The sequence below is a fragment of the Halomonas sp. JB37 genome, from assembly GCF_002332255.1.
Classification (GTDB): Bacteria; Pseudomonadota; Gammaproteobacteria; order Pseudomonadales; family Halomonadaceae; genus Vreelandella; species Vreelandella casei.
In genome coordinates, this window is record NZ_NRGW01000001.1 from 399,175 (window position 1) to 860,547 (window position 461,373).

The following is a 461,373-nucleotide window of genomic DNA, read 5'->3' on the forward strand; positions in this document are numbered from 1 at the left end:
CGATCATCGAGCACGCGGCACAAGGCCAGATTGCCCCAGACGTGGCGGGGCAGTTGGTTCAGTCAGTGGCGGCACTGGCCCGCGTGGTGGAGATTGACGAACTGGAACGACGGCTGACAGCGCTGGAGGAAAAGCAATGAAGCGGGACTACCTGAAGCGCATTGCTGAGCTGGAGCAGTTGCAGGGCAGCCAGCCAATCACAGCGGCCACGTATCGGGATGTTTATACCAATGCAGGTATAGACGTGCCTGAGCCGCTTCCCGATGAAGACCCCGAAGAATATATAAACCGCCTCCCGGGCGATGCGCAATTGAAGCTACTGGCGTTTTACGGGGTGGAGCTATGAAACGAACACAAGAACGGCTAGCAGCGCTTGAACAAGCGACACCCGTAGCGGGTGCGGCAATGTGCCTGGAACGCTTATACGACCCAGAGCACCCGACGCCGTGCGACTGCCCACAAACTGAACAGGGTGGACTAGATGCGTTTTACGCCACTGTGGAGAAAAGCACGCATGAATAAAGAAACAGAAAGGCGTCTGGCGGCGCTGGAGAGGGAAGTGGAAAGCCAGCAGCATCGCGTGACGCGTATCGAGATTGTGTGTGCTGAAACTGGAGAGGTTGCCGCTGTCATTCACGTAGGCGGACAGCCAGACCAAGAAGGCGTCATGCAGGCGCTGGAGTACAAGCACAAAACCCAGCCAGCGCGTACACTGCGAGCGCGGGAACAGGGCACCGGCCAAGAGGGGTAACTTTCAAATGTGTGCCCTGATGTGTGCCCTTCTGGAGCCGTCCCGATCCGTGAAGCCAGTACCCGTAAGGCTTGCGGACGTTTTTCTAATTTCTGTATCGATAGCAAAGGCAGCTACTCTTGTACCCACCAATCTGCCTTATAGCGGCTGCTGGAGCCTAGTAGCGGCGTTATCTCCGCCATTGCCGCCGCTAGCTGCTGATCTAATCCCCAGGGTGGATTAATCACTAGCATGCCACTGCCATACATACCGTGAACTTGCTCGGCTGGGGCGCGCAATAGCAGCTCGCTGCGCCAGATTTTGCGCACTCCACGCGCCTTTAGCGTATCTAGTAACGCGTGATGGTGGCCTGCCGGTAGCAATGGATACCAGATTAATATCACGCCATGGCGCACTTTTTCCAAGGCGTGTACCACCGTCTCAGCGACCTCTTGATACTCCACTTTGCGCTCATAGCTTGGGTCGATAAGCACGCACAGTCGCGGCGTTCTCACCGGCAGCATATCTGTTAATCCCACTAGACCATCACCAAAAACGCGCTGTGCGTTAGGCGATAATACCTGGGCATTAAGCTCCTTGTGCTCTCCGGGATGGAGTTCAAACAGACGCAGCTTATCCTGCTCACGTAGCACATTACTCATCCACCAGGGTGAACCCGGATAATGCGTTAACGTGGCTGCGTCCGGCTGGGCACTTCTCAGCACCTCTTTCCATGCGCCCAAGAGCGGGGCGCTGGACTTAGGCTGCTGCCAAAGTGGCCAAATACCCTCGCGGTACTCTTGCAAGCGTTGGCTCTCTTGCCCACTAAGGGGATAAAGGCCGCGCCCTGCATGAGTATCAACATATGTAACGGCAGATTCTTTACGTAATAAATAATCGGTCACCGCATACAGGGTAAGATGCTTATGAACATCGGCAAAGTTACCGGCATGGTAGGCATGTTGATATGACAGCATGGGGACTCGTCAGCAGATGAATAAAAAAGCCCGCTATGTGAACATAGCGGGCTATCAGCGGCAATAAGTAGTTAAGCGACTCGCGCTTACTAACGCTGGCCCTGACCATCACCGGTGGGGGTCAACGTGATTTCGACGCGACGGTTCTGGGCACGGCCCTGTTCATTGTCGTTACTAGCGATTGGCTGAGTTGCACCATACCCGGATGTATTGAGGCGCATAGAGCCGACGCCGTTCTGGGTTAAGTAACTGCCGACAGCCTGGGCGCGGCGTTCAGACAGGCGCTGGTTATAGCTTGCATCGCCGGTGCTATCGGTATGACCAGCAATGTTAACGCGAGTGTCTTGGTACTGCGTCAATACGCTAGCGACTTCGTTCAGGGCGCTGCGTGCTTCACTGGTAAGGTCGGCCGAGTCAAAACCAAACGTGACACCGCTTGGCATATTGAGGACGATATCGTCACCGCGGCGATCAATCTCAATACGTGAACCTTGCAAGTTGTCACGCAGCTGCTGCTCTTGGCGGTCCATATAGACACCAACGCCAGCACCTGCGGCAGCGCCGACGGCAGCACCAATCAACGCACGGTCGCGACGGCTAGTACTCCCATCGCCCGACAGCGCACCCGCAGCGGCACCGATTGCGGCACCAATGCCCGAACCCATAGCGGTGCTAGAGCGCTGCGTTTGGCCACCGTAGGGGGCAGAGGTGGCACAACCTGCGACTAAAATAGCAGCGGCCAACGGTGTCAGTAGTCGAGAAATACGCATCACTCACTCCTTATTTATCTTCAATCGTTTGTTTCTTAAAAGATAGTTGGTTTATTACTTATCAATCATCGCCAATTAATGCCAGCAACTCATTCAAGAATAATAGACCTTGAGGCGATGCACGCAGTTTTTCAGGCATTTGCATCAAAAGTCCTTTTTTATCGGCGGACTGTAAACGCTCCAGTAACAAAGTATGTGACTGCCCTGTGTTAGCTGTCCACGTACCCAGCGTAACACCCTCCGTCAGCCGTAAAGCGTTCATGGCAAACTCCAAGGGCAGTTCATCTGCTGTTATTAACTGCTTGCCTGCCACAAAACCGCGCAAATCGTCCATACGTTTAAGGTAGGCATCAGGCTGGCGAGTTTTCCAGCGCCGCTCGATATTCCACTGTTTATCTTGATCAATGTGGCTAAGCTTGCCATGGGCGCCTGCACCAATGCCTAAATAATCACCAAACTGCCAATAATTAAGATTATGACGACTTTGATGATTAGCAGTGGCGTAAGCCGAAATCTCGTAACGTTCAAATCCTGCCTGCTCTAAATGCTGGTGCCCTGTGTCCTGAATATCCCAAAGCGCCTCCTCTTCCGGTAATAACGGGGGATTAGAATGAAAGGCGGTATTCGGTTCTAGAGTCAGTTGATACCAAGAAAGATGCTGTGGGGCTAGGGCCAAGGCTTGCTCAATATCATCCATTGCAAGCTCAGGCGTTTGCTCTGGCAAACCGTGCATGAGGTCAATATTGATATTGGTAAATCCAGCGTGCCGCGCTTGGGTAACCGCTGTCACGGCTTCTTGGCCGCTATGAATGCGCCCAAGAGCATGTAATTGGGCGGGCTGGAAGCTCTGAATACCCAGCGATAAGCGGTTAATACCCGCATTACGATAGCCAGTGAAACGTTCTTGCTCGGTAGTGCCTGGGTTGGCCTCTAAGGTAATTTCAATATCGTCAGCAAAAGGCAGCCGGCGCTTGATTTCTGTCAGTAAACGATCATAAAACAGTGGCGAAAGCAGGCTCGGCGTACCACCGCCGATAAAAATAGTCTGTATTTCCCGTTCAGCGGCTAATGCAAGGTCGCCATCCAGATCTTGTAACAGCGCCTTAAGATAAGCATCTTCAGGCAACGCTTTCGGCGTAAAGCCGTGCGAACCTGGCTCATGGGAATTGAAATCACAATAGGGGCATTTACGTACGCACCAAGGGGTGTGGATATAAAGCGATAGCGGCGGCAGCGTGTCAGCCATGCGCCACCTTCAGCAACTCCACCAAGCCCTGAAGCGCGCGGCCTCGGTGGCTAAGGCGATTTTTAGTTTCGCTGGGCAGCTCGGCAACACTCATTCCCTGATCCGGTAGCCAGAAAAGGGGATCATAGCCGAACCCCTCCTGGCCCCGCGGATGAGCAAGAATTTCACCTTCCCAACTGCGCTGTACGATCACCGGAACCGGATCTTTAGGATGGCGCAAGTAAACCAGTACGCACCAATAGCGCCCGCTGCGCTGACCTTCCGCACAATCGTTTAACGCGGCTAATAACGTCTCATTATTTTTTTGATCACTTTTTGGCTCGCCGCCATAGCGCGCGGAATAGATACCCGGCGCACCATTCAATGCGTCCACTTCGAGGCCAGAATCGTCCGATAGCGCGGGCAAACCACTAATAAGGCTCGCTTCACGGGCTTTGAGCAGGGCATTTTCTACGAATGTTAACCCTGTCTCTTCGACATCAATAACCCCAAAGTCTGCTTGAGGGCGAACATCAAAGCCTAAAGGTGAAAGTAATTGATTGAATTCTCTTAACTTTCCGCTATTTCCACTCGCCAGAACAAGGGTATTGGCTGCTGACATGACAAACACTCCAGACATTAGAGCGTCAGTTTACGCGCTCATCCGCCGTATCAAAAGCCAACAAAATGTTACTGAACGTATCTTAGAAAAATATAGGTTAGAACACGCTAATTTAAGATAAATTAATACGGTGATATTTAGATATCCCTACCGCATCACGAGCGTTAACGTGCCTCCCACCCCTTGGGTAGAAGAACGAGTACGGTTAGTGCCTTTTTGAATGTCGACGTCCAGTTGCTCATCATCACTCAACAATTTAACGGCACCTTCCAGTTCAGTACCGATAAACGTGTACTCGGCAGGTACGGTCCCACGATCTTCGACATGCTCCGTCGTTTCGCCCTCATGGGTAATACGCCAGTGGGCTGAAAACTCTGCGCCTGGAGAGCCGCTCATGCTGATATGGATCTCATTCATAGTCTGCTCCTGAGACGACTGCGCCAGCAGTGGGGCGCATGCTATTAGCCCCGACGCACACATCGCATATCGCCAAGCCGTTGGTCGTTGCATTGTGATACCTCGTTTACCACAAGAGCCGCTCGTAATGAGCGGCTCTTGTGGTATAGCGAGCTTTACGTTACTTGCCGTTACATAACTGCAAAGGCTTTCTCTGCTGCATCCAGGGTGAACTGGATATCTTCCGGGGTATGAGCACTCGACATAAAACCCGCTTCATAGGCAGAAGGGGCCAGATAAACACCGTGATCTAGCATCGCGCCAAAGAAGCGGCGGAATGCATCTGGATTACAGGCCGTGGCTTGGGCAAAGTTATCCACACGACGTTGAGAGGTAAAGAAGAGACCAAACATACCGCCAGCTGATTGCGTCATCATTGGTACACGTGCAGCGTTGGCGCGCTCTTGCAGCCCCTGACACAATGTATTCACCCGCTGGGTTAACGCATCATGAAAACCCGGTACCTGAAGCTTCGTCAGTAGAGCTATTCCCGCCGCCATCGCCAGTGGATTACCGGACAGCGTGCCTGCCTGATATATAGGACCCATGGGAGAAATATTCTGCATAATCTCGCGCTTGCCACCAAATGCGCCCACCGGCATGCCGCCACCGACAATTTTACCCAGGCAGGTCAGATCCGGGGTAATGCCATAGTGTGCTTGTGCACCGCCCAGTGCCACACGAAAACCTGTCATCACTTCATCAAAAATCAGCACGCTAGCGTGTTCATTACATACTCTTCGCAGTGTTTCTAAGAAGCCTGGCTGGGGTGGAATACAGTTCATGTTGCCAGCCACTGGCTCAACGATTATGCAGGCAATCTGATCGCCAATCTCAGCAAAGCACGCCTCAACCCCTTCAGGGTCGTTATACGACAGAGTGATCGTATGCTCCGCCAGTGAAGCAGGTACGCCTGGTGAGCTAGGTTCACCGTGGGTAAGTGCCCCTGAGCCGGCTTTTACCAGCAGCGAGTCCGAGTGACCATGATAATTACCTTCAAACTTAACAATCTTATCGCGCCCGGTGGTGCCCCGCGCCAAGCGAATAGCCGACATAGTGGCTTCGGTGCCAGAGCTAGTCATACGCACCATATCCATAGAGGGAATCATCTCGCAGATGAGGTCCGCCATGGTGGTTTCTACCGCCGTCGGGGTGCCAAACGAAAGGCCATTATCCAAACGAGCTCGAACGGCTGCCAGTACGTCTTGATCGGCATGCCCTGTGATCATTGGTCCCCAGGAGCCCACGTAATCCACATAGCGGTTCCCTTCAACGTCAAACAGGAAGGCGCCCTGAGCGCGCTCCATAAAAACCGGCGGACGGTGCAAACCTTTAAATGCCCGGACAGGCGAATTTACGCCGCCAGGAATATGGCGGCTCGCTAGATCGAATAGTTCAGCTGATGTGGTCATGACATCCTCTAAATAAAAGGCGTACAGAAGATAGGATCAAAAGCGGACAGCCTGTGAAAAGCGGTTAGGCAAGCACTGGCCACTGGGTGGCTGAAAGCCTTGAGACAAGCTTTCCCAAGTAAAGTGCTGAGCTTGCTCACAGGCAGTTGGTAAGCGCTCACCCACAGCCAATCGTGCGGCAATAGCTGAAGCAAGCGTGCAACCGGAGCCGTGAAACTGTTCGGGCAGCCGCGGCCACTGCCATTGGCGAGTGGTCTCTGGCGAATGCAATGTGTGGACTACCTGGTGATCGTTGCCCGGTAATGGTTCATCGGTGGCCGTTACTAAAATTGCCTGGCACCCTTGAGACATCAGCGCCACTGCACGCGAGGTATCGTCGTAAGGGGTGGCGATACCCGGCGTTAACTGAGCGAGTTCCGCGCGATTGGGCGTTAAGATATCCACAAGCGGTAGCACGCGATCAATAAATAGCTGCCGTAAATCGGGTGTGGATAACTCAGTTCCGCCGCCTGCTCTAAATACCGGATCGGCGACCACGGGAATGCCCGGAAACCGTCGGATAATTTGCTCCGCCGCACGCAGCGTGGCTTCATCGGCAAGCAAGCCAATCTTAATGGCCGCGACCTGCATCTCGCTCATCGCCTCGGCCATTTGACGCATTGCGTTAGAGTCAGCAGGTATCACCCTAGTCACATTATGACAATTTTGTACCGTCAGCGCGGTGGGAATAGTGACAGCCCAACCACCGCATGCCGAAATAGCTTCGCTGTCAGCAATTAAACCCGCACCGCCAGTCGGGTCATGTCCAGCCAGCACCAAAACAACGGGAGGAAGCGGTTGGCGCATCAAAAGGGTTTCACAACCGCGAGTAACACAACCGCGATAAGCACAATGACGGGCGCTTCGTTAAACCAGCGAAAAAACACATGGCTTTTGGTACAGCGATTTTGAGCGAACTGCTTTAAATAAATCAAACAAACGTGATGATAGGCAATTAGAACCACTATTAAGGCCAGCTTAGCGTGCATCCACCCTTGGCTAAACCATGCCGGCACCAAGTAAAGCATCCAACCGCCAAACACTAACACCACAATCATAGACGGCGTCATGATGCCGCGGTAAAGCTTGCGTTCCATGGTTTTAAAATAGCTCATTGCCTGGTCATCGCCATTATCCCGTGCGGTAGCGTGATAAACGTACAGCCTAGGCAAATAGAACAGTGCAGCAAACCAGGTCACCACGGCCATTAAGTGAATAGCCTTCACCCATAGATACATTATCGCTCCTTAACTGATGAATCTTTCTCTTGTAAATCGTTTTCACGGGGGTCAGCACCGCGGGGCTCTGAGTAGTGATAATAACGTTCGATAGCACCACGGGTAATAATACCTGAAATCCGTTGCTGCTTAGGGCGATAACCATGAACGACATACAGTGCCCCTAGCGCATTATCTTGAAGTTTTAGAAAGGCTTCAGAAAGCGTTGCCTGCAGTCCAATCGGCGCCAATTCTAAGCGCTGCCCGGGGATTTCTAACAAATCAATCAACTCATCGTCCGGCGGTGGTTGATCGCTAAGCGCTTCATCATGTTCGAGCAACCAGCGTGCAAGCTCTGCAGCTTTAAGCGCCAGCACCGGTTTTTCCTCGCTTGAACGCTCGATCACCAGCCATACCGGATTAGTTTCGAGCAGCAAACGCGCCTGATCAGAGGGAATCATTCGCTCAGTCCGCACCAGTTGGCGTTCCATCACGGCGGGTACTGATACTCTTGAGAGCGCTTGCATCAGTGGTTGCTGCAAAGGGTGCAAACCATAGCGTACCGAGCTAATAAAAAAGCCTTCACAGCCGGTAATTTGACGCGAGGTGAGACACGCAACGACCACCACCAACATGCCGGGTAGCATAATACTCGGCGTATGCGTCAGCTCCAAAAGCGCCATCAACGCTGCCAGCGGCGCTTGCAACACCGCCCCCATCATCGCAGCCATGCCTAGCATGGCATAAACACCCGGGTCAGCGGCTTTATCGGGCCACAGCCAGCCGCCCAACAGCCCAAACAGCGCGCCTGTCGCTGCGCCGACGACTAGCACGGGGCCGATAATACCGATTGGCACTCCGCCAGAAACGGTCAGCGCCGTCAGTAATAGCTTGGCTATCATTAGCGCCAGCAGGACTTTAATTTCCAACTGATTATTGAGCGCAGCCGCCACGCTGTCGTAACCAATGCCCTGTACTTGCGGAAACCACCAGGCAACAGCACCCGTGGCTACGCCGACTAGCCCTAAACGCAGCCAAAGCGGCCAGGCTTGTATCCGCTGACTGCGCGAAATATGAATAAATAGCCCCGCCAGCAAGCCGATAAATAGCCCGGTGAGCACAATCCAAGGAAGGTTCATTAACGAACCAAGCACTACTTCTGGAATACGAAAAGCCGGCTCATTCCCATAGGCAAGCTGTGCCATCAGCGCGCCCATCGTAGAGGCTAAAATGACCGGCATAAAGCTCATCAGGGTGTACTCCATCATGACAACTTCCATGGCAAAGATGACCCCGGCGATAGGCGTATTAAATGAAGCGGAAATGCCAGCAGCGGTACCGCACGCTACTAGAACTCTTAAGCTATTATTGGGTAAGCGCATCTGTTGGCCTAAGCCACTTGCTGCCGCGGCGCCTAAATGAATAGCAGGCCCTTCGCGGCCAGCGGATAGCCCGCCAAGCACAGAAATGACGCCGACCCACCATTGATTAAGCCAGTTACGCAGAGGAAAGCGACCTTGATGGTAGGAAAGCCGCTCAATTACATGGCCAACACCTAGCTTGCGCGCGGCAGGCTTTTGCCGATACAGCAAAACACCCACTAAGGTAACCGCCACGAGTGGAAGCAGCGTACGCAGCCAAGGCGCCATGCTTTCAAAGGCTTCAGGGTCGCCATCGGTCATGTACAGCGCCGCGCCTGTTTCCAAGAGCAGGCGAAACGCCACCATCACCGCGCCGGTAATAATCCCAGAGACGAGCCCCAGCAAGCAAAGCTGTGGAAGGGCATCGACATTGGCCAACTGGCGACGAAAGCTCTCTAGAGTAAAATCCGAACGGGAAAAACGCGCCACGACGACCTTCCTTGTTTTTTTGCCTTGGTACTCTATGTCTTGGGTTAGTCTTAGTGTTCTTGTGTCTTCATCCTCTTGTGTATCATAGCCCGATACGCTTAGACAGCCCGCAGCAATCCGCTTAGGCTGTTGCTATCAATACTCAGGTCAAAAGTAATTTACATTTTTTTCTAAAATCTGTTTTGCAAACCCGCAAGGAGTTATTTGTGATTAAGGTCGGCATTGTTGGCGGTACCGGTTATACCGGCGTTGAGCTACTGCGGCTGCTCGCCCAGCACCCCCACGTCAACGTCGCCGCGATTACCTCGCGCTCAGAGGCGGGCATCAAAGTATGCGATATGTACCCTAATCTGCGCGGCCATTACGACACGCTGGCATTTAGCGAGCCGGATGCCAAGCAGCTAGGCGCCATGGATGCGGTATTTTTTGCCACGCCCCACGGCGTTGCTCACACCCTAGCGGGTGAACTGCTCGACAATGGCACCCGCGTCATCGATTTATCGGCTGACTTTCGCCTACGCGATGCCAATGAATGGAGCCGCTGGTACGAGCAGCCCCACGGGGCGCCAGCGCTACTGGGAGAGGCGATTTACGGCCTGCCAGAAATGCACCGCGAAAAAATTAAAGACGCACGCTTAATTGCGGTACCCGGCTGCTACCCCACGGCCGTGCAGTTAGGCTATCTACCGCTATTGGAAGCGGGCTTGATTGATCCCCAACAACTGATTGCAGACTGTAAATCCGGCGTTACCGGCGCGGGCCGCGGCGCAAAAGTGGGATCGTTACTCGCAGAAGCCAGTGAATCAATGAAGGCTTACGGTGCGTCGGGTCACCGCCATTTACCGGAAATTAGCCAGGGCCTTAAGGATATTAGTCATGCCTCGGTCGGGTTGACGTTTGTACCTCACCTTACGCCCATGATTCGCGGTATTCACGCCACGCTTTACGGCCAGTTAACCGCTGAGCCAGGCGATTTACAGGCACTGTTTGAACAGCGCTACGCCGACGAGCCGTTCGTTGATGTCATGCCTGCCGGGAGCCATCCCGAAACGCGCAGTGTCAAAGGTATCAACACCTGCAGGCTAGCGGTACATCGTCCTGGCAATGGCAATACTGTGGTGGTGCTATCGGTGATTGATAATTTAGTCAAAGGTGCTTCAGGCCAAGCGATTCAGAACCTTAACTTAATGTTTGGCTTTGATGAAAACATGGGATTAACAGCGCCTGCACTGATGCCTTAACGTTCGACTAATTCCCAGCAATAGTTGACCAATTTGCTAGGAATTACCCATAATCACCCCCCAATGCCGATTTATTCGTTCTTTAAGCTCGCGGGAGGTACCCATGAGCGGTGCAGAAGCCTTTGTTCCGACCCCATTACTGCTGTCTGATAGTGCACGCAAGTGCATTAATGCACTGATTGCAGAAGAAAATAATCCATCTCTAAAGCTACGCGTCTACGTCACCGGCGGTGGCTGCTCTGGTTTTCAGTACGGCTTCGATTTTGCTGAAAACGTTGCCGAGGATGACACCGTCATCGCATTTGGAGATGCCTCCTTAGTGGTCGATCCGCTGTCTTATCAATATTTAGTCGGCTCCACCGTCGATTATGAAGAAGGGCTTGCAGGCGCTCGTTTTCGCGTGCAAAACCCTAACGCTACCGCTACCTGCGGCTGTGGCGCTTCCTTTATGGTCTAAACAGCGTTGGCTCAAAGCTCACCCCGTGACTTGACGCCTTGTCGGTTTCTCGCCAAGGTTAATAGGTCAATAACAGCCTTAAGGCTTTTCCAAACGACAAAAATCGCTTGGAAAGCCATGACAGGCCACATAAAACACGGGGAAACTTATGAAAGTAGCGCTACCACTCAGTCTCACTAAAACAACGCTTGTGCTAGCCCTTGGATTAGCCGGCACCACTGCTGCCATGGCTGACTTACCGAAAGTAAACGTAGCGACCGACCCAAGCTTCGTGCCTTTTGAGATGATGGATCAAGAAACGGGTGAAATGACCGGTTTTGATATGGACATCATTAACGAAGTGGCTGAGCGTGCAGGCTTTGAAGTTAATCTCACCACAATGGAATTTGCTGGCATTATCCCGGCCGTACAAACAGGCAGCCAAGAGATCGCCATCGCCGGTACGACCATTACTGCAGAGCGCGCTGAGATAGTTGACTTCTCAGACCCTTACTATGATTCAGGTCTACAGATTATTGTTCGCGCTGACAACAACGATGTAGAAAGCATCGAAGACCTCGCGGGACTGCCTATCGCTACGCGGATTGGTTCCACCAGCTACGACTTCCTACAAGCTGAGCTAGGGGAAGATGCCGATATCACTCCTTTCCCTGCTATGAGTGATATGTATATGGCGCTATTAGGCCGTAACGTCGATGCGGTGTTCTACGATGCGCCTAACGTTGCTTACTTCTCACAAACCCGTGGTGAAGGGCGCACGAAAGTCGTTGGACCGCTTTACGAAGGTCAGCAGTACGGTATCGTTTTTCATAAAGGCAGCGAGTGGGTAGAACCTACCAATGAAGCGCTTGCCGCGATGAAAGAAGACGGTACCTACGATGAAATTTATCAAAAGTGGTTTGGTGAAGCGCCCAGCGAAGAGTGAGATTAAAGACTCGCTAACCGCATAGCATCATAACAGGGCCGGGTGGCCATAGCCCCCGGCCCTGCTGCGTTTCTCAAGTGTTTTTTCTCATCTTTTTTGTTTCAGGAGTCTACGCGTGGACGTCAATTTTCAGTTTGATTGGTCGGCAGCGTTTGGATCTATTCCATACCTGCTACCTGGCATTCCCTGGACGTTACTTATTTCATTTGGCGGCCTGGCAATTGGTTTTTTTATCGGCATTTTCTTTGGCCTGCTGCGGCTGAGCCGCCTGCGCTGGCTACGTTGGCCGGCTATTTTTTACGTTGAGGTGTTTCGCGGCACGCCTATCCTTGTCCAGGTACTGTTCATTTTTTATGGTTTACCACAGCTGTTGGGTAGCCCTATTAATGCGCTTGTTGCGGGTATTGCTGCCATTGCCGTTAACTCTGGCGCCTATATTTCTGAGATTGTCCGCGGCGGCGTTCAATCGATTGAGCGTGGCCAGCGGGAGGCGTCGCTATCACTGGGCCTTTCCCGTACCCAAGCCTTTCGCTATGTGATTTGGCCCCAAGCTTTCCGCCGGATGATTCCATCACTTGGTAATCAAGGCATTATCAGTATTAAAGACACGTCGCTGTTTTCAGTGATTGGCGTTGGCGAACTGGTACGTCAGGGACAAATCTACATTTCCACTACGTTCACCGCCCTTGAGGTCTACTTCATGGTCGCACTGATGTATTTAGCGATCACCTGGACCCTTTCAATCTTACTACGCCAGCTTGAGCGTAGAGGTCTGGCCGGACAATAAGGACACGCACAATGAGCGAAACATTGAACAACACAACGCAGCCAATTGTGCGTATGCAGAAGCTCAATAAACATTTTGGCAGCCTGCACGTACTCAACAACATTGATCTCGACATTATTCCTGGTGAAGTGGTCGTGATTATTGGTGCCAGCGGTTCAGGTAAATCGACCCTGATTCGCTGTATCAACGGTCTTGAGGAGTTTCAGGCAGGCAGTCTTACTGTTGATAACAACGAACTCTTGCCCAATGGAAAAAGCACCAGAGCGTTACAAACCATTCGTACTGAAGTCGGTATGGTGTTTCAGCAGTTCAACCTCTTTCCCCACCTCAGCGTACAAGACAACGTTACGTTAGCACCGATGAAAGTACGCGGCGCTAGCCGCGCTGATGCTGTTATCAGTGCCAAACGTCTGCTTGACCGTGTAGGTATTGCAGATCAGGCCGATAAGTACCCAAGCCAGCTCTCTGGCGGCCAGCAGCAGCGTGTCGCACTGGCACGTGCCTTGGCCATGGAACCGCGGCTAATGCTGTTTGACGAGCCTACATCGGCACTTGACCCCGAAATGATTGGTGAAGTGTTGGACGCTATGCGTGAACTCGCTAAAGAAGGGATGACGATGGTAATAGTCACCCATGAAATGGGCTTTGCCCGAGAAGTCGCAGATCGCGTTATTTTTATCCATAAGGGTGAAATTGCAGAGCAGGGACCGCCTGAAAAGCTGTTTGATACGCCTCAACATGAGCGCACTCAATCCTTCCTTGCACGAGTGTTAAAACACTAGATCGAATCGATATTTTCAGCGCTAATTCGACATTAATGACGTCTTAAACGGTCGCTAAATTGCTTTTTTTACCCGCCTGTCCTCGTGACAGGCTTTTTTTTGCCTGTGGATAAGGTTTTTTTTCGTTTATCCACTTCTCGTCTATCAGGCCTGCCATAGGGATCTCTTAGCATTTGTTAACAGGCATGTACTGGATGTTCACAGGTGCGGTAACAACCAAGGTATAGGCCGGTGGATAAGCCGTGTAGAATTGGTGCTGTGGATAAAGGGGTATTTCATCCACAGGAGTAACACCGCTTCTGCCCAGGCAATACGCTGTTCAAACATGTAGAAGTCAACAATGTAATCTATTGAAAAATAAATGAATTAGTTGCTTATGCACAGAAATTGTCCACACTAATAATTACTACATTTACAGAACTTCTCTTATCTTATTTTTATATTGTTATTAATAAAGGCTATTCAAATTGAAGGGGTGTGGAAAAACCTGACGGTTACCCACAGGGGGTTTATACTTGCCGGCGTATTGAACTAGGGTGCATAAGCACTGGCTCACATCATCCGTGCCCAACGGCACAAGACGAGGTGTCTCTTGAATTATCCCGACCGCTTTGACGTGATTGTCATCGGCGGTGGCCATGCGGGGACTGAAGCCGCACTGGCCTCTGCTCGTATGGGCTGTCAGACCCTGCTGCTCACTCACAACATCGAAACACTGGGCCAAATGTCGTGTAATCCTGCGATCGGTGGCATTGGCAAAAGCCATTTGGTGAAAGAAATCGATGCTATGGGCGGCGCTATGGGGCTTGCCACGGACTTAGGTGGCATCCAGTTTCGCGTGTTAAATGCACGCAAAGGGCCTGCCGTTAGAGCCACTCGGGCTCAGGCAGACCGCATTCGTTACAAATCAGCTATTCGTGGGATGTTGGAAAACCAGCCTAATTTGACGCTTTTCCAGCAGGCGGCCGGTGACTTAATCGTCGAAAATGACACCGTGCGTGGCGTTGTAACCGAGACTGGTATTCGTTTTCATGCTCAAAGCGTTGTGCTGTGTACCGGCACATTTTTGGGTGGTGTGATTCATATAGGCTTGGATCAAAGCAAGGGCGGCCGCGCAGGTGACCCGCCTTCCAACGCTCTCGCCGAGCGGTTAAGGGCACTGCCGTTTCGGGTTGATCGTTTAAAAACCGGTACCCCCCCGCGCATTGATGCTAAAACGGTTGATTTTTCACAGCTGGAAGAACAGCCAGGCGATACACCAACGCCAGTGATGTCCTATCTTGGCTCGCGGGAAATGCACCCTCAGCAAGTCAGCTGTCACATTGCCCACACCAACCAGCAGACTCACGACCTGATCCTGGCTAACCTTGATCGATCACCCATGTATTCTGGTGTGATTGAAGGCGTTGGCCCGCGCTACTGCCCATCAATTGAAGATAAAGTCCATCGGTTTGCCGACAAGTCGAGCCATCAAGTGTTTATCGAGCCTGAAGGCTTGGACACTCATGAGCTCTATCCCAATGGGATCTCGACCTCGCTGCCCTTTGACGTGCAGATTCAAGTTGTGCGCTCTATCAAAGGCTTGGAAAACGCACATATCACGCGGCCTGGTTATGCCATTGAGTATGATTTCTTTGATCCACGAGATTTAAAACACTCGCTGGAAACTAAATTTATCCACAGCCTGTTCTTCGCTGGCCAAATCAATGGCACAACGGGCTATGAAGAAGCCGCCGCCCAGGGGTTGCTAGCCGGCTTGAACGCTGCACGTCGCGCACAAGAGTTGGATGCATGGTACCCCCGCCGCGATGAAGCTTATCTTGGCGTATTGGTCGATGATCTAATCACGATGGGCACCAAGGAGCCCTATCGCATGTTTACCTCGCGAGCGGAGTATCGCTTACTGCTGCGAGAAGACAACGCTGATTTACGCCTTACTCCAGCAGGCCGTGAGCTTGGTTTGGTTAATGACGCCCGCTGGTCGGCGTTTAGTCAAAAGCGTGAAGCAATCGAGCAAGAAAACGCACGTCTGAAAACCGTTTGGATTCAACCGGGAAGCTTAGCTGCTGAGAAAGTGGCTGAAAAAACCGGCGCGCCTCTATCACGAGAATACTGCTTGAGTGATTTGCTTAAACGCCCTGAACTCAACTATAGCGACTTGGCCCAGTTACCCGGACTTGAAGACACGCTTACCACTGATGAAGCGGTTGCTGAGCAGGTACAAATTCAGGCCAAGTATCAAGGCTATATTCATCGGCAACAGGATGAGATTGATAAACTCAAACGCCATGAAGCGACGCCTTTGCCTGCTGAGTTGGATTATTTAAAGATAGAAGGTTTATCTAACGAAATCCGTCAAAAGCTTGCTGACGCTAGGCCAGAAACATTGGCCCATGCGGCGCGTATTTCAGGCGTTACTCCAGCGGCCGTTTCTATTTTGCTGGTACATCTGAAAAAACGCCGACTGGTAGCGGCTGCCGACGTGGTTAACGGATGAATTCGCTAACGGTGTTATTAAAAAGCTTACCCGCAAGCGTTGCGCTACGTTTAGATAAAGGTCTTCACCAACTGGCGATTAATGTCAGCCAGCATCAACGCGAACAGCTGCTAGGGTTTCTCGCGCTGTTGCACAAGTGGAACCGGGCTTATAACCTCACAGCGGTGCGTGATTTAGATGAAATGGTGTCGCGCCACGTGCTGGATAGCGCAGTGGTATTGCCCTATGTGCACGGGCCGCGTTTACTCGACGTTGGCGCAGGGCCCGGATTACCTGGAATAGTGTTGGCCATTTTGAATCCTGAGCTAGACGTCACGCTACTAGACAGCAACGGTAAAAAGGTGCGTTTTCAACGCCAAGCGGTCATGGAACTAGGGTTGAAAAACGTAACACCTGTCCAAGCACGCGTTGAACAGTTCGAAGCAGCTGCGTTTGATCAGGTAATCTCAAGGGCGTTTGCTAGCCTCGTTGATTTTGTCACGCTCACTCGTGAGCTGCCGGCCATTGATGGCCAGTGGTTAGCTATGAAAGGCCCGGGGGCGGATGATGAACTGCGTGATCTGCCCCATGGTATTAAATTACACGCGCGTCATCTGCTGGAAGTACCCTTTGAAGCGGCCCAGCGGCAGCTGTTGATTCTGACCCCAGAAGGAGTTGAGTAAGTGAGCCAGATCATTGCCCTGACCAACCAAAAAGGCGGCGTGGGCAAGACCACCTCGGCCGTTAATCTGGCGGCGAGTCTCGCAGCGCTCGATCGCCGCGTGCTATTGGTGGATCTTGATCCGCAAGGTCATGCCAGCATGGGTAGCGGCATCGACAAATACGAGCTTGATAAAAGTGTTCTTGATGTTTTGCTGGGTGAAGCTACCGCGGCTGAAACGATTGTCAAAAAGTTGCCGGTCAAGTACGACGTACTGCCGGGTAATGGCGATCTGACCGCCGCCGAAGTGGAATTATTAGATCGTGAGCAAAGTGAAAGCTGCCTGACAGCGGCGTTAGCATCGGTAGCGGATGAATACGATGTGGTGCTGATCGACTGCCCGCCGTCTTTGAACATGCTAACCGTCAATGCGTTAACGGCTTCTAACAGCGTGCTCATCCCTTTACAGTGCGAGTTTTACGCGCTTGAAGGGCTATCGGCACTGCTGGATACTGTTGAGCAAATCAAGCAAAACGTTAATCCTGATTTAGCCATTGCGGGCATTTTGCGTACCATGTACGACAAGCGCACTAGCTTAACCCGCGAAGTCGACAAGCAGCTGCGCGATTACTTTGGTGATATGTTGTTTAAAACCACCATACCCCGCAATGTTAAAGTCGCCGAAGCACCGAGTCATGGTCTGCCGGTCACGCAATATGCCCGGTTCTCACGGGGGAGTCAGGCCTATCGTGTGCTGGCAAAAGAGATGATCCGTCGTCTTTCACTTTAAACAATACGCGCTGTAGTTATAGCTATCGTTATAAATGAGGGAAAGCGAATGACGCGTAAACGCGCGCTAGGACGTGGCCTGGATGCCCTGATTGGTGCTGGTGCTCGTCGCCGTGACAGTCTAGAACTTGCCGGTAGCGGCACGCCGCTTGAGCTGACTAATACAGCGATTAGCGCTGCGACTGACGAGGTCGTTGAAGATCGACTTGAGCGTTTGCCATTAGCTCAGTTAACGCGGGGTAAATATCAGCCGCGTCGCGATATTCAGCCTGAAGCGTTAGAAGAGCTGGCCGATTCTATTCGTGCTCAGGGCGTTATGCAGCCTATCGTCGTACGTCCCATCGGCGTGGATCGTTACGAAATTATTGCCGGTGAACGTCGCTGGCGCGCCTCTCAGCTGGCTGAATTGGACGTTATTCCTGCGGTTATTCGCGAAGTCAGCGATGAAGTCGCACTAGCGCTGGCGTTAATTGAAAACATTCAGCGTGAAAATCTCAATGCCATTGAAGAAGCCATGGCACTTAAACGTCTGGGCGAAGAGTTTGAGCTTACCCAACAGCAAATTGCCGATGCCGTGGGTAAATCACGCACCCAGGTAGCTAATTTACTGCGTTTATTGGCATTAGACCCTGAAGTACAAACGCTCTTGGAGCGCGGCGATCTTGATATGGGCCATGCACGCGCTTTGCTGACGTTAAGCAGTTCACAGCAGCGGCAAGTTGCCCACGAAGTGGTCAATAACGACATGACCGTGCGAGCAACCGAAGCGTTGGTGAAAAAAGTACAAACAAGCCAAACCTCTCTTCAAACGCCTAGTCGGACAATTAAGCAGCCCGATGTAGCCAAGCTTGAAACGCATTTAGGTGAATTACTCGGTGCGGCTGTTTCCATTAATCATGGTCAAAAGGGCAAGGGTAAGCTGACTATTCGCTATACCAGCCTTGAAGAACTAGACGGTATTTTAATGCATATTAAATAGCAGGCTACGCAATATTGCCTAAGAAGAGGGCATGTTTTAACCATTTGGTCGAAAATCGACCCCTAAACGGGCAAAATCAACGCTACTCGGTTGAAGGTGTGATAGCGCTTCCCTATAATCGCGCAAGATTTGTGCAGGTTGTCTGTGTTTGTCGAAGAATACGCTCTTTGAAGCCTGTCGATTTTTTTAAAGAGCTGGGTGTTTGTCCAGAGCTATGCAGAAAACCATGCAGAGAGCTATGCAGCGATACGAAACCCAGCGACGCAGAACCTATATTGTTCGCCTAACCATCACACAATTAATCATTACGTTAATCGGGATGATGGCTGGCTATTTTTTGGCACAAATGCCAGGTGCGCTATCGGTGTTACTCGGTGCCTTAGTGGCATTACTACCACACGCTTTTTTCATAAAGCGTATGGGAGTTTTGAGGTCTAATCGCCCCTCGCAGGCAGCGATGCGCCTATTTCGTGCCGAAGCAGGTAAGTTTGGTTTGACGGTGGCACTGTTTGTTGCAGTGTTCGTAGTAGCGCCCCCCTCAAACCCCGCTTTCTTTTTTTATGCTTATGTGGCGGTTGTTCTAACGCATTGGTTCACGCCTTGGTTAATGCCAAAAAACGCTAATGCTTAGAAAATCGCACAACTGATTGAGGTGACATGTCCATGGCCGCAGGAAACGAAGTCTCTACGACTTACTATATCCAGCACCACTTGCAGAACCTGACCTTTGGTAATCATCCCGAAAATGGTTGGTCGCTGGCGCATACAGCGGAAGAAGCAAGTGATATGGGCTTTTGGGCCATTCACTTAGACACCATGGGCTGGTCAATTGCCATGGGTCTGCTGTTTATCTTTATTTTCCGCAAAGCCGGTAAAATGGCGACTACGGGTGTGCCGACGGGTTTGCAAAATGCCGTTGAAATGGTGGTTGAATTTATCGAGGGCATGATCAGAGGAACATTTAAAGGTCATAACCCGATCATCGCACCGCTAGCGTTGACGCTGTTTGTGTGGATTCTGTTTATGAATACACTCAAAATTATACCGGTCGACTATTTACCCGTGCTGTTTAGTAAGCTTGGCGTTGACTACATGAAATCTGTTCCGACCACTGATGTAAACGCCACCCTAGGCTTGGCATTGGGCGTGTTCGGGCTAATTCTCTACTACAGCTTTAAGGTCAAAGGCATTGGCGGTTTTGCCAAAGAGCTTTCACTGACACCGTTTAATCACTGGGCACTGATTCCCTTTAACCTGCTGCTCGAAATTGTTGCGTTGCTGGTTAAGCCGTTCAGTTTGGCAATGCGTTTGTTCGGCAACATGTTCGCTGGTGAAGTTATCTTTATTTTGATTGCCATGCTGCCGTTCTGGGCTATTTGGGTGCTGGATGTGCCATGGGCCATTTTCCATATTTTGATCGTTGTTCTTCAAGCGTTCATTTTTACCGTTTTATCCGTGGTGTATCTCAGCGCTGCACACGAACATCACTAATCCGAGCAATGCTTGCAACACATTAACCCTTAACCTCAACCCTCGACCTTTAACTTGAAAAACTAGGAGCATTACCATGGAACTTATCTACATTGCTGCTGCCATCATGATTGGTATGGGCGCTCTAGGTACCGGCATTGGCTTCGCTATTTTGGGCGGCAAGCTGCTGGAATCTACTGCGCGTCAGCCTGAACTAGGCGACCAGCTGCAAACCAAAACCTTCCTAATGGCAGGCCTGTTAGACGCTGTTCCGATGATCGGTGTTGGTATCGCAATGTACCTGATCTTCGTTGTTGCCGGTTAATGACAGCTCAGCCGAGCGCTAAACGCTCGGTTTTGTTTCACTCCGGTCGCCACGAACTTGTCAGAGGTACATTCCTGTGAATATCAACATGACGCTAATCGGGCAGACGATCGCCTTCGCGATCTTTGTCTGGTTTTGCACAAAGTATGTGTGGCCTCCGATCAGCAATGCGCTTCACGAGCGTCAGAAAAAAATTGCTGATGGCTTAGATGCAGCTAGCCGTGCTAACCGTGACCTTGAGCTTGCTCAAGAGCGGGCGGAACAGATGCTGCGTGAAAGCAAGGAGCAAGCTTCTCAAATTCTTGAGCAGACCAATAAGCGTTCTGCCCAGATGATTGAAGAAGCCCGCGAACAGGCACGCGCTGAAGGCCAACGCCTAGTAGCGAGTGCACGATCCGAAATTGAGCAAGAAGTGAATCGCGCTAAAGATGAACTTCGTGCCCAGGTTTCTTATCTAGCCGTATTGGGTGCCGAGCGTGTTCTTGAAGCGTCGGTCGACGAACAAGCCCATCGCAAGTTACTCGATGAGCTTGCTGCTGAACTGTAAGGAGGTGAATCATGGCGGAATTACTTACCGTCGCTCGTCCTTACGCTAAGGCAGCGTTTGAATACGCGCGTGATAATGAGGCGCTTGATAGCTGGTCACAAGCGCTGAGTTTCTTAAGTTTTGCGGTAGCCGACGACGTTGTTCGCCATCGTTTAAGCAGTCCAAAACTAGACAGCGACCAGAAAGTGTCGCTGCTGGTTGAGCTAATTCCAGATCAGCAGGATGAAGCTTTACAGCGTTTTTTGACTGTTTTAGTAGACCAAGGTCGTTTAATGGCGCTGAAGTCAATCGCTGACCAGTTCGAGCACCTGCGTGCTGAACACGAACAGCGTATTGAAGTAAGCGTCACGTCTGCTTACACGTTAAATAGCAAGCAGCAAACGAAGCTAGCGAACGCGCTTAAGAAACGTCTAAATCGCGAAATCTCTATTACTACTCAGGTGGACAAGTCGCTTATTGGCGGTGTCATCCTGCGTGCTGGCGACACCGTCATTGACGGGTCAGTGCGTGGTCGATTGAACCGCCTTTCCGAAGCGCTAACCGCTTGAGTCTGAGGGACATGGCATGCAGCAACTGAATCCTTCCGAGATCAGCGACATCATCAAGCAGCGAATTGAGAAGCTTGACGTCGCATCCGAAGCCCATAACCAGGGCACCATCGTCACTGTTTCCGACGGTATCGTGAAAATTCACGGCCTCGAAGACGCGATGTTCGGTGAAATGATTGAATTCCCCAACGGCATCTTTGGCATGGTACTTAACCTGGAGCGTGACTCCGTAGGTGCCGTGATATTGGGTGACTACCTGCAGCTTGAAGAGGGCATGACCGCCAAGTGTACCGGTCGTATTCTCGAAGTGCCGGTAGGCCCTGAGCTGATTGGTCGTGTTGTCGATGCGCTGGGTAACCCCATCGATGGCAAAGGCGACATTAACGCCAAAATGACGGATGCCGTTGAAAAAGTGGCGCCAGGCGTTATCACTCGCCAGTCTGTTGATGAGCCGATTCAAACCGGTCTTAAATCAATCGATGCCATGGTACCGATTGGCCGTGGTCAGCGTGAGCTGATCATCGGTGACCGTCAGATTGGTAAGTCTGCCATTGCTATTGATGCGATCATCAACCAAAAAGGCAAGGGCGTGACCTGCGTCTACGTCGCCATTGGTCAGAAGCAATCGACTATTGCCAACGTTGTGCGCAAGCTTGAAGAGCATGGCGCTATGGAACACACCATCGTTGTGGCCGCCGGCGCTGCCGACCCGGCTCCGATGCAGTTTCTGGCGCCTTACTCTGGCTGCACCATGGGCGAATACTTCCGCGATCGCGGCGAGAACTCGCTGATTGTGTATGACGATCTTTCTAAGCAGGCCGTCGCTTACCGTCAGGTATCGCTGCTGCTGCGTCGTCCGCCCGGCCGTGAAGCTTATCCCGGTGACGTATTCTATCTTCACTCGCGTCTGCTAGAGCGTGCTGCGCGTGTTAATGCCGACTACGTTGAGAAGTTCACCAACGGTGAAGTGAAAGGCAAAACCGGTTCTTTGACCGCGCTGCCTATCATCGAAACTCAGGGCGGTGACGTCTCTGCGTTCGTTCCGACCAACGTGATTTCAATCACCGATGGTCAGATCTTCCTGGAAACCAACCTGTTTAACTCCGGTATTCGTCCGGCGATTAACGCAGGTCTGTCGGTTTCTCGTGTAGGTGGTTCGGCACAAACGAAAATCATCAAGAAGCTGGGCGGTAGCGTACGTTTGGCGTTGGCGCAGTACCGTGAACTGGCGGCGTTCTCGCAGTTTGCCTCTGACCTTGATGAAGCCACGCGCAAGCAGCTTGAACACGGTCAACGTGTCACCGAGCTGATGAAGCAGAACCAGTACTCGCCGATGTCGGTAGCAGAAATGGCGCTCTCGCTGTATGCCGCCAACGAAGGTTATCTGGACGATGTTGAAGTAAGCAAAGTGTTGGACTTCGAGCGTGCGCTGCACGACTACATGAAGTCTGAGCACGGTGATCTACTCGACAAGATCAACCAGACCGGCGACTACAACGGTGAGATTCAAGACAGCTTGAAGTCGGGTCTCGAGAAGTTCAAGGCGACTCAGAGCTGGTAATGTCTGGCCCGCCCGTCAGGGCGGGTTTGCATGCTTTCTGAGAGCCACGAACGAAAGGTAGATCGCTATGGCAGCTGCAAAAGAGATACGCACCCAGATCGGGAGCATTAAAAATACGCAGAAGATCACCAGCGCCATGGAAATGGTGGCTGCATCGAAAATGCGTAAAGCGCAAGATCTGATGAGAGCTAGTCAGCCTTACGCTAGGCAGATCCGTAATGTGGTTGGCCACATTGCCGACGCGAACCCCGAATACCGGCACGACTATATGATCGAGCGTAGCGAGATTAAGCGCGTTGGTTATATCGTGGTATCTACGGATCGCGGTCTGTGCGGTGGCTTGAACCACAACCTTTTCAAAGCGCTTCTGAAAGAAGCCGCAGGTTGGAAAAAGCAGGGTGCTGAGCAAGATTTTTGTGCCCTTGGCGCTAAAGCCAGTACTTTTTTCCGTAATTATGGCGGCAACTTGGTGGCAGCGAAGAGCGGATTAGGTGAAAACCCGACCGTTGAAGGGTTGATTGGCAGCATTAAGGTCATGCTCGAAGCATACGATGAAGGACGTCTTGACCGTTTGTATGTGGTGCACAATGAATTTGTGAATACCATGACGCAAAAGCCGGTTGTTCGTCAGCTTCTTCCGCTGTCATCCGATATGGGTGCAGACGCTGAGCAAGACAATGAAAACGCCCGTCCCGGAAGCTGGGACTACCTGTATGAACCGGATGCCAAGGCGTTGCTTGATAGCCTATTGGTTCGTTTCATCGAATCGCAGGTGTATCAGGCGGTAGTGGAAAACGGGGCTTGTGAACAAGCGGCCCGGATGATCGCTATGAAAAGTGCCACTGACAACGCAGGCGACCTGATCGACGATTTGGAGATGGTTTATAACAAGGCCCGCCAGGCCGCCATCACGCAGGAAATTTCTGAGATCGTCGGCGGCGCTGCTGCCGTATAACGCCTAGGGAGCACATTCTTATTATGAAGGCTCCCGGCAGACAGGTTTCATTTGCAGGTTTTAGAGAGGAACCAAGATGAGCGGACGTATCGTACAAATCATCGGCGCGGTGATTGACGTAGAGTTTCCGCGGGACTCTGTGCCCAAGGTCTACGACGCGCTAAAGGTCTCCGATGTTGAGACCATCCTCGAAGTCCAGCAGCAGCTGGGCGACGGTGTGGTGCGCACCATTGCTATGGGCTCCACCGAGGGCTTGAAGCGTGGCATGGAAACGACCAGCACAGGTGCCGCGATTTCCGTACCGGTAGGTAAGGAGACGCTGGGCCGTATTATGAACGTACTCGGCGAGCCGATTGACGAAGCGGGACCGATCGGCGAACAAGAGCGTATGCCTATCCACCGCAAGCCGCCGACCTATGCCGAGCAGGCCGCCTCTGGCGAGCTGCTGGAAACTGGTATCAAGGTTATCGACTTGGTTTGCCCGTTTGCGAAAGGCGGTAAAGTGGGTCTGTTCGGCGGTGCCGGTGTTGGTAAAACCGTCAACATGATGGAGCTTATCCGCAACATCGCCACCGAACACAGCGGCTACTCTGTTTTTGCCGGTGTAGGTGAGCGTACGCGTGAGGGTAACGACTTCTATCACGAAATGACTGAATCCAACGTTATCGATAAGGTATCGCTGGTTTACGGTCAGATGAACGAGCCGCCAGGCAACCGCTTGCGTGTGGCGTTGACCGGTTTGACCATCGCAGAGAAATTCCGTGATGAAGGCCGTGACGTTCTGCTGTTCGTCGATAACATCTATCGCTACACCCTAGCCGGTACGGAAGTATCTGCATTGCTGGGCCGTATGCCGTCAGCGGTTGGTTATCAGCCGACTCTGGCTGAAGAGATGGGCGTTCTGCAGGAGCGCATTACCTCGACCAAGACCGGTTCGATCACCTCCGTCCAGGCCGTCTATGTGCCTGCCGACGACATGACCGACCCGTCGCCGGCCACGACGTTCTCTCACCTGGATGCCACGGTATCACTGTCGCGTTCAATCGCTGAGTTGGGCATCTACCCGGCCATTGATCCGCTGGATTCCACCTCACGACAGTTGGATCCGCTGGTAGTGGGTGAAGAGCACTATGCGATCGCTCGCGGTGTGCAGAACGTTCTTCAGCGCTACAAGGAACTTAAGGATATTATCGCCATTCTGGGTATGGATGAGCTGTCTGACGAAGACAAGCTGGCCGTATCACGAGCGCGTAAAATCCAGCGGTTCTTGTCGCAGCCGTTCTTCGTGGCCGAGGTGTTCACCGGTTCACCAGGTAAGTATGTCTCATTGAAAGACACGATTAGTGGCTTCAAGGGCATTCTCGCTGGCGAATACGACGATATGCCGGAACAGGCCTTCTACATGGTCGGTTCAATCGACGAAGCTGTCGAAAAAGCCAACCAGATGAAGAAGTAATCCCGTCCATTAGGGGGATTCGCTATGGCGAATAGCTTTACTTGCAATATCGTCAGCGCTGAAGCATCTATCTTCTCAGGTACTGTTGAGCAGGTAATTGCTTCCGGGATTATGGGTGACCTGGGCATTTTGCCAGGTCACGCCCCGTTGCTGACCGAGCTTCAGCCGGGTCCGGTTCGCGTGATCCACGACGGTGGCAAGGAAGAGAACTTCTTTGTCTCGGGTGGCTTCATGGAAGTCCAGCCGGATGTGGTGACGATTCTGGCCGATGCGGCTTCCCGTGCCAGCGACCTCAACGAGGCCGCTGCCGAAGAAGCGCGTCAGCAGGCATTGAAAGCCTTTAATGAGAAGTCGACGGAGCTGGATTATACTCGAGCTGCCGCCGAACTTGCCGAAGCCACTGCTCAGCTGCGCACCATTCAGCAGCTACGCAAAAAGGCGGGTAAAGGCTAACAACCGCGCGCTTGCCGTGTGAACAACGTCTCTTAAACCCGCTGGTCAGGGTTTAAGAGGCGTTTTTTTTGTCTGCTAGTACGACGACTTAATACGATGGATTAGTATGATTAGCTAGGTCGGTAGAACGATGTTTGTCAGCGTGAAGGGGAGAACTAATTATGGCACTGAATGAAGAAAGCCTGCAGGCATTAAAAGCCGAGCTACTCAGTGAGCTGGCCAAGGAAGCGCCTAGCAAATCTGTATTGGCGTTACGGTTGGCTGAAATCCGCTCAGCGGATATCGGTGAAGTCCTCGAAGAGATGATTGAAGACGATGAAGAGCTGACGGCGGCGCTCTCTTTGTTGGATATTCTTTCTGCCGAGCGGGCTGCTAACGTACTGGGCTATTTGCCCGGCGAAAGCCAGCTCGAGGTGGTCGGAGAGCTGGACGATAGTCAGGTACTTAAGCTACTCGAAGAGATGGGCTCGGATGAGCGCGCTGATTTGTTTAATTTGCTGGATGATGACCGACGCGAAGCACTTTTACGCAGTATGGCGCATCAAGAGCGTGAGGATCTAAAGCGGCTCGCAAGCTACGAAGAAGGCACCGCAGGCGCCATCATGACCTCTGACTATGTGGCCATAGCCAGTGGCATGACGGTGTCGCAAGCTCTGATGCGCGTTCGTCAAACGGCTCCAGATGCTGAGACGGTATATCAGCTCTATATCTTAGATAGCGATGGCCAGTTAATAGGTACCATGTCGCTGCGCCAACTGATGGTCGCGCGGCCTGGCGCAATCGTTGATAGCATTATGATTAAAGATGTTATCAGCACGCGGGTAGACAATGGCCAGGAAGACGTAGCGCGTATTGTGGCGCGCTACGATCTGCTGGCCTTGCCGGTGATTGATGCCGATGACCGAATGGTGGGAATAGTGACTCACGATGACGCTATGGACGTAGCGGAATCTGAGGCCACTGAGGATTTCCATAAAGGGATGTCGATCGGCCAGCTTGAAGACGGCGTGAGCCGTGTGCCGCTCTGGAGCCTTTATCGCAAGCGCGTATTTTGGCTAGTACTGCTGGTGTTTGCCAACCTATTTTCCGGTGCGGGCATTGCCTATTTTGAAGATATTATTGCAACGCAGGTGGCGTTGGTCTTCTTTTTACCCCTGCTGATTGGTAGTGGCGGTAATGCGGGGGCTCAGGCCGCTACGCTGATGGTGCGTGGTATGGCAACGGGTGATATCGGTGTGAAAGACTGGAGCAAGATGCTTGGGCGAGAGCTACTCATCGCTGGTGCACTAGGACTGACCATGGCAATCGCGGTCACCCCAATTGGTATTTTTCGAGGCGGCGAAGCCATTGCCATGGTGGTAGCGCTTAGCATGGTGACTATTGTGCTGTTTGGCAGCTTGATAGGCATGTGCCTGCCTTTTGTGCTTGAGCGCTTTAAGGTCGACCCCGCCACCGCGTCGGCACCGTTGGTGACAACCTTGATTGATGCCACCGGCGTGTTGATCTACTTCACGTTTGCGACGGCTATTCTCTCTGCTGCTTAACGGCTCACCCAGCCGCGGCTGATTAGCGGTGCAAATAGCCGATGATAAAAGCGCTTGGCAACGTGTTCATATACAGGTAGCACCAACCAAGCGCGATTGAACCCTACCAGCACGGCGGTCAATGCGGACAGTAGTACAGCGCCCGCCATGTCCTGAGGGAAGTGAACGCCCATAAATATTCTTGCCCAGGCAACAGGAATGGCCAGCAACAGTAGGCAGCCACCGATACGCCGAGAGTGGCTGTTTAGCATTAAGCTAATGCCTATCGTGGTTAGAATTGTCAGGTGATTGCTAGGGAAAGCGGGGGTTGCGGAATGCTCTATCAGCGACTCGCCTATGGGAATCATAAAGGGGCGCGGCATCGGCCATAGCGTTCCTATAAGCCTACTGACGGCAAGGGCTAACAATGTTGCGATGAGCGCTTCTAACAGCGATTGCTTGAGCGGTTCGCTGCCACGCAGCCAGCCTATGATGAAAAGCGCGGGCACTAACCACATCAAATCTACAGCGCAGGTATATGCCAGCGTTATTAACCAAGAGGGTGAATCAGGGGATGCGTTGAGCAGCTCGAACAGGGCGATATTTAGCGAATTCATGACATCCAAACAGTAGTAAGTATTAGTGATCGTTTAAGTAGCTGTATGGTTGTTGCTTCATGGATAAAAAGACTAGCGCATTGAACTACTGGCTGCGCGAGTAATGAACATCACCTCAACATGCCCCAACCATTCAATGTCACTGGCCAGTGATTTTAACTGGCTAGCGAGACATTGGGGGGGTTGGTGAACCGCATCATCAATAATCAGCGATACCGACACTTTGTCATCTAGGTAATGCAGCTGCAGTTCGTTGAGGGTCCGCCACACCGGGTGTTTGTACCAGCGCTTATTAAGCGCGTCCTCTACTTCCGGACGCAGCGGTAATCCCGGTAGGCGGCTTGGGTCACCGGCACCAGCATCGTCTTCTGGATCAACGTGGAAAATGACGTCGGTAAGCGCTGGGAATTCATGACGCAGGCGGCGGCTAACTTCGTTGCCAATTTCATGGGCTTCCGAAACGGTAATTTTAGGGCCTACCACGACATGTAGGTCAACCATTACCCAACCTGCTGATTGGCGGGTTCGCAAATCATGCACGCTATCTACCCCAGGGATGCTGCAGGCTACGTCATGCATTTGATTTTGCACATCCAGCGGTAACGCCGTATCGACCAGTTCGCGTGCGGATTCCCACAATAAGTCCAAACCCACTTTGCCTACCAATAAACCAACAATGATGGCAGCCACGGCATCTAGCCAGCCCAAGCCGAACTGAGCACCCACCAATGCGACTAATACGACGGCGGTGGATAAGGCGTCGCTACGGGAATGCCAGGCGTTGGCTTCCAATAGTCTAGACTTAACGCGTTTGGCAACGCGCATGGTGTAGCGAAAAATCCACTCTTTGCTAAATAGCGCGATGACCGTAATAACAATGGCCAGCAGCCCCGGTGCGTTGACCTCAGCGCCACTAAACAAGCGGGCCAGGCTCGACCAAGCAATACCGCCTGCCACGAAAATCAACACGCTGCCTAGTAGTAGCGTCGTGAGTGTTTCGATGCGGCCATGGCCATAATGGTGATCTTTATCAGGCTCTTGACGACCATAATGAATAGCCGCCAGCACGAACCCATCAGTGACTAAATCAGACAGCGAATGGATACCGTCAGCGATTAGTGCCGCGGAACCCACCGTAAAACCGACCGTCACTTTGACGATGCTCAACAGCGCATCCAGCCACGCACCAATATAGGTGACGCGCTTAGCCTCTTGGCTTTGTTGCTTGTGGTCTTGAACCACTGGCGTTTCGATGGTCTGAGTCATGGGCACCTTGCAAGGACGCAGGCTTTCAGTAGGCGACTATTGTAGCGTACTCCTCATATCCTCTATAGCATCCACTGCTTCCAATCCGTGAAACAGCGTTATTGAGCGTCTGAGCCAGTAGATATCAGTAAATATCAGTAAAGGCAATGGCGGACAAAGAATTAGCGTATGTGTATCCTTAGTCGACATTGCAACCCATCAAATTGATTTAAAAACAGGATTATTTATGGATTGGCTTCAGGTGGTGGTGTTAGCGGTTGTTCAGGGAATTTCCGAATTTTTACCCGTTTCGAGCTCTGCTCACCTGATTTTGGTGCCTGTGCTGACCGAATGGCAAGATCAAGGCCTAGCCTTCGATGTTGCGCTGCACTTAGGTAGCCTCTCCGCGGTCATTATCTATTTCCGCCAGGAAATTGGAAAAATGATCACCAGCAGCCTTGCGGCCCTCAGTGGTAAAGGCATCAATGAGGACGCGCGACTTGCCTTTTGGGTGACGATAGCAACGATCCCTGTGGGTCTTACTGGTTTATTGCTGCACGATGCTATTTCTGGCTACATGCGCTCTACGCTAATTATTGGCATCAGTTTAATAAGTTTCGGTCTATTGTTGGGTTATGCCGACTGGCGCAAGCGCGGAACGCGAAGCGAATATCAGCTGTGCTTAAAAGATGTATTGATCATCGGTGTCGCCCAGGCGTTGGCATTGATTCCGGGCACCTCGCGCTCGGGCATTACTATTACGGCAGCGCTGATGGTGGGAATGAGCCGCGAAGGAGCCGCGCGCTTTTCTTTTTTACTCTCGATCCCCGTGATTGTGCTGGCTGGCGGTTTAGAAGCCGTTGGGCTATTTAAATCACCGCAGTCCATTGATTGGGTAGCGATGCTGGCGGGTACCCTGATATCAGGGCTAAGCGCCTATTTGTGTATTCATTATTTCTTAGTCGTTATTAAAAAATTAGGGATGCAGCCGTTTGTGGTTTATCGGGTACTGTTCGGCGCTTGGCTGCTGTGGTTCTTTCATTTTTAAGAACGTCTCTTTTAAGGCTTTATAGCTAGGACAAAGCAACGATGAAAAGGTCTGATGAGAAAAAGTGTGTTGAACGCACGATCAGGTGGGGACGCGGGCTGATAGTATTAGGCGCATTGCTGAGTGCCCTGTGGGTATTGTCAGGCTGCTCAGAAAATGACCGGCCGCTGGAGCCGCCCGTACGCTATGAGGGAAACATTTTTGGTACCTTTTATCAGGTGACCATTATGGATCCTCTCACGCAAGGCCAGTCGCGTGAGCTAGAGGAAGGGTTTCTGGCAGAGTTAGAAAGCGTTGATCAGGCGATGTCGACCTATCGAGATGATTCAGAGCTGATCGCTTTCAACGAGGCGCCGTTGGACGAATGGCAGCCGCTCTCTAATGAGCTTATTGAAGTGCTGGCCATTAGCCAATCAGTGGCCGAGGCAAGCCAGGGTGCATTTGATATTACCGTGGGCGACCTGGTGAATTTATGGAGTTTCGGACCCGGCGCACGACCTGAGCAAGTGCCTTCCGATGAAGCATTAGCTGAACAGCTCGCCCAGGTGGGCTTTGATGCCATCGAGATCGATACACAGAATATGCAGGCGCGACGCACCCGCGATGTGTTTGTCGACCTTTCCGGCGTTGCCAAAGGCCATGCGACAGATCGAGTGGCCGCCTATCTAGACCAGCAGGATATCAACCATTATTTGGTTAACTTAGGCGGGGACTTGATTGCGCGCGGCGTGCGTGATGAAAACGAGCAAACGCCGTGGCGCATTGGCATTGAAGTGCCTGAAGATGGCGAGCAGCGGGCTCAGCATATTCTTCCGCTAGAAAGCATCTCCGTGGCGACATCAGGCGACTATCGCAACTACTTTGACGTTGACGGTGAGCGGTTTTCCCACACCATTGATCCACGCACAGGGCGCCCGGTGACTCATCAGCTTGCCTCTGTGTCTGTTTTTCATCCTTCCAACGCTTGGGCGGATGCCTGGGCGACCGCGCTATTGGTGGTGGGTGAAGAAGACGCCATGCAGATGGCGCTCGATAACAATCTTAAAATCTTAATGCTTATTCATGATGGTGATGCGTGGCGCAGCGTCGCCAGCCCTGAGTTTGTTAATTATTTTGGCGAAACGTTGATAGATGAGCTGGGCATTGAGCAGTTACCGGCGCCGGCAACCACCACCATTCCTCCCGTAGCAGGTGAATAACATGCAAGAACTGGATATTGTCATTCTCGCCGCGGGTAAAGGCACGCGCATGCGGTCACATATCCCTAAAGTGCTGCATACGTTGGCCGGTAAGCCGATGGTGCAGCACGTGCTGGATTCCGCCTTTGCGCTGAATCCAGCACGTACTCATGTGGTCATTGGTCATGGTGCCGACAAACTGCGCGAAGCGCTGGCAGAAAGCCCCGTGCACTTTGCTGTTCAGGCCGAGCAGAAGGGCACTGGTCACGCTGTTGCTCAAGCGCTTGAGCAGCTAGGTAGCGGCAACGTATTGATTCTCTACGGTGACGTGCCGCTGTTGCAGCGTGAATCATTGAGCGAGCTGTTAGCCCACGTGGATGAACAGCACATGGGATTGCTAACGGTGACGCTGGATGACCCTTCCGGCTACGGGCGAATTGTGCGTAACGCTGCAGGCGACGCAGTGGCCATTGTTGAGCAAAAAGATGCCAATAGTGCTCAGCTCGCAATTAACGAGTGCAATACCGGCATTATGGCGATGACCAGCGCTCAGCTAAAACGCTGGTTGCCGCAGCTTTCTGCGGAAAATGCCCAGGGTGAGTACTATCTTACCGACGTGATTGCAATGGCGGCGGATGAAGGCATTAAGGTGTGCACTGCCCAACCAGCCACTGCTGTGGAAGTCGAAGGCGTTAACAATCGAGCGCAAATGGCGCGTTTGGAGCGCGCCTACCAACAGCAGCTGGCTAATCAATTAATGGAACAAGGCGTTGCGCTTGCTGACCCCACACGTCTAGATATACGCGGGAGTTTGATCTGCGGACACGATGTGTTTATCGATGTGGGCTGCGTGTTTGAAGGTGAAGTAGAGTTAGGTGAAGGCGTGCGCATTGGCTCTTACTGCGTGATCAAAAATAGCACCATTGGTGCAGAAAGCATTGTCGATACTCACAGCGTTATAGAAGGCATCGTGGCGGCAGGCTTTAATCAGATAGGCCCGTTCGCACGCTTACGCCCCGGCACGCGGCTGGCGGTGAAAGCCAAAGTAGGCAATTTTGTTGAAACCAAAAATGCCGATGTGGGTGAAGGCAGTAAGATTAACCACTTAAGCTACGTAGGCGATGCGCGTTTAGGGCGCGATGTTAATGTGGGAGCCGGTACGATTACCTGTAACTACGATGGTGCTAATAAACATCACACAGACATTGGTGATAACGTTTTTGTTGGTTCGAACAGCTCTCTAGTGGCGCCGGTCACGGTAGGCAAAGGAGCCACCATTGGTGCAGGTTCAACTATTGCAAAAGACGTCACCGAGTACGCGTTGGCGGTAACACGGAGCCGTCAGATAGAAAAAAATGAGTGGCAACGCCCCAGCAAGGTTATAAAGCCCAGGCTGTAAAGTTTAAGTCATCAAGTTCAAGTTTTAGAAAACAGTGCCAACAATCATTAAAAGGCCGGATTTATATTCCAATACCGCTGATTTACCGTTTTGCTTGTCGATTAATTAGCATGGGTGAATAGCTCAGGAGATTGATTATGTGTGGCATTGTTGCCGCCGTTGCCCAGCGCAACGTTCAAGAAATTTTATTAGAAGGGCTGAAACGCCTGGAGTATCGCGGCTACGATTCGGCCGGAATGACGGTGTTTAATGATGGCGCGTTGACTCGCCACAGAGCGCTCGGAAAAGTCGCGGCTCTTGCTGCGCGTTTGGATTCCGCCGCTCTGCCGGGCTTTTCAGGTATCGCGCATACTCGCTGGGCAACCCACGGAAAACCCTCTGAAGCCAATGCGCATCCGCATCATAGCGACTCCCTAGTGCATGAAAACCAGGTAGCGGTAGTGCACAACGGCATTATTGAAAACTATGAACATATAAGAGATAGCCTACAGCGCAGCGGCTATACGTTCAGCTCAGAAACTGATACCGAAGTGATCGCTCACTTACTTTCTGAAAAGTTGGCCGATGGGCTATCGCTGTTTGACGCCACGCAGCAGATTGTTAACGGACTAGGTGGCGCCTACGCACTCGGCGTTATGTGTGCGGCAGAACCTGGCGTGGTTGTTGGCGCTCGCCAGGGCAGTCCGTTGGTCATTGGTGTAGGCATTGATGAGGCTTTCTTAGCCTCTGACCCGCTAGCGCTATTACCGGTCACGGACCGCTTTATCTACCTTGAAGAGGGTGATTTGGTTGAGCTGCGCTCGCAGGGCAGCATTCGCATTGTTGATCGCCATGGTAACGACGTTGAGCGTCCGATTCATACCTTCGAGCACGGCGATGGCGCTGCCAGCAAAGGCGAATACCGCCACTATATGCTGAAAGAAATTTTTGAGCAGCCAAAGGTTATCGAGGCGGCACTAGAAGGCCGGCTGAGCGATCAAAGCGTGTTAGTGGAAAGCTTTGGCCCCAATGCGCCGGCGCTTTTTAAACAGATGCGCCAAGTACATATCATTGCCTGCGGTACGAGCTATCACGCAGGCTTGGTAGCGCGTTACTGGCTTGAACGCTATGCCGGTGTGCCGGTTCAGGTAGAAGTTGCCTCTGAGTATCGCTACCGTCACCCTGTAGTGCCTGACAATACGCTGTTTGTGACGCTTTCGCAGTCGGGTGAAACTGCCGACACACTAGCCGCCTTGCGCTTTGCCAAAACGCTTGGCTATGTTGGCACGTTGGCCATTTGCAACGTACCGGGAAGCTCGCTGGTGCGAGAGTCGGACCTTACCTTGATGACTCGCGCAGGCCCTGAAATTGGCGTTGCTTCCACCAAGGCCTTTACCACTCAGCTAGTCGCGTTAATGCTGTTGACGCTGTCAGTGAGTAAAGCCAAGGGGCAGGCTGAATACCCAGATATTATCGCCGCGTTGAAAGCCTTGCCTGAGGTGTGTCAGCTAGTACTGGGATTGGACAGCAAAATTGAAACGCTTGCCCAGGCGTTTGCTGAAAAACAGCATGCTCTATTCTTGGGGCGCGGCGCGCATTATCCGATCGCCTTGGAAGGCGCCCTAAAACTCAAAGAAATTTCCTATATTCACGCTGAAGCGTATCCCGCGGGTGAGCTGAAACACGGCCCGCTGGCGCTGGTGGATAGCGAAATGCCGGTTATTTCGGTAGCGCCTAACGATGACCTGCTTGAAAAGCTTAAATCCAACCTTCAGGAAGTCCGTGCCCGCGGTGGTCAGCTGTTTGTATTTGCCGATGAGGGAGTGGGTATCGATACCCAGGAAGATATTCGAGTACTGACCTTGCCACACGTGCACGAAGCGCTGGCGCCGTTACTGTATACCCTGCCGTTACAGCTGCTGAGCTATCACGTAGCTGTTCTTAAAGGTACCGACGTTGACCAACCGCGTAATCTGGCAAAAAGCGTCACGGTGGAATAACAATGACGGCTAACGCCGTGTGTTTGTGAATGAATAAAAAACGCTTTACAACATGCGGCAATATGTCGCATGTTGTGCGCAGCCGTTGCGTTGCAGCATGTCGTTAGTGTGCTTATTATCGTGGCGGTCTTTCTCCTCTCTGCTGGGATCATATCGCCATGAAATCACCAAACGTCCTCGCAACTCGGCTTTATGCTAGCCGGGTCGCTTGGCTGTTGCTCGCCTGCACTCTTCTGATCTTTCCTTCTCTTTCTTATGCCGCCGCCGGGTCGCTTAATCTTACGGCTTCAATTGCCGGTATCTCTTCTGTCCTGATCTTCGTGCTTGCTTATGCGTTGGTGATGAGTGAAGAGCTACTGCATATGCGCAAGTCTAAGCCTGTGTTAGTTGCTGCAGGCCTTATTTGGGCGATAGTCGCTTGGGTCTATGTGCAAGCGGGTATGCCGGAAGAAGCGGAAACGGCTTTCCGTGAAACGCTGCTTGAATACACCGAGCTGCTTTTGTTTTTGCTGGTCGCGATGACATATATCAATGCCATGGAAGAGCGACGTATTTTTGATGCGCTGCGTTCTTGGCTAGTGCGCAAAGGTTTCAGCTATCGCAGCTTATTTTGGATTACTGGGGTAATGGCCTTTGGTATTTCAGCCATTGCTAACAACATGACCACGGCGATGTTGATGTGCGCCGTGGTGCTGAAAGTAGCCGAGGGCGATAATAAATTTATCAGCCTGTGCTGTGTGAACGTAGTGGTTGCCTCCAATGCCGGCGGTGCCTTTAGTCCGTTTGGTGATATCACTACGCTGATGGTGTGGCAGGCAGGTCAGGTACCGTTTGGCGGCTTTTTCGCGCTGTTGGTTCCTGCGCTGGTCAATTTCTTAGTACCTGCCGCCATTATGAATTTCTTTATTGTTAATCGTCAGCCCGCAGCGCTAAAAGAGAATGTGTGGCTCAAGCGGGGCTCACGGCGGATTATCGTGCTGTTTTTAATTACCGTCGCGATTTCGGTGTTGTGCCACTCTGTTTTGCACCTACCGCCCGCCATGGGCATGATGTTTGGTCTGGGCCTTTTACAGTTCTTTGGCTATTACCTGCGACGCAGCCTGCCGCGTTCACTTGAGCGCAAGCGTGAGCGCTACTCCCGCCGAGGCGATTGGAAGAAGCTGGAACAGCTGGGTAGCGTGGTTCCGTTTGATATTTTCAGCCGTATCGCGCGCTCCGAGTGGGATACGCTGCTGTTCTTCTACGGCGTGGTTATGTGCGTAGGTGGCTTGGGCTTTATGGGCTATCTCAGCCTGCTTTCTGAAACGCTCTACGGCAGCTGGAATCCGGTATGGGCTAACGTGGTATTAGGCCTTATTTCGGCGGTGGTGGATAACATACCGGTTATGTTTGCGGTTCTTTCGATGGCCCCGGATATGACGGAAGGCAACTGGCTGTTGATCACGCTGACAGCCGGTGTCGGGGGCAGCTTGCTCTCTATGGGTTCCGCGGCCGGTGTTGCGCTCATGGGTCAGGCGCGAGGTATTTATACCTTTGCCGGGCACTTACGCTGGATGCCGGCCATTTTGCTGGGCTATATCGGCAGCATCGCGGCGCATCTATGGATTAATGCCTCCATGTTCTAGGCTATTACGAACCTAAACCGTATAAACGGGCCCTAAAAGCTAAACTGCCCCCTCATTGATAACACAATGAGGGGGCAGTTTTATGAAAGTAACTTTATGAGAGCAATTTAATACACTTAACCCAGCACAACCCGTGTAAAAAAGTGAAATAAGCGGTATGGGTTACGCTTCAAAAGAGATCAATTTTTACAGATCATGGCCCGTGATAACTTGGCAAATTTCGGAAAAACTCTTTGCCATCGGGACGGGGTTAATGTCTTTACCCACGGCGTTCTGTATATCGCTTGCTGAGATAAGGCCGCGAATTCTCAGTTCTTGGTTATCGTTGAGCTCGGTAATCAATAGATGCTGATCGGTAAAGCTTTCCATCGATAGTACTAAGTCTTCAATCGTCAATGAGCCCAGCTGTGAAACGGGCATGGCGCTAAGCTTTTGCCAAGGTGTCATGATCATTTCAGCCGTGACTTCCTCGCGATTGAGATTGCGCTGTTGCATCGCAAGATTAATCCGCCGAGAGCCAATCACTTCTTTCGAGGTGATAACGCCAATACAGTGCGCGCGCTTATCCATCACGAACAGTAGACGTATGCCACCGTGGCGCATTTTTAGATGAGCATCGTCTATTGGGGTGTCTGCATCGACGGACTGAGGCATTAGCTGAGAAAAATCAGTCAGCACGGTCATCGCAGGGCTAGTGGGTAATAGCCGCTTGGGTGCAGGCATTGCCAATATTGGTGTGGTGCTTAATTGGGTCAATGGCTTAGGTGAATATGTTACTTGGTTCATTAGGGCCGCTCCATGTGGAGAAAAGGTGAATTCTGAGTATCGGGTTCACCGTGTTATTCCACAGTTGCATTCAATTCTTACCGCAACCTTAAGAGATTGATAAATTTTATTGTGTAGCGAGCAATTTCAGCAGCTCATGCTCGGAAGGCTGCGGCAGATTAATAATAACGCGCAGCCCTGCGCTGGGTGACTCTTCAAGCTGTAGCGTACCGCCATGGCGCGTTACTAAACGCTCCACAATAGAGAGGCCCAACCCTGAACCTGCACTGGGGCCAGAACGCTGAAAACGTTCAATGACTTTTTTGCGTTCGCTTAACGGTATGCCGGGGCCTTGGTCATCAACGGTCAGCTGAAACCCCTGTGCCGTTGCTGCCAGCGTGATACTGATCACGCTTCGGTTGGGGGAGTGCTGAATGGCGTTACCGACTAAGTTCTGTACCAAGGTTTCAATTGCCCCCGGCTCTTCTAACATTAGCCAAGCCGCGCGTTCATCCGCTTCTAGTAACAGCTGCTGACCGCGCTCTGTGGCCAACGGGGACAGCTTAGCCAGCGTCTCGCGGACTTCACGTAGCAGATGCGTATGGCGATAATCGGGCAGCGCTTCTTCTTCGGGCTCTAAGCGGGCGAGCGTTAGTAGCTGCGTGACTAAGCGCGTTGAGCGGGCAACGCCACTGCGCAAGTGGCTTAATGCTTCTTGACGGTCCTCAATATTATCGGCCGTCAGCGCATTTTGCGCGTGTAAATCGAGCACGGCTAAGGGCGTGCGTAGCTCATGGGCCGCATCGGCGATGAAGCGCTTTTCACGTATGCGCATCAGTCTAATTCGTTTTAAAAGCCGATTGAGTGCTCCAGCAATGGTGTTTAACTCACGAGGCAGTGGGCTTAGCGTTAGCGGCTGTAAATTGTGCGGGTCGCGGCTGCGAATTTGATCTGCCATGCGCGATAGCGGGGCTAAACCCCAGCCGATGGACCACCATAAAAAAGCAGTCAATAATGGCAGCCCGATTAAGTCAGGCATCAGTGTACGCAGCGCCACGGCTCTAATGAGCTCCCCACGGACATCTTCACGTTCGCTGACCACGATTCGCTGAGTAGTATTTGATACTTCTAATACATAAATGCGCCATTCATGCTCATCGATATGCAGGCTAGTGAAACCAGGAGGGTGGTCAGCAAGATTGGCGTCAGGCGCATTGGCTGAGCGCAGTAATAAACGGTCATCTTCCCATAGCTGAAAGGCTAATTTGCTTTCGTAACGCTGTCCTGCAAAGCGTTTATCCCACTGCTTGGCACGCTGTAAAGCGTTATCCAAACTATTAAGCAGCGCGCCGCGATACTCTTCCGGTAGCGGCGTTTGCAGTAATCCGTCTAGCAGGCGCGCGTTCTGGGCCAGGCTGGCATCATAAAGTTCTTCGACTTCGTGAGCCGCGTAGCGATAGCTGATAAAACCAATTACCAACATGCTGAGACCAAATACCAGCAGTACAAGCCCCAGGGTGCGTTGTCGGATAGAGGTCACGGGCGTTCATCCTGGCCGGTTTTATCCATTACGTAACCAATACCGCGCAGTGTGCGAATAAGCTGAGGAAAAAACTTTCGCCGCAGATGGTGAACATGTACTTCAATCGCATTGCTTTCCACATCCTCGTCCCAGCCATAGACAAGGCGCGTTAAGGTATCGCGCGTGAACACCCGCCCAGGATGCGTCATAAATTCTTGCAGCAAGGTTAGCTCGCGACGCGATAGCACTACCAACTGCCCCTGGTAGCTGACCCGCATCGTCAGTGGGTCAAGATGAATACCACGGCACTCCAAGGCGCTATTAACCTGGCCATTACTGCGCCTCAACAGGGCGCGCAGGCGAGCCTTTAATTCGGCGACTTCAAACGGCTTGGTTAAATAGTCGTCGGCGCCAGAATCTAGTCCGGTGATGCGGTCATCCACTGCATCTCGAGCGGTCAGCACTAGGATTGGCACACGATTACCCTGGCGCCTCACCGCTTCCAACACCTGTATGCCATCCATTCGCGGTAAGCCCAGATCAAGAATAACGGCATCAAAAGGCTCACCCTCTTTTAACGCGGCCAGCGCAGTGACACCATCCTTAAGGTGGTCCACCGTGAAATGCTCAGGCTTTAACGCCAAGCGAATGCCCGATGCCAAGCTGGGGTCATCTTCTACCAATAATATCCGCATGGCGGGGTGGTTACTCCTCTACATCAACCGCAGCCACTAAGCATCGAAAGAGATAGCGCATAAAGGCTCTGATTGTCAGGATAAAGGTTATAGTCTGTAGGTTGATAACCTAGCACGCTTTATTACATTTCTTGCGCTTTGTGTTGCCGCTATACTCGTTCAATACGCACGCCTTGGCATCCCGGCAGTATTGATGTAGACGCCCTCAGGGGTTTAAGAATAAACGTTAAAAGACCGTACTCAAGAGGTGGTGAGAGTGAAAGCGAAGGGAATGATCAGCGGTCTAGTGGCTCTCAGCGTGCTTACGGGCGCGGCAGGTGTATTTGCTCAAGAAGACGAGCGTGAGGCGATGGCCAAGCGTTTAGCGCCGGTAGGTAAGCTGTGTTTACAGGGGCAAGCGTGCGGGACAGCCGTTCTTCTGGCTGCTGCTGATGTTGCTGTAGAAGAAGAGGCGGCCGCCAGCGAAGCCGATTCCATTAGCAGCATCGATACTGCCGCACTGTATACCAGTGCGGGTTGTGCTGTGTGTCATGCTAACGGTATCGCGGGCGCACCGAAGATGGGCGATTCAGCGGCCTGGACGGCGCGTTTGGCAAAAGGCACTGACGAATTATATGCCAGTGCGATTAATGGTATTGGCGCCATGCCCGCAAAAGGCGGCCGTCCTAATCTTTCTGATGAAGAAGTGATGGCGCTTGTCGATTACATGATTGCGGAAGAATAATAATCGGCAGTGCTGAAATAACGCTTTAGCTTATCCACAGGGCGTTTTGGCTATCGGCCTGTGGATGATTTTATTATCCAAGCAGTGAGCGCAGCCCGGCAATCGCGTCTTTACCCCGCGCCTGCTTCTTTTCAGGGTCTTCTTTATCCGCACGGCCTTCCCACTCTAAATCCTCGGCGGGCAGTTCTTCTAAAAAGCGGCTTGGCTGGCAATCCATCAGTTCTCCATAGGCTTTGCGCTGGCGGGCAAGCGTTAGCGTTAGCGTGCGGCGTGCTCGGGTGATGCCGACATACGCTAGTCGTCGCTCCTCCTCAACGGTGCCCACTTCAATTGCGTTGCGGTGAGGCAATAGGTCTTCTTCCAAGCCCAGCAGATAAACATGCGGAAACTCCAAACCTTTCGAGGCATGCATCGTCAGTAGCTGCACTCGATCAGAGTCATCTTCTTCGGCCTGCTGTTCTAAAATATCGCGCAGCACTAGGCGTGAAATCGCGGCTTCAATGCCGTCGGTTTCCGTCTCAGTGGCATCGGTATCGTCTTCAGTGTCGCGGTTGAGCGACTTCTCTAGCTGATCGATCAAAATCCACACGTTGGCCATGCGCCGCTCGGCGACGGTGGGCGCGCTGGCGTTTTGATACAGCCACGCTTCGTAATCCATATCCCGCAGCATGTCGCGAATGGCGGCAATGGCATCGCCTTGATCCATGCGTTTACGCACGCCATCAATAAAGTGGGTAAAACGCGACAGCCGCTCGACGGCCCGGGTTGGCAGAACCTGCTCCAAACCGAGCTCATGAGAGGCCGCAAACAGCGAAATTGAGCGCTCAGTCGCATAGTTGGCGAGCTTTTCAACCGTACCTGGGCCCACCTCACGGCGTGGCACGTTCACAATGCGTAAAAAGGCGTTGTCGTCAGCTGGGTTAATCAGCAGGCGCAGATAGGCCATGGTGTCTTTGATCTCGTTGCGCGAGAAAAACGACGTACCGCCTGAAAGCTTGTAAGGAATCTGGTAGTGCTGCAGCTTGAGTTCTAACAGCCGAGCCTGGAAGTTACCGCGATAAAGCACGGCAAAATCGCGCCAGTCGGCCTTTTCTTTAATACGCCGAGTCAGCATTTCGCTGGCGACGCGCTCAGACTCGGCCTCTTCATGGCGATTCACAATCACCCGAATAGGCGCACCGTCGCCCATATCTGACCACAGCGTCTTGTCATAAATATGAGGGTTATTGGCGATCAGCGTATTGGCCGCGCGCAGTATCGTGGCGGTAGAGCGGTAGTTCTGCTCCAACTTGATCACTTTCAGGCGCGGAAAGTCTTCACCCAGGGTAATAAGGTTTTCAGGGCGAGCGCCGCGCCAGGAATAAATCGACTGGTCATCGTCGCCTACCACGGTAAAGGTGGAGCGCTCGGCCATTAAAAGCTTCACCAGCAGGTATTGGGAAACGTTGGTGTCCTGATACTCATCTACCAGCATGTAATGAATTTTACGCCGCCAGCGCTCTAGCGCCTCCGGGTTGCGCTGTAGCAGTACCACCGGCAGCAGAATCAGGTCGTCAAAATCCACTGCGTTGTAGGCTTTTAGATGGCGCACGTAGGCTTCGTATACCCGTGCAGCAAAGTGCTCATCGTCATCTGCCGCAAATGAGAGTGCATCGCTGGGCAGCACTAAATCATTCTTCCAGGTGGAAATTTTGCTCTGCACGGCGTTGATCTGCTCGGCATCTACCTGGGCATCTTTGTTCATTAAATCGCGCAGCAGCGCCTTGGCATCTTCCGGGTCGAACAGTGAAAAGCCCGGCTTGTAGCCCAGTGTTTTCAGCTCACCGCGAATAATATTGAGCCCCAGTGTGTGGAAGGTAGAGACCGTTAGCCCGTGACCTTCTTTACCGTGAAGCATCTGGCCCACGCGCTCTTTCATCTCACGCGCGGCTTTATTGGTAAAAGTGACCGCGGCGATCCTACGTGCGCTCATTCCACATTCTTGGACTAAATAAGCAATTTTAGTGGTGATAACGCTGGTTTTGCCCGACCCTGCGCCCGCCAACACTAAGCAAGGGCCATCAATGTAGCGCACGGCCTCTTGCTGGCGTGGATTTAGCCCTTTAATGCGGCTAAGAATGCTCTTAGGTGTTGAGGGCGTCATGGCGAAGGTAGTCCTCTGCGAGTGCTGCACGTTATTTCGCGTACGATTTTAAGTGCTATTTTAAGTGCTATTTCGATTACAATCGGCGGCGCTTAGTAAATGCATAACGGGTGAACAATAGGCAGGTGGAGATGTTTGACGTAGCGCTTTTTGAACCACGCATGGCGCCCAATACAGGCAATATCATGCGCTTAGTCGCCAATAACGGCTGCCGACTTCACCTGATTGAGCCACTTGGCTTCGACTTAGAAGAGAAAAAACTGCGTCGCGCCGGGCTGGATTACCGTGACCTCGCCAACGTTACTCGCCACGCGGATTTTAGCGCCTTTCAAGCGGCCATGCAGGGCCGACGCATCTGGGCGATTACCACCAAAGGTACGCGACCCTATAGCGATGCTGACTTTGCTCCCGGCGATGTGCTGCTATTTGGTTCTGAAACCGCAGGACTTTCGCCCCAAGTACATGAAGTGCTAACCGCTGAGCACAAGCTGCGCCTGCCCATGCAGCCCAACAACCGCAGTCTTAACCTTTCTAACGCCGTGGCTATTGTGAGCTACGAAGCATGGCGCCAACAAGGATTTGAAGGCGCGCTGCCCATCTAATCAGCTGGCAATGCCGTAGCGATCACGATAAGCCCTAATCGCTTCCGCGTAGGCCAGCATCTCGCCACCGGCGTGTTCTTCAAGGTAAGTAAGCACTTGCTCTAAGGTAACGATACTCACCACCGGCATTGAATACTGTGCCTGTACTTCCTGAATCGCACTCTGTTCGCCCTGGCCACGTTCTTGACGATCAAGCGCAATGATCACCCCGGCAGCACGCGCGCCGCTTTGCTCAATCAGGCTCATTACTTCGCGAATCGCCGTGCCTGCGGTGATGACGTCATCAATAATGAGAATATTGCCGGAAAGCTCCGCGCCAACAATGTTGCCACCTTCGCCGTGGGTTTTGGCCTCTTTGCGGTTGAAGGCGTAAGGCATATCCTGGTCGTGGTGATCGGCCAAGGCTGCGGCCGTGACCGCCGCCAGTGGGATTCCCTTGTACGCTGGGCCAAACAGCACATCAGCGTTTAGGTCGCTATCGACAATCGCCTGAGCGTAAAACCGTCCCAGCTTGGCCAGCGCTCGGCCGGTTTGAAACAGCCCAGCGTTAAAAAAGTAGGGACTAACGCGACCGGATTTAAGCGTAAACTCGCCAAACTTAAGCACACCTTGCTCAATGGCAAAGGCAATGAAATCGTGCTGGTAGGGTTGTAGAGTGGTGGCCACGGCATTCCTCACTAGGTGGTAAGTTTAAATAGGTACGAAAGCAACAATAAAAGTGGGGTAAATGGCAAGTTTTAGTCGCTGCCTTTACCCAAACGTCTAAACGTCGGGTATCATACAGCAGCGACGCAAAAGGGACGATTTATGAAAATTGCCAGCATCAATGTTAATGGTATTCGTGATGCCGTCGAGCGTGGCTTCCTGGACTGGCTGGCTCAGCAGGATGTCGACGTCGTATGTGTGCAGAATATTAAGGCGAAAAGTTTTGAACTGGGTGACCACATTCTGTATCCGGAAGGCTATGAAGGCTACTTCCTGGATGCCGAAGAAGACGGTTTCTCCGGGGTGGCACTTTATTGCCGCAAAATTCCCAAGGCGATTATGTATGGCCTCGGGTTTCCTCAGTGTGACCATGAAGGACGTTTTCTGCAGGCGGACTATGAACGCTTCAGCATTGTCTCCTTTTTGATGCCTGACGGAAGCGATCAAAAAGCTAAGCAGGCGTTTATGGAACAGTACCAAGAGTACCTGACGAAGATGTCGCGCAAACGCCGCGAATACATCCTCTGCGGAACTTGGCATGTTGCCCATAAAACCGTCGACTTGGCCAACTGGTCGGACAATCAACTGACCTCAGGCTTCCGCCCGGAAGAGCGCGCCTGGATGGATCAGGTGCTTGGCCCTACCGGGTTTATCGACACCTTCCGCGAAATTAACCGCGATGCGGGTGAGTACACCTGGTGGCCGAAGCTTGACCAAGACGTGCCCCGTGAACGCCAAGAAGGTTGGCGGATCGACTATCAATTAGTCGGCCCCAACTTCCGCCGCCACGTGGTTGACGCGTGGATTGATTACGATGCGACTTTCTCCGAGTTCGCACCGCTGATCATTGAGTACGATCTAGCGCTTTAAGCGCTAGTCAGCGCACTTTTCCCGCGTCGCAGTAGTTTTAAGTGGTAACTAAGCAGCAAGCCGACCCTTAGGTCGGCTTGCTGCGTTTTGGCGTGCGTTAACGTTTAGTCACGAATTCCCAGCGCTTCACGCTGGTGGTCGCGCAGCGTATCGCCCGCTTGCTCGGCTAAATCGAGCATACTGTTGAGCTCTGCGCGGCTGAAGGAACCCGCCTCGGCGGTACCCTGCACTTCGATCAGTTCGCCGTTTTCGGTCATCACCACGTTTAAATCGGTATCGGCTTTGCTGTCTTCCGGGTAGTCCAGATCCAGCACCGGGACACCCTTATAAATGCCCACGGAGATAGCACTAACCAGCTGCTTGAAAGGATCGCTTTTGATCTTCTTCTCTCGCTGCAGGTAGCGGATAGCATCCATCAGCGCTACACAGCCACCGGTAATCGCCGCGGTACGCGTACCGCCATCGGCCTGAATGACATCGCAGTCAATGGTAATGGTGAATTCGCCCAGCTTCTTCAAATTCACCGCTGCGCGCAGGCTACGGCCAATCAAGCGCTGAATTTCTAACGTACGGCCACCTTGCTTACCGCGAGAGGCTTCACGATCACTGCGCGTATGGGTAGCGCGGGGCAGCATGCCGTATTCAGCGGTAACCCAGCCCTGATTTTTGCCGCGCAGCCAGCGTGGAACACCGGCTTCTACGCTGGCATTACACAGCACTTTGGTGTCGCCAAATTCCACCAGGACAGAGCCTTCCGCATGACGGGTGTAGTCACGAGTCAGGCGAATGTCACGGAGCTGGTCGGCTTGGCGGCCGCTGGGGCGAACAACATCAGGACGCGTAGCACTGCTCACAAATAACACCTCTCTACAAAAAATCGCATTACAAGGAAAAGCCGCCCATTGTACACGTCTGAGCGCGCGCTTATGTGTTTAAGGCCCGCGAACGGTGGTTGTTAATCGAGCCGTCCAGCGTAGAGCTGCTTGAAAGCAGCATATCGCGCTGCATGTAGCTCATATGTTGCTGGATCAGACGCCAGTACCTGCTCGCCAGGGGATAGCTCGCTCGCAACTCTCAATACATCGCCATTAGCGTTTGCAGCCATCGCCGCCACGGCAGCCCCGAGCAGTACCGGTTCGGGTGCATCCGATAGGATAACTTGGCAGCCGGTGCCGTCGGCATAAAGCTTGCGCAGTAATGCCGAGCGGCCGTGGCCACCGCTTAAGTGCAGTGTATCGATGGCATAACCATGCGCATTCAGTCGCTCGATAATCGCTCGGGTGCCGTATACCAGCGCGGTGGCGGCAGCCCAGTAGACCTTAATAAAACTCTCCCGCGGGGTATCTAGCGTGAGCCCGGTAATCGTGCCGCGAATGTCCGGGTCCGCCAGCGGAGAGCGATTACCGATGAAGTCGGGGCAGACGTGAGTATGCGGCGCAGGATCGCCGTTTTTCAGGCGCTCAAGCAGGACCTCGGAGAGCGTGCCGTGCACATCGTCGCCAAATTCGCTGCCCGCGGCGAACATCGCTACGAAGTGATCCAGCAGCGCCCCGGTAATACTCTGCCCGCCTTCGTTGGCAACAAAACCGTCGCATAGCGCACCTGGATAGGGGCCCCAAACGCCGGGTACTTCTCGCCGCACGGGTTGGGCCCCGATATGGCAGGTGGAGGTGCCGCCAATCACTGCAAGGCGCTTCTCGGGGGCGTCGGTTAGGCTCCTGCCGAGGGTGCCAAGGGCACCGGCATAGGCATCGATCATACCGACCGCGAAGGTGCAGTCAGTGGTGAGGCCCAGGTCGGCCGCCGCCGCCGCCGTTAATTGCCCCAGTTTTACTCCAACGGGGTGCGCTTGGTCACTTAAACGGGCGCGTTCAAGTACATCCTGCATACCGATTTGATCTAGAAAGTCGTGGTCCCAGCCATATCCAGGGCGTGGATCAAATGTCCACTTGCAGGCGAGCATACAGACTGAACGCTCAATGGAGCCTGTGCATTTAAAGCCTAACCAGTCGCCGAGGTCTCCAGCGTAGCCAATCTGGTTGTAAAGCTCTGGGCGGTGGCGCTTGAGCCACATTAGTTTGGGCATCTGCATCTCGGGCGACATCACGCCGCCCAGATTAGCCAGTGGTGCGGCGTGGGTGGCCGTACACTCGGCGGCCTCAGCAGTGGCGCGGTGATCCATCCAGACGATGATATTCCATGCCTCATCGCCCGGTGAGAGCTCAAGCGGCTTATCTTGCTGATCCAGCAGCACGAGCGAGCAGGTGGCGCTCACCGACATGCTGGTGATGGCGTCGGGCGCCACGCCCGCAGCCTCGCGAGCACGCTGGGTGGCACTGCATACTGCGTTCCATATATCCGTGGAGCTCTGCTCTACGTGGTGTTCGGCAGGGCGATGCATCGCAATGGGTGTTTTCGCCTCGGCAAGCATCACGCCATCAAGCGTGAAAATGCCCGCCCGCGCGCTGCCAGTGCCGATATCGATACCCAGAACATGTTCTTGATGACTCATGGAAAACCTTACTCACGACTGTTTGATAAACGGCATACGCAGTGCCATCACAATAATTAGAAAAGCACCCCATACGGCGGTGGCTAGATGCTGGCTGGCGCCCATCAGGTTCATACCAGAGGCGATCACCTGCAGGCTCATTAAGCCCAGTACCAGTGGCAGTACGCGGCCAAAGCCGCCAAACGGGTTCGCCCCGGCTAGAAAACAGGCCAGCACGGTAATCAGTAAGTAGCTCTCGCCGTGGCCTACGCGCACGGAGTTGAAGCGAGCGAGCATCACCATGCCGGCGAGACCCGCGAGCAGACCGGAAAGGGTGTAGACGGTCATCAGCACACGTTTGACGTTAATGCCCGAGTACTCGGTAGCGCGGGGATTGGAGCCGAGCATATAGATCGAGAAACCCGTGCGGGTGAAGTGCATGACGTACATCAGCCCGGCCGCGGCGGCGAGAAAGATCAGCATGGGAATCGGCACGCCCAGCAAGCTTCCGCTCCCGATGGTTTGAAACACCTCCGGCATACCCGAAATACCGCCGCCGCGAGTTAAAAACTCACCCACGCCCTGAAGAAAAATCATCGCGCCTAGCGATACCAGAATGGGGTGCGCGCCCACGTAGGCAACGATAAAGCCGATTAAAAAGCCGGCGGAGGCGCCCACGAGAAGCCCGACCATAATCGCCATGGGAACGCTCAGTATGCCCAACCCCGCCAGCAGCCCCTGTACTAACCATGCGGTGGTGAGCCCCGCCATATTGGCGGTAAAAGTGACCGAAAGGTTGAGCCCGCCGGAAATAATCGGTACCAGCATCGCCAGCGAAAGTAGCCCAAGCTCCGGCAACTGCATCGACATCGAGTTAAAATTAGTCGCGGTGAGAAAGCCCGGTGCCAGCAGTGAGAAAAAAACGATGCTGGCAATTAAAAGGGCCGTCATGGCCATCACTTCAATGGTATCGCCACCCAGACGTATGCCAGCGCTGGATGGCGTGTTCAGAGGCTTATTCATACGTTTTTCGCTCTGGTTGAACGGGGCAACAGATTGCCCAGGTTACTGGTCGTAATAGCGATCAAAATAATTAGCCCGACAATCATGCGGAAGGCGTAAGGAGTAACGCCCAACAAGTTCAGGCCATTTTGCACCACGGCGAGCAGCAGTACGCCGAGCACTGCGCCAAGCACCGAGCCACGCCCGCCGCCCAGCGTCGCGCCGCCCAGCACGACCGCGGCCAAAATGGGCAGCTCCTGGCCTATCAAGGCGTTGGGCACTACCTCCTGTACAATATGTGCCTGCATCAGGCCCGCTACACCCGCGCATAGCCCCAACCAGCCGTAAGCAAAGGCGTGAATTTTCCAAACACTCACACCTGAGCGGCGGGCGGCCTCGGGACTTGAGCCAAATCCGTAAATAGTGCGTCCGAAGCCGGTACGCGCCAGAATGAACCAGGTGAGCACGACCATCACTGTCATGACGGCAGCGGGGAAATAGAGTGTGGCCGAGCCGCGCTCTGCAGGCAGATCGAGCAGTGGAATCGAGTAGTAGAGCCAGTCGGGAATATCGTAAATCGATACGCCGCCCGTGAAGTACATCAGCAGCCCGAAGAAGAGATTAAACGTACCGATGGTGACGATAATCGAGACAATTCGAAAACGGTGAATCAGCAGCGCATTAAAGAGCCCCAGCAGGGTGCCCACCAGCATTGAGAGCAGGATGCCCAGCGGCCAGCTGCCGCCGCCCAACGTATCGATCAGCACTGTCATCACCACGTACTGCACCACCGAGGCCGCCACCGCGAAGGAGATATCAATGCCCCCCGCGATGAGCACGACCACCAGCCCAACGGCAAATATGATATTGACTGACTGATTGTTAAGCAGATCAAACAGGTTCTGAAGACTTAAGAAACTGTCAGTGGTCAGCGCCAGCACCACTGACAGCGCCAGAATAATGCCCAGCAGCACCCCTTCGGTGCCGATACGTGTGCGCGATAAAAGATTACGCATTGATGATTGCCTCCAGCGCTTCTTCCGTTGTTTCTGAGGGGATCACCTCAGTGGTAATGCGCCCCTCCCGCAGCACCAGCGCGCGGTCGGCATTCATCCAAATTTCCCCCGCTTCGTCGGAGATCAAAATAATCGCCACGCCCTGATCGGCAAGATCACGGATGATGTCGAAAATGCCGGATTTCGCTCCTACATCGACGCCAATGGTCGGGCAGTCGAGAATCAGCACTTCAGGCTTGGTCGCCAGCCACTTGGCAAGGGCGATGCGCTGCTGGTTACCCCCGGAGAGCGACGAGACCGCAAGCTCTGCATCGCTCACCTTGGTCTTCAGTTGCTCGACCCAGTGTGCGGTCAGCGCCCGGATGCGCCGCGGCGAGAGAAAGCCGCGCGGCTTCTCAAGTGAAGGCAGCACGGTGACGGCGCTGTTCATGTTAATCGACTGGTTTTGTACCAGGCCCAGGTGAAGGCGGTCTTCGGAAAGGTAGGCGATCTTGTGACGCACGGCATCGCGATTGGAGCGCAGCTTGAGCGGCAGGCCATCCTTGCGCATCTCGCCCGACGTGGGGCGGGTCATGCCGAAAATGGCATGGGCGATCTCGGTACGCCCGGCACCCAGCAGCCCCGTCAGCCCCAGGATTTCCCCGCGATGCAGGGTGAAGGAGACGTCCTCGAATTCGCCTTGACGACTCAGGTGCTTAAGCTCCAATACCGGTTGACCTTGATGGGTTTCAGCCCGGGGGGTGAACTCAAGCTCAAGGCCGGTCATCAGTGTGGAGAGCCTTGCCTGGGTCATCCCCACGGTGGGATAGGTGCCCACGAGCAGGCCGTTGCGCAGCACAGTGACGCGCTGGCACACCTCAAGCACTTCTGCCAGCCGGTGGCTGACCAGTACTATCGAAATGCCCTTTTCTGCCAGCGAGCGGGTAATCGCCAACAGCGCCTGCACCTCTTTGTAGGTGAGGGAAGCGGTGGGCTCATCCATAAAAATAATGCTGGCGCCTGCGCGCAGCACGCGGCAGATTGCGACCAGTTGACGGTGGGCAATCGAAAGGCCGTCCACGCGGGCGGTAGGGTCTAAATTGAGCCCAAACTGCTGAATAATCTCGCGCGACTGCGTCAGTGCCTCTTTATAAGAGATCGGCCGCCACGGCGTTGAAACGTAGTCATCAAAGACAATATTCTCCGCGACGGTTAAGTGCGGAAAGAGCGCAAGATCCTGCCAGATGACGTGGATGCCCCGGCTGCGCGCCTCCATCGGGCTAATAGCTGAGAGGGTTTCATCGCCAAACGTAAACTCAATGCCTGGTTCAGGCTTGTAAACGCCGTTGATAATTTTAATGAGGGTACTTTTGCCACAGCCGTTTTCACCTGCAAGGCAAAGCACTTCACCCCGGCGAAGTTCGAATTCGACATCATCCAGCACCCGGCTTTGCCCGAAGACCTTGCTAACATGACGCGCTCGAATCGCGATCTCGCTCATCGGCGGCTCCTCTCTAGACATGACGGCTCTCTTAACATAACTGCCGCGCTCATTGAGCGCGGCAGCGTTGACACCAAATGAATAAGCGCGGTTTTACAGGCCGAGCTCTGCCAGCTCATCCACGGTCTCTTTATTGAGCTCCAGTGGCTGCGAAGCAAAGATTGTGTGGCCGTCCAGGGTGATGTCGCCGAGCACCGGAAGCTCAGCCCCATCGGTAATTTCTTCGCCGTTATAGAGCATCTCACCCAGGGCAACGAACGCTTTGCCTGCCTCCAAAGGGCTCCACTGGAAACCACCGGTAATCACGCCTTCATGCACCAAACGACGCCCCTGACCCGGTGAGAAAAGCCCCAGCACGGCGACATCGCCCTCTAGGCCACGCTCTTTAACCGCACGCGCGGCACCGATGGTGCCTTGACTGCCAAATGACATAATGCCGGCCAGGTCTTCATGAGCGCGCAGCAGGTCAAGAGTGGTATTACGGCTATCGTCGACGCTCTCGGCCACACCGAAACGTTCTGCCGCTTGGGTCAAGCCTGCGCAGTTTTCATCCAGCCAGTTCACGGCAGCATCTGCCCAGGCGTTATGTGCAGGCACGCTTAGGCCGCCCACATAAACAGCGTAGGAGCCTTCGCAGCCCGTGGTTTCAGCGAGCAGTTTGGCGTGCTCTTCGCCAAGCTGCTGCGCCGAAATCATCTCAAAATCGTAGTCGATATTGACCGACTCGGGGCTCTCGTGGGTCAGCACGATAATGCCCTGCTCACGCGCGCGCTCAAGCACCGGCTCGAGTACTTCACGGTCGTTGGGCACCACGCCGATGACATCGACGCCGCGGCTGATCAGATCTTCAATCGCGCGTACCTGCAGGGCCGGGTCGGCGCTGGTGGGCCCGACCATGTAGGCCTCGACGCCCAGCTCTTCACCCATCTGTTCAATGCCCATCTCCATGGCATTGAACCAAGGAATGCCGCCTACCTTCGCCACCACCGCGATAGTGGGGGACGCCTGAGCCATTACGCCACTGCTGCCGATGACGCTTGTGAGTGTGACGGCGGTAAGAAGTGCTTTATATTTCATTGTCATTGTCATTGTCATTGTCATTGCCTGCTTGCTGTTGGCTAGCCCAGCCAGTGGAATGGGGTGCATTGAAGCGTTTTGACGGTGCCGACATGCGTTGTCCGATGTCAAAAAGGCATCGATGCTTTATGCCTTAAAATGTTAGGAGAGTGTCATAACGCTGAAGGCGTTGAACGTTAATCAAGCGATGCGTAAACACTCCGAATTTGTTCTCTTAACTTAGCATGCACAATCGGTTGTGCATTATACAGCATTGACCCATTATGAAATCACGTCAATGCTACTTTTATCTATTTCAAGGAGCGGTTACGTGGTAAGCGAGTCACCTAAGCGGCTAACCATTTACGATCTGGCCAGGCTTGCCGACACCTCGCCTAGTACCGTCAGTGCCGTGCTCAACGGCTCTTGGCAACGGCGTCGTATTAGCCAAAAGCTGGCCGACAAAATCCTCTCTCTAGCCGAAAGCGAAGGCTATTCTGCCAATATGCAGGCACGCGCGCTGCGCCGAGAGCGCTCAGGTATTATCGGCATGATTCTGCCGCTCTACGACAACCGCTATTTCAGCTCGATTGCCCAGCATTTTGAAGCCCAGGCGCGCCAGCGCGGGCTGTTTGCGATTGTCGCCTGTACCAACCGCGACCCGGCGCAGGAGCGCGAGGCGGCGCGCATGATGCTCGCCTACCGGGTCGAGTGTTTGGTCAGTACCGGGGCGACTGATCCCGACACTATCTCTGTGATGTGCGACGAAAGCGGCGTGGCGAGTATTAACTTAGATTTGCCCGGTAGTAAGGCACCTTCGGTGATTTCCGATAACCGGGAAGGCGCGCGGCAGCTCACCAACGCCATTCTTGACCGCTTGGCCGGGCAGGCTGCGCGTGACGACGCTATCCTGTTTATTGGCGGGCGAAGCGAGGATCACAATACGCGCGAACGTATCGCCGGTTTCTCTCAGGCCCGCGCTGAACGTGGGTTGTCCACCTCGGAGGCGGACATCCTTCCCTGCGACTATGCCGCCGATAAGGCTCAGGTCGCGTTAGAGGCATATATGCGCCCCCGCTCCACGCTTCCCAGCGCGATGTTCGTCAACTCAACGATTTCACTGGAGGGGGTCGTGCGCTGGCTTCAGCGGGGCGGTTATCAGCTAGATGACATGATTGTGGGGTGTTTTGACTGGGACCCGCTGGCCGCCGCGTTTCACCCTCACCTGATCATGGCGCGACAAAGCGTGGGCGAGATGATTGATCGCGTCTTCGAGGTGATTGATACGCCATCGCCGGACGCCCGTCTGCTCATCGAAGTGCAGCCAGACATCATTGGTGTGTGATCTTTGCCCCTTCGCACAGCACTGACCGCGCCGAATGAATAGGCGAGTGAATTGAAAACAAGAGTGGTGGCAAATGCTCTACACTTCCATCACGCCAATCTCTCTACAGGTTATTCAATGACGCACAGCATGACCGCCTTCGCCCGCACCGAGCAGGCCGCCCCCTTTGGCACCCTGCAGGTCGAAATTCGCTCGGTTAATCAGCGCTACTTAGAGCCACATTTCCGCCTACATGAAAGCCTACGGGATTTAGAACCGGTGCTGCGCGAAGCACTGCGTACTCGCCTGGCCCGTGGCAAAGTGGAGTGCAGCGTGCGGTTCGAGAGTTCCGAAACTGCTCAAGCGCCGGCGGTGAACGCCCAGCGGTTAAAAGAGATTGCCGACGCCCTAGTCGCCATTCAGCAGCAGGTGTCCAGCGCCGTGCCGCCCACCACGCTCGCGCTTCTCAATCAGCCCGGCGTAATGGAAACCCAACACCTGGATCAAGACGCCATCAAAGCCGCTGCTAAAACTCTGTTCGACCAGGCGTTGAATGAACTGATCGACGCGCGCGCCCGTGAAGGTGAAAAGCTCGCCGAGATGATCACCTCTCGCCTGACAGCGGTAAGCGAGCAGGTCGCTACCGTCAAAAGCCTGCTGCCGCAGATTCTGGAGCGCCAGCGCGCTCAATTGCTGGAGCGTTTGGAGGTCGCCAAGACCGAACTCGACCCGCAACGCCTGGAAGCCGAGCTGGTGCTGGTGGCGCAAAAAGCCGACGTAGACGAAGAACTGGACCGCCTAACCGCGCACATCGACGAAGTGCGCCACCAGCTCGCCCAGAAAGGCCCTAAAGGCCGCCGCCTGGATTTCCTGATGCAGGAGCTTAACCGCGAAGCCAACACGCTCTCGTCGAAATCTGTGGTGGCCGAGACGACCCGCTGTGCGGTAGAACTGAAGGTGCTGATTGAGCAGATGCGCGAGCAAATACAGAACATTGAGTAGATTATTTAGCACGCTGAGGAGCGTTGCCAGAACTATGTTTATGCGAGTGTGTGAAGTGATCGCGGCCAGTAACAGTAGACGCTTCAGCAACCTAATACGTTGCGATGAGACCATGGCAAGAGAGGTAACATTAATGCAGACAAAAATCGTATATCCACTATCCAGCTGCCTACCGACATGAAACATGGTACTTATTGACTGTGCTGGTATTGCCACAGAGGGCAAAATTGCTAGATCTTTTTCGCAAAATTAATCAGTAACGGCAGGCCTTAATGGCCCGCCAATTCCTTATTTTAAAACCACTTTTTGCGAGATTTACTCAGCTTCCGCGATAGGTAGAATACCCATAAGGGCTAAGCAGCAAAGGCACATGATAATGCTGCTCGGTATCGTCCACTTGGAAGGGCACGGGGATATTGGGGAAGAATGTGTCAGTATCATGCGCCTCAAACCATTCGCCAGTTTCGAATGTCACCCGATAAACACCGGATATGAACGTTTCATCGGCTGGATAAAGCGCTGATATACGGCCACTTTCGTCGGTAGTCGCGGTCGCTAACAATTCCCAACCGGTATCGGTGCGACGCTCAAGTTCAACGTCAACACCTTGTGACGGCTGACCGGTTTGAATGTTGAGCACATGGACGCTCAGCGGATTATCGGCCGCAAGCGCTGTCGTCGCGACACTGCTGAGAATAATACCGGCGAGTAGTGCAGAAAATGTTTTCATGAAAAATACCTTTATATCGTCGTTTTATGAAGATTGCAGTGAGTTAGGGAGCGTTAGCTATCGCCGATAACGTGTTCAATTGCCGTTAAGGCGCAACCCTCATCAATAGCAGAACCACCTGCACCAGCAACGCCGAGTGCTCCTATGAGTTCGCCCCCGAATCGTAGTGGTACGCCGCCACCTAACAACAGCAGCTCGTCTAGTGTGTTCAAGTTGGCTGATTCGGGATCCTGGCGAGCGTGCTCCGATAATGCACGGCTGGTGGTATTCGTCGACAGTGAGGTAAATGCCTTACGCTGCGCGGCCAACGTGTTGTGGGGGCCGATATTATCGTCGCGCTGCAAAGCGACCAGATTGCCACCGCGGTCAACAGCCGCCACGACAGCGGTCCGGCCATCGGCATGACAAGCTTCAAGAGAGGCATTCACTAGGCGATTAGCCATATCTAGCGAGAGGCTTTGCTGCTGGACAGGGCCTGTTCCGGCCAGCGCGCTGCCCGCCACTAAGAGGGCACCGAGCAGTGGCAGTCGAGCAAATCGTGATGTCATGAGAATATCCTTGTGAGTTGATGGTGACATCCTGACAGGCCGAGTGCGTCAATTACCTGACGGCAGCATTACAGATTTGTAATGTGACAAAGCGATTGATCTAGCTAATCTGTATCAATTTCGCGGGGAGGCGGTATGCGTATCCTAGTGGTAGAAGACGAGCACAAAACCGCAGACTATCTATGTAGGGGCCTGGGGGAGTCGGGATATCGTGTTGAGGTCGCCCTCAATGGATATGATGCGCAGCACTTGATCACCGAGAGCGAGTTTGATCTGATTATTCTTGACGTCATGCTGCCCGGTCTTGACGGCTGGCAGCTGCTGCAACTGATCCGTGGTCGTAGCCAAGTGCCGGTGCTGTTTTTGACGGCCATGGATGCGGTGGAGTATCGCGTCAAGGGGTTAGAGCTGGGTGCCGACGACTATTTGGTTAAACCGTTCTCTTTTGTCGAATTGCTAGCCCGAGTACGTACTCTATTGCGCCGCAGCCCACCTCGCGAGAGAGAGCATTTTCGTGCGGCTGATCTGGAAATGGACGTGCTGCGACGACGGGTGACTCGTCAAGGTGAGCGCATTGCTCTGACCAATAAGGAATTTTCATTACTGGAGCTGTTTCTTGATCGGGAAGGCGAAGTGTTATCGCGCACTTATATCGCTTCGCGGGTGTGGCAAATGAATTTTGACAGCGATACCAATGTCGTCGAAGTGGCCGTGCGTCGACTTCGTGCAAAAGTGGACGACCCTTATTCTCGTAAGCTGATACACACCGAACGTGGCATGGGTTACGTACTTGAGGACCGCGTTTGATGCCCGCTCCGAACTCCCTAGCGACTCGCCTGTCGCTGATGTTCGCGCTGGTCAGTGTGCTGCTGCTGGGCAGTATTGGTGCCTACCTCTATCACTCGTTAACACGTGAAATTGCTTGGCGTGATGATCAAATGCTACATGGACGTCTTGAGCGTATGCAAACGCTGCTCGATGACGCCGAGAGTATAGCTACGCTTCGCCAGCGTCCTAAGCTCTATGCCAATATGTTGGGCAATCGCGACAGCCTGTTGTGGATACTGGATGCCGAAGGCCAAGTGTTGATTGACGTCAACCCGAGCGACCTACCCGTGCCCCAGTTACCGATGACGGACACCATCCGTTTTGAGAATACTACCGGCTCAATACAGGCAAGATTGGCATGGCAAACACTTGAACAAGGCGGGCGGCCGCTCACGCTTATCGCCGGTAAGTTGCTTGATGAGCGTCGTCAGATGCTGACGGCCTATCGGCTTCGACTTTGGTTGGCTCTTGTGATGGGCGCGCTACTTGCCTTCGTGCTCGGGTGGGGAGTCAGTCGGCACGGCCTAGAGCCGTTGCGCCGCTTGGCTGAACAGTCTAATCGCATCAACATAAGACAGTTGGATCGGCGCTTGAATGTCGCAGGAGAAGCAAAGAAAATCAGTGGCTTAAGCCATGGATTGAACCTAATGCTAGACCGGCTGGAAGAAGGTTTTTCTCAGCTGTCCCGACACTCCGCAGACATGGCCCATGAGCTGCGAACACCGTTAACCAACCTATTGGGACAAACACAGCATACGCTGCGGCGGGAAAGAGAGACTGCAGAATATCGGCAGGTGCTTGAATCGAATATTGAAGAGTACGAGCGTCTTTCGAGAATGATCGATAGCATGCTGTTTCTGGCACGGACCGAGAATCCTTCAACAGCGTTAACATTTGATGAAGTAGACCTCGGAGTATTGGTAGCTCAGCTATGTGATTACTTCGAAGGTATGGCGGAAGACGACGGACGAACGCTCGTCAATCAGTCGAGTGGTACCGTTGTTGCCAATCGCGATTTGCTACGCACAGCGTTGGCCAATCTGATCGCCAATGCGCTTCGCCACGGCCGTTCCGAAACGCCTATTCATATTACGACGATGAGCATGGAGGATCGGCTCGAACTACGCGTTCATAATCTCGGCACGGCCATCTCCCCTGATAACCTGCAACGGGTTTTCGAACGGTTTTATCGCTGTGATTCGGCGCGAGCCGGTGTAGCCGATTCAGGAGGACTAGGACTGGCCATCGTCCGTTCGATTATCCAATGGCACGGTGGTGACGTGCGTGTCGAAAGTAATAATGAAACAGGCACGACCTTTATTCTGTCACTACTGCGCTTGGGCATGTGAGCACCGTCTATTGCTGCTCAGTCGGTCTTCACTCGTGACGTCAGCCAGAGTAATGACGCCCTAAGTTTATTGTTGTGCCAGCTCGCCCAGAAGGGCCCTAAAGGCCGCCGCCTAGACTTCCTGATGCAGGAACCCAACCGTGAAGCCAACACGCTCTCGTCGAAATTCGTGGTGGCTGAGACGACCCGCTGCGCGGTGGAGCTTAAAGTATTGATCGAGCCGTTCAGAGAACCAATCCAAAAGATGAGCCGCTTGAGCTACATTGATAAGTACACTATGACTAAAGATTGTTATAGAGCAAAAGAGGCGTATAATTTCTGACTATTAATTAGCGTGCTAACATAAGCGTGGTCTGTCGATGAAATTTATTAAAAACAACGCAGTAAAGACACTCCGTCTTTCCCGGCGTGAGCTGCTGGGTGGTATGGCGGCTGTTTCCGCTGCCGCCTTTTTCCCCTGGGCGACGCGTACCTGGGCGGATAGTCCCGGTGCTACCAGCGAGCAAGCAATCCAAGATTTTCTGATGCTTTCCGAGCGTTTAACCGGGAGAGAGGCGCTAGATGCCCGCATCGCCGGGCGCGTTTGGCAGGCATTGCTGGATAGCGACGAGCGCTTTGCTGATCGTCAGCGGTTGCTGGCCCAGGCGATGGATGATGCCAATCTTATCGATATGCGCAGCTTCAAAGCCTTTGCTGCTACCCAGCCAGAAGCGTTAACGCAAACGGCGGTGGCGATTATCAGTGCTTGGTATCTAGGCTTCACCGGCAGCGTGCAAGGTCATAGCGCGACCGATAACACCCGCTTTATTACCTATACCGGGGCACTGATGTTTGAGCCGACTATCGATGCCACGGTTATTCCGACGTATTCCCGCGGTCACTCCGACTATTGGGTCGATCCGCCTGCCAGCATCGCCACTGATTAATTCTTACTTATACCAAAGTACGCCCCCGGCCTGCTAATAGGTGTCGGGTCGAGCGTATTGATTCTTTTATTCAGGACCGTTTATTACCATGGCTACGCAATTTGACGCGGATGTGATTGTTATCGGCTCGGGCGCACTAGGCAACAACGCCGCCTTTGAGCTCGCTCAGCAGGGCAAATCGGTGATTATTCTTGAGGCGGGTGAGCATGTGCCGCGCTGGAAAATTGTTGAAAATTTCCGCACCTCTTCGCGCAAGGGAAATTTCAACGACCCTTACCCCAACGCACCGTGGGCGCCGACGTCGTACCAGGAAAATTATATCGAAAACACCGGCGATTTCGATCTGTTCCCCGGCATGTTGAAACTGGTCGGCGGCACCACGTGGCACTGGGCGGCGGCAACGTGGCGCTATATTCCCAACGATATGAAGCTTAAAACGCTTTACGGCGTAGGGCGCGACTGGCCGATTGAGTATGACGAGTTAGAGCCTTACTACGTGTGCGCTGAAAAAGCCTTGGGCGTTTCAGGCAGCGATACCGATGACCAAAGCGGCCAGGGTGGCGATGCTTGGCCGCCGCGCTCGGAGCCTTACCCCGTTTCCCCCGAGGGTGATACCTATTATTTTCAGCGCATTAGGGATCGAATCAGCGCTGAAGACTACCGTTTCATCCACGAGCCTAACGCTCGTACTCATAAGCCCTGGGACGGTCGCCCGGCGTGCAGCGGCAATAATAACTGCATGCCGGTATGCCCGATTGGCGCCATGTACAGCGGCGATGTCCACGCTCGCCATGCTGAAAACGCGGGCGCTAAGCTGATCACCGATGCTACCGCCTATCATCTTGAAAAAGGTGACAACGGTAAAATCGCGGCTGTGCACTATCGCAGCTCCAACGGTGACGACACTCGCCTGACCGCAAAGTACTTTATTGTCGCCGCCCACGGCCTGGAAACGCCCAAACTGCTGCTGCTTTCAGAGGTGGCCAACTCCTCGGATCAGGTGGGCCGTAACCTGATGGATCACACCGGCATGGGGCTTCAGTTTCTGGCCGATGAACCGGTCTGGCCGGGCCGCGGGCCTGTTCAGCAGGGCGGGATCTTCAACTGGCGCGATGGCGACTTTCGCCGCGAACACTCAGCCATTAAGCATGCATTAACCAATATGGTGCCCAACACGGCCGTCACTCAGCGCCTGCTGGATAATTTGATTGTAGGCCCGGAACTCGACGACCGAATCCGCCATGACGCCGCCCGCTGGGTAGATATCTCCACGGTGTTTGAGATGTTGCCCCATGCCCATAACACCGTTCGGCCCAGCACACGCTACAAGGATGCCTTGGGCATTCCCATGCTGACGGTTAACTACAGCGTAGATAACTACGTAAAAGCGGCGGCTGATGTCGCGAAACGTGACTACGCCAACTTTGTGCGCATCATGGGCGGCCAGGTCATCGAAGACGATACCGGCTGGCAAAACCGAGATCACTTAATGGGGACCGTGATCATGGGCGACAGAGCCGAAGACTCTGTAGTGAACGGCGAATGCCGCACCTGGGATCACGATAACCTGTTCCTTGCGACCACCGGTGTTATCCCCGCGTCAGGGGTGATCAATCCCACGCTTGCCGGTGTTGCTTTGAGTATTCGCATTGCCGACATCATCGCCAAGGAGATCTAACATGCGCTTGCCGTCCTCTTGGCTCCTAGGTGTCGCTTTTATGTTTTCGTTGGCCAGCCATGCAAGTGGTGCCGCTAGCCCCAGTAACGCAGCGAATGTGGATGACGAGCTGATCCAACAAGGCGAGTATCTTGCGCGTGCCGCTGATTGTTCCGCCTGCCACCGTCCGCCGGAAGAGTCTGGGCAGCCTTTTGCAGGGGGTTACGTCATTGCCTCGCCCATGGGCGATATTATTGCCAGCAATATCACGCCCTCCCGCGAATATGGTATTGGCGACTACTCAGAAGCACAGTTTAAACGTGCGCTAACCGAAGGTATTCGTGCCGACGGCGCTCATCTTTATCCCGCCATGCCTTACACCGCGTATAGCGGCTTAACCGACGATGACATTCACGCGCTGTATAGCTACTTTATGCACGGGGTTGAAGCGGTCGACGAGCCGACGCCTGAAACATCGCTGCCGTTTCCCTTTAACCTCCGCGTGAGCATGGCCGCATGGAATTTCTTATTCCTGGATGACGCCTATACTCACGATCCGGAACAAAGTGACACTCTCAACCGTGGCCGCTATTTAGTCGATACGCTGGGGCATTGCAGCGCCTGCCATACGCCGCGTAACGCGCTGATGGGGGAAAACAATGACCGCTATCTGGCAGGTGCCAACGTCGGTGGATGGTATGCGCCCAATATTACCTCCGATGCCAGCGGGATCGGCAACTGGAGCGTTGAAGAGCTGGTGCAGTACCTGCGTACTGGCCACGTTGAGAATCAAGCACAGGCCGGTGGCGGCATGGCTGAGGCGATAGAGCACAGCCTGCGCTATTTAAGCGATGAGGACCTGCACAGCATGGCGGTCTACTTGAAGCAGGTGCCGCCCACGGCGACAGGCCCGGCCATTGATGTAAGCCAGGCACCCCGCGAGGTTGAACCCGTAAGCCCAGCCACGCTGGAGCCGCTGCGCAACGATGACCCTCAGGCCATGAGTGATGGTAAACGTACCGACGGCCAGACGCTTTATAACGGCGCCTGTGCCAGCTGCCACCAGATCGACGGGCAGGGCACCGATGATCAGTTCTACCCCTCGCTGATACACAATACCGCGACTCAGGGACCCAACGCCGATAATCTGATTATGTCGGTATTGCAGGGCGTGCATCGCGAAATCGATGACTACACCGTGGCCATGCCCGCGTTTGGCGAGCAGCTAAACGATGAGCAGATCGCTGCCGTGAGTAACTACGTGCTGAGCCAGTTCGGCAACCCCGAGCTTGACGTCGACGCTGCCCGCGTTACGGAGCTACGCCAAGGCGGCCCAACGCCGCTACTGGTGAAAGCCATGCCCTGGTTAATGGCGGCAGGCGTGATCTTCGCGCTTTTCGTGTTGGGGCTGATTGTTTTCTTGATACGGCGTAAAAGGCGGTAAGTGATGCTTTTAAAGTGACGCCATCCGTTGGGGTGGCGTTGGTTGATGGTGAAAAGTGTAGAGGCAAGAGAAATGAGTAGGATGGTCAAAAAATCGACTATTCACGGCATTGATTGCCGTGAATAGTGACTACGTTAAGCCAGTATGGAAAATCTAAAATGGATAGTCGTATTGTTAAATGCAGTGTGTTATCTGAGTTCTTGCAGAGTTTCCGCTGTGCTAAAAGTTTGGTGGATACGTCCCTTTAACGCCTCAAGCTGAAGATTAATCTCTTCTGCAAGATTTCCGCTCCAAAGTACTGACGTTTCCATATTTTTATATTTACCTGATCGAGCAGCGCTGGCCCAGTTGTAAGACCCAATACACATCAAACTCTCATCGATCATAATAAGTTTACTGTGCACTTGACTAACAACATTGACCGTTATTTTATATTCTGCAAGTGCCTTACAGCACTGCTTAAAATTGACCTTTTTATCTTCACAAGGCTGCTTTCCATTAAAGGTGTTGAAGTGCAAATCAGTATAGATTTCTACCATAACGCCCCGGTCGGATGTTCGTTTTAATTCCTCTAAAAGCCCTGTCTCCTTTAACCGGTTTAATGATATCCAAGGGGAAACCATGGCAATGCGCTGTTGGACGCTTGTCAGTAATTCCTTCAAGTATTGATCATGCGCTTTCGAGTCGTTGATGATTTGCGGTGTTTGACACATCGCTAACAAATCGGGACGTACCGCTTTTGCCGTGAAACACAGCTCATTATCCTCACTACTAAACAAATAACGGCCTAGCAAGTGTCGTGGCGTGCCCCGGGCCGCCATACCTATAACGTCCATATCGCCAAATACGATAAAACTGTCCTTAGCACGTGAGACAGCCACATTCAGAATCGATGGGTCATTGTCGATAAAATTGCCATCTTCGTGTCGTGAATATACCCCTGAAAACAGCACTACGGGACGTTCCGCGCCTTGCAGCGCATGCACTGTGCCTACCGTCATTTCTGCTTCGCCCCGGCCAATCTTGATATTGCGTGCTTGGCACTCCTGCTCAATCAAACTGGCCTGAGCCTTGAAGGGCGTCACCACGCCCACGATCTGTTCCAGCGGCTTATCATGAGCCGCTTCTAACTGCTCGCGTTGGGTCGCCAGCCATTCAGCCATAGTGATGGCTTCGAGCCGATTGATACGACTCCCCGAGGGTGGCGACTCGGCCCGGCCATCCACATGCACATAACCAAAGGGCGGCAGTTCGGCATCAATAGCCGGCTTGACGCGCAGCGGTTGCAAAAGCCCGCGGTAACAGAGGTCGTTGCAGTAGGCGATGATATCGTTCAGGCAGCGGCGATGCTCGCGCAGAAACATGCCCGGCTCGGCCTGTTCGAGATAATGGTAGCGGCTGGCCTTTTGCGCGATGCGCATTACGCTGCCATCCACCACCGAACGGCCGCCTTCGCGCAACTCTTCGTATTCGTCCAAGGCTGAGATCAGGTCTTGATGCGAAAGATTGCCCACATCCACCGTCTGCGACTGCGTGGCCACCGGCTTGATCTGGTGCACATCGCCAATCGCCAGCACGCGCTTGGCCAGTGCGATGGAGGCACCCGCCACATCGGGCGCCACCTGCCCGGCCTCGTCGATAATCAACAGGTCGATCTCATTAATCAGGTAATCAAGCCGAAACTGCCCTGCGCCTTCGAAGACGCGATGGGTCATGTGGTCGGGCAACGAGTGCAGTGTCGATACGATGCAGGGCGTCAGCATCATGCGGCGTCGCCAGCGTGGGCGTACCTTGGCTAGCCCCGGTTTCTCCTTGCCTGTGGCTGTCTGCTCGGCCAGTTCGTCAGCACGCGTGGCGCAATCCTCCAGCCAGCGCGACTCCCAGTAGTGCACCGCCAGTTGAAAGAGCTGAAAGCGTAGCGTGGTATCCAGCTCCTGATCAAAGGCGTCAAACGAGTCCGGTAGCGTCTCGAAACCCAGCGCTCGATAGGCGGTATCAAGCCGTTCGGTGACCTGCTCGATTTCTTGAAGCCCGTGCTGGCATTCGGCCACAAAGGCTTGTTGCTGTTCTATGGCCTCGCGCTGCCCGCCAAGCCAACCCTTTAATGCGGCCTCGGGCGTACTCGCTGGTGATGCCTGTTCGATCAGCCGCCGCGCCTCGGCGCTCAACTGCTCGCTAATGAAAAGCTCACGGCGTAGTTGGCGCTTTTTGGCCACCGGGGGTAGCACGGCGAGCAGCGATAGCCACATCGGTTCCTCGGCGCAAAAGCGCTGCCAGCGCTTGAGGTCCGCTTCGATGGCGTCGCGTTCAGTGTGCAGTGTGGTAATCGCCGCCTTCTTGCGGGCCAGTGCCTCCTCAGGCGCATCGCCTAGTTTCTCAATCAGCTGCGCCTGAAGCGCCGCTCGTTTCGTCCAACCCTGTTGAAGGGTGGCGAGCCGGGCTTGTCTGTCGCTCAGCCGCTGGTGAAGCTGCGCGCGGACGCTGTCGATACGTGTGAGCGTGGCATCTCCGAGCGCCTCCTGGGCATGCTCTAAAAATACTGCCTCGGCGCTATCGAGATACTCGGGGGATTCGACCCGGCGATAAAACGTCGGGGTTTGATAATGCTGGGAAGCCTCGCCTTCCTTGCTGGGGGCAGGGTAGTAGCCGCCGTAGCTGGTGACCTCGGGCAGCCAGCGCCCGCCGAAAGCGTCCTGGGTTTCCTCGAAATCCTTGGCGAAGGCTTCGAGCACATTGGTCACGGCCTGGTTGTTGGTGGAGGCTGCCACGATCAACGGTGGATCTTCTTCATTCAGCGCGGCCTTTACCCACCGCGAAGCCACGGCCGAGAGCACGAACGTCGTTTTGCCGGTGCCCGGCGGGCCGTTGACTGCCAGCACCTCGCCGTCTTCCATCGCCATGACCTGCGCCAGCGCATCGCGCTGGGCAATGGCCAGCGGGTACTGCGAATTGGCGTGGCCCAGCCGATGGGGCATGCTCGCGAACGGCTCAATGCACGGCTGGTATGTCTCGATGCGTGAAAGCGCGTAGCTTTCAACCAGCGGCAACCGTTGATCGTTTTGGGAGAGCCAGTCGTAAAGGGCGATGATCTTGTCCGCGGCGCCCAGCTGGTCATCGACCTTGGCAATGCGCGCCTCAGAGGCGTTTTCGAACGCCTCTCTCAGCAGCTCTTTCGGGCAGAGCGTTTCGAACAGTTGGCGCGAAAGGTCGTAATACGTCTTCCAGCGCTCGCTGTGCGCTTCGGGGTCGGATTCCTCGAGTAGCGCCCGCGCCTCGCTCTCCGACCATACCGGCGGCTCATGCCTGCTCAAAAAGCGATCCTGCCTGGCGACATCGGTCAGTGTGAAGCGATCATCGGCCTGGGGCGCCAGCAGGTCGCGCGGAATCACCGGCGGCTCGGCGGGGATCATGCGCCCATCGCGCGCGACCCACAAACCGCAGATCAACGGCGTGATCACGTCGGGGTAGAGTGCCCGTTTTTTCGCCCCGTGCTCCAGCAGTGCCTTGTACACCGCCGGGCGTAGCACAACGCGCACGAGTTGAGTGGCTTCCTTTTCTCCCTTGAAAAGCCGCTGGAGTACCGAGTGATGCGCGGGTAGCCGCCCTTCGCGGTATACCGTGCTCTCGAGCTGCTCTGTTTGTTCCAGCTCTTTTTTGGTCAACGTTCCGCGGCCACTCTCGGCGTCCGCCAGCGAATTGCGCCAGTAACGAAGCCACTGTTTGGCCGTGGGGCGGGAGGTATCTGCCTGGCTCATGTCGTCGTCTTCTTCCTTGTACGTTTTTTGGGCGCCTGCGCCGCCCGCTCTTCCTTAATGCGTGCCAGCAGCGCCTTGGCGCTGTTCTCGCCGCTGATTAGTGCCGGGTTGTCTTTGCGCCACTGCTCGGTCAACTCGCCACGGAACGCCTTGGCGAGGATCGACTGGGTAAGCTGGTTGACGCGTGCGAAGGCGCTATTGACCTGGCGCTCGACGGTGTCGGCGTAGGCAAAGAGCTGATCGGCGCGGCGAACGATTTCGGTTTGTTCTTCAAGAGTTGGTAAATCCAGCATGCAGCTTTTCACATCATTTTGATTAATGCTTGCTTGATTCACTGCAAGTTTTGCATTGGCTCGTAGTTGCTCTAGGCCGACCGGACTTCTCAAGAATAGAGAGATAAATTCTGGCTTTGCTAAGCCTCTTTTGAGAGATAGCCGCATGATGTTGCTTTCAAAAACAACTGGTTCTACCAAGTCTTTTACTAATGCACTTTTCCCAAGATACTCAATACTATTTACACGATTAACAAGGATATCACCCTTGTTGATTTGCCATTTTTCGATCTCTGATAGCGACAGTTGAACCCTTTTTAGCTCTTTCCAATCAGCGATAAGCCCGTCATAAAAACTATCGATTCGGATAATTAAACACCCAGAGCCATACAGCTTGGTTGGCTTATAAACTCCGTTCTGAGGTCCACTTTCAACAAGATGACCGAGTGATACTGTTTGCCATTCATGATTTGTTGAGTATTTTTTGTGCCACTCCTCCGTCAACCGCCCAGTCACCGCCGCCGCAAGCACAGATTGGCGGAAGCATTTGAGAATCTCGGGAATGCGCTCAAGGCGGGCTTTGGTGTTGTCCACCTGGGCCAGCAGTGTGTCGAGTTTGTCGGCTATGATTTTTTGTTCGGCGAGGGGAGGCAAGATAAAAGGTAGCTTCTTGGCATTCGCACCTGAAATCTCTTTGAATGTTGTACCCGTCCCCATACTTTCTGCAATGTCCCGGATGCTACGCAAGAAATAGTACGCGTAACTCGGCTCGATTTTGGATGGCATGACGAAGTTCTTGAATCCCTGGTTCGTCGATATTTCGTTCGCAGCCACAGCGACATAACCGATTGGCGCGCGGCTACTAAAGAGTAATGTGCCTGTGGGCATCTTCTTTGCTGAGCATTTTTCATAACCTTTTGCGCTGAGATCTCGTGCACCATGGGCGATGTATTTCTCCGCGTACTTACTTAGGTCGGCTGGGGTTAGCCAAGCGATTTGGGTTTCCGGCTTGGCAAAGTTGTCAGGATCGCTTGCTTTTGGTGTGCCCCCAGCAATCACATCGGCAACTTCGCCAATTAAAAGGGAGAGCCATTGTTCGGGGATCTGCAGGCTGTCAGTCACTGGTTGCCTCCCATCATCTGGTTGATAATGGCTCGCCGCCCATCTGCCTTATCCTCTGCTCCTAATTCCCGCATCAGCGCGTCCAGTTCGCCCAGCGCTTGCACCAGTTCGCTCATGGCCTCACCCGCCAGCACGCTGGGTTCGGGCAGGTTGGCGGCGTCGATGCTGTCTTTGTCCTTCAGCCAGCTGATATCCAATGAGTCGCTTTTGGTGTCGCTAATCCACGCGCGACTGAAACAGCGCCAGCGGGATTTGGCCAGGCGGTCATCGTTCACGCCCTGGTTTTCGTCGGTGGTGTCGGTATCTACTGCGATTTCTTCCGCATTAAACGACCATTCGCCTTCTTGGCGTTCACTGAGCACGTTTGCGAAGGCTTCGCCCGTCGCTCCCGGCATCCTGCCTCCCGCGACATTCGCACTTCCCTGTGCGTCATACACCGCTTCGAACGGCTTTAAGTGCTGTTCGCCGAACGGCGTGCGCTTGCCGAAGCTGGGCATATTGGTGCGCAGGTCGTAGACCCAGACATTCTCGGTGCAGCGCTCTTCCTGGTACTTATCGGTGGCGCTACCCTTGGTAAAAAACAGCACATTGGTCTTCACACCCTGGGCGTAAAATATGCCGGTGGGCAGGCGCAGAATGGTGTGCAGGTTGCACTTGTCCATCAGGTCGCGGCGCACGTCCGCGCCCACGCCTGCCTCGAATAGCACGTTATCCGGCAGCACCACTGCGGCGCGGCCGCCGGGCTTCAGGTTGCGGTAGATGTGCTGCAGGAAGGCAAGCTGCTTGTTGCTGGTCTTAAACGTGAGGTCGTCGCGAGTGATGCTGGCATCGCCGCCTTTGCTGGTGCCGAAGGGCGGGTTGGCGAGTATTACATCGGCTTTGGCGAGGCTTGCGCCTGCCTGGCCCAGGGCGTTGCCAAGAAGGACGACGCCATCTTCGCCGCCTTCCATGCCGTGTAACAAGCAATTCATTAGCGCCAAACGACGAGTGCCGGGCACTAGCTCAATGCCCACAAAGGCTTTGTTTTGCTGGAACAGCTGCTGCTGGGCGTCCAGGTCGGCGAGGTCGTCGGTGTGCTCTTTAATGTACTGATCGGTAGCGGTTAAAAAGCCCGCCGTGCCCGCTGCAGGGTCTTGAATCAGCTCGCCGTGTTGAGGCTTCACGCAGCGCACCATGCTGTTGATCAGTTCACGCGGGGTGAAGTACTGCCCGGCGCCGGACTTGGTCTCGTTGGCGTTCTTTTCAAGTAGCCCCTCGTACAAATCGCCCAGGCCATCTTCCTGGGCGCTGAACCAGTCGATGCCGTCGAGCGCCTTGATCATCTGCTCCAGATGGCGCGGTTCGCGCAGGCGGGTTTGCGCATCGGCGTACACCGCGCTAATCAGCGGGTCGGTATGAACCAAGCGGCCGGTGCCGTCGCGGCCACTGGAAAGGCTGAGTAGAATACGCTTGTAGTCGTCCAGCAGGTTAATGCCGGATTTATGGTTTAGGTCCGTCCAGCGGCAGCCTTCCGGCAGCGGGTGCTTTTTCAGGGTGCCTGCTTCGGTGTTCTCATGCACCATTTTGATAAACAGCAGTAGCACCAGCTCGGTGACGTAGTCGGAGTAGTTGATGCCGTCATCGCGCAGTACGTCACACAGGTTCCAGAGTTTTTGAACGATGTCGTTATTGGTCATGAGGTTCCTAGGGCGATAAAAAGCGATTGAAGCGCTGACATGGTTAGAAAAGGCCGAAATCTTTGCACGTTACTGAGCACATGTTAAGAAAAGCCGGTTTTCTATATATGTGGCGTCTCGTCATAAAAGCGCTATGACGAAAAAATACTAAAAACTATATAGCGCGGTCATGCACTTTTGGGCGGCCACATTGCCTCATTCAGCTCTTCCAGCACACTGTCCAATTGCTCGCCCAGCACTTTATCCAGTTGCTTAGCACCGCCTTGAAAGGCGGGGAGCTGGTTGACGGTATCCCGGTCGAGAATCACTTCCTTGGTGAGCTGTTTGGCCAGTTTTCCCAGCCACTTGCGTTGGTTGGGCGTCCAGTCGTGCTGGGTGTAGAGGCGATCCATGGCATCGGCGACGCGCTGTTCAAATGGTTTTAACGGCTCGCCGAGGGCGGCGCGGCGGATATGGCCGATGATGCTGGCGGCAATATCCTGATTGGTGTGGTTGCGCACGGCGCTTTGCAGGTTGGCTTCCGAGTAGCCGTGGTTATCCAGCAGCACTTTGACGTCTTTCAACTGCGATCGGGTAAGATCGCGGGGTTGGTTGACCACCACGGCTAGGGCAGCGGATTGGTTGATCTGCTCTTTGATAAACGCATTGAAGCTATCCAGATAGTCTTCCGGGCGTTTATGAACGCCGTAGCTCTGGCTGCGCTCGCGAATCTCATCGTCGTGGTCGGAAATCACCGGCATACGTTCGCTGCCCACCAGGTGCTTCACCTCTGCTAGCTGGTGTATCAGGCCGCTATGCTGGCGAAGAAACGCGGATGCCTGCCTTGGGCCCAGCTTATGTAAGTGCTCATGGAGTTTTTTCGGCTCCACCCCCCATAGGCTTTGAAGATCACTCAGTTTTTGTTTAAGCGCAGGTTTGTTTTCCGCTTTGGTGTCGGCCTTACGCAGTACGCGCATGACTTTTTGACTGAGCTGGTTCAGCACGACATCGGCCTGGCTCTCACCCTGCTGTTCGCCAGGGCTATTGAGTGAGTTTTCCAACTGGTGCTCATCGGTCAACTCATCGACTAGCTGTGCAAGGCTGATATTGGGGTCGCGCACCAGCGGCTGCATGGTGTTGACCTCCGCCAGGGCGGCGTAGATATCCACCGGGTCGTAGATGGTGAACACGGTCTTGCCGATCTCATCGCAGCGGCGGGTGGCGCGGCCTATCATCTGTTCAAAAAGAATCCGTGAGCGCACTTGGCGCATAAACACCAAGTGGCAAATTTTGGGCACGTCGATGCCGGTGGTGAGTAGGTCGACGGTAATCGCGATATTGGGGTAGCGCTCGTTTTTATAGCGGCGAATCAGCTGAGCGACTTTGTCGCTTTTACCGGTGATTTTAGCCACCGCTGCCTGGTGGTAGCTGCCGTTATAAAGCGCTTTGAAAGCGTCATCCAGCAGACGTTTGACCATATCGGCGTGGAGGTCGGTGGCGCAGAAAATCAGCGTTTTTTCGTCGCCAAACGGGTCGAGCTCTTCGGCCAGTTGCTCACAGATCACGCGATTAAAGTTTTCGTTGATGACCTGGCGATTGAAGGCGTCAACGTCAAAGCGCAGTTCGTCTTCGAGTTCGCTGGTATCCACTTCGCCGGTTTGGGTGTTGATGACCTCAATGGGCTTACCCTTCTCAAACAGTATGCCTTCTTGGGTCAGCAGGGTTTCATAGCGTATGGGCGGTTCGTGGTCGATCAGCCAGTCATCCGCTACCGCTTCCCGATAGGAGTAGGTGTACACCGGCTTACCAAAAATCTCGCTGGTATGCTTGGCCGGGGTGGCGGTGAGCGCGATTTTGACCGCATCGAAGTAATCAAGCACCCGGCGGTAGCTGGAGAGGTACTGGCTAGCGTCGCGGGTGGCCAGCTCGCCTTCGGTCATCTCCTGGTCGAGCGTGTAGCCGCGGTGGGCTTCGTCGATAATGATGCAATCGAATTGATCAATCGGCGGTGCCTGGTCGCTCATAAAAATGCGCTTCACCATGGCCTGCACGGTGGCCACCTGCACGCGGGTTTCGGCTTCTGCCGCCATATCGCCCAGTTCTGCCACGTTGTAGATCTTGCTTAGGGTTTGGTTCTGCTCTAACGGGGCTTCGTTGAAGGCGTCAATGGCTTGATCGCCAAGGGCGGTACGGTCAACCAAAAACAGAATGCGGTGAAAGCGTTCGGTTTTTAGAAACCGGTACATAAGACCAATAATGGTGCGGGTTTTACCGGTACCTGTGGCCATGGCCAGCAGGGCCGCGCGGCTGCCGTGGGCCAGTGCGTGCTCGGTGGCGAGAATCGCTTTTTGCTGATACTCCCTTAACCGCAGGTAACCGAAGGGCTCGTGTTTGAGCAGCTTGTCGGCGTTTTCTCTATCGCGTTCCAGCAGGTTTAACAGGCCACCGGGGGTATGAAAGCGAGGTAAGGCGCGGCGTGTGTTACTGGGTTCTCGCACATCGCGAAACCAGGTGCCCGACTGTTCGGCTAGCTGGGGGAGATAGGGGCGGCCGTTACAGGAGTACACAAAGGGCACTTTGAAGTGGCCCTCTTCATCGGCGGGCCAGGCAATGGTTCGCCCTACTAATTCCCAGGCCCCCACCAGCGGTGGCTCAACGCTGAGTCCTTTGCTGTAACGCTCAGATTGATCAATTTTGCCCGCGACATTGATGTTTTCTTTTTTGGCTTCAACCACGGCAATCGGTGTTAAACCGCAAAATAGCACGTAGTCTGCTCGTTCTTTTTGGCCATTGCCGCGATGCGCGGGCAGTGTAGGCCATTCAGCAATGGCTCGGTAGGTGCCTTTCTCGGGGCGGGCACCCTTTTGATAGCTGATCTCTTGGCTGTCGGCTTCCCAGCCTGCTTCATTAAGCTGCTGGTCAATCAGTATGCGCGTTAACTCTTCACTCAGCGCCAAGGTGTCGCTGGCGGCTTTGGTTTTGCTGGCTACCTGTTGGCGCTGCTGATTAACGCTGCTTTCGCCCTGGGCGGTGAGCTGTGTTTGCAGGGCTTGAATCTTGGCTTCGTAAGCGTGCTGCTGCTGGGCTAATGTTTTTTCATGGCTTTGGGCCTGTTCGGCCAGGGCACGGGACTCTTCATCCATGGCCAATGCCAGTGCCTCGTACTCCTGCTTCTCTTGCTCGACCAGCTGGCTAAGCTGCTGGCTGCTGTCCAGTGCCTTGTTGGCGTGTTGAAGCTCGTGGCGGAGCTTTTCAATATCGCTTTGAAGCTGGCGCGACTGCGCGCTTGGGTCGGCGGGCGGTACAAAAGGGCCGGGTTTGAAGGTGGTGCCTTCCTTACCAAACGAGCGGTGAAACCAGATAGCCAGTGCGCGGGCCAGCTTCAGGCCATCCATGGCTTCTTTGTGACGGGTGCGAAACTGGTGAGTGGCTTTGTTGCCTTCAATGCGCAGAGTGTGAAATAGCTCTTTTACTTGAGGTTCTAGACGCAGCTCGCGGTTTAAGCGGTAGAGTAGGTCGGCTTGGCTGGTTTGATCGTCAAACTCAACCCCGGAGATCGCCGCCATATGCTGGGCAAGCGCTTCCCCCAATTGGCGCAGTTTGATCAAGGTGGTGTTGGGATCGCTAACAAAGGCGTGTTCGGCGGCGGCGGTCAGCTCGACAAACAGCGCATCATGCTCTGCTAAAAAGCCAAAGTTGCTGGGAGGATAGGGCGATGTCATTACATTTACTCTCCACATCTTTGCAAATTGGCTATTCCGCCGCTGTTATATATAAAACTCATACTAATAGAACAGAGGCTTAGTAGTTAAGTCTACTTTTGAGGGTTAGCGGTGTAAGAGAGGCTTCAAACACTTTTTGATAACGGTGGCTCCATCTCAATTCGAGAGACACTGTCTCTCGAATTGAAAAGCGCTGGTAAAACTGCTGCATATTGCACAAATTGGTGACATTGAATCCCTTTCCCAGCCTCTCGGTTGTTGCACTCGCTGCTGCTTACCTTTAACTGATTGAGGATGGCCCATGCCCACCCTACGCCACTTCACCTTCACTCTGCTGCTAAGCGTGCTGGTCATCCTGCCCATCAGCACACAGGCAAACGAAACAACCTGGCAGGCGCTTAAAGAGGGCGACTTAGCCATTTTAATGCGCCACTCCTTGGCCCCTGGCATTGGCGATCCGCCGGGCTTTGAGCTTTCTCAGTGCGATACCCAACGCAATCTCTCTGCTCAGGGTCGCGACCAGGCGAAAGCCGTTGGTCGTACCTTTCGCGAGCGGGATATTCCCATTGCGGCGGTGTACTCATCAAGCTGGTGCCGTGCACTGGAAACCGCTGAGCTAATGGCGCTGGCGCCTGTAATGCCTACTCCCTGGCTGGATTCGTTCTTTCGCGGGCGCGGTGATCAGGCGCAAATCACTCAAACCGCCCAGCAGCAGATCGCCGCATGGAAAGGGCCGGGCAATTTGCTGCTGGTTACCCATCAGGTGAATATCACAGCGCTGGTGGGCCGTGGCGTAGGCTCTGGCGAGATGATTGTGGTGCGTCCCACGGATAATTCGTTTCAAGTAGTGGGGCGGTTAAACGTTAGCGGTGACTAATTCGCTTCTTACCCACGTAAGCAGTTATAAAGTAAAAAAAGCGAAAACGTTTAGGAGACCTTGATGAAGGCCGTTGTTTTTGAGCAGTTTTCCGCCCCGCCGAGTATTCAGCAGTTGCTTGATCCGACGCCTGAACCTCACGGCGTGGTGGTGAAAGTGATGGCGAACGGCGTGTGCCGCAGCGATTGGCATGGCTGGGTGGGGCATGATACCGATATCCAGCTTCCCCATGTGCCGGGCCATGAGCTGGCAGGCGTAGTCGAAGCCGTTGGTAAAGATGTAAAGCAATGGCGCGTTGGCGACCGCGTCACTGTGCCGTTCGTGGGTGGCTGTGGCACTTGTCCTGAGTGTCACTCGGGCAACCATCAGGTGTGCGATAGTCAGTTTCAGCCCGGCTTCACCCACTGGGGATCCTTTGCCGAGTATGTGGGTATTCACTACGCCGATGTGAATTTGGTCGCGCTGCCGGAGACACTCGACTTTGCGACCGCGGCCAGCCTGGGCTGTCGGTTTGTCACTTCCTTTCGGGCGGTAGTCGATAAGGGCCAAACATCGGCTGGGCAGTGGGTGGCCGTTCATGGCTGCGGCGGTGTTGGTCTATCCGCCGTAATGATTGCCAACGCCATCGGTGCCAACGTCGTTGCCATCGATATTTCGGAAGAGGCGCTTAATCTGGCTCGTCAATTAGGCGCCGTTGCCACGGTGAATGCCGCCAAGGTGGCCAATGTGGTGGAAGCGGTAACGGAAATAACCCGGGGAGGCGCTCATGTATCGCTGGATGCGCTAGGTCATCCAACGACCTGTGTTAACTCCATCAGCAACCTGCGTAAACGGGGCAAGCATATTCAGGTGGGGCTGATGCTGGCGGACCACAGCACGCCAGCCATCCCGATGAGTAAGGTCATTGCCAACGAGCTTGAAATACTCGGCAGCCACGGCATGCAGGCGCATCGTTATGACGCCATGCTGGCGATGATTCAGTCTGGCAAGCTGGCGCCGGAAAAGCTGATCGGCAAACGCATCACCCTTGAACAGTCGATTGATGCGTTGATGAACATGGATAAGTTTGAAGGGGCGGGTGTGACGGTGGTGACCGAGTTTTGAGGAAACCGCTGAGCCGTTTACTAACAATTTCCTGCAATGAAACGTGGCAAATTATTCGCTCCTTATCCGCGGCTGTAGGTTTTATGCTGGACAGTATTGATAAGGAGTAAATGATGCCAATAGACACAACCCAGTCAGTGCGTCAGGTGATCGCCCAGCACCCGGCCAAGCGCGATGATATCGGTGATTTAACCACGCGTCGGCCGTTACCAGGGCCTGGTTTGGATCAGCTCGACCCGTTTCTGTTTTTGAATCACCACGGCCCGCAAACGTATCCGGCCAATAACCGCGGGCTGCCGTTTGGCCCGCACCCGCATCGCGGCTTTGAAACGGTGACGTTTATTTTAGAGGGGTCGCTGGCCCATGCTGACAGTGCCAGCCATCAAAGCGTGATTCATAAAGGTGGCGTGCAGTGGATGACGGCGGGTAGCGGCATCGTGCATGCGGAAATCTCGCCACCCGAGTTTCTGCGTGAGGGCGGCCCGCTGGAGATTCTGCAGTTGTGGGTTAATTTGCCTGCGCGTTTGAAAATGAGCGAGCCGCGCTATGTAGGGCTTCAGCAGTCGTCGATCCCGGCTATTCAATTGCCGGGCGGCGGTGAGCTGAACCTGATCGCCGGGCAGTGGCAGGAGCAGGCTGGCCCTATTGAAACGCTGACCGGCGTATTTATGTCGACGCTGAAACTGCCCGCGGGCACACGTGAGCTACTGCCCGTTACTCCTGGGCGGCAAGTGTTTCTCTATGTGGTCGATGGCGATGTCACGGTGAGTGGTGAACCCGTTCAGCCTCACCATTTGATCGAAGTAGACCGTGATGGCGAGAGCCTCGACATCGAAGCCAGCAGTAACGCGCGCCTGCTGTTTGGCCATGGCGAGGTGATCGACGAACCTGTCTACTCCCATGGGCCCTTCGTGATGACCACCCGCGAAGAGATTGCCCAGGCGGTAGAGGATTATCAGAATGGCAAGTTTGGTGGGTTGGACGCTTAGCCCTTACAAAGGCTCGCCCCGGTAGTAGTGCCATAGAAACAGCGAGCCCACGCTGCGCCAAGGCGCCCAGTGTTCTATCATTTGGCGCGCCTGTTTGGGCGTGGGTTTGTCGTCCATGCCTTTCAGGCGCCCTAACGCTACGCGCAGGGCCAGGTCGTCGGCAGGAAAAATATCCGGACGGTTGAGAGAAAACATTAGGTAAATCTCAGCGCTCCAACGGCCAAAGCCGCGTAGCTCGGTAATCGCGGCGATGGCGTCATCATCGCTTAGCTTTTCAAGCCCATCGGCGCTAAAGGTGCCGGCGAGTTCGGCTTCTGCCAAGCCCTTGGCGTACTCAATTTTCCGCCAGGAGAGCCCCGCATCGCGCAGCGCTTGGCTATCCACTTCCATCACCGCTTTTGCATGCAGCTCCGGCAGTAACGTATTGACACGGCCCATAATCGCGCGTGCCGCGTCGGTGGATAGCTGTTGACTAACGATGGTACTGAAAAACGTCGAAAACCCCTGGTCGCGTTGACGTGGGCTAGGCGCGCCGACCAATGGGTATGCGCGGGCAATATCTGGGTCGGCCTCAGCAAGTGCCGCCATGGCGTGCTCAATGGTATCGAGTGTCATCGCCTTCGCCTTATTGAAGAAATAAACAGTTAAGTGAACAGGATTAAGTGAACAGTACTGTGCACAGGCCTGTCGATAAAGCTCAATGAACGCTAGTAGGGCAGGCAAACGCTTTTTGCCGGCTAATTTTTTGAACGCGGCGTATTTATACTTTCGTCTAATCCTGCGATCATTTGCGCTAATCAAGGTGCCAACAGGGCGGTACCGCTAGGAGATAAATATGCAGGATTCGACAGCATCGTCGTCTCAAGGGCTGGCGCGCAAACCGCGCCTGGCCGAATTTGTGTTGGCGCTGGGCGGGTTTGGGATAGGAACGAGCGAATTCGTCATCATGGGGTTGATGAACCGCGTGGCGGGCGACTTAGCCGTGACGGTTCCTCAGGTGGGCTACGCGATCAGTAGCTACGCGCTGGGTGTTGTGGTGGGGGCGCCGTTAATTTCAGCGCTGGCCGCACGCGCGCCTCGGCGGCTGTTATTAATCGTGCTGATGCTGGTGTTTGCAGTGGGCAACATCGCTAGCGCTCTGGCACCGAGTTTCTGGTCATTTGTGGGACTGCGTTTTCTCGCGGGCTTACCGCACGGTGCCTACTTTGGCATTGCGGCGTTAGTAGCGGCGGGTGCGGTGCCGGTGGATCAACGGGCACGCGCTATTTCCAGGGTGATGCTGGGTCTAACGGTCGCTATTTTGATCGGGGCGCCGCTAGGTACGTGGGCAGGCAACCAGTTTGGCTGGCAAATCGCGTTTGTGGGTGTGGGGGGAATTGCTCTGCTTACCGCTCTGCTAATACGTCTCTATGTACCGGTTCAGCCCGTGGATACAGGTGCCAGCCCCGTGCGCGAGCTGTCTGCGTTGCTGAAGCAGCGCGTGTTAGTTGCCTTAGCCCTGGCCTGTATTGGCTGCGGCGGTATGTTCGCTATTTTTAGCTATGTAATGCCAACACTGACCCAGCAAGCGGGTATGAGTGAGTCGCTAGGGCCTTTGGTGCTGGTAATTTTTGGCCTGGGTTCAATTGCCGGTAATTTAATCGGTGGCCGCATGGCAGATAAAAACCTCATGCGCGCAATCCCTTGCATCTTGCTGTGGTGTGGCATTGTTCAGGGGCTGTTTTACTTTGCGGCGAATAACGTTTGGACAGGGCTTTTGTGTGTCGGCTTGGTAGGCACCAGTATGGCGTTAGCGCCTTCGCTACAAACCCGCTTAATGGATGTGGCAGAAGATGCCCAAACCATGGCAGCCTCACTCAATCATGCGGCTTTTAATGGTGCAAACGCGCTCGGCGCGTGGCTGGCTGGGTTGGCCATTAGTGCAGGCTTTACCTGGTCGAGTACGGGCTTAGTGGGCACAGCATTAGCACTTTGCGGCCTGGTTATTTTTGCCGCAGGGCGCTGGCTGGAAAAGCGTACTTATGGCGTTGCGGCCCGGCGGGCGTAGCTATTTTTCGTTATCGAACAGCGATAATTAAATGGTAAATGTGTGAAATTTTTTCTAGTGTGTAAAAGGAGCAACCCATAAGGAGATGACCATGCACACTCAGATTTTGAAAAACTCACGTATTCTGGCCCTTGGTGCAGTTGTCGCGATGGCCGTCGCTTTAGCAGGCTGTGGCACGACCACCGGCGAGCGTGCCACTAGTGGCGCTGGCGTTGGTGCTGCCGTGGGTGCCGGCGCTGCGGCCGTGACCGGTGGTAGCGTTGTTCAGGGTGCAGTTATTGGTGGTGGTGTCGGTGCTGCCACCGGTGCGGCTACTGATAAAGACGACATCAACCTCGAATAAATGACGGTTGACACTGCTTAGCGGCAGAGCCTAAAACCGCGCATGCCCATGTGAAAGTGATCGGCATGCGCGGCGTTGTAATCGGGCCCGAGGATATTGCCGAACGTATCGCAGGCGCCATCGCGCGCGGCGCGTAAGAACTCACCCGTTGCGCCTTCATCATCCCAGTTATTTAACACCGTAATACGCTCGCCATTTTCGAATTGAAACCCGGTGACATCCAGCGCTTCTGCGGTGGCATGTTCGCTGCGCCTGCCTGTTTCTCGACCATACACGTTCCGGCACGCAAAGCTGCCGACATGATTCACCTGACTGACGCGGCTGCCCATCAATTGCTCGGCGGCGGGCTGTAACGCGTGGCGTTCATACATGACCCAGGCCAGTGCCATGGGGCAGGAGGCAACGAAGCTCTGATTAAAGGCGACGCCGCTTGATTGCATCCGCACGATATTGGATAGCGGGCAGCTCGCGGTGGGGGCGTAATCTGCCAGTGGCGTGTAGCGCAGCTCACTTGCGGGGACCGTATCTAAAGCGGCCAGACAGCCGGTGCGATCATCCGACAGGCGGCTGAGCTTGAGCTGAGTGATGGGCGTAATGGGGTCGTCAACGTGCAGCGGCGCCCAGGGCGCCCAGTGGCGGGGGATCTCAATAATTTCTTTTTGCAGGGCTACGCCCAGCGCTATTAAAGCTAATATAAACAGCGTACTGCGCATACTTACCTCCCTGTATGTTGTTACTAACCCTACAGCCGCAGCGATGGGTGTGCGATACTGCGCGGCCTTGCTGCTTTCCTGCAGCCGTTCTGGTTATTTTTGCCCTTTATTTTTCACAACTTATTTTCGCAACTTATTTGCGCAAACTGGGGAAATTGTTTCATGTCCCAAGGTACGCTTTTTATTGTTTCTGCTCCGTCGGGTGCTGGCAAGACCAGTTTGGTGCGTGAACTCATCGAAAGCCTGGATGGTATTCAAGTATCGGTGTCGCACACTACCCGTGCGAAGCGCGAGGGTGAAGTGAATGGCGTGAATTACCATTTCACTGATGTGGCCGCGTTTGAAACGATGATCGCGCGAGGTGAGTTTTTTGAGTATGCCAGAGTATTCGATAATTACTACGGCACCTCACGCCAGGCGGTACAAGCATTACTGACGGCTGGGCAGGACGTTATTCTTGAAATTGACTGGCAGGGTGCACAGCAGGTGCGCGTGCAAATGCCTGATGCGGTATCGATTTTTATTTTACCGCCGTCGCGTGATGAGCTGGAGCGGCGCTTATCAAGCCGTGGCACTGACGAGCATGCGGTCATCGCCCGACGCATGCGCGAAGCGGTCAGCGAGATGTCTCATTACCATGAATATGACTATCTCGTCGTCAACGATGACTTCACTACCGCGCTGCAGGAATTACAGTCGTTGGTCATTAGCCGTCGCTTAAGCCGCTCGTTAATGAGTGAGCGCCACGCTTTGCTATTATCTGCGCTCTTGTCACAGGCGCCTGCAATCGAGTAATCTGTTCGGTTCTATTGTTTTTAAATGCCGTTTTTAAATACTGTTTTAAGTGCGGTGTTAAATGCGTTTTTCCGCTGGGTCGGCCCGTTTATGTTCCATACGGCGCCGGCCTGGTTCTGTCATAACAGGAAGGCTCCCATGGCTCGCGTAACCGTTGAAGATTGTCTTGAAAATGTTGAAAACCGTTTCAAGCTGGTGATGATTTCTACCCAGCGTGCTCGCCAGCTTGCGCGCGGCTCACGTGATGCGTTGCTACCGTGGGAAAACGACAAGCCGACGGTGATGGCGCTGCGTGAAATTGCGGCAGGCCTGGTGGATCACACGGTTCTGGACGAGCCTGTTGAAGCCGCTGTGCGTCCGCGTCCTGCGATGGCACCGACTCATATCGACGACTAACGGTTATCAAGAAATCGATAACGCAAGCGATAGAGGCGCGGTAGATGTTCACCATTGATGACCTGGCCGACCGACTCGGCGGCTATTTACCCCCGGATGAAATCCAGCAGGTCAAACGCGCCTTCTATTACGCTGAGCAGGCCCACGATGGCCAGCGGCGTCGCTCTGGCGAGCCTTATGTTACCCACCCGCTAGCGGTGGCGAACATTCTTGCCAACATGCACATGGACCATCAAAGTTTGATGGCAGCTATGTTGCATGATGTTATCGAAGATACCGGGGTATCCAAAAAAGCCCTGGCCGAGCAGTTTGGTAAACCGGTGGCAGAACTGGTGGATGGGGTATCAAAGCTTACCCAAATCACCTTTGAAGACAAAGCGGTTGCTCAGGCCGAAAACTTCCAGAAAATGGTGCTGGCGATGTCGCGAGATATTCGCGTCATCATCGTCAAGCTTGCCGATCGGCTGCACAACATGCGCACGCTTGGGGCACTGCGCCCGGATAAAAAGCGCCGTATTGCCCGTGAAACGCTGGAAATTTACGCGCGCATTGCCGGCCGGCTAGGCATCAACACCATTCGCATCGAGCTTGAAGACCTCTCTTTTCAGGCCATTCACCCAATGCGTGCCGAGCGCATTAAGCGCGCCGTCGCTAGCGCTCGTGGGCATCGGCGTAGTGCCATGCGCGAAATTCAGTCGTCGCTGCAAAAAAGCCTCGATGACGATGGGCTCAATGGCACCGTGATTGGGCGCCAAAAGCATCTACTGTCGATCTATAAAAAGATGCGTGATAAGCGTAAGCCTTTTGCCGAAATTATGGATGTATTTGGTTTTCGCATTATCACGGAAGATGTGGCCAGCTGTTACCGTATTTTAGGCGTGGTGCATAACCTCTATAAGCCCGTCCCGGGGCGTTTTAAAGACTACATCGCGATTCCCAAGGCCAACGGCTATCAGAGCCTACATACTACGCTGTTTGGCTCACGCGGCATGCCTATCGAAGTGCAGATACGCACGCGCGAAATGGAAGCCATGGCGAATAACGGTATTGCCGCCCACTGGCTTTACAAGGCGGGGCAAACCTCGCACCCGATTGCCGAAGGTAGCCATGCACGCGCCCGGGCATGGGTGAAAGGCCTGCTGGAAATGCAGCGCCATGCCGGCGACTCACTGGAATTTATTGAACACGTCAAAAATGACCTGTTCCCTGACGATATCTATGTGTTTACGCCCAAAGGCGACATCATGGAGCTTCCCCAGGGAGCTACCGTGATCGATTTTGCCTACACCGTGCACACGGATATCGGCAATAACTGTATCGCCTGCCGTATTGATCGGCACTTGGCGCCGCTCTCTACGCGTTTAGAAAGCGGCCAGACGCTCGAAATTATTACCGCCCCTGGTGCGCGCCCCAATCTTGCCTGGCTTAACTTCGTGACTACCGCGAAGGCGCGTTCAGCCATTCGCCACGCGCTTAAATATCAGCAGCAAACCGAGGCCGTCATGTTGGGCCGTCGGTTGCTCAATAAAGCCCTGGCGCCGTTTGACACCAGCCTGGAAGAACTGGACGAAAGCGTGCTCAAACGGGCCTTTAAAGAGCTGGATGTCTCGTCTGAAGAGTCGCTATTGGAGTCACTGGGGCTGGGTAATCGCATGACGCAGGTGGTGGCAAGACGCTTAGTGGACGCCGCACACGGCGGTCACTATGTGCATCCTGCTACCGAAGACGGTAGCAAAGCGGTAGTGATCAGCGGCAGTGAAGGCATGGTGATCAACTTTGCGCGCTGCTGCCATCCGCTGCCGGGCGACCCGGTTGTTGGCCATCTTTCCATGGGGAAGGGCTTGGTTGTACACCGTGCCGAATGTAAAAACGTTGTTGATAAGAACTTTGCCGATAAAAATGATCCCGACAAGCTCTTCGCGCTGGAGTGGTCAGACACGATAGATGAAGACTTCCCGGTCGCCCTGCGCATTGAAATTGAGAGCCGCCGTGGGCTTGTGGCTGAGCTTGCTGGACTAGTCACGGATGCGGATGCCAATATCGAACGTATTGGTATTGAAGAACGCGATGCACACCTTTCGACGGTCACGCTGACGCTGTCTGTGAAAGGGCGAGTGCATTTAGCACGGATTATCAAACGGATCCGTAATCTATCTAGTGTCGGCAAAATCACCCGACTCGCCAACTAAAATCCCTATACACGACCTACTGATGCACTATCGGTAGCGTCTGCTATTGGTGGCGTTGGCTGAGTACTTATTTTAACGACGTATTCGAACGACTAATTATTCACTGAAGGAGCGAGACATCGCATGAGCAATAAGGCTGTTATCAACACCAGCAAAGCCCCTGCTGCTATTGGCCCTTACTCCCAGGCTATTAAAGCGGGTAACACGGTTTATCTTTCTGGTCAGATTCCGCTCGACCCTGCCACCATGGCGATTGTGTCAGAAGACTTTGAAGCTCAGGCACGCCAAGTCTTTGCCAACCTGCAGGCCGTGTGTGAAGAAGCGGCAGGTTCACTGAGTGATATCGTGAAGCTGAACCTGTACTTGGTGGACTTGGATAACTTTGCCATTGTTAACCAAGTCATGGAAGAGTTCTTCACCGCTCCTTTCCCCGCCCGTGCTGCCGTCGGCGTCAAAGCGCTGCCCAAAGGCAGCCAGGTGGAAGCTGAAGCAGTGATGATCATCGGCGATTAATTTTGCCTGCGCTTCACCGCTGTATTTTATACGGGGTTAACCGCTAGGAAGCCGCCTTCTTTAAGCACCTGTGTATAACCTTCACGGTAGCTCGGGAAGCGGAACTGATAGCCGGCGTCGATGAGGCGCTGGTTATCACAGCGCTTGCTGGCGCGGCGGCGTAACGGGGATTGCATCGTCTCAGTGGCCGCTACTTTCAACTGCTGGGCAAGCCACATCATGACGTTATGCATCGTGACGGGCTCACAATCGCTGCCGAGATAGATATCTTCCAGCGGCTCGCCGCTTTCCTGGCGACGAATCAAGTGGGCGATAATGCCGGTGCAGTCGTCGCGGTGAATGCGGTTGGAGTAAATCACCGGTGTAATCGCGGCCACGCGACCTTCGGCGACCTGATGAATCAGCCGGTCACGGCCTGGGCCGTAGATACCGGAGAAGCGAATCACCGTGCCGGGAAGCGAATGATTTATCAGCGCCTGCTCGGCTTCGCACATTAGCTTGCCAGAGAAGCTAGTCGGATCGGTGGGGCTCTGTTCGTTGACCACTTCGCCTTCCTGCTGGCCATGGACGCTGGTCGAAGACACAAAAAACACCCGACGCGGCAGTTTTTTGTGCTGCGCCATGATGCCCAGTACGCGCTTTAAGCCTTCGGGATAAGCACTTTGATAAGCGCTTTCTTCAAAGCGGTCCGCGCTCACCGTATACACGACATAGTCAGCGTGAGGAAGGCTTGAGGCGTCGGCGTCTTCCAGGCTATTCAGGTCTAGCGCGAGCGGTTTAATCCCGGTGCCCTTTAAGGCCTCGACGTTGCGGCGTAAGCCAATCACCCGGTGCCCTTCCTCCAGCAACTCGCGTCCAAGGTTGATCCCAATATCGCCACAGCCGATAATCAGTACGGTTAGCTTCACCGTGCTCACTCCTGTTGATTAATATTCCCTATTAGATACAAAATCTCTGTCAACGATTACAGTGAACCATGACACTGTCAGTTGAGAAAATCGTCAGTAGAGAAGATCGTCGGCAGAGCTTGCTTGTCCTTTTCCGTCCCGCTGACAGCATGCTATTAGTCACACGCTGCTACAAGAGGATGCCACTGGCACCGCTATGACTTTAACAGAACTTCGCTACATCGTAACCCTTGCCCAAGAGCGCCATTTTGGCCGCGCGGCAGAGCGCTGCCATGTCTCTCAGCCCACGCTATCGGTGGCGGTGAAAAAGCTGGAAGAAGAGCTCGAGACGCCGCTATTTGAGCGCTCGAAATCCACCGTGCAGGTCACGCCATTAGGTGAAAAAATTGTTGCCCAGGCGCAGCGAGTGCTGGAACAGAGCACGCTGATATTTGAGTTGGCCAGTAGCGGTAAAGACCAGCTAGCCAACCCGCTGCGTATTGGCGCGATCTATACCATAGGGCCCTATTTATTTCCTCACCTGGTGCCTGCGCTGGCTAACGCTGCCCCGCAAATGCCGCTGTATATCGAAGAGGGCATGACCGGCACTCTGCGTGGCAAGCTAAGAAGCGGTGAGCTGGATGTGATTATTGTGGCACTGCCCTTCACCGAGACCGATGTGGTCACCAAGCCGATCTACGACGAAGCGTTTGAAGTGTTAATGCCGGCTAATCACGCTTGGGTGACGCGCGAGGCGATCAATAAAGAAGATTTACTCGAAGAGCGTCTGTTATTGCTCGGTGAAGGCCACTGCTTCCGTGACCAAATTCTTGAAGCCTGCCCGGCGATTACCCACAAGCTCAACAGTCCCAATAACACGCTGATTGCGGAAGGCGGCTCGCTGGAGACCATTCGCCATATGGTGGCCTCCCGGTTGGGCATTACCGTTTTGCCACAGTCGGCGCTGGGTACCGACCAGTATGAAAATGCCATGTTGGTCAGTCGTCCCTTCGTTGAACCCGCACCGTCGCGCACCGTGGCGATTGCCTGGCGGGCAAGCTTTCCGCGGCCAAAGGCGATTGAAGCGTTGATTCAGGCGATCAGCCAGTGCCGTCAGCCCTCTCAGGCTGTGAAAAGCGCCTCATGAGCGATCTCTCCGCCCCCATCACGTCGCTTAAAGGCGTAGGCGAAGCCCTCGCGCTAAAGCTTAGCCGCTTGGCTATTCAGCGCGTTAGCGACCTGCTCTTTCATCTGCCGCTACGTTATCAAGACCGCACGCGCCTGACGCCCATTGGCCTGTTGCGCGCCGGGCAAGAAGCGGTGATTGAAGGCGAAGTGACGGCCTGCGACGTGGTAAAAGGGCGGCGGCGCAGCCTGCTAGTACGGGTGCGTGATAACAGCGGTATTTTGAGTCTGCGCTTTTTCCACTTCTCGCCCGCCCAGCAGCAACAGCTGCACCCCGGTGCGAGCGTGCGCGCCTTTGGAGAAGCCCGTGCTGGGGCAACGGGTTTAGAGATCTATCATCCTGAATACCGGTTAATGGGGGGCAGTGAAGCACCGGTAGACGAGTATTTCACGCCTATTTATCCCACCACCGAAGGGCTCAATCAGCCGCGCCTGCGTGCCTTGACGCAGCAGGCTCTTGGGCTGTTAGACGCGGCACCCGAAGCGCTGCCTGACGTTATTCCTGATGCGCTGCGCCAGCGCTTTCAGCTACCGGGACTTCACGCCAGTTTGCACTTACTGCATCAGCCACCGCCCGATGTGAATATCGAACAGTTAACCTGGGGCCAGCATCCGGCCACGCGCCGGCTCGCGTTGGAAGAGCTGCTGGCTCACCAGTTAAGCCTGCGCGAGGTTCGTCTGCGTATTCAGGCCGATGGTGCCCCGGCGCTACCCTCAGGGCGTAGCCTGCAGGCGCGTTTTTTGGCGCAGCTCCCGTTTGCTCTGACCGGTGCTCAGCGCCGTGTATTGGAAGAAATCAGCCTCGATTTAAGCCGCCCAGCGCCAATGCTGCGCTTGGTTCAAGGCGATGTGGGGTCAGGCAAAACCGTCGTGGCGGCCATGGCCGCGCTGTGTGCCCTGGCGGGTAACTGCCAAGCCGCGATCATGGCGCCGACGGAAATCCTTGCTGAGCAGCACTACCGCTCGTTTAAAGCGTGGTTTGAGCCGCTGGGTATCGAAGTAGCGTGGTTGGCGGGTAAGCTCAAAGGTAAAGCGCGGTTGGATGCTAAGGCCGCGATTGCCGATGGCCGCGCGCGAATGATCGTCGGTACCCACGCGCTGTTCCAAGACGACGTGCACTTTCAGTGCTTAGGGCTGGCGATTATTGACGAGCAGCACCGTTTTGGCGTGCATCAGCGTCTAGCGCTGCGTGAAAAAGGCGAGGCGGGTGGGCTGACCCCGCATCAGCTCATCATGACCGCTACGCCGATTCCACGCACGCTGGCCATGAGCGCCTACGCGGACCTGGATGTGTCAGTCATTGACGAGCTGCCTCCTGGCCGTACGCCGGTTAAAACTGTGGTGGTGCCTGACGAGCGGCGTCCTGAAGTGGTGGAGCGTATTCGGCTTGCCTGCAGCGAAGGCCGCCAGGCGTACTGGGTGTGTACGCTGATTGATGAATCCGAAGTACTGCAATGCCAGGCTGCCGAGGTGACACGCGATGAATTAACGGTGGCGCTACCAGAGCTGGCCGTGGGTTTGATTCACGGGCGCATGAAATCAAGTGAGAAAGCCGAGGTAATGACGGCATTCAAAGCAGGCGAGCTAGACTTGCTGGTGGCCACCACGGTGATCGAGGTCGGTGTGGATGTGCCCAATGCGAGCCTGATGATTATCGAAAACCCTGAGCGACTGGGGCTTTCCCAGCTTCACCAGCTACGTGGCCGGGTAGGGCGCGGCAGCACGGAAAGCTTTTGCGTGTTGCTCTACCATCCGCCGCTGTCGAAAAGCTCCCGCCAGCGCTTGGCAGTGATGCGCGAAACGACCGATGGTTTCCGTATTGCGGAAAAAGATTTAGAAATTCGCGGGCCAGGCGAAGTGCTGGGCACTCGCCAAACGGGTCTTGCGCAGATGAAAATCGCCGACCTAGAGCGCGATGCGGACCTGTTAGAGCGCGTTACCGCCATGGCCCAGACGCTGCAAGGCAACGCAGACGTAACCGCTGTATTGGTACGCCGCTGGCTGGGAGAAGCCGCGGGCCGCTATGGGCAGGTTTAAGCGTTAACGCTGCTGGATACAGGCGCTTCGTTGACGACCAACCGATTAGCAGCCTCGCCCAGCGGCGCTAGCTGTTCAGCAATTAGGCGCAGCTGGCTTTGAATAGGGCGATACAGAGCGACGGCTTGTTCGTCTGCGCTAGCAGCGCTTTGCTCCTCTAATTGCGTTAATAGCGCGGCCGTTTGCTCTGCCAGTATTTCTACCGGCTGGCGTTTGTTTAGCTGTTCTGCGATATGACCTAACAGTTCGCCAATACGTGTTGCTACCGGCACTAGCGTGGCATCGTCTTCATCGTCGGCTAATTGATGGCGATGGGCGCCTAGGGCCGAGAGGTGGCTGAGCAGCGTGTTGGAAAGCACTAGAAAACGCAGTCCGTTGTCTGCATCCAGTTTCCGGTAGTGGCCGGGCTCGTGGAGCATGTTGGTGAGCAGTGTGGAAAGCGCGGCATCGGCATTGTGGGCATTGCGTCGCGCCAAGCGGTAGGCCAAGCCATCCTGCTTGCCTTCCTCGTACTGGTGGATAATCTCTTCAAGGTAGCGGCGATGGCCGTTCAGCGCGTTGGCGGCCTCGCGGTAAAGCCTGCGGCCCTGCCAGTCGGGCAGAATAAAAAATACCGCTAATCCTGCAATCACCGAGCCAATCAAGGTATCGAAAAGACGCGGCAAGATCAGATTAAAGCCATCGCCTACTTGGTTGAAGCTGCATAGCACAAGCAGCGTGATAGAGGCGGTAGCGATAACATAGTGTTTTTCGCGGTTGGCAAAGAACGATACCCCTGCGGCCACGGCGATCATGCTTTGCACCAGCGGGTGGGGGAAAAGGCTGATCGACGCCCAGCCAATGACCAGTCCCAATACGGTGCCCAGCATGCGTTGCGATAAGAACCGCCGCGTGGTGGCAAAGTTAGGCCGGCATACAAACAGCGTCGTGAGCAGAATCCAGAAGCCTTGTTCCGGGTCAATCCACTGCAATAACCCATAGCCTGCCATCAGCGCGATGGATAGCCGCACCGCGTGACGAAAGGTGGGTGAGCCCAGGGTGAAGTTCAGGCGCACCCGCTTCCACGCTTCTAGCACGCTAGACGGAGAGCGGTCATAGAGTGCGCTATCGCGCCGCTCTTCGCTGGCATCGGGATTGTGTGCGCTGGCAAGTTGAGTTTCTAACGTCGCTAAGTTGTCGGCGAGGGCACTCAGCGGATAAAGCAGCGGGCGCCATTCGGGCCTGCCCCGGTCGCGGAGGTTCTCAATGGAGGCGTGTAGGTCGGCCAAAGCTTCTTCGCTCTGCTGGTGATCAAACGGCCGCTTGAGCAGCAGTGATTTGGCCAGCTGGCGGCAGGAGCGGCCCTGTTGATCTAGCAGTCGTTGGCAGCGAAACAGCACATCATGATGGAAAAAGGCCTTACTGAGCGCGCTATAGGGATAGTGGGTTGAGCTGGCGCGTTCATGAATATCCTGGGCGATAAAGTAGATACGCAGGTAGCGGTTTAGCCTGCGGTTGCCGCGCTGCCCTTCAAGGCGGCGAAAAATCATTTCTTTGGCTTGATTGAGCGCGTCAACGACGTTGCCGTTCTGGCGTGCCAGCGCCAACCTGCGTGCTTCGACATCAACGCCGCGCACGGGCTCAAACAGCGCGGATTTTAATATTAGAAACTCGCCCAGCGCTTTGTAGACCCGGGCCATGCTCTGCTTTACCGGTTGGCGCGAAAACAACGCACACCACACCACCGAAATTAATCCATACCACACCGCACCGCCGAGCAGGAGTAGCTGGCGTGCGGCCACGTCTGCGTCTACGCCGCCATGCTGTTCGATGTTGATCATTGAATAAATCGACAATATGAGCGTGCCCGAGGCAATGGTGGCGTAACGCTGCCCAATAGCGCCGAGCATAATGAGCGTGAACGTAGAAACACCCAGTCCAAGGACAAATAGCCAGGGCCAGGGGAACAGCCATTGAACGATAAATGATGCCGAGGTAAAGCAGACCAACGTCACGACGAGCGCTTGAAAACGCCCCTGCCAGCTGTCGTCGGTTTCAGAAAGCGCGCAGGCGATAATCCCCAAAAATAGTGGAATGACTAACGCTATATCGCCAGACAGGCCGCTTAAAAGCAGAGCACCGCTGAACGCTATAAAAACGCGCAGGCTGTAAGCAAATTTATCCAGGGTCCAAAGGCGCCGCAGCGGCAGTGAAATTGGCATAGCGTCTCTTATTGGCGGTCATTAGACTTTAGTATAGTTTTGTCAGTATAGAGCGTTGCAGCGGTGTTTGTCGCCAACAGTTCAATCAACGTTTAATCAATTTTTTCATGTTACGTCACAGCATTGTCATTGATCCAGGGGCGGAGTGTTCTAAAAAATAGCGCGCTAAACCCCTATGATTAGAACACTAACTTTTCGATACTCACAGTGACTCTAAAAAAAACAGGATCATCCCAATGGATCTCAAGCTGTTGCTGAACTGGCGTCTGCACCTGATGGTGATAGTCACGTCGATGTTTGCTGAGTGGATAGGCATCGTGCGAATTCCGCTTGGGCCTGGAACACTACTGTTATTACCGCTGCTATACGCGTTTGTGATTGGCGTTTTGTTTAATCCTCATCTGTTTTCGGGCATGGGTAAGATTATTCCCAAGCCGGTCAGCAATGCAGCGGGGCCGATCATTTTGATCGCCATCCTGCCGTTCATTGCTAAATTTGGCTCTACCATTGGCCCGGCGATTGATCAGATCATCGCTGCAGGCCCCGCGCTGATACTTCAAGAACTGGGTAATCTGGGCACCATGCTGATAGCGCTGCCCTTTGCGGTACTGGTTCTCAAGATGGGCCGGGAGGCGATTGGTGCGACTTACTCTATCGCTCGTGAACCCAATATTGCCATTATCTCAGACCGTTACGGACTAAGAAGCCCGGAAGGTATCGGCATTATGGGCGTTTACGTGGTGGGAACCATGTTCGGCACGCTCTACTTCGCCTTGCTAGCCGGCTACATCGCCTCGCTGGATATTCTTGATATTCGCGCCTTAGCCATGGCGTGTGGCGTGGGCAGCGGCAGTATGGTGGCAGCATGCTCGGCGGCGTTAGCTGAAGCGGTGCCTGCTTCCAGAGATGAGCTGCTGGCCTTTGCAGGGGCAAGTAACCTGCTGACTTATGCCACTGGCCTGTACGTTTCACTGTTTATCGCACTGCCGGTAACCGAGTGGATGTACAAGCGCCTAAAAGGTTCGCGCCAGGAGGCCCGCCATGAAAACTCATGAAACTAGTGTTGATAGCTTTGACGCTGAAGCGTTAAAAGAGCTGCGCCCTGAAAATCAGCTGGGCAAAACAGCGTTGGTACTAGCGGCGGTGTGTGTGGCTGCCTGGTTTAGCAATGTGGTCAACGGTGCGCCGTTATTAGACGCGCTACCCGGCATGCTGATTCTGTATGTCATGGTCATTATTGGCTTAGTGATGGGGCGGCTTTGTCCCTTCTACCTACCTAGCGTTGCGTGGGTGTCATTGATTAGCATTATTGCAACGCTGCCAGTGTTCCCCGTTAGTGAGTGGATTATCGCGCAGTTAGCCGCAGTGAACTTCCTGGCGGTGGTTACGCCCGTGTTGGCGTATGCAGGGTTGGCACTGACAGGGCGTGAATTTGCCATGTTCAAGCAAGCCGGTTGGAAGCTGGTGATTGTGTCGCTGTTAGTTTTCACCGGTACCTTTATTGGTTCAGCGGTGGTTGCTCACATAATGCTTTAAGGAGAGTTAGGATGACGGCCTCAATTCGTTTACCCGACAGCGCAGAATTAAGCGCCTGGCGTCACGATTTTCACCAGCACCCTGAAACCGCTTTTGAAGAGCATCGCACCAGCGCACGTATTGCCGCACTGCTCACCGAGTGGGGCTATGAAGTGACCACGGGGCTCGCTGGCACTGGCGTCGTTGCTGCGCTGGATGGTCAGCGCGGTGACGGCAAAACCATTGGTCTGCGGGCTGATATCGATGCGTTGGACATTCTTGAAGAGACGTCGCTTGCGTACGCCTCTCAAACGCCGGGCAAGATGCACGCCTGCGGCCACGACGGCCACACCACCATGCTGCTGGGTGCCGCCTGGGCATTAAAGCAGCAGCCGGACTTTAAAGGCCGCGTGGTGTTTATCTTCCAGCCTGCCGAAGAAAGCGCCGGCGGTGGGCGCGTGATGGTCGAAGCCGGGTTGTTTGAGCGCTTTCCTATGGATGCGGTGTACGGCCTGCATAACTGGCCGGGGCTGCCGGTGGGTGTTGCGGCGGTGCATGATACCGATGTGATGGCGGCCTTTGATATTTTCAGCTTAACGTTGACCGGAAAGGGCTGCCACGCGGCCATGCCGCACCTGGGTATCGATACGGTGTTAGCCAGCTGTCAGCTGGTTAGCCAGCTGCAAGGGTTAGTGAGTCGCGAAACGCCGCCCAATCAGTCTGCCGTGTTGAGTATTACCAGCATGCATGCCGGGGATACTTTCAACGTGATTCCGGAGCGGGTGGAGCTACGCGGCACATTGCGCTGTTTTGATATGGCGCTTAAAGAACACCTTGAGGCGCGCTTTAAGCAGGCGATTGCAAGTTCGGCAGAGTTTCACGGCTTAACCGTTGAGCTGGATTACCAGCGCTGCTACCCCGCCACTATCAATACCCCAGAGCATGCCCAGCACTGTGCCACGGTGCTGGAAAACCTGTTAGGTGAAGAAAGCGTGCTGCGTAACCCGCCGCCGAGCATGGCCTCTGAAGATTTCTCGTTTCTGCTCGCCGAGCGGCCGGGGGCTTACATTTGGATGGGCAACGGCGAGGATTCCGCCTCGTTACACAACCCTCACTATGACTTTAACGACGCGCTGCTTCCGCTAGGTACGCGTTACTGGGTAGAGCTGGTACGCGCGCTGCTTGTCTAAAGCAGACGTTAACCGCTAAACGCTCTTTTTAAGCATCTGCGTTATTCGCTCTTCTATGCCCGATGGGTAGGGGAGCGGCTACGCCCAATTTCTACGTTGAGCCTCTTTACGCGGCACATTGCTTAGTAAAGGCGCTTAGGAGTTTTACTATGTTAACCATTACGGTGATTGGCCTGGGGCAGATGGGTGGCAATATGGCGCTCACCCTTAAAGCCGCAGGCTTTACAGTAACGGGCAGCGACGTGTTTGAACCCGCGCGGTCGCGGCTGGCTGAACAAGGGTTGGCCGTTGTAACGCCTGAGGCACTGCCCGCCAGCGACGTGTATCTGCTGTCGCTGCCCACGTCCGCTCATGTGCGTGAAGTTATCGAGCACTCACCGGGGCTACTCAAGCTGGCGCCTAAAGGCAGCGTGATTGTCGATACATCCACCAGCGACCCCGTGGTTAGCCGAAAGCTGGCTGAGAAAGTCATTGCTGCGGGCCTTCAATGGTTGGATGCGCCGGTAAGCGGGGGGCCGAAAGGCGCCGCTAGCGGCAAGCTGGGGATGCTCCTCGGGGGCGACACTGCCACCATCGAACGCGTTAATCCGATGCTGGAAGCAATGTCGGCTAAGCGCACCCACGTGGGCGGCCCTGGCTGTGGCCACGTTGTTAAACTCGCGAATAATTACCTGTGTGCTGCGCACTTGCTAACCACCGCTGAGGCGGTGGCCATGGCGACGAAAGCCGGCGTTGCCCCCGCGGCCTGCTTAGCCGGGATTAATAGTGGCTCTGGGCGCAGCGCGGTGAGTGAAGTGAATTTCCCTGAGTGGGTGTTGAGTGAGCGCTTTGATTCCGGGTTTACCACCGGCTTGATGCGTAAAGATTTGCGTTTGGCGCGGGATGCCGCTGAGCAGCTCAATATTCCTCTGGGCCTGCTCAACGCCGTTGTCGATGCTTGGCACGCGAATGCTAATCAGCCAACTGATAGCGATGATTTTAACCATATTGCGACGCCCATTTTAGCGCGTGCCACGCAGGCGGAGGAAAAGTGATGACCTCACTTAATCAACTTGCCCGTGAACGCCTTGCCGAACTGCTTGAAGGTTTCGGCTTGGCGGCTGACACGCCACTGAGTAATTGGATTGATGGCGGCTTAGTGGCGGGAGACGGCGAGCAAATTACCCTGACTAACCCTGCTACCGGTGAAGCGCTGGTCAGCTATCACGATGCGGGCGCTACACTGATTGAGCGTGCCACCCAAGCGGCGACGCGTGGGCAGCGGGAATGGATGGCGCTAACCGCCAGCGAACGTGGTCGACGCATGCATGCTGCGCTGCGCGGTCTAGAAGGCCATGAAGAGGCGCTGGCGCAGTTGGAAAGTGTTGTCGCCGGTAAGCCGATCCGCGACTGCCGCGCTGAAGTGGGCAAAGTACGTGAGATGTTTGAATACTATGCGGGCTGGTGCGACAAACAGCATGGCGAAGTGATTCCGGTGCCGACATCGCATCTTAACTACGTGCGTCACGTACCTTATGGCGTGGTAGGGCAAATTACCCCGTGGAACGCGCCGATGTTTACCTGCGCCTGGCAGCTGGCCCCGGCCATTGCGGCGGGCAATGGCGCAGTATTGAAGCCCTCTGAGCTAACGCCCTTTTCATCGGTGGTGATTGCAATGCTGCTCGAAACCGGTGGGCAAGGGCTGCCTAAAGGCCTGATTAATATTGTTAACGGGCTGGGTAAGACGACCGGCGCGGCGCTAACCGATCACCCCACCATCAGTAAGCTGGTGTTTGTTGGCTCACCTCAGAGCGGGCGCATGATTGCTGAAGCGGGCGCACGGCGCTTAGTGCCCAGCGTGTTAGAGCTTGGCGGGAAGTCGGCCAACATCGTATTTGCCGATGCTAAGCTGGATGAAGCCGTAGCAGGCGCTCAAGCTGCCATTTTTGCCGCCGCTGGGCAGAGCTGCGTGGCGGGCTCGCGGCTATTGATTGAGCGCTCGGTATTTGAGCAGGTCACCACGCGCTTAGCGCGCGCGGCAGAACAGATCGAAGTTGGGCTACCCAGTGAGGAAGCGACTCGAATGGGGCCTCTGCAAAATAGCCGTCAGTTTGATCAGGTTATGCGCATGATTGATGCCGCCGTGGCCGCTGGCGCGCGGCTATTAACGGGCGGTAAGCGTCCAGCGGGATTGCCTGAGGAAGCACAAGGCTACTTCATAGCTCCGACGGTTTTGGTCGACGTAACGCCCGATATGGAAATCGCCCAGCAGGAGGTTTTTGGCCCCGTATTGGTCGCCATGGGCTTTGACGATGAAGCCGAGGCTATTCGCTTAGCCAATGAAACGCGTTTTGGCCTGGCCGGTCAAGCGGCCTGGAGGGACTGCGTGAATATACCGTGCCGCAAAGCGTATGGGTGGAAACTGCGACACAGGCAAGCGTTGCCTTTGGCTATGGAAGCGGTGTTGGTTGATTATTCGCCGAACTAGAGTCTTGAAACGCCTGCATCCAGCGCTGTAAATGGCGCAGCAATAGAATGCTGGCTTTAGGCTGTTGGCGACCCACGCGGGTGACCATGTGCGCGTGGGAGCGCTGAAATAATGGGTTATCGACCGGCTGCGCGACGAGCGTACCTGCTTCTAAATCATGGGCGACGGCGAAGGCTGGCAGTAAAGTGATGCCCATGCCGCTGCGCACATACTGTGCCAACACCACCATTGAATTAGTGTTCATGGCTAGCTGTGGAACAATCCGCGCCTGTTGAAAAGCTTGATCAACCATTTGACGTACGCCGTGGCTGATATCCCACATGGCCATCGGCTGTGCGCTGAGCTGAATAAGTGAGAGCGGCGTGGTTTGTTGGGCTAGAGGGTGATCGGGAGATAAAATAGCCATCAGCGGCTGGGGGCTAGATGCCCAAAAGCGTAGCTGGGGGTGAGTGCGTTCGTGGAACATTAAACCGATATGGCTGTGATTGCCGACCACCGCTTCAATAATACCTGAGGTGCCTGCAATATGGATATCCAGCTGAATGCCTGCATAAAGCTGGGTAAATTCGTGTAGCGGGGACGCTACTAAATCGCTAACAAAACCCTCACCCACCGTGAGTGAAATTTTGCCGGTTTCCATACGCTGATAGGATTCAAGTGAGGCGATAAAGCCTTCATCAAGAGCCCCGCGGCGCTCGCAGTACTCAAGCAGCATTTCACCCACTGGCGTGGGTGAAATGCCGTCACGCTGACGCTCCATGAGGGTCGCCCCCAAGGCTTCTTCCAGCAATGAAATTTGCCGGCTAACTGCCGAGGGAGCAATGTCTAAGCGCGCCGCTGCGCGGCGCACCGAGCCAGACTCCAGGGTAACGCGGAAGTAAACTAAGCGTTGATGAGGTATATCCATCGAGAGCTGTTATACCTCTGCGCTGTTTTTGGCTAAACGCGTTTAGCCAGAACCGTTACCCAATGCCGCTTGATTGGCTCTAAGCCGATAGTGCCTTACTACAGATACTTGAGCAGTTTCTGCAGCTTGTTCATATCAGCAGAGTCGCCGACTAAGCGGACGTTTCCACTCATCATGCCGTCGAGAAAGGCCTGCTGTGTTGGCTTTTTGAGTACTTTCAAGGCGGTAGTTTGATCGCGGAAGCGTAGCTCAAGATCTAAGTCTACGGGTAGCCCTTTACCGGTATGGATGCTTTTCGGCGTCATCCGGTAGTGGCGGGCAATACTTAGATCTTCGGTGGCTATTCCCCAGTCCAAGCCGCGCATGCGCTCTAGCTGCTCACGAAAGCGCGGCTTGCGGCGCAGGGCTCGTTTGAGCATTAAGCCCAGTAGCCACAGCGTCAGCTTGAGCTTCATTAGGAAACGGCGTCCTTCAGTGCTTTACCAGGCTTAAAGGCGACATTTTTGCTGGCTGCAATTTGCAGCGGTGCACCGGTTTGTGGATTCTTGCCGGTACGCGCAGCGCGTTGGCGAACTGTAAAGGTGCCAAAACCAATCAGAGCAACATCTTCACCTTTGGCGACGCTGTTGGTGATTTCATCCAGAATGACATTCAGTACTTGGCCAGCTTTGTCTTTAGACAGGTCGGCACTCTCAGCGATAGCAGCAGCGAGTTCAGGTTTGCGCATAAGGAATCTCCCTTTGATAAAAATCGAACGTATAAAACGAAGGTATGTTATTGGGTGCGTCACCATGACTAGGTTAGCTTAATCTAGCTTAGTCGTGAACGCGGCGAAAATCAGCCTAGCAGCGCAGGTGCTGCTCTGGAAAGCTCCACTTTCCTTCTCACGCAGCCGCCTGTCAACGCAAAACCAATCAAATGCCCGTCTTTATCTTCCGCCAAGGCACTGATATCGCCGCCTTCGCCTTCAATTCTCCAGCGCTCAGGAGGAGATGGAGCCGGGTAGGCAACCACGGGTAATAACGGGGTTTTAACCACTACCGGCCACGCGCCAAAGCTTACGCGGGTGGGGGTGCCGGCCAGGGTGGCCGCAAGGGCTTTGGCGCTTGCTTGCAGCGGCTGTACGTACATGGCATTCACCCCGTCGACGCAGGCTGCATCGCCTAACGCATAAATATTGGGGTGCGATGTGCGCAGGTGGCGATCTACCACAATGCCGCTAGATGACACCGTTAACCCTGCTGCTTCGGCAAGTGCTGTGCGCGGGGCAAGGCCCGTGGCCATCAAAATGATGTCGGTGCTTAGTACGGAGCCGTTATCCAAGTGGAGCGCAATATCATTGGCGTGGCTGAGCGCTATCGATTCAATGGTGCGGCCTAAATAAAGTCGGATACCCGCGTCGCTGAACGCATCGCCTAAGGCGTGACCTAATGGCGGCGGTAACAGACGCGCAAGCAGATTACCTTCGGGGGCAATGATGGACACTGGGTGGCCGCCGGCGTGAAGGTCGTTAGCGAACTCACAGCCGACTAGCCCGGCCCCCACAATGGCTACCCGTGAATGTCCGTGACTTAACGCCTGATGAAAGCGGCGATAGTCGTCCAAATCGTTGACCGTAAAACAGCGTGAAGCAACGCTAGGCTCGCTGCTAAAAGGCATTCGAGGTGCCGCTCCGGTCGCTAACACCAATGTTTCATAGCTCAGCCGCTCTTGCCCTGGCGCATTGCCTAAAAGCACCGCATGGTTATCCACATCCAGTGCGTTGACATGGGTGTGGGTAACTAATCGGGCGTTTAGCTCTTCGCCAAGCTCTGCGGCGCTTCGCTGAGCTAATTTCTCGGGCGCTAACCCTTTACTAAAGCCGGTAGAAAGCAGGGGTTTGCTGTAATCGTCGCCGCTGTCAGCGCTGATCAGCGTGATAGAGCGTGTGTCGCCCTGCCGTCGCAGTGCACGAGCAAGACCTATGCCTGCCATCCCCGTGCCAATAATCACCAGCGCAGCGCGAGAAGATAGCGGTGTCGTTGACATTATCTGTGTATATGATGCGGGCATGCAGACATCCAAAAGGTCGCTAAAAGAGTTATTGAAAGAGTTATTGAAAAAGCTGCTGAAACCAAAGCCTGTTAGAGCGTCATGTTACACTAGCTGCTCCCGTTATTGCCCTGGAGAACTCGGTGACATCACCCGCTGGCCGGCAAATGTATCTCTTTCCACGCTGGCGCCCCGTCCATGCGGCGCGCCCCGCGATGAGCTCTCCATGGTGGCAGTGGGTAGCCTCCACCGATTCGTTAACCGCTCGTTTAACAGCCGCAGGCGGTGGCAAGCCTTTTCGGGTGCGTTTACTGCGCCAAGGTGTGGGATGGCCGTTGCCCGATGAAGCCCAGGCGCTGGGGATTGGCCCTAAACGCTATGCATGGCTGCGTGAAGTAGCGCTGTGTTTAGATGAAACGCCGTGGGTGGTCGCGCGCTCAGTAGCGCCGTTGACACAGCTAAAAGGCCAGCGTTTAGATCGTTTGGGCGAGCGTTCGTTAGGCAGCTGGTTATTTCGCCAGCCAGACTTAGTGCGAGGGCCATTAGAGGCGACAACACAACGCCCGCCTTTTGCTAGCCTACATGGGGTCGAGCAGGATTGTAGCTGGGGCCGCCGCTCCGTATTTACGCATGGTGGCCTGTCGTTATTGGTACAAGAGTACTTTTTGCGGGCAATGGCGGATGACCTTGATCTGCCTTCGCGCTAGGCTAGCAGCTGCGTTTTCTTTTTCGTGAGGTAAGCATGGATCGTTCACTGTTGCGGCCGAAGGGATTGGCTCGCGTGGCAGACTTTTTACAGCTGATGCGCTTGGATCGGCCCATAGGCACGTGGCTATTAATGTGGCCCGCTCTTTGGGCGCTATGGATTGCCGCGCAGGGCGTGCCGGGGCGCAATGTGCTGCTTATTTTTGTTGCCGGCGTTTACGCCATGCGTGCCGCAGGCTGCGTGGTGAATGACTATGCCGACCGTCATTTTGATGGGCATGTAAAGCGCACTAAAAATCGTCCTCTAGCCACCGGTCGTATTAGCGAAACCGAGGCCCAGCTGCTGTTTATCGCATTGATCGCGATATCCTTCATTTTGGTGCTGCTGACCAATTGGTTCACGGTGATGCTCTCGCTGGGTGGCGTGCTGCTAGCGATTATTTATCCGTTTATGAAGCGCTATACCAACCTTCCTCAGGTCGTGCTGGGCGCCGCCTTTGCTTGGGCGATCCCCATGGCGTTTGGCGCTGTGCTGGGCTATGTCCCGCTGGAGGCTTGGCTATTGTTTTTTGCTAATGTGGTTTGGACCGTGGCGTACGATACCCAGTACGCCATGGTGGACCGCGACGATGATTTAAAAATCGGTATTAAATCGACAGCCGTGCTGTTTGGTAATGCGGACCGCGTCATTATTGCTTTATTACAAGTGGTGACGTTGCTGCTATTAGCATGGGTAGGGTGGCGAGTGGGTCTAGGCGGTTTTTTCTGGTTAGGACTCGCGGGAATGGCGGCCACTTTTCTGCATCAGCAGCGGTTAATTTTTCACCGTGCCCGAGATGCGTGCTTTCAGGCGTTCCTCAATAATTTTTGGTCAGGTTTGTTTATTTTCGCGGGTATTGCGCTAAGTTGGTGGCCTGTGGCGGGCTAATAATCGCCGCTGTCATGTAACTGTCATCAAGTCATGGTGTTATCGTCATCGATATGTCATTGAGCTATTTTTCATTGAATTAGCTCTCTTTGCACCCCTTGAGGCTCTGGTATGACTGCCAAGACCGTTTTGATTGTCGATGATGAGGCGCCGATCCGCGAGATGATTGCGGTAGCGCTGGAAATGGCTGACTATCGCGTGCTCGAAGCGGATAACGCTCAGGATGCTCATGCTTTGATCGTCGACCACCAGCCTGATTTACTGCTGCTTGATTGGATGATGCCTGGCACCAGCGGTATCGAGCTTGCTAGGCGCTTAAAGCGCGAAGAAGCCACTGCTGAAATTCCCATTATTATGCTGACCGCTAAAGGCGAAGAAGATAATAAGATTCAGGGGCTTGAAGCTGGTGCCGATGATTATATTACCAAGCCTTTTTCGCCTCGCGAGTTGGTGGCACGGCTTAAAGCCGTTTTGCGTCGTGCAACGCCGCGTGGTGTTGAAGACCCCGTAGAGGTTAATGGACTGCTGCTTGATCCGGTGAGTCATCGTGTCAGCACTGATGATAAGGCGCTTGAGATAGGCCCAACGGAATATCGTCTGCTGCAGTTCTTTATGACGCACCAGGAGCGCGCTTACACGCGCAGCCAGCTGCTTGATCAAGTGTGGGGTGGCAACGTGTACGTTGAAGAGCGCACGGTAGATGTACATATTCGCCGGTTGCGTAAAGCGCTAGGCGAACCCCATCAAAATCTGATTCAAACGGTTCGGGGCACCGGTTACCGTTTCTCTTCACGGGTATAAATGTGCGCTTATGGAGCCGTGAACTGTGGCAACTGGCCTGGCTAGCCACGCTGGGGACAAGCATTGGCTGGCTATTGGATGCAGCGGGGCTGGGGCTGGCTTCTGGACTGGCAGTGTATCTGTTTTATCAATTGCGGCAGCTGCGCGCGCTGTATCGATGGCTAACCCTGCAACCCCATGATGAACCACCTGCTGCCCAGGGGATATGGGGCGAACTGTTTGATCGCTTATATCGCTATCAAAAAAGCCAGCGCATTACGCAAAGTCGGCTGCGTGCCACTTTGGCGCGTATTCAAGAGTCGTCAGAGGCGATGCGCGATAGCGTCGTTATGCTTGACCGCCACGGAGATTTAGAGTGGTGGAACAGCGCTGCAACCACGATGCTTGGGCTGCAAACGGCCCATGACCGTGGTCAGCACATTACCAATTTACTCCGCGATCCGGGCTTTATAAGCTACTTCAACGCCCGCCACTATAGTGAACCGCTAACGCTAACATCGCCCATTGATGAGCGATGCATTCTGCAGTACCAAATTACCCTGTACGGCGACGATGAGCGGCTAGTGATGGCGCGAGATATCACGCGTCTGCATCGTCTGGAGCAGATGCGCCGTGATTTTGTGGCCAATGTATCCCACGAGCTACGTACCCCTCTGACCGTGCTTTCTGGCTATTTAGAAACCTATGGCGATCTTGCCGAGCAGCTACCTCCGCGCTTAGGTAAAGGTATTCAGCAAATGCAGGAGCAGACGCAGCGAATGCAGAACCTGGTCAATGACCTATTGCTGCTGTCCCGGTTAGAAATTGACCAAAGTGGTAAGGATCATCAGCCGTTGTCGCTGGGCCCTTTGCTACAGAGTGTTCGTGAGGATGCGCTAGCGCTATCGGATCAGCGGCATACCATCACTATTGCGCTTGACAGCAAGGCACGTCTGCTAGGAAGCGAGCAGGAAATGCGCAGCGCGATTTCTAATCTCGCGTTTAACGCTGTTCGCTACACGCCGCCAGGGAGCCACATCACGTTGCGCTGGAAAGATAACCAAGCTGGCGGAGCCTGTATTGACGTTGAGGACAACGGCGAGGGAATTGATCCTGTGCACATCCCTCGGCTGACCGAACGCTTCTACCGCGTTGATAAAGGGCGTAGCACGACGACGGGCGGTACTGGTTTGGGCTTGGCAATTGTCAAACACGTGCTGCTACGCCATGATGCTCAGCTATTGATTGAATCTCACCCGGGTAAGGGTGCTTTATTCCGCTGTACATTCTCCGCTTCGCGCCTTAGCTAGCCCTAAAATGCCTGCTGCACAATATTTGTAGAAGTGTGCAATATTGGCATGTAAGATTGGTAAAACTTTACTCATGTGTCATTTTTACACACTATTTGGGTGCGCTTTATCGCTAATTAAGATTTATTCCGTAATCTTATTTTTTATAAGTTTTTGATAATTATTGTTTTTATTTTATTATATTAGATTTTGGCATGTCTGCTGCAGCGAATATAAGCAAGTAAGAGAGATGACCGCAGGAATTGCTGGCTGAACTTAGCCTTTCTTTCTTAGTTAAGCGGTTTAAACAGCGATCGGAGGTGGAATATGATGTCCAAGGAATTACTCAAGAAAGCTGGCATTCTAGGTTTAACGTTTGGCTTGATGGCTAGCCCGCTAGCGTTCGCAGAATCTGAGCAAAGTACATCTATTGATCAGAACCAAGATATTACTGCGGATGACGAGGCGATGGATCCGCAGGGTACTCACACGGATACCGCCAGTGAGCAAAATCAGCACGATTTAACGCATGATGTTGGTGATGACGCCAGCGATATGGATCCAAACTCTACTAGTAATTCAGATGATGCTAATTTTGATAGCACAGAAGAGTTGCCTGAAGAAAATAGCGGTATGTAATGACCGCACTGAAAAATAGTACTGAGAGCCTGTAAAGACTCTGCTATAGGGATGTTTTTAGATTCAAGGATGAATCAATAGGAAATCAAAACGTTAGTGAGGGTAACATCCACGGTTGGAGTCCCGCACAAAGGAATGGAAGCTAGCGTTAGCATTACCTATCTGCAAGCTAGACATTAAGCCTCACCTCCGGTGGGGCTTAATTTTTTGCTGTCTGCTATTTTTTTACTGCCCTTAGCTTTTTTCAATGTTGCTCGTTAAATATGGTTAACTGACTGCGCGCCTCTTTAGCGATATCGATTATCCCTATATTTTTTCAACTCAGCAACGCTGCTTTTTTCTAGCTGTGTGTCAAAAAGGCACATGCAAACTTGCGCATGTGACATTTGTGCACAGTTATTTAGCGTGGTTGTTGTTTTTGCGTCATATTATTGTGCGCAATGTATGTGTTATATGCTATTGATTAATAGTATTTTTTATAATCTATATTAGTTGTGGCATTCTTTATGCTTACTAAGGGTAAGGAAGATGATTAAGTTAAAAAGTTTGCCATGAAGGCGCTTCTTCTTCCACGCCAGCGGTATAAACAGTTTCAGGAGTGTCAAAATGTTAAATATTTTTGTTAAAAAAGCAGCTTTAGTGGGTATTTCACTAACGTTATTGGCTAGCCCCTTTGCATTTGCAAATTTTTCAATTAATGCGAACCAAGATCGCGCAGTTGATATTGAGCCCATTCAGGCCCAGTCAGAGCGCACAGTAGGCCAGGCTGACGTTAGCCCATCCGACTTAATGTATGATGAAGGCGACTATCCTGCGGTTATAAAGGCTGAGTCAACGAATGCCAGCGTTGATGTTGATTTTACGGCTAAAGACTTAACGCATGACGAAGGCGATGGACAGGTTTGGTAAGCGATTTGCAATCGTAGAGTTATATGACGCCTTTGACCCCGCCTATGCGGGGTCTAGTTTTTTGTATCCAATATTATTTTAAATAAAGATATGATTTTTCAGCTGTTTTAAATATTTTTATTTTTTTGGCATCCAGTATGCACTCCTAACACGTACAATTAGTTGAAAACCATAGCCGCTGTGAAGTAATGCGATAACGGTTACTTTTACTACTCGTTAGCGGTACGTAGCAGTAATGAGGAGAACGCCATGTTATTGAAAAAATTAAGCAAAAAAGTCGCCATTGTAGGTATTTCTTTCGGTTTGGTTGCTAGCCCGTTGGCAATGGCTCACCCATCCATCGAGTTGAATAAAGATCGCGCAGTTGGTCAGGACGTCATCGATAAGCCACAGTCTCAAATGTCTGATGATTCTCAAGTATCTCCACGTGATCTAACGCGTGATGACGGTGATAGCCTTGATTTCTCGCCGTCTAGCAGTGCTGCTGATTCTGGCAAAAGCGCGCGCCGTGGTACTCAATACAGCCCGCAAGATCTGACCCGTGATGTAGGCGATAGCACTGACTGGTAGCCACTAGCAGTACGGTGACCGCTAGCGCCCATAGGCCCCGCTTCTGCGGGGCCTATGCGTTTAACTTGGCGTAATATCTCGAACGCCCCGATAGTGTTCGTCCCACATCAGTACGGCACCCGCCACCGCGCCTGGAATCAGAAATAAATTGGCCAGCGGAATCCAGGTAATCAGCGTAATTAATCCGCCATAGGTCAGGCTTTGCCACCAGCGCTTCGCAAGACGATGGCGCATATCTTTAAAGGTTACCTTGTTGTTATCCATCGGATAATCCAGATAGGTTATCGCCATGACCCACGCTGAGAATAGTGCCCAGAGTAGTGGCGCAACCAAATTCAGGCCAGGAATCCAGCTGATGATAAACAGACCGATCGCGCGGGGTAAGATATAGGCGAGTTTTACAAACTCTCGACCCACCGCATCGATAGCCGTTTGGGTAAGATTGCGGTCATCAAGGGGTTCGCGCCCGGTTGCCTGTATTTCAACTTTAGCGGCCAAAAAACCGTAAAAAGGCGCGGCAATGAAGCTGGTAATGAGCGTAAATGTAAAAAACACGACGACGATTAGGCTAATCACAAACAGCGGCCAAATAAGCCACGACAGCCATTCAAGCCAGGTGGGCACCATGTCCATCCAATGCGCCAGCCAGCCATCAAAGCGTGAGAGCACAAAGCTGAGCATGCTGATGTAGACGATGAGGTTGATTAGAATGGGCAAGAAAATATAGCGCCGCATACCCGGCTGATAAACACAGCGTGTACCTCGGCTAAGGGCAGTGACAGCATCCAGCATTAGGTGGCTCCTCATGATTCAAACGTCCAGGTTGCCTGGCAACCTGGACGTATTGCAGGAGGAAACCCTAATCAGGTCAAGGCTTTTTTAACCCTTGCGGGTCTAGGTTGTCAGGGTCGCTGTGGCGGATATCCAAGCCTTTCACGAGATAGACTACGTACTCCGCAAGATTATCAGCATGATCGCCCACGCGCTCAAGCGCACGCAGTACCCACATGATGCTCAGTACTGACGTAATCGAGCGTGAATCTTCCATCATGAACGTCATTAATGAACGCATAGCGCTGCTGTACTCATCATCTACCAGCTCGTCTTCACGCACTACCTGCATAGCGAGATCGGTATCAAAGCGAGCAAAGGCGGTTAGCGCATCGCGCAGCATTTTACGCACGTGCTCGCTAATGTGACGTACTTCCACCAGCCCGCGAATGGTGCTGGTGCTTTCGCTTAACAGCAGCGCGTTACGGGCAATTTTGCTGGCTTCATCGCCAATGCGTTCCAGGTCAGAGGTAGCGCGAATAACGGCAAGTACCAGCCGCAAATCGGATGCTGCCGGCTGGCGGCGGGCCAGTACGCGCGTACATTCGTCGTCAATTTGCAGCTGCAGGGCGTTCACCTGACGATCATTGTCGCGCACTTGCTCTGCCAAGCGGGTATCGCCTTCTAGAAGAGCAAAGACGGCATCTTGCACCTGCTTTTCTACCAGACCGCCCATCGCCATCAGATGGGTTTTAAGCTCTTCCAACTCCTGATTGAACTGGCGGGAGATATGCTGGCTGTGGGTATCGCTCGTAATATCCATGGACCACTCCTGATGTCTTCGTCGATAAGGCCTAGGTGACGCGGCCGGTGATGTAGTTTTCGGTACGTTGCAAACGGGGGTTGGTGAATAGCTGGTCAGTTGGCCCGTATTCAATCAGCTCGCCCTGATGCAAAAAGGCGGTGTAGTCCGATACCCGCGCCGCCTGCTGCATATTGTGAGTCACCAGCACCAAGGTTAGCTCTGACTTGAGGTTACGAATTAACTCCTCAATTTTGAGCGTCGAAATGGGATCTAGTGCCGACGCGGGTTCATCAAGCAGCAGTACGTCGGGTTTTACCGCTAAGGTGCGGGCAATCACCAGGCGCTGCTGCTGGCCACCGGAAAGCTGCCAGGCAGAACGATGTAGACGGTCTTTCACTTCATCCCACAGCGCCGCAGAAGTTAGCGCCCACTCAATAATGTCGTCACGCTTGCGCTTGGGCAGGCGCTGCTGCAAACGTAAGCCAAAGGCGACGTTTTCATAAATCGACATGGGAAAGGGATTAGGCGTTTGAAATACCATCCCGACACGTCGGCGCAGCTCAGTCACATTCACCTGAGGGCCATGAATATCTTGGCCTTCCAGCACAATTTGGCCGCTGTGACTCACAGCTTCATTAAGGTCATGCAGCCGATTGATGGCTCTTAATAACGTTGATTTACCGCACCCCGAGGGGCCGATAAAGGCCGTGACACGATGACGAGGAATGCTCAGCGTTAGATCACGCAGCGCCTCTTTCCCCGCATAGGCAAGGCTAAGATGATCAATGCTCAGACAGCAGTGCTCAGGTGGAAAATGCGTGACCGGTGGCTGAGAGGTATTAACTGAATGTAATGGCGCTAGCATTCGCTTCCCCGTTGACGCCTAAGATAATGACGTAGAAATATGGCAGTTAGATTAAGCACCAGCACAATTAACACCAGCAGTAGCGCGGTGGCGTACACCAGCGGTATGGCAGCTTGCACATCGTCACCGTGAAAAGCGGTATCGAATAAATGATAGCCAAGGTGCATGAACTTGCGCTCTAAATGCAGATAGGGAAACTCGCCGTCTACCGGCATTTGTGGCGCTAATTTAGCGACGCCCACCAGCATCAGCGGCGCCACTTCACCCGCTGCGCGGGCAATGGCTAAAATCATGCCTGTCAGCATGGCGGGGGCCGCCATGGGCAGCACGATGCGGGTCAGCATTTCCAGGCGCGTAGCGCCCAGCGCCACGGCGCCTTCGCGCTGAGCCTCAGGAATGCGTGCCAGCCCCTCTTCGGTTGCAACAATCACCACCGGCAACGTGAGCAATGCGAGCGTTAGAGAGGCCCATAGCAGGCCGCCAGTACCAAAGGTAGGGGAAGGCAAAGTCTCACTGAAGAACCATTCGTCCAGCGAGCCGCCAATTCCATACACAAACACGCCTAAACCAAAGACGCCGTACACAATGGACGGCACGCCCGCAAGATTACGTACGCCAATGCGGACAAATCGAGTAAGCCGTCCCTGGTGGGCAATCTCATTAAGGTAGATGGCCGCCAGCACGCCAAACGGCGTGACGATGACCGACATTAAGATCACCATCAGGACAGTGCCAAAAATCGCGGGCCATACGCCGCCGCCGGTATTCGCGGCACGCGGCCCCTCACTCAAGAAGCGCCACACAGATTGGCTCCAAGCGAGCGTTTTCTGCCGCCATGTCATGGCATTGGGGGCCTGGGCGCTGACCACGTTGGCCAGCGGCTGTTGCACGGCTTGGCCACTGGCTGTGATAAGCAGTAGCTGGCTATCCGGCCGTTGGCTAACCGGCAGCGCTAACAGCGACGTTAACTGCTGCCAGGCGGCGTCCCCCTCCCAGCGCTGATCGTGTTGCTCAATAGCCACTAAGCGGCCAATAAAGTCATCCCAGGGGCTGCGTTCTAGGCGAATCAGGTCCATGGGCTGAGCTTGCATGGCAATGTCATCAATCGCTACCCAGCGCCAGCGCACGGACTCAATATCACGATTGCCGGTGAAGTATAGGCGCTCGTCCCCTGGCTGTTGGGGCAGTGCCACTTCGCGTACGGCTTGGCCCGCAAAGGTTTCACCTGAGCGCAGCGTGACTTCCTCTAGCGTGGCGGGCCAGAAATGCCCTAGCCCACGAACCAGCAGCAGTGTCAGTAGCGCCCCTAACATCAGGAGTGAAAGCGCAACGCTTGCCGCGCAGAGCCAAGGCCAAAGACCATCCAGCCAGTGAAGGCGGCGGCGCGAAGGTGCAGTATCCGCCGGCACGCCGGTCATGACATGCTTCCCAGCTGGCGGTAACGACGCCGCAAGCGATGGCGGACAACCTCTGCCAAGGTGTTAACTAAAAAGGTAAAGATAAACAATACGAGTGCTGCCAAAATCAGTAGATGATACGTCTGGGTACCCGGCGCGGCTTCGGGCAGCTCTATGGCGATCGAGGCGGACATGGAGCGCATCCCTTCAAACGGATTGGCGCTCAACAGCGCGGTATTGCCACTCGCCATCAGCACTATCATCGTTTCGCCAACGGCTCTGCCCGCACCAATCATCACTGCCGAAAAAATACCGGGGCCCGCTGCCGTCAGCGCCACTTTCCACAGTGCCTGCCAGCGGCTGGCGCCTAGCGCCTGGGCGCCCTCAATCAAGGTTTTTGGCACATCGGCCAGCGCATCTTCCGCCAATGAGTAAATGCTGGGAATGACCGCAAAGCCCATGGCGATGCCCACGATCAGCGCGTTGCGAGTAGCGTAGTCCATTCCAAAGCGCTGATAGAGCAGCTGGCGTAAATCGCCGCCAAGCCAATGCTGCTCTATCCACGGCGTGAGCCATAGCGCTACTGTCACCATGAATGCCAGCCAGGGCACTAACCAAAGCCCTGCCCAGCAAAGCGGTAAACGGCGGCGTAAGCGTGTTTTTGCCAAATGCCAGCAGAAACCGGCTAGCCCCGCGCTTAGCGGCAGCCAAATCATCACGACCAGCGCACTCGCTAGGTGGCGCTCTACCCACGGCGCCAAGATGAGCCCGGCGATAAAGCCCACCACCACGCCGGGAATTGCTTCCATCATTTCTAGCGTGGGCTTAATACGGCTGCGCAAACGCGCGGACATAAAGAGCGCCGAGTAAATGGCCGCCCCCAGGGCGACGGGGATCGCAAACAGTAGAGCCGACAGCGCGGCTTTCAACGTACCCCAGGCAAGCGGCGTCAGCGTTGTTAGCGCTAAGGCATCGCCAATCGCCAAGAGCGGCAGGGTTTCCCATACCAAAAAAATACCGATAGCGAGTATCGCGAGCAGCACGCCGACACCGCCTGCGGTGATTAACCCTGTGGCCACGCGATCTTGCAGCAGGCGCAGCGGCTGGCGGGACGTCGTTAACCGAGGTGAGGTCATGTCGTTATCATTGGCAAACCAGGGCGCGCACAGCACTGATCCTTCAGCATAAGATGTCTCCTCACCTTAAGGCATGTTGATGACAGTTAAATGACAGTTGCTTACCACGTCCGCTGAGCTTCTAACGTGCTCGGGGCTAACGCCACAAACCCAGAGGCGCGGGCAATTTGCTGGCCTTCATCAGACATAATGAGCGCTAGCAATGCTTGCTCCGCGGGGGGGAGGTTCTCACCAGGCGGTAGATTAACGTAGAGGTAGAGATCGCGCGACAGCGGGTAGTCGCCACGCTGTATTGCGTCCTCACTAGGAGGAATCGCGACGCCATTGTCGTTGTACAGGCTTAACGCGTGCACCGCAGGTGTCAGGTGGTTATATCCCGCGTAACCCATGGCATTGGCTGATTCGCCCACGGCCGCGACGACGGCCGATGAACCGGGATGTTCGCTGATATCATTGCGAAAGGCACCACCGCATAAGGCCCGTTCTTGAAATAGCCCGTGGGTGCCTGATGCCAGATTGCGCCCGTGTAGTGCGATACTCCCAAACGACCAGTCACGCGTTGAGGGAAGCTGATCCCAGCGCCTTATCGGTGTCTCTGCGCCGCAGGCCAGCGAGGTTGAGAAGATCGCATCGACCTGGCGGCGGGTGAGCGCACGCAGCGGATTATGGCGGTGCACGACAATGATAAGCGCATCGCGAGCGATTTTTAATTCCAGTGGCGGATAGCCATAGCGCTGGGTAAAATTATCGTGTTCGTCTTCGGTCATCGGGCGAGACATGGGTCCCAGTCGCGTCGTACCAGCCGTCAGAGCCGTTGGCGCACTGGCCGAGCCGCCCGCCTGAAACTGCAGGGTTACATCCGAGTAGCGGTTCGTGAGCGTTTCGCCCCAGCGGAGCATCAGGCCCGCCATGGTGTCGGAGCCTACGGCACCCAACGTACCGCTAACCGGCGATGGTTGCGCCCACGCAAACGGGCTCACCAGCAGTAGCGTCATGGTCACCCAGCGCAACAAAGTGTGGAGTCTAGGTGGCTGAGCGCCCTGGTCATTCAACAGCGTCTGTGAAAAAGTACGCAGCGAAGTATGTGAAACACTCGATAAGAGAGTATGCAAACGGGTATTCAAACGGGCGTCCTCTTATGATTAACTGAATCCCTTTGATCGTGTCGCGATGCAGCAACAGATATCGTCAGCGCGCCTGCGTGCGGCGCTGGTAACAAGGGTTACAACAATAAACTGACTAAGCGGCAAACTAATGACTCTTTTGGAAACGGATTTGGACGACGTGCCCGCCCCCAAAGGGCAGCTTACTTTAAAATTAGTGGCCTCACGTCAAGATGCCAATCTTTATGGCGATATACCCGGTGGCTGGCTGGTCAATCACATGGATCAGGCGGCCGAACTGTCGGCCGGGCGTGAAGCAGGCGGACGCACAGCGACCGTGGCAATTGAAGCAATGGACTTTTTAAGCCCGGTGCGCGTTGGCTCCATGATCAGCGTCTATACCCAGGTGCAAAAGATCGGCCACAGCTCGATTAAGATCGACGTAGAAGTATGGGTGCGTCCGCCTCATGGGCAGCAGATTGCAGAGCACCAAAAAGTCACGGAAGCGCGTTTTGTGATGGTGGCACTAGACGACAACGGTCGTATCCGAGCGGTACATAGCGACTAGTTAGTTTGTCAGGCGCCTTTCTTAATGGCGTTATTCAAGAGGACGTATCTCAGATAGAAAAAGGGCGCCAAGTGCGCCCCTTTGCCGTGCTTGCCCTTTACGTGCTTGGCAAGGTGTTAAGTATTTGTTTATCAAGCACCCGTCTATTAGGCACCAACGCTATCGCGGCTCTTCAGATAGGCGTATTCACCCACGTCAGTAAACGGGCGCAGCACCTTCTGGAACGCCGAGTAAGACTCATAAACCTGACGGGATTCTTCGTCGTTATCTATCTGGTTCTGGATGACTTCCTGTGAGGAAGCATAGAGCGCCTCCATTACATCATCAGGGAAAGTACGTAGCTGGACGCCGTGCTCGTCTACTAACGTTTCAAGCGCTTGGGCATTGCGATAGGCAAATTCGCTGTTCATCGCCATGTTTGATGCCCGCGCCGCTTCGCGAATGACGTCCTGCAGGTCTTCCGGCAGCGCATTCCACGCATCTAGATTGACGGTGCCTTCCAGTACCGCCGTTGGCTCGTTCCACACCGAGGTGTAGTAGTAGTCAGCGACTTGATGCAGGCCGAAGGCCATATCGTTGTAGGGGCCTACCCAGTCAGCGGCATCCAGCACGCCGGTTTGCAGCGAGGTGAAAATCTCGGAGCCCGCCATGTTAACGGTGCTGACGCCAATGGCATTCATGGCTTCGCCCGCAAGGCCTGGCAAGCGTAACTTAAGCCCCTGCATATCTGCCAGCGAGTTAATTTCTTTTTTGAACCAGCCGGCCATCTGCGCACCGGTATTGCCTACCGGGAACGGCTTGAGATTGTGTTTGCCATAGATTTCATCCCACAGCTCTTGACCGCCGCCGTGATAAAGCCAGGCGTTCATTTCAGTGGTGGTCATACCAAACGGCACGGCCGTAAAGAACTGCGAAGCCGCCACCTTTCCGCGCCAGTAATAAGAGGCAGAGTGACCCATTTCAGCGGTGCCCGCAGCAACGGCATCAAACACTTCCAGCGCGGGCACTAGCTCGCCTGCGCCGTGAACGCGGATCTGCATGCGACCATTAGAAAGCTGTTCAACGCGGCGAGCGAAATCGTTCGCGCCAGTACCCAGGGCAGGAAAGTTTTTTGGCCACGAGGTGACCATGTCCCAGGTATAGGTTTCTTGAGCGCGTGCGCTTGCAGTGGTTACAAAGGGGGCAGCAGCGACACCGGCAGCACCTAAGCCGACGGTCTTGAGAAAGTTACGGCGTTGCATGGCGGGTAAGTCTCCGGAAATTGTATGATTTTTTTGTCAGCACGCAGGCGCGCGCAGTGTCCGTCCGCCAGTATGCGCTAAGCGGGTTTTAATCGGCAAGCCATTGAGCGCAACGCTCATTCGTTAACCGTTTAAAGCGGGGTTAGCTTGGCAAAGCCAAGTACCAGCCACTTAACGCCTTCACCGTCAAAGCTGACCTGCACGCGGGCACGAGCACCTTCGCCTTCCGCATTCAGAATCACTCCTTCGCCAAAGACGGGGTGCGCTACGCCTTGGCCGACATGTAGGCTGGGAATATCGCCGCTGCTTTCGATGCTTTGCTGAGCAAAGGAGGTGCGCGAGGCGGTGACCGGGCGTGAAATATGCCCGCGAAGGCGTACTTCTTCGAGCAGATGTGGCGGCAGTTCGCGTAAGAAGCGCGAGGGGCGTGGAAAGACTTCTTTACCGTGCAGGCGGCGGGTTTCGGCGTGGGTAAGGTAGAGTTTTTGCATCGCGCGAGTGACACCGACGTAGCATAGCCTGCGCTCCTCTTCAAGCCTGCCCGGCTCTTCAAGCGACATTTTGTGCGGGAACAGGCCTTCCTCGACACCGGCAATAAATACCACGGGGAATTCGAGGCCTTTGGCGGAGTGCAGCGTCATTAGCTGTACGCTGTCTTCAAACTCTTCGGCTTCGTGGTCGCCGGCATTGAGGGCCGCTTCTGAAAGAAAGGCTTCCAGCGCCGCCATGCCTTCGCCCGCCTCAGGCGCTTCAAACACATCGCCCTGGGTAAAGGCGCGGGCGGCGTTGACCAGTTCCTCTAAGTTCTCTACTCGGGCTTGGCCTTTCTCACCGCGCTCGCTTTTGTGATGCTCAATCAAGCCAGTATGAACCGTCACATGATCGATAATTTCGTGCAGCGCCATGCCCGCGACATCGTTATCGAGCTGTTCAATCAGGTTGGTGAAGGTTTGCACCGCATTGGCCGCTCGGCCTTTTAGCGAACCATCATTTATTGCATCATGCAGCGCCTGCCACAGCGGAACGCTTTGCTCACGAGCGCGCAGGCGAACAATCTCAACGGTGCGTGTGCCAATGCCGCGAGTAGGCACATTGATCACACGCTCTAATGATGCGTCGTCATCGCGGTTGAGCATCAGGCGTAGGTAAGCCAGGGCGTTTTTGATTTCAAGACGTTCATAAAAGCGATGGCCGCCATAAATACGGTACGGCATGCCTTGGCGAATCAGCGTTTCTTCGAGCAAACGAGACTGGGCATTGGAGCGGTATAAAATCGCAATGTCGCGACGATTAAAGCCTTCGTCGACCTTCTCTCTGATCGTGTCGACGATATAGCGGGCTTCTTCCAGATCGTTAAACCCGGCGTAGATCGAGATGGGCTCGCCTTCAATGCCATCAGTCCACAGGTTTTTCCCCATCCGCTCGCTGTTGTTGCTGATCAGCGTGTTGGCGGCTTCTAAAATCGCGCTGGTGGAGCGATAGTTCTGCTCAAGACGCACGGTATGGGTTTGCGGGAACTCCTGCTCAAAGCGGCTGATATTCTCCACCTTGGCACCACGCCACCCGTAAATTGACTGGTCGTCATCACCGACGGCGGTCATTGGCGTTTTCATACCGGTGAGCAGTTTTAGCCAAGCGTACTGCAGGGTGTTGGTATCTTGAAATTCGTCCACCAATACGTGGCCAAAACGCTCCTGGTAGTGGTTTAACAGCGTCGGGTTATCGCGCAATAGTTCTAGGCTTCGCAGCAGCAGCTCACCAAAATCGACTAGGCCACCGCGCTCGCAGGTTAGCTGATAGCGCTCATAAAGCTCGACCATTTGCCCCATATAGGCATCGCCATCGACATTAACCTGATGGGGGCGCAGCCCTTCTTCCTTACAGCCGGAAATAAAATGCTGCACTTGGCGGGGCGGGTAGCGCTCAACGTCGACCGAATAATCTTTCAGCAGCCGCTTAACCAGGCGCAGTTGATCGTCAGAGTCGATGATTTGGAAGTGCTGCGGCAGCTTGGCGTCTTGCCAGTGGGTGCGCAGCAGGCGGTGGGCGATAGAGTGGAAGGTGCCGACCCACACATGGCGTAGTGATAGGCTTAGCAGGGCTTCAAGACGCGTGCGCATCTCTTTAGCGGCTTTATTGGTAAACGTCACTGCTAACAGCGCGTAGGGCGAAAGCCCTTCCGCCTGCATTAACCAGGCAATGCGATGTACCAGCACGCGGGTTTTCCCGGAGCCTGCGCCCGCGAGTACCAGCAGGTTGCCTTGAGGAGCGCTCACTGCTTCGCGCTGGGCGGAGTTGAGCTGATCGAGAATCGCCGTGACGTCATCCATGGTAGCCGCTGCCGGATAAAAAAATAGGCGGCCAGTTTAGCACAGCCTACCCACTGGCTGTGTATACAGTGATGGCCGCTTATTTTATTTTAAGCATTAAGACTCTTCGGGAAAGCGCAGGGTGTTGAGGCTCTTCTTGACGGCTTTGAGCTGTTCGGCGAGTTTCGGGCCACGGGTTTTGGCGACTCCCACGGCGAGAACATCGATTAACACCAGATGGGCAATACGTGAGCTAAGCGGCGTGTAGATCTCGGTGTCCTCGTGGACGTCGATATACAGCGGCAGGCTCACCTCTTCAGCGAGTGGCGAGCCGCTGGGGCACAGACCAATGACCGTGGCGCCCGCTTCGCGAGCCAAACGAACGCTGGCCACTAACGCCTTGGTTCGCCCTGTTTGTGAAATCGCTACCACCACATCGCCATCGTTGAGGGTGACCGCAGACATGTTCTGCATGTGCGGGTCGGCGTAAGCAGAGGTCGAGATTTGCAGGCGGAAGAACTTGTGCTGAGCATCAAACGCCACTGCGCCAGAGGCACCAAAACCGTAAAACTCCACCCGGTTGGCCATGGCGAGGGCATTAACGGCGCGGCCGAGGGCTTCGTTATCCAACCGGTCGCGAACGGACAGCAGCGTGCCCACGGTTGAATCAAAAATGCTGTGCGAAAATTCGGCCACCGAGTCGCTGTCATTCATAGAGAATTGTGCGAACTGGCTACCGCTGGCCAGCATTTGCGCCATCTGTAGCTTGAAATCCTGAAAGCCGTTGCAGCCCAGCGCCCGGCAAAAGCGCACCACGGTGGGTTCGCTGACCTTCGCTTCGGAGGCTAAATCCACAATGCGCATGTGGATAACCTCTTCTGGGTTGCGCAGTACAAACCGCGCCACTTTCTGCTCGGAGCGGCGAAAGTGCTCCATGCGGCGTCTCATCTCATCGAACAGGGCGCGACTCACATTCAGCTCCTTGGCTCTCCGGCACACTGGGTGGCTCAGCACGATGGAGCTACCCAGACGCGTTGCCAACCAATATGCACTGCGCTGCGTTTGCAGCATTAGATTCGTGCGGCTTAAGTCTTTGCCACAGTATGCCTGACCGATAGCGTAAACGGGGAAGGAAAGCGATATAGAGGTGAGCGTTTAATATCCGTTAAGCGTTTTTTTTACGATCAGTCATCATTTTGTCAAGTAGGTTATAGTAAGAAGTGAAGTGCTGCACTGCATCGTCTTGGCGACTGTGTGAAGAAAAGTGTGAAGAAAAGCGCTCGCCATGGGTGCAGGTGAACGACAGCATATTCACCTGGAGGAACGTCGATTATGAGAAACGTCGAACGCATCACCTCGGTTAAAAGCGAACTGCTTGATATTTTAATGAGTATGCAAGTAGACGAGCATGCTCAGCGCCAGCGAAGTGCTGCCCAGCGTAGCCTAAGGGCGCGGCGGGGTATTGAGCTGCATCGTGAATTTCAGAAATTATCACGGGATATCGCCCCCTTGCCCGATGAAGAGCGGCAAGAGGGCGAATTGCACTGAGGCTAAAGTAAGCCTCGAGGCAGTGACGGCTTAAATAAGCCCTGTCACGAAGACAATAACGACGCCTGCGGGCGCTACATAGCGCGCGATGATGTTCCATACGCTGATGCCGGTAGCTGACAGCCCAAGTTCGGCTTCTACGCTTTCGCGTTTAAAGCACCATGCGACAAACACAATGGCGCCGAGGCCGGTCAGCGGCAGCAATACTTTGCTGGTAAAGGTATCCAGGAAGTCAAAAATGTTGAGGCCGAACAGCAGTACGTCGGACCACACATTGAATGACAGCAGCGCCGCGACGCCCAGCAGCCAAACCGCAATACCGCTCACCAGTGTCGCCATTACGCGAGAAAGCGAAGTGCGCTCCTCAAGCATTTCAACGGCCGGCTCAAGCAGTGAAATCGCCGAGGTAAGCGCCGCAAAGGTTAATAGCAGGAAGAACATCAGGCCTAAAATCGTGCCGCCTGCCATATTGCCAAACGCCAGCGGTAGCGTGACAAAAATTAAGCCAGGCCCTTCGCCTGCACCTAAGCCATTGGCAAAGACGATGGGGAAGATGGCTAGTCCCGCCAGCAGGGCGATAGCGGTATCTAGAATAATGACCGTACGCGCGGTGCTGATCAGGTTAACGTCTTCACCCAGGTAGGAGCCGTAAGCCATCATAATTCCCATGCCAAGCGACAGGGTGAAGAACGCTTGCCCCATTGCGGCTAGCACGACACCGCCTGTTAGCGCACTCCAGTCAGGCCGGAACATAAAGGCCAGCGTCTCGCCAAAATAGCCGCTTGCCACGCCGTAGCCCACCAGTATCAGCATCAGCACAATAAGCGCAGGCATCATTAGGCGAGCAGCGCTCTCCAGTCCTTTCGTTACCCCACGAGCCACAATCCCAACGACTAATAGCATAAAGGCAGAGTGCCAAAGCAATAGCGTTGACGGGCTGGCGAGCATTCCTCCAAATAGGTCGGCAATACTGTCGGCATCTTGGCCATTAAAGGTGCCAATCACGGAACCTAGTGTGTAGTTTAACGACCAGCCACCGATGACGCTGTAAAACGACAGAATCAAAAAGGCGGCTAATACACCGCTGGCACCTATTAATGCCCACGCAGGTGATTTGCCGTTCTGTTTAGCTAAATCAGCCATGGTGTTGATTGGATTTTTTTGGCCGCGCCGGCCAATCATCCATTCCGCCACTAGAATCGGCAGGCCTACTAACGCAACACACGCTAGATAAACCAATACGAACGCCGCGCCGCCGCTTTCGCCCGTCATATACGAGAAACGCCAGATGTTTCCCAGGCCTACCGCCGATCCTGCGGCAGCCAGCACAAAGCCCATACGAGATGACCATTGTGCATGTGCAAGTTTCGCCATACATCACCCATTAAGTCGATTGTTGTGTAAGTACTGAAGGTAAGCAGTAAGTCTGCGCTGTGCGCTAGTTTTCGGAAAATTGAGCCATACCCAGCGCCATTTTCCGAAAGTAACCGCAATTTATCTGATCAATGGCCAGCATGCCAGTTAGCTGACCTAAAAAGGTGCCCTAAAACAGCTGGCTTTGCTTCTCACCAGCAAATGGAGCAAGCGGAGGTAGCGGGGTTATTTTCCCTAGTGCGTTATACAGCCAGCGGGCCAGGTGAGGAGACTCCCGGTTGTCAGCAGTATGCACAAATAAGAAAGGGGTTTTCCCCTGACTTATCCACAGCTTTAGGCGGGGTATCCAGGCAGTGAAGTAGTCACTATTAATTGTTTTGTCAATATGGCCAATGAACCGAATCACCGGATAATTTGCCGTGGAAAGCACGTGAAGTGGGAGTTTCGGCTTTTCCTGCTGAGCATGTGCCAAGCCTGGATGGCCATTTGCAGGGGTAGAGAAGACCGGGCGCACGTCGAGCATAACCCGGTTGGCTGAATAAGTTATCAACAGACGGTTAAGGGCTTTTTCCGCGGCTCCTTTGTGGAAAAACTCAGGGTGGCGGACTTCCACCGCGCAAGGCAAGTGGGCAGGCCAGGCAGCCAGCAACGCTTCAAGCTGAGGCAGCTCTTGCGGACCAAAATCACGCGGCAGCTGCACCATCGTAGGCCCCATACGGTCGTGAAGCGGCTCAAGTGCCGCTAGAAATGCCCATGCATCCTTTAAACGCATTAATCGTTGATCATGGGTCACGCTGGCCGGCAGTTTAAAACAGAAGCGAAAGTGGGGCGGCGCTTGGCGGGCCCAAGCGGCAATGATCGTTGGCTTGGGCGTGCCGCTATAAAACGTGGTGTTGCCCTCAACGCTGGAAAATACCGCGGCATAGTCGCTGAGTAGCTCTGTTTTAGCATGGCGCGGATAAAGGCTGCCAAGCCAGTCATGATTGGCCCACATGGGTAAGCCTAGGTAGAGAGGAAGCGTCATGAAACGATGCCTATATCAACAGAGTCAGGCGCTAGTATGCCGCCTAATGTGGTTATCTGCAGGCGTGACCTAGCGCCATTAGCGGGTTAGGTGATAGAACAGATAGCTAGGCTAAATAATGTGTTAATTCACCGTATGGAAGAAAGCAATGAGTCAGGGAAAAGTATTGGTATTACATGGGCCAAATTTGAATTTGCTAGGTAGTCGCCAGCCAGAAATCTATGGGTTTGAGACATTAGATGATGTGAATAACATGCTACGAGAGAAGGCGGTAATGGCCGGTTGGGACATTACCTGCTTACAAAGTAATCATGAAGGAGTGCTGATTGATGCTATTCACGCCGCGCGCCTTGATGGTACCCAGGCGATTATCATCAACCCCGCCGCCTATACGCATACCTCTGTGGCCATCCTTGATGCGCTCAATGCTTTTGATGGCCACGTCATTGAGGTGCATTTATCTAATGTCCATAAGCGCGAAGCCTTTCGGCATCATTCCTATATCTCACTGCGTGCAGACGGGGTAATTGCCGGGCTAGGCGTCCAGGGCTACCGGGCCGCATTAGAGGCGGTGATGGCTAATTAACGTGTAGCTGAATTTGTGCGGCCTTTTTGCGTACGATAGGTAAGTAAACATTCACTAACGTATTAAAATCGACCCTGGCCGCATTGGTACTTATGTTGATAGCCCCCAAAAGGTGCTTTTTAGCATCATAGACCGGCGCGGCTATGGAGCGCAGGCCTGGGTCTAGCTCTTGATCAGAGATGGCATAGCCTTGTTGGCGAGCGCTTAGAATCTGATCTCGTAGCTTATCAATATCGGTAATGGCTTTATCTGTGTACGGCTGTAGCTCAACGGTGGATAAAAAGTGCTCAAGATCCGTATCGCTAAGCTGCGCCAGCAGCGTGCGCCCCATGGACGTATAGGCTGCCGGTAGCCGCGTGCCCACGGAAAGCGTAATTGTCATCAGGCGATGTTTGGCCGCCGAGCGGGCCACATACACCACATCATTACCTTCTAAAACGGCGAGTGACGATGATTCTCCCGTCTCATCGGTAATTTCTTCCAAGTATTGTTGAATCACGCCCTGATAGTTATTAGCAGATAAAAATGCGTAACCAAGCTGTAGCACCCGTGGAGTGAGCTCAAAATAGCGCTGCTGCTTACGCACATACCCCAGTGCGTGCAACGTCAGTAAGAAGCGTCTCGCTTTTGCTCTATTCATCCCCGTTCGCGTCGCGACTTCACTTAGCGTCATGCGTGGGTGTTCGTGATCAAAGGTGCGTATCACTTCCAGGCCGCTCGCCAGGGCCGTTACAAAGTCACGGCTATCTTCATTAAGCGTTTCTTCTTGCATGTTTACTATCCGTTATTTTTAAGTCGCTAAAAGAGTACTGCAAAATAGTTCGCTATGCGAACTATTGCATTTTATCGTCTAAAGCATCCATCGTTTGGCTCGCCTTTCCACCTTCATATACTAAAGTTGTGTTTTGCTCAGGGGAGCCAAAGAAGTAATCTCGCCGTATGTAATACGAATACTTGTACGCTATGCGCACAAAAGCAATATTTTCTTAGGAAGAAACAATGAAAAATATCTTAAGCGCGACATGCATGGCCGCTTGCAGCGGCGCACTGGCACTAAGTTTGATGGCATCTACTGCCAGCGCCGATGAGTGGCCGACGAAAGACATTCACCTTGTTGTGCCGTATGCGCCGGGTGGCACGACGGATGTGTTGTCGCGCCGCGTTGCTGATTTACTTTCGCAGGAGCTGGGCGCCAACGTCATTGTCGAAAACCGTCCTGGGGCGGGTTCCACGGTAGGCACCGGGCGAGTCGCTCGCGGTGGTCGTGATATTGATCACACCCTGCTGATGGCATCGCCGGGGCACACTATCGGCGCCGCGATTTACCCTGGCCTGACCTATGACCCGGTCGAGGATTTTGTTTTCCTACAAAACATGGTCGATATCCCGAACGTTATGGTCGTCCCGGCAGATAGCCCTTATCAGAACGTCGTCGAGTTTATAGAAGCAGCGAAAGAAGAAAACATGACGTTTAGCCATAGCGGCGTGGGCAGCTCTATCCATATGTCTGGTGAATTGTTCAAGACATTAACGGATACCAACATGACGGCAGTACCTTTTGCCGGCAGTGGCGCATCGCTTCCGGCGCTGTTGGGTGGCGATGTGGATGTCTCTTTCGAAAACATGCCAACCGTGCTTTCGCATATCCGTTCGGGCGACTTACGCGCGCTGGCCGTTACCTCTGCCGAGCGTTCTGAGTATCTACCGGATGTCCCCACGCTGTCGGAAATCGGTGAATACAATCTTGATCAGTTTGTTACCACCGCATGGTTTGGTCTGATTGCGCAAAGCTCGTTCCCAGAAGAAGCCCAAAGCGTTATGCAAGATGCATTGGCAAAAGTCATGCAGCGCGAAGAGTTCCTAGATTTTGCTAAGCAGCTAGGCGCGCAGCCGGGCACAGTGGCCGGTGATGAGTTTAAGCAATTTATCACAGATGACTTGCAGCGTTGGGAAGCGGTTGCTGAACAGGCGGGTATCAGCCAGTAAACGAAGTCGTTCATTAATTTAATACTGAGGCGAGGGCTGATGCCCTCGCCTCTCTTATTTTCTTTGGAGAAAGTAGTGATGACGACATCGGACCCCAAGCGCAGGGTGAAGATAAAAGATGCCAGTGATGTGATTGCGGGGATTGCTCTATTGGGCTTTTCTGCGGTGCTGGTTTTTTACCTTGTGCCTAACTACATCAATGAACCGGCGATTTTGCAAAATCCGATGATGTCACCTCGCTGGCTACCGACCATCGTGGGCTGGCTGATACTACTGTTTTCTATCCTTCTCATCTTTCAGGGTTTGCTGGTGGAATACAGCCCCGAGGAGGATGAACGGAGGATAGAAAAAGGTTCGTCACTGCGCTTCATCATGATGATCGCTTCATTAGCGCTTTATATCGGCTTTTTTGAGACGTTAGGCGCGATAGTCTGCGGCATTTTGGCAACCGTGGTGTTATTCGTGGCGCATCCCGTTCGCACGTGGTGGGTATATAGCATGGCATTTTTGTTTCCCATCGCCGTGACACTCTTATTTGCTGAAGTAATGAGTGTGCCGCTTCCGATAATGCCGTACTGGCTCTAAGTCGCTCATTATTGTTTTAGGTGACCCATTTTAGGCGAACCACTCTAGGTGAACTATGGAAAATTTTTCGGAAGTCATACAATTATTCTTTAGCCTGGAAAACTTCCTGGCGATTGCTGCGGGCGTAGTTATTGGCGTGGTAGTCGGGTCAATTCCAGGGCTTACGGCAACGATGGCGGTAGCACTGGCACTGCCGTTTACCTTCTCTATGCAGCCCATTGCCGCTATTTTACTGCTGGTCGGCATTTATAAAGGCGGTATGTACGGCGGTTCGATTACCGCTATCCTGATACGCACGCCAGGCTCCCCCGCCTCGGCCTGTACGCTGCTTGATGGCTACCCGATGGCGCAGCAGGGGCATGCGAAGAAAGCCCTGAAAGCGGCGCTTTATTCATCGGTGATTGCCGATTTTATCTCCAATATCGCCCTGATTTTCTTTGCTGCTTATCTTGCCAAGATCGCGCTTAATTTCGGGGCCCCCGAATTCTTCTGGCTGATCTGCTTTTCACTGACCATCATTATTTCGCTCGCTAGCGGTTCCATGATTAAAGGCCTGATGGCCGCACTGTTGGGGATCCTGCTCTCTTTGGTGGGGTTAGACAGTGTGTTCGGCTCTCAGCGCCTGACGTTTGATAACTATAACTTGATGGATAGCATCTCTTTTATCCCACTGCTGATTGGTCTTTTCGCGATACCGGAGATCATGGAGTTTTATCGTAAGAAGGCAATACCCCATATTAAAGCGAAAGCAAGCGGCGTTGGTTTGACCTTTGCTGAACTTAAGCGCTGTATGAAAAGCATCGTTCGCGGAAGCTTGATCGGCGTTATTATTGGGGCGATTCCCGGCACTGGGGCCACCGCTGCGGCGTTTATTTCTTATAGCGATGCGCGCCGCCGTTCTCCTAATAAAGCCAATTTCGGCAAAGGTGAGGTTGAAGGTGTTGCCGCTGCTGAGGCCGGTAACAACGGCGTTGCGGGCGCTACGATGATTCCGCTGCTCTCGTTAGGCATTCCCGGCGATGTCATCACTGCGATTATCCTGGGCGCCTTTATGGTGCATGGTCTGACACCTGGACCGATTATGTTCCAGGAGAACTTGTCGCTTATCTATGCACTGTTCATGGGTATTATGCTCAGCTCGGTTATCTTGCTGGTGGTGGGTAATGTTGCCATCAAGTACTTCTCGCTAATTGCGGATATTCCTAAGTCGATTCTATTTCCCATCGTATTGATGTTCTGTGTTTACGGCTCTTATGCCGTCAATAACGATGCCTTTGATATAGGGCTAATGGTGGCCTTCGGGGTGCTGGGTTATATCTTTAATCGTGCTGCCATACCCGCGGCGCCGTTTCTGATCGGCTTTATTCTTGGCCCGATGTTTGAAGACAACCTGCGTCGCTCGCTGTTAATTGGGTCTAATGATCTGTCGATTTTTGTGCGCGGCCCTATCACTTGGTTCTTCATCGCACTAACTGTTGGTTCTATTGCCTTGGCGCTGTATCGCTTTGTAGAAGCACGCCGCAAGGCACAGCAAGGCGATTCAACGTCAAAGAGCGCTTAATCAGCTAAATAACACCTCTGTAGGGCAGGAGACAGCGCGATGGCGGGACCACTGACAGGCTTACGCGTACTGGATTTAAGCCGAGTGATGGCCGGACCCTGGTGTACGCAGATACTGGCCGACATGGGGGCTGAGGTTATTAAGATTGAGCACCCAACGCTGGGTGATGATACGCGTCACTGGGGGCCTCCCTGGTTAAAAGATAGCCAGGGCAAGGATACCGCCGAGTCGGCCTATTATCTTTCGGCCAATCGCGGCAAGCATTCAGTGACGGTCGATATTAGCCAGCCGGAAGGGCAGGCGTTGGTGCGCGAACTGGCAGCACAAAGCGATATTTTGGTGGAGAACTTTAAGAGTGGTGGGCTGGCGCGTAAAGGTCTCGATTACGCCACATTAGAGGCCATTAATCCGAGTCTGATTTACTGCTCGATCACCGGCTTCGGCCAGACGGGGCCCATGGCGTCTATGGCGGGCTATGATTATTTGATCCAAGCTCAGGCAGGGTTAATGAGCATAACCGGCGCCGCCGATGGGGAGCCTGGCGCCGGCCCTCAGCGCGTCGGCATGGCCGTCTCCGACCTGACCACGGGTATGAATGCCAGCATTGCCATTCTCGGTGCGCTGCATCATCGGCATTTGACCGGGGAGGGGCAGTATATTGATATGGCGCTGCTCGATGTGCAGGTCAGCTGGCTGGCTAATCAAGCGCTTAATTATTTCTGCAGCGGTAACTCTCCAACCCGTACTGGCGAGTACCATCCTAATCTCGTGCCTTACCAACCGTTTCCGACCGCGGACGGCGAAAAAGTGATCATCGCCATCGGCAACGATGGGCAGTTTAAGCGGTTTTGCGAGGCGGTCGAGCGGCCGGAACTGGCCGTTGATGTGCGCTTTAGCACCAACCCTGAGCGGGTCAAGCACCGGCTTGAGCTAATCCCGATTATGGTGGCGATCACGCGAACGCGCACTAGCGGTGAATGGATAGCGGCCTTAAGCACCATCAGCGTGCCTTGTGGGCCTATTCAGACGATTGCTCAAGTCTTTGATGACCCGCAGGTTAAAGCGCGCAATATGAAGATAGCGTTGGCATCTGAAGCGGGCGACGTGCCCGGTGTGGCTAATCCTATTAAGTATTCCAAAACACCCCTGGAATACTGCAAGCCTCCGCCTAAATTAGGCGAAGACACGGATCAAATCCTGCACAATTTACTGCATAAGAGCGCCTTAGATATCAGCGCTCTGCGTCAAAAAGGCGTGGTGAAATAAACGCTTAGCCGACGGTAACGCCGCCACACACGAATAGGGTCTGGCCCGTAATGAACCCGCTGCGCTCGTCGCAATAGAAACTGACTGCTTGGGCGACGTCTTCGGGCTGGCCCATACGCTGCAGAGGAATATTATCAATGATGCGACGGGCTCGTTCAGAGTCAGGCGGGTTGTTCTGCCAGAAAGCACTAGTCGCGATGGGGCCGGGGGCGACGCAGTTGACCGTGATGTTGTGCTGCGCAAGCTCTAGCGCCCAGGTTCTGGCCATGGACTGCAGCGCTCCCTTGGTGGCGCTGTAAACTGTACGGGCTTCTTTGCCTAGCACGACACGGCTGGTGTTCAACACGATGCGGCCCATACCGTTGGCTTTCATGGCCGGCAGTAGCGCCTGGGTGCAGACCAGCGCTGAGCGCGCATTGAGGTGCATTAACTTATCGAAGTCCTCAAGCTGCACCTCTTCAAGCAGTGCCGGTGCCACAATACCGACATTATTAACCAGCCGAGTCACCGAATAGCGTTCGGCAATGTCGGCCATCACGCGCCGAGTGGCATCCGCATCGGAAAGGTCGACTTGATGCGCGTGGGCCTTCAACGACGCCGCATCCGGCTCGACGATATCCACTACGATAACCTGATAGCCATCCTGCTGAAGCCGCAAGGCGATAGCTTCGCCAATGTTTCTGGCCCCGCCGGTAACCACCGCACAGTGTTTTGAGGTGCTTTCGTGTTGAGCAGAGTGTTGACTCATTCCGATATTCCCAGCCTATGTCGATCGAGTGAGCCTGCGCTTAGCGGGCAAGCAATCAGTGCTTTTTATGCATCGTTCTCGCGAACTGATGACGGGTGCTGACACAGCGGTTTTACCTGGATATCCATATAAGGAAACAGCGGTAAACCGCTAATAAGATCTTGCAGTTCCGCGTTGTCATTAACGTCAAAAATGCTGACATTGGCGTAACTGCCAGCCACCCGCCATAGATGGCGCCACTTACCCTGGCGCTGTAATTCCTGAGAGTAGGCTTTTTCTTTCGACTTAATCTCAGCGGCTTGCTCGGCAGGCATGTCCGGCGGCAGTTTTACGGTCATTTCCACATGAAACAGCATCGTATGTCTCCCTTGGGTTCGCGTTACAGGGTGTTTTGGCGATTCAGGTAGGCTTGCCGCCAGCGCACGATGTTGACCTCGGCAAATAGCTCCGCTTTATGGAACGGGTCAGCCTTAATGAAGCGTTCAGCTTCTTCGCGGCTTTCTAGATCGACTAAATAGAGGCCGCCAGAAGCCGTGGTGCCGTCGTCAGAAAGCTTGGCACCACAGGCCAACAATAGCGTGACGTTGGCGTCTAGATACTCTAAGTGGGCCTGGCGCACTTCCAGGCGTAGCGCCTGGTGGTCGGGCTTGTCGAACGTTTCGATGAGAAAGGGCATGCGCGAATCCTTGAGTAAGGTTAGTCAGCAGCGCTCTTTAGGCGCCAAGATAGCCCCAGATCATTACAGCGCTGGCATAGATGATTCCCAGATAAATCAGGATCAGCACCATATAGCCCATCACATCGCGTAACTTCAAGCCAGAGATAGCCAGTACCGGGAGGATCCAAAACGGCTGAACCATGTTGGTCCACTGATCGCCTATCTGCACGGCCAGTGCCGTCGCTGCCTGGGAAGCACCCAGCTCTGTGGCGGCTTGCACCATGACCGGGCCTTGAACCGCCCACTGACCGCCACCAGAAGGGGCTAGCAGGTTGATAATGCCGCCGCTGATAAACGACCAGATAGGCAGCGTTTGTGCGCTGGAGATATCCACAAAGATATTAGCGAACGACACTACTAAGCCCGAGCCGACCAGAATACCCATGATCCCCGCGTAAAAAGGATATTGCACGATGATGCCGGAAACGATGCGCACCCCGTCTGCCAAGGCGGCTAGGTAGTGGGCCGGTGACGCAAACAGCAGTATGCCGAGGAAAAGGAAAGCGAAGTTGACCGTATTAAGATTTAGCGAACCGCCATCAAACGCATACAGCGCGATATACAGCATACCCAGCAAGCCAATACCGATGCCCACCCATCTGCTGTGATTCATGCGCTCAGCAACGGTGGCTTTTTCGCCTTTAGCCAGAGGGACTTCGGAGGATTTAGCGACGGAGCTTGGATCGATTTCAACAATATCTGCGGCTTTTTTAGGGTGCAGCCAAGCATTGAAAAAGGGCAGGGTGAGAAGAATAAAGGCGCTGGTGATCAAAAGAATAGGCGAGAAGATTGTTTCGCTAAGTGGTATCAGCCCGATGGTGTCCTGAAGAAAGTGCCCTTCGGTGGCAATCAGCAGCGGCACGCTACCCGACAGGCCAATGCCATAAAGCGCAAAGCCTGAATAAGCAGCGGCAATCACCAGAGGGTAGTGCAGGCCTTTCACGTTCAGTGCCAGCTTCTGAGCAACGATTCCGCCGATCACCAGCCCGAACCCCCAGTTCAACCAGCTGCCGATACCGCCTACCAGGGTCGCGGCAACAATCGCCATAAAGGGTGTTTTAACGCGCGCAGCGATACGGTTGAGGGCGCCGTCTACTAACGGCGTTTTGGCCAGAATATAGCCCGCTAAAAGGATAACTGTCATCTGCATGCTAAACGCGAGCAGGTCCCAGAAGCCGTTGCCCCAATAACGCACCGCATCCAATGGGCTGGTGCCCTGCATCAGCACGGCTAATAGCATGGTCAGCACGGTCAGCAGTATGGCAATGACCAGAGGGTCAGGCATGTAGCGATTAACGAGCCGGGTGAAGAAATTGGCCAGCGCATTCATTGGTAAAGACCTCTATTGTCGGCATATTCGACATTGTCTACTATGTGCGCATAGCGTACATAAGTTCGTTTTATGGCGTCATAGTTAACCCGCTTATGATTTTATTCAATGCGACGTTTGTCTAAGCCTAACTACAAAGCTCATCAGACGCCGTGAAGGGAGCAAAGCTAATGCAACACGATTCATTGCAAGCCGTTGTGGTGGGGGCCGGCACGATGGGCACCACGCTAGCTAAGTTAATGGCCGCGCAGGGTGTTCACGTGGTGGTGGTGGATACCAACCCGCAGGTGCTGGAAGCCAGCCGCCTGAGTATGGGGGCGGGCGCTGCTGACGTCTGTTTTACCACTCAGTTGGAAATGAATCAGACCCCAGATTTTGTTATCGAAAGTGTGACCGAGAATATCGCCATCAAGCAGAAGGTCGTGGCCCAAATCGAGGCCAGCGTGGCCGACACCACGATTATCATGACCAATACTTCGGGTATCTTTATTGATGATATCGGAAGCAGCCTACGCTTACCGCAACGTTTTCTAGGTACGCACTTCTTTAACCCGGCAGACATTGTTCCTACCGTAGAAGTGGTTCCCGGTAGCCATACGGAGGCTGCGGTCGTGGAAACGGCGTGTCGCTGGTTGAAACAGTTGGGAAAACGCCCGGCGGTACTCAATACCTGCGTGCCTGGATTTGTCGCCAACCGAATTCAGCATGCCATTATGCGTGAATGCCTCTCTCTATTAGAGAAAGGCGTGGTAGAGGCGGAGGCGCTGGATGACATCGTGCAGTACTCCATCGGCGTGCGCATGGCGCTCAATGGCCCGCTATGCCAGCGCGACCTTAATGGGCTAGATATTCACCTGAATATCGCTCGCTACCTTTATCCGGATCTTGATTCGCGTGATGAACCTGCTGCACTGCTTGAAGACTACGTTGCCCAGGGGCGTCTAGGTGCCAAGGCCGGGCGCGGCTTTTACCGCTGGAGCCAGGAGTCCCGGGCGCAACACCAGACTCAGGAGCGAGAGAGCCTGCAACGTATTATTGCCATTGCCACACAGCATGAGCAAAAAGGAGAGTCATGAATCAGCCACGATGGAAACAGCGCCCTGAAGGCAGTAACTGGGGTGATTTCGGGCCCGATGATCAGCTAGGTCGGGTCAATCTGATTGGGCCTGAACAGGTGCTCAAAGGCGTTAAGGAAGTGCTTGAGGGCGTAACGTTCTGCCTGTCGCTGCCGCTGGATATTCCTGGTGGCAAGGTACTGAATCCTCGCCGCTCACCGCCAAAGCTATCTCCCACGGCGCTCGGTGATGACCAGTACATCAATTTTCCTCTCGCCACTCATAGCCCTGAGTTACAGGACGTTATTAGTGACGATCAGGTTCAGCTCTCGCTGCAGTACTCCACACAGTGGGACTCGCTTGCCCATGTGGGCGCTCTGTTCGATGGCGATAATGACGGGCAGCCAGAGCGTCGCTATTACAACGGCTATTTGGCTGACCAGGATGTGCTCAATTTGAGTCAGCAGCCCCATCAACAGCATGGCTCTTATGCCCAGCGTTTGGGTGTTGAAAATATGGCCGTGCATGGTATGCAGGGCCGGGCCGTATTGGTTGATTTGGTTCGTGTGTTTGGCATGGGAAGAACGCTGGTAGGCCATGCGGTGCTGATGGCGGCGCTGGAGCAACTGAACGTGGTGATTGAGCGTGGCGATATGCTGGTATTGCGCACGGGCTTCGCAGAGGCGTTACTGGATATGCAAGGCAAGCCACAGCCGGATGTGCTGAAAAATACTGGCGCCGTGCTCGACGGCAGCGATCAGGCCCTGCTGAAGTGGATCACCGAGAGCGGAATTTCGGCCATCTGCGCTGATAATTACGCGGTAGAGAACATGGATCGCGAATTGGAGCCTGGCTGCTGCTCCAAGCTTCCCTTGCACCACCACTGCTTATTCAAGCTCGGCTTGCCGTTGGCGGAGCTGTGGTATCTGAAGGACTTAGCGCAATGGCTGCATAGCCGTGAACGTAATCGGTTCTTACTGACAGCGCCTCCGCTGCGCTTACCCGGCGCGATAGGTTCACCGGTAACGCCGGTGGCCAGCGTATAGCGATCCAGTCATCTGCGCGGTTAAAAAAGGTGAGTGGAGCGCCTTAGTGAGACTATACCTTGGTAGCAGGCGCGCTAATGAAGCGAACGCTAAAAAAGCTGATGAAATTATATAATAGTCTGAAAAATATGAATTTTAAGATAATTATTAGGAGCATAAATTTATCGATTAAACCTTAAGCTCCCGCGGTAGTGTTTGACCCGATTAGCGTTCGGCAGTAAATTGTTCGCATTAAGAATCTATGTTCGCAAGACGAACAGGCTCCTGCGATTCGCCAACGACCTGCTAAGAGGCATCCTATATGGCCGAGTTTCTCAGCTTGCATGACGCGGTAGCGCGCTACGTCCAAGACGGCGCCACTGTAGCCATGGAAGGCTTTACCCACCTCATTCCTTTTGCTGCGGGCCACGAAGTAATCCGCCAAAAAAAACGTGACCTAACGCTAATTCGCATGACGCCCGATATCATCTACGATCAGTTGATTGGCGCGGGCTGCGCGAGAAAAGTGATTTTCTCTTGGGGAGGTAATCCCGGCGTGGGCTCGCTACACCGTCTGCGCGATGCGGTTGAGAAAGGCTGGCCCCATAAGATCGATATTCTTGAGCATAGCCATGCGGCCATGGCCTGTGCTTTTGAAGCCGGTACGGCAGGTTTACCGCTCGCGGTGCTGCGCGGCTATGTGGGCAGTGAGTTGCCTAGTGTGAACGACCAAATCAAGTTCATTGAATGCCCATTTACCGGAGAGCGCTTGGCCGCTGTGCCATCAGTGCGTCCGGATGTGTCGATTATTCACGCCCAGCGCGCCGACCGCCAAGGCAACGTGCTGGTGGAGGGGATTGTCGGTGTGCAAAAAGAAGCAGTGCTGGCGGCTAAGCACAGTATCGTTACCGTAGAAGAAATCGTTGATGACCTTAATACGCACCCTAATGCCTGCGTGATTCCCGGCTGGGCCATCAGCGCCATTGCGGTGGCTGAGAAAGGTGCGCTGCCCTCGTATACCCATGGCTATTACGGCCGCAGCAATCGCTTTTATAAAGAGTGGGATGCCATCGCCCGCGACCGCGATACCTTTACTGAATGGCTTGATGACAACGTGTTCAACGTAGGAGGCCGCGCCTGATGAATCTGGAATATAGCTCTTCAGAAATGATGTCAGTGACCGCGGCGCGGGCGCTTGAAAATGGCATGACCTGCTTTGTGGGCATCGGCTTGCCTTCTGAGGCCGCCAACTTGGCGCGGTTGACCCACGCGCCTGACGTGGTGCTGATCTATGAGTCTGGCACGCTACAAACCAAGCCGGACATTCTGCCGCTGTCGATCGGCGATGGCGAACTGTGTGAGTCCGCGCTGACCACCGTGGCAGTACCGGAAATGTTCCGCTACTGGCTGCAGGGCGGAAAGGTCAATGTGGGATTTTTAGGCACTGCGCAAATCGACCGTTTTGCCAATCTGAATACCACGCTGATTGGCGATTACAAAGCGCCCAAAGTCCGCCTACCGGGCGGCGGTGGCGCGCCAGAAATTGCCACTAACGCAGGCGAAGTATTTATTACGCTTAAGCACAGCAGACGGGCATTTGTTAAGGACGTTGATTTTGTGACTACGTTAGGCTTTGGTCGTGACGGGAAAGGGCGCGATAACGTACCCAATATTGGCAAAGGGCCTACCCGCGTGATTACTGACCTGTGCGTGATGAAACCCGATCCGGAGACGAAAGAGCTGGTGGTGGTATCGCTACATCCCGGCATTAGCCGCAGCGACGTAATGGATGCTACGGGGTGGGAAGTACGCTTTGCTGAACAGCTTGAAAGCACGCCTGAGCCCAGCGAAAAAGAGCTGGCGATCTTACGCGAGTTGAAAGCACGTACTGAACGCGCTCACGCCGGCGAATAAGGAGTTTTTTATGAGTGATGTCGATATTAAAAACGTCTACCTTTGCCATCCCCGACGCACCGCCATCGGTCGTTTTGGCGGCACGTTAGCCGGCGTACGTCCCGATGATTTCGCCGCCACTATTTTTAAAGCCGTCCTGGCAGAAGCACCGGCTCTTGATCCCGCGGCGATTGAAGAAGTCTTTATGGGCTGCGCCAACCAGGCCGGTGACGATAACCGCAATGTGGCGCGTATGTCGTCGCTATTGGCGGGTATCCCCACCTCGGTACCTGGCACCACCATGAACCGCCTGTGTGGCTCGGGTATGGACGCGGTTGGCACGGCCTTTCGCGCCATTAAAGCGGGCGAGATGGCGCTGGCGCTTGCCGGTGGCGTTGAGTCTATGTCCCGCGCACCCTATGTCATGGGCAAAGCCGATAGCGCCTACTCTCGTGGCCAAAAAATTGAAGACACCACTATTGGCTGGCGCTTTATCAACCCGCTAATGAAGAAAGCTTACGGCGTTGACTCCATGCCGGAGACCGCAGAAAACGTCGCCGAGCAGTTCAATATCTCCCGGGAAGATCAGGATGCGTTTGCGCTGCGCTCGCAGCAGAAAGCCGCGACTGCCCAAAAAGCCGGGCGCTTTTCCCAAGAGATTACGGCGATTGAGATCCCGCGGCGCAAGCAGGCGCCCCTGATATTTGATCAGGATGAGCATCTGCGGGAAACCACGCTCGATAAGCTGGCGGGCTTAGCAACCCCTTTCCGTGAGGGCGGCAGCGTTACGGCGGGTAATGCCTCCGGTGTCAACGACGGTGCGGCGGCGATGCTGGTGGCCAGCGAAGCGGCGGTTAAACAGCACGGTCTTAAACCAATAGCGAAAATTATTGGAATGGCCACCGCAGGCGTTGAGCCGCGTATTATGGGCTACGGACCGGTACCGGCTGTACAGAAACTGCTGAAGCGTACCGGTGTTTCTATCGACGAGATCGATGTATTTGAATTCAATGAAGCGTTCGCCGCTCAGGCGCTGGCCTGCATGCGCGACCTGGGTTTGCAAGACGATGACCCTCGCGTGAATCCTAACGGCGGCGCGATTGCTCTTGGCCATCCACTGGGCATGTCAGGAGCACGTCTGCTCATGACGGCTGCATTTGAGCTGCAAAACAGCGGCAAACGCTACGCGCTGTGCACCATGTGCGTGGGTGTTGGTCAGGGTATCGCAACGCTAATCGAACGGGTTTAACGGAGGCACTATGGCATTCCATATCATCAGCGGTCGCAGCGTGGCTTACCGGCTGCTCGGAGCAGAAGCCAATCCACTCGTGGTGCTGGCGCATCCGCTGGGCATGAGCCAAGCGGTATGGGATGACGTCATTCCTGCACTGCTGCCTAGCTATCGAGTGCTCACCTGGGATCTACCCGGTCATGGTGCTAGCCAGGCAGTGGGCGGTAAGCGCATCAGCCCCGCTGATCTCGCCGCAGAGGCGCTTGCGCTGGTAGAGCTTGCAGGCGCTGCACGCTTTCACTTCGCCGGCACCTCGATAGGCGGCGTGGTTGGTCAGCAACTGATAGCCGAACATGCACATCGCCTGCTCTCCGTCACGCTAACCAACACCGGCGCGGTGATCGGCACTGCGGAGCTGTGGAGCACCCGTGCAGGCCGCGTGCGCCAGGAAGGCCTAGCGGCGATGTCTCAAGAGATCGTGCCGCGCTGGTTTGCACCGACGGCGTTTGCCGCAAACCCCGCGTTGAAAGCCGGCTGGTGCACCCAAATGGGCCGTGGCGATGATGAATCTTACGCCCAGCTGTGTGAAATGCTGGGGCGCGATAGCTTTACAGGAAAGCTGACTGGCAAGCACGTCAACGTACAGCTGTTGGGTGGCAGTGAAGATCTAGCCACCCCGCCCGCGACGCTGGAAGCACTCGCAGCGGAGCTCGATGGCGCACCGCTGGATATTTTTGACGGCGTGGGCCATGTGCCCTCGGTAGAGGCCTCGGCGCTGTTTGCGCAAAAGCTCCTCAATGTATTGGCGGCTGATTAAGGCGATGTGCCCAAGCATTACTTGGGCTTTTAATGAACCCAGCGCTAGATAGTATGTTAGCTCAGCAATGTATGGCTAAAGCGTACTCTCTAGCACTCAATGGCATTAACGGCCAATCCGCCCTTGGACGTTTCCTTGTACTTATCCAGCATGTCTTTTCCAGTATCGCGCATCGTGCGGATGACTTTATCTAGGGAGATAAAGTGGGTGCCGTCGCCGCGCAGGGCCATCTGGGCGGCGTTGATCGCCTTGACGGTGGCGATGGCATTGCGCTCGATGCAGGGCACCTGAACCAGGCCGCCCACCGGGTCACAGGTCAGGCCCAGATTGTGCTCCAAGCCGATTTCGGCGGCGTTTTCAACCTGCTCAGGCGTGGCGCCCATGACTTCAGCCAAGCCGGCAGCCGCCATGGCGCATGCCGAGCCAACCTCGCCCTGGCAGCCTACTTCTGCGCCGGATATGGAGGCGTTTTTCTTGCATAGAATGCCGATCGCGCTGGCGGCGAGCAGGAAATCCACTACGTTGCGCTCGCTGGCGCCCGCCTGAAACTTCATATAGTAGTGCAGCACCGCGGGAATAATGCCTGCAGCCCCATTTGTCGGGGCCGTCACCATGCGTCCGCCCGCGGCATTCTCTTCGTTCACGGCGAGCGCAAAGATATTGACCCACTCCATGGCGGAGAAGGTTGTAGCGATCAGGCAGTCGTTCTGCTCGGCCGCTTGCAGGCGTTGATGAAGCTGCCTGGCTCGGCGTTTGACGTTGAGCCCCCCGGGCAGAATACCCTCATGGGTCAGCCCATTATTAATGCACTCACACATGACCTGCCAGATGCGCCAAAGCTCGCTTCTGACCTCTTCTTCCGGGCGCCATGTTTTCTCGTTTTCCATCATCAGGCGGCTGATGCTCATGTTTTCGCGCTTGCAGATAGTCAGAAGCTCTTCGGCACTGTTGAAATCGAAAGGGATTTCAGCCGTGTCCATGTCTTCAAGTTTGGCATCCACCTGAGTTTGGTCGACCACAAAGCCACCGCCCACTGAGTAATAGGTATTGGCGGTTAGCAGGCTGTCGTCCTCTGCAAAGGCGCAAAGCTTCATGGCATTGGGGTGGTGGGGTAGGCTCTCTTCATGAAAGATAATGTCTCGATCCCAAACGAAAGCAACGGCTTTCTGACGCCCCAGCGACAAACATTGGGTGGCTTTTAACGTGTCAATTGTCGGCAAGATAATCGAGGGATCGATGCTGTCAGGCCGCTCTCCCAACAAGCCCATGACAATGGCATGGTCGGTTCCATGGCCAATACCCGTGGCGGAAAGCGAGCCATATAGGTGCACCTCCAGACGGCCCACCTGGTCGAGTATCTGGCTATCGCGCAGAACCGCCGCAAACTTGAAGGCTGCCATCATGGGGCCAACCGTATGCGAGCTCGATGGGCCGACGCCAATCTTGAAAAGATCGAAAACACTGATAGGCATGGAAGACCTCTGAATTGGGAATAAAAAGCCGGCTCACCAGGTTTGAAACAGGATAAACGCGCATAACTGACGCATTATTTACCAGTCGTCAAAACCGATGAACAGACTTAACTATTGTGCTGTTGGCTTTAGTGAAAACGTTGCGTTATGCGAGATCAGTTGCCGAACACGACCGTGCGCCCGTTATGCAAGAAAACCCGTCGCTCAAGGTGATAACCAATAGCCCTAGCCAGCGTCAGGCACTCTATATCGCGCCCTTTGGCAACCAGATCCTCAGGGTAGTGCGCGTGGTCGACCGGCTCTACCCCTTGGGCTATAATTGGCCCCTCATCCAGGTCATTATTGATGTAGTGAGCCGTGGCGCCGACCAGCTTTACGCCTTTTTCATAGGCCTGGTGGTAAGGTTTTGCACCTTTGAAGCCCGGCAGCAGTGAGTGGTGAATATTGATGGCTCGCCCGCTCAGAAGCTCGCACATGTGCGGCGACAGAACCTGCATGTAGCGCGCCAGAATTACCAGCTCCGCTCCAGTATCTTCAATAATATCGAGCACCTGGGCCTCTTGCTCAGCCTTGGTGTCGGGAGTGATGGGTATATGATAGTAAGGCAGATCGTGCCAGCTCGCTAAAGACTCAAGGTCCGGGTGATTGGAGATAATCGCCTTGATGTCCAGCGGCAGCTGACCGGTACGGTAGCGGTAAAGAAGATCGTTTAGGCAGTGATCCGCTTTAGATACAAGAATCACGGCACCCGTTTTCTTGGCGGGAGGCGTTAGCTCGAATGTCATGCCGAACTCGGCCGCGCGATGTTCAAAATGTTCCTGAAACGCCTGCTCATTGAAGGCATCAAGCTCAGGACGAAATTCCGCCCGAATAAAGAAACGCTCGCCTAGCCGGTCATCGAAGGAGTTAAGTTCGGTGATATAACAGTGCTGCTCCTTTAAAAAGCGGGTAACGACATCGACCGTGCCCAAAATACTGGGGCATTGGGCGGCAAGTATCCAGGTATCCGTCATTCGGCTCATGGCGCTTCTCTTTCATCAGCTTAATCAGCAGTCAGGGCAGATCGGCGATGCCGACCTGCCAGCTTATTATTGTGTATCGATACCATATTCCGCTGAGGCGTCGAGCAACCAGCGGTAGCAGTAGTCGGCAAAGCTGCGGCGCACGACCAGCTCCCAGTGCGTCTCGGAAGGGCGGCGCAGGACAACAGTGGCTTTGGCAAACACTGTGGTCACGCCCTTACCGACCGGAAAGGCATTGGGATGCACATCGTAGGAGGTCGACTTCATCAGCACCTCGCGGGCGTTAGCGCCGCTAAGCGTCAATACCGTTTGGCCACCGCTGGCGTTGATGATGCTGAAGTGAGCGTCTCCCAGCGCCTCGCGCAGTGCGCGTTCGAGCTTGAACTCCTCGCCACCCGGCACGATCACCAGCCACTCATCGGGCGAGAGCCACTGGATGGAGCGCTCGCCGCTATCGTCATGCTCCAATGCATTGGGCTTGGCCGGTAGGTTCATACCCAGCGTTGCGCGAACCGCTTCATCCAGCACGATGGCTCCGCCACGTAGTACCAGATGGCCCATCAGCGCTTTTTCACGCAGGACAACACCTGCCTGGCCGTTAGCGCGGGGCGCCGGGTGCTGCTGGTAGCTCCATGCCATTGGAGATTCGACCTGCGGGTTGCCGTCGGGCACGGTATTAAACTCGCATACATTAGACATGCTGACGCTCTCCTTTCGGGTCGATAAACACAGGGCTTACGATTTCGGCTTCATGCACCGTGCCGTCCGTCATGGGGATATACACGGTCTGGCCCATGCGTTCGTGCCCACCCATCACCACGGCAAGCGCAAAGCCGTGCTTGAGCGAGGCGCTGTAGTAGCTCGACGTGACGTGGCCTTTCATATCCATGGGAATGGATTGCTTGCCGTCGAAGACGATCTGCGCGCCTTCCTCCAATACAACGCTTGGATCTTTTGGCTTTAAGCCGACAAACTGCTTGCGGTCCTTGCGGCGGGTATCTGGGCGCGACAGGGCCCGCTTGCCGATCCATGCGAAAGGTTTGTCGTAACCGATCGCCCACTGCATGCCGAGATCTTCCGGCGTCACCGAGCCATCGGTATCCTGACCGACAATGATCAGGCCTTTTTCGGCACGCAGCACGTGCATAGTTTCGGTGCCGTAGGGCGTCAGGTCATACTTCTTGCCGTGCTCAAAGAGTTTTTTCCAGACGTGCATGGCGTAGTTGGCCTGCACGTTGATTTCAAACGCCAGCTCCCCGGTAAACGAGATACGGAAGATACGCGCAGGCACTTCGGCGACCGTCGCATCGCGCCAGTCCATGAACTTGAAGTTCTCTTTATCAAGATCCATATCCGTTAGCTCGGAAAGCAGCTTACGCGCATCCGGGCCGGTTACGGTCATGGTCGCCCAGTGGTCGGTTACCGAATTGAAGTAGACCTGAAGCTCGGGCCATTCGGTCTGGTGCCACAGCTCCAGCCATTCCAGCACGCCTGCCGCGCCACCGGTGGTGGTGGTCATCAGGAAGTGGTTATCGCCCAGGCAACTGGTGGTGCCGTCGTCCATCAGCATACCGTCGTCTTTACACATCAGGCCGTAGCGCACGCGCCCGGGGGCGAGCTGGGCCCACTTGTTGGTATAGATGCGGCCCAGGAACTCGCGGGCATCCGGTCCCTGAATATCGATCTTACCCAGGGTGGAGGCGTCGAGAATACCCACGCCTTCGCGGACGGCTAAACACTCGCGGTTGACCGCTTCGTGCATTGTTTCCATTTTTCCATTCACGGAGCGTGGGAAATACCAGGGACGCTTCCACTGACCCACGTCCTCGAACTCAGCGCTATTCTCCACATGCCATTGGTGCAGCGCGGTGTAGCGCTCTGGGTCAAACAGCTCTCCGCAGTGACGACCAACGATGGATCCAAACGTCACCGGCGTATAGTTGGGTCGGAAGACGGTGGTGCCTACTTCAGGAATTGATCGATCCAGGCAGCGAGCGGCAATCGCCATGCCGTTGATATTACCCAGCTTGCCCTGGTCGGTACCAAAGCCCAGTGCGGTGTAGCGCTTGACGTGTTCGATGGATTCAAAGCCTTCGCGGGTGGCCACTTCAATGCCCGCGGCGGTGACATCGTTTTGCAGGTCAACAAACTGCTTGGGGGCACGTAGGGCGCTCTTTTCATGGGGCACCTGATAAAGTGCGCAGGCCGGGGCGTCGCGTCGCGCCTGAGTAGCCGGCAGCACGATATCCTGAGCGTTGTTAAAGCCACTTTCCAGCGCGGCCAGGCGGCCAGCGCGAGCGCCATCAGCCAGTGTCTCGCTCAACGCATAGTAACCGGCCACGCCGCCTACCGATTGCATGCCCCTGACCTTGCCGGGTATAAAGCCCAGCAGCTCATCATTCCAGACGGGCCGCGTACCGGTGTGTGAAGACAGGTGAACCACCGGGCTATAGCCGCCAGAGCTTGCGATGGTATCGCACACAAGTTCTTCGACCTTCCCGGTCACCGCATGGCGCTTGAGATCAATGGCGGAAACCCGTGCCCCGGTGACGCGCTGGTTGCCACGCGACTCAATCACGGCACTGCCGGTGATAACGCGAATACCGCTGTCGCGGGCCTGACGAACCAGGTCGCCGTCGGGGGTGGCCCGCGCATCGACAATCGCGACGACCTTGCGCCCAGCCTCTTTCCAGTCAAGCGCGGCACGATAGGCGTGGTCGTTGCTGGTGGTGAGCACCAGGCTGTTGCCGGGCACCACCGCATAGCGGCGGATGTAGTTGGAGACCGCTCCGGCGAGCATATTGCCTGGCAGGTCATTGTTGGCATACACCAGCGGGCGTTCGTGGGTGCCGCTGGCCAGCACCACCTGGGCGGCGCGCACGCGGTGCAGCCGTGCCCGCGACTCATCGGGGAAGCCCGCTTCACGAGCAGTATCGGCCAGGTGCTCGGTACGCCGCTCGTGCAGCGTGACAAAGTTGTGATCGTGATAACCGTTAGCGGTGGTGCGCGGCAACAGCATCACGGTTTCCATACCAGCAAGCTCGTTGAGTGTCTGCTTAATCCAGCGCGACGCGGCGATACCATCAAGGGTCTCGCGGCTGTCCAGCAGCGAGCCGCCCATTTCTTCTTGCTCGTCGCACAGGATAACGCGGGCGCCGGCACGGGCGGCGGTAAGCGCCGCGGCAAGACCCGCCGGGCCCGCACCAATCACCATCACATCGCAGTGATGATGCATGTGATCGTAGATATCTGGGTCGGATTCAGTGGGCGCGCGGCCCAGGCCCGCGCCCATGCGGATGTACTTCTCATAAGTCATCCACATTGAGGCAGGAGCCATGAAGGTTTTGTAGTAGAACCCCGGCGGCATGAAGTTACCACCCAGGCGGCCTACCCAGCTCATTACGTCACGCTGGACGTTAGGCCAACCGTTGGTACTACGCGCCACCAGACCGTTATACAGGCCTTGCTGGGTGGCACGGACGTTGGGCACCTGAGTGTTATCCCGGGCGCCTAGCTGGACGACCGCATTGGGCTCTTCAGCACCTGCGGCGACAATCCCGCGAGCGCGTGAGTACTTGAAGCTGCGGTTGACGATATCCACGCCGTTGGCGAGCAGTGCCGAGGCCAGCGTGTCGCCCTTAAAACCTTGGTAGCTCTGGCCGTTAAAGGTGAACTCAAGCACCTGGGAGCGATCGACGCGACCGCCGGCATCAATACGATTTTTCTGGGTCATGACGAGGCCTCCTCGTTCAGTGCCTTGCTTTCAGGGCGTGCGCCCACGGTCTGCCAGCCACCATCGGCCGTTTGAACGCCTTGTTCGTGACGAACGTTGGGCGCTGCCGCCGTCATGGTCGGCTGCTCACCCATGGGGTAGGTTTCAAGGATCTCGTAGGTCACCGTGTTGCGGGTGATATTGAAAAACTTGCGACAGCCCACTGAGTGCACCCACATTTCGTGGTGAATGCCGCGCGGGTTGTTGCGGAAGAACAGGTAGTCGCCCCACTCTTCGTCGTTGGTATTGTCCGGGTCGGAGGGGCGCATCAGGTGGGCCTGGCCGCGAGCGTGGAACTCCTCTTCCTCGCGGTGCTCCTTGCAGTAAGGGCAGAAGATATAAAACATGATGGGCTCTCCTTAGTGCGCCACGCCAGCAGCGCCGTGTTCATCGATCAGCGCACCGGTATGGAAACGATCGATGGAAAAAGGCGCAGCGATGGGATGCATTTCACCTTTGGCCAGACTCGCGGCGAAAATATGTCCGGAGCCGGGGGTCGCCTTGAAGCCACCGGTGCCCCAGCCACAGTTGAAATACAGACCCTTGACCTTTGTCTTGGACAGAATCGGGCAGGCATCAGGGCAGGTATCTACAATGCCGCCCCACTGGCGGTTCATGCGCACCCGGGAGAACATCGGGAACATCTCAACGATGGCCTGAAGAGTGTGCTCAATGGTCGGGTAGCTGCCGCGCTGGCCGTAGCCTATGTAGCCGTCGATACCGGCACCGATGACCAGATCGCCTTTGTCGGACTGACTGATATAGCCGTGAACGTGGTTGGACATGGTGACGGTGTTGAGAATTGGCTTGAGCGGCTCGGAGACCAGCGCCTGTAGCGGATGCGACTCTAGCGGCAGTTTGATGCCCGCCATGTTGGCCAGCACGCCGGAATTACCCGCCGCAACACAGCCCACGGTGTTGGCTTCGATATCGCCGCGATTGGTATGGACGCCGAGCACCTTGCCGTCACGAATCTTGAAGCCGGTGACTTCGGTATTCTGCAAAAGGTCGACACCCAGCGCGTCGGCGGCGCGAGCATATCCCCAGGCGACCGCGTCGTGGCGTGCAACGCCCGCGCTCTTCTGCCAGGAAGCCCCCATGATCGGGTAGCGGGCGCGGGTGGAGATATCCAGCTCAGGCTCGATCTCCTTGATCTGCTGGGGGGTGACCACTTCACTGTCGATGCCGTTCAGGCGGTTGGCGTGAACGCGGCGTTGAATGTCGCGCATATCCTGCAAGGTGTGGCCCAGGTTGAGCACGCCGCGCTGGGAAAACATCACGTTGTAGTTCAGATCCTGGGAAAGGCCTTTCCATAGATCCAGCGAGTGGTTATAGAGCCGTCCCGCTTCATCCCACAGGTAGTTGGAACGTACGATGGTCGTATTACGTGCGGTATTACCCCCTCCCAGCCAGCCTTTTTCGACCACGGCGACATTTTTGATGCCGAACTCTTTTGCCAGGTAGTAGGCGGTGGCTAGCCCGTGGCCGCCACCGCCGACGATAATGACGTCGTAGCGCTTTTTAGGTTCGGGGTTGCGCCATTGGCGCTCCCAGTTTTCGTGGTGCCCGAGCGCATGTTTGACCAGTCCGAAGCCGGAATAACGTTGCATAAAGTTTCTCCTTGATCGGCTCCGTGGAGCCCGCTGCGGCTATCGTCAGGCGACTGAGGTTGCACTATCGGCCACTTGCTCACTCGTGGTTTGGGCTTGGCCATACACCGGGTAGTGGGCGCACAGATCGGAGACATTTTCGCGCACCTGGTTTTCTACCGCCGTGGTGTCCTGCTGGTCGGTAAGTACATTCAGAATGTCGCAGATCCAGCCAGCTAACTGTTCGCAGTCCGCCTCTACCATCCCGCGAGTGGTCACCGCCGGCGTGCCGATGCGCAGACCCGACGTAACGAAGGGGCTTTGCGGGTCGTTGGGCACGGTATTCTTGTTGACCGTGATATGTGCACGCCCAAGTGCCGCATCGGCATCTTTACCGGTAATGCCTTGCTTGATCAGCGAGACCAGGAACAGGTGATCGTCGGTACCGCCGGAAACGACGTCAAAGCCGCGCTCAACGAAGACGCGGGCCATGGTGCGGGCGTTTTCGATGACCTGGCGCTGATAGTTGACGAAACCCTGATTCATGGCCTCCTTGAACGCGACGGCCTTGGCGGCGATCACATGCATCAGCGGGCCGCCCTGCTGGCCGGGGAATACCGCGCCGTTGAGCTTTTTGTACAGCGTCTCGTCGCCATCGGCCGACAGAATCAAGCCGCCGCGCGGGCCGCGCAGTGTCTTGTGAGTCGTGGTAGTTACGACATGAGCGTGGGGCAGCGGACTTGGGTAGAGCCCGGCGGCCACCAGCCCGGCTACGTGGGCCATATCAACCATCAGATAGGCACCAACTTCATCGGCGATGGTGCGAAAACGACGCCAGTCAACGACCCGTGAATAGGCCGAAAAGCCAGCAATGATCATTTTCGGCTGATGCTCGCGCGCCAGACGATCGACTTCTTCGTAGTCGATCTCACCGGTGCCTTCAACCAAGCCGTACTGGATAGCGTTGTAGTGCTTGCCCGAGAAGTTCGGCGCCGCGCCATGAGTCAGGTGGCCGCCGTGGGCCAGACTCATGCCCAGGATGGTGTCGCCGGGGCTTACCAGCGCCATGAACACAGCCGCATTGGCTTGAGCGCCGGAGTGGGGCTGTACGTTGGCATAATTGGCGCCAAAGAGACTACATGCCCGCTCGATCGCCAGCGCTTCAACCTTGTCGACGAATTCACAGCCGCCGTAATAGCGCTTGCCCGGATAGCCTTCCGCATATTTGTTGGTCAGCTGAGTGCCCTGGGCTTCCATGACCAGTTTGCTGGTGTAATTCTCAGAAGCAATCAGTTCGATATGGGCTTCTTGACGCACTGTCTCTTCAGCAATTGCCGAAGCAAGTGCTGTGTCGTAGTTAGCCAAGCGGGCGTCGGGAGAAAAATTGTTGTGAGCCATCTGCGTCTCCATGCTAGTCGCTTTTTTCGATACGGAAGTCTTTTAGCGTCGGTAATCACATCACCGATCAACGCTATCCTGCAGCGATAGTATCGTTGGGCCTTTCCCCCAAGATGCTTGCCGACGTCACCGCTCGGCGTATTTGCGACATTGGCCTGAATTTTTTATGGGGCTTTATGAGGCGTCGCCCATTTATTGTTCGACGTCGCTTATGAGTAATTGTGGGGGGGCCGGGTGCGTCATGCTGCGGCAACAGGTTGATGTTTTTAGTTGGCCTGCTTGTTCGGAAGCACTTTTCGCAGGTGCTTCAAATACGCCAGCTCGATTCAAGAATAATGATGCCAGCGCAGTTATTGAGAGTGTTCTTGAGACTGCGCCAGTGCCCAGAAGAGAGGATTCCGCATGTCCAACAATCGTGGTGTTGTTTATATCGGCGACGGTAAGGTCGAAGTTCAGGATATCGCCTACCCGAAAATGGAAACGCCCAATGGCAAGCCCATTGATCACGGCGTCATTTTGAAAGTGGTTTCAACGAATATTTGTGGCTCCGACCAGCACATGGTGCGCGGGCGGACCACGGCGCCTGCGGGTATGGTGCTGGGCCATGAGATCACCGGTGAGGTGATCGAGAAGGGCAAGGGCGTTGAATTCCTCAGCATTGGCGATATTGTGTCAGTGCCTTTCAACGTGGCCTGTGGCCGCTGCCGTACCTGCAAGGAAGGTCATACCGGCCTTTGCCTGCATGTTAACGATGATCGTGCGGGCGGTGCCTACGGCTATGTCGACATGGGCGGCTGGGTAGGCGGGCAGGCGCACTACGTGATGGTGCCTTACGCCGACTTCAATCTGCTCAAGTTCCCGGATCGCGACCAGGCCATGACTCAGATCCGCGATTTGACCATGCTGAGCGATATTCTCCCGACCGGTTTCCACGGCGCTTTGAAAGCCGGCGTGGGTGCGGGTTCTACGGTTTACGTTGCCGGCGCAGGCCCGGTGGGGCTAGCCGCAGCAGCCTCGGCGCGCCTGTTAGGGGCGGCCGTGGTAATGATTGGTGACTTCAATCAGCAGCGCCTGGAGCACGCTCGCAAGATGGGTTTTGTGCCGATTGATCTGAGCAAGCATGACCGTCTGGGCGAAATGATTGCCGCGGTGGTCGGCGAGCCCAGCGTTGACAGCGCCATTGATGCAGTCGGTTTTGAGGCGATCGGACACGGCGGTAAGGAGCAGCCGGCGGTGGTGCTTAACCAGATGATGGAAGTTACCCGTGAGGGTGGCTCCATCGGCATTCCGGGGCTTTACGTGACCGAAGATCCGGGCGCAACCGAGAAAGCCGCGCAAACTGGTAATCTGAGCCTGCGCTTTGGCCAGGGCTGGGCCAAGGGGCTCTCTTTCCATACAGGCCAGACGCCGGTGGTACAGTACAACCGCCAACTGATGCAAGCCATCCTGCACGGGCGCTTGAACATTGCCGAGATCGTTAATGCGCAGGTTATTTCGCTTGAAGATGCACCGACCGGCTACGAGCAGTTCGATGCGGGCGTGGCGAGCAAGTTTGTACTCGACCCCCATGGAATGCTGGGCGTTGCCTAATTAAGCGTCGAAAGAACGGTTAATCAACGCTTTAAATGCTCATGGCCAAAGGCCATGAGCATTTTTTTGTGTCTGCTTATGGTGAGTTAGCGGCATAAAAAACGGATACCGAAGCACGTCGGTATCCGCTTTTGGCAGACCTGCTTGAAGAGCATCGGCTTGCCGCGTTAGAAATCGACCACCAGATCGCCTTTCGGTTTGCTGCAGCAGGACAGGATGTAGCCCTCTTCAATATCCTCGTCGGTAATGCCGCCGTTGTGTTCCATTTCCACTTCACCGGATTTCAGTTCCACCCGGCAAGTGCCGCAGATGCCCATACCGCAGGCCTTGGGAATATGCAGGCCCAGCTTGGCCGCCGCCGCGTGCACCGTCTCGCCTGGCTGAATACGCACGCTTTTGTTCGATTGGGCGAATTCGATATTGATCAGGTCCTCGGGCTCGGCCTGCTCGGCTGCCACTTCGGCCTGTTCGGCAAGCTCCAGGACATCTTCCTGAACGTCCATCGGCGTGGCGCCAAACGACTCTTCATGGTAGTGATCCATGTCGTAGTTGTTAGCGCGTAAAATCGCCTTGATGGCGTTCATATAGGGCGTCGGGCCACAGCAGAATATTTCTCTTTCCAGAAAATCCGGTGCCATCAGCTCAAGCATGGGCTGGGTCAGAAAGCCCCGGTAGCCGGCCCACGCCTCGCCAATATCGTCTTTCTTTTCGCACACGATATGCAGCTTGAACTCGGGAATACGCGAGAACATATGCACTAGCTCGCGGTGATAGATGACGTCACGTGGCGCCCGTGCACTGTGAATAAACTCGACGTCTACGTTGGCATTGGTATCGAAGAACCAGCGGGTCATCGACATCAGTGGGGTAATGCCCACTCCGCCGGAGAGGAACAGCACCTTTTCGGCAGGAAAGTCGATTGAGTTAAAGTTACCCACCGGGCCATGGACTACCAGCTCGTCGCCTACCTTGAGGTTGGCGTGCAGCCAGTTGGAGACATGGCCGCCTGGCACCTGCTTGACCGTGATTGAAAAACTATAAGGCACAGAGGGAGAGCTTGAGATCGTATAGGAGCGCATGATCGGCTGAGTGTCTATTTCAAGCTCCAGCGTCACAAACTGGCCCGGCTTGAAGAAGAACATTACCGGCTGTTCAGCCATAAAGCAGAACGTGCGAACGTCAAAGGTTTCCTGAATGATCTTGACGCACCGCACATGGTGGCGACCGTTGGTCCAGGTCTGGGTCGTGACGGGATTGAAGAAGTTCATTGTCATCGTCGTCTCAATATGGCTGTGCTATCGGGTTGCCTTCACCGGCCCGTCCTGTTTGCACGGCCCAGCACCATTACCCTGCATTCTGGGTACGCGCTTTGCGGCCAGCTTGCCTGTTAGCGACACACGCTTACCTTGCAACACCTTCTGCTGATCAAAAATCTCCGCTTACGTCGTCGCCACGCCACATAGTGTCGTGGGCAGATAATTGACGGCAAAAGCCCTGCACCACAATCCATCAATAAGTAACAAGCGCTGCGCGCTTCACACAATCGCCAGGTTACGCAACTTAACAACAAGACAATCACGTTTGGTTAACGACCCTGTCGCCGTCCTGAGTAAGGGAGGCGGTGTTAAAAAGGATATCTGGTATGAACAAGACAATGGATTACACACACAACGACCCACTGGCATTCATGCGTGAAGCGACGGTTGATATGCTGCAGTCCCGGGCGAGCGCCTTTTCTCTACCCCAACCGTTCTACAACGATGCCCGCCTGTTTGCGCTCGATATGCAGGAAGTATTTGAAAAGGAATGGCTATTTGCGGGCATGACCTGTGAGATCCCGGCCAAGGGCAATTTCATGACGTTAGAGATCGGTGACAACCCGATTGTTATCGTGCGCGGCGGCGAAGGTCAGATTCATGCGTTTCATAACGTATGTCGCCACCGCGGTTCACGGCTGTGCACCAAGGACAAGGGTAAAGTCGCCAAGCTGGTGTGCCCCTACCACCAGTGGACCTATGAGCTCGATGGCCGGTTGCTGTTTGCCGGAAGCGATATGGGCACTGACTTCGATCTTAATCAGTTTGGTTTGAAGCCCGTCAGCGTGTGTACCGCCGGCGGCTTTGTGTTTATCAACCTGAGTGATAACCCGCCGGCCATCGATGATTTTCTGGTCACCCTTGAGCATTACCTTGAGCCGTACCAGATGGATAACGTCAAGGTCGCCGCTGAGTCGAGCATTATCGAGCAGGCTAACTGGAAGCTGGTCATCGAAAACAACCGTGAGTGCTACCACTGTAACGGCGCGCACCCAGAGCTGCTTAACTCGCTGATCGAGTTTGACGATACCGAAGACCCGCGTGCGACAGATAAGTACAAGGATCTGGTAACCCGCAAGCAGGCCGACTGGAACGGCGAGCAGATACCCTGGCAGCTAAAACGCTTTGGCAAGCGCAATCGCGTGACGAGAACGCCGCTACTCGATGGCGTGGTCTCCATGACCATGGACGGCAAGCCGGGCTGCCAGAAGCTCATGGGCCGGCTGACCAGCCCGGATATGGGATCGCTGCGCATTCTGCACCTGCCCAACTCCTGGAACCATTTCATGGGTGATCATGCCGTGGTGTTTCGGGTGTTGCCGCTCGGCCCACAGCAAACCATGGTCACCACCAAATGGCTGGTGCATAAGGATGCGGTGGAAGGCGTGGATTACGATCCTGAAAACATGCGCCACGTATGGGATGCCACCAACGATCAGGATCGCCAACTGGTGGAAGAGAACCAGCGCGGCATCAATTCAAAGGCCTACCAGCCGGGGCCTTATTCACAAACCTATGAGTTTGGGGTTATCGACTTTATCGACTGGTACGCCGAGTGCATGCTCACCAACTTGGGCAGCGATAGCTTAGCGCTACAGTTGGCCCAGGGCTAGAACGCTTTTATAACAAACGGGCCCGTGCTGGCGGGCCCGCTGTCAGGCGCTATTTATCCATTACTGATTAGCCATCACTCAAAGGGCAGGAAACGCTCAATTGCTTGGCGTACCGACGGTAGCATGATGGCTTGCTGTGCCATGAGTTCGTGGACCAGTGCAGGGAGTCCTGGAACCGCTTTTTGCTGATGCGCCTGTGCCGCGATACGCGCACATGTATCGGGGTCGGCACCATCAGGAATATCGATACCCAGCGCGGTTAGGCGCGCTCGAAAATCGTCACCATCAATCAGTTCCACAATCATCATGACGGCACCCTCTCACGTGTTGGTCGTTTGGCCTGTCAGTGTACCCGTAACTGGCCGCTAATACCCCGTTGGGCGTTGCCAAAAGCTGGTCGATCGAGCATTTCGACTGGTTGTTCATGATTGCGGGCAATATGTTTGTGGTGTTCTGTCTCGTGTTGATCTGTTTGCCACTTGGGCGGATACGCCTGGGCGGCAGCAAAGCGAAACTGGAGTACTCGCGCATCTCCTGGTCTCCCCTAAGCCAGTGATCCACTGTTACGCTTAACCGCTCGCCCCTTCGGTGGGCGGTTATCTTTTTTGCCGATCAGGAGTCAGACCCATGCAGCTAAGTGCTTATCAACGCGGCTTGCTTATGGTGGTACTGGGGGTGATATTCCTCAGCTTTGATGGCCTGCTGATTCGCCTTGCTGATACTGATGGCTGGACCATCGTGTTCTGGCGCGGTTTTTTGATGTTCAGCGTGCTGGGGTTGTTGTCCCTTGTAGGCAATCGGCTGGTCAGGCTGCGCGTCAATCCGTTCGCCTCACTGGTCTCGGCAATACTGCTTGGGCTGATTTCGGCGCTTTTCGTGCTGGCGGTGATGAACGCCAACGTAGCTAACGTGGTGGTGATTCTTAGTACCGCGCCTCTGTTCGCCGCGCTGTTTTCGCGGGTTTTTCTCAACGAGCGTGTTGCCTTGCGAACGCTGGTGGCGATTGTCATCAGCATGCTAGGCATGAGCCTGGTCTTTATGGGCGAGGGCGCCACGGGGATGCTGGTGGGCAACTTGTATGCCCTGGCGGCGGCGCTGGCAATCGGGGGCAATCTGACGGTGCTGCGTTGTTATCCAAATATTGACCGTATCGTGGTGATTGCCGGCGGGGGCTTGCTTTCGGCGGCTATTGCATTGCCCTTGGCTGCGCCGTTTTCGCTGGATGTCCCGCGCTACGGCGTGCTCGCGGTGATGGGGCTTATTCAGATGCCGCTGGCCACGGTGCTAATCAACAGCGCTACCCGCTATCTGCCATCGACGGAAGTGGCACTTTTCTATTTGGTGGAAACAGCGCTGGGCACGTTGTGGGTGTGGTGGTGGCTGGGCGAGGAGCCTACGGCCTCGACGCTGGCGGGCGGGGCGGTGGTTATCACCGTTTTGGTGGTGCACGCGGGGATCGGCCTGCATCGTGAAAGGCAGCGTTTGCGGCTGTATCCGGGGTTTGTGGGTAAATAACCAAAAACCGAAGGAGGAGGGCTTGAACCCGAGAGGGAATGCCGAAGATGCAGGGGCATTTTTCGGCCATGGCTAAAGACCCCCGCTACGGGTTACTCCTGACCACGCCGAGCATCGTGCAGAATCTGGCCAGTTCCAAACTGTTCAGCCCGCCTTGTTAGGCGGGTTGAACGGTTGTGAAAGGTGACGTAGAAGAGAATGCCTAACGCAGCACCCCTTCTTCCTTGAGCAGCTTGAAGATCGCCTCGGCTCCCTGTTCCGGGGTGACGTCGTTGAGCGTTTGCCCGCCGCCACCACCGGCTTTGGCAGCTGCTGCCTTGAAGCGGTCACGCGCCGATGACGACTTGACGATCTTGAGCCGTTTAGGGCGCTTGCGCGCTGGCTGAATGTGCCACGTGGCCAGGTCTTCGTCGATCTCGCTGGGCGCTTGCTGATGCGCTAGCTCGCCGCGTTTGGCTGGGCCAAACGCGCTCTGGCGTGCCGGAGGCGCGCTGCTGTCGACGGTGGCAATCGCCGGTAAGCGAATACGCAGGCGCCGCCGCTTGCCGCGGGGTAGGGCCTGAAGCACTACCGCCGTTCCCTGCTCGATTTTCTCGACCGCGGCCAGGCCGGTAATGATCGGCCAGCCAAGCGCCTCGGCCAACAGGTACGGCGTCACGCCCGAGGCCTCACCGGTTTCGGCGCGGGTGCCGGTCAGCACCAACTGCGGGGTGCTTTCGCGCAGCGCTTTCGCCAGGGCGGGTACCACATCGGCCTGGGGACTCTGTTCGATCAGGCCGACCGAGTCGATGCCCATGCCGAGATAGCCGCGGATGGCCTCTTCATGGTCGCTGTCCTGTTGGCCTGCATGTAGCAGGCTGACCGAGGCGCCTGTCAGCATCAGGGCCATTTCCACCGCTCGGGCGTCCTGGTCAGCGCGCCGCGTTCGTGCAGTCAGCGGGTGGCGGCCTACCGAGACCAGTACGGTCACGTTCAGGCTGCTGGCATTCGAGTGGCTAACACTGGTGTTACTGGCATCATGCGGCATCGCGATTCTCCTGCTGTTCGGCGCGGTACTGCTCCATGCGCGCGACAAGGGCCGCGAGGACCTGACTGGCATCGCCGATTACGCTCAGATCAGCACGTTTGACCATATCGCACCCTTCATCCAGGTTGATGGCCACGACCTTATCGCAGCTCTGAATGCCTTGAAGGTGCTGGATGGCGCCGGAAATCCCCACCGCCATATAGACTCGGGCGGAAACCCAGGTGCCGGTCGCGCCCACTTGGCGATCCCGTGGCATAAAGCCATCATCCACCGCCACGCGTGAGGCGCCCTTAGTGGCACCGAGCACTTCGGCGGCGTGGTGATAGCTGTCCCAATCTTTGACGCCGTTACCAGCGGAAAGAATAAACTCGGCTTCAGCAAGCGACACGCTGGCCGGGTCAACCGCCACTTCGCCCATGTCCTCAATCCGCCTGAGCATGTCGGGAAGCCCGTGCGAAAGAGCGATCGGCTCAGCCGCATGGCGGGTTTCGCTGACCGGGTCGGCGCACTCGGCCAAGGCCATCACAATACGTGGCAGGGCGCGGGTAATATCGTTTCTGCCCGCTGCGCCGCGTGCGGTACAGCGCCAGCCTGTCGCGCTTTTTGTCTCGGCCTCAACCTGCCAGACCTGAGCGGCTGGGCGCTCGCCAAGCCTCGCGGCCAGCCGCCGCCCCAGCTCTCCGCCAATGGATGAGTCAGGCAGCAGCCAGTAGCGGGGCGCCGTTTCACGGTCCACCCCCTGCAAGGTGGCGACGCTAAGCTCCGGCAAGTAGCCCCAGAAGCGTGCGCCCTCCAGGTGCAGCAACCGATCAATGCCTGCCTCGCCAAAGGCGATTTCTTTATGTTCGCCAAAGACGATAGCCAGCACGGCGCCGGGCTGGGTCACATCGGCATCGGCCAACTGCCGGGCCAGGCCCAGCAAGTCGCGATCGTGAGACGAAAGACGCCCACCGGTCATATCGGGCACTACCGCCACCATAAATGCTGGAGTATCGATAGCCACCGGGCGGCGTGCATCCTTGGACTCAACACTGCGTCCCGGCGACTGGGCCGCCTGTTGAACGCCGCTGCGGTCGACCCGTCGGATGCCGTTGGGCCCGATAAAGCCGGCTGCGTGCGGGTTGCGGCGTATGACGCCGTTAGGCCCCATCCATTCACTGGCTACGGCGCCTCCGCCGAGTTCAGCCAGCACCTCAAGGTGCTGTGGGTGCAGACGGTTACGGGCGATCCACTCCTTACGAGGGTCGCGACGAACAAGCTCGCTCATGGCGTTACCTCCTCGACAGTGCGCGGTGCTGCTGATGCGGGCTTGCTTTGGGCCGCCTTTTCGTCAGGCGTTTTGATGATCAGCGCATCGGCGACCAGTTCAGCGATATCCTTGATGTCGGCGCGGGGCTCAACCACGCCTTCCAGCATGGCAGTACACTGCGGGCAACCTACTGCGACCAGATCGGCACCCGTTTCGCGAACGTCTTCCATGCGCATATCAGGAATACGCTGCTTGCCGGGGATGTCGGTAATCGGCGCGCCGCCACCGCCACCGCAACAGCGGGAGCGATAGCCGGAGCGGGCCATTTCCTTAATCTCGATACCCAACGCCTTGAGCACGGAGCGCGGTGCTTCGTATTCACCGTTATAGCGGCCTAGATAGCAGGGGTCGTGATAAGTGACGCTGCCACCTTTCCAGGCCTTGAGCATGAGCTTGTCGTCTTCCAACAGCTGGTTGAGATAAGTACTGTGGTGGAAGACGTCGTACCGGGCCGGCATGTCAGCGGTGCCGAGATCGGCGTACTCGTTTTTAAGCACATGGAAACTGTGCGGGTCGCAGGTCACGATGCGCGCGAAGCGGTATTGGCTTAGAGTGTTGATATTGCGCCGCGCCAGGGTCTGGAACGTGGCCTCATCGCCCAGGCGGCGGGCCACATCGCCGCTGTCGCGCTCTTCATTACCCAGCACGGCAAAGTCGACTCCCGCAGCACGCAGTACGCTGATAAACGCGCGCAGCGTACGCTGGTTGCGCATATCAAACACGCCGTCGCCCAGCCACAGCAGCACATCGGCTTCGCGCTTGTCGGCCATCAGCGGCAGATTCAAATCCGCGGCCCAGTGCAAGCGAGAGTCGGGGTCGAACCCGCCAGGGTTGTCGGTGGCTATCAGGTTATCCAGTACTTCGGCGCCCTTGTTAGGCGTATTGCCGTGCTCCAGGGTCAGAAAGCGGCGCATGTCCACGATGGCGTCCACGTGCTCGATCATCATCGGGCACTCTTCAACGCAGGCCCGGCAGGTAGTGCATGACCATAGCGTTTCGGCATCCACCAGCGCGCCACCGTCACGGCCGACGATGGGGCCATGAGGGCTGCCGTCGTGCTCGCCCACCGGCTTGCCGGGGTAGGGGGAGCCTGCGTAGTTCGCATCGCTGCCGCCGGCCATGCCGACGACCATGTCTTGAATCAGCTTCTTGGGATTGAGCGGCTGCCCGGCGGCAAAGGCGGGACAGACCGCTTCACAGCGCCCGCACTGTACACAGGCATCAAAGCCCAGCAGTTGGTTCCAGGTGAAGTCAGCCGGTATCTCAACGCCCAGTTTTGCATGGTCGTCATTCAGTGCTAGCGGCTTGAGTCCGGTGGAGCGATGCTCACCGCCGTTGCGCTTTGAAAAGCGCTCGGGACGACGGTGGAAGGCCAAGTGAAGAGCGCCGGCAAAGGCATGCTTCATCGGCCCGCCCCAGGTCATGCCGAAGAACATTTCACCCAGCCCCCACATGATGACCGCGGCCAGTGCGAGCGCGGTGAACCAACCCACACCGCTTTGGAAAACGCCTTCCGGCAGAATGCCGGCGGTGGGCAGGGTGACCACGAACATACCCACCGAGAACGCCATCAGGCTTTTCGGCAGGCGCATCCAGGGCCCTTTAGAAAGCCGCGATGGCGGCGGACTGCGTCGCTTGGCGACCAGAATGCTACCCACAAGCATGCTGGTCGTCGCGGCCAGGAGCACCCAGGCAAGGATGGCGCTGTCTAGGCCAAAGCCGTGGACGATAATCGCCAACAGCGCAGCCAGCACGAAGCCACCGGCGGTGGCCACGTGGGTGTGGGAAATGTACTTGTCCCGCTCAACGACGTGGTGTAGGTCGACCAGGTAGCGTCTGGGCACCTGCATCAGCCCCTTGAAAACGGGCACGCGAGAGGGCCGCCCCTGGCGCCATAGGCGAACGCGGCGAACCGCACCGATGGCAGCCAGCAGTAGCGCAGAAAAAAGCAGAATCGGCAAAAGGGCATCAAGCATGGCGTCTCTCCTCTCAGAGACACCGTAAGGTCTGAATCATGGGCCTTACGACCCATGAGTTCAGCTTACAGCGTTATTGTTTCAGAAGTCTTTGCACAGTCGCAGCGCATCGTAGATGGCCGCATGCGTGTTGCGTGGCGCGGTGCAGTCACCCAGACGGAACAACAAGAAGCCATCGCCGCTTTCAGACAGGCAGGGCTGGGGCTTGATCGCGTAGAGCGCTTCGAGATCCATCTGGCCCTTGTTACGCGACTGCTCCTTGAGGCTGTAGTAGAGCGTTTCATCGGGGCGCACGCCGTTTTCCACCACGACCTGATCGACCACACGCTCTTCCTGGGCGCCGGTGTACTCGTTCTCAAGCACCGCCACCAGCGAGTCACCTTCGCGGTACACCTTATGCAGCGCGAGGTCCGAGGTCATGATCACCTCTTTCTCGTAGAGGCTGCGGTAATAGGTTGGGAAGGTGGTGCCGCCTACCGCGGCTCCCGGCTTGATATCGTCGGTGACGATCTCGACCTTTGATCCTTTGTCGGCCAGGAAATCCGCCACCGATACGCCGGAAAACTCGCAGATGGTGTCGTAGACCAGCACATTCTTGCCGGGCGCCACGTTGCCGTTGAGAATGTCCCAGGTGCTGACTACCAGGCTTTTATCGCTGTCGCTGTCGTAGCCCCACTCCGGCACTTGCGAAAGAAACGGCTGACCGCCGGTTGCCAGGATCACTACGTCCGGACGCAGATCTGCAAGAGTGTCCTCGTCGGCGCGAGTACCCAGGCGTAGGTCAATCTCCAGGCGCGTCAGTTCCAGCTGGTACCAGCGCGTGATACCGGCAATCTGATCGCGCTGCGGCGCTTTTGACGCCAGCGTAATCTGGCCGCCGATCTGCTCCTGTGCTTCGAACATTGTGACGTCGTGGCCGCGCTCGGCGCAGATACGTGCCGCTTCCATGCCGGCAGGGCCGCCGCCCACGATGACCACCTTGCGTTTGGGGCCGTCGCTTTTCTCAATAATATGCGGCAGTCCCATGTATTCACGCGAGGTCGCGGCGTTCTGAATACACAGCACGTCGAGCCCTTGGTACTGGCGGTCAATGCAGTAGTTGGCGCCCACGCACTGCTTGATCTGGTCGATCTGACCCATCTTGATCTTGGCGATAAGGTGCGGGTCGGCAATGTGGGCACGCGTCATGCCCACCAGGTCCACATAACCACCTTCAAGAATGCGCTGGGCCTGATTGGGGTCCTTGATATTCTGGGCATGAATGACCGGAACGTTGACCACTTCCTTTATGCCCGACGCCAGGTGCAAAAACGGCTCCGGTGGGTAGGACATGTTGGGAATAACGTTGGCTAAGGTGTTGTGGGTATCGCAGCCCGAGCCGATCACGCCGAAAAAGTCGACTTTGCCGGTGGCATCATAATAGGCAGCGATCCGCTTCATTTCTTCGTGATCAAGGCCATCCGGGTGGAATTCGTCACCGGTGATACGCATGCCCACCACGAACTCGTCACCTACCTCGGCGCGCACCGCCTTTAGCACTTCCATACCGAAGCGCATACGGTTCTCGAAGCTGCCACCCCAGTCGTCGGTACGCTTGTTAACACGCGGGCTCCAGAACTGGTCGATCAAGTGTTGGTGCACCGCAGAGAGTTCGACCCCATCCAGGCCGCCTTCCTTCGCCCGGCGCGCGGCCTGGGCAAAGTCACCGATGATGCGCCAGATATCTTCCTCTTCGATGGTTTTGCAGGTCGAACGGTGAACCGGTTCACGGATACCTGATGGTGACACCAGCGTCGACCAGTCGTGTCCATCCCAGCGCGAGCGACGCCCCATATGGGTAATCTGAATCATGATTTTGCCGCCATGCTTGTGCACAGCGTCGGCTAGATTCTGGAAGTGAGGGATGATGCGGTCGGTCGAGAGGTTGACCGAACTCCACCAGCCCTGGGGGCTGTCGATGGAAACAATCGACGAGCCGCCACAGATGCACAGCCCACAGCCGCCCTTGGCCTTCTCTTCGTAGTATTTTACGTAACGGTCCGTGGTCATGCCGCCATCGGTGGCGTAGACCTCGGCGTGGGCCGTACTGACCACACGGTTACGAATGGTCTGACTGCCGATCTGGATCGGCTTGAACAGTGCCTCGAATGCCATGGCATTGATCCTCAGTTCACGGGAGTGACAACAAACAGACCGTTATCGTGGCCTTCTTCGGCGCCACTCTGGGTCTGTTCGGCAACAGTGCGCAGCGTACTGTCGCGAGCACTCAGAATCTGATCCATGGCACCGGCAAACCAGCCGGTAAACATGTATTCGATTTTACGATTCACCTTGCCCATCTGGTAGACGAATGCGCTGTGCTCAAGGCGTACGCGCGCGGTACCTGCATCAAGGTCGATCTCTTCGGTAATGAAGATGCCCCAGCCGCGCTGGGAGAGGCGTTTCATGTAGTGCTCGAACACGTCCACGTCTTCTAGCCCGTGAAGTTCGGCCTCTTTCTCACACCAGTGCCAGGCACTTTTGTAGCCCGCCTGGTAAAGAATCTCGGCATATTTTTCGGCACCCAGCGCCTCTTCAACGGCCACATGGTTGTTGATGAAGAAGTGACGCGGGACATACAGCATCGGCAAGGCGTCGCTCGTCCAGATACCGGTTTCACTGTCGACTTCAATGGGGAGTTCGGGAGCAGTCTTGGTCACGGTCGTATTCCTTAAACTTATACTTATTCAAAAGCGCTTGGTTGTTCAATGCCTTCCAGGGTCTTGGGGGTGAACGGCAGAGCAGGCGTAATAAACGCCTATTCGCCCCACACGTCTTTTAGGGTTCTCACCCAGTTCTCGCCCATGATTTTTCTGACCTGGGACTCGCTCATCCCTCGCTTTAGAAGCGCTTCTGTCAGATTGGGAAATTCACCGATGGTGCGGATGCCTTCGGGGTTGATGATCGTGCCGAAACTGGTCAGGCGACGGGCGTAGCCCTTGTCATGGGTCAGCCACTCGAAGAAGTTCTGGTCATGGCCCTGAGTGAAGTCGGTGCCGATGCCGATGGCGTCTTCACCCACGATATTCATGATGTACTCGATCGCTTCACAGTAGTCGTCGATGGTTGAATCAACGCCTTTCTTGAGAAACGGGGTGAACATGGTCACGCCGACAAAGCCGCCGTGGTCGGCGATGAACTTAAGCTCTGCATCGGACTTGTTGCGGGGGTGCTCTTTGAGCCCGGAGGGCAGGCAGTGCGAGTAGCACACCGGCTTTTTGGATTCGAGGATGACTTCTTCAGAGGTCTTGGCGCCCACGTGGGAAAGATCGCACAGCATGCCGACGCGGTTCATTTCCGCGACGATCTCGCGTCCAAAGCCAGACAGGCCGCCGTCACGCTCGTAGCAGCCGGTGCCGACCAGATTCTGGGTGTTGTAGCACATCTGCACGATGCCCACGCCGAGCTCCTTGAAGATCTCGACGTAGCCGATTTGATCTTCAAAGGCGTGGGCATTCTGAAAGCCGAAGATGATACCGGTCTTGCCTTCTTTCTTGGCGCGCATAATGTCGGCGGTGGTGCGAACCGGGCGTACCAGGTCGCTGCACTCTGCCATTAGCTTTTTGGACGCCACGATATTGTCGACCGTTGCCTTGAAGCCTTCCCAGACCGAGACAGTGCAGTTGGCTGCAGTCAGGCCGCCACGACGCATGTCTTCAAGTAATTCGCGGTTCCATTTGGCGATAATCAGGCCGTCAATGACGATGGCATCTTGGTGCAACTCAGCAGGGTTCATAGCGTAGCTCCAGAATTGTTTATATAGGAAGCATAGCGTTGCCCTGCTGCTGATCAGCTCTTGGAAACGACGACGGAAATTCCAAAAGCGTCATTAGGCGAAATGCACGCGTGGCAAATATGGCAAGTAGGCGGGTTAAGCGATACAAAAGAGGCAAGGGCGCGAAAGGGGGCGCAATATGACCGAGGGTCTAACGAAAAAGAGCTGCCTTTTGGGCAGCTCTGATAGCAATGATGACAGACCCCGTCAGGTGACGAGCGGTACGCTGGCAAAGGTCGGCTCACCTTGAGCATAGGCAAGCGCCAGAAGAGCACTTGATGCCGGTTCGCTGCTCGCCGGTTCTACGCCCCAACGCTTGAGCAGTGGCGGCGATTTTTCCTGATGTTTTGGGCAGGAATGAATGCCCAGGCGTTCGTCGCGCGGCGGAACGCCGAAGCACTCGCGATAGCACTTGGAAAAATGCGGGGTTGAAACAAAGCCGCACACAGAGGCAATCTCGATGATTGAGAGAGGCGTCTGTTTGAGTAACTGACGTGCCCGCACCAGTCGCAGCTTGAGATAATACCGGGAGGGCGAGCAGTGCAGATAGCGCTGGAAAAGCCGCTCCGACTGGCGCCGCGAGACGCCAACGTAGCTGGCCAGTTCGTCGAGCTCAAGCGGCTCTTCCAGGTTGGACTCCATCAGCGCAACGATGTCCAGCAGCTTGGGCTGTGTCGTGCCCAGCACATGCTTTAACGGCACGCGCTGCTGATCCTGCTCGTTACGCATGCGCTCGTAGATGAACATCTCGGAGATGCCTGCAGAAATCTCTTTGCCATGATCGTGAGCGATCAGGTTGAGCATCATATCCAGCGGCGCCGTGCCTCCAGAGGCGGTAAAACGGTCGCGATCAATAGAGAACAGCCGTGTCGTCAGCACAATCTTTGGAAATGCCTCCTGAATAGAGGCCAGGCACTCCCAGTGAATGCTGGTTTCGTAATGATCAAGCAGACCTGCCTGGCCTAACGCCCAGCTACCCGTACAGATAGCGCCTAAGCGACGTAGCTGGCGCGACTGTGCCTGCAGCCAATGTAGATGATCACGGCTGACACTATGCTGAGGGGCAACGCCGCCACAAACCACCACCCAATCCAGCGACAGCGGTGCGTGCATTGAGGCATCTGGCGTTACATGCAGGCCGTCACTTGCGCGAACCGGGGAGCCATCCTGAGTAAGGGTGTACCAGCGGTAAAGCTCGCGTCCAGCCAACTGGTTTGCCATGCGCAAGGGCTCAATCGCTGACGCTAGAGAGATAAGCGTGAAGTTGTCCAACAGCAGAAAACCGAGGGTTTGCGGAACGTTCGAGTGACCTACAGTCGTTGGGTTTTTTACTTGATTAATAGTCATGGTCTATACCTCTATCACCTAAACGTCATTGATTTTATTTTTATTATCGTTTTATATCGCCGGCGTTTTTTTCTGGGTCCCTGCGCTAGATACTTACTGCCTACAATGCATATTGGCACGGATGACACTTATACTGACAAAGCAATCTTAAAAGCAATTCAATCGATGTCGCAAATAGAATGCTGGAAGTCGCCTCTGAGGCAATTAATGTGGATGTAAGGCGAGCATCAGTGATGAATGAAACGTTCGTTTCAACGTTAAGCGTCGTTTCGATAAGGCATTGAGCCAAAAGGTTTTACATCTAAAAACGCTATAATCTAATAAGCTAAGCAATGAAAGGAGATATCAATGGCCAAGCTTTTCAAGGAGTTCCGCGAGTTTGCGGTTAAAGGTAACGTTGTGGATATGGCGGTGGGGATCATTATCGGCGGCGCTTTTACGCTGATCGTACAAAGCCTCGTCAAGGATGTAATGAATCCTATTATCGGCCTACTGGTGGGGGGAGTCGATTTCTCCAACCTCTTTGTCGTGCTCAGTCAGGGCGCCGTTGCAGGCCCTTATCCCACCTTGGCGGCCGCTCAGGTGGCCGGAGCAGTCACCCTAAACGTTGGGCTATTTATCAATGCGGTGGTCAGCTTCACGATTGTGGCTTTCGTTGTTTTTATGCTGGTAAGAACGATTAACCGCTTAAAGCGTGAAGAGGTGGAATCACCCAAAAGCCCGGTTGAGAAGCCCTGCCCGCACTGCCTCATGACCGTGCCTATCAAAGCCACTCGCTGCGGCCACTGCACCTCCGAGTTGCCTGTACCCACAGAGGCAGAACAGCAGTCTCTTAATACAGCGTCGACGCCATTACAATCTTAATGGTTCGTTATAAAAACGGGTGCCCAAAAGGGCACCCGTTTTTATGCAGCTTACTTTAAGCGCGTTTTTTAGCTACTTTCGTGTCAGGGGTTTGGCTATCACTGGCATCGCTTGGCTGGGGCAGCGAGGGCAGCGATTTAGCCAGCATTTCAACGCTGTGACGATAGTACAGCTGGCTCTTGTTGTGTTCACCCATACTGGCGTAAAGACGGGCAAGCTCGGCGCATACCTCACCGTTGGGGCGCTGGCGCTGGCTGGCTTCGAAGTATTCCAGCGCTTTTTCCCATTTGCCGGTGCGCAGAGACAGCCGGCCACAGGTCAATAGTAGCTCCGGATCATTAGGTCGCTCTTGCAGCCATTTCTCTGCTTTTGCCAACTGTCGTGCTGGGTCAACCTTCAGCAGGCCGTAGCGTTTTACTAAGCGTGCATCCCAGTGATGGTCCAGCGAATGATTAAGCAGGCGCTCGGCAATAAACTCTTCATTGGCTTGAATCAGTGCTTCGCAATAAATAGCGATAAGCTCCGTATTGCCGCGCATATAGTCAGGCATATCCGCCCACAGCCCACGCACACGCTCAACGTTGGTTGGGTTTTTGGCTTCAAAGATAATCAGCTCACGGTAAGCTTTAAACTCTAGCTGCTCGCGCTCTGATTGAGAAATCAGCTTTTGCGCCGCCAGCCGTGGAATCAAACGCCGCAGGCCTTCCCAGTCGTTGACGCTCACATGCACCTGTTTCAGCAGCTTGAGCACCTGCGGGTGGTTAGAAAGCTTTTTGTCCAGTCGATTCAAAATCGCCAGGGCTTCTTCGGGCTGCTGGCGCTCAATCATCATTTGCGCCTGCATTAGGCCAACGGCCGTATCCGCGCCTTGCGTTGAAAGCTGTGCCTGGTTGAGGTGCTCTTGAGACTTAGCGTGGTTGCCTTGGTAGTGGGCGGCCAGCGCCGCTGATAGGTAATTAACCAGCGGCGTACTGGAATCATCGGCAGCGTTAGCCAAGGTTTTCTCGGCTTTTTTCCAACGACCTTCGGTTAGCGCGACGAGGCCACGCACAGTGCGCTGCATAGCGCGGCGATTGCGTGCACGACTGTTCCAACTGCGAAAACGGCCCATCGGGCGAATGATGCCGCTTAGCAAGCGCAGGACGAAATGAAGGACAATAAACGCGGCAAACAGCAATACCAGGCCAAACCAAAACGAGGTTTGTATGGAGGAATCGCCAACGCGGATGAGCCAGTAGCCGGGCACCGCCATCATCATCTGCCCAAATAGGGCACCGACGGCAAGGCCAGCGACAATCAGCAGAACAAGCTTTCTCATGCATCACCTCCGCTTTGGCCACGCGTTTCATGGCGGTTCTCAATAAAACGCGTGAGTTCCTGCTGAGAAGCGCTGATATCCGGCAGCTCCGGCTTTATCTCGGTCTGCTGAAGCTCTTGAAGGCGCGCGATAACATTTTGCGTTTCTTCGCGGTCGGTATCGTAATAGTCGTTCAGAAGCCCCAGTGCTTTATCAAGGCTGGCCTGATACAGGTCCTGCTCTTCTTTTAGCAGCGCTAGCTGGGATTGCTCCAAGATTAAGCGCAGGCTCTGGCGCAGGTACGACTCTTGCTCGGGCGTCACAAGTGCTTCCAGCGCTTCATCGTGATGGCGAATCACCACCAAGTCTTTCAGCTCTTGACCGAAGCGTGCTAACTGGCGCTGGAACGTACCGGTCGGTGGCTGTTCGATGCCGGAAGTGACTGCGCGTTCTTCAATCTCTTGCGAAAGCCGCAGGTTGGCAACCTGCTCCTGCTGAGCATTCAGCGCTAAGTAGAGGCCGGTGCGGTCAACCTGGGGTACGCCATCAAGGGCGGCTAGCTCATTGGCAATCTCGCGGCGTACCGGCGTCAACGCGGGATTTTCCGCATCGACAAGGCGCGCGTCAGCGGTGCGCAGCAGCGCCGCAGCGCCGTTAACATCGCCCTCTAACTGCAGACGTTGATTCGCTAGGCGCAGCAGATACGCGGCTTCGGCATGCAGCCAATCGCGCTCGTCGGTGTCCTGCTCCTGGGAAAGTTGATCCAGCACCTGGCCCAAGGTCTCATCGACTTCGCTACGGTAGCTGCCAAATTCGTCGCGCAGCTCGCTGAGCGTACCTTGCAGGGCCTCATCGCGCTCTGCTTCGCCGCCGTCTAGGCGCGACGCCAGATCGCTCACCGACTGTTGCGATGCATTACTTTCGGTTTGCTGGGTCAGTTCATCAATACGCTGCTGCTGGTTCTCAAGGCGCTGCCAGCCCTGCCAGGCGACGAGGGCCAATACGATAGCCACGATAATGACCAGCACAATAGCGAAGAGGCCGCCCTTACCGCCACCGCTGCCTTTACCCGTATTGCTGGGCGGTGGCGTACCACCGGACGAAGATTTTGATGGCGTTGGTTTTGGGGGTGTCGGCGTTGCTGATGCCGTGCTGGGTGATGATGCGGTACTTTGTGCGGGCGAAGGTGAACTTGTGGCCTGGGAAGATGAACTTGGCGCGGCAGTGCCTGTCGACGAGGGTGTGGCCGCCGTGCTGGCTGCCGACGAAGCTGCGCTGTTGGTGCCGCCTTTTCCACGCCGCCGCGAACGATGGTTGTTAGCACCACTTTGGTTATTAGCACCGCTTTGAGGGGGCGGCGGTGAACTCGGCGGTGTAGTCGGCGTGCTGGGCTCAGACGTGCGGCTAGTCGCAGCGGCCGTGTCGGTCGTTTTAGGGATGCCTTGAGAGGCATCGGCGGATGTCGGTTGAACATCGCCCTGATCATTTACTTGTTTGCTCATCTGTCGCTAGCCCTTAGTAAGTTCCTTGATCGACATCGGCACCCTGTGGGTCGCAAGTCTCCAACGCCGCTATCAACGCAGCCGACGTTGCTCCAGACGCCACCTTGAGGTTACAAAAACCTAGTATGCCAGCCAGTGTAGCCAAACGGCGACTGGAAACGATTAGCGGTTGGTTGAAAGCCGCCTGATTGCACCATTTTGCCAGATGTTCCAGCAGTTCGCTGCTGGTGACGATCAATGCCCGATAATTACCTGAAAATAAATACGCCTGTAGGGCGGGTGCAAGGGGCTGAAGCGTACGTCGGTAAACGGCGATGCGGCTTACCTTTGCTCCCCGCGCGGTGAGCGTTTCTGCCAGCAGAGTTCTGCCGCCTTCACCTGCCACTAATAGAATACGCTGATGCGCCAGCTGCTGCAGCGACGCCAGTGCCAGCAGCGCTTCGCTGGTGTCTTCCCTCGCATCGGCTGGGGGCACGTGTACGCGCACACCCAGCTGATCATAAAGCGTGCTCGCGGTAGCGCTACCGACGCTGTAGTAGTCAATCCCCACGGGAAGCTGCGGCCAGTAGCGGTCTAATGCCTCGGCCAAGCAAACGGCGGCGAAGGGGCTAATAACGATTATCTTATGGTACTGATCAATATCTAGCCATGTGCTTCGCATGGCAGCATTTTCTGGCAACGTTTCCAGCTGCATCACATTGAGTGATTCAACGCTTCCGCCCTGGCCGCGTAGCGCCGCGGCGAGCGCTTCTCCGCGCTCACCAGGGCGGCAGATCAGTACTGGCTGGCTCATATTTCTCGACCGTAAACCTCTTCCAAAATATCACCTGCGCCTTGGTCGAGCAGGTCTTCTGCAACGCGAATGCCCAGCGCCTCAGGCTCATGCATTGAGCCGCTGCCTTCGGCGCGAAGCACTTCTGTACCCTCTGGGTTTCCCACTAAGCCGCGTAGCCACAGCGTTTCGTTGGCAAGGTCTAGCACTGCGTGTCCGGCGATAGGCACCTGACAGCCACCGTCGAGTCGTGTATTCATCGCTCTTTCTGCGCGTACCCGAGTGGCAGTGTCAGGATCATCCAGTGGTGCGAGCAGGTTGATAAGCTCAGGATCATGCAGGCGGCACTCAATGCCTAGCGCGCCTTGACCACAGGCAGGCAGGCATACTTCCGGCGGCAACGCCTGGGCAATTCGCGCGTTCAGGCCCAACCGTTGTAGACCGGAAGTGGCGAGAATAATGGCATCAAAATCGCCGGCGTCTAATTTGGCGAGTCGTGTTTGCACGTTGCCGCGCAGATTAAGAATTTGTAGGTCAGGACGGACTTCGCGCATTTGCAGACCACGGCGCAGGCTAGCAGTGCCAATGCTCGCCCCTTCAGGCAGCTCATCGAGGCTTGCGTAGTGGTTAGACACAAACGCATCGGTAGGGTCGGCCCCTTCCAAAATGATCGAGAGGCCTAATCCTTCAGGAAAGTTCATCGGTACGTCCTTCATGGAGTGGACGGCAATATCGGCACGGCCATCAAGCATCGCATCTTCAAGTTCTTTAACGAACAGTCCTTTCCCACCAATCTTAGAAAGAGGCGTATCGATTATTTTATCGCCCTTAGTAGAAAGGGGGATAAGTTCGACCTCAAGGCCGCTGTGCTCTGCCATTAAGCGGTCACGAACGTACTCAGCCTGCCACATGGCCAGTTGGCTTTTACGCGTGGCAATGCGCAATTTGGTAATTGATAGCACGTTATTCTCCCCTATACCGCAGACACGGCGACTCACACTATGATACCCCTATCATAAAGCACCGGGCGCCACAGTAAAAACGGCATGCCGCTGAGCGGGACGACTCTGGTACACTTTCCGTCAACGACTCCATTGTTTTGTCAGCAGGATATATCTCCGATGAGCCAAGCTACGAATCAGTCTTGGGGCGGTCGCTTTAGCGAGCCCACCGATGCCTTTGTTGCCCGTTTTACCGCGTCTGTCACCTTTGATCAGCGCCTAGCCCGCCAGGATATTCAGGGCTCCATCGCCCATGCCACCATGCTGGCCCGCGTAGACGTACTGACCGATGACGAGCGCGACGCCATTATCAACGGCCTGAACGAGATTCAGGGTGAGATCGAGCGCGGCGAATTCAACTGGTCGGTGCCGCTTGAAGACGTGCACATGAACATCGAGGCGCGGCTGACCGACAAGATTGGTATTACCGGCAAGAAGCTGCACACCGGGCGTTCGCGCAACGACCAGGTAGCCACCGATATTCGCCTGTTCATGCGCGATGAAATCGACGTCATTGAAGTAGAGCTTAAGCGCCTGCGCGAAGGCATGATTGAGCTGGCTGATCGTGAAGCCGATACGATTATGCCGGGCTTTACTCACCTGCAAACGGCTCAGCCGGTAACGTTCGGCCACCATATTTTAGCGTGGCAAGAAATGCTGTCGCGGGATCATGAGCGTCTGTTGGATTGTCGTAAACGCGTCAACGTGATGCCGCTGGGCGCTGCTGCCCTAGCGGGAACGACCTATCCGATTGATCGCCACGTCACCGCAGAGCTTCTAGGCTTTGATCGCCCGGCGGAAAATTCGCTAGACGCCGTGTCAGATCGTGACTTCGCGATCGAATTCACAAGCTTTGCCAGTATTTTGTTGATGCATCTATCGCGCATGAGCGAGGAGCTGGTGCTGTGGACCAGCGCTCAGTTCAACTTTATCGATCTGCCCGACCGCTTCTGCACCGGCTCATCCATTATGCCGCAGAAGAAAAACCCGGACGTGCCCGAGCTGGTGCGCGGCAAAACCGGCCGTGTGTATGGCCATTTAATGGCGCTGCTGACGCTGATGAAATCCCAGCCGTTGGCTTACAACAAAGACAACCAAGAAGATAAAGAGCCGTTGTTTGACGCTGTGGATACCGTGCGCGACTGCTTGAAAGCCTTCGCCGATATGGTGCCTGCCATTGAGCCGAAAAAAACCAGCATGTATGAAGCGGCGCGGCGTGGGTTTTCGACCGCGACGGATCTTGCCGATTACCTGGTTCGCAAAGGTGTTGCTTTCCGCGATGCCCATGAAATTGTCGGTCACTCGGTGGCCTACGGTCTTAAAACGGAAAAAGACCTCTCTGAAATGAGTCTTGATGAGCTCAAGCAGTTCTCCGACATCATTGAGCAGGATGTTTTCGAGGTGTTGACCCTTGAAGGTTCAGTGGCCGCGCGTAATCACATTGGCGGCACCGCACCGAATCAAGTGCGTGCTGCTGCCCAGCGTGCGCGCGATGCGCTGAGTGCACTCAAGGCGGGTGCTGCATGAAAACGTTAGCACTGATGGTACTGCTGGTGGCAAGCCTGGCCGGTTTAGCCGGCTGTGGGCAAAAAGGGCCGCTTTATCTGCCGGACGATGCGCCCGCCATCGAACAGTCTGACGAGCAGCCTAGCCGCGCGGCTGAATAGAGCGCCGTTGGCCTAGGAAAAGGGGAGAGTCACATGGATTATTTTAACTACCGCGATGGCGTGCTGTACGCCGAAGATGTGCCGCTGTCACGGATTGCTAACGAACACGGCACGCCTTGCTACGTCTATTCAAAAGCGACCTTTGAACGTCATTTTCGGGCCTATACTGAAGCGCTGGGCAGTCATCCGCATCTGATTTGTTACGCAGTAAAAGCCAACTCTAACTTGGCGGTGCTGGGACTGCTCGCCAAGCTTGGCGCAGGGTTTGATATTGTCTCGATCGGCGAACTTGAACGCGTGCTTAAAGCCGGCGGTGATCCGGCTAAGGTGGTGTTTTCCGGCGTAGCCAAGCAGCCCCACGAAATGGTCCGCGCGCTAGACGTGGGCATTAAGTGTTTTAACGTCGAGTCGCGCCCAGAGCTTGAGCGTTTAAATCGCGTTGCGGGCGAGCAGGGCAAGGTGGCGCCGGTGTCTCTGCGGGTCAACCCAGACGTTGACGCGGGTACGCACCCGTATATCTCGACGGGTTTGAAAGATAATAAGTTTGGCATCTCGATAGACGAAGCGTTGGCGGCCTATGAGCTAGCCGCCAGTTTGCCTAATCTTCAGGTCAAAGGGTTGGACTGCCATATCGGTTCGCAGCTAACCGAAACGGCTCCGTTCTTGGATGCACTGGAGCGGCTGCTGGTACTGATGGAGCGCCTGCGTGAGCGAGGCATCGAAATTGATCACCTCGACTTAGGCGGCGGTTTGGGCGTCACCTATCGCGATGAAAAGCCACCCCAGCCGTTTGATTACGCTAGCCAGTTGTTGGCACGGCTATCGCGCTGGGAAGGTGGTGAAGCACTGACGCTACTGTTTGAGCCAGGACGCTCGATTGCTGCCAATGCTGGCGTAATGCTGACGCGCGTTGAGTTTCTCAAGCCCGGTGAGACCAAAAACTTCGCTATTGTGGATGCGGCGATGAACGATTTGATTCGCCCTGCGCTGTATCAAGCATGGCAAGCAATTGTGCCGGTCGACACCCGCGAGGCGCGCGAGACTGCGCTTTACGACGTGGTTGGCCCGGTATGCGAGACTGGCGACTTCCTGGGTAAAGAGCGCGAGCTTTCGATCGCGGAAGGCGACCTGCTGGCGGTGCGCTCGGCGGGCGCCTACGGCTTTGTGATGGCTTCAAACTACAATAGCCGTCCTCGCGCCGCGGAGCTTATGGTCGATGGCGACAGCTGCCATGTCGTCCGGGCGCGTGAAACCGTGGCGAGCCTGTGGGCCGGCGAAGCGTTGCTGCCCGAAGGGGAACGCTGATGCTTCTGCACTTCACCAAAATGCATGGCTTGGGTAACGACTTTGTCATGGTGGATCTCGTGACGCAGCGCGCCCGGCTGGACGAGGCGCAAATCCGCGCGCTGGCAGACCGTCGTTTCGGCATCGGCTTTGACCAGCTGTTAGTGGTCGAGCCGCCCCGCGACCCGGACATGGATTTTCGCTACCGTATTTACAATGCGGATGGCAGTGAAGTGGAAAACTGCGGCAACGGAGCGCGCTGCTTTGCTCGCTTTGTACGCGATCAGCGGCTGACGCATAAACATGAAATTCATGTGGAAACCGCGGGCGGGGCGCTGGTATTAACCGTGCAGCTTGATGGAATGGTGCGTGTTGATATGGGGCGTCCGCGGTTTAGCCCCCTGGCTTTGCCCTTTGATGCGCCGGGCGACCAGCCGCTGCACCGGCTAGATGTGGGCGATGACACGCTGCAGATTGGCGTCGTCTCAATGGGCAATCCCCATGCGGTGCTGCAGGTCGAAAGCGTTGATAGCGCGCCGGTCGAGCGGCTTGGGCCGTTGGTTGAGGCGCATCCTCGTTTTGCTAAGCGTGTTAACGTAGGCTTTATGCAGGTACTCTCACCTAGCGAAATACGCCTGCGCGTCTATGAACGCGGCAGCGGCGAAACGCTAGCCTGCGGTACGGGTGCCTGCGCGGCAGTGGCTAGCGGCATTCGTCAGGGGCTGCTGAAAAGCCCTGTGAAAGTGCATTTACCCGGTGGCGAACTCAGCATTGAATGGCCCGACCCTGAAGGGTCGCTGACAATGGTGGGACCGGCTACGCGCGTCTTTGATGGCCGTGTAGCACTCAATTAACTCGAGGAGAACGGCGATGTCACAAGCCCCCGAACCCCGCAAAACGCTCGATCCTGATCAAGTGGCGTTCTGGCTGGCGCGGCATCCCGATTTTTTCGTGGGTCGTGAAGGGTTATTGCAGCAGCTGCAAGTGCCGCATCCCAATATTGAGGGGGCTGTGTCGCTGCTGGAGCGGCTGGTGTTTGATCTGCGTAAGCGTGCTGAAACCGCCGAAGGTCGTTTAGAGCACTTGTTAGAAACCGCTCGCCATAACGAGTCTCAGTATCGTCGGCTACGCGAAACGCTGATTGCATTGGTTGAGGCTCAAGACCGCGATGCATTGGCACAGGCGCTGGCGACTCAGCTGAGTGAGCGCTTTGAAACCCCTGCCATGGCGCTGTGGTGCCCGGCCACGTTAAGCGATGCCGAGCCGCAGCCGCCGCAGCCGCCGCGCCACGTGTTAGACCAGCATGCTAGTGCGCGTCTAGCCGCTATGTTGGATGGCCGCACTAGCCGCTGCGTTAAGCTCAGCGTTAGCGATTGGAAGTGTTTGCTGCCCCATGTTAAAGCACCGCGCAAAGCCGGCTCGTGCGCTATCTCGCGCCTCTCTGCTGGCGACCCACTTGGCTACTTGGTGCTGGCAAGTCCCAGCCCCGATGCCTATCGAGCCAGCATGGACACGCTGTTCACCGAGTATCTAGGCGATATCGTTGCGCGCCTGCTGATACGTCTAGGCGATCATGGCTAAGCCATCATCTATTGCAGATCGCATTGAGACATTTTTAGCGGCGCTGGCGGCCCATGCCAGCCCGGCGACCGTGGCGGCCTATCAGCATGACCTAGCGGCGCTATGTACCTTCACGAATCGCCGTGATGTCACAGATCCTGCTGCGCTAGACACCGCCCTGCTACGCGCCTTTTTGGGCGCAGAACGCAGCCGGGGCTTGGCGCCCCGAAGCCTGGCGCGGCGCCGGGCAGCGCTGTCACGCTTTGCGGATTATCTGGTCAAACAGGGCGTGCTGGTGGATAACCCGGTGGGGCTGTTACGCACTCCGAAGCAGCCAAGCCATCTGCCGCGCCCGGTTGATGTCGATGCGCTGGCACGTTTTCTAGATACCCCTCACGACGGCTCACCGCTGGGCACTCGCGATCAAGCCATTCTTGAGCTGTTTTATTCCAGCGGCCTGCGTTTAGCCGAGCTTGCTGCGCTGGACTTGGGTGATTTGCAAAGCAGCCGAGTGAGGGTCATCGGTAAAGGAGGCAAGCCGCGCCAAGTACCGGTTGGGCGCCGAGCCCAGCAGGCACTGATCGACTGGCTTGGCTGTCGTTCTGCGCTGGCGCCTGCGGGAGAGCTGGCTTTATTTGTTGGCCAGCGCGGTGCGCGGCTAGGGCATCGCGCTATTCAAAAGCGCTTAGCGCAGCTGTCACTTGCTCGCGGCTTGCCCGAGCATTTACATCCTCATCGGCTGCGACACTCTTTTGCCAGCCATCTGCTGGAATCAAGCCAAGACCTGCGCGCGGTACAAGAGTTATTAGGCCACGCTAATCTTTCGACGACCCAAATCTATACGCGGCTCGACTGGCAGCACCTGGCAACGAGCTACGATGCCGCTCATCCGCGCGCCAAACGCAGCCCTGGGAGTAAGCCATGACGGTGCTGAAGGCCATTACCTTCGATCTAGACGATACGTTGTGGGACAACCATGGCGTGATGTTACGCACTGAGGAAGGGCATTACCGCTGGCTGTTGGACGCGCTCAGGGCATGGCGTACTGCGCGTCAAGAGCCAGCCCTTGCGCTCGACCCGGTCAACGGCGGACAAGATTATCTGCAGCGTCGCTTACAGCTGGCTAAAGATGTGCCCGAACGGCGTGGCGACTTCACATGGCTGCGCTTACGCGCCCTGGAAGCTCAGTTAGAAGCTCAGGGTTTGACGCGCAGTGGCGCGTTGCTGTGGGCAGCTGCGGCGATGAACGAGTTTCATCGCCTGCGCATTCAGGTAACGCCTCATCCTGAAGCGACGGGGCTATTGACCGCATTGGCGGAGCGCTATCAGCTTGCCGCCATTACCAATGGCAATATCCATTTGGCGCGTCAGCCGCTGGCCGCTCACTTCCCTGTGGCCATTGCCGCGGGCGAGTTGCTGGCGCCCAAACCTGACCCCACGCCGTTTCTTACCGCGCTTGCACGCCTCAACGTCGCGCCGGAATGCGCGATGCACGTAGGTGACTCTTGGGAGGAAGACATTCTGCCTGCTCAGCAGCTGGGGATGCATGCCGTATGGATTGCCGCAGCGGGTGACGAGGTGCTGCCGCCGCGAGTGCATCGCATCGCCCATATTAAAGAGCTGCCCAGCGTGCTTAAGCTGCTAGAAAACGAAGTATAAGCGCCGAACTATTCAGGCGGCGTATGTAGCCACTGATCCAACTTCTTTGAAAGCGTGTCCACGCCGTCGCGTTTGAGCGATGAGAATAGCTGTACCGACACCAGGTCTTCCCACTCTTTGAGGCTCGAGCGTACTTTTTGCAATGCCGCGTTGGCAGGGCCTTTCTTTAGCTTGTCCGATTTGGTCAGCAGAATATGCACCGGCATTTCTCGCTGGTCGGCATAGCTGAGCATCATTTGATCGAACTCGGTCAGCGGATGACGTACATCCATCAACAGCACTAGCCCGCGCAGGCTAAAGCGGTTACGCAGATACTCTGCTAGGTGCTTTTGCCACTCCAGTTTGACTGACTCAGGTACCTTTGCGTAGCCGTAGCCCGGTAGATCGACCAGCCTTCTAGCGTCGTCGTTCATGACGCGGAAAAAGTTGATTAACTGGGTACGACCCGGCGTGCGAGAGGTTCTCGCCAGGGCATTCTGTTGCGTTAATGCATTGATAGCACTGGATTTGCCGGCATTCGAACGCCCGGCAAAAGCAACTTCTGCACCGGTATCGTCAGGGCATAGCGCTAGGGTAGGCGCGCTGATAACAAAACTTGCCGTGGGGTAGTTCAGCCGAGCGACAAGGCTATCATGAGGGGTAGACATGGATGTGATCCTGAAAAACGAACATAAAAGCGGCCTGCTCGGCGCACATGATACGAAAGACAGAGCATAGAGCAGTGCCGCGACGAGTGACCCCTAAAGCAGCCCAGGGTTTTGATTCCCGCCGCCAGGGGTGATTCGTTATAATGCCAGCGGTATATCTCTGCGAGCTGAGGCGCTAGTGTACCATCGCGCTCTAGTCGGCAGCGACCAGCACATTCGTCAAATATAAACCGCTATGTGGAAGGGTAATGAGACAGTTACTGGCAAGCTTGGCCATTGCTATGGCCGTTGGCGTCGCGCACGCTCAAGCGGACTTCCAGGCCGATGCGGATGCATCCGCTGGCCGCGAGCGGGCGCAGACGTGCGCTGCTTGCCATGGTCAAACCGGTATTAGCCCGGCGAGCGCCTTCCCTCACTTGGCAGGTCAACAAATGTCTTATCTGGCCAAGCAGATCATCGATATTCGTGATGGCGATCGCTTGGTGCCGCAAATGGCCGCTCAAGTGGACAGTTATTCAGACCAGGATGCGTGGGATGTCGCGGCGTTTCTCGCCGGATTAGACACCCATATTGGGCAAGCGAGCGATGAGGATGCCAACTTGCTGGCCCGTGGCGAAGAACTTTACCGCGCGGGTGATCTGTCTAAGGGCATACCCGCTTGTTCAGCCTGCCATTCGCCCACTGGCGTTGGTATCGGCAGTGCCGTTTACCCCGGGCTTTCTGGCCAGTATGCGCAGTACACGGTCGCGACGCTGCAGGCGTTCGCTGCCGGTGAGCGTGACAATGACCCTAATAATATGATGCAAGATATTGCCGCCAAGATGAGCGATAACGATATGCAAGCCGTCGCTAACTATTTGTTAGGCCTGAACTAGCCTTTGGGAGCCTAAACGATTTTTTGTCAGGATTGCGAAACCTTGTCGGGCGCTAGTAATGTGTCGTAGAGGAGGGAACTCGCTACTATAGTGACTGTCACATCCTTCGCTTACCCATGGAGAATACACGCAATGTTTAAAACGCTAATGGTCGCAATGGCTGGCCTCGGACTTTCTGCGGCGGTGAGTGCCCAGGAACTAGTAGCAGGCCAGCAGTATGAGCTTCTTGAGACGCCGGTAGAAACGAACGTTGAAGACGGCCAAATCGAAGTGACCGAAGTATTCTGGTTTGGTTGCCCGCACTGCTACCGCTTGCAAACGCCGGTTAATGAGTGGTACGAAACACTCGACGATGACGTCAGCGTAGTGCATATGCCTGCCACCATGGGCGGCGATTGGAATACCCATGCGACCGCTTTCTATGCGGCTGAATCGCTGGGTATCGAAGATGAGCTGCACGCAGATTTCTTTAATGCCATTCATCAGGAAAAGCAGTCACTAACCGACCCTGATGATATCGCTGAGTTCTTTGCCAACTATGGCGTGAGTGAAGAAGAAGCGAAACAAGCGCTAACGGCGTTTAGTGTACGTAGTGAAGTGAACAAGGCCAACAGCCGTATGCGCGAAATGCGCCTAATGGGCGTGCCGGCCCTGGTGGTTGACGGCCGCTATGTCGTGACGCCTAGTTCTGCTGGCAGCCTTGAAAACATGCCGCAGGTTGCGGATGAGTTGATTAAGCAAGTGCGTGCTGAGCGCGCAGAATAACGGTGTCAAATGAAGTGAAGGCTGATAAGACAGCGAGCGTCACGAGCACCCATAAGCCGCTGTTAGAAGATGGTCATTTGCGCCTGCTGACGTTCAATCTGCAGGTGGGCATTCAGACGTCTGCTTATCATCACTATCTCACTCGTAGCTGGCAGCACTTTCTGCCTAATCGGAAACGGGTGAAACGCCTGGATGTGATGAGCGACGTGCTGGGCCAGTTTGATGTCGTCGGTCTGCAGGAAGCCGACGGCGGCAGCTTTCGCTCCAGCCGCATCAACCAGGTGGAATACCTGGCGGCTAAGGCCGGATTTCCTCATCACTTCAAGCAACTGAACCGAAATCTTGGGCACCTTGCCCAGCACAGCAACGGGCTGCTTTCGCGTCTCGTGCCCACCAAAATTGAAGAGCACCGCCTGCCCGGGACCTTGCCTGGGCGTGGTGCCATTCACGTGCGTTTTGGTAACGGGCCGGATGCGTTACATATTTTTGTCGCACATTTGGCGCTTAGCCATCGTGGCCGGGTGCGCCAGCTTAACTACTTAAGCGAGATCATCCAGCCACTGCGGCATGTGGTGGTGATGGGCGATCTGAATTGCACTCCGGCTCAGCTGCACGCCCATGAGCGATTCAGCACCTCGTTGCCGCTGCATCCTGTTACACCTTTATTGAGCTACCCATCGTGGCAGCCCAGGCAAGCGTTGGATCACATTTTGCTATCGCAAACCCTGGAGGCCGCTGAGGTGCGGGTAATGGATCACCTGTTTTCGGATCACTTGCCGATTGCGGTTGATTTACCCTTACCAGCCGCCTGCCTACTGGCTATTAAAAAGGCGACACCCGCACCCAGCGCAACTCAATAAGCTGCTAAGAGCAATTTAGGCCGCTTTATGGCCCACCCAGACCTTTTTAGGGATGACGTTCGGCCCAGAATCAGCGATGATTCTGGGCCGTTTCTTTTCCAGGACATTTAACATGCTCGCCAATGCCCATGAGCCGCGCTTGCTGCGCTGGCTCGACTGCGTGACTGAGGGAGTGGGCCGGGCCATTGCCTGGCTGGTTGTGATAATGATGCTGGTGCAGTTCGCCATCGTCGTGCTGCGCTATATTTTCGGTATCAATAGCATCGTGATGCAAGAGTCGGTGATGTACATGCACGCCGCCGTGTTCATGCTCGGCGCCGGATGGACGCTACGTCACGATGGCCATGTGCGGGTCGATATCTTTTACCGCAAGATGTCTGAGCGTGGCCGCGCGTGGGTCGACCTGCTCGGCACGCTATTTCTGCTGATTCCCGTCATGTCATTTATCGCCATTTCAAGCTTCCACTATGTGATTACCAGCTGGGCCATTATGGAGCGGTCGGGGGACGGCGGCATTCCGGCCGTGTTCCTGCTTAAAACGCTGATTCTGGGAATGGTGGCCCTGCTACTTTTACAGGCGGTAGCGCAGCTGATACGTCAGGTGCTGATTATCCGCGGCAAGCTATCCAGTTCTGCCCCTGTGCATGAGGAGATGGTCTAGTGCTGGCGATTTTATTGGAAGGCATGCCGCTGTTACTGTTTGCCGCAGTATGCGGTGTCTTGATGCTGGGTTATCCGGTGGCTCTGTCGCTTGCGGGTACAGCGCTGGCCTTTGCCGGATTAGGCTGGTTGCTGCAATCGCTGGGCGTTCCGGTGCATTTCGAGGCACGCTGGATGGGCTCAATGCCTAGCCGGATCTACGGCATCATGACGAACAATACCCTGCTGGCGGTGCCTTTATTCGTGTTGATGGGTGTCCTGCTTGAGAAGTCACGGGTGGCGGAAACGCTGCTGGATGCGATGACCATGGCATTTGGCGCCCTGCGCGGCGGGTTGGGCATTGCGGTGGTATTGGTGGGCATGCTGCTGGCCGCATCTACCGGTATTGTGGGAGCAACGGTGGTTACCATGGGCCTGCTCTCGCTACCCACCATGCTCAAACGCGGCTACTCACCGGCACTGGCGACCGGGACCATTTGTGCCACGGGCACTCTGGGTCAAATCATTCCGCCTTCCATCGCCTTGGTGCTGCTAGGCGATGTTCTCAACAATGCCTATCAGCAGGCACAGCTATCGATGGGCGCTTGGAGCCCCAAGACGCTTTCGGTGGGCGATCTGTTTGTCGGCGCGTTGGTACCGGGCCTGCTGCTGGTGCTAGCCTATATTATCTATCTGCTTACAGTGGCGTGGCTAAAGCCCAGTACGGCCCCGGCGGCGGATCGTGAAGGATTGATGCAGGAGTTGGGGCACACCGGCAGTATCTGGCCGCTGCTACTGAAAGGACTTTTACCGCCCGTGCTGCTAATCGTGGCCGTGCTGGGCTCGATCTTGGGCGGCTTTGCCACGCCCACGGAAGCCTCAGCAGTGGGTGCCTTCGGTGCGCTGCTGCTGGCAGCGGCCAATCGGCGGTTAAGCTTTTCGATGCTGGGTGAGGTAGTGCGCTCCACCGCTCAGGTAACCAGCATGGTGTTTTTGATCCTGATTGGCGCGACACTGTTTTCGCTGGTATTTCGAGCGTTTGGTGGCGAAGAGCTGGTCAACCATATGTTTGATTCGATGCCCGGTGGGGTGGTGGGCGCTACCATTGTGGTCATGTTGGTCATCTTCCTGCTCGGGTTCATACTCGACTTTATCGAGATCACCTTTGTGGTGGTGCCCATTGTTGGTCCGGTGCTATTAGCGATGGGGGTTGACCCCATCTGGCTGGGCATCATGATTGCCGTCAACCTCCAGACCTCTTTTTTGACGCCGCCCTTTGGATTCGCATTGTTCTATTTACGCGGTGTGACACCGCAAAGTGTGCCGACATCGGCGATTTATCGCGGCGTCGTGCCGTTTATCATCATGCAGCTCGGCATGCTGTTAGCGCTGGCGCTATTCCCTGGACTGGCCACATGGCTGCCTTCGTTGATGTAAGGGGAAAGCATGCATCCTATTGCCAATGTACTGACGATTGCAGGCTCTGACCCTTCCGGGGGCGCAGGCCTGCAGGGAGACCTGAAAACCTTTTCAGCATTAGGGGTCTATGGCACCAACGTGATCACGGCGGTGATTGCCCAGAATACCTGCGGTGTGGCGTCAGTTTATCCGGTGTCGCCGCAGGTGATTCGTGAACAGCTAGAGCATTTGCTCAAAGACGTCACGCTAGACGCGGTCAAAATTGGCATGGTGGCTAGCCGCGAAGTCGCCGAAGTGATCGCTGACGTCCTGCGTAAGAAACGTCCGCGCTGGATCGTACTGGACCCCGTCATGGTGGCCAAAAGCGGTGATATATTGGTGGATGACGCCGGTATTCGCGCCGTGCGGGATATCCTGGTGCCGTTAGCCGACGTCATCACTCCCAACCTGCCAGAAGCAGCCGTACTGCTCGATTCACCCTCGCCGACTAGCTTAGAGGAAATGGAGGCAATGTTGCCGGGGCTGATGCAGTTAGGCGCGCCGTATGTGGTGCTCAAAGGCGGCCACCTGCGCGGGGCGACGTGCCCTGACTTGCTGGCAACACCCAGCGGCCATGAGTGGCTGCCCGCGTCGCGTATTGATACTGATAACTTACACGGTACCGGCTGCGCGCTCTCTTCGGCGATCGCCGCCTGTTTAGCCAAGCAGCCGGCCTCAGCACCCGCTAATGCAGCAGTGGCGGCGATTAGCGAGGCCAAGCAGTGGCTGCATGCCGCGCTAGAAGCAAGTGCCCGTCTAAACGTGGGTAAAGGGCGTGGTCCAGTGCATCACTTTCATGCGTGGTGGTAACGCTAGCGCCGTTTGGCAAGATTTATTAGGCATTAGGTATTGCGCTGAGAGTTTGCGAGAAAACGCTGTTAACAGGAGGGTATCACCATGCGATTAAGGCTGAACCATCATCCCGCGCTGGGCGCATTACTGGCGATATGTATGATGTTGATAACGTCTGGTGTCTTTGCCAGCAGCGTTTCTGAGCGGGGTGAGCGTTTTGAACGCGTTGTTGACGAGAACGGGCAGCGCTATACGCTGATTGGCAGCGGCGTTTTTCGCTATATGGTCTGGAACGCCTACGCTGGAGCGTACTATCAGCTTGAAAGTGATACGCAACCTCAGCCGCTGGGTAACCAGCCGAGGCGGCTAGAGCTGGCTTATTTCCGTGCCATTAAAGCGTCAGATTTTGCCGAAGCCACGGAAGAAACACTGCGGGACACGCTGACGCTTTATGAGTTCACTCAGATTGAAGCGCCCCTAGAGCAGCTTAATCAGCGCTATAGTGACGTAGTGCCCGGCGACCGCTATCTACTTAGTTGGGACGGCACGCAGCTACGTTTGGCGCTCAATGGCGAGGTTCTGTTTGCAGAGGATAACGCTGAGTTAGCCAGCGCCATGTTTAGTATCTGGCTAGGCGAGCGCCCTTTGGGTGAAGATTTTCGCGATGCGCTGTTAGGAAGAGGCTAGCGAGCAGTGGCGGCAGTCGCTGTCGTTAGCAGCCAAGGAGAAGCATGATGAAAGCGCTGATTCAGCGGGTGACGCGCGCCAGCGTAGCGGTGAAGGGTCAAACTGTGGGGGCAATCGAGCATGGGTTGCTAGCGCTGGTGGGCGTAGAAAAGGGCGACGACCAGGCGGCCGCTAGCAAGCTGTTGCATAAGCTGCTGCATTACCGTGTGTTCAGCGATGCTGACGGTAAAATGAATCAAAACCTTCAGCAGGTGAACGGCGGGCTGCTGCTTGTTTCTCAGTTCACCTTGGCAGCGGATACTCGTAAAGGGCTGCGCCCCAGCTTTTCCAGCGCCGCGCCGCCGGACGAAGGCGAGCGGTTATTTGACTTCCTTGTCGCCCAGGCCAGCGCTGCTTGGCCCAACGTGGCCACCGGTGAGTTTGGTGCCGATATGCAGGTAGCGCTGGTCAACGATGGCCCGGTCACGTTTTTACTGGAAAGCTAGTGAGATCTGGCGAGGCCTAGCTAACCGCTTCTTCGCTGGCCAGCAGCTCGGCTTCCATTGTCTCTAGCGCTTCTTCGGCGCTGAGCCACTGCCGCTCTGCCTCATCGAGCCGTGCTTTAATCTCAGCCTGTTGGCTAAGCGTCTTGGTCAACTCCGCTTTACGTGCGCTGTCTGTGTAGAGTTCAGGGTCAGCCAACACGTGTTCTACCTCTTCCAGTTCTTGCTGGGCCTTTTCCATGGCCTTTTCGGCTTGGTCGCGCTGCTTTTTCAACGGGCGTAATTTTTCGCGCAGTTCGGCGGCCGCTTTACGGGATGCTTTGCGCGCTTCACGGCTGTCGCCGCTAGGCTGCTGGCTTTGACGTTCGGCCTTTTCACCGCGTGAATCGCGGCGGCTGTCTTCCAGGCGTGCTTTAAGCCAAACCCGATAATCCTCTAGATCGCCGTCAAACGGTTCGACGCGATTATCGGCTACTCGCCAGAACTCATCCACGGTCGCCCGCAGCAGGTGACGGTCGTGAGACACCAAAATAACTGTGCCTTCAAAGCTTGCCAGCGCCTGGGTTAATGCTTCGCGCATCTCCAAATCCAGGTGGTTAGTCGGCTCATCGAGCAAGAGCAGGTTAGGCTTCTGCCAGGCGACTAAAGAAAGCGCAAGGCGTGCCTTCTCGCCGCCGGAAAAGTTGGCAACGACGCTAAACGCATCGTCGCCCTTAAAGCCAAAGCCGCCCAGGAAATTGCGAATGTCCTGATCACTGGCCGTGGGTGACAGACGCTGCACATGTACAAAAGGCGTCGATGTAACATCCAAACTCTCAAGCTGATGTTGAGCGAAGTAGCCAATGGCTAAATGCTCACCCGGCACACGCTTGCCATTAAGCAGCTCAAGTTCGCCGGTCAGTGATTTAATCAGCGTCGATTTGCCCGCGCCGTTAGGGCCTAGCAGGCCAATGCGGCTGCCGGGCAGCAGGGTAACGTTGACCTTATCCAGCTGGACGTTGTTATCACTTCCGTCGCTCGTTTTACCGCGATAGCCTAGCTGCGCCTGATCCAGTACCAGCAGCGGGCGCGACGTTTTATCGGCAGCGGGCAGCGTGAAGTGGAACGGGGAGTCCACGTGGGCAACGGCGATATCTTCCATGCGCTCAAGCATTTTGACCCGGCTTTGCGCCTGCTTTGCTTTGGTTGCCTGCGCTTTAAAGCGGGCGATAAAGCGTTCGATCTCTTCTCGACGCGCCTGCTGTTTGGCGGCTTCGGCTTGCTGAAGAGCGAGCTTTTCGGCGCGGGTGCGCTCAAACTGCGAATAGTTGCCGCGGTAAAGTTCCAGCGTTTGGTGGTGCATATGCACGATGTGGTCGCATACAGCGTCCAAAAAGTCGCGGTCGTGAGAAATCAGCAGCAGCGTGCCGGGGTAGCGGGTCAGCCACTGTTCCAGCCACAGTAAGGCATCCAGGTCCAAGTGGTTGGTGGGCTCATCCAACAGCAGCAGGTCAGAGGGCATAAACAGTGTGCGGGCGAGATTGACGCGCATTCGCCACCCGCCGGAAAAGGCTGACAGTGGGCGGGTCAGGTCAGCTTGTAAGAACCCCAGCCCGACCAGCAGCTGTGCCGCGCGGGACGCAGCGCGGTAACCGTCCAGCGTTTCAATTAAGCCATGCAGTTCGGCTTCGCGATGGGCGTCGTCGGCTTCACGGGCGGCAAGTAAGTCGGCCTCGGCCTGTCGTAATGCCAGGTCGCCATCGAGCACATATTCGATGATAGGCCGGTCAAGCGCGTCAACTTCCTGGGCCATATGCGCAATGCGCTGACCTCCGCTCATCTCGACATCACCCTGGTCGGGCGAAAGCTCGCCCAGCAAGAGTTTGAACAGGCTCGATTTACCGGCGCCGTTTGCCCCAATAATGCCGGCCTTTACCCCGTTATTAAGGGTAACGTCCGCGTTGTCGAGTAGCGTTTGCGTGCCGCGTTGCAGGGCGACTTGGCGCAGTGCGATCATGCCTTCTCCCGAAAAAAATGTGGGTCATACGATGCCAGATTCTATTGCGCTTGATTCTACCCGATTGCAGCGCTTGCAGCAGATACCGTTATGGGATTTTGCGCTCGCGTTTTACACCAAGCCAGGCGTTGAGGCGGCGTGCTTAACGTTACAGGACGAGGCGGGGTTAGATGTTTGCGAAGTGTTGTTCCATTGCTGGCTATATTCATGCGGCTTAGAAACCGTGTCGACAGCCGTGTCTGCCGTGCGCAAGGAGCGTATTCACTGGCAGGGTCGAGTAACGGGCGTTTTGCGCGCACTGCGGCGCGACTTAACGTCGCCGGCTGCATCGAACGAAGCTGTGGCAGCGCTGCGCAAGACCATTAAACAGGCAGAACTGATGGCCGAACGTGAGAACCTTCAACGTTGGCAAACATGGGCTTTGGAAGGGGAGAGCGACGAAAAGCGCGTCATTAAAATCGTGGAAAAACCCCCTAACGTAGCTGAATGGCTTGAGAAAAAGCTAAATGATGGTGAAAAAGCCCTTCAGTTTACTGATCCATCAAACACGCATTCGGCGTCGCTTCAGGCGCTGCAAACGCTCGTTCTTCAACTTGACCCTCATCAAGGAGCGCGCTAGCCTAAATTTAGGCTCATTTTGAATCACCTAGCGTTATTTGACCGCTAGCACGCAGTTAACGACGCATTTTTGCCTATTAGCGAACAATAATGCCGCGTTGAGAAACGCGCCGATGGGTTGGTTTTAAACGTTAGATGCTAAGCAGTTCGCTTCAAAAATAATGTTGCGCATTTGTATCGCGCGCTTACCACTGCAAAGGGGAACATCGCATGAAGGCAAGCAAAACCGTTTCGACTCGTTCTGTCACCACGAAGTTAATCACTACTGCCAGCGTTGGCGCATTGCTGTTAGGCATGGCGTCTGTGGCACAAGCAGACAACTGGCGTTACGCTCACGAAGAGTACGAAGGCGACGTTCAAGACGTCTTTGCCTATGCCTTTAAAGAATATATTGAAGAAAATTCTGACAACACTGTGCAGGTGTATCGTTTTGGTGAGCTGGGTGAGTCTGATGACATTATGGAGCAGACGCAGAACGGCATCCTGCAGTTTGTGAACCAATCGCCTGGCTTTACCGGTGCGCTGATTCCTGAAGCGCAAATCTTCTTTATTCCTTACCTACTGCCGACCGACGAAGAAACCGTGCTGACGTTCTTTGACGAAAGCAAAGCCATCAACGAAATGTTTCCGGAGCTTTATGCCGAGCAAGGCCTAGAGCTGCTGAAAATGTATCCAGAAGGTGAAATGGTCATTACTACCGATGAGCCGATTAGCTCACCGGAGGATATGGATAATAAGAAAATCCGTACCATGACCAACCCGCTGCTGTCGGAAACTTACGATGCCTTCGGCGCAACGCCTACGCCGCTGCCGTGGGGTGAAGTGTACGGTGGTCTGCAGACCGGTATTCTTGATGGCCAAGAAAATCCGATTTTTTGGATCGAATCAGGCGGTTTGTATGAAGTATCGCCGCATCTGACGTTCACTGGTCACGGCTGGTTCACCACCGCGATGATGGCCAACCAAGATTTCTATGCAGGCCTGTCTGAAGAAGACCAAACGCTGGTGCAAGAAGCTTCACAAGCCGCATATGATCAGACGATTGAGCACATCAAAGGCCTAGCCGATGAAGCGCTAGAAAAAATTCAGGCAGCGTCTGATGAAGTAACGGTGACGCGTCTGAACGAAGAGCAGATGCAAGCCTTCCGCGAGCGTGCTCCGCAGGTTGAAGAAGCCTTCCTTGAAATGACCGGTGAAGGTGGTCAAGCGCTGCTTGAGCAGTTTAAAGCAGACCTTGAAACCGTTACCAACGAGTAATCATCCCTTATAAGCCATACGGGCAAAATGGGTGATGTACCCAAGGGGCAGCAAAGGCTGCCCCTTTTTTTGTTGCGCCGGCGTGGAATTGGATATTCACTTTAGGGCTTGTCAGCGCTACGGGTGGGTTACGTACATCTAGCGTTGAAACATCTGCGTCAGCATGCCGTTACGCTAGCGATAACCTCTTGCCCAATAGCGTGAGACAGGTCTGGAAAACGCTGTATTAATTATGTTGATGGCACCGAGCTGCCGTTAGAGAGGAGTTAGGCCATGACCGATGAAGAGATGGAAAATAGCTATCACTCCGGTTTGCCGGGGGTATTGGGGATGATCGACACTGCAATTAGCAAAATTGAAGCCGTAATTCTTGCGGTAGGCGTTTTGCTAATGGCACTGAATACGGTCACCAATGTCATTGCGCGCTTTGTCTTTAGTAACAGTATTATGTTCTCCGGTGAGCTAAACCGGATTTTGATCATCATGATTACCTTTGCAGGCATCGGCTATGCCGCCCGCCATGGTCGCCATATCCGCATGTCGGCGATCTACGATGCGCTGCCGGTCGGTGGACGTAAAGTATTGATGATCTTTATCGCCCTGTTTACATCTTTAGTGATGTTCTTTTTACTCTACTATTCAATCGTTTATATTCTTGATCTCTACAGCAAAGGTCGCGTCTTGCCTTCTCTGGGGTTGCCTGTGTGGGTTATTTACCTGTGGGTGCCAATGGGATTTTTGATTACCGGTATTCAGTATTTGCTGACGGCGGTTAAAAACGTCACCTCTGACGATGTGTATCTCTCTACGGGCGTCGTGGATGGCTACAAAGATACCGAAACTGAAGTCTGATGCAGGGCATTGCACTCTAGGGGAGCAGATATGACGACGATAATGGTCACCGCTATGATTGCCCTGCTGCTGCTGGGCTTTCCTATGATGATTCCGCTAATTACCGCCGCGGTAATTGGTTTTTACATGATGTTTAACGGCTTTGGCCAGATGGATACGCTGATTCAGCAGATGATGGCAGGCATACGCCCAGCCTCATTAATTGCCGTGCCGATGTTTATCCTTGCCGCAGACATTATGACCCGTGGGCAGTCGGCTAACCGCCTGATCGAAATGGTCATGTCGTTTATCGGCCATATCAAAGGTGGCCTAGCCGTCAGTACCGCTGCCTCATGTACGCTGTTCGGCGCTGTTTCAGGCTCAACTCAGGCAACGGTAGTGGCCGTGGGCTCACCGCTGCGGCCCAAGATGCTTAAGGCAGGCTATTCTGATTCATTCACGCTAGCGCTGATCATTAATGCCAGCGACATCGCCTTTTTGATCCCCCCCAGCATTGGCATGATCATCTATGGGGTAATCTCAGGTACCTCAATTGGTGAACTGTTCATTGCGGGGATTGGGCCAGGTTTAATGATTCTGGTGATGTTTTCCGCCTATAGCATTGGGTATGCCATTGTTAAAGACGTGCCTACCGAGCCAAAGGCGAGTTGGAAGGAGCGTGCAGTGGCAGTAAAACAAGCGCTTTGGCCGCTAGGCTTTCCGGTCATTATCGTAGGCGGTATTTACGGTGGTGTTTTTAGTCCAACTGAAGCTGCTGCTGCCTGCGTGCTGTATGCCATATTGCTAGAGTTTGCGGTGTTTCGTTCGCTTAAGCTGCACGACATTTATGCAATCGCCAAGTCGACGGGTCTGATTACCGCCGTGGTGTTTATCTTGGTCGCTGTCGGTAATGGCTTTTCGTGGATTATCTCTTTCGCGCAAATTCCGCAAATGATCTTGGAAACAGTGGGTGTCAATGACGCTGGGCCAACGGGCGTTTTGATTGCTATTTGTGTCTCGTTCTTTGTGGCATGCATGTTTGTCGACCCGATTGTAGTCATTTTGGTATTAACGCCGATTTTTGCGCCGGCCATTGCTGCAACGGGCTTAGATCCGGTGTTGGTGGGTATATTGATTACCCTGCAGGTGGCGATAGGGTCGGCAACACCGCCCTTCGGGTGCGATATATTTACCGCCATTGCGATTTTTAAACGTCCTTATTGGGATGTCATTAAAGGCACGCCGCCATTCATCTTCATGCTGATCTTGGCCGCCGCGCTGTTGATTATGTTCCCGCAGATTGCGCTGTTTCTGCGTGATGTTGCCTTTCGCTAAGCGGCCACGAGGAGTACACGAATGTTTAATCGCATTTTAGTCCCGGTGGATGGCTCAAAAGGCGCTATCAAAGCGTTAGAAAAAGCGGTGGGGCTGCACTTGCTGACCGGTGCCGAGCTTTATTTACTGTGCGTTTTTAAACACCACAGCCTGTTGGAGGCCTCGCTTTCTATGGTGCGGCCCAGCCAACTTAACCTTCCCGACGATGCGTTAAAAGAATACGCCACAGAAATCGCCGTTCATGCGAAATCCCATGCCGTTGAGCTTGGCGCTGATGCTTCCCGAGTGCGGGCTTTTGTAAAGGGCGGTCGCCCTTCGCGGATCATCGTGCGTTTTGCACGTAAACGTGAATGTGACCTTATTGTCATTGGTGCGCAGGGCACCAATGGCGAAAAAAACCCGTTACTTGGCAGCGTCTCCCAGCGCGTAGCGGGTGCGGCGGATTGTCCAACGCTGGTAGTTTAATCGCTAAACCTCTTTAGTATTTTGTGGTCTTATTAAACACCCACCGCCCGGCAGATGCATTTGACTGGCGGTGGGTGTTAGTCTTTGGGTGACACTGATAGGCGTTCGGCGCCGCTTTAAAAGGATCTTTCATGAAACTACTGCTTTCTACAACGGCTCTTACGGGGCTGCTTTTGGTCGCCCCTTTTGCAGCAGCAGCGCCAGAAACCGACGAACAGCGCTTGGCTTATAGCCTGGGTGTTACCTTGGGTGAAAGCATGCAGGCGGATATTGAAGACCTTGATTTGGATGCTTTTAACGACGGCATGCGCGATGTTTTTGAAGAGGCTGAGCTCGCGCTGACGGAAGAAGAGATGACCGAAGCGTTAATGGCTTTCCAAGAGCAGTCGATGCAGGCACGTGAAGCTGAAGCCGAAGAAATGGCGCAGATGAATCTCGATGAAGGCGAAGCCTTTCTAGCCGAGAACGCTGAGCGTGAAGAAGTCACGGTGACAGATTCTGGCCTTCAGTATGAAGTGCTTGAATCTGGTGACGGCGCGACTCCAGGTGCTGAAGACACTGTTGAAGTGAACTACGAAGGTATGCTGCTTGATGGCACTGTCTTTGATAGCTCATTTGAACGTGGCGAGGCGGTAAGCTTTCAGACCAATCAAGTGATTGAAGGCTGGCAGGAAGCGCTGCAGTTGATGAGCGTGGGCGATAGCTGGATGCTGTATATTCCGGCTGAGCTTGCCTACGGTGAAGACGGCCAGGGCCCGATTGGACCCAATGAGATGCTGACCTTTCGCGTTGAACTGTTAGGCGTCGAATAAGCGGTGCCGCCAGTCTCGGCTTTAGCGGTGCACCCTATTGCTTTCGCGCTGCTTTGCGTAAGCATGTATGTGCCGCTGATTGCTCAAGCCGAGGCCGCCAGCGAGCACAATGCGCTGCCTGCGTTGGGTGCCGCTTCTGATGACGCAAGCGTAGTGGGCCTATCGTCGGGCGGCTACATGGCTACCCAGCTGGCAGTCGCTTGGCCCGAGCGTTTTAGCGGCGTGGGTGTGCTGGCGGCAGGCCCTTGGAGCTGTGCCCAAGGCTCGTTCAGGCTGGCGTTGAATCAGTGCCTAACGACTCGCAACGGCGCGCCGTCACTGGACGACTTACAAACCCGCCATCAGCGCTACCTTGCACGTGATCTTGTGGGTAAAACAGACGCCCTTAGTCAGTTCCGGGCTTATCTGTGGCACGGTGAAGATGATGAAGTGGTTGAGCCTGAACTCGGTGATTTATTAGCCGAGCAATGGCAGGGCTGGCTTGCTTCACCCGACCAGCTGCGCGTTGTGCGTAGCGAAAATATTGGGCATGGTTGGCCAGTGCGTTTGCCCAGTAACGCTGCTTCTGATCCGCATGAATGGGGCGACTGCCGTCAAGGCGGCGGTAGCTATGTATTATCCTGCGATGAAGACATTGCTGGCGAAATGCTGGATTGGCTCTATCCCGAACGCGACGTCTCAGATGACGTTAGCCGCAGTGGAGAAGAGAGCGGGGCGCTACTTGCCTTTGATCAAGCGGAATTTGCGGCAAAAGGGTTGGCTGACACGGGCTACGTGTTTATACCGCAAAACTGCGAGGCGGGCGGCTGCCCGGTAACGCTGGCAATTCACGGCTGCCAAATGAATGAAGCGGCGATTGGTGATACGTTCATCCGCTATTCTGGGTTAAATGACTGGGCTGCAGCGCATCAGCAAATCGTGCTTTATCCTCAGGCAGAAAGCAGCATGACGAATCCCCAAGGCTGCTGGGACTGGTGGGGATTTGCTGAAAGCACCTGGCAGGTAAGCCCTCAATACGATACCCGCGAAGGGGTTCAAATTAACGCATTGATGGCGATGCTCGATCGCCTTCAGACAGTGCCATAGCGGCTTACTGGCCATTTGCATTAACTCCGGATCACATCAAAATCGAACCAGCTGCCGACGTTGCCGTCTGCCGTTTTTAGTATGACGCGCGCACGCCAAGGCATAACCGCCTGAGTGCAGATGCCTACCTGGCCTTGGCCTTGAAAGTGGCCCGGCGAACGGGCGGTAAGGCCAAAACGATGTAAGCCTACATCCATGTCCCGGCCAATAAAATCAACGTCCATCTGCGTGGCTTTCACACCCTCTACTGCTACTTCCAGTGGTAATATCGCTAATGCATCAATGCGCAGGCGGCCAGCGCTAAGCCGGTGATCAGTATCAGTACCCTTAATACGGGGAAGGCTGCAGGGGATGCAGCTTTGGACATCATCTTCATGGCAGAATAATCGCTACGCAAGGCGTCAGGCGGAAATGATTGCCATGGTAACAGTAATCAAGTCGATATCGTTGTGCTTGAGTGTCGCAGGTATAAGGAACGCAAATGGAGAGTATCACCGGCGCTTTAGGCCCATTGTTTTTATTGATTTTACTGGGTGCAGTACTAGGTAACTGGCGGTGGCCAAGCGATACTTTTTGGCCGCAGATGGAACGGCTGATTTACTTTGTACTGTTCCCAGCGATGCTGGTGGGCACCTTGGCCACCGCCGATGTGGCCCAGGTGCCGGTCGGCCGTTTAGCGCTAGTGTTGTTAGGCGCGATGGCTTTTTTTGGGCTGCTGCTATGGCGCTTGCGTGGTTGGTTACGGCTCGCACCCGCTGCGTTTACCTCTGTGTTCCAAGGCGCCGTACGTTTTAATACCTATGTTGGCGTTGCCGGTGCCGCCGCACTGCACGGCAGCTTAGGAGCGACCACCGCTGCGGTCGCTGTTGCCCTTATGGTGCCGGTGGTTAATGTTATGTGCGTCGCAAGCTTTGTCGGCGCAGGAACCTTGGGCAGTACAAGCCTGGGCAAAAGCGTTATGGCCTTGGTTAAAAACCCGTTGATTTTGGCCTGTCTCGTGGGGATTGGCCTGAATGTCTCGGGCATCGGTTTACCCGGCTGGAGTGAAGCGACGGTTGGCTTACTAGGCCGTGCGGCCTTGCCGCTTGGGCTGGTAGCCGTAGGCGTTGCACTACGCCCAGCGGCTCTGCTACGTATTGACCGCGGCGTGCTGGCCACCAACAGCGTTAAGCTGTTATTAATGCCGGCATTCGTGCTGATATTAACCTGGATATTACAGCTAGACCCAGTCAGCCGAGACGTGGCGCTGTTGTTTGCCGCGCTGCCTACCGCCACGTCCGCGTATATTCTGGCGCGTCAGCTGGGGGGCGATGCCGAGCTGATGGCGGCCATCATCACGGGACAAACCTTATTAGCAATGCTCACACTGCCGCTATGGCTGAAGCTGATAAGCTAATTAAGAAACTAAATAAAAAATATTCGTATTTGTATTGACGGATTAAATGAGAATGATTATAGTGTGTTTGTGGCGTTTGATGAGACGCCACGACCAAGACAGACACTTCGCAAAGATCAGCGTCAGTTGACTGTCATGGTTTCTCCCTCTCATTGCTAGTCACGGTCTTTTGCCACTCCTTTGGAGTGGCTTTCTTTTTTGTGTCTGTCTTAACCAAATCATACATCGTTTGAGCACGCTACCTAGTGGAGTGGCTATCGCCTCATCCAAGCATTTAACGTATCGAAAAATGCAAGACACTGGTTGAGCTGATCAATTTCAATAAACTCATTCGGTTTGTGGGCTTGGCGAATAGAGCCAGGCCCTAAAATCACCGAGGGTATGCCGCCTTCAATTTCGAATACGCCTCCTTCTGACCCATACGACACTTTGCCGCCGCGCTCGGGAAGAATGGATTCAAGCTTTGTGAACATGTCAGTATCGGTGGCATCGCCCATCGCGGGATACGCGAATAACTCTTGCCACTCAATGGCTGCCTCTGCTGATTGACGCTGCATTTCGGGTAGTAGCGCAGCTTCTATATCGCTGATGAGCATTTGGATGTCATTGGCCGCTGCATCCTGATCAATGCTACGTAATTCAAAGATAAAACTGCAGGTATCGGGCGTCACGTTGGTCGCCACGCCACCCTCTATTATGGTGGTAAGCGTTGTGGCGTGAGGAACGGTGAAGTCGTGATCGAAGGGACCATTTTGCTCATATCGTCGTGATCGCTCGGCGATCATAGTGATAACGCGTGAGGCGTATTCCACGGCGTTAACATGCTGCGGCGAAAACGATGAGTGGCCTCCTTCGCCGCGCACAGTAACCCGCATAGCAATTTTACCTTTCTGCCCGTTAATCAGCTTCATTTCACTGGGCTCGCCAATAATCGCCAGCGCCGGCGGTACGCTTAGTTGTGCAAGGTAGCGCGCAATAGCGGGGGCTCCCAGGCAGCCTACTTCTTCATCGTGAGAGAAGCAGAAGTAGAAGGGACGGTTCAGCGCGGTGTGAGCGAAGGCGGGCGCTGCTGCCATCACGCATGCTGCGAAGCCTTTCATATCACAAGTGCCACGCCCGAATAGCTTGCTGCCGCGTTGTTCCATTTGAAATGGGTCGCTCTGCCAGCTCTTGGGATTGGCAGGCACCACGTCTGTATGGCCCGAAAGAACGATGCCAGGAATATCGGCAGGCCCCAGACGCGCAACTAAATTAGCCTTTTCGCCACTTTCATCAGGCAGCACAGTGACATCTGCGCCTAGCGCAGTGAAAAAGCTGTCTAGGTGATCAATCAGTTTGAGATTGGAATAGGCGCTGGTGGTGTCATAAGCAATCAGGTCAGCCAGGTGCGCAATAGCAGCGTCTAACTGAGCATGGGGCGTGGCACTAGTTTGCATAGCGTTAAATCCTTGGCAAAAAGAGAGTCATTGGCTCAGGCGCTGGCTTTTTTAAGCTGCTGGCGAATCGTTACGACGACTACAAAGACCGCTAGCGACGCGAATAACCAAGTGATGGGTGACGACACCAAAATGCTTGGATCCCCGCGCGAAAGGGCCAGGGCACGACGCAGATTTTCTTCGAGCATAGGGCCTAGAATAAAGGCGATTAAGAAGGGCGCAGCGGGAATGGCGAACAGAAACATGAAGAAACCGAATACGCCCATCGCCAGTAGTACGATCACGTCGTACATGTTATTCGAGATCGAAAAAATGCCGAACACGCATAGGGCGAGAACAATGGGCGCCATCAAGCTGGGCGGAATACGTGAGATGTGAGAGAAAAAGCGCATCGTTGCTTTACCAGCACCGAATAGCAAAACAGAAGAGAACAGCATGCCAATAAACAGCATGTAAACTTCATGAAGATTGTTCTCGAATAGCATCGGGCCCGGTGTCATGCCGTGAATCATAAAGGCACCCAGCATAACGCCCGTAATCACGTCACCTGGAACCCCCAACGCTAGCAGGGGAATCATGGTGGAACCGCAGCAGCCATTATTCGCTGACTCTGATGCGGCAATCCCTTCTAGCTCACCTTTGCCAAAGTTCTCACGATTTTTTGAGCTGCGCTGTGCTTCACCGTAGGAAGAGAACGCCGCAGCTGAAGGCCCGATACCTGGAATAGCGCCCATCACCACGCCTATCATGCTGCCTTTGAGCATGGCTTTTAAACACCGCCGCAATTCGACTCGCGTCACCTGGTTATCGCCCATCTGCATGGGCTTATGGGTAGTGGTGTTACGAAAGATAATAATTTTGAGCAGTTCCGGGATCGCAAAGAGGCCGATCAATACCGGCGCAACCGCCAGGCCACTCTGCATATCAACCGTTAGATCAAAGCGAAACGAGCCGTACATATCTTCACCGACGGTCGCTAACAGCAGCCCTAAACACGCTGAAACAAGCCCAAGCACTAACGAACGGCCTGACACGCCAGCAACCGTGGTCAATGCAAATATCATCAGCATGAAATATTCGGGCGGCCCAATACGTAGAGCGAGTAGAGCCAACGGTGCGGCAATGAAAATCAGTGAGAGATTGGAAATTAAATCACCGGTACACGATGAATAAAGCGCCATGTTGAGCGCTTTGCCCGCCTTCCCCTGCTGCGCTAATGGATAGCCATCGAGCGTGGTACACGCGGCTGAGGCAGTCCCCGGTGTCTTGATCAATATCGCGGACACCGAGCCGCCATAGGTAGAGCCTTTATATAAGGCAACAAGTAATAAAATACTCGGGATCGGCTGCATATAAAAAGTGAAAGGCAGCGCCAGCGTTACTGCCATGGTGCCTGTCATGCCTGGAATCGCACCAATAATCACGCCGCCCCAAATGCCGGCTGCCATAATCAGAAAGTTCTCAATGGTTGCAACTGCCTGAAAGGCAACTAACAGATCGTTGAGCATAGTGTTAAGTCCTATACGCGGTAGGTTAAATACCGATAGCTTTGAATAGGCTACCGATAGGGAAACGCGTATTGAGTGCGCTGGAGAAAAACAGATAGAGAGCCAATGGCAGTACAACGGCAACGAGGAGGGCGACGATTTTTTGGCGCCAGTAACCCGTCAGTATCAGCATGACGGCTAGCAGCAGAATGCTAGAGAGTAAGAAGCCGAGCAGTTTTACTGAGCCAATAAAGATAACAAACGCTAATATCGTCCAGCCGAAGCGAATAAGCAGTGTGGTCACTGGCGTGTTGCCGCGTATGGCGCTGGCATCTTCAGGATCGGCAATTGCCTCGGCCTTAGGCAAGAACGAAAGCCCCGCGAGCAATAGCCCAAGTGCAATGCCGATCATTGACACCGTGCGTGGCCACATATCAGGCGGTGGAGCAAACCCTGGAATAAACCGTGGGCGGGGCACATAGGCTGGAATCAGTAGAAACAGTACGATCCCGAACAGCGCTGTGATTATTAAACCGCGTGTCATACCCATGACCCCTCCAAAGCTAAAATAGTGTATGCGGTGAAGACCGAGCGCTTAGCTCTGCTTCACTCCAAGTAGCCGAACTGCTCTGCTAAGGAACGATAAAACTCATATTGCTCTTTTGCATAGGTCTCCATATCGATACTGCCGATAGTAGAGATGGAGCCACGGTCTTCGGTGCGGCTGAGCCATAGCTCATCCTCGGCCACTTGTTCCACCACGTTGGCCCAAGTCGTAACGACTTCTTCGGGTAGATCAGGTGGTCCATACAAAGCGCTCCAACCAATCACCTGGCCAGCCAGCTCATAGCCCAACTCTTCCGCGGTGGGAACGTCAGGTAGTGTTGCCATGCGCTCTGGAGAAAAGACCATTAGCGGGCGCATATCGCCACTTTCAATATGTGGCATCAGCGATGCGGCGGCGATAGCGAGAAAGTCGACATGACCCCCAAGCAGAGCCGTAGCAAGCTCACCGCCCCCACGATACGGAATCAGTGTTGCCGCCGTCAGTGGGTCCATCTCGGCATCAGCAAGTAGTGCTTGAACGGTAAAACCATCAATTGCAGTGGCACCCGAGGCTGCGTAGCTCATGGCGCCCGGATCGTTTTCGATGCCTTCCAATAGGGCTTCCACGCTTTCATAGGGCGAGTCATCAGCCACTGCGAGAATCATGGGCGTCGCTTCAAGAGGGCTGATAAACGTGTACTCATCCCAGTCAACGCTGCTGTTATCGTTAACGGCTGGAGACAGCGCCATACCGACACGGGCCAGTAGCAGGGTATAACCATCTGGATCAGCACGTGTTACGTCGCGAGCCCCCGTCATCCCGCCTGCACCGGCTTGGTTGACCACGGTGATAGGCTCACCTAAATATTCACGTGCAGACTCTGCAAAGGCGCGCCCTGCAAGATCAGATGCGCCGCCCGGGCCATAAGGCACGACAAGCGTGACGGGCTCAGAGGGATAGCTTTGGGCATATGCCGTAGAGGCAGCGAGAAGAGTGGCTGCCGTTAAACTTAAGGTGAGTTTCATGCTTTTCTCCGCAACGGTTATGGCATGGTTTTGTTATTAACATTTATTAAATCCAGCACTTTTAAAATAGACAGGTATGAAAATATTTGCAACAATTCAATATAGTATTCAATAATGTTCTAGTGGTGATGCAAAGTTGCAACCTTACTATTGATATAAAGTTTTATTTATCTGCTAACGATTTAGTTAACGGTTGCTAAAGAGAGTTTACGGTAATGAAAATAAAAGAAATTGAAGCCTTTGATGCGTTTATGAAACATGGCACAACGAAGGCTTCTGCAGAAACGCTGGGGATTAGCCAGTCGATGGTCAGCCGTTTGCTCATGGGTTTAGAAGATGAGCTAGGCTTTGCATTATTCAAGCGTACTCGTAACCAGCTTTTACCCACCACAGAGGCCTTTTTATATCATGCGTCTGTGTTGCGGCTTATGGCGAGTATTCGTGATACTCAAAAAGATGCCGATGCCATTTCTAATAACCAGCTAGGTAGCGTGGTAGTGGCCGCTCAGCCTATCTTTTGCGACACCTTCTTATTGGATGTGATTAAGCGCTTTAAACAAAATCATCCCAATGTAGGGGTGCGCGTGATCGATGCCGGGTTACAAGAGTTGCTTAAAATGATCGATAACAACACCTGCGACGTCGCGCTTGGAATAACGCTTGAAGCAAATACTTACGGCGCAACGGTCAGCAGCCTTGCGCGCTGTTCGGCGCGCTGCATCATGCATCGTTCGCATCCTCTTGCTAAGGAGGATGTGGTGCCGATAAAAAATCTTCAAAATCAGACATTTGTGGAGCTTATGTCGGACAGCCCTTTGCGCGCTAGGGTCGATTACTTAATGCAGAAAATAGATATGAAGAGGCATATTGCCGCGGAAATGCGTCATATGCGAGGCGTTTGCGCGTTAGTCGATCGGGGCCTTGGGGTGGCGCTAATCGATCCTATTGCTGAGCTGTTATTGCAGGGAACCGACGTGGTTTCTAAGCCAATAGAGCCAACGATTGAGTGGGAAATTGCGTTGCTTAAGTCTAAAAATAAACCGTTAAGTAATGTTGCTACTTCTTTTTGCGAGGAAATTTATGCTGAAATCGAAAGTTTGCATCAAATGGGTATATTAACCTCGCTTACTATTAATAACGCTAATTAGATAACGCCATTTTTCTTTGTAGGTACTGAATTAAAACAATAAGTGTAGCACCTGCTTGATTTAGAAATATTTACTATTTTATCCCTAAATATGGGATGCCACGTAAGCTGGCGACCATTTAGGCCACCAGCCTGTACCGCCTTTATATTCAACGCTCGCTTTTCGCGATGCAGCTTAGTCTTGCCGCTGGTAAATCAAATCCCATACCCCATGGCCGAGCTTTTCGCCGCGTGCTTCAAACTTGGTTAGCGGGCGAAACGTGGGGCGGGGTACGTAGGGAGCCGTTTCCTGGCTGGCCGTGTTGGCATAGCCGGGGGCTACTTCCATCACCTCGGCCATCCATTCGGCGTAGGCTTCCCAGTCGGTTGCTAAGTGAAAGGTGCCCCCGGGCATCAGGCGCGTACGAATTAGCTCGACGAACGCCGGTTGCACGATGCGTCGCTTATGGTGTTTTTTCTTCGGCCATGGATCGGGGAAGAACAGCTGCAGCGTGGTCAGCGAGCCTTCGGGAAGGCACTGCTCAAGCACGGCTAGAGCGTCTTCCCGATAAACGCGCAGGTTAGTAAGACCACGTTTGTCGACTTCATCGAGCAGTTTGCCAACGCCGGGGGCATGGACTTCAATGCCAATAAAGTCAGTCTCTGGGTGAGTCTGGGCCTGTTCGATAAGCGAGTTACCCATGCCAAAGCCGATTTCCACTACTCGTGGCGCTTGGCGTCCAAATAGCGCGTCTAAATCTTGACGGCCTTGCGCGATGGTCAAGCCAAAGCGCGGCCATACATCGTCTAACCCACGGTTCTGTGCCGGGGTCATTCGGCCCGCGCGAATCACATAGCTTTTAATGCCGCGACGATGCAACGGAGCATCTTGGCTTTCTGGGCCGGTGTTGTTCTCAGGAGAGCTGTCTTGAGAATCGCTATTTTCAGGGCTGTTTTCAGAGCTAGATTCAGTCATGGGGTCTCGAATCAATTAACCGTTAATACGGCCTGCGAAAGGTGAGGAAGGGTCGGCGGATTGCCGACGCGGCATGCGGCCGGCTAAAAATGCATCGCGCCCAGCCTCAACGGCCAGCTTCATGGCGTTGGCCATGCGCAGCGGCTCGCGAGCATGGGCAATGGCCGTATTCAGCAACACGCCGTCACAGCCTAGCTCCATGGCCATGGCCGCGTCTGACGCAGTGCCAATACCAGCATCCACCAGCACCGGCACGCTGCTGCGCTCAACGATGAGGCGTACGTTGTGCGGGTTCTGAATGCCGTGGCCAGAGCCGATTAGCGAACCCAGCGGCATAATGGCGCAGCAGCCCATGGCTTCTAATTCGAGAGCCACAATAGGGTCGTCGCTGGTGTACACCATCACATCGAAACCGTCGGCAAGCAGTGTTTCGGCTGCTTTTAGCGTCTCTACCACGTTGGGGTAAAGCGTGGTTTCGTCACCGAGTACTTCCAGTTTGACCAGGTTGTGGCCATCGAGCAGCTCGCGCGCTAAACGGCAGGTGCGCACCGCGTCTTTAGCGGTATAGCAGCCGGCGGTGTTAGGGAGCAGGGTGTAGCGCTGGGGCGAGATAACGTCCAACAGATTGGGCGCACCGGCATCCTGGCCTAAGTTAGTACGGCGGACGGCAAACGTGACGATTTCAGCGCCGCTCTGGGCAATGGCGGCGCCGGTTTCAGTAAAGTCTTTGTACTTGCCGGTGCCAACCAGCAGGCGCGAGTGAAAATCGCGCCCGGCAATGGTTAGCGGGGCATCAGTTAGCGGTACAGAGGTAGGTTGCGTCATAGTATTTCCTTTAGCCGCCGCCAATGGCATGCACGACTTCCACGTGGTCACCATCGGCCAGGCAGGTATTGGCGTGCTGGCTGCGGGGGACAATCTCTTCGTTAATTTCAACGGCGATACGACGACCGCTAAGGCCTAGCTGTTCAACTAGGTCGGCGGCGGTAAGGCCGGCCGCCAGCGTATGGGGCTCACCGTTTAGCTCTATTTGTATGGGCATAGCTTGTGTAGACATGAATAGGAGTGTCTCATTCGTCGTGGCAATGCGTTGCCTATTGTAGCGGTTTCGAGCCGTTCAAGGTACGCCATGAGTGCAATCAGCGCGTAGGGCGCAATCAAACCGGAGGCAATAGAGCAACGTGCAACGAACAGATAAAGTGTGGTGGTGTGTCGCGGCGCTCTCGGGCGTATTAATGGTGATGCTGGGTGCCTATGCGGCGCATGGCATGCAGGCACGGACGACCGAAGCAATGGTCAGCGCTGTTGAAACGGGCGTACGTTATCAAGCATGGCACACGCTTGCCATGATGATAGTGCTGGTATGGAAGCGGGTACAGCCGTTAAGTGGGCAGCGCTGGGTGTTAGCCTGCTGGGCGCTGGGTGTTGTTGGCTTTTCGGGGTCACTCTACTTAATGGCGCTGGCGGGGCTTAGCGTCGGCATCGTCACGCCGATAGGTGGCCTGTTGCTGATGTTAGGCTGGGTAATGCTGGCAATTACGGTCGTGAAAGCCTCGTAAACCGCCCGTAGCGCTTTTTTATGGGGCTTGTTCTGTGCGCCTGCTATCGAGACTCGCTATGTCTTCTGGCGCGTCGATATCGATAAGCGTGCCATCATCCTGCACGTCATATTCTCGATACTGGGATAAATGGCGACGAATAACCGGCTGGGCGCCACTATTGCCACTTAACGTTTCAAGCGCTGGCCAGAATTCTCGTCCAAAAATCACCGGATGGCCTGGCCGCCCTTCATAGCAGGGTCGCAGGATGGTGTCGCGGGTGGCTAACCGCTGAAGCGCCAGCAGCGTCTTGCGTTCAATGCAGGGCATGTCGCCCAATAAAATCGCGACCGCCTGAACGTGATCCAGACGCGGGTCATGACTCAGCGCGGCTACCGCTTCGGCGAGGCTTGATCCCAGGCCCAAGTGCGCTGTTTGCAGCTGAATTAGCGCCATGGTGTCGGCCAGGCCGAGTAAGCTTGGCGTGTCGTCTTCACGAATCGCCACGCGTAGCAGCGTAAAGGAATACTCAGCATGGGCGACGGACGTTGCCAGCAGCGACTGCCCGCTGGCTAGCATCGCGCTGCGCTTGTCGTGCTGGCCAAAGCGCCGGGAGTAGCCGGCGGCCATCACTAAGGCGACAACGTGGCTAGAGCTCATTAATGGCGCGCCCATGCTGCACTCGCACAATGTCTGCCATGACGGCGAGAGCGATTTCCGCCGGGGTCTTGCTGCCTAACGCTAAGCCAATCGGCATATGCAGTCGGTTGACTTCTTTTTCGCTTAGCCCGCCGGAGCGCAGCAGCCGCCCGGCGCGGGCAGCTGATGTGCGTCTTGAGCCCATTACACCAATATAAAAAGCCGGCGTGCGCACCGCTTCTATCATGGCCAAATCATCAATGCGCGGGTCGTGGGTGAGCGCTACAACTGCGGTGGCGCTATGGCAAGCACCGGCAGCGATATAAACGGAAGGCAGTAACGCTTTAACCGCTACGCCGGGTACTGAAAAGTCCTCGCAGGCTGCCTCATCGGGGTCACAGACAATGACTTCAAACCCCAGGGTGACAGCGAAGGCAGCGCACGGGGCTGAAATCGGTGAAATGCCGGCAATAATGAGCCTTCTGGCGGGGGCGAGGCGCATCTGAACAATGCCTGATTCAGCATCGTGTATTACCCGCGGGCCTAGGCCGGGCTCATCGGTAAAGTAACGCTCCCCGCTGGATAAATGCACGTTACGTAGCACGCGGCGGTGGCCTTGCAGGGCGGCCAGCAAGGTCGTTAGGTGTTCAAGTGTCTCGGGTTCGGCGGGTAGACGTTCGATCAACACGTCTAGAATGCCCCCGCAGGGCAGCGCGAGGTGAGCGCCTTGCGCGTCGTTAGGGTCGCCATAGCGCATGACGGTGATCGGCTGATCAAACTCACCCGCGCCCAGGCGCTGTATAAAGTCCTCTTCTACGCAGCCCCCTGATAGTGAGCCGATAAACTGTCCCGTTTGGCTGACCACCATCCATGACCCGGGGGCGCGTGGCGATGAGCCAAACGTTGCCAGTACGGTGCACAGCCAAAGCGTTTCACTTTTCTGTGCCCACGCGATGGCTTGCTCGATCACCTGTCGATCTAAATGCTGCATTTCAAACGCATCCCCTTGTTAGCAAACGGCTTCCATTGCCCGTGTTGGCGTGGGCCGTCATCTCACGACATGTTTTTTTAAGCAATTTCGGCTCAGGAGACAGGTTGCTTACAACAATTATGGCTATGCTAAAGCGGTTATGTCATTCATTAAACGACCGCAGTGAGCAAGGAAGGCATCATTTATGAACCCACCTAGTAGCGTTCAAAGGCGTGACGACACCTTACGCAGTGGCGCTGAGAGCTCAAGCGTCTCTTTCGTGGTCAATGGAGCAAGACACGACGTTGAGCTGGATAACCGCACGACATTGCTGGACGCATTGCGTGAGCGTTTAAAGCTGACGGGCACAAAAAAGGGCTGCGACCATGGGCAGTGCGGCGCCTGCACGGTGTCGGTTAATGGCGAGCGGATTAACGCCTGCCTGACGCTGGCCGTTATGCACGACGGTGATGATATTTTGACCATCGAGGGGCGAGCAGCAGCCGACCAGCTCGACCCCATGCAGCAAGCGTTTATCGATCATGATGCGTTTCAGTGCGGTTACTGCACCCCAGGACAAATCTGTTCGGCCAGCGCAGTGCTGGAAGAAATGCAGGCAGGCTTTCCCAGCCATGTAACCAATGATTTAACCGCACCGATCGAAATAACCGATGCCGAAATTCGTGAGCGGATGTCGGGCAATCTGTGCCGCTGCGGTGCTTACTCCAATATTTTAAAAGCGATTACTCAGGTCGCTAAGGAGCGCGCATGAGAGCCTTCTCTTATGAACGAGTGAGCGACCCGGCCCAAGCGGCCGCGCGGGCTGCAGAGGTGCCCGGCGCTAAATTCATCGCCGGAGGCACCAATCTACTTGATTTGATGAAGCACGAGATTGAAATCCCGCAGCACTTGATCGATGTGACGGGAACCGGGCTCAATGATATTACGCCCACCAGCGGCGGCGGTTTGCGCGTGGGGGCAATGGTACGCAATAGCGGGCTTGCGGCCGACCCACGCATTCGCCGAGATTATGGCGTATTAAGCCGGGCGCTGGTGTCGGGCGCCTCGGGCCAGCTGCGTAATAAAGCCACTACGGGCGGCAACCTTTTACAGCGCACCCGCTGTCCCTACTTTTATGATACGGCGATGCCTTGCAATAAGCGTGCGCCTGGCGCGGGCTGTGCGGCACTGGGTGATGGCGCGACGTCGCGCCAACTGGGAATTATCGGCACGTCTGATCGGTGTATCGCCACCCACCCTTCGGATATGGCCGTTGCGCTCAGGGTATTGGACGCTGACATAGAGACCGTCATGCCCAGCGGCAAAACTCGGCGCCTCACGCTTGATGAGTTTTACCGCCTGCCTGGCGACACACCCGAGGTGGAAAATGCGCTGGAACCAGGCGAAATGATTACCGCCGTGGTTCTACCAGCGCCTGTCGAAGGGCGTCACGCCTATTATAAAGTGCGCGACCGCGCCTCTTACGCCTTTGCACTGGTATCCGTTGCGCTAATCAAGACCCCTGACGGCAGCGGGCGTGTGGCGCTGGGCGGCGTTGCCCCCAAGCCGTGGCGGCGCGAGGAAGCTGATGCGGCGTTGCCGAAGGGGGCAACTGCGCTAATGGAGCGCTTGCTCAACGGCGCCCGCCCCACGCAAGAGAACGCCTTCAAGCTTACCCTGGCAGAGCGAACGCTTGCCGCGCTGCTGGCTCAGGAGTGACCCCATGGATTTCAATCAACCCACCGAAGACAACCTGTTTGATCGCGCCCGTATTATCGGCAAGCCCCATGCGCGGATTGACGGCATCCTAAAAGTCACGGGCCGTGCACCTTACGCCTACGAGCGTCATGACGTGGTGGCGAATCAAAAGGTCGGCTACCCATTGTGCGCCACCATTGCCAATGGGCGAGTTACCCACATGGATGCGTCGGCTGCGCGTGGCGCGCCGGGCGTCGTCAGCGTGGTGACAACGCTAGAGATTGAGCCATTGGGCCGCGCCAAAAGTAACGACGCACGGCTGTTTGGGGGCGACGTTATCGAGCATTACCATCAGGCGATTGCGGTGGTGGTGGCCGACACCCTTGAGCAGGCGCGCAGCGCTACCGCGCTGATCAAGGTGAGTTACGAGGAAGCGCCGGGGGTCTTTGACCTTGAGGCAGCCTGGGAGCGCCTGCAGGGCACCGGCGAGCCGCTAGCCGATGTGGGCGACGTGGACGCTGCGTTTGCAGCTGCGCCTGTCACGGTGGATGAGATTTATCGCACCGCTTCCCAAAGCCACGCCATGATGGAGCCGCATGCCTCAATCGTCGACTGGTCAGATGGCCAGCAGATGACGGTATGGACCTCGAATCAAATGATTGCCTGGACGCATAAGGCGCTGGCGACCACGTTTAATATCGAGCCAGACACTATCCGTTTAGAAAGCCCCTACGTTGGCGGTGGCTTTGGCGGCAAGCTTTGGCTACGTGCCGATGCGGTGCTGGCAGCGCTTGGCTCACGTGCTTGCGGGCATCCGGTCAAGCTGGCCTTGCCGCGCCCCATGGTGTTCAACAATACCACCCATCGCTCCGGCACTATTCAGCGCCTGCGCATTGCCGCCAATGCTCAGGGCAAGATTACCGCCTTCGACCATTCGGCGGTATCGCATACGCTGCCCGGCGGCAGCGGCGAGAATCCGGTCAATCAGACCCGCACGTTTTATGCCGCAGAGAGTCGCCGTGTGTCCCACCAGGCCATCGACATGAATCTTCCTGAGTCAGCGGATATGCGTGCGCCAGGCGAGGCGTCGGGGCTTGCTGCGCTAGAAATTGCCATGGATGAAATGGCGGAAAAGCTGGGTATGGATCCCGTCGAGTTTAGAATTCTCAACGATACGCAGGTGGACCCCGAGGATGCCTCCAAGCCGTTTAGCGAACGCCACTTTGTTGAATGCTTACGCCAAGGTGCCGACGCCTTCGGCTGGGAGGCACGTAACCGCACTCCGGGGGCAATGAGAGAAGGGCAGTGGCTGATTGGCCATGGCATGGCCGGCGCTTATCGCGGGGCGCTGACGCTGAACTCCGGCGCGCGCGTTCGCCTGCAGGGCGGGCGGTTGATCGTTGAGACGGATATGACCGATATCGGCACCGGCTCTTACACCATTATTGCCCAGACAGCTGCCGAAACAATGGGGCTTGAGCTAGCCGACGTCGAGGTCAGGCTGGGCAACAGCGATTATCCTGTCTCCTCCGGTTCGGGCGGCCAGTTCGGCGCCGCTAGCGCCACCGCCGGCGTGTATGCCGCTTGTTTGGCCCTTCAAGCGCTGATCGCCAAGCGTTTAAATCTCGACACGCCGCGCTTTGAAAACCGCCGAGTGGTGGCAGATGCGACTGACCTCGCACTTGCCGATATCCTCGATGGCGAAGAGCTGGTCGCTGAAGATACGATGCACTTTGGTGATTTTCAAGACAGCATGCAGATGGGCACCTTTGCGGCGCATTTTGTTGAAGTGGCTGTGCATGCGCATACTGGCGAAACCCGTGTTCGACGCATGCTGGCGGCATGTGATGCGGGGCGCATTCTAAACCCGATAACGGCGCGTAGCCAGGTGCTTGGCGGTATGACAATGGGCGTCGGTGCCGCCTTGATGGAGGGGCTCACCGCCGATCTTGAGCGTGGCTTCTTCGTCAATCACGATCTCGCCAGTTATGAGGTGGCGGTGCATGCCGATATTCCTCAACAGGAGATTATTTTCCTGGACACGGCGGATGCGGCCTCAACGCCTCTCAAGGCAAAGGGCGTGGGTGAACTGGGTATTTGTGGCGTGCCGGCCGCGGTTGCCAACGCGATCTATAATGCGACCGGCGTTCGGCTACGTGAGTACCCGATGACGCTTGATCGAATGATCGACCAGCTCCCTGAAGTAAGCTAGCGCAATCAGGTAATGGGCAGCGCATAGCTGGCGGTGACATGCGCGACAGGGCGTATGTCATCGCTGGCTGAGTATATTTGCACTTCCCCAACGCCTAAGCGGCGGCCGAGTTTAATCAATTTGGCATGGGCGATAATGTCGTGATCACCAGAGGCCGCACGTAGGAAGTGGCAGTTGAAATCGCTGGTCACGGCCATGGGTTCCGGGCCAATCTGCGCCAAAATAGCCACATACAGTGCGACGTCCGCGAAGCCCATCATGGTGGGGCCGGAAACGCGCGGGCCAGGGCGCAGGTGCTCGTGGCCAATTTTTAGCCGCATAGTGGCACGCATCTCGCCGACGCTCTCAATCCTACCCATTCGCTGGGGAAAGACGTCATCCAGAAAGCGTTCAATCTGCTCGGCGTTCATCACGGTCATTGTTGTTTTCCTTTTATAAAAAAAGCCCCGAGGCATAAGCCTCGAGGCTGATTACACCATAAAACCAATTTACTAGGTCTTATGAACCTATGCTTTATGAACCTGTGCTTTATGCACCTGGCGCCACGCGTGAAGTAGCGGCTCGGTATAGCCAGAAGGCTGTTCGCGACCTTTGAAGACCAGGTCTGAAGCCGCTTTAAAGGCGGTGGAACCCTCAAAGTCAGCGCTCATGGCGGTATAGGTCGGGTCGTCTGCGTTCTGCTCGTCGACGACTTTCGCCATACGTTTGAGCGTTTCTTCCACCCGCGGCGCATCAACAATGCCGTGGTGCAGCCAGTTGGCAATGTGCTGGCTGGAAATGCGCAGCGTGGCGCGGTCTTCCATCAGGCCCACGTTGTGAATATCCGGCACTTTCGAGCAGCCCACGCCGTGCTCTACCCAGCGTACAACGTAGCCCAGAATGCCCTGGCAGTTATTATCTAGCTCCTGCTGCTTCTCTTCATCCGACCAGTTAGCGTTTTCAGCCACCGGCACTGTGAGCAGGTCGTCTAAGTAGTCAGGCTCGCCCAGGGCTTCCAGCTCGCGCTGAACGTCGGTGACGTTGACCTGGTGATAATGCAGAGCGTGCAGCGCAGCTGCGGTCGGCGAAGGCACCCAGGCGGTATTAGCGCCGGCTTTCGGGTGGCCGATCTTCTGCTCTAGCATGTTGTGCATCAGGTCAGGCATGGCCCACATGCCTTTACCAATTTGCGCGCGGCCGCGCAAGCCACAGGCAAGGCCGACTTGCACGTTGCTCTTCTCATACGCGGTGATCCATTTGGCGCTTTTCATATCGCCTTTGCGGACCATGGGGCCTGCTTCCATCGCGGTATGCATTTCATCACCGGTACGATCCAGGAAGCCGGTGTTGATAAACGCCACGCGCGAAGCCGCTTCAGCAATGCACGCCTTGAGGTTAACGGTGGTGCGGCGCTCTTCGTCCATGATGCCCATTTTCAGGGTGTCGCGGCTCATGCCCAAAATGTCTTCAACGCGACCGAACAGCTCGTTAGCGAAGGCCACTTCCGCCGGGCCGTGCATTTTCGGCTTGACGATATAAACAGAACCGGTGCGTGAGTTACGTGGCTGATCGGCGTCTTTGTTTAGGTCGTGCAACGCCAGTAGCGAGGTCACTACCGCATCCAGAATACCTTCCGGAAGCTCGTTGCCATCTTCGTCCAGAATTGCCGGTGTGGTCATTAAATGACCGACATTGCGCACGAACATCAGCGAACGGCCGGGCAATGTAACGCTGCCGCCATCGGTGGTTTGCCAAGTGCGGTCAGCGTTGAGCTTGCGCGTAAAGGTCTTGCCACCTTTATCGATATTCTCTTCGAGATCGCCCTTCATCAGGCCCAGCCAGTTGCTGTAAACACCAACCTTGTCTTCTGAGTCGACCGCGGCGATGGAGTCTTCGCAGTCCATAATGGCGGTCAGAGCCGCTTCAACCACCACATCTTTCACGCCAGCCGGGTCGGTTTTGCCGATTGAATCGGTTGGATCAATCTGGATTTCCAGATGCAGGCCATTATTAGCGAGCAGTATGGAGTCAGGCTTAGCGGCGTCACCGGTAAAACCGATCAGTTTGCCCGAGTCTTTCAGGCCGGTGTCACGCCCGCCTTCCAGAGTGACCACCAAGTGTTCGTCACGAATGGCGTATTTGATCGCATCACGGTGCGAGCCAGTAGCGAGCGGCGCCGCGCGGTCCAGCACGCCGCGGGCGTAGGCAATGACCTTGGCACCGCGTTTTGGATTGAAGCTGGTGCCTTTTTCAGCGCCATCTTCTTCTGAAATAGCGTCAGTGCCGTAAAGCGCATCGTAAAGGCTACCCCAGCGCGCGTTAGCGGCGTTCAGCGCATAGCGCGCATTGCTAACCGGCACAACCAGCTGGGGGCCGGCTTGCACGGCAACTTCGCGGTCAACGTTAGCTGTGGTGGCCGCCACGTTGGCAGGAGAGTCAGCTAAATAGCCAATCTCTTTCAAAAAGCGGCGATACGCTGGCATATCGTTAACACGGCCAGGGTTTTCCCGATGCCAAGCATCCAGTTTTTCCTGCAGCGTGTTGCGCTCTTCCAGCAATTGACGGTTTTTGGGTGTCAAATCGTGAAACAGGGCATCAACACCGGCCCAAAAGGCCTTTTCATCAACGCCTGTTCCTGGTAGCGCCTGTTCATTGATAAAACGATCTAGATCGGTTGCCACCTGTAAACCGTGGCGCGTGATACGCTCGCTCATAGGGTTTCTCCTGTCAGATTGCTTGTGGGTAATATGTTTGCCACAAGCAGAGTAAAATATATTTATGGAAAATAATTCCATATCTGGTTGGGCATGTAAACAGCGTAGACCCTAAAGTGGTAAAATGCTCGACCAAATGACTAGGTGCTAGGTGCTAGGTGCTGAGTACTAGGCGCTAGGCGCGCAACCCATCAGTTGCGTTAAGGCCAACGGAAAATGGCGCTATGGAGAAACAACCATGCATGATTTCCAACATCTGGAAGGCTTGTTTCGCCATGCTGCGGGCGAGACTGCCCTTAGCCGCCTGTTGCCAGGGGAAATGCTGGCAGATGCGATGCAGGACTACTTCCACCATTATGGCCTGGAGGCGCTGCTAACCGATGCCAGTGAAGTTCATGCAGGCTTTATCAATACGGGCCGCTTTACGCTGTGGTGCCAAGTGTGGAGTCCTCCTCAGCCGATAGGGACCGCGTTTGTGGTTCACGGCTACTTTGATCATATGGGGCTGTATCGTCATTTGCTTAAACGCCTGCTCGCCAAGGGCTGGCGAGTGGTGCTATGGGATTTACCGGGTCACGGGCTTTCTAGCGGCGCGCGCGCGGAAATAGAAGATTTTGAGGATTATCAACACAGCCTGACCTACGTGCAGACGATTTTAAAAACTCAGGGCATGGCGCCTGCACCTTGGTTGGGCGTGGGGCAAAGCACCGGCGCGGCCATTCTGGCGACCGATGCGCTCACCCGCCGTGAGGCAGCCAGCTGGTCAGGCCTGGTGCTGCTGGCGCCGCTGGTGCGGCCTTGGGGCTGGAGTCAAGCGAGCTGGGTACATTTAATCGCCAGCCCATTTTTAAAGGAGCTGCCGCGTAAATATCGTCCCAACTCCACGGATGAGCAGTTCACCGCGTTTCTGCGCGATGGCGACCCGCTGCAGCCTGAGCGCTTAAGCGTGGCATGGGTAAGCGCGATGCGCCGCTGGATGCCTCGCTTGCTGGCGTTAGAGCCGCTGGCGCTGCCCACTCTTATTCTTCAGGGCGAGCAAGACTTAACGGTCGATTGGGAATGGAATTTAGCCATTTTGGCGGAGAAGTTTCCCAACAACGAGATTCATCGACACCCAGACGCCCGTCACCATCTTGTGAACGAGGCCGATGCCATCCGTGAAGTATTGTTTGAAGCTCTGGATGGTTTTTTAGATCAGCTTAACGATAGCCAGCAGCAAGCCGTGCCTGCGGCTACGCCCCCCTTAACATTCGATCCAGCTGCCGGTAGCCAATCGCCTCAATAAGGTGCGGCTGAGTGGGCTTTTCGACACCTTGAAGGTCGGCAAGCGTTAACGCGACGCGCAGCACGCGGTGGTAGGCGCGGGCGGAAAGCTTGAGTTTTTCGAGCACCCCCGCCAGCCAAGCGCGCTCTTCATCATTGAGCGCGCAGGCGGCTTCCAGCGCTTTGCCGCTCAGCTGGCTGTTTAGCGCGCCGCGTTGCATTTGGCGTTCACGTGCCGCCATTACGCGTTCGCGCACCGCTGCGGAGGGTTCGCCCTGGGTCTGGGCGGTAAGCTGCTCCGGCGGCAGCGCCGGTACTTCAACTTGAAGATCAATACGGTCTAGTAACGGCCCGGAAAGCCGCGCTTGATAGCGCTGAATTTGGCTGGCCGTGCATTGACAGCGGTTTCTAGGGTCGCCTAAATGTCCACAGGGGCAGGGGTTCATAGCGGCTACCAGCTGAAAGCGCGCGGGGTAGCGGCGCTCATGGCTAGCGCGGGCTAAATGAATACTTCCCGTTTCTAGCGGCTGGCGCAAAACCTCTAATACATTACGCGAAAACTCGGGCAGCTCGTCTAAAAACAGCACGCCGTGATGGGCGAGCGAAATTTCACCGGGCTTAGGTTTTGAGCCGCTGTGAATTCCACTAAAAACAGCTACTAATGCTATACTGGAACAATATCTTACGTTATTTTCGACAAGTAAATACGCTACTAATTGACACCAATATAAGCGACTGGGTGTTAAAATCACAAATATATAGGCGACTGAATATGAATCGGCCTGTTAGAGTTATTGGAACTAACCGAAGGAGCCTTACTGGGCAGGTTTCTTTCTTACGAGGAAGCACTTGCAATTTTGAGTCATCATTAGAGCGCGATTTCCTGATGATCCTCGATTTTGATCCGTTGGTCGCTACGGTTTGTGAGCAGCCGCTAACCCTTAAGTATCAAGATGATGATCGAAAAAGGCGTCAGTACACGCCCGATATGCTCGTGACTTACTCGGATGAAGCGGCGCCGATTCTGTATGAGGTTAAGTATCGCGAAGATTTGAGAGAAAATTGGCACATTATGAAGCCTAAATTTCAGGCAGCTATACGCTATTGCAAGCAGCAAGGTTGGGGCTTTCGCATTGTGACTGAGCGAGAGATTAGAGGCACTGGCCTATTGAACAATGCACGATTTCTAAGGGCCTATAGGGACTTGGCAGAGGACTCGGCTACCGCTACTCACTTGGCTAGAACCCTTGCCGTGCTCGGTGAAACAACACCTGAAATTCTACTTACAGCTGCTTATGCGAATGAGGAAAAGCGTATGTGTGCGCTTAGTTGTTTATGGCAAATGATCGCTATAGGCCGTGTTCATGCTGACCTCATACGCCCATTAAACATGTCCAGCCCCATATGGATTACTAACGGAGAAGGTTTCTTATGGCTACAGAGCCCGCTTTTCTATCGGTAACTACTGGGTCTGTGATAACAGCCAATGGTCGTACCTATAGAGTTTCGCACTTGTTGGATGCAGCAACCCTCCTTGCTAAAGATACCGACACTGGAGAGGTGCACCGTCTGTCTGCGCATCAGCTTCGTCCCGTAACGGATATAGAGCTTGGAGAAGGTGGTGTTGCTGAAGGAAAGGATTTATCCGAGATCGAAGACGAAGACTGGCAAGTTGCTCAGCAGCGGTTTGCAGCAATCCGTCCTCTACTTGACGATCCATTTCGTACTCGTGCAAAGGCAGAGCAGTTAGCAGAAGAAGCCGGTGTTCACGTTGCCACTTTATACCAATGGGTTAAGGACTATCACGAGGCTGGCCATATTTCAGCATTGATACCAGCCCCGCGAGGCCGCAAGCCAGGTACGAAAAAGCTCGATAAGAAAGTCGAGGCAATAATCGAAGGGGCGATCAATGACTTATATCTAAGTCGTCAACGATATAAGCCCAGTGACGTAATTATCACTGTCAAAGCTCATTGCAAACAGGCCGGTTTACTTCCTCCTCACTCCAATACAATCCGTAACCGCATAAAACAGATTTCGACACGTGAAACGATGAGACGCCGCGGGCTACGAGATAAGGCGCGTGACACCTTTGCTCCTATCAGGGGAGAGTTTCCAAATGCGGATTTCCCTCTTGCTGTTGTTCAAATAGATCATACGCCTGCTGACGTCATCTTAGTTGATGAAGAGCATCGTCTGGCGCTTGGCCGACCGTGGATAACTCTGGCTATTGATGTCTTTTCACGAATGGTGGTGGGGATTGCGGTTAGCATGGAAAAGCCCAGTGCTATCTCAGTGGGTTTGTGTGTCTCCAATGCCATGTTGCCTAAGCATGAATATCTTGCAAACCTGGGGGTGGGGCAAGAGTGGCCAGTCTGGGGGAAAATGCGTGTTCTGCATGCTGATAACGCGAAAGAATTCCGGGGGAAAATGCTGCGCCGGGCTTGTGAACAATACGGTATCGACCTGCAATTACGTCCGGTAAAGCTTCCCCACTACGGCGGACATATAGAGCGTTATATGGGTACTGCTGCAAATGAGATACACACCTTACCTGGCACAACATTTTCCAACGTTGAGCAACGGAAAGGATATGACTCAGAAAAAGAATCAGCGCTCACCCTTCGTGAGTTTGAGCAGCATTTAGTTGAATTTATTGTTGGGGTGTATCACCGTCGCAAGCATTCTGAATTGAACATGCCACCAATGCGCAAGTGGCAACTCGGTATATTAGGAGACTCAACACAGCCGGGCTTGGGGATGCCGCCTATACCAACTGACCCCACGCGTTTGAAGTTAGACTTCCTTCCTCTTTATTCACGCACTGTGCAGCGCTACGGCGTCCAGCTGGATGAAATTAATTACTACCATGAAGTGTTGAACCCTTGGATTGGTTCAAAAGACCCCGAAAATCAAACGAAGGCTCGTTCATTTACTATCCGTCGTGATCCACGCGATATCAGTAAAGTCTATTTCTACGACCCTGAAAGTGAGATCTATTACATGGTTCCTTATCGGAATCCTACTCGACCAGCGATTAGTGTGTGGGAGTTACGGGAAGCAACTCGCCGCATTCGAGAGGAAGGACTGCGGCATGTTGATGAGGATGTGATTTTTGAGACCATTCTCAAGATGCGTCATCGTGTTGAACAGGCCGTCACGAAAACGAAGCAAGCAAGACGTCAGATGGCTCGTATCAATACGACGAAGAAACTCGCCAAGAAAACGGAATCTGTTGAAACACAAGCGCCTGCTAAGAGTGTTTTTCCTGCTCCACCTCAAACAGAGGTGCAAAGTGAGATTGATATATTCGCACTGCCTATAGAACCATTCGATGACGATGCCTAGGGAATGAATATGGCCCATTTTGATCACCTCAAGCCAGAGATTGCTGAGACACTCACCTGGACGACGGAAGACCGCATTTATTTCGCTCAGCAAAACCATTGGATTTCCTATCCTAGGGCCAAAGAAATCATGACCCGGCTTGAGGATCAATTAGCACATCCCCGTGTACAGCGGATGCCCAACACGTTGCTGGTCGGAGAAAGCGGGAATGGAAAAAGTACATTAATCGACCGTTTCAGAGAAAAGCATCCTGTGAAGATTCTTCCCTCTGGAGAGCCATTAGCACCTGTCATTGTTATGGAAATGCCCTCCGAACCAAATGAGGGGCGTTTTTGGACTGAGTTACTTCTGTCATTAAAGATAGCCCACAGAGATACGGATCCCGTGCAGCGTAAGGAGAACCAAGCTATTTCGGTATTAACTTACGTACAAGCCAGGATGCTCATTATTGATGAAATCCACAATGTGCTACATGGAAGTGCAAGACAACAGAGGCATTTTCTAGGAATGCTTAAAAGATTGAGCAATAAGCTACAGCTTCCGCTTGTAGCCGTCGGTACGCGTGACTCCATTCTCGCGCTGCACACCGATACTCAACTCTCAAGTCGCTTTGAGCCGCTGGCACTACCTCGATGGCAGTTAGATGTTAGCTTCTTGCGCCTCTTGGCCAGCTTTGAACGCTTACTGCCATTAGCTGAGCCCTCTCAGCTGTCTAGTCAGGATATCGCGATAAAGCTACATAGTATGAGTGGGGGCACCATCGGCGGCGTAGCGACCGTGCTTAAAAGAGCGACCGTTAAAGCGATCCGAGATGGTAAAGAGCATATAGACGCTAAGCTTCTTGATAACATCGGCTGGGTTAAACTCTCTGATTATGGCAAGGAGGCGCTTAAACTGTGATCAGAGGAAGCTGGGCGATCATGCTATCACCAGCTAAGAATGAGCTGTTTACTTCGTGGTTGATGCGTAGCGCCTTTGCTCACGGCCTGACCCCCTATCGGTTTGCTAATTACTGGGCTCCATCTATTCCTATCTGGAGCCGTGACATTGATCGTAGTGCCAGTGATGAGCTGCTCTATACCGTGTCGCGCCACTCAGGTTTTGATGTTGCGTCAGTCGAAAGGATGACATTACGTTCAATTGAGCAGAGTTTGGTAAAAATTCATCGTCAGGGAAATGTCCCCTTTCTTCTGTCAGCGGGGATATCTAACAAGGTACGTACCCAGCACGGCCTCCAATATTGTTCCGAATGCTTCAAGGATTATGGGGCCATCTATTATCGTGACTGGCGTTTAGGGTTTATGGTTGTTTGTCCTTACCATGGCGCCATGATGAGCGATGCTTGCCCACGTTGTGATGCGCCATTGATGCCACATCTAAGTACCGTGCAAAGAATGGATCGCTGTACGGTATGTGGGGTGTCGCTTCTTTCTCGCAAGTTACCAACCTTGTGCTGTTCTCCATTAGTGTTAGCTCTTCAATCCCAGCTACTGAAATTAGCGAATGGAACTCCGACTAACTTGCTCCCACAAGCGTCCACCAGTCCGGAAGCTCTGAGTGTCATTCGGGTAATGGCAGGCGTGCTCGCTAATTCGCTACAGCATGATCGACTGAGGCATCATTACGACTTGAAACCCTTCCATCGTCCTTCAAATCAGCGTTGCTTGTATGAGCATCAGCGTGTTGCCTATAGGACTGCAATTTTGGAAACCTTGGCATATTGGCTTCTTGATTGGCCATCGTCATTCCAAGAAGGTTCAAGTGTGCTTGGTCTAACTCAGAGGACATTCATAAAATCTATAATGCCTGCTTTTTTTGCTGAGCAGTTGTCATATCTGCCTGTGGGGGTACGAAGAACGCGCAGCACGAATCAGCAGCCAAAAGGCCCTTGTCTAAATCGGTGCCGACGAACTGAGCTTGTACAGTTCCGCCAGGAAAGAGCTCGACATATATTAAGTTTTTTAGGATACCCATTTTTGTGAGTCATAAGCCCCACTTGCAGTGTGATGACTGTGGTCGATCCATGCTTAAGGCGCAAAGGCGCTACAAAGGGAGCGCTTACTGCTCGACATGTTATGCCCGTGAGTTTAAGAAGAAGACTTGCACTAAATGCGGCGAGTCAGTGCGAGCCCATAAGTATGAAGAGAACCCGGTCTGCGGTGAGTGCCTCAGGCTGCACCGTGTCTGCGCGCGCTGCGATAAGCCGCTGCCGAGAGCCGGTTATCTTATTGGTCACGCTGCGTTTTGCAAAAGCTGCGCTCCGCATGGGCGAGAGGAACATACCTGTTCCCGTTGTGGATGTCTTTCTAGCAGATATTCACGCATCACTAATGGTGAACTTTCAGAGATTATCTGCCAGGCATGCGAAAGGAAGGCCTGCGCATTTGTAACCTGCTCGGTTTGTCGGAAATATCGTCAGCTCCATCAATATGATGTTGAAGGACGAGCTGTTTGTAGAGATTGCAGCGGGCCATATCCAAAAACTCACTCATGTCCTGACTGTGGAGCAGATACTCCCGGTGGTGGCAACGCCCCTTGCCAAGACTGTTCTTTAAAACGCCGTTTAGACCGACGAATAATGCTGAACCTTGAGTTATTTGAAGCTTCTTGGTGTAGAGCGCTATTTCTTGAGTTTTGCTCTTGGGAAAGGCTTCCTAGGCAAGCGGGAAATATGACGACGCGAATAGATAGTTATGCGCGTTTTTTGGTCATACTCGAACGGAATACTTTGTCCGTCAGAGATATTGATCAGCAACACTTATTCAATTTATTTGGAGCTGAAAAGCTTCGCCGTTCTTTTCATGTGGTGAATTTCTTAGTAGAAAAACTAGGCATAGAGTGGGATAACGAAGAGAAAGAGCAAGCGATTGAAAATAAGAGGATTAATGATATTTTGCAATGTTATGAGAAGCAGCCTTGGCATCGTGAGGTCGTCGACTATGCAAAAGAATTGAGTGAGAGAGTTACTTACAAAGAGACACCAATCAAACCTTTGACTGTTAGGAACTATCTGCGAGCAGCTATAGAGCTATTGATGTCAGCCAAGGTATCTTCCATTCAGGAACTTCCCGAAGAAGCTATCGTATCTCATGCTAAGAAAAAGCCAGGGCATTGTGCTTCCTTAGCTGTTTTCAGAACCTTTGCCAAAGATAAATACGCCGTTAATCTCGTGTTACCTGAGAAAAAAAATAAAGGGATAAGCAATAAGCAACACGTTAAAAAAATTAAGGCAGTAATGGAAAAGCTTGTTTCAACACCGAACGAGCGCGAAGCTAAAGCTTTAATGCCTGCAGCAATTTCAATGCTTTATCAGTTGCCATTAAAAAAGGTACTTATGCTTCGCTGTGCACACGTTGTGCAATCCAGCCGAAAGGTGTTCATTACTGTGGATGATGAGCGCTACGAGCTCCTCGGGCCGCTGCCTCATTTAATGAAGGTAGATCAGTTGGGAATCGACCCTGAGGCTTTTATCTTTGCTGGCAGAAGCCGTATGCAGCCTATGAGCACGGGAACTGTGCGGTACCATGTAAAAAAGCTTGAAGCGCAAATAGGAATGTAAGGTGTAGAGCTTGGCCAATGTGAGCCCTATGATAATTCGCATGATAACCATTTGTTATCGCTGACAGGCTGCCACACCTTTGCCATTTTTTTATTCGCATCAAATTGGCTATTCGCTCTAGTGGTCAATACTGATGCCTGTGATTGTTAAATCCGACCTCGCGCTCCACCACCTGAGGAACCGGGACCTTCTACATATTCGAGGTTCAGATCAACTTCAATCCGAACAGGAGGAATACCATAAACCTCATCTTCCAATCTCGACTTTGCATAGTTATTAAGTGCAAATCGCTCGCACAGGTGTCCACCTTCTCGCCATTCTGATTTTGAAAGTCCAAGTACAGTGACTAATCCCAAGCCAGCATGGTAGATTTTGTAAGGCATTGAATTTTGGCTTTCCCTTGTGCCATGAATTATCGGCTCTTGCCAAAAAAGCTCCAAAAAATTTCGCTGCGGTTCAGTAAGATTAGAAATCGTTTGATTCACCATCCCCTTAAAACGATTTTTTTCGAACTCAATAAAAAGTGGACGTACTACAGGGCTCAGCTGGAAAAAAACTCAGCAGCGGGTGCTTGATGTATTTTTGTGATCCAACCCGATTTGCTCAGCCAGCTAACTTCCTTTTCCCGGATATCCATGCGCTGCTCTGATTCAACCAATTCCCGAAGAACTCTGAGTTCTTTGGGATTGAGGTGTGGCAGGGTCATTCTCACCTTTTTTTTAAAGTTGGCCAGATCTCTCTCTTTTCTTAAACTAGCCTTTCGATCATTCTGCAAACTTAAGATCTTGAGACATCCAATTTCAAGCAACCTGACTACAAGGTATGAAACGGAGAACGCTCCAACTGTCAGGAAAAGAATTATGTAATCATCGGGAAAGCCAATATTAGAGAATAGTTTTGAGGCTGGCCTCCAGAGCAATAGAACAAGCAAAACCGTACCTAGTGCTCTAGCTGCTGATGTTACAGATGAGATCGAATCAAAGAATCTAATAGCCCATTCAGGCACAAAACCCCCTAAATTTAACGGTTTATGAGTGCGCATGCGTGCCTTTCTGGCAACAAGCACCTAACTATCTATCTGTAATGCTTCGTTAACTTAGGTGTCCAACATATCCCATTCGTCACCTAGAACCCAACGCAGCGCTGATAACTGTATTAATGGGCTCTGTGAAACTTAGAAATCGTATCGAACCCCTAAAGCCCACCAATCCTTATCAATCGCATTGATCTCCCTATCTGTACTGCTAGCATATTCTAAATATACAAACATTGGATCACTAAGCCGGTAGCTGCCACCCGCAACGTATTGGACGTCACTCAAATTCATGTCACTATTTTCCATATAGCTGACGTTCCCGTATATTTTGCCTTCTGAGTAACTAAAAACGGGTGCTATACCATAATGACGAATATCTCCCTGCTCTTCAAATAACGCACCGACACTTAGCTGTGGAGATATTTTGTAGGTTACGCTTGCCCCGAGTAGAGCATCATCATCACCTTCTGCTTCATCATAGCCAGCGGCAAAACGTACCGGGCCTGTTTCATAGGCTACATATCCCATTAGGTTAAGTGTTTCTTCTTCACCTGCATCTTCATCTTCTGGATCGAGCTTTCCAGCGACACCCAGGCTGAAGCCATCGAAACTTTGGGATTCAAAAGAGATAGAGTTTCCACGGGCGCGGGCACCACCTTTTGCCAAGGCTCGCCAATCCACAGTATTTCTTACATTGATAACCTTGGATATGTTCTGATAATAGATGGAGTCAAAGTTACCAACCTTTACGGCTCCGACGTCTTCAAATCGTAGCCCTACATATGTGTTCCTTATATCATCAATGACGTTAGGCCGTGCCTCGTCACGATCATTAGCGGTGAATCTAAACTCGGCTCTTATAAAACCCTCTAGCTTAGGATTTATCCTATGTCCAGCTTTAAAGCCAAGGCGTGAACCTTCTTCACTAATATAGTCGTTACCGTCATCGTTGTTTAACGTCAAGTGTATACGGCCATATAGGTCAAAGTAAGTTTCTCCGTCTTCATACACATTGAATGCCTGTGTGGTTCCTGAAAACCCTAAACCTGCTACTAGTGCCAATGTAGAAATGCCATGGCATTTTTTGTTGTTCAACAACATGTTTACTCCCTGATTTATCTTTTTGAGTTTGTTTTTACACTGCCGTGAGATTTTTTTTCTTTTTGGCCCTCCTCTTTTTTATTAAATGTTGTATGGCGTAGGCATTAATAAGCCGCTCACTCAGCCAAAGCGGGAGACTTTTTCATTGAATTTCCTTTGCGAGAAATTCTACTTTAAAGCACTACGGTTTGGTGGGGGGATTACCAGTGTGACTGAGGTATCGGCATGAACGAAGTTTAGGCAACCTACACTCAACGCAGATCCCAATAAAATTTTTTTCATTATGAGTACTTTTCCAGGTTAAATTAAATGTAGACGGTTTAACCGTCTAAAGAGATTGACTGATCCACCCAACTGGCACTCGTATGACTGGTGTAAATAACCAGTTTCTGAGCGGCTTTAGCCTGTAATAAAAGCGTGCTCACCTGATGACTACGCTCTGGATCCAATCCTGTACAGGGCTCATCTAAAAGTAAGATTGGAGGAGAAGAAAAATAAGCGTGAAGCAACATAAAACGCTGTAGTTCACCACCAGAGACATCACAGGCATAGCGAGAGAGTAAGCTAGGAGAGAGGTCCAGCAGTCTTAGTCCGTCGAGTACTGTCTTTGTGGGGACTAGAGCAAACCAATCCACAAGTTTTTCGCGAGGTAGTACGGTAGGATGTTGCCCTACGTACGACATTAATCGTGAGCGTAGAAATGCAAAGTGGGCGGGTGTCATTGTGCTTGGTGTGAACTGCTGATCGTGGGTTCGTATGCACAAGTGTGCCGTTCCTAAGCTTCGACTTCCCCAAATTCGTGAGAGCAAAGTCGATTTTCCTGAGCCTGACGCTCCCCAGATCTGTACGATCTGCCCTGTTTGTGCCGTTATGCGAAGTGGCCCATGATGTATGCCATTGCCTTCATACTGCAAAATCACAGTTGGTTTATTCATTAAATCATTGCCTTAACAAGAGCTTGGGCGATGAGATGCTCAGGCTCAGTAAGCAAACGATCCATAATGGATTCGCTGACGATGCGGCCTTGATCCATCACGATGGCCCGATCAGCAATGAGTCGAGCTAGACGTAAGTCATGAGTCACAAACACCATGGCAGTCTGTGTTTGGTTTCTCAAATTAGAGAGCACATCTAAAAAATCTGCTTGAGCGACTGAGTCGAGACCAGCAGTGGGTTCATCTAAAAATAAAATGCTCGGCTGATGGATCATGGCCGCAGCGATTTGTACGCGTTGGCGCATCCCTCCCGAAAAGTTCTTCACTGGCTCATGTAATCGTTCTGGACATAAACCAAGTCGCTGGCCCCATTTTTGTGCTTGTTTGAGTGCATCAACCGCACGGTTGTCACCTAAATCAAAAAGACGACGTACGATATTAGTGGCGGCACTTTGTCTCAGGTTTAGGGTTGTGCTGGCATCCTGAGCCACATAGCCACACGCCCGCCGACGTAAAAGGTTAGTTTGATAAAGACTGGTACGTAGTAAATCCTGGCCTAAAAGGGAAAGAGCCTGACAGTTGTTAGATAGCTGTCGTCCAGCAAGTATATTCAGAAGACTTGATTTTCCAGCACCTGAGGGGCCGACTAAAGCGAGAACCTCGGAAGGATAAAGCTTGAGGTGACAATCCGACAAAATACGGTGCCCAGCTATTTCAAGTGAGATAGCCTGTGCTGTCAGCACGGGATCTGGCAAGCTAAACATGAGCGCGCTCCTTGCATGCTTCGGAGTCGGAACATACCCAATGGGGGGTGTTTGACGTACCAATATTATCCAAATAATGAATAGATGAGCCGCAGATACAACATGCTGTATCGACTTTTTTCAGGCTAGCAGGCAGGTCAACAAAAGCTAAGTTTGCTAAGGGTGTATAGGCAGGCAATGCATAAATTCGTCGCTCGCGTGCGGCGCCAAAAATCTGAATAGCAGGCATCATCGCCATGCGGGGGTTATCCATAGCAGGAATAGGCGACGGTGACATTAAGACCCCATCATTAACAATCACAGGGTGGTCGTATCCTAAGCACGCCTCATCTTGTTGCAACCATGTTTCAAATAGAGCGCTTAACACGACACCGTAATCATGATGTGCGTGCCGTGTCAGTGCTTCGGCCGCATCATTAATAAATCCACGTAGAGGGTCAGGTCGAGGAACTTGGTACACCACAATTTGCTCTTCCCGCAACGGGCTTTCAGGGACTCGCTGACGCGTTTGAATGAGAGTAGCCTTTGAGCTTGTTGTCGTAATTGATATGTTTGCCGTTTTAGTAAAAAAATCCGCGATATTCAGGGCATTAACGGTATCATCCGAACCATGATCGACTACCTTTAACGTGTCATTCGGTTCTAATAAGGCAGCGGTAATAGCCATGCCTCCTACCCCCCAACCATAGGCAATGGGTAGCTCAGGAGCTGAGAAAGGTATTTGACGTCCAGGTAGACAGAGTGCTTTTAGGGTTTTACGACGTATTTCTTGTTTGGACGGTAGATCAAGGTAGGCATAATTCATATTTCCTCCTTAGCCTGAACTCGGCGTAAACGCGCTAAATCAGCATCAAAGTCAGAGTAATGAGGTAATTTCAAATGGCTGACATAGCCGGATGCAGCGACTCCGTCGGTATGCATGAGTGCATCACTGGTAGCACCCTCAATTTTAAAGTGCTGATCTACGATTGCCATGGCGACGGCTTTACGCTCGTTAGCTCCAAAAGCAATACCAAAACCCGCTTCTAAATGTGGAGATGAGCTAAAATTTGGAGCCACAGTAGTGCAGGCAGTTAACTCAACCTCACCAATGGATACGGTTAAATTGAGGTCTTCCAGCTCTACGAATATTTCAACGCTCCCTCTCATTAATTGCGCTACATAGGGATGACTCGTTGAGGCTTTACGCAAACTCTCGTAAGCTAATCCAGTTAAGTAGCCTTCTTCGCCACGAGCGAGATGAGCGAGACGCTCGCAAGGATCAGGTAAAGAAGGCAAAACAGTTCGCGTAATGTCTATCGGAGCTTTAGATATTTCGGTGCGGATAAGATCTGCGTACAGTGGCTCAGAGCTAGAGGGCGATGAGGGAGCTGTTATCACTGATTTAGGTAACTCGCACTGAGGGCGAGAGTGTTCTAAATCCATATTCAGTAAGCGGTGGGTGTAGTCGTAAGTGGCGCCTAAAATTTGCCCTCCAGCCAACTCTTTTTGCGTGGCGGAAATGTGGCGACTGTAATGCATTGTTTTTAGATCTATGTTTTGGCTTGAGCCAAAATTGGCTAATTGCGCGCGATGAGCACGTACGAGAAATACCGCTTCGGCAATGTCTCCCTGAGCTTGCTTAAAGGCAATAGCAGCAAAACGTCGATCGTATAAGCCCCCCTCACTCATGATCCGATCAAGAGCTAACGACATTTGTGCCATGATTTGATTAATTTCAATCTCGGGGATTGTGTCGTCGCCTCGGCGACTCCGTTCTACGGCTATACGGGAAGCAGCAATTGCTTGTTCACCACCCTTTACTGGTACGTACATTAAATGATCTCCAAAGTTAAGTGACGTGGTAATACAACCAGCTGCGTGTCAGCGCATAGTAGTAGGTCCACTCCACGCGGGTAATCGGCACGAAAAGCAATATGATCAATGACTACATTTTGATGTAACCCTGAAAAATATAAAGTGTGTGGTTTGTTGAGTCCTGCACCGGTGGCTCGTATAGCAAGCCCCCCGTTTGTAGGTGATATGGCGGCTATTTCCATGACAAGGGTTGCCCCACTTTCAGGCGCCTCACGGCTTCCTGCTGGAATATGTTGTAAGTGATGCCGTTGAGAACCTGCAAAAACCCATTCGGGAGTTTGGCTCAAGGTTGCGCCTGTATTCAAAATACGGCTTGTTAATTCCTTATTTTCCACCTCAATAGCTACCGTCGTTTGGCTGTCTAGAAGGCAGTCAACGATGCAATGAATAGCACGCTCTTCTAGTTGCTGTATGCGCATTGGGTAACCAAAGGCATGCAGTAGTCGCCGATAAGTACGCGTCTGCCGATGTAACTCATCGTCATGTCTGTGCTCAGATCGTAAAGGTATTTTCATGATTCTAAGTTTTTTGTGTGGTGTAGAAACGTACAGAAGTAGCAGCCGTCAGCTGCTCCCTCTCAGCCTTTTTTAGCTCTAACTGTTGGCGTATAGGGTGCAGCACCAGCTCACGTTGGTGGGAGGGGGCCGTTTGTAGAAAGGCGTCTAGATAGGCCGCTAACTCCGCTTTGCGTAGATCGGAGCCCAAATGTACTGCGTAACCTTGAATTTTCCCAATAGCGATTACGCAGCGAGTACAAGAAGCCTCACCAAACTGAAATGACACTGAGGCCTTACAAGCTTGTGTATTGAGCTGCACCAACCCCGTTTCAGGGCCAGCGAGTTTTTGTATAGGCACACCCGGATTGTAAGTAGCCCAGATATTTTCCAGATAATCTCGGTTAGCTCGGGCAAGTAGCCCGAGCCAAGTTTGACGTTCTTGACTCATGGCTATGACTTATTACGATAATACGGTAGCGTTGTAAATATCTTCTGCGGGCTGGACTAACAAGCGTTCTCCCATTTCGAGCTTCATTTCAGCCAAAATGATCTCTTCTTCTGGTGAGCGGTCTTTCTTGCGTGCTAACTGAATGAACTCGGGGCGTACGTGTCCGGGACGGATGGTGATTTCAACAGCGGTGCCACGGTACTCGAAACGGAAGTAATAACGACCACCGGGGGACTCTTCTTCTTCGAGCCCTACTGAGTTATCAACAATGTAGCGACCCTCAGTAAGACCGCGGGTAACAAACTCAATCGCATCTCTACCCCCTGGGCCTCCAAAGGCTGTGACACAGCGAATTTCACGTCGTTCAGGCAAACGACCATTATCTAGCAAGGGCCAGGCTCGCTGCATAACTTTTAGCCCGTGGGCTACACCACCCGGATAACCGGCACCGTGGTATTTTAATAACTCATCAAAGTGGACTGTAAATTCATGTCCATTTTCCAGATAGGAGATTGTATCGTTACTCATTGTATTTACCTTTGTTTAGAGGATAAGAAATGGGCATATCTTGATCCGGTTCACGTATTCCAAAAACCGGGCAGATTGTGCTTTGAAAATGTTCTCCCGTTTGCACCATTAGACGGCGTAGTCTGACGTTGTATAAACGGGATAACTCAGACTCGGTTAACAGCTCATCAGCTGGACCAAATTTAATCTGATCGTTGGTGTGCATCAGCAGTACTTTGTCTGCGAGATGCAGAGCGTGTTGCGGATGGTGAGTGGTAAAAACGACCGAATGGCTACGTACTCGGCGTAACTCGAATAAGACGTTAAGCAATAAGTCCTGATTAGCTAAATCTAAAGCTGAAGCCGGCTCATCAAGTATGAGTACCTCAGCACCAGTAGCTAAAGCACGAGCAAGCAACACTAATTGGCGCTCGCCGCCGGATAGAGAGCCATATAAACGATAAGCAAAATGCCCTCCGCCTACTTTTTCCAATGCTTCAAGAGCTAGCTTACGATCCCGCTGTGAAGGAAGGCTGAACATGGGAAGCAAGGCGGCTCGTGCCATGAGTACCACATCGAGGCAACAATGGTTTTCACTACCGTATTGGTATTGAGGTACATAGCCGATGAGGTGGGGTACCTGCCGTTGTCCTTGATCTAAACGTTGTGAGCCTAATAGAGCTTTTAGCAACGTAGTCTTACCGCGTCCGTTTGGGCCCAAAATGGCCAACGTTTCGCCCTTTTGTACGTTAAAACTTAAATCCTGAAAAATCACACGTTCACTAAAACGTACGCACGCTCCAGTTAAACTGAGATGAGAGGTAAAGACGGTTTGCATGATTAAGCCCTTTCACGTCGACGAGTGCATAGTAAGTACACAAAGACGGGGGCGCCAACTAGAGCTGTGAGTACGCCTAAAGGAATCTCTGCAGCAGTTAAACTACGAGCCAACGTATCAGTCAAAATCATGAAAGTGGCACCCAGCATAAGACTCGTGAAATAGAGCCGGCGGTGATCTTCGCCTACTAACATACGAGCAAAGTGTGGGATTACGAGTCCTACCCACCCCACTACGCCCGATGCGGTTACGCAGGCGCCGATAATGATAGAAATCAACGCGAAGACGATCATCCGGGAGCGTGCAACATGGATGCCAAACGACTTAGCTTCGTCGTCACCCATAGCGAGTACAGCAATGCGATAGCGCATTCTATTCAGTAGGTAAATGCTGGCAATGAGTATAGGAGCAGTTTGTGCAAATTTTTCCCAACTCGCCGTTGCAAAGCTTCCCATCAGCCAAAAGACGATGGCAGGTAAACTCGTTTCTGGATCCGCGGCATATTGAACTAACGAAATACCTGCTGCAAATAAAGCATCAATAACAATTCCAGCAAGCACAATAGTCATCAAAGTACGACCCGCCATATTTGAAATCAGCACTACTAAAAACAGAGCAGCAAATGCTGATACAAACGTAGCCCCCATCAGTAGCGGCCCCCCTACTCCAGCCAAAATTGCCAGTGATCCTCCTAATGCTGAACCTGAGGATAAACCTAGCACTTTAGGTGAAACGAGAGGGTTACGAAATAAGGTTTGTAAGGCTACCCCGCAGATGGCAAGCCCAGCCCCACATACTCCTGCCAATAATATGCGCGGCAAGCGTACATTCAAGATCACCAACGCATCCATATGCTGTGAGTTATCACCTCGTAAGGCTGCATATAGGATGGCTACAATCTCATCTAGCGCTACGCTGTATCGACCTACTGATAGCCCGATTAGCACAGTCGCTATAAGCAGTAGGGACAAAAGAGGCCAATGACTAGCACGCCAAGTGCTCAGGGTAACTGGCTCAACCATTTCTGAGGACGAGTGAATCGATCGCGTATATGTGTTCATTGTTTACGAAACACTTGATAACCGTGACTGTCGCCGTTCATAGCAATACGCAGAATTCGATCTATCTGCTCATCCGATAGGTCAAAGTTATAAAGTAATTTGAAGCCTTCTTTTAATTCGTGACGTAGGTCAAAAGAGAAAATATCGGGATGAGTAAGATTGGCCAGCCACATCCATGTGTAGGGGCTTTCATGGGAAGCACTATCCCAGATATATCCACCTTGAGGTGTCTTATAAACGCGTTTTTGTACGGCGGCATTTAAGCGAGAAAGTAATGGGTCGTCGTATATCGCTTCTAATCCAGCATCCGTCTCTGCTGCGGAAAGTAAGATAATATCTGGGTTCCATTCAAGAATCTGTTCCACGCTAACAGTGCTTTGTACGCCAGCTCCTTGAGCTACATTTTTAGCGCCAACCAGCTCGATGAAGGTTTGTTGATAACTTTTCTCACCAGTAGCAGTCAACTTGGATTTGGCAGAGCGCAAATGCAAAATGCTTGGTGTTGCATGAAAGCCTACTTGTTTTAAACCAGTAGTAATTTCACTTTGTACACGGTCACGCCAATCAATAAGCTTTGACAGTTTTTCAGTATTACCCGTGATATCAGCCACCATTTTCATATTGGCTCGGGCCAGCTCTTCTGTACCCGCATTGCCACCGCCTACCATTAGAGCAACGGGCAAACCTGCATTGCGAAGTGGAGCTACGATATCATCGCCGCGCTCACCCCACTGGATGACTAAATCCGGTTTAAGTTCTGCGATGGCCTCTACGTTGGGCATCCAACCACCGTTTTCCGACAAAATGTCACTGGAGATATCAACAGCTTCAGGAAACATAACGCTCATCATACCGCTCTCAAAGGCTCGTTTAGAGCCCTCATTCATACCCACTAACAGCTCGGTAGAACCATCTATTGCGATGAAGGTAGCTGCAGCTGGATTGGGCAGAGTAATGATACGTCTAGGAGGGGCTTCTAACTTAATTTCCTGTCCGGTTACATCAGTAAAGTTAAATTCTTGCGCTGACAAGTTACCTGATAACAAAGTTGTCGCTACTAGCACGGCAAAGCAACGGGGTATTGAGGTCATAACCTCTCCAATTAAGAATGAGATTGACTATCATTTTGATTAAAAATATTATAGCCAGTGTTTCATCAATTGGAATCGAAATGTTTATGACGGTGCGTGAAGTAATTTCGAACAAGCTAGCAGCAGTGTCTGTGCGTGACTTGCTTTTAGTTGAGGCCGTCGCAATGAAACGTAGTTTTCGTTATGCGGCCATAGACATGGGTATTTCGACCTCGGGCTTGTCTTATCAAGTAAAAAAAGTAGAGGAAATTCTCGGACAGCCCATTTTTGAAAGGGGGAGTAAAATAACACCCACTGCCTTTGGAAAGGAAGTTTTAGACTTAATCGCCGTAATTTTAGAAGGCGTGACTCGGCTTGAGGGGTTACGTGATGATGGCTTAGCTCTTCCCTTTGGGCAAACCTTACGTATTGGAGTGATTTCCTCACTGGCACCGGATAACTTGTTACGGATTATCCAGATTTGTGCTCACCGTTCAGGTAAAACTAAAGTCGAGTTGGTTAGTGGCAAGCATCAAGGTCTGTTACGGCGTTTACAGAACCGTGAAATTGATTTGCTAATTAGTGCAGCACAGTCGGTTCCTGAGGGGATGGCATATACAAGCTTATTCAAGGAACACTTTGTCTTACTAGTGCGAGCCGATAAACTTCAGCCTGAACTCCATCCTCTTATGCTCTGTGAGCCTGGATTACTACCACTTAGCGAGGATGATTTTGTTCCATCGCTAATTACTGAAGGCTTAAGTAAATTATTAAGCTCCGGCTTGACTCGTACATATGGCCTTGGTGTTGAGCATCGAATGGCTTTAGTTGCCGCAGGTTATGGTCATGCATTATTGCCGTATGGCTGGGTAAGAGATGTACATTTACCGGATCATTTAGCAGTGATGGAGCTTCCTCCCGCTTTATCGGCAGAGCGTGAATTAGGTTGCTTTTGGCGTCACTCATACATGATGGGGAGTCAAATTTCTCAGGCTTTTAGTGAAGCATGGATTACCTCTGCTATCAGGTAGTCGCGCCCATTATTCCTATGCTTTTGAGGCGAAATGGCTGATGCTGACATGAGTAGCCTCGCAAATAATGGTTATTAAACCCACGTGAGCATATTCAGACTAACATCAACGCCGGTAAAGGCATGGCCCTATGGGGGGATAGCGGGCGACCCATTGCACATGACATAGCCCCTTTCCACGGATAGCTCTTCATAATAACTTAAGTCACCTTTAGGGGGAGCTCTGATTATCTTTTTTGCTCGTTTGAAGCGTGTCGATTGTTATTGCCACTACCCCATATTGGTCTACTCACTATCCATGTGTGACTCCTCGCACCTCATCTAGAGCGGCATCAATAACGAGATCAGGGTCTGTAGCTATCAGATCCTGGGGCCTTAGCCCGCCAAGATAGCTGTTTATCGACTGAAACCAAAAGGCCATTCCCCATCCGTCTTTATCCTCTTTGAAGATGTCGATGATTTTCGACATGACGCGATACGGTCGGTAGCCAGCATCCTTCTCAAGCCCAAACGCTGGGTAGTAATCGGTGCCGTGGTCATTGATAGTAAAAATATCACCTTGTTGTTTCCACTGAGCAGGATGAACACTATCCCCCTTTGTCAGCCTTGTTGTCCGGTTGGTGATATCGCCTAAATCTAATCCAGAGGGAGCGGCATGGAGTCCTTGTGCCACGTTATTCCGCAGAGCGTAAATCAGCCGTCCTGAAGAAGTTGTTACCACCCCATAATCACAGTGTGGCATCGGTAGCAACAGAGGAAGGCATCTCTGACGCGACGCTGTATAGTTGGCTAAAACAGTGTCGAGTAAAAGGAGTGCCTGTGCCGGGTTACACCCAAGGCGACAGCGAATGGTCGCCCGACGCCAAGCTCGCCGTGGTCATCGAAACCGCCACCCTGTCAGAGGCGGAGCTTGGCGCTTACTGCCGCGAAAAAGGCCTTTATCCCGAGCAAATTCAACAGTGGAAAGCGGCTTGCCTCGAAGGCGCTGGTCGGCAAGAAGACCAGGAAAAAGCGGCGCAAAAGCAGCGTAAAGAAGACCGTAAGACCATCAAGCAACTCAAAGCGGAAGTGCGGCGCAAAGACAAGGTAGTGGCTGAGACGACGTCGTTACTGGTGCTCTCAAAAAAGCTCGAAGCCTTGTACAGCGAAGATCCCGACAGCGGCGAGGACGACTAACGCCGCTCGACGAACGTGCAAGGCTTATCGCGCTATTTGACGAAGCGGTTATGGGGGGCGCTTCCCGCTATCAAGCAGCCGATATTATCGATGTAAGCGAGCGCACACTAAAGCGTTGGCGATCTGAGTGTGGCGCTGTTGTTGAGGATCAGCGTCCACAGGCGGCACAAGGGAGGCAGCCGCATCAGCTGACGCATGAGGAAAAGCAGACCATTTTGAACACGTGTCATCGTCCCGAGTATCAGAGCTTGCCGCCGTCTCAAATCGTGCCCTTACTGGCAGACAACGGCGTCTATCTGGCCTCCGAATCGTCGTTTTATCGGGTCTTGAAAAAGCATCACCAGCAGCATCATCGTGGCCGTACGAAAGCACGCCGCACAGTACCCGCGCCGACCAGTTTTACGGCGACAGGGCCGAACCAGGTTTGGAGCTGGGATATTAGCTATTGCGCCTCCGTTGTACGAGGCCAGCACTGGTATCTCTACCTGATCATGGATATCTACAGCCGCAAAATCATTGCCTGGGAAGTTCATGAGACGGAATCGGGCGACTTGGCTAAACAGCTGATGGAGCGTGCATTATTGCGTGAGAAATGCTGGCATCAGCCGCCGGTGTTGCACTCGGATAATGGCGCGCCGATGACGTCCTATACGCTCAAAGCGAGGTTAACCGAACTAGGGATGTTGATGTCTTACAGTCGACCGAGAGTAAGCAACGACAACCCTTACTCGGAAGCGCTGTTCCGTACCGTCAAATACTGCCCAGCATGGCCCACCAAGGGCTTTACATCGCTGAGCGCGGTACGAGAATGGATGTTGGTGTTCGAGCGGGCTTACAACGAACAGCACCTTCACAGTGGCATCCAATATGTCACGCCAGCTGACCGGCATCGTGGCGTTGATCGAAAACGCCTTGAACGTCGTAAAGCGGTTTATGAAAGCGCTAAGCGTCGCTATCCGAAACGCTGGTCGGGCAGCACCCGAAACTGGGAGGTCACTGGTTCAGTGTCGCTTAACCCAGGGAAAGTGCAGGAAATCGAGCGTAATAAAAAGGCTGCTTAAGTGCAGCCATTTGGACAACTGGGTTGAAAATCACCGCTATCACCACGTGAGCGGACGCCTGGCAACTGCAATATCTCATCGACAGTTAACCAATCGCCGCTTTCCATCACGGCTCGACGCGCTCTTGCTTCCATCTCAGCTTCGCGCAAACTAGTTGGCGTGGTCATAATCTTAGGCACCCTTATTTTGGGTATGTACTCTGGTCCATTATCCTGGGGGCTATACTAATAAGTTAGCCGTCGCGGAAGTGATCGTCGTGGTACTTGAGGCTAGCCATGCATAAGCGGCCGATGATGGATAACGTCTAACCACCTTACGGTGTTCAACCTACCAGTGAGATAGCTTTGTTGGCTCCTCACTTTGAATTTGTTCTTCCTTCCTATGGCTACAACCTAGCGGATAGATAAAAGCGCTGGAAAACTATCAATCTCAAGATCAGAAACGCTAGAGAGGATTGATCAGCTCATCACCTTGTCCCTCGGAAGGTTTGTTAACAGCCGTGCTAACCGGCCAATGTTCAACTAGTCCCGCATCGATATGCCGCACCATGCTGCGGATTGTCTCTTTATCCGTCAGGTCAGTAGCAAGCCAGTGTTCAAGACTGTCGTCGTCCAAAATTAACGGCATCCTGTCATGCACATCGGCAGCACTGCCTCGAGCTGGCTCGGTGAGAATGGCACATCCTAGACCTCCATCATCCCGTTCTGCGTAGATAGCGGCGAAGTATAGGGGCTCTCGATCCCTTCGGCACAGATAATGAGGCTGCTTAGGGGGCGTGTTCTTGATCCATTCGTACCATCCGTCAGCGAGTACGAGGCACCGGTGTTTAGCAAATGCCGATTTGAAAAAGTTATTAGTCGCAACGGTTTCAACTCGCGCATTTATGGGTTGCGTGCCTTTCCCTTTGGCCCACGATGGGCGAAATCCCCACCACACCTCTTCAAGCGTGGGAGCAGAGTCCTCAGACGCCTGCCGTATGCTCGCGATCCAGGTACCCGGCGCCACATTGTAGCGCGGTCGAATGTCGCGCTCAGACATAACCGCACCGACCTTTTTGGTCAGCTCAGGTATCGGGGTGAATAAAGCAAATCGTCCGCACATAGCTGCAGGATAGACGAGAATTGGCCATCCAAGTCAGCCTACGCACCAAAATCGCGGTGCCCTCATCTAACCACCGTCAAAATAAGGTGGGCTTGCCAACACGATAAGACCAACGAATGAAGAAGAGTGCTTGCGATTCACTAGGCTGATCGCTTATTGTCAGCCCTTAATACTGTATATATTAACAGCTATATAGGGAGGCGCTTATGAGCAAGAAAACTTACCCACGGTCTATGCAACGGCCATTCAGTAGTCCCCGTACTCTTCCAGTTATCGTTGGAGGATTTCCTCTTCAACGGGATGATTTGAGAGAGGAAGGTACGCAGTTGTTGGCGGTTTGGGGGACTGAACAAGACGCGCTACTCGCACCGCTTGAAAACATTGAGGTGCATCTACCAGGCACATGGCGAGCGATGGGGAGCATGGCATGAGTATGCATTTCACCATTCTTGGACGCGTCGACACCATGGCTCGACCGCTAAGGCTGCCTTTAGCGGGTGGCGAAGTCCGCGCTGGTTTCCCGAGTCCCGCAGACGATTATGTCGAGGTCGAATTAGATCTTATTGCCCATTTGATTAAGCACCCTAGTGCAACGTTCTTTCTGCGAGCCAAAGGCACCTCCATGGAAGGCGATGGCATTAAAGATAATGCGTTGTTAATTGTCGACCGGTCTATCAATCCTCAGCCAGGCCATATCGTGATCATGAGCGTGGACGGCGAGCTGACGTGTAAAAAGCTAAGCATCATGGGCAGTCGGCCGTATTTGGTGGCCTCTAACCCAGAGTTTAAGCCCATCCCTCTCACTGGGCATGATTGTCACAATTGGGGTGTGGCCACCCATAGCATCCAACCGCTAGCACCCGGTTTCACCGTATGATTGCCTTGGTCGACTGCAATAATTTCTATGTCTCCTGCGAACGAGTCTTTGCTCCCAGGTTGGAAGGCCAAGCTGTCGGCGTTTTGTCGAATAACGACGGCTGCGTGGTCGCGCGTTCGCAAGAAATCAAAAACTTAGGTGTGGCAATGGGAATGCCTGCCCATCAGATTGATCCGCATATTCGTCGACAATGCACATTGCTCAGCTCAAATTATGCGCTTTACGGTGATATGAGCAGCCGCGTTACTGATGTTCTCTCACAGCATACGCCTCACGTGGATGTATATAGCATTGATGAGTCATTTCTATCGTTTGAGGGCTTTGAACCAGACACATTAGAAGAACGATGCCAATTAATGCGACAGCAAGTTAAGCGAGATACAGGTATTCCGGTTAGCGTTGGCTTAAGCACTAGCAAAACGCTTGCAAAAATTGCCAATCACCGCGCTAAAAAAGAAAGTGTTTTCAATGGCGTGGCCATGATGGACCCTAACAGCAGCGACACCCGGGAATTCCTGGAGCAGCTACCCGTTAATGAGATATGGGGGGTAGCAGGTCGCAGTGCAGCGCGGCTTCATACTCTAGGCATAGAGAATGCTTGGCAGCTGCGCACCGCCAGCTCTAAGCATTTGCGGCGCCATTTCAGTGTGGTCATGGAACGTCTGGTTTATGAGTTGAGGGGCGAAAACTGCATATCACTCGACGACATGAGCCAACCAAAAAAACAGATCATGGTGTCCCGCTCCTTCGGCCGGCTCACGACGAACAAAACCGATCTGCACGAAGCCCTACGCGTGCACGCATCACGTGCTGGTGAAAAGCTACGACGACAAAACGGCTTGGCGCAGGCATTGATGGTGTTTGTTCACACCAATCGCTTTCGGCAAGATCTGCCGAGCTACAGTAAACGGTTAGTAATACCGCTACCTCACCCCACCGATGATAGCCGCGAGCTCATCAAAGCTGCCATGGCAGGGCTAGAAAGAATTTTTAAAAAAGACATCTGGTACCAAAAATGCGGGATTATGCTCATTGATTTGTGCGATCACGACAATGAACAACTAGGGCTGCTCGCCGAACCGATCAGTGACGAGAAACGTGCTCGTAATGAAAAATTGATGGCCACGCTCGATAAGCTCAATCGCGAACACGGAAAAAATACCGTCCGGATTGGCATGCCTCGCAAACAGAATGCTTGGGAATTGCGTTGCGAGCACCGTACACCACGCTACACCACACGCTGGGAAGAGCTAGCAGTGGCCAAAACCTAGAAAAGAGCTGCCATCCCTGGCACTCCTACCTCTTTTCACTACCAATAATCACATCCCTGTTGTGACGCATTCGACGTGCTAAAGCGGCGATCCTGGGCGTCACACTTTCACCCTAGCCTTTATCAAGCCATTTTTATGTAAGCGATTGACCACAGCGTTTGTAAGCAATGGCTTACAACAATCCGTTATGCAATGAAACTAAAAACGATTGGCGATATGTGTGCCACTAACCCAATTGGCAGCAACTAAGCCAGTGGTACTTCAGCTTATTCTGATGGATGGCAAAGACACCTGATCCGATTCAGGATAATTCGAGCAGTTAGCACGTGACATTTTTCCGCTAAAACAAGGGTTCAAACGCAGGATCGCTTGGTGAATAGGTCCCCTGGTAGCCTGTATGATTTCAGGCGGGGCATCAGAATTCATCTTCGTTAATTAGCTCAAAGGTGTGGTCGCTTAAATATCGCTCAAGGTTTTCCAGCAGCCTTGGCGGCTTCTTCAACCCATACTCCAAGGTTTTCACGACCATTATCTGTATTCCAGCGGTAGTGCTTGTATCCTTGGATCTTCATGCCGCAGAAGTCACTTGTTTGTTTATTGAAATCTGGGATTTTACTAATATCTATAGTCAACAATCCGTTGCCCCGTTTGATACTTTTCTCTATTTCGTATTTTACCCATTTACTTTTATCAGTATTGGCACCTATAAGTACGACTGTCACAGTCGTACCGATAAGCTGGGCATCTATCCATGCTTTTACCGTGCTATCACCTGTGCGCTCTAACTTCTCGAACTCTGCTTTGTCGATGAATCCAACTTTAGGGTTGGCATTGATCACGTTACTGTTACGGACATTCATCGCTCTCAGAACGTCGTCGTACTGGAAACTAAAGAAAACCTTTCTAGCCATGGGGACACCTTAGATGAGCCGTAAGAGGAGGAGGATGACTTCTTGAGCGCGTTCAAGTGATGTAGATTTATCGCCTAGTTCACCCAACAAGGGTGAATCGCCCCGGATATTCTAGACACCCGTTAGGCTCTTGAAGTAACGCCTTTCATACTCAACCGGTGACAAGTTATCACTTGTGCCGTGTCGGCGCTTTGGGTTGTAAAACATTTCAATGTAATTGAACACGTCACATCTAGCCGCTTCGCGTGTTGAATAAATCTGTCGCTTGATTCGCTCTCGCTTGAGAAGTTGAAAGAAGCTTTCAGCAACGGCGTTGTCATGACAGTTACCACGTCGGCTCATGCTGCCTACCAAGTGATTCGCTTTCAGAAAGCTTTGCCAGTCTCCACTGCTAAACTGGCTTCCTTGATCCGAATGCACCATCACCGTTCCTTGTGGCTTGCGTCGCCAGACTGCTGATAACAAAGCATCCAGTACCAACTCCGTGGTCATGCGAGACTTCATCGACCAGCCAACCACTTGACGAGAAAACAGGTCGATAACTACCGCTAAGTAAAGCCAGCCTTCGTAAGTGCGGATGTACGTGATGTCCGTCACCCAAGCAATATTTGGCGCTGTTACTTCAAACTGACGGGCTAAATGGTTAGGGGATACAACAGCCGCTTTTCCACCGCCATAGCCGCCAGGGCGTCGTCGATAGCCCGTCTGAGAGCGTAAACCTTCCCTACTCATAAGACGCGCCACACGGTGCTTCCCGCAAGTTTCGCCAGCTTCACGCAAGTCCTGGTAGACCTTGCGATAGCCATATACACCGCCACTTTCAAGCCAGGAGTGCTTGATCAATCCCAGTAGGCGCTCATCTTCCCGAGCTCGATTAGAGAGCGCTTTTTTACACCATGCGTAGTAACCGCTGGGATGCACGGCCATCATCTGACACAAGCGACGTACCGCGTATTGGCTCGCATAATTTTGAATAAACGCGTACCTCAGTCGGACTCCCTGGCGAAGTACGCGGTGGCCTTTTTTAATATGTCTCGCTCTTCTGATACGCGTTTGAGTTCGGCCTTCAAACGACGGTTTTCAGCTTGGAGATCATCATCTTCTTGCCGTTGTTCTACCGGCTTATCGTAGCGCTTGATCCAGTTGTACAAGCTGTGCCCTGACACGCCTAGCCGCTCAGCGACCTCGGCCACGCGATGGCCGCGCTCTACCACCTGTTTGACGGCTTCGATTTTGAATTCTTCAGTGTAGCGGGGATGGCTCATGGTTCCTCCTAGATACCTTTAGTATAAGGCCTGGAGGTGTCTACGAAACCTGGGGCGATTCAGGGTGTAATCTTTTTACCATTCTCGTGCTGAGATTCTTGATAAGACTTCATAACCTCATTCCACAGTAATTTCGACATCGAGCCTGTAATACCTACAGGAATTACAAAAACGCCTTTCGCTACAGCGATATCGAATTCTTCACGCATTCCGTCAGAAAGGATTAACTCGCCATTTTCCAGCTTATTGCCAAACATAAAAATAGCAACGCCTGCATGAGCGAGCATATTGCGTCGATATTCTGTCCACAGTTCCTTCAGAGGCCTTTCCCCAGTCTTGCTTTGTGGAAAGGGCCTAAGAATTAACTGGTCGTTGTCGAGACGGCCACCATTCATAACAGTTTGTTCAAGCACGCCAGTGATGATTGCGCTACCTATACCGAGGCCAAACCCTGAGATCACTCGGTACTGTTCTTTGCAAATGGCCCTGCTCAGATGATAAACGAATTGCTCTGATTCAGCCTTGCACCACGGGTTATAGTCATGAGCAGCACCAGAGATAAAGATTGTATTTCTTTTGTGGCGATGCTCGATGGCACGCAGAATGTCAGTAATTTCAGAAAACTCATCAACATAAACGGCTTTGATCCCTACACGGAGCAGCTCTCCTGTGAAAAGCTCTTCCTTACGTTGGCGATACTCGAAGTCAGCAAGGTCTTCATTCTCTCCCTTGCTAGCTCTTCTCAGGATGCAGTAGTGCTGTCGTTGATCTCGAGTAAACTGAATCCTGACGCGGCTAAGAATATATTCTAGATTAGGGTCGGTGAAGCTGAAGCCGAGAAAGAGGAAGGTTTTAGAAACCAAGTCACCGCTTAAAGCTGTAATGAACGGCTGCATATTGACGTGGTAACGCTCATAGTCATCGCGAGTCAACACCGCGTCAGCGGCATGCTCGATGTCACCATGCATCTTATAAACAATTGCATCACGTTTCGGCCGTGTCGTTGCCAATTGCTTATTGGTATGTTTGATGTCAGCTATCTTTTCGTTTTTTTCAAGCGCCGTTTCGATCAAACGATCATAATTGGTTGTCCAGTAGGTCGGAATAGGCAGCCTTGCCAGAATCGCGTGGTTTTCAGTGGGCTCCGCCGTCATTGAGAACTCAGTCACCAGTAGCTGATTGAGTTTTGCTCGGTTGGTCGCATTGACGTTTGTGTGGTATTGCGCCAACGTAACTAGATCCCATTCTTTATCGACGTCTAAATCAAGCTCATCAGCTATTGGCTTGAGCAATGACTTCCAGTCGACATAACCTGCTGCTCTTGAAAAGCCTGCACCCGCAAAAATAGCCAGATTTCCTTCTTCTAGCTCTTTTGAAAGGGTGTCAACGAGCCGTAACTGATCACGTTTCATTCTGAGCTTCCCGTCAGGTTTTTGTAAGGCATAATCAGATATTTCTCAGCCAACGACTGTGCCCTTGAAGGTCGTATAGGGCTAATGCTCCGTTTGGTGTGGTGTCGATACGGGAATAAAGCTGTAAATATTCATTGCCATGATGACGACCTGATGAGTCGACGGTAGGAACGATGACGATGTTATTGAGATTCTTCTTTCCATCAGCGTAACCAATCTCCCAAGGGCACCATCGTGATGACATGGAGTTCTCAGTAGCCAGGAAAAGGAACCAATTGGCATGCACAATGGCATTCTTGATTCGCCTTGCGGTTTCTGCATCAGGGCGTTCCGGCATCTTTTGGTCTTGCCAATCGATGTAGATATCCCACCCTTGTTCAATGAGCATTTGCTGAAGGCCTAATGCTTGCTGGTTATCTTTGTGACTATGGCTCAAGAAAGCAGTCGGTCGACCGATGCTTGGTGATGAAAAAACCCGTTGTTGCTTACGAAATGAAGCATTGCTGAGCTCATATTGGTAAATTGCCATACGTTACCATTCCCTACTATTTCTTAGTGTTTCAAGGGAAAGTGTCATTATTTTCATTCATTCGCAAGCCGTTTCTGAGCGTATTCTGATAGCGGAAGCGTTCAGCGTAATAGGCGGCGATGAAAGGCTTAGTGAATCCTGTTAGGCCTAACCGGGTGCTGTACGAAATAGCGACTACCACCCTCATTGGGGTTCCATCATGATCTAGTGGCAGCCAATGGTGTAACCGGATCATTCAATTCTTCAGATTATTGGGCCTGGGAGATAGATGATTGAATAATGTAGGAGAATCAAAATGAAAATTATTGAAAAGGTGGAAATCGATTCCGTCACCGATGTGATGTGCGATGTATGCCTATGCTCCACTCGGGTAGCGAATGTTGGGCTTGAATTTGCGACGCTCCAAGCTCATTGGGGATACGGGGCTAAGCACGATGGCGAGCGCTACGAACTACATCTCTGTGAGAGTTGCTTTTTTGGCACAGTTGCGTACCTAAAACAGGAGCGACGTATACAAAATTTATTCAGTGAGGAGGTTGGGATAGAGGCTAACGAGCCGAACAGCACATTTGGCCTAGTTGCATCAGAGGATTATTTTCGTGACGACGTCGGAAGCAAACTCTAATCATGATCTGCTCTGAAGTGGCCAATAAAGCGCTTTTAGCGCGAGGCTGTTGGACATTTTTGAGCAAGATGTGTCGTAAAAAAGAGTCAGGGCGGGCCTTGATCAAAGGCCATTGTCACTACCGGATGCGCCTTCTTGGCCTGGGTAACATGAACTAACTAGGCCGTATTGTTGTAGGCATGAAGCTGCCTTCGTCATTTAACAATATTGCTAATATCTGTCACCCATGGGGGCTTATGGGCTAGGGTCATTACTGGCATTGCCAAGAATACAAAAGTTCTAAATTGCAGTGGAATGACCTTCAGTCCTGGATTCAACTAATAAGTGCAGCACCTGCGGTTTCTAGTGCTCCTGAGTATTCACCTAAGAACACCTGGGCTGGGGTTCGGTATCCCAGCCGCTTTCTTGGTCTATCGTTTAGCTTATTGACGACACTTCGTAGCTCGGCATTGGTCACTTTGCGGAAGTCAGTACCTTTAGGAAAATACTGCCTAATCAGACCATTGGTGTTTTCATTAGTACCACGCTGGCATGAGCGGTACGGGTCGCAAAAATAGGTCTTAGCCGAGACGGCCTTGGCAACTTTCCGGTGCTCAGCGAATTCCGACCCATTATCCAAAGTGATGGTGTGCACTGCCCCTCGGCGTGGTGCCAATAACCGCGTCATTGCCTGAGCCGTTCTAGTGGCGGTGATTGTTGGCAGCCGCGCTGCCAAGAGGTAGCCACTGCGTCTTTCGACCAGGGTCACCAGTCCAGATTCTTTGTGGCCCTTAAGCACCGTGTCGCCTTCCCAATGTCCGATATGGCGCCGTTCTTCCACCTTGGCAGGGCGCTGCTCAATGCCTACTCGGTGCGGGATTTTGCCTAACCCCGCCCGCTTAGCCAATTGGCGCTGGTAGCGCCGCTGGCGTGGCAGTCGGAGCCGTTTCCATAATGTTCCACCGTGCTTCTTGTCGTCCCAGATTAACGCATAGATCCATTGATGGCTTACGCAGGCCCCGTTGGCATTGGCCATGAAGCCACTGATTTGCTGAGGGCTCCATTCGTCCATCAATTGGTCAGTGACCCAGCGAATCAGGCTGGGCAGCCGCTTCGTCACTTTCCAGGCAGTGCGTCGGCGCTGATCACTTGCCGATTGAGCCTGTTCAGGCGCATAACCACTGGTCAGACCGTTGCGCTTTATCTCGCGACTAATGGTGCTGCTATGGACACCAATGGCCTTAGCTATCTTTCGCTGGCTAATGCCGGTCTCAAGATAGGCAAAAATTTGGTATCGTTGGATCTGGGTCAGTTGTCGGTATCCCATGCTCTGCTTCACTTTGGTAGGTAAGGCAGAGAGGGTACCGGCGCTGGCCCTCCTGCCTCTACCTTGTGGTCCAAAGTGCTGCGCTTATTCTATGAATCCAGGGTACGTGCTTAATAAGAAAAAGTGACGTGAAAGGTACGACTGGCGTAGGCAGGTTCTTCTGCGCGAACCCGAATTCAAGTAGTCTCTACTATGGATAACGAAAAAAGCGGCTAACTGGGAATGTAAGGCATGGATCGTGGTGCCAATTTTTGGCGTAATGAAGTCGTAGCTTTTCTTGCGCTATCGACTATCAAAGGTGTTGGGTACTGGACGCTATTTCGTCTGATGTTGCCCGGGAAAGGGTTCAAAGACTTTCTCAAAAATTCACCGATTTCTGTTCTTGAAAAAGAGCTGAAGGTATCACTTTTGCTGGACGGTGAAAGTCCTGAAGAGTGGCAGCATAGAGTCTGGGAGGCTGGCCTTCAGCTAGCCAGGGAACTGGCCAAATATAGAGCACGGCTAGTCTTTCGGGATCAGGAGGAGTTCCCAGGCAGGCTTAAAGAAATTGAAGATGGGCCGCGCTGGCTATTTATCCAAGGGGATATTCGAACCCTTTATAATCGTCCAATTGCTGTTGTGGGCACTCGTAAGCCTTCAAAGGATGGTGAGTTCTTGGCTCGCTACGTTGTCGCAACACTTGCACATTCAGAGAGAACGGTAGTATCTGGCCTCGCTTTTGGCATCGACCAAGTTGCTCATCAGGAGTCTCTCAGGTATGGCTTGCCCACAGTGGCGGTTTTAGGAAATGGAATATTCCTTGATTACCCCAAAGGCTCTCAAGAGATCCGTGAGAAAATTTTGATGAATGGCGGGGCAGTCATAACAGAATACCTGCCACATCAATCTTATTCTGGTGAGAACTTTGTGAGGCGAAATCGAATCCAGGCAGGCCTTTCTGAGTTTGTTATTCCAGTTGAATGGAAAATAAAGAGCGGCACAGCTCACACTGTTGAATATGCTTCAAAATACCAAAGAAAAGTGGTCAATATATTCCTGCCAGGAACAGCAAAAGCCCGACCAGAAATGGTTTTTTCGGAGCGTGCACGTGGCGCAACATCGTTTGAGATACCTAGAGAAACCGAGCAGCTTATAGCGCTACTGGATTTGGATACCTCCTCATTGCAAGTGGATTCCGAGCAATCAGAAGATATCGCGACCGAACCAGTGCAACAGAATTTAGAAATTTAGGTAGTTCCTAGTCACTTTAACAATATGAAAAGAAGCCTATGTTGATAGTAACACTCTCCCAGTGCGCTGCTAATTAATGGTGACCCCGATCCCTCTATTGCACAGGTTTTGATAGAAGCAGCTCAAAATAATCATAAGGTTGGGATTGTCTCAAATAACGCCAAACCGGGTTGGTTTGATGAGTTATTTGCCGAAACCGGTGTAATATTTAAGCAAGAGCTAGGACGGCAAAATGGAGGGATTATTAAAAGAACTGCCGAAAAGCTAAAAATCGCGCCGCAAGATGTCTTAGTGCTAGTTGGATCGCAAGCTGACATTGCCATGGGTAAGAATGGTAAAGCGGTTATGGTTGCAGCCGGTTGGTCAAATGACCCAAGAGTGTCTGAGCTCGGTATTCAAGTGGATTGTGCACGTTCTCTTAAGGAAACCCTTCGATTAACTTCGGAGTGGGATGGCAAGTGGTGGTTCAATGGCCAAGGCGCTTCGTATTCTGTACATGCTCTTTCAGATCTATCTACTTTCGGAAAAGACTTTGATCAAAAACAATTTCGCGCGCATCTAACTAGTACTATAAAACAAGGGGGGCCTCGATTGAATGCCTTACTTGCAATGGTTGCGAGATCTCTGCTAACTCAGGGTGTTGACTCGTTTCCAAAGCTTTTTTGGGGAGTGTTTCCTTCGTCAGCTAGCGATAACAGTGATAGCGAGGTACTCAGCGATTTTACGCATCGCTTAAGGACAACTGTATCAAAAGTTCGTATGGCGAGAAAGGGAGAGCCCTTGTTTGTGCGTCATAAACCATCAACTAAGCGGTCGTCAGCTGGTTCAAGAACAGATCGACTTGATCCCACCGAACAGATAGAAACTATTCATTTAAACCCTAAATATCGCGGTAACCTCACCGGGCGTAATGTCATAGTGGTAGATGACTGTACTACTCATGGGGTGTCTTTCGGTGTAGCCGCCGCACTTTTGCGTAAAGCAGGCGCTAATTCTGTCACATGCATTGCACTGGGTAAGTTTGGTAGATCTCTGAGGGACTATCAGATTGATATTACCTCAGATCCATTCCAACCACTCAATCTAGCGAAAAACGCTGTTATAAAAGATAATCCTTTTTTTGTGGGGCACGAAAATAATGCTGCACAAGAAGCGCTTAAGGGCTTGTTGGGCTAGATAGGTCATTAACTTTTTTGTAAAGTAATTATAACCTTACTGTGACCTGCCACTTGAAGGTTTAAATCTAGGCAGGTCACTTACTCTTATCGAAACAAGGAAGTTACCCGCTGACCGGCGTAACTCGTGTTGCTTGTCTCGAAGCAATCATGTTCGCGGGACGCTGAATTTCACTCAGCGTAGCGTCGTCTAAAAGCCCTTCTTCGCGTACAAGATCTAGTACTCCTCGCCCGCTCTGTAGTGCCTGTTTGGCGATTCGTGTTGAGTCGATGCATCCCACATAGCTTCGCTGGATATCTGTCTCTTCTGGCACGCAGAGGCTGACCAAATCGTCGCATAGTGAATCTGGCAGGATTGTTTGAAGGTGCAAGAGGGCAATGCTGTTTAGCATGAATTGCGGCTTTCGGAAGGGCTGCTAAAGTAGCCTCTTACAAAAACCGCCCTCTGGATGACGTCTTTCGGTACGTTTCACCTAGCTTATATATTTTAAATTACTTTAGTCTTTATTCGCCTGTGAGCGTTCTTAAAGCTTTGGTGAAGCTTACATGGTTAAGTGGCTTTATAGATGAACTGCTATCTTGCTTTTTATTATATGCGTGTACCCATGTTTTCATATCTAAAACACCCGAAGAAGCTCGAATTTTACTTTCAGCTCCTTTTAAATTTCCACGGAAAAATGCTATGTGGTTTATAACTTTTTTGATAGTCGCTTGATGGTTTTCTTCTGTTATCTCAAGCAGTAACGCACAGTACCCACCCTCATTTTCTCTACATTCAATTTCAAGAAGAAATACTCTACTTCCGCTGTAGTCAAAATGATAAACTAAAACGCTTCTATGTTTTGAAAGTGTTAACGTGGTCCATTTGTCCCTTCTGTGTTTTTTTTGATACTCGTCTATAACTCTTTTGGGTAATGGCCAAGTCAGAATGTTATCTCTAAACAGACCGCCTTCTTGTGGCTGATAGCAGAAAAGATTACTTATTATTTTTTTATTGCGAAGCAGATTCAACATTTTCTTTAACTGCAAAAACCTATAAGGCATGTTTGTTTGGCCGACCTGTTCCGCAGAAACCTCCTTTGTTTCTGTATTTCCATGCGTCGGTAATCCAGAAGTGCCATACTTGAAAAATTGATTTTCAATAGGCGTTACTTTTCCTGTAAGGTATTTATAACTAACCTCTTTTTCAATTTTTTTTAATTCTGGTTTGTTTTTCCAAGCAACCCCTAAAGAGCTGATTTCATCAAGCCCAGAATTCGCTGCAGGATCTTCTTTAGAAGAAATCGCTAAATCATCATTTGGGCTGCTGTTGTTCTGACTGCCATTTGGCCAAGGCTTATCTTTATCTGAATCTATAGTGTCTTTGCCTGTCTCGCCACTATTGTCGCGACCATGGTGGATTGTCAAGTTACTAAAAGGCCACGTTGCTGAGATTATCTCCAAGCAAAGATATTTGTTAGGTTCTGATTGTATTTGAACTGCACGTACAGAAAATTTAAAATTGTTAACTAGAAAAGGAATGCCTGCATATATATAAGACTCACCAGTAGCCCTTAAGGCATTAGCATAAATAGCATTAGCTGCTTGAATGCCATGTTCAGAAATAGTGAGATTCGCTGCATTATCAGCAAACTTATCCTTAATTCTCTTTCTTAAAATTACCAACCATTCGTCATCGGAAATTGTTCCAGTTTTTTGTATATTAACAATTCTTTCCCTAGTTGTTGCCCATGGCCCCGTTGTTAATGCTAGTGCGAACTCAGAAGAGGGTGCCATGAGGGCCCTAAAAACTTCGTGGCAAGGGATTATATAGGTACTTTGTGCTTGCTGAATTACAACGCAGTAGCTGTTAGAAAAGTCTTTTCCAAGATTGTATTCTGACTGCCCTATCCAACGGTATGGGAATTCATCTTTCCACCAACTTGGCCTTTCAGGCATGATATCGTTTGCTTTAACAATTCTAGAACTGTTATCTGTTAAATCTGCATTAATATTAATAGTTTGAGCATTAGCGCGACCAATTAGGCGCCCATTTTTGTATATGGTACCTAAAACAAGCTCTGGAACTATTCCCGTATGTGCGCGTACCAGGATCTCTTCACTCAGGCTGGCAGGCTTGCAGATTTCTTGTTTGTTTGGGTTCGAGCTTACTGGACAAAGCTTGACGCCAACAGAGGGGGTTGATGTTCGTCCCTCATGCGATTGGTACCCATCTACCCACCGTATCATCCAGTGGCGACCATCGTGAGGAAATTCTTCAAAATTAGTGATTAGATTTCGACTAGCCATGCAAATATTAGCACCTATTTTTTTCTTAAGTGCAGTATGCCAGTCGTGCAGTTTTTTGTTTAGTCGTTTTTATTAATGTAATTCACAGCCGCCCCCGACCAGCGCCGCGGCGCTGGCACTGTGATGGGGCTGACGAAACGGTCTTTTACCCCAATCAGCTTCTAAGGGCAGGCCGCAGACCGAACGCACGGCGGCGACTTCTAGCGCGTCTTCTTCAGAAAGCGGCGGCAAAATGCCCGGTAAGCGGCTGGCCAGCATGGTTTTGCCCGTGCCCGGAGGGCCGGCAAAGAGTAGGTTGTGGCCGCCAGCCGCGGCAATTTCTAACGCGCGTCGCGCCTGCTGCTGGCCGCGCACATCGGCAAGGTCATCCACCGTTGCCGCCTCTTTCACCGAGGCGCTGAGCCTATGCGGTGGAATCTTCTCCTGATCAAGCAGGTGAGCGACGACCTGCCAAAGCGTATCGGCGGGCAATACCGGTAGATCGCCTGCTAGCGCGGCTTCATCGGCGCAGTCGCGGGGCACAATTAGCGCTTTTTTTGCCCGCCGGGTGGCCAGCGCAAACGGTAGTATCCCTGGTACGGCACGTAATTTTCCATCCAGCGCTAACTCACCAGCGCACTCCATGCCTTCTAACGCTTCCACCGGTATTTGCCCAGAGGCAGCGAGAATGCCTAAAGCGATAGGAAGATCGAAGCGGCCACCCTCTTTGGGCAGATCAGCAGGGGCGAGGTTTAGCGTGATACGTCGAGTATTCGGGAAATCAAAGCCCGCATTGACTAGCGCACTTCGTACCCGTTCGCGGCTCTCTTTTACGGCGGTTTCCGGCAAGCCCACCAGCGTTAGGCCCGGCAAGCCGTTAGCCAGGTGAACTTCAACATGCACCGCTGGTGCGTCTAAGCCCACGCCTGCGCGCGTGGCCACAATGGCTAGCGTCATCGCCTTTCCTCGCTAATATCTGAACCTTAGTGCTTTCTAAGCAAACTTTACTCTAAGCGTTAAACTACCGTATTTAAGAGGATGTTGATAGCGGGCCGGTCAAGGCGATATGATTAATACAAATAACAACGATTATCATGATCTTTACTATACTGACATTGCTGCTTTCCTCTAACTTCATAATGAGTTGCCGACTATGCCTGCTGTGCCGTTTATACGCCGTCCTTTGGCGTGCTCGATTGCTGCTGCGTTGATTCCAATCACCGCGACTTTATTATGTTCTACCGCTAGCGCCCAGGATGGCACGGCTAACAATGGCACGATGGTCGTGGTAGGCACGGCGTTAAAAGTAGATGCGCCGCTGGTGGAAACGCCTCGCCCTGTCTCTAGCGTTGACCGCGAAGAGCTAGACACGCGTAACGTGCAGCAGTTAGATGAAACCTTTCGCTACCGTGCAGGTGTGTTAGCGGGCCATTACGGCAGTGATAACAACACTGATTGGCTCAAGGTGCGTGGCTTTGATCAATCGACGTATCAAGATGGCTTGCGCATTTATCGCGAGGGCTTTTACCAGTGGCTGCCTGAGCCGTTTGGCCTGGAGCGAATTGACGTCTTTAAAGGGCCTTCGTCGATTCTATACGGCGAAGCACCTCCCGGCGGGCTGATTAACGCGGTGAGCAAGCGCCCAACGCAAACGCCGCAGGGGCAGGTGAATTTACAGCTGGGTAATCGTAACCATCGTCAAATTGGTATTGATACCAGCGGGCCGCTGGGGGAGTCTGACAACGTACGTTACCGCATGGTGGGCCTGTATAAGGAGCGCGATGGCGATTTAAATGCGACGGACAACGAGCGTTACTATTTTGCACCGAGCCTAGCGGTGGACGTTAGCGAAGACACTACCGTGACGTTTTTGGCCAGCGTGCAAAAAGACGACGGTGTTCCCGTTAACGGCTTTAAACTGCCTTACGGCACCGTGCAAAACACGCCTTTTGGCCGCGTTGACCCACAAACTAATTTAAGCGAGCCGGGCTACGATCAGGATAAACGCACCCAGTGGGGGCTAGGCTATGAATTGAGGCATAGCCTTAATGATACCTGGGCGTTTGAGCAAGATTTGCGCTACAGCGAGCTCGATCTAGATCTACGCAGCACCTATGTACTCTCGATGGTAGATGACCGCCGTGCTTCCCGCGGGCATGTTTATCGTGATGGCAACATCGACAGCTGGACGGTCGACAACCGCGTTGTGGGCACCTGGTATACGGATCGCACCGAGAATACTTTGCTGCTAGGCGTTGATTATCAAAACCTCGCCTTAAAGGGTCAGGAAGCAGATAACTTCGCCTTCGGTGAGCCGATCGATATTTTTAATCCGACGTACGGCAATTTCACGCCCATTGGCCAGAATGATCTGCTCACCCGTGAGATCGACAAAGAGCAAACCGGTTTTTATGCGCAAAACCAACTGCGGCTAGACGACCGGTGGGTGCTGCTAGGCGGCGTTCGCTATGACCAGGCAGAAACGGAAAATCGCAACGTAACTGCCGATACCACGCAGCGCTCAGATGATGATCAGGTATCTTGGTCGGGTGGTGCGATGTATCTGGGTGAAAATGGCATTAACCCTTACGTCAGCTATACCGAGTCGTTTGACCCGGTAGGCCGCGTCGATAGCAGCGGCGATCTCTACGAGCCGCGCGAAGGCCGGCAGTGGGAAGTGGGTGTGAAGGTCGCACCGTTTAGCTGGGACGGCTATATCACCGCGGCGGTTTTTGATCTCCAAGAAAGCAACACGCTAGTCAACTCGCCGGCAGGTTTTCAGGTGCAGGAAGGCGAGCGTACGTCCCAAGGCTTTGAGCTGGAAGGGGTGGGCTACGTAACGGATGACCTTAAGGTCACCGCTGCGTACACCTATAACGATTCGCGCTTGGAAGATGATCGTCGTGCCAGCTTAATTCCACGCCATCAAGCATCCACCTGGCTGGAGTATGCAGTGACCGGGGGCGCGCTCGATGGCATAACGCTGGGCGGCGGCGTGCGCTACGTAGGCAGTAGCGTCGATGCGGATAATAGCAGTAGCGATGTGAGCAGCTACACGCTAGTGGATGCCATGGTTGGCTACGAGTTTGCCGATGGCTGGCAGGCCCAGATTAACGTCAATAACCTGACCGATAAAGAGTACGTCGCAAGCTGCGAATTCTGGTGCTACTACGGTGAATCACGCAGCGTCATCGGCAGCGTTAGCTACCGCTGGTAAGCCGTTTAACGCGTGAGCTACTGATCGCTGCGATGAGATTCTTCCAACGCGGCGGTCAGTTCTCGTGCAAAGCGCTGTGCAGATGGCAGCGCTCCAAAGCTCCAGACTGGTGGCAGGCGCAGCAGGTTAGCGTTTTTGACGTTAGGCAGCTGTTGCCACAGGCCGCTGCTAGCAAGCTCTGCCTCTACTCCCGCGGGTAAGGAATCGATGATCACGATGGTTGCCTCGGGATAGTGCGCCAGCGCTTCGACCCCCACCAGTGAAAATCCCCAAGCATTGGTCGTTTGCTCCCATGCATTAGGCAGCGCTAGCTGCTCAAGCACGGCGTTGTACAAGCTGCTTTTCCCAAAGACACGCACGTGACGCGCATCCATGAACTGCACCATCAACAGCGGTGCGGTATCTGGCTGTGCTTGGCGTAGCGATGCCATCAGCGTTCGAGTGTCATTGATCAACTGCTCTGCTGCCGCTTCGCGGTCGGTTATTTCGCCCAGCTCGCGGGTCAGCGCCTGCATTTCCTGCCAAGTATCCGCGCCGGGTGAATAGAGCGCCAGCGATGTCACCGGTACGATTTTCTCCAAGCGCGGCGCTAAGCTCGTGAACATGGGGGAAATCAGCAGCTGCTCGGGGGGGAACTGGGACAAAAGCTCCAGATTAGGCTGCGTGCGCAAACCCATATCGGTAGCACTTTCCGGAATGCGAGGTTCGCCAACCCAGGCGTGGTAGTCAGCCTGCTGGGCGATGCTGCTGACAGGTGCATCGATCGCCAGCAGCGTTTCGGCAATGGTCCAGTCCACCGTGGCAACCTGGGCATGCGCGGTAGAAACGGCCAGCAAGCATAAGGCGAACAGTCCGCAGCGAGCACATAAAACGAGCAGGGTGGTGTGGCGCATGAGGTGGTAAGGCCATCCGGAAATATAAGCGATATATTTAAAAGATAATGTTTATTGTTTGCAAATCTAATTCAGAAACAGCAACGCCCAGGCGCATTGGCCTGGGCGAGTGGTTGTGTATAGGGAGGCTTAGAAACGATAGTGAACGCTAGCCGTCACACCGCGCTCAGCGCCGAAGTAGCAGTAATCAAGCGAGTTGCACGAGGCGACGTAATCTTTATCCAACACGTTACTAATGTTTAAGCGTGTTTCGACGCCCGGAACGCCTACGTGGCTTAGGTCGTAACCGATGGTGGCATCGACTAGCGTATAGTCTGGCACCGTTTCAGTGTTGGCACGGTCGGCGGCGATGTCTGCGTAATGGCGCACGCCAACGCCCATATCGACGCCATTTAGCCAGCCGTCATTGGCTTCATAGTGAGCCCATGCCTGGACTTGATGGCGAGGTGAGTAAATTGCGTTGTTACCCTGGTTGCCGTCGTCGCTTTTAGCGTAGGTGATGTCGGTGAAGCTATAGCCTGCCTGAAGCGAGAGCGTATCGGTGAGCTGCGTTTGTGCCTCCAGCTCAAGCCCCTGGGATTCAATTTCACCCACGGCGCGGAAAGGGTCGCTCGGCTGCTCTTTAGTGGCTACGTTTTCCTGAGTGATATGGAAAATGGCCGCGCTGTACTGGTTGGCGCTACCGTTGGGCTGGTATTTCACCCCGGTTTCCCACTGCTCGCCTTCCATGGGAGAGAGTAAATTGCCGCTTTCATCGACGAAACTGGTCGGCGTGAACGCAGTGGAGTAACTCAAATAAGGGGCCACGCCATTATCGAATAGATAAACGGCGCCGGCACGGCCGCTAAACTGCGTGTCACTGAGCGAACTCGTATCGTCGGTATCGAGGTTGGTGTTATCAATGCTAACCCAGTCGTAGCGCCCGCCCAGCGTGAAACGCCAGTTATCCACGGCGATCTGATCCTGTAAATAAACCCCGGTTTGTTCGATCTTGTGCTGCTCACGAATCGGGTCGTAAAACGCGAGCGGGTCGCTACCGTAGATTGGCTCGAACGCATTCAGGGAAGGGAACGCGCCGGATGGCCATGAAACGTCATTTTCGCGCTGCTGATAATCGACCCCGAAGAGCAGTGTGTGATCGACAACACCGCTGCTGAGGCGCGCTTCCAGCTGGTTATCAACCGTCACCGCTTCAAGGGACTCGTTACTGCCGGAGTAATAGCGATTCAATTCGTTGGAGGTCGGTGAGGTCCAGCCAAAGCCATAGGCTTGGTTAAGCACGACGTCAGAGTTGAGATAGCGCAACATCTGGCGGCCCGTCACTTGATCGTTGAAGCGGTGTTCTAGCGAGTAGCCGACCATTCGCTGAGTGCGCTCGTAGGCATCGTAGTCTGCTTCGCCGTCAAAGAAGTTGTTGCTGATTTTACGGCCGTTGCGCGGCACCACTGAGCCCTCATAAGGAACGCCAGAGTGGTAGCCGCCTTCGGGTTCGTCCTGAAGGTAGGCTTCGACAGTCAGGCTAGTATCGTCGGTGATGTCCCAGGTTAGCCGAGGCGCAATAGCGTAGCGCTGTTCTTCCGTTGGACCAAATTGAGTATCAGCAGCGCTGGCAATACCGGTTAAGCGGAATGCTAGGCGTTGCTCAGCGCCAATAGGGCCGGTGACATCAAACGCCGCGCTGCGCTGGTTGTTATTACCCACTCTAAAGCGCAGCTCACCGCCTTGTTCAAATTCGGGCCGTTTGCTGTTCAAGGCCACCACGCCGCCGGGTGAGGCGCGCCCGTAAAGTACCGATGCGGGGCCGCGCACCACCTCAATACTTTCCAAAAACCACGGGTCGATGCGCATACTGCTGTGCGAGTTGGCATCTCCCATGACTTTTAAGCCGTCTAAAAACGTATTGCTTAAACTGCCGTCAGAAAAGCCGCGTAGCACCAGGTAGTCAAAGCGATTGGAGGCGCCCACTTGGTTGGAGTACACGCCAGGCGTGTAGTCTGTGGCCCGCTGCACCGTGCTTACCCCGCGATTATCCATTTGCTCACGGGTAATCGTGGAAACGCTTTGCGGCGTCTCAATAAACGGCGTTGCTACCTTCGTCGCGGCTTGCTGTGCCGTGATCGTAACTGTGCCCAGCGGCGTTGCCTCTTGTGCACTCGCGGATGTGACGCCGAGTACGGCAATAATTGCGGCACTTAGCGGAGAGCGGAAGAACAATGGAGCGTTTGAGAAGCGATGAGGCGCGAAGAGCATGTAGATATACCTAAAAGGGGAAGCCATTAACTAATATGTTAATGAGAATTATTGCGCTTAATCGCTAGAGAAAGGTATGCGCGATGACAAAGAAGCTATTGGATATGACAAAAAAGCGGGATGCGAAGGAACTTGCTGCGCAAAGATACCCACATTGCGGGTAGGGAAAACCATTAGCCGCGGCTAATGACCGCCGTTGGGGCGATACCAAACTGCCGCTTGAAGGCGGTCGCAAAGTTAGTGGCGTGGCAATACCCGCAGGCGTGGGCGACCTGTTGGACGCTGTGATCGTTTTCTAATTGGCGATAGGCCTCTTGAAGGCGGCATCGGCGTAAATGATCAAAGATGGTGCAGCCGTATCGGTCGCGAAATTTTTGGCGCAGGCTGCTCTGGCTCATGGCCATGCTGCGCGCCAGCGCTTTAAGTGAGTACTCGGCCATCGGGTGGTTGCACAGGGTTTCATGCAGCTGGGCGAGTCGCTCGCTCTCTCGCGCTTTAAGACCGGGGGGCAGTGGGAAGCTGAAGGGGGACGGCGTAGGTAGTCCATAGCCAAGTAGCTGTAGCGAAAGGCCATGCCAAAGCAGCGACTGGCGCCAGTCGTCCAGCGGATATTCGCTTGTGGCAAGTAGCTGTGTAAAGAGCGCCGGAGGCAGTGTCCAGGTGCGCAGCTGTGGCTCATGTGCGCTTGGTAGCGCATAGGGAGCGGTTGCCAGAACGGCAATATTCAGCGTGCGCAGCCGCACCTGAGCGGGCTGTTCGACAACCAGCGGTGCCTGCGGGGTGAAATGCGCGCACAGCCCTTGGCCGGCACCGATAGTGAGACGTGTCTGGCCTTGACTGATATTAATACGGCCATCCATAACCACACACATAAACCATGGCACGGACTGAGTTGAGCGCGAGAGATAGCGATGACGAACCTCAAGATCCGACAGCGTGAGGTGCAGTGCAGGAGGCAGCGACAAATCGCTGACGCTGCCGTGTGCAAGCGGGCAGTCAGACGCCTCCCCAGGGTGTAAGTAGTCGATGCCGAATTTATGCCCCAGCTGGCTAAGCGTGGCCGGGGTTAACGATGTGAGAGTTGGCATCGGTGCTTACAATGAGGGAGCGTTGCATGAAGTATCCAGAGAACAGATCGTTATTGGCGGTGATCGTAATCATTGGCAGCCTAAAACGCAATGATAAATGTTCTCATTATTATAAATTAGCAGATGTTACTAGCCTCTGCTGTTGTTGAGCTGTGCGGCGGCCATCAGACCGCCGCTCAACGGATTACTTATCGTCGTGTTACGCGTCGCCAGCGGCAGGCTTTTTCACGGCCGCCGCATCTTGTGAAGAATGTTCTGACGCTTGTAAAGGCGCCGTGGGTGACGGCGCTGCGGCCTGCTGCGTTTCAATCACCGCTTCCAAGTTTGCCACCTGGCGTTCCAGCGCTTCGACACGCGTCCGTGTGCGCTGCACGACATCCATCAAAATATCGAAATCTTCGCGTGAGACTAGCTCCAGGCGATCAAAAGCGCTGCGAACCACTTGCTGTACGCCTTTTTGAATATCTTCCGGCGCTTGAGATGCGTTCTGTAAGCGGTCGCCAATCTGCTGGGCCAGTCGGCTAATACGGTCTTGAGGCGCCATGGCTCTCTCCTAATGAGTCATACATAAAAGGTAATTGCTTACCGGTAAGGATACGCAACAGTGGGCGAATTCGCATGTGCCGCGTGCGTTTACTGTCTTGTAGGTGATTTGCATCTAAATAGGGCAGGCAATGTTTGCTTACGCTCTTTTTTGGTGCGCCAGGCCTGTTGCGGTAATGGTTTTACGCAAAATCGGCCATTTAAAACCATTGTTTATTGCTTTAATTGACTGATTGTAAATAAAAAAAAGTCAGCTGGCACAGTATGCGCATTAACGGTTCAGGTGCTTATTCTGGCGGCTGCGCCGCTACTAATCTAGCAGGACTTATCCAGCAGGGGAGATCCGGGATGAAACTCATCACCGCTATCATCAAGCCATTCAAGCTCGACGACGTTCGTGAAGCACTCGCCGATAACGGCGTGCAGGGCATTACCGTTACCGAAGTAAAAGGCTTTGGTCGTCAGAAAGGTCATACCGAACTGTATCGCGGTGCCGAGTATGTGGTCGATTTTCTACCCAAAGTGAAAGTGGAAGTGGCCGTAGACGATGATCGCTTAGAGGGCGTACTGGATGCGATCTGTAACGCTGCTAACAGCGGCAAGATTGGCGACGGCAAAGTCTTTGTGACGCCGCTAGAAGACGTGATCCGTATTCGTACCGGTGAACGCGGCGCAGACGCCGTTTAAACCGCACTCACAGGGTACTTTTTTAGTTCAACGGGGAACTAACAATGAATGAATTGGCTGATCTTAGCTACGCACTCGATACGTTTTACTTCTTAATTTGCGGCGTGCTCGTCATGTGGATGGCCGCTGGTTTCTCCATGCTTGAAGCGGGCATGGTGCGTTCAAAAAACACCGCAGAAATTCTAACCAAAAACATCGCGCTGTTTGCTATTGCCTGCACCATGTACCTGCTGGTTGGCTACTTCATCATGTACTCAAGCTCTGCCGGTGGCTTCTTGCCAAACCTGGGCTTCTTGATTGGTGCCGAAAACAGCGTTGATGCCGTCACTGCAGGTGGCGACGATGCACCGTATTACTCCATGCGAGCAGACTTCTTCTTCCAGGTTGTGTTTGTCGCAACGGCCATGTCGATTGTGTCTGGTGCGGTGGCTGAGCGCATGAAACTGTGGGCATTCCTGGCCTTTGCGGTTGTCATGACCGCGGTGATCTATCCAGTATCTGGCTACTGGACATGGGGCGGTGGTTGGTTGGCTGAAGCGGGCTACTCTGACTATGCCGGTTCGGGCATTGTGCACATGGCAGGGGCCGCCGCTGCGCTGGCCGGTGTATTGGTGCTAGGACCACGTAAAGGTAAATACGGTAAAGATGGTTCGATTCATGCGATTCCCGGTGCCAACATGCCGCTGGCGGCGCTAGGCACACTGATTCTGTGGATGGGCTGGTTTGGCTTTAACGGTGGCTCAGAGCTAAAAATGTCGGATATCGGTTCCGCTAACAACGTGGCACAGGTGTTCGTGAACACGAATGCGGCCGCTGCGGGTGGCGTCATTGCCGCGCTTATTCTGGCTAAACTGTGGTTCCGTAAAGCGGACCTCACCATGGCGTTAAACGGTGCATTGGCGGGCCTTGTGGCGATTACTGCTGATCCGCTTTCTCCTTCTGCTTTGAGCGCGGCGATGATTGGCGCGATAGGCGGCATCATCGTTGTCGCTGCCATCGTGACACTGGACAAGCTGAAGTTGGATGATCCTGTCGGCGCTATCTCGGTTCATGGTGTGGTCGGTATCTGGGGCGTGTTAGCAGTGCCGTTGAACAACGCCGATGCAACCTTTGGTGCCCAGATCATAGGCATTGTGGGCATCTTTGCCTGGGTCTTTCTTGCTAGCCTCGTGGTATGGCTTATTCTCAAAGCGATCATGGGCGTGCGCGTTAGTGAAGAAGAAGAGTATGAGGGTGTCGATATCGCTGAGTGTGGTCTCGAAGCTTACCCAGAGTTTAGTGTTAAAAAATAATTAGGTGGCGCCAAAAAGCAATTCCAAGGCACCTAAATGAGCAAGTGTTGTTCTCATGGCCTCCCCTTTTGGGGAGGCTTTTTTATTCTCCTCCCATAGCGGTGTATGCTGGTCGTTAGCGGGCCATCCGCCGCCGCACAGCAAAGCCCATCACGGCCACCTAGTTAGAGAGGATTCTCGTAATGAAATTGATCACTGCTATTATCAAGCCATTTAAGTTAGACGACGTGCGCGAGTCTCTCTCCGAGATCGGCGTACAGGGCATTACGGTGACGGAAGTTAAGGGCTTTGGCCGTCAGAAAGGCCACACCGAGCTTTATCGCGGCGCTGAGTATGTGGTGGATTTCCTACCTAAAGTGAAGCTGGAAGTCGCGGTGGACGACGATATGGCGGAACAGGTCATTGACGCCATTACCCAGGTCGCTAATACGGGTAAAATTGGTGATGGGAAAATCTTTGTCATGCCGCTAGAGCAGGTCATTCGCATTCGTACCGGTGAAACGGGCAAAGACGCGGTTTAAACGATTGAGTAGCACTTTGTAAATCGTGAGTGATAAGCAGCACAAAGCCCCTGTGGAGCATCTCCATCAGGGGCTTTGTCGTAATGCTGATGAGCTAGTAGTGATGACGTAAAGAATTATTTCTATTCACTATTTAGCACTTTCCAACATATTACTTTTCAACAAAGGCACGCTCGATCACGTAGTCGCCGGGTTCGCCCATGCGCGGCGAAATATTCAGCCCCAGCTCATCAAGTAAGGCGCTGGTGTCGTCTAACATCGCAGGACTGCCGCAGATCATCGCGCGGTCTTGGCGCGGATCAATGGGCGGAAGGCCGGTATCTTCAAACAGCTTGCCCGAACGGATGTGGTCGGTCAGGCGCCCCATAGTGTGAAACTCTTCACGGGTGACGGTGGGGTAGTAAACCAGCTTTTTAGCAATATCCTCGCCCAGATACTCGTGGGCCGGTAGCTCTTTGGTGATGAAGTCGGCATAGGCTAATTCAGAGACTTCACGCACGCCGTGGATCAGCACCACTTTTTCATAGCGCTCGTAAACCTCAGGGTCTTGAATCAGGCTCATAAAGGGCGCGAGACCCGTACCGGTAGAAAGCATATACAGATTGCGGCCCGGCAACAGATCGTCGCAGACCAGCGTGCCAGTGGGCTTGCGGCTAACCATAATCTGGTCGCCCACTTGTAAGTGCTGCAAGCGTGACGTTAACGGGCCATCGGGCACCTTGATGCTGAAGAACTCTAGGTGGTCTTCATAGTTGGGGCTGGCAATCGAGTAAGCACGCATTAACGGCTTGCCGTTGACTTCCAGACCGATCATTACAAACTGACCCGTTTTGAAGCGAAGGCTGCGCTCACGCGTGGTGCGAAAACTAAATAGCGTGTCGTTCCAGTGGTGAACGCTGAGGACTTCTTCTAGGGCAAACTTGCTCATGCGAATCTCCATTAGCCGGTGCGGTGACTAAACTGCCGCAGCGTTATTCTTAAAAAGAATAAAAATGATTAAATATGTTGCCGGTAATTCTAAGTGAACAGTGATATATCTGTTAAGCAAATTATATTGATAACTCTTATCTGTAAAATAGATATAGGTCGGATTTATGCACTACACCCTGCGTCAATTGGAAGTATTTGTGGCGGTAGCTCAGCATGAAAGCGTTTCCCAGGCGGCGCGGGCGCTTGTGATGTCGCAGTCAGCGACCAGTACATCGCTGGCTGAGCTGGAGCGCCAGTTTGACTGCCAACTGCTGGACCGAGTGGGTAAGCGCTTAAAGCTTAACGCGCTGGGGTTTCAGCTATTGCCCAAGGCCGTCGCGTTGCTAGACCGCGGAGAAGAGATAGAAGAGCTGCTACGCGGGCAGCAGGGTGTGGGGTCGCTGGATGTGGGGGCCACGCTGACGATAGGTAACTATTTGGCCACTCTTTTAATCAGTGACTTTATGCAGCGCCATCCCGGCAGCCGCGTGCGCCTGGCGGTGCGCAATACCCGCCATATTATCGAAGGCGTGCGCCAGCACTCGCTGGATTTAGGGCTGATTGAGGGGCAGTGCGACGATGACATGATCATTAGCCAGCCGTGGGTAGAAGACGAGCTGTGTGTCTTTTGCTCGCCGCGCCACCCGCTGGCAGGCCTGGAGCATCTTGAGCTTGAGCAGCTGTTGCGTGAGGACTGGATCATGCGCGAAGAGGGCTCCGGCACGCGTATGACGCTTGAGCACGCCGCCCGCCATCGGCGCAGCCGGTTCAATACCCTGCTGGAACTTGAACATACTGAGGGTATTAAGCGTGCCGTGGAGTCGGGTTTAGGCATTGGCTGCGTTTCGCGACTGGCGCTGCGCGATGCCTTTAGGCGCGGCAGCTTAGTACCGCTGCCCACGCCGGAGTTGGATCTAAAGCGCCAATTCACGTTTATCTGGCACCGGCATAAATATCTCACGACGGGCGTACGCGAGTTTCTACGCCTCTGCCGTGAGATGACGGCCGGCGCCAAACGCAGCGACGATATCTCGCTGCCGCCGATTCCTTAATCGTTTAAATGATTGCTTAACTGTTCGCTTAGCGTAAATCGCTGACGGCAGCCTGGATATCTTCAAGTGACGCTTTACTAAGATCTTTCGAGAGTGAGTGAATGACCAATTTCTGAGTGGGGCCATCGATTTTGTCGCGTAGCAGGCCTAAGAATTTGGGCGGTGCCACCAAGATGAGCTTCTCCATGCTGTTATCCACACGGGCGTTATAAAGGCGGTTGGCAACCTCTTTCGCAAAGAGCTCGTTTTCGTGCTTGGAGGCCGAGCCTTCTTCTCCAGCTGAGCGTGACGTGGTGGAGGTAGAGTCGTGCACATCGCCTCGCCGATCGGTGACCAGATCTCCTTCGTGCAGCCGTCCTTGTGCGTGAACCAGGCTTTCGTGCTCCTCCAGCGTCAGCGCATCACGCGTAAAGATACGCGCGCGAGCGGCGTCGGCTACCACAATATAGGTTGTCATCACTGTGCATCCTCCTGGTCATTGATGGTGCTTTAACCATGGCAAGCGTTTGACGATAGGTCAAACGCTTGCACAATCTTCTACAGCACCTTGCTACGTAGAAGGCTGGTAATGGCCTCACCAATCAGCACCAACACGATGATCGCAATCAATATCGTCGCCACGGTTGGCCAAGCGAAAGTATCAATAGCGCCCTGCAAAATAACCCCGATGCCACCCGCACCAACAAGCCCCAACACCGTCGATTCACGGATGTTGATGTCCCAGCGCAGTATCACAATGGCAAAAAAGGCGGGCATGACTTGCGGCACAATCGCATAGGCAATCACCTTGGCTTTGGACGCGCCGGTGGCTTCCATCGCTTCAACCGGCTTGCGGTCGATCTCCTCAATGGCTTCGCCCATCAACTTGCCGATAAAACCGATAGAGCGAAACACGATGGCGAGAATGCCCGCTAACACGCCGGGGCCAAAAATGGCCACAAACAGCAGCGCCCAGATGATGGTATTCACCGAGCGGCTGGAGACGAGTATGAAACGCCCCAACCATAGGCACGCACGGTTTGGCGTGGTGTTTTGAGCGGCAATGAAAGCCACCGGTAGCGCTAAAAAAATAGTTAGGAAAGTGGCCAGCGTCGCGATATGCACGGTCTCGATCAGCGCTGCGATAATACTGTTGAAACCCGCTGCACTGGGTGGCCACATGCGCGCGCCCAGGTTGGAGATTTGATTCGGTGCGTCCCATACCCAGGGCCAGAAAATATCAATATCGCGCACGGCCCACACCACCAGCATGACGGTGGCGAGCAGTACGGCGTAGCGAGTAAGGCGCTGTTTGCGGTCATAGCGTTGCCAAATGCGATCGGCAAGCTGCTGTGCGTGATCTACCATATTTTTTTCCTTACCCAGCCGCTGACACCTTCACTGAGCAAAATGACCGCGATGATAATGAGCAAAATCGCAAAGGCGAAATCGTAGTCGTAGCGTCCAAAGGCATTCATTAGCGTGCCCCCAATGCCACCAGCACCGACAATCCCTACGACCGCAGAGGCGCGCAAGTTGCTGTCGAGTTGATACATCGAAAGGCCCACTTGGCGCGGCAGAATCTGTGGGAATACCGCATAGAACAGAATGGCGACATAGCCTGCCCCGGCGGCCTTCATGGCTTCCACTTGGCCCCAGTTAATCTCTTCGATTTCCTCAGCGAGCAGTTTGCCTACAAAGCCAATCGAGTAGAGGGTAAGCGTGAGAATACCTGCCAGCGGGCCAAAACCAACGGCGGCCACAAAGAGGATCGCCACAATCACCGGATGAAAGCTGCGCGATATAATAATCACCGCTCTTCCAATGATATAAATAGGCATCGGAGCGATATTGCGTGCGGCCATCACCGCAAAGGGAATCGACAGAAAAACCCCTAGCAGGGTGGCCAAAATAGCGATTTGAAAGCTCTCCTTAAACCCTGTAATGAGGAGACCATAGCGCTCAAGATTAGGAGGGAAGCCGCCGCTAAATATGCGCGCAGCGCGGGGTAAGCCTTCAGAAATACGCGCCCAGTTGAATGGCAGCGAGCCAAAGGCCCACACCAAGTACACCGCTGCGACAATGATTAGCCCGTAGCGCAGCAGAGGGTTAGCGATAAACGGTGGCTTTTTCCACATTCGGGGTGTCGCTGGATGAGCGTCAGGCGGAGTCATGGGAGCGCTCCTCGACGGGCGTATCCGTGATGGCATCGTCTGGCGCTTCAATGCCCCCGTAGATGGCATCTAAGGCGTCTTTATTGAAGTCCGCGGGCAGGCCATCAAAAATCATTTTGCCGTGGCGTAAACCGACAATCCGTTCGGTGTAGGTTTTTGCCTGAGCGACGTTGTGGATATTAATCAACACTGGCAGTGAGAGCTCGCTGGCCAGACTTTGCAGCAAGATCATAATCTGCTCAGACGTGCGCGGATCCAATGAGGCCGTGGGCTCATCGGCCAGCAGGACTTCAGGCTCTTGCATCAGCGCACGTACCACGCCGACACGCTGGCGCTCGCCACCAGAAAGCTCATCAGCGCGCTTATTGGCGTAATGGGCAATACCGACGCGCTCCATCAGCACAAACGCGCGTTCAATGTCTTCCTGCGGGTAGCGACGTGAAATCGCCTGGTAGAGATTGACGTAGCCTAGCCGGCCGGCCAGCACGTTTTCCATCACGGTTAAGCGATCTAACAGGTTAAAGCCTTGGAACACCATGCCAATCTTGCGCCGAGCGCGACGTAAATCGCCGCCTTTCAAATTCACAAGCTCAGTGCCGTTGAGTTTGATAGAGCCGGAGGTCGGCTCGACCAGACGGTTGATACATCTCAGCATGGTGCTTTTGCCTGCACCTGAGGCGCCTACAATAGAAACAACGCTGTTTCCTTCTACCTTTAGGTCAAGCCCTTTAAGTACGGCTTCATCGTGGCCATAACGTTTGACCAGATTGGTAATTTCCAGCATGTGTTCGCTTCCATCGTCGAGAAAATAACCGCACCGCCAGTAGCGGTGCGTTACGTTTTACTCTTCCAGGTTTTCGGGCGTATAGCTCACGTTATTAGCTGCCTGGATGGTGCGAATCACCTGCCAGTTATCTTTGTAGTTGATAGGAATAAACTTCTCGACGCCTTCGAACTCTTCGCCAAGCTCGGTGCCAGCAAAGTCAAAGGTGAAAAAGGCTTCTTCTATTTTTTCGACTAAAGCGGGATCTAAGTTATAAGCGTAGTTATAGGAGGTGGTGGGGAAGCGGTCAGACTCGTAGATCAAGCGCACGTCGTCGGCATCGTATAGGCCTCGTGCGGCCATCCGATCAACCACTTCAGAGGCGACGGGGGCGGCATCATAATCTTTCGCCACAACGCCAAGCATCGACTGATCGTGACTGCCTGAATAGACCACTTCGTAGTCTTCATCCGGGGTAATGCCAAGCTCAGGCAGCAGTGCGCGGGGCGCTAAGTTGCCCGAGTTGGACGTTGGCGATGTGTGGGCGACGCGCTTGCCTTTTAAATCTGCCAGCTCGTGAATATCGGAGTCCACGTGCGTAAACAGCTGTAACGTGTAGCCAAACTGCCCGTCATCTGACCCCATCAGCGCGAAGGGAACGGCACCCGCTAGGTTAACTGCAAAAGGCGTGGGGCCGGTGGAAAAGCCGGCGATATGTAGCCGGCCGCTGCGCATAGCCTCTACCTGGGCAGCGTTAGACTGCACCGCGAAAAAGCGTACGTCGCGCTCGGTGACCTTTGCTAGATGATCAATGAACGGCTGCCAGATATCGGTATAGATCGCGGGATCTTCGACCGGCGTGTAGGCAAAAATCAGCGTATCTGGGTTGGCCCATTCCGCCTCATCAGCGGGTAGGTCGGCGACCATATCACCATTTTCATCACAATAAATGGCGTCTAAATCACCACGCTCACATTCCGCATAGGCGTGGGTAGACAGCAGGGCTAGCGGAAGCAGGGATGCCGCTGTCAGCATTGCAAGCGGGCGCTTGCAGAAAAGCGAAGTTGCCATAGTAAGCCTCGTTTGTGCGTTGTTTTTGTGTCTTGCTGTTTTATTAAAGCCTTGCTGCTTTTTACTGCTTGATGCGTCTTTGAATGCAGCGTGTCTTTGAAAACTGAGTAGTTATTTCGCTTTGTAATCTTCGTGGTTTTCACTTGAGACGACGCAAACTACGTTTCGTAAGTGGACATTTTGCACGAAGAATGGTTATTTCCGAAAACAGACACCTTCAATTTAGGGTTTAAGACGAACTTATGTCAAATACTTTACAGTCACTCTCAGACCATTGGCGTAACCGCTATTTATTAATGCGTCACGGTCATAGCCAGGCGAATCAGCAAGGGCTGATCATTAGTTCGCCTGAGCGCGGGGTCGCCGATTTTGGCCTTTCCGAACATGGCGAGCAGCAGCTTGCCCAGGTGGTGGTCGACTGGCAGTGGCCTAGGCCCACGCGCGTTATTCATTCTGATTTCCTACGCACTACCCAGACCGCTGCTCGCGTGGCCGCTGCGTTTGGACTAGCCCTCAGCGTGGATACGCGTTTAAGAGAACGCCATTTCGGTGAGTTAGACGGGCAGGGGGATGAGCATTATCCCCGCGTATGGGCATTAGATGCTCAGGATGCCGAGCATCAACAGCACCAGATTGAAGCCGTTAGCAGCGTTGCCGAGCGTATGCAGGCGGTGATCCGTGAGTGGGAGCAAAAGGTCAGCGGAGAAACGATCTTGCTGGTTAGCCACGGTGATCCGTTGCAAATCCTATTGACCGCACTAGCTGAAAAGCCACTGAGCCAGCATCGCCAGCAAACGCCGTTGATGCCAGCCAGTATTACGCCGCTAGGCGCGCATAAGTGAGCGAAATATAGGCGTCAAAAAGCATGCATATTCGCCAATTGGCTAGTGGCCCAGAATCTGGCTTAAGAACAGCTGGGTCCGCTCTGACTGGGGGTTGTTGAAAAAGGGTTCAGGCGCGTTCTCTTCTATAATTTGCCCTTGGTCCATAAAGATCACCCGGTCAGCCACTTTTTTGGCGAAGCCCATTTCGTGAGTAACACAGATCATGGTCATACCTTCTTCCGCAAGCTCGACCATAACGTCGAGTACTTCCTTGATCATCTCAGGGTCAAGTGCAGAGGTAGGCTCGTCAAACAGCATCACGTCGGGATGCATACACAGCGAGCGGGCAATCGCCACACGCTGCTGCTGGCCGCCTGAAAGCTGTCCCGGATACTTAGTGGCCTGCTCGGCAATGCGCACCCGCTCTAGGTACTCCATCGCCAGTGCTTCGGCCTCTTTGCGCGGCTTCTTTTGTACCCACATCGGTGCGATACAGCAGTTTTCCAGTACCGTTAGATGTGGGAACAAATTGAAGTGCTGGAATACCATGCCGACACTGCGGCGAATCTGCTCGATGCGTTTCACATCCTGGGTAAGCGGTATGCCGCCCACCACGATTTCACCCTTTTGATGCTCTTCAAGATGGTTGATGCAGCGAATTAACGTTGATTTTCCTGAGCCCGAAGGGCCGCATACCACGATACGCTCGCCGCGTTTTACTTCCAGATAGATATCACGCAGTACGTGGAAATCGCCGTACCACTTGTTGACGTTGCGCATCTCGACCATCAGGTCAGAAGCGTTGGTGGCTGCTTGTGTCATGTTGTCATCCTGCTCAAAATCGGGTGTTAAAACAGATGCTAAAACGGATGTTAAAAAAGTGGGAAGCGGCGTTAGCGCTGATGGCCGGTATTGAGCTTGCGCTCTAAGTACTGGCTATAGCGCGACATGCTGAAACAGAAAATCCAGAACACGAATGCGGCAAAGACATAGCCTTCAAGCGAGAAGCCCAGCCAGTTCGAGTCGGAAAGCGCCGCTTGCACGATGCCCAGCAGGTCAAACAACCCGATGATCATGACCAAAGTGGTGTCTTTAAACAGTGAGATAAACGTATTAACGATGCCGGGGATCATCATTTTTAACGCCTGAGGCATGACGATCAGGCCCATACGTTTCCAATAGGTCATACCTAACGCCGCTGCGGCCTCGTCCTGGCCTTTGGGGATGGCCTGTAGGCCGCCGCGAATAACTTCCGCCATATAGGCACTCTGGAACAGCGTTAAGCCGATCAGGGCACGCACAAGGCGATCCACGCTAATTTCTGAAGGTAGGAACAGGGGCAGCATCACCGAGGCCATAAACAAAATGGTGATGAGCGGAACACCGCGCCAAAACTCGATAAAAATCACGCAGAACGTTTTGACGATAGGCATGTTCGAGCGTCGCCCGAGCGCTAATACAATGCCAATAGGCAGTGCCCCTACCATGCCGACGGTGGCCAATAGCAGCGTCAGCATCAGACCGCCCCAGCGATGCGTTGAAACACGCGGCAGGTCAAAGTAGCCGCCGTGTAGAAGCACGTAGGCGATCACCGGGAATACCAGCAGAGCCAATAGCGCCACCCAACGTTTAAACGGCAGGCGTGGAATGACCATCCAGGCAATAATGGCCGCAAACATGGCAAACACAATATTGGGCCGCCAGTACTCGCTGCTGGGGTATAGGCCGTACATGAACTGTGAAAAACGCGCGTTAATGAATACCCAGCAAGCGCCTGCTCGAGAGCAGTCTTCGCGGCTGGAACCCACCCAGTCAGCATCAATAAAGGCCCATTGAATCGTGGGGACGACCAATAGATACAGCACATACAGCCCCAAGAGCGTGAAGATGCTATTGACGGGCCCATTGAACAGGTTGCCGCGCAGCCAGGCGATCGGGCCAATCGTGCCTTTAGGCGCCGGACGCTGAGGGATGGTGTCTTTGTTGTGAATCATGGTGTCGCCTCCGGCCTAGCGTTCAACCAGCGCAACGCGAGCGTTGAACCAGTTCATGAACATGGACACCAGCAAGCTGATGACAAGATAAACCGCCATGGTCATGGCAATAACTTCGATTGCCTGACCGGTCTGATTGAGCGTAGTGCCGGCAAACACCGACACTAGGTCGGGATAGCCGATGGCGGTGGCCAGTGAGGAGTTCTTAATCAGGTTGAGATATTGGCTAGTGAGCGGCGGAATGATGACGCGCATGGCCTGTGGAATGACCACCAGACGTAATACCAATTTGCGCGGCAAGCTCAGTGCCTGTGCCGCTTCCGTCTGTCCATGGGGAATAGCTTGAATACCTGAGCGCACAATTTCAGCGATAAACGATGCGGTATAGATAGACAGTGCCAGCCACAGCGCCAGGAATTCGGGAATGATGGTAATGCCGCCTCGGAAATTAAAGCCGCGCAGTTCAGGCATTTCCCAGGTGACCGGTACGCCGGTGGCGATTAGCACCAGCAACGGCAGGCCAAAAATGATCACCAGCGATATCAAACCGGCGGGCAGGCGTTTGCCGGTGGCTTCATGACGGCGCCTGTTCCAAATAATCAGTGCGATGCTGGCAATGATCGCGACTACAAACGTAGCGGGAATCAGCCCAAAACCGGATTCAAACAGCGGCTGGGGTAGATAAAGCCCGCGAACATTCAGAAAGAACGCTTCACCAAAGGCCATGCTATCTCGGGCGCCGGGCAGCGTGCGCAGTACCGCGAAATACCAGAAAAAGATCTGCAGCAGCACGGGAATGTTTCGAAACGTTTCGATATAGGCGTTGGCTAAACGTGCGATCAGCCAGTTGGGTGACAATCGCGCTATGCCGACGGTAAAGCCAATAATGGACGCGGCGATGACGCCCAGCCCGCCGACCAGCAGCGTATTGATCAAGCCAACCACGAAGGTGCGGCCGTAGGAGCTTTGCGAGGAGTAATCGATCAGGCTTTGAACAATGCCGAAGCCCGCCGTGTTACTCAAAAATCCAAAGCCGGTGGTAATGCCCCGAGCATTTAAGTTGGCTTGGGTATTGTGGATGATGTAGGCCAGAAAAGCCGCGACAACGGCGACCAAAATGATTTGGAAAATAAGCGCGCGCTTCGCGCGATCTCGCCAAAACGGCGGCTTGTGGCCGACGGGGCGAATGTTGGGTCTTACCGACATGGATGGCGTCTCCGCTACACGGAAGGTCAATCAGATGGCCCGCCCATTCCTTGAAATGGAGATTGGAAAAGTCGGCGGGCCAGGGTCAAGCGAGACGCTTAGCGAATCGGAGGAGCGTACTGGAAGCCACCGGCGTTCCAAAGAGCGTTCACACCGCGCTCAATTTCAAGCGGAGAGCCCATGCCTACGTTACGTTCAAAGCTTTCAGCGTAGTTACCGACCTGGCTGATAATGTTGTAAGCCCAGTCAGCCTCTAAGCCCATGCCTTCGCCATAGTTACCGTCTTGGCCGAGCAGGCGAGCCACGTCCGGATTTTCAGAGTTGAGCATTTCCTCAGCATTTTCGCTGGTCACGCCGTATTCTTCGGCGTTAATCATCGCGAACAGCGACCACTTAACGATGTTAAACCACGTGTCATCGCCTTGACGCACGACGGGGCCAAGCGGCTCTTTAGAAATAATCTCAGGCAGAATGACCGCACCTTCGGGGTCATCAAGCTGGATACGCAGCGCTGCTAACTGAGAGGTGTCGGAGGTCAATACATCGCAGCGCCCGGCCTGGAAGCCGCCAACGGTTTGCTCAGAGGTATCGAAAACGATGGGGTCAAATTCCATATCGTTGGCGCGGAAGTAATCGGCTACGTTCAACTCGGTAGTGGTGCCCGTTTGGATGCAGATAGCCGCGCCATCAAGTTCCATTGCACCGTTAATGCCAAGGTCGCGGCTAACCATGAAGCCGATACCGTCGTAGAAGTTAACCCCTGCGAAATTTAGGCCCAGGGTGGTATCCCGAGTAGTGGTCCAGGTGGTGTTGCGCGAAAGGACATCCACTTCGCCCGACTGAAGAGCGGTAAAGCGCTCAACGGCGTTAAGGGAGATATAGTTCACTGCGTCAGCATCGCCGAGAACCGCTGCGGCGACTGCGCGGCATACATCAACGTCCAGGCCTTGCCAGTTACCGTCGCCATCCGGTGCTGAAAAGCCAGGCAGGCCGTCACTCACGCCACACTGAACGGCCCCGCGCTCGATGGTATCTTCTAAGACGTCTGCTTGAGCCGTTGCTATTCCCGCTAACGTCATTGAGCCAGCAGACGCTAGTAGCACGAGGTGTTTTTTGTTCAACATGTAGTTCCCCTTGAATCAATTAGAATCCTGAATTCCCAGAATCACGCATGCCGGAGCATGTAACTAAACCTAGCAAGTAAGATGCCAACAAGGGTACAGGGGCTAATTCAGCGCTTTTCAACGCTAATCAACGAATTCGAGACGAACGTCTAGGTGCAAAAAATGAGACTGCCCATTTGCTCTTGCACCTTTCTAGGGCAGAACAAGATGGGCAGTGGTAAAACGAAGGGCTAAAGGCGTTATTTACTCGGCCGCGAATGCCTTGCGCATAAACGGCGGTAGCACGAGCGCGCCACGGTGGGCATCAACGCTGTAATACTCCAGCGGCAGGTCGTGACTTGCGGCATCCTGTTCACGGAACGCATTAACGTCGATCAATTTACCGGCCAGCGTCACGCTCCACCAGCCTGAGGGATACACCGGCTGCGGGAAGGGCAGCGTAGCAACGCTATCAAATCCGGCTTCTTGCATATCGTGGCGCAGTTCGCGAATGATCGACCCGCTGTGATAAAGCGGCGACTCGCTCTGTTGCACCATTACGCCGCCACTTTTCAAAATGCGGTGACAGCGCTTTAGGAAGTCAGTTTTAAACAGCCCTTCGGCGGGGCCAACCGGGTCGGTGGAGTCGATAATTAACACGTCGATGCTCTCATCCGGTGCATCGTCGACCCACTTCACGCCATCGGCGAACAGCAGCTCGGCCCGCGGGTCGTTATTCGACGCCACCAGCGATGGGAAGAAGCGTTGTGATGCTTTGGTAACCTCTTCATCGATATCGATCTGGGTGACCTTTTCAACGCCAGGGTGGCGCAGCACTTCTTTTAAGGTGCCGCAGTCGCCACCGCCAATAATCACTACACGCTTAGGATCTTGATGGGTAAACAGCGCCGGGTGCGCAATCATCTCGTGATAAAGAAAATTATCGCGATCCGTCAGCATCACGCAGCCATCCAGCACCATTAAGTTGCCGTAGGTCTCGGTGGCGTAGACTTCCAAGTGTTGGTACGGGCTCTGTACATCCAGCAGCTTTTCAGAAATCTTCAGTGAGAAAGCGCTGCCGTGGCTATCAAAGACTTCGGTAAACCACTGGTCGTCGCGTAATTCGCTCATCAATTGGCTCCTGGGTGCGTGAGGCTGGATGGGGTCGAAATGTCCTGGTGATACTGCGGACTTAGCTCGTGCAGCGCCTCCATGAAGGCGGTGACGTTGTCCGGATGCGTAAATTGGCTGATGCCGTGGCCCAGGTTAAACACGTGGCCAGGGCCATGGCCGTAGCTTTCAAGCACGCGAGCAACCTCTGTGCGAATTGCCGAGGGGCGGGCAAACAGCACGTTGGGGTCCAGGTTGCCTTGTAGCGCGACTTTATGACCAACGCGAGCGCGAGCATCGGAAAGCTCGGTGGACCAGTCGATACCCAGCGCATCGGCACCGGCATCGGCGATGTGCTCCAGCCATTGGCCGCCGTTTTTGGTGAACAGAATCACCGGCACGCGGCGTCCGTCGTGTTCGCGGATCAGCCCCGCCACGATCTGCTTCATATAGCGCAGCGAAAACTCAAGGTAGGCAGGTGTTGAAAGCGCGCCACCCCAGGTATCAAAAATCTGCACCGCCTGGGCACCCGCACGAATCTGCGCATTCAGATAGTCGGTCACCGACTGCGCCAGCGTATCCAGCAGCTGGTGCAGAGTGTCTGGCGTGTCATAGAGCATGGTTTTCAAGTGGCGGAAATCTTTGCTAGAGCTGCCTTCCACCATGTAAGTCGCCAGTGTCCAGGGGCTGCCAGAGAACCCGATCAGCGGCATGCGCCCGTTCAGCTCGTGGCGAATAGTCGACACCGCGCGCATCACGTAATCTAGGTCGCGCTCGGCATCGGGCACGCTCAGCGCGTCAACGTCTGCCTGCGTGCGTACCGTTTTACGAAATTTAGGGCCTTCGCCAGTTTCAAAGTACAGGCCAAGCCCCATCGCATCCGGAATGGTTAAAATATCCGAAAACAGGATAGCCGCATCCAATGGATAGCGTTCCAGCGGCTGGAGCGTTACTTCGCAGGCCAGGTCTTGATTGCGGCACAGGTCCATAAAACTGCCTGCATCGGCCCGCCTGGCGCGATATTCTGGCAGATAGCGGCCAGCCTGACGCATCATCCATACTGGCGTGCGATCCACGGGCTGACGCGCCAGCGCGCGAAGAAAACGATCATTTTTCAACGGTGTAGTCGTCATAAACACTTGCTCTTAAGAAATTTGCCCGCATTGTATGGGGGTAATTGTACTTGAAGTTGTACGTGAAGATAGGCGCGAGAGCGGCTTACCGCGTGGCAAAATCGTCGCACCCAGCCAATTTTTCTCCGCTATTTAGCCGTCTAACCACCGTGAGGCGGGCGCCGCTTCCTGATAGAATACCTGCCTACTTTGCCAACACTGGTGTGGTTAACTGGTTTGGTTAATCAACGAGGTAACCTGTGACCATTCGCTTCATTGCCGCTTCCCGACTGCCCACGCCCTGGGCCACTTTTACTATGCATGGCTTCGAAGATGAGGCTACTGGCAAAGATCATATCGCGCTAACGCTGGGTGACGTGACCGGCGATGAGCCGGTACTTGGGCGCGTGCACTCTGAGTGTTTGACCGGCGATGCGCTGTTCTCAATGCGCTGCGACTGTGGCTATCAGTTGCAGGAGGCGCTCAAACGTATCGCTGAAGAGGGCCGCGGTGTACTGTTTTATCTGCGCCAAGAAGGACGCGGCATTGGGCTTTTAAACAAAATTCGTGCTTACAACCTGCAAGACCAAGGTGCTGACACGGTAGAAGCCAACGAGCAGCTCGGCTTTGGTGCCGATATGCGCCGATACGATCTTTGCGTGCCCATGCTCAATCACTTAGGTATTACATCGCTACGCCTAATGACTAACAATCCGCGCAAGGTGGAAGCGCTCACCCGCGACGGTGTCAACGTAGTAGAGCGCCTGCCTATCACGACCGGCCTAAACCCCCATAACGAACACTATCTTTCGACCAAAGCTGGCAAGCTTGGTCACATGATGGCTCTGGATGATTTTACCCGCGCCAGCGATGTGGATATTGAGCGTAAAGGCTAGGTGAGCGGGCGGTGTCAGGCTAAAAGAAGGGGCGCCATTGCTATGGCGTTAGCCCTTCTTATTCATCCGGTGAGAAGGGATACACTTCGTTTGATTCTGTCTTACCGTCGCGTTGACGCGCCCGAAGGTCACGATAGACCGCAGTGCGCATAAGCAGCATGGCCACGACAGGTGCTGTGAGCAAAATGAACGCGGTGATGAGTAGCTCGTGAATCACTAAGCGCGACTGCAGCGCGGTAAAGAACAGCATTGATGCGATTAAAATGCAGCCAGCGCCTAGGGTGACCGTGATCGCCGGGCCATGGATACGCTGAAAAAAGTGCGGCAAACGCACCAGGCCTATCGCGCCAATTAGTACTACTAGGCTGCCCAACACCAGCAGCAGAGTGACGGGCAGGCTGACCCATAAGGGTAGGTTGTCAAAGTCAGGGCTCATTCGATCACCTCGCCGCGCATTAAGAATTTCGTGAGTGCCACCGTCGAGACAAACCCCGTCAATGCAATGAGCATGGCCGCTTCAAAATAAATCAGATTACCAAAACGCAGGCCTAGCGCTAACGCGAGCAGCATTGCGCACATCCATAGCGTGTCCAGTGCGAGCACTCGGTCTTGCGCGGTGGGGCCAAGCAGCAGGCGCACGACGCACAGCAGCATCGCCAGAAGGATACACACCAGTGTGAAGTTGATGGCTAACGATAAAAGGGCCGTCATTGGCGCGCGCTCCTATACATTGTCGAAGATCTCAATCAACGGTTTCTCGTAGCGTGTCTTGATGGTGTCGACCCACCATTGGGCGTCGTGAAGATCAAACACATGCAGCACCAAATCATGGGTGTCGGGTAAAATTTCTACCCACACCGTACCCGGCGTAGAGTTAATCAGGCACGACAGCAGCGCTAAGCCGTGAGAATGCTTCAAGTCCAGGGGCACTTTAATAAACTGTGAATTAAGCCCTTGAGGCTTGGCAAAGAGAATGATCCGGCTCACGTTGAAGCAGGAGCGAATAATCTCTATTAGCGATAGCGTCAACAGGCGCGCCATCACTAGCGGCTTTCTAAACGGTACCGGCGTCATCGGGCGCAGCGGCTTGGTCATTAAGGGCGCGGCAATCGCAAGCAGCGTGCCAAGCAGTATCTGGGCGGGCGCTACGCTCTGGTTGAGCATTAACCACATAGCCAGCAGGGCAGCGGACAGCATCGGCGAGGGTAGCCAGCGGTGCAGACTCATGTGCGTTCTCCCAACGGCTCTTGGGTGATCACCGGGGCCGATTCAATGCGCTCAATATACAGGCCCGGTTGATGAAGCGGCTCAGCGCTACGCTCCAGATAGGCCACGGTAGGCCCCGCCTGGGCGGTTAGCAGCACGCAGAGCAGCAGCAGTGCGGTGATGGGTGCCACCTCCGAGCGCTGTAGGTGCGGTGCCGTGGTGTGTTTAGTGGCCCAAAAGGTGCGCACGCCAAAGCGCATCAGCGAAATAATGCCCGCCAAACCTGACAGCACTATCAGCGTCAGCAGCAGCCAGGTCACCATGCTGGTCGACATTCCTTGTGGATTGAGCAAGGTATGCATCAAGCCAAATTTCGCCACAAAGCCCGATAGCGGCGGTAGGCCGGTGATCACCAGCGCGCATCCGGCGAAGGCGAGCCCTAAAAACGCCAGCGCGCCTGGAATCGGCACACCCACCGGCTCGTCAGGCTTATCATCAACGGCAAAGGCTTCCATGGTCAGCGCTAGCATCGCCGCGCCGGGTGTTCTGATCCGCTCAACCAGCTCAATTAGCAGCAGGAACGCCGCGACGGCGAGCGTTGAGCTAATCATATAAAACAGCGCAATGTTGATGAGTTCGGGCTGCCCGTAGCCTACCGCCGCTAACAGCGTGCCGGACGAGATGACCGCAGCATAGCCTGCCATACGGCCTGGCTCTTGGCTGGCCAGTAATCCAATGGTACCGAATGCCAGTGTCGCGAGCCCGCCCCATAGCAATAAATCGAAGCCAAAGCCTGCTGCCGGCCCATCCGAGAACAGCAGCAGCCACAGCCGCAGCAGCACGTACACGCCAATCTTAGTCATCAGTACCATCATCGCGGCCACCGGCGGCGATGCGGCTGAATAGGTGGTGGGTAGCCAGAACCCCAGCGGCCACATAGCGCTTTTGGTCAAAAAGGCGAGCGCTAGAATAACAACGCCAATTTTCAGCAGCACTAGGTCTTCGGCGGCTAACAGATCTAAACGCGCGGCGAGGTCGGTCATGTTTAAGGTGCCGGTCGTTGCGTAAATCAGCGCCACGCCTATTAAGAAGAAGAACGATGCCAGCAAATTGACCACGATATATTGCATGCCGGCACGGATGCGACGGGTGTTGTAGCCGTGCAGCACTAACCCGTAGGAAGCTGCCAGCATGACCTCAAAAAACACGAATAGGTTGAACAGGTCATTGGTCAGAAAAGCGCCATTAATGCCCATTAATAAGAATTGAAACAGCGAGTGAAAGTGAACGCCGATACGGCTCCAGCGCGACATCGAAAACACTAACGAGGCGATTGCCAGCACTGACGTCAGCAGCATCATCACTGCGGTAAGCCGGTCAACCAGCAGCACAATCCCGAAGGGCGCCGCCCAGTTAGCTGAGAGATAAACGCCAATGCCGTTGGGCCAGTATTCACGGTCAGACAGGTAAAGCAGCACCAGTGAAATCACTAGCAAAGAGACGGTGCTGACAATATTGATAAAAAACTTACGCTCATGGCGTCGCTCGTTAATCAAGATCAGCAGTGCGCCGCATAGCAAGGGTACTAATACCGGGGCAAGGATGAGGTGTTGAACCCACGGTAGGCTCATTTATCCATCTCCTTACCATCGACATGGTCCGTGCCGGTTAAACCGCGTGCGCCGATCATCACCACTAGATAGAGGGCGGTGGTTGCAAAGCCGATGACAATCGCCGTTAACACCAGCGCCTGCGGCAGCGGGTCAGCGTACAGCGAAGGGTCAATTGCGCCTTCACCCAGCGTCAGCGGTGCTTGGTTGATCGACAGCCGGCCCATAATGAAAATAAACAGGTTCACCGCATAGGAAATGAGCAGCAGACCGGTAATGACCTGGAAAGAGCGTGGACGCAGGATCAGCCAGACGCCAGCGCCAAACATAATGCCAATGGCAATCGCTATGACGGCTTCCATCAGTTGGCCTCCTTGTTGATAACGGGGGCGATGTTACTAATGGGCAGACGATGGCTACGAACTGATTGGTGAGCCAAAGCCACGAGAATCAAGATTGTTGACCCGACCACTACGCCAAAGACGCCCAAATCGAAAATAAAGGCGCTGGGTAGGTGAATCTCGCCTAGTATCGGCAGCGTCATATGGGCAGTGTGCGTGGTTAAAAAAGGGTAGCCGAACAGCCAGGCGCCCAGTCCCGTTGCGCAGGCGATGATTAATCCAAACGCAATCCAGCGGTGTGGCTGTAAGCGCAGATGTTTTTCTACCCAGGTCGTGCCGCCCAGCATGTACTGAACAATAATCGCGACGGCAAACGTAAGCCCCGCAACGAAACCGCCGCCGGGAAGATTATGGCCACGAATAAAGAAGTAAGCAGCAATGACCACCATGATCGGAAGCAGCATGCGCAGGTAAACGGCGGGCACCATTAAATAGCCGCTTTCCACTTGCTGTACGGGCGTTTGGCCGGCGGCGGGGTCAACATTATTGGTTTGTTGCGCCGGAATTGGCAGGCTTTCCGGCGCAGGGCGAAAGCGCCGCAGCAGGGCGTATACCGTCAGCGCTACCACAGCGAGGACGGCGATTTCGCCTAACGTATCGAAGTTACGGAAATCCACCAGCAGCACGTTAACCACATTGCTGCCGCCGCCTTCACTCAACGCGCGCGTCATGAAGAAATCAGAAATGCTGCCCACGGGTGCCGAGCGCACCAAGACCGCATAGCTGACAATACTCATGCACAGGCCCGCGACCACGGCGACCACCATATCCCGCGAGCGTCTAAACCACGAAAGGCGCGTGGCTCGCATGTTGAGCTCTTTGGGGGTAATCCGCGCAGGCAGCCAGCGAAGGCCAAGCAGAATCAGTACCGTCGTGACGGTTTCGACCATAAGCTGGGTCAGGGCGAGATCGGGCGCCGATAGCCAGAGGAAGGTAATGCTGACCACGATACCGACACCGCCCACTAAACTGAGCGCTGCTAAGCGGTGGTATTTAGCTTGCCAGGCGGCTGCCACGGCACAAATGGCGCCAATTACCCACAGGCCGGCGAACAGCGGGGAAAACTCGCCGTTGTCTGAAAAGGTAAGCAATGAAACAGGCCTAACGATCAGCAGCGGCACAGCTAAGAGCAGCGTAATCATGAGCAGCAGCTGCGGCTGTACGCGCCGCGTACTCAATAGCTTTTCAAGCAGCGAGGCGCTGGAGGAAATCCTCAGCATGGTGCTTTCATAGGCTTGTTTGCCATTAAAACGATAGAGGAAAGGCACGCGGTTGGATTGGATCAAGCCGTGACGTGTGCGTAGCCAGATGTAAAGCAGTACGCCCCCGCCCAACGCCATCACACTCATTAGCAGCGGTAAATTAAAACCGTGCCAAACGGCAAGGCTATAGCCGGGCGTTTGCTCGCCGAGGACTGAGATGACCGCCGTGTTGAGGAATGGCCCCACGCTCAAGCCAGGAATCACCCCCACTATCAGGCAGCAGAGTACCAGTAGCTCTACCGGGAAGCGCATCCAGCGCGGAGGCTCGTGCGGTGCACGCGGCAGGTCAGTCGCCAGCGGGCCAAAGAATACGTTGATAAATCGCAGCGAGTAGGCAACGCTGAAAATGCCCATTAACACGGCCGCAGCGGACATGCTCCAGTTGCGGGCCGATCCCACTGCCAACGCCTCGGCGAAAAACATTTCTTTAGAAAGAAAGCCGTTAAGCAGCGGCACACCGGCCATGGCCGCACTTGCAACAATTGCCAAGGTGGCGGTATACGGCAGCACCTTAAAGAGCCCGCGCAAATGGCGCATATCTCGGGTGCCGCTCTCATGGTCGATAATACCCGCCGCCATAAACAGCGATGCTTTGAACGTAGCGTGATTAAGCGTGTGGAACAGCGCAGCGACCATCGCCAGCGGCGTGCCAATGCCCAGCAATAAGGTAATGAGCCCCAGGTGGCTGATCGTTGAGTAAGCCAGCAGGCCTTTAAGGTCGTGCTGGAAAATGGCGGTAAAGGCACCAATGAGTAGCGTGCAGAGCCCTGCGCCACCAATGATTAATGTCCACTCGGGCGTTCCTGAAAGAGACGGCCATAGGCGCATCAATAAAAACACGCCGGCTTTCACCATCGTCGCCGAATGCAAAAAAGCCGAGACGGGTGTCGGCGCTGCCATGGCGTGAGGCAGCCAAAAATGGAACGGGAACTGCGCGCTTTTTGTCAGCGCCCCTAATGCGATTAAAATCAGCGTGGGTAAGTACCAAGGGTGCGCACGAATCAGATCCCCTGATGCCAGCACCACATCTAATGAATAGCTGCCAACGATATGACCAAGCATCAGTACGCCGACCAGCAAGCAAAGCCCACCGGTGGCCGTCACGGTAAACGCCATGCGTGCACCGCGCCGTGCATCTGCACGGTGATGCCAGTAGCCAATGAGTAAGAAGGAGGTCAGGCTGGTCAGCTCCCAAAACACAACCAGCTGGATAAGATTACCCGATAGCACCACGCCAAGCATGGAGGCCATAAAGGCTAATAAGAAAGAGAAAAAGCGCGGTACGGGGTCATTGGCAGACATATAATAACGCGCGTAAATGACCACCAGTACGCCGATGCCTAAAATCAGCATCGAGAACATCCATGCCAGGCCATCCATACGAAGTATGAAATTCAGCCCGTAATCGGGCATCCACTCAAGCTGATAGCGGACGACGTCACCAGTGCCTAATTCTCCAGTGCCTATCTGAGTATAGAGATAGGCGGTGATGAGTAACCCTACAAAGGCAATGCCACCGGCTAGCCATGCTTCACGGTTACGCGCATTGGTTGGCATGAGCGCGGCTATTATGCTGCCAACTACTGGCATTAGGATGAGTAACAGTAGCAGCATAGGGCTCCATAAAAGGTAGTTAATCGTAGGGCGGGAGGGCTACATCGAGGGCAGTAATGCACCAAAGTGGGTGAATGTGATATCGACTTTAGTGTTGAATTTACGTGATCACGCAATGATGCACAAGCTTAAATGTGCGGTTTTACGCACACATTTTAAGGGGAGAAAACGATCGCAGCGCGCGTGAATTGGCTGTTTTATGGAGCTGAGTTGCCCCCATAAGCCACCTGTTTTTTCAGCGGTCACCTCGCCAGAAAGGCAGGTAAGAACGTTAAGCCGCGTCTTCTTCGCGGGCTATAGCACGCGCCATAGCCGGGCGCTGAATATGGCGTTCGCGATAGGCTATTAGCGTGTCAGGTAAGCGGTGTTTCATGCTGATCGCCCACGATAGGGTGTGGGTTAAAAACAGATCAGCGAGTGTGAACGACTCACCGACCAAGTTTTCTTGGCCGTGATAACGACGCTCTAAAGCGGCCAGCGCACGCTGAAACTCCCAGGCGCACACCGGTAGAATCGCGGGGACACGCTTATCATTGGGCAGGGCAAACTTGTGCTTGGCTTGATTCCAAAGAGGCTGCTCAATTTCCGTCACGATAAAGCTGAGCCACTGGTCGACCTGAGCGCGAGCAGCCGGATCATTAGGCAGCAGCGTGCCGTTGCTATACGTTTCCGCCAAATAACGGCAAATCGGCGCAGATTCAAATAAGTGGACGTCTCCATCCTCAAGTGCAGGCACCTTCCCATCAGGGTGGCGCGCCAAATGCTCGGCCGTTTGGCCCTCACCTTTATCAAGCGCTATGTGTTGGCATTGATACTCAACGCCTAGCTCTTCAAGGGCCCACGACACACGTAAAGAGCGCGATTTTGGAAAACTGTATAGCGTGATCATGGTGAACTCCTGGCGACAACAGTGATAGCGTAAATCTAGCGGACGTGAATAGCGCTGTCGACGGCCTGCTTCTATGCGCTATCGCGGGACGCGCGAATCCGCTCATAGGCGTTGCCAATTTCGCTAGTGCGCGCCTGTGCAACGTCGCGCATGCTTTCTGGCAAGCCTTTGCCCGCGAGTTTGTCGGGGTGGTTTTGGCTCATTAAGCGACGATAAGCTTTTTTGATCTCCGCATCGCTGGCGTCTTCAGAAACGCCCAGAACTCGGTAAGCATCTTTAAGCGCTTCTTCGCTGGCGCCTTGCGAGTTCGCGGCGGCACCGTGCAGCATCGCTTCGATCTGCTGAACTTCGGCTTCGCTACAGCCCACTCCGCGAGCAACGCGCAGAATCATTTCATGCTCGGCAGGATGCAGAACGCCGTCGGCTGAGATAGCGGTGAGCTGAACCTGGATAAAAACCTGACGCAAAACAGGCTGACGCAGAGTCAGGCGATTAACCGCGGCCAGCTCAGCGTCCAAGTTGAAGTCAGCGGCGCGGCCCCGTTCGAAAGCGGCACGCGCCTTGGCGCGCTGCTCGCCTTGCAGCCGCATCTGATCAAAGAGCTTTTCGGCAACGCCCAGCTCGCCTTCGGTGACTTTTCCGTCGGCTTGGCACAGGCAGCCCATGACAGAAAAAATTGACTCCAAAAAGCCTTCTTGAATGCGCACGCGGGCGCCGTTTAAGCGGCGGCTGAGACGCTGCCCCGCCCACCAACCCAGACCGCCGCCAACCAGCAGTCCAACCGGTCCGCCAAACGCCAGACCGATTAGGCTGAAAATGATAATAAGTAATAGCATAGCAATCTCAAAGTAGTTGAAAGATAAGGGCTTAAGGCATTTTGGTGCGGCGAGCGCTCTGCTTGCCGCGCTGCTTGCTTAGTGCCGGTCAGTGACGGCGCTCATCGCTAATGGCGGCACTGCGCGTTCACTACTTGACCAGGCGGCGCTTTTGGTCGAACGTAACGCACTATAAGGAAGCAGGCTAATGACTAATACGGCGCTTCCTTCCCTTCTTGATGGAGAAGCACGATGTCCTCGCCGAATCCGGATGCCCCAAAAAGCTCTAAGGTACACGATCCCAAGGTTTTTGAGTATCACAACCCGGCTGGGGGCTGGGGTGCGCTCAAGGCCGTGGGTAAGCATTTACTGCATAGTCGCGCCGTGGCGACCAATGCGCGGGCGCTGTTTAAGCTCAATCAGCCCGATGGGTTTGATTGCCCCGGCTGCGCCTGGGGTGACCCTGAGCACGGTTCTTCATTCGAGTTTTGTGAGAACGGCGTAAAAGCAGTGACGTGGGAGTCCACTTCCAAGCGAGTGACGCGGGATTTCTTTGCCAAGCACACCGTTAGCGAACTCAAAACCTGGGACGACTATCGTCTGGAAGATCAGGGGCGCCTGGTCGAGCCGATGCGCTACAACGCTGACACCGACCACTACGAGCCGGTTGCCTGGGACGCGGCGCTGGACCTGATGGCCGCAGAGCTTAAGGCGCTGCCCACGCCGAATGACGCTATCTTCTATACCTCCGGAAAGGCGAGTAACGAGTCGGCATACGTGTTCCAGCTGCTGGCGCGGCTTTATGGCACCAACAACCTTCCGGACTGTTCCAATATGTGCCATGAGGCGAGCGGCGTTGCCCTTGGCGCGGCGCTGGGGACTGGTAAGGGCAGCGTGCGGTTGGAGGATTTTGAGCAGGCCGAGGCGATTTTTGTATTTGGCCAGAACCCCGGCACCAACCACCCGCGTATGCTGGGTACGCTGCGTGAAGCCGCTGAACGTGGCGCCACCATCGTCAGCTTCAATCCGCTGCGCGAGCGGGGGCTTGAGAAGTTTGCCAACCCGCAAAAGCCGCTTGAAATGCTGCATAACGGCAGCCATGCCATCAGCACGCATTACTTTTGCCCTAAGCTGGGCGGCGATATGGCCGTGCTTCGCGGCATGGCTAAAGCGCTGTTTGAGCGTGATGGCGCCGGCGAACCCGTGCTGGACCATCAATTTATCGCTGAACATACCGTTGAACTTGACGCCTACCGCCGCGAAGTAGAGGCCACTGAGTGGGAAACGATTGAGGCTCAGGCGGGCTTAAGCCGAGCGGAAATCGAGCAGGCCGCGATGCTGTATTCCCGCTCCAACGCCACTATTATCTGCTGGGCGATGGGCATTACGCAGCACGTGCACTCGGTGCCCACCGTTCGTGAAATTGTTAACCTGCTGCTGCTTTGCGGAAACCTGGGTAAACCCGGCGCCGGTACCTCGCCGGTACGCGGGCACTCTAATGTGCAGGGCGACCGCACGATGGGTATTTTCGAAAAGCCCTCGGATGCACTGCTGGACGCCCTGGAAAGCCGTTACCAAAGACCCATGCCAAGAGCGTTTGGCGTTGATTCTGTGGCCGCCGTACAGACCATGCGTGATCAGCCGGGCAAGGTGTTTATTGGCCTAGCCGGTAATTTTACCCGCGCTATTTCCGACAGCCGCGTGACCGAAGCGGCGATGTCTCAATGCCGCTTAACGGCGTTTATTAGCACCAAGCTCAACCGCAGCCACTTAGTGACGGGTAAAGACGCGCTGATTCTGCCTTGTTTGGGGCGCACCGAGGTCGACCGCAGCGCAACAGGCAAGCCGCAGCTAATTACCGTGGAAGACTCTATGAGCATGGTGCACGGGTCGGCGGGCATTAATCGCCCGGTGGATAGCACGCTACCCTCTGAAATCACCATATTGACCGGCCTTGCCGAGCGCTTGCTGGGTAAGGATGTAGTTGACTGGGCCGCCATGCGTGACGACTACGACGTGATTCGCGAGCATATCGAAGCCGTTATTCCTGGCTTTAATGATTTTAATAAGCGCGTACGCGAGCCGCGTGGGTTTTGGTTGATGAATCCGGCCTTTGAGCTGCGCTTTCCTACCCAGAGCGGCAAGGCCGAGTTTTCTGATGCCAGGTTGCCTGAGCAGGTAATGCACCAGCAGATGACGGGCCGAGAAGGTGGTTGGCTAACCCTGCAAACCATGCGCTCCCACGATCAGTACAACACCACGATATACGGCTATAACGACCGCTATCGCGGCATTGAAAACGGCCGCCAGGTGATTTTCCTGAATACCAAGGATATTGATCGGCTGGGCTTTAAAGCAGGCCAGTGGGTGGATTTGATTGGCGAATCGGGCGATGGCATTACCCGCCGAGTGGATGGCTTTAAAGTCGTTGCTTACGCAACGCCCGAAGGCTGTGCCGCCGCTTACTACCCCGAAACCAATCCGCTGATCCCGCTGGATCATAAAGGCGATCAAAGCCATACCCCAGCCTCCAAGTCGATTGCTATTCGCCTGGAAGCCAGCGCCCGGATTGTCTGAGTAAGTGTCTGAGCCAATGGCGGAACTCGCGGAGGGTCAACACCTGCAGCGCGCACTCACTGCGCTGCAGGCCGCGTATCCCGAGCTCGACACCCTGGCCGCGCTGGTGCTGCTGGCGCTTGATGCGTCGCCGCCCTCTGAGAAGGGTGTTTCCAGCGCGCTATTAGCGAGACATTTGGATATTGAGCATGCGCTTATCCGCCGCGCCTGCGCCACGCTTGAAGAGGCGGGCTGGGTTCATACCCAGCCCGCCGGTGGGGCAAGCTCGGCACTGCGGGTGGTGTTGATTAAACCGCTTCTCGCGATGGGCTAAGTCAGCGGCTTAGGCACGCAGCGGTTGCTATGGTAGCCGCTGGCGAATGGCGGCTTCGATGCCCTCAACATCCAGGCCGCAGTCGTGCAGCAGCTGGTCGGGCGTGCCGTGCTCGATAAAGGTATCTGGTAGGCCGAGATTTAATACTTCTATCTGCACGCCTTCGGCATGCAGCAGCTCGTTAACCGCGCTGCCTGCGCCGCCAGCAACGACGTTCTCTTCCAGCGTAACCAGCAGTTCGTGTTCATCGGCGGCGTGAAGCACTGCATTGCGATCCAACGGTTTAATCGAGCGCATATTGATGTGCGTCGCGTTTAAGCGTTCGGCAATCTCGGCAGCAGGGCCGTTTAAGCTGCCAAAAGCGAGCAGCGCGATGCGTACGCCGTCGTTCGAAGACTGGCGGCGGGTTTCTGCTTTGCCAATCGCTAGAGGCTCAAGGTGCGTTGGAATATCGACACCCGGGCCGGTGCCGCGCGGGTAGCGTACGGCGGCAGGGCCGGGGTAGTGATAAGCAGCGCTGAGCATGGCGCGACACTCGGCTTCATCCGCCGGGGCGAGAATCACCATGCCCGGCACACAGCGTAAGAAGGAAAGGTCCATGCTGCCGTGATGCGTGGGGCCGTCTTCGCCTACCAGGCCCGCTCGATCAATCGCGAAGGTGACGTCCAGGTTTTGTACCGCCACATCGTGAATTAACTGATCATAGCCGCGCTGCAGAAAGGTCGAGTAAATGGCAACGACGGGCTTCATGCCTTCGCAGGCCATGCCCGCCGCTAGCGTTACGGCGTGCTGCTCGGCAATCGCGACATCGAAATAGCGCTCCGGGTACTGCTTAGAGAAGCGAATTAAGTCGGAGCCTTCACGCATCGCGGGGGTAATCGCCAGCAAACGCGAATCGTGAGCCGCCATATCGCAAAGCCAATCGCCGAACACGTTGCAGTACTTTTTCTTAACGACGCTTTTCGGTAGCGGTGTTTGCTTGAGCTCTGCGCTGGGCTTTTCGAGCTTGGTAATCGCATGATAGCCAATCTGATCCGCTTCAGCCGGTAAGAAACCTTTGCCTTTTACCGTTTTAATATGCAGAAACTGCGGCCCATCAAGGTCACGCAGGTTCTCAAGCGTCTCGGTGAGCGCGCCAAGGTCGTGGCCATCGATGGGGCCTACGTAGTTAAAGCCCATCTCTTCAAACAGCGTGGCGGGGCTGACCATGCCTTTCATGTGCTCTTCGGTGCGTCGGGCAAGTTCTAATGCGCCGGGCAGGTGTGAAAGCACTTTCTTGCTCTCTTCGCGAATCTTGAGATAGGGCTTACTGGAGAGTACCCGGGCGAGATAGGTGGCCATGCCGCCAACGTTCTCGGAAATCGACATTTCGTTGTCGTTGAGCACCACAAGCAGGTTGGCATTGACGTGACCTGCATGGGCAAGGGCTTCAAACGCCATGCCTGCCGTTAGTGCACCGTCACCAATAATTGCACAAACGCGCCGCTGGCTGCCCTGTGCTTTGGCGGCTAATGCCATGCCGAGCGCTGCTGAAATAGAGGTGCTGGAATGCCCCACGCCGAAGGTGTCGTACGCAGATTCAGCACGGCTAGGGAAAGCCGCTAAGCCGCCGTGCTGGCGGATGCTAAGCATCGTCTCACGACGACCGGTAAGAATTTTGTGCGGGTAGGCCTGATGGCCAACGTCCCACACCAAGCGGTCGTCCGGCGTATGGAAGGCGCGGTGCAGCGCAACGCTGAGCTCGACAACGCCAAGCCCGGCGCCAAAGTGGCCACCAGACACGCCTACGCTATACAGCAAATAGGCGCGCAGCTCGTCGGCCAACTGGGCGAGCTGATTCGCGTTCATGGCCCGCAGCGCAGCCGGGTGATCAAAAGAGTCGAGCAGCGGCGTTGCAGGGCGCTCACGGGGAATCTCGTCGAACAGCTTCATGGGCATGTTTTCATAGACATTATTTTCATAGACATCGTTTGCATAGACATTGTTTGCATAGACATTGTTTAGTGGTCGCGCTCGATCATGTAGTGGGCAAGATCGGCCAGCGGTGCAGCACGCTCCCCCAGTGGGGCAAGCGCGGCAATGGCTTCATCGATCAGGCTTTGCGCTTTACGCTGTGCGCCTTCTAACCCCAGTAGGCTGGGATAAGTGGGCTTGGCACGTGCGGCATCGGCGCCTGACGTTTTACCTAGGGTAGCGGTATCGCCGGTCACGTCCAGTATGTCGTCGTGAATCTGGAAGGCTAAACCAATGGCGGCGGCGTAGCGAGTCAGGGCGTTTAACCGCGGGTCGTCGTCAGCGACCGCCACAAGGCCGCCTAGGCGCACGGCGGCAACGATCAGGGCACCGGTTTTATGGGCATGCATGTGAGCCAGCGCATCGACATCCGGATGACCACCAACCGCGTCCAGATCCAGCGCTTGCCCTGCCACCATGCCATCGCGCCCTGAGGCGCCGGCAAGCGTATATACCAAATTACCAAGCCGCGGATGGGCTGTGCTGGACAGCACTTCAAATGCCAGCGCCTGCAGCGCATCCCCGGCTAAAATCGCGCTCGCCTCATCGAAGGCTTTATGCACGGTGGGCTGGCCGCGACGCAGGTCGTCATCGTCCATGGCGGGCAGGTCGTCATGAATCAACGAGTAGGCGTGAATCAGCTCAATCGCTGCGGCTGGGGCATCCAGCGCGTCGTCTTTTGCGCCTAGCGCGTGGCCCGCCATATACACCAGCAGTGGGCGCAGGCGTTTGCCGCCGGCTAGCAGGCCATGGCGCATGGCGGCCTCCAGCCGAGGAGCGACCGCCTGTCGATTATCAAACAGCGCCGCTAGGGTCGCATCTACACGGGCAGTGCTAGTACGGCGTAAAACGGCAAGCTGGCTAGACTGCGTGGCTACCATGGGGGCGTCTCCTTGCTGTCTTCCTCGGCGTCGTCCTTGAGATCGTTCTTAGCATCGTCAGGGCCAGCAAAGGGTGTCATGTTTAAGCGTCCTTCGCTGTCTTCACTGAGTGCCCGCACTTTAAGCTCAGCGGTATCCAGCCGCTGTTGAGCATCACGAGTTAATCGCACGCCCTGCTCAAACGCCGTCAGCGCATTTTCCAATGAGAGCTCGCCTGATTCTAGGCGTTCGACGATGGTTTCGAGTTGCTCAACCGTCGCGGCAAAATCCTGCGGAGATGATGTGGTGTCGCTCATTGGGGTGCCTGCAAGCCGATATTTTTAAATATAGGTACATAGTATACACCGACGCCTGGGGGGGGCGTCTGCCTTTCCATATACGCGAAAGGCGACGACTTGCGACAGATTCATCGTTAGCACGCACACTTTTCATCATCTTGAATCGGTCTGAATGAGGCGGGCTGTGCTAGGATATGGGCCTTCCGTGAACCGATACACGGCGCATGCCGCCGCCCATTAGAGGTTGATTCAGCCATGGCCAAAACGTCCCTGGACAAGAGCAAGATCAAGATCCTGCTACTCGAGGGCGTCCACCAAAGCGCGGTGGACAATTTTCACACATCAGGTTACGCCAGCATTGAGCACCTGCCGACGTCGCTGGATGAAGATGCGCTGATCGAAAAGATCCGTGATGTGCATTTCATCGGCATTCGCTCGAGGACGCAGCTGACTGAGCGCGTTTTCGAAGCGGCAGAGAAGCTGGTGGGCGTTGGCTGTTTCTGTATCGGCACCAACCAGGTCGATTTGACGGCAGCGCTGAAGCGCGGCATCGCGGTGTTCAATGCCCCGTACTCCAATACACGCTCCGTGGCTGAACTGGTGCTGGCAGAGGCAATTATGCTGCTGCGCGGTATTCCTGAGAAAAATGCTCGCGCCCACCAGGGCGGCTGGCTGAAATCAGCGAAAAATTCTCACGAAGCCCGTGGTAAAACGCTGGGTATCGTTGGCTACGGCAGTATCGGTGCGCAGCTCTCTGTGCTGGCCGAATCGCTTGGCTTTAACGTTATTTTTTATGACGTCATTGCTAAACTGGGCATGGGTAATGCCAGCCAAGTGGGCAGCCTTGAAGAGCTGCTGGGTCGTGCGGATGTGGTCAGCTTACACGTGCCCGATCTTGCCTCAACCCGCTGGATGATCGGCGCGAAAGAGATTGCGGCCATGAAGCAAGGCGCGATCTTTATCAATGCTGCGCGCGGCAGCGTGGTGGAAATCGAACCGCTGGCGGATGCGATTAAAGCGGGCAAACTGAACGGTGCGGCGATTGACGTCTTCCCGGTGGAGCCGAAAGGTAACAACGAGGAGTTCCAAAGTCCGCTGCGTGGTCTAGAAAACGTAATTTTGACGCCGCACGTGGGCGGTTCAACCCTGGAAGCTCAGGAGAACATCGGCATTGAAGTGTCAGAAAAACTGATTACGTATTCTGATAACGGCACCACCGTGACCTCGGTTAACTTCCCTGAAGTGGCGCTGCCTGCACACCCAGACAAGCACCGCCTGCTGCATATTCATGACAACGTACCGGGCGTGCTGTCGCAGATTAACCGTGTGTTGTCTGAAAATGGCATCAACATCTCCGGCCAGTATCTGCAGACCAATGAGAAAGTCGGCTATGTGGTTATTGATGTCGATAAAGCCTACGGCCCTCAAGCGCTGGAAGCATTGAAGCAGGTAGATCACACGCTAAAAATTCGTGCGCTCTACTCGTCTCACAACAGCTAGCGCTTAGCAGTAAAAGCCGCCGCATAAAAAACGGCGCCTCTTTTGAGGCGCCGTTTTGGTTGGTGCAGGCTATTAAGCTAGGTCAAACAGCAGCACTTCGCCCGCTTCTTTACCGGTGAGGGTAATCATCTCTTCCGGCTGAAAAGCGGCTGCGTCGCCTGCGCCGAGCGTTTCACCGTTAATTTCCATGGTGCCGTTAACAACATGCAGCCAGGCATGACGGGTGGGTGGTGTAGTCGTGCTTTCCCCTGCCGCGAACAGCCCTGCGTAAAGGTTAACATCCTGGTTAATGCCCACAGACCCATCGCGGCCTTCTTCAGATGCCACCAGACGCCACTTTCCCTGCCGCTCAGCCGGCGTGAAGGCTTTCTGCTCGTAGCTGGGAGCAATGCCCAGCTGTTTTGGCTCAATCCATATCTGCAGAAAATGCAGATCGGATTGCTCAGAATGGTTGAACTCGCTGTGCTGCACGCCGGTGCCTGCCGACATGCGCTGCACGTCGCCTGGGCGCATCACTTCACCGTTGCCCATATTGTCTTTGTGCTCCATTTCCCCTTCCAGCACGTAGGAGATAATCTCCATGTCCCGGTGGGAGTGAGCGCCAAAACCATGGCCGCCCGTCACGCGGTCTTCATTGATAACGCGCAGGGCACGAAATCCCATGTGCTTTGGATCAACGTAGTTGGCGAAGGAAAAGGTATGGTAAGAGCGTAGCCAGCCGTGGTCAGCGTAGCCGCGCTCATTGGCTCGACGAATAATCATGGTTTACTCCCTAGAATGCGTGGGGTGGAATAGCCCCAATATACGCTTCGTTGGAGCGGCGTGGGGTGAAGGTTTCAGTACGATCTCGTCGAATAAATCGATGGGTTGAACTCGCCGTTTAATCCCCCGGCTAATGCATCCAAGATTCAAGCGAGCAGCGCTTTAGGGTAGAATGTGCGCGATTATTCACCCGGTCCGCCCTTTGCGAGGGCGACTACCAGGAGCTTCACATGTCAGTAGCCACCACAATCTCCAGTACGCCCCCCAGTCCCATGCCGCCCACCGTGGTCGCGGCGCTGTATAAATTTGTTACTTTGAACGACTTTGAAGCACTGCGTGATCCGCTGCACCAAACAATGCTGGATAACGGCGTGACGGGCACCTTGCTGCTTGCTAAAGAAGGCATTAACGGCACGGTGGCGGGCAGCCGTACCGGCATTGATGCGCTGCTTAGCTGGCTGACTGCCGACTCGCGCCTGGCTGACATTGATCATAAAGAGTCTTACTGCGATGAAACGCCGTTCTATCGCACTAAGGTGAAACTTAAAAAAGAGATCGTGACGCTAGGCGTGCCGGATATTGACCCCAACGACACCGTTGGCACCTACGTTGAGCCAGAAGACTGGAACGCCGTTATTGCCGACCCGGAAGTGTTGGTGATCGATACGCGCAATGACTATGAAGTGGCCATCGGCAGCTTTGAGCGCGCGATAGACCCGAAGACCACGACCTTTCGGGAATTCCCTGAGTATGTGCGCGAGCACTACGACCCCGAAAAGCATAAAAAAGTGGCCATGTTCTGCACCGGCGGTATTCGTTGCGAAAAAGCCTCGAGCTTTATGCTAAAAGAAGGCTTTGAAGAGGTTTATCACCTAAAGGGCGGCGTGCTGAACTACCTGGAGAAAGTCCCGGAAGAGCAGTCGCTGTGGCGCGGCGAGTGCTTTGTGTTCGATAACCGCGTCACGGTACGCCACGATTTAAGCAAAGGTGAGTTTGAGCAGTGCCACGCCTGCCGTATGCCGATCTCTGCCGACGACATGCAGTCTTCTGCCTTTGAGCCCGGCATTAGCTGCCCCCACTGTATTGATTCGCTGCCCGAGAAAACCCGCGCCGCTGCGCGCGAACGCCAGCGGCAGATTGAGCTTGCCAAGTCTCGTGGCGAGCCCCACCCCTTAGGGCGCGACACGCGCAAAATGAAGAAGTAGCGACCAATACGCGCGCCTTGTGCGCTAGACTGATGGGCCATGTGCTACTCAAATTGGAGTTCATCATGCCCATCATCTCTACCGGCTCATCGTCTGCAGGTGCCTCTGCCTCCCTTCTGCAACGCAGCGACCATTTAGGCGTCACAACGCTAACCATGCGCGCGCCTGAGCGTTTTAATGCGCTCTCTGAAGCCATGCTGCAAGCCTTTCAGCACGCGTTAGCCGAGATTGCCGACGATAGCAGCGTACGCTGTGTTGTGATCGCCGCAGAAGGTAAGGCCTTTTGTGCCGGGCATGATTTAAAGCAGATGCGCGCCAACCCCACTAAAGCTTACTACCAAGCGCTGTTTACCCGCTGTAGCGAGGTAATGCAGGCCATTGTTAACCTGCCTGTGCCGGTGATTGCTAAGGTCCAGGGCATTGCCACTGCTGCTGGCTGTCAACTGGTGGCGAGCTGCGATTTGGCGGTCGCTGCGCGCAGCGCTCGGTTTGCCGTGTCGGGCATTAGTGTGGGGCTATTTTGCTCTACGCCCGCCGTGGCACTGTCACGCAACGTGGCGCGTAAACGCGCCATGGAAATGCTGCTCACCGGCGAGTTTATCAGCGCCGAGCAGGCGGCCGAGTGGGGGCTGATTAACCGAGTGGCCGAAGATGACGCGTTGGATGAAGCTCTTGCGGCATTGACCACGAGCATTTGTGCTAAAAGCACCGTGGCGGTGCGTACCGGCAAAGCAATGTTTGCTCGTCAGCTTGCCATGCCACTTGATGAGGCTTATGCGTTTGCGGGTGAAACGATGGCCTGTAATATGCTGGCCGAGGATGTGGGCGAAGGCATTGATGCGTTTATCGGCAAGCGGCCACCGCAGTGGCAGCATCGTTAACGTTACGCTGCTGCTTTAGTGGAATTCGTTTCCGTAAACGCGACAGCGGTCACATTGGCACGTTATCCTGATGCCCTGTTTATGTTTAGAAATGTATGTTTAGAAATAGTGTTTTCAGGAACGGTATTGTCAGAAATGCTGTTTTCAGGGACGGCGTCTTCAGGAAAGGCGCTTTTAAGATAGTCTTTTAAAGTCGTTTTTTAAGAGAGCCTTTTAGGAGAGAGCCCGGTGAGTGAAGCCAAACGCAGGACGGTCGGTCGTCCGGCGAGTACCGCCAAAGCCAGCGGGGGCCATAGCCAGTCGCTAGTACGTGGCTTAACGCTGATGGAGCATCTCGCGGCCAGCCCGCTAGGCTTAGCGCTGTCAGAAGTAGCAGAGATGGCTGAGCTTGCGCCCTCGACGACCCATCGGCTGCTACAGGCGCTACAAAGCCAAGGCTTTGTGACGCAAGAAAATGAGCAAGGTCTGTGGCGGATCGATGTCAAAACCTTCCGTATCGGCAACAGCTTTTTGGAAGCGCGCGACGTAGTAGCGACCAGCCGACCATTTTTGCGTCGGCTAACGGCCGAAACGGCCGAAACCGCTAACGTGGGCATTCGCGATGGGGCAACGGCCGTATTTCTTGCCCAGCACGAGTCGCCTCAGATGATGCGCATGATTACTCGCCTGGGCTCGCGTGCGCCGCTGCACGCCTCGGGTGTGGGTAAAGCGCTGCTGGCGTGGATGCCCGATGATGAGCGCCTGCAACTGCTGGAACAAGGCGAGCTTGTACGAGTAACGACCAATACGCTCTATCAGCCCGACACGCTGCAAGCGGAGATGGCGAAAATTCGCGCGCAGGGCTTTGCCTGTGACCGCGAGGAGCATGCCATTGGCCTGCACTGTGTGGCTGCCTGTGTGTTTGATGAACACGGCACACCGATGGCGGCGATATCCGTTTCAGGCCCGATGGCAAGGATTCCCGAAACGCGTTTGCTGACCTTGGGCGAACTGGTTCGTCAAACCGCCGATGAAATTACCCAGCAGCTGGGCGGGCAAGTGCCGCGCTAGCGTAGGCATACCGAGGCTATGGTTGCACAACGATACTGAGCCTGTTTTTTGTCGCCTTGGTGAGCGCTACGCTGTTACCCGGTGGGTCTGAGGTGTGGCTAGCACGGCTTTGGTGCGTGGGTGAGCCTACGCTTGCTCTGTGGTGCGTGGCGACGATGGGCAATACGCTGGGCAGCATGATCAACGTTGCGATGGGGCGCTATGCTCGCCGGTTTCAAGACCGCCGCTGGTTTCCGGCATCGCCACGTAGCCTGGCGCGTGCCGAGGGTTGGTATCATCGGTTTGGTGAAATGAGTCTACTGGTGTCATGGGCGCCGATTATCGGTGATCCGCTCACGGTTCTCGCCGGCGTGTTTCGGCTGCCCTGGTGGCGGGCGTTAGCATGGATTGTGGTTGCCAAGGGTGCTCGTTACGCCCTGGTGCTGCTATTGGCGAATCAATGGCTGGCACCGTACTGTCAGTGAAACACCTTGTTAATCAAGTCGTGTTACCCTGTACAGCTTTATAATCGGCTGAAGTTGTCAGTGTCGGTAATATCGGTTGCGTAACACGCTGCAGCCGTTAGATTGAAAAGAATACTCACCCAAAAGGAGGTTAAGGTGTGAAGCCACTTCGTTTATTACCCTGGCTAGGTGTCTGGCTGCTGGCAATGATTGCCTTAATGGCTACCCCAGCAATGGCGCAGGGCACGCCTAGTGAATCGGCCAATGCCGATAGTTCAGCCTCATCTGCGCAGGCAGAGCCTACCTCCTACGAGGCATTGGCGGGTCTTTTAGAGAACGAGCAGTCGCGACAAGAGCTGATTGATATGCTGCGCAATCAAGCCTCAGCGCTGCCCGCTGATATTGCCACTGAACTATCGCCTGAAGCCGCCGCAGAAGGTAGCCAGCTGGCGCCGGAAGATGTATCCCTGCCGCGGCAGTTGGCGGAGCTTACCAGCCGCGTGGTGAGTGATGTGGGTGGGCAGTTTGAGCAAGTGGCGAGCATCTTGGGAGGCCTGTTTTCGGGGCAAGGGGCCGATAGCGTCTTTGATGTGGCAGCCTTCACCAGCGCAGCGATCAATCTGGGCATCGTGATTGTCGCGACATTTGCAATGTTTATTATTTTCAGGCGGTTAGCAAAGCCGCTGTTTACTAAGATAAGCGGTTGGTCGCTCAATGGCAGCAACTTAACACCGGTATTGCGCTTAATTGGCTGCGTGGTGATTGCCGCGGTTATCGATGTGCTGCTGATTGCCCTTGCCTATGTGGGCGGCAATTTGTTGGCCACTTTTGCGGTAGGTGAAACCGGTGAACTTTCCACTCGCGCTTCACTGTTTTTAAATGCTTTCCTAATTATCGAATTGCTTAAAGCCGCAGTGCGGATGCTGTTCTCTTCGCGCTATGAAGGGCTGCGCCTGCTGCCTATTTCGGCCCAGGAAGCATCCTACTGGAACCGCTGGCTGGCTCGTCTGATTGGCATCGTTGGTTACGGCCTAATGGTCGTGGTGCCGCTGGTGAACTTCTATCTGGCCGCATCGCTTGGTCAGGCTGTCGGTACGCTGATCATGTTAATGGCGTTCATTTACGCCGTCGGCTTTGTGTTTAAAAACCGTGTGCGCGTGCGTAATAATCTTAACGCGACCGCATCGAGAACAACGATGACGGCCAGCCGTGTCTCACTGCAGCTGTTTGCACGCACCTGGCATCTATTCGCACTGTTTTACTTCCTGATGGTGTTTGTACTGACGTTAACTCGCCCTGGCGATGCGTTGCCGTTTGTTATGTTCGCCACGCTGAAGACGTTAGCAGCCGTTGTGATCGGGCTATTGGTATCCACTTTCCTGACGCAGACGATTGGCCGCCGCATCACGCTGTCAGACGATCTGCGTCGTAAACTGCCGCTGCTTGAAACGCGGCTAAACAGCTATGTGCCTAATGCGCTGCGCGTGCTGCGCACGATCATTTTGGTCGTGGTCATCATGCTGGTGCTGAACGCCTGGGGCGCCTTTAATTTAGCCGCCTGGTACGCCTCTGAGCGTGGCGCGAACTTAGTCGGTAACCTAACCGGCGTTGCCGTTATTTTGATTGTTTCACTCGCTGTTTGGCTGTGCTTGGCAAGCTTGATTGAGCACAAACTCAACCCGGAAACGGGCATGGGTGAGCCTTCTGCACGAGCGAAAACGCTGCTCAGCCTGTTCCGTAATGCGCTGGCCATTGCCATGGTGACCATTACCGGCATGATTGTGCTGTCGGAAATTGGCATCAATATTGGCCCGCTAATTGCCGGTGCCGGTGTGCTCGGTTTGGCGATTGGTTTTGGCGCCCAGAAGCTCGTTCAAGACGTGATTACAGGCGTGTTTATCCAGGTCGAAAACGCAATGAATACCGGCGATGTCGTCACCGTGGGTGGCGTTACCGGCACCGCTGAAAAGCTTAGCATCCGCTCTGTAGGGATCCGTGATCTTTCGGGTACCTATCACATTGTGCCGTTCTCAAGCGTCGACACCGTCTCTAACTATATGCGTGAGTTTGGTAATCACGTTGGCGAGTACGGCATTGCGTACCGTGAAAGCATTGACGGCGCCATTGAGCAGCTCAAACTTGCCTTTGAAGATCTCAAAGCCAGCGAGGAGCATAGCCATAAGCTGTTGGCCGATATGACGGTGGCAGGCGTAGTCGCCTTGGCAGACAGCTCCGTGAACATCCGCGTGGTGATTAAAACCACGCCGGGCGATCAGTGGGGCGTTGGCCGTGCCTACAACCGTTTGGTCAAGCTGCGCTTTGATGAGGCGGGTATCGAGATTCCGTTCCCGCATACGACGCTCTACTTCGGGCAAGATAAAACCGGCTCTGCGCCGCCCGCGAACTTACGGGTTATGCAGCAAGCCTTTACGATTGATGGTAGCCCCGCTGGGCAGCCTAAAACCGGTGATCTCTCCACGACGGATGACCGGTTTGACCCTCGCAGCCGTCAATCAGCCCCTGAAACGATTGAGCATGAAAAGCCTGACCATGATGATGTGGATGAAACCTAATCCGTTGTTATCTTAACTCTCAGTGAGGCCGCCTACGGGCGGCCTCACTGCGTTATAGTCAGCGTGCTTTCTTTGCTTGCGCTTCATTCCTTGGCCGCGATTGTTTGCTTTGAGCGTTTCATCGACTGTCGCTTCATCCGACATGCATTCCAGTTTGGCATGCATTGAGCGTTTTTTTTCGTTTGTGATCTACCGCTTGAATTTGCTTTGATAAGGGCATTAATCCTTGAATGACAGAGAGAAGCAACGGCGATGGATCTTCCCCATGTAAGTGCCGCGTTGGGCGTACTACACCCTATTTGTATTGCTCGCGGACGAAATGCTGAGGTTTGGGATGAATCCGGCCTGCGCTATATCGATTTTATCGGTGGCATTGGCGTGCTTAATCTTGGTCATAGCCATCCGGCCGTTGTTGATGCCGTTAAACATCAAGTAGAAACGTTGATGCACTCTGCGTTTAATGCCGTGCCTCATCGTGGCTATTTAGCAGTAGCGGAAGCATTAAATCAGTTTGTCCCGGTTTCTTACCCGCTTTCCTGCATGCTGACCAATAGCGGTGCAGAAGCCACTGAAAACGCGCTAAAAGTTGCCCGAGGCGTTACCGGCCGACAGGCGGTTATCGCCTTTGATGACGCCTTTCATGGTCGTACGCTGGCTGCTTTGAACCTGAATGGCAAGGTTAAACCTTATAAATCTGGACTTGGCGCCTTACCCGGCCCGGTCTATCACCTGCCGTTTCCAAGTCGCGATAGTGGTGTGACTGCCGAGCAGTCGCTGGCCGCGCTGGAGCGCATATTCGAGGTTGAAATACCTGCCGATGAAGTGGCCTGCATCATTGTTGAGCCCATTCAAGGCGAGGGCGGTTTCCGTTTGCTCTGCCCGCAGTTTGCTCAAGCCATGCGCGATATTTGTAATCAGCACAACATCTTATTGATTTTCGATGAAATTCAGTCTGGTTTTGGGCGTAGCGGTAAACGCTTTGGTTTCACGCATGTGGGCGTTGAGCCTGATCTGATCTTAATAGGTAAAAGCATCGCCTCTGGGCTGCCGCTGGCCGCTGTCGTAGGACGGGCCGAATTGATGGATGCGTTACCCAAAGGCGCTTTGGGAGGAACATACTCCGGTAACGCTGTGGCATGCGCAGCAGCATTGGCCGTGATGGACGTTATGCAAGAAGCCACTTTGGCAGAGTGGGGTGCACGTCAAGAAACGCTAATGGTGGAGGCCTACCAAGCATGGCAATCAAGCGGGCGCTTTCCTATGCTGGGGGTCATGACCGGCGTTGGCTCAATGCGTGGCATCGTCTTTAACGATACACCAAATGCCAGCGGAGCTGAGCATTTGGCAGCGCTACTAACAGCAGGACGCAGGGCCGGTATTCTGCTGATGCCGAGCGGGCGAAAACGCAATATTCTGCGCTTATTGCCGCCCCTCACCACTGAGCCGGAAATCTTAAAAGAAGGCTTAAATCTTATTGAGCAAGCGCTGGAAACGCTAAGCGCATGATTGCAGCAGAAGCCGGTGAACGTATTAATGCGTTATACGCACGCTTTTTACAAGCGCTCAGAATACGCGGCTTCGACGGCGAAATTGCCCCTGACTATGCCAGCCGCACGGTGCTGTCCACCGATAATTCGATTTACCAGCGTCTGCCTCAGGCGGTGGTGTTTCCCCGTCATTCACAAGATCTTGAGCGCTTGACCAAGTTAGCCGCTGAAATGCTTTACCGCGAGGTGGTGTTAACGCCCCGCGGCGGCGGCACCGGTACCAACGGCCAATCGCTGACCGATGGTATCGTGGTGGATGTCTCCCGACATATGAATCAAATCCTGGAGATTGACGTAGAGCGCCGACAGGTACGGGTGCAAGCCGGCGTGGTCAAAGACCAGTTGAATGTGGCACTCAAGCCTCACGGGCTTTTTTTTGCGCCAGAGCTTTCGACCTCAAACCGGGCAACGATCGGCGGCATGATCTCAACCGATGCCAGCGGGCAGGGTAGCTGCACCTACGGCAAGACCCGCGATCATGTGCTGGCACTGGATACCGTGCTGCTGGGCGGCCATCACTTGCATAGCCATGTGCTTAGTGCCGACGATGAACATCAAGCCTGCCAGCAGGCAGGAATTCTGGGGGAGGTGCACCGGACGTCCGCGTTGATTATCGATCAGCAGCGGTCCTTGATTGAGGCGACGTTTCCACCGCTGAATCGCTGTCTGACCGGTTATGACCTTGCGCACCTACGCGATGATCAGGGTCAGCTTAACTTGAACAGCGTGCTGTGCGGCTCTGAAGGCTCGCTGGGCTTTGTTAACGAAGCCGTGCTCAACGTGCTGCCTATCCCCAGCCACGTGACGTTGATCAATATACGTTACGCCGGCTTTATGGATGCCCTGTGTGATGCTAAGGCGCTCATGGCTTCGACGACGCCTGGACGCATGGCAATTCAGCCTATCTCGATTGAGACAATCGACGATACGGTGCTCCAACTGGCTATGGCGGATTTTGTTTGGGACAGCGTGGCTGAATTTTTCCCTGATCCCGGCGACATGCCGGTTCGGGGTATTAATCTGGTTGAGTTCAGCGATGATGATCCGCAAGTTTTGGCCGAGCGGGTCGCCGCTTTTATACGCTATTTAGAGCAGGACGAGACAGTCGTGCGGCTGGGCTATAGCTTGGCCGAAGGCCGTGAGCAGATCAGTGCCGTCTATGGAATGCGAAAACGTGCGGTGGGCCTGCTGGGTAATGTGCAAGGTGAAAGACGACCACTACCTTTTGTGGAAGATACTGCCGTACCGCCTGAGTACTTAGCGGACTATATTGGTGAATTTCGCGCGGCGCTGGATGCCCGTGGACTTGCTTATGGAATGTTCGGCCACGTCGATGCTGGTGTACTCCATGTGCGCCCAGCGCTGGATATGAAAGACCCCGCCCAGGAAGCGTTGATTCGAGAGATTTCCGATGAGGTCGCCGTGCTAACGCAAAAGTACGGCGGGTTGCTGTGGGGCGAACACGGCAAGGGTGTGCGCTCTGAGTATGCGCCAGCCTTCTTCGGTGCGCTGTATCCGAGCTTGCAGCACCTCAAAGCCGCCTTTGATCCACACAACCAGTTAAACCCCGGTAAGATTGCTTCTCCACGTGCTTTTTCCTCCGTGCTGACAGTTAGCCCCAAGCCTGCCCTCATTGCTACAACTCGCGACCCCAATTTGCTCACGATTGACGGCGTCATTACGCGAGGCCAGCTGGATCGTACGATTGACGAGCGCGCTTGGCAGGCTTACGACGCTGCGGTGTATTGCAATGGTAATGGCGCTTGCTACAACTATGATCTTGATGACCCCATGTGCCCTTCGTGGAAAGCCACGCGCGACCGTGTTCACTCGCCTAAAGGACGCGCGAGCCTAATGCGAGAATGGCTACGTTTACAGTCGCAGGCTGGCGTTGACGTGGTTGAAGAATCTCGCCAGATTAGTGATCAGCGATTGGATGGCGCGCTAAAGCGCTTCCCTCAGCGGGTTATCAATACGCTTAGCCGTCAGCGGCACCACGACTACTCCCACGAGGTGTACGATGCCATGGCAGGCTGTCTGGCGTGCAAATCCTGCGCCGGCCAGTGCCCAGTCAAGGTCAACGTGCCGCAGTTTCGGTCGCAGTTTCTGGAGGTGTATCACGGTCGTTATCTACGTCCGCTCCGCGATTACTTAATTGGCAATACCGAGCAAATGCTGCCGATGCTTGCCCGGGCAGCCCCGTTATATAACGCGTTGATGCGCCAGCGCTGGCTTGAGCGACTGATGCGCCGAACGCTGGGAGTGAGCGACTCTCCGCAACTTTCTCGCGGCAGTGTTAAAAAGCAGTTACGCGCCTGGGGAGTGGCGGCTGCTACGCCCACCTCGCTTAGCCTACTAACCGAAGCGCAGCGCGCAAATAGTGTGATCCTAGTGCAGGATGCGTTCACCACACACTTTGAAGTCAAGCTGGTGATGGACGTGGTGGAGTTGCTAACACGACTCGAATTGCGAGTATTTGTAGTGCCCTATGCTGCTAATGGAAAACCGCAACACGTACAGGGCTTTCTAGGTGCCTTCAAACGTACGGCAGAAAAGCAGGCTAAGCGGCTGCGGATGCTGGCTGAGTTTGGGGTGCCGATAGTAGGAATCGACCCAGCCATGACGCTGACCTACCGGCAAGAGTATGTAAAAGCGCTAGGCCCGCAGGCTGCCCCGGACGTCGGCCTGCTTCAGGAGTGGCTAGTCGCACGGCTTGATAGCCTAGCTTTGCCCTTGCGCCCACTCACCCATCCTGGTTTTAAGCTATTGTCCCACTGCACGGAAAAAACCAATGTCCCGGGCAGTCCCAAAGCATGGCAGCAGGTATTTGAGGCCTTTGGCCTGCAGCTTGCACTAATCAATACCGGCTGTTGCGGCATGTCGGGCACCTACGGACATGAAACCCGCAACGTGGCCACGTCGAAAACGATTTACGCCCAATCCTGGCAGCCTCAAGTGGAGGCTAACGATAGCGTGAATACATTGCTGGCCACCGGGTACTCCTGTCGCAGCCAGGTAAAACGGTTTTCAGATCATATATTGCAGCATCCCCTTCAAGCGCTGTTAGCGCAACTGAAGGCGAGCACTCCCTTTTCACCGTAACAATACACATAGAGAGCCGTGAAATGACTCAGACCCCTTTTTTAGCCACCAATGACGTGCGCGACCGTTTCTCCACTGCCATGTCAGCGATGTACCAAAAGGAAGTGCCCCAGTACGGCACGCTGTTGGAACTGGTGGAGCAGGTTAACCAAGAGACGCTGAATCAGCAGCCTGAGCTGCGCCGCCGCTTGGAAGCCCAGGGAGAGCTGGCGCGACTGAGCGTAGAGCGCCACGGGGCAATTCGCGTAGGTTCCGCCGATGAATTATCCATGTTGCGCCGCCTGTTTGCGGTGATGGGGATGTACCCAGTCGGCTATTATGATTTGTCCGCAGCGGGCGTGCCGGTACACTCGACGGCTTTTCGCCCTATCGAAGATGAGGCGCTGGCGTGCAATCCTTTTCGCGTGTTTACCTCGCTGCTGCGCCTAGAGCTTATTGAAAGCGAGACGCTGCGCCAGCGTGCTGAAGAGATTCTGACTAAGCGGGATATTTTCACACCTAAAGCGCGCGATTTGATCAAGCGCTTTGAGACGCAAGGCGGATTAACCAGCGACGAGGCCGATCAGTTTGTTAATGAAGCCCTAGAAACGTTCCGCTGGCACCAGGATGCCACGGTAGATCTAGACACCTACCAGGCGCTGCATGACGAGCACCGTCTCATTGCCGATGTAGTGTGTTTTCGTGGCCCGCACATCAACCATTTAACGCCGCGTACCCTGGATATTGACGAAGCTCAGCGCCGTATGCCGAGCGTCGGCATGAATCCTAAAGCCGTGATCGAAGGCCCGCCGCGTCGTGAAAGCCCCATCTTGCTGCGGCAAACGAGTTTTAAAGCGTTAGAAGAATCTATTCGCTTTGCTGGGGATGCTCAGGGTACGCATACCGCGCGATTTGGCGAGATCGAGCAGCGAGGCATGGCGCTTACGCCTAAAGGTCGTGCGCTTTACGATCAGCTGTTAAATGAAGGCCGTAAGCAGACGGCAGGGCTGGATAACGATGCCCACCAAGCGGTGATGGATAAAGTATTTACAGCGCTGCCTGACAGTGATGAAGCGATGCGCCGCGAAGGACTCGCCTACTTCCACTACCACCTCACCGCTGCCGGAAAAGCCGCGACAGGCAATACCAATAGCGATATGGATGCCCTGATAGCACAAGGATTGGTAGAGGCCCAGCCCATTACCTATGAAGACTTTTTACCGGTCAGCGCGGCGGGTATTTTTCAATCCAATTTGGGCGGCAACGCCAGCGATGCCTATGCTGGCAACGCCAATAGAGAGGCATTTGAAGAAGCATTAGGGGCGCCGGTGACGGATGAGCTGGCGCTTTATGCCGAGCGGGAGCAGGCCTCTCTGCAGCGCATATTGGCAGCGCTAGCGGGCTAATTCACTTTGCCTTGATGATGGGACATCCCTTAGGCTGCCTTAAACGGGCGGCCTGAGTTGTCTATAAACGGCTCTCAATGGCTGTGGTCACAGCGGCACTTGCCGTTAGGTGTTCGACAAACCGGCGAACTTTAGCCAGCTCGCCTAAGTGCTCGGGGTAGACCAAGTAATACGCGCTTTCGCTATGCAAACGATGCGGCCAGGCCAGTATAAGCCGGTTGGCGGCCAGCTCTTCATCTACCACAAAGTGTGGTACCAACGCGACGCCACCCCCGGCCATGGCGGTACGCACCAGCATCGGGAAAGTTTCAAAGCGGGTGCCATGATAGCTGCGGTCAGTGGCAATCTCCTGGCCCGCAAACCAGTGGTGCCAGGCATCAGGGCGAGTGGAAAGGTGCAATAGCGGCAGTTGAGCTAAGTCGTTGGCAGCCTCAACGGGATGCTGCGCCAGCAGAGTAGGAGCGGCAACGGCGACCATCTCTTCATCTACCAGTTTATGGCAGGCAAGATTAGGCCAGCTGCCGTGACCGTAAAACAGCGCGATATCGATATCTTGCTGCTCTAGATCAAAGTCCTCCACGCGGTCATGAAACTCCAAACTAATACCCGGGTTCGCGGCTAAAAAGGCCGGTAGCTTGTCGGCTAGCCAGCGGCTGCCAAAGCTTGGCAGCGTGGCGACTTTGAGTACCTCACTATTGCCACTGTAGGTCATGATGGTATGGGTCGACATCTCAAGCTGAGCAAGCACTTTGCGTACGTCGCTCAGAAAGATAGCGCCTTCTGGAGTGAGCAAAAGGCTGCGCCTGACGCGACGGAATAGCTTATGTTGCAGAATCGACTCAAGATGCGCGACCTGCTTGCTTACCGCGCTTTGCGTAAGGCTCAGCTCATCGGCTGCCCGGGTAAAACTCATATGACGCGCCGCAGCCTCAAAGCACTGCATAGCGGCGGTTGAAGGAAGATTACGTGATGCCAAGCGAGGAGCTCCTGATAACCTATGAACCGCCCCAGTGCCTGAGCACCGGGGCGATGTAATGAGTTGATCATAGCTCATGAAGCGAGCGGCTTCGCGTCCTGAAAAGCATCCGGGCGGCGCGACTGCCACCAGCCAACTGCCGCCATGGCTATCAATCCCAGGCCGCTGGTCAATAGCTCAGGAACAACCATCGCAAGTCCTGCGGCCAAGATTACCAAGCGCTCCCAGAAGTGAGAGTCACGCACAAAGTAGCCGAGCAATGCGCTGCTCACGCCCATAATCCCCAGCAGCGAGAATCCCAGCGCGGTGATTAACCCCAGAGGAGTGGGGTCGACCATTACCAGCATCGGATTGTAAATAAACGCATAAGGAATAATGAAGGCACCAATGGCCAGCTTAACCGCGGTAAAGCCGGTTTTCATCGGGTTCGCCTGGGCGATACCGGCACCGGCAAAGGCGGCTAGGCAAACGGGCGGCGTAATATCGGCAATGATGCCGAAATAGAATACAAACAGATGAACGGCCATCGGCGGCAGGCCGAATTCATTGATTAGCGCTGGTGCGGCAATCGTCGCTGTTACCACATAGTTGGCGGTTGTTGGCAATCCCATGCCCAGCACAATGCAGGCAATCATTGTGAACAGTAGTGCCAGTATTAACACGCCATCGGCCAGGCTAATGATACCGGCAGCAAATTTCGAGCCCATACCGGTCATACCGACAACACCCGCAATAATGCCCGCACAGGCCACTGCCGCAATGACTGGCAAGGCTACCCGAGCACCTTGCTCAAAAATATTGAGTATGTCTTTGAGCGATGGACGAGTCTCTTTACGCACCAAGCTTACGGCAAAAGCACAGCCGATCCCCAAGAGGGCGGCACGCTGAGCCGTGAACCCGACGCTGATCGTGGTAATGATGACCAGCAGTGGCAGCAGCATGTAGCCTTTTTCTAACAGCAGTTTACGTTTGCTAGGCAACTGGTCTTTAGGAAGGCCCAGAATACGATGACGCTTGGCTTCAAAATGGACGCCAATAAAAATACTGGCGAAATAGAGAATCGCAGGGATAAGTGCGGCGAACATGATCTCGCGATACGAGACGCCCACGTACTCCACCATGATAAACGCAGCTGCCCCCATCAGTGGCGGCATAATTTGTCCGCCCGTAGATGCGGAGGCCTCAATGGCACCAGCGACTTCGGGCTTGAAGCGTGCATTCTTCATCATAGGAATGGTGAACGAGCCAGAGGCCACTGTATTGCCAATAGAACTGCCTGAAATCATACCCTGTAAAGAGCTTGCCATAACCGCCGCCTTGCCCGCACCGCCAGTAAAGCGTCCAGTAACGGCAAAGGCTAAATCATTAAAGAAGCGGCCAACGCCGGTGTGCATAAGCACAACGCCGAAGAACAAAAATAGGAAGATAAAGCGCGCCGATATTTGCAGAGGTGTACCAAACACGCCGCTTTCTCTAAACCATAAATACGGTGAGACTTGCTCAAGCGAAAAGCCTGGATGAGACAGTAAGGGGCTGGGTATTAGATTACCAAACAGCGCATAAGCAATGGCTAAGGCCGCCATAATTACGATGGGCATACCCACCGTACGGCGCGTTGCTTCTAGAACAAACAGTACCCCGAGTACGGCGATAACGAGGTCAAACGTGGAGTAGCCGGTAATGCGGGCACGTAGCACTTCTTCATAAAAGATAATTTTATAATAGGCAGCGAACGTTGCCGTGAAGGCCAGCACGATGTCGTACCAAGGAACGCCCTGGCGGGGGCCTGCGCCGCGAGTAGCCGGGAAGATAATAAATATCATCCCTAGCGCCATGCCTAAGTGAACGGCGCCCTGCTGTTGTGAGGGTAGCGTACCGAAGTAAGCGGTGTAGAGATGGAAGCAGGTAAGTGACACGCCCATTAACGTGATGAGCCATGCCCATTTGCCTAATTGTAATGGCGAGCGAACCTGAGACTCGCGGTCATATTTCTCTAAGAGAGCTGCTTCATCAGATGTTTTTTTTTATCCACGGTTAAGCCTCATGCGGATGACGCCGCTGGTTTACCCAGCGGCGATAAGGAGTTGTTAATCAGTCAGATCACTTAAGCTTTCAATCTTGGAGCGTTCGCGAGTAACAATTTGGATAACTTCTGGATAGATATGGCCGATAAAGGCAACGTTGCCGATTGGACCACCTTCGAACTCGCCGCTGCCTTCAACGGCATCTTGGGCGGGCGCGTGAACGGTCATACCCAAATCCATCGTATTGTCGCGGATACTGACAAGGTTCTCGATGGAGGCACCGGTTTCGATGTTGGTAAAATTCTGGCCATCCAGGTAACGATTCCAGATAGTCGCCATTTCGCCACCCAGCGGGTAGTAGGTGCCGCCCTGGCTGCCGGTACCCAGAATGAATTCACTTTTGGATTCTATATTGCCAAGCTCTGCCACGGGGTTATCGACCGTCAGCCCCTGCTCCTCATAGTAGCGCTTTGCACCCGGGTGAATTGGTAGGCCTTCAGAGCCGTTCAAGGCATTTTCCAGCGTCATGAAGGCTGACTGAGCGTGCGTATTTTCTTCAGCGTGTTCATGCATCAAACGCGCCAGCTCATAGCCGAGTTCTTCATCAATCGTCTGGGTATTACCGACCAAGACAGCGTAAGCCGTAATGGTTTCTACATCTTCTTTCTGAAAATCATAGCTGCCTGCGGGAATCGTAAACCGCTTATAGGCGCTATTCGCTTCGATGTAATCAATTGCCTCGTCGCTTAGGCTCATCAAGCGGACATCGCCACTAGACGCCTGGAGGTTTTCAATGCTGCCTGAAGGCAAGCCAAGAATGCCGATCGAAATATCAATATTGCCATCTTGTACACCGTCGAGCGCGGCGCCAAAGCCTTCCTGATATGTTTTGTATTTGTCGCTGCCAATACCGTAAGCATCAAAAAGCAGTTGGGAAACGCTTTGCGTTGTGCTAGCAGGAGGCCCAACCGCAATATTAGGCTTGCTTTCGCTACTACATCCCGCGAGGAAAATGCTGGCACTTAAGCCACAGAAGACCTTGGACAGGGAAAGCTTCATGTTAACTCCTGCTAATAAGATTATTTGTAATGGTTCAGTGCCGCTCATTGCGGTGTCGAGCCTTCGGTGCATTGACCAAAGGTGGTTAAACGAAAGCGCGAGCGGAAAATTGACTGGCTATTGTTCACGTACGAAGGGCGGCAGACAAAAGAAATTAAGTTGCGTATGCATTCCTATTTTTCATGATTCTATCGGGCGCTGTTTCCCAGTCGCTTGAAATATTGATCACATGCGCTAGTTTTTATCGCTAAAGCTTTTATTAATCAGCTGGTTATTTTTATTGAGGTGGTTGGGCTGCGCAAGGTTATCATTACGACAGTGTATTCGGTGAGGGAATGCATAGCCTCTAATGAAGCTATGCCAAACGCCACTCCCGTGATTAGCCGCAATAGGGTTGATTAACGGTCAATAATCCCCTGCTCACGCGCCATGGCATACGCCGCTTTAGGGCCATCCCATAAAGAAGGCAGCAGGATGAATGAGACCGGAATGGCAGTGACCACAATAAACTGCTGGAGCGCAGCGATCTGCCCTGACCCCATATGTAAAAGCACGCCCGCCATGATCGCCATGGCGACCCCCCAGAAGGCACGCATGACTGCACTTGGGTCATCGTGGCCTGCACCCACGACGGCAATGGCGTAGCTCATTGAGTCGCCGGTGGTGGCCACAAAGATAGTTGTAAGCAGCAAAATGGCCATGGTCATAAAGGACCCGCCCGGTAGCGACTGGGCGACGGCTAAGGTGGCCACATCAAACTGGAAGTTGCTTAGCGGCTCGGTTAAATCAAACACGCCGGTCATCTGGTAGTAGATACCTGACCCACCCAGCAGGGTGAACCACACTGTGGTGGCGATAGGCGCCAGTATCGCCACCGCAATAATCATCTCGCGGATGCTGCGACCGCGGGAAATACGCGCCACAAAAATAGCTACTAGCGGGCCAAAGCCGATAAACCAGGCAAAGAAAAATATCGTCCACCACTGCATCCACCAAGCGGGAGCGGTTTCAGCGGTCATCGTTGCCATCGGGAAAAAATCACTTATGTAAGTGCCCATTCCTGCAAAGTAGCTGTTAAACAGAAACAGCGTGGGGCCAAATATGAAAATCACCGCACCGACCGCCAGGGCTAGAAAGACGTTGAAACGGCTGAGTATCTGCATGCCCTTATGCACACCACTGACGGCCGACAGCACATACATCGTGCCCAGGACGGCGAGAATAATCAGCTTGCTGGTGTAGTTATTGGGAATATCAAACACTTCATGTAGCCCAAAGCTTACTTGGGTCGCTAGAAAGCCAATAGGCCCCACCGTACCGGCCACAACGGCAATCACACAGCAGGCATCAATGATGCCGCCCAGCGGGCCGCGCAAAAGTCGTTCACCCAACAGAGGATAAAGCAGCGTGCGTGGCTGCAGCGGTTGGCCTTTTACATAGTGAGCATGCGCCAGCACGATAGCGGACAACGAGCCAAGTACCGCCCAGCCAATAAACCCCCAATGCGTGAAGGCCTGCGCCAAAGCACCTGCAACGGCGTCGGGCGTGCCTGGCTCAGTATCAAACGCGGGTGGCGTGACTAAAAAGTGAGAAATCGGCTCACCGGCAGCAAAAAACACTCCACCACCTGCCAAAAGCGTGCACAGAATGATCGATAGCCACTTGAATGTGCTCATTTCTGGTGCATCCAAATTGCCAATTTTGGCTTTTGCAGCCGGTGTGACTGCAATCCCCATGGCAATAAAGAACGTGAGCAGCAGCAGTAGTTGGAAGTAGCTGCCAAAGACCAACGCCGTCCAGCTGAAGCTGGTGCTGATGGCACCCGCCACTAAGTTAATGTCGTAAAAGGACAGGCCTAGGAAAGCGACAATAAATCCAATACTTAGGGTGAGCACGATAGGATCGCCAAGCGAGTGTCGCTTATGGCTTTCAGCACCGGGAGTCGGTTGGTTCATCAATAAGAACACCTTGGGTGGAACATGAAGAAACAGCGCAAATGCGGAAAGCGCAGCAAAAAAAAAGCGCCATTCATTGAATGGCGCGAGGACAGGAAACTGGACACAGTATATCGATAATATAGACCAACGTCTAACTCGTTTTATTTTGGTGCGTAAAAAAATAGCCTGCACGCTTTTGGCTCACCAGCGGTAAAGAAGTGACGCACTCACGGTGCTGTCGGTACGCTCACTGGCATCGGCAGGTGGTTCGGAGTTGTGCTTGATTTCGTGTGACAGGCGTAACGAAAGCTTTGAATTGAGACGTGCGGTAAGCGCTGTTAGCGAGCGGGACGTGACATTTTGCTCGGTATACTCCAATGACATTTCCTGCTGAAGATCGGCATAGTCAGAAAACCCCCAGCGGTAGTCGAGTGCGGTGTAGGCCACTGCCAGTCGATCGTTGTCGTCATCTCGTAAGCGATCATGACGGTAGCCGGGGCCTGCTTCTAGCGACAGGGTATGGGCATCGGTCTCAAGGATCTGTCGGCCATAGCCGCCAATCACGGAGAGCTGCTGGTCATAGCCGGCAAAGCGGTCTTTTTCCCACCGGGCGAAGCCAAACAAATAGTGAGGACCTTCTAAATCATAGCGCTCTCGTCCGGCCACCAAATATTGCTCAGCGCTGGTTTCATCATCTTTAGTCACGTTGCGGACTTCACCGCGCAGCGAGTAGGTATAATTGCCCGTTAGCCACGTTAACAGCATTTTGCCAATCAGCGTTTGGCTGTCGGTGTTGCCTGAAAGGCGCGTAAAGCCGAATTCAGCATCACCGCTGAAAACCGGGGCGTCTTCTTTCGGCGCCGGTGGTGCATAGAAAGGGCTGGCATAAGCTGCGGTTAGCCACAATGGCCAGCAGGCCAGCAAAAGCATCCATCGAGTGATCGCCACAAGGTCCCTCCTTGAGTAAGGCATTCGGCCATTATATCAGCGAACGATGACAGAAAGTGGCGACGTTCAACGCCGTTTGCTGGCGCGTGTCATAATGACGCTATCACGTATTTTGAGCGTATCTATGACCCTTTCTCGCCCCCGCACCTTAGCTGACCTTCAGCGCTGGCGCCGCACTCGCGCCAGGCGCAGCTGGTATAAACGCAGCTTTCGTCTTCAGGTAATGCTGTTGGTCGGGCTATTGCTAGCCGGCATGCTACTGGCACAGGGTACGTATCTCAATCATCGTAAGGCGGAAATTATTAGCCAACAGATGGGCGAGCGGGCGCTGGCGGTGGCAAAGACGGTGGCGTCGATGCCGCAAATTATCAACGCGTTTGCTATTCCCGATCCATCTTTCATCATTCAGCCGCTCGCGGAGCGCATTCGCCATGAAACAGGGGCGCGCTACGTGGTTGTGGGTGATGCGCAAAGCAGGCGCTACTCGCATCCGGTGCAGGAGCGGATTGGCGAGAAAATGGTGGGAGGAGACAACGAACAAGCGCTGATTTATGGTCAATTCTATGTCTCAGAGGCGACCGGCTCGTTGGGTACCGCCATGCGAGGAAAAGCCCCCATTTGGGATGAAGAGGGCAATATCATTGGCGTTGTTTCCGTCGGGTTTATGATGGACCGCGTTGCTATGGATGTCGGTAGGCACACCAGCTTCGGCTGGTGGCTGGTCGGGCTAATGATTTGCTTAGGTTTTGCCGGGGCTTACTGGCTGTCACAGCATCTTAAACGCGTGATTTTGGGGCTTGAACCCTATGAAATTGCCCGCTTAGCGATGGAAAAAGAGGCCATTTTGCAATCGATTCACGAGGGCGTGCTGGCAGTTAATCGTGAGGGCCATATCACGCTGGTTAATCAGCAGGCGCGGCGCTTTCTTAATCTAGACGATGCGCATGTGCTGCTCGGACAGCCTATCCGCGGGGTGGTGCCGAATTCTCGGCTCTTAGAAGTCCTTAAGCACGGCGAGCGGGAGTTTGATCAGGAGATGTGGCTAGGCGATCACCCGGTGGTGGTGAACCGCGTGCCGATTCTGCATGAGGGCGAGATCGAGGGCGCGGTGGCCACGTTTCGTAGCCGTCGCGAGATCATTGATCTGTCTCAAGCACTGACCCAGGCCAGCCGCGACGTGGATATGCTGCGCGCTCAGGCGCATGAGTTTTCCAATAAGCTTTACACTATTTCGGGCTTACTACAGTTAAAGCGCACCGACGAGGCGCTGGCGCTGATTCACCAAGAAACCAAGCGTACCCAGGCGCAGATGAGCTTTTTAATGCGCCATGTAGCTGACGCCGTGCTTAGTGGCACGCTACTGGGTAAACTCACCCGGGCGCGGGAGCTGGGCGTGGCGCTGGAAATCGACTCGCAAAGCTCGCTTTCTTGCCCGCTCACGCCTACCGGGCAAGAAGTCATGATGAGTGTGGTCGGCAACCTGCTAGATAACGCCTGCCACGCCGCGCTTAATGGGCCGAGTAAGGAGCCTAAAGTGCGCCTGTTTTTCACCGACCTAGGCGAGCAGCTGCTGATTGAGGTGGAAGATAACGGCCCAGGCGTGCCCGCTGAACTCGCAGAGTCGATTTTCCAAGACGGCTTTTCAACCAAAAGCGGCAAGCATCAGGGCATTGGCTTAGCGCTCGTTGCAAGGCTTTGTCGTCAAAACGGAGGAGCGGTGACGCTAGAGGAAAGTGAGCTTGAGGGCGCGTGTTTTATCGCCGTGTTAGACCGCTCGCTATGCGCCGCTTCTCGCACCGTATGAACGCAGCGCTTTGGGTCTAATCGACATAAACGAGCAACACCGGCGCCGGTTACCATCGCCACTACACATTGCCACTACAACAATGATGAAACATTGCTAGGGGAAAACGCATGTCTGCCAAGCAATACGGCATTTTGGTCATCGAAGATGATTTTCGCATTGCCGATATCCATAAAGCCTTTATTGAGCAAAGCGACGGTTTTTACGTCGTCGGTATGGCGCGCAATGGCAGTGAGGCGAAAGCGCTGATGGCCCAGCATGCCAATGATATTCATCTGATTTTGCTGGATGCCTACTTACCCGATGTGGAAGGTCTGGAGCTTTTATGGGCAATTCGGCGCGACTATGTGCATGTGGATATCGTGATGGTAACGGCCGCGCGCGAGGTGGAAACGATTAGCGAGGCGCTGCGCGGTGGGGTCTTTGATTACTTGATTAAGCCAATTGAAGCCGCGCGAATGAGCCAGATGCTCATTCGATTTCGCCGTGAACGCGAAGTGCTGGCCAACTACGCAGAGCTGAGCCAGGATGAATTGGATAACGTACTGGCCCGATTACAACCCAGTGGTGCGGGACGTTCGGCGCAGAAAACGCGCGTGCTGCCCAAAGGTATTGACCGCCTAACCCTTCGTGCAGTGGTGGCCGCGCTTCAGGCATCATCTCAGCCTCAGGCCGCTATGCAGGTGGCGCGGGAGATGGGCACTAGCCGCTCCACGGCGCGCCGCTATTTAGAGTTTTTGGTCTCGGTGCAGCTGGTAAACGCCGAGCTGGGCTACGGCGATGTCGGCAGGCCCGAGCGCCGCTATCGTTTGGTCGGTGACGCCTTGCCTTGGTGTGAAGAGGAGTAGCCTCGTAGGAGGAGGCGATGCCTGTGAGCAAAATGCACACAACGCTCAAAACGAACTTTTTGTCCATTATGTTCATAACGTTGAGAGGCGGTGTGCCAATCCTTTAATGTGCGCTCAGCACGCCAGCTAGTAATGATTTCTTCACAAGAAGAGCGCCATGATCGTCAGCATCCCTGATATTAAGGCGTTTTAGAGGGTCTGGACTGCCTCCGATGTTCCTGACTGGACCTAGTGTCACCCTTAAGGTGAATGCGTAGGATCCTTCCATATTTCAGCCAATTTCTAACGTTAGTCATTCCCTTTGGCGGGGAGAATACCCCGACTCAGTTATCAGGCAACCAACGCTCGTCGCTAAGTCTATTGAGACCTAAGGTGGGCGCGTGTTTGGCGTTGCTAGGGATGATTAAGCTTAAGAATTAAAGAAAAGGTTAATGACGAATGAGCTTAAGTGTCATTGGTTTTATCACCATCATCGTTATCGTCGGCCTCCTTATTAGTGGGCGCGTCTCTCCTCTGGTGGCAATGGTTATTCCGCCGGTAATTGCAGCCTTTGCGGCAGGCTTTGATGCGACGGATCTAGGCGAGTTTTTTAGTGCGGGGCTAAGCTCCGTAATGAATGTTGCAGTAATGTTCATTTTCGCCATTATTTTCTTTGGAATCATGCAGGACACGGGGCTGTTTGAGCCGGTGATCAATAAGATGATCGCCCTATCGAGAGGCAATATTATTACCGTCGCTCTGATTACCGTGCTCATTGCCATGGTGGCTCAGTTAGATGGCTCCGGCGCATCCACGTTCCTAATTACGATCCCGGCGCTATTGCCGCTCTATCTGCGGCTACGTATGAATCCTTATTTACTGTTGCTACTTATTGCCGGCTCCGCCTCCATCGTGAATATGGTGCCGTGGGGTGGGCCATTGGGGCGCGTGGCATCAGTACTTGATGTAGATGTCACTGAATTATGGTATCCGCTGATTCAGATTCAGGCCATCGGCGTGGTGTTAATGCTGGCGCTGGCGGTTTTTATGGGAATTCTGGAAAAACGCCGGATTTTAAGAACCTACGGCACGCTTCAGCCGGGCCAGGAGCATGACGAAGGCTCACTGACCCAAGGCGTCTTCTCAAACGATGTTGATGCCAGCCTGCTGCGACCAAAGCTGATCTGGGTTAATGCCATCATCGCTACTGCCGTCATCACGATTCTGGTTGCCGGTATATTGCCTGCGGGATTGGCGTTCTTACTGGGTGTCGCTGTGGCGCTGCTGGTGAACTATCGTACGCCTAAAGAGCAAATGGCGCGCATTCAAGCGCATGCGCCGAGTGCCTTAACAATGGCCTCTATCATTATCTCCGCTGGCCTGTTTCTGGGGGTCTTGAACGGTACGGGCATGTTGAATGCCATCGCCAACGATGTGGTGACGGTGCTGCCGAGCGCCTTCTCCGACTACCTGCATATCATTATTGGGGTGCTGGGTGTGCCGTTGGACTTGCTGCTTAGCACGGATGCCTACTACTTCGCTCTGTTCCCTGTGGTAGAGCAAATCGGGCTCTCCTTTGATATCGACTCGTATTCAACAGCCTATGCCATGATCATTGGTAACATCGTGGGCACCTTCGTATCTCCCTTGGCTCCCGCCGTGTGGCTGGCGCTAGGTCTCTCCGGTTTAGAGATGCACAAGCACTTGCGCTACTCGTTCTTCTGGATGTGGGGGCTGAGTATCGTGCTATTGATGTGTGCTGTTTTACTCGGCGTGATAGCCGTTTGATCCACGGATGCTTCACGGCTAAGCTGAATTTGGGGTGCCGGTAGCAATGGAAGGCGGCGCATTCTGGACGATGCGCCGTCACAGCGTTAATGCGCGATTAATGCGAGTGAACACAATGAACAAAATGCCCATAAAGAACTTTTTGTCTTTTATGCGCATAAGCTTGTCGGTCAGGGGCACCGTCTTCTAACGTTCGCGACGTGTCATCACATAATAAGACCAATATTTATACCAATACCCATACAACAACACTGAGATATGGAGAACGCCATCATGACCTCGCTTACTCTCAAGCGCTTATCTGTATTTGCTCTACCGCTAGCCGCATTTGCTGGAATGACGACCGCCGCACAGGCGCAAGAGTGGACGCCAAGCCGCTCGATTGAATTCGTCGCGCCAGCTAATCCGGGCGGTGGTTGGGACACGCTTGCCCGCACCATGTCGCGGGTGATCCAGCAAGAAGGGCTGGCCGATGAAAGCTTCGCTGCGATCAACGTACCCGGCGGTGGCGGTGCCGTCGCCTGGGCACAAGTGGCACGCGACACCGGCAACCCGCACAAGCTGTTTGCGACCAGCCCACCGATGATTCTGGTACCGCTGGCAGGCGCCTCACGCTATGACCACACCGATTTTACCCCGGTCGCTAGGATTAATACCGACTACTCGATCATTCTGGTCGCGGCGGACTCTGAGTATCAGACCCTTGAAGATCTGCTCAATGCGCTGAAAGAAGACCCGAGCTTGAGCGTGGGCGGCGGCAGTGCGCCTGGCTCCATGGATCATATTGCTATTGCAGGCTTGGCCTCAGCGGCGGGTATGGACGCCTCATCAGTCAATTACATTCCTTTCTCCGGTGGCGGTGATGCCATGACCAACCTGATGGGCGGCCACATCGAAGCCGTTGTCGGTGGTGCCGGTGAAGCGGTTGGCCAACTTGGTGAAGGAAGCCAGCTTCGTGCGCTGGGCGTCTCGTCTGAAGAGCGCCTGGGTGGTGGTTTGAGTGAAGTGCCTACCTATCAAGAGCAGGGCTTTGACTACACCTTCGATATTTGGCGCGGCATCATGGGCACGCCGGATATGCCTGAAGAAGCTGTGGCTTACTACGAAGATCTGTTCGCTGAAATGCTTGAAACCGACGCCTGGCGTGAAGCGAGCGATCAGTTGGGCTGGATCGACGCCTACCAAAACAGCGAAGAATTTGGTGCTTTCCTGGATCAGCAGCAAGAGCAGTTCAGCGATGTGCTGAGTGAGCTTGGTTTGCTGCGCCAGTAATCCTACTCCTGTATAACCCAGCCGCTTGAGTGCGGCTGGGGCACTACTGTTGTTAACTACTTGTTTTTATTAAATATCGTGACTAAAGCGGGTTGTTAACGACAGTCGGTGCGTTGGCTCCTTCGGAGAGATTCCTATGACTCGTTTAAATACCAATCAGTGGTTAGCGCTGGTATTGGCGCTATTGGCTGTCGCCTACATCGCGATGGCATGGCAAATCCCGACCTTCCCGCTACCGCGGCCGGTCGATTCGGACCTGTTTCCCAAAGTATTGGGGTTTTCTTTATTGATCCTGTCGGCTTTTCTATTCTTTGAGAAGCCTACGCCGATTGCCGGTGCTGACGAAATTGATCAAGAGGCACAACAAGGGCCGCTGCTATTAACGCCCTGGGCTCGGATTATAGTGACCTCGCTGGCGATTGCCGCCTATGCGTTTTTACTGGTGCCGTTGGGCTTCGTGCTCGCCTCAGTGCTGCTCTGCGTCGGTTTAACGGCTTACTACGGCTACCGCCGCCATACGGTTAACCTCGCGACATCGCTGGGGGTAGTACTAGCGCTCTATCTCACCATGACGCGAGTGATGGACGTCTATCTACCCACTGGCGTGCTGCCTTTCTAAACCAGCCGTTTTAGCCGAAATTAAGCTAGCAGGTCTTTAAGAGAGTAATTCCCATGGATGCCTTCAATAATCTGATGTACGGCTTTGGCATCGCGCTTGAGCCGATGAATATCGCTTACGTATTTGCTGGCGTGTTCGCCGGTACTATTATCGGCATGCTGCCGGGCTTAGGCCCTATCAGCGCACTTGCCCTCATGATTCCTATTACCTTTTCCATGGAGCCTTCGTCAGGCTTAATTCTAATGGCAGGGGTTTATTACGGCGCCATCTTCGGCGGCTCTACGTCATCGATTTTGCTCAACGCCCCCGGCGTGGCGGGCACGGTGGCGACCTCATTTGACGGCTACCCGATGGCCAAGAAAGGCCTGGCGGGTAAAGCGCTGGCCATTGCCGCCTATTCGTCATTCGTGGGCGGCACGGTGTCGGTTATTTTCCTGATGCTTGTTGCACCGCTGCTGTCGAAAGTGGCCGTCAGCTTTGGTCCTTCTGAGTACTTTGCGCTGATGGTGCTGGGCTTAACCGCCGTGGTCTCGCTGTCGGATAAGTCACTGGTCAAAGGGCTCATTGCCGCCGTGGTTGGGGTGATTATCTCGATTGTGGGTATCGATATGCAGACCGGCACCGAGCGCTATACGTTTGGCTCCATTCAGCTTCTCGATGGCATTGATTTCCTTGTCGTAGCGCTGGGTATTTTCGCGCTTGCCGAGGTGTTTTATATGCTACTGCGCGGCGGCGGTGGCAAAGAAGCGCCGCGCAATGCGATTGGCTCGCTGAAGTTGACCCGCAGTGAAGTAAAAGAGATTGCTGGCCCGGTTGGCCGTAGCTCGGTGCTCGGTTTCTTTACCGGCGTACTGCCAGGCGCGGGTGCAACCATCGGCTCATTTTTGGGCTACAGCATGGAAAAGCGTATTGCTAAAGATGGCCACACCTTTGGACAGGGCAATATCAAGGGCGTTGCGGCACCAGAAGCCGCCAATAACGCTGCTTGTACCGGCTCCTTTGTGCCGCTATTAACGCTAGGCGTGCCTGGCTCGGGTACTACCGCGGTGCTACTGGGTGCGCTACTGGTAATGGGCGTGAACCCTGGCCCCATGATGCTTGAGCAGCGCCCGGACGTGTTCTGGGGCGTGGTCGCCAGTATGTATATCGGCAATATCTTCCTGCTGGCGCTTAACCTGCCGCTGATTCCCTATATCGCCAAAATTCTCGATATGCCCCGCCCATTGCTGCTATCACTCATCCTAATCTTCTGCATGATCGGCGTTTATGGCATGAGCTTCAGCGTGTTTGATCTGCTGCTGCTGTTGGGCTTTGGCTTGGTTGGCCTGGGAATGCGCCTGTTTGGTTTCCCGGCGGCGCCGCTAATCCTGGCGCTGATTTTGGGTAATATCATGGAAGAGTCCATGCGCCGTGCGCTGCAAATCTCGGGTGGCGATTGGACAACCTTCATCGATAAGCCGATTGCGCTGGGGCTGCTGCTGGTTGCCTTACTGTCGCTTGGCTTACCGCTACTGAAAAAACGCCGCAAGAAAAGTGCCTCTGTGTAACTCATTAGCGGTACGTTTTGGATGATTAATAAGGAGCCTTGGGGATACCCAGGCTCCTTTTTTGTATCTCACGCTTTTATTGGCTTTGTAACCAGATAGTGAGCTTAGCGTTGCTGTTGTGTATCGGCGTCCGGTAAGTACCCGATTGGTGCAAGGGGCTTTATTGGTGCATTGATAGCGTGCTTAAGTTCAGGCGCCGTGCTTAATGTTGGTGCATTCGGCTAGGCTATGGTTTTTTATAATATCAGTAAGTCATTGAATAAATGGTTGTAAATAAGTGTTGTGCCAATCTGGCGCACCCCTTGCAAGTGTTAATGGCTAGTGGACGTATTGGGGGGAACTAACACCGCAGCCCTAAATGCGACGCCAATTAACAAGCCCCACACATAAGGGGTGCAAGGAGGTTCAAGTGATCACATTGCCATACAACACAAGCGCTCGCTCGACACACCTGAGCGCAACCCGCTCGCCGGGTCGCTTTGCGCTCGCCTTGCTCGCCGCTGCCGTGATGGGAGCTAGTGCTCAGGCCATCGCTCAAGATGCTGATCAGAGCGAAGACCCGATTAAGGTCGGCATTCTACATTCGCTCTCCGGCACTATGGCGATCAGTGAGACCGTTCTTAAAGACACCGTCGAAATGTTGATTGAACAGCAGAACGAAGCGGGTGGCCTGCTGGGTCGCCAGCTAGAGGCCGTTGTCGTCGACCCCGCTTCTAACTGGCCGCTGTTTGCTGAACGCGCCCGTGAGCTGCTGGCTCAGGAAGAAGTTGACGTTATTTTCGGTAACTGGACCTCGGTTTCCCGTAAAGCGGTGCTGCCCGTCGTGGAAGAACTCAACGGCCTGCTTTTCTACCCGGTGCAGTACGAAGGTGAGGAGTCCTCAGAAAATGTCTTCTACACCGGCGCGGCGCCTAACCAGCAGGCGATTCCTGCCGTTGAGTATCTGATCAACGAAGTGGGTATCGAACGCTTCGCGCTGATCGGCACCGACTACGTGTATCCGCGCACGACTAACCGGATTCTTGAGGCGTTTCTCAAAGATGAGTATGGCATCGCCGACGAAGACATCATGGTCAATTACACGCCATTCGGTCATTCCGATTGGCAGAATATCGTGTCTGAGCTGAGCCGTTTTGGCGAAGAGGGTAAGCGCACCGCCGTCATCTCGACGATTAATGGCGATGCCAACGTGCCGTTCTACACCGAGCTTGCTAACCAGGGCATCGATGCCGCCGATATTCCGGTCATCGCCTTCTCCGTGGGCGAACAGGAGCTTACCGGTATCGATACGGGCCCGCTAGTGGGTCATTTAGCCGCTTGGAACTACTTCATGAGCGTCGATAATGATGACAACTATGACTTTATCGATGCCTGGATCGACTACACCGGCGACGAAGAGGCAGTGACGAATGACCCGATGGAAGCACACTACATTGGGTTTAATATGTGGGCAGAAGCGGTTCGTAAAGCAGGCACCACCGATGTCGACAGCGTAAAAGATGCGATTATTGGCGTGACGGTGCCGAATCTATCCGGTGGCTACGCGGCGATGATGCCCAACCATCACATCACCAAGCCGGTGCTGATTGGTGAAATTCAAGACAACGGCCAGTTTGATATTGTCTGGCAGACGCCGTCTACCGTGACAGGCGATGCTTGGTCGGATTACCTACCTGGTTCGCGTGATCTGATTGCTGATTGGCGCAAGCCGATAGAATGCGGCAACTTTAACGTCGTTAACGGCTCTTGCGGCGGCAGTACCGCTGTAGAAGAAGCCGAAGCGGCCCTCGCAGAATAACGATGATTTCCCTCTACGCCTGACTGAAAAGTGAGGCGTAGAGGAGCACGCTACTTTTCCCTCTCCGATAACCAAAGGAAGAACCCCATGAGGCGTTTCCTTTCCTTAGGGCTACTGTGCCTGCTGTTGTTGAGCATCACAGTCACCTCGCAAGCCCAAACGAGTTCTACAGCTAACGCTGACGCCGCCGCCCTTGAGCTGCTAGAAGCGCTGAACGTTAAATCATATAGCGCTAAAGGCGACGCCATCACCGCTATTTTGCAAAGCGATGATGAGCGCGCCCGCGATTGGCTGCAGGCGCTATTGGATGGCCGCTTACAGAGTACCGACGATGGCAGAATAGTGCTGGTGCTCGACAACAGCGGCCGCGAGTGGCCGGTTGCCGATGTACTAACGGGCGAAGCGCTGGGCCAGATGTCGCGCCGCGACTTAGATCGTATCGGCATAAATAACGCGCTGCGCAATCAGCTGCGTAGCGCCATCGCCGTGGTTGACCTTTACTCGCCTAACATTGAGCGTCGTCGCCACTCGGCAGAACGGCTATTGGGCGAAGTGGATGAAACGCTGGCCGAGCCGCTCAGTGAGCTGATTGCCGGCGAGCAGGATAGCCAGGTTGTCCGCAGGCTTTCCCAAGCGTTAGCGATCTACCAAGTGGAAAGCGGTGAGCTGGCGGGCGTTGAAGCGCTGCGTGGCAGTCTGCATCCTCGCGCCCGAGTCGCGCTAAGCCGCGCCGTGAACGGAGATGACCCCATTGTGGCAGACGCAGCGGCGAGCGCTTTGGGCAGCATTGAACAAAATCTCAAGATTAATCGTGGCTTGGAAACGCTCTACTTCGGTTTAAGTCTCGGCTCGGTACTAGTGCTGGCAGCGATAGGCCTGGCGATTACCTTTGGCGTCATGGGCGTGATCAATATGGCCCACGGTGAGCTGATGATGCTGGGCGCTTATACCACCTGGGGAATGCAGCAGCTGCTGCCCGGCCAGCCGGGGCTGGCGCTGATTCTTGCTATTCCTGCGGGCTTTATGGTCGCAGCGCTGGCGGGTATTGCCATCGAGCGCGGCGTTATTCAGTTTTTAAAAGGCCGCCCGCTGGAAACCTTGCTGGCGACCTTCGGTATCAGCTTGATTCTACAGCAACTGGTGCGCACCGTTATTTCACCGCTTAACCGTACGGTGATTACCCCTGAGTGGATGAGCGGCTCTTTAGTGATCAATGATGCGCTGTCTCTCACGCTTAACCGTATGGTGGTGCTCGGTTTTGCGCTGGTGGTGTTTGCGGCGCTGATGCTGATTATGCGCCGCACACGGCTAGGGCTTGATGTGCGCGCCGTGACGCAAAATAGGGCCATGGCCCGCTCGATGGGCATTCGCGCTACCCGTGTCGATATTATGACCTTCGCACTGGGTTCGGGCGTGGCCGGTTTGGCAGGTGTCGCGCTTTCCCAGTTGACCAACGTCGGCCCTAACCTGGGGCAAAACTACATCATCGACTCCTTTATGGTGGTGGTGTTTGGCGGCGTCGGCAATCTGTGGGGAACGCTGGTGGCGGGCCTCTCGCTGGGGATTATTAATCAGGTATTAGAACCTTGGGCGGGCGCAGTGCTGGCCAAAATTATCGTCTTGGTCTTTATCATCCTATTCATTCAAAAACGCCCGCGTGGACTCTTCCCGCAGAAGGGCCGGGCTGCGGAGGGCTAAACGATGTCATTGACGACCGAATCATCGACCAATTTTTGGCTAACACGTCCGTTCAGCGAGCGCTCTACGCAGATTTTTTTAGGCGTGCTGGTCGCTGCGCTGGCGTTAGTCACGCTGCTACATGTGGCGATACCGCCGGAAAACCCGCTGCATATTGGCGCGTATACGGTCAATTTGTTCGGCAAGTACCTAAGCTATGCGCTGCTAGCGGTGGCAGTAGATTTAGTGTGGGGCTATCTGGGTATTTTGAGCCTGGGGCACGGTGCGTTTTTTGCTATTGGCGGCTACGCCATGGGCATGTACCTGATGCGCCAAATAGGTGATCGGGGTACCTACGGCCACCCGGTGCTGCCGGACTTTATGGTGTTTTTAAACTGGGACAGCCTGCCGTGGTTCTGGCAGGGCTTCGACATGGCCTGGTTTGCCTTTGCCATGGTGCTCTTGGCCCCCGGGCTGCTGGCGTTAGTGTTTGGCTTCTTGGCGTTTCGCTCGCGAGTGACCGGCGTTTACCTGTCGATCATTACCCAGGCGTTAACGTTTGCCTTAATGCTGGCGTTCTTTCGCAATGAGATGGGGTTTGGCGGTAACAATGGCTTAACCGACTTCCGCGAGCTGCTGGGATACAACCTGCGCAACAACGATACGCGCCTGGGCCTGTTTATCGCCACCGGGGTTGCGCTGGCGCTGGGCTATATTCTGTGCCGTGCCATAGTGACCAGCAAACTGGGCCGGGTCAGTATCGCTACGCGTGATGCCGAAGCACGTACGCGCTTTCTTGGCTACCGAGTCGAGCGCTTTCAGCTGTTTGTGTTTGTGGTGTCGGCGATGTTGGCAGGCTTGGCGGGGGCACTCTATGTGCCGCAGGTAGGGATCATTAATCCCAGCGAGTTTTCACCCATTTTCTCTATCGAAATTGTGCTGTGGGTGGCCCTAGGCGGTCGCGCTACGCTTTATGGCGCGGTGATCGGCGCTATTTTAGTCAACTACGCCAAAACGTTTTTTACCGGCGTCATGCCGGATGCGTGGCTGTTTGCGCTAGGGGCGATGTTTGTATTGGTCACGGTATTTCTGCCCAAGGGTGTGGCGGGGCTGTTTCGCCATATCAAGCGGCGTAAGCGCGACGATAATAGCGCCAAACCCACCGCGCCCAAGGAGGCTTCCGCATGAGCTTGCTGCAATCGCTAACTCAGCGTGATCGGGTGTTCGACTTTATGGCGCCGCAGGATTCACCGGTGGATGTGCGCCATGGTCCTATCCTGTATATGGAGGATGTCACCGTTAGCTTCGATGGCTTTAAAGCGATCAATAACCTCAATTTGACTATTGATGATGGCGAGCTGCGCTGCATTATCGGCCCTAACGGCGCAGGTAAAACCACCATGATGGATATTATTACCGGTAAAACGCGCCCTAATAGCGGCAGCGTTTGGTTTGGCAGCCGCCATAACCTGCTTAATATGAACGAGCCAGATATCGCAAGCTTAGGCATTGGGCGCAAGTTTCAAAAGCCCACGGTGTTTGAAGTGCTCTCGGTGTTTGAAAACCTGGAGCTTGCCATGTCGGCGGATAAGCGCATTTTTCCCACGCTCACCGCCCGCATGACCGGTGAGATTAAAGACCGCATCGATGAAGTGCTGGAAACTATCGGCTTGACGGCGCTACGCCACCAGCCCGCGGGTATCCTTTCCCACGGCCAGAAGCAGTGGTTAGAGATCGGCATGCTATTAATGCAGCGCCCGCGCTTACTGCTGGTGGACGAGCCAGTCGCCGGCATGACTGAGCAGGAGATGGAGCGCACCGCCGAACTGCTCACGGGGCTTGCTGGCAAGCAGTCCGTGGTCGTCGTGGAACATGATATGGGGTTTGTACGCTCGATTGCCCGCCAAGTCACCGTATTGCATCAGGGCAGCGTGCTGGCGGAAGGCACCATGGATCAGGTATCCAGTGATCCCAAAGTGATCGAAGTGTATTTGGGTGCTGATGATGATGAGGCCGCCTGATGTTAGCCATTGAAAAGCTCAACCAGTTTTATGGCGAAAGCCACACCCTTTGGGATTTAGACCTTGATGTGCCCGCCGGCCAGTGTACTTGCGTGATGGGCCGCAACGGCGTGGGTAAAACCACGTTGTTGAAAGCAGTGATGGGCGAAGTCGCGGTGAAAAGCGGTGCGTTACGCTACACACGCGGAGAGGCGGGTGAGATCGAACTAACCCAAAAAGCCGTGGAAGCGCGTTCGCGACTGGGAATTGGCTATGTGCCCCAGGGGCGGCAGATTTTTCCGCTACTGACCGTGGAAGAAAACCTGCGCACCGGCTTAGCGGCGCGTCGGGACGGGCTGAAGAAAATCCCCGAACGGATATACGAGCTGTTCCCCGTGCTGAAAGAAATGAAACACCGGCGTGGCGGCGACCTTTCCGGTGGCCAACAGCAGCAGCTCGCCATCGGCCGCGCGCTGGTGATTGCACCCCAACTGCTCATTTTGGATGAGCCGGGGGAGGGCATTCAGCCCAATATCGTCGCGCAAATTGGCCAGGTTATTCGTCAGTTGATCAATGAGGATGGTTTGACGGTGCTACTGGTCGAACAGAAGCTGCCCTTCGCCCGCAAGTACGCCGACCGTTTCGTGATCATGGACCGCGGTCGGCCGGTCGCCAAAGGCGAGATCAGTGAGCTTTCTAACGCGCTGATTAAACAGCATTTGACGGTATAACATGCTGAACGAGGCCTTTGAAATAGTCTAGTAGCGCTCCATTGGGTGTGGCAGATTGGCGCAATTGGCCACTCTCAATGGATAAATAGGCCTGCAACCGCTAGAGTCATTGTCAATGACGTTAACCTCAATGCGGACTACTGTTAAAAAGCCCACTTATGCGTAAAAACCGTCCCTTCATACTGCTTGTCGCCATTCCCCTTACCGCCATTGTCATTTTGGGCGGGCTCATCTTTGGCAGTCAGGCGATGTCTGATCAAAACCAAGAAGGTGATATTCAGCGAGCATTAGCGACGGCGACAGCGCTTGAAACGCCTGATGACGTGGAGCTTCAGTATTTGCAGAGTGTTAACTACGGTTACGGTGTGTGCGGCCTGTACAAAACGCCGTCAGCAGAAAAAGGTTTTGCGCCCTTCTTTTATGACACGACTAACCACGACCTCGTGCTCGATATTAATTCGCGTCGATATAAGTCGAACTGTAGCCTTGGCTCTCTGTGTTAATAGCGCTTATTGACTAACGCTTGGTTAGACCATGACGGCGTCTGCTGAGTTGTCAATGAGTGTCTAATCAGGCGGTTAATACCTTGCTGTCCACAACTTAACGTTAACAATAAGGGGAAGTTAAAATGCTAAACATGCGTACTAAAGCAGTCTGGGGACTCTTAGCGTTAGCGCTGTCGGCAGGCAGCGTGCAGGCTGCTGAACCTGAAGTCACCGACGCGAGGCTGAGTCTATTGCCCGGCGACTCACCTGGTGCTGGCTACTTTAATATTACCAATACAAGTGATGAACCGCTCACCTTGGTGGGCGCAGAAAGCGCTGCATTTCATATGACCGAAATGCACGTTAGCACCACTGAAAATGATATGGCGCGCATGGAGTCTGTTGAAAAAGTCGACGTCGCGCCTGGTGAGAGTTTTGCCTTTGCTCCCAAAGGTTATCATCTTATGTTCATGCACAGAGCTGAACCGTTGGAGCAAGGCGATGAAGTGGATGTGCTGCTTCACTTTGAAAATCAGCCAGAGCTGCCGGTTACCTTCACCGTCGTTGCTCCCGGATCAATGTAAGACAGTTCTTGTGATGGATGTTTAGCGATGATTAAAAGGCTATGTTTGTTTATCGGGCTATTGTTGCTAGTAGGATGTAGCGACGAAAGTTGGCGCACTAACGACGTCTCCGACATGCTGCCGGAACTTGATTTTGATTTAGTCAATGAAGATAGCGAGGCCGTCGATGAAACAGCCTATGCCGATAAAGCCACGCTGGTTTACTTTGGCTTTACGAACTGCCCTGATGTTTGCCCTATCATGCTAGCAACCGTTGCATCAGCCATACGGCAATTGGAGGAGGGTGATCGGGACAATCTACAGGTGTTGTTTATTTCGGTTGATCCTGAGCGTGACACGCCCAGCGTGCTGCAAACATATACCGATGCGTTTGGGCCCGAGTTTATCGGCCTGACCGGCGACAGAGCGGATATAGACGCGGTCGCTAACCGATATCGTATTGCCTACGAATACGGCGAAAAGGATGAGCACGGCAACTATGAGGTCACTCACTCCAGCGCCGTTTTTGCGTTTGATCGCCACGGTAAAGCAAAATTCATGATCCGCGACAGTGATTCGATGACGTCTATTGTTGCTGACCTTAAGAACTTGGCTTCAGGCTCCTGATAATGCGTTTTTAACCACGCCAGACGTGGTTGCTAAGGCACATGTTGAAATACCTTCCGGCCCTTATGCTAGTGATAGCATAAGGGCCGGAGCGTTATTGAGCTTAGCCTAGTCGTTTTTCCTGTCTTGGACGCACAATTAGCCAATCAAGCAGCAGCATAACGATCAGCGACGCGCCGACAAGCGGAAATAGCAGACCACCGATTGCCAAAATGGCAATCAACCCCCGGAAAACGCGTTTATCAGCCGGTAGTGGCGGTACGCCCATCGCGCGCGAGGGACGGCGCTTCCACCACATCACGCCAGCCGATACCGCCAGCAAGATAATCGCCATACAGACGGCCAGAAACAGCAGCTGATTAAATAACCCAAACTGCTGGCCCATATGCACGTTAATGCCAAATTCCAGCCAGCGACCCATGGGCCCGTAGTCGGCGTAGCTCATGTCGATCAAGCGCTCGCCAGTGTACTGGTCCAGATGCACTACGCGCTGTTGGCTAAGATCATTGGGGTAGACCGAGCCGGAGTACACCCCGGTTTCCGTGGCCGGCAGGCTGACCGCATAGCCGTGATGCAATCCCAATTCATCGAAGATGGTGACAGCACCGTCAAGGCCAATGCTCGTTGTCTGGCTTGGCCAGTGCGTGGATGTTGGAATTTGTGCCTGTTCGAGTGACCAGCTCGTCAGACTTTGCTCGTTTAAACGTGCCTCGGACATGGGCACTTCCACCCGTACACCGGCTGGATAGCCGAAATTGTTACCGTTAGCCCACTGATTAACCTGCGCGCCCCATACGCCTGACCAGGGCATGCCGGTAATGGCTAGAAAGACGATAAACCCGCCCACAAAAATACCCAGCACGGCATGCAGATCGCGCCAGAACACGCGTTTTTGGGGCTTGCCGCGCACGCTAATCACACCGCCCGCGCCTTTACGCCGTGGCCACCAAAGGTAAATGCCGGTGAGCACCAGCAGAATTGACCAGCCGCCGGCTATTTCAATCAGTTTGCGCGCCGTAGGGCCAAAGTATTTCAAACTGTGCAAATAGCGAACGGTCCACATTACCGTGCCGCGATCATCCAGCGCACCCAGCACATGGGCAGTATACGGGTCGACGTAAACCGCTAATCGCTCGCCCGCGGTTGTATTAACCGTGATTTCTGCCGAGCTTTCCGGCGTCGCGGGATCAGTGAATTTTACAGCGGTGCCGGGGTGTGCTGTCAGGGCCGCACTTACCAGCGAAGAGGGAGGGAGCGTCGCCTCTTGAACGGCCACGCGCTTCACGTCAGCGTGTATCAGTGCATCCAGTTCGTCTTTGAAAAGATATAGCCCGCCGGTGATCGCCAGGATAATCATAAAGGGCAACACTAAAAGACCGGCATAAAAATGCCAGCGCCAGACGGCGCGGTACAGGTCTAATGAGGCTTTGCGCCCAGCCTGTGGGGAAGAGGTAGTCGTCGACATCATCGTTTCCTGACGCGTTAGCTTGTTTCGCTAAGCGCCAATTGAATTTGCATAAGCAGCCGTCAGCCAAAAGCGATCTTTAGGCTGATAGGACGAAGAGAAATGGGCTATACAGGTTGCGAGAACGGCGGTGCGCGAGTAAGTGCGTGAGGGTAGGTATCACAGGACTGCGTGCCCTGAGCCGGTTGCGACAGCAGTCGTTCATGGGTGATGAACGCTTGCTGGCCGATCGCGGGAAGCAAGGCTTGGGTGGTCGGAAACTGCTGCCAGACAGCGCAGTAGCCACACTGATGAAACCAGTTAAATATTGGCTCTACTGTTTCAGCCTGGCCCGCATGATGGTGGTGGTCAGTGCTTGCTTGCGGCGCCGCGTGTTGATGATGGCCCCCGCCATGGTGACTAGATGGGTGGCTAGGTGGGTGGTGAGTGCCGTGATTAGCGTGATGTTGACCACCGGCTTGGTACTGCGAAATCAGCGGCCCGCCCAATAGGAGATGCATCGCCACAAACGCCATAAAAAGCGCCATGCGATACCAAAGAGTCCCTACTGAACGTGATAAATACATTTACTCGATACGCTTTGTTGGCCGTGTTGTGTTTTTTATATAGATTCTAGGATTTTAGCTGATGAGAGAGTGACAGTTGTGCGGTCAATTGCCACGTTGTGATAACCATTGCCAGGTAGGGAACTATTGGGCCGGGTTCGGAGTTGCCTGCAGTGCACCTGCGTCATGGGGCACAATGACGGTTGAAGTTATCCCCCTACGCCCGCTCGACGGGCGTAGGGGGGATGTTTTACGAGGTTAGTAGTGAAAAACAGCAGTGAAAATCAGTAGTGGACAACAGTAGCTGTTATGGCATCAGCATCGCTTGTTAAAGCTGTCTAGAAGTCCAGTGAGGCCGAAAACATAAAGGTGCGGGGGGCGCCTAATGCGAGGCTTGAGAGTTGAGGCATTGCCCAGTACGTTTTATCGGTCACATTGTTAACAGTGGCACGCAGTGTGAGTGGATAGCCGGAAAGGTTAGAGGCGTAGCGTGCGCCAACGTCATAAATAGTGTGTCCGGGGACTGATAGGGAGTTGTCACTATTAATGTACTGCTCTGACATTGCGGTGGCATTAGCGGTCAGTGTCAGCCCTGGTGCTGCGCGCAGATCCCATTCAGTGCCTAGCTTGGCTTGCAGGTTCGGTACGCCGGTTGCCTGATTACCTTGCTCTTCATCGCTCGCGGCGCGGGTGATTTCAGGATCGACATAGGCGATGCCACCCATCAGGCGCAGGTTGCTGATAGGAGTGCCGAAGAAGCTCCACTCTACTCCACGGTTCCGCTGCTCGCCCCCAACCGAGAAGGTATTGGTGACCAGATCGGTGTAGCTGCTGGGCCGCTTTATTTCATACAGGCTAAGCGTGTGTGAAAAATCACCCAGATCAAGCTTCACGCCAACCTCGTTCTGTTTAGTCGTGTAAGGCTCAAACACCTCACCCGCGTTAGCGGCACTCATAGGTGCTGTGGCCCCCTGACTGAGTCCCTCAATATAGTTGGCGTAGAGCGATACCTGGTCGGTGGCTCTGAAGAGTAGTGCTGCGGCGGGGGTGACCGCGCTTTCATCATAGCGGGAGATACGTTCGCCGGTTGCCACGCTGTAGGCATCGCTCACTACCTCCTGGCGTCGGGCGCCGAGCGTCAGTTGTATACGATCATCGGCAAACGAGAGCGTGTCTGCCAAGCCGTAGCTGTTTAAGCGTAGCTCTGTATGCATGATGTGCGGCGTGATGAATTCGGCAGCGGCGCCCCACTGCGGATCGTATAGGTTGGTGACCCAGTCCGCACCGGGGACAATTCTGCGGCCGTAGTCGTGCTGCTCATGCTCGTAATGGGTGGCATTGACGCTAATTGCGTGGCTGACGGCGCCGGTCTGGAAATGGCCGCGAAGCCCAACTTCCGCCGATGTTTTCTCGACATCGAAGGCGAGCTGACCAATGCTTGTGCGATAGTTGCCTTGATCATCAAGCACCTGGGCTAACATGGCACCGTTGTAGGTGTAGTTCGTTTCGCTTCGACCCATTGACGCGTACCCCATGATCTCGTCGGTAAAGTCGAATTCGCCACGCAATATGGCGCCCTTGTCTCGTGTGTCGGCAAAGGCCCAGTCCGGATTGATCAATGTATCGGAGTCGGGAGGCGTTGGAACTGCCAGGCCTGGGGCCAGGTTGATACCTCGAGCGGGGCCATCAATATGGTCGTCAGCACTGTACAAGTCAGCTGACAGTCGAGCTTGCTCACCGCGCCAGTCCAGCCCTAGAGAGCCCATTTGAACCCTTGGTTTCTGGTTGTCCACAGCACCCTCGCCGTCGCGGTATACGCCGTTAAAGCGAACGCCAAACTGCTGATCGTCACCCAGGCGTCGGCCGACATCAAGGTGCCCGCCAAGCTGAGCGTCGGACATATACGTGGTGGTGAAACGCGTCAGCGGTTCATCGCCAGCCCGCTTGGGAACCAGGTTAATGGCTCCACCAACGGAGCCACCTGGTGGCATCCCGCTGAGTAGTGCCGAAGGCCCCTTGAGCACCTCGATGCGCTCGAACATTTCTGGGGACGTGCGGTAGTAAGGGGCCATACCGGCCAGACCGCCGAACGTTACGTCACGTGTGCTGACGTCAAAACCACGGATCGAGTAGGTTTCGCTCCAGGCACTGGTGACGCCGTTGCTGAAGACACTCGGATCAGTCGCTGCAATCACATCGGTAATATTCTGAGCTTGTTGATCCTGGATGAAGCGGTCCGTATAGCTGATGGTATTGAAAGGCGTCTCCATAAAGTCTTTATTACCCAGAAAACCAGCCCTATTGCTGTAGGTGACTTGGCCGCCGGAATACGTATCGTTAACGGATGTCGCTTCTCCGTGTACGGTGATAGGGGCTAGGGCAGTACTACTGCGGGTCTCGGTCTCCTGGGCCTGTGCTAGAGCTTGTGAGGAAAGCAGCATGGCAGCACTCGCGCTCAGCGCCAGCGGAAAGGCGCTCCTGACGAGCGATAAAGGGCTTGAGCAAGAGGCGCAATGTGGCGCTCTCGTCGGCTGTAGGGGGCGGTGGTGGCAACGTAAGGGCATGTCGATCTCCATTTTTAAAGACAGAGGAACTACACCGCTTCAATTGAGCAACTGTTAAAAGGCTCAATGAAGCAGTCGATGAAAACGTTTTTTTTAGGTGCTCTGGGACGACGAGCCGCTAGTTCCGGTATCCGTCGATAATGTCATCCGCGATGATCGCCAGAGAGCTGACGCTGGCTGCGGTGACATACCAGGCTTCGGGGTCGACAAAGACCACCCGGTCCTTTCGCCAGGCGTTAGTTTGGCGTAACAGGGGGTTTGCCAGGCTGTCGGCACTCATGGTGGGCCGGTGCTCCATCACGGCAGTACGATCTACGACATAGATGATGTCGGGGTTAGCCTGCTGGATGAATTCGCTAGAGACCGGCTGGCCGTGCAGGCCGGTATCAATGTCAGGTGCGGCGGGTGCAACGCCTAGTTCGGTGAAGATGAAGCCGTAGCGTGACTGCATGCCAAAGGAGTGGAAGGCACCATTATTGTGCAGCAGGATAAGGGCTTTCTCAGGGCGGCCCTGGGTAACACGTCTGACTTCCTCGACGGTATGAGCCAGCTCGGCAACTCGCTGACGGGCCAACGCCTGTTTACCAAAGATCTGCCCAAGATCCATGAGATGATCCATGACAACGTCAATGTGGTTGGTCTGGCTGTTGCGGTAATCCACGTCGAAGTGCAGCGTGGGGGCGATCTGCGTCAGCTCGTCATAATCGTTGGCCTGTAATGACGTCATAAGAATGAGGTCAGGGTTAGCTCGATGCACTCGCTCAAGGTTAGGGCGTACGATAGCGCCCAGGTCTTCAATCGTCGGGTCGTCCCGGTACTTCTCCAGAAAATGGGGAATAAAGTCCTTTGGCATGCCCACCACCGGAACGTCCAACTGATCCAGAAAGTCGACTTCATTCATGTCCAATGCCGCTACCCGTTGTGGACGGTGATTGATCACAGTGCTGCCCAGCGCGTGGTGAATCGTGAGCGGTGTCATGGCCTCCTGTGCGGGCATGTCATTGGCTGAGGGTTGATCGCACCCTTGTAGCAACGCCACCAAGGCGAGTGGGAGAAAGCGTGCCAAGCGGTTGTTGAGAGATTGTTTCATTCCAGGTTTCCTGAGGGCTTGAAGTAATTACATAGATAGCCGCGTTCGTTATGGGCGATGTCGAACTTCAGGCCGTAAAGCTCACTCAAGCGCCGTTCGGTGATGACATCGGAGACGTTGCCATCGCAGTGCACGGCCCCGTCCTTCATGGCGACGATGTAATCGGAATAGTTGGCGGCGAAGTTGATGTCATGAACGACCAGGATGACCGTTCGTCCATGCTCATCGCAGAGGCGGCGAAGCGCCTGCATGATCTGAACGGCATGTTTGATATCGAGGTTATTCAGTGGCTCGTCGAGCAGTAGGTAATCGGTCTGCTGTGCAATGGTCATGGCCAGGAACGCCATCTGGCGCTGGCCGCCGCTGAGCTCATGCAGATAAGCACCGCGTAGTGTCGTCAGCGATAGAAACGACAGGGCGTCGTCAATCACACGATGGTCATGCCGAGTGAGCGTGCCACGGCTATAGGGAAAGCGGCCAAAGGCCACCAACTCCTCGACGGTCAGGCGTAGATTGAACTCAGGCGTCTGGCGCAGTGTGGCCACCTGCTTGGCATACTCACTGATGGGAATGCGCGTTACCTGGGAGCCGTCGAGTCGAATATCCCCACGAGTGGGCTTAAGCAGTCTCGCGAGCATCATCAGCAGCGTCGTCTTGCCCGCACCATTAGGGCCCACCAAGGACGTTAACTGTCCTGATGGAAAGCAGAGATTGACCGCCGATAGCACCGAACGGTCGCCGTAGGTTTTATGAAGGTCTTGAACCGTGATCATGCTGCGCCCCGCTTACGCACCATCAGCGAAAGGAAGTAAGCCCCACACACAAGGTTGACGAGGATGCCGACGGTGGTTGTGTAGTTGAAGAGATGTTCGACCAGCAGTTGGGCGAGGATGAAAAGGGCAATGGCGATGGCACAACCCAACGGCAGCGTGACCCGATGACGGTAAGTCCCGGCAAGCGCATAGGCGGTATTGGCCACGAAAATGCCCATGAACGCCGTAGGGCCAAGCAAGCTGGTCGATACAGCCACCAGCGCGGCGATCAGAAAGAGCTGGCGCTGCACGCAGCGTCGATAATCGATGCCAAGCGATATGGCCTGCTCTCTGCCCAGCAAGAGCACATCGAGCATTGGGAGGCTTTTCAGGCCCACCAGGCAAATCGTGGCCACGATCAGCGTGGCGTAGAGCAGTTGTGTGGCGTTGGCGTTACCGAAAGTGGCTTGGCTGTAACCCATCAGAATGGAAAACTCACCTGGGCTCATCTTAAGCTGAACGAACTGGGTGAACGTGGTAATGACCATTGTCAGTACCAGTCCTACCAACAGCAGGAAATAGACATTGTCTCTGTCGTCTCTAAACAGCCAGCGATGCAGCGTCCAGGAGTAGCCAAGCATCAGCAGGATCGAGAGTGCGGCGTTGCCGTGCTCGCCGAGTACCATCAGGCTGTGAGTGCCCAGCATCAGCATCAACAAGGTCTGAAACAGCAGATAGACGGCCTCATAGCCCATGATGGCAGGCGTTAATATCCGGTTACCGGTAAGGCTCTGAAACGTAATGGCGGACCAGGCGACACAGATGCCACCGATCACCATGGTGGCCAAGCGTTCAAGTCGTTTCGGGATCACATACTCGAAGTCGAAACCGGAGCGTACGAAGACAAAAGCGAGCGCAAGAGCGATCACTGCCGCCCAAACGGTGTGGCTAGCTTTGATAGTCATCACTGTGCCCTCCTGACAATCAGGATCAGAAACAGCACTCCTCCGACACAAGCCGACGTTAAGCCGATGGGCACTTCAAAGGGATAGATCAGCAGGCGTCCCGCAATGTCGCAGGCCAGCAGCAGGGTTGCCCCCGACAGTGCTACGGCGGGTAGAGTGCGAGCCAGGTTATCGCCGTAGTACAGCGCCACCAGATTGGGAATCACTAATCCGACAAAGGGGATGGCACCCACGGCGATGACCGTGACCGAGACAGTAATGGCCACCAGCATCAGTCCAATGGCAGAGGTGACGAGATAGTTCACGCCTAAACTCGTCGCCATCTCTTCGCCCATGCCCAGTACCGTGAAGCGATGAGCGTAGACGTAGGCGAGTATAACGACCGGCAGAATAAGGTAGATAATTTCGTAATGACCCTGGACGATCTTCGAAAAATCTCCCAGCAGCCAGCCCTGCATGCTTTGCAGGATGTTATGGCGGTAGGCGTAGAACTCGGCGAGGGCGCTTAGTACGCCGCCGTACATCAAACCGATGACGGGAATCAGCACCGTGTTGATGAACTTGATGCGGCGAACGATAGCGATAAAGATAACATTCGCAGCGAAGCAGAAGAGCAGGGCGGCAAGCATTCGTGATCCAACGCCAGCCGTAGGCATTAGTGGCAGCGATACGAGAATGCCCAGTTTGGCGGCATCAAGCCCACCCGAGGTGGCGGGCTCCACGAACTTATTGCGCACGATATGCTGCAGAATCACACCGCAAATCGCGAGGCCCACTCCGGTCAATGACACCGTAATCAGGCGTGGCAGCCGGCTGGCCATCAGCGTCAACCAAGCATCATCCGACAGGGTGATGAGTTGGTAACCGCTTATCTGCCGCGCGCCGACCAGTAATGATATCCCGCACAGCAATACAAACAGGAGAGGCAAATACACGCGCATCACTGTGAGGTTTCTCGCGTTTTATCCGGGGTGATGCGCCATCCTTTGGCGGTTTGGCGTTGGCCAAGGAACGTGGCGTATCGCCCCTGCTGAGCGAGCAGTTCATCGGGCGCGCCTTGCTCAATGATACGCCCCTCATCTAGCACGATGATCTGGTCAGCCATGCTCACAGTAGAGAGTTGGTGGGCGATCACCAAGAGCGTACGTTGGCCTCTCAGTCGCACCAGCGCCTGGGTAATGATGGCCTGATTTTCCGCATCCAGTGCGGCTGTCGCTTCATCCACCAGCAGAATGGGCGCATTCTTAATGAGGGCACGGGCGATGGCGATACGCTGCCGCTCGCCGCCGGAAAGGCGGGTGCCTGCTTCGCCCACCGGGGTGTCCAATCCTTGGGGCAGGCGTTCGACGATCTCGATGACACCGGCTAGACGCGCGGCTTCCATCAGTGCGGCATCGCTGGCTTCGGGGCATCCAAAGCGAATATTGTCAGCAATGCTGCCAGCAAACAGGTAGCTCTCCTGAAAGATCTGACTGACTTGGTTCGCCAGCTGGGTGCTCGACATATCGCGCACGTCTACGCCGCCGACGAGCACACTACCGTGATCTGCATCGAAAAACCGCGCTACCAGTCGTGCCAGGGTGGTCTTGCCTGAACCTGACTCGCCGATCAATGCGGTCATGCTACCGGGCGTGATAGATAGGCTAACCCCGTTGAGCACATCGGGCTCATGCGGCGCATAGCGAAAGCGGACAGCTCTCAATTCGATGGAGGCGTCACGCGGCGGCTGAGGGGCGGTGGGCTCGGCTAAGGGGGGCGCGTCGAAAATCGACTGGATCTCTTCGAGTTGCCCTCTTGCACTGCGCAAAATGTCGCTATGTTGAGCGACATCCAGCAGCGGCTCGACGAACCGGCTTACCAGTACCAGCGCAATGATGACACTGATGATGCTCGCTGCCGTCAGCGATCCTTCTAGAAGCGTATTGATCCACAGGGTCGTGACGATCAGCAGTACGGCAAAGACTGTCTGTACTGCCCAGGCATTGAGCAGCGCCGAAAGTGCCGAGAGGCAAGCCAGCCTGGTTCCCGAACGCTGCTGTTGTTGCATGGCCTGTTCCAAGAAGCGCGTGCTGTGGTTGTTGCCACTAAAGGCGCGTAAGACGGCCTGGGCACTGGCGAACTCAACCATGCGCTGACTGGTATCGGCAAAGTGTTGCTGGAAGGCTCTGTCGGCATGCCGGGCAAGCTTAGCGGTGAGTAATAAAACCCCCAACAGCAGCGGCAGTGCGACCAGCGCTGCAATGCCCAGCGGTGTATGCAACACCAACAGCGCGGCAAGCAGGACGATAGGCGTGACAAGCCCGCTGATTACCGGTGTAAAGACGTGGGCAGGAAGCTGAGCCACCGCCATCATACCCTGCGTGGTGGCATGGCTAAGTCGCGCGGTGTTCGTCGCGGTAAACCAGCCGACCGGCAGGTGCGCGACGTGTTCGCCAAGGCGATGGCGACCCGACTGCAAGATGGCGACGCCGACACGGACGCCTGCCTGCTCCACGTGCCATCGCACGCCCCAACAGACCAGGATGCCGAAAAGCAGCGCTGCCAGCCATGCGGTGGCCACGCTGAGTTGGCCGATCAGGAGGTAATTGAGAAGCGGAATAAGGGCCAAGATGGTCAGACCGCTTAGCACACCATAGACAATGGCCAGCCCGAGATAGCGACGTAAAAGCGCGGTGTCGTCGCCAAGCAGTTGATTGAGCATTTTCAGCACGCTGCCACCTTCGATTCCAGTGAGTTTGTTATCTCTTCCAGTGCCCAAAGGCGAGCATAAAGACCCTTGCTGGCTAGCAGTTGGTCGTGATCGCCTTGCTCAGCGACCTTGCCGTCATCGAGTACCAGAATGTGGTCGGCGTGCATAATCGAATTTAGGTGATGCGAAATAATCACAAGCGTGCGCCCCTGGGTTAAACGCGAAAGTGCCTGCTGAATGGCCAGTTCGTTGCTGGCGTCAACGGCTGCTGTCGCCTCGTCCAGCACCAATAGAGGCGGATCAAGTAATATGGCGCGGGCGATACTGACACGCTGCTGCTCGCCACCTGACAGTTGAATATCCTCGCCAACAATCGAGCGATAGCCTTGAGGGAGCGCTGCAATACGTTCGTGAATATTCGCCGCGCGAGCGGCATCCTCGATTTCCTGTTGGCTGGCCGAAGGTCGGCCCAACGCAATGTTGTCACCAATGCTGGCATGGATAAGACGCACGTCTTGCAGAACAAAACCAATACGCTGGTAGAGCGTTGACATCTCAAGATGGCGCAGATCCACCCCGCCTAACGTAATGCGCCCATGGGTGGGGTCAAAAAAGCGCAGCATCAGCCGTGCCAGGGTGGACTTGCCCGCACCAGATGGGCCAACAATTGCCGTCACGCTGCCAGGTGCAAGCGTAAAGTGAAGGTTAGATAGCCCGTTTTGAGCGTTGTCATAGACGTAACTGACGTTTTCAAAGCGTACTTCATGGTTGTTTGGGAGCTGGCGCTCATCAGGGGGGATTGATGACAGCACCGGCGTTTCAAGCAGTGCCATGACGCGCTGGGCGGCGCCAACGGCACTGCCTAAGTCGTGCAGCAAAGTATGCAGTAGCAGTAACGGAGCGCAGATGCCGGGTGCTACCAGAATGAAGGGCACCAGATCGACCGGTTCTGACCAGCCATTGGCGACGCAAAATATGCCAAACGTGAGCGTCAGACCCAATATCGTCCCCGTTGTCACCATCGCATGGACATGCGCCATAGAAGCGACCAGAGGGCGGGTAAATTGCTCAAAGGCATGAGCAAAACTATCCACGGCGGCTTGGTAGCCACGATAGGCTTGTCCGGTGGTACCGAAGGCCTTGACGACGGGAATGCCACAGACAAATTCATTGATGGCGTTATTCATGCGCTCAAGCTGGGCAATAAACTCACCCATATTGGCTTTGCCGGCTTGCATCAGCCGGCGCAGGAAAAGAAAGAAACCGGGCAGCGGCAGTAACGTAATCACGGCGATTTTCCAATCCAGCGCGAGCAGGTAGATCACCGAGATCAGTAAGGCGCCAAGCACGCGTCCTACCGCCGTGTAAAAGTGCGCGGTCAGGCTGTGCAGCGTCGCAATATCGTCTTGCATCGCCTGTTTTACATCGCCGGATGCACGGCTGGTAAACCAGCCAAGCGGTGCTTGGGACAAGCGCCGCATAACAGCCAAGCGTAACTGGTAGGTGAGTTGGTTATCCGCCAGATGCGCGACCAGCTCGCCCAGGAACATGCACCCCATGCCGACGAAAAGGCTCGCGACGCTGGCGGCTACCACCCAGCCGATTTCACGCATGCTGGCGGTTGATAACGTCCAGGCGGCGCCTGGGTCAGACACAGGAATCTTGGCGATATGTGCCATACCGGCAAGCGGCACCATCGTTAATATCGTGCCGATGCCCGCCAGCATTGCCGCGGCAAAAAGCCGTGTGCGTATAGGGGCCAGCACTTGGCTGATGGGGCTCTTACCTTGGGATTTCGATGTATCGTGCGTGCTCATGAAGCGTTAGTACTCGGCCATAGGGGGTTATCGAACCTGCATAGCAGCAATCTGTAACGAGAATTAGTCGCGTTTAGTTAGGCTAATAGATAATTAGTTTCATGGCAATAAACTAATTAATATAATTGCATGTCAATCAACTAATTGACCCTAAGGTGAGTGAGTGGCTAGATAGGGGACGTCAGCGATCAAGGATGCAATATGACAACGCAACAGCCAGTTAAAGCACGCGGGCGGCCGCCTACCATCACGCTTGAGCGTATTGCCAATGCGGGTATCGAAATCGGTCTGCCCAACATCACCTTTGTTGGGGTGGCCAGCGCGCTAGGCATCAGCCATATGGCGCTGTATAAGCACGTGACGAATCTCAAGGCGCTGAAGAGGTTGGTGGCCGAAGAGATTTTTCGACGCTGGAGCATTCCGCGCGCTCGTCGAGAGGAATCCCAAGCGCTTCAGGCGTATCTGTTCACCTTTGCCATGTCGATAGCCGAGTTTGTCAAAGCGCACCCAGGCCTAACGCCCTACGTAATCCGTCGCTTGGCGGCGACCCAGCCCATGATTGAAAAAATCCATGCGCACCAAGCGCATATTGCGGAGGTCTATGAGATTTCCCAGGCCCAGGCGCGTTGGCTGCTTGCGACGGTCGCCTTTCACTGTTTTGCCGTGGCAGACACGATTTACTCGGTGATAGGACAGGCGCCTGATGACGCGGTAGATCGTGCTGAAGAAGAGGCGGAAATGGAGATTGATCTAGCGCAAGGTATGCAGGCGCTGATTACCGGCGCGCTAGTTATACTGACCGAAAACTCACTTGAGGAAGCTCACCATTCCGCCCTTTGAGAGCCGGTAAAATGGTTAGGCCAGAGTCGCTAAGCAGAGTCGCCAAGTAGAGCCGCGTCCTGCGGGCTAGGCTTTGTACGAAAAGTCGGCGAGCGAAGGCAGTTTTCGTACAGAGCCTAATGTCACGTTTGCAAGGTGATGTCTAATACGTTGCCCACACCTCTCTCCAATACCTGGCTCCTTCACTCCCTTGCGGCAGAGCGGTTGTCTAGCCGCGTTATCCCCTTTAATCGATATATTTACCTGCTTATGCAGCCCCGTTGGCAGCATAAGCAGCGCCTGTACGTTCTTGTTTGGTGCAAATTGTTATTTTTTTGATCTTTTGTGGTGCATTGAAAATTTTTAGGTGTAGGGAGAAATTGTTTAAGTCATTGTCTTAGAGCTGGAAAATAATTTTTCACCATTTTGGCGCATTAATTGCACTACTTAGCTAACGGCTTACTGAAAGGAAGCGATAGCTAATTATGATGCTATGCGATATCGCAAAATCTCCCCTTGCCTCTGGCCACCGCTTTGATCAAGGCCGCCACTGGGCGGCTTCGTTGGACTTACGTTTTGCCCAGCGCGACGGCGTTACCCGCATGGTACAGGCGCGCCACCAAGGCCCGCTGCGGGTGCAACGGCCGTTTTACCCAGAAGGCCGAAGTGAGGCGTGCCATGTGTACGTGCTTCACCCACCGGGCGGACTGGTGAGTGGCGATGCGCTTACCATTAGTGCTCATGTAGAGAGCGGTGCCCATGCGCTGCTGACGACTCCGGCTGCCAATAAACTCTATAAAGCCGACAGCCAAGGCGTTGCCTGGACTCAACATACCCAGCTAAGCGTGGAAGATAACGCGATTCTGGAATGGCTGCCCCAAGAAACCATCGCCTTTGATGGCTCGAAAGGTGAGCAGCGCACGCATATTGCCCTACACGGCAGTGCTCGCTGCTTAGGTTGGGAAATGATGGCGCTGGGGCGCCCGGCAAGCAATTTGCCCTACGTTTCGGGGCGCATTGAACAACACTTTCGGCTCACGCTAGATGGCAAACCGCTGTGGTTAGAGCGCCAGCCGTTAGACCCGCTACACCCACGCTTTGCGGGGCGCTGGGGGCAAGGTGGTGCGACCGTACAAGCTACCCTCTGGGCGGTAGGTATTGCTGATGCACCTGCCGCTATTGATGCCCTGCGCGAGGCGTTGCCGGATAACCCTCGTTGGGCCGTCACCGTGCGTTACGGCGTACTGCTGCTGCGCTACTTGGGTCATTCACGCAATGAAGCCTGGTCGCTGTGCGAGCAGGCCTGGCGGCTACTGCGTCCGCGTTGGATTGAGCGTGAAGCGCATACGCCGCGTATCTGGTTAACCTAGGGCTGTGGTGGACACAACCCTAACGGCCGGTTCTTACCAATCCCAGTTCAATGAAACGGTGGCACTACGCGGTTCGCCCAGCCAGTACTGGCTATAAAAGCCAATTTGCTCGTAGTAATCCTTGTCGAAGAGATTATTGACGTTTAGCTGAGCGTTCAGATTGTCATTGAAGCGGTATCTGGCCATCAGGTCGGCAACAGCATAAGCATCCTGGCCGACCTGCACACTACCGTTCGGGCTAGAGGCAGCGCGCGAGATATCACTTTGCCAGCGCACGCCACCGCCCACGGTCAGGTCGTGCCATGTGCCCGGCAACTGGTAGGCGGTAAACAGCTTAAGCTGCTGGCGCGGGTGGGACGTATTGGTGCGTTCTCCCTGGGCCGTTTCTGCCTGCGCTAAGGTGTAGCTCGCGCTCAGGTTCCAGCCAGGCTGCACCTCACCGATGAGTTCCAGCTCCAGCCCGTTAACTTGATTACCATCAATGCTTCGGTTTGCCTGTGTACCGGGCTGGCCGATAACCTCTACGCCCGGGATCGCTTCAGCGGCGTTATTTTGCTCTGTTCTGAACACGGCGACACTGGCATCCAGCTGGTCTCGCAGCAAGCTGGTTTTAGCGCCGATCTCATAGCTACGCCCCTGCAGAGGATCCAGCAGTGAGCCGTCTTCAAAGCGAGCGTTCTGAGTCTGAAAAATTTCTGTAGCGCTCGCGTATAGCGAGGTATGCTCGGTCACGTCATAAACAAGGCCTGCATAGGGCGTTAGCTCGTTGCTATAGCGATATTGCCGCTCATCGCCGAAGTAGTTTTGATCCAGCTCCCAGTCACTCAGGCGTGCGCCGACAATCAGGCTCAGCGGGTCACTGAGTGAAAAGCGTGAGACCACATAGCCGCCGCTTTGAGTGACGCGCATGCTATCAGCGTTAGCAAAATCTCCCCATGCGGGCTTGGCAACCACGCTGTCGCGCCAGTTGAAGAAGCTACCGGCATCCGGCGCTGCACCCGCGGGTGACGCGGTCAAAATATCGAAATCGTCCTCGTTATACATCCAGCCTATGCCCAGCTCATGCTGGCGCCCCAAGAGGCCAAAATTGCCCTCTGCGGAGAGATTGACCGTTTGCTGAGTACGGTTGCCGCGGTAGTTCAAGTAAGAACTCGACATGCCAAGGCCGGTATCTCGGTCGGGGTAGCCGCCACGGTATAGGTACTGCATGCCGTAGTTACCGTCGTTATGGCTGTAGGCCGCCCGCAAGGTCCAGCCGTTATCCAGCGTGTGGCTGAGGTCTGCAAACGCGCGCGTGGTTTCGTTATAGAACGTTGACCAGGCGGTATTGTTAGAGGCACTGCGATCAAAGTCGGTGCGGTCGCCATCGGCGTAAAAAACGGGCACGCCAGAGCCCATGCCATCAGAGTCATTGCGCTGGTATTCAACGCCTGCCGTTAACTGCGTCGCAGACGACAGTTCACTGCTGATCACGCCATATAACGTGTCGTGATCATCTCCCTGGTGGCTAATAAAGCTGTCATTGCGATCTTTGGCAGCGACAAAGCGGATGCCCGTCGTGCCATCGCTGGTTAACGGTGTCGAGACATCAGCGCTTATCCGGCGTCGATCCCATCGCCCTATGCTGGTAGAAAGCGAGATTGCCGCGTCAGGCAGCGGGCGTTTGCGGATAAAATTCACGCTCGCAGAGGGGTCGCCTGCACCCGTCAAAAGCCCCGTCGCGCCGCGTACTACTTCCACACGGTCATAGATAGCAGCATCCCAATCTGTATCCCCAAAATTCCAGAAATTGTTGATGGGAATGCTCAGCCCATCGAACTGAAAGCTGCGAATCGTGAAGCCGCGTGCGGAATAGCTCATACGGTTACTATCGGCACGACTGGGTGAAACGCCAGGTACCTGAGCGAGCACGTCACCGCTGGTTTGTAATGCTCGGTCATCAATCTGCTGGCGGGTAATGATGCTAACGGATTGCGGCGTTTCACGAGGCGTCAGCGACAAGCCCGTTGCACTACGGCTAGCCGGCACCGTGTATCGCTGCGTGCTTTCGCTATTATCGGCAAGCCGCTCTCCGGTAACGACAAGATTGTTGAGCGTCTCCTTTGCATCCGCCAATGCGTGAAGGGGATATGCCAGTAATAAAGCAGTGAGCGTTAGACGGGGAAAAGATGGCATCGGTTATTCTTCTCAAGTGAATTTTTTAACAATTGAGAATTATTCCATTAATGGAGTGGGAATAGTTATGCCATCTCAGCCATGCGTTATGCGCAATCGTCAGATCGCGTCAAATGCGGGAACTTTCATTCAGCCCGCCTGATGGCATAAACCGCCGGGTGAGATGCCATACAGCTTACGAAAAGCCGTAATGAAATTACTGGCGTGACGATAGCCACTTAGGTGAGCAGCCTGTTGCACGCTATGACCACGCATGAGCAGCTCCTTGGCTAGCGCTAAGCGGCGCTTTCGCAAATAGTCGATGGGGGCTAATCCGTAGGCCAGCTTAAAGTGGCGTAACAGGGTGCTTGGGCTCATCGCTGCGTGCTCGGCCAAACGGGCTAATGAATGATTCAGCAGCGGTTCTTCATCCAGCCAGCGACGAACTTGTTCAAGGCGCTCCTGGTAAGCGCATAGGGGTGGTGCTATGCATTGCTGGGGCTGAGCCGACATGCTTTGCGCTAATACCTGTAACGCTAGTCCTTGAAGCTGTGTGCGCTGAGCAAGCTCTGAGCCAACACGGTCGCATCCTTCTTCAAGAGCGAGGCGTAAGCCGGCACTCAATCGCCACGTATGAGACATGGTTTTAGCAGAAGATGCGCCACACCAGCTATTGATCGCCGGTTTCTGCAATGAAAGGCATAGCGTGCGCAGCCGTTGATTGGCGGGGTGAAGAGCGCTGAGAGTCCGCTCCTCCGTCAGTCGCAAACAGCATGCCTCGCCTTCGGTTAGCCAGCGGCGCTGGCCTGAAATATCAAAATGGACCCGGCCTTCTAGCAGCACGACAATCAATAACGTTTCACTGCCCTGTGAGCAAGATCGGTAGGGGCGCTTAATGTCGAGATCGGAAATGAATAGCCCCATCCCGTCCATCAAGTCATGTTCTTCTACGCGGCCAATAGCAACGGCTGCATGAGGCAGGTAAGTGGGGGCGGCATTCACGTCGGGGAAGCGATAGTCGATGCAATAGCGACGGCCATAGTCCAGAAAGTGATTGATGGTGTAGCGTCGAGAGACCGTCACGTTATGGGAATACCGCTATGAATAGGTCCTTAAATGATAATGGTTTTTATTTATTTTTTGAAGACGGCATATGCTTAAATTCTTGGTAACGCCAAAATGCACTATTTTGGTGCCTGGGCGGGGTGGGTTGATTGATTTGGTGCATTTAAAGCGTTCGGCTAAGCCCAGTGATTAATTATAAGTTTTTGAATTTTAATTTCTTTTCCTTTTATTCACCATTTTGGTACATGGGTTGCGCTATGTTACTACAGTCCCGCCTAACCTATGTAACGGAGACACCTCATGGAACTAACCCCGAGAGACAAAGACAAGCTGCTGCTGTTCTCAGCCGCCCAATTGGCGGAGCGCCGCAAGGCACGTGGTTTAAAACTCAATTACCCGGAAGCGGTGGCGCTTATCAGCTTCGAGATTATGGAAGGTGCTCGGGATGGCCGCAGCGTGGCGGATTTAATGAGCTATGGCCGTGAAATACTTAGCCGTGAAGACGTAATGGAAGGCGTTGCCGAGATGGTTGACGAAGTCCAGGTAGAAGCCACGTTTCCGGATGGCACCAAGCTGGTCACTGTGCATACCCCCATCAACTAAGCGCCCCTCTTGGAGAAGATACGATGATTCCTGGTGAGTATCAGTTAAAAGAGGGCGATATCGAGCTGTGCGTGGGGCGTGAGCGCATTACGGTAGACGTTGCGAATACCGGTGACCGCCCCATCCAGCTAGGCTCTCACTATCATTTTGCAGAAGCCAATCCCGCGCTCATTTTCGATCGCGTCAAAACCCGCGGCTTTCGTTTAGACGTGGCAGCAGGCACGGCGATTCGCTTTGAGCCTGGCCAGACCCGTGAAGTCACGCTAATTCCGTTTGTCGGCAAGCGCGAAATTTATGGCTTTCGTGGCGAAGTCATGGGCGCGCTCGACGGAGGTAAACAATGAAACCGACCAACAAGATCAGTCGGCGAGCCTACGCCGATATGTACGGCCCTACGGTGGGCGACCGGGTTCGCTTAGGCGATACCGAGCTGTGGATTGAAGTCGAAAAAGACGCCACTCACTACGGTGATGAAGTGAAGTTCGGCGGTGGCAAAGTGATTCGCGATGGTATGGGCCAAAGCCAGCGTGTTGATGACTCGGTGATGGATACCGTCATCACCAACGCGCTGATTTTAGACTGGTGGGGCATCGTTAAAGCCGATGTAGGGCTGCAAAATGGCCGTATCGCTGCGATTGGCAAATCTGGCAACCCGGACGTACAGCCCGATGTTGATATCGTGATTGGTCCCGGTACTGAAATTATTTCAGGCGAAGGCAAAATTCTTACCGCTGGCGGCATCGACTCGCATATTCACTTTATTTGCCCCCAGCAGGTCGAAGAAGCATTGATGAGTGGCATCACCACGATGCTAGGCGGCGGCACCGGGCCGGCTACCGGTACCAACGCCACGACCTGTACGCCCGGCGCATGGCATATTGGTAAAATGCTGCAAGCCGTTGATGACCTGCCGATGAATATCGGCCTGCTGGGGAAAGGCAATGCCAGCCTGCCCGAAGCGCTTGAGGCCCAGCTAGAAGCGGGTGCCATGGGCCTAAAGCTCCACGAAGACTGGGGTACCACGCCGGCCTCCATTGATAACTGCTTAACCGTGGCGGAAAAGTATGATGTGCAGATTGCTATTCATACTGACACGCTAAACGAGTCGGGTTTTGTCGAAGACACCCTGGCAGCCTTTAAAGAGCGCGGTATTCACACCTATCACACGGAAGGGGCGGGCGGCGGCCACGCGCCGGATATTCTGACCGCCTGTTCGAAAGAGTATGTGCTGCCGTCATCCACCAACCCGACACGGCCCTACACGATCAATACCATCGACGAGCATCTCGATATGCTGATGGTGTGTCATCACCTCGACCCTAATATTCCTGAAGACGTGGCGTTTGCCGATTCGCGTATTCGCCGCGAAACCATTGCCGCTGAAGACATTCTGCATGACCTTGGCGTGATCTCGATGATTGCCTCAGACTCCCAAGCCATGGGGCGCGTAGGCGAGGTGGTCTGCCGTACTTGGCAAACCGCGCATAAAATGAGAGTACAGCGCGGCTTACTGCCAGAAGATGAAGCGCTGGGCGCCGATAACTTTCGCGCTAAGCGCTATATCGCTAAATACACCATCAACCCCGCGATCACGCACGGTATTGCTCATGAAGTGGGGTCGGTGGAAGTGGGTAAACTGGCTGACTTAGTGCTGTGGAAGCCTGCTTTCTTCGGCGTTAAACCGGCACTGATTTTAAAAGGCGGCATGATTGTGGGCGCGCCCATGGGCGATCCCAATGCGTCAATCCCCACACCCCAGCCGGTTCACTACCGGCCCATGTTTGGCGCTTTCGGCCGTGCCACCAGTCAAATTCGACTCAACTTCGTTAGCCAGGCCGCGCTAGATGCCGGTATTAAGGAGCGCCTGGGCCTGCAAAGTACGCTGGCTGCGTGTAAAAACGTGCGCGGCGTGCGTAAAAAAGATATGAAGTTGAACGATGCGTGTCCTGAATTAACCGTGGACCCGCAAACCTATGAAGTGCGCTGTGACGGCGAAATTTTAACCTGCGAGCCGGCCACCGAACTGCCGCTGGCCCAGCGCTATCACTTGTTTTGATTGAACTATTATCCGGGGCGCCGGGGATAGGCCTACGAGAGGGCGCTGTGAATACGTCCGTGTACGCTACTTTTGCCATCCATGGCAAAAGACCCTCTCTACTGCCTACCCCCGGCACAGCCGCACCGAGCGAGAAAGGACGCTAGTCATGCTAAAACTGATAGAACGTTTAGGGCCGATAAACGAGAGCGCTGCTAGCGATACACTAACGCTGCCCTTTGAGCTGCGAATTCGTGGACGCCTGAAAGCCAAAAGCGACAGTGGCCGTGAGCTTGGGTTGTTTTTAGATCGCGGGCCGGTACTGCGTAGCGGCGAAGGCCTAAAAGCCGAAAGCGGCGAAGTGGTACGCATCTGCGCCGCCATAGAACCGGTGGTTACCGCGCGAGTGAGTACTGGCTTACCGCTAGCGCGACTGGCCTATCATCTGGGTAATCGCCACGTTCAGTTAGCCTTAGGTGACGATGAAAAAGGCAGCTGGGTGCGCTTCCCGCCAGATCACGTGCTGGAGGAACTAGCCGTGCTGTTGGGCGCCACGCTGGAGCACCATGACGCGACCTTCGACCCAGAGCCGGGCGCCTATAGCCAAGTAGGCGGTGGGCACTCCCATGGCCATGCGCACGGCCACGACCATGTGCACGATCACGATCACCACCATGCCCACTGAGCAAACCGCATCCGCCGGGCAGCACGACGATTTAGCGCTGTTGGGGCTGATGCAACTGGTTAGCCCGGCGTTGCCCATCGGGGCATTTGCTTTCTCGCAAGGCTTGGAAAGCGCATTTGAGCTTGATTGGGTACGGGATGAGGCCAGCCTGACTGAATGGCTGTGCGGCGTCTTGGAAGATGGCATAACACGCTGCGAACTACCGGTACTGGCACGGCTGCACAAGGCCATTGATGACGCAGACCGTGATTCAATCGCGCAGTGGGATGAGTGGCTGGCCGCCACGCGGGAAACGGCGGAGTTAGCCGCTGAAGATAGCCGCCTGGGCGCATCGTTAAAGCGCTTGTTGGGCAGCTTAAATCTGATGCCGAGTGAAGACTTACTACCGCCCTTGTTACCGGCCCACCCAGGCTATGTGACGCTATTTGCCTTTGCGGCCCACTTGCGTGGCGCGTCTATTCGGCAAATGTTGCTCGGCTTTGCCTGGGCGTGGCTGGAAAATCAGCTAGCCGTGGCCTGCAAAGCGCTACCGCTTGGTCACACCGCTGCGCAGCGTATTATTGAGCAGCTGCGCCCCGCTTTGGTTGATGCCGTTGATCATGCGCTGACGTTATATGACGACGAGCTAGGCCCTGTGCTGCCTGGGTTGGCGCTCGCCAGCGCATTACACGAAACGCAATATTCACGCCTGTTTAGAAGCTAACAGATTCACGTTTTGTAGACGTTAGATAGCTCAGCAGTTAATCCGCTTATTGAGGACATGTTATGACGCACTGTTTACGTATTGGAGTAGGCGGCCCGGTGGGTTCCGGTAAAACGGCGCTGCTCAAGCAGCTTTGCTTAGCGCTGCGCGATTATTACGATATTGCCGTGGTCACTAATGATATCTATACCCGCGAAGATGCCGATTTTTTGCTCAAACACGATGCCCTGCCTGCCGATCGCATTTTGGGCGTGGAAACCGGCGGCTGCCCGCATACGGCTATTCGTGAAGATGCTTCGATGAACCTTGCCGCCATTGATGAGCTACAGGCGCGTCATCCTAAGCTTGAGCTGGTGATGGTGGAGTCGGGGGGCGATAATCTTTCAGCGACCTTTAGCCCTGAGCTTTCCGATCTAACGCTTTACGTGATCGACGTTTCTGCCGGCGACAAAATTCCACGCAAGGGCGGGCCAGGGATCACCAAGTCCGATTTGCTGATTATCAATAAAATGGATATCGCGGAACAGGTGCACGCTTCGTTAGACATTATGGCGCGAGATTCTAAAAAGATGCGCGGCGAGCGCCCCTTTGTATTTACCAATCTTTATGATGGGGTGGGGCTTGAGGAGATCATCCGCTTTATTCTCGATAAAGGAATGCTTGACGAGCGTCGGCCTGATGTTGCGGCAGCCCTATAAACAAAAAAGCCGCCCTGACCAGGCGGTTTAAGTGGTCAGGGCAACTGAAGAATGTGGTTAGCTGCTTGCTAAAAACGGGCCATCCTTGGCCACCACCTAAGTAGATTGGACGACTAAGGTAATGCACACCTTAACCCATGTTATGAAACCTACAATTGTTAGCTAAATAACTGCTTACACAGTAGAAAAATACCTAAAGTGGGCAAAAATGGCACATATAAGGCCTTCAGTTTAGGGGCTTTCGCGTTAGCCATCCTGTGCATAGGCAGCTGTTGTAAGAGGGCGGTGATAGATCAAATGACGACCTGGGCGTGCAAAGCCAGCCAGCAGTAAACCCGCCTCGCGGGCCTGTTCCACCGCCAGCGCCGTGGCCGCAGAGACAGCGACCAGTGCACCAATGCCTGCGCTGGCACACTTGTGCACCATCTCGTAGCTAGCCCTACTTGAGACCAGCACAAAGCCTTCATCAAGCAGCACCCCATCGCCGGCCAAGGAGCCGATCAGCTTGTCTAGCGCATTGTGGCGGCCAACATCCTCGCGTAACCGTTGAATTCGTCCATTTAAATCGCACCAAGCAGCACCGTGGCTGGCGCCAGTCACCGCCTGTAACGGCTGGTGAGCGAGTAATTCGCCCAGGGCATGCTGAATAGCCGCGTCGCTCAGCGCTGGCGCAATCACATGGGGAATCGGGCTAATCGCTTGTTCCAGGGATTCGGTGCCGCATAGACCGCAGCCGGTGCGGCCGGTCAGGTTGCGGCGGCGCTGTTTGAGTTCCACCAGTCTTTGGGTCGAAATTGTCAGTTGAACGGCCAGCCCATGCTCTTCCTCACGTAGTTCCATGTCGTAGCACTCGTGCGGATGGGCAAGGATACCTTCAGAAAGGCTGAACCCCAGCGCCAGGTCTTCCAGGTCGGTAGGGCTGGCCATCATCACCGCGTGGGAGATACCGTTGTAGACCAGCGCCACCGGTACTTCCAGTGCCAGCATGTCCTCCTGAGCGTTGGCATGCCAGCCGCTGGCATCGTGGCGTACCTCCATTGGCTGATACGCCAAGGCGGCCTCTGGTGGAGATGACGAGCTTTTTGGGCGCTGTGCGTTCATGGTGTCTCCTGCTAAGCCCGACCAAGCCATCCTGGGCTTGGTCAAAGGCATTGAAGGGGAAGGGCTGCGGTCAGTAAATTCCAACGCTGCTAACGCCCTGACCAGCCCATGAGTATCGGCACGTAAACGACCAGCAGCAGCACGCCAATCAGCCCCAATAAGTACGGCACGATGGCGCGGGTGATGCGCTCAAGCGGCAGCTGCGTGATCGATGACGCCACGTAAAGGTTAATCGCCACCGGCGGGGTAATCATTCCAATGGAAAGCCCCACCACAATGATCAAACCAAAGTGAATAGGATCAATCCCCAGCTGAAGCACCAGCGGCAGCAGTACCGGCGTGAGAATAATCAGCGCGCTGGCCGTTTCAATAAACACCCCGGTGAGCAAAATAACGCCGACTACCAGCAGCATAATCACGTAGGGGTTGGTCGAGAGCGACAGCACGGCTTGGGCAATGGCGCCCGGCACCTGCCAGCTGGAGAGCGTCCAGCTCAGCACCGCTGACATCGCAATCACCAGCATAATCACCGCCGTGGTCATCGCAGAGCGAATCAACAGCTTATAAACCTGCACCAGCGTTAGGTCACGATACACAAGCAGCGATACCAGCATGGCGTAATTGACCGCGACGACCGCTGCTTCTGACGGTGTGAATAGCCCCGTGAAAATACCGCCCAGGATGATCACCGGCGTCATCAGCCCCCAGCTGGCATCTTTAAAGGTGCGCAGAATAGTGGCTAGTGATAGCGGCGTACCTTTAGGGTATTGGCGCTTATAGGCCTGCGCAATGGCGATGGCCATTAGCCCTAATCCCATCGCGAGCCCTGGCAAAAAGCCGTTTAAAAACAGCTTGGATACCGACTGTTGGGCGATGACCGCATAGATAATCATCGGCACCGAGGGCGGAATGACCACGCCAATGGTGCCGCTCGCCGCGATCAGGCTAGCCGCCGAGGCCGGGTCGTAGCCCTTGCGTTTAAGCTCTGGTACTAGGCTTGAGCCTACGGCTGCCGTGGTCGCGGCCCCTGAGCCGGAAATCGCCGCAAAGAACATGCCCGCCATCACGGAAACCACCGACAGCCCGCCGCGCATAAAGCCCACTAGCGAATCGGCAAAGCTGACCAGTTTTTCGCTCACCTTACCCTGGGCCATTAAATCACCGGCCAGAATAAACATCGGGATCGCGACCAGCGCAAAGGAGTTAATGCCCTGGAACATCTGCTGGGTGACGACCATCAGCGGTACGCCCGACTGGTACAGGGCATACAGCGCGCTGGCGCCAATCGCAAAAGCGATCGGCACGCCCAGCAGCATAAACAGGAAGAAAAGCCCAAATAGCAGCAGCGTCATAGCGGTTCCTCCTGGTGATGGGAGGTCTCGCCGTTAAGCAGCAGCTCTAGAATATCGACCAGCGCATACCATGCCATAATGGCCGCGCAGATCGGCATCACCGCATACACATAGGTCATCGACAGGCGCAGCGAGGCGGATTTCTGAAAGCTCTGCACCTGCATATAACGGTAGCCAATCACAATCAGCGTGATCATAAAGGCCAGCACGATGAGCAGGGCGATAACCCGTGCCGCTTGGCGCAGACGGCCGGGTAGGGCATCCACCGCAAAGGTCACGGCAATATGCCGCCCGCGCTGAAACGCCAGGGTGCCGGCCAAAAAGGTGATCCATACCAGTAGAAAACGGGCGACTTCTTCGGTCCAGCCGACGGCGCTAAATAGCACCCGAGAGACAATTTGTAGCGTGATCACGCCAATCAGGGCAGCCATGCCAAGGAACACGATAGGCTGGAGAATCTTATCCAGCCCGCGCTCAATGCCTCTTAATAGTGATAATAACGATTGCGACAAAGTGGCCACGTTACTGCAGCGCCTCCTGGATACGGGGGAGGTAGTCACCGAACTGACTGCCGTATTTTTCGTAGACCGGGGCTACCGCGGCCTGAAACGCTTCAATATCCGGCGAGTCGTTGATTTCCATACCGGCGGCTTCAAGGGCGGCTAACTGCTCGGCTTCCATTTCCGCATTTTGTTCACGTGCGTAGGCCGATGCCTCACGTGATGCCTCAAGCACTAAGGTCTGCACGTCTTCGGGCAGTGAATTCCACTTGGGCAGGCTCATAATAAACAGCGCCGGTGCGTAAATGTGGCGGGTCATGGTCAGGTAATCCTGAGTTTCCGCCAGGTTGAACGCATAGATCGCATTGATGGGGTTTTCCTGCCCATCAATGGTGCCTTGCTGTAGGGCGGTCAGTGCTTCGGTCCAGGCCATCGGCACGGCGTTGGAACCCAGCGTGCGGAAGGTATCCACATACACTTCGTTCTCGATCACGCGCAGCCTTAAACCATCAAGATCGTCAGGGGTATTAATCGCGTTGCGGCTATTGGTGATGTTACGAAAACCGCGCTCGGCGTAAGCCAGCCCTTTGAGATTGACGCCTTCCAGCTTGTCGAGGATCTCCTGGCCGATGTCACCATCTAACACCGAGTAGGCGGCTTCGGCAGATGGGAACAGAAACGGCAGCTCAAAAACGGAAAACTCATCAACGAAGTTAGCCACCGGCCCGTTGGTAATAACGCCCATATCGACGGTACCAATCTGCATACCTTCCAGCAGCGTACGCTCATCGCCTAGCGAAGCATTGGGGAAAATTTCGATGCTAATCGCGCCGTCGCTCTTTTCGCTGAGCAGTTCTTGAAAGCGCGTTGCCGCAATGTGGTAAGTGTCATCGCTATTAACAACGTGTGCCAAGCGCAGCGTGGTGGCGGGTAGCGTGTCAGCATGAGTGGCCAGCGAAAGCCCCAGAAGGCTGGTGCAAACCATGGCTAGCGTCGCGCGCTGAAGCAGCTGGTAAGGCATATTGGAACGTGTGGCGTTATCCACGTGATCTCCTTGGAGTGGGCAGTTTTTTATAGTGAGACAAGGGGCTATCTGTGACAGGGGCGTCACCTATAGCATATTGGTTTTAGCGCACAAATAAATGATTCTACTCCTGTGATTCATCATAGAAAGAAAAAAAGTGCTAGAACGCGGGCTCAAGAGGTAATCCTATCGACACCAGAAACGCGATAGGCAAAGATCGGTCAAAAGTGGATGTTTTTGGCAGGAGAAAGTTTGCTGATCAAGCCTCGCGCTTGATCGGCACTAAGTGATCGAAAATCCACGTGAACACGAAGGTGAAGACCAGGAAGAAAACCAGTAGCGCCACTTCCATTTTAAGTGCATCGAGCGGCCCCACTTGGTACCACCACATGAACAGAGGGATTAAAATGATGACCAGGCCACCTTCAAAACCAACGGCATGGGCAACACGCAGGCCAAGGGAACGGGCCTGAATACTGCGGCTCATCTCCCACCGTTCGAAGAGCGTGTTATAGATGAAATTCCAGACCACTGCGGCAAGGGAGCTTGCAGCTGCAACTGGTAGCGAACTGTGTGCTTCACCCCCGTTGAGAGCCATGAGAAGTAATGTCGCAAGAGCGATTGCGAATGTTTCAAAAACTACCACGTAGGTGGCCCGGCGAGCGAGTGGAGAGAGAGTCATTTACATTCGATCCTGCTTGATTGAAAACTTGCGACATTAGGTATGTCAGTATATAAATACGACCGTATTTTAACAGGGTGAAAAGGGAAATAGTATGGCTAGGCCGAGATTGATCGATCGTGAACAGTTGCTCGATTTGGCGGAAGGTGTGATTGCCAGCGGAGGCGCCGCTTCGTTGTCGTTCGGATCATTAGCTAAAGCAGCTTCCTTGTCGAAGGCAAGTGTGCAGACAGTCTTCGGCACCCGCGAGGCGATGGTCGAGGCGTTACTGGCGAGGTGGATGGTCCGCGAGGCTGAGGAGTACCAAGCCATTCTCGGGGATAACAGAACTGCTGATGCCCGTTTGAAAGCCCACCTCCAGTCTACACAACGAGAAGAGAGTCACGTCGGCAGGACCGTCTCCGCGATGCTCGCCACACTAGCAAGCAGCGGCTACGCCAGCTCAGAAATGCAGAGCTGGTACCGGGTTCGCATAGACGATCTGGACGCAAATGATTGGGAGAGTCGACAGCGCAGACTTGCCTATTTGGCGGCAGAGGGCGCATTTCTTCTACGCAACCTCGTTGGTTTGGAGATAGACGACGATAAGTGGGCGTTAATCTTTCGCGACATCGAAGAGATGGTCGGCTGAAGCAGTTTCGCTTCCATTATGTCCTAGCCGCCTTGCATACCTATCATCGTCGAAGTGTAATGACATAGTGAATTTGGCCCGGAATACATCAGTGCCACCCTGGCTGCTTGGGCAAAGAAGCAAGAAATGACAATGGTCTTTATTCAGCCCGGAAAAACCCGTAACTCGCCAGATTGCTCACTGCGCCGACTGGCCATAATAGGAACAGATAATGGACACGCTGATTAACGATCTTTTAAACATCGTAGGCAAAACAGGTGTGCTGCTAGGCGACGATATCGCGCTGCGAAGCGTCGACTGGTTCACCAAAGCGCCTTGCGAAGCGAAAGCGATCATCAGACCGCAATCGACCGAGCAACTCAGCCAAGTAATGGCGAAATGCCATGCCGCCAAGCAGCCGGTGGTGACGCACGGCGGGTTAACCGGCATCGTGCACGGCGCCGTGGCCAGCCCCAATGAGCTGGTGGTATCGCTAGAGCTGATGAATCAGATTGAGGCCATCGATGCGATCGGTTCGACGATGCAGGTACAGGCAGGCGTGACGCTTCAGCGTGTCCAGGAAGCTGCCCAAGAGATCGATATGCAGTTTGCACTCGACCTGGGGGCGCGTGGTTCTTGCACCATTGGTGGCAACATCGCTACCAACGCGGGCGGTATCCGAGTTATACGCTACGGTATGATGCGCCAGCAGGTGCTGGGGCTAGAGGTAGTATTGAGTGACGGCACCGTGGTGAGTTCGATGAATACCATGCTGAAAAATAACGCCGGCTATGATCTCAAACAGATGTTCATCGGCAGCGAAGGCACGCTAGGGATCGTTACACGCGCCGTGTTGCGCCTGCATCCCAATATGCCCAGCGAGCAAACGGCCCTGGTCGCCGTGCCCTCGTTTGACGCGCTGACATCGCTGCTGAAGCTCGCATCTAAAGACCTCGCGAACAGTCTGAGCGCCTTTGAAGCGCTGTGGAATAATCACTACGCGTTGATGACCTCCGCCACGACCAAACATACGCCGCTGTTGGCAACCGACTCACCGTTCTATGCCATCATCGAAACCCTGGGCTCCGATGAAAAGCAAGAAGCCGAGGCGTTCGCACGCGTGCTAGAAAAAGCGCTGGAAGCTGGGTTAATCACCGATGCCGTGCTGGCCAACTCAAGCACGCAGCGCCAGGGCATTTGGGACGTGCGCGAGGATATCGAAACGCTGGTGCATGAGCTTAATCCCATGTTCTCTTACGATATCAGCCTACCGATCACGCATATGAATGAATACGTAACGGCGCTAGAGGGCAAGCTAAACGCGCAGTGGCCGGAAACCGGCACGATGGTCGTGTTTGGTCATTTGGGCGATGGCAACCTGCACATTATGATTACGGTGCGCGACGCCAGCCCGCACAGCCGCCGCGAAGTGGAAGAGCTGGTGTACGGTTCGCTAGTAAAATACAACGGCTCGATTTCCGCCGAGCACGGCGTGGGGCTGGAAAAACGCGACTACCTGGCGCTTTCACGCTCGCCAGAAGAAATCGCGCTGATGAAGCGCATGAAGCTGGCGCTAGACCCTAAGAACCTGCTCAATCCTGGCAAAATTTTAGCCTAAGCGCGATATGTAATAGCTGCTTTAATCTAAGCAAAAGGCCACCCAACGGTGGCCTTTTGCGTTAACGAATTACGCAATGCTTAAGATGCTGCTTACTCGCTCAACGCTTCGCGAATGCGCGGTAGGTAATCGCCAAACTGTTCGCCGTACTTTTCATAAACTGGCGCAACCGCTGCTTGGAACGCTTCCATATCCGGCGTTTCGTTGATCTCCATGCCCGCTTCGCGCAGCGCTGCTAACTGCTCAGCTTCCATCTCAGCGTTGACCTGGCGCTCATACTCCGCCGCTTCCTGCGCCGACTCTTTCAACACCACCTGCACGGGCTCGGGCAACTGATTCCAGACCGGCATGCCCATCACAAAAATAGCCGGTGCGTAGGTATGGCGAGAAAGCGTCATGTAATTTTGGGTTTCATCGAGCTTGAACGAATGGATCACGTTCACCGGGTTTTCCTGCCCGTCGATCGTGCCCTGCTGCATCGCGGTGAGGGCTTCGGTCCAGGCCATGGGAATCGCGTTGGCGCCTAGTTCACGGAAAGTGTCGGTATACACCGGGTTCTCCATCACGCGGATGCGCAGGCCATCAAGATCTTCTGGCGCGTTAATCGCCCGCTCGCTGTTGGTCAGGTTACGAAAGCCGCGCTCGGCGTAGGCCAAGCCTTTCAGGTTGACGTCTGATAGCTTATCCAGCAGCTCCTGGCCAATCGGGCCATCAAGCACTCCATAAGCGGCGTCTGGCGAGGGAAACAGGAACGGCAATTCAAACACCGCCATCTCTTCCACAAAGTTGGCCACCGGCCCGTTGGTGATTACGCCCATATCCACGGTGCCGATCTGCATGCCTTCCAGCAGCGTGCGCTCGTCGCCCAGTGTCGCGTTGGGGAAAATCTCGATCGTCACCTTGCCATCGGTGCGTTCTTCTACCAGTTCTTCAAATTTGATGGCGGCGATGTGGAAACCGTCCTGCTCATTGACCACGTGGGCCAAACGCAGATTAACGGGGTCCATATCCGCAAAATCAGCAGCGTTCGCGGCGCTAACTAACGCCAGTGAGATGCCCAATGCCAGCGTGCTGCGTGCAAATGTTTTCATTTTATTATGTTCCCAATGTACGAAGGTGAGAAAGTACCTACGAAGCATGCACCAGAGAAAGGAAAAGGGTCAATTGACCAAAGGGCTCAAGCGGCATACGGCTGGACACATCGCGCCCGCACGGTTACGATACGCACCCACAAGCGCCCGTAGCTCAGTTGGATAGAGTATCGGCCTCCGAAGCCGAGGGTCGCAGGTTCAAATCCTGCCGGGCGCGCCAAATTGTAAAAGAGGGGCCTGCGAGAAATCGCAGGCCCCTCTTTTATGGGCCAACCTTCAGGTGAAAGGATTGTTAATACTATTTATAGTAATGAGAGGAGTTTTATTCGCATAAATAGATTTTTTGGCATGAGGCTGTTCAGTTTTTAGTTATAATCTATCAAAGTTTTTGATTGCAGATGATTATGAAGAATGCCTGTTTCTCTTATTTCGAATATTAAGTTCTGTTGGAATTTAAATTATTTTTTGGATAAGTGGTGGAGTTGATTGTGTCGTTCCATACTGGGTAAGGTATCTTTCCCACAAGCTTGTCGTCGACTAGAATAGCTAGGCTATAACGAGCTCTCGTAATTGCTACATAAAGTTTGTTTCTAGACTCATCCGTCTTATCCTTATTAAATGCTTCAGTGTCTCCACTTAAAAAATCAATATGTTTCTTCGGAGGTATAATTAATACACGATTGAATCCAAGTCCTTTGCTTGAACCAAAGGTGTGCCATGAAAGATTGGCCGGAAGATAGCTTTTACCTGTAGTTGACGACCACCGTAAAATCTGAGGATTTAGATATTTTATATAATCATTAACTTGGGATTTTTTAACTAAGTAGGTGCCATAATGGTGAGCAATTTCATCCGGAATATTATCTACTTCTGACACTGCCCTTACGTACATATTAGGATGAATTGTGTCAGAGAGGTCACAGATGCTCTGAATGCACCTGCGATTTGTAGGCATTGAGTGCTGCTTAAATTTAAGCTTATGAAAGTATTTTATTTTTTGTTGAGACGTCTTTGGTGCCTTATGTCCAAATGTAGTGCTATAAATTGTTTGACGGAAATCACCCACGCAGCAAATAGTGGAGGGCATTATTTTGCTGAGTGACTTAATTACTTCATAATCCCATCCTACTAAATCTTGGACTTCATCGAAGAAAACTCGGTGGTAGATGTCTTGGAGCCGCTTCGCAGGAGCATTTGTTGATTGCTTTGCGATAAGGGCCGCTAATTTGGCTAATAACCCTGAGTAGACCTGAGTTTTACATGGTGTGAGGTAATGAAGCGGATTTATTAAACCGTCATCGAGCTTCTCGCCACGGTTTTTCTTGTACTTGGTAGAACCTGGCCATAAGTGAGGATTATTCTCAGTGAAGGCGATAGCCGTGATGCGATCAGTGAATACTAAGTTCTGATAAGGTCTCACCATATCTTCCAAGTAGAAAGAAAATAGTCCTTTTACTACAAAATCTTCGCTACTTTTACCGTAAAGTTCGACGAAGCGAGAGCGAAGTTCTGCTTGATTATTGATGGTGTAAGTAATGACAAGAACTCTCCCACCTCCGTCAATAATATTGATAGCGTCTGTAATGATTTTATGCGTTTTGCCCGATCCAGCGCCTGCAATCCATAGTTCGTTAGTCAAAATTGAATACCTCATCGAGGAAAGCTGGGTATTCAAATTCTAGCGAGCCATCAAACAGCTTGATTGCAGAATCGACCTTCCTTGTACCCTTGCCATTGCCTTTAATACTCCTGAACCAATCGATCAGAAATTCACGCCTATCTTCCAAAGTGGATTTTTTATTGTAGAGATTTTTAGTCTGAGTCGACAAAACCATCTCTGCAAAGGCATCAAGCATTTCTAAGTTATTAGCATTGGCGTAAATCAATGCTGGCTCAAGTGAGAATTCAAGATCACTTTCAGAAGAGAAAAGCTGAATATTGGGAAAATCGGTGTATTCCAAGCGCGCTGCAATTACGTTTCTTTCATAATCTCCGTCATTATCCCTAAGCACATGAATCTTTGTTCCGATCTCCTTACCCACCGCAATGAACGTATCGAAACCCACGCCGCGTACGACAATTATATCGATTCCATCCTGTTCAGGAAGTCGGCCATGTTTGCGATAGTAGATTTTTTTGAGAACTAACTCGTCTGAGGGTCCTTCAACTAATATTACCCTGTTGGATAGTGCCACCCGTAATGTGTCATATCCAGGAAGTCGTTTGAGTGTTTTTACCACTTTAGGGTCTAGCCTATCCAGCCTTTTATAATCCGACTGCAGAAGGCAGATTTTGTCAATACTTAGCTTATTCAATACATAAGAGCTGTGTGTGGTTAAAAATAGTTGCTTATTGCTTCGCTGATTTTCAATGTAGTGCACTAGTCTGCTTAAATTTGTGTGGGAAAGGTGGTTTTCTGGTTCCTCCATCATCACCAGATCAATGTCCTTGGATTTGTTCTGAATTGCCAGCTTGATTTGAACGTTGCTCTGTTCACCCTTTCCGATGAACTGAAAAGGCACTTCATCAACTTTAAGCTGTAACCCTGTCTGAATAGAGCCTGCTGGTAATGTGCTAGCTGCAATAGTTAGTTTCTTATCAGTGATTAAATGATCAGTATCTAGATTGCCGTTGACCGTCTTAACCTCTTCTGAGTCGTTAAAAATCTGCTGGTTTTCTCTATAATTAAGAGTAAGTTTTACCAGCTCTTCTTTCTCCAATGCGGTATTCAAAATGGATGATATGTACTGGTTTTTACCCATTGTTGGGTGCGGTGATTTTCAACCCAGTTGTCCAAATGGCTGCACTTAAGCAGCCTTTTTATTACGCTCGATTTCCTGCACTTTCCCTGGGTTAAGCGACACTGAACCAGTGACCTCCCAGTTTCGGGTGCTGCCCGACCAGCGTTTCGGATAGCGACGCTTAGCGCTTTCATAAACCGCTTTACGACGTTCAAGGCGTTTTCGATCAACGCCACGATGCCGGTCAGCTGGCGTGACATATTGGATGCCACTGTGAAGGTGCTGTTCGTTGTAAGCCCGCTCGAACACCAACATCCATTCTCGTACCGCGCTCAGCGATGTAAAGCCCTTGGTGGGCCATGCTGGGCAGTATTTGACGGTACGGAACAGCGATTCCGAGTAAGGGTTGTCGTTGCTTACTCTCGGGCGACTGTAAGACATCAACATCCCCAGTTCGGTTAACCTCGCTTTGAGCGTATAGGACGTCATCGGCGCCCCGTTATCTGAGTGCAGTACCGGTGGTTGATGCCAGCAACCTTCTCGCAGCAAAGCGCGTTCCAGTAATTGTTTAGCCAGCTCGCCCGATTCGGTGTCGTGAACTTCCCAGGCGATGATTTTGCGGCTGTAGATATCCATGATCAGGTAGAGATACCAGTGCTGGCCTCGCACAACGGAGGCGCAGAAGCTAATGTCCCAACTCCAGACCTGGTTTGGCCCTGTTGCCGTAAAACTGGTCGGCGCGGGCACTGGACGGCGTGGTTTCATACGGCCACGAGGGTGCTGCTGGTGATGCTTTTTCAAAACCCGGTAAAACGACGATTCGGAGGCCAGATAGACGCCGTTGTCTGCCAGCAAAGGCACGATTTGAGACGGCGGCAAGCTCTGATACTCGGGACGATGACACGTGTTCAAAATGGCTTGCTCTTCCTCATGCGTTAGCTGATGCGGCTGCCTGCCTTGCACCACGTGATGACGCTGATCCTCAACAACAGCGCCACACTCAGATCGCCAACGTTTCAGTGTGCGTTCATTCACGTTGATAATCTCAGCGGCTTTATAACGAGACGCGCCATCCACAACCGCTTCGTCAAATAGCGCGATGAGCCTTGCACGTTCGTCGAGCGGCGTTAGTCGTCCTCGCCGCTGTCGGGATCTTCGCTGTACAAGGCTTCGAGCTTTTTTGAGAGCACCAGTAACGACGTCGTCTCAGCCACTACCTTGTCTTTGCGCCGCACTTCCGCTTTGAGTTGCTTGATGGTCTTACGGTCTTCTTTACGCTGCTTTTGCGCCGCTTTTTCCTGGTCTTCTTGCCGACCAGCGCCTTCGAGGCAAGCCGCTTTCCACTGCTGAATTTGCTCGGGATAAAGGCCTTTTTCGCGACAGTAAGCGCCAAGCTCTGCCTCTGACAGGGTGGCGGTTTCGATGACCACGGCTAGCTTGGCGTCGGGCGACCATTCACTGTCGCCTGGGGTGTAACCCGGCACAGGCACTCCTTTTACTCGACACTGTTTTAACCAACTATACAGCGTCGCGTCAGAGATGCCTTCCTCTGTCGCTACCGATGCCACACTGTGATTATGGGGTGGTAACAACTTCTTCAGGACGGCTGATTTACGCTCTGCGGAATAACGTGGCACAAGGACTCCATGCCGCTCCCTCTGGATTAGATTTAGGCGATATCGCCAACCGGACAACTAGGCTGACAGAGGGGGGGTGTAGGCGTGTGGGATCGATGTATAGTGCTTTAAATTTTTTAGCAATTGCTTTAATAGGGTTCCAGCCAAAATCAAGCCACTCTACTTTGTAGAACTCTATTGGGATTGCGGTTATGTTTGGTTTTGTTAACAGATATTGGTTGTAAACGTCTTCCAATGTTTTGTCGAATAATGCCTGCACTACGACACCTTGACTATCAGTTTTTAAGCTATTATTTGTTCCTTTATACTCAGGTACGCCATTAATATAGGCTTCAATGATAAGGCTGGGCAAATACCTAGATGATTTGTCAGAGTTTAGGAAGTTATTAACTGCCTCCTGGTTGAAAAGATCAGGAGTGAACTCTACATTAAAAGGACGTCCCCTGTAATTATAGTTAAGTACTATCTCTAGTGCCTCAAGAATGGTGCTTTTTCCAGAATTATTATCTCCAACAAAAATGTTAACATCATCGTTGAATTCAAAATAATTGTTTATGAATTTTTTGAAATTAAGAAGTTTTATTGATTTTACTTGCATTCTAAATTCCCCTTTTTATATCAGCTGTATAAAGTGCCATTTTTTAGCTTAATTAGATCTTTTCCACAACTTATATTGTTGCTTCACTGAATTTAGATTAGCACAATTTACTTAAGCGGGTTGAGGCTCGTAAGCATAATTTTCAACGGTTCACTAATTTTTCAGTGGTACTAATGAACGGCAAGTTTCTCCGCAGAATACGATGGCAACCCGCAGAGGCATGAGACGTTATTCCAGGGCTTTGCGACAGTAAATTGCGGCTGTCTTGGATAGGATGGATGAGACTCACGCTTATGACTGAGTAGTGGTCTGGAAGTTGGAAGACATGGATTCAGCCTGCCTAACGCGATAATTGAAAACAGAGGGCCTGCGATGAATTACAGGCCCTCTGTTGTGCCCCCCCTAATCCTCCGGCTTCAACTCTTCCTGCCTCGGTGGGCTGCCTACCCGTACTTCGCTGAGATCCTCCTGAGAGAGGCCGCGGTAAAGCGAGAACATCATGATAAAGACCAGAATAAACATCGGTAGGCCGACAACGGTGATGACCTGCTGCAGTGCAGTCAGCCCGGCATCGCCTGCCAGTACAATGAGCATGGCAGCCAGCATCCCCTCAGAGACACCCCAGAAAACACGTTGATGCCAAGGGCCAGGGTCGGCGCTGCCGGTACACAGCATATCGACGACCAGTGACGCTGAGTCTGATGAAGTAGCGAAGAAGATCGCGACGATCACCACTGCTAAGCCTTTAATCAATGTCGCGGCCGGGAAGTTATCAAAAAACGCGAACATGGCGAGCGGGATGCTTTCGGCGACAGCCGCTGACAATACGCCCGCTTGATCCCCCAATGCCGCTCGGGCAGCGGGCCCAATGCCGTCAATCTCCATTGCCGACCAGCCGAAGATCGCAAACCAGACCAGCGTAAAGATAGAGGGGGCGAACAGCACGCCAAGCACGAACTCGCGGATCGTCCGCCCGCGAGAAATCCGCGCCACGAAGATACCGATGAACGGTGACCAGGTGACTGTCCAAGCCCAATAGAATACCGTCCAGCTGCCTTGCCAGCCCCAGGCGCCGCCTTCGCTGGAGTAACGTGCCAGCGTGTCATTCCAGAATGCCATGGGCAGCAGGTTGGTTATGTAGAGGCCAAAGGTTTCGACCACGGCACGTAATAGGAAAACGGTCGAGCCGGTAAAGAGCACAAACAGCAGCAGGCCAACGGCCATACCAATATTGATATTGGAGAGCAGTTTCACGCCTGAATCCAGCCCCGCCACGATTGACCCTACGGCCACGGTGGTAAGCACAGCGATGATCAGCACTTTTGTTATCACCGCATCCGGAACCCCCCACAGTTCCGTTAGCCCCGCATTGATCTGTTGGGTGCCCAGCCCGATAGAAACGGCTACGCCAAAGAGCGTGCCGAGAATGGCAAAGATATCGAGCGATTTACCGATGGGGCCGTAGATACGTTCACCTAAGAACGGATAGAAGACCGAGCTGAAACGCATTGGTAGGTTGTAACGATAGATAAAGTAAGCAAACGCCAGTCCCGGCATGGCGAAAATTGCCCAGGTATGTAGCCCCAGGTGATAAATCGCAAAGCTCATAGCATCGTCAGCGGCTGTTACAGAGAATGGCTCGACATCCGACCTTGGAGGATTGGCAAAATGAGAAATCGGTTCGGCGACGCCCCAAAACATCAGCACCGTACCGATACCGCCCGCAAACAGCATGGCGAACCAGGAAACGTTGGTATACGTCGGTTTCGCATCATTTCCGCCTAAACGAATCGCACCATAACGGCTCATCGCCACCCACAGCAGAAATGCTACCCAGGTGGTTACCCCTAAAATAAAAAACCAACCGAGGTTGGTGACGATCCATTCACGCCCCGCGCCGAAGGCTGCGCCTATGGCGTCTGGCGCAATTAACAGCGCCACTAAAAACAGGATCATGATTCCGGCCGATGTGAAAAATATGGTGGGATCTGTCCTGAGGCCCAGCTTTCGCGCAAGTGCATCCATTGTTATAGCTCCCTATGTCTTTACGACTTTCTTTTATGACTTTCTTTACGACGCTGGTTTTCAAACCGGCCTTTAAAACACGCCCTTAAAACAACGTAGGAGCTATAGGGCGATTACGCCACGCCGGCAAAAAAATACGCGCTGTCAGCATCGCTTTCTGATGCCAATAGCGCGTCTATAGAGGCGCGTGCTGTTTTAACGACTCTCTACACGTAGAAGTCGAGGTCCTCTTGCGCTTTGAGCAGATCGCGCATCTTGATGGGGTCGTCACCAAAGAAGAAGACCAGGCCCCAGTGTGTGCCGAAAGCAGATCGGTCAGGCACTGTCTCTTCCGTAGGTGCGACCAGCTCATGTGACTCGAAATAGGGGTGATCAACGCACTCTGTAGGCATTTCCAGTTTGCTGACAACACGACGGCGCGGGTAGACACCAAAGCAGCCTGCGTAACCCTTCGCATCGACCACTTCTTTAGGGAAGAAGGCTGCTACTTCCTCTTTCGTGCTTTTCGGATCGAACACTAGCATGGACGCCTGATAGGCATTGAAGCCGTAGGCTTTTTCGATCAGTTCAAACGCCTTAAACCCGGGGGGGCGGTAGGCCACCTCGCCAAAGTACATTTCACCATCAGCGGTAACGAAGTACTCGGGGTGAATCAAGCCAAACTTGATATCAAACGTTTTAATCAACAGCTCAATCTGCTTGGTGATCGCATTACGCCAGCTTTCAAGCTCTGCCGTCGCCGGTACGAATACCGAATAACCCAACGTTACGTATTCGGAAATGTTCAGGAACTGGATTTTACCATCATGAATCCAGGCCTCAACGGCGAACTCCCAGCCATCCAGATGGCTTTCCATCAATAAAGGATATTCTTCGGCCGGAATGTTGTCGATTTCTTCGAGCGTGCGGATCATTCGGTGACCGAGGCAGCCGGCTTTGTCGAACGCCTTAACGTGAATCGGGTCGTTCGGGTCGCCATCAAGTTTGAGCAGCGTTTGGTTCACGCGCTTCATGAAGCGAACGATGTCTTCTTTCTCGTGGGCCTCTTCGAAGATACCGACACGGATACCGCCAAGCTGCGCGCGACGCTTCATTAAGGCCTTGTCGCGGAACAGAATGGATTGACCAAACATGCGAGGGCTATCAAGGAGGACGGAGTTGATCGCACCGGACCACTCAACGGTCTCTTCAAACAGCGGAATGGCGATATCGACGCCTTCTTCCTTCAACCTCTCGGCGATTTCCATGGACCGATCATTCAACCGGATAAAATCCCAAGAGATAAAAGGGATATTGTTGGCGGTGCAAAAATCCGCCGCCCACTCGGGGGCAATCACGATATAACGGCGGTCAAATTTTTGCGCCGCTTTAATGGCATTAATACTCCAGCCAAGCAGGGCGATATAGCCTTTATTGGGATCTTTGGGCGTCTCGGTGCCTTTAACCGAGTCCATTTCTGGATCACGCCAAGCCACTACTGATTCGGGCAACTGCTTTTCTGATGTTATCGACATTCAATGTCCTCCGTGCTGGTTGACCCAGGCTGACTGCGCGGCGGTTGGAGCGCACCAAATAGGCGCAGTCGCAGTCAGTCATGTTCAGAAGCGAGTGAGTAAACCAGCATTAGAAAAGTTTTAGCGCACCCGTGGTAACAAAGTTAGTTGAGATCGTTACAGTTAGCAATTAGGTTGTAGAGTATCTGTGGAATTAATGTAGAGGTTTTCTCGCTGCTGAGGAGAGGATTATTGTCTAAAGAGAACGGTATGACATACGCCGTTGCGTTACGCTTTGCAGCCCATCACTACTCTGCATTTGAATCCCATTTATTTAGAAAAATACTGCCTTATCAAACCTTTGAAGTCCGATAGCGTGCACTCATCTGTACCCCCTGCCTACTGGAAATCAGCGTTTCGAATCACTCTTGTAAAGGCCTGCTATGAGGTGCCTTTTGATGTATAGAAAGTTGTTGTACAACCAGAGGTAGATTTTGTACGAGTTTTTGGTTTTTAATGTCTTATTATGTTTACCTGTACAGTTTACTTGTACACCTAGTGTCAGTTGCTGCAGCGGAGACACGACGATTACCAAAAGAGTGGTGGCTATCGACATTTGTGAGTGTTGTCATCGTCACTTAACGATAAAGGCGCTTAAAAATATGACCTCTACACGTTCCTCTACTGGGCGAGAAGCATCGATGTCGCCTGATCTATTTCCTCGTACTGTCATGTTGGCCGGTAATGATCCGGAAGCAACGCGCCGCAGCATTGAGGCCTGCTTCACTGCCACCTTCGATCGATATGAGTCACTGTTTACAACGCTTGCCAGCGAAGAGGCCTACCGGCGTAAGTCGATATCTCTTCGGCATCCGCTAATGTTCTACCTCGGACATACCGCGACATTCTTCGTTAATAAGCTGGTGTTGGCTAAGCTCTTACCTGCTCGAATAGACGCGAACATGGAGTCTATTTTTGCGGTTGGCGTCGATGAAATGAGCTGGGATGACCTCAATGATGCCCACTATCAGTGGCCGTTGGTCAGTGAGGTGATGGCTTATCGCGCGAAGGTTCGCGCCGCGGTGCTCGCTTTGATTCGTGAGCTGCCCGTTGCGCTGCCCATTGGTTGGGATAGCCCCTTCTGGCCTATCGTCATGGGGATCGAGCACGAGCGTATCCACCTTGAAACGTCTTCGGTGTTGATTCGCCAGCAGTCACTCGATCTGGTGTCACCACAGCCTGAGTGGGCGCCTATTCGCACCGCCGGTGAGCCGCCGGAGAACACTTTGATCACGGTGCCTCAAGGTGAGGTGACGTTAGGCAAGTCGTTTGATGACCCGTGGTACGGCTGGGATAACGAGTACGGTCATCACCGTGCCGACGTTGAAGAGTTTAAAGCGAGCCAATTCCTGGTCAGTAATAACGAGTTTCTGGAGTTTGTTGAAGCCGGTGGTTATTTGACCGACTCCTTCTGGTCGGAAGAGGGGGTAGGCTGGCGCAATTTTGCCAAGGCGACCCATCCCACCTTCTGGGTGTGGAAAAACGAATGGCATCTGCGCTTGATGACCGAAGAGGTGACAATGCCTTGGGATTGGCCGGTTGAGGTCAACTTCCACGAGGCTAAAGCCTTTTGTGGTTGGAAAAGCGAACAGACGGGCCAGCCCGTGCGTATGCCCACGGAAGATGAGTGGCATCGCTTAGCGGATGAAGCGGGTGTGTCCGAGCTGGAAAATGACGCGCCTGCCAATGCCAACCTGCATTTAGATCACGGTGCCTCTTCGTGCTCTGTAACGCGCTTCCAGCATGGCCAGTGGTTCGATGTGGTGGGCAATGTGTGGCAGTGGGTGGAAACGCCCACCTACCCGTTCCCAGGCTTTGATGTGCACCCGCTGTACGATGATTTCACCACGCCGACGTTTGATAACCAGCATAACCTGATCAAGGGCGGCTCCTGGATCTCCTGCGGTAATGAAACGCGGCTTAGCGCTCGCTATGCGTTTCGGCGGCATTTCTTCCAGCATGCGGGCTTTCGCTATGTTGTGTCAGATGCCGAAGTCACGCTACCCAGCGCTTATTACGAAAGCGATGCGCGCATGGCGGAGTACGCAGAATTCCATTACGGCGATGAGTGGTTTGGCGTTGCCAACTTCCCGCAGGCACTGGCAAGCAAGGCATTAGCTAGTATGGCTGGCCGACCCAAGAAACGCGCGCTGGACCTGGGATGCGCCAGCGGGCGCTGCAGCTTCGAGCTGGCCCGTGAGTTTGAACAGGTAGATGGCGTGGACTTTTCCGCCAACTTTATTCGCCAGGGTGTCGAAATGGCGGAGCAGAAAGTGCTGCGTTATACCCGTGCAGAAGAGGGTGAACTGGTCACCTACCAGGAACGTACGCTGGCAAGCCTTGGGCTGGAAGACGTGGTCGAACGCATAAGCTTTCATCAAGGCGATGCGTGCAACCTCAAACCACAATTCAGCGGTTACGATTTAGTAGTGGCCGCTAATCTGATTGATCGGCTGTATAAGCCTGCACAGTTTCTGCAGACCGTGCATGAGCGGATCAACGTGGGCGGCATCCTCATGATCGCCTCGCCCTACACGTGGCTGGAGGAATATACGCCGAAGGAGGAGTGGATTGGAGGAATCAAGAAAAACGGCGAAAATGTCAGCACTTTGGATGGCCTGAAGGCGCTGCTTGAACCTCATTTCAGGATGATTAGCGATCCCGAAAAAGTCCCCTTTGTGATTAGAGAGACCATGCATAAATACCAGCACAGCCTCTCGGAAGTCACGCTATGGGAACGTCGTTCCTAACGAGGCATTCAGCACTTTGGGGGTAAACTAAGTGCCCAATGGCCCGGTTAATCGACACGTGCTCGGTTAACTGGGTCTTTATAGTGTTGACAGGCCTTGCTAGAAGATCAGCATTAGAAGGCCAATAACAACTATCAGGCCGATCATAAAGATGATACCGACGGTGCTAGCTAAAAATTTCAACATGCTCTTCTCCTTTGTGTATCTCGTTAGCTCATCCTGAGTTAACGCTGATTATGACTTTATCATAGAAGCCAACGTTAGTTCGCGCCAACGAAGTTTGCTACGCCGTTCTTTAAATAATCAGCTAATACAAGCGCACTGGAAGCGATTAGTTTAACTGTCCCAGCGCGCTTGGGGCACCGCTAGCCTTGGGAGGTGGCGAGCGCTTGGTCAATATCGGCCAGCAGGTCGTCGATATGCTCGATGCCAATCGACAGGCGCACCATGTCCGGGGTGACGCCGGCTTTTTGTAGCTCTTGGTCATTCAACTGGCGGTGCGTGGTCGAGGCCGGAATAGAGGAGCAGCTCTTGGCATCGCCAATATTAACCAGCCGCAAAATAAGCGAAAGCGCATCGTAGAAGCGCTCGCCAGCGGCTTGGCCACCCTTAATCCCGAAGCTAAGAATGCCCGAAGCGTGGCCATGCATATAGCGCTGGGCTAATGCGTGATCGGGATGGCTTTCCAGCCCGGCATAGTGCACCCATGCCACTTGGGAGTGACCTTCTAAATGCTTAGCAACCGCTAGCGCATTAGCGCAGATCCGCTCAATTCGTAGTGACAGTGTTTCCAGCCCCTGCAGAAGATTCCAGGCTGCTTGAGCAGACAGCGCCGCGCCCATATTGCGCAGCGGCACTACGCGTGCGCGGGTAATAAAGGCTGCATCGCCGACATCGCGGGTATAGCAAATGCCGTGATAGGAGACATCCGGCTCGTTCAGCAGCGGAAACCGGTTGGCATGTTCCGCCCACGGGAAGTTGCCAGAGTCTACAATAACGCCACCCACCGTGGTGCCGTGGCCGCCAATGTATTTGGTGGCCGAATGGACGACAATATCCGCCCCGTGTTCAATGGGCCGGCATAAAAACGGTGAGGCCGTGGTGTTATCCACAATCACCGGGACTCCGTGACGATGCGCGGCATCTGCAAGCGCCCGCAGGTCGACGATCCCGCCAGAGGGATTGCCGATACTTTCGCAAAATACTGCTTTCGTGCGCTCATCAATTAGCGCTTCGATGCCGGCAATGTCGTCTTTGTCGGCAAAGCGCACCTGAATGCCCTGGCGCGGCAAAGTGTGAGCGAACAGGTTGTAGGTGCCGCCATACAGCTCGCTAATCGAGACGATGTTGTCGCCCGCTTCTGCAATGGTTTGAATGGTGTAGGTGATCGCTGCCATTCCTGATGCTACCGCTAGGCCCGCAATACCGCCTTCCAGCGCGGCTACTCGTTGCTCTAGCACGGCGCAGGTCGGGTTCATGATGCGAGAATAAATATTGCCTTCCACTTTCAGATCAAACAGATCCGCCGCGTGTTGTGCGCTGTCAAAGGAAAATGACGTGGTCTGGTGAATCGGAACCGCAACAGCATTTTGCGAATCCGGTGAGTAACCATGATGGAGGGCGATCGTTTCAGGTTTCATAAAGGCAGCTCGTGAAAGAGAGGAGTAGCCCTGATCTTAGAGAAGTCGACGCGGGTGAGCCAACGTCGTTTAGTCGGATGCCCTGCCTCAATCGAAGGCCGAGTGAGGTCACTATGTATCGGCGATGGCCTGTTCGGCAGGCGGCTGTCAAGATTGCCGTGTCTCATTTGGTGAGATGAAATCGTAAAGTTGTCTTGCTATGTTCTAAGCCACACCAACAAAAAATGACGCGCGCCATGCCTGCACACATGCCTTCACCCGGTAGAAATACGCAACAGACTCCCTCGACGTTGGTTCATGCCATGCAGGTGCTGCAAATCACAGCACGTTGCGGGCACCGTGGTGCCAGCATCAATGATTATCTCGATGCGCTCGAATTCAGTCGCCCAACGCTTTATCGATTATTAAAAGGGCTCAAGCAGCAAGGGTTTTTGCGCTCTTCTCCTGTTCGTGGGCGCTATCTATTAGGGTATGAACTGCTGGTGCTCGGCGCTCAGGCGGGCAATGGCGCCGGGCTGCGTGACCTGGTTCGGCCAAGGTTGCTGGCTTTAGCCCATCGTTGTGGCGATAGTTTTTATCTCTTTGCGCGCGATGGTTTTAATGCTGTTTGCTTGGAAGTACAGAACGGCGCCTACCCTGTGGGCAGTTTCGTTAGCGCTACGGGCGGCCGCCTGCCGTTAGGTGTTGGCCAAGCATCTATCGCCTTGCTTGCCTATCTGGAAGCTGACGAGCGCAGCGATATACTCAGCCATAACGCCGCACGACTGCTTAGCGAATACGCGATCGCCGTTGCTGATGTTGAAGCGGAAATACACTATCTACTCACTCATGGCTATGCTCACGGCGTGGAGGGATCTCTGCTGCCCGAGTACAGCGGCTTGGCCATTCCTATCCTTGATCACAGTGGTCATCCTTTGGGTGCGATGAGCTGCTCGATGCTGAAATCGCGTATGACAGCTGACCACAAGGCGGACGTTCTCAAAGGCATGCAGGATGAAGTGGCTGCCATGGTTAACAAGGCCCACGGCCTTTTGTATTTGGATTGAATCATCATGAAACTCCTCACACACCCTTCCCATCAGCGCCCGTGCGGCTGGAATTCATGGCTACCTTCGCGAAAGGTGCGCCCAGCGTTAAACGGTCAGTCTGAGGCAGAGGTGGTCATCATCGGCGCGGGTTATACCGGCTTTGCGGCGGCCACTGCCTGGCAGCAAGCGCGGCCAGATGATCGCATCAAAATTCTTGAGGCTGATCGAGTCGGTGAAGGTAGCCCGGGGCGCAATTCTGGCTTCATGTTGGAAATTGCCTTAGCGAACGACGCTCGGCCCGAAGAGCTTGAGCGCATGGGGCAGTTAAACGCGTTGAGCCGGCAAACGATGGCGCTGCTACGTGAGCGTGTTGAGCGTCTAGGTATCGACTGCCAGTTAGCGCATAGCGGCACCTACCGAGCGGCCAGAAGCGCGATAGGCCAGCGTTCACTTAAACAGTACGAAGACTTTCTTAACGCGGCTGGACTGTCCTATCAGACCTTAAGCGGGGGCCAGCTCGCTGAAAAAATTGGTACCCATTATTACTCGCATGGCCTTTATTCGCCGGACTGTTATCTGGTCCAGCCAGCCGCATTGATTACGGGCTTGGCAGATTCGTTGGAACCCGGAATAGAGCTGCACGAATATTCGCCCGCCACGCAGATTGTGCCTGACGGCAAAAAGTGGCGTGTTTCGACCTCGGAAGGTGAAGTATTGGCTGGGCGAGTGATTCTCGCCAATAACGCTTTTTCGAGGGCTTTCGGTGCCGACTCTTCGCGGCTAACGGCGATTTATACCTATGCCGCTATTACCGAGCCATTAGTGGAGCGGGATCGCCAGCGTATTGCTGCTAGAACCTGGGGGCTGCTGCCTGCGCACCGGCTGGGTTGTACGCTGCGCACCACGGTCGACGGGCGATTGATGATTCGTTCAGGCTACAGCTATGAGCGCGAAGCCGATAACGCGCGTGTCGAAGACGGATTAAGAGCAAGCCTTGAAGCTCGCTATCCCGACATCGCCCCCGTGCGCTTTGACCAGATGTGGGGAGGCACCACCGGGCTTACCTATAACGGCGCGCCATTCTGGGGTGAGATTCAGCCCAATTTGTATGTATCGGCAGGGTGTAATGGTGGCGGGATCGTCAAGGGCACCTTCCTGGGCGATGCGCTGGCGCGCAAAGCGCTGGGACAGCCCGTTGAGGATGTTGCGTCGCTGTTTGGCACCGCTAGTTGGATGCCGCCTGACCCTGTGCGCCGGTTAGGGTTTTATCTAACCAGCCAAGTAGAGCGCCTCAAAGCGAAATCCGAAACCTGATCCCAACCTTTATTATAAAAAAGAGAGATTACAATGAATCCTCAAGAGCATATTGGGCTGTTGTCTATCCTGCCGGCGGCACTTGCGATTGTGCTGGCATTCGTCACGCGTAATACCGTTTTTTCATTGGCCGTTGCTTGTTTTGTTGGGGTAATCACCCTGGGCAATGGGTTGATGGGGTTTCCGACGCTGTTAAAGGAAACGCTGGGCACGACGAGCTTCTCCTGGATATTGTTGCTCGAGCTATTCATCGGTACGGTGATCGCTTTTTTCCAGCGGACGGGGGCTATTCAAAACTTTACTGCCTGGGTGGAGCGCCGTGCCTTATCGCGTGTGAAGGTTCAACTGATTGCCTGGCTCATGGGGATGTTTGTTTTCTTCAGTGACTATTTCAGCCCGCTGTTTGTCGGCAGCACGATGCGTGGCCTGACGGACCGCTACCGTGTTTCCCGTGAAAAACTCGCTTACATCGCGGATTCAACCTCAGCCCCCGTGAGCGTTCTGATCCCGATCACCGGCTGGGCGGTATTTATCTCTGGGCTGCTGATCGGTATGGGCCCTATCGAGAATGCGGCGCAGGCAATGAGTGTGTTTCTCTATGCCATCCCCTTCAACCTTTATGCATTTCTTTCTGTGCTGGTGGTGGGGCTGGTGATTGTTGGCGTTATTCCGCTTTTCGGACCAATGCGTGAAGCTGAGCGTCGGGCCCAAGAAGAAGGCAAGGTATTGCGTGATGGTGCTGAGCCGCTGGTGGGAGAGGAGCTAACCGATATTCCACCTTATGAAGGTGTGCGCACCAGCCTATTTTGGAACTTCTTCGCCCCGGTCATGGTGGTGATCGGTGTGGCGGTAGGGACGTTTATTGTGATGGATTCGGCCAAGACCATGGAAGCCTTCCTGGCGGCGTCGGTGTTCTTAGGGATTGTCATGCGCCTGCAGGGCATTCCTTTCAACGATATTATGAAAACCTCACTCTCCGGCATGAAGGGTGTCATGCCCGCGATCATCATTCTGGCGCTGGCCTATTCGCTGAATCAGCTGTCAAAAGATATGGGCACGGCCAACTACATTGTTGAAGCAACCGCCGGTTGGCTGACGCCTGCGTTACTACCCGCCATGACGTTTTTGATTGCCGCCGTCATTGCCTTTTCCACCGGCACATCATGGGGCACCTTTGCCATTATGATGCCGTTAGCCGTGCCTCTTGCCTTCAACTTCAGCGCAGATGCCATTACGCCATTGCTCTATGCCACCGTCGCTGCAGTCGCGGGCGGCGGTGTGTTTGGGGACCACTGCTCGCCGCTATCGGACACATCGGTACTTGCTTCTACCGGCGCCGCTTCCGACCACATTGACCATATCAAGACGCAAATTCCCTTTGCGCTCGCTGTCGCCCTGGTGACTCTGGTCGCGTATCTATTGATCGGCCTCATGCTGTGAGGCTTGTTTGATGCCGGAGTTAGCGCTCCGCAGGGCATAGGCGCAAAAGAGTAATTATAAGCACCCCCTGCGGTGCTTATTTAGCGATCCCATGGTGCTTTTTAATCCGGTACATATGCGCATCCGCATAGCTGAGCAGAGTGTCAGCATCGTGGCCATCGTGCACAGCACACGATCACTCGCGCCACGCCAACACGCACTCCTTCTTCTTCGTACCAGCGAGCAGACCATAGGATATGCACGATTGCGAAAATCGATATAAGGCTGACCGCTCATAACACGTTGAATGGAGCTGTGGCTGGCCGCGAGATCATCCGGATGCATGTAGCCAGTGATCAGGGTGCCGATCAGCTCATTTAGCCGCGCTGATCTGATCTGTCTTTATAGTGGCTTTCTGAGCCTGTACAGATCAAGGGTGTATAGGCATAGTTCTCATGCATAGATAGCGTGATGTCGATGTAATGAAGGCAAATAGCGGTCAGTTTTTCGACGGCTCTTGATGGGTAAGCAGCAAGTGGAGGACGTTCTTTGATCTATATTATTTTTGTCATAATCCTTGTGGGCGTAACGGCCGCTTTGTACCAAGTGTATGACGTTAACCATAATATAAATGTCGGCAATGAAAAGAAATTATCGCGCGCGAATAAAGCCCGCTTAGCAGAGCTCTCTGCCAAAGCAAAAACGTCTTCAAACGAGCATTCAGAGGCAGAGTTTGGCCAAGCCGCTGCTGCTGTTTTTGGCCCTGGTATTACGCGGAAAATGGCCTTGACGGCATTTAATGATGAGGAAGAGGGGCGCTATGCCATTCCTCTACTAAGGCGCAGAGAAAAGTTGGTTTATAACGGTGATATTAAAGTAAAGCATCTATCGTTTTGGGTAACGAAACTGCCTACGTTTGACGTGCGTGGCCTGCTAATAACGCTTGTTATTATTAACTGCTTTTTGGCACAGCTTTTAGGCGGGATGAGTATCTATACCATTCACTATAAGTTTTCGGCGTCCGCACTTTTATGGATTAATGAGCCGTTTTATTTAATGATTATTATTTATGTATTAATCTTTATGACGTTCTGTATTTCAAGGTTTGATATGTATATGAACGATATTTATCAAATCGGTAAGCTAAGTCGGCATGTGAACTCAGGCGAGGGTGGAGTGAGCGTTTAATGTCACTCCAAACGCCGTTGGCTGTGTAATAACTTTCCGAGAGTTTCCATGCCGTGCTCGCTATAGGCAGTCCAGGGATGGCCGTAGCTCAGGCGTATGCAGTGGCGAAACTGCTGCGTCGCCGAGAAAATAGGGCCAGGCGCTATGCTAACGCCGTGATCAAGCGCCATGGTGAATAGACGCAGTGAATCAATATGTTCCGGGAACTCGACCCATAAAAAGTAGCCGCCTGCAGGCCGCGTTATGCGGGTTTGGGCAGGAAAATAGCGGTTTGCAGCGGCCAGCATACTGGCTTGCTGAGCTTCTAGAGCGTGGCGGAGCTTACGCAAATGGCGATCAAACCCGCCGTGCTGCAAATAATCGGCAAGAGCCGCTTGTGCTGGAATAGACGGCGAAATGGTCGTCATTAGCTTCAGCCGTGAGATGGCCTTGGCATAGCGGCCACCCGCTGCCCAGCCGACGCGATAGCCCGGTGCCAAACACTTTGAAAAAGAGCTGCAGTGGATGACCAGTCCCTCGTCATCAAAGGCTTTTACGGGGACGGGGGGCGCACTGCCGAAATAAAGCTCCGCATAGACATCATCTTCTAACATCGGTACTTGGTGCTGCTTTAACAGCTGGTAAAGAATCCGCTTGCGCTCTTTGCTAAGGCTGGCGCCGAGTGGATTTTGCAGATGGCTCATAAACCAGCAGGCTTTAATAGGGAGTGACGCCAGTCGCTCTGCCAACACCTCAAGGTCGATGCCGTTTTGAGGATGTACCGGAATCTCCACCGCTCTTAATTTCAGCCGCTCTAACACTTGCAGGGTGGCATAAAAGGCGGGCGATTCGACCGCGACAAGATCGCCCGGCTGGGTCACGCACTGCAGGGCTAAATTGAGTGCCTCCATGGCGCCATTGGTAATAACCAGCTCTTCGATAGGCCGTTGAATGCCACCCAGCATGTAGCGCAAGGCAATTTGCCGCCGTAAGTCGGTATGCCCTGCGGTCATATCAGCCACCAACTGCTGTGGCGAAAGAGCGCGTAAGCCGCGAGTCATGCTGGTGCTTAACCGAGTCAGTGGAAAAAGCTCTGGGCTGGGGAACGCGGACCCAAAGGGTACCGTTTGTGTATCCTGCAGTGAATCGAGCACGGAGAATGCCAGCTCGCTCACTTTTACTTCCGCCGGGTCTGCGTGTTGCAGCGTGACGCGTGGTTCATCCCGCAGGCGCTGCGCATGCTCGCGGACAAAATAGCCTGAACGTGCGCGAGCAGTGATCAGCCCTTGGTTTTCCAGTAAGTAATAGGCCTGAAATACCGTAGATGGGCTAATGCCATGATGGCGGCTGGCCTGGCGAACTGAAGGTATTCGCTCCCCAGGGCTTATTACGCCCTCGCGTATCAGCGCGGCTATCTCATCGGCAAATTGCTCATAGCGTTTCATGGGGCAGGTCACCGTCGTTTTATTACTTGTTTAAATACAGGGTTGCTTTCTGTGCTCTTAATTGTATCAAATGGTTACGTTATAAAAATAAAAACTGGGGTATTATCCAAGGCCATAAAGACAGTTACGTGTGAATCATTGAGACCTTGTTGAAGGCAAACCATGTATACAGCCGATCTATTTCCTCTCGATAATTTTCCGGTGGAATGCATGGTCACCGATGATAAGCGACGTATTGTCTATATTAATCGCTATATAGAAAAACAGTACGGTTATTCATCGGATGAACTGTTAGGTGCGGATCTATTTGTTTTACTCAGCAAAGCCTCTCAAATTATGTATGACATTTATATCGCTTCTTGCATAACTGCTGCCGGCGTTACAACACGTGCATGCTATGAACATACTGGATAAACGCGCTTTCTATTTGCTAGAGGTCAGCAGCTGTGGCGGTATCCGCGCAGCGGCTGAGCATATGAATATCAACCCGTCCGTGGTGAGCCGTCAGGTGCGGGGCTTAGAACAAGAGCTTGGCATGGCGTTGCTGGAAAGGCAGGGGCGTCATGTAATGCTGACGGAAGCGGGCCGGCTAGTGCTGGAAAGCTTTCTGGCCCAGCGGCGCTTGAATGCTGAACTGAGTGATACGCTTTCCCGCTTACGCAATTTGCAGACGGGTAAAGTCGTAGTGTCGGTAGGCGACGGCTTTGTCGATAGCTTTATTAACCACGTAATGCGGCGTGTTTCCGAGCAATATCCCGAGGTGCTAATCGAAATTAAAACGGGCATCTACTATCCTCGCGAGCCGCATGAAATGGTAGCGACAGATGAGGTAGATATTGCCATTACCTATGGCCCGGTTTCCGACCCTAGGCTAGTGGTTCACTCCTTTGAGCGTGGGCCGCTATGTGCACTGGTGGCGCCTTTCCACCCACTGGCTTGCCAGACGGGTGTCACCGTGGCTGAGCTGTTGCAGCACAAGTTGATCTTCTTGCCGGATGTATCAGGATCTCAGCAGTTTGTTAGCGCGGTGCTTGGCGCCGCTGGGCAAAGAGCAACGCCTGCCTACCGCTGTAATCTACACTCCGTCTCACGGCGCATGGCAAGCGCGGGCATTGGGGTATCGTTTATGACTGCCGCCGCCGCCCGAAATGAGATAGAGGCGGGGTTATTGAAAGCGATCCCCATTACGCACTCTCTAGCTGCCAGCAGCCAGGGAAATCTCGTGCGTCGAGCCGGCAGAAGGCTTTCGCCCGCTGCCGACTATTTATGGAAGCTGATGATGACGATGCAATAATGCCGCGAGGCGTTAGCTTGCCATCATGTAAACACCAGGGCCAATCGGCCATCCCATGGCAAGCCAGAACATCAGGAACGCCGACCAAGCAATCAAAAAGCCGAGTGCCATCGGTAGCATCGTGGCAATCAGTGTTCCCAGCCCCATATCTGGCTTGTAACGCTGCATATAGACCAGCGCGACCGAAAAGTACGGGCTCATTGGGGAAATAATGTTGGTGCTCGAATCGCCAATACGGAACATCGCCAATACAAAGGCTGGGTCAAAGTCGATCATCATCAGCATTGGAACGAAAACCGGTGCCATTAATGCCCATTGAGCCGAGCCGCTGGTCATAAAGACGTTGAGTATCGCACTCATAGCAATAAATGCCCCGACTAAAGGCAGGCCGGTAAAGCCGGTGCTTTGCAGAATATTAGAGCCCTCAATGGCAATATATTGACCAAGTTCTGACCAGCGGAAGTAGGCAATAAATTGCGATATTGCAAAAAACAGTACCAGCGTCGGCGCAAGATCACTGGCGGATTCTGCCATCCGCAGGGGCACGTCGCGGCTACTGGTAATTTTGCCGGTGGTGATGCCGTAGACCAAGCCAATCGTTACAAAATAGATAAACATCAGTGGCACTAGCGAGCGCAAGAAAGGCGATGGAATGAGACCACCTTCTGCATTGCGTAGCGGCGACGCCTCAGGAATCACTGCAATAAGCACCAGGGCCAGATAAATCAAGGTGGCAAAACCGACACGTTTAAGCCCCTTTTTTTCCGTAGCGCTTAGCTCTGGTTTAACGATGTCCGTTTTAAAATTTTTGTCCATCGGTAGGGTGCGCTGAAGCCTTGGCTCCACTATTTTGTCGATGATGAGCGTGCCAACGATAGCTAGCACGAATACCGAGCAGGCAACGAAGTAGTAGTTGTCGACCGGCGAAATATAGGCGTCGGGATCGATCAGGCGCGCCGCGTCGGTGGTAATGCCCGCAAACAGTGCGTCTCCCACCGTTATGAACAAACTGGCATCAAAGCCAGCACCTGCGGCAGCGTAAGCCGCAGCGGCTCCGGCAATAGGATGACGGCCCACTGAGTAGTACAGCATGGCCGCCAGGGGGATCAGAATTAGATAGTTAGCATCGGATGCAACGCTGCCACAAATGCCTGCCAGAAATACGCAGAAGGTAAGCAGAGAAGGCGGAGCTTTCGCCACACTCGCCTGCATCAGTGTCGACATTAGGCCTACTTTATCCGCAAGGCCGATGCCGAACATGACCACCAAAATGAGCCCCAGCGGTGGGAAATTTACAAAGTTACTGACCACGCTGGTCAGCATGAATTCGATCCCGTCTGCAGAAAGCAGGTTGCGAACGGCGACGCTGTCGCCCGTTTGCGGGTTGATGGCAGAAACACCAAACATCGCGAGAATGGCGGAGATAACCACCACCACGGCGGCCAGAATGGCAAACAGAATAAACGGATGGGGGAGTTTATTGCCCACCCGCTCAATAGAAGAAAGTACGCCTTGCATCGTTTTAGCCCTTATTATTAAACATTATTTTTAATCTAATGGGGTGTCGAGAGGCCACTAACGCTGGGATAACACGCTTTTTGCCAGGGCCACAAACATGCCTGCAGCGACCGGTAAGATCTGGTCATTGAAATCATACTTTTCATTGTGTAGATAAGCGCTGTCACCGTTACCGACAAAGAAAAAACAGCCGGGCACTTCTTGTAGATAAAATGCAAAGTCCTCTGCGCCCATGGTCGGCATGTAATCTAGCTGCTGAATATCGTCGCTAACCGCATGCTTAGCGGCTATTGCCAGCACTCTTTCTGACCATTCTGGATCGTTAACTAGCGGCGGAATTTGATGAAGATGCTCAATCTGGAAGTGCGCGCCGTGGGCTGTACATAGGCCCTGTATCACCTGCTCTAATTTGCCGGTCAGCGCCTCACGTGAAGAGGGGCGGTCACTGCGAATATTGATCAGCAGCTCAGCATGGCCGGGAATAACATTGGCGGCATCTCCGGCGTGAAAAGACGCTACCGTAATCACGCCAGCTTCGAGCGGAGACTTATGGCGAGCCACCAATCCCTGTAGCTGCTGTACCAGTGATGCGCCTACGTAAATAGGATCAACCGCCAGGTGCGGCATTGCAGCATGCCCGGAAACGCCCTTAATGATGACTTTGTAAGTGTCGTTACCGCCCATGGCCGAACCGGATTTGACGAATAGCTGGCCGGCTGGAAAGCCAGGGCGGTTATGGTAGCCAAATACGGCGGATACGTTAGGGTTTTCCAGCACGCCTGCCTTGACCATTAAGTCTGCACCGTTGCCGCCTTCCTCTCCTGGCTGGAACAGCAGCTTTATATAGCCGCATAGCTCATCACGCATCGCCATAATGGCCTCGGCGGCAAGCAGTAGCGTGGCGGTGTGCCCGTCGTGGCCGCAGGCGTGCATCAAGCCTTCCTGCTGGGAGCAGTGATCAAAAGCGTTAGCTTCCAGAATAGGAAGAGCATCCATATCGGCTCGGAAAGCAATCACGGGGCCGTCTCGCCCGGTGTCCAGTTCAGCCATCACACCCGTGATAGCAATGCCTTCTGTAACTGTGTAACCAAGCGCACGAAGTTGCTTTGCAACTAGCGTGGCAGTGTCGGTTTCTTGGAATTTAAGCTCAGGGTTTTGATGAAGCCTATGCCGCAGCGCGGTGGCATCTTGCAGCTGTTTTTCTGAAAAAACGTGTTTTGAAAGCATTGCCTGTTCCTGCCGTTATTAGCGTCATTATTTTAGAGGCTATAAATTAAGCGACTTAGCAGACAGGAAGGAGAGGCTAGCGTGACAAGTTCGTTGCTTTTTGAGCAACAGTGGGTAGTGCTTTACGTTCAGCAGGCCACACATCACCCCCCCTAGGTTAAATGAATCTAGGGGGGGGTGATGTTTATTACATCTCTGGCGGTAGAAGCTCGGCGGGTACGTCTAGGCCAATTTCCTGATAGTAGCGCACGGCGCCTGCATGAAGCGGGGAGGTAGTATTTTCAACAGAGATGGCTGGCGTCATCCCTTGGGCGGGAGCAAAGGTCTGGCTTAACCGCTCGATATTTTCCCAATAAGCACGTGTGAACTCGTAAACTGCATCTTCGGATAGATCAGCGCTGCTTGCGACGCCGATATAGGTGCCCAGCGTGGTCGTTTCTGGCATGTCCCGATAAGTGCCTGCTGGAATAGTCGCTGCAGATAAGAAGGGCAATTTTTCCGTTGCGGTCGCTACTTGTTCATCACTCATTGATAGCACGCGCAAAGGTCGTGCCGAGTGAACCTCCGTAAAGGCTGGAATGGGGGGAATGCCGTTATAACTGAATCCAATGATGCGGCCATCCACAACGGCATCGGAGGCATCCGACATGCTCATACGCTGATAGTCGGGAGTGATTTCAAGCGCATCGAAGACGCGTTCGGTGATGTACTCGCCTCCGCCACCAATGCTACTGGGGTTAAAGCGCTGGCCGTCCAAGTCTTCAAACGTTTCGATACCGCTGTCCTGACGCACTGCCCAATGCATGGTGGAAGGGGCAACCCAAAGTACCATTCTGATATCGTCGATAGCCTTGTTCTGATAGCGCCCTTCGCCATGATAAGCCTCGTAGGCGCCGGGGGCATCTACGAGTGCAAAATCGATCTCACCACGACCTAAACGAATGGTATTTTCTTGAGAGCCCCCTGTTTCACGAACAGAAATTTCTAAAGGGGAGTCGCTGCTAATAAGCCTGGAAAGCTCGGAATAGCCGAAATACCAGCCTGAAGCCGTTGGAGCCACGCCAATGCTAACGGATTCGCTAGCCATCGCTTGCGCCGAAAAGCCTGCTAAGAGTATTGCTGCCGCTAATGGTTGTCCAAAGACTCGAAACGATTGTGGACGCTGAATTTTCATTAGTACTATGCCCTTGTTGTGGTATTGGCCTGAGCCATCATAAGGCATAGTAACGTTCTAATGTCACACAATGGCAATTGTCGTTTCGACTAATAGAAAAGTTGCCGCTTGGATAAGAAATTTTCTTCCGATAGGCGCTGGGCGTTAGGGTGGCGTCAGCTCAGAGGCCTCTGAGATGGCCTCCGTTTGAGGCTCGGGTGTGTCATGCGGATCGGGGAAGCCCGGCATTCAGTCCTTGAATGATTTATCTATGATTTGATGCTTTTTGTTACTTATGGTTTTTTATTATTATTTAAGTTGTCTGTATAGTAAATTTTGTCAGTATTTTGTTTATAAACCACTGCTTTTCTTGCTAAGAAAAGCAGCTAATAAAGGCTGTCGAGATGCGCTATTTTTATTTTGTTTTGATATTAATAAAAATTAGTTTATAGTTATTTTTTATTAAAGAAAAATTGATAAAAAGTCGTAACCACTAGCATTGTTAGCTGTCTATCGACAGCCATAGCTAGTTGTGCCTTGATAATTTTGTTCAGCGGAATATCTCTTCCCAGGAGCTCACCATGCTTGTATTGAACTTCTCTCGCACTGCTAGCCTGAGTACTTTGGCCGCGACGCTTTTCGTTACATCCACTTTAGCCAACGCTCAAAGCGTTACCGGCACCATTGATGCCTCTATCACATTAGAGGCCACATGCTCAGTTGGTGGCATTGAAGGCACGGGAGTCGACTTCGGCAGCCTAGCATTTGGCAGCCATTCGGCACTATTCGATCAAGTCGATACTGAAGTAGCGGGTGGCAGCGGTATCACAGTACTCTGCTCGCCGGGCGTTGCGCCCACATTTACATTAGTGGAAGGGGGGAATGATGGTGATGCAGCTCCCGCAACTCATGCAATGCAGAATACTGAAGGCGGCACTTTTGTGGGCTACACGTTATATACCGATGCAGCCCGCACTGATCTGCTAGCTCTCAATGGAGACATCGTGCTAGACCCATTCACGAATACGGCTCAAACCATTTCGCTTTATGGCCGAGCTTTTGGTAGCCCAGGCAACCTGCCTGCTGGTACCTACGAGGACACCCTACAAGTTCAGCTCGCCTGGTAGCGTTGAATGATTAAAGGCTGGCAACTTGTCAGTTCCGCAGTGATGGTAGCGGGGCTTTCTCAAGCCTCGCCAACCGACACCTTTATGGTATCGGCCACCATTACTCCGGGCTGTTTAATTAACCAAGAAATTCCGTCTAACGGAACACTCCTTGGCATGATAGGTAGTTTGGCTTTTGGTACTGCATCAGCACTTTCCCAAGACATGCACAGTGCATCACTAGTCACGTCAAGCGCCTTTACGTTGAGCTGTACGCCTGGAACGCCGCTAACGCTTCGAGTTGATGGCGGTCAGCAATGGGACGTAGAGCGCCAGCTCAAGCGTGTAAATGGAAACGAGACGCTCGCCTATCAGCTTTATCAAGATGCCGCACTTCAGAACGCCATCGGGATCAGTCAACCAGTCTCCATAGATACTTCGACCACACCAGACAATATCACCTTGCCCATTTGGGGCAGGCTGATGCTGCCGGGTAACTTGCCTGCCGGCAGTTACAGTGATGAATTATTAGTCACATTGGAGTGGTGACGTCTCATTGGCGGGATAATAAGTAACGAAAGGGAATACCTAGTGCGAATAATGCGTTTCAGTTACGTCATTGGCGTTCTCGCTTTGCTAAGCCTGCTGGCGAGCCCGATTTCCGCAATGGCTAGCTCTTTGTTGATCTGGCCCATTTACCCTGTTATCGAGAGCGACCAGCAAGCCAGTGCTCTTTGGCTCGAAAATCAAGGCAGTCAGCCAGCCAATATGCAGCTGCGCATATTTGCGTGGTCACAAGAAAGAGGGGATGACCAGTATCAGACCCAGCAGTCAGTGGTAGGGAGTCCGCCAATGATGACAATCGCTCCCGGCGAGCGGCAGATGGTACGCCTGATTCGGCAGGCAGTGCCGCCCGTTGGTCAAGAGCAGGCCTACCGAATTATCATCGATGAAATTCCTGCGCTAGCACCCGGTAATGAGGTGCAGAATACGCCACGCGCTGCGGTTAAGTTACAGATGCGTTACTCATTACCGCTTTTCGTTTACGGTGAAGGAGGCATTCCACCAGAACGCGTAGCTAATCATAGTAATAGCGGGTTTTACCCAGGACTAAGCTGGCGGGTTATTCAACAGGGCGAGCAGGCGCAGTTGGAAATTCAGAATACTGGCCAACACCATGTGCGCCTGAGCCAAGTGGCCTTCAAACAAGGTGAAACACGCGCGGAAGTTTCCGCAGGTCTACTTGGCTATGTACTGCCCGGCGGTACGCGCCGCTGGCTACTACCCCCAGGAGTCAGGCCTATGGGCGAGCTACATGCGCAAATATTGGGTGAAAGCCATCGCGTTTTACCTAAATAGCCACCTGTATGAATTGTCGCCTTAATCGGCTTTTTCGGGTATGCCTATTGTTGTGTTGTAGCGCTCTGCTACCCGCTATCACATCAATGCCGGCGCTTAGCCAAACACTTCCAGCGCCTCCTACTGCGGATAATGCCGATACCGTTCAGACGCTATATTTAGAGATCGTTCTCAATCAATACCCTACCCAGAGGGTTATTGCCGTTATCCAGAAAGATGACTCTCTGCTGATTAAGCGTGAATTGTTGATTGATATCGGGTTGCCTGCTGAGCGCTTAGCAGGCCAGGAGGAGGTCATCAATCTAAGTCGTTTGAGCGATGTAGAGGTTCAATATCACAGCCCGACCCAAAGGCTTTACATCAATGTTCCTCCTCACTGGCTATCCCGCCAGTATCACGCCAGCGCACGCACGAATAGTCGTTATCCGTTGCAAGCAAGCCCAGGCGCGTTATTCAATTACGATGCCTACGTTAGCAGTGCTCGGCGAGGAGGCACTACGGCGAGTCTTGGTCATGAGGCACGCCTTTTCGGCACCACGGGAACATTCACCACTACGGGGATTTACCGACAAGCTTTGACGGGTGAAAGCGGCATTAACGAAGGCTATCGACGTTTCGATACCCGCTGGGAGTACGCTGACCAAGAGACAATGGTTCACTACACCGCAGGTGACGTGATAACTCGGCCGCTAGGCTGGACCAACGCAGTGCGCTTAGGGGGAATTCAAATTTCCCGTGATTTCGCTCTTCGGCCGGATCTCGTGACATACCCTCTGCCCGAATTCTCGGGGGAAACGGCGGTTCCTACTACCCTTGATCTATTTATTGATGGAACGCGCCAATCTTCCACGGCATTGGCCCCTGGTCCATTCACTCTAACTAATATGCCAATGGTGACCGGGGCGGGTGAGGCGATAATAGTCACTACGGATAGCCAGGGTCGCCGAGTATCTACTAATCTGCCCTTTTATATTTCTAGTGAATTATTAAGTCCGGGGCTAACTAGTTATAGTGCTAGTGTCGGTGCCCTACGCAAAGACTTTGGCCAGCGCGATTTTGCGTACCGCAATATTGCAGCTACCGGTAGCTATCGCCGTGGTATTAATGACTATTTCACACTCGAGCTTCAGGCAGAGGCAGCCAGCGATGTTTCTACCGCAGGTGCGGGCGGCGCTTTTAAACTATGGCGGCTCGGCACGCTGGAGTCCGCCTATCGGCAGAGTTATAGCGAAGGTATTACAGGAGCATCATATACGACGGGATACCGCTACCGTAGTCGCGGCTTCAATATAGGGCTGCGTCATCAGGTGGAGCAGGCGGAGTTCGTCGACTTAGCCAACAGCATTCAACGTAACTCAAACTATAGAGCACAGCGAGAGATCTCTCAGCTCACCACCGGCCTCAGTTTGGGGCGTTTAGGCTCTTTGGCTGGTGGCTACTTCGATATTAAAACAGATCAAGATAGCCGTTCGCGTCTACTTAATCTGACCTACAGCCGCCCTTTATGGGAGCGTATGCATCTCTCGCTATCGGCTAACCGAGAAGTTGGTGGAGATTGGAGTGCTCTGGCACAAGTCACGTTACCGCTCAGTCGCCGCCCTGGCACGCTGAGCGCTAGCGTTCGCCGAGATGCTGAAGGGGGCATGTCCACTCGCACTCAATATACTCAAACAGCGCCGATACAGGGCGGTTGGGGTTGGAACCTAGCCTATGAGCAACGCAGCTCCGAAAACGACTATCGTCAAGCTGAGTTAGCTTGGCGCGGGGCCGCTACTGAGTTGCGAGGCGGTACTTTCGGTACTCAACAAAATGCCGTGCACTATGCTGATGCCAGGGGCTCACTAGTACGCATGGATAGCCAATGGTTTGCTGCCAACTACGTACGCGACGGATTTGTTGTGGTCAGCACCGATGGCCAACCCGGTGTTCCAGTACGCTACGAGAATCAGTTGGTCGGCAGCACCCGAGACAGCGGCCACCTACTCGTCCCGTGGGCACGCGCCTACTACGCAGGAAAGTATGAGATAGACCCTTTAGTACTGCCCGCTAACCTGAGTGTGGCGCACGTTGAGCAGCGCGTCGCTGTCAATGCAAGAAGCGGCTATTTACTTAATTTTCCGGTTAAGCGCGTCATTGCAGCAACGCTAGTATTAGTCGACTCGCAGGGTGACCCTTTACCTCTCGGTTCCCGTGTCATAACCAACAGCGGTGCAGTTTCGCTAATAGGCTGGGATGGTCAGACCTATTTAGAAAACTTAGAAAGCGCTAATCAACTTCACGTAACGCTGCCCAGCGGCGATAGCTGCGAGCTAAGACTGGCCATTGACGTACTCTCTGATGAAATACACCACCTAGGAAGCCAATTATGTCGTTAGGGAAGCGTGAAGGTACGCCAAAACGGTCTAAATACGGCGGGCTATACGGTTTCGTACTGCTAGCCTTAGCGATTGTTAGTCCTAACGCCTGGGCTTGCACGATAAGTCCAAACATTAGCGCAGCCTTTGGTAGTGTCAATTCTTTTGTTATCGAAAGCTCGCCTCAAAATACCTCGGCTCAACCCAGTGCAGGTGCTGTTTGCCAAGGCGCTTTGCTAGGGCTAGCCGTTACCTCCAACCAGAGGATTCGTGCCACGCTTAACAGCACTAACCAAGGACGGCTGGTTAACATCGAGAATAACGACGCAATTCCTTATCGCATCTTTGCTCTGGCATCACAGAATGAGCAAATGTTCCTCGGTACGGCTTATAACTATTTTAATCCTGTGCTGATTGATCTACTTGGTCTGATTGGTGGCCAAAACATTAATATTCCCATGGAATTTAGAACCTTACCCACTACCAATGTTGCAGCCGGCATGTATACGGACACACTGACCATCAATTGGAATTGGCGAATCTGCGACATTGGATTGTTAGGAATTTGCCTAGCAAGGACGGGTACAGGAACTACTACCATCAATCTTAGTATCATGGTCACTCCTGACTGCGCGATTCAAGCCCCCGACCTGGATTTCGGCAGTGCGCCGCTTGTAGCGGGTTTTGACACAGTCTCTCGCACGATTGACATTACCTGCACGAAAGGCAGTGACTATTCAGTTGGGTTAAGCGACGGGCAGCATGCCGCGGGTAACGTGCGACGAATGGAAGGCGGCGGCCAATACCTTAATTACCAGCTTTACAAAGGAACGACTGGTAACAGCCGCTGGGGAAATGGTGGCAGCGAACGACGCGCCTCGTCGACAGCCGATACAAACCCTGGCACGCCGAGCGGCAGCTCTCAAGGTTTTACTTATCGTGCCGAGATACTGCCGGGACAAAGCACGCCACCGGCTGGCACCTATACCGATATGATTATTGTTGATGTTGCGTTCTAAGTCGCTTTTGCCCAGGAGCCCCGCAATCAAGCGCCCTTAGACGACGCTAACGTGTACAAAAACTCTAATCCCAGCGTGGCGGCGGCGAGCGAAGTAATGTCGCCGTGGTCATAAGCGGGATTAACCTCCACCACGTCCATGCCGATTAAATCCATACCGACCATGCCGCGGATGACTTTCAACATTAAGTCAGTCGACATACCGCCGCAAACGGGCGTGCCGGTGCCGGGGGCGTAGGCGGGGTCGAGACCATCAATGTCCAAACTAACGTAGGCCGGGTGATGGCCAACGCGGGCGCGTATACGTTCTAGCACCGCAGCAGGGCCGTGGTCGTTGACCCAGTCAGCATCCAGCACTTCATAAGGATGGTTGCGGCGGTCGTAGCTGGTGCGGATACCAATTTGCAGCGAGTGCTCAGGCACGACCAGGCCTTCTTTTAGGGCGTGGTGAAAAATGGTGCCGTGATCAAAGCGCGTGCCTTGCTCGTAAGTGTCAGTGTGAGCATCGAAATGAATCAGTGCTAACGGGCCGTGTACCCGAGCATGGGCGCGCAGCAGTGGCAGGCTAATGTAATGATCGCCGCCAAGTGTCAGCATTTTTTTACCCGCGCTTAGCCAGCGATGGGCATGACTTTCCAGATTGTCTACCAGGCTTTCTGGCTCGCCATACGCATAGTCAACGTTGCCGGCATCGCACACGCTTAGGCGTTCTTCTAGCGCAAAGTCCCACGGCCAGCGTTTGCCTTCCCAGATTAAATTAGCGGTGCTTTGACGAATAGTATTTGGCCCCATGCGGGTGCCGGCACGGCCCGAACAGGCAAGGTCAAAAGGTACGCCACTTACCACGACATCGGCGTCGGTTGCCTTGGGGTCCGTCGCTTTTGCTACGCCCATAAAGGTAGAAATCACATCGCCATAGAGGCTGGGCATCGTTTGTGCAGACATTGCGTGGTGGTGAGTCACCGGTGTGCTTCTCCTTATGGTCAGGAAATCGCTGATAGTCGCGAATGGGGCAGACGATAAGGAATAATTGGTAATAATTTAAATGAATGTTTAGAATTTAATCATTCATAAAATGAATAGTAGTCATTTATGCGATCGTTCCGCCATTTCGACCTTAACCTGCTACTGGTCTTTGAGACGCTGATGCGCGAGCGCCACGTTACTCGGGCGGCAGAAGCGCTCTATCTCAGCCAGCCAGCGCTGAGCCACGCGCTTAAGCGCCTGCGTGAGTCGCTGGGCGACCCGCTGTTTGTGCGCACAGAAAACGGCATGCAGCCAACCCCACGCGCACTGGCGCTATTGCCCGTCGTGCAGCAGGCGCTGGCGCTACTTCGTGAGGGCCTTGCGCCGCCTGCCGTATTTTCGCCGGACGAGAGCACGCGGCGCTTTACGCTTGCCACCACGGATTACTTTGAAGAGGTGATGTACCCGCCTTTTCTTAGCCAGCTATTGGCCTATGCGCCGGGCATTAGCTTTTCAATTGAGTTGATTACCCCTGATGTATTAAGTGAAGGTCTTGAACAACGCCATGTCGACATGGTGGTAGGATTGGATAGCCAAAGCGCGCTGCCTAGTGGCGTAATACAAACGCCCTGGATGGATGAGGAGCTGGTCTGTTTGGCGGCGACTCACAATAAGCGCATAGGGGAGGCGTTAGATATCGTGCAATTTGCCCGCGAAAGACATGTGGAGCTGACCGATATCAGCGGCCTGCGCCCCAGTAACATTGACAGCTGTTTGGTGCAGCACGGCTTAACGCGGCATGTGATTTCTAAGAATCTCAACTATATCGCCGCCGCACGGGTGGTGGCGCTAACAGAGGCGGTCATGACGCTCCCACGGCAAATGGCTGAACGGTTTGTCGATATGCTGCCGGTACGCTTAGTGGAACCACCTCAGGAATTGCCAGCGTTAAAAATGACCCTGATCCAGCATGGGCTCTATGCCAGCGATCCGGCCATTGCCTGGCTTTATCAGCAGCTTATGACGTTTGCTCAGGCATTCAGCCACCGGCCTTCTGCGGCTTAATAAAAGAAATATTAGCTTTTAATGTTGTCCTGACAAGATTAAAGACGGTTGAAAGAAAACTAGCCGTCAGTAATGATGCTATGCCTTGAGCGGAATGTGCGTTGCATTACGTTCATTTAAGGGGCGCTGTAGACAATTAATAAAAGGAGAACGCCAGTGAAAATAGGCGCACCGAAGGAGAGTGCCCGGGGAGAAGCGCGTGTAGCGCTAACCCCTGAGAGCGCAAAGCAGATCCAGAAACTAGGCCATGAGTGCCTAGTTGAAACTGGCGCAGGCCTTGCTGCGGGCTTTAATGACGACACTTATCGCGATGCTGGTGTGACGGTGGTGGACGGGCCTGAGGCGCTCTGGCGTGATGCTGAGGTGGTCATTAAAGTCCGCGAGCCCTCTGATGAAGAGGCCGAACGCCTGCGTGAAGGTCAAACACTGATTGCCTTCTTCTGGCCGGCCCAAAATGAAGCGCTGCTAGAGAAGTGTAAGGCCCAGGGCGCGACCGTTGTGGCGATGGATATGGTGCCGCGTATTTCGCGTGCCCAGAAGATGGATGCGCTCTCTTCCATGGCCAATATCGCGGGCTATCGCGCGGTGATTGAGGCGGGCAATAACTTTGGCCGCTTCTTTACCGGCCAAGTGACTGCCGCGGGCAAAGTGCCACCGGCTAAGGTGCTTGTGATTGGCGCGGGCGTGGCGGGGTTGGCCGCGATTGGTACAGCCACCAGTCTGGGCGCAGTCGTCCGTGCGTTTGACGTGCGCCCCGAAGTGTCTGAGCAGATCGAATCCATGGGCGCGGAGTTCGTGTTCCTTGATTTTGAGGATAGCCAGGACGGTTCTGAAAGCGGTGGTTACGCATCACCTTCAAGCCCTGAGTTCCGCGAAAAGCAGCTTGAATGCTTCCGTGAGCAGGCTCTCGATGTCGATATCGTCATCACTACCGCACTGATCCCCGGCAAGCCCGCGCCCAAGCTTTGGCTGGACGATATGGTCGCGGCCATGAAACCAGGCTCGGTGATTATTGATCTAGCCGCCGAAAAAGGCGGCAACTGCGATCTCACCAAGCCTGACGAGCGCGTGGTCAGCGATAACGGCGTAATAGTGATCGGCTACACCGATTTCCCATCGCGCATGGCAACGCAATCATCCTTGCTCTACGCCACCAATATTCGCCATATGCTGACGGATCTAACGCCTGAAAAAGAAGGCGTGATTAATCACAATATGGATGACGATGTGATTCGTGGCGCTACGGTGACGCATCAGGGCGAAATCACCTTCCCACCGCCGCCGCCCAAAGTGAAAGCGATTGGTGCGGCTAAGCCGAAGAAAAAAGAGAAAGAGCCCACGCCTGAAGAGAAAAAAGCCGCCGAGATTGCCGGCTTTAAAGCGCAAACCACGCGCCAAGTGGGGCTGTTGGCCATCGGTGGCGCGTTGATGCTGCTGCTCGGTCAGGTCGCGCCTGTTTCCTTTATGCAGCACTTTATTGTCTTTGTATTAGCCTGCTTTATCGGTTTCCAGGTGATTTGGAAAGTAAGCCACTCGCTGCACACGCCGTTGATGGCGGTGACCAATGCGATTTCGGGCATCATTATTTTGGGGGCGATTCTGCAGATTGGTTCCGGCAGCGCAGTGGTTAGCGTATTGGCGGCAATCTCAGTGCTTATCGCGTCAATTAACATCGTGGGTGGCTTCCTGGTGACACGCCGGATGCTGGCCATGTTCCAAAAATCCTAAGCGGCGGAGAGACGATATGTTGGGTCAAGGATTCGTATCTGCCGCGGCAATCGCGGCAAGCGTACTATTTATTTTGTCGCTAGGCGGCTTAAGTAACCAAGAAAAAGCTAAACGCGCCGTGTGGTACGGCATCGTCGGTATGGCATTGGCGGTGTTTTTCACCGCCTTTGGGCCAGGCATTGGCGGCTACTGGTGGCTGATTCCGATGATGCTGATCGGCGCAGGGATTGGCGCTTATGTCGCGGGCAAGGTCGAGATGACCGAAATGCCCCAGCTAGTCGCCGCACTGCATAGTTTTGTGGGCTTGGCTGCGGTACTCGTGGCGTGGGGCGCCGATTTAGAACGCCGTCGGGTAATGGCCGCGCGGGCCGCTGAGGCCTCGCTGGATCAGTTCTCCGCGTTTGCGGCGCTGGTCGCTACCAAAGCCCCTGACGAGCTGATGTTTCTGCAGGTTGAGGTAGTGCTGGGCATCTTTATCGGCGCAGTGACCTTTACCGGCTCGGTGATTGCGTTTGGTAAGCTGGCGGGCAAAATCGATGGCAAACCCCGTCAACTGCCCGGTGGGCATTTGCTCAATGCGGGCGCGGCGGTGCTGTCGCTGCTGTTAGCCATTCTTTACCTGAACGGTGCCGGCTTCTGGACGCTGATACTGTTAGCAGCGCTGGCATTCTTTATCGGCTATCACCTGATCATGGGGATTGGCGGGGCGGATATGCCGGTGGTGGTGTCGATGCTCAACAGCTACTCCGGCTGGGCGGCGGCGGCTATCGGCTTTACGCTCTCCAACGACCTGCTGATTGTGACGGGTGCGCTGGTAGGTTCATCGGGTGCGATTCTCTCCTACATCATGTGTAAAGCGATGAACCGCAAGTTCATCAATGTGATCTTAGGCGGTTTTGGCGGTAAGCAAGGGCCCGCGGCGGAGATTGAAGGCGAGCAGGTGGCCATTGATGCAGGCGGCGTAGCGAGTGCCCTGAATGATGCTGATAGCGTCATTATTGTGCCGGGTTACGGCATGGCCGTGGCTCAAGCACAAAGCGCGGTGAGTGATTTAGTGCGTAAGCTGCGCGCGTCGGGTAAAACCGTTCGCTTTGGTATTCACCCGGTGGCCGGGCGCTTGCCAGGGCATATGAACGTGCTGCTGGCTGAAGCCAAAGTGCCCTATGATATCGTGCTAGAAATGGATGAAATTAACGATGACTTCGCCTCTACAGATGTGGTGATCGTGATTGGCTCCAACGATATCGTTAACCCCGCGGCTGAAGAAGACCCGAATAGCCCCATTGCCGGTATGCCGGTGCTTAAAGTGTGGGAGGCGAAGCAGGTATTTGTCAGCAAGCGCGGCCAGGGTACTGGTTATTCCGGCATTGAAAATCCGCTGTTCTTCAAAGATAACACGCGGATGTTCTATGGGGATGCGCGCGATAGTCTCAATACGTTGCTGCCGTTGATTGATTAGGTTCAGGCGAAGACGTTAAGCGGCGTTAATCCGCCATTAGCTGCGTCAGTCTGCACGTAAGCCCGCGATTATTCGCGGGCTTTTTTGTGCTGTGCAGGCCATTGCCACTCCTGCTATGGTCATTAGCCGCCTTGGCTGCTGAGCGCTCACTATTATGAATCAACGTTCTAACCCCCGTGTTCTGCTGCGTTTGCTGGGACTCCTTCGCCCATACCGGCTACGGTTAGCATTGGCTGGCCTGGCGCTGATACTGGCCTCTGGCAGTGTGCTGCTGCTGGGTAATGGGCTGCGCTTAGTGATTGATCGCGGCTTTATCGGGGCCGATGAGCGGGCCCTCGCGCAGGCATTGGCCTTGATGCTCGTCGTTGTGGCCGTGCTGGCGCTGGCATCTGCACTGCGCTATTACCAAGTGACCTGGATTGGCGAACGCTTGGCTGCCGATCTTCGCCTGCGCGTGTTTGACCATTTACTTTCCCTCGAGCCCAGCTTCTTTGAAAGCGCGAGCGAAGGACGTGCTGCCGGTGAAATTGCCTCTCGGCTGACCGCGGATACCAGCGTGCTACAGAGCTTGTTTGGCTCCTCCGTATCGCTGGCGCTACGTAATGCCGTGATGTTAATCGGTGCGGTGGTATTAATGCTGATCACTCAGCCTTGGCTTTCGGCGCTGGTGCTGATTGGCATTCCCGCCACGCTGCTGCCCATTGTGTGGTACGGCCGTCGAGTGCGGCGACTATCGCGTACCAGCCAAGACCGCGTGGCCGAACTTGGTCGCTATGCGGAGGAGGCGCTGAGCGGTATCCAAACGCTTCAGGCCTTTACCCATGAAGCGGAGGATAAGCGTCACTATGGCCAGCGTGTCGAGCAGGCGTTTGGCAGTGCCGTAGAGCGCACGCAGCAGCGCGCCTGGCTGACGGGTATTGCCATGCTGGTCGTGTTTACGGCCGTTGGGCTGATGCTCTGGCAGGGTGGCCAAGCGGTATTAGCAGGCACCATGAGCGCCGGCGAGCTATCGGCGTTTATTTTCTACGCCGTGCTGGCAGCAGGCTCTATTGCCACGCTTGCCGAAGTGGCGGGCGATGTGCAGCGTGCAGCAGGGGCCGCTGAGCGGCTACTGGAATTACTCGATACGCCGCCCGCTATCCAGTCGCCTATAAGCCCTCAAGCGTTACCCAATCCACCGCGTGGCGAGATTAGATTAGAGAACGTTAGCTTCGTCTATCCCGGTAGAACGACGCCAGCGCTCGAGGCGTTTGATTTACATATTCAGCCAGGAGAGCGAGTGGCTATTGTCGGCCCCTCGGGAGCGGGGAAAAGCACGCTGCTGGCACTGCTGCTGCGTTTTTATGACCCTAGCCAAGGGCATGTTTCCCTCGATGGCCTTGATATCCGTCGCTTAGATCTGAGTGCTTTGCGCAGTGCCATCGGGCTTGTGGCCCAAGAGCCGGTGCTGTTTAGCGGCTCGGTAGCGGACAATCTTCGCTATGGCGACGCCGAGGCTGATCTTGGCAAATTACGGGGCGCCGCTCAGGATGCCAGCGCGCTTGCGTTTATCGAGGCGCTGCCCCAGGGCTTTGATACGCCGTTGGGGCCGGGGGGCGTGCAGCTTTCCGGTGGCCAGCGTCAGCGGCTCGCTATTGCCCGAGCGTTACTAAAAAATCCCGCCGTGCTGTTGCTGGATGAAGCCACCAGCGCCTTGGATGCCGAAAGCGAACGGCTTGTACAGCAGGCGCTGGATCGGCTGATGGTAGGGCGCACCAGCATCGTGATCGCCCACCGGCTCGCCACGGTCATCGCGGCAGATCGATTACTGGTGCTGGATGGCGGGCGACTCGTTGCGGCGGGCACGCACGCTGAGTTAATCACCAACAGCCCGCTCTACCGTCATTTAGCCGCATTGCAGTTTGGCGGTGAAACGTTATAAAACTGTTTTAAAGCCGGGAGTTCCTATGTCGAGTTTTTTCCAACGTCTTAATGCTGTTAATGCCCCTTCGATTGGGCTTGGCTGCATGAATCTTTCCCATGGTTACGGCAGCATCGTGCCTGAAAGTGCCGCCCTGCGAGCGCTTGATGAGGCCTTTGATATGGGCTATCGCCATTTTGATACTGCCACTCTGTACGGCGGCACGGCCAATGAGCGTTTGGTCGGACGAGCTCTCGAAGGCAAGCGGCATCAGCTCTTTCTAGCCAGTAAATGTGGTATGGCGATGGACCCTGAGTCAGGCAAGCGAGTGATTGACGGCCGCCCGGCAACATTGCGCAAACAGTGCGAAGCGAGCCTTGCGCGGCTGCGTACCGACCATTTAGATCTCTACTACCTGCATCGCTTGGATCGCCAAGTCCCCGTTGAAGAGAGCGTAGGCGCGCTAGGGCGCTTGATGGAAGAGGGCAAAATTGGTGGTGTGGGATTGTCTGAAGTTTCTGCGCTAACCTTGCGCCGCGCGGTGGCTGAATACCCCATTGCCGCGGTGCAGTCGGAATACTCGCTGTGGACGCGTAATCCTGAAATCGCGCTGATTGATGCGTGCCGTGAAGCAGGCACGGCCATGGTCGCGTTTAGCCCTTTGGGGCGAGGCTTTTTAGCCGGGGCCATTAACGACCCCGCACGCCTTGAAGAGGGCGATATGCGTCGTAATATGCCGCGCTTTAGTGCCGAGAACTATCCGCACAATGTCGCGCTGTTTGAACGCCTTGCGACGTTGGCGAGAGCATTAAGTGTCACGCCAGGGCAGCTGGCGCTTGCGTGGTTGCAGGCAAAAGGCAGCGACATTATCCCTATTCCGGGCACGCGTACACCTGCCCACATGCGCGAAAACTTAGCAGCACAAACGCTGCGCCTTGATGACATCACCCTGACACAGCTGGATGCCATGATGACGCCAGACCAAGTGGCAGGTGCCCGCTACGGCGACGCTCAGCAAGCCGATATCGACACCGAAGAATTCACAGCGTAGCGGCAGCTAGCGGAAGTTGATAACGTAAAATAGCTAAAAGCTATTATCAATTTAATAAAAAGCAAATTGTGACTATGACCGTTCTGCTTTAAAACAGAGCTAGGTGAAAGTGCTGGGTAAGCGCATTACATTTCTTACGCACAATACTAGCGTGAGCAAGCTCACGGTCAGTTGACTTGGTCGTCGGTCAGACGAGCGCCACCAAGGCACAAGCAATAAGGGAGAAAGCTATGAGTGGTAAATGTCCTGTTATGCATGGTGGGAACACCTCTACGGGCACGTCGAATAACGACTGGTGGCCTGAAGGGATTAATCTGGATATTTTGCATCAGCATGACCGCAAAACGAATCCGATGGATGCTGATTTTGACTACCGGGAAGAGGTCAGAAAACTCGATTTTGACGCACTGAAGCAAGATGTTCATGCGCTAATGACCGACAGCCAGTCTTGGTGGCCAGCCGATTGGGGCCACTACGGCGGCCTGATGATTCGTATGGCATGGCATTCTGCGGGCACCTATCGCCTTGCCGACGGCCGTGGTGGCGGTGGTACCGGCAGCCAACGTTTTGCACCGCTCAACTCCTGGCCGGACAACGTCAGCCTTGATAAAGCGCGCCGTCTACTATGGCCAATCAAGAAAAAGTACGGCAACAAAATTAGCTGGGCCGACCTGATGATTCTGGCCGGCACGGTGGCTTATGAGTCCATGGGCCTTCCTTCCTACGGCTTTTCGTTTGGCCGTGAAGACGTCTGGCATCCGGAAAAAGATATTTACTGGGGCAATGAGAAAGAGTGGCTGGCGCCTTCTGATGAGCGTTACGGCGACGTTGAAAAGCCTGAAACCATGGAAAACCCCCTAGCCGCGGTGCAAATGGGGCTTATCTATGTAAACCCCGAAGGCGTTAACGGCGTGCCCGATCCGCTTAAAACGGCTCAGCAGGTGCGTGAAACCTTCGCTCGTATGGCTATGAACGATGAAGAAACCGCCGCGCTCACCGCCGGTGGTCACACCGTAGGTAAATGTCACGGCAATGGTGATGCGGGGGCGCTCAGTGCCGTGCCCGAAGGATCATCGGTTGAGAGCCAGGGGTTTGGCTGGGGTAATCCGGCCATGGGCGGCAAGGCAAGCAATGCCGTGAGCTCTGGTATTGAAGGCGCCTGGACGACCAACCCTACGCAGTTCGATATGGGCTATTTCGACCTGCTGTTTGGCTATGAGTGGGAACTGAAGAAGAGCCCGGCCGGCGCCCACCAGTGGGAGCCCATGAATATCAAAGAAGAAGATAAGCCGGTTGATGCCAGCGATCCCTCTGTTCGTCGCAACCCGATCATGACCGATGCAGACATGGCGATGAAGATGGATCCGACTTACCGGGCGCTGTGTGAAAAATTCATGGCGGACCCGGCGTATTTCCAAAAGACCTTCGCCAAAGCGTGGTTCAAGCTTACCCACCGTGACCTAGGCCCGAAAGCGCGTTATATCGGCCCGGAAGTGCCTGCCCAAGACCTGATCTGGCAAGATCCGATTCCGGCGGGCAATACCGATTACAGCGAAGAAGTGGCTAAGCAGAAAATCGCCGAAAGCGGCCTGAATATCAGCGAGATGGTTAGCACTGCGTGGGACAGCGCGCGGACTTACCGTGGCTCTGACATGCGTGGCGGTGCCAACGGTGCTCGCATTCGCTTAGCGCCCCAGAAAGACTGGGAAGGCAACGAGCCTGCGCGTCTCGCCAAAGTGCTGGCAGTATACGAGCAGGTTTCGGCCGACACCGGTGCCAGCCTTGCCGACGTGATTGTTCTGGCCGGCAGTGTGGCGATCGAAAACGCCGCTAAAGCAGCAGGTTATGATGTTCGCGTGCCCTTCCTGAAAGGACGTGGCGATGCCTCTGCTGAGATGACCGACGGTGAATCGTTTGAGCCGCTAGAGCCGCTGGCAGACGGGTTCCGCAACTGGCAGAAGAAAGACTATGCAGTGAAGCCCGAAGAGCTGCTGCTGGACCGCGCCCAGTTGATGGGGCTTACAGGTCCCGAAATGACCGTGCTGATCGGTGGAATGCGCGTACTGGGCACCAACTACGGCGGTACTCAGCAAGGTGTATTTACCCACCGTGAAGGCCAGTTGACCAATGACTTCTTCGTCAACTTGACGGACATGGGTAATACCTGGAAGCCGGTAGGTAAAAATGCCTACGAGATTCGCGACCGTCAAACGGACGCTCTCAAATGGACTGCTTCGCACATTGACCTAGTGTTTGGCGCTAACTCGGTTCTGCGTTCCTACGCAGAAGTGTATGCCCAGGACGATAACGGCGAGAAGTTCGTGAAAGATTTTGTCGTAGCTTGGACGAAAGTGATGAACGCGGATCGATTTGATATCGCTTAATCACGACGAGGTTTAATTCGCTTTGCCAAGCCCGAATCTAGAATGCGGGCTTTTTTATTGTGGCAGTAAAGCCGATTTTAGCGTCTCGCGAACTGTGTCAGGGGTAAAAGGAGGGTGAGTAAAGCGTACGCCTGTTGCATCGAAGAGCGCGTTAGCAATCGCGGGAGCACCGGGTAGTGATGTGGATTCTCCTACGCCTAATGGCGGCAGTTCCGGGCGATCAAGCAGCATGACATCAATTGCTGGAAGATCAGAAAAACGCAGCACTGGATATCCGCCCCATTCCCTGCTGGTGGGTAGGCTATCTTCAAAGGTGACGCGTTCTTTTAAGGTGCGGCTTAGCATCTGAATGACATTGCCATGTACCTGATGGCGAACGCCGGCAGGATTCACCATTAGGCCCGCATCCTGCCCTACGAATAGCCGTTCCACGACAATACGTCCGCTCTTCGTATTCACTTTAAGCTCGACAACCCAGGCGGCGAGTGCCGCGCCAAAGCCTGGAAATTTACTGTGCACGTATTGCGCATAAGCGAAGCCACGGCCATAGCACCAGTCAGCGTCTTTTTTCGGATTTTTATTGGCGACACCTGCTTTCCAGTTCGCACGCTGCACGAGCGCTTCAATAAGCTCGCAGGCGCGGACATCAGGCAAGTTGCGCAATCGGTAGGCGACGGGATCTTCGTTTGCCAAGCTGGCCAGTTCATCAATGTAGCTTTCATGAGCGAAGGTGTTGGGTAATGCCGAGACGCCGCGTAGCCAAGAGGCGCGCACAAGCGTTGGCACGTCGTCACAAATGATTTGCCGATGAGGGTAATGATAGGGCGGCACTGATGTTCGGTCGCCCATTTCAAAGGGGATATCGATCGGCGGCGTTGTACCTGTCAGAAGCAGCGCCAGTGTCGGTGCACTGTTAGAAGGATAGCGTGAGCTAAAACGATAGTCTGCTGGGCTACCGTCTGTGTTCAGCCCGCCCTCAATAGCCATGTACTGAGCGGCTCCTTTAGGCTCCCACGTGTGTTCTTGCTCGCGCGTTAACTGCACGCGAACAGGGCGGCCGACTGCCTGGGAAAGAAGCGCGGCGTCTGCGCCCACATCGTCAGCGCAGTTGCGGCCATAGCAGCCCGACGTCTCCATGCGAGTGACGGTAATGACGCTCTCATCTAAGCCGGTTAGGCGCGCTAAGTCTGCACGCAAACTATGTGGATTCTGTGTTCCCGACCAGACGTGAAGCGCGCCAGCTTTAGCATCAGCCACTGAGCAAGAAGGGCCGATCGAGCCATGCAGTTGAAAAGGCCAAACATAGCTGCGATTGAGCTGCTGGCTGGCCGCGCTAAGCGCGCTATCTAGATCACCCTCGTCGATAAGCATGCGCTGCTTGCTGGGTAAATCCAGTAGCGCTTGCTCAATATTGTCCAGTTGGGGAAGCCCTTCGATCGGGCGCCACTCAACTTTAAGCTGTTTAGCAGCGGCGGCGGCTTGTTCTTCACGCTCAGCGACGACACCGACAAAATCCCCTATCACCACAACGCTAATCAGGCCGGGCAAATGAGCGACAGAGCTTTTATCAACGGCTATCAAGCTAGTGCCGATAAACGCGCCGTTATCGTGACCTACATAAGGGGGGCGGATCACTCGGCCATGCAGCATGTTGGGAAGGCGGAAGTCATGGACGAAGGTTAATTTGCCCGTGACTTTGTCAGGGATATCAACACGAGCCATGGCTCGACCCACTAGCGTGTAATCGCTGGCGGGCTTGAGTGGTGCGCGATCATCTAGCTTCAACGCATGGCGTGCACCATTTAGCAATACTCCAAAGCTTATCGGCGGGTGATGCTTGTCGTTGGGCTGGATAGTACTGTTGAAATGAATAGCGCCGTGTTGGCAACTGAGTAGGGAGCGCTCGACGCCAAAGTGTTTGGCAGCCAGTGTGAGCAAATATTCGCGTGCCTGTGCCGCGGCACGGCGCAGAGGTTCCGCGGTAATCTGAATCGTCGCACTGGCGATGGTGGGCCCTTGGTTGGGCACATCAAAGGGGTTTCCGAGCACCATGGTGACACTATCGAACGCCGTACTCAGCTCTTCCGCTACGATTTGTGCCAGTGACGTGCGTATGCCGGTGCCGAGATCTACGTGTCCGTTGAACGCCACGATATGGCTATCGCTCAAGATGGCGATGAATATCTCGGGCTCAATGGGTGTGAAAAGAGAAAGCGTGCCAGGTTGACCGGGAGCTGGTTTGGGCGGCGTTATAGGGTCTCTATAGACAACCAGAAGATCTGGCTCATGCAGCAGTGACTGTCTTGTATAGTTTGATTTATCCGCCATAACCGCTTCCAAAGCTATCTTTTAAATTAATGTAATTGAGGTGATGAACTGGCGATAATTAAGGTAAAATTATAGCGTGTACGCCATAAAAGCATGGTGAATTGTTCTCACGCAAGCAGTATTTTGTGGGCTGCTACGTGCCCCTTATCATCAGTGCCATACTCAGTACATCTCGGCGCCAATACATTAAGGATATTGAATGACAACGGATAGTGCGCTTCATCATTCGTCGGCCGGTGAGCATCCTACGCCTTCAGAGCAAGGCTATGATTTTTCAGAACAAGTGGGGCACCTGCTACGCAAAGCCTATCAGCGCCACACGGCTATTTTTCAGCGATACAGTAGCGATAAACAGTTAACGGCGATCCAGTTCGTGACGCTGTGCACGGTCATGGAACGTGGTCCCAGCTCGTTAACTGATATCGTCAATGTCACAGCGATAGACCCGGCGACGATCCGTGGCGTTATTAAACGCCTCAAAGTACGTGATTGGATCTCGCTGACCACGGACCCTAATGATCAGCGAAAAGTGATGGTCGTCATCACTGAGTTGGGCGCTGAGCTGGTCGAAAATATGGTACCCAGCGCCAAGCAAATCAGCGATCAGACCATGCAAAACCTCAATCCTGCAGAGCGCGTTGCGCTGATGCATCTGCTTGAAAAAATGAATGCGGATACCGCCTCCTAATTGTTTACTCAAAAAGGTGTCTTAAATCGCTGAATATCGCTTTTTAGTCGAACCCACAGCGGGGCTAATAAAGGTAGAGCGATAGCAAAGGCCGATAGAGCGAATAGGCCCATGGCTATAGGGCTATGCAGGAAAATATCCCAAGAGCCGCGACCCAAGATAAGACTACGCCGCAGATTTTCTTCCAATAGAGGTCCTAAAATAAGGCCGAAAGCTAGTGGTGCGCTAGGCAGAGATAGTAGGTGCAGCAGGTACCCCAATGCCCCAAAAAACAGCATGATATAAACATCGGCCATACTGTTACGGATGGCATAGGCACCGACAACGCAAAGTAGCGCAATGCCGATGAGCAATATATGGGAAGGTATGCGCAGAATTAAGGGCAGCCAGCGCATCAACAGAATGCCAATGATGAGTGTTAGCAACAGCGCAATCAGAAACCCTGCATAGATGCTAGAAACAAATTCTGGATTTTCGGAAAATAGCATCGGTCCAGGGCGTAAACCATGAATCAAGAGCGATCCCATCAACACCGCCGTTATGGCATCTCCCGGTACGCCTAATGTCATCATAGGGATTAAGGTGCCACCAATACTTGAGCTATTTGCCGCCTCAGGTGCCACCACTCCCTCTATCGCTCCCTGCCCAAATTGTTCGGGGTGTTTGGAAAAACGCACCTCTTGAGCGTAGGCAATCGCGACGGCGATAGCGGATCCAGCGGCAGGAATGGCACCAACAAAGGCGCCAATCAATGAGCCCCGTAGCATCGATTTCCAGCTTTTGATCAGGGTTCGCACTTTCAGCCTAGTGCGCTGCGTTGCAGCCATGCTGATGGCAGGTGCTGTCTGGTTGGAAGCATGGAGATGTTTCAGTACCTCACCTAGGCCAAACAGACCCACGCATAGCGGTACCAGTTCGATTCCTCCCTGCAAGGCACTCGTATCGAAAGTGAAGCGTGGGACATCGGTCAAAGTATCGAAACCAACCATGCCGCATATCAATCCAATCGCACCTACCAGCAAGCCTCGAACGGTCGTGCCGGGGGATGCATACGCCAGCAGTACTAGCCCGAAGACCGCCACGGCGGCGAATTCTGGGCTTCGAAAACTCATAGCGACATTTGCAAGCAGAGGGGCCGTAATCACCAGAAGTCCCAAGCCGAAGGCACCACCAACGGTAGAGGCAATGAGTGCATAAGTAAGCGCTTCCCTGGCCTTGCCTGCTTTAGCCATTGGGTGGCCATCTAGCTGAGTCACAATGGCGCCCGGAGTGCCTGGAATATTGATCAAAATAGCTGAAATTGAGCCCCCGTAGACGCTAGCTACGAAGACACAAAGCAGAAACAGAATTGCAAGATGTGCATCCATGCTGAAGCTGAGTGGTAGCAGAATAGCCAGGGCCATAGTGGAACTAACGCCTGGCAGTGCTCCCAGAATGATGCCCAGTAGTGCACCCAGAGCCGCAAGAGATAGTCCCCAGGGTGATAGAAGCGTACTTATCAGAGTGGTAATAAAGCTTTCAATCAGCATGATTGGCTCCTGAGTTCAGGTATCACAAAGGGACATCAAGCAGCGTGATAAAGATGAGATATAAGGTGAGGCAAAGCAGGCTTGATATTAGGCAGCCGAAGAGAGTTGCCTGAGTGATTCGGTGAGTTCTTCGATAACCTAGCCAGACCAGCCACGGTAACGCCATAGCCACAACCGCCGGTAAGAAGCCAAGCCATTGAATGACGCTAGGCAGTATAGCTAGCGATGCTAGCAGCGCCGCGGCATGCAAGTGTTGGCTGATGTTTAATGATGACTTTTTAGACGGTTTTGCACATGTTTCTGAATACGCGGGTCGCATGCTTTGGCGGGAATGCTTTATATACTGCACCCATCGCCACAGGCCCTTCGCCATAATAAGGCTGCCGCCGATGAGCATCAGACCTAGAGTGACCAGGGGCAGTAAGGCGGGACCGGGGTCTAGCCCTTGGTTTAGACTGTCCATCAGGGCGGTGCTGTTTGTAACACTGCTCAACCCGATCAAAGAAAATCCGCAAAAAAAAACGCCACAGGCCATGTCTCGCAAAGCGGCGGTTGACCGAAAAGTAGAGATCGTCATCGACGGGGCTCCGGTAGTGGCTAACGCGTCAGTGAGCCATCAACTAGGCCTGACGTTGCAAGAATGTCGTAAACTTCATCTGAACGTTGCTCTAGATAACGCTCAGTTTCATCAAATGGCTTGGGTTGAATTACGAGGCCAATCTTGCTTGCAGCGTCTTGGAACGATGTGTCCTGAAGTAGTGCGTAGAACATATCGGCCAGCTTTTCTCTACGCTCTTCTGGCACTTCTTCAGGTAGGTAGAGCATAAAAAAATCTTCTGCAATGAAGTCGTAGCCTTGCTCTTTAAACGTGGGTACATCTGGCGCGAAAGGGTGACGCTCTTGTGCCGCAACGCCTAAAAGACGAAGTTGCCCGGCTGCATGTTGATCTGCAAGCAGAGGAATAGGCAGTAGTGCCGACATCACTTCGCCGGATAGCAGTGCCGAAACAGTGGGGGCATACCCCTGGTAGGGAATTTTAGTCAGTTCAACGTCGAATTGATTTTCAAGCATGCTAGCAGCGATGTAGGAGAAGCCACCAGGAGAATCATTGCCATTTATAATGTTACCGGGCGTGTCTTTAAGAGTGTCGAGATACGTGGCTATGTCTTCGATGTTCGTTTCACTACTGACCGCCAGCGCGGCAGGCTCCGGACCAATGAAAACCAAGGGAGTGAGTTCATCCAACGATGTGGCATTTGGGTTCATGTAGCTTTGGGCGATAGCGTGAGTACCCATGACCCCGATGGTATATCCATCAGCATTCGCGTTGGCAACATGCCTAACCCCTGTTGAGCCAGCAGCACCGGTAACGTTTTGGACGACTAATGGAACTGAAAAAGTGTCACTGGCATGCTCCGCTATCAGGCGGGCAGCAAGGTCATAAGCACCGCCCGCTGGCCAGGGAACAACGATGTTGATGGGTTTTTCGGGAAAGTCATTGGCAAAAATAGGGGTTGCACACTGCAATCCCAGCAATACGGTAGATGAAATTATTAATAGTTGTTTCTTCATGGTGTATTCCTATGCAGTTTTTTAAGGGTTCAACGCGGTGAGTTTTATGATTGTCGATGTTCGCTGGCGTGCGTTGATGCCTTTTATCTCCTTTCTGGCATTGCTGAAAACTCCATAATGACACCTGGCCTTTCAGCAATGATGGTCAATCTAAGGGGCTTGCAACTGAGAGAGCACCTCATTCAGGCTAATGACATCCCCGTACTTACTATCGATATCAAACAGATTGGCTTCGTGGGGCGCTGGGTGGCGGTCGCCAACGCAGTCGCGCACGACGATCACGCGAAAGCCATGCTGTAGGCCGTCAACCGCAGTGGCGCGGACGCAGCCGCTGGTTGAGCAGCCGGTGATGATCAGCGTATCGACCCCCATCGCGACAAGCGTTGAAGCAAGCGAGGTGCCGAAGAAGGCGCTGGCATACTGCTTGGTCATCACCAGCTCGTCTTCACGCGGTGTTACCTCTGGGCAGAACGCTGCGTAAGGGTTGCCCGCTACCATGGCGCGCATTACCGGCGCTTTTTTCACCCATATGCCGCCATCAATTTGATCCGGCGCGTGATACAGGATGTTGGTGTGGATGACAGGAATACCGCTATGCCGGGCTGCGTCTAACAGTGAGGGCATATTGGCAACGGCATCTACCACGCCCTGGGCAAATAGCGGCGAGCCAGGCGTGGTGTAGCCCTGCATGAAATCGACCACTAGCAGCGCAGGCTTGTTACCAAAGCCAATGCGGCCATCCCAAACACCTTTGTAGTTGTCGTCTAAAGAGCGATCGTCAGCACCTTTGCCGCTGGCTGTCTGGTTAGAGAGCGTCATGATATTTGCTCCTAGTAAGCGCCTGACAGTAAGGCACCAGCGCCGGGCACAATAGGCTCTAAATCGAGCGCTTTAAGCATGGCGTAGGTAGTGGCGATAGCAGCAGTGACCACTGGCTTGCCCGTTAAGGCCTCTACTTTGGCAACGGCCGCTAGCGATGGCATTTGTACACAGGCTGATAGCACGATGGCATCGACGTTGCTTAAATCGAGGCTAGCGACAATGCCAGGAAGATTAGCGGGATCGTGGCGGGCGACATCCAGGTTGTTAGGGATTTCGAGTGCCCGGTAATCCAGCACTTCAATGCCTTCTTGGCGAATGTAGTCGACCACCATCTCGGTGAGTGGCTTCATATAGGGCGCTACCACTACAACGCGTTTGGCTTTCATCACGCCGAGTGCATCGACCAGCGCGCCAGCGCTCGTCACCACCGGCGTATCGCAGCCATTCTCTTTGGTGCGGCTGCGTAAGCGCTGTTGTGATTCGCGGTGATAGCCAGGCCCCATAGCCATGATCGCGACCAAACAGGCGTAGCCCATCACATCGACCGCCGCATCGGAAAGCTCCAATGCGCAGCGGTCTGACTCAGCGTCCATCGCCGCCAACTCGTCCTTGCTGACATTTTTCATGCGCATACGGCTGGAGTGGAAGGTAAAACGCTCAGGCCGTATTAGCTGCCGTGCCGCCAGCATGGCCGGAATTTCCGTTTCCATCGTGATGTTAGAACTTGGCACGATCTGCCCGATGCGATAGTTCTTGGAATCGTTCTTAGAATCGTTCTTGGTCGTGGTGCTGTGAGTCATGATCATTGGCCTTTGTTAGAGTTGTTTGCCGAGGAAGTCTTCAAAAGCGGCAAAAAAGCCGTCGAAATCATCCCAGGGAATCATGTGACCCGCGTTTTCCTCGGTGGTAATCCGCAGGGTGGGCAGCAGATCGATCATTTCAGCGCGATCTTCATCCTGGATAACGCCGCCTTTGCCCGCGCACATCAGCAACGTGGGCACGTTGATGTTGGGAAGGTCTTGGTGGATATCGACGCTGTGAAACTCTTCAAACGCCTGAACTATGGCCGGCTCAAAGCAGGTATGTAGCCACTCAGCGCGCAGCCGCAACTGCTCGTCACTCCAGGTCGGGCAGTAGTGACGCATGGTCTCAATGTCGGCGCCACGCGTGCAGTCACGAATCGAGTCCACATACCACGGCAGCTTGCTGGGATATTCTCGACGTCCTGGTCCTGAAACCGGTGGGTCGATCAGTACCAGTTTGGCAATGCCCTTTGCGCCGCGGCTCATGGCGCGAAGCGCAAAGCGCGCGCCCATGGAGTGGCCCGCTAGAATGACATTGTCGAGCCCTAACTCATCAATAAACGCAATCACATCGTCAGCGCAGGTGTCGATGTCGTAAGCGAGCTCGGGGCCGCTAGACGATAAGCCCCGCCCACGGACATCCAGCACGTAGGTATCGAAGTGCTGACCCAGCCGCTCGGCTACAAACCCCCAGGTGATAGCGGGGCTCGTAATGCCCGGTATCAGCACCAGCGGTTGGCGTGAGGGCTGAGCGCTATCGCCGAAACGCAGGTAGTGCTGGCGAATACCGTTGGCATGTAAGTTCGCGCCATAAAGATAGGTGCTGCTCATACTGGGCTTCCTTCATTGATCGCGTCAGGTTGCTTCAGTGGTACTTCAAAGGCATCGTAGGCGAATACCCAGGCTGGATCTTCATCTGCACGTAGCCATGTATTGTCGTGGGAGACTTGCTGTACCCGCGAGGCACGCTCAAAGCGATTGGTGCGATAAAGCTCGAAAGCACGTTGATAATTGTCAGCGCCAACCTCTTCCAGGCAACGCACCAGCATGGCAGCATCTTCAATCGCCATGGCGGCGCCTTGAGCCATATGTGGCTTCATTGGGTGACAGGCATCACCAAGCAGTACTAATCGGTTTTCATGCCAAAGTGGTAGCGGATTACGTTCCAATAAAGGCCACTTCGTAACGCTTTCTGTGCAGTCAATCAGCGCTTGTACGGTGGGGTGATAGCCTTTGAATGCTGTACGCATTTCTTCCTGTGAGCTATCGACGAAGGAGGTGCCGTGGTTCCAGTCGGGTTCAGGCACGCCCGTCACGTAGTAATACTCTTTTTCGTCGCCGGTGACGAAATAAACCATCATATGACGATCTTCAGACCACCACTTCACGCACGCCTCAAAATCCAAATCGTACGCCTTGAGCTTTTCAGCGGAGATAATCGCACGGTGGGCAACCCAGCCACTGTAGATAGGTGCTTCAGTGCCGAGTAATTTCTCACGCAGGCGTGAATTAACACCATCAGCACCAATGACTAAATCCGCCTCTTCCGTCGAGCCATCGGCGAAGGTCATGACGACTTTATCGCCACTGTCATCGACATCGACCAAGCGCTTATCGAAATGTAGATTATCCTGGTCGAGCGTGCTCACCATTAATTCGTGGAGGTCGCCACGGTGGACGGTGATATAGGCTGCCCCGTAGTTTTCGAGAGCAAACTCACCCAGTGGTATACGCGACTGATATTCCCCCGTCATGCCGTTACGGCTGAACCAGTAATCGGGATGTGACCCCATAGCATTAAGCTTGTCCTCAATGCCGATACGCCGCATGACTTTCATAACGTTGGGGCCAAGGTGAATTCCCGCGCCAAGGCGAGAAAAAACTGGCGCTTGTTCGTACACCTTGGTGGGATAACCCGCTTGCTGCAGCAGTGCGCCAGCCGCAGCACCGCCAAGACCAGCGCCAATGATTGCAATGGTGGGTTTATTTTTCATGTCGTCGTTGCCTCGCTGTTTTATTCACACACCACCGTGCAGAGCGCCTCATGGAGTGAGTTTGTAAATGCTATAAAACAACGTATACACCATTTATTTGTTGGTCAAGGATTTAATAGGAAAATTATTTTTTATGAACAAATAGATTGATTGAGTATATATTTTGCTGAATTTAATAACTTTTTTTGTATTTTTATAGTTTTTATAAAAACTTGAAAGGCGTATCAATTGAGTGCTATATGTTTATTAGTGTTTTTTTATGGCGTGTACGCTTGTTATGCACGTTTGTGAGCATCGCCGCACTGTACCGGTGCACGCCTAGCGATGAAGGGGAAAATAGGCTGACTATTCAGTGCTACGAAAGGTGTTTGGCGAGCAGGTTTTATGCGTACTATCTAATTAATAGCTAAGTCGTACCCAGGCATGAAGGCCGTTTTAACAATAAGATGATGATTCCTTATGACGCTAACGTTGACAGTCAATGGACAAGAACATGAGTTGGCGGTGTCCCCGCAGACGCCGCTACTCAATGTGCTGCGTAACGACCTAGCGCTTAATGGGCCTAAATATGGCTGTGGCTTGGGCGAATGTGGTGCATGCAGTGTATTGATCGATGGCATGGCCGCACGAACGTGCGTGCTACCCGTGTCCGCTGCCGTTGGCCATAACGTCATCACGCTTGATGGGCTGGCCTGCAACGGCCAGCTTGACCCTGTTCAGCAAGCCTTCATTGATGCGCAAGCAGCCCAGTGTGGCTACTGCCTGAACGGTATGATTATCACCGTTCGTGCGCTGTTAAATCATAACGCACAGCCTTCAGCGCAACAGATTCGTACAGCGCTTGAGCATAATCTGTGCCGATGCGGTACCCACGTTGAAATTTTGCAAGCAGCGCGGCTGGCTGTTGACCTCAATGCGAGCCGATTGCAGGAGCCACTTCATGAGTGAAGGGCAGCGGCTTCGTCGTCAGCATCATCAGGCGAGCATTCCCGCGGCATTGGCGCATTCACGCTATGGCGTCGTCGTACGCCCACCTCACTATCATTGGGATGGCGAGCGGTTTGAGAGCGATCGCTTAATCAGTGTTGATAGGTCCAGCGTCGGCTCACTACCAGGTGCTATTGAGGTGGTGGTTGAAGAAGACTTTGTCGGTGTTGTCGCCAGCAGTTTGGCCTTGGCCATTGATGCGGCTAAGCAGCTCAAGGTTGAGTGGCAATCCGTGCGTCAGCCAACCAATAGCGCACCTGATTCTGTTAAATTTACTTCTCTCAAATTCAGCGCTGTTAAAAAAAGCCCTCAATCGCAGGCCTCAATGCGCCAGCAGTATGGCTGGCCGAGCCGGATGCATTGGGGAAATAGCCCTGGCTGGGTGATCGCGGATTACCGCCAGCACCAGCTCGATATTTGGGGAGAAACCGTTACGCCGCTGGCGCTTAAGCACGATTTGAGTCGCTTAACCGCATTGCCCGTTAACCAGATTGAGCTCTATTGCCTCGACCAAACGCACGTGTCGCGTCAAGCAACCGGGCTTGGCCGCCATTGCGGCGATGATGCCGCTGTCGATGCGGCGCTAATGTCTAAGGCGGTGGGGGCTCCGGTAACGGTTTGGCTTGATGCCCGCTATGCAAAAGATAAAGAGGCGCTGGGGCAGGCACAGCGAATGACGCTAGAAGCCGATCTTGCCAGCAGCGGTGAGATCGCCCGTTATCATTATCAGCAGGCTAATATTATCGGTGAGGTCGCCGCTGTAGGGCTCTGGCTGAGTGGCAAGGCCGTGACCGCCGAGCTTACGACTGAGGCTGGGGCTACTGAGGCTTCGAATAATAACGATGCGGCGCCGTTTTCACCTTACGTTTTTCGAGACCAATATCTTGCTTCAAGAAGCCAATCCAATACCCTTTCAAGCGATCCTACTGTTGTCGACATTCAGCAGGCGTTTGCGCGAGAGTCGTTTCTAGATGAGGTGGCTCGTAATAGCGAACAAGATCCCATTGCGCTGCGTATTCGTCACCTCGACGATGCGCGTGGCATAGCGCTGATAGAGTCGGTCGCTAAACGGGCTGAGTGGACGCTGCCGCTGTCGCCGCTTTCTCCCACGTCAGCGCCAAGTTCATCGCCGCAGGACCTGCTGCGAGGTCGCGGTTTTGCATACTCCCAGCTCCCAAGCCGTGATCAACGTGAGGCACCCGGTGTACGCTCCGCGTGGATTGCCGACGTAGTGGTTAACCGGATTACCGGTGAGGTGCAGCTGACCCGCTTGATTGTTGGCCAAGACACGGGTCCTGATGTGGATACCGCGCGTCTTCAGCAAACGCTCCAAACACGGGTATTGGGTGAAGCTCGCCCGCTTTTGGGGCAAAGCCCTGCGTTTGATGAGTGGGGTGATGGCCGCAATGTACTCGTGCCCGTCGCTTCAGGAGCAGGCGAGCTGGCTACGCGCGGCTATCAACCGGCAACGCAAAGGGTGCCTTCTTCTTTTAACCAACCTGCTAGCGATGTATTAACCGGGGCTGAGCTATCGCCCGGTGTTGCCGTGATTGCCAACGCGCTATTTGATGCGACCGGCATTCGTTTTCGCCAGCCTCCCTTTACTGCCAAGCGTGTCCGCCAGGCACTCCAAGAGCCGACGGTGGAGAGTGCCGGGCGTCCGGCTAAACTGCAGCGCCCTGCGAGGCGGCGCTGGTTAGCCGCTGCGGCACTGACTACAATGGCGGGCACGGTGGCTATAGCATGGCCGTGGAAAGGCGCCGTGGTCCCTATTGCTCGGCCAGCCGCCAATCTTTATTCCGCCGATACCATTGAGCGCGGGCGGCTAGTCGCTGCTGCTGGCGATTGCGCAGCGTGCCACACCGCTGACAATGGTGTCACCAACGTGGGTGGGCGTTCATTTGAAACCCCCTTTGGAACGCTCTACAGCACTAACATTACGCCAGACGAGGTAACGGGTATTGGTCAGTGGTCCTACGCGGCGTTTGAACGAGCAATGCGCCATGGCATCAGCCGCGATGGCAGCCATCTCTATCCCGCTTTTCCCTATACGGCGTTTGCCAAAACAAGTGATACCGACTTACAGGCGCTGTACGCTTACCTAATGTCTCAGCCGGCGGTGTCATCGGACAAAACCGTCAACGATCTTGCTTTTCCCTTCAGCGTGCGCTCTTTGATGGCCGGCTGGAACGCGCTTTATCACGACCCCACTCCCTTCCAACCAGACCCCATGCAAAGCGAGCTTTATAATCGAGGCGCCTATCTGGCCGAAGGGTTAGGCCACTGCAGTGCTTGCCATAGCCCACGTAATGCCATGGGCGCGGAGAAAAGCGGCAAGAATTATTTTGCAGGGGCCTTTGTTGATGGCTGGGAGGCACCGCCACTCAATGCGCTGTCGCGTGCGCCGGTTGCTTGGAGTGAAACATCGCTCTACGACTATTTGCGCCATGGTGAGTCGGCGCTGCATGGCGTTGCCTCTGGCCCTATGGCGCCAGTCGTTGCGGGATTGGCCGAATTGCCTGAATACGACGTGAGAGCCATTGCCCACTATGTGGCCACACAGATGCAGGCACCGACGGATGATAGCGAGATAGCGGTGGCGAGGGCGGAGCAGCGTGTGGCCAGCGCCACGCTTAGTGCGCCCGGTCTTGAGGCGGGCGAGCGCCTATTCGATGGTGCTTGCGCGGCCTGTCACGTGGCAACCGGAGTACCTACTTTCTCCAGCGCTAGTACGTCACTCGCGCTGAATACCAATATTCATAGTGACCACCCAGACAACGTTATTCAGTCGATTTTAAGCGGTGTCCACGCAGACCACGTTCCAGGAGTCGGCAGCATGCCTGGTTTTTCCGACAGTTTTAGCAATACCCAAGTCGCTGATTTAGCGATGTATCTTCGAGCGCGCTTTGCACCAGATAAAGCGCCTTGGCAACAACTAGAACAACGTAGCGCTGATTTACGCCAGCCTCACCAAAACAACACACACTCTACTCCATGATGTAATAAAACGAGGTGGACTATGAAACCTGAGTTTGGAAAACGAAGTAAATGGATATGGCTCGTATGGATAGTTGTCCTGCTGAGCTATGTAGTGCCTTACACCCTGCTGAGCAATGTCGCGTTTTGGTACGGCAGCTTCTTGTTTTGGGCGGTTGCAGGGTTAATTGTCATTGCGCTGAACGTGTTTATCACTAAAGATTTCGAGGATCACAGCAATGACTGAGTCACTCATTTGGTGGTCTATTGCTATCTATTTATTGATTGCGGTAGGCATTGCGATTATGTCGCGACAAGGCGCTGCAGAAAGTATGTCTGGATACTTTTTGGGCAATCGACAGATGAACGGGTTTGTCTCGGCGCTGAGCTACAGTGCCACCACCTACAGTGCGTTTATGATGGTCGGTTTAGCAGGCCTCACCTATGCCGGAGGCGTGGGCGCACTGGGGTTTGAAATTATTTATTTTGCGGGCGTTTCCCTGGTGGCTATCTTCGGGCCGAAGTTTTGGGCCGTCGGGAAAAAATTTGGTTATGTGACGCCGAGTGAAATGCTGGGTCATCGCTATAACAGCAAACATGTCGCGATGGCGGTTTCTCTTGCCAGCTGTATCTTCCTGATTCCTTACTCAGCGGTTCAGTTGGCGGGTGTGGGCTATCTCTTGCAAGGTATTACCGATGGCGCGATTACCTTTACGACGGGCGTCATCATGGCCACGGTGATCGCCATTTTCTTCTCTTATATAGCGGGAATTCGCTCGGTCATGTGGACCGACTCTCTCCAGGCGATCATGATGATTGTGGCCTCGACGCTGGTGGCGTTTCTGGTTATCCAGGGTCTGGGGGGCTTTAGCGCGCTCTTCGATACTCTGGCAACTGAACATCCCCAGTCTCTCACGGTGCCGGGCTCAGGTTTGTTCAGCTTTGTTACTTTCTTAGGGCTAACGATTCCTTGGTTCTTCTTTAGTCTTTCTAATCCTCAAGTTAGCCAGCGCCTGTTTATGCCTTCTTCACTGCGCGCTATGCGTCAAATGCTGATTGGTTTTCTAGTGTTTGGCTTTATCTACACTATGGTGTCGGTACTGTGGGGCTTCTCTGCTTTAGCCGCCTTCCCCAGCCTTGCACGTGCCGATTTGGCGACGCCCACGCTGCTAGCATCCGAGTTTGTACCACCGGTACTGGGTGTGATCGTGATGGTCGGCATTATGGCAGCCGCCGTTTCTACTATTGATTCCATCATGCTGACGCTGGCCTCCATGGTCTCTCGTGATGTCTATGCAAACGTGAAGCCTAACGTCAGCGAAAAACGCCAGCTGCTGGTGGGTAAGTTTGTTGTACCTGTCATCGCAATTTTGGCATTGGGCTTTGCCGAGCTGCAGTTGGACTTGATTGCCGTACTGTCAGTCGCCGCATCGTCTGGTCTGGTCGCGATGGTGCCCGCCATTATCGGCGCTTTCTATTGGAAGCGTGGCACTGGCGCTGGTGCCTTAGTCAGTGTGGTGGGCACGAGTGCTTTTGTACTGCTGATGTACGCCACTGGAAACTCACTGCTGGGTCTGCCTTCCGGCATATGGGGAATCGTCGTCGCTAGCGTGCTTTTTGTTGGCGTAAGTCTGATGACCAAGCCCCATCAAGCAGCCACGGATGCCTTCTTTGACGCCATCTCAGAAGAGTTGGGTAAAAAGCGCGGCCACAAGGTTAGCCCGCCGGCTCAGGAGTCGAACGTTTAGTTTTATCTGACAATATTTAGAGCGTTTGACGCCCAACATTGGAGGCTCAAACGCTCTCAAGAAGATTTTCCTAAGGAGCCTCTGATTAACGTAATGAGCGCAGGCTAGGCAAGGCAAAAATCAACGAAAAAGCGAAGTTTACACGCTGTAAATGAGCATTTTGAGGCGATTTTTAACGCCGGATGGGCAAGCGTAATAGTTAATCAGAGGTTCCCCAACACGATATAAGCTGTACACCAGCGAAGTAGGAGTCTTTATGGATCATGCAGGCTTTACGGAAATCTGTCTCCACCAGTTAAAAATGTCCGGCGTACACGAAGGTGAAAGACTTGTGGTGCTTACGCAGGGAAGCGAGCGGCTGGAATATGCTGATGCCTTTATGGCTGCAGGCCAGCGCTTAGGCGCCAATATGTACCACATGCGATTACCCGCGCCGTTACCTACAGGTGGCTGGGCCGTGGGAACAACAGGGCTTGCCAGCATGCCCGACGCGGTGGAAGCGCTCAAAAATTGCGATATGCTGATCGACTGCATTTTCCTGCTTTTCTCACCTGAGCAAATGGCCATTCAAGCGGCCGGTACACGGATCTTAACCGCCGTTGAGCCACCGGAACTGCTGGCCAGAATGCTGCCTACCAAGGAACTCAGGGAAAAGGTTGAATTAGCCGCCGAGTTGCTGGCAAAAGCCAAGGTTATGCGCATCACGTCGCCCCACGGGACGGATGTCACCTATCAACTTAATACATACGCCACCGTTGCTGAGTATGCCTGCACCGATGAACCCGGGCGCTGGGATCACTGGCCGTCCGGCTTTGTATTTACCGGCGGTGATGATGACGGCGTTGATGGCACCATTGTCGTTGCGCCAGGCGATATTTTGCTGCCCCAGAATATGTATGTCAGAGAGCCGATTACGTACACCATCAAGAAGGGCTGGATTACCGATATCCGCGGCGGGCTAGATGCGGAGTTGGTTAAATCCTACATGGAAAGCTTTAACGATCCGCGTGGGCTGGGCATGAGCCATGTAGGCTGGGGGATGAACCCTAATGCCAAGTGGCACCGTATGGTGCCAGGCGAGTTTCCCGGCGGCATGGGCATGGAGCCGCGCAGTTTTTATGGCAACGTAATGTTCTCTACCGGGCCAAATAATGAGTTAGGTGGCACTAACGATACGGCCTGCCATCTCGATATCCCGATGCGCAATTGCTCGCTGTTTCTGGATGGTGAACCTATCGTGGTTGATGGCGATATTGTCGTTAAAGAACTGCAAATGGCTAGGGGCTAAGGCGAACAGGACGTCGTGCAGTTAAAAGCCCCCGGTTGGAGTAATGCTGTTCACTTAAGCGGCGCAGCCTTGCGATTCACCGGATAGCGGGTTTTGGATATTTTTACCGTTCTCGGCCTTGACGGTCGAGGACGGTCATCTAAGAAGAGACTTGCTACGCCCACTCTCAATTCTGAAAGCCGTGCCCCCGTTCTCGATAGGGGGTGTGCTGCAGCCATGACGATCAGTTGGGCCGCAATATACTGGTAGGCTGATTTAAAACGAATTTGACACGGCGCGCGACCATGCCCCACCGAGGCCTGACTCGCCTCCCGCCGCACTACGTTATACGCCAAGAGCAAGCCCCACACTTCCGGATAGATCAACTCGACTTTCTTGCTATGCAGCGTCACTGCATTATTTTGCATAGAGGATTTGATGCCTCGGAAGCCTAGCTCTATCTCCCATCGTTAAAAGGCGTTTGACGATTCGTTGACGTATTTCCCGGCCCAAAATGTTCTCGCAACTCTGGTATGTCGGGTGTTCGCAGTAAGGCTCCATCGATGGCCAGGACTTGTAGGCCGTGCCAGTCATCGCCAGGGTAACGTTCGAGTCCCCACTGCTGGCCAGTCCGATTGAATAGCCATTCTAGCGGGTCAGCCCCCATGCGTTGCCGAGCCCCTGATATCCCACTTCTAGCCAATAAAGCGTCATTAGCGAGCCCTTGCACGCAGATATTAAGACGCCGCGCAACCTCACTGACAGGTTCGTTTCTAAACAGCTCCATCCCTTTTTCATGTCTTACGATCCAGAGGAGGCAGGAGGGCAGTGAATTGTTCGCTGAGCAAACGTGCCGCAGGCGAGAGACTGCGATCCCGTTTGTGTACGAGATAGTATGGTTCGCTGCGAGCAGGGAGATCGACCAACAAGTTGCTCGTCATTCCGGTGCGGCTGAGTACTTGAGCAACTTCAGTTGACAACAGTGCAACGAAAGTGGGATTGCGTTGAAGGAGCGATAAGGTGGCAAAAGCTGAAGTAGTTTCTACCAGTTCGTTCGGAAAAGGCAGGCCGTGTGTCTGGAATTCCTGTTCCAAATAGCGCCGCATTGGCATGTCTGCTGCGTAAACAATCCAAGTGCTTGCTGCCAGATCAGATAATTGCGCATTAAGCCCTGTCAATGGGTGACTTGAGTTGGCCACGATGGCTAGCTGCTCTTCCCAGATGCGGGTAGTGATATAGGCTTCCGGCCGAGGGCTGACGCTCGTTCGACAGATAGCGATTTCGAGGCGACCACTGTCGAGCAAGTCAAGCAGATGAGCGCTTGTGTCCTCAACCAGTTCGATGCGCATTGCCGGCTGGCGCTTGAGAAGCTGGGTCAGATGGTCGGTCAGAAGAGGAACGGCACCCATTATGGTTCCTACAGCAAGACGCCCACCATGCCCATCAAGAATACTTTCTATTTCTTCTCGAAGATGGGCGAGATCTTGATATATCAAACGTGCATATCGAATGATGCAATGCCCCACTTCATTAGGGGAAAGGCCTCGATTTGTTCGAAGAAACAAGGCTGACCCTACGGCTTCCTCGATTTCCTGGAGCGCCTTGGTTGCGCCTGGCTGACTTATTGAGACACTTTCTGCTGCCTTAATTAAAGATCCGTGTTCATCAATCGCAATGAGTAACCGGAAATGCCGGAGACGTAGACGGGCTGTAATGGATTCCAAGCTGGGGATCATGGGTATAACCATTGGTTATGTCTGTATTGGTAGTTTTTATTATGCTTGCCTGTGCTAGCTCACTATATTGTTGACTATCCTTAAGGCGCAATGCTGGAACTGAAACAACAACAAAAAGGGTACCTAAGCCCTAGGAGAATAAAATGCCAAAGCCGCTACAGTGGCTGTTTAAATTGTTCGATCATCTCGTGGTGATCGGCATGAGCATAATGGGCCTGATGGTTTTTTGGAACGTAGTACTGCGTTATGGCTTTAATTCGGGTATTCCATTTTCAGTAGAAGTTTCCCGCCTGATCTTCGTCTGGATCGTATTTTTGGGGTCAGTTGTCGCGTTAGCGCAGGGTATGCACATGAGTGTGAATACGCTTGTATCGCGCTTGCCCCGGCCCATGCGTATTGCCTGCTTTCTCGTCAGTCATGGGCTGATGCTTTGGTGCTGTTGGTTGATATGGCAGGGGAGCTGGATTCAGACTTTACTTAACTGGAATAATCGAGCGCCGATATCGGGCATCTCGGTAGGCATGATGTATGCCGCTGGCCTCGTCGCTTCAGCCTGTATGGCCCTTGTATTATTCGTCAACCTCTGGCGCTCGCTAAGGGGGGAATTGCCCCAGACCTGGTCAGGCGAAGATCCTTATGCCGTTGTTCGGCCTGAGGAGCAGGCGCGATGACAGCCATTATATTTCTCGGCTCCCTTTTTGGGGCCATTAGTATAGGAGTGCCGATAGCCTTTGCACTGATGGTGTGCGCCATTGCAATGATGTTATTGATGGGTAATCTCGATGCTCAGATTATGGCGCAAAAGCTCATTGACGGCGCTGATAGCTATCCATTGATGGCCATACCTTTCTTTTTGCTGGCTGGTGAGTTCATGAATGCGGGTGGGCTGTCCCGTCGCATCGTCAACCTCGCCTTAGCCCTGTTTGGGCATTTTCGCGGTGGGCTTGGCTATGTCGTTATTGGCACGGGGCTGTTGCTTGCCAGCCTTTCGGGCTCGGCAATCGCCGACACAGCAACCCTTGCCGTGATGCTCATTCCGCTGATGCGCGAGGCCGGCTATCGTGTGGAACGCTCAGCAGGTCTTATGGCGGCTACCGGCATCATTGCGCCTATCATTCCACCATCGGTCGGGTTCATAGTGCTTGGCGTAACGGCCAATATATCTATAGTACGTCTGTTTATGGCCGGTATCGTGCCTGGCATGTTGATGGCGCTTAGCCTTATTGTCGCTTGGTGGCTTGTCTCGCGCAGGGACAATGTCGCTGTTCTACCCAAAAAATCGGGCTCTGATATTCGTAAGTGCCTTCGAGAGGCCGTTTGGGCGTTGATTTTACCGCTCATCATTATCGGCGGGCTACGCATGGGTATTTTCACGCCGACGGAAGCCGGTGTCGTGGCTGCCGTCTATGCACTGCTGATCAGCCTACTCATTTACCGGGAGATGTCCCCTAAGGATCTTTATTGCGCCATATTGAATGCTGGCCGTATGACAGCGGTCATCATGATTCTTGTTGCTGCCTCGATGGTGACGGCCTTCCTCATTGCCATCGCCAATCTACCCGGCCAGATGCTGGTGTACCTTGAGCCATTCGTAGGGTCGCCGATTCTGTTGATGATGTTAATCGTGATCACCGTCTTTGCCATCGGTATGGTGCTTGACTTCACGCCTGCTATCACGATTCTCGTGCCTGTGCTCCTGCCGATAGTTATCGCTGCTGGCATTGACCCTATCTATTTCGGCGTCATGTTTATTATGACGGCGGCTGTCGGAATGATTACTCCTCCCGTCGGTGCCGTCCTCAACACCCTTTGCGGCATTAGTCGAATCAGCATGGACCAGGCGGTAAAAGGTGTGCTGCCTTTCCTGTTTGCTGAAATCCTAGTTCTAGTGATTCTGGTTCTATTCCCTGCTCTTGTGACCGTTCCGGCATCCTGGTTCTCATAACTATAAATCCAAAAATGAAGAGAGAAACTCATGAAACGATTATTAAAAGCATTGGTTGTTTCGACAGCCCTTATTGCGGTCGTATCGGCATCGGCTCAAGATGCTCGATTGGGGTATGTACCCATCAACGAGCACCCCGTCGGGCAGGGCTCAATCCGATTTGCTGAGCTTGTCGCTGAAAAAAGCGACGGTCGCATCAACATCCAAACGTTCGGCAACGGCGTCTTGGGTAATGAACCCCAGATGCAGTCTTCGCTGCAAGGTGGCTTCCTTGATGTCATGGTCGGCCCAACGTCAAATCTAGTCGGCACCATCCCCGAATTTCTCATCTTCGATCTGCCTTTTTTTTATGCCGACTTTGATGCTGTCGATGCGGTGATGGACGGGGTCGTTGGTGACGAACTCTTCGCTAAACTCGACGCCATGGGCTTAGTGGGCCTTGCTTATTGGGATAATGGCTTTCGCCACATGACCAATGCAATTCGTCCAATCAATTCGATCGAGGACATGGCAGGGCTTAAGATCCGCGTGATACCCAATCCTTTATTCATCAGCACATTCGAAGCTTTAGGCACCAATCCCACCCCGTTGCCTTACCCAGAGCTTTTTAATGCCTTAGAGAGCAACACTGTCGATGCGCAGGAAACGCCGGTAGGGCTTATTTACTCGTCCAAGTTCTTCGAAGTGCAAGACCATCTTGCCCTTACTGGGCATGTCTATACACCCTATGTACTTCTAGCTAGCAAAAAGTGGTTCGACAGCCTAGCTGAGGATGATCAGCAGCTTGTTATGGAGGCTGCTCAAGAGTCCGCTGAATACCAGCGTGCTCTGTCACGTGATGATGCTGATCGTCTGGTTGGCCTACTCGAGGAAGAGGGCATGGAAGTGACACGTCTTTCTGAGGAAGAGATGACCAAACTGCGTGATGCGGTTGCCCCAGTCGTTACTGAATTTTCCGAACAAATCGGCTTGGATCTTATTGAGCAGGCACGTGCTGATATGGCGGCTGTTGCTGACTGACTTCATTTGGGGCCGACAAGATCGGCCCTCCGCTTAGCAATAGTATTTGGAGCGTATTATGCGGCTTATTCAGTTTGTAACCAGCGATAAAGAACGCGCCGTGGGGCTCGTATCCGATAAAGGTATAGAGCAAGTAAATAGTGTCATATCGACTCGAGAACTTGCGCTTGATGCTATTCGAGGCAAGCAAACCATCGTGGAAAGGGTTAATGCCTTGGGCTTAGGTGAAATCCATGATTATGACGTGCTCATTAAAGCAGGTCGTGTTCTGCCACCCCTTGATCACCCCGATGCAGCCCATTGCATCCTGTACCTTGCACACGCCAAGTTAAGGCACTGTTCTTATGGTCCTGAATTGCGCGTAGGCGAATTGCCGTCTCATTTAAAGGGCACTGTCCGCATTCGACGGAATGGCTACGTATTCTGGGAAAAATCCTTCCCGACCGGGGAAGACAACATGTCTCATTCTATCGCCAATCTGGAATACCACCACTTCAAGTACAACCAGTTCCTCAGGTCTGGTGATGTGCATGTGCAGTTTCTCGGCACGTCGGTGGCCTCGCAACAGAGGATGGCAACGTCTTTGAAATCGAGATTCCAGAATTCGGTCGCCCGCTGATCAATGGGGCAAAGCGGGTTCAAGAAGCCGTCAAAATGGCATCCATTCGAGCTCTCTAGCCGAGCGCACTATTTACCTTAAGCTAAAGGCACATTATGTCGCTGATCACATATCTTACCGAAATTGAGTTTGGCGCTGGCAGTATCAGCGAACTGGGAAAGTATCTTGACCGCTTCGGTGTCCAACGTCCATTGGTCATCAGTGATCATGGCATAAAGGCCGCAGGGCTGCTTGACAAGGTGGTTAGACAGCTGAAGGCTGAGGCGCCGGTGTTTCTGGACGTGCCGACCAATCCGACCGAAGCGGCCACTGTGGCTGCGGTTGAGGTATATGTTGCCAATAATTGCGATGGGCTTGTGGCCATCGGGGGAGGATCGCCCATTGATCTTGCTAAAGGTGTTGCTCTGCTTGCCACCCATGGTGGGTCTTTGGCTAAATACGCACTTATCGAAGATGGGATGCAGGCCATCACAGGCAAAGTTGCCCCCGTTATTGCCATTCCTACCACTGCGGGCACTGGTGCAGAAGTCGGCCGGGCTGCTCTTATTACGCTTGAAGATGGGCGAAAACTTGGTTTTGTTAGCACTTATTTGATCCCAAAATGTGCAATTTGTGATCCCATGCTCACCTTGGGATTGCCACAATGGCTAACGGCAGCGACGGCGCTTGACGCCTTGTCGCATTGCTTCGAGACATATTTATCCCCACGGTATAATCCACCCGCCGAAGCCATTGCTCTCGATGGCGCCGCCCGCATCTGGAACAACATCGTGACGGCATACGAAGACGGCACCAATCTAGATGCCCGCACGGAGCTGATGATGGGCTCGCTCCAGGGCGGCTTAACCTTCCAGAAGGGGCTAGGCGCTATTCATGCACTCTCACACGCCTTGGGAGGACTGCGTGAGTTACAGCTACATCATGGCACCCTCAATGCCATTTTTCTGCCTAGCGTTATGCAAATCAATCGCGATGCGGTGCCTGAAAAAATTCGCTGCATAGAAACCGCACTGAAGATCCAAGAAGGAGGTTTACCCACTGCTCTTGCCGATCTCAATACACAGTTGGGAATCCCCAAAGGGCTCCGCAGTTTGGGCGTCAGAGAGAGCCATTTCGATTATATCGTTGAGCGCGCTATTGCCGATCACAGCCATGTAACCAATCCGCTTCAGCTTACCGCTGACCAATATCGACAGTTGATCAAGGAAAACATGATTTAGTTTTGCCGACTCCGGTAGCTAAGCAGGCATCAATGAGTTTCACACCTCACGCCAAACCGTTAACTGCTGTCGATAATCATCCTGCGCTTGGCTGGCGCTGACAGGGGTTAGCCACACCTTCGTGCCCGGCAGGCATTGGGAAAGCATCGCGCAGGCGGTCGGGGTGAGCGCACCCAGGCGCGGATAGCCGCCAATTGTCTGGCGATCGTTCATGAGTATGATGGGCTGACCGTCAGGCGGTACTTGAACGGCACCGAGTGGAATGCCTTCGGAAATAATGCCGGTCAGTGAGCCATTCAGGACAGGTCCCGTGAGCCGCACGCCCATACGATCGGCACGGTTATCCACCGTCCAAGGCTGATTAAAAGCCTGGAACAGAGAGCGGCCGCTGAAGGTGGCGATTTGTGAGCCGAGCACGACAGGCAGGCGGCATTCTGTTGCGGGCATACGCAAAGCTTGGCTGTCAGGGAGTTGCTTAACCGCTGGGGCATCGCCTTGCCACGTCAAGCGGTCGCCCACTTTCAGCGGTTTACCATCTTCATGTAAGCCGCCTAGCTGCTCACGGGCGGTGCAGGCGCGACTGCCCAGCACTTCGGGCGCATTTAGCCCGCCGGGAAACGCGAGGTAGGCCCGCAACCCCTGGCGAGGCTGGCGAAATACTAAGCGCTGGCCGGGCGTCAGGGTGAAGCTTGTGTTCGGGGCCAGTGGCTTGTCGTCTAACTGGGCATCCAAGTCAGCGCCCGTTAGCGCAAGGTGCACTTCGCATTCGGTTTCGAGGCTTAAGCCGCCGCCCATGACAATCTCGAGGGCTGCGCTGTTTGGCTCGTTGCCTAGCAGCCAGTTGGCCCATCGAAAAGAAATCCAGTCGGCCGCACCGCCTTGGGTCACGCCAAGATGGCCCACGCCAAATCGTCCGGCATCTTGAATTAACGCCAGCGGTCCTGCTTGTTTAACGAGCATTCCTGCGGGCGCTTTACGCGTAGCAACTTGGCTCATGAGCGCTCCTCCATCGGGGTGGTATTACCACCGTCCGCTTCAAACTCGGCGCGCGAGATCGCTTTAAACCGTACTTTGTCACCAGGGCGGAACAGGGGGTCGCCACGCTTGGCATACTCGAAAAGCGGCACGTTAGTACGGCCAAGAATGTTCCAGCCACCTGGCGAAAGCAGCGGGTAAATCGCCGTTTGGCGATCGGCAATACCTACGCTGCCTGTCGCGACTTTGCGGCGCGGCGTTTTTAAGCGCGGGGTGGCTAGCGCTTCATCTACCAAGCCCATGAAGCCATAGCCGGGAGCGAAACCGAGTGCGAATACGCAGTAGTCGTGGTTGCAGTGCTGTTCGACCAGCGCCTCGACGCTTAAGCCCGCGCGCTTGGCGACCAGGGGCAGCTCGGGCCCCACGCTTTCGTCATACCACACGGGAATTATGTGTAGTTCACCCGCTTGGGTATCTGCAGGCGTGAGGTTGCAAAGCGTCTTGTTGATAAGGCTTAGGGCATCGCTGTGATTCAGCTGCTGACAGTCGTAGTGAACTAATAGCGTGGTGTATGAGGGGACTAAATCAATTAAAGCGTTCCCAAAGGCGGCGCGCAGGGCTTGATCGGCGGCGATCACCCACGCCATATTGGCTTCATCAATGGTATCGAACAGGCGCACCATTAGGGCGTCCATGGCGGTCGTTTCAATGCGCATTTTAGGACGTATTTGAATGCTCGGTTTCACGCCTGCTCCAACGCCTGAAAGGCCTCGCGGATGGCACGCACGGCGGCCACTGATTCGGGATTGTCGCCGTGAACACAAAGTGTGTCGCAGGCCAGCTGTAGCGGAGTGCCGTCAAGTGAGGTGAGCGATTCGCCTTTCGCCAGCATCACCGCCTGATCGACGATAGTGTGCTGATCGTGATGAACGGCGTTCGGTAAGCGCCGTGAGGCCAGATGGCCATTGGCATCGTAGGCGCGGTCAGCAAATGTTTCGAACCATAGGGTAATGCCCAGCTTGGCGGCTAACTCGCGGTGCGGCGCAGCGTCGGCCGTCGACATCACCATCAGCGGCAGGCTGGGATCATAGGCACGCACAGCGCGCATCACGCCTTCGAGTAACGCAAGGTTAGCGGCCATGTCGTTATACAGCGCGCCATGGGGTTTTATGTAGCTGAGTTGCGTGCCTTCCGCTTGGCATATGCCCGCCAGTGCGCCGACTTGGTAGAGCACCATATCTTCAGCCTCTTCCGGGGAGCAGGCCATTGAACGGCGGCCAAAGCCCATTAAATCGGGGTAGCCTGGGTGCGCACCAATACGCACGCCGTGCTGGACAGCCAGTTTGACGGTACGTCGCATCACATGAGGGTCAGAGGCGTGAAAGCCACAGGCGATATTGGCGCAATCGACATAGGGCATCACATCGGCATCTAAGCCGAGGCTCCAGTTGCCAAAACTTTCGCCCATATCGCAGTTAAGCAGGGGGATGGCCATAGCGACTCCTGTTATTTAGGTGCTTTCACTTAGCAAAAGCTAACGTGTAAACCACCAACAATATATGAATACGGCTTGCCCAGTGCCAATCGTTTTTGATAATTTTTATTTTCTACTGCTCTTATCATATTGTTATTGGTTGGAAAAATGATTAATCGCTGAGCGCGATATATTTTAGCGCTAGCAGCAGGGCGTGATAAAAGCGTTGGCTGTAGTCACTGTTAAAAGTGGCCTCAACATTGCATGGTTAATGCATCGTCACGTGCGTCATCACTCTGTTTAAAGGGCTGGCAGTACGACAACGCTTATTTTATCAGTCAACCATTGCTAGAGCATTCCGTATGGCCTGCCCAAGCGCTATGCTCAGAGGGCGAATGGATATTACAACAACACGTTTCTCCGGGCGTTGGATTACTTCCAGTGCCTCCTCTGGTACTACTACAGAAGTAACACATTAATAAAATGAATAAGAGGGTTCTCAAGATGCGCAAAACACTAACGTCTACACTGCTACTGGCAACTGCCTGCGGCTTAACGGTCACGGCTCACGCTGCCGAATGGACTATGGCCACGCCCTATGGCGATGCTAGCTTCCACACTCAAAATACCAAGCAGTTCGCCGAAGATGTGGCAGAAGCTACCGATGGTGAGCTGACCATCACCGTTCATAGCGGGGGGGCATTGGTCGCTCATGGGGAAATTAAGCCGTCGGTCCGCCGGGGCACTATTGATGCAGGTGAAGTGTTTCTCTCGGTTCTGTCCAACGATGACCCTATTTTTGAAGTCGACACGCTGCCAGGCGTAGCGGGTAGCTATGATGATGCCTACGCGCTTTGGGAAGCGACTAAGCCCATGATTACCGAGCTATTTGCTGATCAAGGATTGATTCCTTTGTATGCGGTTGCGTGGCCCGCGCAAGGTATTTACACCGCAGAAGCACTCACAGATCCTGCGCAGTTTGAAGGGTTGCGCGTTCGTGCTCCTAACATCAATACCCAGCGCTTCGTCGATTACTTGAGTGGCAGCCCCACAGAAACCGAAGAATCGGATATTCCCACCGCGTTCAGCACTGGCCGAGTGGATGCCATGATTACCTCCAGCTCCACCGGCAGTTCCATGGCCGCGTGGGATTATGTAACGGATTACACCAATGCCAACCTGTGGCTGCCTAAAAATATAATATTCATGAGTCAGCGTAGTTTTGATGGGCTGGATGAAGCGACTCAGGACGCGTTAATGGAAGCCGCCGCTGAGGCTGAAAAACGTGGCTGGGAGATGAGCCAAGAAGATAACGATGCTAGTTTGGTCACGTTGGAAGAGAAAGGTGTTGCGGTTTCTGAGCCTAATGAAGCCATATCCGCTGCCCTACAGTCGGCTGGCGACAAGCTCTTTGAAGACTGGCAGTCTCGTGCCAATGACGAAGCTAAGCAGGCACTGGAAGCTTATCGCGATCAGCGGGATAGCTAATCCTCATCTTGATAGCTCTTGTGAGGGGCTGGCTTTGGCCAGACCCTCTGTTTTTCCCATGTGCTTCGCGAGACTGTGAATATGACGTTTAAATTCGACAAACTCTATCGCCTGGGAGCTTGGGGAGCAGCGGCGTGTATGGTGGCTATCTGTGCGCTCATCGCGTTCCAGGTGACCTTTCGATTGATAGATGCTCTGCTTGTACTGGTTGGCTTGAGCCGCCTGGGTTTAAGTATTACCGGCGTTTCGGAACTGGCTTCTTACCTGCTGGTAGGGGCGACCTTTTTAGGATTAGCCTACACCTTTGTGCACCATGCCCATATTCGTGTGACGCTGCTGATTGGACGTCTGCCATCGGCCGTGCGCGTTTGGTTTGAAGTATTTTGTTTAATTATTGCGCTGGCGATCAGCCTAATACTGAGTTACGGCCTGATTGAGCTGGCAAGAGAAAGTTTGGCGTATAACGATGTTTCCTCAGGATTTTTGTCGATTCCGATATGGATTCCCCAAACCGTGCTGGCGACGAGCGTCGGCCTGCTGTGTTTGGCCCTTATCGAAGCCTTGTTGATGGCATTGCGCATCGCCGCCCGCGACCCCTCGAGCTTTCGCGAGGCCACCGCGACGGATGACAGTGAGATGCACTGAGGTTATGTCTGCTAAGTCTATGACAACTCACTTTGTACTTACTCAGCCCATGCTTTTTATTCCGGAGACGCCCGCGTGCTATTACTAAGTTTGGCTACCATTCTTACTCTTATGCTGTTGCTTGGCAGCGGGGTGTGGATCGCCTTCGCGCTGATCGGCACTGCCTGGATAGCATTAGAGTTCTTCAGCTCGTTCTCACCAGGATCGATCTTAGCCTCAGATTTTTGGGGGGCTAGCTACGGCTGGGACCTTACCGCACTGCCTATGTTTATCTGGATGGGTGAAATACTGTTTCGCTCAGGCCTTGCCGACAATATGTTTCGCGGCCTGTCACCCTGGCTGAATCGACTGCCTGGCCGTTTACTTCATACCAATATTATTGGCAGCGGGATGTTTGCTGCGGTGTGCGGCTCTTCCGCGGCGACCTGCGCTACGGTGGGCAAGATGACGCTACCAGAGCTTGAACGACGGGGCTACGACAGCAATATGGCGATTGGTACGCTGGCCAGCGCCTCGACGCTGGGGCTGTTGATTCCACCGTCTATCGTGCTGATCGTCTACGGTGTGGTGACTGAGCAGTCGATCTCCAGGCTGTTTATGGCAGGCATTGGCCCCGGTTTAATGATCCTGGCAATGTTTATGACCTATCTCATTTTATGGGCGCTGCTTAAAGGCAATCGTGAAGGGCTTACCGGTGAAGATGAGTCGGACATGAGCTTTGCGGAAAAGCTGCGTAATACGTGGTCACTCGTCCCTATTTTGCTACTGATCGGCGGCATTGTCTTTTCAATCTATGGTGGGTTAGCATCGCCCACTGAGGCGGCTGCGGTGGGTGTGGTGCTATCGATTGTGATTGCACGTTTTAACGGTCACTTTGATCGCGATATCTTCAAAAACTCACTGTTTGCCGCTGTCCGTACGGCCTGCATGATCGCGTTTATTATTGCCGGCGCCTCATTTTTAACCTCGGCGATGGGCTTTACTCAAGTGCCCATGAAACTGGCTCAAGCGATTAGTGAAATGGGGCTTTCACCCACCATGCTGCTGGTAGCACTGACCCTGCTTTTGCTGGTGATGGGGTGTTTTCTCGACGGTATCTCGCTGATTCTGCTGGTCACGGCGATTATTATGCCGGTGGTAAGCGCTGCGGGCTTCGATTTGATTTGGTTTGGTATTTACCTGGTCGTAGTGGTTGAAATGTCGCAGATTACGCCGCCAGTTGGCTTTAATCTGTTCGTGATTCAAGGATTAACCGGTAAAGATATTCTGACCATTACCAAGGCCACGCTGCCGTTTTTCCTACTGATGCTGCTGGCGATTGCATTAATGCATATCTTTCCCGGCATCGCCCTCTACTTGCCTGAAGCTATGAATAAATAAACGCACGGATTGGCCATAAGGCAGCATCCAGGCTGCTTTGAAAGTGCCTGGATGCTTAACTGATACTCTTGGTAGCCGCGCGGCTAACCTCCTAATCCAGTGCACAAGTCCTTTTAGTAAGCCCTGCCTTCGATCAGTCAGTCCTGGGCATTTCTTTGCTAAAGAGGAATGGTTCGTTCTGTTCATTAAGGAGTCTCCATGCGAATTCTCTTCACTGGCGGCAGCGGTAAGGCCGGTCGTCATGCGACGGCCTACCTGCGCGATCAGGGCCACCGAGTCACCAATCTGGATTGGATTGTGTCCGACGTGCCCGGTATCACCACTCTGAAGGTCGACTTGACGGACGCTGGCCAGGTGTTTAATGCATGCCAAGCTTACGCAGGGATCGACGAGCTTGAACCGGGCACCGGCGTGCCGCGTTACGATGCTATTGTCCATTTCGCCGCCATTCCCGCTATCCTGCACCGGCCGGATAATGAAACCTATCGTATCAATACACTCAGTACCTATAACGTGCTGGATGCCGCCACTCGGCTAGGTATTCCTAAGGTGATTTTTGCCTCCAGCGAGACCACTTACGGCATCTGCTTTGCGGATGGTGAGAAGACACCGGACTATCTGCCGGTTGATGAGGAGCATCCCACCGTTCCTCAGGACAGCTACGCTATGAGCAAGGTGGTTAATGAGGTAACGGCGCGTTCCTTTCAGGCGCGCTCAGGTATCGATATCTACGGCTTAAGAATCAATAACGTTATTGAGCCGCATGAATACGCCGAGCTATTTCCGGACTTTTTAGATCAACCGGCTATGCGCCAGCGCAATATCTTCGCTTACATTGATGCGCGTGATCTGGGGCAGATGGTCGACTGTTGCCTGAAGACAGATGGCCTGGGTTACGAGGTCTTCAATGTTGCCAATAACGATCTTTCGGTTGGCCTGACGAATGCCCAGGTGATTGAACGCTTTTACCCGAACGTGCCGCTCAGGCGCGAGATGGGCGAGTTCGAAACCTTCTATAGCAATGACAAAGCACGTCGCCTTGTCGGTTTCGCACCGACTTACTCATGGCGGGATGCGTTACCGAGCGCTGATAGAGAGGGATAAAGAGAGGGATAAAGAGAGGGATAAAGAGAGCGATAAAGAGAGGGATTAGCAGCGTCATCGTTTTGTCATGGCCCTTGGCATACTCTACGCACCGCGAGCCCACGATGAGAGGAGTGCCGCTATGCGCCTGGCCTTGTTTGACCTTGATGACACGCTTCTGGACGGAGACTGCAGCGCCCGCTGGAACCTATGGATGATAGAGCAAGGTTGGATCAGCGATGCCGAGACCTTTATGGCGCGTGCAGAGCTGATGCAGCGGGCCTACCACGCGGGAAAGCTTAAGCTTGAAGAGTATCTGGCGATGACGCTGAAGCCGCTGCGCGGGCGCCGTGTTGTTGATGTTCAAAAGGAGGTCGAGCGGTTTGTTGCGACCCACCTGCAGCCGCGTATTTTCGACCAAGCATGGGCGTGTTTGGAGTCGCACCGCCAGGCTGGCGATACAATGGTGCTGATTTCAGCCTCTTCCCGCCACTTGGTGGCGCCCATGGCGGTGACGCTAGGTATTGACCACGTCCTGGCGGTAGAGCCTAGTGTCGAAAGCGGTATTAATGAACAAGCACGCTATACCGGCGGGAGCGAGGGCATCTTTTCTTATCGCGGCGGAAAGGTCTTACGTCTTCAACAGTGGTTAGCGGAACAACAGGTAACGCCTAGTCACATCACGTTTTACTCTGATTCACGTAACGACTTGCCCTTATTGCAGTACGTTGACTGCCCTGTAGCGGTGAACCCCGACCCAGTGCTGGCTGAGGTAGCGAGTGTAGAAGGGTGGCCATGCTTAAACTGGCGAACACCCTCGCACATTGTGTCGCCTCGCGCTTTAGATAAGCATTTTTCTATGTCAGCGCCTGCCATATCAAGTTAAAGCCTACTAAAAACATCGCCAGAATTACTAAACGATAGAACAGCTTTTCGTTAACTCGGCTTTGTAGCCACAAGCCGTTACGCACCCCAATCCAGGCAATCGGCACCAGCACCAGCGAGGCCCAGGCGCTGGTCACGTTAATCTCGCCAAGCCACATGTATGGCGCCAGTTTAATGACGTTAACCACCGCAAACGTCACCGCGCAGGTCGCGATAAAGGTTTCTTTGGCCAGTTTGCGCGGCAGCATATACACGTTCAGCGGCGGCGCACCGGCGTGGGCCATAAAACTGGTAAAACCGCAGATGGTGGCAGCCGGTAACGCCCATCGGGTGGAAATAGGTTTCTTGGCGACGGGTTTAAGCAGCATGTAAGCGGCAAACAGCAAGGTGATAGCACCCAGTGTCAGACGTAAGCCTTCTTCACTTAGGCGGTCGAACAACAGCGTCCCTACCGCAACACCGACGAACAGCCCCGGCACAAAGCGCCAGACTTCGGCTATATCATGCTTGCCCCACCACGCTTTTACCGCGAATACGTCCATGACCAGCAATAGTGGTAGCAGCAGGCCCGCTGCCTGAGCGGGGCTAATCGCCAGCGCCATCAACGGCACTGAAAGCGTACCGAAGCCCCCCGCAAAACCACCTTTTGAGATGCCGGTCAGGTAGACGGAAAACACAATCAACAGCCAGGCGATAACGGAGTAGTCGGGCAGCATGAGGGGCCTCTATATGCTTTAAAGGGGTGGTAAAAAAAAGCCCCGCGTGAGCGAGGCACAACAGCATAGCATTAGACAGTCGTTAGCAGGCAAAGCAGGCTATCGAAAAGCAGGATGTTGAAAAACTGAGCGTCGATTTAGCTTTCCATCATCCACTCATGATCGGGGTCGTTATGGAACTGCCAAGCACGCTTAGGGCCTGCCATTACATTAAGGTAGTAGAGCGAGTAGCCATGAGCAGCACCCACAGGGTGGTAGCCTTTGGGCACCAGTACGCAGCAACCGTTTTCGATGGCCATCGTTTCATCAAGAGACCGGTCGTCGGTATAAACACGCTGAAACGCAAAGCCTTGGGCAGGGTTAATGCGATGGTAGTAGGTCTCTTCCAGCCGGGTTTCTTGGGGTAAGTTATCCACATCGTGTTTGTGGGGTGGGTAGCTTGACCAGTTGCCGGCGGGGGTAAACACTTCGACCACCAGCAGGCTGTCTGCCGGTTCGCCTTCAGGCAGGATGTCGTGCACATGGCGCGTGTTAGTACCCTGCCCACGTGTACTTTGTTTGATGTTGTCCGGGGCAATCAGTCGTGGCGAATGATTGCCGTGGCCTGGGGCCGCGCAGACCGCCAGCTCCAGATCCGTGGTGGCCTCCACTTGATAGCTAACGTCGTTGGGTAGATAAACGGCGTAAGGAGGGATCTGTTCAAAAATATCCATCCGTTCGCCGATGTCCTCGAAAGAGTGCTCGCCGCTTGCCACATTCGCACGTCCCGTCAGCAGTACGAGGCATACTTCCTGGTGGTTAGTGCTCGCTTCCAGGCGTTCTCCTTTGGCGAGTTTATGCACACGGAAACCGACATACTCCCAGCCTGCAGAGGCGGGGGTAACGTTAATAACGGTGCCTTTTTCATCCGGGGCAGCGGGGCGTACTAGTAGTGATGACATGCGTTGCTCCTTTATTTAGTAAAGGCTGTGTCAGTCTGCAGTAGAATCTTGCGGCCTTCTCGCAACGAGAGCTCGGCGGCATCGGCTAAACGCAACGCTTCTAAACCATCTTGTGCGCCTGCAAGCGGCGCGCGGTTCTCCTGCCAGGCATCAACAAAGTCACCGATTTCAAGCCGGTACGCTTGTGCGTAGCGCTCTAAGAAAAACCACTGAGGCTTATCTTCTATTTGTCCTGCCTCGCCGGTGAAGCGCAGACGAGTATCGCTTTCATTTTGTGCCTGAAGCATACCTTGACTACCAAAGGCTTCAATACGTTGGTCGTAGCCGTAGCAGGCACGACGCGAATTACTGATTTGGCAGAGCTTTCCACTGGCCGTGGTGAGAGTGACCATAGCCGTATCGACATCACCTGCTTCGCCAATGGCTGGGTCGATGATGCTACTGCCTACGGCAAAAACACTTTCTATCGGCTCATCTAGCAGCCAGCGGGCCATATCAAGATCATGAATCATCATGTCCCGAAACAGGCCGCCGGACTCGGCTATATATTCGGCAGGCGGGGGAGAGGGGTCGCGGCTGATGATTGTCAGCGTTTCCAATGCACCAATACGTCCTTCGGTAACCGCTTTTTTAAGGGCCGAAAACTGGGGATCATGTCGGCGGTTAAAGCCCAGCGCGCAGGTCACAGGGTGCTCGCTAAGCACTTGAAGGGCATCACGAGTGCGGGCTAAATCCAGAGCGATCGGCTTTTCACATAAAACGGCTTTGCCTGCGCGCGCTGCACGTTCTAGATACTCGGCGTGGGTGGGCGTGCTAGAGGCGATTAGCACTGCGTCGATGCTGTCATCTGCAAAAATAGCGTCTACAGAGACGGCTTGGCTTGCATACTGATTTGCCAACGCCTCGGCGGCGGGAGCGTAAAAGTCAGCCACGGCAGCCAGCGTTACGTCGGGGTGTGAATGAATCGCTTGGGCATGCACCTTGCCAATGCGTCCAGCACCAATGAGTGCAAGTCTCATCGTCTTTCTCCTATTGTAATTGTAGCCGCGTCTATGCGGATGTCCGTGTTTAGGGGTTGCGTTGCTGATCTTGCTGAATGGCTTTTTCGCGTGCTTTGTCCTGACGCATTCCCAGGCTGATTGCCAAGGCTTGCGTCAAGCACAGTGAGGCAGTTAGACCACGGAAACTTTTTACTTCGGCTTCGTTAACCACAAAGACCACGTCGGCAAAACTTGCGAGTGGGCTAAGGTGGGAGTCCGTAATTACGATGATAGGCAAGCCCCGTTGCTTAGCACCTTCACACGCACGCTGACTCTCTTCGGCATAGGGCGAAAAACTAATCGTTAAGAGAGCATCGTGCTGGCTCATTGCACGTAACTGCTCGCGGTACATACCGCCCAATCCGCTAACCAGCAACGCGGGCTTATCCACATGTGCCAGGGCATAAGTCATATAACTAGCCACCACAAAACTGCGCCGTGCCCCCATCACATGAATAGCATGGGCTTTTTCAAAAATATCCAGCGCTTTTTCCAGGCTTTCTGGGTCAATGCGGCTAGGCAATTGCTCTAAAACGGCACGATTAGCATCGGCAAATTCCCATAGTAGCTGCGTGCTGTCGGGCGTTTCTCCGGTGGCGCTGCGCACCGCGCGAATTCGCTCAGTGTAGTTGGGAAGCTCATCTACCAAGCGACTGCGAAACAGCTGCTGCATTTCAGAAAAGCCTTTAAACCCCAAACTATTGGCTAAGCGAATTAACGTGGAAGGGGTGACATCGGCCTGCTCAGCGATTTTCGCTACGGTCGCGAGTGCGACTTCTTGAGGATGATCGAGCATAAAGCGCGCGGTTTGCTGCAAGCGTTTGCTCAGCGTGGCGTACTCAGTACTCATTAGCGCTTCCAGCTCGCGATAACTTTGAGGCTGCTTTTGTGGAGGCTGCTGCATAAACATTCCTCAGCGTTAGATTGTGCGCCACTTGGCAATCTCAGAGCCAAATGGCGAGTTGCTATGTAGTCTAGTTCAAGTGAAATAAATATTCCAATAATACCAAAGTATAGAATAAATAGTTTGCAATAGGGTCGATGTGGAATCTATATTTCATAGCGCCAAGGCATTAAATGCCGCTTCCCGACCAACAACGATAATGTTAAGAGGAATTATTTATGGCACGTCTATCTCTATCCCGCTGGCCTCAATGGCTCTTAGCCTCAGCGGCCACCACCGCGCTAATGGCGGGGGCCGCACAGGTGCAAGCACAAGGTCAGGCACAAGAAGAGAACCGCTTCGTCATGGTGACCCATGGTGTTCCCTCGGACCCTTTCTGGTCAGTGGTTAAAAATGGCGCAGAAGCGGCCGCTGAAACAGTGGGTGCAACGCTTGAGTATCGTGCACCTTCAACCTTCGACATGGCCAAGATGCAGCAGCTCGTGGAGGCGGCGGTGGCGTCTCAGCCAGACGGTTTAATCCTTTCTTTCACCGATGAAAGTGCACTCGGCAGCGTTGTTCAAAATGCGGTGGATAACGGCATTCCCGTTATCACGATTAACTCCGGAGGCGACGTGGCGCGCAATTACGGTGCCCGCTTGCATATCGGGCAAAGCGAGTATGAGGCGGGCCGCCAAGCCGCCGAGCGCATGCAAGAGATGGGCGTCGAGAAAGGCGTTTGCGTTAACCATGAGCAAGGCAATCAGGGGCTTGATCAGCGTTGTGACGGTTTTGTCGATGGCTTTGACGGTAACGCCGAGCAGCTAGCAACGACGTACGACCCCACGGCCATCCGAAATGCCATTATCGCTTATCTTAATCAGAACAATGATGTTCGCGGTGTGTTAACGCTAGGCGCCCTAGCCGCTGAGCCAATGATTAGTGCCATGCGCGATCAAGGCGCTACCGAGATGTTCACTCTAGCTACCTTTGATCTCTCGCCTGGCATTCTGGAAGCCCTTGATGCGGGCGAGCTGGACTTCGCGATCGACCAGCAGCAGTACATGCAAGGCTACTTGCCCGTCATGTTCCTAGATCAGTTCGTCAAGAATGGACTGCTACCCGCAGGGGATGTTGCCACCGGCCCTGGGTTTGTCACTCAAGAAAACGCTGCACAGGTTATTGAGTTAAGTAGCCAGGGCATCCGTTGATAACTACCTAATCGGAAAAGGCTCGGCGATGTCGAGCCTTGGGAGTCGGTCACCATGAGTTCCACTGAAACGAAACCATCGGTTGCGCCAGTAGCGGCTGAGCAAGATGAGCGTATCCAGAGAGTCTCTCTCTGGAAGAAAGCGCTTAACCGTCCCGAGTTGGGGGCGCTGGCCGGTGCCGTGCTGGTGCTTGCCTTTTTTATAGCGGCTTCCAGTGGCACCGGGATGTTTACCCCAGCGGGTATTATTAATTTTCTTGAAGTCGCCGCTCAGCTCGGCATTATCGCCACGGCCGCCGCGCTGCTGATGATCGGCGGAGAATTTGATCTCTCGATTGGCTCGATGATTGGTTTGGCAGGCATTCTGATTGCCATTCCTGCAGTGGAGTATGGCTGGCCGCTGTGGGCCGCTATTTTAATGGCGTTCGCCTGTGCGGGCCTGGTGGGCTGGATTAACGGGAATCTGGTCAATAAAACGGGGTTACCGTCATTTATCGTTACCCTGGGCTTCCTGTTCATTCTGCGTGGCCTGGCTATCGGTACTAGCCGGTTATTGACGGGGCGTACTCAGGTGGGGGGAGTGCAGGAGCATATCCCAGGAGATTGGTTCGCGGCGCTTTTCTCTGGAGAAGTCGCTACGGGATTATTTAGTTGGATGGCGGCAAATGGCTGGATGGCGACCAACTTTGCGGGCAATCCCACGGTCACCGGCATTCCTGTGTCTATTGTCTGGTGGCTGGGCTTAACCGCTGTAGCGACTTGGGTGCTGCTATGCACGCCTTACGGTAACTGGATCTTCGCCAGTGGTGGCGATGCCAATGCGGCGCGCAATTCGGGCGTTCCCGTCCATCGCGTCAAGATTTCACTGTTCATGTTCACCGCTTTCTCGGCCACCATCTTTGCCTGCATTCAGGTGATGGACACCGGTTCGGCGGACACCATCCGTGGCCTGCTAAAAGAGCTGGAAGCGATTATCGCGGTGGTGATCGGTGGCGCTTTGCTGACCGGAGGCTATGGGTCTGCGATAGGGGCCGCGCTGGGGGCGCTGATTTTCGGCATGGTGCAAATGGGAATTTTCTACACCGGTGTCAATACTGACTGGTTCCAGGTTTTTCTGGGCGTGATGTTGCTGGTGGCGGTGTTATTCAACAACTACATGCGCAAAAAGGCGATGGAGGCTAAATAACATGACTACACGCACTCCAATGATTGAAATGCGCAGCGTCAGCAAGCACTTCGGTAGTGTCATCGCCATAAGTGATATCTCGATGCAGGTCTATTCCGGTGAGGTAATGTGCCTACTCGGAGATAATGGCGCGGGTAAGTCTACTCTGATCAAAACCCTGTCAGGCGTCCATCGACCCACTCACGGCGAGATGCTGCTGGATGGTAAGCCTGCCCGCTTTAAGTCACCCGCCTTCGCACTCGACGCCGGTATCGCCACCGTTTTCCAGGACCTGGCGATGGTGCCTTTAATGTCGATTACCCGTAACTTTTTTATGGGTCGTGAGCCGACGGTGGGCTGGGGGCCGTTCAAGCGCATCAACTGGAAATACGCCGACCGGGTTGCCAAGGAGGAAATGTCTAAAATCGGTATTGATGTACGCGACCCAAGCCAGCCAGTGGGCACGCTTTCCGGTGGGGAGCGCCAGTGTGTGGCGATTGCCCGTGCCGTCTATTTTGGCGCCAAAGTGCTGATTCTTGATGAGCCCACGTCAGCGCTGGGGGTCAAGCAGGCCTCCGTGGTACTGCGCTACATTGCTAAAGCCCGTGCGGATGGGCTTGCGGTCATCTTTATTACCCACAACGTCCACCATGCTTACCCAGTGGCCGATGCGTTCACCCTATTGTCACGCGGCGGCAGTTTAGGCTCCTTCCGCAAAGAGGAAGTCAGCCGCGAAGAAGTGCTCAATATGATGGCAGGTGGCGCAGAGCTTGAAAGCCTGGATGCAGAGCTTGCGGAATTCCAACGAGACGATAAAGCCAAGAAAGCCAGCTTAGCTGATCAAGACACTCAGCCTGCCGATGTAACAAGCAGCACTGAGCAATCTTCACCGCGAACTGCTAGCGGCTACTAAGGAAGCATGATGAATCAATTAACACCATCATCGCCGTTCACGCTGGCCGTCTGTGCTGAAATGATCTTCTGCGATTTGCCCATGATGGAGCGCATTAAGCGTATTTCTGAGCGGGGCTTCCAAGTCGAAATCTGGGACTGGACTAAGCACGACATTGATGCACTCGCCAAGAGCGGGGCGACATTTTCATCCATGACCGGCTATGTCAGCGGCACCCTGGCAGACGCCGCCGGGGCTGATGAACTGCTGCGCACCGCCACCGAGTCGGTAGAAGTCGCCAAGCGCCTGGGTATCCCGCGCCTTAACCTTCACGGCACCGGGCTAGATGGTAATGGGTTGCCCGTTAAGCCTTGCCAAGAGATGACCGGCGCTATGTGGCTCAAAGCGCGGGAAACCTTGAACCGGCTGGCGGATTTAGGCGAGCAGCACGGCGTTACCTTTGTGCTTGAAAACCTCAATACCGACGTTGACCACCCCGGCGTTCCGTTTGCTCGGTTGGCCGATGTGCTGGCGCTGGTAGAAAGCGTTGACCGGACTAGCCTGCGCATCATGTTGGACGTTTACCACGCCCAAATTGGTGAAGGCAATCTAATCGAGTTGATTCGCCGCTGCGGGCCCTACATCGGCGAAGTGCAGGTGGCTGATGTGCCTGGGCGTTGCGAGCCGGGCACCGGCGAAATTAACTATCCAGCCATTGCTAACGCGCTGAATGACATTGGCTATCGCGGCACGGTGGGCTTAGAAGGCTGGGCCGCCGAGGATGACGAATTAGCGCTGGAACGCTTTCGGTCTGCCTTTTCACTATAAGGCCGAGTCAATTCAATAAGACACCGTTAGGCCTTTGACCACTTATAACCAATGCCACGATCAGTGGCGTGGGGGAGACGTTTATGCTTAACAACGACACGCACCAGCGATCGTTAGACCTCATTTGTTTAGGACGCGTAGCTGTCGACCTATATGCCGAGCAGGTTGGTAGTCGTTTGGAAGATGTGGCCAGTTTCGCTAAATATCTAGGTGGAAGCTCCGGCAATGTGGCTTATGGCACGGCACGCCTAGGGCTAAAATCAGCCATGTTGTCACGGGTGGGTGATGAGCAGATGGGGCAGTTTGTGCGCGAAGAACTTGCGCGAGCGGGCGTTGATACGTCTGCGCTACAAACGGATGCTGAGCGCCATACCGGCCTGGTATTGCTGGCACTTAAGGATAGCGAAAGTTTCCCGCTGCTGTTTTATCGCCGCGACTGCGCCGATATGGCCATTGATGCTAATGCTATCGACCCAGACTTTATCGCCAGGGCCAAGGCGCTGGCGATTACCGGCACCCACCTTTCAACCGACACCACGCGCAAGGCGTGTCGCAAGGCATTGGAGGCGGCGGCTAACTCGGGTGTTAAACGTGTTTTAGATATCGACTATCGCCCCGTTCTTTGGGGGCTGACCAACCCAGGCGATGGTGAAACACGCTTTATCGCCGATGATTCAGTTACCGCAGACCTACAGCGCTGGTTGCCTGATTTTGACCTGATCGTCGGCACTGAGGAGGAGTTTCACATTGCCGGCGGCAGTACGGATACTTTGTCGGCCCTGCGTGCGGTACGTCAAGTAAGCGATGCCACGCTGGTGTGCAAGCTGGGGCCGCTGGGCTGCGTAGTATTAGAAGGGGCGATTCCCGAGCGCATCGAAGACGGCATTCTGGTGAAAGGGGTACAGGTCGAGGTGCTCAACGTACTGGGGGCCGGTGACGCCTTTATGAGCGGGCTATTACGCGGCTGGTTGCGCGGCGAATCCTGGCAAACCAGTGCCGATTATGCCAACGCCTGCGGGGCACTGGTGGTTTCTCGTCATGGCTGCGCCCCTGCAATGCCGACAGAAGATGAGTTGTTGGATTATTTAGCCCGCCGCGATGAGGTGCTGCGCCCCGATATCGATCAACGTCTGAACCATTTGCACCGAGTGACCACACGCGTGCCGGCCCAATGGCCTGAAGTGCTGGGGCTGGCGTTTGACCATCGCCGCCAGCTCACTGATATGGCCCGTGATGAACACACCGACCCTGCACGGTTGCCTGTGCTGAAAGAGCTTCTTGTGCAGGCAGCTCAAGAAGGCGCACGGCTAGGCAATATCACCACGCCCGCGATTTTGGTTGACGACGTATTTGGTCAAGAGGCGCTAAGCCTGGCAAGTGGCCGCGGCTGGTGGATTGGCAGGCCGGTAGAGCTACCCGGTTCTCGCCCGCTGCGCTTTCAACACGGCGACGACTTAGGTGCTTGCCTGCGCCACTGGCCACGCGAGCACATCATTAAATGCCTGGTGTTCTATCACCCTGATGACGAACTGTCGCTGCGTCTTGAGCAAGAAGAGCGCCTGCGTCAGCTGTATCAGGCCGCGTGTGCCTATGGGCTGGAGCTGTTGATCGAGATCATTCCTCCCGCTGATATGCCCAGCGACACCACCGTGCTGCCGCGCAGCCTGCAGAGGCTTTACAACCTGGGCATTTATCCCGACTGGTGGAAGCTTCCCGCCATGTCTGATGCGGCCTGGCAGGCAGTGGGCGCGATCATCGCCCGAGAAGATAGCTATTGCCGCGGCGTGGTGCTGCTCGGGCTAGACGCGCCCATGGATGACATGAAGCGCGGCTTTGAAGAAGCCGCTAAACACGCGTGCTGCAAAGGTTTTACCGTTGGGCGCACGCTGTTTGCCAGCGCCAGCCGCGATTGGTTGGCAGGGCGTATTGATGATGCCGGCCTGGTGCAGCGGGTAGCTACTAATTATGCCGAGCTGATTCAGGCATGGCAGCAGCTGCGCGAAAGCCAGCGGCACACGTTGCTTCACTCGGAGGAGGCGTAATGAGCACTATTCGACTGACCATGGCCCAGGCGTTGGTTAAGTATCTGGCCGCGCAACGTATTGAGGTTGATGGTCAAGAGGTGGCACTGTTTGAAGGCGTGTTTGCGATTTTTGGCCATGGCAATGTGGCAGGATTAGGTGAAGCGCTTTACCACGTTCAAGACCAATTGCCGACGTTTCGCGCCCACAATGAGCAAACAATGGCACACGCGGCGATTGCGTTTGCCAAAGCCAATGGGCGCAAGCGACTGATGGCGGCCACCAGTTCCATTGGTCCGGGCGCCACCAACATGATCACCGCCGCGGCCTTAGCACACGCTAATCGTCTGCCCATCCTGCTGTTGCCGGGAGATACGTTTGCCACCCGAGCGCCTGACCCGGTGCTGCAACAGGTCGAGCATTTTGGCGACCCTTTAATCAGCGTTAACGACTGCTTTCGCCCCGTGTCGCGCTATTTCGACCGTATCAGCCGCCCGGAGCAGCTGCTAACGAGCTTGCCGCAGGCTATCGCTACGCTGCTCGATCCGGAGCACTGTGGTCCTGCAACGCTGGCACTCCCTCAAGATGTACAAACCTTTGCCTATGATTACCCCGAACGCTTTTTTGCCCCCAGGGTGCATTGCATTCGCCGCGCGCCGCCAACACAGGATGAGCTTCAGCAAGCGGTTGCTGCTCTTAAGCAGGCAAAGCGCCCGTTGATCATTGCCGGTGGCGGGGTGCATTACGCGGATGCTTGCGAAACGCTGGCGTATTTTGCCCAGGCGCATGGCATACCGGTTGCCGAATCACAGGCAGGCAAAGGCGCGCTGGCGGACCGCCACCCTTGTGCGGTGGGCGCCATTGGCGTGACCGGTAGCGCTGCCGCCAACCAGTTGGCGAAGCAGGCGGATGTCATTCTGGCGATTGGCACACGGCTGCAAGATTTCACCACCGGGTCGCGGGCCTTATTTGAAAGCGGTGAGAAAACGCTCATTGCCCTTAACGTCGGCCGTTTTGATAGCCTCAAGCACCATGCGCTGCCCTTTATCAGCGATGCACGGGTGGGTTTGCAGCAGCTTGACGCTGAGCTAGCTGAATGGCATGCGCCGGATAGTTGGCGAGAACGCACCGCACCGCTCAAGCGCGAATGGGCCGATGTCGTCCATAACGTGACGGCTGACCAAGGGCTGGTATTGCCGACCGACGCCCAGGTGATCGGCGCGGTTAACCGTCAGGCAGGCGATGACTCGACCGTGGTGTGTGCTGCCGGCGGACTGCCGGGTGAGCTACATAAACTCTGGCAATGCTCAGGCCCCGGCAGCTATCACGTTGAGTATGGTTTCTCGTGCATGGGGTATGAAATTGCCGGTGGGCTGGGCGTAAAAATGGCCAAGCCCGAGCGCGAAGTGGTGGTCATGGTTGGCGACGGCAGCTATTTGATGCACAACTCAGAGCTTGCGACCTCGGTGATGCTGGGTCACAAGCTGATAGTGGTGGTGTTGGATAACCGCGGCTATGGCTGTATTAACCGCCTTCAACAGGCCACTGGCGGCGCAGGCTTTAATAACCTGCTCGAAGATTGCCGTACGGTCGAAGCTGGCGCGCCCAAAACCGACTTTGCTGCGCATGCCAAATCCTTAGGTTGCGCGTCTGAGTCAGTCACCGGTATTGCCGAGCTTGAGCAAGCACTTGTGCGTGCCCGCCAGTCTCAAACCACCTATGTGATCGCCCTGGATACCGACCCGCTACCCAGCACCCAAGAAGGCGGTGCCTGGTGGGAAGTGGCCGTGCCCGAAGTTTCTGAACGGGAAGCGGTCAATTCGGCCTACCAGAGCTACCGCGATGCCAAGCAGCAACAAGCGCGTTAGTCGAGCATGCTTAAACAATCATAAGGAATCACATTATGCCCACGGTAACATTAGGCATTAATCCGCTCACATGGACGAACGACGACCTACCTAGTTTAGGCGCGATGACCTCCCTGGAAACCTGCCTGAAAGAAGGGCGCGAAGCAGGCTTTAGCGGCTTTGAGCTGGGCAACAAGTTTCCGCGTACGCCGGATGCTTTGGGGCAAGTGCTCAATAGCCACAACCTCGCACTGGTGTCTGGCTGGTACTCGGCACAGTTGCTAGCGCGTAGCCCTGAAGAAGAGATTGAAGCCATACAAGACCACATGAATTTGCTCAAACAGTGCGGTGCTAAGGTCATGGTGTTGTGTGAAGTCACTCACTGTGTGCACGGTGATCAGCAGCGCCCGCTTTCCCAGCGTCCTCACCTGGCCGAAGCCGATTGGCAGCGCCTTACCCACGGGCTGAATGTGGTCGGCGACTACCTTAAATCGCAAGGCATACAGCTGGTCTATCACCATCACCTGGGCACGGTGATTGAAAGCCAGGTAGACGTCGAACGCTTGATGGATAACACCAGCGGAGATGTCGGTTTATTGCTGGACTTTGGCCACCTGCGGGGTGCCGACGGTGACCCGCTCGCCATTGCCAAGCGCTACAGCGATCGCATCCACCACGTGCACTGTAAAGACCTGCGCTTCCCGGTGCTGGAAGCCGTGCGTAATCGCGATAAGAGCTTTTTAAATGGCGTGCTTGACGGCATGTTTACGGTGCCGGGCGATGGCGATATCGATTTCTTACCTGCCTTAACGCATCTCTGTGAACAAGGGTATCAAGGCTGGCTGGTGGTTGAAGCTGAACAGGACCCAGAGGTAGCTCACCCGCTGACCTACGCCCGTTTGGGCCACCGCAACTTACGCCAACTTGCCGAGCAGGCAGGGTTTGATATTGCCGACGCCACTGTTACCGCTACTGTTTAATTAAGGAATTTTTATGCTGACGTTATCGAATTTTCTAAAGGGCAAGCGCCTTTCAAATCACAGTGAGCGTTTTGCGCCGGTTTATAATCCTGCTACGGGAGTACAAAGCGCTCAGGTCGCTCTGGCATCTGCTGACGAGACGCGAGAAGCTGTACGCATAGCGGATGAAGCATTTGGCGCCTGGTCCAAAACCTCACCGCTTAAGCGTGCCCGGATACTGTTTAAATTTAAAGAATTGGTCGAGCAGCATACTGACGAGCTGGCGCGCCTTATTTCCAGCGAACACGGCAAGGTGTTTTCTGATGCCAAAGGCGAAGTTACGCGTGGCCTGGAAGTGGTCGAGTTTGCCTGCGGCATTCCGCATCTACAAAAGGGTGAGCACTCCATGAACGTGGGCACCGGGGTCGATAGCTACTCCATGATGCAGCCGCTGGGTGTCTGTGCCGGTATCTCGCCGTTTAACTTCCCCGCCATGGTGCCGCTTTGGATGTTCCCCATTGCGCTGGCCTGTGGCAATACTTTTGTAATGAAGCCATCAGAAAAAGACCCTTCTACGCCGTTACGCTTAGCCGAACTGTTAACGGAAGCAGGGCTACCGGATGGCGTCTTTAACGTCGTCAACGGGGATAAAGAAGCGGTGGATGTACTACTGACGGATGAGCGGGTGCAGGCGGTGAGCTTTGTCGGCTCCACGCCGATTGCTGAATACATTTACGCCACGGCGTCCGCCCACGGCAAACGCGTTCAAGCACTGGGCGGGGCAAAAAACCATATGGTGATTATGCCCGATGCGGATCTTGACCAGGCGGTGAGTGCACTGATGGGCGCCGCTTACGGCTCGGCGGGTGAGCGCTGTATGGCGATTTCTGTTGCTGTGCCTGTCGGCGAAGAGACCGCCCAGCGCCTGCGTGAAAAACTGGTGGCGGAGCTTGATAAGCTAACGGTTGGCCCCGGCTTGGTCGATGGTCCTGATAACGATATGGGTCCGTTAATTACCCGTGAGCACCGCGACAAAGTGGCGGGGTATATCCAGACCGGCGTAGACGAAGGGGCTGAGTTGGTCGTCGATGGGCGCGAGAGCGTCATTGATGGTGCCGGCGATGGCTACTTCATTGGTGGCACCCTGTTTGACCACGTGACGCCCAGCATGCGTATTCATTCAGAAGAAATTTTTGGCCCCGTATTGGCGATCACTCGTGTGGAAAGCTTCGACGATGCCGTCGCGATGATCAATGCCCACGAGTACGGCAACGGTACGGCGATCTTTACCCGCGATGGCGATGCCGCTCGTCAATACTGCGAACAAATCCAGGTAGGCATGGTGGGCGTCAACGTACCCATCCCGGTGCCTATGGCGTTCCACAGCTTCGGTGGCTGGAAGCGCTCTTTGTTCGGCCCCTTACACATGCATGGTCCTGATGGAGTGCGTTTCAATACGCGTATGAAAACGATTACGCAACGCTGGCCTAGCGGTATTCGCGAAGAGACCAACCATTTCTCAATGCCCACGATGTAAAACATCTCATTAATAAAAGACACACGGGGAGTTGCCAGCGTTAATCGTTAGGCAACCGCCCTTTGATGGCTTAAAGAATGCTTATAAGAGTGGGTGCAATAATGAATTCTATAAACCTCACAACCAAACAATTGGTTTATATCATCAGAGTCAGCCTGATAGCGACGCTAGGCGGACTATTATTTGGCTATGACACCGCTGTTATATCCGGTGCAATTGGCCCTATTTCTAGCTACTTCAGCTTGACGCCCGCGCAAACGGGGTGGGCTGTTTCTTCTGTTGTCGTGGGCTGTGTGGTGGGTGCCATTGGGGCGGGCCAAATCGCGTTAGCGTTTGGTAGGAAACGCAGTTTTCTAATCGCAGCATTATTATTTATTGCCTCTGCTGCGGGATCAGCTCTCGCTGAAAATTTCATGGTATTTAGCCTTTGGCGTATTGTTGGCGGAGCCGCCGTAGGCTTGGCCAGCGTCATTGCACCCATGTATATCTCAGAAATATCGCCAAGCAATTTGCGAGGTCGAACGGTTAGTCTTTTCCAACAATCGATTGTCTTCGGCCAAATGGTGGTCTTTTTTGTTAATTACTTTATCGCCAAAGGCGTCACCGAAACATGGCTACAAGATGTTGGCTGGCGTTGGATGCTGGGGGCTGAAGTTATTCCCGCTCTGCTGTTTGCATTGCTATTACCGTTAATTCCAGAGTCACCCAGGTGGCTGGTGTTACGTGGCAAACAGGAACAGGCAAGAAATATTATTGCCCGATTCACCCCGGCGCATCATATCGATCATGTCATGAATGACATCAATCGCTCGTTTCAAGACATTCGCCGCAGTACGCGGTTGAGCCTGCTGACGCCGGGTTTGTTCGGCATCGTCGCTCTTGGGGTGTTTATCGCCTCGGCCCAGCAGTTTACCGGTATCAATGTGGTGATGTATTACGCACCGGAAGTGCTTGGCAAAGTCACCGGCGATCACGAGTCGGCTTTGTTACAAACCTCCATTATGGGGGTGACGTTCGTCCTGGGTAATGCATTAGGCATGCTGCTAATTGACCGGGTGGGACGCATTCCATTGCTCGTTGTTGGCACCATAGGCAGCGCGTTGAGCATGACGCTACTTGGCCTCACCTTCTATCTCGAAATGGTGGGTTATGCGGCGTTAGTGTGTCTCATTATTTATGTGGTGTCCTTTGCCATCTCATGGGGATGCGTATGCTGGACACTGATTTCAGAGCTATTTCCTAATCGTATTCGATCACGTGCGATGGCACTGGCTGTGGCCTGCCAGTGGCTCGCTGGTTTTATCGTGACACAAACCTTTCCGATGATGGACCGCAGCCCCACCCTGCAAGCCTTGTTTAATGGGGGGTTCAGTTTCTGGCTATATGCGGCGTTTAGCCTTCTCAGCCTATTTTTCGTCCTGCGCTTTGTGCCAGAAACCAAAGGCTACGAGCTGGAAGAAATAGAAGCCATTACGCTGGAAAAGCTAAAAGGTAAAGCACCGCTGGTCAGCCAGCCTTCTTAATGCAGCATGTCCTATTTACTTATTCATTGATTATTATAGGTGTGTGATGAAAGAGATTAAAATTGGTCTCATTGGCACCGGTTTTATGGGTAAAGCGCATGCCATTGCGTTTAACGCAGCGCCTAGCGTTTTTGAACTCCCCGCTAAGCCCGTGTGTGAGCTGTTGGCGGATGTAAATCTTTCGATGGCAAAAAGCCGGGCGAGTGCTTGGGGATTTTCTAGGGCCACAGATGATTGGCGTGCGCTGGTAGCGGACAGCGACGTAGACGTGGTGGATATTTGCTCGCCTAACTTCTTGCATAAAGAAATGGCGCTTGCAGCCATTGCCGCTGGTAAGCATGTGTATGCGGAGAAGCCGCTGGCGCTAAGCGCCGCGGATGCTGACGAGATGGTCGCGGCCGCTGAGCGTGCTGGAGTGAAAACGCTAGTTGGCTTTAATTATATTCGTAATTCAGCCACTCAGCTGGCGCGAGAAATCGTGCTAAGTGGTGAAATTGGCGAACTGATCCATTTCCGTGGGCGGCACAATGAAGACTACCTACTTGACCCTCAAAAACCCAACGACTGGCATACGCTGCGTGCCACGGCAGGGGCTGGTGCGTTAGGCGATGTCGGCTCGCATATTCTTAATATGGCAGAGTTTCTGACTGGCCAGCGCATTACATCGGTATGTGGTCAGCTACAGACGGTGATTCCCATGCGTCCAAAGGCAGATGGTAGCGGGATGGCCCAGGTTGAAAACGACGATCAAGCGCAAGCAATGCTGCGCTTCAGTGACGGGCTTATTGGCAATATCGAAACGTCACGCGTGGCGGCAGGGCGAAAAATGGGCCTTGCCTACACGCTAACCGGCACCAAAGGCGCCATTGTGTTCGACCAAGAGCGTATGAGTGAACTACAGCTTTATCGCCACGAGGGACCGAATGGGCGCCGCGGGTTTACGACGTTGTTGACGGGCCCTGAACATCCCGACTATGCGGCGTTTAGCCCGGCGCCTGGCCATGGTTTGGGCTATAATGACCAGAAAATTATCGAAGTACGTGACTTGATTGAAGGGATTGTTAACGACCGCCCGTTGTATCCTGATTTTCGTGAGGCTGCCCGCGTGAATTACCTCATTGATGCCATCGAAAAATCCGACCAGGCAGGGCAGTGGGTGACGGTATAGGCAACTTATGACCAGACGCGGACGTCTTTTCAAAAGCGCTCCAGCGTCTGCCTAAGAAGCAAAAATTACAAAATAATCAGCGTGGCTAAGCCTAGGAAAGATAAAAAGCCCACTACATCGGTAACGGTAGTTAAAATCACCGCGGCCGAAAGGGCCGGGTCAATTTGCAGTCTTTTCAATACCAGTGGGATCAGTACGCCCGATACGTTGGCCAGGCTCATATTGATAAAAATCGCCAGTGTGATCACCAGCGTAATCAGCGGGTCGCTAAACCACAGGTAGGAAATAAAGCCGACCACTAACGACCACACCAGGCCATTACTCATGCCCACCCACAGCTCTTTGTTATACAGCCAGCGTTTATTATTTCCTGCAAGCTGACCAAGTGCCAAGCCACGAATCACCACGGTCAGGGTTTGGCTGCCGGCAATGCCGCCCATGCTGGCCACGACCGGCATCAAGATGGCCAAGGCAACGATTTGATCTAGCACGGCTTCAAACTGGCCGATAACAAACGCCGCTAAAAAGGCCGTCAACAAGTTAATGCCCAGCCAGATACCCCTGCTTTTCGCGCTGCGCATAATCGGGGTAAAGACTTCTTCTTCGTCACTGACGCCCGACAAATGCTTTAACGTCATGTCAGCATCATCTTGCGTGATTTCGAGTACGTCAGTGGCATTTAGCTGGCCGACCAATAAGCCGTCACTATCGCAGACCGGCACAAAGTGGAGTTCTTTAGAGCGCAATAATGCTGCCGCGTCACCGACTTTCATTTGGTCATTGAGGGTAAAAAAATCATCCATATAATCATCAACCACGGCATCTTGTGGCTGTTTGATTAAGTCAATTAAGGTCAGGGTGCCAAGCAGGCGCTTATCCTTATCGGTGATCATAATTTGCTGCGATTCATCATCAAGCAGGTGGTAGATTCGAATATAACGTTGCACGGCTTCTAGCGAGACGCCTTGTTTTACATTGACCGTTTCAGGATCCATGTAACGCCCCACCACATTGTCTTCATAGGCGTGAAGGTTCTCAACTTGCGCGCGAATCTCTTGGTCTAAACTGGCGTAAACACTGGTTTTGATAGCCTCGGCAGCAACATCTAATACCTCTGCGACTTCTTGCGCATCCAGCCCTTTAACAATTTGCTCTACGTCGCTTGCCGATAAATCTTCAATATAGTCGGCACGAATCTCTTCATCGACTTCTGCCAGCACTTCACCAATGAATTCTTCAGGGATGTATTCCCAAAGCAAGTCGCGGGTTTTAGCAGGAAAAGACTCAAGTGTGCGCGCAATCTCTAAGGTGTCGAGCTCAGTGAAAAGCGCTTTTAACGCGCTTGTATCTTCCTCGTCTAACCGCTTTTGAAGATACAGCAGCTGCTCTTCAGTATGGGAGTATTGGTCATCATCGCGCATAGATTTCGTCCTCTGGGAAATTAGTTCTCAATCCATTCACGTGAAAGCTCTTGATGGTTTGCCATAGATTTTATCGACAGGCTTGTTTGAAAGCCATTCATGCTATCTGTAAAAACGTTGTCTTAATTAGAAAAACATGATGCAGCTTGGCTGTTTTTAGTTCTGAGAGCACTTGAGGGAGCATTACCGACTGATTGAAGCTAATGCTCAGACGGTACTGCTAAGCTGGCTTTGTTCATTAAGGACAAAAGCTGCAGGTCTGGGGGGAGGTGATATGAGACTTTCAATGTCGTTATGTACCCTGCCGAATTGCCCCTGATCTCATAGATGTTTCATATAGTTTCATAGAATAATCTCAGCAGGGCGTCAGGTGAAACCTGGTCGTCAAGAAACTATTTGTTAAGAGTGGCGAAGGGAGTTAATTGAAGCACGGTAGGGGCAAATATTAGGCCCCCTTTTTTCCTAATTATAATTATTTTCTTACCGGTTCATGTCAAGCCAGAATTTAATATTGCCAACCAATAGCTCATGATTTTATGTCCATTTAGCGTATTTTGGCCTTGCGTTGTCTGACGATTAAACTACATTAAGTATTAGCTTCATTGTGCAGCTCTATTTTTTTTGCACAAAAATGATCAATGTACTCCAAGTGGATTCATTTGATCAAAACGAGGTTGGCTCACAGCTCACGAGCTTTGAGTTAGGTTTCTAGCTCTGCATTTGTAATTCTATAGAAGTGCTTTACAAGCTATGCCTTCTGACTCCAATGGAGGCATAACATGAATAAAAGGAGAGATGGTAATGTTTACATTTGATAAACCGAAGAAAGAGAACGGTGTTCCTCCTGCTGGTGGTGACGGCGGCGGTGGAGGTATTGATGTTGGCCAACTGAAGCAGGTCTTCGAAGAAGCTGCTCAAAAATCCATGGAAGTGAGCAAGGCCAAGACGGAGGGTAATACGGAGGTTGATACCGCCAAGTCCTCTCGTCCAAACAACTGAGGATTGCCATCATATCGGTCAGTGGTGGTATTTGCCGCCGCTGGCTGTTGATAACGCTTTTGTAGTCTCAACGGTTTTATTTTCCTCTTGCCAGCCGCTGGAAGTAATTTGTAGCAGCAGGCAGGAGGTTTATTGATAGGTATTTGCTCATGGCCTCTTCTTTCACGACATCTATTGGTTCGTTATTCACTCCGTCCGCAGGTGTTTATTCGACGATTCAAGTGACTGGGGGTGTTCATCAGGGCGTAGCTGTGTCCCTGGAGCAAGCTGTATGCCGTATCGGCGCTGCGGAGCCGGCGGATGTGATGCTCTGCGATGAGGGTGTCGCTGCTGAGCATGTCATCCTGCGGTTTCACGCCCGGATGGTAGCAATTGAAGCAGTTGGTGGGGAGGTTATCATTGGCGGCGAAACGCTGGCGCAAGGCACTGGGCGGCGCATCGACTTGCCTACGACTCTCGCTATGGGGGACGCCCGGCTGCGACTCTCGCGTCCTGAGACCTCTTTGCCGCCCGCCTTGCGATCGGCTTACGAGGCAGTTGAGTCAGCATTGCGCGCCACCCGTGACTCGCTGCCGCATAAGCTTTTGTCGCGAAGACGCCATTCTTCCGGGGGCGAGCGAGTTGGACGTGGAGCCGTGTTAACTGCGCTTTGCACAATTATCGGTATCGCTGGCGTTTATCAGTTAGTGGGAGTGGACGAAGCGGGCGCTAATATTTCTGCCGAAGCTCTACATTCGACCGCTACTTTATATCCTCAAGCGGTAGAGGCGGCACTGACAAGCGATCAGCACGAAACGCCTGCGGAGGCCTTGGAGGGTCGATTGAAACAGGCTGATCTTGATGGGCTACAGGTGAGCGATGCCGGCAACCATCTGGTAGTGTCGGGCGAATTCGCGCCCGAGCGGCATGAGGATTGGCAGGGAGTGCAGCGCTGGTTCGATCAGCGCTACGGCAGCAGCCAAGTATTGGTCAGTAATGCCAAATTGAGCCTGATTGCTGACCAGCCAACTTTTCGTTTTCAGGCTGTTTGGCTGGGTGATAACCCTTATGTCATTGGTGCCAAAGGCGAGAGATTGTACACGGGGGCATCTTTGCCGGAAGGCTGGGTGCTTGCCGCTATCGGCGACGAAAGGGTTACCTTGCGCCGTGGCGACGAACAGTTTTTTCTGACGCTGTAGGACGAGTTAATGAGAATTGCGCCTGATCGCGCTAACGTCACCGAAAATCCTCGGCATGATGAGCCGGTAGAGGCTAAGGCGCGTCCTGTTGATATCAACGCTGACAGACTCGTTGACTCGGGACTCCAATCTGGCTTTGATCGCGCGTTGGATAATACTCGGGGGCGCCGCGAGGGAGATGACTCTTTAATTAGTCGCGTGGAGCGAGAATCGACGCCGGCAATCGGGGGGCCATCCCTTTATAGCGGTGAGCGGAGCATTGAGTTGCTGCAACACGTAGTGGATAACATTTTGCCCAGGCTTGAGGCTGAAGGCGATGCTACCGAGCTTGCCTCCCAGTTGATTTATGAAGAGATTGCCTTGCGCCAGGAATGGGAGGCGCGACGCGCCGAGGAGGGTGCGACGTGACTGACGACAGTGACCGCCACGCCGCCGAATTGTTACATATGCTGGGGCACTTGTACGTGAAAAGCGGTGAACGTAAGCGTGGGTTGGTGCTATTGCTGCTTGCCTCGCACATAGTGCCAGCTCATACCGGCATCCTTCACACCCTTATCCAAGCTTTTATCGTTAACGGCGATGTCCCGCGTGCGCTGAATGCGGTCGAACGTCTTGAATATGTGGAAGGGCATACGCCGATTCTGTCGCTGCTGCAGAGTCGGGCACTGTGGGTCGATGGTAGGCACGATGATGCGCGGCGGTGCTTTCAAGACTATCTACAGCGCCGGGAGGATAGATGAGCGGTCTGTTAACTCGACTCAATGTCATCGCGCAACGTGCAGCGCAGCGCAGTGATGTAGTGATCGCCAGCTTTATCGTGCTGGCAGTCGTCATGATGATTATTCCGCTGCCGACCGCCCTGGTCGATGCTCTAATCGGTATCAATATTGGTTTTAGTCTGCTGATCCTGATCGTCGCGTTCTATATCTCTCACCCTGTCGACTATTCGTCGCTGCCGCCGATTATTCTTTTGGCGACGCTGTTTCGTTTGGCACTATCGATTAGTACCACGCGCCTTATTCTGCTAGAGGGATATGCTGGTCAGATGGTGTCTGCCTTCGGTAACTTCGTCATTGCTGGCGAGGTAGTCATAGGTCTCGTGGTTTTCCTGATCATAACAATCGCCCAGTTCTTGGTGATTACTAAAGGCGCCGAGCGGGTCGCCGAAGTGGCTGCCCGCTTCATCTTGGATGCGATGCCGGGCAAGCAGATGAGTATTGATAATGATCTGCGCAACGGCGACATAGACGCGGGAGAAGCGCGAACTCGTCGTCAGCGCTTGGAGCGCGAAAGTCAGTTGTATGGCTCTATGGATGGTGCCATGAAATTCGTTAAGGGTGACGCTATCGCGAGTTTGGTGATTCTATGCGTTAACTTGATCGGAGGGCTGTTGATAGGCATGCTCAAACGTGACATGGCATTCGGTGAGGCTGTGAACACTTATTCGCTGTTGACTGTCGGCGATGGGCTTATTGCTCAGATCCCTGCGCTGCTCATCGCGGTCGGTGCTGGCACTGTGGTGACGCGAGTTAATTCTGATCAGGCTGGTGATCTCGGCAGTGAAATCATCGCGCAGTTGGGCAATAACGCGCGGGCGTTGGAACTAACCGCCGTCGTCCTCTTCTTTGCCGCCTTCATTCCTGGGTTCGCTACTACCGTGTTTTTGGTACTGGCCGCCGGCCTTGGTTTGGCTGCATGGTGCGTGCGGCGCCGAGCGAGGCATGATAAACGTGACATAGAAGAGACTGTTGAGGTGGTGAGTAACGCCGATGAAGCGACATCAGCGCCTGCAGCATCAGCGGCCACAATGCCGGAGCCACCAGCAGAAGAGGCGTTTCCGACAGCAGGGTATCGACTGATGGTATCACTGGATATTGCCCTGGAAGAGGCTCTGTCCCTTGACGAGCTGCATGGCTTGTTGAACGCTACGAGGCAGCGTGTGGGGCTGGAGCTTGGCGTCGAGATGCCGAATGTCGGTGTACGCGTGCTACCGACAATGCAGGCGCGACGCATTAGCATAGAACTCGATGAAGTACCGGTTTTGGAAGGCGATATCCCCGCTGGGCGAGTATTACTTGACGACGATCCTATCCACCTACAGCTACTGGATGTCGAGTGCCATGAGCATCCGCCACTAAGTGGCCGTGCGCCGGGCCTCTGGGTGGACGACAGCGAGCTAGCGCGCCTTGAGGAGTCGGGCATTGGCTACCGGACGGTCGAGCGAGTGCTGTGTGACTGTCTGGAGCGAGTGCTAGGTCGCTACGCAGGAGAGTTTGTCGGTATCCAGGAGACTCGGGCTTTGTTATCGCGCATGGAGCAGGATTACGCGGAGCTTGTTGGCGAAGCTATAAGGGTTGTGTCGTTGCAAAAGATGGCTGATGTGCTAAGACGCCTAGTAGAAGAAGGTGTGCCCATACGAGCTCTGCGTACCATCCTTGAGGCGATGGTGACATGGGGAGGGCAGGAGCAGAACGTAGTGCGCTTGGTGGAGCGGATTCGCGCCGCTCTTGCCCGCCAGATATGTTATCGCTACGCACGAGCAGACAGGGTTCTGCCGGCCTGGGTAATTACACGCCAGCTCGAGGAAGTGGTTCGGACCTCGCTACGTAGTTCTGGTGGCGGCACTCGCAACGGTGGCTTGCCGATACGCTTGTCGCGATCACTGAACGGTTGGTTCCAACAACGATTGGGCGAGCTGGATGCAGATGTGGCTCCGGTGATCATTACCTCCAGTGATATTCGCCCAGTGCTGCAACAGTGGGCCAAGCGCTACCAACTGGATCTACCGGTCATTGCCTGGCAGGAGGTCGCCTCGGAATTCAATTTGCATGTGCTGGCGCAGGTGAAAATACCGGTAACATCGCCACGAGATACCGATCAAAAGGCTGACACCTCGGAAGAGTAAAAGACCGCTATAACAATATATTTCAGTATGGAGTCAACCTGTGAAAGCAACATTATGCATGACACTGCTCAGTTTTAGAGCGATGACCGAAGATACTGATCGACGTGTGATGGCTCGCGTTCTGACGCCTCTCATATTGCTGTTGACGATGATGGCTGGTCATGCCCATGGGCAGTCTGGTGAGCGTTCTCTCAGCCTGGAAACGGGGCAAGGGCTAATCTTACGTTTCAACCAGGATGTGTCATCGGTGTTTGTTGCCAACCCTGAGATTGCCGATGTTCAGGTAGTATCACCCGGTGTTCTTTATTTATTCGGCAAGCAGTATGGGGATACCAATCTCATCGCGCTTGGCCCCGATGATAGTACCGAAGCCTCCATGCGCCTAGAGGTCAGTGATGGCGCTCAGGGGGCTAATCGGGCGTTGCACGCTGCCGATGCTGGCACACCGATCCATCTACGGGTGGCTGGTAACCAATTGCTGGCCGAAGGACAAAGTCAGAGTGTCGAAGGCGCTCTTGCCACTCAAGCCACACTTGAACGACAGGCACCGGGGGAGGGCGCGGCGCAGAATAACTCCACCTACGAGGGTGCCACTCAGATTAATCTTCGCGTGCGTTTCGCCGAGGTAGCCCGTGAGGAGTTGTTGGAGTATGGCATCAGTTGGAGCGCGCTGATCAACAACGGCTCGCTCTCGGTGGGTGTCTTGCCGAGCTCTATGGCTGGCAATGCGTTTGGCACTGTGGGTAGCGGCGTCGATGGCGTTGATGGTCTACTCCAAGCTCTGCAGAGGAATAATTTGCTGCAGATCCTGGCGGAGCCCAACATCACTGCTGTTACCGGCGAAACCGCTAGTTTTCTTGCTGGAGGGGAAATTCCCATTCCGGTACCGGTCGGCAATGATTTGGTCGGTATTGAGTATAAGCAGTTCGGGGTCTCGCTAATGTTTACGCCAGTCCTATTGCCTAACGAACGTATATCGTTGGAGGTACGGCCTGAGGTCAGCAGCTTGACCAGCAGCGGTGTTGAGATCGGTGGCATTAGTGTGCCAGGGCTGCAGGTGCGCCGAGCGGATACTGTGGTTGAAGTGGGAAGTGGTCAGACCTTTGCTATCGCAGGATTATTCCAGCGCGACGCCTCCAATGCCATTGAGCGGGTGCCAGTGTTGGGTGACTTGCCGATCTTGGGGAACCTGTTTCGATCTCGTCGTTTTCAGCGCAGTGAAACTGAGCTCGTTATTCTGATTACTCCCTATATCGTCGAGCCTGTGACACAGCCATTGCGTACACCGTTGGCTCAAGGGCGGGCTGATAACGGCTATTTGCAGGTCAATGGCGAGGCACTCCCCAGGCAAGCGGTACGGGACGATCCCTTCGGCTTCTATCTACAATAAGAGTGAGGAGCACGTGGTGATAACGACAAAGCCTAAGGCTATTTGGCGGCTAGTGCCTCTGCTGCTGTTGCTAGGAGGATGTTCTTCATCAATGGGGCCGATGTCCTGGGATACGGGCTACCACGCAACCGGCGTGGATGATACCACCGAACAGCGGCTTTTGCTGGCCCCTCACCTCTGTCATTTACCGGCCTCAAAGACTGGCATCGTTGCCCTACCTCCAGGTTGTGCGAACGACCTTAATTTGCAGTTCATGGTTGAACGGCCACGGGATCTGCTGCAAGGGCGAGACATGGGGCCATCGAGCGCGGAGCCGTTGGCCCGAGCGGCTCGGGAACGGCTCTCTAATCGCGAGCACAGTCAGCGGCGGCGACAACGACTAGAGGAAGAGGCGAGGGGGGTGGGCCGCTATGCCACAACGAGCGACATGTAGCTGTCGCCTCATTAATATCCGGCGAGCCCGATGGCACGAGCCCGTTCGCCGATGTCGGGCAAGGCGCGAATGCGCTGGGCTTGTTCGATTAGTGATTGGCGCTGTGATGCTGGCATATCGGGAATCTCGATCGTTTCCGCCTGTTGGGTATCGCCAGCTAGTATCAGAATTAAAATCAGGCTATGGAAGTGGCGGTCCTCGGCCAGCGGGGAAGAGGCGACATCGCGTATGTGGGCTACTGCAGTAGCGTGTTGTCCGGCCAGGGACTGGGCTAGCGCCAAATTGGTCTGTGCGTCGGGGGCATCTGGTAGCAGTTCTGCTGCTCGCGAAAAGGAAGAGACTGCGGCTTCGCCCTCTTTCACGCCCAGTAAAGCCTGCGCGGCGCCTAGGCGGCTCCAGGCGGTGGGAGTGTCAAGTGCCGGTGCTGCTCGGCGTAGGTTGCGCAACGCACTTTCGACCTTGTCGAGCCGCAGCTGGGTCGATCCGAGGCCGAGCAGGGCCGTTGGGGAGTCGATGTTCTTTTCCAGTGCGGCTCGGTACGAGCGCAGTGCTCCCTGCAGATCGCCGCTAGCGAGTCGTGCGTCGCCAAGCCGGACGTTGATATTGACGTCTTCATCCGATAGCTCAGCTGCACGTTCATAGAGGGTGGTGGCGGTGGCGTAGTCACCCTGGGCAGCGATGTCATCGGCCAAAGACAATAAGCTAGACTCTTCGGCTTGCTCGGCAGTGGTCGCGCAGGCAACTAGCAACGAGCAGGACAACAGGATGGGAAGGCGTATGCAGTATCGCATCGACATTGGACGCTCCATGGTACGCCTTATGGCGTGTGGTAGAAAAAAAATTAGTGTTCTATGTTTAAAGGTATTGAGCCACCGAACCTGGAGCTCGTCAACTGGGGTCGAGGAAGCATGATGTGTAGGTTTTTTATGCATTTTAGGCAGGCTAGAGAGCCTAGCAAGCGTCGACTATCACTTACATCGTCATGCAGTAAAGGTGGGCGTTTAATGATCTACGCCATCCTTTTGTCAGGTCCCATGATACTGCTATTTCCAGCCGTAACATGGGCGTCTGATGAATCGAATGGAGCCGCTGAATGGATGGAGCGTGAATATCGCTATCTGATTGTCGAGCAAGACGTTCAAGCTGTGTTGAAGGAGTTTGGCAGGAATCTCGCGCTTCCTATGGAGGTTTCTCAGCGGGTCGAGGGTGCGGTTCGTGGAAATATAACGGCTGAGACTGCCCGAGGGTTTCTTGAGCAGGTGTGTGCCGCCAATGACCTAGCATGGTTCTTTGATGGTGGTGTGTTGCATGTTTCTACGCGGGAGGAAATGACGCAGCAGTCCTTCGAGCTGACTGACATTGATAGTCAGCGCCTGATGGCGGATATCGAAGGTTCTAGCGTTGGTGACCCTATGCGATCCAGGCTTGTAGACGGTGGTGATACGTTACAAATATGGGGTATGAATGCTTGGGTTGATGATGTGGCGCGACGCGTCGAGCGCTTGCGTCAGCCGGCACCTAGCCCAAGTAACGACGGTGGAGTGACTGTGTTTCGAGGCAGTATTACGAAGCAGACTGCCGAATGATGAGCAACCCGAATGGGAGGAAGTAGTTATGGCAACGGTAGATGGAGTGAACGCCTCAAATGGCAATGAGACACTGAGTCTCGATCAGCAACAGAACTTTGATCAGGCTGTTGAGAATGCCAAGGTCACTGATATTGTCGGCCAGGCTGTGGGCTCATTGGCTATATCGCATCTAATGGGCTATGCAAGCGACATGCTTAAAGAAGAAGGCTGAGCGAGGGGTCGATAATTCGGTCAACAATACCAGCGAAGGAGCCTAGATTATGATTCCTACAACTACGATAGGCGCTGCAACCCCTCCCGGTGGGGGGGGCACAGAGGCGCTGGCGGCGCAGAACCTATTCGAACACATGGCGCAGCAATCCGGAGTGACGCTGCAGGTAACCACCCCAGCCGAACTGGGTTCCAGTATTTTAAATTCACTGGAGGGCCCTCTCGATAAGGTGCAGAGCTTCTCCAGCAGGTTGCATGACAGTGGTGCCATGCGGCCCTCTAGCGGCGAAGGTATGGCGGGAGAAGGGGCTGGAGGAGTGGAGGACATGCAGTTTGACCGAATGCTTGACTCATTCTCCACCATGTTCGATCACGCGACCTTGACGAAGCTGATGTCGTCTTGTGCTTCTCAGATGTCCGGCGCTTGCAAAACCTTGTTACGAGGACAGTGACACTTGCTTTCCAAACAACGGATGACGGGACCCTGGTTGAATGCCGTGCGGCTTCTGGCGGTCGTGGCTATGTCGCTTTTGCTTCAGGCATGTGACACGGAGCTCTACACCAACCTCAGTGAGCGTGAAGCCAATGTGATGGTGGCGAGTCTGGCACGGCATGGTATACCGGCGAATCGAGTGGTTCAGAAAGAGGGGGGTATGACTGTCACCATCGACGAGAACCATTTTTCGGAGGCAATTAGCGTTCTTGATCGTCTGGGACTGCCGGGGCAGACGTTTTCAAATCTTAATGAGGTCTTCGAAAGTAATAGCTTGGTGTCCTCGCCAGTGCAAGAACGCGCAAAAATGATCTATGCCCTCAGTGAAGAGCTCTCCCATACGGTATCGCAAATCGACGGAGTGCTCTCAGCCCGGGTGCATGTAGTACTGTCCGATAACGACCTGCTGGAAAAGAACAGTACGCCGTCGTCGGCTTCGGTGTTTATCCGCCATTCCCCTGCTCTCGAGATCGACCCCATGATCCCTAGGATCAAGACACTGGTTGCCAATGGCATCTCGGGTCTTGATTATGAAAGTGTCTCGGTGGTTCCGGTCGCCGCGGTCATGCTTGAGGTGCCGGTCGGAGAGACACAGGCTTCCTTGCGCTCGTTTCTTGGCATCGCCATGCCGACCTCTAGTGTGACACGCGCTGTTTGGCTCTTCAGCATATTGCTGGCGCTTGTCCTAGGCTTGGCAGGTGCTCTGGGTTGGGTGCTCTGGCGAAAGCGGCAACGAGGCACCTATGAATTGGAGGAGACGCCGCCATGATGTCTGATAGTGCGCAATCTGACCCTTGGCAGGCGTTTATTGAGAAGCCGACGGAATATGTCGCCCTGCAATGGTTATGCGCTGAACTGGAAAGCGTGGCCGACGATGCTACCCAGGCAGTATTGGCGCGGCATCCACGCTTCCAGAAGCGTCTGGGAGAGCAGCTAGCGCACCGGCATGGCTTGCTTCCACCCGAAGAGTTACCGATGCCTGAGGCGAACGACTTGGTATTATTCAAGCTGCCGCCCGGGGCCGGTGAGGAGCTGGCGCGCTATTGCGGCATGATCTGCCACGCCAGAGCTTTCGTACACGCAATTCGCGCAACTCGCGTCGTCGAGCTTAAGCAGCGTTTTGGCGAGCTTTCATATAGAGCTGCGTTGAGCAATCGCGATGTGGCGCTTCACAGTCATGATTATGCCGATGACGATGCTTTGGAGCATTCTGTGGAGCGCGATGGCGTCGCCTGCATCGCCGCTTGGATGTCGATGCAGCCGACAGGGCTTACTGATTGGCTGCGTCTAGGCGTATTGGGAAGCCCTTGTCGCCCTGACTCCGAGCCCAGTGACGAGATTTTTAAACTAGGGCCTGACATCGTGCGTCGTGCGTCAGCGTTCATGATTGATCACGGAGTGGAGGCAGTAGAGTGAACGAGCTACCGCCGCATCCGGGCAAAACTATACTGAAGGCAGCTGAAGCCGCTGCCTGGGTTGACGGTTACGCCTTTCTAAAACAAGTACGACGTCAAGCCGACGGCATCGCGGATGAGGCTCGCCGCACTTCAGAAAAGGCCTATTTAGAGGGCTTTGAGGAAGGGCGGCGGGCTGGAGAGGCGCAGGCTGCCGAGCTGCTGGATCGAACGACGCAACACGTAAAAACGTATCTGGCGGGGCTGGATCAGTCGATGGCCGACCTTAGTTTGCAGATGGTGCGACGCATACTGGGAGAATTTGATGATGCCGAGTTGATCAGTTGTTGTGTGCGTCAGGCGCTTGACGAATATCGCCATGATATGGTGTTAACGGTGCGCGTTGCACCGGAGCTGGTTGCCCAGGTTGAGACGCTGCTGACAGAGAGAGGTGGGCACCGGGAATGTCATGTGGTGGGTGATGCCCAACTTGATGCTGGGCAGTGTCTACTTGTCAGCCCAGTGGCAGTGGTTGACGTGGGAGTGGATGCACAACTGAATACGTTGCGTGAGGCGCTGTTCTGCCATGATGCAGGGAGAACGTGATGACGCAAGGTCCCGACATTGATTTCGATACCTTATTGCCGCGCCTCTCTGAGCGCGTCGCCCAGGCAAAGTTAAGGCCGGTACGTGGTCGAGTGCGGCGTATTCTTGGCCAATTAGTGCATGCTAGCGTCGACGGTGCCGGCATCGGCGAGTTGTGCTATTTGCGCGATCCGCTTAGTGGTCGCAGCGTACCCGCCGAGGTCATTGGGTTTGAGGCCGAAAACGCTATCTTGTCGCCCATCGGCGATCTGTACGGGATGTCGACCCGGACGGAAGTGATTGCCACCGGGGCACCGCAGAGTGTGCCCGTCGGTGAGGCCCTGCTAGGTCGTGTCGTTAGCCCGCTCGGTAATTTCATCGACGGCGCGCCAAAGCCATCTATTGACGCCTTGAGTGAATACCCGGTTCATGCTGCGCCGCCCGCGCCGCTGTCAAGACAGTTAATCAAGCATCCGCTGGCTTTGGGGATTCGCGCCATCGACGGCCCGCTCACCGTTGCGCGTGGCCAGCGCATAGGGATTTTTGGCGAACCCGGAGTGGGCAAGTCGTCACTTATCTCCGCTATAGTGCGCGGTAGTGAAGCCGAAGTCATTGTTTTGGGCTTGGTCGGCGAGCGGGGCCGCGAGGTGCGCGAGTTACTGGAAGTACAATTGAGTGCCGAGGCTCGCCGACGCACGGTGTGCGTGGTGGCCACTTCGGATCGGCCGGCCATAGAGCGTGTTCGGTCGGCGATGGTAGCCACCAGCGTGGCCGAGTATTTTCGTGATCAAGGGCGCGATGTCTTGCTGCTGGTTGATAGTATCACTCGCTTTGCTCGCGCTCAGCGCGAGATTGGTCTGGCCGCTGGAGAGCCGCCGACACGTCGGGGCTTTCCGCCCTCGTTCTTTGCGGCCTTACCGCGTTTGCTAGAGCGCTCAGGGCCGGGCGCGCGCGGCAGCATAACCGCTCTGTACACTGTGCTCACCGAGGGTGATGGGACACTCGACCCTGTGGCCGAAGAAACGCGGGCGATTCTCGACGGGCATATCGTGTTGAGTGCCGATCTGGCCCGCCGCAATCACTTCCCAGCAATCGACGTGCTGGCCAGCCGTAGCCGTTTGATGGACGCTGTTGCAAGCGAAGACCATCGCCGTGACGCCGGTCGACTTCGAGATCTGCTTGCGCGTTATCAGGATGTCGAGCTCTTGATCCAGGTGGGTGAATACCAACGAGGACAAGATGCCCTTACTGACGAGGCCGTGGACAAACGCGCGATCATAGAGGCTTTCCTACGCCAGTCCAGCGATGAGATTGGTGGGCTTAAGGATACTCTGCAACGCATGAGCGAGATTGTGTCATGAAAGCACGCCAACAACTTGAGAAGCTACGGGCTCTACGGGAGAGTCGCTTGCGCCGGGCCGAATACGCCCTGGCAGAGCAGAGGCGCCGCTGTCAAACCGATGCGGAAAATCTAGAAGCGCTTGATAACAAGCTCGCTGAGCAACGCCGTGCCTTCGATCACCAGGAGCAGGCTTGGTTCGACTCCAATGGAGAGAATTTGCTATCGAAGGCCGCGTTTGAGGACATGCGCCAAGGCATCAATGTGCATTATCGCCGTCAAGCAGTTCTGGAAGAGGTCCGTCATGAGGCCGAGCAGGAGCAATCCCGGCAATTGACCGAGCGTGACCGTCTTGCCTCCGAGTGGGTGCGTCGGATGCGGAGCGAGCGTGCCCTTAAAAAACTGGTGGCACGGCGGCACGACGCTGAACGCCTCCGCGATGAAGTACATGCCGAACTGGAAGTTGAGGATGCTATTCCACGAGGTGTGCGTTGATGGTGAATGAAGAGGCGTTTCTTAACAGCAACAAAACGTTGGTAGATGCTATTCCAGGTAAACTGATTTCACCACGCTTGCCTCGCCTGCCGTCGGGTGCCGTGACTATATTGAATGTTATGAGCCGTCCGCGGGAGCCTCTAGTCCTGTCGCTAGGTGGGTACCCACTGAGGTGGCGCCTGGATCCTGGGTCGTCTCCCAGCGTGAGCGCGATAACGATTGGAATCGGCCTGGGGGCGGAGGCGGCGAGATTGACACTCGACTCTGCGGCGCTCGCAATGCTGGTTGCACCTCTATCGCTACGCCGGTCATTACAAGATTGCACGCCTGAGGTACGCGCTTTATGGCTGGAGTATGCTTTACTCGAATGGCTCAAGCCCTTAGAAGCGCGACTAGGGAGCACGATTCGTTTTCATAGTGATGTTGATACGCCAGAGGATCTGCCAGTGCGCATCGCACTGCGGTTAGAGGGCGAAGAGCAGTGTGGCTGGCTCTCGCTGGCGCTAACTCTATCATCTGCCTTAGCACTATACCCTCTACTTGATACTCATTGTTCGGTGGCGCCGAAGGCATGCACTGCAGTGTCCTGGCCGCTGCAGTGGGTTGCCGGATGTCAGACGCTGAGTCTTGCCGAGCTTCGTGGTCTGAATCTGGGGGACGTTGTCATGCTCGACAGGCCTGGCCCGGAGACGGCAGAGATCGGCGGTACCCTAATGGCTGAAGCGGCCGCACACCGGGACGGTATGCAATTGCGGTCCTCGTTTCATATTTTGACCCAAGGAGATTTCAATATGGCCCAGCCCCCCGACGACTCTCAGAAGGACGCCGGCGGCATTCCGTCGACTCAGTTGGATGACGCAATGCTAGGTCGACTGCCGGTTCGACTGGTCTGTGAGTTTGGTCGTCTTGAGCTCTCGCTAGGCGAGCTGCGCGAACTTGATCAGGGCAGCGTGCTAGCCCTGTCGCGTCCATCGGAGGAGGCCGTAGATTTGGTAATCAACGGCAAGGTCATGGGACGCGGACGCTTGGTGGAGGTCGGCGATGGTTTGGGTGTACAAATCGTGAGGCTGGCTATCGATGAATGAGTTCGAGCCCGATTTGATCGGGATCATCGTTCTTGTCGCGTCTCTGGGCCTGCTGCCGCTGGCAGTTGTCACCATGACCTCTTTTCTCAAGATCGCCGTAGTGCTTTTTCTTATTCGCAATGCGCTGGGGGTTCAGCAGACACCGCCGAATCTTTTGTTGTATGGCATTGCTTTGGTATTGACTGTGTATATCACCACTCCACTGGTGGGGGAGATTTACTATCAGCTCGAAAGTAGCTCAGCGGGACTAAGTAGTATGGAAGAGATCCAGGCGACCGGAGAGATTTTGCGAGAGCCGCTCAAGGAATATTTATCGCAGTACGCGAACGAGCGTGAGCGAGCCTTCTTCCTTGATGCCACTCAGAACATCTGGTCTGAGCAAGCGCGAGAAAATGTCAGGGATGACGATCTAGTGACGTTAATTCCCGCCTTTGTCACATCCGAGCTGACGCGCGCCTTCGAGATAGGGTTTCTGATTTATATCCCATTCCTGGTTATAGACTTAATCGTAGCTAATGTCTTGATGGCGATGGGCATGGTGATGGTAGCTCCGCCCTTAATTTCGGTGCCTCTGAAGATCTTTCTATTTGTCGCCGTCGATGGCTGGTCCCGGTTGATGCACGGTCTGATTCTCAGCTATGGGGGTTAGCGATGACAGAAGGCATCTTTCAGTCGTTGATGAGCGAGGCTTTGTGGACAGTGCTTCTGCTGTCAGCACCGGCGCTAGTGTCGGCGATTGTGATCGGTTTTGGCATCGGTTTGTTTCAGGCGTTGACGCAGATTCAAGATCAGTCGCTACCGCAGTCGGTCAAGGTGATTGTAATAATGCTGGTGCTGATTCTGGCGGGGCCTTTGTTGGTTGGCCAGCTTATCAACCTGACCGATCAGATATTGAATAATTTCGCGTCATGGACGCGTTAAACCAATTTTCGTCGCCACGGCAATAATGGAACACTTCCGAAGGAGTGGTGATATTGTACGATGAGCTCTCCCGCGTACTGATTGAGCAAGTCTATCCTTTGTTGGTAGCGGTCGCTATTGGTATGGCCCGCGCTTCGGGCATGATCTTAATTACGCCCGTCTTCAATCGCCTTGGCTTAACCGGTCTGATTCGTGCCGCTGTGGCCCTGACCCTATCAATTCCCATGATACTGCCTATTCTTGAGACATTGTCCGCTCTAGGAGACACAACCGCTTTCATTATCACTGGCTTGCTCTTCAAAGAGTTGTTGATCGGGGTGTTCCTTGGCATGGTGTTCGGTATTCCGTTCTGGGCGGCTGAGGTGGCGGGTGAATTGGTCGATCTGCAGCGTGCTTCGACCATGGGGCAATTGCTCGACCCGAGCGGCGCCACGCAGTCCAGTGTTACTAGCACGCTCTTAGTAATCATGCTAGTGGCACTATTTTTTGGTAGTGGCGGCTTCTTAGTACTGCTCGATGGTTTTTACAACAGCTATACACTATGGCCTGTGGATTCTTTCATGCCTGCTTTGGACATTCGGACAGCCCTGGCGATGCTTGGCTTTCTGGATCAGGTGATGCGAGTCGGCTTGCTGATGGTTGCACCGTTGGTCATCGCCATGCTGGTGGCCGATCTGATGCTTGCCTACCTGGCGCGCATGGCGCCTACTCTCAACATGTTCATCTTGTCGCTACCGATCAAGAACCTGTTGTTCACCTTTCTGATAGCACTCTACTTGGTATTCTTGGTGCCCCAGATGTTTGGCGAATTGGGAATGCTAGACGATTACTATCGGCGCTTCGCGTCATTGGTCGGCTCCATGCCATAGCACCGCCCTTTTTAGGAGTCTGCAATGAGTGAGCAGCCAAGCGAGGAAAAGTCTCTCCCCGCATCGGATAAAAAGCTTCGCGATGTCCGCTTGAAAGGGCAAGTGGATAAGAGTAGTGACATGGTAACTGCCGTCACTATGCTGGGCTGCACCCTCTACTTACTCGCCAGCACTGGGATGATTGAGGCTCGGGTACGTAGTCTCATCACTCTCACTACTCGGCTCTACCTAGAGCCCTTTGACACCGTGTGGCCACGGCTAGTGGCTGCAGGAGTCGAAGTTCTGGTGTACTCGATACTGCCGCTGATCGTTATCACCGTTGTCGCCGCAGTCCTGACCAACATCCTCATCATGCGCGGCATGCTGTTCTCTGTTGAACCTATCAAACCAAAATTCGAACACATTAATCCCGCCGCTGGGGTCAAACGGATTTTTTCTGCGCGCGGGATTATTGAGTTTTTCAAATCACTGCTCAAACTTGTCACACTTGGTGTCGCTTTCGTTGTGGTGTGTCGGCTAGGGTTGCAGGCTCTAATGGAGTCGGCTCGTTGTGGTATCGGTTGCCTTGAGGGTATATTTCTGGCCCTGCTCAAGCCGTTGGTAATTACTGCCCTGGTTGTATTTTTAGTGGTTGGATTGATCGACGTGCAGATGCAGCGCTGGCTGTTTCGACGTGATCAGCGCATGACGCGCTCCGAGCAAAAGCGTGAGCGTAAAGATATAGAGGGCGATCCGGAAATCCGCAAGGCGCGTCAGCGGCAGCGCCGCAGCACTCATGGGGCCTCAACGCGTACCGGGATAGAGCAGGCGTCAATTATGATTGGTGCCGAAGGCGACTGGTTGGTGGGTATCCGCTACGTGCGTGGCGAGACGCCGGTGCCCGTGGTGGTTTGCAGGGCGGCACCTGAAGATTCTGCTTTGCTGCGACGCAAGGCAGCGGAATGCCAGCTGACTGTTGTGGAAAACCGCGAGCTGGCCGGCCGGATCGGTAGGCGTGCCGGTAACGGCGAACCGGTCCCGGGCGATGCTTTTCAGTCAGTAGCCGACATTTTGGTTGCAGCCAAGCTTATTTAGTCAGTCTTGACCGGCGCTCTTCAGTGGCATGTCTCGGCTCACTTCAGCGATGCGTGATTATTCTGGTGTGTGGCGACGCTGAACTCAGTAACGTCGCTACTGAATCGGGCTGAGCCCGGACAATATATTGCATATTGCGTTTTCAAAAACTTTAGCTACGCTTAAATATAAGAGTTTACAAGCTTTAAATAAAAATGATCAACATACTCAGTGGTGACTCATTTGATCGGAAAAAGCGGCCATTGGTCATAGCCACAGCGGCTTTGAGCTTTTTAGCAGAGCGCTAGTTGCGTTTTTGTCATGAGTCATTTAGCAGGTCGCGTTGCCTACAGCTGATTTTGCATCTTCACAAAATTTAGGACTATGTAATATGTCTACTGCAATCGGATCCACAAGCAACTCGCAACGGCTCTCTAATACACTCGGCGACGAAAAGTCCGATCGGCCCAAGTTCTCACAGTTTTTAGAGGGGGCCAAAGAGCCCTCTGACTCTGCCTCGCGTTTGCCGTTTAACAACGTCTCCTTTGGCAGTCGCGAACCAGAGAGTGAGGTGAGTGACAAAGGGCAGGAGATGCTAGATGAATTGGTCGGCGATGATAGCGAGTATGCCCCGTACATGGATGGAAAGCCGGAGCTTGTGACCGAAGACGAGCTTGTGTCCAAAGATAAAATTGAGTACGTCAGTCAAGAATATGTCGGCGGTGGAGGCGTCACCCTATCTTATTGGTTTGATATGCTTGAGGTCAGAACCGAGAATGGCGATAAGTTTTTAGTGCAGAAAGACATTACACCGGAACTCTATGAACAGGTTAAGTCGGTCATGGACGGTGGTGACACCGACCGGCTGGGCAAAGACAATGACTGGGCGGATGCGGATATTCCGGACGATGATAAAGATTGGTTATCGACCAAAAGCAATCAAGACTTTGAGATTATAACCCCCAATTCCGATGTGCCCATTCCGAAAAGTTTCAACGATATTTCATATTCTGACTTTGGAGACCTGGATGATATCAGTCTCGGTTTGGATTCGGGCGTCCAGATAACGCTGGATGACTCAGCGTGGACTGAGGGTGGCACACTCATCTATAAAGACAGCGAAGGAAAGCGTTTCGCTGTTTCTGAAGAGTATACGCCCAAGGTTTACGACCAAATCAAAAACCTGAAAGAGACATGGGACGAGGTGGATGAAAAAATCGGTGATGGTGATTATAAGCTGTTTTATGGCAGCGATGATTCACCTGTACTCAGTGGTGATAATGAGGTTGACAGCGTTACGGATAAAAATGGCAATCCCGTGGAGGGGATTAAGCTCGTTACTAAAGGTGACGAGACGTACGTTGTTCTCGAATCTAAGACGCCGCATCAATTTGACACGATTACGTCCGATGCGGCCAGTCAGCAGCTAGGGGACGTCGACGATCTTTTTAAAGACAAAGATCTGCCTGCTTCAGATGAAACCGATGTAATGCAAGCGGAAACGACCGAAGATGGAAAAACCGTTGCCGAACTTTATCAAGAGTACATGAAGGAAGCGTACAAGGATGCGCCCGACGATTCCAAAGAGGCTAAGTATCTTCGCTTAATGGAAGCCCAAGGCATGTTGCAAGGCAATTTCCAATACCTTCCTTACAATACAGGGCCTGGGCGGCATGGGTCTGATACTGATTATGCCGAGAAAATGTCCGAGCTCAAAGCTGCCGATGCGCGAGGCATGCTTGACGAAGAGGCGTTAGGCAATGAGTTATCTGACCTGATGGCTGATGAAGACATCATGGCCGATAGTGAAGATTTTCTTGAAAAAGCCGTTGATAAGATAAAAAACAAGGATGAACTGGAAGATAAAATTGCCGATAGCATGCTGGATGATGACTACATCAAGGCTCTTGAAGAGCTAAAAGAGGACGGTAATATCGACGGTGCTGCGACCCGCTTCGCCAATGATATGCAGAGCCTTCAAATGCTCAGCCCGGATCGAGCCGAAGAAGTACAAAATACGCTAAAATTCCAAGATGCGATCGGCGGGCTCAACGACATTTTTGAGGGTGGCGCCGATGCCGTGGGTGAAGATAGCCTGGGTAACGCTTCTGGAGATGTTGCTACCAGTTTGTTGCAAGGCATGGTCACCTCACTGTTTGGTACCAAGCGTGGCGTCGATATATACAACAAAATTGTCAATGGCGAGAAGGTTGACGTTAGCCCGGAAGAGCGAGAAAAACTGACAGAGATCAAAAATTCTCATAAGGCGCTGACTGAGCTGCTCGGTGATCAGTCCCGGGAAATTCTAGACACCAGTAAAAACGGAAAAATTGAATATAAGTCAATCACTGCCGATGAAATTGATCGCGCGATTGACAAGGCCAATGTGCCAACGGCTGACCGCAAAGGGGTGGCCGGTGTCCTCGGTACACTAACTAAATCGGGTGCTCTCGCCTCCGCAGCGGGTCTGACCTCTATGGTGGCGGGCATCTATAAGATGTCTGATGGCGGTTTAAACCTGGGTGCAACCGAAAATGAGCGCATAGAAGTTGCGCGCAATTTCCTTTCGCTGGTCGGTGTTACTCCCTCGTTGATCAGATTGACCGGTGAAAGCTATAAGTTACTATCCGGCCAACCCGACTTTGCTGACGCCCTGGGGCTCGATAAGAGCCTCAAAGAAAGCGTCTGGGATAAACACTTCGACACAAAGTCTTCTCCTACGCCACCGAGCATTCCCGATCATCTACCTACAATGGATCTAGGTGAGTCATTCTCTACCAAGGATGTGTGGGAAGAAGTCAATAAAAATCAAAGCCACTCGGTCGATTCTATTGATAAGGCGATTTCCGGCCTCCCTGACAAGCACCAGGAAGAGGGAGATGACCTTCGGGAGCGGATTAACAAGGTGGCCGACGATATACGTGGGCCGAATATTCCAGATAATATTGATGCCAACAAGAAGTTCCAGTGGGCGGGGGGCGCGCTGAATGTTCTGGGCGGGATGGCGGATGCGGGTGGGGGCGTGCTTGATATCGTATTAGGTGCAAAAGGGCTGGAAAAACTATCCAACAACGGTGGCGAGCCCATCGAGTTTGCACAGAAGAGCCTGCAGGTGGGAGCTGGCTCTTTCTCTACCACCATGGGGTTAGCGTCGGCCGCGTCCGGCTTCGGCATTGGCCCACAGATTGCTACCAAGATAGCCGCTGTAACCGGTCTTGCGGGGGCAGCACTCGGCTTCATTGGGGCGATCTTATCTGGTGTAATGTCGGCACTTGCGGATAAGAAAAATGCGGGTGTCACTAAAGACATCGAAAATGTCTTTAATGATTTGTCGGGCGACGGCGTCACCGAAGATGACTGGGGCGATAAGTTCAATTTTGCTATCCACACCGAGTACAGTAAGTCCGTTTACCATGAAGGTAAACTTGATGCGATCTATGAAAGCTGGTTTCCAGAAGACACCCCCACTTGGGAGGCGCAGCCCGAGGTGTTTGAGGAGTTCACCGAAACAGTGGCCGAAGATGGGGAAATTAGCGAGGGTTGGTTGCGAGATAGCTTTGACGACCTTGTGATGCACGAGTACGGTGAAGAGTTTTATGACGAACACAGAGACAAGATTGAACTCATTAGCCGGAAATGGACTGATTGGGACGGTTCAGACGATATCGTCAGCCGAAAAGATCTTGAAAAACTCCTAGAAAGTGACGATACGACAAAAGAAGAAAAAGAGGCCATCAACCTTCTGCTGAAGGATGATGGCTTTTTTGAAGTGCTGGATTATTTCAGCCTGTTAGGGGGAAGCAATCGAGGGTGGAATGCCGGCAGCCATAAAGGTTCAGATGATAAAATTAGCAGCAGAGATCTCAACGAGTGGCGCCATACGTGGATAGACAAGAAGTATGATGAGCACGTTGAAGAAAACTTTGGCGATAAATTCTACAAAGATAATGCTGACAACATAGAATATATCAGTGAACGATGGACTAAGTGGGACGGGTCGGATGACGTCGTAAGCAGGAATGATTTGGAAAAACTTCTAGATAGCGAAGACACGTCGAAAAAGGATAAAGACGTTATTCGCTGGCTTCTTGAAGAAGAAGAAGGCTTGTTCAACGTTCTTGACACCTATCATAAGGGTGGCGATGAAGATGACAAGATAAGCAGTAAAGATCTGAATAAATTTCGAGAAGACAGAATGGCATAAATGCGAGTAGCGCTGAACATTAGTGCTTAGAACGTTGTATCACTTCACACTCTACGCAAAAGTTAAGTGACACATGGTCTAATCAACTTTCAATTTCGACGCTGCTTGTTTCAGGATTACCAACCGACTGCACGCCGAACAGTTGCTTTACCTGCCCGGCGTGCGCCAGATTCGCTCGTTTATGGGGCTACACGAGGTGGTCTCGATCGATAAGGTGCCGATTTAGTCTCTTGGAAAGCGGGCTTCCAGCTCAGCGACTTGCTCCTGCGTTAATCCCCGTGGATTTTCACCGCGAAGTAGCAAGAAAAGCTTGGCAGTCTCTTCTAACTCTTCCGTGGCGTAGACTGCCGCTTCCAGATTCTTGCCGGCCACTACCGGGCCGTGGTTGGCGAGCAGCACTGCGCTGTGTTTGCCCGCTAGACCACGCACGGCATCGCCCAGCTTGGGGTCGCCGGGGATGTGGTAAGGCACCAGCGGTAGCTTGCCCACGCGCATAACGTAGTAGGCGGTGAGCGGTGGAATGCAGTCACACGGATTCACTTCCGGCAGGCACGAGACCGCCACCGAATGGGTGGAGTGCAGGTGCACAATAGCGCCGGACTGTGGGCGCTCTGCGTACATCGCCATGTGCAGGAACTGCTCTTTAGTGGGCGTGTCGCCGCTGAGTAACTGGCCGTGTTGATCTAAGTGAGAAATTCGCGCCGGATCCAATCGCCCCAAACAGGCATTAGTGGGCGTCATTAGCCAGCCGCCATCGGCTAGCCGTACGCTGATATTGCCGCTGGACCCCATGGTCAGACCACGATCAAACAGTGATTTACCCAGCGTGCTGATCTGTTCTCGCTGAGTGTTCTGATCGTGTGTGCTCATGCCAGCACCTCGAACGCCCGGGTGAAAAAGTCCACTCCGCCGAAGTTACCTGACTTAAGTGCCAGCGAGAGCGGTGCCTCGCGGCCGGGCCAGGGCGCCTGGGTCCATGGCACGCCAGGATCGATCTGTTCACCGATGCGCAGCGTCGTGATACCCAGTGCAGAGACCACCGCGCCCGAGGTTTCGCCGCCCGCGACCAGCAACCGCCCAACGCCTTCGTTGACGAGTGTGACGGCTAGCTGGCTCAGCGCTTTTTCCACTAGTTGCCCAGCACGTTCGATGCCCAAGGCTCGCTGAGCGGCGTTAACCTTATCAGGGTCTGCCGAGGCGTAAATCAGCGCAGGGGCATTTTGCTCCAAACGCTCAAAGGCGAAGGCCAGCGCCTGCTCCCACTGTTTGTCCCCCTCAGCCAACGATAGCGGGTCAAGCGCAAAGCCGCCCTCAGGTTGGCGTTCCAGGAAATTCGCTACTTGGGCCAGAGTTGCGCGTGAGCAGCTGCCCGAGAGCACTAATGAGCTGCCTGAGGACGGCTGTAAACGGCCCGGTTCGGTAATCGTATCTAGCCAGCCTTGGGCGCGGTACTGAGCCGGTAATGCTTGTCCTAGCCCAGAGCCACCGGTGACTAACGGTAGCGATACGGTGGCTTCTGCCAGCACGCTGAGATCCTGCTCGTCTAACGAGTCGCAGATCACATGACGAATGCCTTGCTCCGCGAGGGCGGATAAATGATCACGCGTTGCGTCAGCTCCTTTGGCTAGCACGGCGCGGTTGGTTAAACCCACCGGATGTGCTGTCTGGCGAGCGAGCACACGTACTAAATCAGCATCTTGCATCGGTGTTAGCGGGTGATGCTGCATCCCGCTATCGTTGAGCAAGCGATCGCCTACAAACAGGTGCCCTTGATAGACCGTGCGGCCGTTAACCGGAAACGCCGGCACCATGACGGTCTGAGACGCCCCTAAGGCGTCTAGCAGCGCATCGGCCACCGGGCCGATATTGCCCTGGTCGGTGGAGTCAAACGTTGAACAGTACTTAAAGAACAGCTGCTTGGCGCCCTGCTCACGTAGCCAGGAGAGGGCCGCCAGTGAGTCGGCGACGGCCTCGTCTGGCGGGCAGGAGCGCGACTTCAGCGCCACCACCACGGCATCGACGTTGGCAAGGTCGAGCGCTTGCTGCGGTACGCCGATCACCTGCAGACAGCGCATGCCGCCGCGCACTAGATTATTGGCGAGGTCGGTAGCCCCGGTGAAGTCGTCTGCAATGGCGCCTAATACGATTGTCATACGTCGCTTCCGTCGTCAGGGTTCAGGGCGTGGCGGCTTTCAGGCGCGCGCGCTTAATTAATGGGGTGATGACTGTCACCGCAAGCAGCAGCGCCGCGATAGCCAGCAGAGTGGCGCTGATAGGGCGAGAAAAGAAGATTGCAATATCGCCCTGTGACATCGACAGCGCTCGGCGTAGTTCGCTTTCTGCTATCGGCCCCAGCACTAAGCCCAAAATGATAGATACCAGGGGGAATTTGAGTTTCTCAAGCAGATAGCCCATCACGCCAAAACCGAGCATCAGCCAAACATCAAACATCGAGTTGCGCACTGAGTAGGTGCCCACAATACAGCACATGATGATAATCGGACCGAGCGCGGAGTAGGGCACGTTCAACAGTTTAGTGAACAGAATGATAAATGGCTTGGAAAATAGCAGGATCATAAAGTTGACGATAAACAGGCCTGCAAAGACGGCATAGATCAGGCTACTGTGCGTCATCATAAACATAGGGCCAGGCTGAAGGCCGTGCATGATAAACGCACCCAAGATCACTGCCGTTGTGCCACTGCCGGGAATGCCCAAAGCAAACAGCGGTACTAAGGCGCCCATGGCAGCAGCGTTATTGGCCGATTCTGGCGCGGCAATGCCCTCGGGCGCCCCTTTACCAAATTTTTCTGGGTGTTTAGACCAGCGCACCGTTTCGCTGTAGCTCACCATTGCCGCCGTGCTGGCCCCAATGCCGGGCAGAATGCCGATGATCACGCCAATAATAGACGAGCGCGTTAGCGTGGTGCCGATCTGGCGCAGGATAGGCAGGTCAAAGATTTTGACTTTAACCTTTGTCAGCGGCTGATGAGTATCTTGATCCAGAGAGCGCTTCATGACCTCAGAAACAGCGAAGAGGCCCACGATCATAGGAATGAGGCCCACTCCTTCCATCAAGTTGAGATTATCAAACGTATAGCGGCTAGTGCCGGTCAGCGGGTCGATACCCACCGTGGCGATAAACAGCCCCAACGTAGCGCCAATCAAGCCGTAGATAAGCCGGCCACCCAAGGATGCCACCACCGTTAGGCCTAATACCGCCAGGGCAAAATACTCCGGCGAGGAAAATTTTAGCGCCAGCTTCGCCAGCATAGGGGTAAAGATAATGAGCGCAATAGTGCCCACTAAGCCACCAATGGCAGAGCTAAGTACGCCAATACCAAGCGCTTTGCCTGCTTGGCCTTGTTGTGTCATCGGATAGCCGTCAAAGGCCGTCATGACCGCTTCAGGCGTGCCGGGGGCGCGGTAAAGAATGGCGGTAATGAGCCCGGAGAATACCGTTGCGCCGTAGATGGCGGTGAGCACCATAAACGCGGTCGTCGGTTCCATACCGTAAGTGACGGGTAGCAGGATAACCACCAGGATAACGCCGCTGATACCGGGCAGGGCACCGCCGATAAAGCCGATAAATACGGCAGACGTCAGTAATAGCAGGTTGAGTGGCTGCATCACCACGGCCAGCCCGCCTAGAAAACTTTCTAGCATCATTAACTCCTAGCTCAGGCAGCGATAGACGTTACCGGCATGCGAATGGGGTGTGTCATAAAGGGATGCCAAGCAGCATGACGAAAACGCCCTGCATCAGCAGCGTGGCGATAACGATGGTGATCAGCACTGTGCGCCAGGAGCGTGCCCCGAGTAGCAGCGTGCATACCAACGTGAACGCAATACTAGCGATGAGAAAACCAACGACACCGATGAGCCATGTGTAGACGATGGTCGTCGCGATCAGCCACCAGTGACGGGTGGAAGCAAACGTTAAGTTTCTGCTTTGAGGCGTCAAGGTTATCTCTTGCTCATCCTCAGCGGCCGTTCCATTGCGTTGATCCCGCCACGTTATGAAGAGCAGCGCGCCACCCAATCCAAGCAGCGCAATTAACAGCGAGAGAGGCCATACGCGCGGGCCAATAAAGGTAGAAACCTCAGCGGAGCTGGGGAACTGAAGGGTAGGCGCTAAGCTGACCAGTGCGAGAAGCACTACAGCGGAGGCAAAAACGGTAATCCTGGCGTGCATGATAAACCCCGAAGGGACAATGACGTGACGGGCATGCTAAGCGCCCGACTGTGTCAGTGAGTGTTGGAAGGCAGGCGAGTGATTCGCCTGCCTTCACCTTGCTCTATTCAGTCGTTGCTCAGTAACCGTGAGTAGAGCTCGTAGTTACGTTCAAGACGCTGGCGGTACTCATCGCTGCCCATCCAACCATCGCGATAGTCCAAATTCACACGCTCGGCGTAAGATTGGTACTCTTCAGAGTCGTAAACACTTTTAAACGTCTCTTCCAGGCGCTGAAGAATCGGTTCTGGCGTATCCGCGTGAACAAAAATTGCCCGATCGTTGCCATCGGTTAGATCCCACTCGTGCTCTACGGTCGTCGGCACATCCGGATAGTCAGACAGACGCTCATCGCTAAACACCAGAATCGGCATCATTTGACCCGCTTCCATATAGCTCAGCAGTGGGCTCAGCGAGGTGGTTGTGGCATCAATATTATTGCCCAGAACGTTGGCCGTGGCATTGCCGGTGCTGTCGTAAGGAATGAAGTTCATGTCCAGGCCTGAGGCATCGCGTAGGGCAAGAAACGCAACGTGATCAGGGCTTGCCGTGTGTGTGCCACCCACGGTCACTTTGCCGGGGTTTTCCTTCGCATACGCCAGGAACGATTCAAAATCCGGGTAGCGCTCAGGATTAACGAACAGCGCCATCACATCTGACTGCAGGCGCGCCACGGGAGTCAGTTGATCAAGCCCGATGGGGTTTTGCCCTGCCGCCAGTGATGTGACCAGTGTCGTGGAAGCGAAGTCCAGGGTATGCCCGTCTGGCGCGCCGTTGGCAGTACGCTGGTGGGCCAGCGCACCGGAGGCGGCGGGAAGGTTAATCACCGTAATGCGCGCACCGTCGAGGGCTTCTTCAAACATGGGGCGGACCACGCGAGCAAAGTTGTCCGTGCCGCCGCCGGCACCTGCCGCTACCAAAAACTGGATAGGCTTGGTGGGGTAGTCTGCGGCGTCGTCAGCGCTGACCGTGGTAGCGCAGCTAACCAGAGTTACGCCGAGAGTAGCCATTTTTAACGTGTGCTTAGTGATCGAGAGCTTGGTAAACGAGCGCTTGGTAAACATAGTGTTTCTCCAGTATGTTTTTTATTGCTTTTTTAGTCCCGTGAGGGAGGGTTAGTCGAGCGTGCTAACGACAGAGGCGCTGGGTGCAGATATGCCCTGCTGAAACATCTGATCTTGCTTTTCGCGCAGTTGCTTTAACGTTGAGGCGGGTAGCGCCACGTCTGCTAGAGTAATCGGTTGATTTGGGGCAATATCGCGAATAACTTGCGCCCCGGGCAGTAGATAAAACGGTACTTTAGCGGCTGAAGACAGTGGCGCTGCAGGATGAATTTCAGGACGCAGCCCTTCTATGTGTCGATGGTGGCCGCGCATCTCGAGAGATTGTCCCGCTTTAATAGGCTGCGTTGCCCGGGCCGTTAAATCGAACTTCGGCGTTGTGGCATGTCCGCCGCCGGAAGTAAGCCCATTAATGACCACGTCTAATAAAGAAATCGGTGCTTCAAGGCCCAGCAAATGACGAGGCAGATAAATCATGGCGCTGTTGCCGTTGCTGCTGAGCACATGACCCTTATCACGCAAAAGAGTCCACACGTGCGGGTCTTCGCAGCGCACGACTACAAATACACCGCCCGCAAAGCTCAGCTCATCCGGGCGCCGCAGGCAGTTAAATACTTCTAGCCGTTTTAGTCCTTCCAATACTCCGCCCTGAGCCTGGAGATCCAACAGCGAGGGTACTTCCGAGGTGCGAAGCACCATTGCGTGAAACTCAGGCCGGTCCGGGCTTAGCCCTGTGGCATTGGCAACGTTGACCATTTCACATAGGTCGGGGACTGAAATTTGCGGTATTGCGACCAGCATTTTGCCCCGTGCCGCTACTACCTCGCGCTCACGGCCTGCCGGTAGCTCCCACAGCTCATGCAAGTCTGGGGCTGAAAACGGCGTGCCGTTACAGGTGACGGTGCCACTGGCTTCATCCCAAATGAAGTCATATTCGCTGCTTTTGCCGGCAGCAATAATTTCAAAGCCAAGCGTGTCGGCCCAAGTTAGCAAGCCAATGAGCAGGCTAGGCTGGTCACCGTCTAACGGCGTGAACAAACGGCCTTTTTGATAGGCTAAGCGTGTTAAATAGGGCCCCACGACTGACTCAGTCTCTTTGGTCGCGATGCCGACATGCTTTCCAGCGAGCAGGGCGGCTTCTGCAAAGCGTGCACCCACATCGGGAATGCCGGTTGACTCGACTAAAATATCGAAAGGCAGCTCTTTAACGGTGTCAAAAGAGGCCGCTGCGATAAAATAACCCTTTTCCCATGCGCGCTGAGCGTCTTGCTCAGAATGGCATACCATTATTTCTTCATTCGCAATTCCCGCATGAAGAAAGGCCTCAGCGGCTTTTTCAGGGTTAATGTCGATAGCAATACGCGCCGACAGCCCCTTCATCTGACGTGCCTGACGTAGCACTCCTCGGCCAAAGTCGCCTGCACCCGCAATGCAGGCCTCCACTACCTTGTCTGTTTGAAAATGTTGTAAGTAGTTCATAAGGTGCGGGTATTCCCTTTGCCGAACGGTCTGCTATGGCGGACGCGTGCTTGTGTAAATGTGCTATCGCGACCAGTAACGCGATACTTATGTGTGTGGAATGTAGTGGTATACCATTTTGGAGGTCAATTGATGGGTGCTTATACTTTGGTCTTGCAATGCGTCTTATTATATTTATCTGTTTGATATTTATGAATTAAAAAAATGGCTAATAACGCCATTTAATTTGTAAGGAATATTTTGGTATGCCATTCTTGACGATTGCTCACTACGTGAATACGCCCATGCAGGAAACAGCCCAGCCTCACTCGCCAGGTCTTGTCGAAAAAGTCGCGCACTACTTGCGCGAACATATCGTCATGGATCATTTTCAGCCAGGGCAGCGCCTGCCCGAACGAACATTGGCAGTTGAGCTTCAAGTTTCGCGCACGCCACTGCGGGAGGCGTTAAAAATCCTGGCGGCAGAAGGGCTGGTGGTAATCTCACCCAATCGAGGTGCGGTCGTCGCAGAGGTCAGTCCCGCCGACATGCAAGAAAAGCTTTATGTATTGAGTGTGCTTGAGCAAGCGGCGGCAGAGCTTGCCTGTGTTTCCGCCACCAATGACGATTTGGCCGAACTGCAGGCGCTGCACTTTGAGATGAAAGCAGCCTTTTTACGCCGTGATCAGCAAAACTATTTTCGACTCAACCAGGAGATACACAACAGAATTGTGTATCTGTCGAATAACGCAACGCTGATCGATATGCACGGCACGCTTAGCCGCCAGCTCTACCGAGTGCGCTACCTTTCCAACGATAAAAAAGAAAAGTGGGCGAAAGCGATGGAGGAGCATGAAGCTATTATGTCGGCACTAGAGGCGCGGGATGCCGTCAAGGTGGGGCAGGTACTGCGTCAACACTTAGCAAAAACGTGGATGAAATACGCCAATGGCGAGGCATTAACGCCAGCTACGCAGTCAGAGTAGTTAGGTATTGGTTATTTCGAAGAAGATGGTTCCGGCCGGGTTGCTAGCCACACCGCCACTATTATTAGTATCACTATAATGGCTAAGCTCCGCCAGCCAGGGCCAAGAGTCCAGACGGTGATTAGCCCGCTCAATGCAATCATGCTAACGGCTGCTAGCTTTGCGCGCCGTGGAATAGCGCGCTCTTGCTCCCAGGTAACCAGTAGCGGGCCAACATAGTGCCTTGAGCGAATCCATGCCTCAAAGCGCGGCGAGCCTTTAGAGGCGCAGTAAACGGCGATCAGCATGAACACGGTGGTGGGAAGTAAGGGCAAAAAAATGCCCAGTACACCGATGCTAAAACTCAGCGCTGCGATCGCAACCCACAGTCCGCGTACTAGCATTGAGGCTTTTCTTTGGAAGCGCTTTGGCGTCACC

General features: G+C 54.0%; 419 protein-coding genes, 1 tRNA gene and 7 pseudogenes (1 of these 427 only partly in view). 230 read left to right on the plus strand and 197 right to left on the minus strand.

Translation table 11 applies throughout. The features are described from left to right. The 4 genes in view from CIK78_RS01990 to CIK78_RS02000 are tightly spaced (each overlapping or abutting the next) and all read left to right on the plus strand, a layout consistent with a single transcriptional unit that may run on beyond the window. Window positions 1-140, plus strand: the end of a protein-coding gene (locus tag CIK78_RS01990) for a DUF5681 domain-containing protein (protein ID WP_096276705.1). Its footprint begins 274 nt before the window's first position; only the last 140 of its 414 coding nucleotides appear in the window; its start codon lies beyond the left edge, outside the window; the stop codon is at window positions 138-140. Continuing rightward, window positions 137-346: a hypothetical protein gene (locus CIK78_RS01995; RefSeq protein ID WP_096276707.1), complete on the plus strand. Its 210-nt coding sequence runs from the start codon at window positions 137-139 to the stop codon at window positions 344-346. The genes CIK78_RS01990 and CIK78_RS01995 overlap by 4 nt, the downstream gene beginning before the upstream one ends. After that, window positions 343-522, plus strand: a complete 180-nt coding sequence (locus tag CIK78_RS17735; protein WP_141393019.1) for a hypothetical protein — start codon at window positions 343-345, stop codon at window positions 520-522. Before CIK78_RS01995 ends, CIK78_RS17735 begins: the two co-directional genes overlap by 4 nt. Further along, window positions 515-751, plus strand: a complete 237-nt coding sequence (locus CIK78_RS02000) for a hypothetical protein (protein ID WP_096276709.1) — start codon at window positions 515-517, stop codon at window positions 749-751. The genes CIK78_RS17735 and CIK78_RS02000 overlap by 8 nt, the downstream gene beginning before the upstream one ends. Window positions 752-864: 113 nt before the next feature. On the opposite strand, the gene rlmJ is transcribed toward CIK78_RS02000, so the two are convergent. The 9 genes from rlmJ to CIK78_RS02045 all read right to left on the minus strand — a co-directional run bounded on the left by rlmJ (window position 865) and on the right by CIK78_RS02045 (window position 9,298). Continuing rightward, entirely contained in the window at window positions 865-1,707 is an 843-nt protein-coding gene (gene rlmJ / locus CIK78_RS02005; RefSeq protein ID WP_096276711.1) for a 23S rRNA (adenine(2030)-N(6))-methyltransferase RlmJ, read from the minus strand. A gap of 89 nt (window positions 1,708-1,796) precedes the next feature. Next, window positions 1,797-2,477 (minus strand): OmpA family protein, encoded by a 681-nt coding sequence (locus tag CIK78_RS02010; protein ID WP_096276714.1) that lies wholly within the window; start codon window positions 2,475-2,477, stop codon window positions 1,797-1,799. Between the two features lie 61 nt (window positions 2,478-2,538). Then, window positions 2,539-3,723: a radical SAM family heme chaperone HemW gene (gene hemW / locus CIK78_RS02015; RefSeq protein WP_096276716.1), complete on the minus strand. Its 1,185-nt coding sequence runs from the start codon at window positions 3,721-3,723 to the stop codon at window positions 2,539-2,541. Further along, window positions 3,716-4,324: an RdgB/HAM1 family non-canonical purine NTP pyrophosphatase gene (gene rdgB, locus CIK78_RS02020; RefSeq protein ID WP_096276718.1), complete on the minus strand. Its 609-nt coding sequence runs from the start codon at window positions 4,322-4,324 to the stop codon at window positions 3,716-3,718. The genes hemW and rdgB overlap by 8 nt, the downstream gene beginning before the upstream one ends. A gap of 147 nt (window positions 4,325-4,471) precedes the next feature. Then, a complete protein-coding gene (locus tag CIK78_RS02025) occupies window positions 4,472-4,741 on the minus strand; it encodes a hypothetical protein (protein WP_096276720.1) in 270 nt (89 codons plus the stop codon). A 170-nt stretch (window positions 4,742-4,911) separates the two neighbouring features. Beyond that, on the minus strand, window positions 4,912-6,192 hold the full coding sequence (gene hemL / locus CIK78_RS02030) for a glutamate-1-semialdehyde 2,1-aminomutase (protein ID WP_096276723.1): 1,281 nt from the start codon (window positions 6,190-6,192) through the stop codon (window positions 4,912-4,914). Window positions 6,193-6,228: 36 nt separating this feature from the next. Further along, entirely contained in the window at window positions 6,229-7,038 is an 810-nt protein-coding gene (locus CIK78_RS02035) for a hydroxymethylpyrimidine/phosphomethylpyrimidine kinase (protein WP_096276725.1), read from the minus strand. Further along, window positions 7,038-7,469, minus strand: coding sequence for a protoporphyrinogen oxidase HemJ (gene hemJ, locus CIK78_RS02040; protein ID WP_096276727.1), 432 nt, complete (start codon window positions 7,467-7,469; stop codon window positions 7,038-7,040). Before hemJ ends, CIK78_RS02035 begins: the two co-directional genes overlap by 1 nt. After that, window positions 7,469-9,298, minus strand: coding sequence for a chloride channel protein (locus tag CIK78_RS02045; protein WP_096276729.1), 1,830 nt, complete (start codon window positions 9,296-9,298; stop codon window positions 7,469-7,471). The genes hemJ and CIK78_RS02045 overlap by 1 nt, the downstream gene beginning before the upstream one ends. Before the next feature lie 206 nt (window positions 9,299-9,504). Between CIK78_RS02045 and argC the strand changes: the two genes are divergently transcribed. The 19 genes from argC to mgtE (CIK78_RS02140) all read left to right on the plus strand — a co-directional run bounded on the left by argC (window position 9,505) and on the right by mgtE (CIK78_RS02140) (window position 27,254). Further along, complete coding sequence (argC, locus tag CIK78_RS02050) at window positions 9,505-10,539, plus strand: N-acetyl-gamma-glutamyl-phosphate reductase (RefSeq protein WP_096276731.1); 1,035 nt, start codon at window positions 9,505-9,507, stop codon at window positions 10,537-10,539. A 103-nt stretch (window positions 10,540-10,642) separates the two neighbouring features. After that, a complete protein-coding gene (gene erpA / locus CIK78_RS02055) occupies window positions 10,643-10,996 on the plus strand; it encodes an iron-sulfur cluster insertion protein ErpA (RefSeq protein ID WP_096276733.1) in 354 nt (117 codons plus the stop codon). Window positions 10,997-11,144: 148 nt separating this feature from the next. After that, on the plus strand, window positions 11,145-11,921 hold the full coding sequence (locus tag CIK78_RS02060; protein WP_096276735.1) for a transporter substrate-binding domain-containing protein: 777 nt from the start codon (window positions 11,145-11,147) through the stop codon (window positions 11,919-11,921). Between the two features lie 115 nt (window positions 11,922-12,036). Next, window positions 12,037-12,708 (plus strand): amino acid ABC transporter permease, encoded by a 672-nt coding sequence (locus CIK78_RS02065; RefSeq protein ID WP_096276738.1) that lies wholly within the window; start codon window positions 12,037-12,039, stop codon window positions 12,706-12,708. Window positions 12,709-12,719: 11 nt separating this feature from the next. Further along, window positions 12,720-13,490: an amino acid ABC transporter ATP-binding protein gene (locus CIK78_RS02070; RefSeq protein WP_176483348.1), complete on the plus strand. Its 771-nt coding sequence runs from the start codon at window positions 12,720-12,722 to the stop codon at window positions 13,488-13,490. 592 nt (window positions 13,491-14,082) lie between these two features. Next, on the plus strand, window positions 14,083-15,987 hold the full coding sequence (gene mnmG / locus CIK78_RS02075) for a tRNA uridine-5-carboxymethylaminomethyl(34) synthesis enzyme MnmG (RefSeq protein WP_096276740.1): 1,905 nt from the start codon (window positions 14,083-14,085) through the stop codon (window positions 15,985-15,987). Beyond that, complete coding sequence (gene rsmG / locus CIK78_RS02080; RefSeq protein ID WP_096276742.1) at window positions 15,984-16,649, plus strand: 16S rRNA (guanine(527)-N(7))-methyltransferase RsmG; 666 nt, start codon at window positions 15,984-15,986, stop codon at window positions 16,647-16,649. Before mnmG ends, rsmG begins: the two co-directional genes overlap by 4 nt. Beyond that, window positions 16,650-17,417, plus strand: a complete 768-nt coding sequence (locus CIK78_RS02085; RefSeq protein WP_096276745.1) for a ParA family protein — start codon at window positions 16,650-16,652, stop codon at window positions 17,415-17,417. It abuts the gene before it with no gap. A 48-nt stretch (window positions 17,418-17,465) separates the two neighbouring features. Next, the gene (locus CIK78_RS02090; RefSeq protein ID WP_096276747.1) at window positions 17,466-18,395 is read left to right on the plus strand and encodes a ParB/RepB/Spo0J family partition protein; all 930 of its coding nucleotides are present in this window, start codon (window positions 17,466-17,468) and stop codon (window positions 18,393-18,395) included. A gap of 214 nt (window positions 18,396-18,609) precedes the next feature. Next, entirely contained in the window at window positions 18,610-19,026 is a 417-nt protein-coding gene (locus CIK78_RS02095) for an ATP synthase subunit I (protein WP_225734390.1), read from the plus strand. A 32-nt stretch (window positions 19,027-19,058) separates the two neighbouring features. Next, on the plus strand, window positions 19,059-19,886 hold the full coding sequence (atpB, locus tag CIK78_RS02100) for a F0F1 ATP synthase subunit A (protein ID WP_096282231.1): 828 nt from the start codon (window positions 19,059-19,061) through the stop codon (window positions 19,884-19,886). Window positions 19,887-19,962: 76 nt separating this feature from the next. Beyond that, window positions 19,963-20,190 carry a F0F1 ATP synthase subunit C gene (atpE, locus tag CIK78_RS02105; protein WP_096276749.1) on the plus strand — a complete coding sequence of 76 codons (228 nt, stop codon included), beginning with the start codon at window positions 19,963-19,965 and terminating at the stop codon, window positions 20,188-20,190. A 76-nt stretch (window positions 20,191-20,266) separates the two neighbouring features. After that, window positions 20,267-20,737, plus strand: coding sequence for a F0F1 ATP synthase subunit B (locus CIK78_RS02110; RefSeq protein WP_096276751.1), 471 nt, complete (start codon window positions 20,267-20,269; stop codon window positions 20,735-20,737). 11 nt (window positions 20,738-20,748) lie between these two features. After that, entirely contained in the window at window positions 20,749-21,285 is a 537-nt protein-coding gene (locus CIK78_RS02115; protein ID WP_096276753.1) for a F0F1 ATP synthase subunit delta, read from the plus strand. A gap of 16 nt (window positions 21,286-21,301) precedes the next feature. Next, window positions 21,302-22,846, plus strand: a complete 1,545-nt coding sequence (atpA, locus tag CIK78_RS02120) for a F0F1 ATP synthase subunit alpha (RefSeq protein ID WP_096276755.1) — start codon at window positions 21,302-21,304, stop codon at window positions 22,844-22,846. Between the two features lie 67 nt (window positions 22,847-22,913). Continuing rightward, complete coding sequence (gene atpG / locus CIK78_RS02125) at window positions 22,914-23,801, plus strand: F0F1 ATP synthase subunit gamma (protein ID WP_096276757.1); 888 nt, start codon at window positions 22,914-22,916, stop codon at window positions 23,799-23,801. 76 nt (window positions 23,802-23,877) lie between these two features. Next, complete coding sequence (gene atpD / locus CIK78_RS02130) at window positions 23,878-25,257, plus strand: F0F1 ATP synthase subunit beta (protein ID WP_096276759.1); 1,380 nt, start codon at window positions 23,878-23,880, stop codon at window positions 25,255-25,257. Window positions 25,258-25,281: 24 nt separating this feature from the next. Further along, on the plus strand, window positions 25,282-25,710 hold the full coding sequence (locus CIK78_RS02135; RefSeq protein WP_096276761.1) for a F0F1 ATP synthase subunit epsilon: 429 nt from the start codon (window positions 25,282-25,284) through the stop codon (window positions 25,708-25,710). A 161-nt stretch (window positions 25,711-25,871) separates the two neighbouring features. Beyond that, a complete protein-coding gene (mgtE, locus tag CIK78_RS02140) occupies window positions 25,872-27,254 on the plus strand; it encodes a magnesium transporter (RefSeq protein ID WP_096276763.1) in 1,383 nt (460 codons plus the stop codon). On the opposite strand, the gene CIK78_RS02145 is transcribed toward mgtE (CIK78_RS02140), so the two are convergent. Together CIK78_RS02145 and CIK78_RS02150 are read right to left on the minus strand one after the other, a co-directional pair. After that, entirely contained in the window at window positions 27,251-27,850 is a 600-nt protein-coding gene (locus CIK78_RS02145; RefSeq protein ID WP_096276766.1) for a phosphatase PAP2 family protein, read from the minus strand. The genes mgtE (CIK78_RS02140) and CIK78_RS02145 overlap by 4 nt on opposite strands. 72 nt (window positions 27,851-27,922) lie before the next feature. Then, window positions 27,923-29,116 (minus strand): cation diffusion facilitator family transporter, encoded by a 1,194-nt coding sequence (locus CIK78_RS02150; protein ID WP_096276768.1) that lies wholly within the window; start codon window positions 29,114-29,116, stop codon window positions 27,923-27,925. A 226-nt stretch (window positions 29,117-29,342) separates the two neighbouring features. On the opposite strand from CIK78_RS02150, the gene CIK78_RS02155 reads away from it, so the two are divergent. The 5 genes from CIK78_RS02155 to nhaD all read left to right on the plus strand — a co-directional run bounded on the left by CIK78_RS02155 (window position 29,343) and on the right by nhaD (window position 36,324). After that, window positions 29,343-30,143: an undecaprenyl-diphosphate phosphatase gene (locus CIK78_RS02155; protein ID WP_096276771.1), complete on the plus strand. Its 801-nt coding sequence runs from the start codon at window positions 29,343-29,345 to the stop codon at window positions 30,141-30,143. Between the two features lie 41 nt (window positions 30,144-30,184). After that, window positions 30,185-31,342 (plus strand): FAD:protein FMN transferase, encoded by a 1,158-nt coding sequence (locus CIK78_RS02160; RefSeq protein WP_096276773.1) that lies wholly within the window; start codon window positions 30,185-30,187, stop codon window positions 31,340-31,342. A gap of 1 nt (window position 31,343) precedes the next feature. After that, window positions 31,344-32,720, plus strand: a complete 1,377-nt coding sequence (glmU, locus tag CIK78_RS02165) for a bifunctional UDP-N-acetylglucosamine diphosphorylase/glucosamine-1-phosphate N-acetyltransferase GlmU (protein WP_096276775.1) — start codon at window positions 31,344-31,346, stop codon at window positions 32,718-32,720. Between the two features lie 137 nt (window positions 32,721-32,857). After that, window positions 32,858-34,699, plus strand: coding sequence for a glutamine--fructose-6-phosphate transaminase (isomerizing) (glmS, locus tag CIK78_RS02170; RefSeq protein ID WP_096276777.1), 1,842 nt, complete (start codon window positions 32,858-32,860; stop codon window positions 34,697-34,699). Window positions 34,700-34,857: 158 nt separating this feature from the next. Next, window positions 34,858-36,324 (plus strand): sodium:proton antiporter NhaD, encoded by a 1,467-nt coding sequence (gene nhaD / locus CIK78_RS02175; protein WP_096276779.1) that lies wholly within the window; start codon window positions 34,858-34,860, stop codon window positions 36,322-36,324. A 186-nt stretch (window positions 36,325-36,510) separates the two neighbouring features. Here the strand turns inward: nhaD and CIK78_RS02180 are convergent, their stop codons facing one another. From CIK78_RS02180 to CIK78_RS02190, 3 genes are all read right to left on the minus strand, one after another. After that, window positions 36,511-37,110: a CBS domain-containing protein gene (locus CIK78_RS02180; RefSeq protein WP_096276781.1), complete on the minus strand. Its 600-nt coding sequence runs from the start codon at window positions 37,108-37,110 to the stop codon at window positions 36,511-36,513. A 106-nt stretch (window positions 37,111-37,216) separates the two neighbouring features. Next, complete coding sequence (locus CIK78_RS02185; protein ID WP_096276783.1) at window positions 37,217-38,629, minus strand: ATP-binding protein; 1,413 nt, start codon at window positions 38,627-38,629, stop codon at window positions 37,217-37,219. Beyond that, window positions 38,626-39,306, minus strand: coding sequence for a response regulator transcription factor (locus CIK78_RS02190; RefSeq protein WP_096276785.1), 681 nt, complete (start codon window positions 39,304-39,306; stop codon window positions 38,626-38,628). The genes CIK78_RS02185 and CIK78_RS02190 overlap by 4 nt, the downstream gene beginning before the upstream one ends. 256 nt (window positions 39,307-39,562) lie before the next feature. Between CIK78_RS02190 and CIK78_RS02195 the strand changes: the two genes are divergently transcribed. Further along, entirely contained in the window at window positions 39,563-40,030 is a 468-nt protein-coding gene (locus CIK78_RS02195) for a c-type cytochrome (RefSeq protein ID WP_096276787.1), read from the plus strand. 73 nt (window positions 40,031-40,103) lie between these two features. Here CIK78_RS02195 and rep read toward each other — a convergent pair whose 3' ends face one another. Further along, window positions 40,104-42,173 carry a DNA helicase Rep gene (rep, locus tag CIK78_RS02200; protein ID WP_096276790.1) on the minus strand — a complete coding sequence of 690 codons (2,070 nt, stop codon included), beginning with the start codon at window positions 42,171-42,173 and terminating at the stop codon, window positions 40,104-40,106. Window positions 42,174-42,304: 131 nt separating this feature from the next. Between rep and CIK78_RS02205 the strand changes: the two genes are divergently transcribed. Further along, the gene (locus CIK78_RS02205) at window positions 42,305-42,775 is read left to right on the plus strand and encodes a tRNA (cytidine(34)-2'-O)-methyltransferase (protein ID WP_096276792.1); all 471 of its coding nucleotides are present in this window, start codon (window positions 42,305-42,307) and stop codon (window positions 42,773-42,775) included. Here CIK78_RS02205 and pyrE read toward each other — a convergent pair whose 3' ends face one another. Further along, window positions 42,776-43,441 carry an orotate phosphoribosyltransferase gene (pyrE, locus tag CIK78_RS02210; RefSeq protein ID WP_096276794.1) on the minus strand — a complete coding sequence of 222 codons (666 nt, stop codon included), beginning with the start codon at window positions 43,439-43,441 and terminating at the stop codon, window positions 42,776-42,778. Window positions 43,442-43,582: 141 nt separating this feature from the next. Here pyrE and CIK78_RS02215 point away from each other — a divergent pair, with 141 nt between their 5' ends. Continuing rightward, window positions 43,583-44,350 carry an exodeoxyribonuclease III gene (locus CIK78_RS02215; RefSeq protein WP_096276796.1) on the plus strand — a complete coding sequence of 256 codons (768 nt, stop codon included), beginning with the start codon at window positions 43,583-43,585 and terminating at the stop codon, window positions 44,348-44,350. 104 nt (window positions 44,351-44,454) lie between these two features. Here CIK78_RS02215 and rph read toward each other — a convergent pair whose 3' ends face one another. From rph to CIK78_RS02245, 6 genes are all read right to left on the minus strand, one after another. Beyond that, a complete protein-coding gene (gene rph, locus CIK78_RS02220) occupies window positions 44,455-45,204 on the minus strand; it encodes a ribonuclease PH (RefSeq protein WP_096276798.1) in 750 nt (249 codons plus the stop codon). 101 nt (window positions 45,205-45,305) lie between these two features. Continuing rightward, window positions 45,306-46,862, minus strand: a complete 1,557-nt coding sequence (locus CIK78_RS02225; RefSeq protein ID WP_096276800.1) for an FGGY family pentulose kinase — start codon at window positions 46,860-46,862, stop codon at window positions 45,306-45,308. Between the two features lie 12 nt (window positions 46,863-46,874). Beyond that, window positions 46,875-47,864 carry an ABC transporter permease gene (locus tag CIK78_RS02230; protein ID WP_096276802.1) on the minus strand — a complete coding sequence of 330 codons (990 nt, stop codon included), beginning with the start codon at window positions 47,862-47,864 and terminating at the stop codon, window positions 46,875-46,877. Beyond that, window positions 47,861-48,859, minus strand: coding sequence for an ABC transporter permease (locus CIK78_RS02235; protein WP_096276804.1), 999 nt, complete (start codon window positions 48,857-48,859; stop codon window positions 47,861-47,863). Before CIK78_RS02235 ends, CIK78_RS02230 begins: the two co-directional genes overlap by 4 nt. Further along, window positions 48,852-50,339, minus strand: a complete 1,488-nt coding sequence (locus tag CIK78_RS02240) for a sugar ABC transporter ATP-binding protein (RefSeq protein WP_217990262.1) — start codon at window positions 50,337-50,339, stop codon at window positions 48,852-48,854. The genes CIK78_RS02235 and CIK78_RS02240 overlap by 8 nt, the downstream gene beginning before the upstream one ends. 93 nt (window positions 50,340-50,432) lie before the next feature. Beyond that, window positions 50,433-51,416, minus strand: coding sequence for a substrate-binding domain-containing protein (locus CIK78_RS02245; protein ID WP_255249080.1), 984 nt, complete (start codon window positions 51,414-51,416; stop codon window positions 50,433-50,435). Window positions 51,417-51,726: 310 nt separating this feature from the next. On the opposite strand from CIK78_RS02245, the gene CIK78_RS02250 reads away from it, so the two are divergent. Both CIK78_RS02250 and CIK78_RS02255 read left to right on the plus strand, forming a co-directional pair. Next, window positions 51,727-52,740, plus strand: coding sequence for a substrate-binding domain-containing protein (locus tag CIK78_RS02250; protein WP_255249081.1), 1,014 nt, complete (start codon window positions 51,727-51,729; stop codon window positions 52,738-52,740). 117 nt (window positions 52,741-52,857) lie between these two features. Then, entirely contained in the window at window positions 52,858-53,721 is an 864-nt protein-coding gene (locus CIK78_RS02255; protein WP_096276813.1) for a YicC/YloC family endoribonuclease, read from the plus strand. A gap of 319 nt (window positions 53,722-54,040) precedes the next feature. Here the strand turns inward: CIK78_RS02255 and uraH are convergent, their stop codons facing one another. Continuing rightward, window positions 54,041-54,451, minus strand: a complete 411-nt coding sequence (gene uraH, locus CIK78_RS02260; protein WP_096276815.1) for a hydroxyisourate hydrolase — start codon at window positions 54,449-54,451, stop codon at window positions 54,041-54,043. Window positions 54,452-54,504: 53 nt separating this feature from the next. Beyond that, window positions 54,505-54,999: a heme-binding protein gene (locus CIK78_RS02265; protein ID WP_096276817.1), complete on the minus strand. Its 495-nt coding sequence runs from the start codon at window positions 54,997-54,999 to the stop codon at window positions 54,505-54,507. 135 nt (window positions 55,000-55,134) lie between these two features. Here CIK78_RS02265 and CIK78_RS02270 point away from each other — a divergent pair, with 135 nt between their 5' ends. From CIK78_RS02270 to CIK78_RS02295, 6 genes and pseudogenes are all read left to right on the plus strand, one after another. After that, window positions 55,135-55,806 carry a heavy metal response regulator transcription factor gene (locus CIK78_RS02270; protein WP_096276819.1) on the plus strand — a complete coding sequence of 224 codons (672 nt, stop codon included), beginning with the start codon at window positions 55,135-55,137 and terminating at the stop codon, window positions 55,804-55,806. Continuing rightward, entirely contained in the window at window positions 55,806-57,176 is a 1,371-nt protein-coding gene (locus CIK78_RS02275; protein ID WP_096276821.1) for a heavy metal sensor histidine kinase, read from the plus strand. Before CIK78_RS02270 ends, CIK78_RS02275 begins: the two co-directional genes overlap by 1 nt. 78 nt (window positions 57,177-57,254) lie before the next feature. Next, window positions 57,255-57,416, plus strand: a pseudogene (locus CIK78_RS02280) (DUF1732 domain-containing protein); the annotation flags it as partial. A 118-nt stretch (window positions 57,417-57,534) separates the two neighbouring features. Next, window positions 57,535-58,101: a sugar dehydrogenase complex small subunit gene (locus CIK78_RS02285; RefSeq protein WP_096276823.1), complete on the plus strand. Its 567-nt coding sequence runs from the start codon at window positions 57,535-57,537 to the stop codon at window positions 58,099-58,101. Between the two features lie 88 nt (window positions 58,102-58,189). Then, window positions 58,190-59,779, plus strand: coding sequence for a GMC family oxidoreductase (locus tag CIK78_RS02290; RefSeq protein WP_096276825.1), 1,590 nt, complete (start codon window positions 58,190-58,192; stop codon window positions 59,777-59,779). A 1-nt stretch (window position 59,780) separates the two neighbouring features. Further along, complete coding sequence (locus CIK78_RS02295; RefSeq protein ID WP_096276827.1) at window positions 59,781-61,202, plus strand: cytochrome c; 1,422 nt, start codon at window positions 59,781-59,783, stop codon at window positions 61,200-61,202. Between the two features lie 188 nt (window positions 61,203-61,390). Here CIK78_RS02295 and CIK78_RS02300 read toward each other — a convergent pair whose 3' ends face one another. The 4 genes from CIK78_RS02300 to hsdR all read right to left on the minus strand — a co-directional run bounded on the left by CIK78_RS02300 (window position 61,391) and on the right by hsdR (window position 71,728). Continuing rightward, window positions 61,391-64,957 carry an AAA domain-containing protein gene (locus tag CIK78_RS02300; protein WP_096276830.1) on the minus strand — a complete coding sequence of 1,189 codons (3,567 nt, stop codon included), beginning with the start codon at window positions 64,955-64,957 and terminating at the stop codon, window positions 61,391-61,393. After that, window positions 64,954-66,351, minus strand: a complete 1,398-nt coding sequence (locus tag CIK78_RS02305) for a restriction endonuclease subunit S (RefSeq protein ID WP_096276832.1) — start codon at window positions 66,349-66,351, stop codon at window positions 64,954-64,956. The genes CIK78_RS02300 and CIK78_RS02305 overlap by 4 nt, the downstream gene beginning before the upstream one ends. Continuing rightward, window positions 66,348-68,027, minus strand: a complete 1,680-nt coding sequence (locus tag CIK78_RS02310) for an N-6 DNA methylase (RefSeq protein ID WP_096276834.1) — start codon at window positions 68,025-68,027, stop codon at window positions 66,348-66,350. The genes CIK78_RS02305 and CIK78_RS02310 overlap by 4 nt, the downstream gene beginning before the upstream one ends. A gap of 167 nt (window positions 68,028-68,194) precedes the next feature. Beyond that, the gene (gene hsdR, locus CIK78_RS02315; RefSeq protein WP_096276836.1) at window positions 68,195-71,728 is read right to left on the minus strand and encodes a type I restriction-modification system endonuclease; all 3,534 of its coding nucleotides are present in this window, start codon (window positions 71,726-71,728) and stop codon (window positions 68,195-68,197) included. 301 nt (window positions 71,729-72,029) lie between these two features. Between hsdR and CIK78_RS02320 the strand changes: the two genes are divergently transcribed. The 3 genes from CIK78_RS02320 (at window position 72,030) to CIK78_RS02330 (ending at window position 74,698) form a co-directional block, all read left to right on the plus strand. Then, window positions 72,030-72,605: a histidine phosphatase family protein gene (locus tag CIK78_RS02320; RefSeq protein ID WP_096276839.1), complete on the plus strand. Its 576-nt coding sequence runs from the start codon at window positions 72,030-72,032 to the stop codon at window positions 72,603-72,605. 63 nt (window positions 72,606-72,668) lie between these two features. Next, window positions 72,669-73,709: a zinc-dependent alcohol dehydrogenase family protein gene (locus CIK78_RS02325; protein WP_096276841.1), complete on the plus strand. Its 1,041-nt coding sequence runs from the start codon at window positions 72,669-72,671 to the stop codon at window positions 73,707-73,709. A 113-nt stretch (window positions 73,710-73,822) separates the two neighbouring features. Further along, complete coding sequence (locus tag CIK78_RS02330) at window positions 73,823-74,698, plus strand: pirin family protein (RefSeq protein ID WP_096276843.1); 876 nt, start codon at window positions 73,823-73,825, stop codon at window positions 74,696-74,698. Window positions 74,699-74,701: 3 nt separating this feature from the next. On the opposite strand, the gene CIK78_RS02335 is transcribed toward CIK78_RS02330, so the two are convergent. After that, entirely contained in the window at window positions 74,702-75,313 is a 612-nt protein-coding gene (locus CIK78_RS02335) for a DNA-3-methyladenine glycosylase (RefSeq protein ID WP_096276845.1), read from the minus strand. Window positions 75,314-75,533: 220 nt separating this feature from the next. Here CIK78_RS02335 and CIK78_RS02340 point away from each other — a divergent pair, with 220 nt between their 5' ends. Both CIK78_RS02340 and CIK78_RS02345 read left to right on the plus strand, forming a co-directional pair. Beyond that, the gene (locus CIK78_RS02340; RefSeq protein ID WP_096276847.1) at window positions 75,534-76,745 is read left to right on the plus strand and encodes an MFS transporter; all 1,212 of its coding nucleotides are present in this window, start codon (window positions 75,534-75,536) and stop codon (window positions 76,743-76,745) included. A 91-nt stretch (window positions 76,746-76,836) separates the two neighbouring features. Beyond that, a complete protein-coding gene (locus CIK78_RS02345) occupies window positions 76,837-77,088 on the plus strand; it encodes a hypothetical protein (RefSeq protein WP_096276849.1) in 252 nt (83 codons plus the stop codon). A gap of 17 nt (window positions 77,089-77,105) precedes the next feature. Here the strand turns inward: CIK78_RS02345 and CIK78_RS02350 are convergent, their stop codons facing one another. Then, the gene (locus CIK78_RS02350; RefSeq protein WP_096276851.1) at window positions 77,106-77,801 is read right to left on the minus strand and encodes an extensin family protein; all 696 of its coding nucleotides are present in this window, start codon (window positions 77,799-77,801) and stop codon (window positions 77,106-77,108) included. 162 nt (window positions 77,802-77,963) lie between these two features. Here CIK78_RS02350 and gmk point away from each other — a divergent pair, with 162 nt between their 5' ends. The 4 genes from gmk to CIK78_RS02370 all read left to right on the plus strand — a co-directional run bounded on the left by gmk (window position 77,964) and on the right by CIK78_RS02370 (window position 81,694). Further along, complete coding sequence (gmk, locus tag CIK78_RS02355) at window positions 77,964-78,596, plus strand: guanylate kinase (protein WP_096276853.1); 633 nt, start codon at window positions 77,964-77,966, stop codon at window positions 78,594-78,596. A gap of 138 nt (window positions 78,597-78,734) precedes the next feature. Then, complete coding sequence (gene rpoZ, locus CIK78_RS02360; protein ID WP_007112267.1) at window positions 78,735-78,992, plus strand: DNA-directed RNA polymerase subunit omega; 258 nt, start codon at window positions 78,735-78,737, stop codon at window positions 78,990-78,992. A gap of 44 nt (window positions 78,993-79,036) precedes the next feature. Next, a complete protein-coding gene (locus tag CIK78_RS02365) occupies window positions 79,037-81,181 on the plus strand; it encodes a RelA/SpoT family protein (RefSeq protein ID WP_096276855.1) in 2,145 nt (714 codons plus the stop codon). A 123-nt stretch (window positions 81,182-81,304) separates the two neighbouring features. After that, window positions 81,305-81,694 carry a RidA family protein gene (locus CIK78_RS02370; RefSeq protein WP_096276857.1) on the plus strand — a complete coding sequence of 130 codons (390 nt, stop codon included), beginning with the start codon at window positions 81,305-81,307 and terminating at the stop codon, window positions 81,692-81,694. Window positions 81,695-81,720: 26 nt separating this feature from the next. Here the strand turns inward: CIK78_RS02370 and CIK78_RS02375 are convergent, their stop codons facing one another. After that, window positions 81,721-82,602 carry an SDR family oxidoreductase gene (locus CIK78_RS02375; RefSeq protein ID WP_096276859.1) on the minus strand — a complete coding sequence of 294 codons (882 nt, stop codon included), beginning with the start codon at window positions 82,600-82,602 and terminating at the stop codon, window positions 81,721-81,723. Between the two features lie 196 nt (window positions 82,603-82,798). On the opposite strand from CIK78_RS02375, the gene CIK78_RS02380 reads away from it, so the two are divergent. Then, window positions 82,799-83,728 carry a hydrogen peroxide-inducible genes activator gene (locus CIK78_RS02380; protein WP_096276861.1) on the plus strand — a complete coding sequence of 310 codons (930 nt, stop codon included), beginning with the start codon at window positions 82,799-82,801 and terminating at the stop codon, window positions 83,726-83,728. After that, on the plus strand, window positions 83,725-85,803 hold the full coding sequence (gene recG / locus CIK78_RS02385) for an ATP-dependent DNA helicase RecG (RefSeq protein ID WP_096276863.1): 2,079 nt from the start codon (window positions 83,725-83,727) through the stop codon (window positions 85,801-85,803). Before CIK78_RS02380 ends, recG begins: the two co-directional genes overlap by 4 nt. Here the strand turns inward: recG and yccS are convergent. Then, window positions 85,800-88,004, minus strand: a complete 2,205-nt coding sequence (gene yccS, locus CIK78_RS02390; protein ID WP_096276865.1) for a YccS family putative transporter — start codon at window positions 88,002-88,004, stop codon at window positions 85,800-85,802. The two genes, recG and yccS, sit on opposite strands and share 4 nt — an antisense overlap. 236 nt (window positions 88,005-88,240) lie before the next feature. On the opposite strand from yccS, the gene CIK78_RS02395 reads away from it, so the two are divergent. The 5 genes from CIK78_RS02395 to CIK78_RS02415 all read left to right on the plus strand — a co-directional run bounded on the left by CIK78_RS02395 (window position 88,241) and on the right by CIK78_RS02415 (window position 93,176). Next, window positions 88,241-89,059 (plus strand): DUF3100 domain-containing protein, encoded by an 819-nt coding sequence (locus CIK78_RS02395; RefSeq protein ID WP_096276867.1) that lies wholly within the window; start codon window positions 88,241-88,243, stop codon window positions 89,057-89,059. Further along, window positions 89,046-89,540: a hypothetical protein gene (locus tag CIK78_RS02400; protein ID WP_096276869.1), complete on the plus strand. Its 495-nt coding sequence runs from the start codon at window positions 89,046-89,048 to the stop codon at window positions 89,538-89,540. Before CIK78_RS02395 ends, CIK78_RS02400 begins: the two co-directional genes overlap by 14 nt. A gap of 11 nt (window positions 89,541-89,551) precedes the next feature. After that, window positions 89,552-90,709, plus strand: a complete 1,158-nt coding sequence (locus CIK78_RS02405; RefSeq protein WP_096276872.1) for a M20 aminoacylase family protein — start codon at window positions 89,552-89,554, stop codon at window positions 90,707-90,709. Between the two features lie 149 nt (window positions 90,710-90,858). Further along, a complete protein-coding gene (locus CIK78_RS02410; protein WP_096276874.1) occupies window positions 90,859-91,743 on the plus strand; it encodes an NAD(P)-dependent oxidoreductase in 885 nt (294 codons plus the stop codon). Beyond that, window positions 91,743-93,176, plus strand: coding sequence for an aldehyde dehydrogenase family protein (locus CIK78_RS02415; RefSeq protein WP_343218230.1), 1,434 nt, complete (start codon window positions 91,743-91,745; stop codon window positions 93,174-93,176). The genes CIK78_RS02410 and CIK78_RS02415 overlap by 1 nt, the downstream gene beginning before the upstream one ends. On the opposite strand, the gene CIK78_RS02420 is transcribed toward CIK78_RS02415, so the two are convergent. The 4 genes from CIK78_RS02420 to CIK78_RS02435 form a co-directional block, all read right to left on the minus strand. Next, entirely contained in the window at window positions 93,139-94,083 is a 945-nt protein-coding gene (locus tag CIK78_RS02420; RefSeq protein ID WP_096276876.1) for a LysR family transcriptional regulator, read from the minus strand. The two genes, CIK78_RS02415 and CIK78_RS02420, sit on opposite strands and share 38 nt — an antisense overlap. A gap of 98 nt (window positions 94,084-94,181) precedes the next feature. Further along, window positions 94,182-94,538 carry a hypothetical protein gene (locus CIK78_RS02425; protein WP_096276879.1) on the minus strand — a complete coding sequence of 119 codons (357 nt, stop codon included), beginning with the start codon at window positions 94,536-94,538 and terminating at the stop codon, window positions 94,182-94,184. Beyond that, complete coding sequence (locus CIK78_RS02430; protein WP_096276881.1) at window positions 94,538-94,810, minus strand: HU family DNA-binding protein; 273 nt, start codon at window positions 94,808-94,810, stop codon at window positions 94,538-94,540. Before CIK78_RS02430 ends, CIK78_RS02425 begins: the two co-directional genes overlap by 1 nt. A gap of 110 nt (window positions 94,811-94,920) precedes the next feature. Beyond that, complete coding sequence (locus CIK78_RS02435) at window positions 94,921-96,135, minus strand: FAD-dependent oxidoreductase (protein WP_096276883.1); 1,215 nt, start codon at window positions 96,133-96,135, stop codon at window positions 94,921-94,923. A 122-nt stretch (window positions 96,136-96,257) separates the two neighbouring features. Between CIK78_RS02435 and CIK78_RS02440 the strand changes: the two genes are divergently transcribed. From CIK78_RS02440 to CIK78_RS02470, 7 genes are all read left to right on the plus strand, one after another. Beyond that, complete coding sequence (locus CIK78_RS02440; RefSeq protein WP_096276885.1) at window positions 96,258-96,821, plus strand: chorismate lyase; 564 nt, start codon at window positions 96,258-96,260, stop codon at window positions 96,819-96,821. A gap of 35 nt (window positions 96,822-96,856) precedes the next feature. Continuing rightward, complete coding sequence (gene ubiA / locus CIK78_RS02445; protein WP_096276887.1) at window positions 96,857-97,747, plus strand: 4-hydroxybenzoate octaprenyltransferase; 891 nt, start codon at window positions 96,857-96,859, stop codon at window positions 97,745-97,747. A 111-nt stretch (window positions 97,748-97,858) separates the two neighbouring features. Further along, window positions 97,859-98,548, plus strand: coding sequence for a phosphate regulon transcriptional regulator PhoB (gene phoB, locus CIK78_RS02450; RefSeq protein WP_096276889.1), 690 nt, complete (start codon window positions 97,859-97,861; stop codon window positions 98,546-98,548). Between the two features lie 2 nt (window positions 98,549-98,550). Then, entirely contained in the window at window positions 98,551-99,837 is a 1,287-nt protein-coding gene (phoR, locus tag CIK78_RS02455; protein ID WP_096276891.1) for a phosphate regulon sensor histidine kinase PhoR, read from the plus strand. A 309-nt stretch (window positions 99,838-100,146) separates the two neighbouring features. Further along, window positions 100,147-100,455, plus strand: a complete 309-nt coding sequence (locus tag CIK78_RS02460) for a hypothetical protein (RefSeq protein WP_096282232.1) — start codon at window positions 100,147-100,149, stop codon at window positions 100,453-100,455. A gap of 606 nt (window positions 100,456-101,061) precedes the next feature. Beyond that, window positions 101,062-101,364 carry a hypothetical protein gene (locus CIK78_RS02465; RefSeq protein ID WP_096276893.1) on the plus strand — a complete coding sequence of 101 codons (303 nt, stop codon included), beginning with the start codon at window positions 101,062-101,064 and terminating at the stop codon, window positions 101,362-101,364. Window positions 101,365-101,613: 249 nt separating this feature from the next. Then, window positions 101,614-101,934: a hypothetical protein gene (locus CIK78_RS02470; protein WP_096276895.1), complete on the plus strand. Its 321-nt coding sequence runs from the start codon at window positions 101,614-101,616 to the stop codon at window positions 101,932-101,934. Between the two features lie 60 nt (window positions 101,935-101,994). Here CIK78_RS02470 and cysZ read toward each other — a convergent pair whose 3' ends face one another. The 6 genes from cysZ to CIK78_RS02500 form a co-directional block, all read right to left on the minus strand. Continuing rightward, entirely contained in the window at window positions 101,995-102,726 is a 732-nt protein-coding gene (gene cysZ / locus CIK78_RS02475; RefSeq protein ID WP_096276897.1) for a sulfate transporter CysZ, read from the minus strand. 76 nt (window positions 102,727-102,802) lie between these two features. Beyond that, the gene (gene phoU, locus CIK78_RS02480; RefSeq protein WP_096276899.1) at window positions 102,803-103,528 is read right to left on the minus strand and encodes a phosphate signaling complex protein PhoU; all 726 of its coding nucleotides are present in this window, start codon (window positions 103,526-103,528) and stop codon (window positions 102,803-102,805) included. Between the two features lie 31 nt (window positions 103,529-103,559). Continuing rightward, entirely contained in the window at window positions 103,560-104,375 is an 816-nt protein-coding gene (gene pstB / locus CIK78_RS02485; RefSeq protein WP_096276902.1) for a phosphate ABC transporter ATP-binding protein PstB, read from the minus strand. After that, on the minus strand, window positions 104,369-105,793 hold the full coding sequence (pstA, locus tag CIK78_RS02490) for a phosphate ABC transporter permease PstA (protein ID WP_096276904.1): 1,425 nt from the start codon (window positions 105,791-105,793) through the stop codon (window positions 104,369-104,371). Before pstA ends, pstB begins: the two co-directional genes overlap by 7 nt. After that, complete coding sequence (locus CIK78_RS02495; protein WP_096282233.1) at window positions 105,790-106,908, minus strand: ABC transporter permease subunit; 1,119 nt, start codon at window positions 106,906-106,908, stop codon at window positions 105,790-105,792. The genes pstA and CIK78_RS02495 overlap by 4 nt, the downstream gene beginning before the upstream one ends. Window positions 106,909-107,009: 101 nt before the next feature. Further along, window positions 107,010-107,903 (minus strand): phosphate ABC transporter substrate-binding protein, encoded by an 894-nt coding sequence (locus CIK78_RS02500; protein WP_096276906.1) that lies wholly within the window; start codon window positions 107,901-107,903, stop codon window positions 107,010-107,012. Window positions 107,904-108,162: 259 nt separating this feature from the next. Between CIK78_RS02500 and CIK78_RS02505 the strand changes: the two genes are divergently transcribed. Then, window positions 108,163-108,579, plus strand: coding sequence for an acyl-CoA thioesterase (locus CIK78_RS02505; protein ID WP_096276908.1), 417 nt, complete (start codon window positions 108,163-108,165; stop codon window positions 108,577-108,579). 146 nt (window positions 108,580-108,725) lie between these two features. On the opposite strand, the gene CIK78_RS02510 is transcribed toward CIK78_RS02505, so the two are convergent. From CIK78_RS02510 to hexR, 3 genes are all read right to left on the minus strand, one after another. Beyond that, complete coding sequence (locus CIK78_RS02510) at window positions 108,726-109,820, minus strand: TRAP transporter substrate-binding protein (RefSeq protein WP_096276910.1); 1,095 nt, start codon at window positions 109,818-109,820, stop codon at window positions 108,726-108,728. A 131-nt stretch (window positions 109,821-109,951) separates the two neighbouring features. Continuing rightward, window positions 109,952-112,150, minus strand: coding sequence for a DNA helicase II (gene uvrD, locus CIK78_RS02515; protein WP_096276912.1), 2,199 nt, complete (start codon window positions 112,148-112,150; stop codon window positions 109,952-109,954). 96 nt (window positions 112,151-112,246) lie between these two features. Further along, window positions 112,247-113,101 (minus strand): transcriptional regulator HexR, encoded by an 855-nt coding sequence (hexR, locus tag CIK78_RS02520; RefSeq protein WP_096276914.1) that lies wholly within the window; start codon window positions 113,099-113,101, stop codon window positions 112,247-112,249. Window positions 113,102-113,461: 360 nt separating this feature from the next. On the opposite strand from hexR, the gene CIK78_RS02525 reads away from it, so the two are divergent. Further along, window positions 113,462-113,677, plus strand: a complete 216-nt coding sequence (locus CIK78_RS02525) for a hypothetical protein (protein WP_096276917.1) — start codon at window positions 113,462-113,464, stop codon at window positions 113,675-113,677. Window positions 113,678-113,707: 30 nt separating this feature from the next. Here the strand turns inward: CIK78_RS02525 and CIK78_RS02530 are convergent, their stop codons facing one another. Together CIK78_RS02530 and CIK78_RS02535 are read right to left on the minus strand one after the other, a co-directional pair. After that, complete coding sequence (locus tag CIK78_RS02530; RefSeq protein ID WP_096276919.1) at window positions 113,708-115,051, minus strand: sodium-dependent transporter; 1,344 nt, start codon at window positions 115,049-115,051, stop codon at window positions 113,708-113,710. 169 nt (window positions 115,052-115,220) lie between these two features. Continuing rightward, on the minus strand, window positions 115,221-116,075 hold the full coding sequence (locus CIK78_RS02535; RefSeq protein WP_096276921.1) for a DUF72 domain-containing protein: 855 nt from the start codon (window positions 116,073-116,075) through the stop codon (window positions 115,221-115,223). A gap of 148 nt (window positions 116,076-116,223) precedes the next feature. Here CIK78_RS02535 and aroQ point away from each other — a divergent pair, with 148 nt between their 5' ends. Then, a complete protein-coding gene (aroQ, locus tag CIK78_RS02540; RefSeq protein WP_096276923.1) occupies window positions 116,224-116,661 on the plus strand; it encodes a type II 3-dehydroquinate dehydratase in 438 nt (145 codons plus the stop codon). Here aroQ and CIK78_RS02545 read toward each other — a convergent pair. Next, entirely contained in the window at window positions 116,654-117,433 is a 780-nt protein-coding gene (locus tag CIK78_RS02545; protein ID WP_096276925.1) for an IclR family transcriptional regulator C-terminal domain-containing protein, read from the minus strand. The two genes, aroQ and CIK78_RS02545, sit on opposite strands and share 8 nt — an antisense overlap. Window positions 117,434-117,660: 227 nt before the next feature. On the opposite strand from CIK78_RS02545, the gene CIK78_RS02550 reads away from it, so the two are divergent. The 4 genes from CIK78_RS02550 to CIK78_RS02565 all read left to right on the plus strand — a co-directional run bounded on the left by CIK78_RS02550 (window position 117,661) and on the right by CIK78_RS02565 (window position 122,059). Further along, complete coding sequence (locus CIK78_RS02550; RefSeq protein WP_096276927.1) at window positions 117,661-118,647, plus strand: tripartite tricarboxylate transporter substrate binding protein; 987 nt, start codon at window positions 117,661-117,663, stop codon at window positions 118,645-118,647. A gap of 78 nt (window positions 118,648-118,725) precedes the next feature. Continuing rightward, window positions 118,726-119,232 (plus strand): tripartite tricarboxylate transporter TctB family protein, encoded by a 507-nt coding sequence (locus CIK78_RS02555; RefSeq protein WP_096276929.1) that lies wholly within the window; start codon window positions 118,726-118,728, stop codon window positions 119,230-119,232. 55 nt (window positions 119,233-119,287) lie between these two features. Beyond that, window positions 119,288-120,793 (plus strand): tripartite tricarboxylate transporter permease, encoded by a 1,506-nt coding sequence (locus tag CIK78_RS02560; protein ID WP_096276931.1) that lies wholly within the window; start codon window positions 119,288-119,290, stop codon window positions 120,791-120,793. Window positions 120,794-120,832: 39 nt separating this feature from the next. Beyond that, window positions 120,833-122,059, plus strand: coding sequence for a CaiB/BaiF CoA-transferase family protein (locus CIK78_RS02565; protein WP_096276932.1), 1,227 nt, complete (start codon window positions 120,833-120,835; stop codon window positions 122,057-122,059). 4 nt (window positions 122,060-122,063) lie between these two features. Here CIK78_RS02565 and CIK78_RS02570 read toward each other — a convergent pair whose 3' ends face one another. The 4 genes from CIK78_RS02570 to CIK78_RS02585 all read right to left on the minus strand — a co-directional run bounded on the left by CIK78_RS02570 (window position 122,064) and on the right by CIK78_RS02585 (window position 124,855). Further along, window positions 122,064-122,807 (minus strand): SDR family oxidoreductase, encoded by a 744-nt coding sequence (locus tag CIK78_RS02570; RefSeq protein WP_096276934.1) that lies wholly within the window; start codon window positions 122,805-122,807, stop codon window positions 122,064-122,066. Between the two features lie 65 nt (window positions 122,808-122,872). Further along, window positions 122,873-123,163: a muconolactone Delta-isomerase gene (gene catC, locus CIK78_RS02575; RefSeq protein ID WP_096276936.1), complete on the minus strand. Its 291-nt coding sequence runs from the start codon at window positions 123,161-123,163 to the stop codon at window positions 122,873-122,875. Between the two features lie 23 nt (window positions 123,164-123,186). Further along, complete coding sequence (locus CIK78_RS02580) at window positions 123,187-123,483, minus strand: YciI family protein (RefSeq protein WP_096276938.1); 297 nt, start codon at window positions 123,481-123,483, stop codon at window positions 123,187-123,189. A gap of 37 nt (window positions 123,484-123,520) precedes the next feature. Beyond that, entirely contained in the window at window positions 123,521-124,855 is a 1,335-nt protein-coding gene (locus CIK78_RS02585; RefSeq protein WP_096276940.1) for a TIGR00366 family protein, read from the minus strand. Window positions 124,856-125,025: 170 nt separating this feature from the next. Here CIK78_RS02585 and CIK78_RS02590 point away from each other — a divergent pair, with 170 nt between their 5' ends. The 6 genes from CIK78_RS02590 (at window position 125,026) to CIK78_RS02615 (ending at window position 130,876) form a co-directional block, all read left to right on the plus strand. Further along, on the plus strand, window positions 125,026-125,931 hold the full coding sequence (locus CIK78_RS02590) for a 3-hydroxyacyl-CoA dehydrogenase NAD-binding domain-containing protein (protein WP_096276942.1): 906 nt from the start codon (window positions 125,026-125,028) through the stop codon (window positions 125,929-125,931). Next, window positions 125,928-126,956 carry a cyclase family protein gene (locus CIK78_RS02595; RefSeq protein ID WP_096276944.1) on the plus strand — a complete coding sequence of 343 codons (1,029 nt, stop codon included), beginning with the start codon at window positions 125,928-125,930 and terminating at the stop codon, window positions 126,954-126,956. The genes CIK78_RS02590 and CIK78_RS02595 overlap by 4 nt, the downstream gene beginning before the upstream one ends. Before the next feature lie 301 nt (window positions 126,957-127,257). After that, the gene (locus CIK78_RS02600) at window positions 127,258-128,076 is read left to right on the plus strand and encodes a CoA-transferase (RefSeq protein ID WP_096276946.1); all 819 of its coding nucleotides are present in this window, start codon (window positions 127,258-127,260) and stop codon (window positions 128,074-128,076) included. A gap of 5 nt (window positions 128,077-128,081) precedes the next feature. Beyond that, a complete protein-coding gene (locus CIK78_RS02605) occupies window positions 128,082-128,849 on the plus strand; it encodes a CoA-transferase subunit beta (protein ID WP_318781603.1) in 768 nt (255 codons plus the stop codon). A gap of 10 nt (window positions 128,850-128,859) precedes the next feature. Continuing rightward, window positions 128,860-130,077: a 3-oxoadipyl-CoA thiolase gene (pcaF, locus tag CIK78_RS02610; RefSeq protein ID WP_096276951.1), complete on the plus strand. Its 1,218-nt coding sequence runs from the start codon at window positions 128,860-128,862 to the stop codon at window positions 130,075-130,077. Between the two features lie 10 nt (window positions 130,078-130,087). Further along, the gene (locus tag CIK78_RS02615) at window positions 130,088-130,876 is read left to right on the plus strand and encodes an alpha/beta fold hydrolase (RefSeq protein ID WP_096276953.1); all 789 of its coding nucleotides are present in this window, start codon (window positions 130,088-130,090) and stop codon (window positions 130,874-130,876) included. 89 nt (window positions 130,877-130,965) lie between these two features. On the opposite strand, the gene CIK78_RS02620 is transcribed toward CIK78_RS02615, so the two are convergent. The 7 genes from CIK78_RS02620 to glyA form a co-directional block, all read right to left on the minus strand. Further along, on the minus strand, window positions 130,966-132,348 hold the full coding sequence (locus CIK78_RS02620; RefSeq protein WP_096276955.1) for an L-serine ammonia-lyase: 1,383 nt from the start codon (window positions 132,346-132,348) through the stop codon (window positions 130,966-130,968). A 155-nt stretch (window positions 132,349-132,503) separates the two neighbouring features. Beyond that, the gene (gene purU, locus CIK78_RS02625) at window positions 132,504-133,370 is read right to left on the minus strand and encodes a formyltetrahydrofolate deformylase (RefSeq protein ID WP_096276957.1); all 867 of its coding nucleotides are present in this window, start codon (window positions 133,368-133,370) and stop codon (window positions 132,504-132,506) included. A 66-nt stretch (window positions 133,371-133,436) separates the two neighbouring features. Then, window positions 133,437-134,069 carry a sarcosine oxidase subunit gamma family protein gene (gene soxG / locus CIK78_RS02630; protein ID WP_096276960.1) on the minus strand — a complete coding sequence of 211 codons (633 nt, stop codon included), beginning with the start codon at window positions 134,067-134,069 and terminating at the stop codon, window positions 133,437-133,439. Then, window positions 134,062-137,103 carry a sarcosine oxidase subunit alpha family protein gene (locus CIK78_RS02635; protein ID WP_096276962.1) on the minus strand — a complete coding sequence of 1,014 codons (3,042 nt, stop codon included), beginning with the start codon at window positions 137,101-137,103 and terminating at the stop codon, window positions 134,062-134,064. Before CIK78_RS02635 ends, soxG begins: the two co-directional genes overlap by 8 nt. Beyond that, window positions 137,100-137,489, minus strand: coding sequence for a sarcosine oxidase subunit delta (locus tag CIK78_RS02640; RefSeq protein ID WP_096276964.1), 390 nt, complete (start codon window positions 137,487-137,489; stop codon window positions 137,100-137,102). The genes CIK78_RS02635 and CIK78_RS02640 overlap by 4 nt, the downstream gene beginning before the upstream one ends. Before the next feature lie 12 nt (window positions 137,490-137,501). Then, window positions 137,502-138,752, minus strand: coding sequence for a sarcosine oxidase subunit beta family protein (locus CIK78_RS02645; RefSeq protein ID WP_096276966.1), 1,251 nt, complete (start codon window positions 138,750-138,752; stop codon window positions 137,502-137,504). A gap of 45 nt (window positions 138,753-138,797) precedes the next feature. Continuing rightward, window positions 138,798-140,129 (minus strand): serine hydroxymethyltransferase, encoded by a 1,332-nt coding sequence (glyA, locus tag CIK78_RS02650; protein WP_096276969.1) that lies wholly within the window; start codon window positions 140,127-140,129, stop codon window positions 138,798-138,800. Window positions 140,130-140,531: 402 nt separating this feature from the next. Here glyA and fdhA point away from each other — a divergent pair, with 402 nt between their 5' ends. Beyond that, complete coding sequence (gene fdhA / locus CIK78_RS02655; protein ID WP_096276971.1) at window positions 140,532-141,719, plus strand: formaldehyde dehydrogenase, glutathione-independent; 1,188 nt, start codon at window positions 140,532-140,534, stop codon at window positions 141,717-141,719. 167 nt (window positions 141,720-141,886) lie between these two features. Here the strand turns inward: fdhA and CIK78_RS02660 are convergent, their stop codons facing one another. Continuing rightward, a complete protein-coding gene (locus tag CIK78_RS02660) occupies window positions 141,887-142,993 on the minus strand; it encodes a hybrid-cluster NAD(P)-dependent oxidoreductase (protein ID WP_096276974.1) in 1,107 nt (368 codons plus the stop codon). A gap of 368 nt (window positions 142,994-143,361) precedes the next feature. On the opposite strand from CIK78_RS02660, the gene CIK78_RS02665 reads away from it, so the two are divergent. Then, window positions 143,362-144,648, plus strand: a complete 1,287-nt coding sequence (locus tag CIK78_RS02665) for an aromatic ring-hydroxylating dioxygenase subunit alpha (protein ID WP_096276976.1) — start codon at window positions 143,362-143,364, stop codon at window positions 144,646-144,648. Window positions 144,649-144,722: 74 nt separating this feature from the next. Here CIK78_RS02665 and CIK78_RS02670 read toward each other — a convergent pair whose 3' ends face one another. After that, window positions 144,723-144,956, minus strand: coding sequence for a hypothetical protein (locus tag CIK78_RS02670; protein ID WP_096276978.1), 234 nt, complete (start codon window positions 144,954-144,956; stop codon window positions 144,723-144,725). Between the two features lie 53 nt (window positions 144,957-145,009). On the opposite strand from CIK78_RS02670, the pseudogene CIK78_RS02675 reads away from it, so the two are divergent. Then, window positions 145,010-145,186: pseudogene (locus tag CIK78_RS02675) on the plus strand (BCCT family transporter); the annotation flags it as partial. 89 nt (window positions 145,187-145,275) lie between these two features. Then, complete coding sequence (locus CIK78_RS02680) at window positions 145,276-146,163, plus strand: DMT family transporter (protein WP_096276980.1); 888 nt, start codon at window positions 145,276-145,278, stop codon at window positions 146,161-146,163. Between the two features lie 202 nt (window positions 146,164-146,365). On the opposite strand, the gene CIK78_RS02685 is transcribed toward CIK78_RS02680, so the two are convergent. The 7 genes from CIK78_RS02685 to CIK78_RS02715 form a co-directional block, all read right to left on the minus strand. Continuing rightward, a complete protein-coding gene (locus CIK78_RS02685; protein ID WP_096276982.1) occupies window positions 146,366-147,190 on the minus strand; it encodes an electron transfer flavoprotein subunit beta in 825 nt (274 codons plus the stop codon). Continuing rightward, window positions 147,180-148,457: an electron transfer flavoprotein subunit alpha/FixB family protein gene (locus tag CIK78_RS02690; RefSeq protein WP_096276984.1), complete on the minus strand. Its 1,278-nt coding sequence runs from the start codon at window positions 148,455-148,457 to the stop codon at window positions 147,180-147,182. Before CIK78_RS02690 ends, CIK78_RS02685 begins: the two co-directional genes overlap by 11 nt. Then, on the minus strand, window positions 148,454-150,475 hold the full coding sequence (locus CIK78_RS02695) for a (Fe-S)-binding protein (RefSeq protein ID WP_096276986.1): 2,022 nt from the start codon (window positions 150,473-150,475) through the stop codon (window positions 148,454-148,456). Before CIK78_RS02695 ends, CIK78_RS02690 begins: the two co-directional genes overlap by 4 nt. 81 nt (window positions 150,476-150,556) lie before the next feature. Beyond that, window positions 150,557-152,629 carry a dimethylglycine demethylation protein DgcA gene (gene dgcA, locus CIK78_RS02700; protein ID WP_096276988.1) on the minus strand — a complete coding sequence of 691 codons (2,073 nt, stop codon included), beginning with the start codon at window positions 152,627-152,629 and terminating at the stop codon, window positions 150,557-150,559. 11 nt (window positions 152,630-152,640) lie between these two features. Continuing rightward, window positions 152,641-153,174 carry a 4-vinyl reductase gene (locus CIK78_RS02705; protein WP_096276990.1) on the minus strand — a complete coding sequence of 178 codons (534 nt, stop codon included), beginning with the start codon at window positions 153,172-153,174 and terminating at the stop codon, window positions 152,641-152,643. 98 nt (window positions 153,175-153,272) lie between these two features. Continuing rightward, window positions 153,273-154,250 (minus strand): dipeptidase, encoded by a 978-nt coding sequence (locus CIK78_RS02710; RefSeq protein WP_096276992.1) that lies wholly within the window; start codon window positions 154,248-154,250, stop codon window positions 153,273-153,275. Window positions 154,251-154,496: 246 nt separating this feature from the next. After that, window positions 154,497-155,636 carry a GlxA family transcriptional regulator gene (locus CIK78_RS02715; RefSeq protein WP_096276994.1) on the minus strand — a complete coding sequence of 380 codons (1,140 nt, stop codon included), beginning with the start codon at window positions 155,634-155,636 and terminating at the stop codon, window positions 154,497-154,499. A gap of 348 nt (window positions 155,637-155,984) precedes the next feature. On the opposite strand from CIK78_RS02715, the gene mscL reads away from it, so the two are divergent. Next, on the plus strand, window positions 155,985-156,500 hold the full coding sequence (gene mscL / locus CIK78_RS02720) for a large-conductance mechanosensitive channel protein MscL (protein WP_096276996.1): 516 nt from the start codon (window positions 155,985-155,987) through the stop codon (window positions 156,498-156,500). A gap of 55 nt (window positions 156,501-156,555) precedes the next feature. Here the strand turns inward: mscL and CIK78_RS02725 are convergent, their stop codons facing one another. Then, window positions 156,556-157,818 (minus strand): heme biosynthesis HemY N-terminal domain-containing protein, encoded by a 1,263-nt coding sequence (locus CIK78_RS02725; RefSeq protein ID WP_096276999.1) that lies wholly within the window; start codon window positions 157,816-157,818, stop codon window positions 156,556-156,558. After that, complete coding sequence (locus CIK78_RS02730; RefSeq protein WP_255249082.1) at window positions 157,815-158,810, minus strand: uroporphyrinogen-III C-methyltransferase; 996 nt, start codon at window positions 158,808-158,810, stop codon at window positions 157,815-157,817. Before CIK78_RS02730 ends, CIK78_RS02725 begins: the two co-directional genes overlap by 4 nt. 4 nt (window positions 158,811-158,814) lie before the next feature. Here CIK78_RS02730 and CIK78_RS17990 point away from each other — a divergent pair, with 4 nt between their 5' ends. Beyond that, complete coding sequence (locus CIK78_RS17990; RefSeq protein ID WP_141393020.1) at window positions 158,815-159,147, plus strand: hypothetical protein; 333 nt, start codon at window positions 158,815-158,817, stop codon at window positions 159,145-159,147. Between the two features lie 165 nt (window positions 159,148-159,312). On the opposite strand, the gene CIK78_RS02740 is transcribed toward CIK78_RS17990, so the two are convergent. Together CIK78_RS02740 and hemC are read right to left on the minus strand one after the other, a co-directional pair. Then, complete coding sequence (locus tag CIK78_RS02740) at window positions 159,313-160,092, minus strand: uroporphyrinogen-III synthase (protein ID WP_096277005.1); 780 nt, start codon at window positions 160,090-160,092, stop codon at window positions 159,313-159,315. Beyond that, complete coding sequence (gene hemC / locus CIK78_RS02745; protein WP_096277007.1) at window positions 160,089-161,033, minus strand: hydroxymethylbilane synthase; 945 nt, start codon at window positions 161,031-161,033, stop codon at window positions 160,089-160,091. Before hemC ends, CIK78_RS02740 begins: the two co-directional genes overlap by 4 nt. 159 nt (window positions 161,034-161,192) lie before the next feature. On the opposite strand from hemC, the gene argH reads away from it, so the two are divergent. Genes argH through CIK78_RS02780 form a run of 7 tightly spaced genes read left to right on the plus strand, consistent with a single transcriptional unit; the run spans window position 161,193 to window position 167,242 of the window. Then, window positions 161,193-162,599 (plus strand): argininosuccinate lyase, encoded by a 1,407-nt coding sequence (argH, locus tag CIK78_RS02750; protein ID WP_096277009.1) that lies wholly within the window; start codon window positions 161,193-161,195, stop codon window positions 162,597-162,599. Continuing rightward, entirely contained in the window at window positions 162,596-162,739 is a 144-nt protein-coding gene (locus CIK78_RS02755) for a lipoprotein (protein ID WP_096277011.1), read from the plus strand. Before argH ends, CIK78_RS02755 begins: the two co-directional genes overlap by 4 nt. Window positions 162,740-162,772: 33 nt before the next feature. Beyond that, a complete protein-coding gene (lysA, locus tag CIK78_RS02760) occupies window positions 162,773-164,044 on the plus strand; it encodes a diaminopimelate decarboxylase (RefSeq protein ID WP_096277013.1) in 1,272 nt (423 codons plus the stop codon). Then, the gene (gene dapF, locus CIK78_RS02765) at window positions 164,044-164,877 is read left to right on the plus strand and encodes a diaminopimelate epimerase (protein WP_096277015.1); all 834 of its coding nucleotides are present in this window, start codon (window positions 164,044-164,046) and stop codon (window positions 164,875-164,877) included. The genes lysA and dapF overlap by 1 nt, the downstream gene beginning before the upstream one ends. Before the next feature lie 16 nt (window positions 164,878-164,893). Further along, a complete protein-coding gene (locus CIK78_RS02770) occupies window positions 164,894-165,604 on the plus strand; it encodes a DUF484 family protein (protein WP_096277017.1) in 711 nt (236 codons plus the stop codon). Then, the gene (locus tag CIK78_RS02775; protein WP_096277019.1) at window positions 165,597-166,508 is read left to right on the plus strand and encodes a tyrosine recombinase XerC; all 912 of its coding nucleotides are present in this window, start codon (window positions 165,597-165,599) and stop codon (window positions 166,506-166,508) included. Before CIK78_RS02770 ends, CIK78_RS02775 begins: the two co-directional genes overlap by 8 nt. Next, window positions 166,505-167,242 (plus strand): HAD family hydrolase, encoded by a 738-nt coding sequence (locus CIK78_RS02780; protein ID WP_096277021.1) that lies wholly within the window; start codon window positions 166,505-166,507, stop codon window positions 167,240-167,242. The genes CIK78_RS02775 and CIK78_RS02780 overlap by 4 nt, the downstream gene beginning before the upstream one ends. Window positions 167,243-167,250: 8 nt before the next feature. On the opposite strand, the gene yihA is transcribed toward CIK78_RS02780, so the two are convergent. Further along, a complete protein-coding gene (yihA, locus tag CIK78_RS02785; RefSeq protein ID WP_096277023.1) occupies window positions 167,251-167,889 on the minus strand; it encodes a ribosome biogenesis GTP-binding protein YihA/YsxC in 639 nt (212 codons plus the stop codon). A gap of 248 nt (window positions 167,890-168,137) precedes the next feature. Here yihA and CIK78_RS02790 point away from each other — a divergent pair, with 248 nt between their 5' ends. The 8 genes from CIK78_RS02790 (at window position 168,138) to dtd (ending at window position 174,450) form a co-directional block, all read left to right on the plus strand. After that, the gene (locus CIK78_RS02790) at window positions 168,138-168,764 is read left to right on the plus strand and encodes a c-type cytochrome (protein ID WP_096277026.1); all 627 of its coding nucleotides are present in this window, start codon (window positions 168,138-168,140) and stop codon (window positions 168,762-168,764) included. A 132-nt stretch (window positions 168,765-168,896) separates the two neighbouring features. Beyond that, entirely contained in the window at window positions 168,897-169,529 is a 633-nt protein-coding gene (locus tag CIK78_RS02795) for a thiol:disulfide interchange protein DsbA/DsbL (protein ID WP_096277028.1), read from the plus strand. Between the two features lie 14 nt (window positions 169,530-169,543). Further along, a complete protein-coding gene (locus tag CIK78_RS02800) occupies window positions 169,544-170,389 on the plus strand; it encodes an endonuclease/exonuclease/phosphatase family protein (RefSeq protein ID WP_255249083.1) in 846 nt (281 codons plus the stop codon). Window positions 170,390-170,501: 112 nt separating this feature from the next. Beyond that, complete coding sequence (locus CIK78_RS02805; protein WP_096277031.1) at window positions 170,502-171,050, plus strand: TRAP transporter small permease subunit; 549 nt, start codon at window positions 170,502-170,504, stop codon at window positions 171,048-171,050. Further along, on the plus strand, window positions 171,050-172,465 hold the full coding sequence (locus CIK78_RS02810; protein ID WP_096277033.1) for a TRAP transporter large permease subunit: 1,416 nt from the start codon (window positions 171,050-171,052) through the stop codon (window positions 172,463-172,465). The genes CIK78_RS02805 and CIK78_RS02810 overlap by 1 nt, the downstream gene beginning before the upstream one ends. A gap of 9 nt (window positions 172,466-172,474) precedes the next feature. Beyond that, the gene (gene thiD, locus CIK78_RS02815) at window positions 172,475-173,296 is read left to right on the plus strand and encodes a bifunctional hydroxymethylpyrimidine kinase/phosphomethylpyrimidine kinase (protein WP_096277035.1); all 822 of its coding nucleotides are present in this window, start codon (window positions 172,475-172,477) and stop codon (window positions 173,294-173,296) included. A gap of 87 nt (window positions 173,297-173,383) precedes the next feature. Beyond that, window positions 173,384-173,965, plus strand: coding sequence for a chalcone isomerase family protein (locus CIK78_RS02820; protein ID WP_096277037.1), 582 nt, complete (start codon window positions 173,384-173,386; stop codon window positions 173,963-173,965). Window positions 173,966-174,012: 47 nt separating this feature from the next. Continuing rightward, entirely contained in the window at window positions 174,013-174,450 is a 438-nt protein-coding gene (dtd, locus tag CIK78_RS02825) for a D-aminoacyl-tRNA deacylase (RefSeq protein ID WP_096277039.1), read from the plus strand. A gap of 16 nt (window positions 174,451-174,466) precedes the next feature. Here the strand turns inward: dtd and CIK78_RS02830 are convergent, their stop codons facing one another. Further along, window positions 174,467-176,443 (minus strand): ATP-binding cassette domain-containing protein, encoded by a 1,977-nt coding sequence (locus CIK78_RS02830; RefSeq protein WP_096277042.1) that lies wholly within the window; start codon window positions 176,441-176,443, stop codon window positions 174,467-174,469. Between the two features lie 31 nt (window positions 176,444-176,474). On the opposite strand from CIK78_RS02830, the gene CIK78_RS02835 reads away from it, so the two are divergent. From CIK78_RS02835 to CIK78_RS02865, 7 genes are all read left to right on the plus strand, one after another. Continuing rightward, window positions 176,475-177,062, plus strand: a complete 588-nt coding sequence (locus CIK78_RS02835) for a TIGR02444 family protein (RefSeq protein WP_096282235.1) — start codon at window positions 176,475-176,477, stop codon at window positions 177,060-177,062. 209 nt (window positions 177,063-177,271) lie between these two features. Beyond that, window positions 177,272-178,318, plus strand: a complete 1,047-nt coding sequence (gene dctP, locus CIK78_RS02840; protein ID WP_096277044.1) for a TRAP transporter substrate-binding protein DctP — start codon at window positions 177,272-177,274, stop codon at window positions 178,316-178,318. A 273-nt stretch (window positions 178,319-178,591) separates the two neighbouring features. Further along, entirely contained in the window at window positions 178,592-179,170 is a 579-nt protein-coding gene (locus tag CIK78_RS02845) for a TRAP transporter small permease (RefSeq protein WP_096277046.1), read from the plus strand. Between the two features lie 30 nt (window positions 179,171-179,200). Further along, window positions 179,201-180,484, plus strand: coding sequence for a TRAP transporter large permease (locus CIK78_RS02850; RefSeq protein ID WP_096277048.1), 1,284 nt, complete (start codon window positions 179,201-179,203; stop codon window positions 180,482-180,484). 21 nt (window positions 180,485-180,505) lie between these two features. Next, window positions 180,506-180,949 carry a universal stress protein gene (locus tag CIK78_RS02855; protein WP_096277050.1) on the plus strand — a complete coding sequence of 148 codons (444 nt, stop codon included), beginning with the start codon at window positions 180,506-180,508 and terminating at the stop codon, window positions 180,947-180,949. A gap of 131 nt (window positions 180,950-181,080) precedes the next feature. Continuing rightward, complete coding sequence (locus CIK78_RS02860; RefSeq protein ID WP_096277052.1) at window positions 181,081-181,761, plus strand: FKBP-type peptidyl-prolyl cis-trans isomerase; 681 nt, start codon at window positions 181,081-181,083, stop codon at window positions 181,759-181,761. Window positions 181,762-181,824: 63 nt separating this feature from the next. After that, window positions 181,825-182,847: a poly(3-hydroxybutyrate) depolymerase gene (locus CIK78_RS02865; RefSeq protein WP_096282236.1), complete on the plus strand. Its 1,023-nt coding sequence runs from the start codon at window positions 181,825-181,827 to the stop codon at window positions 182,845-182,847. A 20-nt stretch (window positions 182,848-182,867) separates the two neighbouring features. Here the strand turns inward: CIK78_RS02865 and CIK78_RS17995 are convergent, their stop codons facing one another. Further along, window positions 182,868-183,086 (minus strand): hypothetical protein, encoded by a 219-nt coding sequence (locus CIK78_RS17995; protein WP_225734384.1) that lies wholly within the window; start codon window positions 183,084-183,086, stop codon window positions 182,868-182,870. Window positions 183,087-183,328: 242 nt separating this feature from the next. On the opposite strand from CIK78_RS17995, the gene CIK78_RS02875 reads away from it, so the two are divergent. Continuing rightward, window positions 183,329-184,243, plus strand: a complete 915-nt coding sequence (locus tag CIK78_RS02875) for an AEC family transporter (RefSeq protein ID WP_096277054.1) — start codon at window positions 183,329-183,331, stop codon at window positions 184,241-184,243. 254 nt (window positions 184,244-184,497) lie between these two features. Here CIK78_RS02875 and argE read toward each other — a convergent pair whose 3' ends face one another. From argE to CIK78_RS02895, 4 genes are read right to left on the minus strand one after another with little or no spacing between them, the layout of a single operon-like run. Then, entirely contained in the window at window positions 184,498-185,679 is a 1,182-nt protein-coding gene (gene argE / locus CIK78_RS02880; RefSeq protein WP_096277056.1) for an acetylornithine deacetylase, read from the minus strand. A gap of 35 nt (window positions 185,680-185,714) precedes the next feature. Continuing rightward, the gene (locus CIK78_RS02885; protein ID WP_096277058.1) at window positions 185,715-187,187 is read right to left on the minus strand and encodes a tripartite tricarboxylate transporter permease; all 1,473 of its coding nucleotides are present in this window, start codon (window positions 187,185-187,187) and stop codon (window positions 185,715-185,717) included. A 25-nt stretch (window positions 187,188-187,212) separates the two neighbouring features. Further along, the gene (locus tag CIK78_RS02890; protein WP_096277060.1) at window positions 187,213-187,716 is read right to left on the minus strand and encodes a tripartite tricarboxylate transporter TctB family protein; all 504 of its coding nucleotides are present in this window, start codon (window positions 187,714-187,716) and stop codon (window positions 187,213-187,215) included. 56 nt (window positions 187,717-187,772) lie between these two features. After that, the gene (locus CIK78_RS02895; protein ID WP_096277062.1) at window positions 187,773-188,738 is read right to left on the minus strand and encodes a tripartite tricarboxylate transporter substrate binding protein; all 966 of its coding nucleotides are present in this window, start codon (window positions 188,736-188,738) and stop codon (window positions 187,773-187,775) included. 215 nt (window positions 188,739-188,953) lie between these two features. On the opposite strand from CIK78_RS02895, the gene CIK78_RS02900 reads away from it, so the two are divergent. Then, entirely contained in the window at window positions 188,954-189,886 is a 933-nt protein-coding gene (locus CIK78_RS02900) for a LysR family transcriptional regulator (protein WP_096277064.1), read from the plus strand. A 174-nt stretch (window positions 189,887-190,060) separates the two neighbouring features. On the opposite strand, the gene trmB is transcribed toward CIK78_RS02900, so the two are convergent. From trmB to thiS, 3 genes are read right to left on the minus strand one after another with little or no spacing between them, the layout of a single operon-like run. Next, the gene (trmB, locus tag CIK78_RS02905; RefSeq protein WP_096277066.1) at window positions 190,061-190,840 is read right to left on the minus strand and encodes a tRNA (guanosine(46)-N7)-methyltransferase TrmB; all 780 of its coding nucleotides are present in this window, start codon (window positions 190,838-190,840) and stop codon (window positions 190,061-190,063) included. A gap of 15 nt (window positions 190,841-190,855) precedes the next feature. Continuing rightward, window positions 190,856-191,665, minus strand: a complete 810-nt coding sequence (locus tag CIK78_RS02910; RefSeq protein WP_096277068.1) for a thiazole synthase — start codon at window positions 191,663-191,665, stop codon at window positions 190,856-190,858. A 10-nt stretch (window positions 191,666-191,675) separates the two neighbouring features. Continuing rightward, the gene (gene thiS / locus CIK78_RS02915; RefSeq protein WP_096282237.1) at window positions 191,676-191,882 is read right to left on the minus strand and encodes a sulfur carrier protein ThiS; all 207 of its coding nucleotides are present in this window, start codon (window positions 191,880-191,882) and stop codon (window positions 191,676-191,678) included. A gap of 139 nt (window positions 191,883-192,021) precedes the next feature. Here thiS and CIK78_RS02920 point away from each other — a divergent pair, with 139 nt between their 5' ends. Next, entirely contained in the window at window positions 192,022-192,399 is a 378-nt protein-coding gene (locus CIK78_RS02920) for a DUF423 domain-containing protein (protein ID WP_096277070.1), read from the plus strand. Window positions 192,400-192,417: 18 nt separating this feature from the next. Here the strand turns inward: CIK78_RS02920 and CIK78_RS02925 are convergent, their stop codons facing one another. Beyond that, window positions 192,418-193,038, minus strand: coding sequence for a nucleotidyltransferase family protein (locus CIK78_RS02925; protein WP_096277072.1), 621 nt, complete (start codon window positions 193,036-193,038; stop codon window positions 192,418-192,420). Further along, window positions 193,028-194,008: an XdhC family protein gene (locus CIK78_RS02930; RefSeq protein WP_096277074.1), complete on the minus strand. Its 981-nt coding sequence runs from the start codon at window positions 194,006-194,008 to the stop codon at window positions 193,028-193,030. Before CIK78_RS02930 ends, CIK78_RS02925 begins: the two co-directional genes overlap by 11 nt. A gap of 184 nt (window positions 194,009-194,192) precedes the next feature. Here CIK78_RS02930 and CIK78_RS02935 point away from each other — a divergent pair, with 184 nt between their 5' ends. Genes CIK78_RS02935 through paoC form a run of 3 tightly spaced genes read left to right on the plus strand, consistent with a single transcriptional unit; the run spans window position 194,193 to window position 197,897 of the window. Further along, window positions 194,193-194,759: a 2Fe-2S iron-sulfur cluster-binding protein gene (locus CIK78_RS02935; RefSeq protein WP_096277076.1), complete on the plus strand. Its 567-nt coding sequence runs from the start codon at window positions 194,193-194,195 to the stop codon at window positions 194,757-194,759. Beyond that, window positions 194,756-195,706, plus strand: a complete 951-nt coding sequence (locus CIK78_RS02940) for a xanthine dehydrogenase family protein subunit M (protein ID WP_096277078.1) — start codon at window positions 194,756-194,758, stop codon at window positions 195,704-195,706. The genes CIK78_RS02935 and CIK78_RS02940 overlap by 4 nt, the downstream gene beginning before the upstream one ends. Before the next feature lie 4 nt (window positions 195,707-195,710). Beyond that, the gene (gene paoC / locus CIK78_RS02945; protein ID WP_096277081.1) at window positions 195,711-197,897 is read left to right on the plus strand and encodes an aldehyde oxidoreductase molybdenum-binding subunit PaoC; all 2,187 of its coding nucleotides are present in this window, start codon (window positions 195,711-195,713) and stop codon (window positions 197,895-197,897) included. Between the two features lie 5 nt (window positions 197,898-197,902). Here paoC and CIK78_RS02950 read toward each other — a convergent pair whose 3' ends face one another. Together CIK78_RS02950 and CIK78_RS02955 are read right to left on the minus strand one after the other, a co-directional pair. Continuing rightward, complete coding sequence (locus CIK78_RS02950; RefSeq protein ID WP_096277083.1) at window positions 197,903-198,316, minus strand: PaaI family thioesterase; 414 nt, start codon at window positions 198,314-198,316, stop codon at window positions 197,903-197,905. An 87-nt stretch (window positions 198,317-198,403) separates the two neighbouring features. Continuing rightward, the gene (locus tag CIK78_RS02955; RefSeq protein ID WP_096277085.1) at window positions 198,404-200,590 is read right to left on the minus strand and encodes a malate synthase G; all 2,187 of its coding nucleotides are present in this window, start codon (window positions 200,588-200,590) and stop codon (window positions 198,404-198,406) included. Between the two features lie 238 nt (window positions 200,591-200,828). On the opposite strand from CIK78_RS02955, the gene CIK78_RS02960 reads away from it, so the two are divergent. After that, a complete protein-coding gene (locus CIK78_RS02960) occupies window positions 200,829-201,875 on the plus strand; it encodes an alpha/beta hydrolase (RefSeq protein ID WP_096277087.1) in 1,047 nt (348 codons plus the stop codon). On the opposite strand, the pseudogene CIK78_RS02965 reads toward CIK78_RS02960, so the two are convergent. Beyond that, a pseudogene (locus CIK78_RS02965) lies at window positions 201,823-202,485 on the minus strand (ATP-binding protein); the annotation flags it as partial. The gene CIK78_RS02960 and the pseudogene CIK78_RS02965 overlap by 53 nt on opposite strands. A gap of 140 nt (window positions 202,486-202,625) precedes the next feature. Between CIK78_RS02965 and CIK78_RS02970 the strand changes: the two are divergent. The 4 genes from CIK78_RS02970 to CIK78_RS02990 all read left to right on the plus strand — a co-directional run bounded on the left by CIK78_RS02970 (window position 202,626) and on the right by CIK78_RS02990 (window position 208,760). Continuing rightward, window positions 202,626-203,315, plus strand: coding sequence for a TnsA endonuclease N-terminal domain-containing protein (locus CIK78_RS02970; protein WP_217990263.1), 690 nt, complete (start codon window positions 202,626-202,628; stop codon window positions 203,313-203,315). Between the two features lie 50 nt (window positions 203,316-203,365). Next, window positions 203,366-205,201 carry a Mu transposase C-terminal domain-containing protein gene (locus CIK78_RS02975; protein WP_176483351.1) on the plus strand — a complete coding sequence of 612 codons (1,836 nt, stop codon included), beginning with the start codon at window positions 203,366-203,368 and terminating at the stop codon, window positions 205,199-205,201. Window positions 205,202-205,210: 9 nt separating this feature from the next. Next, the gene (locus CIK78_RS02980) at window positions 205,211-206,101 is read left to right on the plus strand and encodes a TniB family NTP-binding protein (RefSeq protein ID WP_176483352.1); all 891 of its coding nucleotides are present in this window, start codon (window positions 205,211-205,213) and stop codon (window positions 206,099-206,101) included. A 1,771-nt stretch (window positions 206,102-207,872) separates the two neighbouring features. Then, window positions 207,873-208,760, plus strand: coding sequence for a hypothetical protein (locus CIK78_RS02990; RefSeq protein ID WP_096277095.1), 888 nt, complete (start codon window positions 207,873-207,875; stop codon window positions 208,758-208,760). A gap of 146 nt (window positions 208,761-208,906) precedes the next feature. Here CIK78_RS02990 and CIK78_RS17745 read toward each other — a convergent pair whose 3' ends face one another. From CIK78_RS17745 to CIK78_RS03050, 13 genes are all read right to left on the minus strand, one after another. Next, the gene (locus CIK78_RS17745; protein WP_141393021.1) at window positions 208,907-209,245 is read right to left on the minus strand and encodes a hypothetical protein; all 339 of its coding nucleotides are present in this window, start codon (window positions 209,243-209,245) and stop codon (window positions 208,907-208,909) included. Between the two features lie 56 nt (window positions 209,246-209,301). After that, window positions 209,302-209,802 carry a hypothetical protein gene (locus CIK78_RS02995; RefSeq protein WP_141393022.1) on the minus strand — a complete coding sequence of 167 codons (501 nt, stop codon included), beginning with the start codon at window positions 209,800-209,802 and terminating at the stop codon, window positions 209,302-209,304. A 132-nt stretch (window positions 209,803-209,934) separates the two neighbouring features. Then, window positions 209,935-210,897: a porin gene (locus CIK78_RS03000; RefSeq protein WP_086961201.1), complete on the minus strand. Its 963-nt coding sequence runs from the start codon at window positions 210,895-210,897 to the stop codon at window positions 209,935-209,937. Between the two features lie 320 nt (window positions 210,898-211,217). Beyond that, the gene (locus tag CIK78_RS03005; RefSeq protein WP_016239123.1) at window positions 211,218-211,832 is read right to left on the minus strand and encodes an ATP-binding cassette domain-containing protein; all 615 of its coding nucleotides are present in this window, start codon (window positions 211,830-211,832) and stop codon (window positions 211,218-211,220) included. Then, a complete protein-coding gene (locus tag CIK78_RS03010) occupies window positions 211,832-212,596 on the minus strand; it encodes an ATP-binding cassette domain-containing protein (protein WP_016239122.1) in 765 nt (254 codons plus the stop codon). The genes CIK78_RS03005 and CIK78_RS03010 overlap by 1 nt, the downstream gene beginning before the upstream one ends. Beyond that, window positions 212,589-213,401 (minus strand): alpha-D-ribose 1-methylphosphonate 5-phosphate C-P-lyase PhnJ, encoded by an 813-nt coding sequence (locus CIK78_RS03015; RefSeq protein ID WP_048766754.1) that lies wholly within the window; start codon window positions 213,399-213,401, stop codon window positions 212,589-212,591. The genes CIK78_RS03010 and CIK78_RS03015 overlap by 8 nt, the downstream gene beginning before the upstream one ends. Beyond that, window positions 213,398-214,411, minus strand: coding sequence for a carbon-phosphorus lyase complex subunit PhnI (locus CIK78_RS03020; RefSeq protein WP_016239120.1), 1,014 nt, complete (start codon window positions 214,409-214,411; stop codon window positions 213,398-213,400). Before CIK78_RS03020 ends, CIK78_RS03015 begins: the two co-directional genes overlap by 4 nt. Beyond that, window positions 214,411-214,968, minus strand: coding sequence for a phosphonate C-P lyase system protein PhnH (phnH, locus tag CIK78_RS03025; protein ID WP_048766753.1), 558 nt, complete (start codon window positions 214,966-214,968; stop codon window positions 214,411-214,413). Before phnH ends, CIK78_RS03020 begins: the two co-directional genes overlap by 1 nt. A 4-nt stretch (window positions 214,969-214,972) precedes the next feature. After that, window positions 214,973-215,398 carry a phosphonate C-P lyase system protein PhnG gene (gene phnG / locus CIK78_RS03030; protein ID WP_081194694.1) on the minus strand — a complete coding sequence of 142 codons (426 nt, stop codon included), beginning with the start codon at window positions 215,396-215,398 and terminating at the stop codon, window positions 214,973-214,975. 12 nt (window positions 215,399-215,410) lie between these two features. Continuing rightward, entirely contained in the window at window positions 215,411-215,926 is a 516-nt protein-coding gene (locus tag CIK78_RS03035) for a hypothetical protein (RefSeq protein ID WP_019282989.1), read from the minus strand. Continuing rightward, entirely contained in the window at window positions 215,919-216,743 is an 825-nt protein-coding gene (locus tag CIK78_RS03040; RefSeq protein WP_016239116.1) for an ABC transporter ATP-binding protein, read from the minus strand. The genes CIK78_RS03035 and CIK78_RS03040 overlap by 8 nt, the downstream gene beginning before the upstream one ends. A gap of 2 nt (window positions 216,744-216,745) precedes the next feature. Beyond that, a complete protein-coding gene (locus CIK78_RS03045) occupies window positions 216,746-217,804 on the minus strand; it encodes an iron ABC transporter permease (protein WP_096277100.1) in 1,059 nt (352 codons plus the stop codon). After that, window positions 217,801-218,895: an ABC transporter substrate-binding protein gene (locus CIK78_RS03050; RefSeq protein ID WP_096277102.1), complete on the minus strand. Its 1,095-nt coding sequence runs from the start codon at window positions 218,893-218,895 to the stop codon at window positions 217,801-217,803. The genes CIK78_RS03045 and CIK78_RS03050 overlap by 4 nt, the downstream gene beginning before the upstream one ends. A 23-nt stretch (window positions 218,896-218,918) precedes the next feature. Here CIK78_RS03050 and CIK78_RS03055 point away from each other — a divergent pair, with 23 nt between their 5' ends. Further along, window positions 218,919-219,905: a LysR family transcriptional regulator gene (locus CIK78_RS03055; RefSeq protein WP_225734538.1), complete on the plus strand. Its 987-nt coding sequence runs from the start codon at window positions 218,919-218,921 to the stop codon at window positions 219,903-219,905. 291 nt (window positions 219,906-220,196) lie between these two features. Here CIK78_RS03055 and CIK78_RS03060 read toward each other — a convergent pair whose 3' ends face one another. Then, complete coding sequence (locus tag CIK78_RS03060; protein WP_226938656.1) at window positions 220,197-220,577, minus strand: hypothetical protein; 381 nt, start codon at window positions 220,575-220,577, stop codon at window positions 220,197-220,199. Between CIK78_RS03060 and CIK78_RS03065 the strand changes: the two are divergent. Further along, a pseudogene (locus CIK78_RS03065) lies at window positions 220,571-222,141 on the plus strand (IS3 family transposase). The gene CIK78_RS03060 and the pseudogene CIK78_RS03065 sit on opposite strands and share 7 nt — an antisense overlap. A gap of 444 nt (window positions 222,142-222,585) precedes the next feature. On the opposite strand, the gene CIK78_RS03075 reads toward CIK78_RS03065, so the two are convergent. Next, window positions 222,586-223,242 (minus strand): SOS response-associated peptidase, encoded by a 657-nt coding sequence (locus tag CIK78_RS03075; protein WP_096277108.1) that lies wholly within the window; start codon window positions 223,240-223,242, stop codon window positions 222,586-222,588. 427 nt (window positions 223,243-223,669) lie between these two features. Between CIK78_RS03075 and umuD the strand changes: the two genes are divergently transcribed. Both umuD and CIK78_RS03085 read left to right on the plus strand, forming a co-directional pair. Next, on the plus strand, window positions 223,670-224,119 hold the full coding sequence (gene umuD / locus CIK78_RS03080) for a translesion error-prone DNA polymerase V autoproteolytic subunit (protein WP_225734540.1): 450 nt from the start codon (window positions 223,670-223,672) through the stop codon (window positions 224,117-224,119). Beyond that, window positions 224,116-225,390: a Y-family DNA polymerase gene (locus CIK78_RS03085; RefSeq protein WP_096277112.1), complete on the plus strand. Its 1,275-nt coding sequence runs from the start codon at window positions 224,116-224,118 to the stop codon at window positions 225,388-225,390. The genes umuD and CIK78_RS03085 overlap by 4 nt, the downstream gene beginning before the upstream one ends. A gap of 467 nt (window positions 225,391-225,857) precedes the next feature. On the opposite strand, the gene CIK78_RS03090 is transcribed toward CIK78_RS03085, so the two are convergent. The 4 genes from CIK78_RS03090 to CIK78_RS03105 form a co-directional block, all read right to left on the minus strand. Beyond that, window positions 225,858-226,301, minus strand: coding sequence for a TIR domain-containing protein (locus tag CIK78_RS03090; protein ID WP_096277114.1), 444 nt, complete (start codon window positions 226,299-226,301; stop codon window positions 225,858-225,860). A 111-nt stretch (window positions 226,302-226,412) separates the two neighbouring features. Then, window positions 226,413-227,566 (minus strand): IS3 family transposase gene (locus tag CIK78_RS03095; protein ID WP_096277116.1). Its coding sequence is split into 2 segments (ribosomal slippage): window positions 226,413-227,329 and window positions 227,329-227,566, totalling 1,155 coding nucleotides; the frame shifts between segments, so codons are not numbered across the junction. Between the two features lie 59 nt (window positions 227,567-227,625). Then, window positions 227,626-228,978 (minus strand): SIR2 family protein, encoded by a 1,353-nt coding sequence (locus CIK78_RS03100; RefSeq protein WP_096277118.1) that lies wholly within the window; start codon window positions 228,976-228,978, stop codon window positions 227,626-227,628. 34 nt (window positions 228,979-229,012) lie between these two features. Next, complete coding sequence (locus tag CIK78_RS03105) at window positions 229,013-229,507, minus strand: toll/interleukin-1 receptor domain-containing protein (protein ID WP_096277120.1); 495 nt, start codon at window positions 229,505-229,507, stop codon at window positions 229,013-229,015. Window positions 229,508-229,802: 295 nt separating this feature from the next. Between CIK78_RS03105 and CIK78_RS03110 the strand changes: the two genes are divergently transcribed. Beyond that, window positions 229,803-230,132 carry a hypothetical protein gene (locus tag CIK78_RS03110; RefSeq protein ID WP_086961195.1) on the plus strand — a complete coding sequence of 110 codons (330 nt, stop codon included), beginning with the start codon at window positions 229,803-229,805 and terminating at the stop codon, window positions 230,130-230,132. A gap of 313 nt (window positions 230,133-230,445) precedes the next feature. On the opposite strand, the gene CIK78_RS03115 is transcribed toward CIK78_RS03110, so the two are convergent. Next, window positions 230,446-231,438: an IS30 family transposase gene (locus CIK78_RS03115; protein ID WP_096277122.1), complete on the minus strand. Its 993-nt coding sequence runs from the start codon at window positions 231,436-231,438 to the stop codon at window positions 230,446-230,448. Between the two features lie 231 nt (window positions 231,439-231,669). On the opposite strand from CIK78_RS03115, the gene CIK78_RS03120 reads away from it, so the two are divergent. Continuing rightward, on the plus strand, window positions 231,670-232,668 hold the full coding sequence (locus CIK78_RS03120) for a DNA-processing protein DprA (RefSeq protein WP_086961193.1): 999 nt from the start codon (window positions 231,670-231,672) through the stop codon (window positions 232,666-232,668). A 108-nt stretch (window positions 232,669-232,776) separates the two neighbouring features. Continuing rightward, window positions 232,777-233,844 (plus strand): hypothetical protein, encoded by a 1,068-nt coding sequence (locus tag CIK78_RS03125; RefSeq protein ID WP_217990264.1) that lies wholly within the window; start codon window positions 232,777-232,779, stop codon window positions 233,842-233,844. A 103-nt stretch (window positions 233,845-233,947) separates the two neighbouring features. Here the strand turns inward: CIK78_RS03125 and CIK78_RS03130 are convergent, their stop codons facing one another. The 3 genes and pseudogenes from CIK78_RS03130 to CIK78_RS03140 form a co-directional block, all read right to left on the minus strand. Then, the gene (locus tag CIK78_RS03130) at window positions 233,948-234,235 is read right to left on the minus strand and encodes a hypothetical protein (RefSeq protein ID WP_096277124.1); all 288 of its coding nucleotides are present in this window, start codon (window positions 234,233-234,235) and stop codon (window positions 233,948-233,950) included. Window positions 234,236-234,347: 112 nt separating this feature from the next. Then, entirely contained in the window at window positions 234,348-236,132 is a 1,785-nt protein-coding gene (locus tag CIK78_RS03135; protein WP_096277126.1) for a hypothetical protein, read from the minus strand. An 87-nt stretch (window positions 236,133-236,219) separates the two neighbouring features. Beyond that, window positions 236,220-237,068, minus strand: a pseudogene (locus CIK78_RS03140) (magnesium chelatase domain-containing protein); the annotation flags it as partial. Window positions 237,069-237,264: 196 nt separating this feature from the next. Between CIK78_RS03140 and CIK78_RS03145 the strand changes: the two are divergent. After that, window positions 237,265-239,328, plus strand: a complete 2,064-nt coding sequence (locus tag CIK78_RS03145; protein WP_096277128.1) for a TonB-dependent siderophore receptor — start codon at window positions 237,265-237,267, stop codon at window positions 239,326-239,328. Between the two features lie 17 nt (window positions 239,329-239,345). Here the strand turns inward: CIK78_RS03145 and CIK78_RS03150 are convergent, their stop codons facing one another. The 4 genes from CIK78_RS03150 to CIK78_RS03165 all read right to left on the minus strand — a co-directional run bounded on the left by CIK78_RS03150 (window position 239,346) and on the right by CIK78_RS03165 (window position 244,103). Further along, on the minus strand, window positions 239,346-240,221 hold the full coding sequence (locus tag CIK78_RS03150) for an ABC transporter substrate-binding protein (protein ID WP_096277130.1): 876 nt from the start codon (window positions 240,219-240,221) through the stop codon (window positions 239,346-239,348). A gap of 129 nt (window positions 240,222-240,350) precedes the next feature. Further along, window positions 240,351-242,471: a TonB-dependent siderophore receptor gene (locus CIK78_RS03155; protein ID WP_096277132.1), complete on the minus strand. Its 2,121-nt coding sequence runs from the start codon at window positions 242,469-242,471 to the stop codon at window positions 240,351-240,353. A gap of 173 nt (window positions 242,472-242,644) precedes the next feature. Further along, window positions 242,645-243,559 carry an AraC family transcriptional regulator gene (locus CIK78_RS03160; RefSeq protein ID WP_096277134.1) on the minus strand — a complete coding sequence of 305 codons (915 nt, stop codon included), beginning with the start codon at window positions 243,557-243,559 and terminating at the stop codon, window positions 242,645-242,647. 199 nt (window positions 243,560-243,758) lie between these two features. Then, complete coding sequence (locus CIK78_RS03165) at window positions 243,759-244,103, minus strand: accessory factor UbiK family protein (RefSeq protein ID WP_096277136.1); 345 nt, start codon at window positions 244,101-244,103, stop codon at window positions 243,759-243,761. A 347-nt stretch (window positions 244,104-244,450) separates the two neighbouring features. On the opposite strand from CIK78_RS03165, the gene CIK78_RS03170 reads away from it, so the two are divergent. From CIK78_RS03170 to glnK, 3 genes are all read left to right on the plus strand, one after another. Next, window positions 244,451-244,789 (plus strand): P-II family nitrogen regulator, encoded by a 339-nt coding sequence (locus CIK78_RS03170; RefSeq protein WP_096277138.1) that lies wholly within the window; start codon window positions 244,451-244,453, stop codon window positions 244,787-244,789. Between the two features lie 44 nt (window positions 244,790-244,833). After that, complete coding sequence (locus CIK78_RS03175) at window positions 244,834-246,081, plus strand: ammonium transporter (protein WP_096277140.1); 1,248 nt, start codon at window positions 244,834-244,836, stop codon at window positions 246,079-246,081. Between the two features lie 182 nt (window positions 246,082-246,263). Further along, entirely contained in the window at window positions 246,264-246,602 is a 339-nt protein-coding gene (glnK, locus tag CIK78_RS03180) for a P-II family nitrogen regulator (RefSeq protein ID WP_096277142.1), read from the plus strand. A gap of 151 nt (window positions 246,603-246,753) precedes the next feature. On the opposite strand, the gene CIK78_RS03185 is transcribed toward glnK, so the two are convergent. Beyond that, window positions 246,754-247,530 carry a ferredoxin--NADP reductase gene (locus CIK78_RS03185; protein ID WP_096277144.1) on the minus strand — a complete coding sequence of 259 codons (777 nt, stop codon included), beginning with the start codon at window positions 247,528-247,530 and terminating at the stop codon, window positions 246,754-246,756. Between the two features lie 166 nt (window positions 247,531-247,696). On the opposite strand from CIK78_RS03185, the gene CIK78_RS03190 reads away from it, so the two are divergent. Next, window positions 247,697-248,623, plus strand: coding sequence for a LysR family transcriptional regulator (locus CIK78_RS03190; protein WP_096277146.1), 927 nt, complete (start codon window positions 247,697-247,699; stop codon window positions 248,621-248,623). Between the two features lie 28 nt (window positions 248,624-248,651). Here the strand turns inward: CIK78_RS03190 and CIK78_RS03195 are convergent, their stop codons facing one another. From CIK78_RS03195 to phnD, 5 genes are all read right to left on the minus strand, one after another. Continuing rightward, a complete protein-coding gene (locus tag CIK78_RS03195; RefSeq protein WP_096277148.1) occupies window positions 248,652-249,080 on the minus strand; it encodes a host attachment protein in 429 nt (142 codons plus the stop codon). A gap of 80 nt (window positions 249,081-249,160) precedes the next feature. Next, complete coding sequence (gene phnE, locus CIK78_RS03200) at window positions 249,161-249,970, minus strand: phosphonate ABC transporter, permease protein PhnE (RefSeq protein WP_096277150.1); 810 nt, start codon at window positions 249,968-249,970, stop codon at window positions 249,161-249,163. After that, window positions 249,964-250,776 carry a phosphonate ABC transporter, permease protein PhnE gene (phnE, locus tag CIK78_RS03205; RefSeq protein ID WP_096277151.1) on the minus strand — a complete coding sequence of 271 codons (813 nt, stop codon included), beginning with the start codon at window positions 250,774-250,776 and terminating at the stop codon, window positions 249,964-249,966. Before phnE (CIK78_RS03205) ends, phnE (CIK78_RS03200) begins: the two co-directional genes overlap by 7 nt. Further along, window positions 250,763-251,560 (minus strand): phosphonate ABC transporter ATP-binding protein, encoded by a 798-nt coding sequence (gene phnC / locus CIK78_RS03210; protein ID WP_096277153.1) that lies wholly within the window; start codon window positions 251,558-251,560, stop codon window positions 250,763-250,765. The genes phnE (CIK78_RS03205) and phnC overlap by 14 nt, the downstream gene beginning before the upstream one ends. Before the next feature lie 57 nt (window positions 251,561-251,617). Further along, entirely contained in the window at window positions 251,618-252,610 is a 993-nt protein-coding gene (phnD, locus tag CIK78_RS03215) for a phosphate/phosphite/phosphonate ABC transporter substrate-binding protein (RefSeq protein ID WP_096277155.1), read from the minus strand. A gap of 242 nt (window positions 252,611-252,852) precedes the next feature. On the opposite strand from phnD, the gene CIK78_RS03220 reads away from it, so the two are divergent. Continuing rightward, window positions 252,853-253,452, plus strand: coding sequence for a histidine phosphatase family protein (locus CIK78_RS03220; RefSeq protein WP_096277157.1), 600 nt, complete (start codon window positions 252,853-252,855; stop codon window positions 253,450-253,452). 42 nt (window positions 253,453-253,494) lie between these two features. Here CIK78_RS03220 and CIK78_RS03225 read toward each other — a convergent pair whose 3' ends face one another. From CIK78_RS03225 to hemE, 6 genes are all read right to left on the minus strand, one after another. Beyond that, on the minus strand, window positions 253,495-254,256 hold the full coding sequence (locus tag CIK78_RS03225; RefSeq protein WP_273543214.1) for an amino acid ABC transporter ATP-binding protein: 762 nt from the start codon (window positions 254,254-254,256) through the stop codon (window positions 253,495-253,497). A gap of 71 nt (window positions 254,257-254,327) precedes the next feature. Beyond that, on the minus strand, window positions 254,328-255,428 hold the full coding sequence (locus CIK78_RS03230) for an amino acid ABC transporter permease (RefSeq protein WP_096277159.1): 1,101 nt from the start codon (window positions 255,426-255,428) through the stop codon (window positions 254,328-254,330). Between the two features lie 15 nt (window positions 255,429-255,443). Further along, complete coding sequence (locus CIK78_RS03235; RefSeq protein ID WP_096277161.1) at window positions 255,444-256,634, minus strand: amino acid ABC transporter permease; 1,191 nt, start codon at window positions 256,632-256,634, stop codon at window positions 255,444-255,446. Between the two features lie 98 nt (window positions 256,635-256,732). Beyond that, window positions 256,733-257,758 carry an amino acid ABC transporter substrate-binding protein gene (locus CIK78_RS03240; RefSeq protein WP_096277163.1) on the minus strand — a complete coding sequence of 342 codons (1,026 nt, stop codon included), beginning with the start codon at window positions 257,756-257,758 and terminating at the stop codon, window positions 256,733-256,735. A gap of 243 nt (window positions 257,759-258,001) precedes the next feature. Beyond that, the gene (gene speE / locus CIK78_RS03245; protein WP_096277165.1) at window positions 258,002-258,868 is read right to left on the minus strand and encodes a polyamine aminopropyltransferase; all 867 of its coding nucleotides are present in this window, start codon (window positions 258,866-258,868) and stop codon (window positions 258,002-258,004) included. Beyond that, window positions 258,868-259,980, minus strand: coding sequence for a uroporphyrinogen decarboxylase (hemE, locus tag CIK78_RS03250; RefSeq protein ID WP_096277167.1), 1,113 nt, complete (start codon window positions 259,978-259,980; stop codon window positions 258,868-258,870). Before hemE ends, speE begins: the two co-directional genes overlap by 1 nt. A 239-nt stretch (window positions 259,981-260,219) precedes the next feature. Here hemE and ribA point away from each other — a divergent pair, with 239 nt between their 5' ends. Continuing rightward, window positions 260,220-260,855, plus strand: coding sequence for a GTP cyclohydrolase II (ribA, locus tag CIK78_RS03255; protein ID WP_096277168.1), 636 nt, complete (start codon window positions 260,220-260,222; stop codon window positions 260,853-260,855). 58 nt (window positions 260,856-260,913) lie between these two features. Here ribA and mnhG read toward each other — a convergent pair whose 3' ends face one another. From mnhG to djlA, 8 genes are all read right to left on the minus strand, one after another. Next, window positions 260,914-261,291 (minus strand): monovalent cation/H(+) antiporter subunit G, encoded by a 378-nt coding sequence (mnhG, locus tag CIK78_RS03260; RefSeq protein ID WP_096277170.1) that lies wholly within the window; start codon window positions 261,289-261,291, stop codon window positions 260,914-260,916. Beyond that, the gene (locus CIK78_RS03265; RefSeq protein ID WP_096277172.1) at window positions 261,288-261,566 is read right to left on the minus strand and encodes a K+/H+ antiporter subunit F; all 279 of its coding nucleotides are present in this window, start codon (window positions 261,564-261,566) and stop codon (window positions 261,288-261,290) included. Before CIK78_RS03265 ends, mnhG begins: the two co-directional genes overlap by 4 nt. A 12-nt stretch (window positions 261,567-261,578) precedes the next feature. Further along, window positions 261,579-262,082: a Na+/H+ antiporter subunit E gene (locus tag CIK78_RS03270; RefSeq protein ID WP_255249084.1), complete on the minus strand. Its 504-nt coding sequence runs from the start codon at window positions 262,080-262,082 to the stop codon at window positions 261,579-261,581. Then, window positions 262,079-263,692, minus strand: a complete 1,614-nt coding sequence (locus CIK78_RS03275; RefSeq protein ID WP_096277174.1) for a monovalent cation/H+ antiporter subunit D — start codon at window positions 263,690-263,692, stop codon at window positions 262,079-262,081. Before CIK78_RS03275 ends, CIK78_RS03270 begins: the two co-directional genes overlap by 4 nt. Beyond that, window positions 263,689-264,033, minus strand: coding sequence for a Na+/H+ antiporter subunit C (locus CIK78_RS03280; RefSeq protein ID WP_096277176.1), 345 nt, complete (start codon window positions 264,031-264,033; stop codon window positions 263,689-263,691). The genes CIK78_RS03275 and CIK78_RS03280 overlap by 4 nt, the downstream gene beginning before the upstream one ends. Then, entirely contained in the window at window positions 264,033-266,948 is a 2,916-nt protein-coding gene (locus tag CIK78_RS03285; RefSeq protein ID WP_096277179.1) for a monovalent cation/H+ antiporter subunit A, read from the minus strand. Before CIK78_RS03285 ends, CIK78_RS03280 begins: the two co-directional genes overlap by 1 nt. Window positions 266,949-267,219: 271 nt before the next feature. Next, window positions 267,220-267,837 carry a glutathione S-transferase family protein gene (locus CIK78_RS03290; protein WP_096277181.1) on the minus strand — a complete coding sequence of 206 codons (618 nt, stop codon included), beginning with the start codon at window positions 267,835-267,837 and terminating at the stop codon, window positions 267,220-267,222. A gap of 71 nt (window positions 267,838-267,908) precedes the next feature. Next, complete coding sequence (gene djlA / locus CIK78_RS03295) at window positions 267,909-268,673, minus strand: co-chaperone DjlA (protein WP_096277183.1); 765 nt, start codon at window positions 268,671-268,673, stop codon at window positions 267,909-267,911. 231 nt (window positions 268,674-268,904) lie between these two features. Here djlA and CIK78_RS03300 point away from each other — a divergent pair, with 231 nt between their 5' ends. Together CIK78_RS03300 and CIK78_RS03305 are read left to right on the plus strand one after the other, a co-directional pair. After that, window positions 268,905-271,229 carry an FdhF/YdeP family oxidoreductase gene (locus CIK78_RS03300; protein WP_096277185.1) on the plus strand — a complete coding sequence of 775 codons (2,325 nt, stop codon included), beginning with the start codon at window positions 268,905-268,907 and terminating at the stop codon, window positions 271,227-271,229. A gap of 16 nt (window positions 271,230-271,245) precedes the next feature. Next, a complete protein-coding gene (locus CIK78_RS03305) occupies window positions 271,246-271,542 on the plus strand; it encodes a MarR family transcriptional regulator (protein WP_096277187.1) in 297 nt (98 codons plus the stop codon). A 27-nt stretch (window positions 271,543-271,569) separates the two neighbouring features. Here the strand turns inward: CIK78_RS03305 and dxs are convergent, their stop codons facing one another. From dxs to CIK78_RS03320, 3 genes are all read right to left on the minus strand, one after another. Next, entirely contained in the window at window positions 271,570-273,480 is a 1,911-nt protein-coding gene (dxs, locus tag CIK78_RS03310) for a 1-deoxy-D-xylulose-5-phosphate synthase (protein WP_096277190.1), read from the minus strand. Window positions 273,481-273,542: 62 nt separating this feature from the next. Continuing rightward, entirely contained in the window at window positions 273,543-274,436 is an 894-nt protein-coding gene (locus CIK78_RS03315; protein ID WP_096277192.1) for a farnesyl diphosphate synthase, read from the minus strand. Further along, entirely contained in the window at window positions 274,430-274,732 is a 303-nt protein-coding gene (locus CIK78_RS03320) for an exodeoxyribonuclease VII small subunit (RefSeq protein ID WP_096277194.1), read from the minus strand. Before CIK78_RS03320 ends, CIK78_RS03315 begins: the two co-directional genes overlap by 7 nt. A 237-nt stretch (window positions 274,733-274,969) precedes the next feature. Here CIK78_RS03320 and serA point away from each other — a divergent pair, with 237 nt between their 5' ends. Next, complete coding sequence (gene serA / locus CIK78_RS03325) at window positions 274,970-276,214, plus strand: phosphoglycerate dehydrogenase (RefSeq protein WP_096277196.1); 1,245 nt, start codon at window positions 274,970-274,972, stop codon at window positions 276,212-276,214. Between the two features lie 72 nt (window positions 276,215-276,286). On the opposite strand, the gene CIK78_RS03330 is transcribed toward serA, so the two are convergent. Continuing rightward, a complete protein-coding gene (locus CIK78_RS03330) occupies window positions 276,287-276,976 on the minus strand; it encodes a pirin family protein (RefSeq protein WP_096277198.1) in 690 nt (229 codons plus the stop codon). Between the two features lie 230 nt (window positions 276,977-277,206). Between CIK78_RS03330 and CIK78_RS03335 the strand changes: the two genes are divergently transcribed. The 8 genes from CIK78_RS03335 (at window position 277,207) to CIK78_RS03370 (ending at window position 289,162) form a co-directional block, all read left to right on the plus strand. After that, window positions 277,207-278,181, plus strand: a complete 975-nt coding sequence (locus CIK78_RS03335) for a rhodanese-related sulfurtransferase (protein ID WP_096277201.1) — start codon at window positions 277,207-277,209, stop codon at window positions 278,179-278,181. A 65-nt stretch (window positions 278,182-278,246) separates the two neighbouring features. After that, window positions 278,247-279,062 carry an enoyl-CoA hydratase gene (locus CIK78_RS03340; RefSeq protein WP_096277203.1) on the plus strand — a complete coding sequence of 272 codons (816 nt, stop codon included), beginning with the start codon at window positions 278,247-278,249 and terminating at the stop codon, window positions 279,060-279,062. Between the two features lie 228 nt (window positions 279,063-279,290). Beyond that, window positions 279,291-280,112, plus strand: a complete 822-nt coding sequence (locus tag CIK78_RS03345; RefSeq protein WP_096277205.1) for an IclR family transcriptional regulator C-terminal domain-containing protein — start codon at window positions 279,291-279,293, stop codon at window positions 280,110-280,112. Window positions 280,113-280,144: 32 nt separating this feature from the next. After that, complete coding sequence (locus CIK78_RS03350) at window positions 280,145-280,576, plus strand: YqaA family protein (RefSeq protein WP_096277207.1); 432 nt, start codon at window positions 280,145-280,147, stop codon at window positions 280,574-280,576. A gap of 137 nt (window positions 280,577-280,713) precedes the next feature. Further along, window positions 280,714-283,128 (plus strand): mechanosensitive channel protein, encoded by a 2,415-nt coding sequence (gene ybiO, locus CIK78_RS03355; protein ID WP_096277210.1) that lies wholly within the window; start codon window positions 280,714-280,716, stop codon window positions 283,126-283,128. 252 nt (window positions 283,129-283,380) lie between these two features. Beyond that, complete coding sequence (locus CIK78_RS03360; protein ID WP_096277212.1) at window positions 283,381-284,634, plus strand: aspartate aminotransferase family protein; 1,254 nt, start codon at window positions 283,381-283,383, stop codon at window positions 284,632-284,634. Beyond that, complete coding sequence (locus tag CIK78_RS03365; protein WP_096277214.1) at window positions 284,631-287,777, plus strand: FAD-binding and (Fe-S)-binding domain-containing protein; 3,147 nt, start codon at window positions 284,631-284,633, stop codon at window positions 287,775-287,777. Before CIK78_RS03360 ends, CIK78_RS03365 begins: the two co-directional genes overlap by 4 nt. A gap of 23 nt (window positions 287,778-287,800) precedes the next feature. Continuing rightward, window positions 287,801-289,162, plus strand: coding sequence for a VOC family protein (locus CIK78_RS03370; protein WP_096277216.1), 1,362 nt, complete (start codon window positions 287,801-287,803; stop codon window positions 289,160-289,162). A 61-nt stretch (window positions 289,163-289,223) separates the two neighbouring features. Here CIK78_RS03370 and CIK78_RS03375 read toward each other — a convergent pair whose 3' ends face one another. The 5 genes from CIK78_RS03375 to CIK78_RS03395 all read right to left on the minus strand — a co-directional run bounded on the left by CIK78_RS03375 (window position 289,224) and on the right by CIK78_RS03395 (window position 296,088). After that, on the minus strand, window positions 289,224-290,138 hold the full coding sequence (locus tag CIK78_RS03375; RefSeq protein ID WP_096277218.1) for a LysR substrate-binding domain-containing protein: 915 nt from the start codon (window positions 290,136-290,138) through the stop codon (window positions 289,224-289,226). 74 nt (window positions 290,139-290,212) lie between these two features. Next, window positions 290,213-292,069 carry a TRAP transporter permease gene (locus tag CIK78_RS03380; protein ID WP_255249116.1) on the minus strand — a complete coding sequence of 619 codons (1,857 nt, stop codon included), beginning with the start codon at window positions 292,067-292,069 and terminating at the stop codon, window positions 290,213-290,215. 156 nt (window positions 292,070-292,225) lie between these two features. Further along, on the minus strand, window positions 292,226-293,221 hold the full coding sequence (locus CIK78_RS03385) for a TAXI family TRAP transporter solute-binding subunit (protein WP_096277223.1): 996 nt from the start codon (window positions 293,219-293,221) through the stop codon (window positions 292,226-292,228). 398 nt (window positions 293,222-293,619) lie between these two features. Further along, window positions 293,620-295,176: a BCCT family transporter gene (locus CIK78_RS03390; RefSeq protein WP_096277225.1), complete on the minus strand. Its 1,557-nt coding sequence runs from the start codon at window positions 295,174-295,176 to the stop codon at window positions 293,620-293,622. Window positions 295,177-295,359: 183 nt separating this feature from the next. Continuing rightward, window positions 295,360-296,088, minus strand: coding sequence for a DUF481 domain-containing protein (locus CIK78_RS03395; protein WP_225734251.1), 729 nt, complete (start codon window positions 296,086-296,088; stop codon window positions 295,360-295,362). A 142-nt stretch (window positions 296,089-296,230) separates the two neighbouring features. Here CIK78_RS03395 and CIK78_RS03400 point away from each other — a divergent pair, with 142 nt between their 5' ends. The 14 genes from CIK78_RS03400 (at window position 296,231) to CIK78_RS03465 (ending at window position 311,844) form a co-directional block, all read left to right on the plus strand. Continuing rightward, the gene (locus CIK78_RS03400; RefSeq protein WP_096282241.1) at window positions 296,231-297,910 is read left to right on the plus strand and encodes a sensor histidine kinase; all 1,680 of its coding nucleotides are present in this window, start codon (window positions 296,231-296,233) and stop codon (window positions 297,908-297,910) included. Between the two features lie 110 nt (window positions 297,911-298,020). Continuing rightward, window positions 298,021-298,758, plus strand: a complete 738-nt coding sequence (locus CIK78_RS03405; protein WP_096277229.1) for a response regulator — start codon at window positions 298,021-298,023, stop codon at window positions 298,756-298,758. Between the two features lie 438 nt (window positions 298,759-299,196). After that, window positions 299,197-300,525, plus strand: a complete 1,329-nt coding sequence (locus CIK78_RS03410) for a citrate:proton symporter (protein WP_096277231.1) — start codon at window positions 299,197-299,199, stop codon at window positions 300,523-300,525. A gap of 273 nt (window positions 300,526-300,798) precedes the next feature. Beyond that, window positions 300,799-301,797 (plus strand): tripartite tricarboxylate transporter substrate binding protein, encoded by a 999-nt coding sequence (locus CIK78_RS03415; RefSeq protein WP_096277233.1) that lies wholly within the window; start codon window positions 300,799-300,801, stop codon window positions 301,795-301,797. 136 nt (window positions 301,798-301,933) lie between these two features. Further along, complete coding sequence (locus tag CIK78_RS03420; protein WP_096277235.1) at window positions 301,934-302,416, plus strand: tripartite tricarboxylate transporter TctB family protein; 483 nt, start codon at window positions 301,934-301,936, stop codon at window positions 302,414-302,416. Window positions 302,417-302,469: 53 nt separating this feature from the next. Further along, window positions 302,470-303,963, plus strand: a complete 1,494-nt coding sequence (locus CIK78_RS03425) for a tripartite tricarboxylate transporter permease (protein ID WP_096277237.1) — start codon at window positions 302,470-302,472, stop codon at window positions 303,961-303,963. 508 nt (window positions 303,964-304,471) lie between these two features. After that, entirely contained in the window at window positions 304,472-305,761 is a 1,290-nt protein-coding gene (gene urtA / locus CIK78_RS03430) for an urea ABC transporter substrate-binding protein (RefSeq protein WP_255249117.1), read from the plus strand. 87 nt (window positions 305,762-305,848) lie between these two features. After that, the gene (gene urtB, locus CIK78_RS03435; RefSeq protein ID WP_096277239.1) at window positions 305,849-307,459 is read left to right on the plus strand and encodes an urea ABC transporter permease subunit UrtB; all 1,611 of its coding nucleotides are present in this window, start codon (window positions 305,849-305,851) and stop codon (window positions 307,457-307,459) included. A 3-nt stretch (window positions 307,460-307,462) separates the two neighbouring features. Further along, window positions 307,463-308,626, plus strand: coding sequence for an urea ABC transporter permease subunit UrtC (gene urtC / locus CIK78_RS03440; RefSeq protein WP_096277241.1), 1,164 nt, complete (start codon window positions 307,463-307,465; stop codon window positions 308,624-308,626). Continuing rightward, window positions 308,623-309,459 (plus strand): urea ABC transporter ATP-binding protein UrtD, encoded by an 837-nt coding sequence (gene urtD, locus CIK78_RS03445; protein ID WP_096277243.1) that lies wholly within the window; start codon window positions 308,623-308,625, stop codon window positions 309,457-309,459. The genes urtC and urtD overlap by 4 nt, the downstream gene beginning before the upstream one ends. Next, on the plus strand, window positions 309,459-310,169 hold the full coding sequence (urtE, locus tag CIK78_RS03450; RefSeq protein ID WP_096277245.1) for an urea ABC transporter ATP-binding subunit UrtE: 711 nt from the start codon (window positions 309,459-309,461) through the stop codon (window positions 310,167-310,169). Before urtD ends, urtE begins: the two co-directional genes overlap by 1 nt. A 158-nt stretch (window positions 310,170-310,327) precedes the next feature. Beyond that, entirely contained in the window at window positions 310,328-310,672 is a 345-nt protein-coding gene (locus CIK78_RS03455; protein ID WP_096277247.1) for a hypothetical protein, read from the plus strand. A 125-nt stretch (window positions 310,673-310,797) separates the two neighbouring features. Then, on the plus strand, window positions 310,798-311,238 hold the full coding sequence (locus CIK78_RS03460) for a copper chaperone PCu(A)C (RefSeq protein WP_096277250.1): 441 nt from the start codon (window positions 310,798-310,800) through the stop codon (window positions 311,236-311,238). A gap of 27 nt (window positions 311,239-311,265) precedes the next feature. Beyond that, window positions 311,266-311,844, plus strand: a complete 579-nt coding sequence (locus CIK78_RS03465; protein ID WP_096277252.1) for an SCO family protein — start codon at window positions 311,266-311,268, stop codon at window positions 311,842-311,844. Window positions 311,845-311,947: 103 nt separating this feature from the next. Here the strand turns inward: CIK78_RS03465 and CIK78_RS03470 are convergent, their stop codons facing one another. The 9 genes from CIK78_RS03470 to CIK78_RS03510 all read right to left on the minus strand — a co-directional run bounded on the left by CIK78_RS03470 (window position 311,948) and on the right by CIK78_RS03510 (window position 323,731). After that, window positions 311,948-313,309: a PepSY domain-containing protein gene (locus tag CIK78_RS03470; RefSeq protein ID WP_096277254.1), complete on the minus strand. Its 1,362-nt coding sequence runs from the start codon at window positions 313,307-313,309 to the stop codon at window positions 311,948-311,950. Window positions 313,310-313,416: 107 nt separating this feature from the next. Beyond that, the gene (locus CIK78_RS03475) at window positions 313,417-313,836 is read right to left on the minus strand and encodes a hypothetical protein (RefSeq protein ID WP_141393023.1); all 420 of its coding nucleotides are present in this window, start codon (window positions 313,834-313,836) and stop codon (window positions 313,417-313,419) included. A 356-nt stretch (window positions 313,837-314,192) separates the two neighbouring features. Next, complete coding sequence (locus CIK78_RS03480; protein WP_275542730.1) at window positions 314,193-316,295, minus strand: TonB-dependent siderophore receptor; 2,103 nt, start codon at window positions 316,293-316,295, stop codon at window positions 314,193-314,195. A gap of 241 nt (window positions 316,296-316,536) precedes the next feature. Then, window positions 316,537-317,508 carry a siderophore ABC transporter substrate-binding protein gene (locus CIK78_RS03485; protein ID WP_096277260.1) on the minus strand — a complete coding sequence of 324 codons (972 nt, stop codon included), beginning with the start codon at window positions 317,506-317,508 and terminating at the stop codon, window positions 316,537-316,539. Beyond that, window positions 317,505-318,281 carry an ATP-binding cassette domain-containing protein gene (locus tag CIK78_RS03490; protein WP_096277262.1) on the minus strand — a complete coding sequence of 259 codons (777 nt, stop codon included), beginning with the start codon at window positions 318,279-318,281 and terminating at the stop codon, window positions 317,505-317,507. Before CIK78_RS03490 ends, CIK78_RS03485 begins: the two co-directional genes overlap by 4 nt. Beyond that, complete coding sequence (locus tag CIK78_RS03495; RefSeq protein ID WP_096277264.1) at window positions 318,278-319,225, minus strand: iron chelate uptake ABC transporter family permease subunit; 948 nt, start codon at window positions 319,223-319,225, stop codon at window positions 318,278-318,280. Before CIK78_RS03495 ends, CIK78_RS03490 begins: the two co-directional genes overlap by 4 nt. Then, on the minus strand, window positions 319,225-320,166 hold the full coding sequence (locus CIK78_RS03500) for an iron chelate uptake ABC transporter family permease subunit (protein ID WP_096277266.1): 942 nt from the start codon (window positions 320,164-320,166) through the stop codon (window positions 319,225-319,227). The genes CIK78_RS03495 and CIK78_RS03500 overlap by 1 nt, the downstream gene beginning before the upstream one ends. After that, on the minus strand, window positions 320,166-321,926 hold the full coding sequence (locus CIK78_RS03505) for an ABC transporter ATP-binding protein (RefSeq protein WP_225734247.1): 1,761 nt from the start codon (window positions 321,924-321,926) through the stop codon (window positions 320,166-320,168). The genes CIK78_RS03500 and CIK78_RS03505 overlap by 1 nt, the downstream gene beginning before the upstream one ends. 2 nt (window positions 321,927-321,928) lie before the next feature. Further along, a complete protein-coding gene (locus CIK78_RS03510) occupies window positions 321,929-323,731 on the minus strand; it encodes an ABC transporter ATP-binding protein (RefSeq protein ID WP_096277270.1) in 1,803 nt (600 codons plus the stop codon). A gap of 201 nt (window positions 323,732-323,932) precedes the next feature. On the opposite strand from CIK78_RS03510, the gene CIK78_RS03515 reads away from it, so the two are divergent. Both CIK78_RS03515 and CIK78_RS03520 read left to right on the plus strand, forming a co-directional pair. Further along, complete coding sequence (locus CIK78_RS03515; protein WP_096277272.1) at window positions 323,933-324,571, plus strand: TetR/AcrR family transcriptional regulator; 639 nt, start codon at window positions 323,933-323,935, stop codon at window positions 324,569-324,571. A 464-nt stretch (window positions 324,572-325,035) separates the two neighbouring features. After that, window positions 325,036-325,920 (plus strand): urease accessory protein UreD, encoded by an 885-nt coding sequence (locus CIK78_RS03520; protein WP_096277274.1) that lies wholly within the window; start codon window positions 325,036-325,038, stop codon window positions 325,918-325,920. Between the two features lie 33 nt (window positions 325,921-325,953). Here the strand turns inward: CIK78_RS03520 and CIK78_RS03525 are convergent, their stop codons facing one another. Both CIK78_RS03525 and CIK78_RS03530 read right to left on the minus strand, forming a co-directional pair. Continuing rightward, the gene (locus CIK78_RS03525) at window positions 325,954-328,095 is read right to left on the minus strand and encodes a TonB-dependent siderophore receptor (protein ID WP_096277276.1); all 2,142 of its coding nucleotides are present in this window, start codon (window positions 328,093-328,095) and stop codon (window positions 325,954-325,956) included. Between the two features lie 129 nt (window positions 328,096-328,224). After that, window positions 328,225-329,157 carry a helix-turn-helix transcriptional regulator gene (locus CIK78_RS03530; RefSeq protein WP_096277278.1) on the minus strand — a complete coding sequence of 311 codons (933 nt, stop codon included), beginning with the start codon at window positions 329,155-329,157 and terminating at the stop codon, window positions 328,225-328,227. 282 nt (window positions 329,158-329,439) lie between these two features. Here CIK78_RS03530 and CIK78_RS03535 point away from each other — a divergent pair, with 282 nt between their 5' ends. From CIK78_RS03535 to ureG, 6 genes are all read left to right on the plus strand, one after another. Beyond that, a complete protein-coding gene (locus CIK78_RS03535) occupies window positions 329,440-329,742 on the plus strand; it encodes an urease subunit gamma (protein ID WP_096277280.1) in 303 nt (100 codons plus the stop codon). 23 nt (window positions 329,743-329,765) lie between these two features. Beyond that, window positions 329,766-330,086, plus strand: coding sequence for an urease subunit beta (locus tag CIK78_RS03540; RefSeq protein WP_096277282.1), 321 nt, complete (start codon window positions 329,766-329,768; stop codon window positions 330,084-330,086). Then, complete coding sequence (gene ureC, locus CIK78_RS03545; RefSeq protein ID WP_096277284.1) at window positions 330,083-331,798, plus strand: urease subunit alpha; 1,716 nt, start codon at window positions 330,083-330,085, stop codon at window positions 331,796-331,798. The genes CIK78_RS03540 and ureC overlap by 4 nt, the downstream gene beginning before the upstream one ends. 148 nt (window positions 331,799-331,946) lie before the next feature. Then, a complete protein-coding gene (gene ureE, locus CIK78_RS03550; protein ID WP_096277287.1) occupies window positions 331,947-332,462 on the plus strand; it encodes an urease accessory protein UreE in 516 nt (171 codons plus the stop codon). Then, window positions 332,452-333,165 (plus strand): urease accessory UreF family protein, encoded by a 714-nt coding sequence (locus CIK78_RS03555; RefSeq protein WP_096277289.1) that lies wholly within the window; start codon window positions 332,452-332,454, stop codon window positions 333,163-333,165. Before ureE ends, CIK78_RS03555 begins: the two co-directional genes overlap by 11 nt. Window positions 333,166-333,227: 62 nt before the next feature. Further along, entirely contained in the window at window positions 333,228-333,863 is a 636-nt protein-coding gene (gene ureG / locus CIK78_RS03560; protein ID WP_096277291.1) for an urease accessory protein UreG, read from the plus strand. A gap of 246 nt (window positions 333,864-334,109) precedes the next feature. On the opposite strand, the gene fdhD is transcribed toward ureG, so the two are convergent. The 5 genes from fdhD to CIK78_RS03585 all read right to left on the minus strand — a co-directional run bounded on the left by fdhD (window position 334,110) and on the right by CIK78_RS03585 (window position 338,522). Beyond that, window positions 334,110-334,901: a formate dehydrogenase accessory sulfurtransferase FdhD gene (gene fdhD / locus CIK78_RS03565; protein WP_096282243.1), complete on the minus strand. Its 792-nt coding sequence runs from the start codon at window positions 334,899-334,901 to the stop codon at window positions 334,110-334,112. Window positions 334,902-335,053: 152 nt separating this feature from the next. Next, window positions 335,054-336,316 (minus strand): TRAP transporter large permease, encoded by a 1,263-nt coding sequence (locus tag CIK78_RS03570; RefSeq protein ID WP_096277293.1) that lies wholly within the window; start codon window positions 336,314-336,316, stop codon window positions 335,054-335,056. After that, window positions 336,313-336,837 (minus strand): TRAP transporter small permease, encoded by a 525-nt coding sequence (locus CIK78_RS03575; protein ID WP_096277295.1) that lies wholly within the window; start codon window positions 336,835-336,837, stop codon window positions 336,313-336,315. Before CIK78_RS03575 ends, CIK78_RS03570 begins: the two co-directional genes overlap by 4 nt. Before the next feature lies 1 nt (window position 336,838). Beyond that, window positions 336,839-337,837 carry a TRAP transporter substrate-binding protein gene (locus CIK78_RS03580; protein WP_096282244.1) on the minus strand — a complete coding sequence of 333 codons (999 nt, stop codon included), beginning with the start codon at window positions 337,835-337,837 and terminating at the stop codon, window positions 336,839-336,841. Between the two features lie 262 nt (window positions 337,838-338,099). Beyond that, window positions 338,100-338,522, minus strand: coding sequence for a PACE efflux transporter (locus tag CIK78_RS03585; RefSeq protein ID WP_096277297.1), 423 nt, complete (start codon window positions 338,520-338,522; stop codon window positions 338,100-338,102). 109 nt (window positions 338,523-338,631) lie between these two features. Here CIK78_RS03585 and CIK78_RS03590 point away from each other — a divergent pair, with 109 nt between their 5' ends. Next, entirely contained in the window at window positions 338,632-339,153 is a 522-nt protein-coding gene (locus tag CIK78_RS03590) for a TetR family transcriptional regulator (protein WP_176483354.1), read from the plus strand. A 211-nt stretch (window positions 339,154-339,364) separates the two neighbouring features. Continuing rightward, window positions 339,365-340,750 (plus strand): FAD-binding oxidoreductase, encoded by a 1,386-nt coding sequence (locus CIK78_RS03595; RefSeq protein WP_096277301.1) that lies wholly within the window; start codon window positions 339,365-339,367, stop codon window positions 340,748-340,750. A 92-nt stretch (window positions 340,751-340,842) separates the two neighbouring features. Here CIK78_RS03595 and CIK78_RS03600 read toward each other — a convergent pair whose 3' ends face one another. After that, window positions 340,843-341,841: a TRAP transporter substrate-binding protein gene (locus tag CIK78_RS03600; RefSeq protein WP_096277303.1), complete on the minus strand. Its 999-nt coding sequence runs from the start codon at window positions 341,839-341,841 to the stop codon at window positions 340,843-340,845. A gap of 143 nt (window positions 341,842-341,984) precedes the next feature. On the opposite strand from CIK78_RS03600, the gene CIK78_RS03605 reads away from it, so the two are divergent. Then, window positions 341,985-342,061 (plus strand) — tRNA-Arg (locus tag CIK78_RS03605). Window positions 342,062-342,277: 216 nt separating this feature from the next. On the opposite strand, the gene CIK78_RS03610 is transcribed toward CIK78_RS03605, so the two are convergent. The 6 genes and pseudogenes from CIK78_RS03610 to CIK78_RS03635 all read right to left on the minus strand — a co-directional run bounded on the left by CIK78_RS03610 (window position 342,278) and on the right by CIK78_RS03635 (window position 350,296). Next, the gene (locus CIK78_RS03610; protein ID WP_096277305.1) at window positions 342,278-343,480 is read right to left on the minus strand and encodes a UvrD-helicase domain-containing protein; all 1,203 of its coding nucleotides are present in this window, start codon (window positions 343,478-343,480) and stop codon (window positions 342,278-342,280) included. Continuing rightward, the gene (locus tag CIK78_RS03615) at window positions 343,473-344,603 is read right to left on the minus strand and encodes a TOPRIM nucleotidyl transferase/hydrolase domain-containing protein (protein ID WP_217990266.1); all 1,131 of its coding nucleotides are present in this window, start codon (window positions 344,601-344,603) and stop codon (window positions 343,473-343,475) included. The genes CIK78_RS03610 and CIK78_RS03615 overlap by 8 nt, the downstream gene beginning before the upstream one ends. 45 nt (window positions 344,604-344,648) lie before the next feature. After that, window positions 344,649-346,219 (minus strand): annotated as a pseudogene (locus tag CIK78_RS03620) (IS3 family transposase). After that, window positions 346,194-346,817 carry an AAA family ATPase gene (locus CIK78_RS03625; protein ID WP_217990267.1) on the minus strand — a complete coding sequence of 208 codons (624 nt, stop codon included), beginning with the start codon at window positions 346,815-346,817 and terminating at the stop codon, window positions 346,194-346,196. Before CIK78_RS03625 ends, CIK78_RS03620 begins: the two are co-directional and overlap by 26 nt. Window positions 346,818-347,219: 402 nt before the next feature. Continuing rightward, complete coding sequence (locus CIK78_RS03630; RefSeq protein WP_096277307.1) at window positions 347,220-348,842, minus strand: BCCT family transporter; 1,623 nt, start codon at window positions 348,840-348,842, stop codon at window positions 347,220-347,222. Between the two features lie 206 nt (window positions 348,843-349,048). Further along, window positions 349,049-350,296: a carboxylate--amine ligase gene (locus tag CIK78_RS03635; protein WP_343218234.1), complete on the minus strand. Its 1,248-nt coding sequence runs from the start codon at window positions 350,294-350,296 to the stop codon at window positions 349,049-349,051. A 701-nt stretch (window positions 350,297-350,997) separates the two neighbouring features. On the opposite strand from CIK78_RS03635, the gene ovoA reads away from it, so the two are divergent. Then, a complete protein-coding gene (gene ovoA, locus CIK78_RS03640) occupies window positions 350,998-353,145 on the plus strand; it encodes a 5-histidylcysteine sulfoxide synthase (RefSeq protein ID WP_096277311.1) in 2,148 nt (715 codons plus the stop codon). Between the two features lie 365 nt (window positions 353,146-353,510). Here ovoA and CIK78_RS03645 read toward each other — a convergent pair whose 3' ends face one another. Continuing rightward, entirely contained in the window at window positions 353,511-354,785 is a 1,275-nt protein-coding gene (locus CIK78_RS03645; RefSeq protein WP_096277313.1) for an aminotransferase class I/II-fold pyridoxal phosphate-dependent enzyme, read from the minus strand. 236 nt (window positions 354,786-355,021) lie between these two features. Between CIK78_RS03645 and CIK78_RS03650 the strand changes: the two genes are divergently transcribed. The 4 genes from CIK78_RS03650 (at window position 355,022) to CIK78_RS03670 (ending at window position 359,734) form a co-directional block, all read left to right on the plus strand. Beyond that, the gene (locus tag CIK78_RS03650; RefSeq protein WP_096277315.1) at window positions 355,022-355,831 is read left to right on the plus strand and encodes an IclR family transcriptional regulator; all 810 of its coding nucleotides are present in this window, start codon (window positions 355,022-355,024) and stop codon (window positions 355,829-355,831) included. Window positions 355,832-355,837: 6 nt separating this feature from the next. Next, window positions 355,838-357,127, plus strand: coding sequence for an FAD-binding oxidoreductase (locus tag CIK78_RS03655; protein ID WP_096277317.1), 1,290 nt, complete (start codon window positions 355,838-355,840; stop codon window positions 357,125-357,127). Between the two features lie 33 nt (window positions 357,128-357,160). Next, on the plus strand, window positions 357,161-358,567 hold the full coding sequence (locus CIK78_RS03660) for a Na+/H+ antiporter NhaC family protein (RefSeq protein ID WP_096277319.1): 1,407 nt from the start codon (window positions 357,161-357,163) through the stop codon (window positions 358,565-358,567). A gap of 528 nt (window positions 358,568-359,095) precedes the next feature. Continuing rightward, complete coding sequence (locus CIK78_RS03670; protein WP_096277322.1) at window positions 359,096-359,734, plus strand: hypothetical protein; 639 nt, start codon at window positions 359,096-359,098, stop codon at window positions 359,732-359,734. Between the two features lie 2 nt (window positions 359,735-359,736). Here CIK78_RS03670 and mapR read toward each other — a convergent pair whose 3' ends face one another. Further along, window positions 359,737-361,158, minus strand: a complete 1,422-nt coding sequence (gene mapR, locus CIK78_RS03675; protein WP_096277324.1) for a GntR family transcriptional regulator MpaR — start codon at window positions 361,156-361,158, stop codon at window positions 359,737-359,739. A gap of 162 nt (window positions 361,159-361,320) precedes the next feature. On the opposite strand from mapR, the gene CIK78_RS03680 reads away from it, so the two are divergent. Together CIK78_RS03680 and CIK78_RS03685 are read left to right on the plus strand one after the other, a co-directional pair. Continuing rightward, window positions 361,321-361,572, plus strand: a complete 252-nt coding sequence (locus CIK78_RS03680) for a PAS domain S-box protein (RefSeq protein ID WP_096277326.1) — start codon at window positions 361,321-361,323, stop codon at window positions 361,570-361,572. Next, a complete protein-coding gene (locus CIK78_RS03685; RefSeq protein WP_096277328.1) occupies window positions 361,556-362,452 on the plus strand; it encodes a LysR family transcriptional regulator in 897 nt (298 codons plus the stop codon). The genes CIK78_RS03680 and CIK78_RS03685 overlap by 17 nt, the downstream gene beginning before the upstream one ends. A 12-nt stretch (window positions 362,453-362,464) precedes the next feature. Here CIK78_RS03685 and CIK78_RS03690 read toward each other — a convergent pair whose 3' ends face one another. From CIK78_RS03690 to CIK78_RS03700, 3 genes are all read right to left on the minus strand, one after another. Beyond that, complete coding sequence (locus tag CIK78_RS03690; protein WP_096277330.1) at window positions 362,465-363,970, minus strand: AbgT family transporter; 1,506 nt, start codon at window positions 363,968-363,970, stop codon at window positions 362,465-362,467. 57 nt (window positions 363,971-364,027) lie between these two features. Beyond that, the gene (locus CIK78_RS03695; protein ID WP_096277332.1) at window positions 364,028-365,197 is read right to left on the minus strand and encodes an amidohydrolase; all 1,170 of its coding nucleotides are present in this window, start codon (window positions 365,195-365,197) and stop codon (window positions 364,028-364,030) included. Between the two features lie 187 nt (window positions 365,198-365,384). Continuing rightward, complete coding sequence (locus CIK78_RS03700) at window positions 365,385-366,419, minus strand: TAXI family TRAP transporter solute-binding subunit (protein ID WP_343218231.1); 1,035 nt, start codon at window positions 366,417-366,419, stop codon at window positions 365,385-365,387. A 512-nt stretch (window positions 366,420-366,931) separates the two neighbouring features. Here CIK78_RS03700 and CIK78_RS03705 point away from each other — a divergent pair. From CIK78_RS03705 to CIK78_RS03725, 5 genes are all read left to right on the plus strand, one after another. Next, window positions 366,932-367,477 carry a spore coat U domain-containing protein gene (locus CIK78_RS03705; protein ID WP_096277334.1) on the plus strand — a complete coding sequence of 182 codons (546 nt, stop codon included), beginning with the start codon at window positions 366,932-366,934 and terminating at the stop codon, window positions 367,475-367,477. 6 nt (window positions 367,478-367,483) lie between these two features. Next, entirely contained in the window at window positions 367,484-368,005 is a 522-nt protein-coding gene (locus tag CIK78_RS03710; RefSeq protein WP_217990268.1) for a spore coat U domain-containing protein, read from the plus strand. A 51-nt stretch (window positions 368,006-368,056) separates the two neighbouring features. Then, window positions 368,057-368,815: a molecular chaperone gene (locus CIK78_RS03715; RefSeq protein WP_096277336.1), complete on the plus strand. Its 759-nt coding sequence runs from the start codon at window positions 368,057-368,059 to the stop codon at window positions 368,813-368,815. Between the two features lie 86 nt (window positions 368,816-368,901). Then, the gene (locus CIK78_RS03720; protein WP_176483355.1) at window positions 368,902-371,190 is read left to right on the plus strand and encodes a fimbria/pilus outer membrane usher protein; all 2,289 of its coding nucleotides are present in this window, start codon (window positions 368,902-368,904) and stop codon (window positions 371,188-371,190) included. After that, a complete protein-coding gene (locus tag CIK78_RS03725) occupies window positions 371,181-372,188 on the plus strand; it encodes a spore coat U domain-containing protein (RefSeq protein ID WP_096277340.1) in 1,008 nt (335 codons plus the stop codon). Before CIK78_RS03720 ends, CIK78_RS03725 begins: the two co-directional genes overlap by 10 nt. 26 nt (window positions 372,189-372,214) lie before the next feature. On the opposite strand, the gene speB is transcribed toward CIK78_RS03725, so the two are convergent. Continuing rightward, a complete protein-coding gene (gene speB, locus CIK78_RS03730) occupies window positions 372,215-373,117 on the minus strand; it encodes an agmatinase (protein WP_096282247.1) in 903 nt (300 codons plus the stop codon). Window positions 373,118-373,279: 162 nt separating this feature from the next. On the opposite strand from speB, the gene CIK78_RS03735 reads away from it, so the two are divergent. The 6 genes from CIK78_RS03735 to katG all read left to right on the plus strand — a co-directional run bounded on the left by CIK78_RS03735 (window position 373,280) and on the right by katG (window position 382,740). Next, complete coding sequence (locus CIK78_RS03735) at window positions 373,280-374,218, plus strand: LysR family transcriptional regulator (protein WP_096277342.1); 939 nt, start codon at window positions 373,280-373,282, stop codon at window positions 374,216-374,218. A gap of 156 nt (window positions 374,219-374,374) precedes the next feature. Next, on the plus strand, window positions 374,375-375,946 hold the full coding sequence (locus CIK78_RS03740) for a Re/Si-specific NAD(P)(+) transhydrogenase subunit alpha (protein WP_096277344.1): 1,572 nt from the start codon (window positions 374,375-374,377) through the stop codon (window positions 375,944-375,946). A gap of 16 nt (window positions 375,947-375,962) precedes the next feature. After that, entirely contained in the window at window positions 375,963-377,405 is a 1,443-nt protein-coding gene (locus CIK78_RS03745) for an NAD(P)(+) transhydrogenase (Re/Si-specific) subunit beta (protein WP_096277346.1), read from the plus strand. Between the two features lie 154 nt (window positions 377,406-377,559). Beyond that, on the plus strand, window positions 377,560-379,326 hold the full coding sequence (locus tag CIK78_RS03750) for an ABC transporter transmembrane domain-containing protein (protein ID WP_096277349.1): 1,767 nt from the start codon (window positions 377,560-377,562) through the stop codon (window positions 379,324-379,326). A 25-nt stretch (window positions 379,327-379,351) separates the two neighbouring features. Next, the gene (locus CIK78_RS03755; protein ID WP_096277351.1) at window positions 379,352-380,356 is read left to right on the plus strand and encodes an aldo/keto reductase; all 1,005 of its coding nucleotides are present in this window, start codon (window positions 379,352-379,354) and stop codon (window positions 380,354-380,356) included. A 230-nt stretch (window positions 380,357-380,586) separates the two neighbouring features. Continuing rightward, window positions 380,587-382,740, plus strand: coding sequence for a catalase/peroxidase HPI (gene katG / locus CIK78_RS03760; protein WP_096277353.1), 2,154 nt, complete (start codon window positions 380,587-380,589; stop codon window positions 382,738-382,740). A gap of 54 nt (window positions 382,741-382,794) precedes the next feature. On the opposite strand, the gene CIK78_RS03765 is transcribed toward katG, so the two are convergent. Then, window positions 382,795-385,068 carry a molybdopterin cofactor-binding domain-containing protein gene (locus CIK78_RS03765; RefSeq protein ID WP_096277355.1) on the minus strand — a complete coding sequence of 758 codons (2,274 nt, stop codon included), beginning with the start codon at window positions 385,066-385,068 and terminating at the stop codon, window positions 382,795-382,797. Between the two features lie 199 nt (window positions 385,069-385,267). Between CIK78_RS03765 and CIK78_RS03770 the strand changes: the two genes are divergently transcribed. Then, complete coding sequence (locus CIK78_RS03770; RefSeq protein ID WP_096277357.1) at window positions 385,268-385,756, plus strand: MarR family winged helix-turn-helix transcriptional regulator; 489 nt, start codon at window positions 385,268-385,270, stop codon at window positions 385,754-385,756. 8 nt (window positions 385,757-385,764) lie between these two features. Here the strand turns inward: CIK78_RS03770 and CIK78_RS03775 are convergent, their stop codons facing one another. From CIK78_RS03775 to CIK78_RS03805, 6 genes are all read right to left on the minus strand, one after another. Then, on the minus strand, window positions 385,765-387,285 hold the full coding sequence (locus CIK78_RS03775; RefSeq protein WP_226938570.1) for a tripartite tricarboxylate transporter permease: 1,521 nt from the start codon (window positions 387,283-387,285) through the stop codon (window positions 385,765-385,767). Window positions 387,286-387,882: 597 nt separating this feature from the next. Further along, complete coding sequence (locus CIK78_RS03785; protein ID WP_096277361.1) at window positions 387,883-388,857, minus strand: tripartite tricarboxylate transporter substrate binding protein; 975 nt, start codon at window positions 388,855-388,857, stop codon at window positions 387,883-387,885. Window positions 388,858-389,007: 150 nt separating this feature from the next. Next, the gene (locus CIK78_RS03790) at window positions 389,008-389,676 is read right to left on the minus strand and encodes an N-carbamoylsarcosine amidohydrolase (protein WP_096277363.1); all 669 of its coding nucleotides are present in this window, start codon (window positions 389,674-389,676) and stop codon (window positions 389,008-389,010) included. A gap of 11 nt (window positions 389,677-389,687) precedes the next feature. Then, window positions 389,688-390,479 (minus strand): Asp/Glu racemase, encoded by a 792-nt coding sequence (locus CIK78_RS03795; RefSeq protein WP_096277365.1) that lies wholly within the window; start codon window positions 390,477-390,479, stop codon window positions 389,688-389,690. Window positions 390,480-390,494: 15 nt separating this feature from the next. After that, complete coding sequence (locus CIK78_RS03800) at window positions 390,495-391,313, minus strand: alpha/beta hydrolase (protein WP_096277367.1); 819 nt, start codon at window positions 391,311-391,313, stop codon at window positions 390,495-390,497. Next, window positions 391,310-392,476, minus strand: coding sequence for an FAD-dependent monooxygenase (locus tag CIK78_RS03805; protein WP_096277369.1), 1,167 nt, complete (start codon window positions 392,474-392,476; stop codon window positions 391,310-391,312). Before CIK78_RS03805 ends, CIK78_RS03800 begins: the two co-directional genes overlap by 4 nt. Before the next feature lie 459 nt (window positions 392,477-392,935). Here CIK78_RS03805 and CIK78_RS03810 point away from each other — a divergent pair, with 459 nt between their 5' ends. The 5 genes from CIK78_RS03810 (at window position 392,936) to CIK78_RS03830 (ending at window position 399,475) form a co-directional block, all read left to right on the plus strand. Further along, complete coding sequence (locus tag CIK78_RS03810) at window positions 392,936-393,424, plus strand: (2Fe-2S)-binding protein (RefSeq protein WP_096277371.1); 489 nt, start codon at window positions 392,936-392,938, stop codon at window positions 393,422-393,424. Next, window positions 393,417-396,461, plus strand: a complete 3,045-nt coding sequence (locus CIK78_RS03815; protein WP_096277373.1) for a c-type cytochrome — start codon at window positions 393,417-393,419, stop codon at window positions 396,459-396,461. The genes CIK78_RS03810 and CIK78_RS03815 overlap by 8 nt, the downstream gene beginning before the upstream one ends. Window positions 396,462-396,482: 21 nt before the next feature. Next, window positions 396,483-396,686 (plus strand): hypothetical protein, encoded by a 204-nt coding sequence (locus CIK78_RS03820; RefSeq protein ID WP_096277376.1) that lies wholly within the window; start codon window positions 396,483-396,485, stop codon window positions 396,684-396,686. Beyond that, entirely contained in the window at window positions 396,679-398,187 is a 1,509-nt protein-coding gene (locus CIK78_RS03825; protein WP_096277378.1) for a sodium:solute symporter family protein, read from the plus strand. The genes CIK78_RS03820 and CIK78_RS03825 overlap by 8 nt, the downstream gene beginning before the upstream one ends. Window positions 398,188-398,443: 256 nt before the next feature. Then, entirely contained in the window at window positions 398,444-399,475 is a 1,032-nt protein-coding gene (locus CIK78_RS03830; protein WP_096277380.1) for a leucyl aminopeptidase, read from the plus strand. Window positions 399,476-399,525: 50 nt separating this feature from the next. Here the strand turns inward: CIK78_RS03830 and CIK78_RS03835 are convergent. Beyond that, window positions 399,526-400,283, minus strand: a pseudogene (locus CIK78_RS03835) (transposase domain-containing protein); the annotation flags it as partial. Further along, window positions 400,249-401,202: a LysR family transcriptional regulator gene (locus CIK78_RS03840; protein ID WP_343218232.1), complete on the minus strand. Its 954-nt coding sequence runs from the start codon at window positions 401,200-401,202 to the stop codon at window positions 400,249-400,251. The gene CIK78_RS03840 and the pseudogene CIK78_RS03835, both read right to left, overlap by 35 nt. Window positions 401,203-401,333: 131 nt before the next feature. Between CIK78_RS03840 and CIK78_RS03845 the strand changes: the two genes are divergently transcribed. From CIK78_RS03845 to CIK78_RS03865, 5 genes are all read left to right on the plus strand, one after another. After that, window positions 401,334-401,861, plus strand: a complete 528-nt coding sequence (locus CIK78_RS03845; RefSeq protein WP_096277384.1) for a TRAP transporter small permease — start codon at window positions 401,334-401,336, stop codon at window positions 401,859-401,861. Then, window positions 401,858-403,135 carry a TRAP transporter large permease subunit gene (locus CIK78_RS03850; protein ID WP_096277386.1) on the plus strand — a complete coding sequence of 426 codons (1,278 nt, stop codon included), beginning with the start codon at window positions 401,858-401,860 and terminating at the stop codon, window positions 403,133-403,135. The genes CIK78_RS03845 and CIK78_RS03850 overlap by 4 nt, the downstream gene beginning before the upstream one ends. A 30-nt stretch (window positions 403,136-403,165) precedes the next feature. Next, window positions 403,166-404,155, plus strand: coding sequence for a TRAP transporter substrate-binding protein (locus tag CIK78_RS03855; protein ID WP_096277388.1), 990 nt, complete (start codon window positions 403,166-403,168; stop codon window positions 404,153-404,155). Window positions 404,156-404,213: 58 nt separating this feature from the next. Then, window positions 404,214-404,774 carry a hypothetical protein gene (locus CIK78_RS18135; protein WP_225734189.1) on the plus strand — a complete coding sequence of 187 codons (561 nt, stop codon included), beginning with the start codon at window positions 404,214-404,216 and terminating at the stop codon, window positions 404,772-404,774. A 95-nt stretch (window positions 404,775-404,869) separates the two neighbouring features. Next, window positions 404,870-405,994, plus strand: coding sequence for an iron-containing alcohol dehydrogenase (locus CIK78_RS03865; RefSeq protein ID WP_096277390.1), 1,125 nt, complete (start codon window positions 404,870-404,872; stop codon window positions 405,992-405,994). Between the two features lie 39 nt (window positions 405,995-406,033). Here the strand turns inward: CIK78_RS03865 and CIK78_RS03870 are convergent, their stop codons facing one another. From CIK78_RS03870 to CIK78_RS03880, 3 genes are read right to left on the minus strand one after another with little or no spacing between them, the layout of a single operon-like run. Continuing rightward, window positions 406,034-406,990 carry a biotin-dependent carboxyltransferase family protein gene (locus tag CIK78_RS03870; RefSeq protein WP_096277392.1) on the minus strand — a complete coding sequence of 319 codons (957 nt, stop codon included), beginning with the start codon at window positions 406,988-406,990 and terminating at the stop codon, window positions 406,034-406,036. Further along, a complete protein-coding gene (locus tag CIK78_RS03875) occupies window positions 406,987-407,685 on the minus strand; it encodes an allophanate hydrolase subunit 1 (protein ID WP_096282249.1) in 699 nt (232 codons plus the stop codon). Before CIK78_RS03875 ends, CIK78_RS03870 begins: the two co-directional genes overlap by 4 nt. Before the next feature lie 26 nt (window positions 407,686-407,711). Continuing rightward, window positions 407,712-408,464, minus strand: coding sequence for a 5-oxoprolinase subunit PxpA (locus tag CIK78_RS03880; RefSeq protein WP_096277394.1), 753 nt, complete (start codon window positions 408,462-408,464; stop codon window positions 407,712-407,714). A 483-nt stretch (window positions 408,465-408,947) separates the two neighbouring features. Between CIK78_RS03880 and CIK78_RS03885 the strand changes: the two genes are divergently transcribed. The 5 genes from CIK78_RS03885 (at window position 408,948) to CIK78_RS03905 (ending at window position 413,925) form a co-directional block, all read left to right on the plus strand. After that, entirely contained in the window at window positions 408,948-409,931 is a 984-nt protein-coding gene (locus CIK78_RS03885; protein ID WP_096277396.1) for a TRAP transporter substrate-binding protein, read from the plus strand. A gap of 81 nt (window positions 409,932-410,012) precedes the next feature. After that, complete coding sequence (locus CIK78_RS03890) at window positions 410,013-410,576, plus strand: TRAP transporter small permease (RefSeq protein WP_096277398.1); 564 nt, start codon at window positions 410,013-410,015, stop codon at window positions 410,574-410,576. Between the two features lie 75 nt (window positions 410,577-410,651). After that, window positions 410,652-411,956, plus strand: a complete 1,305-nt coding sequence (locus CIK78_RS03895) for a TRAP transporter large permease subunit (protein WP_096277400.1) — start codon at window positions 410,652-410,654, stop codon at window positions 411,954-411,956. Between the two features lie 198 nt (window positions 411,957-412,154). Next, window positions 412,155-413,060, plus strand: a complete 906-nt coding sequence (locus CIK78_RS03900) for an NAD(P)-dependent oxidoreductase (protein WP_096277402.1) — start codon at window positions 412,155-412,157, stop codon at window positions 413,058-413,060. Between the two features lie 121 nt (window positions 413,061-413,181). Continuing rightward, window positions 413,182-413,925, plus strand: coding sequence for an HAD family hydrolase (locus tag CIK78_RS03905; RefSeq protein ID WP_096277404.1), 744 nt, complete (start codon window positions 413,182-413,184; stop codon window positions 413,923-413,925). Here the strand turns inward: CIK78_RS03905 and CIK78_RS03910 are convergent. From CIK78_RS03910 to CIK78_RS03925, 4 genes are all read right to left on the minus strand, one after another. Then, window positions 413,897-414,640, minus strand: coding sequence for a sulfite exporter TauE/SafE family protein (locus CIK78_RS03910; protein ID WP_096277407.1), 744 nt, complete (start codon window positions 414,638-414,640; stop codon window positions 413,897-413,899). The two genes, CIK78_RS03905 and CIK78_RS03910, sit on opposite strands and share 29 nt — an antisense overlap. A gap of 137 nt (window positions 414,641-414,777) precedes the next feature. After that, window positions 414,778-415,581, minus strand: coding sequence for a 5-deoxy-glucuronate isomerase (gene iolB, locus CIK78_RS03915; RefSeq protein WP_096277409.1), 804 nt, complete (start codon window positions 415,579-415,581; stop codon window positions 414,778-414,780). A gap of 11 nt (window positions 415,582-415,592) precedes the next feature. Beyond that, window positions 415,593-416,600: an inositol 2-dehydrogenase gene (gene iolG / locus CIK78_RS03920; protein WP_096277411.1), complete on the minus strand. Its 1,008-nt coding sequence runs from the start codon at window positions 416,598-416,600 to the stop codon at window positions 415,593-415,595. 49 nt (window positions 416,601-416,649) lie between these two features. Continuing rightward, the gene (locus CIK78_RS03925; RefSeq protein WP_096277413.1) at window positions 416,650-417,525 is read right to left on the minus strand and encodes a MurR/RpiR family transcriptional regulator; all 876 of its coding nucleotides are present in this window, start codon (window positions 417,523-417,525) and stop codon (window positions 416,650-416,652) included. A gap of 218 nt (window positions 417,526-417,743) precedes the next feature. On the opposite strand from CIK78_RS03925, the gene CIK78_RS03930 reads away from it, so the two are divergent. The 10 genes from CIK78_RS03930 to CIK78_RS03975 all read left to right on the plus strand — a co-directional run bounded on the left by CIK78_RS03930 (window position 417,744) and on the right by CIK78_RS03975 (window position 430,654). After that, window positions 417,744-418,715, plus strand: a complete 972-nt coding sequence (locus tag CIK78_RS03930) for a sugar ABC transporter substrate-binding protein (protein ID WP_096277415.1) — start codon at window positions 417,744-417,746, stop codon at window positions 418,713-418,715. 54 nt (window positions 418,716-418,769) lie between these two features. Beyond that, window positions 418,770-419,900 (plus strand): ABC transporter permease, encoded by a 1,131-nt coding sequence (locus tag CIK78_RS03935; RefSeq protein ID WP_096277417.1) that lies wholly within the window; start codon window positions 418,770-418,772, stop codon window positions 419,898-419,900. A gap of 1 nt (window position 419,901) precedes the next feature. Further along, the gene (locus tag CIK78_RS03940) at window positions 419,902-420,792 is read left to right on the plus strand and encodes an ATP-binding cassette domain-containing protein (RefSeq protein ID WP_096277419.1); all 891 of its coding nucleotides are present in this window, start codon (window positions 419,902-419,904) and stop codon (window positions 420,790-420,792) included. A 9-nt stretch (window positions 420,793-420,801) separates the two neighbouring features. Continuing rightward, the gene (locus CIK78_RS03945; protein ID WP_096277421.1) at window positions 420,802-421,599 is read left to right on the plus strand and encodes a TIM barrel protein; all 798 of its coding nucleotides are present in this window, start codon (window positions 420,802-420,804) and stop codon (window positions 421,597-421,599) included. Window positions 421,600-421,682: 83 nt separating this feature from the next. Further along, complete coding sequence (gene iolC / locus CIK78_RS03950) at window positions 421,683-423,641, plus strand: 5-dehydro-2-deoxygluconokinase (protein WP_096277423.1); 1,959 nt, start codon at window positions 421,683-421,685, stop codon at window positions 423,639-423,641. Next, the gene (gene iolD / locus CIK78_RS03955) at window positions 423,641-425,488 is read left to right on the plus strand and encodes a 3D-(3,5/4)-trihydroxycyclohexane-1,2-dione acylhydrolase (decyclizing) (protein WP_096277425.1); all 1,848 of its coding nucleotides are present in this window, start codon (window positions 423,641-423,643) and stop codon (window positions 425,486-425,488) included. Before iolC ends, iolD begins: the two co-directional genes overlap by 1 nt. A 35-nt stretch (window positions 425,489-425,523) precedes the next feature. Next, window positions 425,524-426,447, plus strand: a complete 924-nt coding sequence (gene iolE / locus CIK78_RS03960; protein WP_096277427.1) for a myo-inosose-2 dehydratase — start codon at window positions 425,524-425,526, stop codon at window positions 426,445-426,447. 13 nt (window positions 426,448-426,460) lie between these two features. Then, complete coding sequence (locus tag CIK78_RS03965; protein ID WP_096277429.1) at window positions 426,461-427,963, plus strand: CoA-acylating methylmalonate-semialdehyde dehydrogenase; 1,503 nt, start codon at window positions 426,461-426,463, stop codon at window positions 427,961-427,963. 101 nt (window positions 427,964-428,064) lie between these two features. After that, window positions 428,065-429,486, plus strand: a complete 1,422-nt coding sequence (locus CIK78_RS03970) for a sugar porter family MFS transporter (RefSeq protein WP_096277431.1) — start codon at window positions 428,065-428,067, stop codon at window positions 429,484-429,486. A 46-nt stretch (window positions 429,487-429,532) separates the two neighbouring features. Then, window positions 429,533-430,654, plus strand: coding sequence for a Gfo/Idh/MocA family oxidoreductase (locus CIK78_RS03975; protein ID WP_096277433.1), 1,122 nt, complete (start codon window positions 429,533-429,535; stop codon window positions 430,652-430,654). A 65-nt stretch (window positions 430,655-430,719) separates the two neighbouring features. Here CIK78_RS03975 and mgtE (CIK78_RS03980) read toward each other — a convergent pair whose 3' ends face one another. Further along, complete coding sequence (mgtE, locus tag CIK78_RS03980) at window positions 430,720-432,075, minus strand: magnesium transporter (protein ID WP_096277435.1); 1,356 nt, start codon at window positions 432,073-432,075, stop codon at window positions 430,720-430,722. Window positions 432,076-432,876: 801 nt separating this feature from the next. Here mgtE (CIK78_RS03980) and CIK78_RS03985 point away from each other — a divergent pair. The 7 genes from CIK78_RS03985 (at window position 432,877) to CIK78_RS04015 (ending at window position 438,980) form a co-directional block, all read left to right on the plus strand. Next, a complete protein-coding gene (locus CIK78_RS03985) occupies window positions 432,877-433,074 on the plus strand; it encodes a hypothetical protein (RefSeq protein ID WP_096277437.1) in 198 nt (65 codons plus the stop codon). A gap of 149 nt (window positions 433,075-433,223) precedes the next feature. Then, entirely contained in the window at window positions 433,224-434,252 is a 1,029-nt protein-coding gene (locus tag CIK78_RS03990) for an EscD/YscD/HrpQ family type III secretion system periplasmic domain-containing protein (RefSeq protein ID WP_096277439.1), read from the plus strand. Window positions 434,253-434,261: 9 nt separating this feature from the next. Then, entirely contained in the window at window positions 434,262-434,660 is a 399-nt protein-coding gene (locus tag CIK78_RS03995) for a hypothetical protein (RefSeq protein ID WP_096277441.1), read from the plus strand. Beyond that, window positions 434,657-434,992, plus strand: a complete 336-nt coding sequence (locus tag CIK78_RS04000; RefSeq protein WP_217990270.1) for a hypothetical protein — start codon at window positions 434,657-434,659, stop codon at window positions 434,990-434,992. The genes CIK78_RS03995 and CIK78_RS04000 overlap by 4 nt, the downstream gene beginning before the upstream one ends. Further along, complete coding sequence (gene sctV, locus CIK78_RS04005) at window positions 434,989-437,157, plus strand: type III secretion system export apparatus subunit SctV (RefSeq protein WP_096277443.1); 2,169 nt, start codon at window positions 434,989-434,991, stop codon at window positions 437,155-437,157. Before CIK78_RS04000 ends, sctV begins: the two co-directional genes overlap by 4 nt. 40 nt (window positions 437,158-437,197) lie before the next feature. Beyond that, a complete protein-coding gene (locus CIK78_RS04010) occupies window positions 437,198-438,547 on the plus strand; it encodes a type II and III secretion system protein family protein (protein WP_255249085.1) in 1,350 nt (449 codons plus the stop codon). A 16-nt stretch (window positions 438,548-438,563) separates the two neighbouring features. Next, on the plus strand, window positions 438,564-438,980 hold the full coding sequence (locus CIK78_RS04015) for a hypothetical protein (protein ID WP_141393025.1): 417 nt from the start codon (window positions 438,564-438,566) through the stop codon (window positions 438,978-438,980). Between the two features lie 11 nt (window positions 438,981-438,991). Here CIK78_RS04015 and CIK78_RS04020 read toward each other — a convergent pair whose 3' ends face one another. Next, a complete protein-coding gene (locus tag CIK78_RS04020) occupies window positions 438,992-439,777 on the minus strand; it encodes a tetratricopeptide repeat protein (RefSeq protein WP_176483356.1) in 786 nt (261 codons plus the stop codon). A 207-nt stretch (window positions 439,778-439,984) separates the two neighbouring features. On the opposite strand from CIK78_RS04020, the gene CIK78_RS04025 reads away from it, so the two are divergent. The 14 genes from CIK78_RS04025 to CIK78_RS04090 all read left to right on the plus strand — a co-directional run bounded on the left by CIK78_RS04025 (window position 439,985) and on the right by CIK78_RS04090 (window position 453,217). Continuing rightward, window positions 439,985-440,566, plus strand: a complete 582-nt coding sequence (locus tag CIK78_RS04025; protein WP_096277450.1) for a hypothetical protein — start codon at window positions 439,985-439,987, stop codon at window positions 440,564-440,566. Between the two features lie 28 nt (window positions 440,567-440,594). Next, window positions 440,595-440,780 (plus strand): hypothetical protein, encoded by a 186-nt coding sequence (locus tag CIK78_RS04030; RefSeq protein ID WP_096277452.1) that lies wholly within the window; start codon window positions 440,595-440,597, stop codon window positions 440,778-440,780. Window positions 440,781-440,829: 49 nt separating this feature from the next. Beyond that, window positions 440,830-441,231 (plus strand): hypothetical protein, encoded by a 402-nt coding sequence (locus CIK78_RS04035; RefSeq protein WP_096277454.1) that lies wholly within the window; start codon window positions 440,830-440,832, stop codon window positions 441,229-441,231. Between the two features lie 3 nt (window positions 441,232-441,234). Continuing rightward, entirely contained in the window at window positions 441,235-442,041 is an 807-nt protein-coding gene (sctJ, locus tag CIK78_RS04040; RefSeq protein WP_226938569.1) for a type III secretion inner membrane ring lipoprotein SctJ, read from the plus strand. After that, window positions 442,038-442,688, plus strand: a complete 651-nt coding sequence (locus CIK78_RS04045) for a hypothetical protein (protein ID WP_096277458.1) — start codon at window positions 442,038-442,040, stop codon at window positions 442,686-442,688. The genes sctJ and CIK78_RS04045 overlap by 4 nt, the downstream gene beginning before the upstream one ends. Then, window positions 442,685-443,272: a type III secretion system stator protein SctL gene (sctL, locus tag CIK78_RS04050; protein WP_096277460.1), complete on the plus strand. Its 588-nt coding sequence runs from the start codon at window positions 442,685-442,687 to the stop codon at window positions 443,270-443,272. The genes CIK78_RS04045 and sctL overlap by 4 nt, the downstream gene beginning before the upstream one ends. Next, window positions 443,272-444,612 carry a FliI/YscN family ATPase gene (locus tag CIK78_RS04055; protein ID WP_096277462.1) on the plus strand — a complete coding sequence of 447 codons (1,341 nt, stop codon included), beginning with the start codon at window positions 443,272-443,274 and terminating at the stop codon, window positions 444,610-444,612. Before sctL ends, CIK78_RS04055 begins: the two co-directional genes overlap by 1 nt. Next, window positions 444,609-445,085, plus strand: a complete 477-nt coding sequence (locus CIK78_RS04060; RefSeq protein WP_096277464.1) for a hypothetical protein — start codon at window positions 444,609-444,611, stop codon at window positions 445,083-445,085. The genes CIK78_RS04055 and CIK78_RS04060 overlap by 4 nt, the downstream gene beginning before the upstream one ends. A gap of 119 nt (window positions 445,086-445,204) precedes the next feature. Then, on the plus strand, window positions 445,205-446,170 hold the full coding sequence (gene sctQ, locus CIK78_RS04065) for a type III secretion system cytoplasmic ring protein SctQ (protein WP_226938572.1): 966 nt from the start codon (window positions 445,205-445,207) through the stop codon (window positions 446,168-446,170). After that, complete coding sequence (gene sctR, locus CIK78_RS04070) at window positions 446,163-446,819, plus strand: type III secretion system export apparatus subunit SctR (RefSeq protein ID WP_096277468.1); 657 nt, start codon at window positions 446,163-446,165, stop codon at window positions 446,817-446,819. Before sctQ ends, sctR begins: the two co-directional genes overlap by 8 nt. A 2-nt stretch (window positions 446,820-446,821) precedes the next feature. Further along, on the plus strand, window positions 446,822-447,091 hold the full coding sequence (locus tag CIK78_RS04075) for a flagellar biosynthetic protein FliQ (RefSeq protein WP_096277470.1): 270 nt from the start codon (window positions 446,822-446,824) through the stop codon (window positions 447,089-447,091). A gap of 47 nt (window positions 447,092-447,138) precedes the next feature. Next, window positions 447,139-447,960: a type III secretion system export apparatus subunit SctT gene (sctT, locus tag CIK78_RS04080; RefSeq protein WP_255249086.1), complete on the plus strand. Its 822-nt coding sequence runs from the start codon at window positions 447,139-447,141 to the stop codon at window positions 447,958-447,960. A gap of 24 nt (window positions 447,961-447,984) precedes the next feature. After that, window positions 447,985-449,034: an EscU/YscU/HrcU family type III secretion system export apparatus switch protein gene (locus CIK78_RS04085; protein ID WP_096277474.1), complete on the plus strand. Its 1,050-nt coding sequence runs from the start codon at window positions 447,985-447,987 to the stop codon at window positions 449,032-449,034. A gap of 370 nt (window positions 449,035-449,404) precedes the next feature. Continuing rightward, window positions 449,405-453,217, plus strand: coding sequence for a hypothetical protein (locus CIK78_RS04090; RefSeq protein ID WP_096277477.1), 3,813 nt, complete (start codon window positions 449,405-449,407; stop codon window positions 453,215-453,217). A gap of 222 nt (window positions 453,218-453,439) precedes the next feature. Here CIK78_RS04090 and otnC read toward each other — a convergent pair whose 3' ends face one another. From otnC to CIK78_RS04125, 6 genes are all read right to left on the minus strand, one after another. Then, window positions 453,440-454,087, minus strand: coding sequence for a 3-oxo-tetronate 4-phosphate decarboxylase (otnC, locus tag CIK78_RS04100; RefSeq protein WP_096277479.1), 648 nt, complete (start codon window positions 454,085-454,087; stop codon window positions 453,440-453,442). Continuing rightward, window positions 454,084-455,370 (minus strand): 3-oxo-tetronate kinase, encoded by a 1,287-nt coding sequence (otnK, locus tag CIK78_RS04105; RefSeq protein WP_096277481.1) that lies wholly within the window; start codon window positions 455,368-455,370, stop codon window positions 454,084-454,086. Before otnK ends, otnC begins: the two co-directional genes overlap by 4 nt. A 22-nt stretch (window positions 455,371-455,392) precedes the next feature. Continuing rightward, on the minus strand, window positions 455,393-456,883 hold the full coding sequence (locus tag CIK78_RS04110; RefSeq protein ID WP_096277483.1) for a tripartite tricarboxylate transporter permease: 1,491 nt from the start codon (window positions 456,881-456,883) through the stop codon (window positions 455,393-455,395). 55 nt (window positions 456,884-456,938) lie between these two features. Further along, on the minus strand, window positions 456,939-457,412 hold the full coding sequence (locus CIK78_RS04115; RefSeq protein WP_096277485.1) for a tripartite tricarboxylate transporter TctB family protein: 474 nt from the start codon (window positions 457,410-457,412) through the stop codon (window positions 456,939-456,941). A 107-nt stretch (window positions 457,413-457,519) separates the two neighbouring features. After that, on the minus strand, window positions 457,520-458,515 hold the full coding sequence (locus tag CIK78_RS04120; protein WP_096277487.1) for a tripartite tricarboxylate transporter substrate binding protein: 996 nt from the start codon (window positions 458,513-458,515) through the stop codon (window positions 457,520-457,522). A 51-nt stretch (window positions 458,516-458,566) separates the two neighbouring features. After that, complete coding sequence (locus tag CIK78_RS04125; RefSeq protein ID WP_096277489.1) at window positions 458,567-459,991, minus strand: flagellar biosynthesis protein FlgA; 1,425 nt, start codon at window positions 459,989-459,991, stop codon at window positions 458,567-458,569. 245 nt (window positions 459,992-460,236) lie between these two features. Here CIK78_RS04125 and CIK78_RS04130 point away from each other — a divergent pair, with 245 nt between their 5' ends. Further along, window positions 460,237-460,956, plus strand: coding sequence for a GntR family transcriptional regulator (locus CIK78_RS04130; RefSeq protein WP_226938568.1), 720 nt, complete (start codon window positions 460,237-460,239; stop codon window positions 460,954-460,956). Window positions 460,957-460,967: 11 nt separating this feature from the next. On the opposite strand, the gene CIK78_RS04135 is transcribed toward CIK78_RS04130, so the two are convergent. Further along, window positions 460,968-461,339 (minus strand): YbaN family protein, encoded by a 372-nt coding sequence (locus CIK78_RS04135; RefSeq protein WP_096277491.1) that lies wholly within the window; start codon window positions 461,337-461,339, stop codon window positions 460,968-460,970. Window positions 461,340-461,373 lie beyond the last annotated feature (34 nt).

What these genes read in the sequence shown, in the direction of transcription:
- CIK78_RS03790 (WP_096277363.1), bottom strand. Translation starts at nt 389,676, where the DNA reads ATGACGCTCTCTAACCAGACAGCCAGCGGCAAAGGTGCTGACGATCGC.
- CIK78_RS02790 (WP_096277026.1), top strand. Translation starts at nt 168,138, where the DNA reads ATGAGACAGTTACTGGCAAGCTTGGCCATTGCTATGGCCGTTGGCGTC.
- CIK78_RS03990 (WP_096277439.1), top strand. Translation starts at nt 433,224, where the DNA reads ATGGCCTCTTCTTTCACGACATCTATTGGTTCGTTATTCACTCCGTCC.
- CIK78_RS03415 (WP_096277233.1), top strand. Translation starts at nt 300,799, where the DNA reads ATGACCTCGCTTACTCTCAAGCGCTTATCTGTATTTGCTCTACCGCTA.
- CIK78_RS03850 (WP_096277386.1), top strand. Translation starts at nt 401,858, where the DNA reads ATGACAGCCATTATATTTCTCGGCTCCCTTTTTGGGGCCATTAGTATA.
- phoU (WP_096276899.1), bottom strand. Translation starts at nt 103,528, where the DNA reads ATGGATATTACGAGCGATACCCACAGCCAGCATATCTCCCGCCAGTTC.
- CIK78_RS02410 (WP_096276874.1), top strand. Translation starts at nt 90,859, where the DNA reads ATGTTAACCATTACGGTGATTGGCCTGGGGCAGATGGGTGGCAATATG.
- rpoZ (WP_007112267.1), top strand. Translation starts at nt 78,735, where the DNA reads ATGGCTCGCGTAACCGTTGAAGATTGTCTTGAAAATGTTGAAAACCGT.
- CIK78_RS03340 (WP_096277203.1), top strand. Translation starts at nt 278,247, where the DNA reads ATGCCCATCATCTCTACCGGCTCATCGTCTGCAGGTGCCTCTGCCTCC.
- CIK78_RS03300 (WP_096277185.1), top strand. Translation starts at nt 268,905, where the DNA reads ATGTCCTCGCCGAATCCGGATGCCCCAAAAAGCTCTAAGGTACACGAT.
- CIK78_RS02995 (WP_141393022.1), bottom strand. Translation starts at nt 209,802, where the DNA reads ATGCGCACTCATAAACCGTTAAATTTAGGGGGTTTTGTGCCTGAATGG.
- CIK78_RS03085 (WP_096277112.1), top strand. Translation starts at nt 224,116, where the DNA reads ATGATTGCCTTGGTCGACTGCAATAATTTCTATGTCTCCTGCGAACGA.
- CIK78_RS02955 (WP_096277085.1), bottom strand. Translation starts at nt 200,590, where the DNA reads ATGAGCGAGCGTATCACGCGCCACGGTTTACAGGTGGCAACCGATCTA.
- fdhA (WP_096276971.1), top strand. Translation starts at nt 140,532, where the DNA reads ATGTCCAACAATCGTGGTGTTGTTTATATCGGCGACGGTAAGGTCGAA.
- dxs (WP_096277190.1), bottom strand. Translation starts at nt 273,480, where the DNA reads ATGCCCATGAAGCTGTTCGACGAGATTCCCCGTGAGCGCCCTGCAACG.
- CIK78_RS03540 (WP_096277282.1), top strand. Translation starts at nt 329,766, where the DNA reads ATGATTCCTGGTGAGTATCAGTTAAAAGAGGGCGATATCGAGCTGTGC.
- CIK78_RS02695 (WP_096276986.1), bottom strand. Translation starts at nt 150,475, where the DNA reads ATGCTTGATGCCCTTTTGCCGATTCTGCTTTTTTCTGCGCTACTGCTG.
- CIK78_RS02660 (WP_096276974.1), bottom strand. Translation starts at nt 142,993, where the DNA reads ATGACAATGAACTTCTTCAATCCCGTCACGACCCAGACCTGGACCAAC.
- CIK78_RS02060 (WP_096276735.1), top strand. Translation starts at nt 11,145, where the DNA reads ATGAAAGTAGCGCTACCACTCAGTCTCACTAAAACAACGCTTGTGCTA.
- argH (WP_096277009.1), top strand. Translation starts at nt 161,193, where the DNA reads ATGAGCCAAGCTACGAATCAGTCTTGGGGCGGTCGCTTTAGCGAGCCC.
- dapF (WP_096277015.1), top strand. Translation starts at nt 164,044, where the DNA reads ATGCTTCTGCACTTCACCAAAATGCATGGCTTGGGTAACGACTTTGTC.
- speB (WP_096282247.1), bottom strand. Translation starts at nt 373,117, where the DNA reads ATGCCCAGCCTCTATGGCGATGTGATTTCTACCTTTATGGGCGTAGCA.
- CIK78_RS02845 (WP_096277046.1), top strand. Translation starts at nt 178,592, where the DNA reads ATGACCGATGAAGAGATGGAAAATAGCTATCACTCCGGTTTGCCGGGG.
- CIK78_RS02290 (WP_096276825.1), top strand. Translation starts at nt 58,190, where the DNA reads ATGGCTACGCAATTTGACGCGGATGTGATTGTTATCGGCTCGGGCGCA.
- CIK78_RS03570 (WP_096277293.1), bottom strand. Translation starts at nt 336,316, where the DNA reads ATGACGCTGCTGCTATTTGGGCTTTTCTTCCTGTTTATGCTGCTGGGC.
- CIK78_RS02545 (WP_096276925.1), bottom strand. Translation starts at nt 117,433, where the DNA reads ATGCAAGAAGAAACGCTTAATGAAGATAGCCGTGACTTTGTAACGGCC.
- CIK78_RS02235 (WP_096276804.1), bottom strand. Translation starts at nt 48,859, where the DNA reads ATGCGTAATCTTTTATCGCGCACACGTATCGGCACCGAAGGGGTGCTG.
- CIK78_RS17735 (WP_141393019.1), top strand. Translation starts at nt 343, where the DNA reads ATGAAACGAACACAAGAACGGCTAGCAGCGCTTGAACAAGCGACACCC.
- CIK78_RS03515 (WP_096277272.1), top strand. Translation starts at nt 323,933, where the DNA reads ATGACAACGCAACAGCCAGTTAAAGCACGCGGGCGGCCGCCTACCATC.
- CIK78_RS03820 (WP_096277376.1), top strand. Translation starts at nt 396,483, where the DNA reads ATGAAACCTGAGTTTGGAAAACGAAGTAAATGGATATGGCTCGTATGG.
- dgcA (WP_096276988.1), bottom strand. Translation starts at nt 152,629, where the DNA reads ATGGCATTCGAGGCACTGTTCAAGCCGATCCAGATCGGCAGTCAGACC.
- CIK78_RS03390 (WP_096277225.1), bottom strand. Translation starts at nt 295,176, where the DNA reads ATGAACCAACCGACTCCCGGTGCTGAAAGCCATAAGCGACACTCGCTT.
- CIK78_RS04115 (WP_096277485.1), bottom strand. Translation starts at nt 457,412, where the DNA reads ATGCACGCCAGGATTACCGTTTTTGCCTCCGCTGTAGTGCTTCTCGCA.
- CIK78_RS03775 (WP_226938570.1), bottom strand. Translation starts at nt 387,285, where the DNA reads ATGCTGATTGAAAGCTTTATTACCACTCTGATAAGTACGCTTCTATCA.
- CIK78_RS02725 (WP_096276999.1), bottom strand. Translation starts at nt 157,818, where the DNA reads ATGAGAAAGCTTGTTCTGCTGATTGTCGCTGGCCTTGCCGTCGGTGCC.
- CIK78_RS02430 (WP_096276881.1), bottom strand. Translation starts at nt 94,810, where the DNA reads ATGCGCAAACCTGAACTCGCTGCTGCTATCGCTGAGAGTGCCGACCTG.
- CIK78_RS03890 (WP_096277398.1), top strand. Translation starts at nt 410,013, where the DNA reads ATGACGTTTAAATTCGACAAACTCTATCGCCTGGGAGCTTGGGGAGCA.
- atpB (WP_096282231.1), top strand. Translation starts at nt 19,059, where the DNA reads ATGGCCGCAGGAAACGAAGTCTCTACGACTTACTATATCCAGCACCAC.
- CIK78_RS02930 (WP_096277074.1), bottom strand. Translation starts at nt 194,008, where the DNA reads ATGCAGCATTTAGATCGACAGGTGATCGAGCAAGCCATCGCGTGGGCA.
- phnC (WP_096277153.1), bottom strand. Translation starts at nt 251,560, where the DNA reads ATGCTGGAAATTACCAATCTGGTCAAACGTTATGGCCACGATGAAGCC.
- CIK78_RS02160 (WP_096276773.1), top strand. Translation starts at nt 30,185, where the DNA reads ATGAAAAGGTCTGATGAGAAAAAGTGTGTTGAACGCACGATCAGGTGG.
- CIK78_RS02755 (WP_096277011.1), top strand. Translation starts at nt 162,596, where the DNA reads ATGAAAACGTTAGCACTGATGGTACTGCTGGTGGCAAGCCTGGCCGGT.
- recG (WP_096276863.1), top strand. Translation starts at nt 83,725, where the DNA reads ATGAGCGATCTCTCCGCCCCCATCACGTCGCTTAAAGGCGTAGGCGAA.
- purU (WP_096276957.1), bottom strand. Translation starts at nt 133,370, where the DNA reads ATGAGCCGAATGACGGATACCTGGATACTTGCCGCCCAATGCCCCAGT.
- CIK78_RS02265 (WP_096276817.1), bottom strand. Translation starts at nt 54,999, where the DNA reads ATGACATCACGATTTGCTCGACTGCCACTGCTCGGTGCCCTCTTAGTG.
- CIK78_RS02895 (WP_096277062.1), bottom strand. Translation starts at nt 188,738, where the DNA reads ATGAAACTCACCTTAAGTTTAACGGCAGCCACTCTTCTCGCTGCCTCT.
- CIK78_RS02510 (WP_096276910.1), bottom strand. Translation starts at nt 109,820, where the DNA reads ATGCAACGCCGTAACTTTCTCAAGACCGTCGGCTTAGGTGCTGCCGGT.
- CIK78_RS03660 (WP_096277319.1), top strand. Translation starts at nt 357,161, where the DNA reads ATGAATCCTCAAGAGCATATTGGGCTGTTGTCTATCCTGCCGGCGGCA.
- CIK78_RS03900 (WP_096277402.1), top strand. Translation starts at nt 412,155, where the DNA reads ATGCGAATTCTCTTCACTGGCGGCAGCGGTAAGGCCGGTCGTCATGCG.
- urtE (WP_096277245.1), top strand. Translation starts at nt 309,459, where the DNA reads ATGTTAGCCATTGAAAAGCTCAACCAGTTTTATGGCGAAAGCCACACC.
- hsdR (WP_096276836.1), bottom strand. Translation starts at nt 71,728, where the DNA reads ATGACATCGCCCTATCCTCCCAGCAACTTTGGCTTTTTAGCAGAGCAT.
- dtd (WP_096277039.1), top strand. Translation starts at nt 174,013, where the DNA reads ATGAAAGCGCTGATTCAGCGGGTGACGCGCGCCAGCGTAGCGGTGAAG.
- CIK78_RS02850 (WP_096277048.1), top strand. Translation starts at nt 179,201, where the DNA reads ATGACGACGATAATGGTCACCGCTATGATTGCCCTGCTGCTGCTGGGC.
- ovoA (WP_096277311.1), top strand. Translation starts at nt 350,998, where the DNA reads ATGACCTCTACACGTTCCTCTACTGGGCGAGAAGCATCGATGTCGCCT.
- CIK78_RS02380 (WP_096276861.1), top strand. Translation starts at nt 82,799, where the DNA reads ATGACTTTAACAGAACTTCGCTACATCGTAACCCTTGCCCAAGAGCGC.
- mgtE (WP_096276763.1), top strand. Translation starts at nt 25,872, where the DNA reads ATGGCACTGAATGAAGAAAGCCTGCAGGCATTAAAAGCCGAGCTACTC.
- CIK78_RS02990 (WP_096277095.1), top strand. Translation starts at nt 207,873, where the DNA reads ATGACGACGCGAATAGATAGTTATGCGCGTTTTTTGGTCATACTCGAA.
- pcaF (WP_096276951.1), top strand. Translation starts at nt 128,860, where the DNA reads ATGAGTGATGTCGATATTAAAAACGTCTACCTTTGCCATCCCCGACGC.
- CIK78_RS03220 (WP_096277157.1), top strand. Translation starts at nt 252,853, where the DNA reads ATGTCAAATACTTTACAGTCACTCTCAGACCATTGGCGTAACCGCTAT.
- iolC (WP_096277423.1), top strand. Translation starts at nt 421,683, where the DNA reads ATGCTTAACAACGACACGCACCAGCGATCGTTAGACCTCATTTGTTTA.
- CIK78_RS02740 (WP_096277005.1), bottom strand. Translation starts at nt 160,092, where the DNA reads ATGAGCCAGCCAGTACTGATCTGCCGCCCTGGTGAGCGCGGAGAAGCG.
- uvrD (WP_096276912.1), bottom strand. Translation starts at nt 112,150, where the DNA reads ATGGATGACGTCACGGCGATTCTCGATCAGCTCAACTCCGCCCAGCGC.
- CIK78_RS02910 (WP_096277068.1), bottom strand. Translation starts at nt 191,665, where the DNA reads ATGACGCAACCTACCTCTGTACCGCTAACTGATGCCCCGCTAACCATT.
- rep (WP_096276790.1), bottom strand. Translation starts at nt 42,173, where the DNA reads ATGACGCCCTCAACACCTAAGAGCATTCTTAGCCGCATTAAAGGGCTA.
- CIK78_RS04120 (WP_096277487.1), bottom strand. Translation starts at nt 458,515, where the DNA reads ATGTTTACCAAGCGCTCGTTTACCAAGCTCTCGATCACTAAGCACACG.
- CIK78_RS17990 (WP_141393020.1), top strand. Translation starts at nt 158,815, where the DNA reads ATGACCAGCACAATAGCGAAGAGGCCGCCCTTACCGCCACCGCTGCCT.
- lysA (WP_096277013.1), top strand. Translation starts at nt 162,773, where the DNA reads ATGGATTATTTTAACTACCGCGATGGCGTGCTGTACGCCGAAGATGTG.
- yihA (WP_096277023.1), bottom strand. Translation starts at nt 167,889, where the DNA reads ATGTCTACCCCTCATGATAGCCTTGTCGCTCGGCTGAACTACCCCACG.
- CIK78_RS03480 (WP_275542730.1), bottom strand. Translation starts at nt 316,295, where the DNA reads ATGCTGCTTTCCTCACAAGCTCTAGCACAGGCCCAGGAGACCGAGACC.
- CIK78_RS02600 (WP_096276946.1), top strand. Translation starts at nt 127,258, where the DNA reads ATGGCCGAGTTTCTCAGCTTGCATGACGCGGTAGCGCGCTACGTCCAA.
- CIK78_RS03005 (WP_016239123.1), bottom strand. Translation starts at nt 211,832, where the DNA reads ATGAATAAACCAACTGTGATTTTGCAGTATGAAGGCAATGGCATACAT.
- CIK78_RS02640 (WP_096276964.1), bottom strand. Translation starts at nt 137,489, where the DNA reads ATGTTTTATATCTTCTGCCCTTACTGCAAGGAGCACCGCGAGGAAGAG.
- CIK78_RS03910 (WP_096277407.1), bottom strand. Translation starts at nt 414,640, where the DNA reads ATGCTGCCCGACTACTCCGTTATCGCCTGGCTGTTGATTGTGTTTTCC.
- CIK78_RS03830 (WP_096277380.1), top strand. Translation starts at nt 398,444, where the DNA reads ATGGATCATGCAGGCTTTACGGAAATCTGTCTCCACCAGTTAAAAATG.
- umuD (WP_225734540.1), top strand. Translation starts at nt 223,670, where the DNA reads ATGAGTATGCATTTCACCATTCTTGGACGCGTCGACACCATGGCTCGA.
- CIK78_RS02155 (WP_096276771.1), top strand. Translation starts at nt 29,343, where the DNA reads ATGGATTGGCTTCAGGTGGTGGTGTTAGCGGTTGTTCAGGGAATTTCC.
- CIK78_RS03595 (WP_096277301.1), top strand. Translation starts at nt 339,365, where the DNA reads ATGGACACGCTGATTAACGATCTTTTAAACATCGTAGGCAAAACAGGT.
- CIK78_RS03495 (WP_096277264.1), bottom strand. Translation starts at nt 319,225, where the DNA reads ATGACTATCAAAGCTAGCCACACCGTTTGGGCGGCAGTGATCGCTCTT.
- CIK78_RS03630 (WP_096277307.1), bottom strand. Translation starts at nt 348,842, where the DNA reads ATGGATGCACTTGCGCGAAAGCTGGGCCTCAGGACAGATCCCACCATA.
- CIK78_RS03695 (WP_096277332.1), bottom strand. Translation starts at nt 365,197, where the DNA reads ATGCTTTCAAAACACGTTTTTTCAGAAAAACAGCTGCAAGATGCCACC.
- CIK78_RS03555 (WP_096277289.1), top strand. Translation starts at nt 332,452, where the DNA reads ATGCCCACTGAGCAAACCGCATCCGCCGGGCAGCACGACGATTTAGCG.
- CIK78_RS03230 (WP_096277159.1), bottom strand. Translation starts at nt 255,428, where the DNA reads ATGATTCACAACAAAGACACCATCCCTCAGCGTCCGGCGCCTAAAGGC.
- CIK78_RS03625 (WP_217990267.1), bottom strand. Translation starts at nt 346,817, where the DNA reads ATGCAAGTAAAATCAATAAAACTTCTTAATTTCAAAAAATTCATAAAC.
- CIK78_RS02830 (WP_096277042.1), bottom strand. Translation starts at nt 176,443, where the DNA reads ATGATCGCACTGCGCCAAGTCGCCCTGCAACGCGGCACGCAAACGCTA.
- CIK78_RS02420 (WP_096276876.1), bottom strand. Translation starts at nt 94,083, where the DNA reads ATGGATATACCTCATCAACGCTTAGTTTACTTCCGCGTTACCCTGGAG.
- CIK78_RS03645 (WP_096277313.1), bottom strand. Translation starts at nt 354,785, where the DNA reads ATGAAACCTGAAACGATCGCCCTCCATCATGGTTACTCACCGGATTCG.
- CIK78_RS03470 (WP_096277254.1), bottom strand. Translation starts at nt 313,309, where the DNA reads ATGTCGACGACTACCTCTTCCCCACAGGCTGGGCGCAAAGCCTCATTA.
- CIK78_RS02180 (WP_096276781.1), bottom strand. Translation starts at nt 37,110, where the DNA reads ATGAACCAAGTAACATATTCACCTAAGCCATTGACCCAATTAAGCACC.
- CIK78_RS02495 (WP_096282233.1), bottom strand. Translation starts at nt 106,908, where the DNA reads ATGACCTCACCTCGGTTAACGACGTCCCGCCAGCCGCTGCGCCTGCTG.
- CIK78_RS03600 (WP_096277303.1), bottom strand. Translation starts at nt 341,841, where the DNA reads ATGAAAACATTTGCACGCAGCACGCTGGCATTGGGCATCTCACTGGCG.
- CIK78_RS04025 (WP_096277450.1), top strand. Translation starts at nt 439,985, where the DNA reads ATGATCTACGCCATCCTTTTGTCAGGTCCCATGATACTGCTATTTCCA.
- hemJ (WP_096276727.1), bottom strand. Translation starts at nt 7,469, where the DNA reads ATGTATCTATGGGTGAAGGCTATTCACTTAATGGCCGTGGTGACCTGG.
- CIK78_RS02715 (WP_096276994.1), bottom strand. Translation starts at nt 155,636, where the DNA reads ATGACTATTAATCAAGTAAAAAACCCAACGACTGTAGGTCACTCGAAC.
- CIK78_RS03800 (WP_096277367.1), bottom strand. Translation starts at nt 391,313, where the DNA reads ATGAGCAGCACCTATCTTTATGGCGCGAACTTACATGCCAACGGTATT.
- CIK78_RS02425 (WP_096276879.1), bottom strand. Translation starts at nt 94,538, where the DNA reads ATGAAGCTCAAGCTGACGCTGTGGCTACTGGGCTTAATGCTCAAACGA.
- CIK78_RS02615 (WP_096276953.1), top strand. Translation starts at nt 130,088, where the DNA reads ATGGCATTCCATATCATCAGCGGTCGCAGCGTGGCTTACCGGCTGCTC.
- ubiA (WP_096276887.1), top strand. Translation starts at nt 96,857, where the DNA reads ATGGATCGTTCACTGTTGCGGCCGAAGGGATTGGCTCGCGTGGCAGAC.
- CIK78_RS02345 (WP_096276849.1), top strand. Translation starts at nt 76,837, where the DNA reads ATGCACACTCAGATTTTGAAAAACTCACGTATTCTGGCCCTTGGTGCA.
- CIK78_RS03150 (WP_096277130.1), bottom strand. Translation starts at nt 240,221, where the DNA reads ATGCGCCACACCACCCTGCTCGTTTTATGTGCTCGCTGCGGACTGTTC.
- CIK78_RS02645 (WP_096276966.1), bottom strand. Translation starts at nt 138,752, where the DNA reads ATGCAACGTTATTCCGGCTTCGGACTGGTCAAACATGCGCTCGGGCAC.
- CIK78_RS02350 (WP_096276851.1), bottom strand. Translation starts at nt 77,801, where the DNA reads ATGCGCAGTACGCTGTTTATATTAGCTTTAATAGCGCTGGGCGTAGCC.
- CIK78_RS03725 (WP_096277340.1), top strand. Translation starts at nt 371,181, where the DNA reads ATGTCGTTAGGGAAGCGTGAAGGTACGCCAAAACGGTCTAAATACGGC.
- CIK78_RS02590 (WP_096276942.1), top strand. Translation starts at nt 125,026, where the DNA reads ATGCAACACGATTCATTGCAAGCCGTTGTGGTGGGGGCCGGCACGATG.
- CIK78_RS04135 (WP_096277491.1), bottom strand. Translation starts at nt 461,339, where the DNA reads ATGCTAGTACGCGGACTGTGGGTTGCGATCGCAGCGCTGAGTTTTAGC.
- CIK78_RS02960 (WP_096277087.1), top strand. Translation starts at nt 200,829, where the DNA reads ATGCATGATTTCCAACATCTGGAAGGCTTGTTTCGCCATGCTGCGGGC.
- CIK78_RS03840 (WP_343218232.1), bottom strand. Translation starts at nt 401,202, where the DNA reads ATGGTTATACCCATGATCCCCAGCTTGGAATCCATTACAGCCCGTCTA.
- urtB (WP_096277239.1), top strand. Translation starts at nt 305,849, where the DNA reads ATGAGGCGTTTCCTTTCCTTAGGGCTACTGTGCCTGCTGTTGTTGAGC.
- CIK78_RS02365 (WP_096276855.1), top strand. Translation starts at nt 79,037, where the DNA reads ATGTTCACCATTGATGACCTGGCCGACCGACTCGGCGGCTATTTACCC.
- iolE (WP_096277427.1), top strand. Translation starts at nt 425,524, where the DNA reads ATGCCCACGGTAACATTAGGCATTAATCCGCTCACATGGACGAACGAC.
- urtA (WP_255249117.1), top strand. Translation starts at nt 304,472, where the DNA reads ATGGGAGCTAGTGCTCAGGCCATCGCTCAAGATGCTGATCAGAGCGAA.
- CIK78_RS03130 (WP_096277124.1), bottom strand. Translation starts at nt 234,235, where the DNA reads ATGCTAAACAGCATTGCCCTCTTGCACCTTCAAACAATCCTGCCAGAT.
- CIK78_RS03160 (WP_096277134.1), bottom strand. Translation starts at nt 243,559, where the DNA reads ATGCCAACTCTCACATCGTTAACCCCGGCCACGCTTAGCCAGCTGGGG.
- phnE (WP_096277150.1), bottom strand. Translation starts at nt 249,970, where the DNA reads ATGGTAGATCACGCACAGCAGCTTGCCGATCGCATTTGGCAACGCTAT.
- CIK78_RS03195 (WP_096277148.1), bottom strand. Translation starts at nt 249,080, where the DNA reads ATGACAACCTATATTGTGGTAGCCGACGCCGCTCGCGCGCGTATCTTT.
- CIK78_RS03155 (WP_096277132.1), bottom strand. Translation starts at nt 242,471, where the DNA reads ATGCTCTTCGCGCCTCATCGCTTCTCAAACGCTCCATTGTTCTTCCGC.
- CIK78_RS03240 (WP_096277163.1), bottom strand. Translation starts at nt 257,758, where the DNA reads ATGTTGAACAAAAAACACCTCGTGCTACTAGCGTCTGCTGGCTCAATG.
- CIK78_RS02885 (WP_096277058.1), bottom strand. Translation starts at nt 187,187, where the DNA reads ATGCTCAACGATCTGTTAGTTGCCTTTCAGGCAGTTGCAACCATTGAG.
- CIK78_RS02665 (WP_096276976.1), top strand. Translation starts at nt 143,362, where the DNA reads ATGAACAAGACAATGGATTACACACACAACGACCCACTGGCATTCATG.
- CIK78_RS02240 (WP_217990262.1), bottom strand. Translation starts at nt 50,339, where the DNA reads ATGAGCGAGATCGCGATTCGAGCGCGTCATGTTAGCAAGGTCTTCGGG.
- CIK78_RS02320 (WP_096276839.1), top strand. Translation starts at nt 72,030, where the DNA reads ATGCCCACCCTACGCCACTTCACCTTCACTCTGCTGCTAAGCGTGCTG.
- pstB (WP_096276902.1), bottom strand. Translation starts at nt 104,375, where the DNA reads ATGCTAGCGCCATTACATTCAGTTAATACCTCTCAGCCACCGGTCACG.
- CIK78_RS02690 (WP_096276984.1), bottom strand. Translation starts at nt 148,457, where the DNA reads ATGAGCGAGCTTGTTCGTCGCGACCCTCGTAAGGAGTGGATCGCCCGT.
- atpA (WP_096276755.1), top strand. Translation starts at nt 21,302, where the DNA reads ATGCAGCAACTGAATCCTTCCGAGATCAGCGACATCATCAAGCAGCGA.
- CIK78_RS03700 (WP_343218231.1), bottom strand. Translation starts at nt 366,419, where the DNA reads ATGCCTTATGATGGCTCAGGCCAATACCACAACAAGGGCATAGTACTA.
- CIK78_RS04045 (WP_096277458.1), top strand. Translation starts at nt 442,038, where the DNA reads ATGATGTCTGATAGTGCGCAATCTGACCCTTGGCAGGCGTTTATTGAG.
- CIK78_RS03925 (WP_096277413.1), bottom strand. Translation starts at nt 417,525, where the DNA reads ATGCAGCAGCCTCCACAAAAGCAGCCTCAAAGTTATCGCGAGCTGGAA.
- CIK78_RS02095 (WP_225734390.1), top strand. Translation starts at nt 18,610, where the DNA reads ATGCAGAAAACCATGCAGAGAGCTATGCAGCGATACGAAACCCAGCGA.
- uraH (WP_096276815.1), bottom strand. Translation starts at nt 54,451, where the DNA reads ATGAAAACATTTTCTGCACTACTCGCCGGTATTATTCTCAGCAGTGTC.
- paoC (WP_096277081.1), top strand. Translation starts at nt 195,711, where the DNA reads ATGGATTTCAATCAACCCACCGAAGACAACCTGTTTGATCGCGCCCGT.
- CIK78_RS03410 (WP_096277231.1), top strand. Translation starts at nt 299,197, where the DNA reads ATGAGCTTAAGTGTCATTGGTTTTATCACCATCATCGTTATCGTCGGC.
- phnH (WP_048766753.1), bottom strand. Translation starts at nt 214,968, where the DNA reads ATGAAAATACCTTTACGATCTGAGCACAGACATGACGATGAGTTACAT.
- CIK78_RS03460 (WP_096277250.1), top strand. Translation starts at nt 310,798, where the DNA reads ATGCTAAACATGCGTACTAAAGCAGTCTGGGGACTCTTAGCGTTAGCG.
- CIK78_RS02875 (WP_096277054.1), top strand. Translation starts at nt 183,329, where the DNA reads ATGGAGAGTATCACCGGCGCTTTAGGCCCATTGTTTTTATTGATTTTA.
- CIK78_RS02190 (WP_096276785.1), bottom strand. Translation starts at nt 39,306, where the DNA reads ATGCGGATATTATTGGTAGAAGATGACCCCAGCTTGGCATCGGGCATT.
- speE (WP_096277165.1), bottom strand. Translation starts at nt 258,868, where the DNA reads ATGAGCGAATTACGCGACGACCAGTGGTTTACCGAAGTCTTTGATAGC.
- mscL (WP_096276996.1), top strand. Translation starts at nt 155,985, where the DNA reads ATGGCCAAGCTTTTCAAGGAGTTCCGCGAGTTTGCGGTTAAAGGTAAC.
- CIK78_RS03945 (WP_096277421.1), top strand. Translation starts at nt 420,802, where the DNA reads ATGAATCAATTAACACCATCATCGCCGTTCACGCTGGCCGTCTGTGCT.
- CIK78_RS02935 (WP_096277076.1), top strand. Translation starts at nt 194,193, where the DNA reads ATGAACCCACCTAGTAGCGTTCAAAGGCGTGACGACACCTTACGCAGT.
- CIK78_RS03655 (WP_096277317.1), top strand. Translation starts at nt 355,838, where the DNA reads ATGAAACTCCTCACACACCCTTCCCATCAGCGCCCGTGCGGCTGGAAT.
- CIK78_RS02860 (WP_096277052.1), top strand. Translation starts at nt 181,081, where the DNA reads ATGAAACTACTGCTTTCTACAACGGCTCTTACGGGGCTGCTTTTGGTC.
- phnD (WP_096277155.1), bottom strand. Translation starts at nt 252,610, where the DNA reads ATGGCAACTTCGCTTTTCTGCAAGCGCCCGCTTGCAATGCTGACAGCG.
- CIK78_RS02530 (WP_096276919.1), bottom strand. Translation starts at nt 115,051, where the DNA reads ATGGCGAAACTTGCACATGCACAATGGTCATCTCGTATGGGCTTTGTG.
- CIK78_RS03580 (WP_096282244.1), bottom strand. Translation starts at nt 337,837, where the DNA reads ATGCCTTACCAGCTGCTTCAGCGCGCGACGCTAGCCATGGTTTGCACC.
- CIK78_RS03870 (WP_096277392.1), bottom strand. Translation starts at nt 406,990, where the DNA reads ATGAGCCAAGTTGCTACGCGTAAAGCGCCCGCAGGAATGCTCGTTAAA.
- CIK78_RS03770 (WP_096277357.1), top strand. Translation starts at nt 385,268, where the DNA reads ATGACAACGGATAGTGCGCTTCATCATTCGTCGGCCGGTGAGCATCCT.
- CIK78_RS03525 (WP_096277276.1), bottom strand. Translation starts at nt 328,095, where the DNA reads ATGCCATCTTTTCCCCGTCTAACGCTCACTGCTTTATTACTGGCATAT.
- CIK78_RS03930 (WP_096277415.1), top strand. Translation starts at nt 417,744, where the DNA reads ATGGCACGTCTATCTCTATCCCGCTGGCCTCAATGGCTCTTAGCCTCA.
- CIK78_RS03360 (WP_096277212.1), top strand. Translation starts at nt 283,381, where the DNA reads ATGGATCTTCCCCATGTAAGTGCCGCGTTGGGCGTACTACACCCTATT.
- glmS (WP_096276777.1), top strand. Translation starts at nt 32,858, where the DNA reads ATGTGTGGCATTGTTGCCGCCGTTGCCCAGCGCAACGTTCAAGAAATT.
- CIK78_RS04125 (WP_096277489.1), bottom strand. Translation starts at nt 459,991, where the DNA reads ATGAACTACTTACAACATTTTCAAACAGACAAGGTAGTGGAGGCCTGC.
- CIK78_RS03755 (WP_096277351.1), top strand. Translation starts at nt 379,352, where the DNA reads ATGTCGAGTTTTTTCCAACGTCTTAATGCTGTTAATGCCCCTTCGATT.
- CIK78_RS03365 (WP_096277214.1), top strand. Translation starts at nt 284,631, where the DNA reads ATGATTGCAGCAGAAGCCGGTGAACGTATTAATGCGTTATACGCACGC.
- CIK78_RS03235 (WP_096277161.1), bottom strand. Translation starts at nt 256,634, where the DNA reads ATGTCGGTAAGACCCAACATTCGCCCCGTCGGCCACAAGCCGCCGTTT.
- CIK78_RS03905 (WP_096277404.1), top strand. Translation starts at nt 413,182, where the DNA reads ATGCGCCTGGCCTTGTTTGACCTTGATGACACGCTTCTGGACGGAGAC.
- CIK78_RS03845 (WP_096277384.1), top strand. Translation starts at nt 401,334, where the DNA reads ATGCCAAAGCCGCTACAGTGGCTGTTTAAATTGTTCGATCATCTCGTG.
- CIK78_RS03705 (WP_096277334.1), top strand. Translation starts at nt 366,932, where the DNA reads ATGCTTGTATTGAACTTCTCTCGCACTGCTAGCCTGAGTACTTTGGCC.
- CIK78_RS03735 (WP_096277342.1), top strand. Translation starts at nt 373,280, where the DNA reads ATGCGATCGTTCCGCCATTTCGACCTTAACCTGCTACTGGTCTTTGAG.
- CIK78_RS02270 (WP_096276819.1), top strand. Translation starts at nt 55,135, where the DNA reads ATGCGTATCCTAGTGGTAGAAGACGAGCACAAAACCGCAGACTATCTA.
- CIK78_RS03000 (WP_086961201.1), bottom strand. Translation starts at nt 210,897, where the DNA reads ATGTTGTTGAACAACAAAAAATGCCATGGCATTTCTACATTGGCACTA.
- yccS (WP_096276865.1), bottom strand. Translation starts at nt 88,004, where the DNA reads ATGCCAATTTCACTGCCGCTGCGGCGCCTTTGGACCCTGGATAAATTT.
- CIK78_RS03940 (WP_096277419.1), top strand. Translation starts at nt 419,902, where the DNA reads ATGACTACACGCACTCCAATGATTGAAATGCGCAGCGTCAGCAAGCAC.
- CIK78_RS03225 (WP_273543214.1), bottom strand. Translation starts at nt 254,256, where the DNA reads ATGACACAAGCAGCCACCAACGCTTCTGACCTGATGGTCGAGATGCGC.
- CIK78_RS02435 (WP_096276883.1), bottom strand. Translation starts at nt 96,135, where the DNA reads ATGCCCGCATCATATACACAGATAATGTCAACGACACCGCTATCTTCT.
- CIK78_RS02795 (WP_096277028.1), top strand. Translation starts at nt 168,897, where the DNA reads ATGTTTAAAACGCTAATGGTCGCAATGGCTGGCCTCGGACTTTCTGCG.
- CIK78_RS03875 (WP_096282249.1), bottom strand. Translation starts at nt 407,685, where the DNA reads ATGCGCATTGAAACGACCGCCATGGACGCCCTAATGGTGCGCCTGTTC.
- CIK78_RS03385 (WP_096277223.1), bottom strand. Translation starts at nt 293,221, where the DNA reads ATGAAGCTTTCCCTGTCCAAGGTCTTCTGTGGCTTAAGTGCCAGCATT.
- CIK78_RS02595 (WP_096276944.1), top strand. Translation starts at nt 125,928, where the DNA reads ATGAATCAGCCACGATGGAAACAGCGCCCTGAAGGCAGTAACTGGGGT.
- katG (WP_096277353.1), top strand. Translation starts at nt 380,587, where the DNA reads ATGAGTGGTAAATGTCCTGTTATGCATGGTGGGAACACCTCTACGGGC.
- iolG (WP_096277411.1), bottom strand. Translation starts at nt 416,600, where the DNA reads ATGAGACTTGCACTCATTGGTGCTGGACGCATTGGCAAGGTGCATGCC.
- CIK78_RS03170 (WP_096277138.1), top strand. Translation starts at nt 244,451, where the DNA reads ATGAAACTCATCACCGCTATCATCAAGCCATTCAAGCTCGACGACGTT.
- CIK78_RS03465 (WP_096277252.1), top strand. Translation starts at nt 311,266, where the DNA reads ATGATTAAAAGGCTATGTTTGTTTATCGGGCTATTGTTGCTAGTAGGA.
- CIK78_RS02090 (WP_096276747.1), top strand. Translation starts at nt 17,466, where the DNA reads ATGACGCGTAAACGCGCGCTAGGACGTGGCCTGGATGCCCTGATTGGT.
- CIK78_RS02685 (WP_096276982.1), bottom strand. Translation starts at nt 147,190, where the DNA reads ATGCCGCATGATGCCAGTAACACCAGTGTTAGCCACTCGAATGCCAGC.
- CIK78_RS03520 (WP_096277274.1), top strand. Translation starts at nt 325,036, where the DNA reads ATGATGCTATGCGATATCGCAAAATCTCCCCTTGCCTCTGGCCACCGC.
- CIK78_RS02405 (WP_096276872.1), top strand. Translation starts at nt 89,552, where the DNA reads ATGACGGCCTCAATTCGTTTACCCGACAGCGCAGAATTAAGCGCCTGG.
- CIK78_RS03935 (WP_096277417.1), top strand. Translation starts at nt 418,770, where the DNA reads ATGAGTTCCACTGAAACGAAACCATCGGTTGCGCCAGTAGCGGCTGAG.
- CIK78_RS03535 (WP_096277280.1), top strand. Translation starts at nt 329,440, where the DNA reads ATGGAACTAACCCCGAGAGACAAAGACAAGCTGCTGCTGTTCTCAGCC.
- CIK78_RS03405 (WP_096277229.1), top strand. Translation starts at nt 298,021, where the DNA reads ATGTCTGCCAAGCAATACGGCATTTTGGTCATCGAAGATGATTTTCGC.
- CIK78_RS02205 (WP_096276792.1), top strand. Translation starts at nt 42,305, where the DNA reads ATGTTTGACGTAGCGCTTTTTGAACCACGCATGGCGCCCAATACAGGC.
- CIK78_RS02585 (WP_096276940.1), bottom strand. Translation starts at nt 124,855, where the DNA reads ATGAATGCGCTGGCCAATTTCTTCACCCGGCTCGTTAATCGCTACATG.
- otnC (WP_096277479.1), bottom strand. Translation starts at nt 454,087, where the DNA reads ATGAGCACACACGATCAGAACACTCAGCGAGAACAGATCAGCACGCTG.
- serA (WP_096277196.1), top strand. Translation starts at nt 274,970, where the DNA reads ATGGCCAAAACGTCCCTGGACAAGAGCAAGATCAAGATCCTGCTACTC.
- phnG (WP_081194694.1), bottom strand. Translation starts at nt 215,398, where the DNA reads ATGAGTCAAGAACGTCAAACTTGGCTCGGGCTACTTGCCCGAGCTAAC.
- CIK78_RS03680 (WP_096277326.1), top strand. Translation starts at nt 361,321, where the DNA reads ATGTATACAGCCGATCTATTTCCTCTCGATAATTTTCCGGTGGAATGC.
- rsmG (WP_096276742.1), top strand. Translation starts at nt 15,984, where the DNA reads ATGAATTCGCTAACGGTGTTATTAAAAAGCTTACCCGCAAGCGTTGCG.
- CIK78_RS03485 (WP_096277260.1), bottom strand. Translation starts at nt 317,508, where the DNA reads ATGAAACAATCTCTCAACAACCGCTTGGCACGCTTTCTCCCACTCGCC.
- catC (WP_096276936.1), bottom strand. Translation starts at nt 123,163, where the DNA reads ATGCTGTTTCATGTGGAAATGACCGTAAAACTGCCGCCGGACATGCCT.
- soxG (WP_096276960.1), bottom strand. Translation starts at nt 134,069, where the DNA reads ATGTCTAATGTATGCGAGTTTAATACCGTGCCCGACGGCAACCCGCAG.
- CIK78_RS03490 (WP_096277262.1), bottom strand. Translation starts at nt 318,281, where the DNA reads ATGATCACGGTTCAAGACCTTCATAAAACCTACGGCGACCGTTCGGTG.
- atpE (WP_096276749.1), top strand. Translation starts at nt 19,963, where the DNA reads ATGGAACTTATCTACATTGCTGCTGCCATCATGATTGGTATGGGCGCT.
- CIK78_RS04035 (WP_096277454.1), top strand. Translation starts at nt 440,830, where the DNA reads ATGATTCCTACAACTACGATAGGCGCTGCAACCCCTCCCGGTGGGGGG.
- CIK78_RS18135 (WP_225734189.1), top strand. Translation starts at nt 404,214, where the DNA reads ATGCGGCTTATTCAGTTTGTAACCAGCGATAAAGAACGCGCCGTGGGG.
- CIK78_RS04075 (WP_096277470.1), top strand. Translation starts at nt 446,822, where the DNA reads ATGACAGAAGGCATCTTTCAGTCGTTGATGAGCGAGGCTTTGTGGACA.
- CIK78_RS02555 (WP_096276929.1), top strand. Translation starts at nt 118,726, where the DNA reads ATGACGACATCGGACCCCAAGCGCAGGGTGAAGATAAAAGATGCCAGT.
- CIK78_RS03050 (WP_096277102.1), bottom strand. Translation starts at nt 218,895, where the DNA reads ATGACCTCAATACCCCGTTGCTTTGCCGTGCTAGTAGCGACAACTTTG.
- CIK78_RS02470 (WP_096276895.1), top strand. Translation starts at nt 101,614, where the DNA reads ATGTTATTGAAAAAATTAAGCAAAAAAGTCGCCATTGTAGGTATTTCT.
- CIK78_RS02805 (WP_096277031.1), top strand. Translation starts at nt 170,502, where the DNA reads ATGCTCGCCAATGCCCATGAGCCGCGCTTGCTGCGCTGGCTCGACTGC.
- phoB (WP_096276889.1), top strand. Translation starts at nt 97,859, where the DNA reads ATGACTGCCAAGACCGTTTTGATTGTCGATGATGAGGCGCCGATCCGC.
- CIK78_RS02145 (WP_096276766.1), bottom strand. Translation starts at nt 27,850, where the DNA reads ATGAATTCGCTAAATATCGCCCTGTTCGAGCTGCTCAACGCATCCCCT.
- nhaD (WP_096276779.1), top strand. Translation starts at nt 34,858, where the DNA reads ATGAAATCACCAAACGTCCTCGCAACTCGGCTTTATGCTAGCCGGGTC.
- djlA (WP_096277183.1), bottom strand. Translation starts at nt 268,673, where the DNA reads ATGCTATTACTTATTATCATTTTCAGCCTAATCGGTCTGGCGTTTGGC.
- CIK78_RS02230 (WP_096276802.1), bottom strand. Translation starts at nt 47,864, where the DNA reads ATGAATAAGCCTCTGAACACGCCATCCAGCGCTGGCATACGTCTGGGT.
- rlmJ (WP_096276711.1), bottom strand. Translation starts at nt 1,707, where the DNA reads ATGCTGTCATATCAACATGCCTACCATGCCGGTAACTTTGCCGATGTT.
- CIK78_RS01995 (WP_096276707.1), top strand. Translation starts at nt 137, where the DNA reads ATGAAGCGGGACTACCTGAAGCGCATTGCTGAGCTGGAGCAGTTGCAG.
- hemE (WP_096277167.1), bottom strand. Translation starts at nt 259,980, where the DNA reads ATGACGACTACACCGTTGAAAAATGATCGTTTTCTTCGCGCGCTGGCG.
- glyA (WP_096276969.1), bottom strand. Translation starts at nt 140,129, where the DNA reads ATGGCTCACAACAATTTTTCTCCCGACGCCCGCTTGGCTAACTACGAC.
- CIK78_RS03115 (WP_096277122.1), bottom strand. Translation starts at nt 231,438, where the DNA reads ATGGGATACCGACAACTGACCCAGATCCAACGATACCAAATTTTTGCC.
- CIK78_RS02925 (WP_096277072.1), bottom strand. Translation starts at nt 193,038, where the DNA reads ATGAGCTCTAGCCACGTTGTCGCCTTAGTGATGGCCGCCGGCTACTCC.
- mgtE (WP_096277435.1), bottom strand. Translation starts at nt 432,075, where the DNA reads ATGCGCGATGATGACCAATACTCCCATACTGAAGAGCAGCTGCTGTAT.
- mapR (WP_096277324.1), bottom strand. Translation starts at nt 361,158, where the DNA reads ATGAAACGCTATGAGCAATTTGCCGATGAGATAGCCGCGCTGATACGC.
- CIK78_RS03330 (WP_096277198.1), bottom strand. Translation starts at nt 276,976, where the DNA reads ATGATTATTCGTCGAGCCAATGAGCGCGGCTACGCTGACCACGGCTGG.
- CIK78_RS02335 (WP_096276845.1), bottom strand. Translation starts at nt 75,313, where the DNA reads ATGACACTCGATACCATTGAGCACGCCATGGCGGCACTTGCTGAGGCC.
- hemW (WP_096276716.1), bottom strand. Translation starts at nt 3,723, where the DNA reads ATGGCTGACACGCTGCCGCCGCTATCGCTTTATATCCACACCCCTTGG.
- aroQ (WP_096276923.1), top strand. Translation starts at nt 116,224, where the DNA reads ATGAGTCAGGGAAAAGTATTGGTATTACATGGGCCAAATTTGAATTTG.
- ureE (WP_096277287.1), top strand. Translation starts at nt 331,947, where the DNA reads ATGCTAAAACTGATAGAACGTTTAGGGCCGATAAACGAGAGCGCTGCT.
- CIK78_RS02150 (WP_096276768.1), bottom strand. Translation starts at nt 29,116, where the DNA reads ATGACTCAGACCATCGAAACGCCAGTGGTTCAAGACCACAAGCAACAA.
- CIK78_RS02710 (WP_096276992.1), bottom strand. Translation starts at nt 154,250, where the DNA reads ATGAACCCTGCTGAGTTGCACCAAGATGCCATCGTCATTGACGGCCTG.
- phnE (WP_096277151.1), bottom strand. Translation starts at nt 250,776, where the DNA reads ATGACTCCGCCTGACGCTCATCCAGCGACACCCCGAATGTGGAAAAAG.
- mnhG (WP_096277170.1), bottom strand. Translation starts at nt 261,291, where the DNA reads ATGAGCCCTGACTTTGACAACCTACCCTTATGGGTCAGCCTGCCCGTC.
- CIK78_RS03710 (WP_217990268.1), top strand. Translation starts at nt 367,484, where the DNA reads ATGATTAAAGGCTGGCAACTTGTCAGTTCCGCAGTGATGGTAGCGGGG.
- CIK78_RS03965 (WP_096277429.1), top strand. Translation starts at nt 426,461, where the DNA reads ATGCTGACGTTATCGAATTTTCTAAAGGGCAAGCGCCTTTCAAATCAC.
- CIK78_RS03270 (WP_255249084.1), bottom strand. Translation starts at nt 262,082, where the DNA reads ATGAGTCTGCACCGCTGGCTACCCTCGCCGATGCTGTCCGCTGCCCTG.
- CIK78_RS03400 (WP_096282241.1), top strand. Translation starts at nt 296,231, where the DNA reads ATGACCCTTTCTCGCCCCCGCACCTTAGCTGACCTTCAGCGCTGGCGC.
- CIK78_RS03985 (WP_096277437.1), top strand. Translation starts at nt 432,877, where the DNA reads ATGTTTACATTTGATAAACCGAAGAAAGAGAACGGTGTTCCTCCTGCT.
- CIK78_RS02010 (WP_096276714.1), bottom strand. Translation starts at nt 2,477, where the DNA reads ATGCGTATTTCTCGACTACTGACACCGTTGGCCGCTGCTATTTTAGTC.
- CIK78_RS03745 (WP_096277346.1), top strand. Translation starts at nt 375,963, where the DNA reads ATGTTGGGTCAAGGATTCGTATCTGCCGCGGCAATCGCGGCAAGCGTA.
- cysZ (WP_096276897.1), bottom strand. Translation starts at nt 102,726, where the DNA reads ATGCTGGATGCTGTCACTGCCCTTAGCCGAGGTACACGCTGTGTTTAT.
- CIK78_RS03805 (WP_096277369.1), bottom strand. Translation starts at nt 392,476, where the DNA reads ATGAAAAATAAACCCACCATTGCAATCATTGGCGCTGGTCTTGGCGGT.
- CIK78_RS03135 (WP_096277126.1), bottom strand. Translation starts at nt 236,132, where the DNA reads ATGGCTAGTCGAAATCTAATCACTAATTTTGAAGAATTTCCTCACGAT.
- CIK78_RS03585 (WP_096277297.1), bottom strand. Translation starts at nt 338,522, where the DNA reads ATGACTCTCTCTCCACTCGCTCGCCGGGCCACCTACGTGGTAGTTTTT.
- sctR (WP_096277468.1), top strand. Translation starts at nt 446,163, where the DNA reads ATGAATGAGTTCGAGCCCGATTTGATCGGGATCATCGTTCTTGTCGCG.
- CIK78_RS02970 (WP_217990263.1), top strand. Translation starts at nt 202,626, where the DNA reads ATGAATCGGCCTGTTAGAGTTATTGGAACTAACCGAAGGAGCCTTACT.
- CIK78_RS03825 (WP_096277378.1), top strand. Translation starts at nt 396,679, where the DNA reads ATGACTGAGTCACTCATTTGGTGGTCTATTGCTATCTATTTATTGATT.
- CIK78_RS04130 (WP_226938568.1), top strand. Translation starts at nt 460,237, where the DNA reads ATGCCATTCTTGACGATTGCTCACTACGTGAATACGCCCATGCAGGAA.
- CIK78_RS03145 (WP_096277128.1), top strand. Translation starts at nt 237,265, where the DNA reads ATGCCTGCTGTGCCGTTTATACGCCGTCCTTTGGCGTGCTCGATTGCT.
- CIK78_RS02465 (WP_096276893.1), top strand. Translation starts at nt 101,062, where the DNA reads ATGTTAAATATTTTTGTTAAAAAAGCAGCTTTAGTGGGTATTTCACTA.
- CIK78_RS02300 (WP_096276830.1), bottom strand. Translation starts at nt 64,957, where the DNA reads ATGAGCCAGGCAGATACCTCCCGCCCCACGGCCAAACAGTGGCTTCGT.
- CIK78_RS02285 (WP_096276823.1), top strand. Translation starts at nt 57,535, where the DNA reads ATGAAATTTATTAAAAACAACGCAGTAAAGACACTCCGTCTTTCCCGG.
- CIK78_RS02215 (WP_096276796.1), top strand. Translation starts at nt 43,583, where the DNA reads ATGAAAATTGCCAGCATCAATGTTAATGGTATTCGTGATGCCGTCGAG.
- CIK78_RS03475 (WP_141393023.1), bottom strand. Translation starts at nt 313,836, where the DNA reads ATGGCGCTTTTTATGGCGTTTGTGGCGATGCATCTCCTATTGGGCGGG.
- CIK78_RS04020 (WP_176483356.1), bottom strand. Translation starts at nt 439,777, where the DNA reads ATGTCGATGCGATACTGCATACGCCTTCCCATCCTGTTGTCCTGCTCG.
- CIK78_RS02680 (WP_096276980.1), top strand. Translation starts at nt 145,276, where the DNA reads ATGCAGCTAAGTGCTTATCAACGCGGCTTGCTTATGGTGGTACTGGGG.
- CIK78_RS02370 (WP_096276857.1), top strand. Translation starts at nt 81,305, where the DNA reads ATGAGCAATAAGGCTGTTATCAACACCAGCAAAGCCCCTGCTGCTATT.
- CIK78_RS03175 (WP_096277140.1), top strand. Translation starts at nt 244,834, where the DNA reads ATGAATGAATTGGCTGATCTTAGCTACGCACTCGATACGTTTTACTTC.
- argE (WP_096277056.1), bottom strand. Translation starts at nt 185,679, where the DNA reads ATGCAAACTAGTGCCACGCCCCATGCTCAGTTAGACGCTGCTATTGCG.
- iolD (WP_096277425.1), top strand. Translation starts at nt 423,641, where the DNA reads ATGAGCACTATTCGACTGACCATGGCCCAGGCGTTGGTTAAGTATCTG.
- CIK78_RS02835 (WP_096282235.1), top strand. Translation starts at nt 176,475, where the DNA reads ATGCCAGATTCTATTGCGCTTGATTCTACCCGATTGCAGCGCTTGCAG.
- CIK78_RS03425 (WP_096277237.1), top strand. Translation starts at nt 302,470, where the DNA reads ATGGATGCCTTCAATAATCTGATGTACGGCTTTGGCATCGCGCTTGAG.
- thiD (WP_096277035.1), top strand. Translation starts at nt 172,475, where the DNA reads ATGCATCCTATTGCCAATGTACTGACGATTGCAGGCTCTGACCCTTCC.
- CIK78_RS02225 (WP_096276800.1), bottom strand. Translation starts at nt 46,862, where the DNA reads ATGAGTCATCAAGAACATGTTCTGGGTATCGATATCGGCACTGGCAGC.
- CIK78_RS02255 (WP_096276813.1), top strand. Translation starts at nt 52,858, where the DNA reads ATGACGCACAGCATGACCGCCTTCGCCCGCACCGAGCAGGCCGCCCCC.
- CIK78_RS03075 (WP_096277108.1), bottom strand. Translation starts at nt 223,242, where the DNA reads ATGTGCGGACGATTTGCTTTATTCACCCCGATACCTGAGCTGACCAAA.
- CIK78_RS02855 (WP_096277050.1), top strand. Translation starts at nt 180,506, where the DNA reads ATGTTTAATCGCATTTTAGTCCCGGTGGATGGCTCAAAAGGCGCTATC.
- pstA (WP_096276904.1), bottom strand. Translation starts at nt 105,793, where the DNA reads ATGACCGGCGTGCCGGCGGATACTGCACCTTCGCGCCGCCGCCTTCAC.
- gmk (WP_096276853.1), top strand. Translation starts at nt 77,964, where the DNA reads ATGTCCCAAGGTACGCTTTTTATTGTTTCTGCTCCGTCGGGTGCTGGC.
- CIK78_RS03395 (WP_225734251.1), bottom strand. Translation starts at nt 296,088, where the DNA reads ATGCTTTTGCTGGCCTGCTGGCCATTGTGGCTAACCGCAGCTTATGCC.
- CIK78_RS02415 (WP_343218230.1), top strand. Translation starts at nt 91,743, where the DNA reads ATGACCTCACTTAATCAACTTGCCCGTGAACGCCTTGCCGAACTGCTT.
- CIK78_RS03505 (WP_225734247.1), bottom strand. Translation starts at nt 321,926, where the DNA reads ATGCTCAATCAACTGCTTGGCGACGACACCGCGCTTTTACGTCGCTAT.
- rdgB (WP_096276718.1), bottom strand. Translation starts at nt 4,324, where the DNA reads ATGTCAGCAGCCAATACCCTTGTTCTGGCGAGTGGAAATAGCGGAAAG.
- CIK78_RS03190 (WP_096277146.1), top strand. Translation starts at nt 247,697, where the DNA reads ATGCACTACACCCTGCGTCAATTGGAAGTATTTGTGGCGGTAGCTCAG.
- CIK78_RS03290 (WP_096277181.1), bottom strand. Translation starts at nt 267,837, where the DNA reads ATGATCACGCTATACAGTTTTCCAAAATCGCGCTCTTTACGTGTGTCG.
- CIK78_RS02580 (WP_096276938.1), bottom strand. Translation starts at nt 123,483, where the DNA reads ATGCCCTTTCTCATCGAAACGTTCGACAAGCCCGACCACCAGGCGCTA.
- hemL (WP_096276723.1), bottom strand. Translation starts at nt 6,192, where the DNA reads ATGACCACATCAGCTGAACTATTCGATCTAGCGAGCCGCCATATTCCT.
- CIK78_RS03280 (WP_096277176.1), bottom strand. Translation starts at nt 264,033, where the DNA reads ATGGAAGCCGTCATAGCGATTGCCATTGGCATTATGTTTGGCGCTGGC.
- fdhD (WP_096282243.1), bottom strand. Translation starts at nt 334,901, where the DNA reads ATGGAGGTACGCCACGATGCCAGCGGCTGGCATGCCAACGCTCAGGAG.
- CIK78_RS03785 (WP_096277361.1), bottom strand. Translation starts at nt 388,857, where the DNA reads ATGAAGAAACAACTATTAATAATTTCATCTACCGTATTGCTGGGATTG.
- CIK78_RS02325 (WP_096276841.1), top strand. Translation starts at nt 72,669, where the DNA reads ATGAAGGCCGTTGTTTTTGAGCAGTTTTCCGCCCCGCCGAGTATTCAG.
- CIK78_RS02025 (WP_096276720.1), bottom strand. Translation starts at nt 4,741, where the DNA reads ATGAATGAGATCCATATCAGCATGAGCGGCTCTCCAGGCGCAGAGTTT.
- CIK78_RS03510 (WP_096277270.1), bottom strand. Translation starts at nt 323,731, where the DNA reads ATGAGCACGCACGATACATCGAAATCCCAAGGTAAGAGCCCCATCAGC.
- CIK78_RS02890 (WP_096277060.1), bottom strand. Translation starts at nt 187,716, where the DNA reads ATGGGTATGACACGCGGTTTAATAATCACAGCGCTGTTCGGGATCGTA.
- CIK78_RS03765 (WP_096277355.1), bottom strand. Translation starts at nt 385,068, where the DNA reads ATGGCGGATAAATCAAACTATACAAGACAGTCACTGCTGCATGAGCCA.
- CIK78_RS02000 (WP_096276709.1), top strand. Translation starts at nt 515, where the DNA reads ATGAATAAAGAAACAGAAAGGCGTCTGGCGGCGCTGGAGAGGGAAGTG.
- dctP (WP_096277044.1), top strand. Translation starts at nt 177,272, where the DNA reads ATGAAGGCAAGCAAAACCGTTTCGACTCGTTCTGTCACCACGAAGTTA.
- CIK78_RS02635 (WP_096276962.1), bottom strand. Translation starts at nt 137,103, where the DNA reads ATGACCCAGAAAAATCGTATTGATGCCGGCGGTCGCGTCGATCGCTCC.
- atpG (WP_096276757.1), top strand. Translation starts at nt 22,914, where the DNA reads ATGGCAGCTGCAAAAGAGATACGCACCCAGATCGGGAGCATTAAAAAT.
- CIK78_RS04110 (WP_096277483.1), bottom strand. Translation starts at nt 456,883, where the DNA reads ATGCTAGAAAGTTTTCTAGGCGGGCTGGCCGTGGTGATGCAGCCACTC.
- CIK78_RS03045 (WP_096277100.1), bottom strand. Translation starts at nt 217,804, where the DNA reads ATGAACACATATACGCGATCGATTCACTCGTCCTCAGAAATGGTTGAG.
- CIK78_RS03855 (WP_096277388.1), top strand. Translation starts at nt 403,166, where the DNA reads ATGAAACGATTATTAAAAGCATTGGTTGTTTCGACAGCCCTTATTGCG.
- CIK78_RS02670 (WP_096276978.1), bottom strand. Translation starts at nt 144,956, where the DNA reads ATGATGATTGTGGAACTGATTGATGGTGACGATTTTCGAGCGCGCCTA.
- CIK78_RS03455 (WP_096277247.1), top strand. Translation starts at nt 310,328, where the DNA reads ATGCGTAAAAACCGTCCCTTCATACTGCTTGTCGCCATTCCCCTTACC.
- glmU (WP_096276775.1), top strand. Translation starts at nt 31,344, where the DNA reads ATGCAAGAACTGGATATTGTCATTCTCGCCGCGGGTAAAGGCACGCGC.
- CIK78_RS03650 (WP_096277315.1), top strand. Translation starts at nt 355,022, where the DNA reads ATGCCTGCACACATGCCTTCACCCGGTAGAAATACGCAACAGACTCCC.
- CIK78_RS03120 (WP_086961193.1), top strand. Translation starts at nt 231,670, where the DNA reads ATGGATCGTGGTGCCAATTTTTGGCGTAATGAAGTCGTAGCTTTTCTT.
- CIK78_RS03035 (WP_019282989.1), bottom strand. Translation starts at nt 215,926, where the DNA reads ATGAGTAACGATACAATCTCCTATCTGGAAAATGGACATGAATTTACA.
- CIK78_RS02035 (WP_096276725.1), bottom strand. Translation starts at nt 7,038, where the DNA reads ATGCGCCAACCGCTTCCTCCCGTTGTTTTGGTGCTGGCTGGACATGAC.
- CIK78_RS02310 (WP_096276834.1), bottom strand. Translation starts at nt 68,027, where the DNA reads ATGACCAATAACGACATCGTTCAAAAACTCTGGAACCTGTGTGACGTA.
- CIK78_RS03420 (WP_096277235.1), top strand. Translation starts at nt 301,934, where the DNA reads ATGACTCGTTTAAATACCAATCAGTGGTTAGCGCTGGTATTGGCGCTA.
- CIK78_RS02980 (WP_176483352.1), top strand. Translation starts at nt 205,211, where the DNA reads ATGGCCCATTTTGATCACCTCAAGCCAGAGATTGCTGAGACACTCACC.
- CIK78_RS04030 (WP_096277452.1), top strand. Translation starts at nt 440,595, where the DNA reads ATGGCAACGGTAGATGGAGTGAACGCCTCAAATGGCAATGAGACACTG.
- CIK78_RS03970 (WP_096277431.1), top strand. Translation starts at nt 428,065, where the DNA reads ATGAATTCTATAAACCTCACAACCAAACAATTGGTTTATATCATCAGA.
- CIK78_RS03105 (WP_096277120.1), bottom strand. Translation starts at nt 229,507, where the DNA reads ATGGCAATTTACCAATATGAGCTCAGCAATGCTTCATTTCGTAAGCAA.
- CIK78_RS03165 (WP_096277136.1), bottom strand. Translation starts at nt 244,103, where the DNA reads ATGGCGCCTCAAGACCGTATTAGCCGACTGGCCCAGCAGATTGGCGAC.
- CIK78_RS02560 (WP_096276931.1), top strand. Translation starts at nt 119,288, where the DNA reads ATGGAAAATTTTTCGGAAGTCATACAATTATTCTTTAGCCTGGAAAAC.
- CIK78_RS02940 (WP_096277078.1), top strand. Translation starts at nt 194,756, where the DNA reads ATGAGAGCCTTCTCTTATGAACGAGTGAGCGACCCGGCCCAAGCGGCC.
- CIK78_RS03020 (WP_016239120.1), bottom strand. Translation starts at nt 214,411, where the DNA reads ATGTACGTACCAGTAAAGGGTGGTGAACAAGCAATTGCTGCTTCCCGT.
- CIK78_RS03100 (WP_096277118.1), bottom strand. Translation starts at nt 228,978, where the DNA reads ATGAAACGTGATCAGTTACGGCTCGTTGACACCCTTTCAAAAGAGCTA.
- CIK78_RS02570 (WP_096276934.1), bottom strand. Translation starts at nt 122,807, where the DNA reads ATGAGTCAACACTCTGCTCAACACGAAAGCACCTCAAAACACTGTGCG.
- CIK78_RS04060 (WP_096277464.1), top strand. Translation starts at nt 444,609, where the DNA reads ATGAAAGCACGCCAACAACTTGAGAAGCTACGGGCTCTACGGGAGAGT.
- CIK78_RS03975 (WP_096277433.1), top strand. Translation starts at nt 429,533, where the DNA reads ATGAAAGAGATTAAAATTGGTCTCATTGGCACCGGTTTTATGGGTAAA.
- sctV (WP_096277443.1), top strand. Translation starts at nt 434,989, where the DNA reads ATGAGCGGTCTGTTAACTCGACTCAATGTCATCGCGCAACGTGCAGCG.
- erpA (WP_096276733.1), top strand. Translation starts at nt 10,643, where the DNA reads ATGAGCGGTGCAGAAGCCTTTGTTCCGACCCCATTACTGCTGTCTGAT.
- ureG (WP_096277291.1), top strand. Translation starts at nt 333,228, where the DNA reads ATGACGCACTGTTTACGTATTGGAGTAGGCGGCCCGGTGGGTTCCGGT.
- CIK78_RS03810 (WP_096277371.1), top strand. Translation starts at nt 392,936, where the DNA reads ATGACGCTAACGTTGACAGTCAATGGACAAGAACATGAGTTGGCGGTG.
- CIK78_RS02525 (WP_096276917.1), top strand. Translation starts at nt 113,462, where the DNA reads ATGAGAAACGTCGAACGCATCACCTCGGTTAAAAGCGAACTGCTTGAT.
- urtC (WP_096277241.1), top strand. Translation starts at nt 307,463, where the DNA reads ATGTCATTGACGACCGAATCATCGACCAATTTTTGGCTAACACGTCCG.
- CIK78_RS03685 (WP_096277328.1), top strand. Translation starts at nt 361,556, where the DNA reads ATGAACATACTGGATAAACGCGCTTTCTATTTGCTAGAGGTCAGCAGC.
- CIK78_RS03635 (WP_343218234.1), bottom strand. Translation starts at nt 350,296, where the DNA reads ATGGACTCGGTTAAAGGCACCGAGACGCCCAAAGATCCCAATAAAGGC.
- CIK78_RS03320 (WP_096277194.1), bottom strand. Translation starts at nt 274,732, where the DNA reads ATGAGCGACACCACATCATCTCCGCAGGATTTTGCCGCGACGGTTGAG.
- CIK78_RS03315 (WP_096277192.1), bottom strand. Translation starts at nt 274,436, where the DNA reads ATGGTAGCCACGCAGTCTAGCCAGCTTGCCGTTTTACGCCGTACTAGC.
- CIK78_RS03880 (WP_096277394.1), bottom strand. Translation starts at nt 408,464, where the DNA reads ATGGCCATCCCCCTGCTTAACTGCGATATGGGCGAAAGTTTTGGCAAC.
- CIK78_RS02395 (WP_096276867.1), top strand. Translation starts at nt 88,241, where the DNA reads ATGGATCTCAAGCTGTTGCTGAACTGGCGTCTGCACCTGATGGTGATA.
- CIK78_RS03370 (WP_096277216.1), top strand. Translation starts at nt 287,801, where the DNA reads ATGACTCAGACCCCTTTTTTAGCCACCAATGACGTGCGCGACCGTTTC.
- CIK78_RS02820 (WP_096277037.1), top strand. Translation starts at nt 173,384, where the DNA reads ATGCGATTAAGGCTGAACCATCATCCCGCGCTGGGCGCATTACTGGCG.
- CIK78_RS03690 (WP_096277330.1), bottom strand. Translation starts at nt 363,970, where the DNA reads ATGCAAGGCGTACTTTCTTCTATTGAGCGGGTGGGCAATAAACTCCCC.
- CIK78_RS04055 (WP_096277462.1), top strand. Translation starts at nt 443,272, where the DNA reads ATGACGCAAGGTCCCGACATTGATTTCGATACCTTATTGCCGCGCCTC.
- CIK78_RS02135 (WP_096276761.1), top strand. Translation starts at nt 25,282, where the DNA reads ATGGCGAATAGCTTTACTTGCAATATCGTCAGCGCTGAAGCATCTATC.
- CIK78_RS03750 (WP_096277349.1), top strand. Translation starts at nt 377,560, where the DNA reads ATGAATCAACGTTCTAACCCCCGTGTTCTGCTGCGTTTGCTGGGACTC.
- CIK78_RS02770 (WP_096277017.1), top strand. Translation starts at nt 164,894, where the DNA reads ATGTCACAAGCCCCCGAACCCCGCAAAACGCTCGATCCTGATCAAGTG.
- CIK78_RS02620 (WP_096276955.1), bottom strand. Translation starts at nt 132,348, where the DNA reads ATGCCTATCAGTGTTTTCGATCTTTTCAAGATTGGCGTCGGCCCATCG.
- trmB (WP_096277066.1), bottom strand. Translation starts at nt 190,840, where the DNA reads ATGACTGAATCTAGCTCTGAAAACAGCCCTGAAAATAGCGATTCTCAA.
- CIK78_RS03265 (WP_096277172.1), bottom strand. Translation starts at nt 261,566, where the DNA reads ATGACGGCCCTTTTATCGTTAGCCATCAACTTCACACTGGTGTGTATC.
- CIK78_RS02565 (WP_096276932.1), top strand. Translation starts at nt 120,833, where the DNA reads ATGGCGGGACCACTGACAGGCTTACGCGTACTGGATTTAAGCCGAGTG.
- CIK78_RS02070 (WP_176483348.1), top strand. Translation starts at nt 12,720, where the DNA reads ATGAGCGAAACATTGAACAACACAACGCAGCCAATTGTGCGTATGCAG.
- CIK78_RS03110 (WP_086961195.1), top strand. Translation starts at nt 229,803, where the DNA reads ATGAAAATTATTGAAAAGGTGGAAATCGATTCCGTCACCGATGTGATG.
- CIK78_RS02780 (WP_096277021.1), top strand. Translation starts at nt 166,505, where the DNA reads ATGACGGTGCTGAAGGCCATTACCTTCGATCTAGACGATACGTTGTGG.
- CIK78_RS02340 (WP_096276847.1), top strand. Translation starts at nt 75,534, where the DNA reads ATGCAGGATTCGACAGCATCGTCGTCTCAAGGGCTGGCGCGCAAACCG.
- CIK78_RS02245 (WP_255249080.1), bottom strand. Translation starts at nt 51,416, where the DNA reads ATGAAATATAAAGCACTTCTTACCGCCGTCACACTCACAAGCGTCATC.
- CIK78_RS03305 (WP_096277187.1), top strand. Translation starts at nt 271,246, where the DNA reads ATGGCGGAACTCGCGGAGGGTCAACACCTGCAGCGCGCACTCACTGCG.
- CIK78_RS03335 (WP_096277201.1), top strand. Translation starts at nt 277,207, where the DNA reads ATGTCAGTAGCCACCACAATCTCCAGTACGCCCCCCAGTCCCATGCCG.
- CIK78_RS03995 (WP_096277441.1), top strand. Translation starts at nt 434,262, where the DNA reads ATGAGAATTGCGCCTGATCGCGCTAACGTCACCGAAAATCCTCGGCAT.
- CIK78_RS02400 (WP_096276869.1), top strand. Translation starts at nt 89,046, where the DNA reads ATGAAAACTCATGAAACTAGTGTTGATAGCTTTGACGCTGAAGCGTTA.
- glnK (WP_096277142.1), top strand. Translation starts at nt 246,264, where the DNA reads ATGAAATTGATCACTGCTATTATCAAGCCATTTAAGTTAGACGACGTG.
- CIK78_RS02535 (WP_096276921.1), bottom strand. Translation starts at nt 116,075, where the DNA reads ATGACGCTTCCTCTCTACCTAGGCTTACCCATGTGGGCCAATCATGAC.
- CIK78_RS03885 (WP_096277396.1), top strand. Translation starts at nt 408,948, where the DNA reads ATGCGCAAAACACTAACGTCTACACTGCTACTGGCAACTGCCTGCGGC.
- CIK78_RS02115 (WP_096276753.1), top strand. Translation starts at nt 20,749, where the DNA reads ATGGCGGAATTACTTACCGTCGCTCGTCCTTACGCTAAGGCAGCGTTT.
- CIK78_RS03090 (WP_096277114.1), bottom strand. Translation starts at nt 226,301, where the DNA reads ATGGCTAGAAAGGTTTTCTTTAGTTTCCAGTACGACGACGTTCTGAGA.
- CIK78_RS04085 (WP_096277474.1), top strand. Translation starts at nt 447,985, where the DNA reads ATGAGTGAGCAGCCAAGCGAGGAAAAGTCTCTCCCCGCATCGGATAAA.
- CIK78_RS03720 (WP_176483355.1), top strand. Translation starts at nt 368,902, where the DNA reads ATGCCGGCGCTTAGCCAAACACTTCCAGCGCCTCCTACTGCGGATAAT.
- CIK78_RS03500 (WP_096277266.1), bottom strand. Translation starts at nt 320,166, where the DNA reads ATGCGCGTGTATTTGCCTCTCCTGTTTGTATTGCTGTGCGGGATATCA.
- CIK78_RS04090 (WP_096277477.1), top strand. Translation starts at nt 449,405, where the DNA reads ATGTCTACTGCAATCGGATCCACAAGCAACTCGCAACGGCTCTCTAAT.
- CIK78_RS03865 (WP_096277390.1), top strand. Translation starts at nt 404,870, where the DNA reads ATGTCGCTGATCACATATCTTACCGAAATTGAGTTTGGCGCTGGCAGT.
- CIK78_RS02950 (WP_096277083.1), bottom strand. Translation starts at nt 198,316, where the DNA reads ATGACCGTGATGAACGCCGAGCAGATTGAACGCTTTCTGGATGACGTC.
- CIK78_RS03185 (WP_096277144.1), bottom strand. Translation starts at nt 247,530, where the DNA reads ATGAGCAAGTTTGCCCTAGAAGAAGTCCTCAGCGTTCACCACTGGAAC.
- CIK78_RS03040 (WP_016239116.1), bottom strand. Translation starts at nt 216,743, where the DNA reads ATGCAAACCGTCTTTACCTCTCATCTCAGTTTAACTGGAGCGTGCGTA.
- thiS (WP_096282237.1), bottom strand. Translation starts at nt 191,882, where the DNA reads ATGCCCATACAAATAGAGCTAAACGGTGAGCCCCATACGCTGGCGGCC.
- CIK78_RS03015 (WP_048766754.1), bottom strand. Translation starts at nt 213,401, where the DNA reads ATGAATTATGCCTACCTTGATCTACCGTCCAAACAAGAAATACGTCGT.
- CIK78_RS03815 (WP_096277373.1), top strand. Translation starts at nt 393,417, where the DNA reads ATGAGTGAAGGGCAGCGGCTTCGTCGTCAGCATCATCAGGCGAGCATT.
- CIK78_RS03715 (WP_096277336.1), top strand. Translation starts at nt 368,057, where the DNA reads ATGCGTTTCAGTTACGTCATTGGCGTTCTCGCTTTGCTAAGCCTGCTG.
- CIK78_RS02295 (WP_096276827.1), top strand. Translation starts at nt 59,781, where the DNA reads ATGCGCTTGCCGTCCTCTTGGCTCCTAGGTGTCGCTTTTATGTTTTCG.
- urtD (WP_096277243.1), top strand. Translation starts at nt 308,623, where the DNA reads ATGAGCTTGCTGCAATCGCTAACTCAGCGTGATCGGGTGTTCGACTTT.
- CIK78_RS02900 (WP_096277064.1), top strand. Translation starts at nt 188,954, where the DNA reads ATGAAAATAAAAGAAATTGAAGCCTTTGATGCGTTTATGAAACATGGC.
- CIK78_RS02550 (WP_096276927.1), top strand. Translation starts at nt 117,661, where the DNA reads ATGAAAAATATCTTAAGCGCGACATGCATGGCCGCTTGCAGCGGCGCA.
- ureC (WP_096277284.1), top strand. Translation starts at nt 330,083, where the DNA reads ATGAAACCGACCAACAAGATCAGTCGGCGAGCCTACGCCGATATGTAC.
- CIK78_RS03615 (WP_217990266.1), bottom strand. Translation starts at nt 344,603, where the DNA reads ATGGGTAAAAACCAGTACATATCATCCATTTTGAATACCGCATTGGAG.
- CIK78_RS02460 (WP_096282232.1), top strand. Translation starts at nt 100,147, where the DNA reads ATGTCCAAGGAATTACTCAAGAAAGCTGGCATTCTAGGTTTAACGTTT.
- CIK78_RS03275 (WP_096277174.1), bottom strand. Translation starts at nt 263,692, where the DNA reads ATGAGCCTACCGTGGGTTCAACACCTCATCCTTGCCCCGGTATTAGTA.
- CIK78_RS02865 (WP_096282236.1), top strand. Translation starts at nt 181,825, where the DNA reads ATGTATGTGCCGCTGATTGCTCAAGCCGAGGCCGCCAGCGAGCACAAT.
- CIK78_RS02775 (WP_096277019.1), top strand. Translation starts at nt 165,597, where the DNA reads ATGGCTAAGCCATCATCTATTGCAGATCGCATTGAGACATTTTTAGCG.
- CIK78_RS02505 (WP_096276908.1), top strand. Translation starts at nt 108,163, where the DNA reads ATGACTCTTTTGGAAACGGATTTGGACGACGTGCCCGCCCCCAAAGGG.
- otnK (WP_096277481.1), bottom strand. Translation starts at nt 455,370, where the DNA reads ATGACAATCGTATTAGGCGCCATTGCAGACGACTTCACCGGGGCTACC.
- iolB (WP_096277409.1), bottom strand. Translation starts at nt 415,581, where the DNA reads ATGTCATCACTACTAGTACGCCCCGCTGCCCCGGATGAAAAAGGCACC.
- sctQ (WP_226938572.1), top strand. Translation starts at nt 445,205, where the DNA reads ATGAGCCGTCCGCGGGAGCCTCTAGTCCTGTCGCTAGGTGGGTACCCA.
- CIK78_RS03795 (WP_096277365.1), bottom strand. Translation starts at nt 390,479, where the DNA reads ATGACTCACAGCACCACGACCAAGAACGATTCTAAGAACGATTCCAAG.
- CIK78_RS02330 (WP_096276843.1), top strand. Translation starts at nt 73,823, where the DNA reads ATGCCAATAGACACAACCCAGTCAGTGCGTCAGGTGATCGCCCAGCAC.
- CIK78_RS02500 (WP_096276906.1), bottom strand. Translation starts at nt 107,903, where the DNA reads ATGACGCTACTGCTGGTGAGCCCGTTTGCGTGGGCGCAACCATCGCCG.
- CIK78_RS03285 (WP_096277179.1), bottom strand. Translation starts at nt 266,948, where the DNA reads ATGCTGCTACTGTTACTCATCCTAATGCCAGTAGTTGGCAGCATAATA.
- atpD (WP_096276759.1), top strand. Translation starts at nt 23,878, where the DNA reads ATGAGCGGACGTATCGTACAAATCATCGGCGCGGTGATTGACGTAGAG.
- CIK78_RS03010 (WP_016239122.1), bottom strand. Translation starts at nt 212,596, where the DNA reads ATGTTTAGCTTGCCAGATCCCGTGCTGACAGCACAGGCTATCTCACTT.
- CIK78_RS02275 (WP_096276821.1), top strand. Translation starts at nt 55,806, where the DNA reads ATGCCCGCTCCGAACTCCCTAGCGACTCGCCTGTCGCTGATGTTCGCG.